Source organism: Massilia aerilata (assembly GCF_042656905.1).
In the GTDB taxonomy this organism is placed as follows: Bacteria; Pseudomonadota; Gammaproteobacteria; order Burkholderiales; family Burkholderiaceae_D; genus Telluria; species Telluria aerilata.
On the sequence record NZ_JBHSMZ010000001.1, the window covers coordinates 128,705 to 573,812 of the forward strand.

A 445,108-nucleotide genomic window follows, 5' to 3' on the forward strand; every position below is an offset into this window, starting at 1 on the left:
TGGATTGATCGCGCAGCCGGTTCGCCTCGTCGACCCGGACCCGGTCGATCACTTCCCGTCCATACTTGGCGATGACGTGGAACAGATCGTAGACGACGCGCGCGTTCGGACACTGTTTTTGCACTTCCAGGTCGAAGGCCGTATTCATGTCCATCGCGACGACTTCGATGGCTTGGCAACGCTCGATGCCCAACCAGGTGAAGAAAGGCCGGATGGCTTCACGGCTACGGCCTTCGCCAACCCAAAGCACCTGCCTGCTATCGGCATCGAGTACGACTGTGGCGTAACGATGGCCCTTGAACAGAGCAAATTCATCCATGACCAGACGCTTCGGACGCGCCTCTGGTAACGCAGCAAGCTTCCGCTCCAAAGCTTGCTGGTGAATCTGCCGCACCGTACTCCAGTGCAGGCCGGTGAGCTGGCAAACGTGAGTAAGCGGAATGCGCTCGCTCCACAGTGCCACGAATGCCGCCAGGCGGCGCGTTATCCTCGAATGTGGATCAAGCCAGCTGACGCGCTGGCTTCCAGTACGTCCACAACCATCGCATTTGACCCGGTACACTGCCACTTCCAGAGTCAGTGCATGGCCTACCAGCGGCAAATCGCGCACGGTACGCCAGCTGACATCGTGCACCTTTGGTGTAACGCCGGCGCAATGCCTGCAGATCCGGGCCGTAGCCGGACAAGGCTCTAGCCGAATCGATACCGACTGGCCTACTTGCTTAAACGAGGTGATGGAAAAACCTTCCCAGAACGGGAGCGAGGCAATATGATCTGGCATGAGAGCGGTAGGTTGGGAATTCTGTTTGGTCGCACAAACACAATAACTCTTCCTTACTGCTCTCTTGCGTTTACAACAGGTTCATCCCTGAAACCCGCGATGAACCAAAAAAAAGCCCCGGTATCAACCGGGGCGTAAGCTCTGCTGCTTCCTACTTTAGCGTCAGTTGCGGATCTCCAGCGCGCGGTTCAGGCTCAGCGCGGCCAGCGAGGCCAGCGCGCCCGAGAGCAAGTAGAGGCTGACGTAGCCGAGGCCGTAGTTGGCGGCCAGTCCGAGCGCGACCAGCGGCGCGAAGGCGGCGCCCACCAGCCAGGCCAGGTCGGAGGTCAGGGCCGCACCGGTGTAGCGGTACTCGGGCAGGAAGTTCGAGGTCACGGCGCCGGACGCCTGGCCGTAGGACATGCCGAGCAGCAGGAAGCCGACCAGGATGAAGGTGTTCTGGCCCGTCGCGCCGCCGTCCATCAGGGTCGGCACGAAGCCCGAGAACAGGGCGATCAGCGCGGCCAGGGTGCCCAGCGTATTGCGGCGTCCGAATTTGTCGGCGATCAGGCCGGACGCCAGCACGCCGACGATCGCGAGGCCGCCGCCCCAGATCTGGACCACCAGGAAGTCCGACATCGAGCGGGTGTCGTAGAGCTGGAGCCAGGACAGCGGGAACACGGTCACCAGGTGGAACAGCGCGTAGCTGGCCAGCGCGGCGAGGGCGCCCAGCACGATGGTGCTGCCCTGCTTGCCGGCCACTTCACGCACCGGCACGGCGTCGAGCTGGTGCTCGTCGAGCAGGTGGGTGTAGTCCGGCGTCGAGATCAGGCGCAGGCGGGCGAACAGCGCGACCACGTTGATGGCGAAGGCGACATAGAAGGGGAAGCGCCAGCCCCAGACCAGGAAATCGTCCTGCGACAGCTCGGCCATCAGGTAGGAAAACACGCCGGCCGCGATGATGAATCCGACCGGTGCGCCAAGTTGTCCCAACATCGCGTACCATCCGCGCTTGTGTTCGGGGGCGTTCAGCGCCAGCAGCGAAGGCAGGCCGTCCCAGGTGCCGCCGAGCGCGAAACCCTGTCCCAGGCGCAGTACCGCCAGCGAGATGATGGCCCACTCGCCCCAGCGCGAATAGGTCGGCAGGGCGGAGATGGCGACGGTGGCCGTGCCCAGCATGAACAGCGCGATGGTCAGCTTGATCTCGCGGCTGAAGTGGCGCTGGATGGCCATGAAGATCAGGGTGCCGATTGGCCTTGCGATATAGGCAAGGGCGAAGATGGCGAAGGAATACAGGGTGCCTTCGAGCCGGTCCGCGAACGGAAAGAACACGGCCGGGAACACCAGCACCGAAGCGATCGCGTAAACGAAGAAGTCGAAATACTCCGAGGCGCGGCCGATGACCACGCCGACGGCGATGTCGCCGGGAGAGATGGCGGTGTCGCGCGAGTTGATGTTGCGGGCGCCGCTGTGCGGGGCGGTGATGGGAGAAGCGGCTGCGTCGCCGTAGGTGGTGGTGTTCTGCTGCATATTTCGTCTCCTGTAGTCTCTTGACAACTGGGTAAAAACCCTTCGGGATGAAACGCCGACAACAAAAAAGTGCGAAGGGTGGGACAAAACGTCCAATCGCCAAACGTGCACCGTTGGCGTTACATTAGCATGTTATCTTTCCCATGTAACGTAAAACACAAGCATGATTCCCAAGACCGTAAGTCGCGGATTGCTTCTCACCCCCCTGTTGGCGGCCCTTGCCGGCTGCAACACGGTGGTGATGAACCCTACCGGCGACATCGCCAAGCAGCAGGCGCATCTGATCACCGTCTCGGTGGTCCTGATGTTGTTGATCATCGTTCCAGTCATGATTCTCATCGTCTGGTTCGCCATTAAGTACCGGGCCAGCAATACCGAGGCCGCCTACGAGCCGGACTGGGACCACTCGACCAAGCTCGAACTCGTCATCTGGGGCGCGCCCCTGCTGATCGTGATCGTGCTGGGCCTGGTGACCTGGATCTACACCCACAAGCTCGACCCCTACCGTCCGCTCGACCGTCTCGACGAGAACCGCCCGATTCCCGCAACCGCCAAACCGCTGGTGGTGCAGGCCGTGGCGATGGACTGGAAATGGCTGTTCATCTATCCGGAGCAGGGCATCGCGACCGTGAACGAACTGGTGGTGCCGGTCGACCAGCCGCTGCGCATCAAGGTCTCCGCGACCTCGGTCATGAACGCGTTCTACGTGCCGGAACTGGCGGGCATGGTGTACGGCATGCCGGGGATGGAGATCACCCTGAATGCGGTGCAGAACAAGCCGGTGAGTTCCTTCGGCATCTCGTCCAACTACAGCGGCGCCGGTTACTCGGACATGAAGTTCGCCTACCGCGGCGTTCCGCAGGGCGATTTCGACGGCTGGGTGGCATCGGTCAAGTCCACCAGCGCCGGCAAGCTGGACCGCGCCAACTACCTGGTGCTGGAAAAGCCGAGCATCAAGGATCCGGTCCGCCACTACGGCGCCGTCGATGACGATATGTACTATCGCATCCTGAACCGCTGCGTCGCCGATGGCGTCGTCTGCCAGGACAAGATGATGATGGACGACGCCCGCAAGGCGCGCGAGATGGCAATGAACCGGATGCCCCAACACGCGGCAGCGACCCGCCTGGCCCAGGCCAACAACGGCGAAGTCTGCACCACGCCCGATGAATCTGTGAAGAAGAAGTAATCATGCACGAGCAACTAGACTTAATGAAGTTGATCTTCGGTCGGCTCAGCTGGGAAGCGATTCCCTACCACGAGCCGATCCTGATCGGTACCTTTGCGATGGTGATCCTGGGCGGCCTGGTCGTCCTCGGCGCGATCACCAAATTCAAGCTGTGGGGCTATCTCTGGAACGAGTGGTTCACCAGTATCGACCACAAGAAGATCGGCATCATGTACATGATCCTCGGTCTGATCATGTTCCTGCGCGGCTTTGCCGACGCACTGATGATGCGCGCCCAGCAGGCGTTCTCCTTCGGCGATTCGCACGGCTTCCTGCCGCCGCACCACTACGACCAGGTCTTCACCGCCCACGGCGTGATCATGATCTTCTTCGTGGCGATGCCGCTGGTGACGGGCCTGATGAACTACGTGGTGCCGCTGCAGATCGGCGCGCGCGACGTCGCCTTCCCGTTCCTGAACAACTTCTCGTTCTGGATGACCACCATGGGTGCGCTGCTGGTGATGGCTTCGCTGTTCGTCGGCGAATTCGCCCGCACCGGCTGGCTGGCCTTCCCGCCGCTGTCCGGCATCCTGGCCAGCCCTGACGTCGGGGTCGACTACTACATCTGGTCATTGCAGATTGCCGGTGTCGGCACACTGCTGTCGGGTATCAACCTGGTGGTCACCATCGTCAAGATGCGCGCCCCGGGCATGGACCTGATGAAGATGCCGGTCTTCACCTGGACCGCGCTGTGCACCAACATCCTGATCGTGATGGCCTTCCCGATCCTGACCGCCACCCTGGCGATGCTGGGCCTGGACCGTCTGTTCGACACCCACTTCTTCACGAACGAACTGGGCGGCAACGCCATGATGTATGTGAACCTGATCTGGATCTGGGGCCACCCGGAGGTGTACATCCTGATCCTGCCGGCTTTCGGCATCTACTCGGAAGTCGTGGCGACCTTCTGCAACAAGCGTCTGTTCGGCTACTCGTCGATGGTCTATGCGACCGTCGTGATCATGGTCCTGTCCTACCTCGTGTGGCTGCACCACTTCTTCACGATGGGTTCGGGCGCGAGCGTGAACTCGTTCTTCGGCATCACCACGATGATCATCTCGATCCCGACCGGCGCCAAGATCTTCAACTGGCTGTTCACCATGTACAAGGGCCGCATCCGCTATGAACTGCCGATGATGTGGACCGTGTCCTTCATGATCACCTTCATCATCGGCGGCATGACCGGCGTGATGCTGGCGGTCCCGCCGGCCGACTTCGTGCTGCACAACTCGCTGTTCCTGATCGCCCACTTCCACAACGTCATCATCGGCGGCGTGCTTTTCGGCCTGTTCGCGGGCGTGAACTACTGGTGGCCGAAGATGTTCGGCTACAAGCTGGACCGTACCTGGGGCGTGCGCTCCTTCTGGCTGTGGTCGATCGGCTTCTGGGTCGCCTTCACCCCGCCTTACATCCTGGGCTTCATGGGCGTGACCCGCCGCCTGAGCCACTTCGACGATCCGTCGATCCACTGGCTGTTCCAGATTTCGCTGGCCGGCACCCTGATGATCGCCGCCGGTATCGCCTGCCTGCTGATGCAGGTTGCCGTGTCCGTCATCAATCGCAAGCAGCTGCGCGACGTCACCGGCGACCCGTGGGACGGCCGTACCCTGGAATGGGCTACCTCGTCGCCGCCGCCTGACTACAACTTCGCGTTCACGCCGGTCGTGCATGACAACGACACCTGGGCCGACATGAAGAAGGCCGGCTACAAACGTCCGCTGAGCGGTTTCGTGCCGATCCACATGCCGGCAAATACCTGGGCCGGTCCGGTGATCCCGTTCATCACCTTCGTGCTCGGTTTCGGCATCATTTGGCATATGTGGCTGCTGGTGGCCGTCGCCTTCGTCGCGACCGTGGCCGTGACCATCTACCACACGTTCAACTACAAGCGCGACTACTACATCCCTGCGGAAGAAGTGGCGCGTACGGAAGAAGCTCATACCCGACTGCTGGAAGCCCATGTCTGAGATTAATACCAACACCGTCAGCGCCACCGGCGCCGACATCAGCTCGCGCTACTACGCGGTCGAGCACCACCCGGAAAACGGCACGCTGCTGGGCTTCTGGATTTACCTGATGAGCGACTGCCTCATCTTCGCCTGCCTGTTCGCGACCTACGCTGTCCTGGGCCGCAACTACGCGGGCGGCCCGTCGGGCGCCGAGATCTTCGAACTCGGCACCGTTGCGCTGAACACGGCCTTCCTGCTGTTCTCGTCGATCACCTATGGCTTTGCCATGCTGGCGGCGCAGAAGAAGAACGTGAAGGCGACGCTGGTCTGGCTCGCCATCACCGGCGTGCTGGGCGCCTGCTTCCTCTACCTGGAGCTGGACGAGTTCTCGCACCTGATCCACGAAGGCTTCGGCCCGTGGCGCTCGGGCTTCCTGACCGCGTTCTTCTCGCTGGTCGGCACCCACGGCCTGCACGTCACCTTCGGTATCGTGTGGCTGGTCACGCTGATGTTCCAGGTCGGTAAGCACGGCATCCACGCCGCCAACTACCGCCGCCTCGCCTGCCTGTCGATGTTCTGGCACTTCCTGGACGTCGTCTGGATCGGCGTGTTCACCTATGTTTACCTGATGGGAGTTCTGCCATGAGCGATCACCACACCCACGCTCACGGCCACGACCATGGGCACGGCCACGGCGTCGACCACGGCGACCACATGGAAGCCCACGGCAGCTTCAAGGACTACACGATCGGCTTCATCCTGTCGGTGATCCTGACCGCGATCCCGTTCTGGCTGGTGATGACCCACCAACTGCCGCCTGCCACGACCAAGTTCGTGATCCTCGGCTTCGCCGCGGTGCAGGTGGTCGTGCACATGATCTACTTCCTGCACATGAACTCGAAGTCCGAGGGCGGCTGGAACATGATGGCCCTGATCCTGACGGCGATCCTGCTGTTCATCGTGCTGACCGGCTCGATCTGGGTCATGTACCACATGAACGCCAACATGATGCCCAGCATGATGGGCAACGATGGCGGCGCCGTGCATGGCATGCACGACATGCAGTAAATGGCAGTAAGCGATCCAGCAGCAGACCCCGGCATGCCGGGGCACACCCCGCGCGGACCCGCTTCGCGCGTCCTCCTGGCGGCCTTCGCGCTGCTGCTGATCGTTCTTTTCGCAGGTCTGGGCACCTGGCAGCTCATGCGCCTGCAATGGAAACTGGACCTGATCGCGCGCGTCGAACAGCGCGTGCACGCCGCCCCTGGCGCGCCGCCCCCGGTGGCGCGCTGGGCCGGCATCACCGCCGAATCCGACGAATACCGCCGGGTGCAGGTCGCCGGCACCTATCTCTACGAATACACCACCCCGGTCCAGGCGCTCACCGAGCAGGGCAGCGGCTACTGGCTGCTGACGCCCCTGTGCACCACGGACGGCCACGTCATCCTCGTCAACCGCGGCTTCATCGCCGCCACGCCCGGCGAGCGCACCCGCTACGCGCCGCGCAAGTCGCGGGACTATCCCTGCGCCGCGAACGCCGGCGGCGCCGTGCAGCTGGTCGGCCTGCTGCGCATCAGCGAGCCGAAGGGCTTCTTCCTGCGCACCAACGATCCGGCCGCGAACCGCTGGTACGCGCGCGACGTGCCCGCGATCGCCGCCGCACGCGGCCTGCCCGCCACGCTCACCGCGCCTTACTTCATCGACGCCGCCGCCGGCCAGAACCCGGCCGGCTCGCCGGACCAGCCGCAGGGCGGCCTCACGGTGGTCAGTTTCCACAACAGCCACCTGATGTATGCCGTGACTTGGTATGCTCTCGCCTTGATGGTGGCCGCCGCCTGGTGGTGGGCCACGCGCGGCGCCGGCAGGGCAGGGAACGATGAACACGACGACTGACGTACTGAAAAACACCGCCGCCGACGTCGAATACGTCGCCGGCCACAAGAACATGCTGCAGCTGATCGAGCTGCGCTGGATCGCCGTCATCGGCCAGGTCACCACGATCGCGGGCGCGATCCTGATCTTCGACGTCAAGCTGCCGCTGGTGCAGATGCTCGAGGTTCTGGCCTGCCTGATCGCGTTCAACGTCGCCAGCCACCTGCGCTGGCACGAGCACCGCCCCGTCACCAACAACGAGCTGTTCCTGGCCTTGCTGGTCGACGTCGCCAGCCTGACCATGCAGCTCTACCTGTCGGGCGGCACCACCAATCCCTTCGCCTTCCTGTACCTGCTGCAGGTGATTCTGTCCGCGGTCCTGCTGGAAGCCTGGTCGACCTGGACCATCGTCGGCATCACCCTGGCCTGCCTGGCGGGCCTGTCGATCTTCGCGCGCCCGCTGCCGCTGCCCTTCGACCACGCGCGCGGCATCTCCAGCCTGTACGTGCAGGGCATGCTGATCTGCTTCGTGCTGAACGCGGCGCTGCTGGTGGTCTTCATCTCGCGCATCACGAACACCCTGCGCGGCAAGGCCGCCCAGCTGGCCGACCTGCGCCAGCGCGCCGCCGAGGAAGAGCACATCGTGCGCATGGGCCTGCTGGCCAGCGGCGCGGCCCACGAACTGGGCACGCCGCTGGCGACCCTGTCGGTGATCCTGGGCGACTGGAAGCGCATGCGCGAGTTCAGGTCGAGTCCCGACCTGATCGAGGAGATCACCGAGATGGAGACGCAGCTGAAGCGCTGCAAGTCCATCGTCAGCGGCATCCTGCTGTCGGCCGGCGAGGCGCGCGGCGAATCGGCGGTGCGCACCACCATCCGGAGCTTCATGGACGAACTGGTCGAGGAATGGCAGGAGTCGCGGCCGGTGCGCGAGTTCGCCTACGTGAACCGCATCGAGAAGGACTTGCCGGTGGCCTTCGATTCGGCCCTCAAGCAAATGATCGACAACGTGCTGGATAATGCACTCGAAGCCTCGCCCGACTGGGTCGGCCTCGAAGCCAGCGCCGCCGGCGGCACGCTGCAGCTGTCGGTGACCGACCGCGGCCCCGGCTTCGCCCCCGGCATGCTGGCCCAGTTCGGCAAGCCCTATCAGTCGACCAAGGGCCGGCCGGGCGGTGGGCTCGGGCTGTTCCTGGTGGTGAACGTGGCGCGCACCCTGGGCGGCAGCGTGTCGGCCTCGAACCGTCCGCAGGGCGGCGCCGAGGTCCGCCTGACGCTGCCGCTGAAGGCGATCGCACTGGAAGAAGAATGAACGAAGAAGAGAACTTGCTGGACCAGGACGACGACCCTGAGCGCGACCGTCTGCTGCTGATCATCGAGGACGACGACGCCTTCGCGCGCACCCTCGGCCGCTCCTTCGAACGGCGCGGCTACACGGTGCTGCACGCGCCCGGCTTCGACGAAGCCCAGGAACTGCTGAAGGAGCACAGCCCGAACTACGCGGTGGTCGACCTCAAGCTGAAGGGCAACAGCTCCGGCCTGGCCTGCGTGCAGCTGCTGCATGCGCACGACGAGGAGATGCAGATCGTGGTGCTGACCGGCTTCGCCAGCATCGGCACCGCGGTCGAGGCGATCAAGCTGGGCGCCTCGCAATACCTGGCCAAGCCCTCGAACACCGACGACATCGAAGCCGCCTTCGGCCATGTGGCGGGGAACACCGAGCTGGAACTGACCAACCGCGCGACCTCGATCAAGACCCTGGAGTGGGAGCGGATACACGCGGTGCTGGCGGAGACGGATTTCAATATTTCCGAGGCGGCGAGGCGGCTGGGCCTGCACCGGCGGACCTTGGCGCGGAAGCTGGAAAAGCAGCGCGTCAAATAAGCCCGCCACGCGGCTGCCGCCTAGACGTTCAGCGCCACCGCCTTGCTGTCGGCGCCGACCTTCGGCACCGCGATATCCGCACTGCGGGCCAGTTTCACCACCGTCCCCATGAAGCCCGACACGTCGATGGCCACCTTGGCCAGCATCGGGATCGCATCCTTCACCGGCGCCACGCGCACCAGTTCCATCGGATTCAGGCCGACGCTGGCCGCCATCGCCTTGCCCTGGCGTCCCAGTTCCACCGCTTGCAGGGCGCCGATCGCGAAGTTCAGCAGCGCCTGCCCGATCAGTTTTTTCTTGTCGCTGTCCAGCATCGCCATGCGCTTTTCCATGTCGCCGGAGTCGATCAGGCGCCTGGTTTCGCTGGCTTCGGCTTCGTACAGCGCACGATAAGCCGCGGCGCGCTCCTTCGGGTCCGCCACCGCGGCGATCGCCGCCAGCGCCGCGCGCTTGGCCATCAGCTGTTCCTCGCTGGCGAAGGCGGCATTGATCGCGGTGACCGAGCGGCCGGCGATCTCCGACAGTTCCGCGGACTTGCGCACGAAGCCGTCGACGTCGTAGGCATCGCCGCCGGCCATCGGGTTCACGGTGTTGCTCAGCATGCCGCCGAGGCTGCTGGCCAGGCCGCCGAGCGCGGACAACTGGGCGTGGGCGGCGTTCATCGCCAGCAGGCAGGCGCCGGCCGCGCACAGGGAAACAAGCTTGGAAGAAATGCGGGTCATGGTTGCCTCTTTGCTTACATCGTTATGGGGGGTACGAGGCCTGCACGATAGCGCGCCACGTTTCGGCTTGTTAGCCCCATGAATGGGGTGGCAGGGCAATCCGGCCTGGCGCCACGGTGCTGGCAGACCCGGCGTGCCGCCCACGGCCGCCGTGACGCATCACGAAATTTATATGCGGAAAAGCGATCCGCCGCGGGTGCGGGAAGCTACCCGCCCAGCCGGCTCAATGCAAACGCCGCCAGGAAGCCGGCCACGGGATCAGGCGCTGCGGCACCATGATGAAATAACCGACCGCCGCGCCGATCAGCAGCGCGGCCGGCCACGAATCCCCAGAACCCCGCCTGGGCCCACGTTGGCATGTTGTGCATGCCATCATGATAAGCAGACCGGGGCGGACGGCGCGTACGGCAAGCGGCTTACCAGGTATAGCCGACCTTACCGTAGAAGAAACGCCCATTGAAGCCATTCGGCGCCCAGACACTATAAGGCTGCGTGCCGTTCACGTTCAGGTTGCCGTTCGAGGTCACCTGCGCCGGATAGCGGTTGGTGACGTTGTCGATGCCCAGGGTCACGCGCCAGTCGCTGGCCACGCGCACCGACGCCGACAAGTCCAGCACCCATTGCGGATCGTAGGTCTGGTCCAGCGCCACGTTGTTTTGCGGGACGGTGAATTTTCCGTAACGCGTCACGTTGGCGTGGCCGCTCCAGGTGCCGCGGGTGTAGTCGCCGGACAGGGTCAGCTTGTCCTTCGGCGAGCCGACGGTCAGGCGATTCACGGTCTGGCGGTCCGCCAGCACCAGGTTCGCGTTGGCCAGCACGGCCGGGGTGGCGGCGACGTGGCGCACTTCGTTGTCGTTGTGGTTGTAGGCCAGCGTGAAGTCCGCGCGCGCGCCCTGGGCCAGGTTCATGCGCCAGGTGCTGACCACGTCCACGCCCCTGGTGCGGGTATCGACGGCGTTGGTGAAGTAGCGCGCGGCGCCGACGAAGATGCCGCGGTTCTGCAGCGCAGCGTTGAGGCCGGCCGCGGCGGCGCCCGACAGTTGCAGGTTGGACGAGAAGATGACGCGGTCGTCGATGTCGATGCGGTACAGGTCGACGGTGGTGGTCCAGTTGCGGATCGGCTGCCACTGGGCGCCGAAGCTCAGGTTGCGGGCCCGTTCGGGCTTCAGCGGCTGGGCGCCGAGGGCTTGCGCGGCGGGGCTGTCGACCGGGAAGGTGCCGGTTTCGATCGGCGTGTTCTGGCCGTTGATGACCAGGAAGTTGGTCGTCGTGATGGTGTAGAACTCCTGCGCCAGCGAAGGGGCGCGGAAGCCGTTCGAGAAGGTGCCGCGCAGCGCGAATTGCGGGGTGAGGGCGTAGCGCGCCGCGACCTTGCCCGAGGTCGTGTTGCCGAAGTCGCTGTAGCGTTCGTGGCGCACGGCCAGCGAGCCGGACAGCTGTTTGGTGATGTCGCCTTCCAGGTTCAGGTAGAGCGACTGGTTGTTGCGGCTGTTCTTGCCGGCGTTCTCGGGCCGGAAGCCGGAGAAGCCCTGGGCGCCGCCGCCGAAGTAGGAATTCGGTTCGCCGGCGCTGATTTCATACGATTCGTAGCGCGCCTCGGCGCCCAGCGCCACCGTCAGCGGGCCGCTCATCCAGGCCACCGGGATGTCGCGCGCCACGTCGAGGTTGGCGACCTCCTGGGTGGTCGCCAGTTTGCCGGCGTGGAAACTGGTCTGGCCCGGGTCGGGGAAGCCGGTGCTCAGGTTGGTGGTGTTGTCGACGTCCAGGATGAAGCGGTTGCGCCCATGGTTGAGGCTCGCGTCCCAGCGCCAGCCTGCGAGTTCGCCGCGCAGGCCCGTCACCAGCGATGCGTCCGTCGATTTGCTGTCTTCCAGCGGCAGGAAGCCCTCCGGGTACAGCGGCGAGCGGCCGGCCAGGCGCCAGGTCGCGGCCGACGAGGTTCTGCGTTCGCCGTAGTTGGCGAAGGCGTACCAGTCGAGGTTCTCGTTGATGTTGACCTGGCTGTTCAGAAAGAGGCTGCGCGGACGGCTGTCCGGGTCGCCGTAGCGCTGGGTGATGGTGCCCTGGCGCGGGCCGGCTTCAGGACGCGGGTCGGGGAAGGCGCGGTTGGTCGGGTTGCGGTTGGCGGCCTCCACGGCCACGCGCACCCAGCCCTTGTCGCCCAGCTTGAAGCCGGTCGAGCCGCGCACGGTGGTCTGTTCGCCGTCGCCCTTGTCGTATTCGCCGTACTGGATCTCGGCTTCGCCGCCATCGGCGCCTTTCTTGAGGATGACGTTGACCACGCCGGCGATGGCATCCGAGCCGTACTGGGCGGCGGCGCCGTCGCGCAGGACTTCGATGTGGTCGATCGCGGCCAGCGGGATCGCGTTCAGGTCGACCGGCGCCGAGCCGCGGCCCTGGGTGCCGTTGACGTTGACCACGGCCGACGTATGGCGGCGCTTGCCGTTCACCAGCACCAGGGTCTGGTCCGGCGACAGGCCGCGCAGCTGGGCCGGACGCACGGCGTCGCTGGCGTCGGCGCCGACCGGGCGCGGGAAGTTCATCGAGGGCAGCAGGCGCGAGAGGACGGTGGCCAGTTCGCTGGAACCGGTGCTCAGCAGCTCACGGCTGGAGATGACGTCGACCGGCGATTCGGTTTCGAGGGTGCGGCGGTTCAGCGAACGGGTGCCGGTGACGACCACCGATTGCAGCTCGCCGGCGGCCGGCTGGGCGCTCGTGTTTTGCTGGGCTTGCGCAGCGGGCAGGACGGAGGCAATCAGGCCCAGCGCGAGGAGGGCGCGGGCGGGGTTGGGACGGGAATGCTTGACGCTCATGTTCTTCTTTCCATATGTTGCACAGCACCATGGCTGCGTAGGGGGGCGAGCTTAACAGGCTGCTATCGCGCATGGAAATAACGAATGGGATTATGTATATACCCAGATCGGCTAAGCGCCAGCTTGCAGTTTGGGAATGTGGTAAGTTGACAGCTTTGCCCGGATAGCAAGCATGACCCTGTCTCGAACTTCCCTTGTGCTGCTGAGTGCGGCCGCACTCGCCGGCTGCGCCGGCCTGCAGCCCCGGCCTGCGCTGCAGTCGGCCTTCGTCATCCTCGGCGACGACGGCGCCGCGACCGCGCGCGCGATCGTCTCGTCCTGGTCCTGTCCGGCCATCGAGATCGACGGCAACGTCACCACGATGAGCGTCCGCTCGCCGCTGTCCGCGATCCCGCCGCGCCCGCAAACCGGCGACGCCAAAGACCGCCCAGCGCCGGTCTCATCGCCGGTGCAGAGCTGCGAAACGCCGCTGCCCGCGAGCGCACGCAGCGTCAGCGTGGCCGGGCAGAGCCTGCCGATCCCGGTCAAGGCGCCGACGCGCATCGTGGTGATCGGCGACACCGGCTGCCGCCTGAAAGGCAAGGAATTCCAGGACTGTAACGATGCCGAGGCCTTCCCCTTCGCCAGGGTGGCCGCCAGCGCGGCCGCCTGGAAGCCGGACCTGGTGATCCACGTCGGCGACTTCCACTACCGCGAAGACCCGTGCCCGGCGGACCGCCCCGGCTGCGCCGGCAGCCCCTTCGGATATGGCTGGGATGCCTGGAACGCCGACTTCTTCACGCCGGCGCGGGCCCTCTTGGCGGCCGCGCCGTGGGTGGTGGCGCGCGGCAACCACGAGACCTGCGTGCGCGGCGGGCAGGGCTGGTGGCGCTTCCTCGACCCGCGTCCGCTGCGTCCCGAGACCAGCTGCGACGACCCGGCCAGGGACGGCATCGGCGACTACACCGACCCCTACGTGGTGCCGCTCGGCGGCGACGCCCAGCTGCTGGTGTTCGACAGCGCCAACACCAGCTACAAAGGCTTCAAGGCCGGCGACGTCCGGATCGAGAAGTACACCGGCACCTATCGCAAGCTGGAGACGCTGTCCGCCCGCGCCCGCCACACCATCGCGGTGGATCACCATCCGCTGTACGGCTTTGGCGCCGAGCAGGACAAGAAGACGAAGGAAATCAGGATCTTCGGCGGCGACGCCGGCCTGATCCAGACTTTCGGCGCCATCCAGCCGCGCCTGCTGCCGGCGAATGTCGAGGTGCTGCTGTCCGGCCACGTGCACCTGTGGGAGCAGGTCAGTTTCTCGACCGATCATCCGACCCAGTTCGTCAGCGGCTTCGCCGGCACGGCGGAGGACATCGTGCCGCTGCCGGCCACGGTCGCGCCCGGCACCGTGCCGGCTCCCGGCGCGGTGGTCGACGCCATGAGTTCCTGGATCGACGGCTTCGGCTTCATGACCATGGAACGCAAGGGCGCCGACCGCTGGGATGTGGTGATCCACGACCGCGACGGGCGCGAGCGCAACACCTGCACGGTCGAAGGCCGGCGCTCGCGCTGCGCACTGGCGCAGGTGCCGCGCGCAGTCTCGCAGTAAAATGTATTTGTATAAATGTGGTTGCCTGCAATACAGCAACTGTGTCACAATCGTGCCGTGAGCGGGGCCGCCGAGCAGGTTCGAGCGGGTCTTCGCGATCAGCGATGAGGATACTTTGTATCGTTACGCTCCCGGCTCCGGCCGGGAGCTTTTTTTCATGGTTGCCGCGCCATCCGTCTCAATCACCCGGAGGAGGCCATATCCGGCCTTCGGCCTGATCCTGTTCGAACTCGGCCACCGCATCGAGCTGCGCCGGCTGCGCGCCAGTCCCGGGCCAGTGAGCGCACCATGGACCTGAGGCGCCTTGAGCCGTGTCGCCGCCGTGTTCGTGTTCAACATCATCGCCGGGCCCCTCGCCGGCACCCTGCGCCGGCTGGCGGCAGCAGGGATGCGGTGGCCGGCGCGGCGCTTGATTACAGCTGTTGGGACAGCAGCAGCTTGGCGCTGGACGGATCCGCTTCGAGCAGGGCGATCAGGGCGCCGAGGTCCTGTTCCATGCGTTCCAGCGTGGCCGGATCGAGGCTGGACAGGGCGTCCGGCAGCACCCCGGCGAATGGCATCGGGGCGCTCTTCAGCACCGCTTCGCCTTCCGCGGCGATGCGCAGGGAGACGCTGCGCCGGTCCAGGCCCTCGCGCGCGGCAGTGACCATGCCGCGCTCGGTGAGGCTCTTGATCAGGTTGCTGGCGGTGGACTGGTGGATGTCGAGCTCGCGCGAGAGCTCGGTCACGCCGATGCCGGGGCGGCGCTCGATCACGGACAGCGCCCACAGCTGGGCGCCGCCGACGCCGGCTTCGCGCTCGACCTGGCGGAAGTGGGTCTTGACCGAGTTGAATACGATGCGGAACTGGCGCAGCACGCGGGTCTCGGGTGCGGCGGTCTCGGCCCCGTCGGTTTGCTTTGACGAAAATGATGATGAGGACATACGTGAATGATAACGGATAAATCGGTCACTAGCTCAGTGTCTAATTGTAATGGCGGCGCGCGATGAGAGCGCCGCGTTCGATGAAGGAAGCGATACGCCAGGAACTGGCGGACTGGAAGCTGTGGCTGGCGCGCGCGCTGGTGGTGGCGGCGGCGGTCGTGGCCGGCTTGACGGTGGTCGGCTTCACCTGGCTGGCGGAAACCGCGAGCGGCTATTTTTCCGCCCTGCGCGCCCTGGCCTGGTGGGCGCCGCTGCTGGCCACGCCGGCGGCGGCCGCGGCCGTGGTCTGGTGCACGCGCCGGTTTGCGGCGGGTGCGGCCGGCTCGGGCATTCCCCAGGTCATGGCCACGCTCGAGAAGGAAGTCGGCGAGTCCGAGCGCGGCCTGTTCGTCTCGCTGCGGCTGAGTATTGCCAAGATATTGCTGACTTCGGGCGGCCTGCTGGGCGGGCTGTCCCTGGGACGGGAAGGCCCGTCGGTGCAGATCGCCGCCGGCATCATGCTGCAGGTGCGGCGCTTCATGCCTTCGGGAGCGCCGGTCGGCGTGCACGGCCTGCTGGTGGCCGGCGGCGCGGCCGGTATCGCGGCCGCCTTCAACACGCCGCTCGGCGGCGTGATGTTCGCGATCGAGGAACTGGCGCGCGCGCCGGAGCGGCGCAGCAGCGGCCTGATCATCGCCGCGATCGTGCTGGCTGGCCTGGTGGCGGTGTCGGCGCATGGCAATGGCGCCTATTTCGGTGTGATCCACGCGCCGGCCCCGGGCCTGGACCTGCTGCTGCCGGGCCTGCTGCTGGCGGTGCTGGCGGGCATTGCCGGCGGCGTGTTCTCGCGCCTGCTGATCGCCTCGCTGTCCGGGCAGTCGCTCGATCCCTTCAGCCGCTTCCGCGCGCGCCGGCCGGTGCTGTTCGCGGCCGGCTGCGGCCTGGCGGTGGCGGTGATCGGCATCGTCACGGCGGGCGCGGCTTTCGGCTCCGGCTACGGCGCCACCCGCGTCATGGTCGAGGGCGCCGGTGCGATGCCGCCGGCCTATGCGCTGTTCAAATTCCTGGCTACCTGGATCACCAGCTGGTCCGGGGTGCCGGCCGGTATTTTCGCCCCTTCGCTGGCAATCGGCGCTGCCATCGGCAACGACGTCGCTTTGCTGCTATACGGTATGCAGATGCCGGCCCTGATCGCGCTGGGCATGGTCGGCTTCCTGTCGGCCGCCACCCAGGCGCCGCTGACCGCCTTCATCATCGTGATGGAAATGGTCGACGGCCACGCGATGGTGCTCAGCCTGATGGCCTGCGCCCTGGTGTCCTACCTGGTGGCGCGCGCCATCAGCCCGCCGCTCTACGCGACCCTGGCCGGCTTCCAGCTGGCGCGCCTGCCGGCCAGTCCGGAAGAATTGCCGCGCTCGCCAGAGTAATCCCGCGTGCGCAGGGTCGGACCTGCTAACATGGCTTATGTCGAATTGGATCGCGCGCCTTGGCCGCGTCCGTCCGCGGCCACCCGATATCGCCGCCGTCCTCGCCTTGCTGGGAGGCGTAGTGATTGCTTTTGCGCTCGCCAGCGGCCTGCGCGATGCGGAGCGCGAACGCGGCCGCGCCGAGTTCCTGCAGCGCGCTGAAACCAACTACGCGTCGGTCGCCAACAGCTTCGGCGACGTGCTGGTCGTGCTCCAGGCCAGCAATGCCCTGTTCGAGTCCATGGGCGTGGTCGACCGCGCCCAGTTCGGCGCCTTCGTGCGCCCGCTGATGGCGTCCCATCCCTACCTGGACGCCGTGGTCTTCCACCGCATCGTCGAGTCCGGCGGCCGCAGCGGCTACGAGGCCGGGCAGGCGCGCCTGCAGCCCGGCTTCCGGATCCGCGAGCGGGCCCGGGACGGCCTGGCGCCGGCAGGCGCGCGCGCGCGCTACCTGGTGGCCGAATACATCGAACCCATGAACGGCTACCGCGACGCGTTCGGCTTTGACGCGCTGTCCTTCGAGCCGCAGGCGCGCGCCTTCGAGCAGGCGCTGGCCAGCGGCCGGCCGGGCGCCAGCGTCCTGTTGCCGCTGCTGCAAGACAAGGGCAAGCTGGGCGTGGTAATGGTGATGCCGGTGTACCGCGGCGGCGCCGTGCCCTTTGCGGCGGCCGCGCGCCGCGCCGGCGTGATCGGCGATACCTCGGTGGTGCTCGACGTCGGCGACCTGGTCGGACGCAACCTGGCCGGCGCCCGGCTGCTGGGCCGCGCCGGCACCACGATCGAACTGGCCGGCATGGGCAAACAGGGCATGCAGACCGCCTTCCGCTGGGACAGCATGGGCTGGCGCGCGCGGCCGGCCTGGCATGGCTGGCTGGGCGAGGAAGTGTTCACCGTGCGCCACTCCTTCGACGTGGCCGGCCAGCGCTGGGAGCTGCGCCTGTCCGGCCGCTCGACCGACATGGGCGGCGGCGCGGCGCCGCTGGCGGTGCTGGTCATGGGCTGCCTGCTGAGCGCGGCGCTGGGGGCCTGGGTGCGCATCCGCTTCCAGCGTTCCGGCGAGGTCGAAGCCCTGATCGAGCGCCGCACGGCCGACCTCGAACAGGCGCTCGGCAAGACCAATCTCTACCTGCGCGCGATCGAGGCCAGCGCCAACGTGGTGATGCTGGTGAACGCCCGCGAGCCCGGCTACCCGATCGAGTACGTGAACCCGGCCTTCGAACGGATGCGCGGCTATACCGCCGCCGAGGCGCTCGGCATGCGCCTGTTCGACGCCGCCGAGCGCGAGCCCGAGCAGGCCCCGGTGGCCGAGCTGCTGCAGGCCATGCGCGAGCGGCGCGAAGGCAGCGCCACCATGCGCCTGCGCTGCAAGAGCGGCAAGGAGCTGTATGCCGACGTCTACGTGGCGCCGGTGTGGGAAGGCGAGGACGAGCCCGGCCATTTCGTGATCACCCAGTACGACGTCAGCGTCGCCAAGCGCTACGAGGCCGAGCTGGAGGTGCGCGCGCGCTACGATACGCTCACCGGCCTCGCCAACCGGGTGCTGCTGCAGGACCGCATCGAAGCCGCCATCGCGCTGGCCGGCGCCGACGCCGTGGTCTGGGTGGCGGCGCTCGACCTCGACCACTTCAAGTACGTCAACGATACCTTCGGCCACAGCGCCGGCGACGAGATGCTGAAGGCGGTCGCGGGCCGGGCCCAGGCCGCGGTCCGGCGCGCCGACACGGTGGCGCGCACCGGCGGCGACGAGTTCGTGCTGGTGCTGCCGGGCCGGGCCGACGAGAGCGAAGCCGCGGCCGCGGTCCAGGCAGTGCTGAAGGCCCTGGCCGAGCCCCTGCGCCTGCACGGCCAGGAGCTGGTGATGACCGGCAGCGCCGGCCTGGCGGCCTGGCCGGCCGACGGCCATGACGCGGCATCGCTGATCCAGCACGCCGAAGTGGCGATGTACCGCGCCAAGGACCTCGGGCGCAACGCGGTCCAGTTCTACACCTCGGCCATGAATGCTCGGGCGCGCGAACGGATCGCGCTGGAAGGCGCGCTGCGCAGCGCACTGCAGCAGGGCCAGTTCGAACTGCACTACCAGCCCCAGGTCGATCTCGAATCCGGTTCCGTGGTCGGGCTGGAGGCGCTGATCCGCTGGCGCCACCCGATCCTGGGCATGGTGCGGCCCGACCGCTTCATCCACCTGGCCGAGGAGACCGGCCTGATCGTGCCGATCGGCTCCTGGGTGCTGCGCACCGCCTGCCGCCAGAGCCGCGAATGGCAGCATGCCGGCTATGGGACGCTGCGCATCGCCGTCAACCTGTCGGCGCGCCAGTTCGCCCAGCCCGGTTTGGTGCGCGAGATCGAGCGCGTGCTGGAGGAGACCGGCCTGGCGCCGGGCTGCCTGGAGATCGAACTGACCGAGAGCCTCATGATGGAAGACGTCGAGGGCGCGATCCGGACCATGGGGGAGCTCAAGAGCATGGGGGTCAAGCTCTCCATCGACGACTTCGGCACCGGCTACTCGAGCCTGTCCTACCTGCGCCGTTTCCCGGTGGACGTACTGAAGATCGACCGCTCCTTTGTCCGCGACATCACCAGCAGCGAGGACGACGCCGCCATGGTCTCGGCCATCATCGAGCTGGCGCGCGGGCTGCGCATGCGGGTGATTGCCGAAGGGGTGGAAACGGAGGCCCAGCTCGACTACCTGAAGCGGCGCGGCTGCGACGAGGTGCAGGGCCATGTGTATGCGCAGGCGGCCTCGCGCCAGGACGTCGAAGCCATGCTGAGGAACGGACGGCACGTCACCCCGCAGACGGTGCATGCATAAGCGGGCTGGCGCACCGTGGATTTTCACGCCCTCGGCTATACTTGCGGCGGACATGAACAGGAGCAGACGGGAACGAAGCGTGGACGACCATAACAACAACGAAGAAGGACAACAACAACCGATGGGCTATCCCGGCCCGGATCGCCGGCGCGGCGGCGCGGCGGCGCAGCGGGCGCGGGCCCGCTACGAGCAGGTGCGCGCCGGCCTGATGAAGCGCCCGCCGCTGGAGCGCTGGCTGCTGATCGGCCTGTGCTCGGTGCTGGTGCTGATCGTGCTGTTCGCCATTTACGTGGCGATGCTGTTCCCGCTGACCCCGGGCATCGAGGACGTCAAGCAGGCCCGGGTCGCGCAGCCGACCGTGGTGCTGTCCGGCGACGGCCGCGAGCTGGCCAGTTTCGAGCAGGGACTGCAGGAAAAGGTCAAGCTGTCGCAGATTTCGCCGCACGTCGTCACGGCCCTGATCGCCACCGAGGACCATCGTTTCTACGAGCACCACGGCGTCGACTTCACCCGCATCGGCGGCGCCATGCTGGCCAACCTGAAGGGCGACGCCCAGGGCGGCTCGACCATTACCCAGCAGCTGGCGCGCAACATGTTCCGCGACGAGATCGGCAGCAAGCGCAACCTGAACCGCAAGCTGAAGGAGCTGATCACCGCTTTCAAGATCGAGAACACCTACAGCAAGACCGAGATCCTCGAAGCCTACCTGAACACGGTGCCCTTCCTGTACAACACCTACGGCATCGAGATGGCGGCGCGCACCTATTTCGGCAAGACCGCCTTCCAGCTCAGCGAAACCGAGGCCGCAACCCTGGTCGGCATGCTGAAGGGCACCGCCTATTACAACCCGGTCACCAACCCGGAACGCTCGCTGGCGCGCCGCAACGTGGTGCTGGCGCAGATGCTGAAGGCCGGCGCCTTCGACGAGAACCGCTACCGCCAGCTCAGCAAGCGCAAGCTGGGCGTGCATTTCTCGCGCCAGTCCGAGCGCAACGGCAAGGATGACCACTTCACCGCCTACGTGCGCAAGTGGCTGGTCGACTGGGCCGACAAGAACGACGTCAACCTGCAGCAGGATGGCCTGATCGTGCAGACCACCCTCGACTTCGACCTGCAGCAGGCGGCCCAGCGCGCCGTCGAGCGCCAGGCCGACGCCCTGCAGGCCATCGCCGACGTCGACTGGGCGCATGCCTGGCCGGTCAACTCGACCTCGGCCCAGACCTATGCCGACATGCGCGAGGACGTCACGCCCTTCGCCTATTACTGGCAGTCGCACGGCGAGCTGCTCGACGCCTTCGTGCGCGAGTCCGGCGAGTACAAGAAGGCGGTCGAAGGCGGCGAGGACGCGGCGGCGGCGCTCAAGCGCCTGAAGGCCGACCGCGAATTCCTGCGCCAGCTGAAGACGGCCAAGGCGCGCCTGGAAGCCGGCTTCGTCGCCATGGATCCGGCCACCGGCGAAGTGAAAGCCTGGGTCGGCAGCCGCAGCTTCCAGCGCGAACAGTTCGACCACGTCAACCAGGCCACGCGCCAGCCGGGGTCGACCTTCAAGCCCATCGTCTACGCGGCGGCGCTGGAACGCGGCATCACGCCGGACCATCCCTACCTGGACGCGGTGACGACGATCCGCGACCCCAACGGCACCACCTGGCGCCCGACCGACAACAGCGGCACCACCGGCCGCCGCCTGACCATGCGCGACGGCCTGGTGTTCTCGAAGAACACGATCACCGCCCAGGTGATGCAGGACGTGGGCGTGGCGCCCATCGTCAAGCTGGCCCAGGACATGGGCGTGCGCGGCAGTAAACTGTCGGCCGTGCCCTCGATCGCGCTGGGCACCAGCCCGGTGACCCTGCTGGAAATGGTCAGCGCGTATTCGACGATCGCGGCGCAGGGCGAATACCGCCGGCCCGTGTTCGTGCGCAGGATTACCGACCGCGACGGCAAGGTGATCGCCGATTTCGGCAGCCAGACGCCGCAGCGCGTGCTGTCCCAGGCCTCGGCGGTGACCCTGATCGACATGATGCGCGGCGTGATCAACCGCGGCACCGGCACCGCCGTGCGCTACCGCTTCGGCATCAACGGCGACGTCGCCGGCAAGACCGGCACCACCCAGAACAATGCCGACGGCTGGTTCATCATGATGCATCCGAACTTGGTGGCCGGCGCCTGGGTCGGCTTCAACGACAACCGCGTGACCATGCGCTCGAACTACTGGGGCCAGGGCGGCCACAGCGCGATCCTGCTGGTGGGCGACTTCTTCAAGGCCGCGCTGGACAGCGGCAAGCTGCCGGCCGACGCCGAATTCCCGAACTTCCACAAGGCGGAGCCGGTGGTGCGCCATCAGGAGCCGGAAGAGGATATGGAAGAGGGCAACGACATGCAGCAGGAAGGCGGCCCGCCGGCCGACCTGCCGCAGCCGCCGCCGGAACCGCGTTCGGAGGACGAAGAACACCCGCGGGCGGAACCGGAACCGCAGCGCAACGACGCCGGCAGCCGCTTCCCGAACGACGCGTAATCTATGCACGAACGTGGGCACGTTCGTTTCGCGACCGCTGGCCGCGAAACCCCACCCTACCGGTCAACGTAGGGTGGGCACCCCGTGCCCACGTGCAGCGCGTCCGTTTATAAGATAGGCGTGCCGCCCGTCACCGCGATCCGCGCCCCGGACACATAACTGGCCTCGTTCGAGGCCAGCATCACGTACACGGGTCGCCCGGCTTCAGCACCGCCTTGCGGCCGGCTTCCCTGACCAGGCGTTCGGTCTCCTTCGCGTCCTCATGCTCGTTCAGGTAGGCGATCAGCACGTCCGCGCCCTCGCGCGCGTAGGCCAGGGCGACGGCGCGGCCGATGCCGCTGTCGGCGCCGGTGATCAGGGCCTTCTTGTCGGCCAGGCGGCCGTGCCCGACATAGCTGGATTCGCCGTGGTCGGCTTTCGGGGTCAGCAGGGCCTCGGTGCCGGGTGGCGTTCGCTGCGGCGTCTGTTCCTGGGCCTTCTGCCGGTTCTGCTGCTGCGACTGCTGCTTGGACATCGTGGACCTCCATCGGTAGCGTTGGCCTGCGATTCCAGGCCGGCCGGGCGGCGCGCGGCGCCAGTGTGCCGCCCGGCAAAGCGCTCAGTGGCCGGGCCGCGCCTGGATCGCGCCGCGCCCGTCCGCAAGCTCGATCCCGGCCGCATCGTTGGCCGCCTTTTCCGGTCCGGGGGCTTCGTTCAGCACCAGTTGCTGGGGGCGCGGCGCGGTCGAGATGCCGAGGTCGCGGCACAGGGCCATCGCCTCCAGCAGGACCTGCTGCTGGGTGCCCAGGAACAGGCCGTAGTTGGCGTCGCTCAGGTTGTACACGATGTCGAATTCGATGAAATTCTGGTCCAGCACCGTCAGGTTGACGTGGTCCAGCTTCACCTTGTCCCTGCCCTCGATGATTTTCGAGAGCGCCGGCGGCAGCTTGGCCGCCAGTTCCGGCGGCGTGGCCGGGTTGATGCGCAGGTTGAACTGCACGCGGCGGGTGTTCATGCGCTTGAAGTTGTGGACCGTCTTGCGCAGCAGTTCGGCGTTGGCGATCACGATCTGCTCGCCGGACAGGGCGCGGATGCGGGTGGTCTTCAGGCCCACGTGCTCGATGGTGCCCGAGAACTCCGGCACCGAAATCGAGTCGCCGACCTCGAAGGGCTTGTCGATCGCGATCGACAGCGAAGCGAACAGGTCGCCGAGCACGTTCTGCACCGCCAGCGCCACGGCGATGCCGCCGATGCCCAGGCTGGCCACGAAGGTGGTGACGTTGATGCCGAGGTTGGCCAGCATCGCCAGCAGGAACACGGTCCAGACGCTCCATTGCAGGGCCCAGATCATCAGCGTGTGCGCCACCGTTACCTGTTCGTTTTCCTTGCCCTTGCCGTGGATGCGGAAGTAGCGCCGCGCCGTCACCGCGATCGCGCGATGCAGCCACAGGGCGAGCTGGGCGCCGAGGGTCACGAACCACAGGTGGCCGACCCGCACATTCCACGGCGGCGGCAGGTCCAGCACCGAGACGCCGATCAGCAGCGAGGTCGCCAGCACCGCCAGGTTGCTGGTCCTGGCCAGCGTGTGGCGCAGGACGTCGACGATGGGGCGCTGGGCGGACTCGCCTTCCAGCTGGTCGAGGCGGCGCCGGAACAGCACCACGGCGCCGTGGATGAGGATGAAGCTGACCACCGCCGCCGCGAGCGCGAAGGCGGCGTTGGGCCAGCTGATGTCGAAGGATGTGAAATAGCCGTGGATGTCCATTGGGCTCCTTTCAGGAAACATGGGGCGAGGGAAGACTACGGGCAGGGCGCCCGTGCGCACGGAGGCGAAGTCCGGCGTGCGTGGCCGGGGGACGGCGCCCTGGCTGCGGGCGCCGGAGATCGGTGCTGGATCAGTGCTTGGTCCGCAGATGCTGGCGGACGGCGTCCGCGCTGTTGCCGGCCTGTTTCACGGCCTGCTGCAGCTCTTCCTCGGATACGCCGAGGGCCTTGGTCCAGTACTGGATCTCGTGCTTCTCATGCAGGTTGATGCGGGCGCGGTCCTGCTGGCCGCGGTTTTGCAGATTGTCGGACATGATGACCTCCTTTATTCACGAGTACAGGCTGAGGATGCCACCGGCCGCCACCATATTCCGTTCGCTGCCTCACCTAAAGCAGCTGATTTTCTTCCGTAAAAAGTTCCCATGCGTCAGCAATAAGCTTTGAGCGCGATCAGGAAACCGAACAATACCGACCTTGATCGGCGAGCCCGGCAGTAGGATCGAAGCGTCTTCTGCACCAAGTTGGTGCGAATCGGCAATACCTACATCGGAGGCAGCCATGAAGCATCCTCACCCCGTCCTTGCACGTACGCGCCGGACCGCGCTCGCGGTGGCGGCAACCAGTTTCCTGCTGTCGGCCTGCCAGTTGCACGGCGGCGGCCGCGCCGACCAGCTGAACGACCTGCGCGGCCCGACCCAGGACCTGCGCGTCGAACTGCGCGAAGGCACCAACATGGGGGCCTCGCCTTCGCCGGACGGCAAGCGCCTGGTGTTCTCTGCCCAGGGTGCGCTATGGATCATTCCGGCCGGCGGCGGCACCGCCACCCGCATCACCGACTGGCGCCTGGAGCCGACCGCGCCGGTGTGGTCCCCGGACGGCAAGCGGATCGCCTTCCAGAACTACGCCCCGGAAGGCAACTACCACATCTGGACCATCGCTCCGGACGGCCGCCACCCGGAAGAACTGACCACCGGCCCGAACGACGACCGCGAGCCGGCCTGGACCCCGGACGGCAACGCGCTGGTGTTCTCGTCCGACCGCAGCAACGACGGCCAGTACAAGATCTGGACCGTGCCCGCGGCGGGCGGCCCGCCGCAGCAGATCACGGCCGGGCCCGGCGCCGAAAGCAATCCGGTGGTGTCGCCGGACGGCACGAACCTGGCCTACGTGGACGGGCCGAACGTGGTGACGCGGCCGCTGGCCGGCGGCGTCCCGGCGATCGTCGCGCCGGGCACGGCGCCGGCCTGGACCCCGGACGGGACGAGCCTGGTCTACCAGAACGCCGACCGCCAGCTGGTGGTCCGCCGGGGGCAGGATACGCGGCAAGTGACGAGCGGCGAGGACATCTTCCCCTTCCCGGTGCGCTTCCTCCCGGACGGACGCTTCCTGTACACCGCCGACGGCCATATCCGCGTGCGCGACGCCGCCGGAGCCGGCCCCAGCGACGTGCATTTCCGCGCCGAGCTGCTGCTGCGCCGCCCCGTGTTCACGCATCCGAAGGACCGCGGCTTCGACAACTTCGGCCAGCGCAAGGTCCAGGGCATCAGCGCCCCGGTGCTGTCGCCGGACGGCCGGAGCATCGCCTTCGTGGCCCTGAACGACGTCTGGGTGATGCGCATCGGCGATGCGCCGCGCCGCCTGACGAACGACCGCGACCGCGACATCAACCCGCAGTGGACCGCGGACGGCGGCGCCGTCTACTTCTCGACCGAGCGCGGCAACGCCGGCCAGCTGGCGGTCGATCAGGTCGAGGTCGCCACCGGCGCGCGCACCCGGCTGGCGGCGATCCCGGGCCGTTCGATGGCCCTGCCCAGGCTGTCACCGAGCGGCGACCGGATCGCCTACACGACCCTGTCCGGCCAGCTCGAGATCTGGAACCGCGCCAGCGGCACCTTCCAGGTCATCGCGCCTGCCGTCGGGAGCCAGGTCAGCACCCCGCAATGGCTGCCGGACGGCCAGCACATTCTGCTGGTCGACAATGAGCGCATCAACAATCGTTTCCGCGAGGGCTACAACAAGCTGCGCGTGATCGACCTGGCGACGGGGCAGGGCAGGTTCTACGCGGTCGCGCCCAGCCCGCGCCAGATCTCGGAACGCGACGAAGGCGCGGCGGTGCTGTCGCCGGACGGCACGCGGGTCGCCTTCATCATGGATTCGCTGTTGCACGTGATGCCGCTGAACCCGGACGGCTCGCCGGCGGCCCCGGCGCGGCTGCTGAGCAGTGAACCGGCCGACCTGCCTTCCTGGGGCGGCAACGACACGCTGCTTTACAAATCGGCCAACAAGATCAAAGTCATCAATGCCGACGGCAGCAATGTCCGCGAGGTGCCGGTCAGCCTGCAATGGCGCCAGGCGGCGCCGGGCGGGACGACCCTGATCCGCGCCGGCGCGCTGTGGGACGGCCTGGCCCCGACCCTGCGCTACGACGTCGACATCCTGGTGCGGCAGAACCGCATCGCCTGGGTCCGGCCGCACCAGGCCGGGTCGGAATCGCAGGCCGAGCGCTTCATCGACGCCAGCGGCCTGACGGTGATGCCGGGCCTGATCGAGACCCACATCCACCCGCTCACGCTCTACCAGGGCGGCCAGGTGGGGCAGTGGCTGCCGCTGATGCTGTCCTACGGGCTCACCACCGGGCAGTCGGTCGGCGGCCCTGTCCACCAGAGCATCGAGCTGCGCGAGTCGCTGGAGTCGGGCAACCTGGTGGGGCCGCGCCTGTTCGTCTCGCCGCCGCTGTGGGAGGGCAACCGTCTGTTCTACCACTTCGCGCGCAGCCTGCGCACGCCGGCGGTGGCCGACGTCGAGATCGCCAAGGCCAAGGCCATGGACGTCGATTTCATGAAGTCCTATGTGCGCGCGCCGATCCCCATCATGAGCCGTATCGCCCAGGGTGCGCTGGACCTGGGCGTGCCGAGCGGCACCCACCCGATCGAACCGGGCGCCGCCACCGGCATCGCCGGCACGACCCACCTGAGCGCGACCCAGCGCATGGGCTACAGCTGGTCGAAGTCGGCGGTGCGGGCGGTCACCTACCAGGATGCCTACGACACCTACGGCAAGGGCAGCTTTCACCTGATCGATACTTTGTTCTCGGCCGTCGCGCTGGCGGGGCTGGACCCGGGCATCGTCAGCGACCCGCGTTTCATCCTGGTGCCGCCCAACTTCGTGTCCGGCCTGCAGAACGCCACGCCGCCGACGCCGGCCCAGTTGGCCGGCATCGTCAACGACGCCACTCAGCAGGCCAAGGTGGTGGCGGCAGGGGGCCTGGTGGCGAACGGCACCGACTCGCCGCTGGTGGTGCCGGGCATACAGCTGCACCTGAACCTGCGCGCGGCCGGCCTGGTCCTCGGCAACTACACGGCCCTGCAGACCGTGACCATCAATGCGGCCAGGATGGCGCTGGTGGACAAGGACCTCGGCTCGGTGGAGCCGGGCAAGCTGGCCGACCTGATCGCGGTGCGCGGCAATCCGCTGACCGACCTGAAAGCCGCGGCGGCGGTGGAGGTGGTGATGAAGAACGGCCGTGCCTGGACCCAGGCCGAGATCCTGGCGCCGTTCAGGACGCCGGCGGCGCTGGCGGCGCGGCGCGATGCGCTGGCGGCTTATCAGGCGCGCTGCCGCAGCCATCCCGCCGAGTGCGCGGAGGATGGGCAGCACGCGGACTGAACCTGCCTGGTAGCCGGATGCCGTTCGAGACGCGGGATCCGGTTTCGTGCCCGTGGCCACGTGGCCGCGGGCCTTTTTCGTTTACTTCGATTTGCAACTAACCCACATATGCCGACGAAAAAACAAAAACCCGCCTCCAGGGCGAAGGGCGCCGTCGACCTCGCGGCCGGCACCCATTTGAGCTAAGCTAATGCCATTGGAACAATACGTACTCAATAAGGAGAACAAGATGAGCAAGCCCTACGAAACCGCGCAGCCCGAGCGCAGCGCCGTCGACGCCATGCCGGGCGTCGTGGCCGTCGACTTCGGCACCAACTGGTGCGGCTATTGCAAGGCCGCCGAGCACGACATCGACGAGGCCTTGCAGGCATTCCCAGCGGTGAAACACCTGAAAGCCGAAGACGGCCCGGGCCGGCCGCTGGGGCGTTCCTTCCGCGTCAAGCTGTGGCCGACCGTGATCGTCATGAAGGACGGCCAGGAGGTCGCCCGCGTGGTGCGCCCGGCCGACGCCAAAGAACTGAAAGACGCGCTGGCCCAGGCAGGCGCCGCATGAGCGCAGCCGAGCCGCAAGCGGTGCACGCCGCCGCCAACCGTCCTGCGACCGTCCTGTTCGCCAGCCTGATCGGCACCACGATCGAATTCTTCGATTTCTATATCTACGCCACCGCCGCCGTGCTGGTGTTCCCCAAGCTGTTCTTCCCGGCCGCGGATCCGGCCGCCGCCACGCTGCAGTCGCTGGCCACCTTTGCGATCGCCTTTTTCGCGCGGCCGGTGGGCTCGGCGGTGTTCGGCCACTTCGGCGACCGCATCGGCAGGAAGGCGACCCTGGTCGCGGCGCTGCTGACGATGGGCGTTTCCACGGTCCTGATCGGCCTGCTGCCGACCTATGCGGCGATCGGCACCATGGCGCCGTTGCTGCTGGCGCTGTGCCGCTTCGGCCAGGGCCTGGGCCTGGGCGGGGAGTGGGGCGGGGCGGTGCTGCTCGCCACCGAGAATGCGCCGCCGGGCAAGCGCGCCTGGTACGGCATGTTCCCGCAACTGGGCGCGCCGCTGGGCTTCTTCCTGTCCGGTTCGACCTTCCTGGTGCTGTCGCAGACCCTGAGCGACGCCGACTTCTTCGCCTGGGGCTGGCGCGTGCCCTTCCTGGCCAGCGCGCTGCTGGTGATCGTCGGCCTGTACGTGCGCCTGAAGATCACGGAGACGCCCGACTTCCAGAAGGTCCTGGCGCGCAACGAGCGCGTGCGCCTGCCGGTGGCGGCCGTGTTCAAGTCGCATGGCGGCGCGCTGGTGCTGGGCACCCTGGCCGCCATGGCGACCTTCGTGATCTTCTACCTGATGACGGTGTTCACCCTCAGCTGGGGCACCACGGCCCTGCATTACTCGCGCCAGACCTTCCTGCTGCTGCAGTTGTTCGCGATCCTGTTTTTCGGGCTGACGATTCCCATCGCCGCCGTGCTGGCCGACCGCCTCGACCGGCGCCGCGTCATGATCGGCGTCTCGGCCGCGATCGCCGTGTTCGGACTGGTCTTCGGGCCGCTGTTCGGCTCCGGTTCGCTGGCCATGGTGACCCTGTTCATGGTGCTGGGCCAGTGCCTGATCGGCATGACCTATGGGCCGCTGGGCACGTTGCTGTCGGAGATGTTCCCGCCCGAGGTGCGCTATACCGGCGCCTCGCTGACCTTCAACCTGGCCGGTATCCTGGGCGCCTCGCTGGCGCCATATGTGGCAACCTGGCTGGCCACCAACCACGGCCTGTCCACCGTCGGCTGGTATCTGAGCGCGGCGGCGCTCATCAGCCTGGCGGCGCTGCTGCCGGTGAAGTCAGCAAAGGAGAAGTGACATGCCGAGGGGAGGCTGTGCCTGCGGCGCGGTGCGCTACGAAACGGCGGGGGAGCCCTTCCACCGCACGCTATGCCATTGCGTCGACTGCCGGCGCGCGGCGGGGGCGCCGGCCGTGGCCTGGTTTTCGGTGCCGGCCGCCGCGCTTCGCTTCGTCAAAGGGACGCCGGCCACGCATCGGTCCAGCCCAACGGTCGAGCGCAGCTTTTGCGGCGCCTGCGGGACGCCGCTCGCCTACCGCAACGATGCTTATCCGGAGGAGGTCGACGTCACCACCTGCAGCCTCGACGATCCCGCGGCGGCTTCGCCCCGGGACCATACCTTTGCATCGCAGCGATTGCCGTGGATGCGGGTGGACGACGGCTTGCCGGTGTTTCCGCGCAGCCGCGGCGAGGGTCCGGCCCCCTGCTAGAACGAATAGACCAGCGTCAGCGAAGTCTGGGTGTCGGTGTTCTTCTTGTCTTCCGGGACCTTGCTGTCGCTGCGCGCGCTGAAGGCCGCCTTCATCTGCATGGTGCCGTTGATCTTGGTGCTGAGCGCGGTCTCCGCCACCGTGTGCACGTTGGTGGTGCCGCGTTCGACGCTGACCGTCTGGCTGAAGGCCGCCGAGGGGCTGACCCGCCAGCGCAGCTGGGCCGCGCCGTGCACCGTCATGCCGGAATCCTGCTCGCCGGTCGCGCTCTCGCCATGGAAGTAGCCGGGACCGATCTCGACGTCGACGGACTTGTCTTCACGCTTCATGAGCTGGGTGCCGTAACCGACCGCCAGGGTCGAGTAGCGGGTATAGGCGCCGAACTTGTCGTTGACGTGGGAACCGAGCAGGAAGGCGCGGTTACCGTCCTGCAGCAGCTTGAAGGCGGCCTTGGCGGATACCTGCCAGCGCTCCGCCGAGCGGTTCTTGGTGCGGCTGCCGTCCTCGTTGACCACTTCGTCTTCCTTGAAGAAGCCGCTGAAGATGTATTCGTTGCTCCAGTTGCTCATCTCGTGGCGGGCGTCGATCTTGCCCGTCACCGAGGTGCCGGTGGTATTGCCGGAGGTGCTGATCGCGCCCAGTTCGGCGGAGGTAAACCAGTTGCTGCCTTCGGGAATGGCGGTCGTCGGCGCTTGCGTGAAATAGGTGGACGAAGGCGCGGTTTCCGCGAGGTCGTCGGCCGCGGCGGCGGCAGCGCTTCTTGCGCAGGCAAGGGCCAGCGCCCAGATGATGTGAGATTTCATGAGCATCCCATGGTTCGATGGATGGCCGAACATTCTAAACCAAAGCGGATCGTCAAACTCATCAAACCGGCTTTTTTTGCGACACGGATACATAGAAAAGATAATGTAATTGTAAATTATTCATTCATTGTGTTTGCAATTCTAGCTTCCGCCCGCCTAGAATGTTGCGGTTTGCCGGACATACCGGTATGTATGTATGAGGACAGCACATTGATCAGGCTAGTCATTGCCGACGACCACGAATTGATCCGCGAAGGGATCAAGAAGCTCGTGCGCCATTGCGCCGACCTGAAGGTGGCGGGCGAGGCGGCGGACCTGAAGCAGGCGCTCGCGCTGGTGGCCCAGGTCCGGCCTGACCTGGTGGTGCTGGACATCGGCCTGCCCGATGCCGACGGACTGGATGGGCTGGCGGCCTTGCGGCGCCACTTCCCGGAGCTGCACGTGCTGATGCTGAGCGGCCATCCGGAGGAACGCTATGCGCTGGCGGCCATGCGCGCAGGCGCGCTCGGCTACGTGTCCAAGGCCGGCGGCTCGGCCGAGCTGCTCGAGGCACTGCGCCGGGCCGGCCAGGGTGCGCGCTGGCTGGGGCCGAGGGTGTCCGCGCTGCTGATGCAGGAGGCGAGCTGCCCGCAAGCCGCCCCGCCGCATCACCTGCTGACCCCGCGCGAAGGCGAGATCGTGGCCCTGATCGGCGCGGGCCTGCAGATCAAGCAGGTTGCCGCCGAGCTTGGCATCAGCATCAGTTCGGTCAATACCTACCGCACGCGCATTTTCCGCAAGATGGGCCTGTCCACCAACGCGGCCCTGATCCGCTACGCCATGCGGCACGGTCTCGCCGGCTGATTTTCTCGTTGCCTCATGGCAACAATGTGAACCGGGCCAGGTCGTTAAATCTGCGACAGCCGGCCTCCCGATTTGCGACGCGGCGCCCGGCCGGCGCGCCATCTTTCACTATGAGCAGACGTCCGGAAGCGGCGGCGGCGGGCGGCCGTCCCCAAGCGCGTCAATACGACGGGCGGCTGCATGCCTCTCCTGGATAAGCGCGCCACAATGTTATAACTTATCCATCTTGCCTAATGAAATAGCAATGAATTCGGCGAATGAGCACGCACAAGATGACCAATATGCGAGAGAGAGAAATGGTCGGACACATAGTGGATATCCTGGTCGTCGAAGACAGCCCGACCCAGGCCCAGCATCTGGCGCGCCTGCTGGCGAGCGAAGCCGGCTGGCACGTCAGGATCGCCGGTGACGGCGCCAGCGCCCTGGCCGAGGTGGCGCGCCAGCGTCCTCACCTGATCATCAGCGACATCGCGATGCCCGGGATGGATGGCTTTACCCTGTGCCGCACCCTGAAGGACGACCCGGTGCACGCCAACCTGCCGGTGGTCCTGCTGACCCGGCTGGCAAGCCTGAACGACATCGTGCAGGCGCTCGAATCGGGCGCCGACAGTTTCGTGCGCAAGCCCTTCGACGGCATCCAGCTGCGCGAGCGCCTGCGACGCATCCTGCAGGACTGCGCGCTCGGTGCATCCGACCGGCCGCTGGAATTCATGGCGGCCGAGCGGCGCCAGATCTACGAACTGCTGGTCGCGACCCACGCGCAGGCCTTGAGGATGAATGCGGAACTGGCCGACCAGCGCTGCGTGCTGGAACGCTCCTGCCGTTCGCTGGCGATCCTGCATGGCATGGCGGCCGCGCTCAACGAAGCGGTCGGCGAACAGGCCGTGGCCGAGGCGGCGCTGGCGCACCTGCTGGCCCTGCCGGGCCTGGCCGGCGCCGCGGTCAGCGCGCTCGGCCCGGACGGCGTCCTGCGGCCGCTGGCCGCGCGCGGCATGCCGGCTGCGTCGACGGGGCTGCAGCTGCTGCGCGTGCCGCTGCAGGCCCAGCAGCACGAGGTGGGCGTGCTCGAACTGTTGCCGGCCGGCCCGGCGCTGGGCGAGTCCGAACGCTCGCTGCTCGACAGCGCCGCGACCCAGCTCGGCTCCGCGCTCGAGCGCGCGCGCCTGTACGCCTGCCTGGAGGCGCTGGTGGTCGAACGCACGGCCGCGCTGCGCTCCGAACGCAACCGCTTGTCGGCCGTGGTCGACACCGCCGGCGCGCTGGTGCTGCTGGCCGCGCCCAGCGGCCAGATCGTGATGTTCAATCGCGCCTGCGAGGAAGCCCTCGGCTGGACGGCGGCCGAGGCAATCGGTCAGCCCTGCTGGGAAGTGGTGCGCCGCGTCGATGACGAACTGGCGATACGGCACGTGTTCCAGAACCTGGAAGGCATGCCGCGGACCGCGCGCATGCAGGGCGAATGGCATACCCGCAAGGGTGGCCGGCGCTCGATCATCTGGACCCAGACCCTGCTGCGGCGCGACGACGGCAGTATCGAATACGTGCTCGGCACCGGCATCGACGCCACCGAGCTGCGCGGCGCCGAGGAGCGCCTGCGCTACATCAGCAACTTCGACACCCTGACCGGGCTGCCGAACCGCCTGCTGCTGCGCGACCGCCTGCGCCAGATGAAGGCGCAGGCGCGGGGCGAGGGGCAGGTGCTCGGCTTCATGCTGCTGGGCCTGGGCCGCATGGCGCTGATCCGCGAGGCGCTCGGTCCGGCGGCCGAGCAGGCGCTGGTGCAGGAGGCCGCGGCGCGGCTGCGCGCCATCGCCGGCGCCGACGCCGTGGGCCGCTTCTCCGACGGCAGCTTCGCGGTGCTGGCGCTGCGTCCGGCGGCCGAGGACCTGGCGGTGGCGGCGCGCCGCCTGCTGGCCGCGGTCGGCAAGCCCTATGGCTGGGAGTCGGAAGAGCTGCATCCCGACCCTGCGCTGGGGATTGCGGTCTTCCCCAACGACGGCCTGCACTACGACGTGATGGTGCAGGGCGCGGAGGCGGCGCTGCGCCAGTCGCTGGAGAGCGTGGGCCAGCGCTACGCCTTCTACCGCCCGGAACTGAACCAGGGGGCGAACGACCGCTTCAAGCTGGAAAGCGCGCTGCGCCGCGCCATCGAACGCGAGGAACTGGTGCTGCATTACCAGCCCCAGGTCGACCTGGCCAGCGGCGCCATCGTCGGCGCCGAGGCGCTGCTGCGCTGGCGCCACCCGGAGCGCGGCCTGGTCTCGCCGGGCGTTTTCATCCCGCTGGCCGAGGAGACCGGCCTGATCCTCCCGATGGGCGACTGGGTGCTGCGCACCGCCTGCGGCCAGCAGCGCAAATGGCGCGACGCCGGCCTGCCGCTGGTGCCGGTCTCGGTCAACCTGTCGGCCCACCAGTTCAACGACCAGATCGTCGGCACGGTCGGCCGTGCGCTCGAGGAAAGCGGCATCGAAGCCGAGCTGCTCGAACTCGAGCTGACCGAGAGCGCCTCGATGGCCGACGCCGACAAGAGCGTGGCCCTGCTGGCCCAGCTGAAAAGCATGGGCGTCAAGCTGTCGATCGACGACTTCGGCACCGGCTACTCGAACCTGAACTACCTGAAGCGCTTCCCGGTCGACAAGCTGAAGCTGGATCAGTCCTTCGTCGCCGACATCCTCGGCAGCGGCGACGACCTCGCCATCTCGCGCGCGGTGATCGCGATGGCGCACGGCCTGCGCCTGACGGTGGTGGCGGAAGGGGTGGAAGAGGCGGGCCAGCTGGCCCTGCTGGCCGAGCATCGCTGCGACGCCATGCAGGGCTATTACTTCAGCAGGCCGCTGCCGGCCGAGGACTTCGGGAGGATGCTGCGCGAGGGCGCCAGGCTGGACCTGGCGCCGCTGCGCGATTACGTGCCGATGTAGACGATCTTGAAAGCGAACAGCGCGGCGATCACCCAGACGATGGGCGCCACTTCGCGCGCGCGGCCAGTGGTCAGCTTCAGCACCGCGTAGGTGATGAAGCCGAAGGCGATGCCCTCGGCGATCGAGTAGGTGAAGGGGATGGTGAGCGCCGTGATCGCGGCCGGAATCGCTTCGGTGGTGTCGTTCCATTCGATGTCGCCGAGGTCGCGCAGCATCAGGCAGGCCACGAAGAGGAGGGCCGGCGCGGTCGCATAGGGCGGCACCACGCCGGCCAGCGGCGCGATGAACAGGCAGGCCAGGAACAGCACCGCCACCGTGATCGCGGTCAGCCCGGTGCGCCCGCCGGCCTGGACGCCGGAGGCCGATTCGAGATAGGCCGTGGTACTCGAGGTGCCCAGCACCGAGCCGGCGACGATCGCCGCGCTGTCGGCCAGCAGGGCCTTGTTCAAGCGCTCCATCTTGCCTTCGACCAGCAGCCCGGCGCGGCTGGCCACGCCCATCAGGGTGCCGGTGGCGTCGAACAGCTCGACCAGGAAGAACACCAGGATCACGTTCAGGATGCCGACGGCCAGCGCGCCCGGCACGTCCAGCTGCAGGAAGGTGGGCGCCAGCGAGGGCGGCGCCGAGACCAGGTGATGGAACGCGTTCCCGCCGAAGAAGAAGCTCAGGATCGTCACCGCGATGATGCCGATCAGGATCGCGCCGCGCACCTTCAGCCGGTCCAGGGTCACGATCAGCAGGAAGCCGATCATGGCCATGATGGCGCCGCCCTGGTGCAGGTCGCCGACCTTGACCAGCGTCGGTTCGCTGGCGACCACGATGCCGGCGTTCTTCAGCGCGATCAGGGCCAGGAACATGCCGAGGCCGACCGTGATCGCCACCCGCAGCGAGCGCGGGATGCCGTTCACGATCATCGCGCGCAAGCCGAACACCGACACCAGGATGAACAGACAGCCCGACACGAACACGGCGCCCAGCGCCGCCTGCCAGGGCACCTTCATGCCCAGCACCACCGCGTAGGCGAAGTAGGCATTCAGGCCCATGCCCGGCGCCATCGCGATCGGGTAGTTGGCATACAGGCCCATCACCGCGCTGCCGAGCGCCGCCACCAGGCAGGTGGCGACGAACACGGCTTCCTTCGGCATCCCGGCGTCGCCGAGGATGGAAGGGTTGACGAAGATGATGTAGGCCATCGTCAGGAAGGTGGTCAGGCCGGCCAGCATCTCGGTGCGCACGTCGCTGCCGCTTTGCCGAAGGTGAAATAGGCGTTCGAGCATGGTCTTTGAAGGCTCCGATAACGTCGTTCCCGCGCAGGCGGGAACCCAAGTTTGTGAGCGTATCGATGGCTCACGCAGAACTTGGATTCCCGCCTTCGCGGGAATGACGGTGTGGTGTTGCGGGGACGACGGAGTGGTGTTGCGTACACGCGTCACTGTACAGATGACCGAAGCATAACACCACCCTAAGAAACCGCCATTTCCTTATCTGGCCTGACAAGTTTTCGCTTGAAGCTTTGGCATGCCGCGCAAATTTTTATTGCCGTGCAGCACCATTGTGACCTGTTTTCCTTCAAAATCGCCACAATTAATGGTCCATCTCATCATGCCAATTTTAAAACTGGTAACATAGGCGATACAAATTGGCTGGACCAAAAGCCCCAAAAGCACTTGCGCCAGTAATATATTAGGCATACCATTCTGATATATCAGAGCGCCGACCTCTCGGCGCACCCCTACGCAAGGAGCACGACCAGCATGACCGCTTTCATGGACAAGGATTTCCTCCTCACCACCGACGTCGCCAGGAAGCTGTACCACGAGGTAGCAGCCGACCTGCCGGTGATCGATTACCACTCCCACCTGCAGCAGGGCGAAATCGCGGAGCGCAAGACCTTCCGCAACATCGCCGAACTGTGGCTGGGCGGCGACCACTACAAATGGCGCCTGATGCGCACCGCCGGCGTGGCGGAGGAATACTGCACCGGCGAGCGCTCGGACAAGGAAAAATTCCTGGCCTTCTGCAAGGTGCTGCCGCTCGCGATCGGCAACCCGATCTACCACTGGAGCCACCTGGAACTGCGCCGCATCTTCGGCATCGACCTGATCATCAACGAGAAGAACGCCGAGGCGATCTGGGAGCAGGCCAACGCCAGGCTGGCAGGCATGGACACCTGGACCTTCCTCGAGCAGGCCAAGGTCGAAATCGCCTGCACCACCGACGACCCGGCCGACGACCTGCTGCAGCACGCCGAAATCGCCCAATCCGCACTCAAGACCCGCGTGCTGCCGGCCTACCGTCCGGACAAGGCCATGCGCATCAATAACCCGGGCTTCGTCGACTACGTGGCGCGCCTCGCGGAAGTCTCGGGCGTGCAGATCACGTCCTTCGCCACCATGATGGCGGCGCTGGCGAACCGCGTCGGCTACTTCCACGAGCGCGGCGGCCGCATCTCCGACCACGCGATCGACATCCCGCTGCCGGCCCATGCCGCGACCCCGGAACAGCTGGAAGCCTTCTTCGCCAGGCGCGTCAAGGGCGAGCTGCTGTCCGACCTGGAACAGAGCCAGTACCTGCGCGGCCTGCTGGAGAACATCGGCACCGTCTACGCGAAGTTCGGCTGGACCATGTGCCTGCACATCGGCGCGATGCGCAACAACAACCAGCGCATGCTCGAGAACCTGGGCCCGGACACCGGCTTCGATTCGATCGGCGACATGAGCACCTCGAACGGCCTGGTCGCGCTGCTGTCCGCACTCGACGCCAGCGACCAGCTGCCGCAGACCATGCTGTTCAACCTGAATCCGGCCATGAACGAAGTGCTGTCGACCATGATCGGCAACTTCCAGGACGGCAGCGTCGCCGGCAAGGTGCAGTTCGGCCCGGCCTGGTGGTTCAACGACCACAAGCTCGGCAACCTGAACCAGATCCTGGCCTTCGGCAACCACTCGGTGCTGGGCATCTTCGTCGGCATGGTGACCGATTCGCGCAGCTTCGCGTCCTACCCGCGCCACGACTACTTCCGCCGCCTGGTCTGCCGCCAGTTCGGTGAATGGGTCGCCGGCGGCGAGTACCCGAACGACTTCGAAGCGCTGAGCACGATCGTGCGCGGCATCTGCTACGAAAACGCCAAGAACTACTTCAAGCTTTAATTCAAGGGCTGCACGTTCATGCAACGAGTAATCTGCATCCACCCGGACGACAGCATGCTGGTCGCCCTGACCGACCTGGCGCCTGGCGATGTCGTCACCTGGAATGACGAGAACATCCTGGTCTCGACCGCGGTCAAGACCAAGCACAAGCTGGCGCGCCGCGCCTTCGCCGTGGGCGACGTGCTGAACATGTACGGCGTCCCGGTCGGCAAGGCGACCCAGCCCATTAAAAAGGGCGAGGCGGTCACCACCGAGAACCTGGCGCACCATGCTGCCGAAGTCGAGATCGGCGAATCCCGGCCCTATACCTGGACCCCGCCGGACGTCAGCAGCTTCGACGGCGCGACCTTCAATGGCGTCGTGCGCGCCGACGGCCGCGTCGGCACCGCCAACTACTGGCTGATCTTCCCGCTGGTCTTCTGCGAGAACCGCAACGTCGAGCACCTGCGCAATGCGCTCGAGCGTCCGCTGGGCTACGCGACCGACGACCTGGCCGCGCTGACCTTCCAGCTGCTGGGAGAAGACATGGAGGCCCCCAAGCCGGTGGTCCGTCCCTTCCCGAACCTGGACGGCGTGCGCGTCATCACCCACAACGGCGGCTGCGGCGGCACCCGTGCCGATGCGCGCTCGCTGTGCAAAGTGCTGTCCGCGTATGCCGACCACCCGAACGTGGCCGGCATCACGGTGTTCTCGCTGGGCTGCCAGAACGCGCAGATCAACATGTTCAAGGAAGCGCTGGCCAGGCAGAACCCCAACTTCGACAAGCCGGTGCTGATCTACGAACAGCAGCAGTGGGACAGTGAAGAGAAGATGATGAAGGCGGTGCTGCAGGACACGCTCTCTCACCTGAAGGAAGCGAACAAGGTCCAGCGCCGGCCGGTGCCGCTCTCGCACCTGAAGATCGGTGTGAAATGCGGCGGTTCGGACGGCTTCTCGGGCATCTCCGCGAATCCGGCCATGGGCTATGTGTCGGACATGGTGGTCGCGGTCGGCGGTTCCTCGATCCTGGCCGAGTTCCCGGAACTCTGCGGCGTCGAGGCCAACCTGATCGAGCGCTGCGTGGAAGACGACGACAAACGTCGCTTCCTGGGCATGATGCGCGACTTCGAGCAGCGCGCGCTGGCGGTCGGCACCCACTTCGCCGACAATCCGAGTCCGGGCAACATCCGCGACGGCCTGATCACGGACGCGATGAAGTCGGCCGGCGCCGCGAAGAAGGGCGGCACCTCGCCCATCGTCTCGGTGCTGGACTACGGCGAGCAGACCGATAAACCCGGCCTGTCCCTGCTGTGCACCCCCGGCGGCGACGTCGAATCGGTGACCGGCATCGTCGCTTCGGGCGCGAACGTGGTGCTGTTCTCGACGGGCCTCGGCACGCCGACCGGCAACCCGATCGTCCCGGTCCTGAAGATCTCCTCGAACAGCCGCGTCGCCGCCAGGCTGAACGACCTGATCGACTACGACTGCGGCCCCATCATCGAGGGCAAGCCCCTGCCGGAAGTGGCGCAAGGCCTGTTCGACATGGTGGTCGACACCGCCAGCGGCAAGTACACCTGCAAGGCCGACCGCCTGCAGCAGTACGACTTCATCTTCTGGAAGCGCGACATTTCACTGTGACTATGCAAGCACTGAAACGCAGCGCGCCTTTCGCGCTGCCCATCAAGATTCTCCAGTTCGGCCAGGGCAACTTCATGCGCGGCTTCTTCGACTGGCAGATCGACCTTCTCAACGAGCGCAGCGGCCTGGATGCCGGCGTGGTGGTCGTGCGCCCCCGCGGTGGTTCGGCAGCGCCACTGCTGGACGTGCAGGACGGCCTGTTCACGGTGCTGGTGCGCGGCCTGAACGAGCAGGGCGCACCTAGCAAGGAATACCGCACCGTCGAATGCGTCCAGCGCGAGCTGGACCCGAACACGATGTATGCCGACTACCTGGCGCTGGCCGCGAGCCCGACGCTGCGCTTCGTGGTGTCGAACACCACCGAAGCCGGCATCGCCGTCAACGGCACCGACCGCCTGGACGATGCGCCCCCCAGCGCCTTCCCGGCCAAGCTGGCCCAGTTCCTGTACAAGCGCTTCGAAGCCTTCGATGGCGCGGATGGCAAAGCGAACGACAAAGGCCTGGTGCTGCTGCCCTGCGAGCTGATCGACCAGAACGGTCCCGCACTCAAGAAGGCCGTGCTGCACTTCGCCCGCCTGTGGGACTTGCCGGCCGCCTTCGACGCCTGGATCGAGCAAGCCTGCACCTTCTGCTCGACCCTGGTCGACCGCATCGTCACCGGCTATCCGGCGGCGGACGCGGAAGAGATCCAGCGTGACCTCGGTTACCAGGACCAGTTCCTGGTGGCGGCCGAGTACTACTACCTGTTCGTGATCCAGGGCCCGGCATGGGTCGGCGAAGAGCTGAAGCTGGCCGGCGCCGAGCTGAACGTGAAGCTGGTCGACGACATCACGCCCTATAAAAAGCGCAAGGTCGGCATCCTCAACGGCGGCCACACCGTGCTGGTGCCGGTCGCGCTGCTGGCCGGCCTCGAAGCGGTGGGCCCGGCGGTCGACGATGAAGGGGTGGGGCGCTTCCTGCGCGCGGCGATCGCCGACGAAATCATCCCGGCCCTCGGCATGGATCGCAAGGAACTGGAATCCTATGCCGACGACGTCATCCTGCGCTTCCGTAACCCGGCGATTTACCACCGCCTCGCCTCGATCGCGCTGAACAGCTGGAGCAAGTTCGCCGCGCGCGTCATGCCGCAGCTGCTGCGCTACATCGACATCAATGCCGGCCGCATGCCGCGCCGCCTGGTGCTGGCCCTGGCCGCAACCATGCTGCTGTACCGCGGCGGCGTGATCGAACTGTCCGACGACAAGGCCAGCCTGGACTGGTTTGCCCAGGCCTGGGCCAAGGTCGGCGCCGGCGAGTGGTCGCTGGCCCAGCTGGCGTCCGGCTGGCTTGCCAACCGCGCGCTGTGGGGCAGGGACCTGAACGAGGTGCCTGGCCTGACCTATGCGCTGACCGTGGCGCTGGAACAGCTCAAGCGCCAGGGCGTGCGCGAGCTGCTGGCCTGATTCAAAAATAAAACGCAGGAGACGACATGAAGTTCAAAGGAATGCGCTGGTGGATGGTCGGGCTGGTCACGCTCGGCCTGATCGTCAACTACCTGGCCCGCAACACGCTGTCGGTGGCGGCGCCGACCATGATGTCCGAGCTTCACATCAGCACCCAGCAGTATTCGTACATCGTGGTCGCCTGGCAGGTCTGCTACGCGGTGATGCAGCCGGTGGCCGGCTATGTGCTGGATGCGATCGGCACCAAGATCGGTTTCGCGGTGTTCGCCCTGGCCTGGTCGCTGGCCTGCGCCAGCGCGGCGCTGGCCACCGGCTGGCAGAGCATGGCCTTTTTCCGCGGCCTGCTGGGCCTGACGGAAGCGGCCGGCATCCCGGCCGGCGTGAAGGCCACCACCGAATGGTTCCCGGCCAGGGAACGCTCGGTGGCGATCGGCTGGTTCAACATCGGCTCCTCGATCGGCGCCCTGTGCGCGCCGCCGCTGGTGGTGTGGTGCATCCTGCACGCCGGCTGGCAGACCGCTTTCGTGGTGGTCGGCGCGATCGGCACCGTGTGGACCCTGCTGTGGGCGCTGTTCTACAAGCACCCGCGCGACCAGAAGATGCTGCTAGACGCCGAGCGCGACTACATCCTCGCCGGCCAGGAAGCGAAGCACAGCGACGACGCCAGGAAAGCCGGCTGGCGCCAGATCGTCAGGAGCCGGAACTTCTGGTCGATCGCCATCCCGCGCTTCCTGTCGGAGCCGGCCTGGCAGACCTTCAATGCCTGGATCCCGCTGTACATGGCCACCGAGCGCCACATGAACCTGAAGGAGATCGCCGCCTTCGCCTGGCTGCCTTTCCTGGCCGCCGACATCGGCTGCGTGCTGGGCGGCTACCTGTCGCCGATCATCCACAAGCGCTTCAATGTGTCGTTGTTCCAGTCGCGCAAATGGGTGATGGCGATCGGTTCGCTGGCGATGATCGGCCCCGGCTGCGTAGGCCTGGTCGACAGCCCGTATGCGGCCATCGGCCTGCTGTGCATCGGCGGCTTCGCCCACCAGACCCTGTCGGGCGCCCTGTATTCCATCACCTCGGACGTGTTCGGCAAGAACGAAGTGGCAACCGCCACCGGCCTTGCCGGCATGTCCGGCTACCTGGGAGCGACCCTGTTCACGCTGCTGTTCGGCGTGCTGGTCACCCATGTCGGCTACAGCCCGATGTTCGTCGTGCTGGCCGTTTTCGATGTGCTCGCTGCCATCGTCGTCTGGATGCTGGTGCGTGAGGGTTCCTCCAACACGCCGCATCCGCCCATGAAAGCCGTGCCGACCGTCCAGGCGGCGCAAAACTCGTAATCCGTAACAGAAGAGAGTACCAAATGACGCAATTCATCACCAGGAAAACCCTCCTGGCCGCCGCCGCACTGGCCTGCCTGTCGAATGTCTCGATGGCGGAAACCACACTCGGCGAACTCGCAAACCTGAAAGTCGACACCACCATCTACGGCTTCCTCAACGGCCAGCTGGAATCGGTCCAGGCCCAGGGCGGCGCCACGCCGTACAGCACCCGCGGCCGGGTCTCGGACGGCAATTCGCGCCTCGGCTTCCGCGGTAACATCGGCGTGACCGATGACCTGAAAGGCGTGTGGCAGCTGGAGGCCGCGCTGAACAACTTCGACCAGGGCGGCGTCAACACCCGCGGCGAATCGACCACCCTCAGCTCGCGCAACAGCTACGTCGGCGTCGAGAGCGCCAGGTTCGGCAGCTTCGTGGTCGGTAACAACGACTCGGTCTACCGCAGCCTGATCGGCTCGGGCGGCGAGTTCGGCGGCAACCTTGGCCTGACCGTGCACGGCCTGGACGTCTGGAACAACACCTCGGCCCAGCTGACCGGCAACGCCGACAGCATCTTCTCGCGCGGCGAAGCGCGCTACAAGAACTCGGCGCACTACCTGTCGCCGGTTTACTACGGCTTCCAGGTCGGCGCTTCCTACGGCTTCGACGAGAACCAGGCGTCCAACACCAACCGCGGCCGCTGGTCGGTCGCCGCCAAGTACACCCTGGGCGCGTTCTCGATCGGCGCCGGCTACGACCGCCAGAACAACACCGGCGTCGATACCGATGCCGCGGTGGCGGGCTACGGCTTCCGCACCATGGATTCGTCGGGTGTGAACACCAGCTTCGCCAAGATCATCGGCCGCTACAAGCTGCCGACCAACACCACCATCGGCCTCGGCTTCGAGCAGGGCAAGTACGGCTACGAGGAAACCGCCGTGCCGACCGCCGGCAGCTTCTACACCGGCACCACCTTCGGCACCATGAAGCAGAACGCGGTGATGCTGTCGGTGGCCCAGGACATCGGCAAGGCCAGCATCATGGCCTCGGCCGGCAAGCTGTTCGACCTGAAGGGCGCGACCTTTGGCAAGGAAAGCGACTACGCCGCCAACCAGTACTCGATCGGCGCGATCTACAACCTGAACCGCTACCTGAGCCCCTACGTCTACTACACCAAGATCCGCAACCACGCCCAGCAGAACGTGAACCTGGGCCAGGCGCCGGTGTACAGCAACAACGCCGGCCAGGAAGATGCCTTCCTGGCCCCGGGCAACAGCCCGCGCGCCTTCGGCGTCGGCCTGATCGCACGCTTCTAAGCACCTGAAAATACAAGCAACAAGAGAGACACAAGCAATGAGCAAGCAAGTAATGAAAGACGTCCGCCTCGTCGTACCGATGCTGGCAATCGCAGCTTCGCTGGCCGCCTGCGGCGGCGGCGGCGGCGGCGGTTCGGCCGAATCGGCCGTGACCTACACCGCGGGCAGCGTGGTGCAAGTGGGCACCACCTCCTACGATCCGGACCTGCCGGCCGAACCGACCCTGCCGAGCGACACCCAGGTGTGCGCGACCCTGGAAGCGAATCCGAAACTGGTGCGCCGTCCGGACGGCTCGCTGCCGCCGGAAGCCGACCCGAACAAGGCCGGCGCCGGCGTCGCCCAGGACCCGGCCGTGATCAACCCCGACCAGGCCCGCATCCAGGCCGCGCTGGACGCCTGCGGCGCCGCCGTCGACGCCGAAGTGGGCGCCAAGATCGCCGCCGCCGACGCCACCGCGACCGCTGCCCAGAAGGCCGCCGCCAAGCCGAACGTCAACATCGCCGGCGTGTCGGGCGAAGAACTGGCCAAGCCGGCCTACAAGGCATCGAAGTTCGCCGTGCGCCTGGTGGTCAACCCGAAGGGCGGCGATGGTTTCATCTCCGGCCCGCTGACCCTGCCCTCGGGCGTGACCCTGTGGATCGACAAGGGCGTGACCCTGTACGCGACCCGCGACGCCAAGGCCTACGTGGCCGACGCGGCAGGGGGCAAGTACTGCGCCAACACCGCGACCTCGTCGTCGAAGGCCGGTTCCTCGTCGAACTGCCTGCCGCTGATCGGCGGCGACAACCTGGTCAACTCGGCCGTGATGGGCGACGGCGCCATCGACAGCCGCGGCTACGCCGAGATCGTCACCACCGACAAGCTGTACCCGCTGATGAAGGTCGACATGAGCTGCTCGAACACCTACACGGCGTGGAAGAGCGGCAGCCAGGCTGCGGACGGCACCCCGTGCGACAACGGCGGCACCATCGTCAACCTGAAGTCCTCGGCCCGCAACATGACCTGGTGGGACCTGGCCTACCTGGGCAACATGGTGCAGAACGGCACCACCGGCTTCGGTTCGCAGTCGAACTTCCGCATGATGGTCTTCAACTACGCGAAGAACCTGACCCTGTACCGCGTCACGCTGAACAACAGCGCCAACTTCCACGTCGTGCCGAGCGGCGTCGATGGCCTGACCGTGTGGGGCGTGAAGGTCCAGACCCCGTCGCTGGCGGCCTTCGCCAACCCGGCGGGTAACGGCAATCCGCTGTACACCGGCGAAGTCTTCAACGAAGACAACGTCAAGAACACCGACGCCTTCGATCCGGGTTCGTCCTCGAAAGCGACCTCGGTGGCGCTGACCACCGGCTCGTCGACCAAGTCGGCCGCCAAGATGTCCTTCGACGGCTACCTGAAGAACTTCGTGTTCGCCTACAACTACGTGTCGACCGGCGACGACGACATGGCCTTCAAGGGCAGCCAGAACCCGTCGCCTGCCGGCTCGGGCCTGCCTGGCATCGACGGCAACCGCGACGTCCGTTCGGACCGCAAGCACGGCATGGTCGTGGCGCACAACCACATCTACTACGGCCACGGTATCTCGGTCGGTTCCGAGACCAACGCCGGCGTGACCAACATCGAGGTGTACGACAACTCGTTCTGGGATTCGGAAGAAGGCCTGCGCATCAAGTCGGACTACGCCCGTGGCGGTGAGGTCAGCAATGTTCACTACAAGAACATCTGCATCAAGAACGGCCTGAACGCGCTGCTGTTCACGCCTTACTACTCGACCAAGGCTTTGCCGGCCGCCGGCCCGCTGTTCCCGAACTTCCATGACATCACCATGGAAAACGTGCGCATCCAGGGCAAGACCGCGGTCAAGCTGCAGGGCTTTCAGGCCAACACCGGCGGCTTCGGCAACCCGCAGTTCCCGCTGGTCATGAACATGACCAACGTGGTCGCCGACAGCCCGGACGAGATCACCCTGACGACCTCGGACGCCAGCCTGACGGTCAAGGGCGTGAACCTGCCGCTGATCGCCACCGCGGACAACCGTAACGTGATCAACGGCGTGCCGACCAAGGCGGTCGATCCTTCGAAGGTCGTGGATTGCTCGAAAGCCTATGTCGACTTCCCTGCCATCGGCGCTTCGAACTTCTTCGGTTCGACCTGGGATTCGCGTCATTAATCCGTCGCCCCCGCGAAGGCGGGGGCCCAAGTACTTTCAAGGACAAACATGGAAGCACAAACCGTCTACGCGATCGGTGAATGCATGATCGAGCTGCAGCGCAGCGCGGGCGGCACGGGCATGGATTACCGCTTTGGCGGCGATACGCTCAACGCCGCGGTCTACATGTCGCGCCTGCTCGATCCGGCCAGGGTGCGCGTCGCTTACGTGACCGGCCTGGGCGTGGACGGCATGTCGGCCGAGATGCTGGCCAGCTGGGAAGCGGAAGGCATCGCCACCGCTTGCGTACAGCGCCTGCCGGAGCGCCTGCCGGGCATCTACATGATCGAGACCGATCCGGACGGCGAGCGCCGCTTCCATTACTGGCGCAAGGATTCCGCGGCCCGCCACTGGCTCGAGGCCCCCGAGGCCGGCAAGGTGCTGGTGCAGCTGGCGGCCGCGCGCATGGTCTACCTGTCGGGCATCAGCCTGGCGATTCTTTCCGAAGCCGACCGCGAGCTGCTGATCGCTGCGCTGGCCCAGTGCCGCGCGCGCGGCGGTTCGGTCGTCTTCGACAACAACTACCGCCCGCGCCTGTGGGAAAGCCCGCAGGCCGCCGCCGAAGTCTACCGCCGCGTGCTGGCCCATACCGACATCGCGCTGCTGACCCTGGACGACGAGCACGCGCTCCACGGCCAGGAAACGGCGCGCGACGCGGTTGAGCGCACGCGCGGCTACGGCGTGCGCGAAGTGGTGGTGAAATGCGGCGCCGCGCCCTGCCTGGTGTGGGCCGAGGGCCAGCTGCACGAGGTGGCGCCTGAGCCGGTGCAGGACGTGGTCGACACCACGGCGGCCGGCGATTCCTTCGGCGCGGCCTACATGGCGGCGCGGCTGTCGGGGCAGGATCCGGCCGCCGCGGCGCGCGCCGGACACAGGCTGGCCGGGACCGTGATCCGCCATCGCGGTGCGATCATCGCGCGCGAACTGATGCCTGGTTAACTCGTCGTTCCCGCGCAGGCGGGAACCCAAGTTCGTCGAGCAGTCGCGACGCATGCAAACTTGGATTCCCGCCTTCGCGGGAATGACGGCAACAGTGCCGCATCTTCCGACTTTCGTTAAACTTCCGACCATGAACACGCCAACACCTCCCAGCCCCGTGGCCGAATCCGGCATCAGCGCTTCGCGCCGCGTCTATCTCTGCCTGCGCCAGCGCATCGTCGAGATGAGCATGCTGCCCGGCGCGCGCGTCGTCGAGCGCGAGATCGCCGAGGAGTTCGGCACCAGCCGCACGCCGGTGCACGAGGCCGTGCAGCGCCTGGCGGACGAAGGCCTGATCGAGGTGATCCCGCGTTCCGGCACCTTCGTCGCCCGCATTCCGCTGGACCAGCTGGAAGAAGCCAACCTGGTGCGCCATGCGCTGGAGACGGCGGTGATCGAGAAGGCCGCCGAACGCGCCGGTCCCGAAGGCGCGGCAAGACTGCGCGCCATCCTGGACGAGCAGGAAGCCGCGATCGCGGCCAAGGATTTCCGCGCCTTCCACCGCAGCGACGAGATGTTCCATGCGGCGCTGACGGAGCTGTCCGGCTATCCGGGCGTGTGGCCGATCATCCTGCAGGCCAAGACCCAGATGGACCGCTACCGCCAGCTGACCCTGCCGCTGGAAGGCCGCATGGCCGGCGTCCTCGAAGAGCACCGCGCGGTGGTGGCCGCCATCGAGGCGCGCGATCCGGCGGCCGCCGCCGGCGCCATGCGCGAGCACCTCGATCATGTCATGCCGGTGTTGGAAATTACACGAAAATTGCGTCCCGAGTTCTTCACGAGCCACCTGAACGGGCGCCCTCTACGGTAAAATTGCCGTACGTCAACTAGCACCATTCCGGTGCGTATCCGCACCCAAGAAGTCCCATGAAAGTATCGACTCGACTCCTCATTCTCGTCGGCGCAGCCGTCCTCGCCCTTGCGACCCTCGGCGGCCTCGGCCTGGCCACCCTGCAGCGCGCCATGCAGCACGACCGCGAAGCCGAAATCACCAACATGCTGGTGATGGGCGAACACCTGGTCGCCCATTATTACGACGAACAGAAGCAGGGCCGCCTGACGCCGGAGCAGGCGCAGGCCGCCGCCAAGGAAGCGCTGACCCAACTGAACAACGACGGCAAGAGCTATTACTGGGTGCGCACGCCCGCCGGCCTGAACCTGGTGCATCCGAAGCCTGAGAACATCGGCAAGATCGCCCAGGGCGAGACCCTGGACGGACGCCCGGACGCCCAGGCCTACAGCGAAGGCCTGGCGAAGGATCGCGTGGCCCTGGTCACGGTCAAGGCCAAGCACCCGAACAGCGGCCAGATGGGCGGCAAGCTGCAGGGCGTGATCGCCTTCGAACCCTGGGGCTGGTGGATCGGCACCGGGTTCTTCTCGGACGACATCGACGCCGTGTTCCGGGACTCCGCCGGCCAGTTCTCGGCCGTGTTCGTGGCCGCGCTGGCGGCGATCGCGCTGCTGGGCTGGAACGCGGTGCGCTCGATTAACGGCACGCTGGGCGCCGACCCGGCCATCGCCACCGCGATCACCCGCCGCATCGCCGACAAGGACCTGTCGCGCCCCGTTTATTTGGACGGCGCCGGCGACAAGAGCCTGTTGAGGGCGATCGCCCGCATGCAGGACGAACTGTCCGGCACCGTGCGCGGCATCCGCGACCATTCGCGCACCATCGCCGAGGCCTCGCAGCAGATCGCCGCCGGCAACCTCGACCTGTCCTCGCGCACCGAGTCGCAGGCCAGCGCGCTCGAAGAGACAGCGGCCGCGATGGAAGAACTGACCGGCACCGTGCGCCAGAACGCCGAGCACGCGCTGCACGCCAACGAACTGGCCGCGCGCGCGTCGAAGGCCGCGCAGGACGGCGGCGCGGTGATGGGCGACGTGGTGCGCACCATGAGCGCGATCGAAGAATCGAGCAAGCGCATCGCCGACATCATCGGCGTGATCGACGGGATCGCCTTCCAGACCAATATCCTGGCGCTGAACGCGGCCGTCGAGGCGGCCCGTGCCGGCGAGCAGGGCAGGGGCTTCGCGGTCGTCGCCGGCGAAGTGCGTTCGCTGGCCCAGCGCTCGGCCACGGCGGCCAGCGAGATCAAGGGCCTGATCGGCGCCTCGGTGGCGGAAGTCGGCAACGGCAGCCGCCTGGTCGGCCAGGCCGGCGCCGCGATGCAGGCCATCGTCGGCGAGATCGGCCAGGTCAGCACCATCATCGGCGAGATTTCCAGCGCAAGCAGCGAGCAGACCCAGGGCATCGACCAGATCAACCAGGCCATCATGGGCATGGACGACGTCACCCAGCAGAACGCCGCGCTGGTCGAGGAAGCCGCCGCCAGCGCCCAGCAGCTGCAGGAACTGTCGCGCGAGCTGGCCGATCTGGTGGCCGTGTTCCGGCTCGAGGACAACTGGACCGGCAAGCCCGCGGTGGCGCGCGAACCTGCATTGCGCCTGGCTGCCTGACCACAAAAGGCGGCAGGCGAGGGTTTTTTTTGCGCCATTTGATAACATGGGGCCTTGTTCACCATAATTGAATGTCGCCATGCCCAAAAATAAGCGCCCAGCTCCCCGCAAACCCGCGAAACCGGCGGCGGAGGCCGACCACGAGGCGCTGGCCCAGAACCTGGTCGATCTCGCGCTCGAGATCACCGAGGCCGACCCCGACGACCTGCAGGCCGCCGCCCGCAAGCCGCAATTCGAGCAGGACCTGCTGACCCTGGTCCGCCGCGCGCTGCGCCGCAACCACGACGAAGTGCTCTACGGCGCCATCGAAGCGGCGCGCTACACCGATCCCGAATGCTGCCGCTACCTGCAGGAGCAGATCGAGGAAGAGGCCGCGACCCTGCGCCTGCGCGACGAGGACGGCGACGAACTCGAAATCGACGCCTTCATGATTCCGCTGTTCGTCAGCAGTACCGGCGGCCTGAAGGCGGACCAGGTGTTCCAGGACGACGCCGCCTTCGAGGAACTGAGCGACAGCTTCCGCCACACCGGCCTGGCCAGCGCCGACAGCCGCGTGGTGCTGCTGCGCTACCTGTACGACCTGGACGAGGTCGACCACATCGGCTACAGCGGCCTGCAGCAGATGCTGAAGGAAGCCGCGGCCTCGATGCGCAGCAAGAAGCTGGTCGCCGCGCCGGCCATCGAAGCCAGCATGCGCGGCTGGCACGCCAGCGGCTACAACCCCGACGACGAAGCGATGGAGCTGCGCTTCCTGCTCGGCTTCTCCCTGAAACACGCCGACGATGCCTTCTACAAGGTGCCGAAGGACGAAGCCGCGGCCGACGCCTATTTCGAAAGCCGCATGGCGCGCTACCGCATGTGGGCCGGCACCATACAGCCGCTGCTGGCGCGCAGCCTGTCGCCGTCGAATCCGGCGGAGATCGAGATCAACTTCCTGTACCAGGACCTGTTCTACGGCGCCAAGGGGCAGGGCGTGGCCGAGCTGGGCATGCTGGCCACCCTGGCCGAGGTCAACGCCCGCCTGGAAGAGCTGGAACGCGAACCGGACCGCATCAAGGCGGTGGTGGCGCCGGTCGACCTGGTCGACCACGCGGCCTTGCGCATCAACCTGTACCCGCTGGACGGCGGCCCGCCGCTGGCGTCGGTCGACAAGCCGCTGGACCTGGCGGCGGATCTGGAGACCGAGATGGAAGACCTTTGCGACGGACTGGGGACGGTCGGGCTGGACGGGGTCCTGGTGGCGCGGGGCTTCGATGCGGGCGGGCAGCCGGAGGGCGCGGAGGCGTATTTGAGCGACTGAGCGGTATCGCTCGGACAGTAAGCTCGAACGTCGTCCCCGCCTTCGCGGGGACGACGGCCCTCGAGCTGGCTGTTTAGCAGGCGCAAACCATGTTTAGTGCGCCCAAGTCCACAAAACCAGCATTTCCTTCCGCGTAAACACAATTTAACGGCGCTTCTGTTCTCCATTTAACCCCCCGCACGCTTGAGTGCACGATGTATTTTCGTAGTGTTTTTTCCTGATTAATCGTAGGACCAAACCTACATTTTTGACTGACAGTCACAAGTTCCCTAGGGCCGCAGCCGTCGTACGGCCTGATTTCGTTTCCGATTGCCAACATTGCAATTTTTAAGCGAAAAACTTGAGAATTTTGCATGTTACGATTCTCGGGTCCGGCACTCCGGAAACCGGTGCGTCCAAGCGCACAAGCCAGTTTCCGGCCGGCTGAATTCCAGATCAACGAGAACGCCCCAAGGCGAAAGGAACTTGTAAAATGCCAACCCTGATTGTGTTTTGCCACCTGCGTTGGGACTTCGTGTTTCAGCGTCCCCAGCACCTGATGACTCGCCTGGCGGAACACTACCGAATCCTCATCGTCGAGGAACCGGTGTTTCACGAAGGGCAGGCACACCTGAAGAAGACGGCCGTCGCGCCGAACATCACTGTGTGCCAGCCGCATACCGCGATCCACGCGCATGGCTTCCATGACGACCAGATCCCGACCCTGCAGACCCTGCTGGCCGACCTGCTGCCGGAAGGCGAAAAACCGGTCGTCTGGTTCTATACCCCGATGGCGCTGCCGCTGCTGCAAAGCTTCGAGCCGTCGCTGGTCGTGTACGACTGCATGGACGAACTGGCCGCGTTCAAGAACCCGCCGAAGCAGCTGGTGCAGCGCGAAAGCGCACTGCTGAACATCGCCGACCTGTGCTTCACCGGCGGCCCGAGCCTTTACAACTCGAAGAAGGAGCGCCACGCCAACGCCCACTGCTTCTCGAGCAGCGTGGATGCCAAGCACTTCCAGAAGGCCCAGGAGCGTTCGTACAGCCACCCGGACCAGGAAGCCATCCCGCATCCGCGCCTGGGCTTCTACGGCGTGATCGACGAGCGCTTCGACACCGAGCTGATTCGCGAGATGGCCGCCGCGCGCCCGGACTGGCAGATCGTGCTGGTCGGCCCGGTCGTCAAGATCGATCCGGCTCACCTGCCGCAGGCCGCCAACATCCACTACATGGGCCAGCGGACCTACGATGAACTGCCGAAGTTCCTGGCCGGCTGGGACGTCTGCCTGCTGCCGTTCGCCATGAACGAGTCGACCAAGTTCATCTCGCCGACCAAGGTGCTGGAGTACATGGCAGCCGAACTGCCCTCGGTCTCGACCCCGATCACCGACGTCAAGGTGCCCTACGGCGACGTGGTCGCCATCGCCGAGACCCCGGCCGAGTTCATCGCCGCCTGCGAGCGCATGCTGAACGCGGGCGCGGAGCAGAAGGCCGCCCTGGCCGAGCGCATGCGCGCGATCGTCGCCAACACCTCGTGGGACAAGACCGCCGCGGCGATGCACCACTTGATCCAGACCACCGCCCCGGCCAACAAGGCCCAGCGCCAGAGCGCCGACCAGGCCGACATCGCCGAAGCCGGCGGCAAGGTCAGCACCCTGCCGCTCAAACAGGCGCCGGCGCAAGCCGTCGAGCTCGACGACGAGCCGAAGAAGGCCCAGGCCGCCGCCGAATAAGCCGGCCGTACCCCCTCCGGAACCGCCCCGCAGCAATGCGTGGGCGGTTTTTTGCTTTTATGGCAAAATGCGCGAATGTCTATACTGCACCGCCTGCCTTACGAGTGGCTGATCGGCCTGCGCTACACCCGCGCCGGCAAGCGCGCCAGCCGCAACCGCTTCCTCTCCTTCATTTCCCTGATTTCCGTGGCCGGGATCGCGCTCGGCGTGGCCGCGCTGCTCGTCGTGCTGTCCGTGATGAACGGCTTCGAAAAGGAGGTCACGGCGCGCATGCTGTCGGTGCTGGCCCACGTCGAGGTGATGGCCGCCGACGGCAGCATGCCCGAGTGGCGCAACATCGAGCGGCAGGCCCTGCGCAATCCGGAGATCGTCGCCGCCGCGCCCTTCGCCGAAGTGCAGGGCATGCTGCTGCGCGAAGACACCATGAAACCGGTGCTGATCCGCGGCGTGCTGCCCGAGGCCGAGGTCAAGGTCTCCGACATCGCCCGGCAGACCCATGCCCGCAGCCTGGCTGCGCTGCAGCCCGGTTCCTCGAACGTGGTGCTGGGCAGCGAACTGGCGCGTTCGCTGGACGTGAAGGCCGGCGACAAGGTGCGCCTGCTGGTGGCCGCCCCCGGCGCTTCCAGCCAGCCGGGCCAGATTTCGACTCGCCAGCAGGTGTTCACGGTGGCCGACGTCTTCGATTCCGGTAACTACCAGTTCGATTCGGCGCTGGCCTTCGTCCACGTCGCCGATGCCGAGGCGCTGCAGGGCCTGGGCGCGCCGGTGGGCCTGCGCCTGCGCCTGGCCGACATGTACGCCGCGCCGAAGGTGGCGGCGGAACTGGCGCGCGGCCTCGACGAACGCTTTTTCGTGCGCGACTGGACCCGCGTGAATGCGACCTGGTTCGCGGCCGTGCAGTCGCAAAAGCGCATGATGTTCGTGATCCTCACCATGATCATCGCGGTGGCCGCGTTCAACCTCGTATCCACCCTGGTGATGACGGTGCGCGACAAGCAGGCCGACATCGCGATCCTGCGCACCCTGGGCGCCTCGCCGGCGTCCATCATGCGCATCTTCGTGATCCAGGGCACCCTGGTGGGCGTGCTGGGGACGCTCCTGGGCGTCGCCTTCGGGGTGCTGGTCGCACTCAACGTCGACGTCATCGTGCCCGCCATCGAGCATCTGTTCGGCGTGCAGTTCCTGGCCAAGGACATCTACTTGATCAGCGAGGTGCCGAGCGACCTGCGCTGGGGCGACGCCGGCCGCATCGGCGGGGTGGCGGTGCTGCTGGCCTTCGTGGCGACGCTGTACCCGAGCTGGTCGGCGGCGCGCCTGCAGCCGGCGGCGGCGCTGCGTTATGAGTAATGGGTGATAATTCGCGCATCTTTGGGGGGGTCTGACTGGTAAGCTTTGCGGTTCATGATCAACCCTGCAAGGATTTGCCGAATGCGCCGCATTTTCGCTCGTACCGTTCTCGCCGCCGCCATCGCGACGGCGCTGCTGGCTCCCGCCGTCTCGTCGGCCGCCTTCGATCCGAATGCCGCCGTTCCGACCGGCCCCGAGGTCAAGATCGGCAAGCTGCCGAACGGCCTGACCTATTACATCCGCCAGAACAAGCAGCCGTCGCGCCGGCTCGAGCTGCGCCTGGTGGTGAAAGCCGGGTCCATCCTCGAAGACGAGGACCAGCGCGGCCTGGCGCACTTTGCCGAGCACATGGCCTTCAACGGTTCGACGCATTTCCGCAAGCACGAAATGGTGTCCTACCTTCAGTCGATCGGCGTGAAGTTCGGCGCCGACCTGAACGCGTTCACCGGCTACGACCAGACCATCTATCAGCTGCCGGTGCCGACCGACAAGCAGGAGAACATCGACAAGGGCTTCACCATCCTCGAGGACTGGGCCCACGGCGTCGCCTTCAACGATGCCGACATCGACAAGGAGCGCAATGTCGTCCTCGAGGAGCTGCGCACCCACAAGGGCGTCACCGAGCGGGTCAACAAGGTGGTGATGCCGAAGCTGTTCGGCGGCTCGCGCTACGCCGACCGCGTCATCGGCGGCACCGACGAGTCGATCCGCGGCTTCAAGGCCGATGCGCTGCGCCGCTTTTACCGCGACTGGTACCGGCCCGACCTGATGGCCGTGGTGGCGGTCGGCGACGTCGAACCGGAAGAGATCGAAAAGCAGATCAAGGCGCATTTCGGCGGCCTGCAGAATCCGGCGGCGCCGCGTCCGCGCACCTATGTCGAGATCCCGTCGCTGGCCGCCACCGAGGCGCTGGCCGTGACCGACCGCGAACTGGCCATGAACGCGATCTCGGTGCATTACCCGGTCAGCCATGCGCCGGATGCCGGCACCTACGGCAGCTACCGCGCGCGCATGCTGGAGCGCCTGACCGGCGCCATGCTGGCGCAGCGCCTTGGCGAGGTGTCGCAGCAGGCGAATCCGCCCTTCGTCGGCGCCAGCAGCGGCCTCGGTCAACTGGCGCCGGGTTACCGCGGCTATACCGCCCGCGTGGTGCTGGGCGCCGGCGGCAGCGCGCCGGCGCTGGCGGCCCTGCTGCAGGAACAGCAGCGCGCGCGCCAGCTCGGCTTCACCCAGGCGGAACTCGACCGCGCGCGCAAGAGCTACCAGCGCAACGACGACCGCGGCTACAACGAAAGGAACGGTACCGCGTCCGCCGCTTACGTGGCCGAGTACATCCGCAATTTCCTGGCCGGCGAACCCTTGCCGGGGGCCGAGGCGGAACACCGCATGGTGCAGGAGATGCTGCCCTCGATCACCCTGGAGGAGCTGAACGCTTTCGCCCGCAAGACCATTCCAGGCGAGTCCAATAAACTGGTGATCTACGTGGGCGGCGAAACGGCGCCGGCGCCGGCATCGGCGCAACTGCTGGCGGAGGTCGCCGCCGGCGAAAAAGCCAGCGTCGTGGCGCGCGAGGAGACGGCCGTCGCAAGCCGGCTGATGGAGGCGCCGGCCAAGCCGGGCAGCATCGTCGACGAAAGCGTGGACAAATCGCTGGGCATCACCCGCCTGACTTTCTCGAACGGCGTCAAGGCGATCCTGAAGCCGACCGGCTTCCAGCAGGACCAGGTGCTGCTGGGGGCGCGTCGCTACGGCGGCCAGCACCTGTTCGACGAGAAGGACCTGCCCAGCGCGCGCCACGCCAGCGTCCTGGTGCCGGCCATGGGCCTGAAGGACTTCAGTCCCGTCGAACTGCGCAGGATGATGGCCGGGCGGTCGGCGAACGTCGCGATGGCGCTCGGCAGCGACACCGACGAGATCGGCGGCGGCGCAGGTGCCTCGCTGGACGAAATCGAGACCATGCTGCAGATGCTGTGGCTGCGCTTCGACGGCGTGCGCCGCGACGAGGGCCTGTTCAAGTCCTGGCTGGCCAAGGAAGAGGAAGTGCTGCGCCACCGCGACGTAACCCCGCAGGCCCGCTTCGGCGACGTGCTGGTCGATGCCCTGTACGCGAAACACCCCTACGAGCCGCGCGCAACGGTCCTGGCCGACCTGCCGAAGGTCGACCTCGACCGCAGCATCGCCCTGTACCGCCAGCGCTTCTCGAGCGCCAAGGGCTTCACTTTCGTCTTCGCCGGGAATTTCGAGGTCGAGAAGATCAAGCCGCTGCTTGCCGCCTACCTCGGCAGCCTGCCGACGCCGGACCTGCCGGTCGCCTACCGCGACGTCGGACTGCGTTTCGCCAGCGGCGTGGTCAAGCGCGAAGTGAAGGCCGGCGCCGAGCCGAAGAGCGATGTGTCGCTGACCTTCACCGGCCCGGCTGCCTGGTCGCCGGACGAGCAGCTGCGCCTGGACGCGCTGGTCGAGATCGTGAACCTGCGCATCGTCGAGGTGCTGCGCGAGAAGCTGGGCCTGATCTACAGCGGCCGGATGACGGGCGGGATCGCGCGCGTGCCCTACGAGCATTACCGCATCGCCACCTCGCTGCCGACCGGCCCCGACCAGGTCGAACGCATGACGGCGGCGCTGTTCGCCGAACTCGAGCGCCTCAAGACGGAAGGCCCGGACCCGGCCGACCTCGACAAGGTCAAGCAGGCCTGGGCCCAGTCCTGGCAGCGCAACCTGCGCAATAACGCCTACTGGGTGTCGGCGCTGGGCAGCGCGGAACTGTACGGCAGCGATCCGCACCGCATCCTCGACCAGATGCAGCGCGGCGGCAAGATCACGCCCGAGGACGTGAAGCTGGCGGCCCGGCGCTACTTCAACACCGGGAACTACGTGCAGGTGGTGCTGAATCCGGAAGATCCGAAGCCGGCGCAGAAGCCGGCCGACAAGCTCACAGCTCGATGACTCAAAGCTCGATGACGAGATCCGGCCGGAACGCCGCCTGCTCGCCCTTGGTTGCATACCCGAGCGGGTTGGCGACCACGCGGCAGGTCCGGCGCACGCCGCCTGCCTCGCCCTCGACCAGGTAGTCGTTGGCGCAGTGTAGGTGGCCGTGCATCCACACGTCCGCCCAGGGAATCAGTTCGTCCATCGCATTGCAGAAGCCGGCCGTGCCGGGCGATACGCCGTATCTCGGGTCGGCGCTGCGCAGGCTGGGCGCATAATGGGTCACGGCCACCGTCGTCCCGTCGAAGGGTGCGGCCAGCGCCGCGCGCAGCCAGTCCTGGCAACCGAGGGACATCTCGCGCTGCCCTTCGGCCAGCACCGGCTCGCCCTGGCGGAAAGTGGTGTTCTTGGCGAGGTAGTAGTTGGCGGCCCGGAAGGCCTTGCCGCGTGCCTGCAACTGCTTCGCCGGATCGCTTTCCTGGCCGGCGACGGCGTCGAAGTCCGCCCACAGGGTGCTGCCGATGAAGCGCACGCCATCGATCACGATCGTTTGTCCGTCCAGCCATTCGATGCCCAGGTGGGCGCACACGCGCTGCAGGCGCTCATAGGCGTCTTCGTATTCGAGGCTGTCGAACTCGTGGTTGCCGGGCACGTAGAGCACGCGCGGCGCCGGCGAAAAGCGCTGGGGCGCGAAACGGGCCAGGCCGAAGTCTTCGTCCGGCAAGCGCGACCTGGCCTGGTAGGAGCCGATGTCGCCGGCCAGCACGATGACGTCGGTGCCGGGATGGATGAGGGGTTCGAAGCCGGGGTCGCGCTCGAGGTGAAGGTCCGAAAATAGCTGAATTCGCATGATCCGACCAGTATAGCGGAACGACACACGACCGCCGGGAGGCGCGCGTGCGTCGTTCGGTTCTACCTGATCAGGCCAGCGGATCGATCGCGAACGCCGGCATGCGGACGCTGCGCTGGGCGGCTTCGAGGAATTTGTCGGCGGTGGTCAGCGCCTCGTTGATGGTGACGTCCATGTCGAGGTAGCGGTAGGTGCCCAGGCGGCCGACGAAGGTCACGTTGTCTTCCTGCTTGGCCAGGTTGACGTAGCGCTCCAGCTGGGCCTTCTCGCGCGCCTGGCGGATCGGGTAGTAGGGCAGGTCCTTCTCTTCGCACTGGCGGCTGTACTCCTTGTACATGATCGAGCCTTCGTGCTGTTCCCACGGCGAGAAGTGCTTGTGCTCGGTGATGCGGGTGAAGGATTCGGCGTTGTCGCAGTAGTTGATGACGGCGTTGCCCTGGTAGTCGCCCTTTTCGCGGAACACCTCGAAGTCCAGGGTGCGGTAGGGCAGGCGGCCTTCCTGGTGCTTGAACCAGGCATCGATCGGGCCGCTGTAGAACACGTGCTCGTAGTCCGCCTTCGAATCCGGATCGAAGCGCGTGTTCAGGTGCACGGTGACGCCCGGCACGTCGAGGACGCGTTCCACCAGCACCGTGTAGCCGTCCTTCGGCATGCCCTGGTACTTGTGGTTGAAGTAGTTGTCGTCGTAGTTGAAGCGCACCGGCAGGCGCTTCAGGATGCTGGCCGGCAGTTCGCTCGGCTGCAGGCCCCACTGCTTGATGGTGTAGGTCTTGAAGAAGGCTTCATACAGCTCGCGGCCGACGAAGCGCAGCGCCTGTTCCTCGAAGGTGGCCGGGTTCTCGATCGACTTGTCGCCGAGGTTCGCCAGGAAGGCCTGGGCTTCGGCCGGACGGAAGGTCTTGCCGAAGAACTGGTTGATGGTCAGCAGGTTGATCGGCAGGGTGTACACGCTGTTGTTGGTGATGGCCTTCACGCGGTTCACGTAAGGCATGAATTCCATGTAGCGGTTGACGAATTCCCAGGAGCGCTCGATGTCGGTGTGGAAGATGTGCGGACCGTAGACGTGGACCATGACGCCGGTTTCCGGGTCGCGTTCCGAATGGCAGTTGCCCGCCACGTGGGGGCGGGATTCGAACACGTCGACCTTGTAGCCCGCCTGGGCGAGCTGGTTGGCGATCACGGCGCCCGAGAATCCAGCGCCGACGATGGCGATATTCTTTTTCATCTGTTTTATCCTGAAGTTGAGTTGTATCTACGCGCTTGCGATGGCCGCAAGCCCTGAAGCCTGGTGCTGGATAAGAACATGAGTGCGTCGAACACGACGGCATGCGCGGCCGGCCTGGCGCGACATAGATCGCACGGTGGGCGTGCGGAGTTGCGCGGGCGCGGCGTTCAGTATCGTGCCAAAAATATATCATTGATCACCCGTTCGGCATCGCACAATTGGATGCGTCCGGAAGTGTCAAGACGTGGCGATGCGGAGGGAGAAAAGGAAAGCCGGAGGATCGACCGGGTCGCGATTACTTTTGTTGAACCACGAATGAACACTTCAGGTCAAAGTCCTGTCTTGCATGCTGGCGCCGTAAACTTCGCTGTCGTTTTCCAACATCGAGGAAATACAAATGATCAAGGTTCCATCGCCCTCCATGGCCCTGAATTCCGAAGATGTACCCGGGGCGTCGTACAGGCTCGACAATACTTGGTACGTGTCTCGCACGGAATCTCCCCAAAAGATCTGCGGATGGATTGCCGTCGTGGCAGCAGACTACAAGTCCAGGCTACCGGGCAGCCGGTTCACCGTCGTCTTCAACTCCCACGGATACGAGATCATGAACCATGGCGGCTACGGGCTCGCCATGGGAACCGGCATCAAAAGATCGGATATCCCCCAGTTCGATAAACTCCGGCCCCACGTCGACGAGATCTGGTTCATCGCTTGCCAGGCGGCCTACATCGATACCCCAGGCGGGGCGGGCGACGGTAACCTGTTGATGAGCGGGATCGCCAAGGCGGCGCAAGCCTCGGTCAAAGTATCCACCGCGACGCAAGTTGGCGATTTGTGGCTTCCGGGCGGCTACGTCGACGATTGGGAAGGTACGGTACTTACCTATGGGCCTGGGGGCGATGTGATCGACGTTGCGTACAACTGAGCAATATTTACGTGAAACTGCCGGCGCGAGGCCGGCAGTGTGCAGAGAGGACGACAGGCGCCCGAATCAGCGTTGGTCCTTCCTTTGGCTCTGTGAGCCGACTCGGTTGCCGGCATCCTGATCGCTCAGTTGGTCTTCGCTTTGCAGCTCGTCCTGGCGATTGCTCTGGCGGCTGCCTTGCTGGGTGCCGCTTTGCATGTTGCCGCTCAGCTGGTCATCCTGCATATTGCCCTGGCGCTGGCCCTTGCGTTGCTGGTCATCGCGCTGCATGTCGCTTTGCTGGTTGCTACGATTGCTATCCTGCTGGTTGTTTTGTGCCATGATCATTCGCCTCCATGAATGGTTGCCATGTGATCCTCATTGCGAGGAAGTGAGTTCATTCTATGCGCAGCGCATATGCCCCGGTATAGGACTGGCCAGGGCAGGCATGTAGGATGAGTCCGGCGGAGGCAGGCAACATTCGCGGGCCGCCATCAGTGGCGCCAGCTGCCGCCGTTTGGCCCCTGGGCGCCCTGGAACATGCCGGCCGGCGGATCGGCCAGCTTGACGATCGACAGCGGGTGCGCAAAGCGGATGCCTTCCTGCTCGAAGCGCCGGTAGATCTCCAGGAAGATGTCCTGCTGCGCATCCATGTGCAGGATGTAGTCCGGGCTGCGGAAATGGTAGACCACCTCGAAGTTCAGCGACCATTCGCCCCACAGGAAGAAGTGGGCGCGCTCGAAATCGACGTTCGGCTTGGCGCTGATGATCTCGCGGATGATGCGCGGGATCCGGCACAGCAGCTCCTCGCTGGTGCCGTAGGCGATCCGCAGCACGAAGGCCACGCGCCGCGTCGCCATGCGCTTGTGGTTGTGGATGCGGCTTTTCAGCAGGTCGCCGTTGGAGAACACGACCTGCTCGCCGCCCAGGCCGCGCACCCGGGTGGTCTTCAGGCCGATGTGCTCGACCGAGCCGAGGATGTCGCCGACGATGATGAAGTCGCCGATCTCGAACGGTTTATCCAGGGTGATCGAGAGCGAGGCGAACAGATCGCCGAGGATGTTCTGCACCGCCAGCGCCACCGCGATGCCGCCCACGCCCAGGCTGGCCACCAGTGCCGTGATATTGACGCCGAAGTTATCGAGCACCATCAGGAACACGATCACCCACAGCGTCAGGCGCAGGCTGAAGCCGAGGATGGCGCTGGAATTGCGGCGCGCGCCGTCCTGGCCATGGCGCAGCTGGTCGCGCCAGGCGCGCACGCCGACGTCGCCCCACACCGCCACCTGCATCAGCAGCGCCGCCACCGCGATGCGCGACATGAACAGCGTGCGCGCCCGGTCCAGCTCGAGGAAGGTGCTGCCGAAATAGACGCCGAAGGCCACGATGAACAGCAGGTAGGTGCGCGACAGGATGGTCACGACCAGGCCGTCGAGGCGGGTCTCGGTGGCGGCGGAGTTGGCGGCCAGGCGCCGCAGCACCACCGCGCGCACGAAGGCCATCGCCGCCGTCGCCAGCACGGCCACCGCCAGTGCGATGACCCAGTCTTCAAGGGAATTGCCAAGGAAGTAAAGCCGGCGCAGGGGCGCCAGGAAGGGGAAATGCATCTACAAACTCCAGTCTGGTGCAACAACACCATGCCAGTTTGAGGGCAGGCCACGCCAAGGTGCGCACAATTGACATTCGGCAGCGCGGAGCATACATTGCCTTATTTGCATCATATCGCCGCATGGCCAACGACCACACCAGCATCCTCCTCGTCGACGACCAGCCCGCGAACCTGGCGGTGCTCCAGGCCACCCTGGCCGGACTGGCCGACGAACTGGTGTCGGTGACCTCCGGCGAAGCGGCCCTGCGCGAGGTGCTGGCGCGCGACTTCGCGGTGGTGCTGCTGGATGTGCGCATGCCCACCATGAACGGCTTCGAGCTGGCGGCGCTGATCCGCCAGCATCCGCGCACCCAGGCCCTGCCCATCATCTTCCTTACCGCCGGCGACGCCGACGATTTCCCGATCGAGCACGCGTACTCCCTCGGCGCGGTCGACTACATGACCAAGCCCTTCAACACCACCGTGCTGCGGGCCAAGACCGGGGTCTTCATCGAGCTGCACCGCAAGCGCGCCGAGCTCGCGCGCATCGAGGAAGTGCGCCACCGACAGGCGGCCAGCGACCGCATGCGCGACATCTTCGACCGTGCGCCGGCCCTGATGTGCGTGATGAGCGGCCCGGCGCACGTGGTCGACATGGCCAACCGGCGCTTCATCGAACTGGCCGGCGGCCGGCTGCTTGCAGGCCTGGCGCTGCGCGCCGCCATGCCGGAGCTGGAAGGCCAGGACTTCGTCGAGCTGATCGAGCGCGTCTACCGCGGCGGCCAGGCGGTCGACGCCAGCAACGCGCGCCTGCTGCTGCGCGCGCCCGCGCCGCGCGCCGGGCTCGATGAGCACTTCCTGGACTTCGTCTGCATGCCGCTGCGCGAACCGGACGGCAGCGTGTCCGGGGTGCTGCTGCACGGCGTCGACGTTACCGAGCGGACCCGCGCCAATGCCCTCGCGGTAGGCCAGCGCGGCGCCCTCGAACTGGCCGTCACCGACGCGCCGCTGGGCGACGTGCTGGACGTGCTCGCGCGCACCGCCGAGGATGTCAGCGGCGGGGCCGCGCTGGCATCGGTCCAGCTGGTGTCGAGCGACGGCCATTACCTGCGCCACGCCGCCGCGCCTTCGCTGCCGCTCGAATTCCAGCTCGCGATCGACGCGGTCCGTCTCGGCCCGCTGGCCGGGTCGGCGGCGACGGCCGCCTGGCGCGCAGAGGCCGTCGCCAGCCCGGACATCGCCGCCGACCCGCTGTGGAGCGGCCAGCGCGAACTGGCGCTGGCGCACGGTTTGCGCGGCTGCCGCGCGCTGCCGATCCTGGCGCCGTCCGGCGCGGTGCTGGGCGCGTTCAGCCTGTACTACCGCGACGCCGGCCACCTGGCGCCCCAGGAGGAAGCCGCGCTGGCCCTGCTGGCGAACACCGCCTCGCTGGTGATCGGCCAGCGCCACGAGGCGGCCGAGCGCCAGGCGGCCGAGCACCGCTCGCGCGCGATCCTGGAAAGCATGAGCGAAGGCTTCATCGCCCTCGACGCCGAGTGGCGCATCACCTACGCCAACGGCGCCGCCGAAGACCTCACGCGCAAGCGCCGCGAAGACCTCGTCGGCGGCCAGTTCTGGGACCTGTTCCGGGAGCTGCGCGGCAGCGCCCAGGAACCGCTGCTGCGCCGTAGCGCCCATGAGCGCAGCCGCAGCCGCATGGAGGTCTACGACGAAGCGCAGGCGCGCTGGTTCGAGATCAATTCCTACCCGATGGAGGCAGGCGGCATCGCCCTCTACTTCCGCGACGAGACCGACCGCCGCCGCGCCGAGGAGGGCGTACGCCGCCTGGCCGCGGTGGCCGAGCAATCCTCGGACTTCATCGGCATCTTCACGCCGGACGCCGGCGGCATCTACCTGAATCCGGCCGGGCGCCGCATGGCGGGCCTGGGCGACGACGCCAACATCGCCGCCTGGCGCATGCTGGACTTCTTCCCGCGCGAGGACCGCGGCTTCGTGCGCGACGACATGATGGCGGCCCTGACCGGCAAGCAGGCCGAATGGGAGGGCGAACTGCGCCTGGCCCAGCCCCGCAACCGGGAACCGGTACCCGTGTATTTCAAGGGCTTCGCGGTACGCGACGCGAACGGCCAGAACATCGGCCTGGCCACCATCACGCGCGACATCACGGCCCAGAAGAATGCCGAGGACGAGCTGCGCCGGGTCGCCGCCGACCTTTCGGAAGCGGACCACCGGAAAAGCGAATTCCTGGCCACGCTGGCGCACGAGCTGCGCAACCCGCTGGCGCCGATCCGCACCGGCCTCGACCTGCTGCGCATGGCGCCCGGCGACCTGCAGGCGGCGCAGCGGGTGCACGGCATGATGGACCGCCAGCTGGGCCACCTGATCCACCTGGTCGACGACCTGCTCGACATCGCCCGCATCACGCGCGGCCGGATCGAGCTGAAAAAGGAGCCGGTGCAGCTGCACGCCATCGTCGCCACCGCTGTCGAGACCAGCACCGCGCTGATCGCGTCGCACCGCCACGAATTGAGCGTGGAGCTGCCGCCCGAGCCGCTGGAACTGGAGGCGGACGTCACGCGCATGGTCCAGGTGCTCTCCAACCTGCTCAACAACGCCGCCAAGTACACGCCGGCGGGCGGGCGCATCGCCCTGTCGGCCTGGCGCGAGGACGGCCACGCGGTCGTCTCGGTGGCCGACAGCGGCGTCGGCATACCCCGGGACAGCATCGGCTCGGTGTTCGAGATGTTCACCCAGGTGCGCGGCAGCCTCGATCGCGCCCAGGGCGGCCTGGGCATCGGCCTGTCGCTGGTGCGGCGCCTGGTGGAACTGCACGGCGGCCGCGTGAGCGCCTTCAGCGGCGGCCCCGGCCAGGGTTCGACGTTTACCTTGCGCCTGCCGCTGCGGCCTGGCGCACCGCACGCGCAGGCCGCGCGGGACCAGGAAGGGGTGGCCCGGCAAGCCGGCGCCGCCGGGCCGCTGCGGGTACTGGTGGTGGACGACAACGCGGACGCCGCCGACAGCCTGGTCGCGCTGCTCGATGTTCTCGGCCATACCACCATGGTGGCGCACGACGGCGTGGACGGCCTGGCCGCGGCGCGCGAGTTCGTGCCCGACCTGGTCCTGCTCGACATCGGCTTGCCGGGCATGAGCGGGCACGAGGTGGCGCGCGCGATCCGCCGCACGGCGGCGCTGCGCCAGGTGGTGCTGATCGCGCTGACCGGCTGGGGCTCGCAAAGCGACCAGCGGCAGTCGCAGGAAGCCGGCTTCGACCAGCATCTCACCAAGCCGGTCAGCCTGGAGGCGCTGGAGCAGGCGCTGGCCGCCGCCGCGCGGAGCCTGCCATGACCAGGGCGCGCAAGGCGGCCGACGTCTCCTGCGGCACGCTGGTGGTCGACGACGCCGGCCGTCTGCTGATCTGCCACGTGACCGGCACCGCCAAATGGGACATCCCCAAGGGCTTGCTGGATCCGGGCGAGGACACGCTGGCGGCGGCCATGCGCGAGCTGTACGAGGAGGCCGGCCTGGTCTTCGAGGCGGCGCGCTTCATCGACCTCGGCCGCTTCGAATACCGGCGCGACAAAGCCCTGCACCTGTACAAGGTGGAGGCGGGCGACGAACTGCCGGACCTCGGCCACCTGGTGTGCCGCAGCTTCTTCCCGCATCATGTGACCGGCAAGCCGACGCCCGAGACCGACGGTTTCAGGTGGGCCACGCGCGACGAGGTCGCGAAGCTGTGCTGGCCGCGCATGGCCGAGCGCCTGCTGTCGCTGGACTGGTAGGACCCGGCGCGGCGCGAGGCGCGCCCGGGACCGTCTGACGCCGGTGCTCAGGATCGTCGCAGCACCGTCGGAGCAGGGCCGGGGAAAGTCAAGTCTGGCGCCGTGCGCGCCGCTTGCCGGCTTGGCGTTAGGATGGCAAGCCAGGAGGATTCATCATGAGCAATGCAACCGAGGCCGGCTTCGACACCGGCGCCATCATGGGCGGCCTGTACGGAGACGGCATCATCGCGCGCAAGGGCGCGTTCACGAAGGCGTGGGTGGCCACGCTGAAGGAAGACATCGAGACCCTGTTCGCGGAGGCGCGCGCGCGGCCCGGCGGCGCCCTCGAGCGCGGGCCCAGCCGCTATTATGTCGAGGTGCATCCGGAGCGCATCCGCGGCTTCGTCGAACTGGTCACGCATCCCTGGGTGACGGCGGTCTGCCGCGCCGTGCTGGGTCCGGACTACAAGGTGGTCGAGGCCGGCTTCGACATTCCCTTCCCGGGCGCCATGCACCAGCCCTGGCACCGCGACTTCGCGGCGCCCGAAGCGACTCTGGTCGGGCGCCGCCTGAATTCGCTGGCCTTCAACATCACCACCGTCGACGTGACCGAGGAGATCGGCCCCTTCGAGATCGCGCCCGGCACCCAGTGGGACGACCTGGCGGGCGGCGACCCGATGTTCCCGGACAAGGCGCTGTACCCGCGCTACGAGGCGCGCGCCCAGCGCAAGCTGCCGCAGGTGGGCGACATCTCGGCGCGCTCGGCGCTGACCATCCACCGCGGCACCGCCAACCGCTCGCAGCTGTCGCGCCCCGTGTTCGTGCTGGGCGTCGACGCGCCGGACGCGCGCAACGCCGAGAAGCACGACCTGCAGGTCACGCAGGGCTATTGGGACAGGCTGCCGGAAGCCGTGCGCGCCCACCTGACTTGCCGGGTGGTGGGCGCGCTGGAAGACATCCACCAGGCCCACACCATCGAGGGCCTGCGCATGGGGCTTACTCCGGATCAGGCTTGAGGGAATCGGCGAGGGCATCGGCGGCGATGCCCTTGGGCGCCTTGCCGACGCGGCGGGTGGCGTCGGATTGCTGGTCCATGTTGACTTCCTCTGCCACTTCGAAGCGGCCGTCGGCCGTGTTGTCGGCGGCGCCCGCCGGCAACAGGTCTTCCGAGCGGCCGTTCTGTTCCTGGCCCGGCGTCTCGCGCTGCTGGTTCTGCTGGTCTTGCCGGTTCTGGTTCTGCTGATTCTGATGCTGCTGGTTTGCCATCGCTTTCTCCTTTGCCATGTTTCGTCAGCCGATTATGGCGCAGGGGGAAGGGCGTGGGCGCACGCTTTCAGTCTTGCGGTTTTTTCCGCTCCGGCAGGTTCTTTTCCAGGATGGCCCACAGGATCAGGCCATAGGCCAGCAGGCGGATCAGATAGTGCAGGGGCGAATCTTCGCTCTCCTGATAGCTCAACGCCGAGTACACGCGATGCGCGCCTTCGATGCCGAAGGACAGCGCGAAATACAGGAAGAAGCGGTCGCGCGTATTGCGCCAGAAGCGCAGGAAGAACAGCGCGATCACGGTCGAGGCCATGGCGATGGCGCCCGTCAGGATATTGTTCATGGTTACTCCTTTTCGTAGATCAGGCCGTACAGCAGGAGCAGCATCGATACCAGGGCGGAGACCAGACGCACCGGCAGCAGATAGACGTCGGGGAAGATGACCTTGTCGAACACCAGGAACAGGTTATTCACCGTCATCGCCACGAAAGACCAGCCGCTCCAGAACAGCAGGCGGTAGCCGGTGCGGCGGTAACTCGCCAGCAGCAGCCAGGCGCAGGCCAGCGAAGTCAGGGTGCACAGCGAATAGATGGTAAACGCCACTTAGGAATCCTTTCGCCATTTAAAGGCGTCAGCGAACTGCTGCGCCTTGCGGTCGAGGGAAGAATGTATGAGATGGGTGACTTCGACCAGGTGGGTCGAGTACAGGTCGGCCAGGCCGTCGATGCGTTCGCGCAGCAGATCCTCGCGCGGATGATAGCAATAGGCATCGGCGTCGGCGGCCGAGGGCGCGGCGATGCCGGCAAGGCACAGCTCGGCCAGCAGGCCTTCGGCGACCTTGTCGCGCACGTAGAGGCGGCGCGCGAGGGTATCCCGGCTCCAGCATTGTTCCGGATCGGCCCGCATCAGCAGCAGGGCTTCCAGGAAGGGCACCGACGGAATACTGGTCAGCACGAAGCGCCGGAGATCCTCGGGAATGGAGAAATTATCCATTGCCACTATATTTGCTCAAATGCACTTTAGCTTTTGGAAAGGACGGATTCTATAGCATTCCGATTGGAAATGCGCTTTTCTATCGTGCGCATGTTTCATTTCATGCCATGAGGGTGCACAAAGACTACTCGGCTACAATGACTGCACGATTGATCTTTGTACACCACCATGTTTCAGAAGCTGTTCGCTCCACTTGTATTATTGTCCAGTTTGCTCGCCCTGGGGGCTTGCGACAGGCATGCCGTGCAGTCGTCGCGGCCCGATGCGCCGGTCGCCGGGGCGCCTGCCGCCGCGCCCCGCAGCGCGGAAGCCTGCGCCGGCCATTATCTCGACGGCCGTGCGCCGCAGATCCGGAACCCCAGGCTGGCGCCGGCGACCAAGGAACTGTGCTTCAACGTATTTACGGTGATGCACTCGGGCGTGACGCGCACGCCGCTGTGGTCGGCCGAGCACCTGGAGGCCCACGAGGTCGAATCGGCGCAGCAGCTGACGCGCGAAAATTCCTTTCATGCGGAGTCGCGCCTTCCTGCCTCCCAGCGCGCCGAACTGGCGGATTACTCCCACAGCGGCCTGGATCGCGGACACATGGCGCCGAACGGCGACATGCCCGACCGCGACAGCCAGCGCGACAGCTTCAGCCTGGCGAACATCGTGCCCCAGGATGGCGAGAACAACCGCCACCTGTGGGCCGGTATCGAGGGCGTGGTCCGCAAGATGGCGAAGACGGAGGGCGACCTGTACGTGGTGACGGGGCCGGCTTTCCTGGGCAGCGATCTGCGCAAGATCGGCAATGTGCTGGTGCCGACCCACTTGTATAAACTGGTGTACAGTCCGCGCCAGAAAGCCGGCGCCGCCTGGTTCGTCGAGAATACGGCGGACGCGAAGGCCAACGTGATCCCGATTCCCGAACTCGAACGCATCATCGGCATCGACCTGCTGCCCGCCCTGAGCGAAGAAGAAAAAGGGCGCATGCTGAAACTGCCGAACATCCGCCAGAAGAACGGCGACAGGAGGAAGAGCAATGACTGACAAGAAGCAAGCGCAGGATTTCGTGCCCTATGCGAACGAAGCCGACGTGCTAGAGATCGGCCACCTGACGATCGAGAACCGCCTCGACCGCATCACCATTTCCGGCGACCTCGACCTGACCGCCGACAAGCAGGGCCTGGAAGCGGCGCGGCGCCTGCATGCGCTGCTGAGGCAGGTCGTGGCCGGCCTCGAGGGCAGGGACCTGCCGGACCGCTTGCCGCCGCCCAAAATTGAAAAGGTCGACAACCCTTTTGCATGAACATTGACGGGCCGCAAGGCCCGTTTTTCGATTCTGACTGTGGAGGTTTGTAAAGAGTCAATGGTGCGCGGGTTGCAGGGCCTTTTGGGGTAACCTCGATTGCACTAGCGCCGAGGTCCGTTACATCGGTGCGACACCTCGTGCGACCCCACCAGCTTCTGAATCGGAGGATCCATCATGCAACACACCCTAGTAGCTGTTTTCGATAACCGCAGCGACGCCAAGAATGCAATGGACGAGCTGCTGGCATCGGGCTTTACGCGCACCGACGTCAACGTTTCCAGCGCCGACCCGACCGGCCAGACCAACAGCCTGACCGGCGAAACCGAGCACACCAGCGAAGTCCATGAAAGCATCGGCGCGCAGATCAAGCATTTCTTCAACGGCCTGTTCGGCTCCGACAACGACGAGCACGTCTCGCGCTACTCGGACGTGGTCAGCCGCGGCCACCACGTGCTGACCCTGGTCACCCAGTCCGAACCGGAAGTCGAGCGCGCCGCCGATATCATCGAGCGCTTCGGTCCGGTCGACCTGGACGAGCGCCACGACCTGACCGGCTCGGCCAGCTCGCTGGATCCGGCCATGCTGGCGGCCGGCGCCAGCGCAGGCAGCGGCCTGCAGAAGTCCGCGGGCATGTCGCAGCAATCCGAATACCGTGACCCGTCCTACGGCGCCGGCAGCCTGAGCGGCGAGACCGGCGAACGCAATTCCTTCGCCACCCAGGACCTGAACGATCCGGTGCCGAAGGGCCAGACCTACCAGGAGCCGATGGGCGGCACCATGCGCGCCGGCGATTCCCTGCAGGCCGGCGGCTCGCAGGACACGAATATCGGCGGCAACACCCTCGACACCTCGACCGGCCGCACGCTGCAGAGCGGCGCCTCGCTGCAAGGCACCTCGTCGCTGCAGGGTTCGAGCGACGCCTCGCTGGGCGGCACCATCCAGACCGGCTCGATGCAGCGCGACATGGGCGAAATGCTGAACGAGCAGCGCTCGGGATCGGGCGCCGGCTACGGTTCGAGCACCGGCGCCAACCTGAGCTCGGGCAGCAGGCAACGCAGCGGCGTGCGCGTGTATTCGCGTGCGAATGCCGATTCCAGCCTGGACGACGACAGCTACTTCCGCAACGACTGGGACACGAACTACTCCAGCCTGGGCGGCAGCTACGACGACTACGCCCCGGCCTACAAATACGGCAGCCAGATGCGCAGCGATGCGCGCTACCAGAACCGCAACTGGGACGACGTGGAATCCGACCTGCGCAGCGACTGGGATACCCGCTACGGCGCGGGCGGCGCATCGACCTGGGAAAAAATGAAGGCGGCCGTCCGCCGCGGCTGGGACAAGATCACGCCGGACAGCGACTCGGACGACTCCTACTACCGCAGCCACTGGAGCAACACCTACGGTTCCAGCGGCGACACCTACAACGACTACGATCCGGCCTACCGCTACGGCACCCAGATGCGCAGCGATACGCGCTACTCTGGCCGTCAGTGGGACGACGTGGAGAGCGACCTGCGCAGCGATTGGGACACCCGCTACAGCAAGGACGGCGTCTCGACCTGGGAAAAGATGAAGGCCGCGGTGCGCCACGGCTGGGACAAGGTGGTTCACTGATCAAGTGATCGCAGTATGACGAACGCCGGCCCTCGCCGGCGTTTTTTCGTCCAAAAAAAGCATCGCTCAGGACGCAATGACCGGCCATTTTCGCGCGCATACGCTCCAGCATCCGCCACCGAACAGCTGCCGCGTGTGGGCACTCGACGGCTGGGTAAACGACACCCTTTCCAGCGCCGTCAACAACGAAATTTCCGATGTGGGGAACGGTTTGCTGCTGAATGGCTTCGTGGGCAGCCACGACACCAGGGGCCAGCAGTTCAAGCAGTGTCGGATCTCGCCGCAGGTGGCCATCCCCTGTGTCATCCATGGTGAATTCGGGTATCCGGGCGACCTTACGCCCACCCACATGTGCCTCGAGTACGGCGCCTGGATCTACGACACGATTCCAGGCGCGCCGCTGCGGCGCAAGGTGGCGACGCCGGCATCCCGTATTCATCCGCCCAGCGCTTACCAGTACCATCCGAACCAGGTCGGCGGCGCCAGCTGGTATCTCAGTGCTTCCCACCTGGCGATCCTCGAAAGGGCAGTCTGGGTGAACAACGAGTTCATGCCCTGAAAATGACATCGCCGGGCGGACCCGGCGATTTTCCTTGCATGTCGCTCGCGCGGACGCTTACTGCGCGAAAGCCTGCACCGCCGGCGTGATCCTGACCGCCTCCGGACGCATCCCCAGCTTCATGGCGCCGATCGCCTTGTCCTCGTCCAGCAGCTCTTGCGGCTTGGTGGCGTCATAGCTGATCGGCGAGAACGCGTCGCTCAACAGCTTGTCCCTGAGGCCGGCCGCATCCTTGGTGATGAATACCACCGACAGGTTCTGCGCCGACAGGTGCTTGCGGATTGCCGCGTTGACGTCGGCCGCGGTCAGCTTCGACAGGCCGTCGCGCATCATCCGCGTGAATTCCGGCGTGCGGTACCACTGCGAGTCCAGCGCGTAGCCGAGCTGGGCGTCCTGGGTGGCGGTCATCACGAACACGTTCTTCATCAGGTAGTCGCGGGTGGCGGCGAACTGCTCCTCGGTCAGGCCCTTGTCGATCAGCTTGCCGAGTTCGGTCAGCGCGATGCGCAGCGCCATGTGGGCGTTCTGCGGTGCGACCGGGCGGATCCAGACTTCGAAGATCTGCGACTTGCGGCCCAGGTTCGGGCTCGGGAAGAAGCCGAACATCCCGCGCGGGAAGGCTTCGATGTAGGCGTAGTCGCCGTAGTTCATGCCGCGCAATTCACGGATGCGCTGGTACAGGTAGGAGTTCGAGGCGCGGTGCTCGCCCAGCCAGGTCTTGGCCAGCCACAGGGCCGGGAAGTCCGGGTGGGCGCGGTTGACCTCGATCGGGAGGCCGAAGGAGATCGCGGTCGCGCGCGTGTTCTTCTCGATGATCTCGACTTCCAGTCCCTGCGGCATGCGGCCCTGCGGCCTGGCGATGCGCGGCAGGCCGGCTCCTTCCGGCAGGCCGGCCAGGCGGGTCTTCAGCTGGGCCGCCATCTCCGGGCTGACGTCGCCCGAGATGCCGACATGCAGCGCGCCCTGTGCATACGCCTGGCGGTAGAACTGGCGAACGTCGTCCAGCGTGATCGACTCGATGCCCTTCACGGTGCCCAGCACCGGGTGGCCGTAGGGCGTGCCGGCGAAGATGTTGGCCTGCAGCCGCTCCTTGCCGAATTCCTCCTCGTTATTGTCCTTCAGGTCCAGCACCAGGGCGTTCTTCTGCGCGTCCTTCAGGCGGCGGAAGTCGTCCTCCCGGAAGCCCGGCGATAGCAGCTGGGGCAGGGCGACATCGAGGAACTGGTTCCAGTTGTCGCGGTGGATGGTGCCGGTGAAGGTGGTCATCTCCTTGTCGGTTTGCTCGCCGAAGCCGCCGGCGATCGGGAACAGGGCCTTGGTCACCTCGTCGTACTTGCGTTCGCTGGAGCCGGCGCGCGCGACCATGGCGGCGGTCAGGGCCGCCAGGCCTTCCTTGCCGGCCGGGTCCTGGCTCGACCCGGCTTCGAACAGCAGCTTGAAGCGGATCTGCGGCAGCGCGGTCTTTTGCACCAGCAGGTCGAATTTGGCGTCGCCCGCCTTGGGCGCCATGTCGGCCAGCTTCGGCAGGGCGTCGATGCCTGCCGGGAGCGCGTCGTGCGACAAAGTCGTGACGACCATCGACGCGTCGACCAGGTATTTGCGCGCGGCCGCCTGCAGATCCGCCGGCGTCAGGGTGTCGATCAGGCGGTAGTAGCGGTTGATCGTGCCGTAGGAACGGTCGTAGTGGACGTAGGAGGCCAGGGTGCTGGCCACCGTGTCGGTGTTGTCCAGGGTGCGGATCAGGCCATACTTCTCCGACGACTGCGCCTCTTCCAGCGCCTGCTTGGTGACCGGGGTGTCGTGCAGTCTGGCGACCGTCTCGAGGATGGCATTGCGTACGTACAGCGCATCCTCCGGCTTCTTGACCCGGGCGCCTATCGTCACCAGCGAAGGATCGACGCGGGCCGGGGTGTAGTCGAACAGCTGGTCGACTTTCTGTTCGTCCTGCACCAGGCGTTTATACAGCGGCGAAGTACGGCCGAACGACAGCGACAGCAGCATCGACAACGCGGCCTGGTCCTTGCTGGTGTCGGAGAAGGCCGGGGCGCGGAAGGCGACCGTCACCAGCGGCAGGGTCGGGCTGGGCCAGTTCACGTGGCGGTACTGGGCGCCCTGCGGCGACGGCTCGGCCGGGACGGCGACTTTGTATGTGCCGCGCTTCCAGCCGCTCCAGTACTTTTCGACCAGGGCGATCGCGTTCTTCGGATCGACGTCGCCGGCAATGATGATGGTGGTGCGTTCCGGGCGGTACCAGCGGTCGAAGAAGGTCTTCGAATACTGGTACTGGTTGGGCATGTCCTCGATGTCCTTCAGGAAGCCCATCGTGGTGTGTTTGTACGTGTGGGTAGTGAAGGCGGCGTCGCGCTGGGCCTCGAACAGCTTCTGCATCGGGTTCGCGCTGTTCTTGTTGTATTCGCCCAGCACGGCGCGCGATTCGGTCTTGAACGCGGCTTCGGAATAATCCAGGTGCTGGAAGCGGTCGGCCTCGACCATCAGCACCGTTTCGAGGTCCTGCTTGGCGAAGGTCGTGTAGTAATTGGTCAGGTCGTCGCTGGTGTAGGCGTTCTGGCGTGCGCCGGCCTTGGTGATGATGTCCTGGTACTTCTCGGGCGGGTAGGCCTTGGTCCCGCGGAACATCATGTGCTCGAAGAAGTGGGCGAAGCCGGACTTGCCCGGCTCGACTTCGTTGCGCGAACCGGTCTGGACCGGGATCGTCACCGACACCAGGTTGGGGAAGCCGGTCGGCACGACGATCACTTTCAGGCCGTTCGGCAACTGCTTTTCGGTGGCCTTGAACGGCAGGACCTCGGACCTCGATGGGGCAGGCTTGGCGGCGGCGGCGGCGGTGGCGGCCCAGGCCGGCACGGCGATGGCCAGGGCGGCCAGCGGAACATACTTGAACAACTGTGACACGCGATCTCCTCGGGAATGTTGCTGTGCGCGACAGCTTAGTCGATTCCCCAGGAAATTTATAGATGAAATGCCAGGTCAGGCCGGCTCCGAGAGCGGCAGGCTGATTCGGTTGCGTCCCATGTGCTTGGCGCGGTAGAGCGCCGCGTCGGCAGTCGCGACCAGTTCCGAAGCCTCGGTGTCGGGCGAAGCCAGTGCGGTGGCGGCGCCGATCGACACGGTCACGTGCCGCCCCGCGGCCAGCCGGTTCGGCACCTGCAGCTGCTCGACCCGGGTGCGGATGCGCTCGGCCACGCTGGCGGCGCCTTTCAGCGACTGGTTCGGCAGGATCACGGCGAATTCCTCGCCGCCGTAGCGGGCGACCAGATCGTTGGCGCGCATCTCGCTGGCGACGGCGGTGGCGATGCGTTTCAGGCATTCGTCGCCGCCGAGGTGGCCATTGGCATCGTTGTATGCCTTGAAATTGTCGACGTCGACCATCAGCAGCGACAGCGGCTGGCGCTGGCGCTGGGCGCGCGCCCATTCGGCATGCAGGGTGTCGTCGAAGCAGCGGCGGTTGGCCAGCCCGGTCAGGCCGTCGCGCGTGGCAAGCTGCTCCAGGGCGATCTGGGCCATCTTCTCGTCGGTCAAGTCGCGCAGGGTCTCGACGACGGCGGTCAGGCGGCCGCGCTCGTCGTAGATGGGACTGGCGTCGGCGGCCAGGTAGCGGCGCCGGCCGACGCGCGGCATGTCGAACCAGCTCTCGGCCGACAAATGGGCCGGCTGGCCGGTGGCGGTGCGGGGATGGATGACCGGGATTTCCCCTGCGCGGTCCTGGACCACCATGTCGGCCAGGGTAGGGCGCTGCTCGTCGAAAAAGCTGCGCCAGTGCTCGCGCGTGCCGATCACTTCCGCGGCGGGCACGCCGGTCAGGTGTTCGCAGGCACGATTCCAGATCATCACGCGGCAGTTGGTGTCCAGCACGAACACCGGGATCGCCAGCATCTCCATGAGCTGATACGCGAAGGCACGGTCGCCGTTCGCGTGGGAGGAATCCATGAGCCGCTGTATTGTTGTTGTGCCTGTCATGTGCCGTCCTTGATCTGTCTGTTGAGCAACTAATTGACTGCTGACAAGATCGGATTGTGCGGCACGGCACATCGCGCCTTATTGATTTAAGGCAAGAACGTTTTAGGCCCGGAATTATCCGAACGCAGGGCGGGAAACCGGCCCCAGCCTGGTCATCCGGGCTCGGCGGCGCGCGCGCCGGTGCGCAGGCTGGTGCCGAGGCGGTCGAGCCGGGTGCGCAACAGTTCCAGCCGGTTGCGGGTGCCCTGGTCGGCCCGGCAGCGTTGCTGGATCTGGGTCAGCTCGGCCTGGATGATGATCAACTGGCCGGCCGGATCGGTGGCGACGCCGCCAGCGGCCCGCGCCGCCATGCGCGCCAGCAGCAGGTCGGCCTCGGCCAGCGCATGGTCGGCGTGGCTGCGCGCCGACTGCTCGCGGCACAGCGCGGCTTCCAGGTCGGCGATGCGGTCTTCGCTGTGCACGCGCCGGAACAGCATGGTGAACAGGATCCCCATGCCGAGCAGCAGGACGAAAGCGATCCGCAGGCGTTCCGGCCCCGCGCCGCTGCCGGCGCCGCTGTCCAGCCACCAAAGGCCGGCCAGCAGAAGGGCGGCAATCAGGGCGCGCAAGGCATGGTGCATCACGGTCTTCATGGTCCGTCTCCTAAAGCGGTAGGAACTTTCCGCTACGAAAAGGTACGTCTTTCTGAGAGGATAGTTTTTGCCGGAAGTCAACATCCTTGTGGTCTTCTGCAGCCGCCGCGGTGCGCGGTATAATGGAAGGTTGACGAGAGGCTTAACCGGACTTTTACCGTGACTTACAGCATCAAAGAGATTTTTTATACCCTGCAGGGCGAGGGCGCCCACGCCGGCCGGCCGGCGGTGTTCTGCCGCTTTTCCGGCTGCAACCTGTGGACCGGACGCGAAAGCGACCGCGCGAATGCCATCTGCCAGTTCTGCGATACCGATTTCGTCGGTACGGACGGCGAGCGCGGCGGCAAGTTCAAGGACGCCGGGGCCCTGGCCGCCGAAATCAACGGCCTGTGGCCGGCCACCCACACTGCCAGCAAGTATGTCGTGTTCACCGGCGGCGAGCCGCTGCTGCAGCTGGACAAGCCGCTGATCGATGCCATGCATGCCTGTGGTTTCACCATCGCAATCGAGACCAACGGCACGCTGCCGGTGCCGGAAGGCGTCGACTGGATCTGCGTCAGCCCGAAGATGGGCTCCAAGCTCGTGGTCGGCAAAGGCAACGAGATCAAGGTCGTGATCCCGCAGCTCGGCCAGGACCTGTCCGTCTACGAAGGCCTGGACTTCGAGAACTTCTACGTCCAGCCGATGGACGGTCCGCTGGCGGCCCGGAACACGAAGCTCGCGATCGAGACCTGCCGCCGCAATCCCAAGTGGAAGCTGAGCATCCAGACCCACAAACTCCTGCAAATCCCCTGAGCGCCTAGCGCAACCCTATGCTGACCATTACCCGCAAGCTGGAATTCGATGCCGGCCATCGCATTCCCGACCATAAAAGCCAGTGCCGCAACCTGCACGGCCACCGCTACACCCTGGAAATCACCCTGACCGGCGCCGTGATCGACACCGAAGGCAGTTCCGACAACGGCATGATCATGGACTTTTCCGACATCAAGTCGCTCGCCAAGGAACACCTGGTCGACGTCTGGGACCATGCCTTCCTGGTCTACGAAAAGGACGACAAGGTGCGCGAGTTCCTGTCCAGCCTGCCGGGCCACAAGACCGTGATCATCGACCGCATCCCGACCGTCGAGAACCTGGCCCAGGTCGCCTGGAACATCCTGAAGGCGGCCTATACCGACCGCTACGGCACCGGCCTGCGCCTGCAGAAGCTGGTGCTGCACGAGACCCCGAACTGCTGGGCCGAGATCACCGATGCCCGCGCATCTTCCTGATCCTTCGCTGCCCGAGCCGGTGAGCCTGGAACGCGACGGCGACGGCGCGTACATGGCGCTCGCCCTGCGCGAGGCGCGCAAGGCCTGGGAGGCCGGCGAGGTGCCGGTCGGCGCCGTGGTGGTCAAGGATGGCGAGATCGTCGCCGCCGGCTTCAACCAGCCGATCGGCCGCCACGACCCGACCGCCCACGCCGAAATCGTCGCCCTGCGCGCGGCCGCCGAAAAGCTCGGCAACTACCGGCTGCCGGGCTGCGAGCTCTACGTGACGCTGGAACCCTGCGCCATGTGCTCGGGCGCGATGATGCATGCGCGTCTGGCGCGCGTGGTCTACGCCGCCACCGATCCCAAGACCGGGGTCTGCGGCTCCGTGCTCGACCTGTTCGCGCGCGAGGAGCTGAATCACCACACCGAAGTCGTCGGCGGGGTACTGGCGGAAGAGGCCGGCGCCATGCTGAAGGGCTTCTTTGCCGAGCGCCGCGCGGCGCGCAAGAACACGCTCGTCCCGTAACGCACCCGGACGGGCGAAAATGGTATGCTGGTTTCACGCCGTCTGCATAGCGGCGCGGAGACCCCGCGTGGACCAATCGCCCATCACCCAGCACCCCTTCCGTTTTCTCTCGGCCCGGCGCCGATACCGATGCAGGTGTTGCCGCCATGCCTAGCCTGAACGCGAACGGCATCCGCATCGCCTTCGATACCGCCGGCGACCCGAAAGCCGTGCCACTGCTGCTGATTTCCGGCCTCGGCCTGCAATTGACCGCCTGGCCGGACGAATTCGTCGAGGGTCTCGTCGAGCTCGGCTTTTACGTGATCCGTTACGATCATCGCGACACGGGTCTGTCCACCAAATTCGAGCACGCCGGCACGCCGAGCCTGGGCCTGGCCTGGCTGAAGTCGCTGGTGCGCTGGCCGATCCGCCCGCCCTACACGCTGGAAGACATGGCCGACGACGCCGTCGGCGTCCTGTCCGCCCTCGGGGTGGCGCGCGCCCATGTGGTCGGGATGTCGATGGGCGGCATGATCGGCCAGCTGATGGCCTCCAAATACCCGTCGCGGGTGCTGAGCCTGACCTCCATCATGTCCAGCAGCGGCCGCCGCGGCCTGCCGGGCCCAGGCCCCGAGGTCAAGCGCGCACTGCTGCGCCGCCCGAAAACCGCGGATGCCGACGCCATGATCGAACACGGCGTGCGCCTGTGGCAGGCGATCGGCAGCCCGACCTATCCGACCCCGGAAAAGCAGCTGCGCCGGCGCGTCGCGCGTGCGCTGCGCCGCAACTGCTGCCCTGGCGGCGTGGTGCGCCAGGCCCTGGCCGTGGCCGCCTGTGGCGACCGCACGCCGCAGCTGCGCACCATCGTCGCGCCGACCCTGGTGATCCACGGCGCCGCCGATCCGATGGTGCCGCTGGCCTGCGGCGAAGCCACCGCCCAGGCCATCCCGAACGCGCGCCTGGAAGTCATCGAAGGGATGGGCCACGACCTGCCGATCCAGTTGCTGGAGAGACTGCTTGCCTTGATCGACGCCCATGCGCACGGTAAGATGACGCCGGACTCTACACCACGGCTTTTCGTCAAACAGTGATCACTCAGAAAATTGGCATCGCGCTGGTCGCCCCGGGCGGCTATGCGGCCGAGCCGGAAGCGGTAACGCGCGGCATTGCCCGCCTCGAAGCCCAGGGCATCCTGGTCCATAACTACTACGAGCACGACAAACGCTACCTGCGCTTCGGCGGCACGGACGAGGCGCGCCTGGCCCAGCTGAACGCGGCCGCAGCCGATCCGGACGTGCAGATCGTGGTCGCCCTGCGCGGCCAGTACGGCATGACGCGCCTGATGCCGCACATCGACTTCGACCGCATGGCGGACAGCGGCAAGCTGTTCGTCGGCTTCTCGGACATCACCGACTTCCACATGGGCCTGTACGCCCGGCGCGGCGCGATCAGCTACGCCGGCCCGATGTTCGCCGGCGACTTCGGCGCCGCCGAGCCGGTCGATTTCACGCTGGACAATTTCTGGACCTGCTTGAAGGGCCCGACCCATACCGTGACAGGGCAGGGCGCCGGCAAGCCGGCGCTGGACCTGGCCGGCACGGTCTGGGGTGGCAACCTGGCGATGATCGTCTCGCTGCTCGGCACGCCGTGGTTCCCGCGCATTGCCGGCGGCATCCTCTTCCTCGAAGACATCGCCGAGCATCCCTACCGGGTCGAACGCATGCTGCTGCAGTTGATGCAGGCCGGCGTGCTGGCGGACCAGCGGGCCATCGTGCTGGGCGATTTCTCGGGCTACCGCCTTTCTCCGGCCGACAATGGCTACGACTTCGACGAAATGCTGGCCTATCTGCGCGCGACCCTGCCTTGCCCCATCCTGACGGGGCTGGAATTCGGGCATATCCAGCGGCGGGTGACGATTCCGTTCGGCGCGCAGGGGCGGCTGGTGTCGGCTGACGGCGCGTGGAAACTGACGCTGTCGGATTACCCGACGCTTCAGCGGGGCTGATTTCGCCGTTGGCGGCCTGCGGGTCCCACCGGGGCTTCTCCTCAGTGGTAAAATGCGCGGTTAATCGAAAACCCCCGCAGGAAGGTTCCCAGTGCTCAGTACAGCCAACATCACGATGCAGTTCGGCGCCAAGCCGCTCTTCGAAAACATCTCCGTCAAATTCGGCGACGGCAACCGTTACGGCCTCATCGGCGCCAACGGTTGCGGCAAGTCGACCTTCATGAAGATCCTCGGCGGCGACCTCGAGCCGTCGGGCGGCAACGTCTCGCTCGACCCGGGCGAGCGTCTCGGCAAGCTGCGCCAGGACCAGTTCGCCTACGAAGACGTGCGCGTACTCGACGTGGTCATGATGGGCCACACCGAACTGTGGAACGCGATCGCCGAACGCGACGCCATCTACGCGAACCCGGAAGCGACCGACGACGACTACATGAAAGCCGCCGAGCTCGAAGGCAAGGTCGCCGAATACGACGGCTACTCGGCCGAAGCGCGCGCCGGCGAACTGCTGCTGGGCCTCGGCATCGGCACCGATTTGCACCAGGGCCCGATGAGCGCCGTGGCGCCGGGCTGGAAGCTGCGCGTGCTGCTGGCCCAGGCCCTGTTCTCGGACCCGGACATCCTGCTGCTGGACGAGCCCACCAACAACCTGGACATCCACACGATTTCCTGGCTGGCGGACATGCTCAACCAGCGCAACTCGACGATGATCATCATCTCGCACGATCGCCACTTCCTGAACTCGGTCTGCACCCACGTCGCCGACATGGACTACGGCACCCTGAAGGTCTATCCGGGCAACTACGACGACTACATGGAAGCCTCGACCCAGGCTAGGAACCAGCAGCTGGCGAACAACGCCAAGGCCAAGGAAAAAGTGGCCGAGCTGCAGGAATTCGTGCGTCGCTTCTCGGCCAACAAGTCGAAGGCCCGCCAGGCGACCTCGCGCGCCAAGCAGATCGACAAGATCAAGATCGAGGAATTCAAGCCGTCCTCGCGCGCCTATCCCTTCGTGCGCTTCGAAGGCGAGAAGAAGCTGCACCGCCTGGCCGTCGAGACCGAAGGCCTGTCGAAGTCCTACGACCGCACGCTGTTCAAGAACTTCTCGATCATGGTCGAGGCCGGCGAACGCGTCGCGATCATCGGCGCCAACGGCGCGGGTAAAACCACGCTGCTGCGCTGCATCGGCGGCCACGAGATCACCGGCCTCGACGCCGACACCGGCCGCATCAAGTGGGCCGAGAACGCGAATCCGGGCTACATGCCGCAGGACCCGACCGAGGAATTCGCGACCGACCTGAACCTGACCGACTGGATGGGCAACTGGACCCAGGAAGGCGACGACGACCAGGCCGTGCGCTCGATCCTCGGCCGCCTGCTGTTCGGCGGCGACGAAGTCAAGAAATCGGTGCGCGTGCTGTCCGGCGGCGAGAAGGGCCGCATGATGTACGGCAAGCTGATGCTGGGCCGCCACAACGTGCTGATGCTGGATGAGCCGACCAACCACATGGACATGGAATCGATCGAATCGCTGAACGTGGCGCTGGATAAATACGCCGGCACCCTGATCTTCGTTTCGCACGACCGCGAATTCGTGTCCTCGCTGGCGACCCGCATTCTCGAAGTGAAGGAAGACGGCGTGGTCGACTTCCAGGGCAATTACGAGGATTACCTGAAGAGCCAGGGTCTCGAATAATATTCGTGATCCGGACGTAAAAATAACGTGGGCACGGGGTGCCCACCCTACGCGTTGTCGGTAGGGTGGGCACCCCGTGCCCACGAAACCATGGTGACATTGACATGAATACCATTGCTCCAATCAAGACCTTCGAATACGACCGCCCCGTAGGCGGCGTCTGCTCGACCTCGGAAGCCTGGGCGCGCGTGCCGTCGCCTGTCGAGGCCGCCGAAAAGGAAGCCCTGAAAGACCGCATCCGGCGTCTGCTGAAGGAAAAGGAAGCGGTGCTGGTGGCCCACTACTACGTGGACGCCGACCTGCAGGACCTGGCCGAGGAAACCGGCGGCTGCGTCTCGGACTCGCTGGAAATGGCGCGCTTCGGCCGCGATCATCCCGCTAAAACCCTGGTCGTCGCCGGCGTGCGCTTCATGGGCGAGACCGCCAAGATCCTCAGCCCCGAAAAAACCATCCTGATGCCGGACCTGGACGCGACCTGCTCGCTGGACCTGGGCTGTCCGGCCGACGAGTTCGCCGCCTTCTGCGACCAGCATACGGACCGCACCGTGGTGGTCTATGCGAACACGTCCGCCGCCGTCAAGGCGCGCGCCGACTGGATGGTGACCTCGTCGATCGGCCTGGACATCGTCGAATACCTGCACAAGCAGGGCAAGAAGATCCTGTGGGCGCCCGACCGCCACCTGGGTTCGTATATCCAGAAGAAGACCGGCGCCGACATGCTGCTGTGGCAGGGTTCCTGCCTGGTGCACGACGAATTCAAGGGCATCGAACTCGACCTGCTGCGCGCCCAGTATCCCGACGCAAAAGTGCTGGTTCACCCTGAATCGCCTGCCAACGTCGTCGAACAGGCGGACGCCGTCGGCTCGACCACCCAGCTGATCGACGCCGCCCGCACCATGGACGCGACGACCTTCATCGTCGCCACCGACAACGGCATCCTGCACAAGATGCGCGCCGCGGCGCCGGGCAAGCACTTCATCGATGCGCCGACCGCCGGCAATAGCGCCACCTGCAAGAGCTGCGCGCACTGCCCGTGGATGGCGATGAACGGCTTGCAGAACCTCGCGGACGTCCTCGAAAAAGGCAATAACGAGATCCACGTCGATCCGGAAGTCGGCAGGCAGGCCAGGCGCGCCATCGACCGCATGCTCGACTTCGCCGCCGCCAAGAAAGCCAAGGCCCTGCCGACCGGTTCGCTGGAGCAGGAAAGCAAACTGTTCTCCGGAATCGGACCCGCATGAGTAACTTGAAGAACCCATTCGCCCAGGAAGGCAAGCTCGACGCCAAGCTCCAGGCCGCCTTCGAGCAGAACCTGCTGGCTGCGCTGCTGGAAGACGTCGGCAGCGGCGACCTGACCGGCAAGCTGGTGCCGGAAGCGCCGCGCGCGCAAGCCCGCGTGATCGTCCGCGAGCAAGCCGTACTGTGCGGCGCGCCCTGGTTCGAGGGCGTGATGCTGGCTGTCGACCAGGACATAGCGATCGACTGGAAGTATGCCGAAGGCGACACGATGGCTGCGGATAGCGTGGTTTGCACGATGGAAGGCTCGCCGCGCTCGCTGCTGACGGCCGAACGCGCGGCGCTGAACTTCCTGCAACTGCTGTCCGGCGTCGCATCGAGCACGCGCAAGTACGTGGACGTGGTGGCAGGCACCCGCGCCAAAATCCTGGACACCCGCAAGACCCTTCCGGGCCTGCGCCAGGCGCAGAAGTACGCGGTGCGCGTGGGCGGCGGCGCCAACCAGCGCATGGCGCTGTACGACGGCATCCTGATCAAGGAAAACCATATCGCGGCGGCCGGCGGCATCACCGCGGCGCTGAACGCCGCGGCTGCGCTGCACGCCGGCGTGACGATCCAGGTCGAGGTGGAGTCGATTGCCGAGCTGGAAGAGGCGCTGGCGGCCGGCGCCGGGTCGGTGTTGCTGGACAACTTCGACCTCGACATGATGCGCGAAGCAGTGCGCATCAACGGCGGCCGCGCGCTGCTCGAGGCTTCCGGCGGCATCAACATGCAGACCGTGCGGGCGATTGCCGAGACCGGCGTCGACCGTATCTCGATCGGCAGCCTGACCAAAGATGTGCGGGCGACCGATTATTCGCTGAGGATCGTCGGCTGAACGGCGTGATTCACCATCCCTGCCGCAAGGATGATGGCGAGCTCGTCATCATCCACCGGCCCAGCTCGCCCACGCCCTCGGCGCACTGGGCCGAACCGGGCGCATTGGCGACGGCCGTGCCGGTCTGCCCGATGCCGGGCAGCCTGAACGGACTCGCACTGGCCCCTTCGCCGGGCGCGCCGGGCGCGGGAGACGCCGTCGACGAGCCGCCTTTCCGCCTGCCACCCGGCATGAAAGCCGCAGCGGGGGCGGTGGTGATCGAGGATGATGGCCGGGTCTGGCTGGTGTCGCCAACCAACGCCTACGGCGGCTATTCGACGACCTTCCCAAAAGGCCGGGTCGACCCGGGCGGCACGCTGCGGCATACGGCCATCCGCGAGGTCTACGAGGAATCGGGCCTGATCGTGCGCCTGGAAGCCTTCCTGATCGACGTGGCGCGCACCCAGACCTATACCCGCTATTACATCGCGAAACGCATTGGCGGCTGCCCGTCGGCGATGGGCTGGGAGACCCAGGCTGTGCACCTGGTCCCGGCCGCCCGTCTGGAAGAGCTCGCCGTGCATCCGAACGACACCGCCATCATCCTCGCCGCCCGCGCCTGGCCGGCGGCGCGCTGAGCCTTCGCCTCAGACCCCGCTCTCGCTGGCCCGCGCCAGCGCCTCCGCCTGCGGCGTACGCGGGTACAGGTGCTCTCCAACCTTCGACGCGATCGAATCGATCGCCGCCAGCACCTGGTCCGGGTGCGCATAATGCGTCATGTGGCCGACGCCCGGCTGCAGTTGCAGCTCGCTGTCCGGGATCCGTTCGTTCAGGCGCTCGGCGTTGTGGCTGAAATCGACGATCTTGTCCTGGGTCCCGGCGACGATGACCGCAGGCACCTTGAGTTCCGGATAGCGCTTGGCCAGCGACATCGCCGCCGGCACCATCAGCGCGCTCTCGGCCGCGCTGGCGCGCAGTTGGCTCGGGCGCAGGGCCATCCAGGGCGGCATGGCGCGGAAGGCGTCCGCCACCGGCATCGGCGAAAACACCCGTTTCGTCAGCGGCCGCCACATCATGCGGGTCAGCAGCGGCGACACCGTGAAGCGCATCAAATCGCCGATCACCGGAATCGCGGGGCCGGAGCCCAGTGGCGCATCGAGGCGCAGGCTCGGATAGTAATAGCCGGACAGCAGCACCAGGCCACGCACGAAATCCGGCGCCTCCAGCGCCATCGAGAGTGCGACCAGCGTGCCCCAGGAATGGCCCAGCACGATGGCGGACTCGACATCCAGCGCCTGCAGTGCATGGCGCAGCAGCCGCGCCTGGGCTTGCGGCGTCCAGACCTTGCTGCGCGGACGCTCGCTGTAACCGAAGCCCGGGCGGTCGAAGGCGATCACGCGGTAGTGTTCGGCGGCGCGGTCCAGCAGGCCGCTGTGCTCGAAATCGTTGGCCAGCACGCCATTCCCGTGCAGCAGGACCAGTACCGGGCCTTCGCCCTTTTCGAGATAGTGCAGGCGCACGCCGTCGACCGTCACGAAGCGTCCCTGGGGCGGATTCTCGGCCTCGGCCTGCTTCGTTTTTGCGCGCACGTAGAAAAAGGATGCGGCCAGGCCCAGCCCGGCCGCAAGGGCGCCGGCTTGCCAGCCTTTGATCTTGTTCGTCACAATGTTCCCCCGTCGAGTTGAATGGATGGTGTGTTTTTCTTGTCTCCAGAGCGGGTCCGTTCGAGCAGCTCGAGCACGAGGGGCAGGAGCCGTTCACTGGATTCTTCGATTTTGATGTCGAGCAGGTCGTCGGCGCGCGTGCGGCCGAGATTGATGGCGGCGATCGGCTTGCCGCTGGCCCGGGCCATGCGGCAGAAGCGGAAACCCGAATACACCATCAGCGAGGACCCGACCACCAGCAGCGCATCGGCGCGCGCCATCTGGTCGAGGGCGATGGCGGTGCGTGCCGGCGGGACGTTGTCGCCGAAAAAGACCACGTTCGGCATCAGGGTGCCGGCGCAGCAGACGCAGTGCGGCAGGCGGAAGTCCGCCAGTTCGGCCGGCTCGACCGAGGCGTCGCCGTCCGGCAAGGGCGTCGCCTCGGCGTGCAGCAGGTGCGGATTGGCGTCGGCCAACTGCCCTTGGACGAAGGCGCGTGGGAACAGCGCCGAGCAGTCCAGGCAGACCACCGAATGGATATTGCCGTGCAGCTCGAGCACGCTGTGGCTGCCGGCCTGGCCATGCAGGCCGTCGACGTTCTGGGTGAGCACCGAACCGATGTTGCCGATCTTTTCCAGGCCGGCGATGGCGAAATGGCCGGGATTCGGCCGCGCTTTCGACAGCACCGGCCAGCCGATCATGCTGCGCGCCCAGTAGCGCTTCCGGACCTGCTCGTACTTGCGGAAATCCGGGCCGTGGATGGGCGGGCGGCCGCGGCGGGCGCCGTCGCGGTCGCGATAATCGGGAATGCCGGAGGCGGTGGACAGGCCGGCGCCCGTCAGCACCAGCGCGCGCGGGTGGCGGTCCAGGAATTCAGCCAGCTGCACCGCGCGGTCATGGCCCGCGTGGTCGTGGACACTCAAACCGTCTGCCATTGTGGTGTTTCCTCGTTGGGCTTCTTCCCTCGAGATCGTAACACCTTGCTGCCAGGCTGGTCGCGCAGGAGAGCCGGCGTCAACGCCGGCTGGACACGACGATGCCGCCCACGATCAGGGCGAAGGCCAGCCCGTGATAGGCATGCGGCAATTCGCCGAGGAAGGCCGACGAGAGCAGCGCCGCAAACAAGGGCGTCAGGTTGACGAAGAAGGCGCCGATGCCGGGCCCGGCGCGGCGGATGCCGGCGCCCCACAGCGCATAGGCCAGCACGGCCGGCCCGGTGGCGACGAAAACCAGCGCTGCCGCCAGCCTGCCGCTCCAGGCGATGGCCGGCGCGCCCAGCGACCATTCGACGCCCGTGAACAAGCCGGACCACAACAGCCCATACGCCACCTGGACCGCCAGGAAGGCCGCCCAGTCGGCGCGCAGCTCGGGCTTGTCCTGCGGCTGCAGCAGCATCCAGCTGTAGAAGGACCAGGCGATGGTCGCCAGGATCATGTAGAGGTCACCCGCCACCAGGCGCAGCCCCAGCAGCTGGTGCAGGTCGCCGCGGCACAGCACCACCAGCACCCCGAGAATCGACAGCACCGCGCCCGCCACCTGCCGGCGCCGCACCGGCACGCCGAAGAATACCCGGCCGACCAGCATCATCCACACCGGCATGCCGGACGCGACCAGGGTCACGTTGATCGGCGTCGAGGTTTGCAAGGCCAGATACTGGAAGGAGTTGTACAGGCCGATGCCGGCCAGGCCCAGCAGCGCGTAGCGGCGCCAGTTGGCGAGTGCGCCGCTACCTGGGCGGAAGGCGGCGCCGGCCATAGGCAGCAGGATCAGCAGGGCGATCAGCCAGCGCAGCAGGTTCAGCGTCATCGGCGGCACGGCTTCGCGCACCAGGCGGCCGACGATGGCGTTGCCGGCCCAGAGCAGGGGCGGAACGGTCAGGAGGATGATCGTCGACGGCGAAAGCTTCTGGTTCATCAGCGCCGGCGAGGCGTCAACACACTAGGCAGCGCCTTCGGCAAGGTATCCGGATAATCCCGCGAATAATGCAGTCCGCGGCTCTCGTGACGCGACAGCGCGCTCTTGACGATCAGCGCCGCCACCTCGACCAGGTTGCGCAACTCCAGCAAGTCGTTGGTGACGCGGAAATTGCGGTAATACTCGTCGATCTCCTCCTTCAGCAGGCGGATGCGGTGATGCGCGCGCTCCAGGCGCTTGGTGGTGCGCACGATCCCGACATAATTCCACATGAAGCGGCGCAATTCGTCCCAGTTGTGGGCAATGACGACCTCTTCGTCGGCATTCGTGACCCGGCTTTCGTCCCAGGCGGGGAGCGCCGGCAACTCCGCGGACGGCGCCGCGGCGATCTGGTGCGCGCAGGCGCGGCCGACCACCAGGCATTCCAGCAGCGAATTGCTCGCGAGACGGTTCGCGCCGTGCAAGCCGGTATAGGCCGTTTCGCCCACCGCGTACAGGCCAGGGATATCGGTGCGGCCGGCCAGGTCGGTGACGACGCCGCCGCAGGTGAAGTGCACGGCCGGCACCACCGGGATCGGTAGCCTGGTGATGTCGATGCCCAGCTCCAGGCAGCGCGCGTAGATGGTCGGGAAGTGCTCCTGGATGAACTCGGCCGGCTGGTGCGAGATGTCCAGGTGGACGTAATCCAGGCCGCGCTTCTTCATCTCGAAGTCGATGGCGCGCGCCACCACGTCGCGCGGGGCCAGTTCGCCGCGCTCGTCGTGGGCCGGCATGAAGCGGGTGCCGGCGGCCGTGCCGGCTTCCGGCGGCAGTTTCAGCAGGCCGCCTTCACCGCGCACCGCTTCGCTGATCAGGAAAGACTTCGCATACGGGTGGTAGAGGCAGGTCGGGTGGAACTGGATGAACTCCATGTTCGACACCCGGCAGCCGGCGCGCCAGGCCATCGCGATGCCGTCGCCGGTCGCGGTGTCCGGGTTGGTCGTGTACAGGTAGACCTTGCCGGCGCCGCCGGTGGCCAGGACCGTGTGTTCGGCTTCGAAGGTCAGCACCTTGCCGCTCTTTTCGTCCTGTACGTAGAGGCCGTAGCAGCGCGGCTGGCCGACCAGGCTCGGCGCGCCGCTGTGGACCCCGGTCGCGCCCAGCTTGTCGGAGGTAATGACGTCGATCGCGCAATGGTGCTCGAACAGCGCGATGTTCGGGTGCGCACGCACCTTCTGTTCCAGCGTCACCTGCACCGCATGGCCGGTGGCGTCCGCGGCATGGATGATGCGGCGCTGGCTGTGGCCGCCTTCGCGGGTCAGGTGAAAGCCGAGTTCCGCGGTTTCGTCGCGGGTAAACGGCACGCCTTGCTCGATCAGCCATTCGATGGCTTCGCGGCCATGCTCGACGATGAAGCGGGTGGCCGCTTCGTCGCACAGGCCGGCGCCGGCCACCAGGGTGTCGGCGATGTGCTGGTCATGGCTGTCGCCGGAGTCGAGGACGGCGGCGATGCCGCCCTGCGCCCAGTTGCTGGCGCCGTCGAGCAGTTCGCGTTTGGAGATGATGGCGACCTTGCGGGTCTGCGCCAGGTGGAGGGCGACCGACAGGCCGGCCAGCCCGCTGCCGACGATAACGACATCGTATTTCATAGTGGTGGGGGCCTTGCGAACCTGCTGCGCGTCGCATTTGCGGTCTGCGATGCTCGCGACGGTTCTCAAGGCCCCTGCGAATTTGTAAAGAGGCATCACTATAGTCGATTTGCTCGGGAATTGTTGGCGCGCCATCGGCCATTAATTAACGTGATGCGTCACGATTTACCCAGCAGCTTTTCATACATGCGCCGATAGCGCGCCGCCGTCAGCTCCCAGCTGCGCCGCGTACGCATGAATTCACACGCGGCCTTGCCCAGCGCATCGGTACGCCAGGGTTCGGCAAGCAGCGCCTCGATCGTCTTCACCAGTGCGGCGCGGTTCCCCGCTTCGAACAGGATGCCGCTGTGACCGTGTACCACTAGCTCCCGATGACACGGCAGGTCCGACGCGACCACCGCGCAGCCCTGCGCCATCGCATTCAGCAAGTGGCGGGACGGTTCGAAGGATGGCCGGCGTCCCAGGCCCGGAAAGATGGCAATGTCCGCGCGCGGCAGGACGTCGGCGGCCCGCCGGTACGACAGCGGCCCCGCGAATACGACATGCCCGCGCAGCGGGGACTGGCCCAGCCGCCGTTCGAAGCGCACTTCCTCGGGGCCGCCGGCGGCAACCAGCAGCCGCAGCGAAGGATGCCGCCGCCGCAGCTGGACCAATGCCGCCAGCAGCAGATCGAGCCCATCGTCCGGCGCCAGTCCGCCGGCGTACGCAAGCAGGGGCGCGCCGAGCAGGTCCGGCATCCTGGCGCTGGCCAGCCGGCCGGCGCTGAAGTCCGGCGCCGGCGGAATCACGGCGATGGTTCGCCCGACCAGCCCATCGGCACGCAGCGCGGCGCGGACCTGGGCGGTGCCGGCCGCAATCGCCTGGGCGGCGCCAAGCGCCCAGCGCTCCGCACGGGCAAAGGGAAAAGCCGGCGCTGCCTGCCCGCGCCGCTCGGCTTCCACCACCAGGGGAATCTTCGCCAGCCGCGCCACCGGCCATGCGGCGACCGCGTTCGCACTCGGCAGATGCACGTGGATCAGGTCCGGCCGGGTCAGCCTCGTTACCTGCCGCAGACGCAGCGCCAGCGCCGCCGTCGACATGGCCGCGCCAAGGCGCGAGGCGGGCTCGGCGTGGCCGAGGAAAGGCAGCCGCCGTGACACCGGCGTGCGGTAGAAGTGCCAGCCTTCACTGGAAGCATCCCCAGCCGGCTGTCCCGGCCCGGTCAGATGCACGGTCTGCACGCCCTGCATGCGCAAACCCTGCAGCAGCGCCTGTGTGCGCCGGCTATAGTCGCTGCGCCGCGGCGCGGAATGGTCGAGCAGGTGGAGAACGCGCATGCGGGGTCCGCTCAAGCCTCGCGCCTGGGCGGCTCCGGCGCTTCGGCGCCGCTCAGCGCATCGTAGACGGCAAGATAGTCGCGCGCCATCGCCGGCATGCTGTGCCTCGCGATCACCTGGCTGCGGGCGCGTGCGCCATGGCGCGCCGCCATTTCCGGAATGCGGCAATAGTCCGACACCGCCGCCGCCAGCAGTTCCACCGAGAGCGGCGGCACCAGGATGCCGGTAAAGCCCGCATGCACCAGCTCCTTGTTGCAGCCGACCGCCGTCGCCACCACCGGCAGGCCGCTGGCCATCGCTTCCAGGATCGCGTTCGAGCGGTCTTCCTGCAATGAGGGCAGCACGAACAGGTCCATTGCGCGCAGCAGCTGGGCGGTGTCGCCGCGGGCGCCGGGCAGCCAGGCGCGGGGACCGGCGCCCGCGCGGTTCAGCATCGCCTGGCATTCGGCGCGGGCCGGACCGTCGCCGATCAGCATCAGGCGCAGGCGCTGGTGGGCGGGATGGGGAGAAGCGATCAGGCGCAGGAAGGCGTCGACCAGGGTCGCGTGACCGGCGCCGTCATCCATGCGGCCGAGGCTGCCGATGACGAATACGCCATCGTGCATGAAGCCGGCCGGGCCCACCGCGGCGGCCGGCCCCAGGCGGGGATGGAACTGCACGCTGTCGACCCCATTCGGTATTTGCGAGACGCGCGCCGGCTCGGCGCCGATAGCCTCGACCAGCCAATGCTCGAGTTCGCTGCTGTCGGCGATGAAGTGGTCGACCAGCGGGCACAGCAGACGCCGCAGCAGCCGGTCGCGCACGCCGATGCGCCCCCGGCCGGCCAGTCCGCGCCCGTGCTCGGCATGCACGCGCAACCCGACGCCGGCCAGTGCCGCGACCAGCTGGGCCGGCAGGCCGGAACAATTGCGGGTGTGGATCAGGTCGGGCCGCAGGGTGCGCAGTACGCGGTAGAGCCGCAGCCAGGGCAGCCGGCCTTCATCACGCTGGTGCAGGTTGAGGACGTCCACGCCATGCTCGCGCAGGCCGGCTTCGTAGTCGCCCTGGTCGCGCAGGCAGACGATGGTATGCCGGTAGCGTTCGTCCGGCAGGTGGCGGATCAGGTTCAGGAGATCCATGTCCAGGTTGGCGCTGGCCAGCGACTCGACCAGATGTAGCACCAGCCTGCTTCGTGCCTGGGCGACGCCGCTTGCCGCCCCGGCCAGCCCCGCGTGGTCCACGGCCGGCGGATGCTGCGCGCCCATCCCGGCCAGGTCCGGAAACGACTGTGCATGGCGGTGGATGGGGTTCATTCGGCATGGACTCCGGCGCTAAACCGACATTATATTTCCGGGCTATCGTGCGGTTTTCGCGCTTGCTGGCATCGTTGATGGGTCTCAAGAAAGCTGTGCTTCGATGGTTCGCCGCCGCACCGACCCGGATTCTTGCGGTCGCTAAGATGCCATGGAATTCCATCTCCATGAGGACAATCCGATGAGCACCCACCACGCCGCCGAAGTGGCCAAACTGGCCGAGAAAGTCAAGCACGTACGCTTCCCGATGTTCACCTGGCAGGACCCGCACGGCCACCTGCTGAGCCAGCCGATGACCCAGCAGCAGGTCGACGACGAGGGCGGGATCTGGTTCTATACCTCGACCCTGACCGCGCTGTGGGAGTGCATCGCCCACCGCCCGCAGGTCAACCTCGGTTTTGCCGACAATGACAACAGCCTCTATGTTTCCGTCAGCGGCACCGCCGAGCGCGTGGTCGACCGCGAGCGCATCCGCGCCATGTGGAACACCGCCGTGCAGGCCTGGTTCCCGGCCGGTCCCGAGGACGAGCATGTGGTGCTGATCCGCGTCGATCCGCACTCCGCCGAATACTGGGACTCGAACGACAGCAAGATGGTGCGCATCTTCGCCATGGCCAAGGCCGCCATCACCGGCGACAAGCCGGATCTCGACAGCGAGCACAAGACGATCCGCCTGGAGTGAACAGTCCATAAAAGCGTTCCTCTCTTGCAATAGTCCCACCTGCTGACGTACAGTACACGCTTCTTTTCACAGGAGCGGGAATGGACCAGGCAGGGCAGGGGTTGGCGAGCATGTATGCGGCGCTGGCCGCAACCGCACCGCTGGAACTGGCGGCCAACGTCTTTACGGCGGCCGCCATCGTCCTCGCCGGACGGAATAACGTCCACACCTGGTGGACCGGCATCGCCGGCACCGCGCTGTTCGGCCTCCTGTTCGCCCAGAACCGGCTGTACGCGGACGTCGCGCTGCAGGTGTTCTTCGTCGTCACCGGCATCGTCGGCTGGTGGAAGTGGCTGCGCGGCCGGCATGGCGAACCGCTGCCCGTCACCCACGCCGGCGCCGGCAGCCTGCTGTGGATCCTGCCGCTCGGCCTGGGCGCCACCGCCGCCTACGGCGCCATGCTGCACCACTTCACGAACGCCTACGCGCCTTTCATCGACTCCGCCGTGCTCGTTTTCAGCATCATCGGCCAGCTGCTGATGATGCAGCGCCGGGTCGAGAACTGGGGTTTCTGGCTGCTGGTGAACACGATCGCCACACCGCTGTACTTCAGCCGCGGGCTGCACCTGACCGCCGTCCTGTATGCAGGCTTCTGGATCAACGCCCTCGTTTCCTGGCGCAACTGGCACAAGCTGGCCGCGCCCCCATCCCTCGAGAACATCCGCCCATGAAACTGAAAGCAATCGCAGCCACCCTGGCCGTGCTCGGCATTGCCGCCTCCGTCCACGCCGCGTCGAACGAGCATATCGTCGCCGTCCGCGCCGGCAAGCTGGTCGACGTGGTGGCCGGCAAGGTGCTGGACAAGCAGACCATCCTGATCCAGGGCGAGCGCATCGCCGCGGTCGGGCCGAGCGCCAGCCTGAGCGTGCCGGCCGGCGCCGAAGTGGTCGACCTGTCGGGCGCCACCGTGCTGCCCGGCCTGATCGACGCCCATACGCACCTGACCGGCAACCCGAACCAGCACGGCTATGCCTCGCTGGGCGTGTCCGATATCCGCGCGGCGATGTACGGCGCCCATGCGGCCCAGGTGACCCTGAACGCCGGCTTCACCACGGTGCGCAACGTCGGCGCCAGCGGCTTCGGCGACATCGCCCTGCGCGACGCCATCAACGAGGGCGAGCTGCAAGGCCCGCGCATGCGCGTGGCCGGCTACGCACTGGGCATCCAGGGCGGCCACTGCGACAACAACCTGCTGCCGCACGATTTCCATTACATCGAAAACGGCGTGGCCGACGGCCCGTGGGCGGCGCGCGCCAAGGTGCGCGAGATGGCGAAATATGGCGCCGACACCATCAAGATCTGCGCCTCCGGTGGCGTGCTGTCGAAGGGCGACGAGCCCGGCGCCCAGCAGTTCACGCTGGAGGAAATGAAGGCCATCGTCGAAGAAGCGCACAAGCTGGGCCGCCGCGTGGCCGCGCACGCCCACGGCGCCAGCAGCATCCGCGATGCCATCCTGGCCGGCGTCGATTCGGTCGAGCACGCGAGCCTGGTCGACGACGAAGGCATCCGCCTGGCGCGCGAGAAGGGCACGTATTTTGTGATGGACATCTACAACGACGACTACATCCTGCAGGAAGGCGCCAGGGCCGGCATGCTGCAGGAATCGCTGGACAAGGAACGCGCGCTCGGCCAGCTCCAGCGCGACAACTTCCGCAAAGCCTTCAAGGCCGGCGTCAAGATGGCCTTCGGCACCGACGCCGGCGTCTACCCGCACGGCGACAACGCGCGCCAGTTCCATTACATGGTCCAATACGGCATGAGCCCGATGCAGGCGATCCAGGCCGCGACCATCAACGCCGCCGACCTGCTGGGCTGGAAGGACCGCATCGGCTCGGTCTCGACGGGCAAGTATGCGGACCTGATCGCCGTCGACGGCGATCCGCTGAAGGATCCGGCCGAGCTGACCCGCGTGAAGTTCGTGATGAAGGGCGGGGCGGTGGTCAAAGGCGCGTCGGCTGGCCGCTGAGTCCGGAGTTCATTCGTACGAATCCATTTTCCGTCGCGTGCTAGGCTGGACGCCTGCCTAGCGATGGAGGATGCGATGTCCGATGTTCAGCACCCGGAATACCAGGCCTGTATCGATGCCTGCAATGCCTGCGCGGCGGCCTGCGACAACTGCTCGACGGCCTGCCTGCAGGAAGACGACGTGAAGATGATGGCTCGCTGCATTGCGCTGGACATGGATTGCGCTGCGATCTGCCGCATGGCGGCCGCCTACATGGCGCGCGGCAGCGACTTCGCGGTCCAGCTTTGCCGGCTGTGCGCGACGGTGTGCAGCGCCTGCGCCGACGAGTGCGGCAAGCATCGGATGGACCATTGCCAGGCCTGCGCGCAAGCCTGCCGCCGGTGTGCGGAAGCTTGCATTGCCATGGACAGCGCGGCCTGATCTACGGCTTGTACGGCGGCGCCAGGTCGGCTTCCGACTGGTTGCCGCCGGTCTCCGGCGTGCCGAGACCGGTCTCCTGGATGCCGGCCTGCTGGCTGCGCGTGTCCTGGGCGCCGCGTGCGGTCGCGGTGGCTGCGGTGCCGGCGCCTTCCGGTCCGCCTGCGGCATCCACCGCATGCTGAAGCTTGTCGCCCTGGGTCTTGCCCGAGGCGCCCGAAGCGGCGATTTCCTCGTCGCGCGGCTTGGTCAGCGCATCGCCGCCGCTGCCGCCCGTCTCGGCCATGGTTTCGTGGGTGGGGGTGGACCCGGCCTCGCCGCTGGTGGTCCCGCCGATGCCCAGCGCGGGCGAGTCGCCGTTCTTGCTCTGTGATGCACTCATGCTTGCTCTCCCATTTGCAGGAGGAGCGATTATCGCCCGCAGTCCTGCCGCAGGCTGTCGGCGCGGGCACCGGTAAGCTGTAGGACGCTGGCGCAAATCGCGGCCTGCCCTTACTTAAAGGGGCGACATGGGCGCATCCATACCGGCGCAGGTTCGCGACGTCCCGATGAAACACCGGCGCCCGCCGCGCCCCGGGCAGCCGCTCAGACGGGGATATCGGAGGTGCCGCCGCCGGCGCTGCCGAAGCTTTGGAGCTGGTCCAGGCTCAGGCGCCGTTCGTTGAGGGCAGTGACGATGGCCTTCAGTTGCTCGGGATCCGGCTGGATGTAGATCATGCGCTGCTCGAGCTGCTGGTCCCAATAGGGTGTGTAGGGGACCTCGGTTTCGGACATGACCTTGGCCTTGAAGCTGCCGTCCTGCAGTTCGCCGACCAGGGTGATGCGGGTGGTGTCGGGGGTGGTGTTGTTGACCTTGATGTTCATGGACGCTCCCTGGATTGTCGCTTGAAATTGGCAAAGTGTTATACTGTACAAACATACAGTTTCATGTCACTCGCAGCATGCCGAACTTTACCCCAATCGACCTGGGCCCGTCCGCACCGGAAGCCATCACGACCGGTCCGAGCGGCCGCGCGCACGTCAAGATGTACCGGCTCGCGGAAGATGCGATCACAGAAGCCACCACCGACATCGAACTGGCCCGCGAATTCATCGCGCACGGCGAACTGAGCGCCAAGTCGATCCAGAACTCGCAGAAGGAACTCTACCGCTTCCTGACCTGGTGCCGCGAAGAAGCCAAAAAGACCCTGGCCCAGCTGAATGTCGCGGACCTCAACAACTACAAGGAATTCCTCAAGGACCCGCCGCCGGCGTGGGTCTCGAAGACCAAGTGGCCGCGCAGCGATCCACGCTACCGGCCGTTCACCGGGCCGCTGTCCGACGCGAGCCGGCGCCAGGCCATGATCGCCGTGAAAGGCCTGATGGGCTTTGCGGAGCAGACCGGCTATCTGCGCCGGAACCCTGGCGCGCTGGTTCGCAACGTCAAGGCGGCCTCAAGCAGCCGTATCACGCGCTACCTGACCCAGGGCGCGATCGCGCTTGCGCTCGAAACGGTTTCCGGCCGTCCGGCCGAGACGCGCGCGGCTTTCAGGCGCCGCGCGCGCGACCGCTTCCTGCTGGTCGCCTTTGCGCACACGGGCGCCCGCCTGAACGAGATCGTCAGCGCGGCCATGGGCTCGATCTATACCGAGGGCAACGGCCGCTGGTGGCTGGACGTGCTCGGCAAAGGCAACAAGCCGCGCCGCCTGCCGGTCCCGCCCGAAATGCTGGAAGCCTTCCAGTCCTACCGCGTCGCATTCGAATTGCTGCCGCAAAGCAGCCGCACGGACCGCACGCCGCTGGTCCTGTCCAGCCGCGCGCGCGCGCCGGCGCGCATCACCGACGAAGCGGCGGCCGAAGCCATCAAGGCCGTTTTCGCCGATGCCGCGCGCGCCGCCGACGCGAAAGGCGACCAGGACACGGCGGCGACGCTGCGGCAGGCGTCGGCGCACTGGCTGCGCCACAGCATGCTGACCAACCACGCCAACAACGGGGTGCAGTTGAAGACCCTGCAGGACACGGCGGGGCATGAAAACATCTCGACCACCGCGGCCTACCTGCACAAGACCGACAACGAGCGGCATGACGAGATCATTCGTTCGATGAATGGAAAGAGCCTTCTTTGAGCCGGTCATGGCGCCGCCATCGCGATCAGTATCCGTCTGGACCAGGATGGACGGGCGCCGGATGCGCCAGCACCGTGCGGTTTCGTCCGCTCCGCTTGGCCTCGTACATGGCGGCATCGGCCGCGCGCAGCAGATCCGCCCAGCCGGCGTGCTCGGGGCAGAGGACCGCCACGCCGAGGCTGACGGTGAAACGCAGCGGTCCCGCTTCGGCAGGCAGGCACAGTTTCGCGACTTCGTTGCGGATCCGCTCGGCGCATGCCACGGCGTCCGCGGCGCCGGCCTCGGGCATCACGCAGACGAATTCCTCGCCGCCGATGCGTCCGATATAGTCGCTGGCGCGCAGCCTGGTCCGGCAGGCAGCCACCAGCGCGCACAGGGCACGGTCGCCGGCCGCATGGCCGTAGGTGTCATTGACGCGCTTGAAGTGATCGATGTCCAGCATCGCCACCGCCAGCGGGCGACCGTGGCGCTGCGCCAGGGCGACGTCGTGCATGGCCAGCTCGGTCACATAGCCGCGCGACAGGGCGCCGCTGAGACTGTCGTGGCGGACGGCGTGCAGGACGGCCTGCTCGGCCACGAAGGCGCGCCGGCGCAGGTGCAGGTTCGCCAGCGCGACGCCGAGCGCCAGCGGCCACGAGAACGCAAGCAGCAGCACCGTGTCCAGGAACAGCGGCAGCGGCAGCTCCAGCCCGGCGAGCACGGCCAGCAGCAGCGACGGTGGCAGCGCCGCCAGCGCGAAGCGCCGCGGCCGCGGCTCGACCAGGGCCAGCAGGAACAGCGCGCCCGTGATGCCGGGCAGCGCCAGCAGCAGCCCCTGTGGAAGAAGGGCCGAGCATACGATGATGGCGCCGGCCTGGGTCGCGTACAGCCAGGCCACACGCCATGAGGCGCCCCAGCGCAAACGCCCCTGGGCGCAGGCGAGGGCGCCCAGCAGCGCCATGGCGACGCGGATGCGCAAGGTGAGGAAGACTTGTGCCGGATCGAGCCAGGCATCCCAGGCTGCGAACAGGACCAGGAACACGCCGCAGACCGGCCCCAGCACGGGCAGCAGGTGCGCGATGCCGCGGTCGACCTGGGCATCGAACTCGGCCTGCATCTCCGGCAGCGGCAGGAGCAGCCGGCGCATTGTCTCGAGACTGGAATTAATCGCGGATTGATGCTGGTGCATAGGGCCTCCCCCCGCTTATTGTGACCGATTTGGTGCGCATCAGGTACGATCGCCGGTGAGGCCATGCGCGAGGATTGAACTCCGCGCGCCCGGCGCGGTCCAGCGAACATGCCGGTTGAAATCACAGGAGGCGTCATGGCCAGGACAGCGGTAGTAACAGGCGGCACGCGCGGCCTGGGCAGGGCGATTTCGCTGGCCCTGCGCGACAGCGGCTGCAAGGTGGCGGCGACATATCACAGCAACGCGGCCGCCGCCCGCGAAATCCAGGAGGCGAGCGGGATCGCCGTATATCAATGGGATGTGGCCGATTTCGATGCCTGCGCGGATGGCCTCGCCCAGGTGACGCAGCAACTGGGCCCGGTCGACATCCTGGTCAACAATGCCGGCATCACGGCCGACGCCACCTTCCACAAGATGAGCAAGGAGCAATGGTGGCATGTCATGCGGACCAATCTGGGTTCGCTGTTCAACATGACCCGCCTGGTGATCGAAGGCATGCGCGAGCGCCGCTTCGGCCGGATCGTGAACATCAGCTCGATCAACGGGCGCAAGGGGCAGATCGGGCAAAGCAACTACGCGGCGGCGAAGGCGGGCATCCTCGGCTTCAGCAAGGCCCTGGCGCTGGAGAACGCGAAGCACGGCATTACCGTGAATGTCATCGCGCCCGGTTATTGCGACACGGCAATGGTGGCGGCGCTGCGCCCCAAGGTGCTGGATGCGATCGTCGCCGGCATCCCGGTCGGGCGGCTCGGCACGCCGGAGGACATCGCGCGCGTGGTGGCCTTCCTGGCGGACGATGCCGCCGGCTTCATCACCGGCGCGACCTTCGACATCAACGGCGGCCAGTACCTCGCGTGACCGGCATCACGACGATCAGCGGGTTGCAGTTTCAGTGACCGAACAGGACCGGCAGCGTCATCCCGCGCAGCACCGTGGCGGTCACCCCGCCGAGCACGAGCTCGCGCAGGCGCGTGCGGCCATAGCCGCCCATCACCAGCAGGCCGGCCTGGTTGTCCGCGGCTGCCGCCAGCAGGACCTCGCCGGCGTCGTCAGCGGCGGCGCGGCAATCGGCGCGGGCTGCCACGCCTTGCCGCTTCAGCCAGGCCGCCAGTTCCCGGCAAGCCGCCAGGTCGGCACCGGCGGTGCCGTCGTCCAGGCCCAGCACGGTCGTGCAGCGCGCGCTGCGCAGCAGGGGCAGGGCGGCGGCGGCGGCGCGGGTGGCCTCGACGCTGCCGTTCCATGCCAGCAGCGCCGCGCCCTGCGGCGCGAGCACGGCGCTACCGGCGGGCGCCACCAGTACCGGCCGGCCGCCGTTGACGATCAGGTATCCGGGCAGATAGGACGGCAGCATGGGGGCGGCCACATCACGATCCGCCTGGCCGACCACGACCAGGTTGCAGTAGCGCGCCTGCAGGGCAAGGCCGGCGCCCGCCTCGTCGTCGATAAAGCGCGCCTCCCAGCTGGCCACGGCTTCCTCGCCGGCAAGACGTTCGAAGCGTGCAAGCGCCTCCCCGGCATCGCGGCGCAGTTCCGCGCAGCGCATGGCGAGCGCGCTGCCGCCACCGGCCAGAGAGGAAGACGGGATGAAGCGGGAGACGCCGCTGGGACAACTGCCGACCAGGTGGGCGCCGGCCTCGCGCGCCAGGGCCGCCGCGAAGCGGATGCGGGCATCGCCGGCGGCGCCGGGGGTCACGTGGACGAGGATGGTTTTGTAGCTCATGGTTTGTGTGGATGGCCTATCATGGTGATGCTTGGACCGCGAAAAACCTGCCAGGTATCCGGACGCAAGTGCCCAGAGGGGAGGACAGGATGAGTGTGCGCAACCTGCACTATTTCTTCTCGCCGCGATCGGTGGCGGTGATCGGGGCCTCGGCCCGGCCCGGCAGCGTCGGCGCGACGGTGCTGGCCAACGTCGTCGGTGGCGGGTTCAAGGGCCAGGTCTGGCCGGTCAACCCGAAGTACACCGAGCTCGCCGGCCTGCCGGTCGCGCGCGACGTCGCCGGCCTGCCGCAGGCGCCGGAGCTGGCCGTGATCTGCACCCCCGCCGCCACCGTGCCCGCCATCGTCGCGATGCTGGGCGCGCGTGGCTGCAAGGCGGCGGTCGTGCTCAGCGCCGGGCTGGATGCGGATGCCGGCGGCGGCCGTACCTTGCGCCAGGCGATGCTGGACGCGGCGCGGCCGTACCTGCTGCGCATCCTCGGGCCGAATTGCGTCGGCCTGCTGGTGCCGGAGGCTGGGCTGAACGCCAGCTTCGCGCCGGTAGCGGCCCTGCCGGGGCGGCTCGCCTTCCTCTCGCAGTCCGGCGCCCTGGTGACGGCGGTGCTGGACTGGGCGCGCGAGCGCCGCATCGGCTTTTCGAGTTTCGTGTCGCTGGGCGACGGCAGCGACGTCGATTTCGGCGACCTGCTCGACTGGCTGGCGGCCGACCCCGGCACCGACGCCATCCTGCTGTATGCGGAAAGCGTGCGGCAGGCGCGCAAGTTCATGTCGGCGGCGCGCGGCGCGGCGCGGGCCAAGCCGACCATCATCGTCAAGGCCGGGCGCGTGGCGGAGGCCGCGCACGCCGCCTTCAGCCATACCGGGGCGCTGGCCGGCTCCGACCTGGTGTACGACGCGGCGCTGCGGCGTGCCGGGATGCTGCGCGTGTATTCGACCGGCGAGCTGTTCGACGCGGTGGCGGTGCTGGCGCAGCCGCGCCGCCCGGCCGGGCCACGGCTGGCGATCCTGACCAATGGCGGCGGCCCCGGGGTGATGGCGACCGACGCCCTGGTGCGCGGCGGCGGCAGCCTGGCGCCGCTGGGGCCGGCGACCCTGGCCCGGCTGTCGGCGAACCTGCCGCCCACCTGGTCGCACGGCAATCCGGTCGACGTCATCGGCGACGCGCCGGTCGAGCGCTACCGCCTTGCGCTGCAGGCCTTGCTGGAGGAAGCGGACGCGGATGCCGTGCTGCTGATCCATGCGCCGACCGCCATCGTGCCGGCCGCCGACATCGCGCGTGCGCTGCTGCCGCTGCTGCGCGCGGCCGGCAAGCCGGTGCTGTGCTGCTGGCTCGGCGGGGCCAGCGTGGCGCAGGCGCGCAGCCTGTGCCTGGATGCCGGGGTGCCGCTGTTCGATACGCCGGAGGAAGCGGTACGGGCCTTCCTGCAACTGGCCGATTACCAGCGCAACCAGCATTTGCTGACGCAGGCGCCGCCGGCGGGCAGGCCGGCGCCGGCCGATCGCGAGGCTGCACGCGCGCGCATCGCCGGGCTGCTGGCGCAGGGCGTGACGACGGTGAGCGAAGCCGACGCCAAGGCCATTCTCGCGGCCTACGGGATTCCGGTGGTGGCAACCGAGACCGCGCGGGACGCCGCCGCGGCACTGGCGGCGGCGCGCCGCATCGGCTTTCCGGTGGCGCTGAAGATCCTGTCGCCGGACATCGCGCACAAGACCGACGTCGGCGGCGTGGTGCTCGACCTGGCCGGCGAGGCCGAGCTGGCGCAGGCGCTGGAAGCGATGCTGGCGCGGGTGCGGGCCGCGCGGCCGCAGGCGCGCCTCGCCGGCTTCACGGTGCAGGCGATGGCGCGGCGTCCGCGCGCGCACGAGCTGATCGCCGGCATGAGCGTCGATCCGGTGTTCGGGCCGGTGGTGCTGTTCGGCCAGGGCGGCGTCGCGGTCGAGGTCACCGCCGACCAGGCCGTCGCCCTGCCGCCGCTGAACCGCGTGCTGGCCGCCGACCTGGTCGGCCGCACCCGGGCGGCGCGCCTGCTGGCAGGCTATCGCGATGTGCCGCGCGCCGACCTGGATGCGCTGTACGAGGTGCTGGTACGGATCGGCGAAATGGCCGCCGGCCTGCCCGAACTGGTGGAACTCGACATCAATCCGCTGCTCGCCGATGCGGACGGCGTGGTGGCCCTGGATGCGCGGATGCGTCTTGCGCCGGTGCCGGCCGGCCAGGATCCGCTGGCGCGGCTGGCGATCCTGCCGTATCCGGCCGAACTCGAACGGCGCGTCGACAGCGCGCTCGGCCCGCTGCTGCTGCGCCCGATCCGCCCCGAGGATGCGCCGGCCCACGTCGCCTTTTTCCACGGCTTGAGCCAGGAAGACGTGCATTACCGGATGTTCGGCATGATGCGCGAGCTGTCCGCGGCCCAGCTGGCGCGCTTCACGCAGATCGACTACGCGCGCGAAATGGCCTTCATCGCCACCCGCAAGGCGGCAAGCGGCGCGGACGAGACGCTCGGCGTGGCGCGGATGCAGGCGGACCCCGACAACATCGCCGGCGAATTTGCGATCGCGGTGCGCTCCGACCTCAAGGGCAAGGGGCTGGGCCTGATCCTGATGGCCTGCCTGCTCGATTACTGCCGCGCACGCGGGCTGGCCACGCTGCGCGGGACGGCCCTGGCCGGCAATGTGCGCATGCACGGGCTGGCCCGCGCCTGCGGCTTCGAGCTGCGCGCCACCGCCGACGGCACGGTCGAGATGACGCTCGCGCTCCTCAGCCATGCCGCACCGCCTGCAGCACCGCCGTCGTGAGGAATGCCGTGCCCAGGCCTTCATGGACGAGGGCTGCCTCGGCGCCGCTCATGGCTGCAGCACGTAGGTTCCGGGCGCATCGCCAAGACTGGGAGCCGGCGCGGGCGGAGCGCCCGGAGGGCCGGCGTGGCGGGCGAGCCAGGCTTCCCACGCCGGCCACCAGCTGCCTTCGTGCAGTTCATTCACCGCCTGCCAGGTTTCGGGAGCGACATACGGGGCGTCATGCCCATGGGTGGCGATCTGGTAGCTGCGCCCATGCGTGCCGGGCGGCGACACCACCCCCGCATTGTGGCCGCCCGAGGTCAGCAGGAAAGTCACCTCGGTATCGGACAGCGGGATGATCTTGTAGACCGAACGCCAGGGCGCCACGTGGTCGGTCATGGTGCCGACCGCGAAGATGGGAATGTGGATGTCGGTCAGCGCAACCGGGTGCCCTTCCACGATGTAGCGCGCGCTGGCCAGGCTGTTCCTCAGGAAAAGCTTGCGCAGGTACTCGGAGTGCATCCGGTAGGGCATGCGGGTGGCGTCGGCGTTCCAGGACGCCAGGTCGTTGTCCTTGTCCGGGATGTCGAGCAGGTAGTGGCGCAGCCGCCGCGACCAGATCAGGTCGTTCGAGCGCAGCAGCTGGAAGGCGCCAGCCATCTGGCGCGTGTCGAGGTAGCCCTGCTGCCACATTGCGGCTTCCAGGAAGGCGACCTGGCTGTCGTCGATGAACAGGGACAGTTCGCCCGGTTCCGTGAAGTCGACCTGGGCCGCCAGCAGGGTGATGCCGGCCAGCCGTTCGTCGCCATCCCGGGCCATGGCCGCCGCGGCGACCGCGAGCAGGGTGCCGCCCAGGCAGTAGCCGCAGGCGTTGATCCGCGGCGCGCCGGTCTGCGCCGAGATCGTGTCGATGGCCGCCATCACGCCCAGGCGCCGGTAATCCTCGAGCGAAAGCTCGCGGTCCTCGGCGTCCGGGTTCTTCCAGGAGACCATGTAGACCGTGTGGCCGCGTTCCACCAGGTAGCGCACCAGCGAATTCTGCGGCGAAAGGTCGAGGATGTAGTACTTCATGATCCAGGCCGGCACGATCAGCAGCGGCACCGCATGCACCTGCGGCGTCTGCGGGTCGTAGCGGATCAGCTCGACCAGGTGGTTGGCCATGACGACCTTGCCCGGCGTGATGGCCACCTCGCGTCCCGGCCGGCAGGCGACGGCGGGCGCGTCGCCCATGACGGCGCGCCGCAGGTCGCCGGCCGCGCGCACGGCGCCATGCAGCAGGTTCTCGCCGCCGCTGGCCAGCGTGACCTGCTGCGCCATCGGATTGGTGGCGATGAAATTCGAGGGTGCGAATCCGTCCAGCAACTGGCGGGCGACGAAGGTCACGACGTCGGTGTGATGCGGCGAGACGCCGCGCACGCCGCTGGTGGCGCGGTGCCACCATTTCTGGGTCAGCAGGAACCCCTGGCTGAGCTGGTTGTAGGGCCAGGCATGCCACAGCGGGTCGGAGAAGCGCTTGTCCTGGGCCAACGGGCGGACCGGTTCGGCTACGCTGCCGAGCATGGCGGCGCCGCTGTAGCGCAGCCACTGCTCGAAGCCGGTCAGCGCCTGCATGCCCAGTTCCATCTGCTTGGCCGGAGACAGTAGCAGGTGCGTGGCCCAGTCCTGCCAGGCCGCGGCCAGCGCGGCCGGCGAAACGTAGCCGGTCATGCGCCCCAGCCAGGCGTTCAGCGCCAGGTCGACCTGGGCGTGCTCGACACTGGCCTCGGGGTAGCTGTGCCGGGACCAGGCTTGCCAGGTGCTGGCTTCGCGCAGCTGCTCGCTGGGCGGGATGTCGGTCGGATCGTTCACGTTGCAGGCCGCTCAGTGGGCGATCAGCAGGGGCACGGGCGTGCGCGCCAGCAGCTCGCGGGTGACGCCGCCCAGCACCCACTCGCGGTAGCGGCTGTGGCCATAAGCCCCGCTCACGATCAGGCCGGCGCCGCAATCGCTGGCCAGGGCCGCCAGCGCATGGCCGGCAGTGGCGCCGGTGCGCTCGACCACCACCTCGACCTCCACCCCATGGCGCGCCAGGAACAAGGCCATGTCGGCGCCGGGTTCTTCGCCGTGCAGACCGGTCAGCGTGTCGGGATTGATCAGCGCCAGCTTGACGCCGGGCGCCCGCTGCAGCAGCGGCAGGGCGGCTTCGAAGGCGCGGATCGCCTGCATGCTGCCATCCCAGCCCGCGACCACCGTGCCCGGTATCGGTTCGCCCTGCCAGCTGTCCGGAATCACCAGCACCGGTCTGGCGCCATGCAGGGCCAGGTGCTCGGGCAGCCTGCGCACCCGCGCCGGCAGCCCCAGCTCGTGGCCGTGCTCGCGGTCCTGGCTCAGCACGACCAGGTCCGCATAACGCGACTGCATCAGCAGGGCGTAGTCGGCATGGTCTTCGATCAGGCGGACTTCGCTCGAGGCCACGCCCAGCCGCACGGCCTGGGCGGCGAATTCCTGGAGGCGGACGAGCGCGGCGTCGCGCAGGCCGTCGAGGTCGGTGACCGGCACCGGCGCCGCCATCGACCCGGCCAGCAGCGCGAGATCGGTATAGGAAATGCCGGTGGCGGCCGTGCCGACCAGGTGGGCGCCGTGTTCCCTGGCCAGCATGGCCGCGGCGCGCATGCGGCTGTCCTGCTGCGAACCGCCGTCGATGTGGAGGACGATCGTCTTGTACATGTCTCTTCCTTTCAGGCAAAAGTGTCGGGGCCCCGCGCATCAGTTCGACCAGCGGCGGCTGACTTGGTGCGGCGGCGGAGCGGGCCGTATCACATTCAATGTAAACATGACCTGTGCGGATGCCAATGACGCGCTTGATGTGGGTCAAAAAATACGAATATTTAGCTGTAGCGACCCACGAAATGCAGGAACGTAAGCGCCCGCCCACCGCCCGCGCGCTATGATCGGCGCTCGAATCCATGTTGTCGCTACACTGACGAGGAGGCCATCATGCGAGCGCTTGTCTACCGTGGACCCGGCATGCGCGCTCTAGAGGAGCGCCCTGCGCCGGAACTCCAGCACCCCGAAGACGCCATCGTGCGCCTGACCCATACCACCATCTGCGGAACCGACCTGCACATCCTGAAGGGCGACGTGCCGACCTGCCAGCCGGGAACCACGCTCGGGCACGAAGGCGTGGGCGTGATCGACGCCGTCGGGCCGTCGGTCAGCGGCTTCCGGCCCGGCGACCGGGTACTGATCTCCTGCATCACGGCTTGCGGGCGCTGCGATTACTGCCGCAAGGGGATGTACTCGCACTGCCTGGACGGCGGCTGGATCCTCGGTAACCGGATCGATGGCACCCAGGCGGATTACGTGCGTATTCCGCATGCCGACTTCAGCCTGCACCACATACCGGCGGGCGCGGACGAAGAGGCGCTGACCATGCTCAGCGATATCCTGCCCACCGGCTTCGAGTGCGGCGTCCTGAACGGCAAGGTGCAGCCAGGCTGCAGCGTCGCCATCGTGGGTTCCGGCCCGATCGGCCTGGCGGCCCTGATGACGGCGCAGTTCTACGCGCCGTCGGTGCTGGTCGCGATCGACCCGGACCGTCATCGCCTCGATCTGGCGCAGCGCTTCGGCGCGACGCACGTGCTGGCGCCGGATGCCGGTACACCCGCGCGCGTACGCGAGCTGACCGATGGGCGCGGCGCCGACACGGTGATCGAGGCGGTCGGCGTCCCGGCCAGCTTCGCGCTGTGCCAGGAGCTGGTGGCGCCGGGCGGCACCATCGCCAACGTCGGCGTGCACGGCGTCAAGGTCGACCTGCACCTGGAACGCCTGTGGTCGCACAACATCACCATCACCACGCGCCTTGTGGACACCGTCACCACGCCGCAGCTGCTGAAGGCGGTCAACGCGCGCCGGCTGGAACCGGCGGGCCTGGTCAGCCACCGCTTCCCGCTCGACCGGATGGAAGAAGCCTACGACACCTTCGGCCGCGCTGCCGAGAGCAAGGCGATCAAGGTCATCATTCACGTATAGCCCAGGGCTGCCCGTCATGCTCATCGAGGAATCGGGCGCGCGGCCGCAGCCGTGTGGCGGGGCAGGGATGCGGGACCGATGAACGGCCACGGCAGCGCCAGCACATGGCGCAGGGCGTCCACGACCTGCCGGCCCTGCCTGAGGTCGCCGCTCTCGACGCGCGACGCGGTGCGGTGCAGGGCAGACAGGATGATGGCGTGGTCGGCGCGCCGCGGGGGCATGCAGGCGTCGCCCAGCAGTTCCAGCAGGGCTTCCTCATGGCGAAATCCGGCCTCGACCGCAGCGACCATGCCCGGGAATCCTTGTGCGAACCCGGTGTCCGGCGTGGCCAGCAAGGTGGTGACGCGGGCGCGCAGCTTCTTGCGGCCGCGATGCAGCGCCATGCAGGCTGCAGGAGAACTCATCGCAACTTTGTGGAACGTCATGATTTACCTCAGCTTTCATTCAATGAGATACGCAGTGTCTTCGCCTGCGCAGATAATTGTTTGATGCCGATCAAAGTTGTCAGTCGCAGAACCAGGGCAGTGTGATGAATGCACAGGCGCAGCAAAGGCGGCTCATCGATCGCATCGCGCGTATGCTCGAAGCGGACGGCAAGGACGTGGGCCAGTTCGAAACCCACATTTCGCGGGTACTGGTCGCGGCAGGATATGCATTCAAGTTCAAGAAGGCGCTGCGCCTTCCTTTCCTCGACTTCTCCACGCTGGAGGCGCGCCGTTTCTACTGCCAGGAGGAGTGCCGGCTGAACCGCCGGCTCGCGCCCGGGGTTTATATCGACGTCGCGCCAGTGGGCGGCAGTCTCGTGCACCCGGTCCTGGGCGGCGCCGGCGAGGCGATCGAGTACGCGGTGCGGATGCATGCCTTCGAACAGTCGGACTTGTGGAGCAAGCGGCTCGCGCATGGTCTGCTCGACGGCGGGGACGTGGACGGTCTTGCGCTGCTATTGGCCGGCTTTCATCTCGACGCCGCGCGGGCGCCGCCGGACGCCGGGTGGGGCGCGCCGGAAGGCGTCTCCGCCAGTTTTGGCGACACGCTCGCCGAGCTGCGTGAACTCGTGCCGCAGGGCGCAGGCGAGGACCGGCTGCCGGTGCTGGGCGAATGGGAGAGCTTGGAGCGCATGCGCCTGGGCCGTGCCTTTCGCCACAGGAAGGCCCAGGGCATGATCAGGGCGTGCCACGGTGACCTGCATTGCGACAATATCCTGACGACGAACGGGCAGGTGCAGGCCTTCGACTGCATCGAGTTCAGTGAGGACCTGCGCTGGATCGACGTCATGAGCGACCTCGCGTTCGCCCACATGGATCTTGAATTCCATGGCCGCCCGGAGCTTGCGGCGAGGCTGCTGAACCGGTATCTGGAAATCACGGGCGACTATGCCGGACTGGCCGTATTCACCTATTACCGTGTCTATCGGGCTGTGGTACGCGCGAAAGTAATGCTGCTGCGCGCCAGCCAGTTGGGCACCCCCGCCGGCGACCGGGCCGCGGCCAGGCTGGCCGGCCTGTCCTACCTGGCGTTCGCGCAGCGCTGCTCGCGTACCGGGCAACGCGCCATCATGATCACCCACGGCTATTCAGGCAGCGGCAAGACGACTTTTTCCCGCGGCGTCGTGGAACTGCTGGGTGCGATACAGCTGCGCTCCGATGTGGAGCGCAAGCGCCTGTATGGCGATTTGGCAGAAGTCGCGCCGGACGGACTTTACAGCGATGCCACGACCCGCCGCACCTATGAGCACCTGCGGAAACTCGCCACAGCGGTGGTGGCGGCCGGATGGCCGGTGATCGTCGATGCCGCATTCCTGATGGCATGGCAGCGCGAGGCCTTCCGCAGGCTGGCGGCGGACATGATCGTCCCATTCTTCGTCTTCGACGTACATGCTGGCCACACGGCGATGCGGGACCGTATCCGCTCGCGGCGGCAGTCCGCGGCGGACGCATCGGATGCGGACGAGCGCGTCCTCGAGCGCCAGTACGACGCAAGCGAAGCGCTCGCGCCGGAAGAGCGGGTGCACGCCCTGTTCATCGACACGGAACCCGGACTGAGCCCGAAGCGGGTGCGCGAAACCTGTGCGCCGGTGCTGTCGATGTTTCGTGCAGCGTCGCAGGCGGCGCAGGCGGGGCCGGTACATGCCGCTCATATCGCCGGCCAGCAGCGATCCGGGGATTGGCCTCAGGGATAAAGGATGCATCCGGCGCCGAGCATGGATCAATTGTGCTTCGATTTTTCTCCTGGTGGCCAACATCACATTGCAGCCGCAACCATGACGTTCGATCCTGCCGCGGCGATCCAGCCGCACATCGACGACCTGCTTGAGCACCTGCCGGCAGGCGTCGTGATGCACGGCGCCGATGGACGTATCCTGTCCGCCAACCGGCTGGCAGCCGAACTGCTGGGACAGAGTCCGGAACAATTGCAGGGTACGGTGTCCGACGCTTCGGCATGGCGTTTCCTGAAGTCGAATAATACGCCGATGGCGCCGGAAGACTATCCGGTCAACGTGGTCCTGCGCACCCGGGCGAAAGTGGTCCACCTGGTCGTCGGCGTGCCAAGCACGGGCCGCGAGCCGGTGCGCTGGCTGATCTGCAATGCCTATCCGGAATTCGGCGAAGACGGCGAGCTCTTCCAGGTGGTGGTCTGTTTCACCGACTGCACCGCCCTGAAGCGCGCCAAGCAGCGCCTGCAGAAATCGGAGAAGCGGCTGCGCCTGGTGCTGCGCGGCTCGAACGACGCGCCATGGGACTATGACATGGTGACGGAAGAAGCCTATTATTCCGACCGCTGGTGGAATATGCTGGGCTATCGTCCCGGCGGACTGCCGTGCGACAAATGGCTTTGGCTGCGCTTGACCCATCCGGACGACCAGGCGGCCGTGAGCAAGTTCATGCGCAGGCTGCTGGAAGAATCGAAGCCCCGCGACACCTACAGCATCGAATTCCGGCTGCGCCACCGCGACGGCCACTACGTGCCGGTGCTATCGCGCGGCTTCGTTTTGCGCGACGCCGACGGCAAGCCGCTGCGGATCTCGGGCACCAACACCGACCTGACCGAGCGCAAGGCCGCGGAGCGGCGCATCTGGGAGGCCGCGTATTTCGACCACCTCACCGGACTGCCGAACCGTCGTTTCCTGATCGAAGAACTGGACAAGACGCTCGCCAGGAGCCGCCGCTCCGGCCGCATCGGTGCGCTGCTGTTTCTCGATCTGGACAACTTCAAGCTGCTCAACGATACGCTCGGCCACGACTTCGGCGACGCGCTGCTGCGCTAGGTTTCGCAACGCCTGCGCCACGCCTTGCGCCACAGCGACCAGCTGGCCCGCCTGGGCGGCGACGAATTCGTGATCGTCATCGAGGATCTCGGCAGCACAACGGAGGAGGCGGTGACGGAAACCGACCGCGTGGTCGAGAAGCTGCTGGCGGGGCTCGACCAGCCCTACCTCATGGAAGGGCGCATGGTGATCAGCACGCCGAGTATCGGCATCGTCCTGTTCGACGGGGTGGCAACCGACATCGACACCCTGCTCAAGCAGGCGGATCTGGCGATGTACCGGGCCAAGGCCGACGGACGCAATACCGCGCGCTTCTTCGATCCGGGCATGCAGGCCGCCGCCGACCAGCACGCCGCGCTCGAGAGCGCGCTGCGCAAGGGTTTGTCGGCCCATCAGTTCGTCCTGTTCTGCCAGCCGCAATTCAGCGGCAAGGGCAGGCTGATCGGGGCCGAGGTGCTGGTGCGATGGCGCCGCGACGGCGAAATGGTCGGCCCGGCGGAATTCATCGGCCTGGCGGAATCCTCGGGCCTGATCGTGCCGCTCGGCGAACACGTGCTTGAGGGAAGCTGCCGGGCGCTCGCGCGCTGGCAGGGCGACAGAGTGCTCGGCAAGCTGAAGCTGGCGGTGAACGTCAGCGTGCACCAGATGCGCAATCCGCAGTTTCCGCAGCATGTCGCCAGGATCCTCGCGGATACGGGGGCGCCGCCGCACAGGCTCTGCCTGGAGCTGACCGAGAGCGTGTTCGCCGAAAACGTCGCGGAGATCATCGGGCGGATGAACGAGCTCTGCAGCCAGGGGCTCCAGTTCTCGCTGGACGATTTCGGCACCGGCTATTCCTCGCTGGCCTACCTCCGGCGCTTTCCGCTGGCAGCCCTGAAGATCGACCGCTCCTTCGTGCACGATGTCCACATCGATCCGGACGCGGCGCCGATCGTCGAGGCGATCATCGCGCTGGCGCGCAAGCTCAAACTCGACATCGTCGCGGAAGGTGTCGAGTTTGAAGAGCAGCGCAGCTTCCTGGTCGATGGCGGCTGCGGCGCCTTGCAGGGCTACCTGCTGGGACGGCCGATGCCGATCGAGGACTTCGAACGCCTGTATCGCGCACCCGGCTAGCGCGGGCGGCACGCCTTCGGATCCATGTCGATCCGGGATGGCGCCCGTCTGGGGTCCGCCCACTTGAGGATCTCCACATGCACGCTGCCGCGGTTGTTGTCGAAAGCGCCGGGCTCATCGTTCATGGAGAGGCGCAGTTCGCCATAGGCCGACGAAATGAAGCATAGCTGCCGCTCGATGAGGAAAGGCGCGTTGGCGCCGATCCGGCCGATCAAGGCGCCGGTGCGGGACACGACTTCCGGAACAGTGGCCGGCTCATCCTTGCCGAAGCCTTCCGGTCCATAGAAGGGCGTGATCGCCTGCAGGCCCTGGGCCCCGTGCGACCAGAGCCCGTCCGCGGCGACGCACACGAACTGGCCTGGAGCGACGCTGACACCGGTCGCTTGCCATGGCGCGTTGGCCTGTACCGTGCGGCACTGGGCCGTGGACCTGTCCATCGTTTCGGCAGCACGCAGCTGTCCAGCCGTTAGGGCGGCAAGGGCCGCGGCAAGCAGGACCGTGCGCCGTGATTCGCACATTGCCTTCATTTTCATCTCCTTTTCGGCTGCGCGGGATGAGCAGATAAACGCCGCTGGCCTTGATGTCGAAAGGCGCCGGAACTTCATGCTGGTTACATGGGATTAGGTCAGAGTAGGCAAGCGTCCAGGCGACGGTTTGGCCAACATCAAACCTTTATTCCAAAGACCGGTCAGATCTACGATCATGATGAGCCGCCGAATTCGGAGGAGGGCGGTCTGCGCTTGTGATGACGGCTGCTGTCGTGAAGTGGGTGTACTGCAGGCGCACATAAACGCCTTGCGTTCACGAGGCGAGCCGGAGCAAAGCAGGGCGGTAGCCGGCTCGCGCCAAGCGGCGGGCTCTCAGCTGGTAGGAACCAGCGGCGTAACAAGGAGGCTGGCCATTGCGATGCGCATGAATACCCTCGGTTATTCGTGACGTACGAACTTTCAGATACGCTGAAATACAGAACGCCACGTCAGACCGTCTTGAACGATTCTGACAAGCATGCTTGCAGATCGTAGCCGATGCCGATGCCTTCAGAAAAACCTGCTTCACATGGCTTCGTCTTTCTTCTTTCTTTAAATCGACATTATTTATCGTAATGTCGAGTTCATTTTTCTTGGCTTTCCGTTCGAGTCAGGAGGCCGGAAGACGTCTCTTGCGCGGCGACGTGTTGCGGCGCCAGGCGCTCGAACCGCGCAGCCGACAAAGGCAACATTGCCCGGCCATATACGATAAAAGATGGTTGCGGGTTCAAAGCCGACCGGTCAGAAGCGCCATCCACTCGAACAAATAGCCTTGCACAAGGCAGCTTCTCCGCAGGAGGATTTTTCAGCGTTTCGCGCAGAAAGCGGTCAAGGCAGGATGGCAAACGCGGCATCCCCATACCCACATTCGCCAAGGCAGATACGACAACGGGGCCACCTTGACCGTGCCTGGAAAACCGTCCGCATGCGACGGATTCGGGCGGACGGTCGCGGCGTACGAACGGTGCGGGCATTCGAGAACCTGGTCGCGTTTCTGAAGTTCCACCGCCAGCGACCGATTTGCCTGCGGCAGTCGTGGGCCCATCTGCGAGATGGACTTGTTATTGTCGAGACCCCTAAGGACCTGCGCGGCCGGAACGTCGTGAATGAATCGGTTCCGCGCGATCCGGATCACCCGAACCAGTGCTTGGCGTGAACAGTGCGCCTTGCTGCAAAAGCCGGTAACGGTCGACGATGTCCCGAAAAACGATCTGTAGCCGTGCACCCTTGGGCGACAGTTCTCGCATGATCCAGTAGAGAACCAGCTGTGCGATGCCTCCCGAAGTGCCTGGGTTGCCCGATGCGAGAAGGCAGGGTCATGGGAGCTATGCTGCCCCTGGCTTAACCGCTTTACAGAAATCGTATTTGACATAATATAGATTATGCGCGTTTTATTCGAACTCGATGCCGCCGCCCCTGGCGGTCAAATCGCAGAATCCGCGGATGGTTTGAATGGCGCCAGGACTTGATGCACTACCCGGGCTTGAAGACACCTGCCTTGCGCGGGCGCCTGAATGGAAATCGAGAGAAGCCGGTGCGCTGCTGATGCTGCGCACCGGCTTTGTTAGCTGCGCGGCCGGGATCGGCCGTCAGCTTTCAAGCTTCAACGCTTCTTGCTGCCGGCGTCTTGCTGGTTGAATGCCTGCGAGGCATCCTGTGCCGATTCACCCTTCTTTTTGCTGCCGAGGTCATCCAGGGCCGGCGTGCCGCCGGACGCATGCTGGCCACCATGCTGCTGGCTGCCTTGCTGGCCCGATTGCTGGCTACCTTGCTGGCCGGATTGCTTGCCAGCTTGCTGTCCCGATTGCTGGCTCTGCTGGTCCCTGGAGCTGGCGGCATTCCGGTTTTGATCCGACTTGCCGCTGTCTTGCTGGACGTTCTTTCCGTCTTTTCCTTGATTCTGCGCCATCTTGATCTCCTCAATGAAGTGGTCGGAGCCCAATCATACGCCTCAGGACGAACCCAGCAAGCGGCGCTTCGATACCCTGCGGCAACGGGTTCCTCAGCAATCCAAGGCCGAGGTGCGGCCGCCGCAAGGCAAATGGCCATGCCCTGGAAGGCTTAGCGCGGGCCGAGGCGTAATGGCCAGGGCGGGGAGCTGGCGCGGCAGCGTCAAGGCCGCCGCGCACCTCACCCGGCCGCCGCCCCGGAGCATTACCAGGCCGCCCTGCCCTCGATCAGATCACCGGCCGACGTAAAATCTTGGCGCGATCAGGTTCAGGTGCGGACCAACGGCCGGCCTGGCCGGATTTCGCACCTCGACAGCATTTGCCCTTATCATTCCGGCCATGATTACCTGTTTCGATATCGGCGGCAGCGCCATCAAATGCGCTCTTGCGACGGCGGACGGCCGCATCGGCGGCCTGACCCGCGTGCCGACGCCGGCCCACGACTTCGGCGCCTTCACCGCCGCCATGCAAGCGCTGATCGAGGCCGGCGGTCCATCGCGCGGCGTCGCCGTCTCGATTGCCGGCGTGCTCGATCCGCTCGATGGCCGCATCAAGTGCGCCAACATTCCCTGCATCGACGGCCGTACCCTGGCCGCGGATCTGGGCGCGGCCTTCGGGCTGCCGGTCTGGATCATCAACGACGCCGACAGCTTCGCCCTTGCCGAAGCCCAGGCCGGCGCGGCGCGCGGCCACGCCAATGTGTTCGGTCTGATCCTCGGCACGGGGGTCGGCGGCGGCCTGGTCATCGGCGGCCGCCTGATCGGCGGTCCCGGCGGCTTTGCCGGCGAATGGGGTCACGGCCCGGTGGTAAGCAGTCCCCGTTTCCCATGCGGCTGCGGCCAGAGCGGATGTCTGGACACGATCGGCGGCGCGCGCGGCCTGGAGCGTCTTTACCGCTCCCTGAACGGGCGCTCGATGGATAGCCGCGAGATCATCGCCGCCTGGCAGTCCGGCGACGCCGACGCCGAGCGCACGATCGCCTGCTGGACCGATCTGCTGAGCGGTCCCCTGGCCATGCTGGTCAATACACTGGGCGCGTCCATGCTGCCGGTCGGCGGCGGCCTGGCCAACAGCGCGCCCTTGATCGCGCGCCTCGACCAGGCGGTGCGCGCCCGGATCCTGCGCAAGACCGGCCAGCCCATCGTCGTGCCCGGCCAGGCCGGCGCGGAACCGGGATTGATCGGCGCGGCCTGGCTGGGCCTCGACAAGCTGGGCGGCGCGCATGCCTGAGGCGATCGCGCTGGAAGTCTGCGTCGACAATGTCCACGGCCTGGCCGCGGCGCTCGACGGCGGCGCCGACCGCATCGAATTGTGCAGCGCCCTCGACGTCGGCGGCCTGACGCCGGGCGCCGGCCTGCTGCGCGCGGCGGCGTCCAGCCCGGTGCCGGTGGTGGCCATGATCCGCCCGCGCGGCGGCGACTTCTGCTTCGACGCGCTCGAGACCCGGCTGATGCTGGACGAAATCGCCGCCGTCGCCGACGCCGGCCTGCAAGGCGTGGTGCTGGGCGCATCGACGCCGGACGGCCAACTGGACGCACGAACCCTCGAACGGCTGCTGCGCCGCGCGATGGACCATGGGCTGCGCTGCACGCTGCACCGGGCCATCGACCTAAGCCCGGACCTGGCGCAGGCCACCCGGCTGGCCATCGACCTGGGCTTCGAACGCATCCTGAGTTCCGGCGGCGCCAGGAGCGCGCTGGAAGGCATCGAAGGCCTGCGGCGCTGCTTCGATGCCGCCGCCGGCCGCATCGCGATCATGCCCGGCGCCGGCATCGACGCCGGCAACCTGGACTTGCTGCGTGCGCGGCTGCCGCTGACCGACATCCACGCATCCTGCTCGGCGCCGCTGCCACCGGCATCGCCACAGGTGTTGGCCTTCGGCTTCGATAGCGGCGCGCGGCGCCAGACCGCCAGCGCTAAAGTCGCCGCGCTGAAAGCTAAACTGCGGGCCTGACGCCGCCTTTTGCTTGAAATGCAAGGCCGCGTATGTGACACTCGGCCGGATGAGCTTCGATCTTGCACCTCTTGCGCCCTATGCCGGCGACCTGGCGGCCGGCGCCCGGCTGACCGCCCTCGCCTGCGCGCTGGCCCTTGCCGGCGGCCTGGCCCTGGGCGTGCCGGCGGCCCTGATGCGCACCGCGGCGCTGCCGCTGGCCCGGCGCGTGGCCGAGGTCTACGTCGACATCTTCCGCAACGTTCCCTTCATCGTCCAGCTGTTCTTCCTGTTCTACGGGCTGCCCGAAATCGGCGTCCAGCTGAGCGCCTTCGGCACCGGCGTGCTGGCGCTGTCGCTGGCGGGTGGTGCCTTCAGTTCCGACGCGATCCGCTCGGGCATCCTGGCGATCGAGCCCGGGGTGCTGGAGGCGGCCCAGGTCAGCGGGCTGTCGCGCTTCGCCATTGCCCGCCGCATCGTGCTGCCGATCGCGCTGCGCAGCGCCTTGCGGCCTTTGGGCTCGGTGTTCGTGAACCTGATCCTGACTTCGTCGATCCTGTCGGCGATCACGCTGAACGAGCTGACCGGCAGCGCAAAGATCATCGCCGCCGACACTTTCCAGCCCTTCGAGGTCTACGCCTTGGTCCTGCTGCTGTATGCCGTGCTGACCTGGCTGGTGTCGCTGTCGGCCGGCGCGCTGCACCGCCGTTTGAACAGGCGCATTTACTGACGACGAGGCCCGATGCGCTATACCGATTTCACACCGCACGATCTGGTCCTGCTGCTGCAGGGCCTGGGCGTTTCCGCCGCGCTGTTCGCCGCCACCACGCTGATCGGTTCCATCATCGGCCTGGCCTGGGCGCTGCTGCGCTATTACCGCGTGCGGCTGCTGGCGCCCTTGGCGGCGCTGGTCGCCGAGCTGCTGAAGAATTCGCCGGTGCTGGTGCAGCTCTTCCTGGTCTTCTTCGGCTTGCCCGTGCTGCTCGAGACGGACTTGAGCCCGGTGCAGGCCGCGCTCATCACGCTGTCCGGGAACACGGCGGCCTTCATGTATGTGATCGCGGTGTCCGCCATCGAATCGGTCGGACGCGAGCAGCTGGAGACGGCGCGCGTGTTCGGCTTGAGCCGCTGGCAGACCCTGCGCCGCATCGTCGCGCCGCAGGCGGCGGCTTTCAGCCTCGGGCCGCTGGCCGGGCTGCTGGTCAACCAGCTGCAGGTGACTTCGCTGATCTCGGTGATCGGCGTGGTCGACCTGACCAAGGCGGGCGCGATCCTGAACCTGCGCACCTTGAAGCCCTTCATCGTCTGGACCGTGATCGGCCTGCTGTATTACCTGATGGCCCGGCTGATCGCCGGGGCCTGCGCCCGCGCGGAAGTGCGCCTGCGCGCGCATGGTCAATGGAAGGGTTTGTAAATGATCGCTATCGAAGGCGTCGTCAAGCGCTTCGGCGCCAACACCGTGCTGGATGGCGTGGACCTGCGCATCGCGCCGGGCGAGGTGGTGTCCATCCTGGGCGCCAGCGGCTCCGGCAAATCGACGCTGATCCGCTGCATCAACGGCCTCGAACCGCTCGACGGCGGCGCCATTGCCGTCGACGGCAACCGGGTCGACGATGCGAAACAGCTGCAGCGCGCGCGCCGCTGCTGCGGCACCGTGTTCCAGCTGTTTAACCTGTATCCGCACATGACGGCGCTGCAGAACATTACGCTGGCGCCGATCGAAGTGCTGAAAACCCCGCGGCGCCAGGCCGAGGAGGAAGCACGCCAACTGCTGGCCTCCGTGGGCCTGCTTGATCGCGCGGATGCCTGGCCGGCCCAGCTCTCCGGCGGCCAGCGCCAGCGGGTCGGCATCTGCCGCGCGCTGGCGATGAAGCCGCGCTACCTGCTGCTGGACGAAGTCACCAGCGCGCTCGATCCGGAGATGACGGCCGAGGTGTTGAATATACTGGCCAAGCTGGCCGCGAGCGGCACCACGATGCTGTTCGTGACCCACGAAATCGCATTCGCCCGCCAGATCTCGAACCGCATCGTGTTCCTTGACCAGGGCCGCCTGCTGGCCGACCTGCCGACCGCGCAGTTCTTTGCCGCGGAAGGCGGCTTTGCGCAGCCGCGTATCGCCCAATTTTTATCGAAGATGAGCAAGTCATGAGAATGTTGTTGGCAAATGCCGAGGCCTGGCCCGGCTTCGACACCAGCGTGGCGCTGTTGAAACAAGGCGGCGCGGGCATCGATGCCATGGTGAGCGGCATCGCCAGGGTTGAACGCGAAGCCCGGGTGCGCAGCGTCGGCTACGGCGGCTGGCCGAACATGCTGGGCGAGATGGAATTCGACGCCGGCGTCATGGACGGCACCACGCGCGAAGTCGGCGCGGTCGGCGCGGTGCCGGCCACGCTGCCTGTCTCCGCGCTGGCGCACGAGGTCATGAAGCACCTGCCGCACGTGATGCTGACGGGGCTTGGCGCGCGACGCTTCGCGACCGAGCGCGGTTTCGCCGTCGACGAGGTGCTGCACCCGGACAGCAAGCGGGTCTGGTGGGAGCGCCTGCAGAATGAGATGTCGCCGGAACAGCGGGCGGCCTTTCCCGACATTCCGCTGGCGCCGCTCAGCAACACGATCACCGATCCAGAACGCGTGCGCGACACCACGGTCTTCCTGGGCGTCGACGCCGGCGACAATATCGGCGTGGTCACCTCGACCTCCGGCTGGGCATGGAAGTACCCGGGCCGCCTGGGCGATTCGCCGGTCCCGGGCGCGGGCTTCTACGCGGACAGCCGCTACGGCGCCGCCGCCTGCACCCACACCGGCGAGATGACCATGCGCTGCTCGACCTCGCGCAGCATCGTGCTGGCGATGCGGCTCGGCTACACGCTCGAAGACGCGGTCAAGCTCGCGGTGGAAGAGCTGGCCGAGCTGAAGACCGGCTTCCTGGCCGGTGTCGTCATCCACGCGATCGACGCCCAGGGCAAGCACCAGGTGGTCAATTACCGCTGCGACGAAGAGATCCGTTATTGGTACTGGGACGAGCGCATGGCCGCGCCGGAACTGCGCGTCGCCGCCACGATCGAACCCTGAAAGGACGAGACATGCAAAGCTTTAAATATGTAGCCGCCGTGGCCCTGATCCTGGCCGCAGCCTCGGCCCGGGCCGGCCGCATCGAAGACATCAAGGCGCGCGGCTATGTGCGGATCGGCGTCTCGCTGGGCGGCGAGCCTGTGGGCTTCCGCAACGCCGCCAACGAACCGGTCGGCTATGACGTCGACGTGGCGAAAGCGCTGGCGGCAAGGCTCGGCGTGCCTGTCAGGTTTTCGGATGTGTCCTCGGACGCGCGCATCTCGATGCTGATGTCGAAGCAGCTCGACCTGGTGGTGGCCAACGTCTCGATCACGCCGCAACGTGCGCGCGTGGTGGATTTTTCCATTCCCTACAACCAGGCCGGCCTGCGCGTGATCGCGCAAAAGAGCGCGCACGTGAAGACGCTGGCGGACCTGAACGGCAAGCGCGTCGTGGTCGGCCGCGGCACCACGGCGGATGCCTTCCTGAAGAAGTCGGCGCCGCAGGCCGTCATCGTCTACACCGACAACTTCGCGCCGGACGGCGTTTTGCTGCTGCAGCAGAAACGGGTCGATGCCGGGGTCGAGGATTCCTCGCTGCTCGACTACCTGGCCAGCAAGAACGGGGAGCTGGAGACTTTGCCGGCAATGTATGGGAATACGCCGATCGGGATTGCGATGGCGAAGGGGGATCCGGCGCTGCTGAAGTTCGTGAACGGGTTTGTGGCGGACTATGTCAGGTCTGGGGCGTATGCGTCCAACTACAAGAAGTGGTGGGGTGCGAAGGCGGCGGCGCCGGTGTTGGCGCCACAGGCGCAGTAATTTCGCGTGACGGATCACGCAAATCGACCCGGGCAATCTGTGCAGCCCGGCCTGATGCATGTACGATATGCGCTATCCAAAGCCGAAACACGGAACACGCCCATGATCAAGTCCATCCTCCGCAGCGGTGCTGTGCTCGCCGCACTCGGCGCCGCCATCGCCATCCCCGCCCACGCCGACAGTGTCGCCTCGTCCGCCTCGAGCGCCGGTTCCGCCTCCTCCGGCAGCATCTCCGACTCGATCGGCGGCTCCAGCAACAGCTCGAACCGCGACCGCCGCGTCACCGCCGGCGACTATCGAGTGATCGACATCGCCCAGGCCCCGGCCAAGGGCGAGACCACGCGCCTGACCCTGCGTCCGGTCGCCGGCACGGCCGCCCAGGACTTCACGCTGGATGTGCCGGACCGCGCGCTGGCCGCGCGCAGCATGGGCAGCGGCGCCATCGTGCACGTGAACGAGCGCGTGTACGGCTACGAATTCGCCTACGCCGACACGAAGCAGCCGTTCTACCTGGCGCTGCAGGACGACTGGTACCGCGAACTGGGCTCGCGCAAGGTCGCCATCTGATGCTGTCGCGCCTCGCGGCCGCCGCTTTGGCCGCGATCTGCCTCGGCGCCAGCGGCGCGGCGTGGGCCGGCATCCCGGCGTTTTGCGAACGCGGCAAGGAAGTCACGGCCGCCGAGCAGGACCGCGTGCTGCGCTTTGCCGGCGCGGTCAAGCGCGAACTCGAGGCCTCGCAGCAAAGCGTGGCGCTGATTTCGCGCGCGGGCCTGGACCTGAGCCGCTTCGATCTGCTGTATTCGCACGCCGGCGTCGCCCTGAAGGACGAAGACAGCGCCTGGACCGTGCGCCAGCTCTATTATGCCTGCGACGAATCGCGTCCGCGGCTGTTCGACCAGGGCGTGCCGGGATTCGCGCTGGGCGCCGATGCGCCTGGCCAGGGCCACGTCTCGCTGGTTTTCCTCGATCCCGACGATGCCGGCCGGCTGGAGCAGGCCGCGCGCAATAAACCGCTGGCGCTGGCCCTGCTGGCCGGCCGCTACAGCGCCAACGCCTATGCCTTCGGCACGCGCTACCAGAACTGCAACCAGTGGGTGGCCGAGATCCTGGCCAGCGCCTGGGGCGCCATCGGCAGCCGGGAGAAGCCGCGCGAACACGCCCAGGCCTGGCTGCGCGAGCAGGGGTACGAAGCCGGCCCGGTCAGGCTGCGTTCGCGCTGGCTGATGTTCGCCGGCCAGTTCGTCCCGCTGGTGCACGTGGACGACCACCCGGTCGACGACATCTACGCGATGGCGCTGCGGGTCAGCGTGCCGGCCTCCATCGAAGATTTCGTGCACCGCCGTTCGCCACAGGCGCGGCGCGTGGAGCTGTGCCACGACACGCGGCACATCGTCGTGCACCGCGGCTGGGAAGCGCTGGGTCCGGGCTGCACGCCGGGGCTGGACGACGAGATCATTCCACTGGACTCTTGAATATCGTGATGCGTCACAACAAAATCGCCATGATGCTTGCCGCCGCCCTGGCGATCGCCGCCGGCGGTGCGCCGGCCAGCCCGCTGCCGGAAGCGCGAGCCGCCGCCCTCACCCGCCAACTGCAGGCGATCGTGAACGATCCCGCGATGCCATTGCCCGGCCTGTCCGTGGTGGCGATCCGCCACGGCGAGGTCGTCTATCGCCGGCACTTCGGCGCCAAGCGCATCGCCACCGCCGGCGCGCCGGCGCAGCCGATCGACGACGAGACACTGTTCAAGGTCGCGTCGGTCTCGAAATTCGTGACCACGCTGGGCGCCATGAAGCTGGTCGAGCAGGGAAAACTGTCGCTCGATGCCGACATCGGCGATGTGCTCGGCTATCGCCTGCGCAATCCGCATTTTCCCGACCGCCCGATCACGCTGCGTATGCTGCTCACGCACACGTCCTCGCTGCGCGACGCGGGCGGCTTCAAGTTCGAACCCGAGGTCGGTCTGAAGGAGGTGCTTCTGCCGGGCGGCAGCCATTACGGCAAGGGCGCGATGTGGAGCGCGGACCACGCGCCGGGCGCCTGGTTCGAATACGTGAATTTCAATTGGGGCGTGATCGCCACGCTCATGGAAGCGGCCACCGGCGAGCGCTTCGACCGCCTGATGCGCCGCCTGGTCTTCGATCCGATGGGATTGAAGGCCGGCTTCTACCTGGAGGATTTTGGGCCGGCGCGGGAACAGGACGTCGCCACCCTGTACCGGAAACGCGAAAGGGACGGCGCCGAAGCCTGGGATCCGCAAGGTCCCTGGGTCGCCCAGACCGACGATTTCGGCGTCGTGGCACCGACCGCGCCGGGCAGGCTCCCGGAATACGAGGCGGGCGCCAACGGCACCATCTTCGGTCCGCAAGGGAGCCTGCGCATCTCCACCGCCGATCTCGCGCAGATCATGCTGATGCTGATGAATGGCGGCCGGAGCAAGGGCAAGCAGATCCTGGCGCCGCAGACGGTCAAAAACATGTTCGCCCGCCAGTGGACCCTGCACCCGGCCGGCGCGAACGGCAGCGCCAACGGCGACGGCGGCAGCTACCGCGGCCTGTATCACGCCTGGGGCCTGGGCAACCAGCAGTTCACGGATACCAGCATCGTCCGGGATGGCCACGCCAGCGGCGACCGCCTGGTCGAAAGCGGCGGCTTCAAGGGCGTCGGCCACCTCGGCTGGTCCTGGGGCCTGAACGCGCTGTTCGTGTTCGATCCCGAAAAACGCGATGGCATGATCTACGTGAGCACCGGCGTCGGCGCCGATCCGGACAAGCAGCCCGGCAGGTTCTCGTCCGAAGCGCGCTTCCAGGAACGCATCACCGATGCGCTTTACCGCGGCGCCATCGCACCGCGCTGAGGGATTTGTGACCCGGCGTCACAAATCCGTGACGCGTCACGCAATTCGAGCTTGCCTTAATGTAACTCATCACGAATAATGTGATGAAATGCCAACCAGCGCCACCGCAATGAAACAGCCGGAAGACCAACGCACCATCGAACTCGCCCTCGAGGCCGCCGCAGCCCGCAAGCGCGGCCGTCCGCCCAAGGCCGACAAGCTCAGCGATGCGGAACGCGCCCGCCGCTACCGCGCGCGCCAGAAGATGATGCCGAAGGACGATTGGAACTACGAGCAGTTGACGACCCTCGCGCGCGCCGAGATCCTGCGCCTGCTGGAAGGCGCGACGGCCAAGCCGGCTTCCGAGACCGAACTGGTGTCCAACTGGGCCTATGGCATGTTCCTGCTGTGGGACCGCACGACCGCCCAGTGCCAGCGCGCCGACGATCGCAAGGAACTGCTGGCGCTGGTCAACGTCTAAACGCTGCGAAGACCGTCCAGGTCGCGCGGCTCGCTGATCTCCATACCGTTGCGCTCGGCGCGGAAACGCTTCGACATTGCGTACACATCCTTGCGCACCCGCATGACGGAGCCGAGCGGCCGGTGCGCCGCCAGTGCATGCCAGGGGTTGAACTGCATGCCCTCGTCGATGCGGCGCGCACGTTCCTCGCTCCAGGCCTGCTGCGGCGCCAGGCGCAGGCGGGCGACGGCCACGTAGGGGCTGAGTTCCTGCGGCCACTCGACCGAGGCGTCCTCGATCGGCATCTTGTCGAGATCGGTGCACAGCTGGATGCGCAGCTCCCATTCGCCGCCCTGGGCCGAAAAATATTCGACGACCGCGTCGCGCAGGCCGTCCGGCTTGTCCTTCAGGTCGACCGGCGCATCCTTCAGCGCGGTCAAGGACGACGAAACCGGCGCCACCGACACCTTGGCCATGTAGTCGCCGTACAGGATCGGCACCTGGCTGAAATAGGTTTCGCCCAGCGGGTTCGTCTCCGGATGGCCGCCCAGCGACTTCAGCGTGGCGCTTTCGCCGCCCACCGCTTCGATCGCCTTCTCGGCGCCGCGCGCCACCGCCGAGAACAGGCGCTTCAGGTTGGGCGCCTTGTCGGTGGTCGAGGCCAGCAGTTTCGCGTTGCCGGCAAATTTACGGGCGGTCGGGGCGGCGAACACCGGGCCATTCACCATCACGAAGTCCTGGGTCGCATCGCCCTCGCTGCCGTCGACGCGCACGCCCGGCACGCCGACCACCTTCAGCGCCATGCCGCGCGGGGTCGAGACGTCGTCGCTGAGGATGTCGCCCGGCGTGGTGGACAGGCGCAGCACCACCGGATAGCTGCCCGGCTGGGCAAACAGGCCCTGGGCGTAGGCCGGCGGCAAGCCTTCGAGCACGCTCAATTCGCCGACCAGCAGGCCGTGGGTCTTGGCATGCACGCTGCGGATCGCATGGCCGGAATCCTCGTAGGTCTTCACGGAGATGCTGTGCATCGTGTCCTTCAGGTCGAAAACCGTCTCGGCTTCCTTGTCTTCGGGCACTTCGACAGCCGGGGAATACGGGATCGGGCGGATTTCAGCGGGAGCGTTCATGGGTTTGGCCTGGTAGGTAATCGGCCCTCGATCCTGACAGCCGCCGGGTCGGCGCTCTGTGCTACGCCGCACAGACAACGCACATGCGCAGCGTCATGCTGGCGACTTCGCGCCCAGCGGCGGCAGCTTTGAGGACGGAAAGCTATGGAAAAGGAAGACAGCGGCCATGAACCGAAGATCCCGGCTGGCGGCTGGGGATCGCTGAAGGAAGTCGGCGGCATCCTCCTGGAGGAAAAAGTGCCGCCGCAGCGCGCCGCACTGCTGCTCAAGCAAAACAAGCCGGACGGCTATGCCTGCGTCAGCTGCGCCTGGGCCAAGCCCGCGCACCCGCACCCGGCCGAGTTCTGCGAGAGCGGGGCCAAGGCCACGGCCTGGGAAGTCACCAGCAAGCACATCGGCAAGGACTTCTTCGACAAGCACACGGTGCGCGATCTCGAACGCTGGCACGACCACGACCTGGAAGCCGCCGGCCGCATCACCGTGCCGCTGCGCTACGACGCCGCGTCCGACCGCTACCTGGAGATCGGCTGGGACCAGGCCTTCAGCGAAATCGGCGCCCATTTGCGCAAGCTGGACCCGAAGAGCGTGGTCTTCTACAGCTCCGGCCGCGCTTCACTGGAAACTTCCTACATGTACCAGTTGCTGGCGCGTATGTACGGCAACAACAACCTGCCGGACAGCTCCAACATGTGCCACGAAAGTACTTCGGTGGCGCTGCCCAAGAGCATCGGCGTGCCGATCGGCACCGTGGTTCTCGATGACTTCGAAAAGACCGACTGCATCGTGTTCTTCGGCCAGAACGTGGGCGTGAACAGTCCGCGCATGCTGCACCAGCTGCAGGAAGCGCGCAAGCGCGGCGTGCCCATCATCACCTTCAACCCGCTGCGCGAACGCGGCCTGGTCAGCTTCACCAATCCGCAGTCGCCGCTGGAAATGCTGAGCGGCGCCGAGACCCCGATCAGCACCCGGTACCACCAGTTGAAAGCGGGCGGCGACACGGCTGCGCTGATGGGCCTGTGCAAGGCCGTGCTGGAAGAGGAAGACGCGGCGCAGAAGCGCGGCGACCCGCCGGCGGTCGACACCGCCTTCATCGCCGAGCACACCCAGGGCTTCGGCCCCTTCGTCGACAAGGTGCGCGCGACCACCTGGAGCGAGATCGAGCAGGAGGCCGGCCTGGACCGCGCGGACATCCGCGATGCCGCCCGCGTCTACATGGCCTCGAACGCCGTGATCGGCGTGTTCGGCATGGGCCTGACCCAGCACCGCAACGGCGTGCAGAACATCCAGATGCTGGTCAACCTGCTCCTGCTGCGCGGAAATATCGGCAAGCCGGGCGCCGGCATCTGCCCGGTGCGCGGCCACTCCAACGTGCAGGGCCAGCGCACGGTCGGCATCACCGAAAAGCCCGAGCTGGCGCCGCTCGACAAGCTGAAGGAACTCTACGGCTTCGAGCCGCCGCGCGAAAAGGGCCTGAACACGGTCGAGGCCTGCGAAGGCATCCAGGGCGGAAAAGTGAAGGCCCTGGTCAGCCTGGGCGGCAACCTGGTGCGCGCCGTGCCCGACCACGGGGCCATGGAAGCCGCCTGGCGCGCGCTGCCGCTGACGGTGCAGATCTCGACCAAACTCAACCGCAGCCACCTGGTCCATGGCCAGGCCGCCTACATTCTCCCCTGCCTGGGGCGGATCGAGAAAGACGTGCAGGGCGGGGTCGAGCAGGCGGTGTCGGTCGAGGATTCGACCGGCTGCATGCACGGCTCGAAGGGCATGGCCGAGCCGGCGGCCAGCACCTTGCTGTCGGAACCGGCCATCGTGGCCGGCCTGGCGAAGGCGCTGCTGGACCCGAACCCGAAGGTCGACTGGGATGCCTGGGTAGCCGACTACAGCAAGATCCGCGACGCCATCGCCGAGACTTACCCCGACATCTTCCACGACTTCAATGCGCGGATGTGGACGCCGGGCGGCTTCCGCAAGCCGGTCGCCGCGGCCCATCGCGAATGGAAGACGCCAACCGGCAAGGCGAATTTCACGGTGCCGGACAGCCTGACGGTCGATCCGGACATGAAGGAGCGCGCCGGCACCCTGCGACTGTTCACGGTGCGCAGCGACGGCCAGTTCAACACCACGATCTACAGCCTGGACGACCGCTTCCGCGGCGTGAGCGGCGACCGCATGGTCATCTTCATGTCGAAGGCGGACATGGACGCGCGCGGACTGCAGGACGGCGCCAGGGTCAGCGCGCTGACCGCCACCGACGACGGCGTCGAGCGGCGGGTGGACGGTTTGAAGGTGATGGAATACCCGGTGCCGCCCGGCTGCATCGCCGGCTACTACCCCGAGTGCAATCCGCTGCTGCCGCTGTGGCATTACGCGAAGGAGAGTTATGTGCCGGCGGCGAAGTCGATTGCGGTGCGGATCGAGGCGATGCAATGACAGGAGAGCAGATGAAAGACGTAAAAGTGGAAGTTCGCGTGCATGTCGGGGTCGATGCGGCGAGCGTCGTCCTGCTGCTGGCCTCGGCCGCGGCGGCGCTTTTCATGTACAAGGAACACAAGCGCGAAAAGCTGGCGTCGAATGGTTCCTAGCGCCCCGAAATCCACTGGCATATTTACTGTCCACCACAGACCGCTAACGCTTATTGCCCGACGCAAATGATCTTCGTCACGTAGTCCTTGGCGTTGCCCTTCTTTTTGGTCGCCCAGTCGACGGCTTCCTGGGCCTCGGCGACCGTCATGACGGTCGCCTTTTCCTTGTTCTTGATAAAGGATACGCCTTCGAACTTGCCTTCCTTGCTGCGCATGACTTTGGCGAAGACGGGAGCGGCTTTGGCGTCGTCAGCGATTTTGTTTTGCTGGACGAGATAACGTTGATCGTTGGTTTCCATGCGGATGTTCTGTAGGTACTGGTGCAAAGCCGTATTTTACAGGCTCGCGCGGTGACATAAACCCTTGATCCGACTATAATTTCCGCCTTTCGCACCCTCCGCACAAAAGCCGCCATGTCCCTGCTCGCCCACCAGCTCGAACTGCTGTCCCCCGCCAAAACCGCCGAGATCGGCCGCGAAGCCATCCTGCATGGCGCGGACGCGGTGTACATCGGCGGGCCGGCCTTCGGCGCCCGCCACAATGCCAGCAATCCGCTGGAGGACATCGCGGCGCTGGTCGAGTTCGCGCACCGCTACCGTTCGCGCATCTTCGTGACCATGAACACGATCATGCACGACGCCGAGCTCGAAACCGCGCGCCAGCAGATCTGGGACCTGTACAACGCGGGCGTCGACGCCCTGATCGTCCAGGACATGGGCCTGCTGGAGATGGACCTGCCGCCGATCCAGCTGCATGCCTCGACCCAGTGCGACATCCGCACGGTCGAGAAGGCGAAGTTCCTCAGCCAGGTCGGCTTCTCGCAGCTGGTGCTGGCGCGCGAGCTGACCATCGAGCAGATCAGGGCGGTCCGCGCCCAGGTCGAGACGCCGCTGGAATATTTTATCCACGGCGCCCTGTGCGTGGCCTTCTCGGGCCAGTGCTATATCTCGCACGCGGACAATGGCCGCAGCGCCAACCGCGGCGACTGCTCGCAGGCATGCCGCCTGCCGTACACGCTGTCGGACGGCCAGGGCCGCGTGGTCGCCTTCGAGAAGCATCTGCTGTCGATGAAGGACAACGACCAGAGCCGCAACCTGGAAGCACTGGTCGACGCCGGCATCCGCTCCTTCAAGATCGAGGGCCGCTACAAGGACATGGGCTATGTGAAAAACATCACCGCCCATTACCGGCTGCTGCTGGATGAGATCCTGGAGCGCCGCCCGGAACTGGCGGCAGCCTCCAGCGGCCGCACCGACATCATGTTCACGCCCGACGTGGATAAAAACTTCCACCGTGGCCACACCGATTATTTCGCCACCGGCCGCAAGGAGACCATCGGCGCCTTCGATTCGCCCAAGTACGTCGGCGTCGAGCTGGGCACCGTCACGCGCCTCGGCGGCGACAATTTCGACCTGCTCACCAATGCGGCCATGGCCAACGGCGACGGCCTGAACTACATGCACAAGCGCGACACCGTCGGCATCCAGGCGAATACCGTGCAGAAGCTGGGCGCGATTGAAGGCGATCCTGCCGAAAGCCAGCGCTGGCGCGTGTTCCCGAACGAGCCGGTGTCCAGCCTGGCCGGGCTGAAGGTCGGCACGGCGGTAAGTCGCAACCGCGACCACCAGTGGGAATCGGCGCTGACCAAGAAATCCTCGGAACGCCGGGTGGCGGTCGACCTGAATTTGTCGGAATTGCCGAATGGACTGCGCCTGAGTATCACGGACGAAGACGGCATCAAGAGCCACGCCGATGCCGCCCTGGTCCTGCAGCCGGCCCAGCAGGCGGAACAGGCCGGCGCCAGCCTGCGCACCAGCCTCGGCAAGCTCGGCAACACCATGTTCGAAGCCCGCAGCATCGAACTGCAGCTCTCGCGGCCCTGGTTCGTGCCGTCCAGCGCCATCAACGCGCTGCGCCGCGACGCCGTCGCTGCCCACGAGGCTGCGCGCCTGGCGAACTGGGAACGCCCGGAGCGCGCACCGGCCGCCGAGCCGCCGGCGGTGTATCCGGAAGCCCAGCTCAGCTACCTGGCCAACGTCTACAACGAGAAGGCGCGCGCCTTCTACCACAAGCACGGCGTGCAGCTGATCGCCGCGGCCTACGAATCGCACGAGGAGCCGGGTGAGGTGTCGCTGATGATCACCAAGCACTGCCTGCGCTTCTCCTTCAACCTGTGCCCGAAGCAGGCCAAGGGTGTGCAGGGCGTGCAGGGCCAGGTCCGCGCGGAACCGATGACCCTGGTCAGCGGCGACGAGCGCTATACCCTGAAATTCGACTGCAAGCCCTGCGAGATGCACATCATCGGCGCGATGAAGCCGCATATCCTGAACTCGCCGCCCCCTTCGGCCATCCCCTACAGCCCCCTGGTTTTCCACCGCACCCGCCCGCGCGCTTGAGCCGCGACTGCACCCTCGGGCCACACCGATCCTTTCGGTGTGGCAACGGTAGTCCGCGCAGGACTACACCGTTCAGTATCTTTCCCATCACATCTTCTTCCGCCGCGCGCGCCTTCGTGCGCGCCGCTTCCTTACCCGCCTGTAACTTTCGGGTATCAGAATAGCCTTGCCCGATATCGGGAAATTCATGCTTTCTCCCTCGGCAGACGTGGTTCGTATCGTCCGCCACCGTTCAGAAACGCGGGGCATAATATTGCATAAACGCCAATTGACGAATGTTTATTTCCTCATGGCTATTGAACGGCATGTAGTCCTACAAGAAGTTACAATTTTTACGCACTGTTGCGCCGGTCTTCATGGATGGTTGCCGCGTCCGCGGGATTGACGCACCTGTTTTACATGGAGGATAGATGGCACACAAACGCCTGTTGTGCATCGCCCCCGCGCATGTGGATACCGACGCACTCTTGTGCGACACCATGCCGGACTGGGAGATCTGCAGCGTCACGAGCCTGGCCGAGGCCGCGCGCGAACTACGTAACAGCCACTACCTTGTCGGCCTGCTGATGCACGACCGCGAACAGCAGCGCCCGGGCGATATCGACACCTTCCTGCGCCGCCACGGCAATATGCAATGGGTGGGCGTGTTCAGCCCGCGCGATCTCGAATCGACACCCTACCGCGAGCTGGTGGTCGAGCACCTGTGCGATTACCATACCGCGCCGGCCGATCCGGTCCGGCTCTCGTACACCCTGGGCCACGCGCATGGCTGGGCCATGCTGAAGCGCCGCCGCCAGCAGCTGATCGACCACGGCAACGCCGACTCGCCGCTGATCGGGCACTGCGATGCGATCGTGCGCCTGCGGGCCCAGATCGAGCGTGTCGCCAAGGTCGCGGCGCCGGTCCTGATCTGGGGCGAGAGCGGCAGCGGCAAGGAACTCACCGCGCAGGCCATCCATGCCGGTTCGGAGCGCGCGGCCGGACCCTTCGTGCCGATCAACTGCGGCGCCATCTCCCCCACCCTGATCCAGTCCGAGCTGTTCGGCTACGAGCGCGGCGCCTTCACCGGCGCCACCCGCGGCAAGGCCGGCCTGATCGAGTCGGCCGACGGCGGCACCCTGTTCCTGGACGAGATCGGCGACCTGCCGAAGGACCTGCAGGCCAACCTGCTGCGCTTCCTGCAGGAGAAGACCATCTGCAGGGTCGGCAGCACGCGCCAGATCCGCGTCGACGTGCGCGTGATCGCCGCTTCGCACGTGCAGCTGCAGCAGGCCGTCGACAAGGGCGAATTCCGCGAAGACCTGTACTACCGCCTGGCGGTGCTGCCGGTCACGGTGCCGCCGCTGCGCGACCGCCGCGAGGATATCGTGGCGCTGGCCGAGCACTTCTTCCAGCTGTATGCGAGCGAGAAAGCGCCGCGCCTGAAGGGCTTCTCGGACCGCGCGATCTCCGCCATCCTCGACCACGGCTGGCCGGGCAATGTGCGCGAACTGATCAACCGGGTGCGGCGCGCGATGGTGATGTCGGATGGGCGCCTGATCACGCCCGAAGACCTCGGTCTGACACGCGGGATACCGGCGCCGATGTCCGCCGCGCTGGAAGACACGCGCGCCCGTTCGGAGCGCAGCGCGCTGCGCGATTGCCTCGAACGCAGCGGCCAGAACGTGAGCCGCGCCGCACGCGACCTGGGCGTTTCGCGCACCACCATGTACCGGCTTCTGAGCAAACACAACATGCGTCCCTGAGCCCTTAACAGCTGTAACAAGGTGTGACACTGTGTCCACTTCCAAGCGTACGTTGCCGGACACAAGTGGACAGACCTGTACCAGAGTTGGAACAGTTCTTCGGCAAATTCGGCGATTCATGCCGGAATATGACTGACAGACTCGTAGGACGATACGCACAAAGTCAACAAAAACAAGTACTTAGCGAACTCATCTATGTAGCTGGCATTGGTTGTGCATTAGACAAAAGTGTCGGCGCTACAGCCGATCTATCCAACCAATCACACCCAGAGGGGAAATCGAATGAACAAGACTTTGCTCGTAACCGCCATCTCGCTCGCTTTCTCGCTGAGCGCATCGGCCGCCGATGACATCACGGCCCGCGGCGGTAGCACCGTCACGTCGAACCGCAACATGACGACTACCAACACCTCTACCGACAGCGGCAACAACAGCAGCATGAACTCGTCGCAGAACGACAACAGCAACAGCAGCACGAACACCAGCAACGCGAACGACAACAGCAACCGCAGCAACAACAGCATGAACTCGTCGAACAACACGAGCGACAGCAGCAACAACAGCACGCACGACAACAGCAACAACAGTACGCACGACAACAGCAACAACAGCACGCACGACAACAGCAACCGCAGCACCAATACCACGACCAACACGACCAACGCCAACGACAGCAGCAACAACAGCACCAACAACAGCGGTAACACCTCGAACGCCGACAGCAGCGACCGCAGCAACAACAGCATGAATTCGTCGAACAACGACAACAGCACCACCCGCACCAACAACACCACCAACACCACCAACCGCAACTCCGGCAACACCACCACCCGCGATTCGAACAACGACTCGCGCAACCAGAGCACGAATAACTCGAACAACACGAGCGATTCGCGCAACCAGAGCACCAACAATTCGAACAACACGAGCGACTCGCGTGACCAGAGCACCCGTAATTCGAATAACGACAACCGCAACATGAGCGATAACCGCGACATGTCCGACAATTCGGACAACAGCGACAACCGCAACATGAGCACCACCGACAATTCGGACAACAGCAACGGCAAGCGCGGCCGCACCACGGCCAGCGGGGTTGGCGCTGCTGCCTCGAACACCGGCAACGCCACCTCCAACCTGTCGAACGCCTACAACACCTCGACCGCCACCGCCACCTCCAACCTGTCCGGCAACGTTTCGGGGAATAACGTGAGCGGCATCGGCAACGTCGCCAGCAACACCGGCAACGCCAACGGCGCCGGTGGCGACGGCGGTGCAGGTGCAGCAGGCAATGCCGGCGGCGTGAGCGCCACCAGCGGCGCAGGCGCCACGTCGGGCAACGCCAACGGAGCAGCAGGCGCAGCAGGCGGCGTGGCTTCGAACGGCTCGGCGACCTCGGGCGGCGCGACCTCGGGCGGCTCGACCTCCGGCATGGGCGGCGCAGGCGGCAGCAGCGCCGCTTCGACCACCGGCAACGGCGGCATGGGCGGCAACGGCGGCTACGGTGGCGCCGGCGGCTCGGGTGCGTCGGGCGGTTCCGGCGCAGCCGGCGGCGGCTCGACCGCGAATGGCGGCTACGGCGGCGCAAGCGGCGCCGGTGGTTCTGCCATGGGCGGCAACGGCGGCTATGCCGGCGGCAATTCCGGCGGCAACGGCGGCAACGGCGGCGGCTCCTGGGGCGGTGACGGCGGCAACGGCGGCCGTACCGGCATGGCCACCGGCGGCGCCGGCGGCGCGGGTGGTTCGGGCGCGGCAGGCGGCGCAGGCGGCATGGCCGGTGCAGGCGGCTACGGTGGCGCCGGTGCAGCGGGCGGCGCAGGCGGCATGGCTGGCGCAGCCGGCGACGGCGGCAATGCCGGCGCATCGACCGGCTCGAACGCCGCGTCGAACGGCAACACCCGTAACAGCGGCGGCAATGCGACTGCCGGCATGGGCGGCGCAGGCGGCGGCACCAATCCGAACCCGGGCACCGGCGGTGCGGGCGGCGAGGCCACCGGCGGCTCGCATAGCGCCACCGGCGGCAGCGTGAACTCGGGCGCCAACAGCTCGACCGCTGGTAACTCCACCGGCGGCAACGCCGGCACCGGCGGTGCAGGCGCAGCGGGCGGCTCGGGTGCTGCTGGTGCAGCCGGCGGCGCAGGCGGTGCAGGCGCAGCAGGCGGCGCGGGTGCGGCAGGTGGTGCAGGCTCGTCGGCCACCAACACGGCAGGTGCCGGCGCAGCCGGTGGCGAAGCCACCGCAGGCGCAGGTGCAGCAGGCGCTGGCCATGCCAGCACCGGCGGTGCAGGCGCTGGCAACACTGCAGGCGCGTCCGGCGCCGGCGGCGCAGGTGCAAGCGGCACCTCGACGGCAGGCACCGGTGGTAACGGCGCTGCCGGCGGCGCGGGCGCCTCGGGCGGTGCAGGTGCGGCCGGTGCGGCAGGCGGCGCCAGCGGTGCGGCTTCGAACACCGCAGGCACTGGCGGCGCAGGCGGCTCGTCGGCGACCGGCGCGGCATCCAGCGGCGCAGCCTCGAACGGCGGCTCGTCGGGCGGCGCAGGCGGCGCGGGCGGTGCAGGCGGCACCAGCACTGCCGGCCGTGGCGGCGACCTGGCATCGATCACCACCGGCAACGGTACCGGCGGCCTGGGCGGCGCGGGTGCGGGCGGCAACGGCGGCTCGAGCAGCGTCAATGCCGGCACCTTCAACATGTCGAACAACATGAGCGGCGCCGGCCAGAACGCGGCGGGCATCATGGTGATCAGCCAGAACACCGGCATCTCCTCTCTGGTGCAGCAGAGCGTCAACGTCCAGAGCAACATGAACGTCGGCGGCCAGTAATAGCGCCTTGAGCTCCACTTCCGCCGCGTCCCGGCGGGGCGGAAGTGGGCTCGACGTTCATCGCATCAGAGCAAACGGGGGTAAAGAATGCAGCATTCATTCAACCAGGGAGTCGCCAGGCGCTTGTGCAGCATTGCTGTGCTTGCGCTGATGGCGTCTCCGGCCTGGGCCGGACCGGCCGAGGCGCAGGCCAGCCAGTCCGGCGCCGCCCAGCAACCTGCCCGGCAGGAAGCGCAGGCGGCAGTCCCGGCAAAAGCCGGCCTCAGCCTCGATTTCGGACCGGCGGCCGACCTCGGCAAGCTCGAACAGTCACGCGGCGGCGCCGCGGAAACCAAGAACGACATGAAGCTGGACGGTGTCGTGACGGGCAACAGCGCCACCAATGTCGTCACCGGAGCCAATACCATCGATTCCGGTGCGTTTTCGAATATGTCGGGGATTCCGGTGGTCATCCAGAACAGCGGTGCGAACGTGCTGATCCAGAGTGCCACCATCATCAATGTGCAATTCAAATGAACCTTAGCGCCCTGCCCCTTTTGTGCGCACTAATGGGCGCCACCTGCGCGAACGCAGCCGACCTGCCGATCGTGGGTGGCGCCCGTTTCAACGTTCCGGTTCACAGCCTCAAGGAACTGAAGTTCGTTTCCACGACGCGCCAGCAGTACGATTTCAGCTGCGGCTCGGCCGCGCTGGCCACCCTGCTGACCCACCATTACGGCTACCCGATCAGCGAAACCGTCGCCTTCAAGGCCATGTGGGACCAGGGCGACCAGGACAAGATCCGCCGCGAAGGCTTTTCGCTGCTCGACATGCAGCGCTACCTGGCTTCCATCGGCTTCAAGGCCGACGGCTTCCGCCAGCCGATCGACAAACTGGTCAGCGCCGGCGTGCCGGCCATCGTCCTGATCTCCGAGAAGGGCTACAACCACTTCGTCGTCGTCAAGGGCGCGGAGAACGGCCGCATCCTGCTGGGCGATCCGTCCAGCGGCACGCGCGCGATCACGCGCGAACATTTCGAATCCATCTGGCCGACCCGGCTGCTGTTCGTGATCCACGAAGCGCCGAACAAGCCCCAGTTCAATCTCACCGCCGACTGGCGTGCCGCACCACGCGCGCCGCTGGGCGACGCGGTGAACCGGACCGGCATTGACACCATGGGCCTGCCGAAGTTCGGGCCTACCGATTTCTAGAGGAGATACCATGCGCCTCAGCCTCAAGATCTGCTTCCTCCTGGCCAGCGCCGCAGCGGCGGGCCAGGGGTGGGCGGACGCCCCCGTCGCCGGCTTCGATGCGACGCAGCCGGTCGAACCGGCCGCGCTCGACGAACTGCGCGGCGGCTTCCTGATCCCCGGCGGACTTCTCGTCTCGCTGGGCATCGACCGCATCGTCACGATCAACGGCAACGTGGTCGAACGCAGCCAGCTCAACCTGGGCGACCTCGGCACCCTGACCAGCGGCATGTCGAAGGTCTCCGCCGATACCGCAAACCAGGTGCGCCTGATCCAGAACGGCATCGGCACCGCCAACCTCGCCCTCGGCCGCGACGTGCTGGGCGGGACCATCATCCAGAACAGCCTGAACGACCAGCTGATCAACAACCAGACCATCATCAACGCCAGCGTGAATGCGCGTGGAATGCTGCAGAGCATGAATTTCCAGTCCACGCTCAATAACGCCTTAAACTCTGCCATCACAGGAAGGTGATGGCGCAACCGGAGAAAAAAAATATGCCTAAGATTCCAGCGCTGTCCTTTGCGATTGGCGTTAGCCTTGTCCTGGCGGCATTCCCCGCCGGCGCGCAGTCGCCCGATCTAATGGAACAGCTGAAGATCATGCGACAACAGCTGGAAGAACAACGAGCACGGGTCGACGAGCTGGAGCGCCAGCTGCGCGCGAGCGGCGTCGCGGCGCCTACCCAGCTCGACAATCTGCGCGGGACCGGCCCGGCGCCGATCGCCGCCGCGGGCCAGCAGCAGGACGGCGCACCGGCGCCGTCGCCGCAGCCGATCAACCCCAACCCCACGGTCGGCCGTCCGCCCAGCGCCGAAAGCCGCGCCCCGCAGGTGGCGCCGATCTTCGAGAGCCCGGGCGTGCTGACGCCGCGCGGCAAACTGGTGTTCGAGCCTTCGATCCAGTATGGCTACTCGTCCAGCAACCGGGTGGCGCTGATCGGCTACACGGTGATCCCGGCGCTGCTGATCGGCCTGCTGGACGTGCGCGAAGTGAAGCGCAACACGACCACCGGCGCCGCCACTTTCCGCTACGGCTTCGACAACCGCCTCGAGCTGGAAGCCAAGATCCCCTATACCTACCGCAGCGACGCCACCGTCAGCCGCGAACTGTTCACCGGCACCGCCGCCGAGCGCGCCTTCAATACCAGCGGCAAGGGCATCGGCGACGTCGAGCTCGCCTACCGCTACCAGCTGAACGAAGGCGGCGTCGAAAAACCGTATTTCATCGGCGGCTTCCGCTTCAAGTCGCGCACCGGGCGCGATCCGTTCCAGGTGGTGACCGACTGCCAGACCCGCTGCGTGGGCGAAAACGTGACCGGCACCGGGCTGCCGCTGGACCTGCCGACCGGCTCCGGCTTCTACTCGGTACAGCCGAGCCTGACCTGGCTGATGCCCTCCGATCCGGCAATCTTCTTCGGCAGCTTCAGCTACACCCATAACTTCAAGCGCGGCAACGTCTACCGTACGGTGCAAAACGGCGAAAAGGAATTCCTGGGCGACGTGAAGCCGGGCGATGTGTTCGGCTTTAACTTCGGCATGGGCCTGGCGCTGAATGAAAAGGCGTCGTTCAGTATCGGCTACGACCACAACTCGGTGGGCCGCACCAAGCAGGGCGGCCAGGTGCTGCCGGGCTCGGTGCGCATGCAGCTGGGCACCCTGCTGCTGGGCTATTCCTACCGCCTCAACAACCAGCGCACCCTGAACGTGTCGGTCGGCGCCGGTTTGACGCGCGATACGCCGGACGTCACCTTGATGGTCCGGATGCCATTTTCGTTCTGAATGCTCCAGGAACGACAACGGCGCGCCGCCCTCCCGGGCTGGCGCGCCATTTTTTTATCCGGACACGCGCTTAGATGTAATAGACCAGCGCGGCCAAACCGACCACCAGCAGCACCTTGGTCGCTTTATAGGCCGTCTTGTTCCAGGCCTTGTAGCGGCGGCGGTACTGGCCCATCACGTGCGAGATGCGGAACAGCTTGCTCACCAGGCCGGTCTGGTCGCCGGATTCGTTGGGCGAGGCAGCGGCCGTCATCATGGTGCGGCCGAGCCAGCGGTTGACCGCGCCCATGCCGAAGCGCAGCGGGCGCTCGACGTCGCAGAACAGGATCACGCGGTCCTGGCCGCTGGTATTCTCGGCCCAGTGGATGAAGGTTTCGTCGAAGATCACGCCCTGGCCGTCGCGCCAGCTGTAGCGCTGGCCGTCGACTTCGATGAAGCAGCGGTCGTCGTTCGGCGTGGCCAGGCCCAGGTGGTAGCGCATGGAGCCGGCGAAGGGGTCGCGGTGCGGGTTCAGTTTCGCGCCCGGCGGCAGCTCGGCGAACATCGCCGCCTTCACCGAGGGGATGCCCTGCAGCAGCGCATAGGTCTTGGGGCACAGGCGCTCGGCCGACGGGTGGCTGGCGTCGTACCACTTCAGGTAGAAGCGCTTCCAGCCGGTCTTGAAGAAGGAATTGAAGCCGGCGTCGTTGTTCTCTTCGGAGGCCTTGATCTTCTGCAGCGAAACCAGGTGCAGGGCTTCCTCGCGAATCGTTTCCCAGTTCTGCTGCAGGACCTCGAGTTCGGGGAATTCGCGGACCGGAATGTAGGGCGTGCTCGGCACCCGGGAAAACAGGTGCATGAAGATATTAATCGGCGCCATGAACGACGAATGGTCGAACAGCTGGCGGCCGAACGGCAGACGGACCTTGCCGCGGAAATGGATATGCAGGACCGAAAGGATGAGAAAACCCACGACTGCCCACTTCATTACGCCTCCACGTGCACCTGACTAAACGGAGCGCAAGGATACCATAGGCGACGCGCAGCCGTCCGCCGGCCCTCCACGCATTCGGCGGAGTGGCCGGTTTCAGGCTGCGACTTGTCGTGGACCTGCTACAGCGTCAGTGCATGGCCGAAGTTACGGCATACCCTTTTTCGGCCAGCTGGCCGGTCAGGTTCTGGATGTCGTAATCGTCGATCTGCTGGGCGCCGTCGTCCACCTCGACTGCGCGGGCTTCGACTTCCCAGTCGGTATTCGTGGCTTCCTCGGGGATGTTGCGGGTTTCGGGTACCGCCAGGTAGGAGAATTTTCCGTCCTGCTCGGCTCTGCGGTAAATATCCAGGCGCATAGTTGTTTCCTTTCAAAGCATGGCTGATGGATTCAAGCCATCAGTATGCCTACGATAGGCGAAGCGCGGAGCACGGTCTGTTATCCGACGCACACGTCGCCGTTTCAACGGCCGGGAGAAGCGCCCAGCACCCGCGCCGGCAGCATCACGATGGCCCGCAACAGCGCGAATACGGCTTCCACGCCGATGCCGACCAGGCGGAAAGGCAGCAAGATCAGCCACACCAGCGGATACAGGAACAGCGCCATCAGGGCGATGGGCCAGCACAGGAACAGCAGGACCAACCAGGCGAGGAAACCGAGCATTGTGCGCTCCTTCAGGAGATGTACGTCGATGCTGTGACTGTAATGACAAGCCGGGCCGCCGGCAATCGCGATGCGATAAATGGTAACAGAGAGGGATGGACGGGGGAAAAGCGGGGTTGAATGGCCTCGGGATGGTAATCTTCGTCCGTTGTCGAACGAGAAAGCCCGATGCGTATCTTCCCCTACCTTCCCGCCATCCTGATGTCGATGGCCTGCGCCGGCCTCCATGCGCAGGAGCGCAACAGCGTGGCTACCCGTCACGGTACGGTCAGTGTGATTCCCGCCAGCGAAGAGCGCAGCGCACTCCTGTTCCAGGGCAAGCCGATTGCGCGCGTGCGCGGCGATGCCGGCCTGTCCAGGCTGGCGTTGCGGGCCGAACGCGATTATGTGCTGGCGGACGCGAGCTTGCCGGGCCCGGACTGCCAGCACGAATTCGTCCTGCTGGAAGTCGGTGCGGAGGGTGGGCCGGCGGTATCGGCGCCCTTCGGCACTTGCATGACGCTGTTCGGCGCCCGCCTGCAGGATGGGAATGCGGTGGTGCAGCTGGCGGAAGCGGGGGCCGGGGCCCAGGCATCGCCGCGGATCCACGAGTTCGTTTTCGCCGGCGGCCGGCTGCAGGCGCTGAACGAGGTGCTGGACCAGTGCGAAGCCAGCGCGCGGGCGTCGGCCAGCACTGCCGTGGCGCTGACGCCGGACGAAGCGAACAAGACGGTGGCCGGGGCCGGCCGCGCCTATTTCCACTCGGCGCCGCTGGAAAGCTGCCGCACGCCCAAGGTGTTCCTGGTGCCGGGCGACCGGGTCGGCGCCAGCCGCGAGACCGGCGCCTTTGTCGAGATCGAATACCGCAACCCGAGGAGCGGACAGGTCTTCAAGGGCTGGATCAGGCGCGACCGCCTGCTCGACCCCGCCCAGTAAGCTTGCCGCTGCGGATTACGCGTATTCCACGGCGCCCGCGCGTTCCCGGACCGCCTGCTCTTCGAAGCGCGCCACGACCTCGGCGCGGATCGACGCTTCCAGCGACGGCAGCGAGCCGCCGCAGCGGTAGGCAAAGCTGACCTGCACGACGTCGCCGGCCTGCACGTCCATCGGCTGCGCCAGCGGCAGCATCATGTAGTGGTTCAGCCAGTCGATCGTGGTGCCCTGCTCTTCGACGATGGACAGCACGTTCTTGGTGATGAAGCGCAGCGCGTTCAGGCGGCCGGCCTTTTCGATCAGGAAGCGGCCTTCCCAGGCGACGTTCATGTCGGTCGGCTGGCTGAAGTCCATGATGCTGTACACGCCCGGCTGGGCCAGTTCGACCGTGCCCGGGTAGATGACGTTGGTCGGCTGGAACTGCACGATCGGGGCGTGGAAGCCTTCGAAATCGTACTCCTGCTGCAGCGGCTGGGCCGCCATGATCACGGCTTCCGGCAGGAACACCGGCAGCGGGCCGCCGAAGCGCGCAAGGTAGCGGCGCTTGAAGGATTCCATCATCTCGACCTGCTTCTCGCGCAGCATCGCGACATGGATCATCTCGCAAATCACGACGTCGACCGGCTCCGGCGGCAGGTATTCGAAGGCGTCGGCGTGGACCACTTCGACCTTGTCGCCGTTCTGGTTCATGGCCAGGAACTTGCGGGCTTCACGCACCATGTCTGGATTGAACTCGACGCAATAGACCTTGGCAGCGTTCTGCGCGGCAAAGAACGACAGCACGCCGGTGCCGCCGCCCAGCTCCAGGACCTTGGCTCCCGGTTTGACGGCGTGGAAAATCGCCGACTTGAAGCTGTGCATGCGGTTGTGGTCCATCAGCATGTTGTGATGGTAATGGACCGGGATGAACTGCCCCAGGTAGCAGCTCTCGATTTCGCGTTCGTTCAGCATGTTGTTCCTCGTTGTCAGCTCCGCACTTCCTGCCGGCGCCATGATTGGTCTACGAGAGAATTATCTTCAAGAAACGCTCCCGACCATATGCCGAGCTGAGCCCTGTTTTCCATCCAATTTCCAAGTTTGGACAAACCGACAGGAATTTTTGCAGTGCAATTTGCATATTTACAAAACAGCTGCGGATTGCGTACCATGGAGCTACCCACCCGACAACGCGAACGACCTCGATCATGCCTGCCGCCATCGCCACACTCGCGGGGAACATCGCCGACCTGCTGCTCGACGTCATTTTCCTTGTCGACCCCGCCGGGACCATCGTCGACGTCAGCGCAGGCTGCCAGCAATTGCTCGGCTACTCGACCGATGAATTGAAAGGCAGGCACCTGCTTGACTTCGTCGCCGAGGAAGACAGGCAGCGGACGCGCGACGAGGCCGCGCGCGTACAAGCCGGCATCGAGCGCGTCGGCTTCGAGAACCGCTACCGGCGCCGGGACGGCAGCCTGGTGGACATCATGTGGTCGGCGCGCCGCATCGATGCGCTCGACCTGCGCATCGGCGTGGCGCGCGACATCACCGCACGCAAGCAGGCCGAACGGCGCCAGGCCACCCTGTATGCGATCTCGGAAGCGGCGCACCAGGCGCCGGACCTGCCGAGCTTGTGCGCGCGGATTCACACGGTGCTCGACGAGCAGGTGGGCGTCGCAGGCATGGCCGTCGTCACCGGGGACGCGGCTGGCCGTTGCCGGACCATCTACCAGGCCGGATTCGACGGCACTTGTCCGCCGGGCGGGGCCGCGCACTGGCGCAAGACCCCGTTGACGGATGCGTACGTGAAACTCGAGCTGCGCGGCCAGCACGGCATCGACGGCGCCCTTCTGCTGCATTCGCGCGGCGACGCGCCGTATTCGGCGCTGGACTGCGAACTCCTGCAGTTTACGGCAGGGCAAATCGGCATGGCGCTGGAACGAAAGCGCCTGCAGGACGAGCTGATACGCCACGCCTGTCACGACGAACTGACCGGCCTGCCGAACCGTTACCTCTTTTTCGACCGCGTGAATATCGCGCTGGCGCGGGCGCATCGCAGCGGGACGCCGATGGGCCTGCTGTACGTCGATGTCGACGACTTCAAGCAGGTCAACGACGTGCACGGCCATGCCGCCGGCGATCTGCTGTTGCGCGAGGTAGCCGCGCGGCTCACACGCTGCGCACGCCAATCGGATACGGTGGCGCGCCTTGGCGGGGACGAGTTCGTGCTGGTCCTGGAACAGCTCGGTGCTCCCGAGGACGCCGGCCGGATAGCGCGGCAGCTCGCGGCCGAGATGGAGGCGCCTATGCTGTTAGGCAATTGCCAACTAAACATCCGGATCAGCATAGGCAGCGCCGTATTCCCGGACGACGGTGTGCAGATCGAAGACCTCCTCAAGCATGCCGACATCGACATGTACCGCCAGAAGCGCGAACGGAAAGCCGCCGCCGGGGGCGAGGCTGCGGCGCCGCTCGTTGCCGCTGCCTGAAGGCCCGCACCGGCCGCTGTTCAACGGCCAGCCCGGGCCTGCTCCGCGATCTGGGCTGCCGTCCGGCCCTCGCTATTGGTCAGCTTCGGATTCGCGCCCTGCTCCATAAGGAAGGCGACCATGTCCGGATGTCCTTCGCGCGCCGCCATCATCAGCGGGGTGAAGCTGCCGCTGGCCGGCGGCGAGACCGCGTCGAGCTTCGCGCCGCGTTTGATCAGCAGGCGCGCGAGGTCCTCGTCGCCGCTGGCGGCCGCATAGTGCAGCGGGGTCCAGCCGGGACGGTTGACGGCGGCGCCGCGCGCGATCAGGGCTTCGGCGGCCGGCCGGTTGCGCTTGAAGGCGGCCATCATCAGGGCCGTGTTGCCGTTCATGGCGGTGGCGTCGAGCTGGATGCCGGGCTGGTCGAGCAACGTACGCAGCACCCGCATCGAAGCTTCGCGGGCCGCGATCACGAGCGCCGGCTCGCCGCCGAGGGGATTCTGCTGGTTCGGGTCGACGCCCGCCGCCAGCAGCGACTTCACGGTGGCGGCATCGTCCATGGCGACGGCGCGGAAGAAATTCGTGGTCTGCTCGGACGTGGCAGCCAGCACCGCGGTTCCGGGAAAAGCGGCCAGCACGATCCCTGCAAGGATAGCCCGGCCGGTCAAACGAAGAAAACCGCGACGCTGCATCATGTTCACTCCCTCGGTACCTTGAACAGCTTGTAGAAGTTATCGGTGGTGCGCTCCGCCACTTCGCGCAGCGGCACGTCCTTGAGCGTGGCGATGAACTCGGCCACATGGGGCACGTAGCCCGGTTCGTTCATTTTCCCACGGTAGGGCACGGGCGCGAGATAAGGCGAATCGGTTTCGATCAAGATGCGATCCAGCGGAAGTGCCTGGGCCACCGCCTGCAGGTCTTTTGCGCTCTTGAAGGTCACGATCCCGGAGAAAGAGATGTAAAAACCCATCTCGATCGCGGCCAGCGCGACCTCCAGCGACTCCGTGAAGCAGTGCATCACGCCGGCCACGCCGCCCTTGTCGACCGCCGCGCCCTCTTCCTGCAGGATGCGGATGGTATCGGCGCTGGCCGAGCGGGTGTGGATGATCAGCGGTTTGCGCGTCTCGCGCGAGGCGCGGATGTGGGTGCGGAAGCGCGCGCGCTGCCATTCGAGGTCGCCTTCGAGGCGGTAGTAGTCGAGCCCGGTCTCGCCGATGGCGACGATCTTCGGATGGTCGGCCAGGCGCACCAGCTCGTCGACGCTGGGCTCGGGCGTGTCTTCATAGTCCGGATGGACCCCGACCGACGCGTAGATATGTGGATATTGCTCGGCCAGGGCGAGAACGCTGGGGAATTCCGGCAGGTTGACGGACACGCACAAGGCCTTGTCGACCTTGTTCTCGGCCATTTTGGCGAGAATCTCGGGCATGCGGGCGGCCAGCTCCGGGAAATTGATATGGCAGTGTGAATCGATGTACATCCCGTCATTGTACGCGAGAGCGCAAGACGAGGCGTTTGCAAGGCCGGCACATGGCCCCGTTTAGCGGATACAAATAAACTGCCGGGCATTTTTCACCTCTCCGCACCACCGGGACGGCGGAATATGATTAACTCCAGGGATGAAAACCCTATTTTTCCTCCTGATCGGCCTGCTATGCGCGCCCGCCTGGTCGGCCACACAGCAAGCGCCGGCGCCGATCAATGTCGCCACCTATAACCTGCGCATGAACAATCCCGGCGACGGCCCGAATGCCTGGCCCGCGCGCAAGGAGATGGTGAAGGCGTTGATCCGCTATCACGAATTCGACGTCTTCGGTACGCAGGAAGGGCTGCCCGACCAGATCGCCGACCTGGCGCAGATGGCGGAATTCGCGCATGTCGGCGTCGGCCGCGACGACGGCAAGGACGCCGGCGAGCATTCGGCGATCTTTTTCCGCAAGAGCCGCTTCGCCTTGCTGGACAAGGGCGATTTCTGGCTCAGCGAAACGCCCGAGCGCCCTTCTTTCGGCTGGGATGCCAAGTGCTGCCATCGCCTGGCCTCCTGGGCGCGCTTGCGCGACCGGGCCGGCGGCCGCACTTTATTCGTGTTTTCGGTCCATTTCGACCACGAGGGCGAAGTGGCGCGCCGGGAATCGGCCAAACTGATGCTGCGGAAGATTGCCGAGATCACGCAGGGCGAGCCGGTCATCTGCGTGGGCGATTTCAATTCGACCCCGGAAACGGTGCAGATCCAGACCATGTCGGCCGCCATGCGCGACGCCTTCAAGGCGAGTAAAGCGCCGCCCTATGGTCCGGTCGGGACGTTCAACGACTTTCACCTGGATGCGCCTATGAAGGACCGCATCGACTATATCTTCGTCGACCGGCATGCCGAGGTGCTCAACTATGCGGTGCTGAGCGATTCGCTGGACCGGCGCTATCCCTCCGACCACCACCCGGTCGTGGCGCGCCTGATCCTCGAGTAGAGCGCCACCGGCATCGGCTCCATGCGAAACTGGCCGCAATGACCTTTCAGCATGGAGTCTTATGATGAACGACGAAAACCAGCAAAGCGCCGACCAGCCGGCGCCATCCCAGCAGGGCGCGCAAGTGGACAAGCATCCAGACTTCGATGCCCTCGCGAAAAAGAAACCGGAAGAACTGACGCCGGAAGAGCTAAGGCTGATGGCGGACACGATGCCCGGCGAAGGGCCCGGCGACTGAACCAGGCATGCAATCCAACATTTTGGGATCCGCGTGCTCTCTACAGGAAACTATTCGCCGGCGATGAAGCGGCAATGGAGCATTTCCTGGCCGAGGTGTGTAAGGCCGAGTGGAACGAACGCCAGGGTGGTGGACGCACCTGGAAAGACGGGATTGCAGTGGCGATCCAACAGCATCCATCGCATGAGGCGAACATCCGCGCCTATCACGCCATCGGCGAGACCGTGGAGATTCTCGCGCAACGCCGCGCGCTCGGCATCCGGCTGCTCGCCCTGACCATCAAGTTGCAGGCCCTGGGTCTTCCGCTGCGCCCTGGATGAGGTGGGAGGGCCAGCCGATGCGGACCAGCAGGCCGTCCGGTCCGCACACGCCGAACTCATACAGGCCCCACTCGCGGTGACGCAAGACGCCACCGGGCCTGACGATGAGGTCGTCTACCCGCGCGGCAATGGCATCCACGTCCGGTGTACGGATAAAGACCCCAAACGGATTGTGTTCTTCCGGCACGCGCCAGGGGCCGCTGCCCGCCTGCGTCAGGTGCACTTCGCAAGCCCAGCCAGTCATGAGGAGGTAGTGCCCGAAGTCGCCGGTGCACGCGAAGCCCAGGCGCTCCCAGAAAGGCCGGGCAGCGGCCAGATCATTACACGGCACGATGGCAAACGCGCCTACGGTGGGCGGGACGGTCATGTTGGGCTCCTTCGAGTGGCCGCGAGAAAAAATCCTGACTGATATGCCTAGGATAGGTGTAACATGGCTTTTTGGCAACCCCGCCATTCCGGGACATCTCCCATGCGCCTATCCGTCGCCCGCTTGTCTACCATGATCGTCGCGCTATCCGTGGTCGCGGCCTGCTCGACATTGGGGTGGCGGCCCGACGGCATGGCCAGGGCGCCGGTCATCGACGGTTTCGGCGTCGAAGGCATGCAGCCCTCGCAGGCCAACGCGGCCGCACGCCGCCTGTTCGCGCAGGGCATGGCCCAGGCCTACGCCTTCAACGAGGTCGAAGCCATCCGCTCCTTCAAGGCCGCGCTGGCGCAGGATCCGGATTGCGCGCTGTGCGCCTGGGGCGTGGCGTATCAAATGGGGCCGAACATCAACGATACCGACCGCCACGATCTGCGCGAGGCGCTGCGTTATGTGGACTACGCCGCCAAGCACAGCGCCGGCAGTTCGGAACGTGACCGGGCGCTGATCGATGCGCTCGCCGTGCGCTACGGCACGGACAAGGCCGCCCGCGTCGCCGCTGTCATGCAGGCGGAAATGTGCGGCGCGCCCGGGACAAAACGGGCCGATCCGCTCGACATCGTGTATGCCGGACGGATGCGCGAGCTGCTTGCGCGTTTTCCCGGCGACCCGGATATCCTGGCCATCTACGCCGAAGCCGAACTGGTGGCCACGCGCGACGACTGGTGGGACCGGCGCACCGGCAAGCCGGCCGGCCGCGTCGGCGAGCTGGCCGACAGGCTCGAACAAGGCCTGGTGCTGCATCCCCGGCACGTCGGGCTGAACCACTACATGATCCACACGGTCGACGCGGTGCCGGTGGCCCGGCGCGCCGAGGCGGCGGCCGACCGGCTGGGCGCGCTGGCGCCGAAGTCGCCGCATCTGCTGCACATGCCGTCCCACACTTACGCCCACCTGGGCCGTTATGCCGACGCCACCCGCGTGAACCAGGCGGCCGTCGCCGCCGACGAGGCCATGGAAGCGGAAATGAAACGCCAGAATTTCTCGGTCAGCAAGGACTGGCGCGGCCACAATCTGCACTTCCAATGGCATGCCGCCCTGATGGAGGGACGCGGCGACCTGGCGCTGTCCACCGCGCGCACGCTCGCCCTGCGCGGCAAGGGCGACAACACCTACCACGAATACCTGCGCAGCCTGCCGGTGCTGACCCTGCTCCGCCTGCAGCGCTGGGACGCCTTGCGCCAGGAGCCGCTGCCAACCGGCGACAAGGGCGTCGCGACCGTGATAGGACAAATGGCGAGCGGCATCGCCCTGGCGCACGCGGGCCAGCGCAGCGCGGCGCAGGCGGCGCAAGCGCGGCTGGACCCGGCGGCCGAAAAGCTCGTCAAGGACAACGCCGGCGAGGGCTATGTGAACAAGCTGATGCGCAGTCTGGCGCGCACCGCGCAGGCGCAATTGCGCGCCGAAATCGCCTGGTATGGCGAACAGGTCGACGAGGCCCTGGCTCAACAGCAATTGGCCGTGACGGCCTCGTCCGACGCCGAAGCCACCGAACCGCCGACCCTGGCCGGCGGTCCGCGCTTGCGCCTGGGCGCCATGCAGTTGGCGGCGCGGCGCTACGCAGCGGCCGAACAGAGCTTCCGCGCCCACCTGGCGGAACATCCGGGCAACGGCTGGGCCCTGCAAGGCTTGCGCAAGGCGCTCGCGGCGCAGGGCAAGCAGGCCGAGGCAAAGTCCACCGAGAACGAGCTGGAACGCAACTGGAAGCAGGCCGACAGCGGCTTACGCTCGGCGGCGCGATAAGCGCCGGCCTGTCTAGTCGACCACCCGCTTGCCCAGGATGATCAGATCCCGCTCGATCCCATCCAGATTGGCCACGCGCGGGAAATTCGCCCAGGTCTCGAAACCGTATTTGCGGAACAGGGCCAGGCTGGGCGCGTTGTGGCCGAAGATGAAGCCCAGCAGCGTGTGCACCTTGATGTTGGGCGCGAAAGCGATCGCCTGTTCCAGGCAGTAACGGCCGATCCCCTTGCCGCGCCATTCTTCCGCGATATAGATCGAGACTTCAGCGGTGCCGGAATACGCCGGACGGCCGTAGAAATTCGAGTAGGAGCACCAGCCGATCAGTTCCGGGTGTTCTGACCGATCGGCCGCATCGTGGATCACCCACAGCGGACGACGTTCCGGCGTATGGTCGGCAAACCATTGTTCGCGCGACTGGACCGTGACCGGTTCCGTGTCCGCGGTGACTTCGCGCGAGGCGATGGTGGAATTGTAGATATCGACGATGACGGGCAGGTCTTCGATGCGGGCGATACGATGGGTATAGGACGGCATGAGCGGAGAGATTAAAGCGTGTGGGTGGCGCGCGAAGACCGCAGCGCCGCGCCCAGGATTTCTTCGATGCGCAATTTGGCGCGCTGGCCGGTTTCGTCGGCCGGGAAATGCACGCCGATGCCTTGCGCCTTGTTGTTGGCGCCGGCCGGCGTGATCCAGGCCACCTTGCCGGCGATCGGGTATTTGTTCGGATCGTCCATCAGCGAGAGGATCAGGTAGATCTCGTCGCCGATTTTATAGGGCTTGTTGGTCGGCACGAACATGCCGCCGTTCTTCAGGAAAGGCATATAGGCTGCGTACAGCGCCGCTTTTTCCTTGATCGCAAGCGAGAGCACGGACGGCCGCGGCGCCTGGGGCGCGAGCGGGGCGTTCGGATCGGTGGGCAGGCTGTTCATCGGTGTTCCCTCATGACGCCTCAGGCGGCGCAGCAGGCAGTGTAATCAAGCAACATATCTTCGACAAACAGTTTCGGCGACAGCGGGTGGTCCGCGACCGCGCGCCGCTCGTTGGTCGACTTGATCGCCTGCAGCAGCCTGGCCGTGTGCACGCGCCCGGCCAGGTTCGCCAGCTGCTGGCGATACCGCGGATAATAGCGGATCGTGCCGGACAGCTTGTACGAAAAAACATCATACAACCAGCGCTGCTGCCATGCGACGAGGGATGCCAGCGGCGCTTTGCTCAATTTGTCTGCGGCGCGCAACGCGGCATCGACGCTGGGCTGGGCCAGGATTTGCAGCAGGGAATCCAGTTCCTCGCGGCTGCCGGTTTCGGCCTGCGCCAGGGCCGCCAGCGGCGCCCCGCCCTGCTCGCGCAGCCAGCCGTCGGCATCCTGCACGCCCTGGGCTTCCAGCCAGGCCAGCGCCTCGGCGTGGGCCGGCATCGGCAGCGCGAACTTGCGGCAGCGCGACAGGATCGTCGGCAGCAGCCGGTCCAGGCCGTTCGAGGCCAGCAGGAACACGGTGCCCGGCGGCGGTTCTTCCAGGGTCTTCAGCAGCGCATTCGAGGACGGCATGTTGAGGGCTTCGGCCGGGTACAGCACCACCACCCGTAAACCCTGGCGGTGGGTCGAGATGTTCATGAAGTCGCTGAGCGCGCGCACCTGCTCGATCTTGATGTCTTTCGAGGCCGTCTTCGAGGATTTCGATTTCTTGTCGGATTCCGCACCGTCCTCGCCCTCGGCGGCCGGGGCTTCGTCTTCCATCGCTTCCGGGCGCACGCGGCGGTAGTCCGGGTGGTTGCCCTGGCTGAACCAGCCGCAGGAGGCGCACGTGCCGCAGGCATGGCCGTCGGGGCGCACGTTTTCGCACAGCAGGGACTGGGCGAAGGCTTCGATGAAATCGGCCTTGCCGATGCCGGCCGGGCCGTGGAACAGGATGGCGTGCGGCAGGCGGACGCGCATCTGCTGCAGCTGCGTCCAGGCCTGCTCCTGCCAGGGGTAAATCATCACAACACCTTCTCCAATGCCGCGCGCAGCTGGGCGCGGACCTCATCGATCGAGCGGGTCGAATCGATCACCACGATGCGGCCCTTGCTTTGCGCGGCGCGGCGCAGGTATTCATTGCGGCAGCGCTCGAAGAAGGCCGCCTCTTCGGACTCGAACTTGTCGAGATCGCGGGTGGCGTCGAGGCGTTCGCGCGCGACTTCCAGCGGCACGTCGAACAGCAGGGTCAGGTCGGGCTGCAGGCCCGGGTGCACCCACTGTTCCAGCGCTTCGAGCTTGGGCAGCGGCAGGCCGCGGCCGCCGCCCTGGTAGGCGAAGCTGGCATCGGTGAAGCGGTCCGACAGCACCCAGTCGCCGCGTCCCAGCGCCGGCCCGATGACCTGGGCCAGGTGTTCGCGGCGGCTGGCGAAGGCGAGCAGAGCCTCGGTGCCGACGTCCATCTTCTCGTGCAGCAGCAGCTCGCGCAGCTTTTCGCCGAGCGGCGTTCCGCCCGGTTCGCGGCTCGAGACCACGGTCTTGCCGGCCTCGCTCAGGAGCGCGGTGACGAAGCCGATGTGGGTCGACTTGCCGGCCCCGTCGATGCCTTCGAAGGTGATGAAGCGGCCGCGGGCCGAAGTTTGTCCATTCATTTCGATCCCTGGCGCTGGTATTGGTTGACTGCCTTGTTATGCTCGTTCAGGTTGACCGAGAAGTGGCTGGTGCCGTCGCCGCGCGACACGAAGTACAGGGCGTCGGTCTTGGCGGGCATCAGGGCCGCGGCCAGCGACTGCACGCCCGGCAAGGCGATCGGCGTCGGCGGCAGGCCGGCGCGCGTGTAGGTGTTGTACGGGGTATCGGTCTCGAGGTCCTTCTTGCGGATCTTGCCGTCGTACTTCTCGCCCATGCCGTAGATGACGGTCGGGTCGGTCTGCAGCAGCATGCCGGTCTTGAGGCGGTTGACGAACACGCCGGCGATCATCGCGCGCTCGCTCTTCTGGCCGGTTTCCTTCTCGACCAGCGAGGCCATGATCAGGGCCTGGTAGGGATCCGTGTACGGCAGGTTCGGTTCGCGCTTTTCCCAGGCCGCCTTCAGGCGCTTCATCATCATCTCGTGGGCCTGCTTGTAGATCTGCAGGTCGCTCGAGTTTTTCGCGAACAGGTAGGTGTCCGGGAAGAACAGGCCTTCCGGCGTCGCATATTTACCGCTCGCCTCGGGGACGATCTTCTCCAGCAGCTCCTTGTCCGCGAGTTTGGCCGTCTCGTGCTTCAGGTTGGGCGCGGCGTCGACCGCCTGGCGCATCTGGCGGAAGGTCCAGCCCTCGATGATGGTCAGCGACTCCTGCGCGAATTCGCCGCGCACCAGCTGGGTGATCAGGCGGCGCGGCGTGGTGCCCGGCTTGAGCTCGTAGCTGCCGGCCTTGAGCTGGCTGGCCTTGCCGGTCACGCGCGCCAGGACGCCGAACAGGAAGCCGTTCACCGGCACGCCGGCGCTGGCCATCTGCTGGGTCGCGCCGCCCACGCCGCTGCCCTGGGCGATCGCGAATGGAATGACGGGGCTGTCCGCAGGGATGATCGGCTGGCCCGACCACCACTGGAAGCCACCGACGGCCGCGACTGACACGATCACGCCCGTGATGATGAGTTTTCTTATTAGTGCCATAGAAATCTGGTTTTGCGCCGTGCCCGGCGCGAATTTGACGACAACTCTATAATGAGGCCGTAATGATAAAGCCTAAACAGGAAATTATTCTGAATTTATGAGCAACTGGATCGAACATCTCGCTTCCCTGGGCGCGCGCTTCCACCAGGATGAGGCCACCCAGATCGAAGACTTCGGCACGACCCTGTCCGCAGCCGCCCTCGCCGAGGGCGTGGTGGCCCCGGTGACCGACCTCGGCCTCATCGCCGTGGCCGGTGAGGACGCCGCCGCTTTCCTGCACAACCAGCTGACCAACGATGTCGAACACCTGGGCACGGATGAAGCCAGGCTGGCCGGCTATTGCACCCCGAAAGGCCGCCTGCAGGCGACTTTCCTGATGTGGCGCACCGGCCAGGACATCTTCCTGGCGCTGCCCCGCGCGATCCAGCCGCCGCTGCAAAAACGCCTGACGATGTTCGTGCTGCGCGCGAAAGCGAAGCTGCGCGACGCCACCGAAGAAGCCGGCACGAACGCGGTGCTCGGCCTGGCCGGCGCCAGGGCGGAAGAGGCGCTGCGCCGCCACGTCGCCACGCTGCCCGCCGCGCCCTACGGCAAGGTGGATGGCGAAGCCGGCACCGTGCTGCGCCTGGCCGACGCCCTCGGCACCCCGCGTTACCTGTGGATCACCTCAAGCGAAACCGCAACCGCGGTCCTGCCGCAGCTGCGCGAAACGCTGGCGCTGGGCGGCAACGCGGCCTGGCGCCTGGCCGAAATCCATGCCGGCGTGCCGCAGGTGACCCAGCCGACCCAGGAGCAGTTCGTGCCGCAGATGGTCAACTTCGAGCTGCTTGGCGGCGTCAATTTCAAGAAGGGCTGCTATCCGGGCCAGGAAATCGTCGCCCGCAGCCAGTACCTGGGCAAGCTGAAACGCCGCATGACCCTGGCAACGCTCCCCAACGCGGCCGCGCGCGCCGGCGACGAGGTCTTCTCCAGCGAGGACCCGGACCAGCCCTCCGGCATGATCGTCAACGCCGCGCCGAATGGCCTGGGCGGCGCCGATGCACTGGTCGAGATCAAGCTGGCCGCGCTGGACCACGAAGTGCGCCACGGCTCGGCCGGCGGCACGGCGCTGTCCTTCCTGCCGCTGCCTTACTCGCTCGATGCGCTGGCGGACTGAGTTCGTGATCCGATGATCGACCTGTACGTCTACTACAAGGTGCGCGAGCCCGATGCGGCCGCGCTGGCGCCGCGCGTGCGCGCGATGCAGGCGGCGCTGGCGGCCGGCCACCGCGTCGCCGTCCAGTTGAAGCGCCGTCCCGGCAGCAAGGACGGCCTGCAGACCTGGATGGAAGTCTATCCGGGCGCGCCGGACGGCTTCGAGGCCGTGCTGGCGCAGGCCGCGCTCGACGCCGGCCTGGACCCGCTGCCCGACGGCCCGCGCCGTACCGAGATCTTCGTCGACCTGAAACCGGAGCTGATGCCATGTGCCTGATCGTATTCGCCTGGCGCGTGATTCCCGGCGTGCCCGTGATCGCCTGCGCCAACCGCGACGAATTCTATGACCGTCCCGCCACGCCGGCCGGTCCGTGGCCGGAGAATCCGGACATCATCGCCGGCCGCGATTTGCGCGGCGGCGGCAGCTGGATGGGCGTCACGCGCTCCGGTCCGAACGGCCCGAAATTCGCGGCGCTGACGAATATCCGCGCGCCCGACGAACGCCGCGGCGATGCGCCGACCCGCGGCGCGCTGGTGGCCGACTTCCTCAAGGGCGACCTGGATGCGCCGGCCTACCTGGACCGCATCGCCGCCCGCGCCGCCGACTACAACGGCTTCAACCTGATCCTGGGCGACCGTCAAGGCCTGCACTGGTTCTCGAACCGCGCCGGCGCCGACCCGCGCAACGGCAAGGCCCTGGAACCGGGCATCTACGGCGTCTCGAACGGCCTGCTGGACGCACCCTGGCCCAAGGTCCTGCGGACCAAGGCGACCTTCGCCAGCCTGCTGCTGCAGGGCGCGCCCGAAGAGGCCTACTTCGAGATGCTGGCCGATACCACCCGCGCCCCCGACCTGCGCCTGCCCGATACCGGCATGCCGATCGAGGTCGAGCGCGAGCTGTCGCCGGTCTGCATCGAGATTCCCGGCTACGGCACCCGCACCTCCACCGTCATGCGGCTCTACCAGGACGACGAGCCGGAGCTGCGCGAGCGCATCCTGCGTCCCGAAGGCGTGGCCGCTGCCTGATCCCCCCTCGCCAGGGGTCATTACACTTTAGTGACAGGTGTTTGCCATCCTCCGCTGCTACGATTATTTCCGTACAGCAACCAAAAGGAGGATGCACATGCAGACCAGACTGAAAAAAATCGCGGCACTGACCCTGCTGGCCGCCGGCGCAATGGCCGGCAGCCTGGCGCCGGCCGGGGCCGCCAATCTCACCGGCAAATGGGTCGGCGGCTACTACGCCGGCTATTTCTGGGACAACGCGCTGTACCAGGCCCCCGAGCACGTGGACATGACGCACATGACCCACTTCGTGTTCGCCCGCATCGGCCCCGGCAGCGGCAGCAACGGCAAGCCGGCCGGCGAGATCGTGCTGGGCGGCGGCAACGCCCACACCGACCGTGACCGCGGCCCCGGCGCCGCCTACGACTGGACGGTCGAAGAATTCCTGGTCAAGCGCGCCCACCAGGCCAAGATCAAGGCCCTGATCATGCTCGGCGGCGAAGGCGACAACGCCGGCTTCCTGGCATCGACCACCGACGCCATCCGCCCGGCCTTCGTGAAGAACCTGGTCGACTACATGGTCGCCAAGGACTACGACGGCATCGACGTCGACTGGGAAGGCATCGGCGACCAGGCCCTGGTGGAGCAGGAGCGACTCGAGAAGCTGATCCTGGACCTGCGCAAGGAAGCCAATTCGCGCGAGCGCTACCAGGCGAATCCCGTCATCATCACCTTCCCGGGCGGGAACAAGAACATCAACACCGACACCGTCACCGGGCACGACCTGCGCGTGGCGGCCATGGTCGACCAGTACAACATCATGAGCTATGGCGTGGGCTGGTTCGGCCAGGGCTGGCACAGCAACACCTTCTCGCCGCTGACCGGGGCCACCGGCCACCGTCCGGTATCGATCGCCAGCACGATCCAGATGTTCGTCGACAAGGGCGTGCCGCGCGAGAAGATGGGCCTGGGCCTCGGTTTCTACGGCGAGAGCTACGCGCCGCCCTTCACCGGCCCGGACCAGGACACCGATGGCGACCTCAGCAAGTGGTCGGTGACCGACTTCAAATGGAGCTGGACGCTGCTGAACAAGCTGGGCTACCTGGACCGCGGCATCTATGCCTGGGACGCGCCGACCCGGACCAGCTACCGCGTCTACCCGGGCGGCTACACCCCGGCCGACCGCCCTGACACCACCAGCGGCTACATCAGCTACGAGGAACCGGCCACGATCGCCGCCAAGGGCGCCTGGGCCAACTCGACCCGCGAGGGCGAAGGCGCGGGCGGCGCCGTGATCTGGCTGGTCAACTACGGCACCCTGGACGGCGTCGACAATCCGCTGCTGACCGCCACCGCGCAAGCCTTCCTCGACCCCGGCGCGACCCAGGCCGGCCCCTACCCGAACCCGCTGCCGCCGCCCGCACCGCTGGACCTGACGACGACGCTCGACACGCCGAACGACTGGGGCAGCGGCTACTGCGGCGCCATCACGGTCAAGAACGTGGGCGAGCGCGCAGGATGGTGGAAGGCGGAGATCCCGTTCAAGGACAGCATCACCTCGCTATGGAACGCCAGCTACACGCTGGCCGACGGCAAGCTGACGCTCGAAGGTCCGGCCTACGACCGCAAGCTGCATCCGGGCGAATCGACCCAGGTCGGCCTGTGCGCGACGCGCCCGGCCAAGCCGGCCGAGCCGCCGCCACCGCCGCCGGCCGGCGCGCTGCAGGCAAAGCTGATCGTCACCGGCGACTGGGGCTCGGGTTATTGCGCCAGGATCGCGGTCACCAATACCAGTACCGTCAAGGTGCTAAGCTGGAAGGTGGATGTGCCGAATGTGGCCGGCACCCTGAGCGGGATGTGGAACGGCAGCTATACGATGAATGGGACGACCATGCATTTGTCGCCGCCGGACTGGAACAAGGACCTGGCGCCTGGGGCGACGAATGAGGATGCGGGGTTCTGCGCCAGCCGATAAAACATCAGGGTACGCGCCCCCAACACGTCGTCCCCGCGAAGGCGGGAACGACGGTGAAGCGCGTTACGACTCCCGCTTCATGAACGGCGACTCGAACTGCTGCCTTCTTTCCACCGGCCGCGTCAGCACCCTGACCGCCACCTCCAGCGGCACCCCAAGCTCGGCCAGCCGCCGTGCCGCCGTCGCGCGCCCGACCGCATCGGCCTCGTGAATCACGGCCTCGATCAGCAGGGCCTGCTTGTAGTCGTTGCGTCGCTCCATCGAACGATGCTACCACGGGCCGCTCAGGCGGGGCGCTGCACCGTGTCGAGGTAGACGCCCGGATCCATCGACAGCCCGGCCTTGACCTTCTGCGACAGCTCGTCGATCAGCACCTCGCTCTGGCCCGCTTCGAGCGCCGCGTAGGCGCGCTCGACCACCTCCGCCGGCGCCAGCTTCGGCAGATCGATCCCGCGCGTCAGGTCGGTATCGACGAAGCCCACATGCAGCCCCAGCACCTGCGTGCCCTGGTCCTTCAGCGCAATGCGCAAGCCATTGTTCACGCTCCAGGCGGCCGACTTGGTCGCGGCATAGGCGGCCAGGCCCGTGGTGCTGATCCAGCTGGCCACCGACAGCACGTTCAGGAAGGCGCCGCCACGATGCGCCGCCAGCACCAGCGCGAAAGCCTGGCTGACGCGCAGCATGCCGTAGACATTGGTCTCCATCATGCGCCGCATGGCATCGATGCTGCCTTCGTCGAGCAGGCTGCCGTCGCTGGCGATGCCGGCGTTGTTGATCACCAGCGTGACGTCGGCGCAGGCCGCGGACAGTTCCGCCACCTGGGCTGGATCGTTGACGTCGAGCCGCACCGGCACCACGCCGGGCAGCGTGATCTTGCCCGGGTCGCGCGCGGCGGCATAGACCTTGCGGGCGCCGCGGGCCAGCGCCTGGCGGGCGAATTCCTGGCCGAGACCACGGTTGGCGCCGGTGACGAGGACGATCGCGTTGTCGAGTTTCATGGTGATCCCTTTCGATATGATGAACGTCATATTCCTGCTCAAAAAAATGCCGGACCTCGAAGGTTCGGCCTCTTCCGCCTCAAGCTTTCGCAGGGCGGTCGTACTGGGCAAGCAGCGCCTCGCGGCATGCCTGCAAAACCTTGCTTCCTTCCTCAGCGCCGAGCACCCTGGCCAGCTGGATCGCGCCGACCAGGCCTGCTGCGATCGCCCAGGCGCTGCCGGGGGCGGCGTCCGCCGCAAGCGTCCCTTCGACCAGCCTGGCCAGGCCGCGCACGCGGCTCTGCGACACCGCACGCAAGCCGTCGCCGGCGCGCTGCATGTCGGAACTGACCGCGGCCACCGGACAGCCGAGCTCAAGCGCCTCCATGTGGCGCCCCGACAGGTATTCGCCGACCAGGGCGCGCAGCGGGCTCTCGCCGGCATCCATGCGCGCCCGCATCCGCTCGCGCACATTGGCATTGCTCTGGCTGCCCGCATGCTCGAGGGCCTCGGCCAGCAGCGCATCGCGCGATTCGAAATGGGCGTAGAAGCCGCCATGGGTGAGTCCGGCCTCCTTCATCACCTCGGCGACGCCGACGCCGGCGACGCCGGAACGCCGGACGGCGCGCGCGGCCGCATCGAGGATGCGTTCGTGGGACTGCTGGTGACGGGGGCTGCGGACGGCGGACATGGCAGGCATTCGATATATGATGTTCGTCATATTAGGCTGCAAAACGCCGCGCGTCAAGCGCGCAGCAGCCGGACGCATCACGCGCCCGGCTGAACCCCGATTCCTGAATGCCGCAGCTTAACGGTCGGGGTCGTTACCCGTGGTGCCCGGCGCGGAGGTGCCGCCCGAGCCGCCCAGCCTGCCCTCGTCCGGCGTGCCCGCAGCCGAATCGCCGCCACGCGAACGCGTGCTGTTGTCGGCCTGCGAGGAACCTTTCGAGAACACATTCGCTTCCGGCGAGCTGTGCAGGAATCTGCTGTTGTGGGCTTCACCCGAGTCCGCGCCGCCGCCCTGGCGGTTATTCGCCGCGCCCTGGTCGAGCCCATCCGTTTTGCCTTGCTGCGCCTTGTCTTTCTTGTCAGCCATGATAATCTCCTTGTGATTCCGGTAACTCAATGCTAAGGCTTCTGAGCGAAACACGAATAGGAAGGAAAGCTGAATGCGTGTAGGAGTGTTGGCAGCCTTGAAGCGGGCGGCCTTCCTTTTCGCGGCCGCCAGCGGCCTGACTTACCTGTCCCTGCTGGTGCCGGGCCAGGTCAGTGCGGTTTGCAGCGACCTGGGCGTCCCGGTTTACTGTCCGGTGCTCGCCTATGGCTTTCCGCTGCCCTTCCTGGCCGACAGCCAGGGGATATCGCCGGTCGGCTCGGTAGCGCGGGACCCTTTATCCTTGTTGATCGGCGACGATGATCTGTTGTGGGGGCGTTTGGCGATGTCGGCGGCGTTCTGGCTGCTCGTCGTGCTGATCGGCAGCCTGCTTCGGCGGCGCTATTCGGCCCGCAAATAATCGGCCTTGCCGCTTGACAGGCGACGGCGCTCAGCCCTTCTTCAGCCCGGCCTTCAGCATCTGCGTCAGTTGCGGCATTGCCGCATACGGATCGGCCGGCGGCTTGCCACCCACGATCGCGTCCATGCGCTCGGCCACCGTGGCCAGCATTTGCGGGTGCGAGTAGATATAGAAGCGCCCCTCGCGCACGGCTTCGAAGACGATGCGCGCCACGTCCGCCGCCGAGACCTTGCCCGACTCGACCGCCTTGTTCACCAGCGTTTGCGCCGCCTGCTGGCTGGCGGTCGGCCCCTCGTCGTTTTCCAGCGCGTGCGGCCGGTGCGCTTCAGAATGCGCGATCCCGGTCGGCACGAAGTACGGGCACAGCACCGAGGCCCGGACCGGGGCGTCGACCAGGCGCAGGTCGTGGTACAGGGTCTCGCTCAAGGACACCACCGCATGCTTGCTGACGTTGTAGACGCCCATCGCCGGTGGATTCAGCAGGCCGGCCATCGAAGCGCTGTTGACGATGTGGCCCTCATAGTGTGGATCGCGGCGCGCGCACTCGAGCATGATGGGCGTGAACACGCGCACGCCGTGGATCACGCCCCACAGGTTGACGCCCAGTACCCATTCCCAGTCGGCCTCGCTGTTCTCCCAGACCAGGCCGCCCGCGGCGACGCCGGCGTTATTGAAGACCAGGTGCACGCCGTGGAAGCGGATCATCGCGGCATCGGCCAGTTCCTCCACGTGCTCGCGCTTGCTGACGTCGACCACCATCGAAATCACCTCCGCGCCGCCGGCCTGCAAGGCTGCGGTCGCGCGCTCCAGGCCCTTGGCGTCGATGTCCGCCAATACCAGCTTCATGCCCAGCGACGCCGCGGTATTCGCGAACTCGCGTCCCAGGCCGCTCGCCGCGCCGGTAATGACGGCGACCCGTCCTTCGAACTGCTGCATGCTTCCTCCCCTTGCCGGCCGTTCAGACGCTCGATACGCCGCCGTCCACCGCCAGCACCTGTCCCGTGATGTGCTTGCCCGCATCGGACGCGAACAGCAGCACCGCGCCCTTCAGGTCTTCCTCGTCGCCGAGACGGTTCAGGGGCGCCTGCCGCGCCAGCGTCTCCGCGCCGATCGCATTCAGTATGCCCTTGGTCATCTTCGAAGGGAAGAAACCCGGGGCGATCGCGTTCACATTGATGCCATAGCGGCCCCACTCGCCGGCCAGGGTGCGCGTGAAATTGATCAGCGCCGCCTTCGAGGTGTTGTAGGCGATGGTCTGCATGGCCCCCGGCGGATTCCCGGCCAGTCCGGCGATCGAGGCGATGTTGACGATGCGTCCGCGCCCGCGCGGGATCATCGACTGCCGGCCGATGGCCTGGCACAGCAGGAAGATGCTGCGCACGTTCAGGTTCATGAGCTTGTCCCAGGCCTCGAGCGGATAGTCCTCGGCCGGGGCGCCCCAGGTGGCGCCGGCGTTGTTGACCAGGATGTCGACCTGGCCGAGCTGCGCCAGGGCCGCATCGGCGAAAGCCTGGACACCGCCTTCAGCGGACAGGTCGGCTGCGATGCCGGTGGCGTCGCAGCCGCGCGCCTTCAAATGGGCGCAGGCTTCGTCGAGTTCGCCCTGCTTGCGCGAAGCGATCACCAGGCGCGCGCCCTGCTCGCCCAGCGCTTCCGCCATCTGCAGGCCCAGGCCGCGCGAGCCGCCGGTGACGACGGCCGTGCGGCCGGCCAAAGAAAACAGTTCTTGTACGGTCCGCATTCTCAGCCTTCCTCGACTTCGTAGTCCATGCACTGGCGCGCTTCGCGGATCGCGCCGATGAAAGGCACCAGCGCGTGGTGGGTCGGGTGCCTGGCGTAGGCTTCGAGCGCGACCTTGCTCTCGAATTCCGAGTACAGCACCACGTCGTAGGTCGCTTCCAGCCCCGGCTGGGCCAGCGTCACTTCGAACTTGAGGATGCCGGGCACGATGTGCGCGCATTCGTCGAGCCGGCGCTTCATTTCGCGTGCGTTGGCGGCGCGGTCCTTCAGTTTCCACATGACGATGTGCTTGAGCATGGTTTCTTTTTCCTTTTTCCAGTCGACGGACGGATAAGACTGAGCATAACGCTTCGTTGCCGGGATGGCGAGTGTGGGCGGAGTCGCGGCCCATCCGTGCTGGTGGCCGGGTTTTGGCTTGTTTTGCGGCTTCCGTGGGTTAGTTGCAAAATACTTTGGAGGCAAAGGCGTGGGCGCACCGGCGGAGGCCTGTGGCCGCGCGCACTGCAGACATTTGCACGACTTCTCGGTTAGTTGCAGAATGAGGCTTGAACAAACTCGCCCACTGGGACGCCAATCCCGTCAAAAGCTTCGCCGCCTTCGTGGCCTCGCCCGAGTTCGCACTGACCTCGAGCCGGCAGCGCGACCTGGTTCCGAAGCCGGTCTCGCCCGAGTCGGCAGCCATCTACCGCTTCATGTTCGGCAAGTTCGCCGCCTGGATGCTGGAGGAGCGCCTGAAGATCTCGACCGTCACCGCGCGCGACCTGCACCGCTTCGTCCAGCTGGCCCACGACGGCCACCGCGACCTGAACAGCAAGATCGCCTACCGCTACCTGCGCCTGCTGGAGCGCTGCTACGAGTACCTGGAGCGTTCGCCCAACCCGGCGCGCGACGCCATCGTCGGCATCGACCGCGCCCAGATCACCCGCGATGCGCCGATGACCGCCCTGAATGCCGACGAGCTGCAGCGTTTCCTGGCCGCCCTGCCCGGCCAGCCGGCCGACGACGAAGGCAAGGCCTCGGGCTGGAAGCGGCGCCGCGACCGCGCGATGCAGGTGACGATGGCGCTGGCCGGCCTGCGCGTGGCCGAGGCGATCGGCCTGCTGGTGGACGAGATCGGCCGCCAGCGGGATGTCGAAGGCGGCCTCACGCTGAATATCACCCCCGAGCACAAGCACCCCACCAGCTACGAACACACGACCACCTTGCCGAAAGAAGGCGTGGCCGAGTTGACGGCCTGGCTGGACGAGCGCACGGAACTGAAGATTCCCGGCGCGCTCGTGTTCCCGGCCAACCTGGAAGGCGAACCGCTGCACAAGGCCACCGTCTACCGCCAGGTCAAGGCGACTTTCGAACGCGCAGGCCTGGCCGTGCCGCGCGCCGGCGGGCGCACGCTGCGCAATACCTTCGCCTCGCAGCAACTGCGCCAGGGCACGCCGCAGAGCGAACTGAGCACCACGCTGGGCCTGGCGCTGGAACGTTCCGCCGAGGCTTATAAGTACGCCAAAGTAAATGAGGAAACCTCCGACGCGGAACCCGGTCCAACAGCCAAGGACGCCTGATTTCACCCCCTGTGCATGGGGACGCCGCAAGACGGTCCATCTGTAAGTTTCGTGTAAGTTTGCAGCAAGCATCGCGTAAGTTTCGCGGCGCAGAGTCGCTGCCGTAGCTGGCGTAAATATCGGCTATCCATTGAACATTACAACTCATTACGGAGACTAACAATGGCTATCACACCCGGCATGACCGCCGGCGGGAAGGCAGCGCCTACCGCCCGCGGACTGACCAAGGAAGAACGCAAGGTCATCTTCGCTTCTTCCCTCGGCACCATCTTCGAGTGGTACGACTTTTACCTCTACGGCTCGCTTGCCGCCGTCATCGCCAAGCAGTTCTTCGCCGGCGTCGGCGACCCCACCACCGGCTTCATCTTCGCCCTGCTGGCCTTTGCCGCCGGCTTCATCGTCCGTCCCTTCGGCGCGCTGGTGTTCGGCCGCCTCGGCGACATGATCGGGCGGAAGTACACCTTCCTGGTCACCATCCTGATCATGGGCGGATCGACCTTCGTGGTCGGCCTGCTGCCGGGCTATGCCTCGATCGGCATCGCCGCGCCCATCATTCTGGTCTCGCTGCGCATCCTGCAGGGCCTGGCCCTGGGCGGCGAGTACGGCGGCGCCGCGACCTACGTGGCCGAGCATGCGCCGGAAGGCCGCCGCGGCTACTTCACCGCCTGGATCCAGACCACGGCCACGCTGGGCCTGTTCCTGTCCCTGCTGGTGATCCTGGGCGTGCGCACCGCGATGGAGCCGGCCGCCTTCGACGCCTGGGGCTGGCGCATTCCCTTCCTGGTGTCGGTGCTGCTGCTCGGCATCTCGGTGTGGATCCGCCTGTCGATGAACGAGTCGCCGGCCTTCGCCAAGATGAAGGCCGAAGGCAAGACCTCGAAGGCGCCGCTGTCGGAAGCCTTCCTGGCCTGGGGCAACGCCAAGATCGCGCTGCTGGCGCTCGGCATCGTAATGGGCCAGGCCGTGGTCTGGTACACCGGCCAGTTCTACGCGCTGTTCTACCTGACCCAGACCCTGAAGATCGAAGCGGCCACCGCCTACATCCTGCTGGCGATCGCACTGGCCATCGCCACGCCTTTCTTCATCTTCTTCGGTTCGCTGTCCGACCGCATCGGCCGCAAGCCCATCATCCTGGCCGGCTGCCTGCTGGCGGCGCTGACCTACTTCCCGGTCTTCAAGGGCCTGACCACCTACGGCAATCCGGCCCTGGCCAACGCCCTCGCGAGCTCGCCGGTGGTGGTGGTGGCCGACCCGGCCTCCTGCAACTTCCAGGTCAAGCTGGTCGGCAAGGAAGTCTTCCCCTCGTCCTGCGACATCGCCACTGCTCAATTGATCGCCGCATCGGTCAACTACACGATCCAGCCGGCGCCGGCCGGCACCATCGCCAGCGTACACGTCGGCGACAAGGTCTACCCATCCTTTAACGCCACCATGGCCGGACGTGAGTTCGACAAGGCCAGCAAGGCCCGCGAAGCGGCGCTGAAGAAAGACCTGGGCGACGCCGTGAAGACCGCCGGCTACCCGGCAAAAGCCGACCCGGCCGCCATCAACAAGCCGATGGTGGTGCTGATGCTGTTCGTGCTGATGCTCTACGTGACCATGGTCTACGGCCCGATCGCGGCGATGCTGGTCGAAATGTTCCCGACCCGCATCCGCTATACCTCGATGTCCCTGCCCTACCACATCGGCAACGGCTGGTTCGGCGGCCTGCTGCCGACCATCTCCTTCGCGCTGGTGGTGGCCAAGGGCGACATCTACTACGGCTTGTGGTATCCGATCGTGTTTGCGGCGATTACCGTCGTGATCGGGGTGTTGTTCCTGCGGGAGACCAAGGACAACAATATCTACGCTGCGGACTGAGTAGCGTAGCTCGCGTCTTCGTGGGCACGGGGTGCCCACCCTACATTGAACGGTAGGGTGGGTTCACCGAGCCCACGTTCTCATTCAAGCACCGGCACCCGGCTCCATTCCCGCATCCGGAAAGCCGCCCAGGCCGTCAGCAGCGCACCCGCCACCAGCACCAGCCGCGTATCGAACAGGGTCAGCACTGCTCCCGCCGCCGCCATCAGGATATTCGCCAGGCAGAAGGTCGTCGACAGCAAGCCCATCACCGCGCCCTGGCCGTGGCCGCCGAAGCGGTCCGCCGCCCACACCTGGATCACGGCGTTGTAGCAGGCATGCGGCAGGCCGAACAGCATGATGCCCGCCAGCCCGATCCATAACTGGCCAGTCCCCAGCGAAGCGATCGCCAGCGCCACGCCCGTCGCCAGGAAGGCCGCACGGCGCAAGGGATCGTCACGATTTTGCCGACCGGCAAAAACAGCCGTAAAACTCATCAGCCCGCACATGCCGACATTGACCAGCGAGATCGCGCGGGTGTCGTAGCGGCCGACCTCGACCAGCCACAGCGGATAGAACTCGTAGAAGGCGGTCACACCGCAGGTATAGGCCAGTTGCACGATGAAGAGCATGCGCAGGCCGTCATGGCGCAGCAGGTTGAAAGCATGGCGCTCGCGCGCCACCGCCCACCAGCCCGGGCCGTGGGCGACCGTCTCGCGCCGCAGCGTGATCGCCACCAGCACCGTCCCCAGCAGCAGCGCGGCCGCGGCGATGTAGAACGGCACCGTGATGCCGAAACCGATCGTGAGACCCGCCAGCAGCGGCCCGAACAGCCAGCCGAGGGTGAAGCAGCCGTTCAGCCAGGACATCGCGTGGTTGCGCAGCGAGCCCTCCAGGTGATCGGCCAGCATGGCGCGCACGATCGCGCCCTGGCCCTCCAGCAGGCCGGTGGCGAAGCGCGCCGCCAGGAACAGCGGATAGGAGTGCACCGACAGCGCCCAGGCCGTCAGCACGTGGCCGATGGCGGCGCCGGCCGCGGTCCACAGCAGCAGCGGACGCCTGCCGAAGCGGTCCGACAAAGACCCGAGGACGGCGGTGCCGATCAGCAGGCCGATCGGATTGACCATCAGGGCGACCGCGAACAGTAGCTTGGGCGGCAGGCCGAGGAAGTTGGTGAGACCGTCCGCGGATCCGTTCACGAACAGCGGCGGCAGGATCGGATAAGGCAGCGAAGCGCCGGTCGTCGCCAGCAAGCCGAGCAGGCAGGCGGTCGCGATCAGGAGGGCATTTTTCACGTGAGGCTCGGAATTTGAAAGAAACCTAGCCTAACATGCAACTTTCCATGCCCGCATCAAGGACATTATCTCGTCGCCCGCCCGGAAGGCGGCTCAGCTATTGAAGCCGCGCCCCTCGTCCGCCAGCTTGCGCAGCAAACCCGCCGGCTGCCACGCTTCGCCATGATAGCCGCGCGCATACTTCTCGATCGCCGCCAGCACCGCCGGCAGCCCCACCGTATCGGCATAAAACATCGGCCCGCCGCGATACAGCGGGAAGCCGTAGCCGCTCAGGTATACCATGTCGATATCGGACGCGCGCAGCGCGATGCCCTCTTCCAGGATCTTCGCGCCTTCATTGACCAGCGAGTAGACCAGGCGCTCGACGATCTCCTCGTCGGAAATCGCGCGGCGCTCTACGCCGATATCCTTCGAATGCCGGACGATCATCGCGTCGACGGCGGCCGAAGGATGCGGGCTGCGGTCGCCCGCCTGGTAGTCGTACCAGCCGGCGCCGGTCTTCTGGCCGAAGCGGCCCTGTTCGCACAGCAGGTCGGCGGTCTTCGAATAAGCCAGCTCCGGCATCTCGACGGCGCGGCGCTTGCGGATGTACCAGCCGATGTCGTTGCCGGCCAGGTCGCCCATGCGGAAAGGGCCCATCGCAAAGCCGAATTTCTCGATGGCCTGGTCGACCTGCTGCGGCAGCGCGCCTTCGTCCAGCAGGAAGCCGGCCTGGCGGATGTACTGCTCGACCATGCGGTTGCCGATGAAGCCGTCGCACACGCCGGACACCACGCCGGTCTTCCTGAGCTTCTTCGACAGCGCCAGCGCGGTCGCCAGCACGTCCTTGCCGGTCCGGGCGCCGCGCACGATCTCCAGCAGCTTCATCACATTGGCCGGGCTGAAGAAGTGCAGGCCGATCACGTCTTGCGGGCGCCGCGTGAAACCGGCGATCTTGTCGAGGTCCAGGGTCGAGGTGTTCGAGGCCAGGATCGCGCCCGGCTTCATCACCGTGTCCAGCTGGCGGAACACGGTCTCCTTGACACCCATGTCTTCGAACACGGCTTCGATCACGATGTCGGCCTGGGCGATGTCTTCATAAGCCAGCGTGCCCTTCACCAGCGCCATGCGCTGCTCGCATTTTTCCGGCGTCAGCTTGCCCTTCCTGACCGTGTTCTCGTAGTTCTTGCGGATCGTGGCCAGGCCCTGGTCCAGCGCCTCCTGCTTCGTCTCGAGGATGGTGACCGGGATGCCGGCGTTGGCGAAGTTCATGGCGATGCCGCCGCCCATGGTGCCGGCGCCGATCACGGCGGCCGACTTGATCTCGCGCACCGGCGTGTCGGCCGGGACGTCGGGGATCTTGCTGGCGGCGCGTTCGGCAAAGAAGGCATGGCGCAGCGCCTTCGATTCGACGGTCTGGGTCAGGTGGATGAAGCGCGAGCGCTCGAACTTGCAGCCCTCCTCGAAAGGCATGTCGACGGCGGCGGCGATGGTCTCGACGCATTCCAGCGGCGCCGGGAAAGCGCCGGCCGCCAGCTTCACTTTCGCGCGCGCGGCGGCCAGGAAGGCTTGGGCATCGGCGTGTCCGACCTTGCGGTCACGGACTTTCGGCAGAGGCCGGACATCGGCGATCTTACGAGCGAATTCGACGGCAGCCGGCACCAGCTCGGTCCCGGCCGGGAATACCTCATCGAACAGCGTGCCCGCAAATTTCTCCGACGGCAGCGGATTCCCGGACACGATCATCTCGAGCGCCGCTTCCAGCCCGATCACGCGCGGCAGGCGCTGGGTGCCGCCGGCCCCCGGCAGCAGACCCAGCTTCACCTCCGGCAGCGCGATCTGGGCGCCCGGCACCGCCACCCGATAGGCGCAGCCCAGCGCCAGTTCCAGGCCGCCGCCCATGCAGACGCTGTGGATTGCGGCGACGACCGGCTTGGCCAGGCCTTCGGCGGTGCGGATCAGGGTGTGCAGGGTCGGCTCGGTCAGGGCTTTCGGCGAATTGAATTCGCGGATGTCGGCGCCGCCCGAAAAGGCCTTGCCGGCGCCGGTAATCACCACCGCCTTCACGGAGGGGTCAAGCTCGGCGCGCTGCAGCGCCTCGACGGCGGCGGTGCGCGTCGCCAGGCCGAGGCCGTTGACCGGCGGGTTGTTCAGCGTGATGACGGCGACATGGTTCTGGACCTGGTAATCGGCGCTCATGGGTCTCCCTTGGATTTTGTATGGGTATGTTGAAATGACAGCGGCAACTATAACCGATAAAAAGTACGGTCGTGTTATTTGCCCTCAGGCCGTCGCATACAGCAGGAAGCGCACGCCATCCTCGTCGGCTTCCAGCAGGCGCTCGAAGCGCAGGCCGAGCTTTTCCAGCACGCGGCTTGATGCCGGGTTGTCCGGGTGGACGGTGCCCACGATGCGCGCCAGACCCAGTACGCGCCTGCCATGCTCCATCAGCGGCCGCGCGCTCTCTGTCGCATAGCCCTTGCCCCAGCAGTCGGGCAGGAAGCGGTAGCCGATGTCGGCCGCACCCAGCTCTTCCACATATTTGAGGCCGCTGAAACCGGCCAGGCGCCCGCTGGCCTTTTCGATGACCGCCAGGCGGCCATAGCCGTGCACCGCGTAGTCGCGCAGCGGCCGGGTACGCAGGATCTCGCGCGCCTGCTCGACCGAGGTGGCGGGCGCATCGCCGGTATGGCGGATGATCTCCGGCAGCGAAATCAGCGGCAGCCAGGCTTCGGCATCGTCGAGGGTGAAAGGACGCAGCAGCAGTCGTTCGGTTTCCATGTCATTTTCCAGGAGTGCGATGCGCCCTGGCGTCCTCGTAGGCCATGTGCTGGGCGCTTGACAGGCGCAGGATGGCGCCCGGGGATGCCAGGTCCTGGCGCACCCAGTCACGCAGCTCGTCGGTCGCCAGGCCGGCCAGTCCTGCCTCGAGCAAGGCGTCGGCTTCGGCCTCGCGTCCCAGTCCGCGCACGATGGCGGCGCGCAGGCGCAGGTCCTTCGCGTAGTTCGACAGGTTCGCAAAGCTGCGCATCGAGGCCGGGACAAACGGCGACAGCGGCCACTCGCGCGCGCTCCGGTTCACCTCATCGATAAAGCCCAGCGGGTCGGGCAGATAGCGTTGGCCCAGCGCGAAGTCGCCCGCCTCGACCACCGCCGGCAAGGCCACGAAGGATTCTCGCCGGGCCCGCTCGGGCATGCGCGCGTCGAGCTCCACGAACAGCGCGTAAGTCGCGCGGGAGTCTTCGAGGATGTCGTTCATGCGCTCGACCAGCTGGAACCGGGAAGGCTGCGGCGTGTACTCGGAATACGGCAGGCCGTACACAACATCGCCCGCCAGCACGCGGCAGGCCTGGGCGTCGCGCGCCTGGACCAGAGCTACGCGCGCCGGTGGGTAGAGCTCGACCAGGAAACGCCACTCCAGGATGGTGTGCCATACGCTCACGTGCTTTTCCTGGTTTTCCGCCATCGCAAGGGCGAAGGCGGCCAGCAGATGGCGCAAGGCGTCCTCGTAGCGGCCCTCCTCGCGCGCAAGCTGCGCCTGCCGGTCGAGGGCGTCGACCTGGCTCGCTTTATCGTTATCCGTCACAATAATCAATCCTGTGCAATATGGATCTTCGCCTTCACATGCTTCAGGCTCGCCACGATCGTAAACGTCATGATCACCAGCAGCGACCACGAACTCCACTTGCTGATATGGACCGCCGACCATGCCCCCAGCTGGTTCGGGTAGCGCCACACGCCCCAGAAGGTGCCGATGTTCTCGGCCATCCAGATGAAGAAGCCGGTCAGCACGAAGCCCAGCATCAGCGGCATGCGGCGGTCGCGGTCGAGCGGCCGGAACACCACCGTGCTGCGCGAGTACAGGCCCAGCGCGCAGGCGGCCAGGTACCAGCGGTAGTCGCCGATGTAATGGTGGGTGAAGAAGTTCACGTAGATCAGGACCGCGATCGCGGTCGCCATCCAGTACGGCGGATGGTGGCGCACGCGGATGTCCAGCAGGCGCCAGGCCTGCACGATGTAGCTGCCGATGGCCGCGTACATGAAGCCCGAGAACAGCGGCACGCCGAAGATCTTGGTGTAGCCGAAGTCCGGGTAGCTCCAGGACTGGATATTCCCCGAGACCTTGAAGGCTTCCAGCGCGAAGCCGACCGCGTGGAACAGGCAGACCGCCTTCAGTTCGTCCCAGGTCTCCAGCTTCACGCGCACCATCCACAGCTGGATCGCGACCGCGACCACCAGCAGCAGGTCATAGCGCGGGATGCCGAACAGGCCGGCGCGCGGCATCAGGAAGATGGCGGCGAAGAACAGGCCGACGAACAGGCAGGCGCGCGCCTCCTTGATGCCGAACCAGAGGAACTCGGTGAGGCCGCGCTTCAAGCCCGCCAGGGAGCGCGGGCGGTCGTCCATCAGGAAGCTGTCGATTGCGGAGAGCATGGGTGTCGGTGTCGGTGTCGGTGTCGGTGAAAAGCTCAGGCGCGGGCGCGCTTGCGATACTGTGCGGGCGACTCGCCCACCAGCTTGCGGAAATCGGCACTGAAATGGGCCTGGTCGAAGTAACCCAGCTCCTGGGCCAGCGCGGCCAGGTCGGGCTCCGCGCCGCTTGCCAGGCGGTCGGCGGCTTCGTGCAGGCGGAAGCGCCGGATCGTCCATTTCGGGCTGACGCCGAGGTACTCGCTGAACAGCTGCTGCAGGCTGCGCACGCCCATCCCGGCATCCTGGGCGAGCTGCTCGACCTGGGTCAGGCCCGGCGTGGTTTCGGCGCGGCGCAGGATGGCGGCGATGCGTTCGACCTGCGGATCGGGCGCCGGCAGCAGCGGCGCCAGCAGGCCGGCGGCGGCGGCCGTCATCGCCGCATCGTCCGACGCCTCCAGCACGGTGCGGCGCGCCTCGGCTTCATCCCAGGGAAACACGTCGGCCAGGGCCAGCACCCGGTCGGTCATGGTGTGGACCGGCCGTCCAAGCAAGGCGCGGAAGGCGCCCGGCCGGAAACGCAGGCCGCAGACCTTGCCGGCGCCTTTCAGCTCGTAGTCGAAGGCGCCGGTGGGCACGCCCCAGATGCCGCTGGCGCCGGTGCTGTCGAACACCAGGTGCACGCAGGGATACGGGAGCGTGCGCTGCACATGGGGCAGCTGGCCGCCGAGATCCCACTCGACGATCCAGAAATGGTCGATGAAATGCGCCAGCTCGGGCGCAGGCAGGTAGCGCTCCATGCGGAACATCTTGCGCGCCTGGGCCGGCGCGACCACGCCTTTCGGGCGGTCCTGGACGACGGGAGGTAGATTCATCGGGTGCTCATCAGGGTCCTTGGCCATGATTCTAGCATTCGCGTTTTTCCAAGACGACAAGTTTCAGCGGCCCTATGCTGGACCTCCCAATCAAACGAGGACGCCATGAACCGCACCATCACCCTCTTCCACGCTCCCCATTCGCGCTCCGGCGCCGTCCGCATCCTGCTCGAGGAGCTGGGCGCGCCGTATGCGCTGGAAACCGTGAACCTGAAAGCCAACGAGACCCACAGCCCGCGCTACCTGGAAGTCAACCCGATGGGCAAGGTGCCCGCCATTCTCGATGGCGAGGCCCTGGTGACCGAGCAGGCGGCCATCATGATCTACCTGGCCGACCTCTTCCCCCGGGCCGGCCTCGCGCCCGCCCTCGACGACCCGCTGCGCGGGCCCTGGCTGCGCTGGATGGCCTTCTATGGCAACTGCTTCGAACCGGCGGTGGTCGACCTGGCCATGAAGCGCGAGCCGGCGCCGCCCTCGACCTGCCCCTACGGCGACTACGACAGCATGCTGTCCACGCTGACGGCGCAGCTGCGCCGCGGCCCCTGGCTGCTCGGCGAGCGTTTTACGGCAGCCGACGTCCTGTGGGGCTATGCGCTGGCCTGGACCAGCGCCTTCAAGCTGGTGCCCGGGCTGCCGGAGATCGTCCGGTACCTTGAACGCTTCAATGCGCGCCCGGCGGCGCAGCGCGTGACGGTATTGGACGCCGACCTCGCCGCGGCGCAGGCGGCCTGAGGCCTCAAGCCGAAGCCGCTACCGGGGCCCCGGACGCCGCCGCTTCTTCGCGCACCACGCGCGGCTGCAGCACCATCAGCGACAGCAGCGCCGGCATGCCAAGCAGCAGGCAGGCCAGGCACCAGGCCAGGCGCGCTCCCGGCCCCAGCGCGGCGCGCCCGGTCCACCAGGCCGAGGCCAGCGCCGACAGCAGGGCCAGGGCGATCGCCGCCGCCCATACCGCGGGCGGACGCGGGAGCAGCAGCGGCGCGAAGCGGCTGGCGCCATAGTCCGGCACCACGCCCCGCTCGATCAGGATCGCGGGCAGGCTGACTGCCGCATGCAGGACCGGTGAGACCCACCAGTCCCGGTGCTCGAACAGCACGGGGAAATCGTGCACCACTTCGCGGCGGCCCAGTTCGCGCACCTGGCCGCCGGCGTCGACCAGGTAGACCACGTGCGGCGCCGGCATGACGCCATCCAGGCGCCGCCTGCCGCCGATGAAGCTGACCAGGGTGCCGTCCGCCACTTGTCCGACTTCGGCCCGATCGAGGTCGCCGAACGGGACCGGCAGCGGGATGCTGGCGAGCGGGGCCAGCTGGCCGCCGCGCTCCTCCAGCAGCGCCACGCGGCGGTTGGTCAGCAGCGCCGTGCGCGGACCCAGCACCGCGATACCGGCGCCCAGCTGCTCGCGGCCCGCGGCGTGCAGAACATGCCGCAGTTTCAGGCCGCCCTGTTCCAGCTCGTACATATCATGGGCGTTCGCCAGGTAGCCTCTGGCGCGGTTGTCGCGCAAAGGCACCGGCTGCGAGTCGAACGGGACGGCGTCGCCCTTGCCGCCGGCGCCGAACCAGCCGGCCGGCCGGGCGTGCCGATTCAGGCCGCTGTACATCATGCGGTCGTGGCTGAAGGTCCAGTTGTTCTGCTGGCTGTCGGCGATCTTGAGGCCGCTGCGGGCGGAGACCGTGTCGCGTACCGTGTACTGGCGCTGGCCCGGCCCGAGGCTGGCGCTGCTGTCGCGGCCCAGGGCGGCGCTCCAGCCGGCGGCGCGCGGATCCTTCACGGCGGCGAGGCCCGCCTGCAGCGCTTCGCGGGGATCGAAGCGCGACGCTTCCACGCCGCCGCCGGCCGCGGCCTCGTCGGCTTCCAGCGGATGCACGCCGGCCACCATCTGGCCGACCTGGAACAGGGTCGACCCGCTCCACAGCAGCGCAATGTAAAAGCTGAGCTGTAGCGGGACCGCCGAAGCGACGGTCGCCACCGCGTCGTCGCCGGTGTAGCGGTTGGGGCGGAACACGGTGTACACCAGCACCAGCAGCACGGCGTTGCAAGCCAGGGCCAGCGCCAGCATCGTGCCGTAGCTGGCCATGTGCATGGTCAGCAGGATCGGCAGCATCAGGACCACGAAGGCCCAGCGGCTGCGGTGCAGCATGATGTAGGCGCCGCTCAGCCAGCACGAGACGCTTGTCAGCGCCATGAAGCCGATCCCCGCATAGTGGCGGGTATCCACCACGCGCGCGGTAAAGTGATCCTGCAAGCCCAGCAGGACGAACAGCGGCAGCGCCATCGCCAGCGCGATCAGCAGCACGGAAGCAAGCGTGATGCCCGCCAGGATGGGCGCGCGGTGCATCGGCCGGTGCAGCAGCCAGATCCAGCGGCTGGGCTGGCGGTAGGTGCCGAACTGGTAGAGCGCGAAGCCGAGTCCGGACAGCGCGTACAGCAAGGTCATCACGGCATGCAGTTCGCGCGGCCCGGTGACGAGGTCGGTAAGCTGGTTCATCACCGTGACCAGCACCAGGCCGGCGGCCGCATACAGGATGGCGGCCGTACGGAAGCGCCGCAATTCGGAAAGGAAGAGTTCGATCATCGTATTCAGGCGGCGCGGCGGGCGCCGGCATGTCCATGCGAGAGAAAAGCGTTGACGGCGCGGTCCAGGCCCAGCGGCATGGCCTGCACCCGGCGGGCGCCCAGCAGCTTGAGGCGCGCCTCGAAGGCGGCGCCATCCTGCTGGTCGAAGGTGACGATGTGGGTCAGGCCGTCCAGCTGCTGCACCTGCAGCACACCTGCCAGCTTGCGCACTTCGGGCGTCTTGAACGGAAACTCGGCCACCCACAGCTGCACCCGGCCGCAGAAGTCGTCCGGGCCGCTCATATAGCGCAGGCTGCCGCGCTCGAGGATGACCAGGTTGTCGGCGACGCGCTCGATCTCGTCCATCTGGTGCGAGCAGTAGACGATGGTCGAGGCGTCGTCGATGCTGGACTGGAGCAGCGCTTCGAGGAAGGCGCGCTTGGCGACCACGTCCAGGCCCAGCGTCGGCTCGTCGAGGATCAGCAGTTCCGGGCTCTGGGCCAAGGCCAGCGCCAGGTTCAGGCCGGCCCGTTCGCCGCGCGAGAGCTCGCCGACGCGCTGCGCCGGCAGCACGTTGAAGTGGGACAGCACCTCGTCGTAGCGTTCGCCGTTCCAGCGCAAGTTCGCGGCACCCCGGCCCGCCCCTTCGTAATGGCGCTGCTGCATGCGCATCAGATCCTGCACCCGCATCCAGCCGGGCAAGGTGTGCTCCTCGTTGACGAAGCCGATGCGGCCCCGCATCTCCGGCGTGAGCGTGGCGCAGTCGTTCCCCAGCACCCGCGCGCTGCCGCCGCCGGCCGGCTCGAAACCGAGCAGCACGCGGAACAGCGAGGATTTACCGGCCCCGTTGGCGCCGACGAAGGCGTGGATGCCGCCGCTCGGCAGGCGCAGGCTCAGGTGGTTCAGCGCCAGCTTGCCCTTGTAGCGCAGGCACAGGTCTTCGGTCTCGATCACGTAGTCGCTCGTGTTCACGCTCATGCTGTCTTCTTCGCGGCGTAGTGGGAAAGCTCGCCCGCGACGCGGTCGAGGATGGTGTCGCTGGGGTAGTCGAGGCCGATGACGTCGCCGACGAAGCGGTCGACCGCCTCATCGAGGCGCCGCGCGCGCTCGGGATCCGACAGGCGCTGGCGCTGCTCGGCCACGTACAGGCCGAGGCCGGCGCGCGACAGCAGCCAGCCTTCCGCCGTCAGCTCGGCATAGGCCTTCGCCACCGTGTTCGGATTGACGGAAAGCTGCTGGGCCAGGCCGCGCACACTGGGCAGCGCGTCGCCGGGCTGCAGATCGCCGCCGGCGACCAGGCGTTTGATGCCGTCGGCGATCTGGCGGATGATGGGCCGCGGATCGCCGGTGACGATCTGCAGCATCAGGGGAGCACGTCGATTCATGCGAGACTCACTGTACTAGGACAGATAGTACAGTAGCACCGGACCGGGCTGTGGTCAACCAGTTAATGTTTGCGCCGCTTTGCGCTATAGTTAAGAGACTGGATGGAGGTCACCGATGAACGATCGTCGACGCAATCCGCTCTGCCCGCCATGCGCCGCCTGCCTGGCGGCGCTGGCTCTGCTCGCCTGTCCCTTGCCGGCGGCGGCCCAGGCGCCGGACGCGCCCTGGACCGCATTGCAGGCGGCCTACTTCCCCGGCAAGAAGCTGGAGCCCGCCCCCTTCATCCGCCTGACGGCCCCCGCGCGCGCCGCCAGCGGCGAACAGGTGCCCTTCGCCTTCAGCATCGACCACCCGATGAGCGAGAGCCGCTACATCAAGTCGGTCAGCATTTTCGTCGACGGCAATCCGGTGCCCCTGACCGCGGCCTTCCACTTCGGCCCGCAGAGCGGCAAGCCGGACATCGCCACCCGTATCCGCCTGGAGTCCGACTCGCCGGTGCACGTGGTGGCCGAAGCAAGCGACGGCAGGTTCTACGTGAACACCGTCACCGTCCGCGCCTCGGGCGGCTGCAGCGGGCCGGCGAGCGGCGATGAAGCGGCGGCGCGGGTCGGCGCCGGCAAGATGAAACTGGCGCTCGACGGCCCCTTCAAGGCCGGCGACGTGAACAAGGCCTCGCTGCTGATCCGGCACCCGATGTCCACGGGGATGCAGCGCGACCCGTTCTCGCATGGCTTCCGGCCGGCGTATTTCATCGACCGGATCGCCGTCACCTACAACGGCAAGCCGGTGCTGACGGCCGACACGAACATCGGCATCAGCGAGAATCCGTCCTTCCGCTTCGGCTTCGTCGCCGACAAGCCGGGCGCCCTGCAGATCGTCGCCCACGACAACGAAGGCGGCAGCTTCCGCCAGACGCTGGACGTCGGAGGCTAGGTGCGGGGCCTGGTCCGCACACTGCTCGCGCTGGTCCTCGCGGCCGCCGCCACGGCCGGCGCGGCGCCCTTGCGGGTCGAGCAGGTCGCGCCGGGCGTCTACGTGCACTTCGGGCAGCACAAGGATTTCGAGGATGGCTACGACGGCGATATCGCGAACATCGGCTTCGTGATCGGCAGCGAAGCCGTCGCCGTCATCGATACGGGCGGCTCCTGGCGCGTCGGCATGCGGCTCAGGGAAGCACTGCGCGCAATCACCCGCCTGCCGGTGCGCTATGTGATCAATACGCATGCGCATCCCGACCATGTGTTCGGCAACGCCGCTTTCATCGATGCCGCCGCGCCGCCGCGCTTCATCGGCCATGCCCGGCTGCCCCGGGTGCTGGACCTGCGCGGCGATGCCTATCTGCGCAAGCTGAAAACGCAGTTGGGGGAAGCGGCTGAAAAATCCAGGCTGGTCGCGCCCACCGACATCGTTGCGGACCAGCTGACCCTCGACCTCGGCAACCGGAAGCTGCTCCTGAAAGCCTGGCCGCCCGCACACACGAACAATGACCTCAGCGTGTTTGACGCCGCGAGCGCTACGCTGTGGACCGGCGACCTGCTCTTCACCGAGCGCACGCCCTCCGTCGACGGCGATGTCCCCGGCTGGCTTGCCGTCATGGACGCCCTCGACAAAACGCCGGCCCGCCTCACCATTCCCGGCCATGGCCCGGCCACCCGCGACAAGCACCAGGCGCTGGAGCGGCAGCGCGGCTACCTGAGCACCCTGCTGCGCGACGTCAGGGCCGGCATCCGCCGCGGCGAGGACATGAGCGCCACGATGACGGCCGCGGCGGCCGCCGAACGCCCGCGCTGGCGGCTGTTCGACGCCGTCAACCGGCGCAACGTCAACTTTCTCTATCCGGCGCTGGAATGGGAGTGACGATGCGCAGGCGCGACTTTCTCGAATGGGTCCTGGCCGGGTCCATGTGGCCGGCAATCGGCGCCGCAGCCGCCAGGAACGCGCACGCGCGCCGTGGCGGCGCGGGCCGCGTCGTGGTGGTTGGCGCCGGCTACGGCGGCGCGACGGCGGCCAAGCAGGTGCGGCTGCTGAGTGGCGGCCGCATCGAGGTCGTCCTGATCGACCCGAACGCCGACTTCATCTCCTGCCCGGTCAGCAACCGCGTGCTCGGCGGCCAGAAAACCCTGGCGCAGCTCACCTTCGGCTACGAACGGCTGCAGCGGCATCACGGGATCGAGTTCATGCGCGGCAGCGTGACGGCCATCGACGCCGCCAGGTCGCGGGTTGTGGCGGGAGGCGAAAAGCTGCGCTACGACCGGCTGATCGTCGCCCCCGGCATCGACTTCATCTACGACGCCTTTCCGATGCTGGCAAGCGCACAGGAGCAGATTCCACATGCCTGGAAAGCCGGGCCGCAAACCCGCAACCTGCACCGGCAGCTGCTGGCGATGCGCGACGGCGGCGTCTTCACGATCGCGGTGCCGCCCCAGCCCTACCGCTGCCCGCCCGCGCCCTACGAGCGGGCCTGCCAGGTCGCGTTCTATCTGAAAACGCATAAGCCGCGGTCCAAGCTGATGGTCCTCGACGCCAATCCCGTGATCACCTCGAAACGCGTGCTGTTCGAACGCGCCTTCCGCGAGCTGTACCCGGGCATGATCGAATACCTGCCCGACAGCGAACTGCGCGATATCGACGTGGCGACGAAGACCGTCAAGACCACCTTCGATACGCTGCGATCGGACGTGCTGAACATCATTCCACCGCAGCGGGCCGGCAGGATCGCCCGGGATGCGGGCCTCGCGAATGTGGATGGGCGCTGGTGCGAAGCCGATGCCCTCACCTACGAATCGATGGTCCTGCCGCGCGTGCACGTGCTCGGCGATGCGATCGAGGCCGGCCTGCCCAAATCCGCGCACATGGCCAACGCCCAGGCCAAGGTCTGCGCGCGCGCCGTCGTGGCGCTGATGCTGGGCGAGGCGCCGGATGCGGCGCCGGCCTTCGCCAACACCTGCTACAGCTTCGTCGACGGCGTCCAGGCCATGCACATCTCCACGCTCTACCGCTACGATCCGGCCGGGCGCAGCATGCAGGCGGAGGGCAAGGGCGTCCTGTCCGACCACGCCTCGGCACAGGAAGGCGTGGATGCCGAGGCCTGGGCGCGCCGGATCTGGGCCGACACCCTCGATTGATCAGGCGCCCGGCAGCCGGTAGTCGCGGAACTGCTCGCGCAGCTTGTTCTTCTGGATCTTGCCGGTGCCGCCGATCGGCAGGCTGTCCACGAACACCACGTCGTCCGGCATCCAGAAGCGCGCGATCTTCCCGTCGAAAAAGGCCAGCAGCTCTTCACGCGTCACTTCCGCGCCGGGCCGGCGCACCACCACCAGCAGCGGCCGCTCGTCCCATTTCGGGTGCGCCATGCCGATGCAGGCCGCCTGCAGCACGCCCGGATGGGCCACCGCGATGTTTTCCAGGTCGATCGAACCGATCCACTCGCCACCGGACTTGATCACGTCCTTGCTGCGGTCGGTGATCTGCATGAAGCCGTCGGGGTCGATGGTGGCGACGTCGCCGGTCGGGAACCAGCCGTCCTGCAGCACATCGCCGCCCTCGTTGCGGAAGTAGCTGGCGATGATCCACGGCCCCTTGACCAGCAGGTGGCCGAAGCTGTGGCCGTCCCAGGGCAGCTCATTCCCATCGTCGTCGACGATCTTCATGTCCACGCCGTAGATGGCATGGCCCTGCTTCTGCAGGATCTTGCGCTGCTCGGGCTCGGGCAGCTTGCGATGCCTGGCCAGCAGGCCGCCGGTGGTGCCGAGCGGCGACATCTCCGTCATGCCCCAGCCGTGGATCACCTGCACATTGAACTTGTCGATCAGGGTGTCCATCATCGCCGGCGGACAGGCCGAGCCGCCGATCACGGTGCGGCGGAAGGTCGAGAATCGCAGGTCGTTCTGCAGCGCGTAGTTGATCAGGCCCAGCCACACGGTCGGCACGCCGGCCGAGAAAGTCACGCCCTCCTGCTCGAACAGCTCGTACAGCGACTTGCCGTCCAGCGCGGCGCCCGGGAAGACCATCTTGGCGCCGGACAGCAGCACCGAATATGGCAGGCCCCAGGCGTTGACGTGGAACATGGGCACCACCGGCAGCACGGTGTCGATGGCGCCGACGTTCAGCACGTTCGGCAGCGCGGAGGCATAGGCGTGCAGCACGGTCGAGCGGTGCGAATACAGCGCGCCTTTCGGATTGCCGGTCGTGCCCGAGGTGTAGCACAGCGAGGCCGCGGCGTTTTCGTCGAACAGCGGCCATGCATAGCCGCCGTCGGCAGCCTCGACCAGCTCCTCGTAGCACAGCAGGTCCGGGATGGTCGACGCGGCCGGCATGTGGGCGCGGTCGCTCATCAGCACGAAGGCTTTCACGCTCGCGCAATGCGGGGCGATGGCTTCGACCAGGGATAAGAAGGTCATGTCGAAGAACAGCACCTGGTCTTCCGCATGGTTGACGATGTAGGCGATCTGCTCCGGGTGCAGGCGCGGGTTGATGGTGTGCAGCACCGCGCCCGAGCCGGATACCGCGTAATACAGTTCCAGGTGGCGGTAGCCGTTCCAGGCCAGGGTGCCGACCCGCTCGCCGATCGCCACGCCGCGCTCCGCCAGGGCCTGCGCCAGGCGCCGGGCCCTGGCTTCGCAGTCGCGGTAGGTGTAGCGGTGCAGGTCCGGCATGTCGGCCTCGACCCGGCGCGAGACGATCTCGCTGCCGCCGTAGTGCCGGGCAGCAAAGCGGATGATGCTGGAAATCGACAGCGGCTGGCTCATCATCTGGCCCTGGACTGGGCTCTGCGGAAAGGACTGCATCTTGTCTCCCGGAAGTGTTTGCGGCCGAGTTTGGAACGGCCGTGCGGAGAGCGTCAATGGATTTCGATGCTGCAATGCGTCAAGCCGCCTGGCGCCATCGTTACGGCATGTAAGCTGGATAGCGCGCACGCCAGCGTGCACTTGAAATCGGCCGGTCTGGGTTAGAATCCCGGCAACCTGTGTCTCCACCATCTGAAGGAACCGCCATTCGCGCTGACGACCTGCCCTTCGACAATTCCTTCGCTGAATTGCCGCCCGCGTTTTATACGCGCCTGATGCCGACGCCCCTGCCCGCGCCCTATTTTGTCGCGGCCAGCGATAAGGCCGCGGCCTTGGCCGGGCTGGCCCCGGCGGCATTGCGGCAGGAGGATTTCGTCGCCGTCTTCAGCGGCAACCAGGTGCCGTTGCGCTCCCAGCCCCTGTCCGCGGTCTACTCCGGCCACCAGTTCGGCCACTGGGCCGGGCAACTGGGCGACGGCCGCGCCATCCTGCTGGGCCAGCTGAGCGGTCCCGAAGGGCCGATGGAGCTGCAGCTGAAAGGCGCCGGCATGACGCCCTACTCGCGCATGGGCGACGGCCGCGCTGTACTGCGCTCCTCGATCCGCGAATTCCTGTGCTCGGAAGCCATGGCCGCACTCGGCATCCCGACCACGCGCGCGCTGATGCTGACCGGCTCGCACCAGCAGGTCGTGCGCGAGACCATCGAGAGCGCCGCCGTGGTCACCCGCATGGCGCCCTCTTTCGTGCGCTTCGGTTCCTTCGAGCACTGGCATTACCGCGGCAAGCAGGAAGAGCTGCGCATCCTGGCCGATTACGTGATCCACGCATTTTATCCGGACCTGCTGGTCGCGCCGAATCCCTACCTGGAACTGCTCGCCGAAGTCACGCGCCGCACCGCGCGCATGATCGCGCACTGGCAGGCGGTCGGCTTCATGCACGGCGTGATGAACACGGACAATATGTCCATCCTCGGCATCACCCTCGACTACGGCCCCTTCGGCTTCATGGAAGCCTTCGACGTCGACCACATCTGCAACCACACCGACCAGGGCGGCCGCTATTCCTATTCGAACCAGGTGCCGGTCGGCCACTGGAACTGTTACGCGCTGGCGAATGCCCTGCTGCCGCTGATCCAGGACAAGGAGGCGGCCGAGGCCGCGCTGGACGGCTATATCGACGCCTACGGCGACAAGTTCGACGAACTGGTGCGGGCCAAGCTGGGCCTCAAGACCAGCGAGGAAGGCGACCGCGCCGTGGCCGACGCGATGTTCAAGCTGATGCACGAAAACCGCGTCGACTTCACCCTGTTCTTCCGCCGCCTGGGCGAATTGCGCGTCGATGTGCTGGATGCCGACCGCGCCGAGGCGGATGCCCCGCTGCGCGACCTCTTCCTCGACCGCCCGGGCTTCGACGCCTGGGCCGTCGACTACCGCGCCCGCCTGCGCCGGGAAAACAGCGAGGACGGCGCGCGCCGGCTTGCGATGCACGGGGTCAACCCCAAATACATCCTGCGCAACTACCTGGCCCAGACCGCGATCGAAAAGGCGCAGAACGGCGACTTTTCCGAAGTCGGCAAGCTGCTGGCGATCCTGGAACGGCCTTACGACGAGCAGCCGGAGAACGAAGCCTATGCGGCCCTGCCGCCGGACTGGGCATCCCACCTCGAGGTGAGCTGCTCCTCCTGACCCTATTATTAGTAACGAGCGACGACCATGACCGAAAAAGTGACGAAGACCGACGCCGAATGGCGCGCCCAGCTGGACCCGATGGAATACCAGGTGACCCGCCACGCGGCCACCGAGCGCGCCTTCACGGGTAAATTCTGGGACCACCACGAGCACGGCATCTACCATTGCGTTTGCTGCGACACCCCGCTGTTCGAGTCCGACGCCAAATTCGAGTCAGGCTGCGGCTGGCCCAGCTACTTCCGCGCCCTCGACCCGGACAATGTGATCGAAAAGGTCGACCGCACCCACGGCATGGTGCGCACCGAGATCATCTGCGCGGTCTGCGACGCCCACCTGGGCCACGTGTTCCCGGACGGTCCGCCGCCCACCGGCCTGCGCTATTGCATCAATTCGGCCGCCCTGCGCTTCGAAGCGGCATAATACGCATTTTCAACGAACTGCCATCGCATGAAATTCCTGTTCGACCTGTTCCCGGTCATCCTCTTCTTCGCCGTCTTCAAAGTTGCCGACGGCAACCAGGAAGCCGCGCACGCCCTCGCCGTCCAGCTCATGGGCTGGATGGTGGCGGGCGGCGCCCTGACCCCGGCGCAATCGCCGATCATGCTGGCCACCGCGGTCGGCATCGTCGCCACCGTCCTGCAGATCGGCTACCTGATCGCGCGCGGCCGCAAGGTCGACGGCACCCTGTGGCTGTCGCTGGGCGTGATCGCCGTGATGGGCGGCGCCACCATCTATTTCCATGACGAGAAATTCATTCTCTGGAAACCGACCATCCTGTACTGGGCCTTCGCGCTCGCGCTGCTCATCGGCCAGGTGGGCTTCGGCAATAACCTGATCCGCAAGGTGATGGAAGCCCAGATCAAGCTGCCGGAATCGGTCTGGCCGAAGGTGAATGTCGCCTGGATGGTTTTCTTCGCCCTGGTCGGCGTCCTGAACCTGTTCATGGCCTTCGTGGTCTTCAAGGACAACTTCAGCGCCTGGGTCAGTTTCAAGCTGTTCGGCGTCACCGGCATCTTCTTCGCCTTCATCGTCATCCAGACCCTGATGCTGTCCAAGCATATCCAGGAACACGAGCAGGGGGACGCATGAGCCAGGCACGTGTCGACCGCATCCGCGAGCTGCTGCAGGCCGCGCTGAGCCCCTCGAAACTCGATGTCGCCGACGACTCCCACCTGCACGTCGGCCATGCCGGCGCAGCGACCGGCGGCGGCCATTTCAGTGTGAAAATCGTTTCGGAACGCTTCGAAGGCCAGAGGCTCGTCATGCGCCATCGGCTGGTGTATGATGCCGTGCAAGGTATGATGCATACCGACATTCACGCACTGGCGATCACCGCCATTGCACCATCGGAATTGTCGTGAGCCCGCAGCCTTCAGGAAGTCTTAAGTAATCTGTTCGAAAATCTGCTACGTATTACAAGAACTAATCCAATCTCGTCCAAGCAACCCCCTCACAGGAACCACCATGACTTTTAAGCCAGCAAGGCTGCTGTTAGCCCTGATCGCTATCGCCGCGTCTTTCGCAACTTCGTCGTCCTTCGCCCAGAACCTCGCCGTCGTCAACGGCAAGGCCATCCCGTCCTCGCGCGCCGACCAGATGGTCAAGCAGGTCGTGGCCCAGGGCCAGGCCACCGATTCGCCGCAACTGCGCGAAGCGATCAAGAAGGACCTGATCGCACGTGAAGTGATGATGCAGGAAGCCGTCAAGCAGGGCTACGACAAGAATCCGGAAGTCAAGCAGGCGCTGGAGAACGCCCGCCAGACCATCGTGATCAACGCCCTGGCCAAGGACTACGTCACCAAGCACCCGGTCAGCGACGCCGAGATCAAGGCCGAGTACGACCGCTTCACCAAACAGACCGGCGACAAGGAATACCACGTGCGCCACATCCTGGTGGAAAACGAAGCCGACGCCAACGCCATCATCGCCAAGATCAAGGGCGGCGCCAAGTTCGAAGACCTGGCCAAGCAGTCGAAGGACACCGGCACCGCCAACAATGGCGGCGACCTGGACTGGGCCAGCCCGTCCTCCTTCCCGCCGGAATTCGCAGCCGGCTTCACCGGCCTGCAAAAAGGCCAGGTGACCGAGAAACCGGTCAAGACCCAGGTCGGCTACCACATCATCAAGCTGGACGACGTCCGCGCCGCGAAACTGCCGGCGCTGGATGAGGTCAAACCGCAGATCGCCGACGCCCTGACCCAGCAGAAGCTGGCCTCCTACCAAGAGGAAATGGTCAAAAAGGCAAAGGTGCAGTAAGATGTTGCATCACCGGCGGCAGCCTTGCCGCCGGTTTTCGTCGCGTTGCGACTTTTGTGTTTAGATAGGATCGAATAAATGATTGTGAAGCCAGCCCGCCTGTTGTTAGCCATGACCGCGATGGTAGTCCTGCCGTCGTTCGCACAAAACGTCGCGACCGTCAATGGCAAGCCCATCCCCGCGGCCAAGGTCGACCAGGTCGTCAAGCAAGTCGTCGCCCAGGGCAAGGCCACCGATTCGCCGCAACTGCGCGATGCGATCAAGAAAGACCTGATCGGCCGCGAAGTCCTGATCCAGGAGGCCGACAAGCAAGGCATCGGCACCCGTCCGGAAGTCAAGAACGCGATCGACAACGCCCGCCAGAGCATCATCATCAATGCGATGCTGGCTGACTACATCAAGAAGAACCCGGTCAAGGACGCCGACATCACCGCCGAGTACAACAAGTTCAAGGCGCAAGTCGGCGACAAGGAATACCACGCCCGCCACATCCTGGTGGCCACCGAAGACGAAGCCAAGGCCATCATCGCCAAGCTGAAAGGCGGCGCCAAGTTCGAAGAGCTGGCCAAGCAGTCGAAAGACCCGGGCTCGGCCAACAATGGCGGCGACCTGGACTGGGCAAACCCGGCTTCCTTCGTGCCTGAGTTCTCGAAGGCCATGACCTCGCTGCAAAAAGGCGCGATCACCGAAACCCCGGTCAAGACCCAGTACGGCTACCACGTGATCAAGCTGGACGACACCCGCGCAGCCAAGATCCCGCCGCTGGAAGAAGTCAAGCAGCAGGTCGCCGAACAGCTGCAGCAGCGCAAGCTGGCGACCTACCGCGAACAGCTGATGACCAAGGCCAAGATCCAGTAATCGGTCCTGCCTGAGCCAGAAAGCGCTCCCCCGCCCGGAGCGCTTTTTTTCTTTCGCATTTTTACCGATTCTTGCCCGGGCTCCGCATGCCATCTCCCCGCAGCCGCACGCTGCCGCTACGCCACCTGCTAGTCCTGCTGACGGCGATCGGCCTGCTGCCGCTCGCCTTGCTGGGCATCTGGAGCATCCACGTGGCCAGCGAGTACCGCCAGCGCGAGCAGGAGCGCGCCTTGCTGGATATGGCGCGGGCCCTGTCGAGCGCCGTCGACGCCGAACTCGATTCCTCGGTGGCGGCCCTGTCATCCATGGCGCAGAGCCCGGCGATGGTGGCCGGCGACGTGCGCGCCTTCTACGATATCGCCAGCGCCCAGGCCAAGGCCCAGCCGGAGTGGCTGGGCGTGTTTCTGGCCGACCATGAGGGCAAGACGGTGTTCCGCACCAATGCGCCCTTCGGCGCCGAGGCGCCCGCCCTGGCCGATCCGGACAGCCTGCAGCAGGCGCTCAGCCTGCATCGCGCGGTGGTCGGCCGCATCGTGCGCGGCAAGGGCGGCCGCGCCGCCGTGCCGGTGCGCATTCCGGTCACCGATACCCATGGCCATGCCTTCGTACTCAGCGCCGTGGTCAAGCCGGACCGCATCCTGCGTGTGATCGAGCGCCAGCGCGCCCCGGCCGACTCCCTGATCGCCGTGATCGACGCCTCCGGCCACATCGTGGCGCGTTCGAAGAACCAGGAGCGCTTCGTCACCCAGCCGATCACGCCCGCCCTGCGCGCGCTGATGACCAGGAACGGCCTGGAAGGCGCCGGCGCCACCCTCACCAAGGAAGGCGACGAAGTGGCCACCGCCTACAGCAGCATGTCGCGCTACGGCTGGACGGTGGTCACGAATACGCCGATGGCCGCCCTGCGCGCCGGCTTCCTCGAAGGCATCGCCGTCTACGCCGCCGGTGTCGCCATTTCGCTGGCCATCTGCATCGCCCTGGCCTACTGGCTGTCGAACCGCATCGTCGGCGCCTTCAACGGCTTGCGGCGCGCCGCCGCGGCGCTCGGCGCCGGCCGCCCGGTCCATGTGCCGAAGGCGCGTATCCGCGAACTCGGGCGCATGGGACGCGCGCTCGAGGCTGCCGGCCGCCAGCGCGCCCGCCGCGAGCAGGAGCGCTCCTCGCTGATGGCTTCGCTGGAGCAGGCGCTCGAACAGGCGCGCGAAGCCAGCCAGGCCAAGGACGAATTCCTGGCCGTGCTCGGCCACGAACTGCGCAACCCGCTCAGCCCCATCGTCGCCTCGCTCGACTTGATGGACATGCGCGACGAGCCCGGCGCCCGCCGCGAACGCGCCATCATGCGGCGCCAGGTCACCCACCTGAAGCGCCTGGTCGACGACTTGCTCGACGTCTCGCGCATTGCCTCCGGCAAGCTGCAGCTGGAACTGCGCCCGCTCAACCTGGCCGAAACCGTGCGCCACGCCGTCGCCGCCCTGCCCGGCCACGCCATCACGCTGGAGGCGCCGGACGCCGTCTGGATCCTGGGCGACGACAGCCGCCTGGTGCAGGTGCTGAACAACCTGCTGTCCAACGCCGCCCGTTTCGGCAGCAGCGCCACGCACATCGAACTGGCCGCCGACGCGGCCGCCGGCCTGGCCCGCCTCTCGGTGCGGGACAACGGCATCGGCATGGATGCCGGCCTGCTGTCGCGCATCTTCGAACCTTTCTACCAGGCGCCGCAGCAACTGGCGCGCCGCACCGGCGGCCTCGGCCTGGGACTGGCGATCGTGCGCAAGATCGTCGAGCTGCACGGCGGCAGCGTCAGCGCCAACAGCGAAGGTCCGGCCCGCGGCAGCCGTTTCGAAGTCGCGCTGCCGCTGGCCGCCGCGCAGGCGCAACAGCGCGATGCCACGCCGGCGGCGGAGCAACAGCCCTGCGCCATCCTGCTGGTGGACGACAACGAAGACGCCGCCAACGGCACCGCCAGCCTGCTGCGCCAGCTGGGCCACAAGGTCGAGGTCGCGTACAACGCGGCCCAGGCCCTGGCCGCCGCGCGCAGCGTCCTGGCGGGCGGCTTGTCCACTGAGCTGCCCACTCAGCTGCCCACTGAGGTGCCGCGGGTCGCCATCCTCGATATCGGCCTGCCCGACATGGACGGCTACGCACTCGCCCTCCTGCTGCGCCGCCAGTACGGCGCCGGACTGCGCCTGGTGGCGCTGTCCGGCTACGGCCAGCAGGCCGACCTCGAGCGGGCGGTGCAGGCGGGCTTCGACTTGCACCTGACCAAGCCGGCGACGCTGGACGACTTGCTGCGCGCGCTCGGGCCCACGGCCGCGCCCGCTAGCCATTAGCCGCTAGCCGCTAGCCGCTGTCCAGCCGCTTGAGCGCCTTCTCCAGCGCACGGATCCTGGCGCGCAGCGAGGACAGGTTGCGCAGCAGCGCCGCGTTACGCTCCCACTCCGCGTTCGGCGAGATCGGATAAAAGCCCGTATAGCGGCCCGGCTCGTTGATCGAATTCGAGACCAGCGTGCCCGCGGTGATGTGGACATGGTCGGCAATCGTGATGTGGCCATTGACCATGGCCGCGCCGCCGAAGGTGCAGTATTTGCCGATGATGGCGCTGCCGGCCACGCCGACGCAGCCGGCCATGGCCGTGTGCGCGCCGATATGGCAGTTGTGGCCGATCTGGATCTGATTGTCGAGCTTCACGCCATCTTCAATGACGGTGTCAATCATCGCGCCGCGGTCGATGGTGGTGCCGGCGCCGATGTCGACGTCGTCGCCGATCAGCACCCGTCCCGTCTGCGGGATCTTGATGTAGACGCCCTCGTCCATGGCGAAGCCGAAGCCGTCGCCGCCGATCACGGCGCCGGAATGGACGATGCCGCGCGCCCCGATTACGCAGCGCGCCAGGAAGCTGGCGTTGGCGAAGAAATGCGTATGTTCGCCCACCACCGCGTCGCGCCCGATGTAGCAGCCGGCGTCGACCACGGCGCCGGCCCCGATCACCGCCCCCTCCTCGATCGTGACGTGGGAACCGACCCAGGCAGAGGGATCCACGCGCGCGCGCTCGTGCACGGCGGCGCACGGGTGGATGCCGGCACGCGGCGCCTCCCTCGGCGCCAGCAATTGCGCCGTGCGGGCGAAGTAGGCATAGGGATTGCCGGTGACGATGCGCGCGCCCTCATAACTCGCCGCGACTTCCGGCTCGTCCAGCGGCGACAGGATCAGCGCGGCTGCACGGCTGTGCGCCGCCTGGGCGCGCAGCTTGCCGTTGCCGAGGAAGCTGATGTCCGCCGGGCCGGCGCGCTCGAGCGGTGCGATGGCGCTGAGCTCGATGCCCGGATCGCCCTGCAGCTGCCCGCCGAAACGCTCGATCAGTTCACCTACGCGCATCCCCATGACGCCGCCCTCCGTGCTTGTCCGTGCAGAAGTTTGGACAGCGCGGCGGCAAGCAGGGTTCGAGCGTGCGGCTTGCGAACGCTCAGATGCTGTCGCGGCGACGGCGGCTTGCAACCCCGGCGCCAACCAGGCCCAGCGCCAGCAGCGCCAGCGAGCCCGGCTCCGGGACATCGGCTGCCAGGATGAAGCCCTGGCGCACCTGGGTAATGGTGGCGGAGCCGACCACGGCCGAAACATTGATCGCCTTGGTCACATACAGCTCGTCATACACGCCGTCCAGCGGAATGTCGAACCAGCCGTAGTTGGGATCCTGCTGATCGCAGACCAGTAGCGAGCAGCTGACCGTCAGGCGGCCGACGACCCGGCCGGTGGCATCGCGGATGGTCTCGGTCACCGAGGCCACGGAGACACCGAAGAAGCTACCGTCGAAGTCGAGCGTGACCGCACTGATGCCCTTGCTGCCGGCGTCGACGCGGTAGCGCAACAGGACATTGTCGAAGCTGAAGGAACTCGCCTTGAACTGGCTGGTGAAATCGAGGCCGCCGGCGTCGGCGCTGACGTCGATCTGATTGCAGTTGCTTGGCTTGGCCGAAAAGCCGCCCTTGCTGATGACACAGGCGAAGTTGTCGAACATCAGGCCGCCGGCCGACAAGGAAGAGGTAGAGGTAATCGGCGTCGCCGATGCCTGGCCGATGCCGACGCAAGCAATACAGCCTGCAATCAGGGCGCGAACGAGCGTGGTTTTCATGTCTGTCCTTGTCTGTCGGTTAATGGCCTAACAGACGAGTCGAAGCAAATTCGATGCCAACTGCCAAGTTCGCTGTATTTTCAAGGACTTGGCCTTGAACGCCGGCGCACCCATGCGTTCAATGTCAACTTCTTCGACAGATCCCGGACCGGCGGTCACGGCCCGGGAATGCCGGGCTTACTGCATCGTATCGCTCTGCTGGGCGGTGTCGACGGCAAAATTGCGCGCCGTGTCCCATTAGGTGAAGCTGTAGCGCACCACGTCGCCGATCTTCAGGCCGCCGCCCTTGTAGCTGTTGGTCGTGCCGTCCAGGCGCATGCGCAGGTTCTGCTGGGCGCCGTTGTTGACGGTGTAGTGCACGTCCGCCCAGCTGCCGGTGGCGGTATTGAACTGCAGCGCGGTGGTCGAGGTCCGGGTCACGGAGGTCGGCCCGGACGGCGGCGGCGGGGTGGTCGTCGTGCCCGAATCGTAGACGATGTCGTCGACCGGGAACTGGAATGTGGAGGCCGGCAGATTGTTCGCGTCGCGCGAGATCAAGAAGACGTCCAGCAGCGACTGCAGCGCCACCTTGGGCCCGATCAGGTCGAAACCGGAATCGTCCCTTGCGCCCAGTCGCCATTGCGGGTCAAGCCGTAGGCCTTGCTTTTGGCCGGGAAATTGACCCAATTCTGATTCGTGCAGGTATCGCCGAGCCCGATGTTGAAGGCCAAATTGGGCGGGATCTTGATTCGGAATTTCAGTGATCCGTTACAGTAATTCGTCGGGTCGCGGGCCCGGCGCCTGTAGGCCCAGGCGAGCAGCTTGACCGAGCCCTTGCCGGCGAGCTGGTAGACGCGCACAGAGTCGACCTACATGGTGCGGGGCCGCGGCGCCATTACCTGGGCGGCGGTCGCGGCATCGGTGGAGTTGCCGCCGACGGCCAGGTTCAGCAGCAGGTAGAACGGCGACCACAGGGCGCTCGGATTGACCGGCAGCGTCGCGTTGTACAGGTCGCGCTCGACGCCGTTGTCGATGATGGTGAAGAGCATCTCCGCATCGGTCCAGTACAGGCGGTATTTGACGAAGCGTTTGGCCAGCGAGGCCGCAGTCACGACATAACTCTTGTTCTGCCAGGCGGTCCACGCCGCGCGGCTCTCGTTGCCCGGCACGCAGGCGGCCTTGTGACCCTGCCCCATGATGTCGATCTCGCCGTTGCGCGGCCAGGTCTGGGCGCTGGTACCTGGCATCCAGGCGGCCGACCACAGTCCGGCGGCGAGGTTCGGCGCGGCCAAGCCGACTTCGATCATGCCGTACTGGACCTGCACCTTGTTCCTTGTATCGATTTTGCCGGATGTAAAAAGATTGCAAGAAAATGCGAGCCTGCCTTGACGGCAACCCGCGGCCTGCCAAGGTCGGAGCTGGCCGCGAATGATCCGTGCACAGATGGGACTGGAAAGGTTTCCATTGGAATAAGGAAAAATACACCCCTGAGTTTGGTGGGGCGTCAAATCGTATCGTGCGCTGCGGTTTAAGCCAGATCAATCCGTCGATGCCGGTGATCTGTCTAGATTGTCAGACGGCCTCGACAAGGAGCAGACATGAACGACAGGCACTCGCCCGGCGCAGTAAATCCGTCCCTCGCGCCCGGCAAATACCATGGCATTCCCATCGGCCGCCAGGCGCCGGACGGCGAAACCCTGAGCGCGGAACGCCTGTGGGCCAGCTTCCAGATCGAAGCCGAAGACCTGCTGAAAATCGACGGTCGCTGGATCGCCGACGACCGCGAACGCAACCGGCGCATCAATGCCGCCTACGCCCGCCTGTGGCTGGCCGACCGCCGCTTCCAGTGGGCGGGCCTGGCCGCCTTCGCCTCCAAGCAGGTCGGCTGCGGCCTGCTGCACAGCGCCGATATCCTCGACGCGCACCGCCAGGAACGCGAGCGGATCGAGCGCTCGCTGGGCCAGGGCTCGGCGCCGGGCGTGCAGTACGGCGCCACGCTGAAGTTGCTGGCCACCGAAATGGGCGCCAGCGGCATGGCGCACCGGCTCGGCCACGGCAACACCCACGTCTTCCTCGACGTCTATCCCCTGCACCGCTTCTACATGGAGCGCGGCTACGACGAATTCATCGCCTGCCTGCCGGAGCGCCAGAAGGCGCGCTATGCGGTGCGCTGGGAAGTGGCGCGCAGCACCCTGGCCTTCGCCGCGCCCTTCCCCGAAGTGGCGCGGGGCTTCACGCAGATCGAGCGCGGGCAGATCGCAGAGAGCGTCCGCACCCTGGCCCAGCACGAGCAGGTGAACGTGCTGCAGAAGATCATGTACGACTCGGCGGTGATGCAGCTGCTGCTGGACTGGAACCAGCTGGCGTGGGCGGTCGAGTTCCCGTCCGGGGATTATGAGGCGATCAGGCTGAATTTGTCGGCGCGGTGTCCGGCCAGGGCTGGAACGACGACGACGTTTTCTCAGGATCGGTATGCGAAGCTTTGGGATCCGGCTGAGCGGATGCCGTTTGTGTTCGCAGCGGCGGACCGGCTGGATGAGCTCCTCAAGGGTCCGGCGCCGGGCGAGGTCGAAGAATCGATCCGAACGATTTCGAGCAATGCCGTCACCGCCTGAGGACGAAAAAAAGCGCCCATAAACCGGGCGCCTTTTTCGTGACGCATCACGCCGCCATCAACCGACCCACTTCCGCGCATTCTGGAACATCCGCGCCCACGGCGAATTCTCACCCCAGCCATCCGGATGCCACGACATCGTCACCGTGCGAGCGACACGTTCTGCGTGCGGCATCATCACCGTGAAGCGCCCGTCCGGCGTGGTCACCGCGGTCAGGCCGCCCGGCGACCCGTTCGGATTGAACGGATACTGCTCGGTGGCCGCGCCGCGGTTGTCGATGTAACGCAGCGCTTGCACAACCTGAGACAAATCGCCGGTCTGCGAGAAGTCCGCAAAGCCTTCGCCGTGCGCGATCGCCAGCGGGGCCTGGGTGCCGGCCAGGTCGGCGAAGAAGATCGACGGCGAATCCAGCACTTCGACCATGCCGAAGCGCGCCTCGAACTGCTCGGACTTGTTGCGGGTGAACTTCGGCCAGGCTTCGGCGCCCGGGATGATGGACTTCAGGTTGCTCATCATCTGGCAGCCGTTGCAGACGCCCATGCCGAAGGTGTCGCCGCGGCCGAAGAAAGCCGCGAACTGCTGTTTCAGCGCGGCGTTGAACAGGATGGTCTTGGCCCAGCCCTCGCCGGCGCCCAGCACGTCGCCGTAGGAGAATCCGCCCACCGCGATCAGGCCCTTGAACGCCTCGAGCGAAACGCGGCCGGCGATCAGGTCGCTCATGTGCACGTCGACGGCCTTGAAGCCTGCCTGGTCCATCGCCCAGGCGGTCTCGATGTGCGAGTTGACGCCCTGCTCGCGCAGGATCGCCACGGACGGACGCGCGCCGGTCGCGACGAATGGAGCTAAATACGGCGCGGCGACGTTCACGTTCGTGTCGTGGACCAGCTTGGGCGTGAAGCCCGGATCCTGCTCGTCCAGCAGGCGCTCGTATTCCTGGTCGACGCATGCCGGATTGTCGCGCAGGCGCGCGATGCGCCAGCTGGTCTCGCTCCACAGGCGGTGCAGTTCGCTGCGGCGCTTGCTGTAGATGACTTTCGTATCGCGCGTGAATTCGATCACGCCGCGGTCGTTCACCTTGCCGATGATGTGGCTGCAGGCGCCCAGATCGAAGGAGCGCAGCACGTTCATGACTTCGCTGCGCTGCTCGTGGCGGACCTGGATCACGGCGCCCAGCTCTTCGTTGAACAGCGCGCGCAGCGTCATCTCGTTGCGGCGCTCGCCGACTTGCGCGGTCCAGTTCTTGGCGTCGCCGTGGTCGGAAGCGTGCTCGCCTTCCATGCTCAGGATGTCGAGGTTGACCGAGACGCCGGCGCGGCCGGCGAAGGCCATCTCGCACAGCACCGCGTACAGGCCGCCGTCCGAACGGTCGTGGTAGGCCAGCAGTTTGCCGTCCGCGTTCAGCTGCTGGATGGCGGCGAAGAAGGCTTTCAGGTCTTGCGGCTTGTCGAGGTCCGGGGTGTCCGTGCCGACCTGGTTCGTCACCTGCGCCAGCATCGAGGCGCCGAGGCGGTTCTTGCCGCGGCCCAGGTCGATCAGGATCAGCGAGCTGTCGCCCAGGTCCGTGCGCAGCTGCGGCGTGAGCGTCTTGCGCACATCCGTCACCGGCGCGAACGAAGAGACGATCAGCGACACCGGAGAAATGACGGCCTTGGCTTCGCCGCCGTCGTTCCAGGTGGTGCGCATCGACAGCGAATCCTTGCCGACCGGGATAGACACGCCCAGCGCCGGGCACAGTTCCATGCCGACCGCCTTCACGGTGTCGAACAGCGCGGCGTCCTGGCCCAGCTGGCCGCAGGCCGCCATCCAGTTGGCCGACAGCTTGATGTCTTCGATACTGGCGATCGGCGCGGCGGCGATGTTCGTGATCGCCTCGCCGACGGCCATGCGGCCCGAGGCGGCCGCGTCGATCACGGCCAGCGGGGTGCGCTCGCCCATCGCCATCGCTTCGCCCTTGTAGCCTTCGAAGCTGAGGGTGGTGACGGCGCAGTCGGCCACCGGCACCTGCCACGGGCCGACCATCTGGTCACGCACGCTCATGCCGCCGACGCTGCGGTCGCCGATGGTGATCAGGAAGGATTTATCGGCCACGGTCGGGTTCAGGAGCACGCGACGCGCGACTTCTTCCAGTTCGAGGCCGGTCACGTCGACCGGCGCGAAGCTGTTCGGCACGTGGACCACGTCGCGCTGCATCTTCGGCGGCTTGCCGAGCAGGACGTCCATCGGCATGTCGACCGGGCTGGTGTTCGTCAGCGGATCGATCAGGCGCAGCTGGCGCTCTTCGGTGGCGACGCCGACGGCGGCGAACAGACAGCGTTCGCGTTCGCAGATGGCGGCGAAGCGCGGCAGGTCACCAGGTGCGATCGCCAGCACATAGCGCTCCTGCGACTCGTTGGACCAGATCTCGCGCGGCGACATGCCGCTCTCTTCCAGCGGCACCTTGCGCAGGTCGAAGGTGGCGCCGCGCTTGGCGTCGTTCGTAATTTCCGGGAACGCGTTCGAGATGCCGCCGGCGCCGACGTCGTGGATCGAGATGATCGGGTTCGCCTCGCCCAGCTGCCAGCAGGAATTGATGACTTCCTGGGCGCGCCGCTCCATCTCCGGGTTGCCGCGCTGGACCGAATCGAAGTCCAGGTCGGCGGTGTTGGTGCCGGTGGCCATCGACGATGCCGCCGCGCCGGCCATGCCGATGCGCATGCCGGGGCCGCCCAGCTGGATCAGCAGGCTGCCGGGCGGGATGTCGTTCTTGTGCGTGTGCGCGTCCGAGATGTTGCCGATGCCGCCCGCGATCATGATCGGCTTGTGGTAGCCGAACACCGTGTTCTCACCGAGGGCGGTGGCGCCGACCTTCTGCTCGTAGGTGCGGAAGTAGCCGGCCAGCACCGGGCGGCCGAATTCGTTCGAGAAAGCGGCGCCGCCCAGCGGGCCGTCGACCATGATCTGCAGCGGCGAGGCGATGCGTTCCGGCTTGCCGTAGGCCGGGCTTTCCCATGGCTGCTCGAAGCCGGCAATGTTCAAGTTCGACACCGTGAAGCCGGTCAGGCCCGCCTTCGGCTTGGCGCCGCGGCCGGTCGCGCCCTCGTCGCGGATCTCGCCGCCGGCGCCGGTGGAGGCGCCCGGGAAGGGAGAAATCGCGGTCGGGTGATTGTGGGTCTCGACCTTCATCAGCGTGTGCGTCAGCTGGGTCGTGGCCTCATACTCATGCTTGTCGCCTTGCGGGAAGAAGCGCACCGCTTCGGCGCCGACCATGATCGACGAGTTGTCGCTGTAGGCCACCACCGTGCCTTTCGGCTGCAGCTGGTGGGTGTTCTTGATCATTTGGAACAGCGACTTGTCCTGCTTGACGCCGTCGACGGTCCACTCGGCGTTGAAGATCTTGTGGCGGCAATGTTCGCTGTTGGCCTGGGCGAACATCATCAGTTCGACGTCGGTCGGGTTGCGCTGGACCCTGGTGAAGGCGTCGAGCAGGTAGTCGATCTCGTCTTCCGCCAGGGCCAGGCCCATGTCGCGGTTGGCTTCTTCCAGCGCCGCGCGGCCCTTGGCCAGCACGTCGACGGCTTCCAGCGGCCGGCCTTCGAGTTCGGTGAACAGGGCCTGGGCTTCGTCGGCGCTGCGCAGCACGGTTTCGGTCATGCGGTCGTGCAGCAGGCCAGCGATGACTTGGGCTTCTTCCGCGCCCAGCTTTTTCGGGGCGCCAAAGCCGGTGCCCAGGATGCCGCTCTTCAGCACCACCGTGTAGGCGACGCCACGCTCGATGCGGTGGACGTGGGCCATGCCGCAGTTGTGCGCGATGTCGGTCGCTTTCGAGGCCCAGGGCGAGATGGTGCCCAGGCGCGGGATCACGAAGTACTCCTCGGTCACGCCCTCGTACTGCGTTTCCGGCACAGGCTCGCCGTAGGTGAGCATGGCGGCCAGGCGCTCGGTGTCCTCAACGGACAGGGGCGCGCTGGTATCGATGAAATGGTAGAAACGGGCCTGCACGGCAGCGATCGTCGGGGCGACGGACTGTAGTTGGGTCAGGAGGCGTTGGCTACGGAATGCAGAGAGGGCGTTGGAACCCGGCAGAATCAACATGGCTTGGAAGTCGGTTGATGCAGCGTGGCTGCGGGTGGAAGATAGCCCGCTATTATACAGCGTGCCTCCGTCCCCCGCTTTACCGTTCTGGAATGGTTGCCGGAGCATCAAGGAATGGGTATCTTAGCGTTATGCAAGAGAACAGCCAATTGAGCGTACTGGTGGTCGACCCGAACCCAGGCATTCGCGCCAACCTCCAGAACATGCTCAACCAGTCGGGCATCTCGCGCGTCGAGTATGCCGTGAACGCCGGCACGGCCGTCAAGCAGCTGGCCCGGCGCGGCTACGACGTCATTCTCTGCGAATACGACCTGGGCGGCGGCAGCGGTAGCGGCAGCGAAGGCCAGGACGGCCAGCAGCTGCTGGAAGACCTGCGCCACCACAAGCTGATCCCGCCCTGGGCCATCTTCATCATGCTGACCTCGGAGGCGGCGCACGACAAGGTGATCAGCGCGGCCGAGCTGCAGCCCACCGAATACATCCTCAAGCCATTCACCGCCGATACCCTGAACCAGCGTATCCAGCGCGCGCTGGCGCGCCGCACCGCGATGCTGCCGGCTTACCAGCAGATCGCGCAGGGCAATCCGCAGGCGGCGATCCGCACCTGCCTTGATGCCGGCACCGGCCAGACGCGCCACGCCGTCGACTTCGCACGCCTGCGCGCCGAGCTGCACGCCTCGCTGAAGGAGCACGAGCAGGCCGAGGCCGTGTACCGCCAGCTGATCGCCGCGCGCCCGCTGGGCTGGGCCAGGCTGGGACTGGCGCGCAGCCTGTTCGCCCAGGGCCGCGCGCTTGACGCCGTCGAGCTGCTGGAACAGCTGGTGCGCGACAACCCGCGCCTGATGGCGGCCTACGACCTGCTGGCGCGCTGCCATGAAGAGCGCGGCGAGCATGCACTGGCCCAGAAGACGCTGGAGGAAGCGGTCGGCCTCTCGCCTCATATGGTGGGGCGCCTGCGCAAGCTGGGCGAAGTGGCGCTCGAAACCGGCGACGTTGGCGCGGCCGAGAAGTGCTTCAAGCAGGTCGTGACGCGCTCGCGCCATTCCGAATTCCGTAATCCCGAAGACCACGTCAACCTGGTCAAGGCGCTGGTGCGCAAGGGCGACCCGCTGTCGGCCGCCGGCGTGATCCGCGACCTCGAACGCTCGCTGCGCGGCACCCCGGAGCTCGACGCCTGCATGGCGATCTCGAACGCGCTGCTGCAGGATGCGAACGGCAACGCGGCCGCCGCGGTGTCCGACCTGCGCAGCGCGGTGACGGCGGTACGGGCCGGCAGCGCCCTGTCGCCGGGCCTGAAAGTCGGTTTGACGCGCTCGCTGCTGGAACATCGCATGGACGAGGAAGCGTCGGAGGTGATGCTGACCGCCATGAACGGCCAGGACGGCCGGGTGACGCCGCAGCAGGCGATGAACGTGTTCGTGAAAGCCGGCCGCCCCGACCTGGCGGACGGCATGGGCAGGCAGTTGCGGGCCCAGGCCCAGATCCTGCTCGGCGTGGCCGACGAGAAGCGCAACATGGGCGATGTGCGCGGGGCCGTGCAGACCCTGCTCGAGGCGCTCAACATGGCGCCGGGGAACCTGGCGGTGATGATTGCGGTGGTCGGCGGGATCCTGCGCCAGATCATGGAGATGGGTTGGGATCATCCGCTGGCGGCCATGTGTGCGGAACAGCTGGAGCATATCCGGGCGCTGGATCCGGAACATCCGCGGCTCAGGGCGCTGGATGAAGAGTTCCTGGCGGCGCGGCGGAAGTACGGCATCCTGGCTTGATGTCCCGGATGAAGCCGCCCTCCCTTCCTTGCATCGCCGCGGCCGTGCTCTTGTCCGTGGCAAGCGGTTTCGCGGTGAAGGCATGCTCGAGTCCCGAACTCGTCGAAACCGCTGGCGAGAAGAGCGAATGGTCGATGCTTCAGGCGATCGAACTTCAAGCGAGAGACGAAGCCCTGGGTGAACCAGCCGTACGTAAGATCTTCGATGCCGAGGTGCTTGGCGTCAGCGGCGCGTCCGGGAAGAACATCTGGATTCTCTTGAAGGCGAGCCCCTAGTCCGGCTTGCCGTAGCCGCCACCGCCCGGCGTCTCGATCACGAACATATCGCCCACTTGCATCTCGACCTTCCCGATATGCCCCAGCTCCTCGACGCTGCCATCCGCGCGCACGACCAGGTTGCGTCCCTTCCCGCCCTCCCCGCCGCCCGCCATCCCGAACGGCGCAAACACCCGGTTATTCGACAGGATCGCCGCCGTCATCGGTTCCAGGAAGCGCACTTTCCGCACGCCGCCGTTCCCGCCATGCCAGCGCCCCGTCCCGCCCGATCCGGCGCGAATCTCATAACTCTCCAGCCGCACCGGAAAACGGAACTCCAGGATCTCCGGATCCGTCAGCCGCGAATTGGTCATGTTGGTCTGCACGACGTCGGTGCCGTCGAAGCCTTCGCCCGCACCGGAGCCGCCGGAAATCGTCTCGTAGTACTGGTAGCGTGCATTCCCGAAGGTGAAGTTGTTCATGGTCCCCTGCGCGGCCGCCATCACTTTCAATGCGCCGTACAGCGCATTGGTAATACAGGTCGAGGTCTCGACATTGCCCGACACGACAGAGGCCGGATAGTCCGGGTTCAGCATCGAGCCCGGCGGGATGATCACCTTCAGCGGCTTCAGGCAGCCGGCGTTCAGCGGAATCTCGTCGTCGACCAGGGTGCGGAACACGTAGAGCACGGCCGCCATGCACACCGCCGATGGTGCGTTGAAGTTGTTCGGCAGCTGGCTTGATGTGCCCGTAAAGTCGATCTCCGCGCTGCGGCTGGCCGTATCGACGCGGATCGCCACCTCGATGCGCGCGCCGTTGTCCAGCTCACAGCTGTAGGCGCCATCCTTCAGCACCGCGATCACGCGCCGCACCGCTTCCTCGGCATTGTCCTGCACGTGGCCCATGTAGGCGCGGACGACGTCCAGGCCGTACCAGGCCACCATGCGGCGCAGCTCTTCGACGCCCTTCTGGTTGGCCGCCACCTGGGCGCGCAGGTCGGCCAGGTTCTGGTCCGGATTGCGGGCCGGCCAGTGCGCCGCCGCCAGCATCGCCCGCGCTTCGTCTTCGCGCGGCACGCCGTCGGCGCCGTCGACCAGCTTGAAGTTGTCGATCAGGACGCCCTCTTCCTCGATGTGAGAGGAATCCGGCGGCATCGAGCCCGGCGTGGTGCCGCCAATGTCAGCGTGGTGGCCGCGCGAGCCGACGTAGAACAGGATTTCCCGGCCTGCCTCGTCGAACACGGGTGAGATGACGGTCACGTCCGGCAAATGGGTGCCGCCGTTATACGGGTCGTTCAGCACGTAGACGTCGCCTGCTCTCATCCGCCCGGCGTTCTTGCGCATGACCGCCTTGATGCTCTCGCCCATGGAGCCCAGGTGCACCGGCATGTGCGGCGCGTTGGCGACCAGATTGCCTTCGTGGTCGAAGATGGCGCAGCTGAAGTCGAGGCGCTCCTTGATGTTGACCGAGTAGGCGGTATTCTGCAGGCGCAGGCCCATCTGCTCCGCAATCGACATGAACAGGTTGTTGAAGACCTCCAGCATCACCGGGTCGGCGCTGGTGCCGATCGCATGGCGCTCCGGCAGCGCTTCGACGCGGCGCAGCACCAGGTGCTCATACGCCGTGACTTCGGCCTGCCAGCCGGCTTCCACCACCGTGGTCGCATTCGCCTCGGCGACGATGGCCGGGCCTTGCACCACATCGCCCGGCTTGATGCCGGCGCGCAGATAGACCGCGGTGTCGCGCCACTCGCCGCCGGCGAACATCCGCACGGTTTCGTGCACAGCCGGGACGGCACCGCCCGCGGACGCCGGACCCGGCGTCTCCGGCGGCGCATCGGAACGCCCCAGGGCCTCGACCGACAGCGCTTCGACCACCAGCGCCTTGCCCGGCATGAGGAAGGAAAAGCGGCGCCGGTAGGCGTCCTCGAAAGCTTGCTGCATGGCCGCGTGGGTATCGAGCTTGATCACGATGGCGGAATCCGTGCCTTCGTAGCGCAGGTGCACGCGGCGCAGCAGCTCGATGCGCTCGGCCATCACGCCCTGCGCCAGCAATTCTCCGCGTGCGGTGGCGCCGAGTGCGTCCAGCTCGGCCGCCAGATGGTCCGCGCCAAGTTCGGTCAAGCGCTTCTCGACGGCCCGTTCGCGCATCGCGCTCTGGTCGGCCAGGCCCATGCCGTAGGCCGACAGCACCCCGGCCAGCGAGTGGATGAAGACCGTCTTCATGCCCAGCGCATCGGCCACCAGGCAGGCGTGCTGGCCGCCGGCGCCGCCGAAACTGGTGAGCGTGTAGCCGGTCACGTCATGGCCGCGCTGCACCGAGATCTGCTTGATCGCATTCGCCATATTCCCGACCGCGATCCGGATGAAGCCCTCGGCCACGGCTTCAGGCGCGGGCGTCGAACCGGTGGCGGCGCCGATCTCCCTTGCCAATCCGCCGAAGCCCGCGCGCACCGCCTCGGCATCGAGCGGCCGATCCCCGCCCGGACCGAACAGCTGCGGGAAGTGCGCAGGCTGGATCTTGCCCAGCATGACATTGCAGTCGGTAACCGTCAGCGGGCCGCCGCGGCGGTAGCTGGCCGGGCCCGGATTGGCGCCGGCGCTGTCCGGGCCGACGCGGTAGCGGCTGCCGTCGAAGTGCAGGATCGAGCCGCCGCCCGCCGCCACCGTGTGGATGCTCATCATGGGCGCGCGCATGCGCACGCCCGCGACCTGGGTCTCGAACACGCGTTCGAATTCCCCGGCATAGTGCGAAACATCGGTCGAGGTGCCGCCCATGTCGAAGCCGATCACCCGCTCGAAGCCGGCCAGGCGGCTGGCGCGCACCATGCCGACGATGCCGCCGGCGGGGCCGGACAGGATGCTGTCCTTGCCCTGGAAGCTGCGCGCATCGGTGAGGCCGCCGCTGGACTGCATGAATTGCAGGTTCACGCCAGGCAGCTCGCCCGCCACCTGCTCGACGTAGCGCCGCAGGATGGGCGACAGGTAGGCGTCGACCACGGTGGTGTCGCCGCGCGCGACCAGTTTCATGAGCGGGCTGACGCGGTGCGATACCGAGATCTGCGTGAAGCCGATCTCCCGGGCGATGCGCGCCACCGCCGCCTCGTGCCGCGTGTGGCGGTAGCCGTGCATGAAGACGATGGCCAGGCTGCGCAGGCCGGCATCATAGGCCTCTTGCAGGCGGCCGCGCGCGCCCGCCTCGTCCAGCGCCCGCACTACCTCGCCATGCGCGCCCATGCGCTCGTCGATCTCGACCACGCGGCGGTACAGCAGCTCGGGCAGCACGATGTGGCGGTCGAACAGGCGCGGCCGGTTCTGGTAGGCGATGCGCAGGGCGTCGCGGAAGCCGCGGGTGATGGCCAGCACGGTCGGCTCGCCCTTGCGCTCCAGCAGGGCGTTGGTGGCCACCGTCGTGCCCATCTTGACCGCCTCGATGGCGCCTTGCGGCACCGGCTCGCCGGCGGATAGGCCCAGCAGGTGCCGGATGCCGGCCACGGCGGCGTCGCGGTACTGCTCAGGATTCTCGGACAGCAGCTTGTGGGTGACAGGGGCGCCATCGGGGCGCCGCGCCACGATGTCGGTGAAGGTGCCGCCGCGGTCGATCCAGAACTGCCAGTCCATGTGCTCTCCGTTTGCCATTCAAGAAACGAGGCTTATTGTAGTCGCGACGCGCGCGGGCCTGCGATTTTGGCGACAATGCTGCTCATCGCCTTTTTACGGAGCCATCATGGACACCCTGCTCTACAGCTGCGAACAGATCCGCGCCATCGAACACGCCGCCCAGTCCCGGCTTGCGCCCGGCGAGCTGATGGAGCGCGCCGGCCTGGCCGCCTTCGGCTACGCGCTCGCGCTCCTCGACGGCGAAGCCGCCGGCGCGGTGCTGGTGCTGGCCGGCCCCGGCAACAACGGCGGCGACGGCTTCGAGCTGGCGGCCCACCTGGCGCGCGCCGGCGCCGGCGTCGAGGTGCTGCAGCTGGCCAGCCAGGCCGCGGCCAGCTTCGAAGCCGGGCGCGCGCGGCAGCGGGCCAGCGACGCCGGGGTGCGCTTCGTCGACGATATCCCGGCCGGCCGGCCCTGGCGGCTGGTGGTCGACGCCCTGTTCGGCATCGGCCTCGCACGCCCGCTGGCGGGACGCGCACGCGAACTGGCGGCGTGGACGGCCGGCGTCGACTGTCCGGTGCTGGCGCTCGACGTGCCGAGCGGGCTGGATCCGGATACCGGCGCCGTCCTCGGTCCCGGCGGCGTGGCGGTCATGGCCACGCACACCATCACTTTCCTCGGCAACAAGCCAGGCCTGCACACGGGCGACGGCTGCGACCATGCCGGCGAGGTGCGGGTCGACATGCTCGGCGCCGACGGCCTGCACCAGGAAAGCGCCCAGGCCGCGCTCAACGGGCCCTCCCTGTTCGCGGAACACCTGGCGCCGCGCCGGCGGAATTCGCACAAGGGCAGCTTCGGCGACCTGGCGGTGCTGGGCGGCGCGCGCGGCATGGCCGGGGCGGCGGTGCTGGCCGCGCGCGCGGCCCTGCACGGCGGCGCCGGCCGGGTATTCACCGCCATGCTCGACGGCGGCATGGCGCTCGACCCGCTGCAGCCGGAGATCATGTTCCGCGAAGCCGCCGGCATGGATTTCGCCGGCCGTTGCGTGGTGGCCGGCCCGGGCATGGGCAATGCGGACGCCGCGATCCACCTGTTCGGCAAGGTGCTGGAAGCGCGCGGCCCGCTGGTGGTGGATGCCGATGCCCTCAACCTCACGGCGGCGCGCCCGGCGCTGCATGAAGCGCTGGCGGCGCACGGCGGGCAGCTGGTGCTGACGCCGCATCCATTGGAAGCCGCGCGCCTGCTGGGCGTCACCGCGCCCATCGTACAGGCCGACCGCCTGGAGCACGCGCGCGAACTGGCGCTGCGTTTCAATGCCGTGGTGGTGCTGAAGGGCGCCGGCAGCGTGATCGCGCGGCCGGACGGCTTCGTGTTGGTGAACACCAGCGGCAATCCGGGACTGGCGACCGGCGGCAGCGGCGATGTGCTGGCGGGCTTTTGCGGGGCGCTTCTCGCTCAGGGCTGGCCGGCGTGGGAGGCGGCGCTGGGGGCCGTATGGATGCACGGGGCCGCGGCGGACTGGCTGGTCGAGGATGGGACCGGCCCGATCGGCTTGACGGCGGGCGAGTTGCCGAAGGCGATGCGGGCGGTGTTCAATGCCTTGCTTACGTGAGCAAACGTCCCGCGGCGATGGTCAGCGTCCGCCCGCAACGCGCCGCCATCGCCGGATCGTGTGTCACCAGCACCAGGGTCGACCCGCGCTCGCGGTTCAGCTCGAACATCAGCTGGATCACCGCCTCGCCGGTCGCGGCATCGAGGCTGCCGGTCGGCTCGTCGGCAAACAGCAGCGGCGGCTCGGTGACGAAGGCGCGCGCCAGCGCCACGCGCTGCTGCTCGCCGCCGGACAGGTACTTCGGATAGTGGCGCAGGCGGCTCTCCAGCCCGACCCGGCCCAGCATCGCCGCCGCCTTCTCGCGCGCATCGGGCTCGCCGCGCAGTTCCAGCGGCAGCATGACGTTTTCCAGCGCATTCAGGTGCGGCAACAACTGGAAAGACTGGAACACGAAGCCCAGCTTGGCCTTGCGGAAGGCGGCGCGGCCGTCTTCGTCCAGCGCGAAGATATCGGTGCCGTCGAGCTTGACGGTCCCGCTCGAGGGCGTGTCCAGCCCGGCCAGCAGACCGAGCAGCGTGGACTTGCCGGAGCCGGAGGCGCCGACGAGGGCGAGCGTCTCAGCCGGTTGCACGGTAAAATCGACGCTGTGCAGGATGGTCAGTTCGCCGCTGGCGTCCGCCACCCGCTTGGACAGGCCGGCGACTTCGATTGCCGGAGCCGGGCCTGTTGCATTGCGGTCTGTTGCATTAGCTAAGGAAGCATCACGTTTGGAAGCCTCGGGAATATCACGCATGCTTGCTCATCTCAATATCAGAAAGTCGACTGTCGGCGCCGTCGCGGCCTTCGCGCTGGCCGTGTCGGGGAGCGCCTATTCTGCACCAAAAACGGTACTGGTGGTGGGCGACAGCCTGTCCGCCGAATACGGCCTGGCGCGCGGCAGCGGCTGGGTGGCGCTGCTCGAACGGAAGCTGCAGACGGAAAAGCTGGATGCCCGCATCGTCAACGCCAGCATCAGCGGCGACACCACCAGCGGCGGCCGCTCGCGCCTGCCGGCACTGCTGGCCCAGCACAAGCCCAGCGTGGTGGTGCTGGAACTGGGCGCCAACGACGGCCTGCGCGGCTTGCCGATCCCGTCGGCCGAAGACAATCTGCGCGCCATGATCAGGCTCGCGCAGGAGAACAAGGCCAAGGTCCTGCTGGTCGGCATCCACATGCCGCCGAATTACGGCCGCAACTACACCGATCGCTTCACCGGCATGTACAAGGAACTGTCCGCCGACCTGAAGGTGCCGCTGGTGCCGTATATGCTGCAGGGCGTGGAACTGGTGCCGACCAACTTCCAGGCCGACCGCATGCATCCGCTGGCGACCGCCCACCCCGTCATCCTCAATAACATCTGGCCGCAACTGGCGCCGCTCATCAAAAACTAAAGCATGAAATACCCCGCTGTCCTGAGCTTCAACGACGTCCTCCCGCAACTCGACGCCTTCGACACCATCATCGACGCGCGCAGCGAATCGGAGTTCGCGCTCGACCACATCCCCGGCGCCATCAATTGCCCGGTGCTGAACGACGAGGAGCGCATCCTGGTCGGCACCACCTACAAGCAGGTCGGTTCCTTCGATGCGAAGCGGATCGGCGCGCCGCTGGTGTCGAAGAATATCGCGCGCTATCTCGAAACCCTGTTCGCCGACAAGCCGCGCGACTGGAAGCCGCTGGTCTACTGCTGGCGCGGAGGCAACCGCAGCGGCTCGATGGCGCACATCCTGGCCAAGGTCGGCTGGCCGGTGGTGCAGCTGGACGGCGGCTACAAGGCTTTCCGCGGCTACGTCAACACGGCGCTGGAGAATCCGCCCGCGCTCGCATTCCGCGTCATCTGCGGCACCACCGGCAGCGGCAAGAGCCGGCTGCTGGAAACGCTGGATGGCATCGGCGCCCAGGTACTGGACCTCGAGCGCCTCGCAGCCCACCGCGGCTCCGTGCTCGGCCACCTGCCCGGCGAGCCGCAGCCGAGCCAGAAGATGTTCGAGACCCGCATCTGGGACCGGCTGCGGCGCTTCGACCCGGCCAAACCGGTATTCGTGGAATCCGAAAGCAAGAAGGTCGGCAACCTGCGCGTGCCGGAAGTGGTCATGGAGCGCATGCGCGCCTCGCCCTGCATCGCACTGAGCCTGTCGCGGCCCAATCGCGTGCGCCTGCTGATGGAGGACTACCAGCACTTCTGCGTCGATCCGTCCTCGCTGAACGCCCAGCTCGATCACCTGGTGCAGCTGCACGGCCGCGCCAGGATCGACGCCTGGCACGCGATGGCCAACGGCGGGCAGATGCCGGACCTGGTCGACCAGCTGCTGGTCGAGCACTACGACCCGGCCTACCTGCGTTCGATCGACCGCAATTTCGTGCAGTATCCGCAGGCCCGCGTGGTCGAGCTGGCGGATATCGGCAAGGAGGACTTCCTGGCCGCCGCGCGCGCTTTGAACGCTGATTGAGGGACGTGGGCACGGGGTGCCCACCCTACGGTTGTGCGCATCGACGTAGGGTGGGCTCCCCGGGCCCACGCCTCCGGCGCGCAAAAACAAAAAGCCCGGTCCGCTCACGCGGCCGGGCTTTCTCGTTACGGCTGGCTGATTACTCGGCGGCTTTCGCGCCCAGGTCCGCAGCCTTGACGTTCAGCTTGGCCTTGGCCTTCCTCTTCAGCGCCTCGACGTAGCCGTACAGCTCGGCGTTGCCCATGGCGCGGGCGATGGCTTCGGCTTCCTGCTTGCGGCGCGCCTGGTCGGCCTGGGCCGGCTGGGTCACCTTGCCGATGCGGTACACGCCATAGCCCTGGCCCGGCAGTTCGACGCCGACGTAGGCGGGCAGCTTGCTGACGTCGGCCTTCAGGACGGCCATCGCGGCGGCCGGGTTGATGGTCGGCTGCTGCATGGTGCGCGACACGTTCTTCACATCGCCGAAGCCGGTGGCGTCGCCCGAGGCCTTGGCCGCGGCGATCCTGGCTTCGCCGGCCTGGCGCGCCAGGCGCATCGCTTCTTCCTGGGTCACGCGCTGGCGGATCACGGCGTCGACTTCGGCCAGCGGACGCTTGGTGGCCGGCTTGAACTCGACCACGCGGCCGGACACCAGGGTGCTCGGCGCGACTTCCACCGCCTCGGTGTTGCGCTTGTTGGCGATGGCGTCCTGCGAGAAGATCGCTTTCAGGAACTTGTCGTTGTTGAGCAGCGGCTTGCCCAGCGCCGGGTTCGGCGTGCGGGTCAGGCCTTCGACGGTCTCGATCGCGAGGCCCAGCTTGTCGGCCACCGGCTTCAGGCTGTCCGACTGCTCATACACGGTATTGGTGAAGGCCTCGGCCAGTTCCGAGTACTTGCTGGCCATCTTGGTCTTCTTCAGCTCGGCCGCGATTTCCGGCCTGGCTTCTTCCAGCGGCTTCTGCGAGGCCGGCACCAGCTTGGTCAGCTTGACGATGTGGTAGCCGAAGTCCGATCGCACCAGGCCGCTGACTTCGCCTTCCTTGAGCTGGAACACGGCGTCCTCGACCTGTTTGGCCGGCAGCAGGCCCTTCTCGATGACGCCCAGGTCGCCGCCCAGCTCGGCCGAGCCCGGGTCTTGCGACTGCGCCTTGGCGATCTTCGCGAAGTCGTTCGGCGCCTTCTGGACTTCGGCCAGGATGGCTTGCGCCTTGGCCTTGGCGGCGGCGTCGTCGGCCGGCTTGGCGTCCTTGGCGGCAGTGATCAGGATCTGGCTGGCGCTGCGCTTTTCCGGGGTGGCGAAACGGGCCTTGTTCTTGTTGTAGGCGTCGGCGATTTCGGCGTCGCTCACGGTGACCAGCTTCTCGATGGCTTCCGGATTCAGGACCACGTACTCGGCCTTGATGGTTTCCGGCACCTGGAACAGGGCGGCGTTCTTGTCGTAGAAGGCCTTGACCATCGCATCGGTGACCTTGACCTGGGAGGCGTAGTTCGAGGCCGGGAACAGCTGCTCCTGCACTTCGCGCTGCTGGTCGTTCAGGTCGGACAGGCGGCCCGCCACCGAACGCGGCGCGAAGGCGGTGCTCTGCACCGAGGCGGCCAGCTGCTGCACGGCCATCTGGTAGCTGATGCGCGCCTGGAAGCTTTCCGCGCTCATGCCCTGGGCCTGGAGGAAGGCCTTGTAGGCCTCGAGGTCGAAGCTGCCGTCGGGCTTCTTCATGCCGGTCTGTTCCTGGATCGCCTTGTACAGCGTGTCGTTACCGACGGTCAGGTGGTTGCGGGCCACTTCGGCGCTGATCGCGCGCTCGGCCACCAGGCCGTCGAGGACTTCCTGCTTCGCTTCCGGCGAGTCGAACAGCTTCGGGTCGAACTGTGCGCCCATCATGGCGCGCGCCTGCTCGATCTGGCGGCGCTGCGCCGCTTCCCATTCCTGCTGCGTGATCGTGCGGCCGTCGACGGTGGCGACGCCATCGTTGCTGCCGCGGCTTTCATACTGGCTGACGCCGACGAGCACGAACGACGGCAGGATCAGCAGGAGCAGCAGGAACTGCATCAGCCGCTGGTGAGTACGGATAAATTCAAACATGGTCAGCCAATCAAGGTTGAAAATGCGATTACAAAAAGCCGAAAAAAAAGGCGAACCGTGGTTCGCCTTTTTTTCACACCTGATTCTGGCGGAGCGGACGGGGCTCGAACCCGCGACCCCCGGCGTGACAGGCCGGTATTCTAACCAACTGAACTACCGCTCCAGATTCTGAACTGCTTGTGCCGTGCGCTTATCGGGTGGCGGAGCGGACGGGGCTCGAACCCGCGACCCCCGGCGTGACAGGCCGGTATTCTAACCAACTGAACTACCGCTCCACGCGATAAGGCGACACTATCCGCTGCGGGTCAGCGCAGCGAAGGCATTAGTTTACTGCATCTTTCAGGGCTTTACCAGCCTTAAATTTAGGGACATTGGCGGCCTTGATCTTGATGGCTTCCTTGGTGCGCGGGTCGCGGCCGGTGCGGGCAGCGCGTTCGCCGACAGTGAAGGTGCCGAAGCCGACCAGGGTCACGCTGTCCTTGTTCTTCAGGGTGGTGGTCACCGCGTCGATCATCGCGTCGAGGGCGCGCGCCGCAGAGGCTTTGGTCAGGTCCGCGGACTTCGCAATTTCTTCGATCAATTCAGTTTTGTTCACTTCTTTTCCCTCGTTAGACATTCGGCAAAAAACCGCAAGCGCGTATTAAACAGGGGCGCAATGCTTTATGTCAAGCAACGTTGCTCTAAAAGCGGCGTTCGTGGCGCGCCAAAAACGTCGTCCCCGCGCAGACGGGGACCCAGGTTCTGCATGCGCTATCGAAACGCTTGCAAACTTGGGTCCCCGCCTGTGCGGGGACGACGGATATAATACGCGGTGACGACGATGCGACCGCTGACGCTTAGTGCTTGACCACGCCGCCCTGCCCTTCGGCCGGTGCCGCAACCGGCGCGGCAGCAGCCACTGCCGGCACTTCGACCACCGCTTCAGGCTGGCGCTCCAGCGCCACTTCCAGCACCTTCTCGATCCAGCGCACCGGCACGATCTCGAGCTTGTTCTTGACGTTGTCCGGGATCTCGGCCAGGTCCTTCACGTTCTGCTCGGGGATCAGGACGGTCTTGATGCCGCCACGCTGGGCTGCCAGCAGCTTTTCCTTGAGGCCGCCGATCGGCAGGACTTCGCCGCGCAGCGTGATCTCGCCGGTCATCGCCACGTCGGCGCGGACCGGGATGCCGGTGAACACCGACACCAGCGCCGTCGTCAGGCCGATACCGGCCGACGGACCATCCTTCGGCGTCGCGCCTTCCGGCAAGTGGATGTGGATGTCGGCCTTCTCGAACACCTCGTTCCTGATGCCCAGGCGATTCGCGCGGGAGCGCACCACGGTGCGGGCCGCCTCGATCGATTCCTTCATCACGTCGCCCAGCGTACCGGTGCGGATCACGGCGCCCTTGCCCGGCACCTGCACGGCTTCGATGGTCAGCAGGTCGCCGCCCACTTCGGTCCATGCCAGGCCGGCCACCTGGCCCACCTGGTTTTCCTTCTCGGCCACGCCGAAGTCGTAGCGGCGCACGCCCAGGAACTTGTCCAGGTTCTTGCCGTTCACGATGACGCGCTTGCCATCCTTCTTCAGCAGCAGCATCTTGACGACCTTGCGGCAGATCTTCGAGATTTCGCGCTCGAGCGAACGCACGCCGGCTTCGCGGGTGTAGTAGCGGATGATGTCGCGGATCGCCGACTCTTCGACCTTGATCTCTTCTTCCTTCAGGCCGTTGTTCTTGATCTGCTTGGGCATCAGGTAACGCTGCGCGATCGAGGTCTTCTCGTCTTCGGTGTAACCCGACAGGCGGATCACTTCCATCCGGTCCAGCAACGCCGGCGGGATGTTGAAGGAGTTCGAGGTCGCCACGAACATCACGTCCGACAGGTCGAAGTCGACTTCGACGTAGTGGTCGCTGAACGTATGGTTCTGCGCCGGGTCCAGCACTTCCAGCAACGCCGAGGACGGGTCGCCGCGGAAGTCCGCGCCCATCTTGTCGATCTCGTCGAGCAGGAACAGCGGGTTGCGCACGCCGACTTTCGACAGCGACTGCAGCACCTTGCCCGGCATCGAGCCGATGTAGGTACGGCGGTGGCCGCGGATCTCGGCTTCGTCGCGCACGCCGCCGAGCGCCATGCGCACGTACTTGCGGCCGGTCGCGCGGGCGATCGACTCGCCCAGCGAGGTTTTACCCACGCCCGGAGGACCGACGAAGCACAGGATCGGCGCCTTCAGCTTGTCGACGCGCTGCTGCACCGCGAGGTACTCGAGGATGCGTTCCTTGATCTTGTCGAGGCCGTAGTGATCGGATTCCAGCACCTGCTGGGCCTTTTCCAGGTCGATGGTGACCTTGGATTTCTTTTTCCAAGGCAGGCCGACCAGGGTGTCGATGTAGTTGCGCACGACGGTGGCTTCGGCCGACATCGGCGACATCATCTTCAGCTTCTTGATCTCGGCCTGGGCCTTTTCCATCGCCTCTTTCGGCATCTTGGCCGCGATCACCTTCTTCTCGAGCTCTTCGATGTCGGCGCCGTCTTCGCCCTCGCCCAGCTCTTTCTGGATCGCCTTGACCTGCTCGTTCAGGTAGTACTCGCGCTGCGACTTTTCCATCTGGCGCTTGACGCGGCCGCGGATGCGCTTTTCCACCTGCAGGATGTCGAGCTCGCCTTCCAGCTGGCCGAGCAGGTGCTCGAGGCGCTTGGAGACGTTGAAGATCTCGAGAATGACCTGCTTCTGCTCGAGCTTGAGCGGCAAGTGGGCGGCAACGGTGTCGGCAAGGCGGCCGGCGTCGTCGATGCCGGCCAGCGAAGCCAGGATCTCGGGCGGAATCTTCTTGTTCAGTTTGACGTACTGGTCGAACTGCTGGACGATCGCGCGGCGCATTGCCTCGACTTCCGAGTCGTCGCCGGTTTCGGAATTAATCGGGGTCAAATCAGCGACGAAATGGCTGGGCGCGTCGGTAATGTGATTGATACGGGCACGCTGCGCGCCTTCGACCAGCACCTTCACGGTACCGTCCGGCAGCTTCAGCATTTGCAGAATATTGGCCACGCAGCCGATCTCGTAGATGTCTGCGGCGGAAGGTTCGTCCTTGGCAGCGGCCTTCTGGGCAGCGAGCATGATGCTCTTGCCCTGTTCCATCGCGGCTTCGAGCGCCTTGATCGATTTCGGGCGGCCGACGAACAGCGGTATCACCATATGCGGAAACACGACCACGTCGCGCAGCGGCAGCAGCGGCAAGGTCATCTGTTCAGTAAATTTAGTAGTCGTCATGGCATACCTTATAAAAAGCGTGTTGACGATGTTGGGAGTCCATCGTCACTTCACAAGAGCGGCCGAAAAATAATTTTCTATCGCAATACTTATTAATACTGAGCCGTTCTGACAAAAGCCCTTTTTGAAAATAAAAAAGCCACTGCGCGACCGAAATCACGAGTGGCTTTCCGTATGAAGCCCGGGTCTTTTGTTGAGTTAAATTGTACCGCCAAGAATCAGCGTTTCAAGACCTTTTGTTGTGTGTGCGCGAGGAAATTTTTAATTTTCCCCAGCGGCTTTCGGCGATTCGCTGTAAATCAGTAAAGGTTTCGCGCCATTCGTGATCGTATTTTCATCGATCACGACTTTCACCACATTTTGCTGGCTTGGCAGTTCATACATGACGTCCAGCAAAGCGTGTTCCAGGATCGAACGCAGGCCGCGTGCGCCGGTCTTGCGCGCCAGTGCCTTCTTGGCAATCGCGTGCAGGGCCGCCGGGCGGATTTCGAGTTCCGCGCCTTCCATGTCCAGCAATTTCGAGTACTGCTTGATCAGCGCGTTCTTCGGCTCGACCAGGATCTGGATCAGCGCGTCTTCGGTCAGTTCGCTCAGGGTGGCGACGACCGGCAGGCGGCCCACCAGTTCCGGAATCAGGCCGAACTTGACCAGGTCTTCCGGTTCCGCTTCCATCAGCACGTCGCTGACCGAACGCGAGGTCTGGCTCTTGACGGTGGCGCCGAAGCCGATGCCCGACTTTTCCGAGCGGTTCTGGATGATCTTGTCGAGGCCGTCGAAGGCGCCGCCGCAGATGAACAGGATGTTGGTCGTGTCGATCTGGACGAAGTCCTGGTTCGGGTGCTTGCGCCCGCCCTGCGGCGGCACGGAAGCCATGGTGCCCTCGATTAGCTTCAGCAGCGCCTGCTGGACACCCTCGCCCGATACGTCGCGGGTGATCGAAGGATTGTCCGACTTGCGCGAAATCTTGTCGATCTCGTCGATGTAGACGATGCCGCGCTGGGCCTTTTCGACTTCGTAGTTGCAGCTCTGCAGCAGCTTCTGGATGATGTTCTCGACGTCTTCACCGACGTAGCCGGCTTCGGTCAGCGTGGTGGCGTCGGCGATCACGAAGGGCACGTTCAGGGTGCGCGCCAGGGTCTGGGCCAGCAGGGTCTTGCCGGAACCGGTGGGACCCACCAGCAGAATATTGCTCTTGGACAGCTCGATGTCGTCCTTCTTGCCCAGGTGCTTGAGGCGCTTGTAGTGGTTGTACACCGCCACCGACAGGATGCGTTTGGCCGTCATCTGGCCGATCACGTACTGGTCGAGCAGCTCGGCGATCTCGTGCGGGGTCGGCAGGTCGGACTTGGCGCCGGCCACCGATTCCACATTGGAGGTCTCGTCGCGGATGATGTCGTTGCACAGGTCGATGCACTCGTCGCAGATGAAGACCGACGGTCCCGCGATGAGCTTCTTCACCTCATGCTGGCTCTTGCCGCAAAAGGAGCAGTAAAGGAGTTTTTCACCGCTGGAGGATTTTTTGTCAGACATGGGGCAAGTTTCTGTTGAATTGCTATGAATATAACGCTAATACGGGGGCGCAACAAGTGCGCACGTCTCCATGCTACCTGAAATAAAAAAAGAACGCCCGATCCGCTGTTGCGCTCGGGCGTCTTTCAGCAACACCTTATATGGGTGCTTATGCGCGGTTGGTCAAGACCCGATCGATAAGACCATATTCCACGGCTTCCTCGCTCGACATGAAACGGTCGCGGTCGGTGTCCTTGTGGATCTGTTCGATGGTCTGGCCGGTGTTGTCGGCCATGATGCGGGCCAGGCGCTCGCGCAGGTAGAGGATTTCCTTGGCCTGGATCTCGATGTCCGACGCCATGCCCTGCGAACCGCCGGACGGCTGGTGGATCATGACGCGCGAGTTCGGCAGCGAGAAACGCTTGCCCTTGGCGCCGGCCGCCAGCAGGAAGGCGCCCATCGAGGCCGCCAGGCCCGTGCACAGGGTCGAGACGTCCGGCTTGATGAAGTTCATCGTGTCGAAGATGGCCAGGCCGGCCGAGACCGAACCACCCGGCGAGTTGATGTAGAGCGAAATATCCTTGTCGGGATTTTCGCTTTCCAGGAACAGCAGCTGGGCCACGATGAGGTTGGCCATCTGGTCGTTGACAGGACCGACCAGGAAGATCACGCGCTCTTTGAGCAGGCGCGAGTAGATGTCGTAGGCGCGCTCGCCGCGGCCACTCTGCTCGATCACCATCGGCACAAGGCCGAGGGCTTGGGTATCCAACGCAGGATTACGATTCATACCTGTCACTTTCCTTAAAAAAGATGTTCAGAGACGCCAACCGGCGCACGAAGGCGCCGGTCGACTAGGCTCGTCGCCTCAAGCTTACACCGAAGCTCAGGCTTGCGGCGCGCTGCCCATCAGTTCGTCAAAGGCGATGTCCTTGGCCGTCACCTTTGCCTTGCCAAGCACATAGTTAACGACGTTTTCTTCCAAAACAAGAGCCTCGATCTCGCCCAGGCGACGACGATCGCTATAGTAGTACTTCAGGACTTCTTTCGGGTCTTCGTAGCTTTGCGCAAAGTCTTCGATCTGCGATTTCACCTGCTCCTGGGTCGCTTGCAGGTTGTTGTCGCCAACCAGCTGCGACAGGATCAGGCCCAGGCGCACGCGGCGCTCGGCCTTGGTGGCGAACAAATCGGCCGGGAACGGCAGGCTCTTCACGTCCATGCCGCGCTGGGCCATGTCCTGGCGGGTCTGCTCGGCCAGGCGCTGCGAATCCTGCTCGATCATGACCTTCGGCACGTCCATCTCCGTGGCCTTGACCAGGGCGTCCATCACGGCTTCCTTGTTGCGGGCCTTGATGCGGGCGTTGACTTCACGCTCCAGGTTGACCTTGATGTCTTCGCGCATTTTCTCGACGCTGCCGTCGTCGATGCCCAGCGACTTGGCGAATTCGCCGTCGACTTCCGGCATGTGCGCCCACTCCAGGCCCTTCAGGGTGATGGTGAACTCGGCGGTCTTACCGGCGACGTCCTTGCCGTGGTAATCCTCCGGGAAGGCCAGCGGGAAGGTCTTGCTCTCGCCGACCTTCAGGCCGACGGTCGCGGCTTCGAATTCCGGCAGCATGCGGCCTTCGCCCAGCACGAATGCATAGTTGTCGGCCTTGCCGCCGGCGAATTCGACGCCGTCGATCACGCCGACGAAGTCGACGGTCACGCGGTCGCCATTGGCTGCGACCGGCTCGCCGCCGTCGCCGTGCTCGCCTGCCTCACCCTTGGTGTGGAAGTGCACGCGCTGCTTGCGCAGGATGTCGATGGTCTTGTCGATTTCGGCGTCCGAGACGTCGGCCTTGACGGTCTCGACTTCGATGCCGGCCAGGTCGGGGATGCTCACTTCCGGGTAGACTTCGAAAGTGGCGTCGAAGGCCAGCATGCCTTCCGGCGCATCTTCCTTCGGCTCGATTTTCGGCATGCCTGCAACGCGCAGCTGGTTTTCTTCGGCAGCCTGGCCGAAAGCCTGGCCAACCTTGTCGTTCAGCACGTCAGATTCGATCTGGAAGCCGTACTGGGCCGCAACCATTTTCAGGGGAACTTTGCCCGGACGGAAGCCCGGAGCACGCGCGGTCTTGGCCTGCACCTTGAGGCGCTTTTCAACTTCCGTACGTACGTCGCTCAGCGGAAAAGTAAGCGTCAAGCGGCGCTCGAGTTTACCCAGGTTTTCGACTGCAGTTGCCATTGTAAAAATCGTCCAAAAAAATAATTATTCGTGGTGCGAGGAGGGGGACTCGAACCCCCACACCATTGCTGGCGTCAGGACCTAAACCTGGTGCGTCTACCAATTTCGCCATCCTCGCGCAGGATTGCATTCTTGCCGCAAAAACAAAGGGCGCCCGTGAGAGAAACCGGCCGCCCTGCACTCCACTGTTTAGGGGCTACAACTTCAACCAGTTATTTTACTGGATTTTCTGACACCATTGGGGTTTTTTGAAACGTGCGCAATGGATGAGTTAATCATGCCCATTCACACCGGCTTTTTGACCCGGAACCAGGCGGCATACAAAGCCGGCAGGAAAAGCAGGGTCAATGCGGTCGCCACCAGCAGGCCGCCCATGATCGCCACCGCCATCGGCCCCCAGAATACCGAGCGCGACAGCGGAATCATCGCCAGCGCCGCCGCGGCCGCCGTCAGCAGGATAGGACGGCAGCGCCGCACCGCGCTTTCCACGATCGCATCCCAGGCCGGGCGCCCTTCCGCGATCTCCTTCTCGATCTGGTCGACCAGGATCACGGAATTGCGGATGATCATGCCGAACAGCGCGATCACACCCAGGTTGGCGACGAAGCCGAAGGGCCGGCCCAGCAGCAGCAAGGCCATCGCGGCGCCGGCCACGCCCAGCGGACCGGTCAGGAACACCAGCAGCGCGCGCGAGAAGCTGTGCAGCTGCAGCATCAGCAGCGTGAACACGATGAACAGCACCAGCGGCACGTTGGCCGAGATCGAGGCTTCCGCCTGCGAACTGTCGGCGGCCGCGCCTTCCAGCTTGATGCGGTAGCCGGCCGGTAGTTTCGCGCGCAAGGCGTCCAGCTTGTCGCCGACCTGGGCCGAGACCGTCGGCCCCTGGATGCCTTCGACCACGTCCGACTGCACCATGATCGCCCACTCGCGCCCCTCGCGCCAGACCACGCCCGGTTCCCATACGAAGCCGATGCGGGCCAGCTGCGACAGCGGCACCGGCTTGCCGGACGGCGTCGCGATATTCGTATTCGCCAGCACCGACATGGTCGAGCGCTCTTCGATCGGCTGGCGCACGGCGATGTCGATCAGGCGGTTACTTTCGCGGAATTGGCCGATCGTCGTCCCTGAAAGCACGGTGGCGATCGTGCGCCGCACCGCCTGGCTGGTGACGCCCAAGGCACGCAGCTTGTCCTGGTCGAGGTCCAGCCGCAGCACCTTCACGGACTCGTTCCAGTTGTCGTTGACGCCGAAGGCGTTCGGATTCGCGCGCAGGATGTCCTTGACCTGGTCGGCCACGCCGCGCACCACGGCGATGTCCGGACCCGACACCTGGAACTGCACCGGATACGGCACCGGCGGCCCGTTCGGCAGCAGCTTGACCCGCCCGCGCACCTCGGGATAATCGTTCTTCAGCACCGTCTCGATCTTGCGCATCAGGCTTTCGCGCATGTGCGCATCCTTGGGCAGCACCACCATCTGCGAGACGTTCGACTGCGGGAAGATCTGGTCCAGCGGCAGGTAGAAGCGCGGGCTGCCGGTGCCCACATAACTGGTGACGCTTTCCAGTTCCGGCTGGCGGCGGACCCAGGTCTCGAACTTCTTGACCAGGGCCTCGTTGGCGCTGAAGCTGGTCCCTTCCGGCAGCCACATCTCGACCATCAGCTCGGGGCGGCTGGAATCCGGGAAGAACTGCTTCTCGATGAACTTGAAGCCGAACACGCCCAGGCCGAACACCGCCAGCGACAGCGCGATGGTGGTATAGCGGAAGGTCACGCACCAGTCGACGAGGCGGCGGAAGCGCGTATAGCCCGGCGTGTCGAACACGTCATGGCCGCCATGCTCGCCCGGCGGGTGCGGCTGCACCTTCAGCAGGATGAAGCCGATGTAGGGCGTGAAGGTCACCGCCACCACCCAGGACACCACCAGCGCGATCGCGTTCACCGAGAACATCGTGAAGGTGTATTCGCCGGCCGCCGATTTGGCCAGGCCGATCGGCAGGAAACCCGCCGCCGTGATCAGGGTGCCGGTCAGCATCGGGAAGGCGGTCGAGGTGTAGGCGAAGGTCGCCGCCTCGAAGCGCGACATGCCCTCCTCCATCTTCCGCACCATCATCTCGACCGCGATGATGGCGTCGTCGACCAGCAGGCCGAGGGCGATGATCAGCGCGCCCAGCGAAATCTTGTGCAGCGAGATATCCAGCAGATGCATGAACAGGAAGGTGATCGCCAGCACCAGCGGAATCGTCAGGGCGACCACCAGGCCCGGACGCACGTCGATCCGCCAGCGCGGCTTGCTGTGCAGGCCCAGCGCCAGGAAGGACACGCCCAGCACGATCACCACCGCTTCGGCCAGGGTATGAATGAACTCGCTGACCGAGGCCGTGACGGCGGCCGGCTGGTTCGACACCCGTTCCAGTTCGATGCCGACCGGAAGCTGGGCGCGGATGCGCGCCACGGTCTGTTCCAGGCCCTTACCCAGCTGGATGATGTTGCCGCCCTTTTCCATCGACACGCCCAGGCCGATCACTTCCTTGCCGTTGAAGCGCATCTTCTCGGATGGCGGATCTTCGTAGGCGCGCTGCACGGTGGCGAAGTCGCCGAGGCGGAAGGTGGTGCTGCCGGCGCGCAGGCTGAGGTTTTCGAGCTGCTCGATGCTCTTCAGGGCGCCGCTCACCCGCACCTGCAGGTTCTCGTTCGGCGTCACCAGCACGCCGGCCGACTCGACCCCGTTCTGGGTCGCGATCTGGTTGACGATGGCGTCGAAAGGAATCCCCAGCTGGGCGAACTTCTGCTGCGAGAACAGGATGTTGATCTTCTCCCGCTGCACGCCGAACTGTTCGACCTTGGCCACCAGCGGCACGTTGAGCAGCTGCTGGCGCACGAAGTCGGCGTAGTCGCGCATTTCGGCGTAGGTGAAACCGTCGCCGGACAGCGCGAAGATGGAGCCGTAGGTGTCGCCGAATTCATCGTTGAAGAAGGGGCCGATCACGCCGGCCGGCAGCGTGCCCGCCAGGTCGCCGATCTTCTTGCGCACCTGGTACCAGGTCGGCGGCACGTCCTTCGGCGGGGTCGATTCGCGCAGCTCGAGGATGATGGTGGTTTCGCCCGGCTTGGAAAAGCTGCGGATCTTGTCGATATACGGCGTCTCCTGCAGCTTGCGCTCCAGCGGGTCGGTGACCTGCTGGGCCATCTGCACGGCGGTGGCGCCCGGCCACTTGGCGACCAGGACCATGGCGCGGAAGGTGAAAGGCGGATCTTCGTCCTGGCCCAGCTGCTGGTAGCTGAAGATGCCGGCCAGGAGCAGGACGGCGATCAGGTAGCGGGTCAGCGGGATGTTTTCCAGCGCCCAGCGCGACAGGTTGAAACCCCTCATTTAGCCGCTCCACCGGCGGCATCGAGTTCCGCATCGCCGCGGCGCGCCACGTCGGCGGTCAGGATCCTGACCTTCTGGCCTGGCTTGAGCAGGTTGACGCCGGCGGTGACGATGGCCTGGCCGGGGCGCACGCCGCCGGTCAGCAGCACGTCGTTGCCGGCCATGCCGCCCACCTGCACCGGCTGCAGCTTGACCGCGTCATTCTCGATCACCCACACGCTGCTGCCGCCCTTGTTCTGCACCAGGCTCGATAGCGGCGCGCGCAGCTGGGAGCCGGCCGCATTGCCGCTCTGCTGCACGATGTCGACCACGGCCGTCATCCCCAGGCGCACGTCTTCGCTGGCCGGGATCGAGACCTTCACGGTATACGTGCGGGTGGCGGGATCGGCCACCGGCGAGACTTCGCGGATCTTGCCGGCGATGCTGCGGTTCGGGTCGGCCCACAGGCGCACCTTCACCTCGGCCGCGTGGCGCAGCTCGTCGACCTGGTCTTCGGGCACCCCAATCACCACTTCCTTCTCGTCGGTGCGCGCGACCCGCACCACCGGCGTGCCGGCCTGCACCACCTGGCCGACTTCGGCGTCGATGCCGGTCACCACGCCATCGGTATCCGACACCAGGCTGGCATAGCCGGTCTGGTTGGCCTGCTCGCGCAGCTGGGCGCGCGCCGCCTCCACGCTGGACTGGCTGGAACGCGCCGCCGCCACTTTCTGGTCCAGCACCGCCTGGCTGACGAAATTCTGGGACCGCAGGTCCTGGTAGCGCTTCAGCTCCGCGCGCGCCAGGTCGGCATTGGTCTGGGCCGCGCGCAGGCTGGCCTGGGCCTGGGCCTGGCCGAGACGCAAGTCCTGCGGGTCGAGCTGCATCAGCAAGGTCCCTTTCGAGATGCTGCTGCCGACATCCACCTTGCGCGCACTGATCTTGCCGCCCACCCGGAAGCCGAGGCGCGATTCGTAGCGCGGGCGCACGTCGCCGGAGAACTCGGTGCTGGCGCGTACGCTGCCGGCGGCCAGCGTGATGGCCCGCACCGGACGCACATCCTCGGGCGGCGGCGCCTCCTTCGAGCAGGCGGCCAGCAGGGATAGCGTCAGGGCCGCGGCAATCAGCTTGCGCGGGAGCGGGATGGCGGGTACGTGCACGGTGTTTCCTCTCGGAGGGAGGCCGCGGCGGCAGCGGCGATGTTCTTTTACGTAAGCCCAGCAATTATAATCATGCAAACACAGCCAGTAAATGACGTTAGAGTCAGTTTTCCATGTCCGTCGACCACTACGAGAACTTCCCCGTCGCTTCGATCCTGCTGCCGCGCCGCCTGGCGCCGGCCGTCGAGGCGATCTATGCCTTCGCGCGCAGCGCCGACGACATCGCCGACGAGGGCGAGGCCCGGCCCGCCGAGCGCTTCGCCGCATTGGACGCCTACGATGCCGCGCTCGACGCCATCGACGCCGGCGGCATGCCGCGGGAACCCATGTTCGCACGCCTGGCCGAGGCCCTGCGCCGCCATGCGCTGCCCACCCGGCCGCTGCGCGACCTGCTGAGCGCCTTCCGCCAGGACGTGGTCACCACCCGCTACGCCGATTTTCCATCCCTGCTGGATTACTGCCGCCGCTCCGCCAACCCGGTCGGGCGCCTGATGCTGGGTCTGTACGGCACGGCCGACGCGGCCAGCCTGCGCGAATCCGACGCCATCTGCTCGGCGCTCCAGCTGATCAACTTCTGGCAGGACGTGGGGATCGACATCGGCAAGGGCCGGATTTACCTGCCGCAGGAAGACCTGGCGCGCTTCGGCGTCGGCGAGGATGACATCGCCCGGGCCGCCACCTCCCCGGCCTGGCGTGCGCTGATGCGCTTCGAGGTCGGGCGGGCGCGCGGCCTGATGCTGGAGGGGGCGCCGCTGGCGACGCGCCTGCCGGGACGCATCGGCTGGGAACTGCGTCTGGTCGTGCAGGGCGGCCTGCGGATCCTGGAAGCCATCGAAGGCGCCGGCTACGACGTGTTCCGGCGCCGGCCCCGTCTCAAGCGCCTGGACTGGCTGGTACTGCTCTGGCGCGCTGCCAGGATGTAAAATAGCTGACTTGCCTCACGCACCACGACCTTTTATTTATGTCTCCCGACGACTACTGCCAACAAAAGACCGTACAGAGCGGCTCCAGCTTCTATTACAGCTTCCTGTTCCTGCCGCCCGAACGGCGCCGGGCGATCACCGCGCTGTATGCCTTCTGCCGCGAGGTCGACGACACCGTCGACGAGACCAGCGACCAGTCGGTGGCGCGCATCAAGCTGGCCTGGTGGCGCACCGAATTGTCCGCCATGTACAAGGGCGCGCCGACCCACCCCGTGACACAGGCCCTGCAGCCTCACCTGGCCGCCTACAATCTGCAGGAGCAGCACCTGCAGGCCATCGTCGACGGCATGGAGATGGACCTCGACCAGTCGCGCTACCTCGACTACCCGGGCCTGCGCAAATACTGCTGGCATGTGGCGGGCGTGGTCGGCATCCTTTCGGCCAGCATCTTCGGCGCCCGCAATCCGCAAACCCTGGAGTACGCCGAAAAGCTCGGGCTGGCGTTCCAGCTGACGAACATCATCCGCGACGTCGGCGACGATGCGCGCAAGGGCCGCATCTACCTGCCGGTCAACGAGCTGCAGCAGTTTGGCGTGACCGCGGCCGACATCATGAATTTCCGCCACAGCGACAAGTTCGAGGCGCTGATGAAGTTCCAGGCCGACCGCGCGCGCGCCATGTATGACGAAGCCTTCGCCCTGCTGCCGAAGGAAGACCGGCGCGCCCAGCGTCCCGGCCTGATGATGGCGGCGATCTACCGCACCGTGCTCGACGAGATCGAGCGCGACGACTTCAAGGTCCTGAACCAGCGCATTTCCCTCACGCCGCTGCGCAAGCTGTGGCTGGCGTGGAAAACCTATATCCGTGGCTAAGCAGCCTTTGAAAGTGGCGGTGGTCGGCGGCGGCTGGGCGGGCTGCGCGGCCGGCGTCGAGCTGGCCTCGAAGGGCGCGCGCGTGACCCTGTTCGAAGCCGCGCGCATGCTGGGCGGCCGCGCGCGCGCCGTGCAGGCGAAAGAAGCCCTGCTCGACAACGGCCAGCACATCATGCTCGGCGCCTACGCGGAGACGCTGGCGCTGCTGCGCCGCGTCGGCGTGGCGGAGCGCGACGCCCTGCTGCGCCTGCCCCTGCAGATGCGTTATCCGCCCGGCAGCGGGCTGATGGACTTCGTCGCCCCGCGCCTGCCGGCGCCGCTGCACATGCTGGCCGCTTTGCTGCGCGCCACGGGTCTCGAACGGGAAGACAAGCTGGCGCTGGCCCGCTTCAGTACCAGTGCGCGCTGGATGAAGTGGGGCCTGGACACGGATTGCAGCGTGGCCGAACTGCTGGCCCGCTTCGACCAGACCCCGCGCCTGACCCGCCTGATGTGGCGCCCGCTGTGCCTCGCGGCCCTGAACACCGCGATCGAACGCGCCTCGGCGAATGTGTTCCTGGCGGTGCTGCGCGACAGCCTGGGCGCCCGCCGCAAGGACTCCGACATGCTGCTGCCTCGCGTGCTGCTGGACGCCCTGTTCCCGGAAGCGGCCCGCCGTTACATCGAAGAGCGCGGCGGGCGGGTAGCGTGCGGCGCGCGCGTCGACACCATCGCGCGCCTGGACGGCGGCTGGCAGGTCGGCGCCTGCCTCGGCGCCGCCGGCTTCGACGCCGTGGTGCTGGCGACCCCGGCCTGGCAGAGCGCCGCCCTGGTCCGGCCGCTGGCCGGCCTCGAGGCGCTGGGCGCCCGGCTGGACGCCTTCGACTACGAGCCGATATCGACGGTCTACCTGCAGTACGCGCCCGGCCTGCGCCTGCCGCTGCCCTTCTGCGCCCTGCTCGACGACCCCGCCCGCGGCGCCTGGGGCCAGTTCGTGTTCGACCGCGGCCAGCTCGGCCCGGGTCAGGATCGCGGCCAGGACGGCTTGCTGGCGGTGGTCATCAGCGCCGCCCTCGATGCGGCCAAGCTCGCGCAGGACGAGCTGGCCCGGCTGGTGGCGGTGCAGCTGGCGGCTGCATTCCGCCAGCCGGCGCTGGCCGAGCCGCGCTGGAGCCGCGTATTGACGGAAAAACGCGCCACCTTCGCCTGTACCCCGGGACTCGACCGCCCGGGCAACGCCACCGGCCTGGACGGCCTGTTCCTGGCCGGCGACTACACGGCCGGCGACTATCCGGCGACGCTGGAGATGGCGGTGCGCAGCGGCGCCGCGGCCGCCCGGCTCGCGCTGGGCGCACGATGAGGACGCTCGGCCGTCGGGCCCAGGCGCAGCCTGCCCCGCGAAATCTGCATTTTGTCGCACATGCGTGGCGGCGCCCGGGCCGCGCGGGTACAGTAGCATCATCGAAACAAGTGTTATCGGATTTGCAAATGAACAGCCTCCTGGCCCTGCGTACCCTGCTCCTGCTCGCCTTCGTGGCCGCCGCGACGGTAGTAGCGATGCATCCCGGCCTCGGCGCCTCCGGCGATCCGGCCGCCAACGCCATGCTGATGTTCGCGCGGAACTGAGTTGGGGCAGCCGATGGGAAAGCTGGAATACCTCGATCAGCTCAAGCGCGCCATGCTGGGCCTGTCGCCCGACGTGCAGGCGCGGACCCTGGGCTACTATGAGCAGCGCTTCGTCGACGGCCTGAACGCCGGCCGCAGCGAGCAGGACGTGGCGCAGGAGCTCGACGACCCGAAAAAGATCGCGATGACCCTGCGCGCCAACAGCTACAGCGCCCAGCTGGGCGGCAGCTTCGGCGCACAAACGGCCGCCGCCGCTGCCGCCACCGCCGGCCCGCAGACGGCGGCACCGCAATTCAAGGTCGCGGAAAAACGGAACCCGGCGCGCGTGCTGCGCGTGCTGGTGTCCGGCGCCGGCCTGGCCATCTTCAACCTTTTCATGATCGTGCCGGCGATGGTGTTTTCGGCCCTGCTGTTCGCGCTCTACGCGGCGGCGCTGGCCTTCTACCTGAGCGGCATCGCGATCACCGCCAGCGGCCTGGCCGGCAACAGCGATCTGCTGCTCGACCTGCCGACCCGCTACGTGCAGATCGACGCCGACGATCCCTCCGCCCGCCGCCAGATCCGCGTGCAGATCGACGATGCCGGCATCCACGTCCACGAGGAAGGCGACGGCCAGGACAATATCGACGAAGGGCGTCCCGCTTCGCGCCTGCGCCGCGGCGCCGAAGTCGTGGCCGGCAATTCATTGCACGTCACGACCGACATGGACGCCGATTCGCGCACCACCCAGACCCTGGTCGGCTTCGGCATGGTGCTGGGCGGGATCGCGCTGTTCCTGCTGTCGCTGGTGGCGACGCGCTACACGGCGCTCGGCATCAAGCGCTACATCCAGATGAATTTTTCCCTGCTCAAGGGACACTGAGGAAGCGATGCGCGGACTGTTCAAAGTTGGATTCGGCCTGCTGGTGCTGGCGCTGCTGCTGATCGGCGCCTCCTGGAGCATGCTGCGGGCCCAGGGCGCCAGCGGCGCCGCCAGCCCGGGCAACCGCCTGCTCGCCACCGAAAAGCGCACGCTCGGCGCCAGCGTCAGCGAGGTCGAGCTGAGCGGACCGATCAACCTGACCCTGCGCCAGGGCAGCTCGGCCTCGCTCGAGGTACGCGGCGAACAGCGCCTGCTGGCCAACGTCGACTCCACGGTCGAGGGCAATACCCTGCACATCGGCCCGCGCGGCATCCTGCTGCGCCACCGCCAGCCGATCGAAGTCACGCTGGTCCTGCCCTCGCTGGAACGCCTGCACCTGGGCGGCAGCGGCCAGCACAGCGCCAGCGGCTTCTCGGGCGACAGCATCGAGATCAACGTCGATGGATCCGCCGGCCTGCGCTTCCACGGCCGCTACCGCGAGATCGAGGCCGCCCTGCACGGCACCGGCGAGGTCGAACTCACCGGCGGCAACGCCGACCGCGTGAACGCCGAGGTCCAGGGCGCGGGCCATATGACCCTGGTGGGCGGTGCGCGCGAACTGCATGCCGAGATCGCCGGCTCGGGCGAACTGGACGCCCGCCACCTGCGCGCCGAGCAGGTCGAACTGAGCCACCAGGGCTCGGGCAGCAGCGCCGTGTATGCCAGCAAGCGCGTGCAGGTCGACATGGCCGGCAGCGGCAATGTCACGGTCTACGGCAACCCGGACAAGCGCGCCGTCAGCCGTAACGGCTCGGGCAGCGTCAGCTTCCAGGATTGATCAGCGGGCCTTGCTCAGCCACTCGAGCGCGCCCTGCCCGGCGGCGCGCCCGCTGCCGAAGCAGGCAGTGAGCAGGTAGCCGCCGGTCGGCGCCTCCCAGTCCACCATCTCGCCCGCCACGAACACGCCGGGCAGCACGCGCAGCATGCCCGCGCCATCCGCCACGGACGCGAACTTCACCCCGCCGCCGCTGCTGATCGCCTCGTCGATCGGGCGCGGGCGCAATAAACGCACCGGCAGCGCCTTGACGGCATGCGCGAGCTTGACCGGGTCCGCGTAGTCTTCCTTGCCCAGGGCTTCGTGCAGCAGGCCCGATTTCACGCCCTTGATCCCGAGCCGGCTTTGCAGGTGGCTGGACATCGAACGCGCGCCGCGCGGGCGCTGGACCTCGTCGAGCACGCGCTGCGCATCGTGGTCCGGCAGCAGATCGATCCAGACCGTGGCTTCGCCGTCATGCAGGATGCGGTCGCGGATCTGGGCGGACAGCGCATACACCAGGCTGCCCTCGATGCCGGTGGCCGTGACCACGAACTGCCCTTTGCGCCAGATGCGCCTGCCGTCGAGGTCTTCGACGGCCAGACCGGCCGTCGTGAGCGGCGAGCCGGCGTGGCGGCTGCTGAAATGTTCGCTCCAGGCGGCGTCGAAGCCGCAGTTCATCGGCAGCAGCGGCGCCACCTCCACGCCGCGTTCGGCCAGCAGCGGCACCCAGGCGCCATCGGAGCCGAGCCGCGCCCAGCTCGCGCCGCCCAGCGCCAGCACCACCGCCTCCGCGGATTCCCTGCGTTCTCCTTCCGGCGTCGAAAACAGGAGTGCGCCGTCGCGCCAGCCCAGCCAGCGGTGCCGCATGTGGAAGCGCACGCCGCTTTCCCGCAGCCGGTGCAGCCAGGCGCGCAGCAGCGGCGCCGCCTTCATGTCGGTCGGGAATACGCGGCCCGAGCTGCCGACGAAGGTATCGACGCCGAGACCGTGGATCCACTCGCGCACCTGCTGTGGCGTGAAGCGGGCCAGCCAGGCTTCGACCTCGGCGCGGCGCTTGCCGTAGCGGCCGGCGAAGGCGTCCAGTTCTTCGGAATGCGTGATGTTCATGCCGCCCTTGCCTGCCAGGAGAAACTTGCGGCCGACGGAGGGCATGGCGTCGTACAGGTCGACCTGCGCGCCGCCGGCGGACAGCACTTCGGCCGCCATCAGGCCGGCGGGGCCGCCGCCGACGACGATGGCGCGGCGATCGGAAAGTCGCGATTCAGGGAGGGTGCTCATGGGGCGGCATTGTAGTCGATGTGGGTGTTCAAAAATATATGTAAAGGTAGCTTGACATACCAAACAAGCCGGCCTAGGATGTCAAGCATGCTTTACATGTTAAGCAGACTTTACATAAGAGGAGGTGTCCAAATGCATGAGAAACGCGTCGCCAAGGCCTACTTCATCGAGTTGATGACCGCGCTCCTGGTCTATACGGTATTACTGCTTGCCGCGATCCGCTACGGCCGGCCGATGGAGGACGGCGTCGTGCGCACGCTGGTGCTGATCAGCCCGATGATCGGCTTCGGCATGATGATCCGCACCGTCGTGCGCCACGCCGCCCGGATCGACGAATACCAGCGCATGCGCATGCTGGAGAACCTCGCCATCGCTACCGCCATCACCGGCGCCGTGACCTTCACCTACGGCTTCATGGAGACCGCAGGCTTCCCCAAGCTCTCCATGTTCTACGTGTGGATCGTGATGGGCCTGAGCGTGGCGGCCGTGAACCTGGCGCGCAAGGTGGCAGACCGATGAAAAACCTGATCCGCGACCTGCGCGGCGCACAGGGCTGGAGCCAGGCCCACCTGGCCGACCTGCTGAACGTCTCGCGCCAGACCGTGATCGCCATCGAGACCGGACGCTACGACCCCAGCCTGCCGCTCGCCTTCACGATTTCGAAACTCTTCGCACAACCGATCGAAGCAATCTTCTTTCCAGAACAGGAGCCAGCATGAAAGCCTTCAACTGCAAGAAACCGTTCAACTACTTTCCCGTCGTAGTCGCCGTTCTGGTTGCGCTGATGGCGTCCAGTTCGGGCCGCGCCGCCGAAGCCGCGGCCGCGCCGCAAGCGAATCGCTTTGCCGCCTCCATCGCCCCGACCGAGCGCTTCGAGATCGACGGCGTACTGGTCGAGCGTCATGGTCATAAAGGACGTCCGCTGATCCTGATCCCGGGCCTGGCCAGCGGCGGCTGGGTGTGGAACGAGACGGTGCGCGCCTTCAGCGGCGACCATGCGGTGTATGTGCTGACATTGCCGGGCTTCGACGGCCGCCCGGCGGCCGGACCCACGCCTTTCGCCACGGCGCAGGCGGCGGTGAACAAGCTGATCGTCCAGCGCCGGCTCGACAAGCCCGTGATCGTCGGCCACAGCCTGGGCGCGACCATGGCGGTGGCGCTGGCCGAGGAAGCGCCGGGCGCGATCGGCGGCGTGGTCGCGATCGACGGCCTGCCGGTTTTTCCCGGCACCGAGAACATGGAAGCGGCCCAGCGCAAGGCCATGGCGGACGGCATGAAGGCGCGCATGGCTTCCAGCGGCGCGCAAGCCTTCGCGGCGCAGCAGCAGGGCTATATGCGGGCAGTCGGCGTGGTCGACATGGCCAAGGCCGACGACCTGGCCAAACTCACCGGCCGCAGCGACCCGGCCTCGACCGCCCAGTACATGGCGGACGACCTCCTGCTCGACCTGCGCCCCGGCCTGAAGAACATCCAGGCGCCGGTGCTGGTGATCGCGCCCTGGTTCGACCTCGACAACACCGTACAGGGCCAGACCATCACCCGCGAAAACAAGCTGGATTACTACCGCGCCCTGATGGCCGGCACGCCGAAACTCGAGGTGGTGACGGTCGCCCCGGCGCGCCACTTCGCGATGATCGATGCGCCGCAGCAGGTCAACGAAGCGATCCGCAAGTACCTCGCCGCGCTATAAGCGCCTTCAGCCTGGCATGGGCACCGTGCCAGGCGCCTTTACTTCCCGCATCACGAAGGACGTGTACACCTCCTTCACGCTCGGCAGTCCATTGATGCGGGTCTCGGCAAACACGCCGTAGGCCTGCAGATCCTCCGCCACCGCCATCAGCTGGTAATCGTAGCGCCCCGAGATCCGGTGGCAGGACAGCACCTGCGGAATCGCCTGGGCCGCGCGCTCGAAGGCCTGCAGGTGGCGCGTGTCCTTCTTGTCCAGCGAGATGTGGACGAAGGCCGTCACCTGGTAGCCCAGCCTGGCCGGGTCGACCCTGGCCTGGTAGGCGCGGATGATCCCTTCTTCCTCGAGCCGCTTGACGCGCCGCCAGCACGGCGAGGTCGAGAGCGACACGCGCTCCGCCAGGTCGGCGCTCGACAGGCGCGCATTCCCCTGCAGCTCTTCGAGGATACGGCGGTCGACGCGGTCGAGTTGGGGCATGTTCATTGAAATTTGGGGATCCGGGCGAAACGCTCATTGCGCCGAACGGCAGCGGCATGGGTCAACTATAGCAAATCTTGCCGATTTGTAAGCCCTATACTTTTTGTGCCCTTCACATAAAACCAACAGAACCAAGAACCCTATCGCACAGGAGCAGTCCCTCATGATCCGTTCCACCCTGCGTCTCAAACCCTCCGTCCTCCTGGTCGGCGCCGCCCTCGCGCCTGCGTTCTGGGCGCCCGTCCACGCCCAGGAGCAGGACACCGACGCCGTCAAGAACCGCGTGGTCATCACCGGCTCCTCGATCAAGCGCATCGAAGGCGAGACCGCGCTGCCGGTGCAGGTGCTGAAGCGCGCCGACATCGAGCGCATCGGCGCCACCTCGACCGAGGAACTGGTCAAGCAACTGAGCTCGCTCAGCAGCGCCGGCAGCTCGACCACGGTGGCCAACGCCTCCGGCTACGGCGGCGCCAATATCGCCACCGTCTCGCTGCGCGGCCTGGGCGGCGGACGCACGCTGGTGCTGGTGAACGGGCGCCGGGTGTCGGTGTACGGCGGCGGCTCGGCCGGTTCGGCCGGCTCCTCGGTGGACGTGAACAGCATCCCGCTGTCCGCGATCGAGCGGGTCGAGGTGCTGAAGGACGGCGCCTCGGCGGTGTATGGCAGCGACGCCATCGCCGGCGTCGTCAACTTCATCCTGCGCCGCGACTACAAGGGCCTCGAAGTCTCGGGCACCTACGGCCAGCCGACCAAGGGCGCCTCCGGCAAGGACACCAAGGCGACCCTGTTCGGCGGCATCGGCGACTACGCGGTGGATGGCTACAACATCACGGCCGGCCTGAACCTGCAGACCACCGACGCGATCTACGGCTACGAGCGCGCCTTCGCCAGCCGCCTGAACGTGGCGGAGAACAACGATTACCTGTCCTCGATCGCCTTCCCCGCCAACGTCTCGCTGTACGGCACCGGCGTGCTGAAGAACCCGGTGCTGCCGAACTGCGGCCCGGTGTCGACCGTGTCGCCGTTCGCTGCCACCCGCTGCAGCTTCGACAACAGCCCCTCGGTCTCGCTGCAGCCGGACATGCGGCGCGCCAACCTGATGCTCAACGGCCGCAAGAAACTCGACGGCGACGCCGAGCTGTACTTCGAGGGCGGCTACACGCGCAACGAGATCACCTCGCAGACCCAGTCGGTGCCGATGGCTTACAACGCCATCACCACCGCCACCAATCCCTACGTCCCGGCCTACAAGGCGCTGATGGCCCTGTACCCGGGCACGGCCAAGTACAACGTCGGCATCGGCGGCTTCGTGCTGATCCCGTCCAGCCCCTACTATCCGAAGGACTTCGCCGCCGCCAACGGCCTGACCGGCCTGCCGCTGCTGCTGAACTACCGCGACGTCGCCAACGGCGTGCGCAGTACCCAGGACATTTCGCAGAACGCGCGCTTCCTGGCGGGCGCGCGCGGCAGCGTGGCGGGCTGGGACCTGGATTCCGCCTTCCTGTTCAGCCAGAGCAAGGTGACGGAAAACCTGCTGGGCGGTTATGCGCAGTACTCGAAGGTGCTGCCCATCCTGAACAGCGGCGTGATCAACCCCTTCGGCGACACCACCGACAAAGCGGCGCTGGAGGCGGTGCGCGCGGCCGAATTCCGCGGCACCAGCTACGACACCAAGACCTCGACCACCTCGATCGATGCCAAGGCGTCGCACGAACTGTTCGCGCTCCCGGCCGGCATGCTGGCGGTGGCGGTGGGCGCCGAGCTGCGCCGCGAGAAGTTCGAGTACAACCCGTCTGTGGCGATTCAGACCGGCGACATCGCCGGCCTGGGCGGCAATGCCTTCCCGGTGGTCGGCCAGCGCAACGTGACATCCGCCTATGCGGAAGCCAGCATCCCGATCGTCAAGACGCTGGACGGCGACGTCGCCGTGCGCTACGACCGTTACCAGGGCGTGGGCTCGACCGTGAATCCGAAGGCATCGCTGCGCTGGCAGCCGAGCGCCTCCTGGCTGGTGCGCACCGCCGCCGGCACCGGCTTCCGCGCGCCTTCGCTGACCGACCTGTACACGCCGCAAGCCACCAGCGTGACCGCGAACGGCACCCGCGATCCGATCCGCTGCCCGACCATCGCCACCGGCGCGCCGGCCGACTGCAACTTCCAGTTCACCACCATCACCGGCGGCAATCCGGACCTGAAGCCCGAGAAATCGGTGTCCTATACCTTCGGCGTGATGTTCGAGCCGACCCGCGACCTCTCGCTCAGCCTCGACGCCTTCAGCCTGCAATTGAAAGACGCGATCGTGGTCGGCGGTCTTTCGTCGACTTACTTCCTGGCCAACGCCGACCGCGCCAGGCAGTACGCCGCCTTCATCGTGCGCGGCGCCCCGGACGGCAACGCCAGCGGCGCGGGACCGATCACCGGCATCGTCCAGACCAACGCCAACCTGTTCCGCACCAAGGTGGCCGGCGTCGACCTCGACGGCCGCTACGCGCTGCGCCTGGACGGCGCCAACCGCCTCAGTTTCCGCGTGTCCGGCACTTACCTCGGCAAGTACGACGTGCAGGGTCCGGACGGCACTTACACGTCCTCGCTCGACCAGGCCCTGAACGCATCCGGCGGCGTGGTGCTGCGCTGGAAGCACAATGCCAGCGCCACCTGGCAGGCGGGCGCCTTCGAAGCCACGCTGTCGCAGAACTACCAGAAGGCCTATACCGACGTCGCGGCCAACCGCGCCCCGGCCGGCACCCCGGTGCGCAAGGTCGACGCCTACCAGACCTTCGACCTGCAGCTCGGCTACAACGGCATCAAGGCGACCCGCCTCGCGCTGGGCGTGAAGAACCTGACGGACCGCGACCCGCCCTACACCAACCTGACCTCGAACTTCCTGGGCGGCTACGACGTGAGCTACGGCGATCCGCGCGGCCGCTACGTGTATGTGAGCGCGACCTACGCCTGGAAGTGATTTATGCTCTTGTTTCTTTCGTAAGGAGTCTCAATGCCCCATCTCACCAAGCTCTCCCTGGCCCTGCTGCTGGCAGGCGCCGCATCCGTCCATGCAGCCGAAACGGCTGACCGCCCCCTGCCCGCACGCCAGGCCGAGATCGACGCCATCGTCAAGGAGATCTCGCCGCAGCGCATCCAGGCCTATGTGCATAAACTGGTCGGCTTCGGCACCCGCCACACGATGTCGGACACCGCGTCCGAGACCCACGGCATCGGCGCCGCGCGGCGCTGGATCAAGGCGGAGATGGAGCGCTGCGGCGCCGGCCGCCTGGAGGTGCGCTTCGACGGCCACCTGCACCCGGTCGACAACCGGATCGACAAGCCGACCGAGATCGTCAACGTGGTCGCCACCCTGCCGGGCACACAGGCGGCATCGAAGGACCGTTACTACGTGGTCAGCGGCCACTACGACTCGCGCGTGACCGATGTGATGAACACCACCGCCGACGCGCCGGGCGCCAACGACGACGCTTCCGGCACCGCGGCCGTGATCGAGATGGCCTGCGTGATGGCGCGCCACCAGTTCGACGCCAGCCTGGTATTCATGACGGTGGCGGCCGAGGAACAGGGCCTCTACGGCTCCGGCGACTTCGCGAAGAAGGCCAAGGCGAACCGGATGAACATCGCCGGCATGCTGAACAACGACATCATCGGCAGCTCGCACGACGAAAAGGGCAAGCTGGACAACGGCCGCGTGCGCCTGTTCGCCGAAGGCGTGCCGCCGCTGCGTGAAGCGCCTTCGCCCGAGCTGCGCACCCTGCTGGTAACCGGCGGCGAGAACGATTCGATCACGCGCCAGCTGGCGCGCCACGTCAAGGAAACCGGCGAGCGCTACGTCCCCGGCTTCAAGGTCGACATCATCTACCGGCGCGACCGCTACCTGCGCGGCGGCGACCACAGTCCCTTCCTCGACGCCGGCTACGCCGCCGTGCGCTTTACCGAACCGGCCGAGGACTTCAGGCACCAGCACCAGGACCTGCGCGTCGAGAACGGCGTGAAGATCGGCGACTACCCCGAATTCGTCGACCCGGACTACGTGGCCCAGGTGGCGCGCGTGAACGCCGCCTCGCTGGCCTCGCTGGCACTGGCCCCGGCCGCACCGCAGGAAGTGAAGGTCAAGACCGCGGCCCTCGACAACGGCACCGACCTGGTCTGGAAGGCGAATGCCGAGCCGGACCTGGCCGGCTACCGCGTGGTCTGGCGCGAGACGACCTCACCGCTGTGGCAGGGTTCGCGCTTCGTCGGCAACGCCACCAGCGCGCGCATCGACATGTCCAAGGACAACCTGGTGTACGGCGTGCAGGCGGTGGACAAGGACGGCAACGTCAGCCCGGCGACCTACCCGCTGCCGATGCGCTGATCATCCGGCGCCGGGCGGGTAAATCCCGCGACAACTTACGCCGCGGCGCAGCATGCCGCGGCGTTTTCTTTTGGCGCGCCGCTTTTCCCTCGCTCCCCAGCGCCAGCGCAAGGAATCCGCGAAACACATGGGTAATACTCACGCCGCATCGTGCTTTTTCACTATGCAGTGCAGCATTTATTGATGAGCAGAAGCACAACAATTATCTTGACTTGTTTTCTGCTGAGCATATTCTTATGCGTACAACAAGATCTATGAAGATCGACTGGTAGTCCGTATCACATTCTTGGAGGATGTAAATGTCGGCAATGACCCGTAGGACATTGCTGGGCGCAATCGCGACCAGCCCGCTCTGGCTTCAAGCTGCATGGGCCCAGCCCACGAATCTCAAGATTTCCCATCAGTTCCCCGGCGGCAGCGTCGCCGAAGGCGATTTCCGCGACCGTCTGTGCCGCATGTTCGCGGCCGGGGTCGAACGCCGTAGCAAGGGCAGGCTGAAGTTTTCGATCTACCCGCAGTCCTCGCTCATGAAGAGCGAAGAGCAGATTCCCGCCGTCTCCAGGGGCCAGCTCGACATGGCGCTGGTGCCGCTGACCTATGCCGGCGCCGAGCTGCCTGAAGTGAACATCGGCCTGATGCCGGGCCTGGTGACTTCCTACGAGCAGGGCTACGCCTGGAAAGACGCCGAGATCGGCAAGGAATTCAGCCGCATGCTGGCCGACAAGGGCATCATCATCCTGAGCTGGATCTGGCAGGCCGGCGGCGTCGCCTCGCGCGGCAAGCCGATCGTCAATCCCGAAGATGCGGCAGGCCTGAAGGTGCGCGGCGGTTCGCACGAGATGGACCTGATGCTCAAGGAAGCCGGCGCGAACGTGGTCAGCATGCCCTCGAACGAAATCCGCGCCGCGATGGAAAAGGGCCAGCTCGATGCGGCCATGACCTCGTCGTCTTCGCTGATCTCGTTCCGCCTGGACGAAGTCTCGAAGTATGTGACCACCGCGCGCGGCGGCGCCTACTGGTTCATGCTGGAGCCGCTGCTGATCTCGAAGGCCGCCTTCGACCGCCTGACAAAGGAACAGCAAGGCATCCTGATGTCGGTGGGCGCCGAGCTCGAAGCCTTCGCGCGCAAGTCGGCGCAGACCGACGATACCGCGGTTGCGGCACTGTTCCAGGGCAAGGGCGGGAAGACTGTCGACCTGAACGGCGAGACCCTGCGCAAGTGGCAGGAACTGGCGCGCGCGACGGCCTGGAAGGATTACGGGTCGCGTAACGAAAATTGTGCGAAGTTGCTGGCGCTGGCTGAAAAAACGCTGGCCTGATTAACGCCGTCATTGCCGCGGCCTACCTAATCATCGTCATTCCCGCGAAGGCGGGAATCCAAGTTTCAGTGAGCAGCCGACTACGTTCAAGCTAGTGGCTAAGCGCCCGACTTGGATTCCCGCCTGCGCGGGAATGACGTTTCCGGCAATGCCGGGAAGGTCGAATCAACCGCCGGTCACCGGCGGGAAAAACGCCACTTCCCCACCCTCACGCACGGCCGTCTCCGGCTCGCACATCACATGGTTGAACGCCATGCGCAACGCACGGTCGCGGCCCAGCGCCTCGGCCCATGCGCCGCCACGCGCGATCAGGAAATCGCGCACCGCGCCGACCGTCGCCACGCCCTCGGGCAGCGTCACCGCCTCCCCGGCCGTACCGACCGCCTCGCGCACGCCGGCAAAAAATCGCAGATTGATGTCCATGTCAGTATTGAAGTGAAGCGAAGGGGATGAAGCGCACCAGGTCGCCGCGCGCGATCGCCTGGCCCGGCGGGCAGTCGATCAGGCCGTCGGCCCACATCGTCGAGGTCAGCACGCCCGAGCCCTGGTTCGGGAACAGCTCCAGGCCGCCCTGCTCGTTGATGCGGGCGCGCAGGAATTCGTTGCGGCGGTCCGGCCTGGCCCAGTCGAAATCGGCGCGCATCTGCAGCGCGCGCGGGCCGAGGTCGCCGCTGACGCCCTGCAGGCGCAGCAGGAAGGGCCGCACGAACAGCAGGAAGGTCACGAAGCTCGATACCGGATTGCCGGGCAGGCCAAGAAAAAACGCGCTGCCTACCTCGCCGAAGGCCAGCGGCTTGCCCGGCTTGACCGCGATCTGCCACATGTTCAGCCGTCCTTCGGCTTCCACGGCCGGCTTGATGTGGTCTTCCTCGCCCACCGAGACGCCGCCCGAGGTGATGATCAGATCATGATCGCGCGCCGCTTCGCGCAAGGTGTCGCGGGTCGCCTGCAGCGAGTCCGGCACGATGCCGTAGTCGGTGAATTCGCAGCCGAAGTTTTCGAGCAGGCCGCGCAGGGTGAAGCGGTTCGAGTTGTAGATCGCGCCCGGCTTCAGCGGCTCGCCCGGCATCGCCAGCTCGTCGCCGGTGAAGAACACGGCCACGCGCAGGCGCCGGCGCACCGGCAGTTGCGCCAGGCCGACCGAGGCTGCGAGGCCCAGCTCCTGGCTGCGCAGGCGGGTGCCGGCCGGCAGGATCACCGCGCCCGCCTGCACGTCTTCCCCGCGCCGGCGTATCCATTCGCCCGATTGCGGCGCGTGCTTCACGGTGACGGTGTCGCCATCCAGCTCGCACTGCTCCTGCATCACGACGGCATCCGCGCCGTCCGGGATCAGGGCGCCGGTGAAGATGCGCGCCGCGCTGCCCGGTTCCAGGAAGCTGCCGACCTGGCCGGCGGGAATGCGCTGGGCGACCTTCAGCGCCGCGGCGCCGCTCGCGCAATCGGCGGCGCGCACGGCATAGCCATCCATCTGGGTGTTGTCGGCGCTGGGGACGTCCAGCTTCGAGGCCTGGTCTTCGGCCAGTACGCGGCCGTTGGCTTCGAGCGTGTCCACCAGTTCGACCTCGGCCACCGGACGGGCCGCGGCCAGCAGGAAATCGAGGGCTTCGCGCACGGGCATCAAGGGCTTGCGCGGCGCTTGTGCGGCTGCGCTCATCGGTCCAGCCCCGTGTGTTCGGCGATGTAGGCCTTCACCTGCGCCACGTCCGCCTTCATCACGACGAAGCGCTGCGGCAGCGTCTCGATGTTCTCGAAGCCGGCCGGGCGCTCGGCGTCCGTGCCGAGTGCTTCGAGGATGGTCTCGTTGAACTTGGCGGCCAGCGCGGTCTCCAGCACGATCATCGGGATGCCCGGCTCGAGGTGCGCGCGCGCGACCTTGATGCCGTCGGCGGTGTGGGTGTCGATGGTGATGCCGTAGTCGTCGGCGACTTCGCGGATCGTGTTCAGGCGGTCTTCATGGGTGGAGCAGCCCGAGACGAAACCGTATTCGCCGACGCGTTTGAATTCGTCGCCATCGCTGCCCGGCGCGCCCGACAGGTCGAAGCCGCCGTGGGTCTCGACCTTGCGGAACAGGGCGTGCGTGCGCTCCGCGTCGCGGCCCACCAGGTCGTAGACGAAGCGCTCGAAGTTCGAGGCTTTCGAGATGTCCATCGACGGGCTGCTGGTGTGGAAGGTCTCGGCCGGTTTGCGCACGCGGTAGACGCCGGTGCGGAAGAACTCGTCCAGCACATTGTTCTCGTTGGTCGCGACCACCAGCTTTGCGATCGGCAGGCCCATCATGCGGGCGATGTGGCCGGCGCAGATATTGCCGAAGTTCCCGGAAGGGACCGTGAACGAGACCTTCTGCCCGTTGGAGCTGGTCGCCTTCAGGTAGCCGCGGAAGTAGTAGACAACCTGCGCCACCACGCGCGCCCAGTTGATCGAGTTGACGGTGCCGATCTTGTGGCGGGCCTTGAATTCGAGGTCGTTCGAGACCGCCTTGACCATGTCCTGGCAATCGTCGAACACGCCTTCCACCGCGATGTTGAAGATGTTCGGATCCTGCAGGCTGAACATCTGCGCGGTCTGGAAGGCGCTCATCTTGGCATGCGGGGACAGCATGAAGACGCGGATGCCGCGCTTGCCGCGCATCGCATACTCGGCGGCGCTGCCGGTGTCGCCGGAGGTCGCGCCGAAGATGTTCAGCGCATCGCCGTTCTTCGCAAGTATGTACTCGAACAGGTTCCCCAGCAGTTGCATCGCCATGTCCTTGAAGGCCAGGGTCGGGCCGTTCGACAGGCCTTGCAGGATCAGCTTGCCGGCCGCGCCCTCTTCCAGCACCCGCAGCGGCGTGATGTCGGCGCTCGATTCGCCGGCGCGGGCGTTGCGGTAGACCTCGGGCGTGTAGGTCCTGGCGGTCAGCGCCTTCAGCTCGGCGTCGGGGATGTCGGTGGCGAACTTGCGCAGGATTTCATAGGCCAGGTCGGCATACGACAGCGAACGCCAGGCATCGAGCTCGGCGCCCGTTACCTGCGGATACGCTGCCGGCAGGTACAGTCCGCCGTCCGGCGCGAGGCCGCCCAGCAGGATGTCGGAGAAACCTTGGGGATTGCGTGCTGCGGACGCGCTGGTCGCGCGGGTGGAGACATAGTGCATACGGTAAGCGGGATCGAAGTTGGAAGGCGTTGACTAATCAATTATAGTGCGCGCGCAGCAAACTTGTCTTGTTACCGAATCTTGTTCAGCCGCGGATGCGTGGGCACAGGGTGCCCACCCTACGGCTCGGACCAGGTAGGGTGGGCTCCCCGAGCCCACGATCCAACATCAGCAGGCGGCGTGGTTGACGGTCACCACGTGAATCGCCAAACCACCCAGCGACGTCTCCTTGTACTTCGCCTGCATGTCGTAGCCGGTCTGGCGCATCGTCTCGATCACGTTGTCGAGGCTGACGAAGTGGGTGCCGTCGCCTTTCATCGCCAGCGAGGCCGCGGTGATCGCCTTGATCGCACCCATGCCGTTGCGTTCGATGCAGGGGATCTGGACCAGGCCGCCGATCGGGTCGCAGGTCATGCCGAGATGGTGCTCGATGCCGATTTCCGCCGCGTTCTCGATCCGCTCGTTGGAACCGCCCAGCGCCGCCACCAGGCCGGCCGCCGCCATCGCACAGGCCACGCCGACTTCGCCCTGGCAGCCGACTTCGGCGCCCGAGATCGAGGCGTTCTTCTTGCACAGCATGCCGATTGCCGCGGAGCTCAGCAGGAAGTCGCGGATGCCCTTCGCCGCATCGCTGGGACGGCAGTCCTCGGCGTAGTAGCGCAGCACCGCCGGGATGATGCCGGCCGCGCCATTGGTCGGCGCCGTCACGACACGGCCGCCGGCCGCGTTCTCTTCATTGACGGCCATCGCGTACAGGGTCACGTGGTGGGTCGCGTCATGCGGCAGTTCGTTGCGGCGGTTGCCGGCGTCGCAGTGCGCCTGCTTCCACAGCTTGGCCGCGCGGCGCTTGACGTTCAGGCCGCCCGGCAGCTGGCCTTCGGTGACCAGGCCGTGGGCGATACAGTCGCGCATCACCTGCCAGATGCGGTCCAGGCCCGCGTCCAGCTCGGCCTCGCTCATGCGCGACAGCTCGTTCGCGCGCAGCATGTGCGGGATCGTCAGGCCGTGCTCGCGGCCCTGGGCCAGCAGGTCGCTCATGGTATCGAACGGGAACGGCACCGTGGAGGCGCCGCCATCGGCGTCTAGCGCGCGGCTCTGGCTCTCACCGGCCGCGGTGATGAAGCCGCCGCCCACCGAATAGTAGATGCGCTCGATGACGCTGCCATCGGCCAGCTGGAGCACGAACTTCATGCCGTTCGGGTGCTCCGGCAGCGAGGACTGCTTGTGCCACACCAGGCCGGTACGGTACTGGAAAGGCACTTCCTTCTCGCCCAGCAGCTTCAGCACGCCGTCCAGCTCGGCCTCGGCGAGCTTGTCCTCGACGCTGTCGGGATCCACGCCCTGCGGGGTCTCCCCCATCAGGCCCAGGATCACCGCCTTGTCGGTAGCGTGGCCGACGCCGGTCAGGGCCAGCGAGCCGTAGAGATGGACTTCGACGCCGACCGCCTGCGACAGGTCCCCGCACTCGAGCAGGAAACGGCGGGCGGCGACCATCGGGCCGACCGTGTGGGAGCTGGATGGGCCTATGCCGATCTTGAATAAGTCAAATACGCTCATGTCCATGAGCTGTCTCCTGAAAAAATCTTCTTATAGGTATATGGGGGTGAACCAGCGGCTTGTAAACGTCGTTCCCGCGCACGCGGGAATGACGTTCATGGGGTGCGGGCCCAAATTGACGTCGGCGGTCGATTAAGCGGTCTGGCCAACATCCACGTTTTCCAGCATCGAGTCAACCATCTCCTCGACGCCAATCCTGGCCATCCAGCCCCAGTCGGACCTTGCCCGTGCATCGTCCAGGCTCTTCGGCCACGAATCCGCAATCGCCTGGCGGCTATCCGGCTTGTAGGCAATCTGGAAGTCCGGCAGCTTGCGCTGGATGGCGACAGCCAGTTCGCGCGGATTGAAGGACACGCCCGCCACGTTGTAGGAAGAACGGATCACGACCTTTTCCGCCGGCGCATCCATCAGCTCGATGGTGGCGCGGATCGCGTCCGGCATGTAGATCATCGGCAGCGTGGTGTCCGGGCCGAGGAAGCACTCGTAGGTCTCGCCCTTCAGGGCCGAGTGGAAGATCGCGATCGCGTAATCGGTGGTGCCGCCGCCCGGGGGCGACTTGAAGCTGATGATGCCCGGGTAGCGGATGCTGCGCACGTCGACGCCGTACTTGGCGTGGTAGTACTCGCACAGGCGCTCGCCGGCCAGCTTGCTGATGCCGTAGATCGAGGTCGGGTCCATCACCGTGTACTGTGGCGTGTTCTCGGCCGGGGTGTTCGGGCCGAAGGCGGCGATCGACGACGGCCAGAACACCTTGAGCGGCTTGCCGGCTTCGACACGCTCCCTGGCGATTTCCAGGATGTTCAGCAGGCCGTCCATGTTCAGGCTCCAGGCCTTCAGCGGGGCCTTTTCGCCGGTGGCCGACAGCAGCGCGGCCAGCTGGTAGACCTGGGTCACGCCTTCATCCGCGATCAAGCGGGCCACGGCGCCGCGGTCCATCACGTCGAGGCGGGTGTAGCGCTCGGCGCCGTAGACGTTGGTTTCGCCGATGTCCGACGCGATGACGTTCTGCGCGCCGTGCTGCTGCGCGAGCGCGGTCACGAGTTCGCTGCCGATCTGGCCGTTGGCGCCGATGATGAGGATGCGTTCCATTCTTTACCTGCCTGTTCTTTTATCTGACTTAGTTCTTGATGATACCCAGCTCGCGGCCGGCTTGTTCGAAGGCTTTCAGCACGGTGTCGAGCTGCTCGCGGGTATGCGCCGCCGACAGCTGGACGCGCACGCGCGCCTGGCCCATCGGCACCACCGGGTAGAAGAAGCCCGACAGCAGCACGCCCAGTTCGAACATGCGGGCCGCGAATTTCTGCGCCACCGGGGCGTCGAACAGCATCACCGGCACCACCGGGTGGGTGCCCGGCTTGATGGTGAAGCCGATGCGCTCGATCTCCTTGCGGAAGTAGGCGGTGTTCTCGTGCAGGCGGTCGCGCAGTTCGGTACTGTTGCTGATGCGGTCCAGCACCGCGATCGAGGCGCCGGCGATCATCGGCGCCAGCGTGTTCGAGAACAGGTAGGGCCGCGACTTCTGGCGCAGGGTCTCGATGACTTCCTTGCGGCCCGAGGTGAAGCCGCCCATCGCGCCGCCCAGGGCCTTGCCCAGGGTGCCGGTGATGATGTCGATCTTGCCCATCACGTTGAAGTGCTCGTGGGTGCCGCGGCCGGTCTTGCCCATGAAGCCGGAGGCGTGCGATTCGTCGATCATGGTCAGGGCGCCGTACTTTTCGGCCAGCGCGACGATCTCGTCCAGCCTGGCGATGGTGCCGTCCATCGAGAAGGCGCCGTCGGTGACGATGATCTTGTGGCGCTTGCCGGCCTCGGTCGCGGCGACCAGCTGCTTTTCCAGGTCCGCCATGTCGTTGTTGGCGTAGCGGTAGCGCGCGGCCTTGCACAGGCGCACGCCGTCGATGATCGAGGCATGGTTCAGGGCGTCCGAGATGATCGCGTCGTTCTCGTCGAACAGCGGCTCGAACACGCCGCCGTTGGCGTCGAAGGCGGCCGCGTACAGGATGGTGTCTTCGGTGCCGAGGAAGTCGGACAGCTTCTGCTCCAGTTCCTTGTGCACGGTCTGGGTGCCGCAGATGAAGCGCACCGAGGACAGGCCGTAGCCGTACTTCTGCAGCGCGGCTTCGGCCGCTTTCTGGGTGTCAAGGTCGCCGGACAGGCCGAGGTAGTTGTTGGCGCACATATTGATCAGCGTGCGGCCATCGGCCGCGACCACTTCCGCGCCCTGGCGCGAGGCGAGCACGCGCTCGGGCTTGAACAGGCCCTCGGTTTGCAGCGTGTCGAGTTTGGTCTGGAGGGCGCTATAGAATGCCTGGTCGCTCATGTCTTCCTCGTCCTTGTATCTTCCGGCTTGACCGGTGGTTATCGGATGTTGTACCGTTGATCCGTTCGATGTAGTGAACCGAGTTCTCTATCTCGAACAGAAATTCAATATATTGAATATTACCCCCGGCCATCGCCGTTGACAAGTGCGCTGGCAAGCGATTCTCGAATAAAGCCTAGATGAATAAAGTCGTAACAGCCCTCGTCCCCGGCGCGCCCGCCGGCGCCCCGCCCGAAGTCGGCGCCACCCTGCAGCGCATGCGCCTGGCGCGCGGCCTCACGCTGGAGGACCTGTCGCGCATCGCCGGCGTGTCCAAGTCGATGCTGTCGCAGATCGAGCGCGAAAAGGCGAATCCGACCATCGCCATCACCTGGCGCCTGGCGAACGCGCTCGGCGTGCAGATCGGCGAGCTGCTGTCGTCCGAGGTCCGCAGCAGCGATGTGATCCGCGTGGTCGACGCCCACGAGATCCCGACCCTGCCCGGCGCCCACGCCGGCTACTCGCTGCGCATCCTCGGCCCGATGGACCTGGCCGGCAAGTACGAATGGTATGAATTGACGCTGGCGCCGGGCGGCGAACTGGCCTCCCAGGGCCACGACCCCGGCACCAGCGAGCATCTTACCGTGCTGACCGGCGCGGTCGAACTCGAAGTCGGCGCCGAAAAGAAACGCGTCAAGCACGGCGCCACGGCGCGCTATCCGGCCGACCAGGCCCACATCATCCGGAATACCGGCAAGCTTGAATCCAAGGCCCTGATGGTGGTGGTGCACCGCTGAACGCTTTGCCTGGTCCGGCTGTCGCTTTATATAGACGCCCGGCGCAACTATTGGTGACACTTGATGCGAGGCAATTTAAAATGCTGTGGTGTAATAACAGTATTTACAAATGGCCAGCGTCAACGATATCGCCGCCTGGCGTGTCCGCATCTTCTCTTCCCTGCTCTCCGTCGTGCTCGCGCTGGGCACGATTGCGGCCGCCCCCAGCATCCCGCTCCTGATCCACCAGGGCCTGTGGCCGGTTGCGCTCCTGGATATGCTCGCCCTGGCATGGATCTTCGCGATCTGGCGCCTGGAGCGCCTGCCCTACCGCCTGCGCGTCCTGAATTTCCTGGCAGTCCTCTACGCGGTGGCGATCGCGCTGCTGCTGGCGATCGGCCCGGCCAGCCTCAATTACCTGCTGGGACCGCCGGTCATGGCCGTGATCCTGCTGGGGCTGCGGCCCGCGCTCGGCGCGCTGGCGCTCAGCGCCGCCTGCATCGTCGCGCTTGGAGGCGGCGGCCACGTCAACCTGGCGGTGCCCGGCATGGAAGCCGATGCCCTCGGCGCGGCGCTGGCGGTGACCCTGAATTTCACCTGCGTCGGCGCGATGATCGTCCTGACCAGCGGCACCCTGCTGAAAGGCCTGTCCCACACGCTGGCCAAGGTCCGTGGCGACGAAGAGCGGGTGCGGACCCTGAACGACGAACTGCAGCTGACCTCGGCCGCGGTGGCGCGCCTGAACGACATGGTGCTGATCGCGCGCGCGGTCGAGGGCCCGGGCAGCTTGCAGCCGGTCATGTTCGCCAACGACGCCTTCCTGCGCCGTAGCGGCTACACCCGCGGCGAGATCATCGGCCAGGGCATGCGCGTGCTGCACGGCCCCGAGACCGACAAGGCCACGCTGCGCCGCATCCTCGACGGCATGGCGCGCAGCCAGCCGGTGCGCGCCGAGATCGTCAACTACACCAGGGACGGCGAGCCCTATTGGGTCGAGATGGAGATGATGCCCTTCGCCCGCGCAGGCGAACAGGCGACCCACTGGGTGGTGGTCGGGCGCGACATTACCGAGCGCCGCGACGCCGCCGACGCGATCCACCGCCTGGCCTTCTACGACGTGCTGACCGGGCTGCCGAATCGGCGCCTGCTGATGGACCGACTCGACGCCTTCATTGGCCACACGCGCGACGGCCGCGGCCTGGGCGCCCTGCTCTACATCGACCTCGACAACTTCAAGAACATCAACGACGCCCGCGGCCATGCCACCGGCGATACGCTGCTGGTGCAGGCCGCGGAGCGCTTGAGCCGCGCGGTGCGCCAGCGCGACACGGTGGCGCGCCTCGGCGGCGACGAATTCGTGGTACTGCTGGAAGGGCTGGAAGCGGATCCGGCGCTGGCGACCCGCGCGGCGCTGGCGGTGGCCGACAAGATCCGTGCCGCGCTGGCCGAGCCGATCGAGATCGACGGCCAGGCCCACCATACCTCGGCCAGCATCGGCGTGGCCCTGCCGCTGCATGCCGAGACCGCGCACGACCTGCTGCGCGAAGCCGACACCGCGATGTACCACGCCAAGGCCGGCGGCCGCAACGGCGTCGCCCTGTTCGAAACGGACATGCTGGCCGACGCCCAGCGCCGCCTGTCGCTGGAGCGCGAGCTTGCCGTGGCGCTGGAAAACGGCGAGCTGGCCATGCACCTGCAGCTGCAGGTCGGCCAGGACGGGCTGCCTGCCGGTGCGGAGCTCCTGATGCGCTGGCGCCGCGCCGACGGCAGCTTCGTACCGCCGGACGTGTTCATTCCGCTGGCCGAAGCCAGCGGCCTGATCGTGCCGCTGGGGCGCTGGGTGCTGCGCCAGGCCTGCCAGGCCTGGCTGGCGCTGAACGCCGCCGGCCATCCGCTGCCGCTGTCGATCAACGTCAGCCCGCTGCAGTTCCGCCAGCCGGATTTCGTGGCCCAGGTGCGCGCGGTGCTGCAGGAAACCGGCGCGCCACCGCAGCAGCTGATCTTCGAAGTGACCGAAGGCCTGCTGATCGAGGACATCGGCAAGACCATCGCCCGCATGCGCGAGCTGGCGGCGCTCGGCATCCGCTTCTCGATCGACGATTTCGGCACCGGCTATTCGAACCTGGCCTATCTGAAGAAGATGCCGCTGTACGAACTCAAGATCGACCAGAGCTTCATGCGCGACACCCCGCACGACGCCAACGGCAACGCCATCGTGCAATCGATCCTGGCGATGGCCGGCCACCTCGGCCTGCGCGTGGTGGCGGAAGGGATCGAGTCCGACGACCAGGCCCGTTTCCTGGCCGGCCACGGCTGCCCCTATATGCAGGGCTATCTGTTCCACCGGCCGATGCCGCTCGAGCAACTGGTCGCGCGGCTGACGGCTCGCACCGACACCGCCAGGACATAAAAAAATGGCGCACCGGCCGGGTGCGCCACTCTCTACTTACGACGCCAGCGGATTACTGCGCGCCGCCCATCGCCTGCGGCGCTTCATTCATCTTCAGCGCCTTGCTGAGGAAGCCCCAGCGGTCCGCCACCTCTTCGATCTGCTTGCCGGTCGGCTTGCCCGCGCCGTGGCCGGCCTTGGTATCGATGCGGATGATCACCGGGTTGCCGCCGGCCTGCGCCGCCTGGGCGGTGGCGGCGAACTTGAAGCTGTGCGCCGGTACCACGCGGTCGTCATGGTCGGCGGTGGTGATCATGGTGGCCGGATAGCAGGTGCCCGGCTTCAGGTTGTGCAGCGGCGAGTACTTCACCAGCGCCTTGAACTCGTCCGCGTTTTCCGACGAGCCGTAGTCCGAGGTCCAGGCCCAGCCGATCGTGAACTTGTGGAAGCGCAGCATGTCCATCACGCCCACCATCGGGATCGCGGCGCCGAACAGGTCCGGACGCTGGGTCATGGCCGCGCCCACCAGCAGGCCGCCATTGGAGCCGCCGCCGATCGCCAGCTTCGAGGGCGAGGTCACCTTGTTATTCACCAGCCACTCGGCGGCGCCGATGAAATCGTCGAAGACGTTCTGCTTGTTCAGCCTGGTGCCGGCTTCGTGCCAGGCTTCGCCGTACTCGCCGCCGCCGCGCAGGTTGGCCACCACGTAGACGCCGCCCATCTCCATCCAGGCCAGGTTGGCCGGCGAGAAGCCCGGGGTCATCGAGATGTTGAAGCCGCCGTAGCCGTACAGGTAGGTCGGGTTCGAGCCGTCCAGTTTCAGGCCCTTCTTCGAGACGATGAACATCGGCACCCTGGTGCCGTCGCGGCTGGTGTAGAACTGCTGGCGGGTCTCGTAGTCGGCCGGGTTGAACTTCACGTCCGGCTTGCGGAAGACCGAGGTGGCGCCGCTCTTCATGTCGAGACGGTAGATCGTGGTCGGGGTGGTGAAGCCGGTGAAGGAGAAGAAGGTCTCGCTGTCGCCCTGCTTGCCGCCAAAACCCGACACCGAGCCGATGCCCGGCAGCGCGATCTCGCGCACCTGCTTGCCTTTGAGGTCGGTGACCTTGACCACGCTGCGCGCATCGGCCAGGTATTCGTTGATCAGCTGCTTGTTGACCATGTGGCTGGACACCAGCGTCTGCTGGCTTTCCGGCACCACGGTCTTCCAGTTGGCTTCCTGGGGCTTGTTGACGTCGATCGCGACGATGCGCTTGCGCGGCGCGTTGCGGTCGGTGGCGAAGTAGAACACGCTGCCGACGTTGTCGATGAAGTCGTAGGCGGCGTCGAAGTTGTCGATCAGCGGCAGCACCTTGCCATCCGGCTTGGACAGGTCCTTGTAGAACACGCGGTACTTGTGCGCCGTGCCCTTGGTGGCCGTGATCAGCAGGTAGCGGCCATCGTCGGTGGTGTTGCCGCCAAAGCCCCATTCCTTCTGGTCAGGGCGGTCGTAGACCAGCACGTCGGCGCTTTGCGGGGTGCCCAGCTTGTGGTAGTACAGCTTCTGGAAGTAGTTGACGTCGGCCAGCTTGGTGGCTTCCTTCGGCTCGTCGTAGCGGCTGTAGAAGAAGCCCTTGCCGTCGCGGGTCCAGGCGGTGCTGGAGAATTTCACCCACTGGATGTGGTCTTCGAGGTCCTTGCCGGTATCGACCTTGCGCACGCGGATCTCGTTCCAGTCCGAACCCGAGGCGGCGGTCGAATAGGCCAGCAGCTTGCCGTCCGGGCTCACCGCCAGACCGGCCAGGGCGACCGTGCCGTCGGCGGCCAGCGTGTTCGGATCCAGCAGCAGGCGCGGCGTGTCGGACAGGGTTTTCATGGTGTACAGCACCGACTGGTTCTGCAGGCCGTCGTTGCGGCTGAAGAAGTAGCGGCCGCCTTCCTTGTAGGGCACGCTGTAGCGCTCGTAGTTCCAGAGCTGGGTCAGGCGCTGGCGGATCGCTTCGCGCTGCGGGATCTGCGCAAGGTAAGACTGGGTCACCTTGTTTTCGGCGTCGACCCAGTCCTTGGTCTCGGCGCTGTTGGCGTCTTCCAGCCAGCGGTAGGGGTCGGCAACCCTGGTGCCGTGGTAATCGTCGGTCTGGTCGACCTTTTTCGCAACCGGGTAGGCCAGCGGGGTACCGGAGCAGGCCGGTACGGCCGGCGCGCCGGCGATCGCGGCGGTGCTGCCGAAGCCGAGGAAAGCGGCCGCGACGGCGGCGGCGAGGGTGGCGTGTCTCATGCGCATGTTGGTTGTTCTCTCTGTCGGTAAACGAAGTGGCTCATGCCTTCAAGCATCATAGCGCGCGCCTTGCTCTGCCGACAAGTATTCTTCAAGCAACATGCCACGCCAGCCATTCACGCCGTGCGCCGCTCCTCGCGACCCGGTGCACGGGCCCGCCACTGGCGGCTGAGGTCGCGGGCATCCTCGATCTGGCGGGCCGACAGGCGGCGCGCGACGATGGCCTTGTTGGCGCTCGCGGCCGGGTCGCCGGCGTCGGCCGCCAGCAGCATCCACATGTAGGCGCGCACGCTGTCGCGCGGCACGCCGCGGCCGCTGTTGACCATGCCGCCCAGGTTGTACTGGGCCAGCGCGTGGCCTTGTTCCGCGGCGAGGGCGTACCAGCGCACCGCTTCGGCATCGTCCTGCTGCACGCCCTGCCCGGTGGCGTACATGACGCCGAGGTTGTTCTGGGCGCTGGCGTCACCCTGCTCGGCGGCGCGCCGGTACCATTCGACGGCGGTGGCCTCGTCGCGGTGCACGCCCTGGCCGTTCGCGTACATCACGCCCAGGGTGAACTGCGCGTTGGCGGCGCCCTGGGCCGCGGCCAGCCGATACCAGTAGAAGGCCTGGCGCACGTCGGCAGGCACGCCGCGCCCGTGCGCGTACATATTGCCCAGGTTGTACTGGGCCAGCATGTGGCCCTGCTTGGCGGCGCGGGTGGTCAGGGCCAGGGCTTCGGCTTCGTCGCGCGGGCCGCCGCGGCCGCTTCCCAATAGCAGCGCCAGGCTGAACTGGGCTTCGGCGTCGCCCTGGCCGGCGGCGCAGTGCAGCCAGGGCAGCGCCGCCTTGTCGTCGCGCGGCACGCCTACCCCGTCAAGATAGCACAGGCCCAGCAGGCGCTGTGCCGCCGGGTCGCCGCGGCCGGCCGCGCGCCGGAACCAGTAGGCGGCCTCGAGATCGTTGGCGGCCATGCCCTGCCCGCGCCGCAGCATCAGGCCCAGCGCCACTTCGGCCGGCGCGTACTTACCCAGCGCCGCCTTGCGCAGCCAGGCCGCCGCCAGCGCATGGTTGACCGGGGCGCCCTCGCCGCGCAGATAGCATTCGCCGAGCAGGTGCTGGGCGCTGGGCAGGTTCTGGCTTGCCGCGCGCTGGTACCAGCCCAGCGCCAGCTCGGGATTGCGCGCCACCCCGCGCCCGGCCCGCAGCATGTCGCCCAGGTTCTGCTGGGCCGAGGGGTCGCCCTGCTCCGCCGCCAGCGCGAACCAGCCCACGGCCTGGGCGTCCGACTGCGCCACGCCGCGCCCTTGGTAGAGCATGGTGCCGTAATGGTTCTGGGCGAAGGCCAGGCCGCGCTCGGCCGCACGGCGCAGCCATTCGGCGGCCCGGGCATCGTCGCGCGCCACGCCGTCGCCGTTCTTGAACATCAAGCCGAGGTTGAACTGTGCATAGGCGTCGCCACGCCCTGCCGCGCGGGCGAACCACGCCAGCACGGAATTTTCCGGTGACACGTCAGAGTGCCGCATGATCGCTCCAGGAAAAATCGGACAATTTGATGGCGGAACCGCCTAATCGCGGCGCCGCAAGAATTGTCAAAAGTCTAACTAGGAGGAATCCGACGGGCTTGATCTGCCACAGAGAGGCAAAGCTTCAGCGCGGAAAAAAATCGCGGAAAACTCGCGGCGATGCAGAGCCAGCGCAACTGTCGCGAAAATCACGCGTGGCGGCCGTTGCCGCCGTTGTGATGCCACAAACTGTGGGCTTCGCGCACAGGCTAGCGCGCTAGCGGCGGTGTTTAGCGGCGTAGACGTCCATGAAACCGGGCACCTTGCCAGCGGCCACGCGGTTGATCGCTACCAGCAACTCCGGCGCCACCGGTCCCAGGCCATAGGAGGCATCCAGGTGGCGGCCGATATGCAGCAGCAGATGGGCAGCGACCTCGGCGTCGGCCTCGGCGCGGTGGGCGGTGCCACGGAAGGCGATGCCGAGCGAGCGCGCCAGCTCGCCGAGCCGGTAGCTGGGCAAGCCCGGCAGCACGCGGCGCGACAGCTTGACCGAGCAGACCAGGCCGGCATGGCGGCAGGCATGGCCCAGGCGGGCGCCCTCCGCCTTCAGGAACTTTTCGTCGAAGCTGGCATTGTGCGCGGCCAGGGTATCGCCGCCGATGAATTCGATCAGCTCCGGCACGACGTCTTCGGCCAGCGGCGCCGTATCGACCATCTGCTGGGTGATCCCGGTCAGCGAAGTGATGAAGGACGGAATGCGCACGCCGCAATTGACCAGCGAAACATAGCGTTCGACGATCTCGCCGCCGGCGATGCGCAGCGCGGCGACTTCGGTGATGCGGTCGCCGGACTCCGGCGAGAGGCCGGTGGTCTCGAAGTCGAGCATGACGATCGGGCGTTCAAACATGGTCTACCTTTAATTAAGCGAACTTGCGGGCGGCGTCGATGGCGAGACCGGACCCGATGCTGCCGAACAGGTCGCCCTCCACGCGGCGCGCCTGGGGCACGATGGCGGCGATCCGCTCGCGCAAGGCCGCGACCCCGCTCGAACCGCCGGTAAAGAACACGGTATCGACCTTGCCGGCATCGACCCCGGCCTCGCCCAGCAGGCGCTGCACGGTCGCGCCGACCTGGTCGACCAGGCCTGCAATCGCCGTTTCGAACACGGCGCGCCCGACCTGGATGCGTTCCGGCGGCGACAGGCGGTCGAGGTCGAGCTCGACCAGCGGCGTGCCGGACAGGCCGATCTTGGCTTCCTCGACACGCATTGCCAGCCAGTGGCCGGCGCGATCGTCGATCAAGTTGCGCAGACGCGATAGCTTGGCCGGTTCGGCCGCGTCGCGCGCCAGGTCTTCCAGCTGGACGGTGCTCTTGCGGGTGTAGGCCTGGTTGATCGTGTGCCAGGTCGCCAGGTTGAAATAATAGCTGGACGGCACCGGGGCGCCCGAGACCAGCGCACTGCCGTAACCCAGCAGCGGCATCACCGAGGCCAGGCTCAGGTACTTGTCGAAGTCGGTGCCGCCGATGTGCACGCCGCCGGTGGCCAGGATGTCCTCGCGCCGCTCGATGCGCGTGGTGCGGTCCGGGCCCAGCCGCACCAGCGAGAAGTCCGAAGTGCCGCCGCCGATATCGGCGATCAGCACCAGTTCTTCCTTTTCGATGCGCGACTCGTAGTCGAAGGCCGCCGCAATCGGCTCGTACTGGAAGCCGATCTCCTTGAAACCGGCGGCGCGCGCGATCTCGGCCAGGGTGTCCTCGGCCAGGCGGTCGGCGGCCGGGTCGTCGTCGATGAAATAGACCGGGCGCCCGAACACGGCGCTGGTGAATTCGCGCCCGGCCTGCTGCTGGGCGCGGCGGCGCAGTTCGCCGATGAAATGCGCCAGCAGCTGGCGGAAAGGCAGCGCGCGGCCGGCCACCTCGGTCTGGCCATCCATCAGGCTGGTGCCGAGCAGGCTCTTCAGCGAGCGCATCAGGCGGCCTTCGTAGCCCTCCAGGTAGTCCGCCAGGGCCGCGCGGCCGTAGCGGACCTGTTCGTCGTCGGCGTTGAAGAACACGACCGACGGCAGGGTCGCCTTGCCGTCCTCGAGCGCGAGCAGGCTGGTGTGGCCGGGGCGGACCCAGCCGACAGTGGAATTGGAGGTGCCGAAATCGACGCCGCAAGCGTTCGCCATGGATGCCTGACCAGAAGTGGAGGAAGGGAAAGGGGCGAGATGTTACCAGAACTCGGGCCTGCCCCGCCAGCCCCGGCCATGCCGCCCTTCGGTCACAACAGGCAATCGTGCGCGCCAGGGACGGGCTTATATTATTGCTACCGACCAGAAAGACAACGATGCTCTACGAGTGCACATTGCAGCGCAACTGCTCGATGACGCCGCGCCAGCTTGCGCGCGCCTATGCCCTGCTGTGCATCCTGTCGCTGTCGGTCGCCCTCGCCTTTTTGCTGCAGGGCTTCTGGATGGTGCTTGCCTTTTCGCTGCTGGAACTAAGCTGCGTCGGCCTGGCCCTGCTGCTGTATGCGCGCCACGCCCTCGACCGCGAACGCGTCGCCCTGTCGAACGACTGCCTGCTGGTCGAATGCGTGCAGGCGGACGTACGCAGCCAGTCGCGCCTGGATCCTCTCTGGACCCGGGTGCTCACCGACGCCGCCGCCGCGCCTGGACGTCCGCGCCGGGCCCTGATCACGCTGGAATCGCGCGGCGTGCGGGTCGAGATCGGCCGCTTCGTCAACGACGCCCAGCGCCGCCAGGTGGCGCGCGAACTCAGGCTGGCCCTGCGCCAGGTCTCCGCCATGCACTGAAGCCTCGTGTCAGCGCCGTCTTACACACACACGGCCAGGCTACCGATGTTTCAATTTCTACATCATTTGCATAATGCGGAACACTAAATGCCGCGCCAGCAAGATTGCGCGGCATGCATCGTTTTGGAGAAGAAGAATGAGCAATACACATGGGGACTTTGCCATTGTCGTGCACGGCGGCGTCGGCAGCCCGGCCGCTTACCGGGACGGCTGCGAGCGCGCGGCCCGCCGCGGTTTCGAAGAATACGGGATCAGTGCCGACGCGCTGGAAGCGGCGATCGCCGCCGTCACCTTCCTCGAGGATGACGGCCGCTTCAACGCCGGCCGCGGCGCCGCGCTGGGCCTGGATGGCGCCACGGTCGAGATGGACGCCTCGGTGATGGACACGCGCGGCCGCCTGGGCGCCGTGGCCTGCGTGCAGGGCATCGAGAACCCGGTGCTGCTGGCGCGCGCGGTGTGCGACACGCCGCACTGGTTCCTGGCCGGCGAAGGCGCCAACCGTTTCGCGGCCGCGATCCGCCACCCGGCCTGGAACAAGATCTCCGAACAGCAGCGCCAGGACCACCGCAAGATCCTGGAGGAACTGGCCGGCTCGGCGCCGTCCATGCCCGGCGTCGACAACAAGGCCTTCATGCGCTTCTGGAATTACCAGCAACCCCTGACCCTGCCGGCCAGCGCCGCCTGCGACACGGTGGGCGCCGTGGTGCGCGCGCCGGACGGCCATTTCGGCGTGGCGGCGTCCACCGGCGGCTCCTCGCCCAGCCTGATGGGCCGGGTCGGCGACACGCCCATCATCGGCAGCGGCTTCTACGCCGGCCCGCACGGCGCGGTGGCGGCCACCGGCATCGGCGAACACATCGTGCGCCACCTGCTGGCGCACCGCGTCTACGGCTGGATCGAGGACGGCATGCCGCTCGCGCAGGCGCTGCAGCGCGGCATCGCGCTGTTCGGCGAGGACGTCCCGGTCGGTTTGATCGCGGTCAGCCGCACCGAGGCCGGCGCGCTGGGCAACCGCGCCATGCCGCAAGCACAACTCATCAAGGACTGACAGCAAAACATGAATGCACGAGCACAAACGCCAGAACAGCTGGAACAGGAACGCCGGGTGCGCGAAAGCCACGGCCACCTGGTGATCATCGGCGGCCATGAAGACCGCAAGCACGACATGCAGATCCTCAGCCGCTTCGTCGAGCTTTCGGGCGGCAATGACGCGAAGATCGTCGTGATCTCGGCCGCCAGCTCGGTGGCCGACCAGATGTGGGAGATGTACGACCGGGCCTTCGGCGAACTGGGCGTGCGCGAACGCGTGCACCTGCACCTGGCCAGCCGCCAGTGCGCCAACGACCAGCAGCACATCAAGGACATCCTCGACGCCACCGGGATCTTCATGACCGGCGGCGACCAGAAGCGCCTGCTGGCCATCATCGGCGGCACCGCCCTCGACAGCGCGATGCACGCCGCCCTCAAGCTGCGCGGCGCCTGCATCGGCGGCACCAGCGCCGGCGCCTCGGCCATGTCGGGCCACATGCTGGCCCAGGGCCGCGCCGAGCTGCACCCGGAAAAGGGTTCGGTCAGCCTGGGCGCGGGCCTCGGCTTCCTGCACAAGGTCGTGATCGACCAGCACTTCTCGGAGCGCCAGCGCCTCTCGCGCCTGCTGTCGGTCGTGGCCCAGAACCCGTATTTGCAGGGCATCGGCATCGACGAGGACACCGCGCTGATCGTCGAACGCGGGGTCGGCATCGAGGTGCTGGGCGAAGGCGCGGTCACCATCGTCGATGGCCGCAACATGAGCACCAATATCGCCGAGATTCCGGACCGCGAAACCCCGGAGCTGATCGACGTCCGCCTGCACCTGCTGCCGGCCGGCAGCAAGTACCGCCTGCCCGACGGCGACAACGTTCCGGTCGAACATCGCATCCCTTCATCCCTGCTCGAATTTTTAGAAAACGTCACCAAACGGACCCAGATCTCATGAGAATCACCGAACAACGCTTCCTGCGCGGCCCCAACCTGTACGCCGCGACGCCCTGCCTGACGGCGCTCATCGACAATGAAGACATCAGCGTGGCCGGCCTCGGCGCGCGCCTGCTCGAGCGCCTGCCCGGCATGCCGCCCGAAGCGGCGGCGCGCCTGTCCGACTGCAGCTCGCCGGCCGAGGCCATCGAGCCGGTCACGATGGAGCTGCAGCGCGTGGCCGGCGCCGCCGGCGGCTTCAGCCAGGGCCTGGCCGTCGCAGGCAAGCCCGGGCTGCTGCGCGTGGTCTGCGCCTATACGATCGAACAGGTGGCCGGCGCCGCCCTGCGCACCGCGCGCGACCTGGTCCACGCCATCGCCGCGCACGAGGACTTCGACCTCGACGCCGCGCTGGCGGAACTGAAGGACATCGCCCAGGATTACGCGATCGGCACCAGCACCGGCGCCGTCGTCAACGCCGCCCACAAGCGCGGCATCCCGAGCCTGCGCCTGCTGGATACGGCGAACCTGTTCCAGCTCGGCTGGGGCAGCAAGCAGAAGCGCCTGCAGGCCACCATCACCGGCGCCACCAACAATATCGCGGTCGGCATCGCCAGCGACAAGCAGCTGACCAAGACCCTGCTCGACCAGGCCGGCTGCCCGGTCCCGGCCGGCGAAACCGTCACCACCCTGGCCGCGGCCCAGCGCATCGCACGCCGCATCGGCACCGTGACGATCAAACCACTCGACGCCAACCAGGGCAAGGGCGTGACCACCGCCTGCTCGACGCCGGAAGAAGTCGAGCGCGCCTTCGAATTCGCGCGCAAATACGGCCGTCACGTGATCGTCGAAGAATTCCTGCGCGGCCGCGACTACCGCGTACTGGTCACCGGCCGCAAGATCGCCGCCGCGTCCTGGCGCCGGCCGCCGCACGTGACCGGCGACGGGATCCACTCGATCCGCGAACTGGTCGAGACCGAAAACCGCAATCCGGCGCGCGGCGACGGCCACACCAACATCCTCACCAGGATCCCGCTCGACGAGATCGCGTCCCAGGTGTTGGCGAAAGCCGGCTATGACTTCGATTCCGTGCCGCCCGAAGGCGAATCGGTCGACCTGCGCGGCAACGCCAACCTGTCCACCGGCGGCACCGCCGAGGACGTGACCGACCTGCTGCCAGAAGAAACCCGCGAGATCTGCATCCGCGCCGCCCGCACCATCGGACTGGACGTGGCCGGCATCGACATCGTGTGCCAGGACATCGCACAGCCCCTGCGCGCGCAGCGCGGCGGCATCATCGAAGTGAATGCCGCCCCGGGCATCCGCATGCACCAGTACCCGAGCCGCGGCACCCCGCGCGACGCCGGCGGCGCCATCGTCGATGCCCTGTTCGGCGAGGACAATGGCCGCATCCCGTTGATCGGCGTGACGGGCACCAACGGCAAGACCACCACCACCCTGCTGATCGCCCACGCCGCCCGCATGGCCGGCCTGCGCACTGGGGTCACCACCACCGAGGGCGTCTACATCGACGGCCAGCAGATCACCAAAGGCGACTGCACCGGCTACCGCTCGGCGCGCAGCGTGCTGACCTCGCCGGACGTCGACTTCGCGGTGCTGGAAACCGCGCGCGGCGGCATCCTCAAGCGCGGCCTGGCCTACGACCGCTGCGACGTCTCCGTTGTGCTGAACGTCTCGGCCGACCACCTGGGCCTGGACGGCGTCGACACGGTCGAGGCGCTGGCCAAGGTCAAGGCGGTGGTGGCCCAGCGCGCCTCGCGCGCGGTGGTGCTGAACGCCGAGGACGACCACTGCGTGGCGATGGCATCCGAACTGGCCGCTGACGTGGAAAATAAGGTCGAAGTGCTCTACTTCTCGCTCGACGCCGACAACCCGGTCCTGCTGCGTCACCTGGAAAAGGGCGGCCGCGCGGTCTATTTCGAAGACAATGCCATCGTGCTGGCCGACGCCAGCCGCCACGAAGCGATCGTCGACGTGCGCCAGATGCCGGTGACGCTGAAGGGCGCCGCGCGCTATAACATCGCCAACAGCCTGGCGGCGGCGGCCGCGCTGGTCGCCAGCGGTTTCGGCAAGGCCGAGATCGAGGACGGCCTGCGCAGCTTCGTCTCCGACTGGAAGAGCAATCCGCTGCGCACCAACCTGTTCGACGTCGACGGCGTGACCGTGATCGTGGACTACGCCCACAACAGCGCCGCCTACGCGGCGCTGGCCGAAGCCGCACGTGGATTGAGCCCGGGCCGCCTGGTCGGCGTGGTGGCCGCGCCGGGCGACCGCCGCGATGCCGACCTGGTCGACATCGGAAGGACCTGCGCGGCCGGCTTCGACGAGCTGGTGGTGTACGAGAGCGAGAATCGCGGGCGTTCTGCGGGTAGCGTTGCGGCGAAGCTGGTCGAAGGCATCCGCCAGGCGAAATTCGAGGAGGACCACTTGCGCGTGGAACTGGACGTGCACGAGGCGATCCGCGCCGGCCTGGCGCGCTGCGTGCCGGGGGATTTGCTGGTGTTCGGCTGCGGCTCGGACATCAGCGAGCTGCTGGAGGCGATCAGGCCGGGTTCGCCGGAGGTGGCCAAGCGGATCGAGACTGAGGCAGTGTGAATGTCGTCCCCGCGCAGGCGGGAACGACGGGCTAACAAAAAACGGGCCGCGCAGGCCCGTTTCTCATTTCAGCACAGCTTCATCACCCCGCCTGCGCCGCGATCCGCTCCGCACTCTCCGGATCCATCTCCCGGATCGCCTCCACGAACACCTCCAGCGACGACCCGCACGCAAAAACCAGCACATCCCCGCGCCCGCACAAGGACAGCCCCAGGCGGATCGCCTCCCCCACTTCCAGCTCGCGGTGCAGGGTATCGGTCTTGCCGACCGCCTCCTCCGCGCCCTGCAGGATCAGGTCCACCGCGCCGCCATGGGCCCGGCCGCGGCTGGACGATTCGTACACCACCAGTTCGTCGAAGCGGGACGCGCAAACACGTCCCACCTCGAGCAGGTCCTGGTCGCGGCGGTCGCCCGGCGCGGTGACGATGCCCACCAGCTGGCCCGGCAGCAGCGAACGCGCCATCTCGGCCAGCGCCTTGTAGGCGGCAGGATTGTGCGCATAATCGACGATCACGGTCACGCCGCGCACCTCGAACACATTCGTGCGCAGCGGATTGGTCTTGCCGTCGCTAACGAACGTGGACAGGCCGGTGGCGATCTGCAGGTTGGAGAAGCCGGCCGCCATCAGCGCCGCGCTGGCGGCCAGGCCGTTGGCGATGTTGTAGCGCGCGCGGCCGCCCATCGAGATCGGCATGCTTTCCACGCGCAGCAGTTCCTGGTGCACGTTGCCGTCGGCGAGCACGATCGCATTGTCCTGCAGGTAGGCGGCGCGGCCGCCCTCTTCCAGGTGGCGCAGCAGCACCGGCTCGTCCGGGTTCATCGAAAAATAGACCAGCTCGACGTCCGGGCGCACGCGGCGCGCCATCGCCACGCACAGCGGGTCCTCGGCATTCAGCACGGCGGCGCGGCTGGCCGAGAGCGGCACCACGGCCTTGACCTGGGCCAGGTCCTCGATGGTCTCGATGCCGTCCAGCCCCAGGTGGTCGGGCGAGACGTTCAGGCAAATGCCGACGTCGCAGCGGTCGAAGGCCAGGCCGCGCTTGAGGATGCCGCCGCGCGCCGTCTCCAGCACCGCGATCTCGACGTCCGGCGACGCCAGCACGGTGCGGGCCGACCAGTAGCCGGTGCAGTCGCCCCTGGTGATCGGCTTGCCGTCGACGTAGACGCCGTGGGTGGTGGTGGCGCCGGTCACGCGGCCGGCCAGGCGCACCGTGTGCGCCATCAGCAGCGTGGTGGTGGTCTTGCCGTTGGTGCCGGTGCAGGCGATGATGGGGATGCGGCCGTCCGAGTTGCCCATCAGGCCTTCGACGATGGCGTCGCCGGCGTCGCGCGGCGCGCCGCTGCTCGGATACTGGTGCATGCGAATGCCGGGCGCCGCGTTCACCTCGATGACGGCGCCGCCCTGGCTTGCCAGCGGCAGGCCGATGTCGCGGCAGACGATGTCGATGCCGGCCACGTCGAGGCCGATCTTGCTGGCCGCGCGCACGCAGATCTGGCGCGTGCTTTCCGGCAGCAGGTCGGTCACGTCTTCGGCGGTGCCGCCGGTGGACAGGTTGGCGTTGCCGCGCAGTTCGACGGCAACGCCTTGCGCCGGCACCGAATCCGGCGCATAGCCTTGCTTGCGCAGGATGTCCTCGGCATGGGCGTCGAGCGCGATCTGGGTCAGGATGTTGGTGTGGCCGGCGCCGCGCGCCGGATTGCGGTTCTCGATCGCGACCAGCTCGCGCACGGTATGGCGGCCGTCGCCGATGATGTGGGCCGGGCGCCGGCAGGACGCCGCGGCGACACGGCCGGCGGCCACGAACACGCGATAATCGCGGCCCTGGATGGTGCGCTCGACGATGATCCTGCGCCCGTGCTTGCGGGCGAAGGCATAGGCCTGCTCGACTTCTTCCGGCGTGCGGCAGTCGACCGTCACGCCCTTGCCCTGGTTGCCGTCGAGCGGCTTGACGGTGACCGGCACCGCGAGGCGGCGCGCCACGCGCAGCGCATCGTCGATGCTGGTGACGGTTTCGCCTTCCGGCACCGGCACGCCGGCCTCGAGCAGCAGTTGCTTGGTCAGCTGCTTGTCGCTGGCGATGCGCACCGCGATATTGCTGGTCTCGCCGGTGATGGTGGCCTGGATCCGCTTCTGCTTCACGCCCCAGCCGAGCTGGAACAGGTTGGCGTCCTCGGTGATGCGCTGGACCGGAATGCCTCGCTCGTGGGCCGCGGCCAGCACCGCGGCGGTCGAGGTGCCGATCGCGTAGTGCTCGGCCAGTTCGCGCAACTCTTGAAGGCGCGGCGCCAGGTCGAAGGATGCGGCGCCGTGCGCCAGCGCGTCGACGATCTCCACCGCCAGCGCGAAGGCCGGCTGCGCCACCTTCTCGATCTGGTAGGCGCAGACGATGCGGTACTGGCCCGGCGTGCCGGCCACCGGACGGGTGCGGCCGAAGCTGGCCGGGGCGCCGGCCAGGCACTGCAGGCCCAGGCAGACGTGCTCGATCACGCGCGCGAGGTAGGTGCCTTCGCGCAGGCGCTGGGCAAAGCCGCCCGGCTGCCCGGTCGGCACCAGGTAGTCGGCCAGCGAAGGCAGCAGGTTCAGCAAGGCTTCGTTGAATTGCGGGAGCTCGCGGGTCGAGACGCCGTACAGGTCGCCGAGGTCGACCACGGACAGCAGGCAGGGCGTATCCGCGTGGATGTTCGGGCCACGCAGGAATCGTTGTTCGAGAATTTGCACGGGATGGTCCTCAGTCGTGGAAAGGCGCGGAGGGGAATGGTCCCGACCGCGCCGCAAATATTTTTATGTGCCGCTGTCAGCGCTATGCGTCGAGCAGCTGCGAATACAGTCGCGTCGCCATCAAGCCGATCGCCGTATGGTGCACCGACGGCGACATCAGGCGCGCCAGCATCGCCATGGCCTCGGTTTTGCCGGCCGCCCCGGCCACCTTCTCTTCCAGCTCGCGCAGTTCGGTGTCGCCCTGCAGGGCGCCTGCCGCATGGCGGCGGATCAGGCCGCGCTCCGGATAACCGCTGCGGCCGGCATGCTGGTTCAGGGTGTCCAGGGTGCGCTGGCGCGCGCGGTGGCTCAGCACGCGAGTGGTGCGCTGGCTCGCATCCGCATCGCGCGGGGCCTGGATCCAGTCGCGCAGCACCTGCTGCTCGTAGGCCGAGAAGACGCCGAACATCTCGGCGCGCTCGCCCTGGATCAGGCGCCAGAAGCGGCTGTGCTCCACGTCCTGGCCACGCTGGATCCAGCCGGCGTTTTCCATCGCCGCCATGAACTCGGGGATCTGCTTCGGCTCGCCCAGCCAGTCGTTGATCGAACGGCCGGCCACGCGGCAGTAGTCCGAGTGCATGTTGCGGCCGACCGCGGCCTTGGCCGTGAAGATCTCGACCAGTTCGGCTTCCAGGTCGAAGGCGGCGATGATGGAGGTGGTGCAGGCGCCCAGTTCGTTCAGGCGGTAGCCGTCCAGCACGCGCTGGAAGAAGGCCGCCGGGTCGCCGGACTGCGCCATCAGGTTGCGCAGCGCCTGCACGGCCTTGTGCGCGTGGCCGCTGCCGGCATTGTCGACGGTGACGTGCAGGGTGAAGTAATACGGGTCGATGCCCAGTTCGTTCAACTCGTAGGACGTGATCAGGAGGTGCAGCGGCAGCTGCTCGTAGCCGAGGTTGTAGCCGATGACTTCGGGCAGGAACTGGTCGGCGTTATACGCAAGCGCCAGCTGGATCGCGCCCTGCACGAAGTGGGCTTCCGACAGGCCCTCCCAGTGCTCGCAGCCGTGGGCCGCCAGCAGGCGCCGGTACAGGGTCACGTGGTTCTTGTCCGGCACGCCGTCGCCCAGCTCTTCGAGGTAGGTCTTGATCAGCGGGTGGAAGTCCGGGTTTTCCCAGCGGCCCAGGGTGCCGTACAGCCAGGCGCCGTCGGCCAGCTTGGTCGGCGCGGCGCCCTTCAGGAAATACAGGGCGTGCGATTTGCTGCCGAAGTAGCGGCGCGGCGCGCCGTTCTTGCGGGCGGCCAGGTATTCGCGGTAGGCGATGCCGACCGCCTCGGCGCGGCCCTGGATCCAGCCGGGCAGTTCCCAGACGGATTCCGGCAGGTCGCAGGGCTCCTGGCGCGCGGCTTCGATCTGTGCCCGCAGGTAGTCGCGCGAGCTTGCCGCGGCATCCTGCGCCGTGTCGAGCAGTTGGAAATAAAGTGCTTTCGAGCTTGCAACAGCCTGGCCCGCAGGCGCTTGTGGCGCGGTCTCCAGCTCAGGCGTATCCATCGCGAACGTGGTGGTCATAGACTATCTTCTTGGTAAATGTTCTACCGAGATTATCCGTTCCGCGTATGGCGCACGTAAGCGGTCCCCGTCTCACATGAATGTCGGACAGGACTTACAAAAATGGAATGTTTTCTGGAAAGACATCGGGGCGCCGCGGCCTGGGCCGGGGCGCCCCGATGGGCTTGACTTTAATGTGTGACGATTACGACTGCGTCGCGCCGTGCAGCAGCGAACGGCTGCGCGCATAGCCGAAGTAGACCAGCAGGCCGATGACCAGCCAGATCACGAACGCGATCCAGGTAATCGCGCTCAGGAAGCTCATCAGCGCGAGGCAGAAGATCACGGCGATCGCCGGGACGATCGGCACGCCAGGGCAGCGGAAGGCGCGCTTCAGGTCCGGGCGCTTCTTGCGCAGCACGACCACGGCCACCGAGACCAGGCAGAACGCGGCCAGGGTGCCGATGTTGACCAGTTCGGCCAGCACGTTCAGCGGCACGAAGGCGGCGATCACGCCGAACACGATGCCGACCATCCAGGTGGCGAAGTAAGGCGTGCCGTATTTCGGGTGCACGGTCGACAGCTTGGCCGGCAGCAGGCCGTCGCGCGACATGGCGAACAGGATGCGGGTCTGGCCGTAGGCCATCACCAGCATCACGGTGGTCATGCCGAGGATGGCGCCGAGGTCGACCAGCTTGGACAGCCAGTTCACGCCGGCGTACTGCAGGGCCAGCGAAACCGGATGGTCGACGCCTTCGAACTTCGCGAAGGGCACGATGCCGGTCATGATGGCCGACACGATCACGTACAGGATGGTGCAGACGGCCAGCGAGCCGATGATGCCGATCGGCAGGTCGCGCTTCGGGTTCTTGACTTCCTCGGCGGCCGAGGTCACGGCGTCGAAGCCGATGAAGGCGAAGAACACCAGCGCGGCGGCGCTCATGATGCCCGAGGCGCCGAAGGGAGCGTACGGCGCCCAGTTGTCGGTGTTGATGTGGCTGAAGCCGAACAGGATGAACAGGATCACGACCGAGATCTTGATGACCACCATGACGTTGTTGACGCGCGCCGATTCACGCACGCCGAGCGACAGCATCCAGGTCAGCAGCAGCATGATGACCAGGGCCGGCAGGTTCATGACGGTATCCACGCCCGGACGCGCGCCCGGGGCGGCAGTCAGCGCCGCCGGCAGGTCGAGCCCGACCGTGTGCAGCAGCGACTGGAAATAGCCGGACCAGCCCACCGCGACGGTGGAAGTCGCCAGGCCGTATTCGAGCAGCAGGTCCCAGCCGATCATCCAGGCCACCAGTTCGCCCAGCACCGCATAGCTGTAGGTGTAGATCGAACCGGCGATCGGCACGGTCGATGCGAACTCGGCATAGCACATGGCCGCGAAACCGCAGGCGATCGCCGCCACGATGAAGGAAACCGTCAGTGCCGGGCCGGCGGTCAGGGCGCCGGTGCCGGTCAGGACGAAGATACCGGTGCCGACAATCGCCCCGATACCCATCAGGATCAGGTCGAAGGGGCCGAGCACCTTCTTCAGGCCGCCCGGTTTGCTGGCATGGGCGACCATGTTGTCTAGATTCTTGGTTCTAAAAAGACTCACTGCGTTTCTCCAATCGATAGTAGATAGAACCCATGCCTTTTATAGTTTGCATGTGTCCCCTGCGGGGCATGGGCCGGCCTGCATGATTCTTGCGGGATATCATTATCTCCATTCTGTTATCTGGAATCAAAGGAAATACTCAAAAATCAATCATCAGAGTACGCCGTTGCCTATAAAACGGTCAAATCGGGAACATCGTCAGCGCAAAGTGCAGATCAGGAGTTCGGGATCGGCGCGCAGGCGCAGCGGAATGCCGGAGCAGCCGATGCCGCGGCCGACCAACAGCGGGCCATTTCCGGGAATCTCGAAGCGGCCGCGCCAGTATTGACGCGAGTACGGCCCGCTCGGGTGCTTGAGCGGCGCGCCGTTGCGGCGCACGATCTGCCCGCCGTGGGTATGGCCGGCCAGGCCGAGGTCGAAGCGCTGGCCGCCGAGCCGCCACAGCCCGTCCGGCGAATGCATCAGGTAGATGCGGACCGGGCCGGCGCCGGCGAAGGTGTTCTCGGACGAAGGCTTGCCGGTCCACGGATCGTCGATGCCGCAGATGCTGACCTCGTTGAAGGGCGCCGCCAGCGCGACGTTGCGGTTAACCAGCAGCTCGACGCCGGCCGCCGCCAGGGCCGCGGATATTTCCTCGCGGCCGTTGTAGACGTCGTGGTTGCCCAGCACCGCGTACACACCCAGCGGCGCCCTCGCCTGCTCGAGGAAGCTGCGCAGATACGCGATATTCGCAGCGTCGAAAGAAATATAGTCGCCGCCCAGCAGCAGCACGTCGGGGCGCTCGCGCCGCACCAGTTCGAGCAAGGCGTCGAAGATGGCCGGATCGGTGGTCGGCCCGGCATGGAAATCCGACGCGAAGGCGATCACCAGCGGCCGCGGCAGGCGCCGCTCGGGTTCGAGTTGCACCTCGTGGCGTGCGACTGCCAGCCTGCCATGCCCGCCCAGGCGCCAGCTGAGGTTCGCGACCCATCCCTTCATCAGCAGAAGATTCAATACCCGCTCGGTAAGATGGCGAAATGGCCGCTGCAGCTTTCCTGGTTTCATACGGCGTGACTATACAGCAGCTTGCATAAATTGCCACTGTAGGGCACCATCGGCAGCTTTAGAACAAGCGCCCTCTTCCATGCTGACAACGGAACAACTACTCGCCTTCCTGGCCGCCGCCATCCTGCTGACCCTGTCGCCGGGGCCCGACAACATGATGGTGCTGGGCATCGGCATGGCCAAGGGCCGGCTGCGCGGCATGGCCTTCGGGCTGGGCTGCGCGCTGGGCTGCCTGAGCCATACCTTGCTGGCCGCGCTCGGGGTGAGCGCGCTGATCGCCGCCTCGCCGGTGGCCTTCACGGCGCTGAAGATCTGCGGCGGCCTGTACCTGGCCTGGATGGGGTTTAACGCGATCCGCAGCCGCGGCGGCGCGAATGCCAGCCGCGTCGAGGGCGTGACGGAATCGGCGCGCACCCTGTTCTTCCGCGGCGTGTTCGCGAACGCCATCAATCCCAAGGTGGTGCTGTTCTTCCTGTCTTTCCTGCCGCAGTTCGTCGCAAGCCAGCGCGGCGACGCCAACCTGCAGATCGCCCTGCTCGGCCTGGCCTTCACGGCGCAGGCGGCCGTGCTGTTCGGCCTGCTGGGCTATTTTTCCGGCGCGGTGGGCGGCTGGCTCTCGCGCCGCCCGCGCGCCGGCATGTGGCTGGACCGGATCGCCGGCACGATCTTCATCGCGCTCGGCCTGCGCCTGATCGTGGCGCGCTGATCCGGCTTTAAGGCCGCATCAGAACAAGGCGTCCAGCGCCACGCTCAGCATCTTCGCGTTCTTCGTGAAGTCGTAGGCGCTCGAGTCCTTCACCGAATCCCACTGGACTTTCAGGTCCATGTTCTTGCGGAAGTCCCAGCGCACGCCGATGAAGCGCGTGTTGTCGTTCTGGGTTTCGGTGTAGCTCGGCGTCTCCTTCTCCTTGTAGGTCGAATAGCCGACGATGGGCGTGAACCTGCCGATGCGGTAGCCGAGCGTGGCGGTGAAGCTCGACGATTTATAGTCCAGCGAGGGCCGCATGAAGCGGTTGGCTTCCGCGCGCACCAGCCAGTTGCCGTAGTCGATGCTGCCCGACAGGCCGATGATCTTCTGGCGCGTACCGCGCTGGAAGCTCGGCTCCTCGCCTTCCGGATACAGCGACAGGTCGATCGAGTTCTGCATGTAGATCAGGCGCGCGCCGAACACCTCGTTCGAGACGTCCAGGTAGCCGCCCAGGATGTGCTTCCAGTCGTCGTCGACGCGGTGGCCGTAGAAGATCTTGCGCTGCTCGGTATTGTCATGGCTGGTCTCCTGGCCGGCGAACACATTGCCGGTCACGGCCCAGTCGCCGACGCTGCGCGAGTGGCGGATGTTGACGCCGTTGTAGGCGCCGACTTCCCAGCCGTAGATGTCCTGCGGCACGCGCGCCCAGGGCAGCGTGTAGCCGATGTAGACGCTGTCGGAATAGGCGTAGATCGGCAGGCGGCGGCGCCCGGCCTGGATGGTGGTGTCGGGCGCCACGTCCCAGGACAGGTAGGCCCAGTCGACTTCCGGCCTGCCGTGTTCCGACGCGCGCGAGACCGCCTGCACGGTGGCTGACAGCGTCGGCATCAGCTGGTACTTGGCCTGCAGGCCGACCAGCGATTCGCGCGTCAGGCTCCATTCGCCCTTGCTGTAGACCTGGCCGTGCTCATAGTTGCCGATGCCGCAGGGGCAGGCCTGGCCCATGAATTCGCCGGAGGAACCGCTGTAGGCCTTGCCGGCGGTGAGGGTGGCAAAGCCCGAGAAAGTCAGGTCGTCGGCGTAGACCGCCGTGCCGGCGCTGGACAGCAGCGCCGCGATAATCAGTTTCTTCATCTTCGTTGAGTGCTCGTTTGATGCTCAGTTGGCGGTGGCGACGACCTTGACGCTCGCATCAAGGTCCTTCTTGTCGATGTAGCCGACCGCGTTCGGATCGGCGGCGACGGCCTTCTTCATGGCGGCCGCGCTGTCCACCTCGGCCGGCGGGGTGCCGGTGCCGGTGAAGATCAGCTTGCCCCACATCGCCTGGACCTGGACCGGGTCCTTCCTGCAGGCCTTGGCGAAGAATTCGTCGCGCAGCGGGTTCTTCTCGTTCAGGTTGATCGGCGTCGGCGACTTGACCTTGCCGAGGAAGGCCTGGCAGACCTGGGCCACTTGCGGCGCCTGGCTCGAGTGCGCGGAAACGATGATGGCGACCTCGGCCTGCGCCGGCGCCGCGGCGAGCGCCGCGAAACCGGCGGCTGCCAGCGCGCCGGCCGCTGTGTTGATTGCTTTCTTCATGTAGGGCTATAGGTGGTGATATAAACCCGGCGCGATGCCGGACGAGCCGATCCACCGCCGCGCTTGGAAAGCCGCGGCGGCGTATCGGAAAACGGGGCAGATCAGGCGCGGCGGTGGGCCGCCGTTGCGTTGGCGGCAAGTGCCAGCGGGCCCGGCAAGCCCACCCGTGCCGGCTCGGGGAGGCTCTCGCGGGCCAGCGTGAACACGCTCACCACCTGCGCCAGGCTGGCGGCCTGCTCGCGCAGCGCGGCGGCGGCGCCGGCGGTCTCTTCGACCAGCTCGGCATTGTGCTGGGTGTCCTGGTCCATCTGCGCGATCGCATCGTTGATGTGTTCGATGCCGGCGGTCTGCGCGCTGCTGGCCTCGGCGATGGCGGCCATGATCTCGGTGACGCGCTTCACGCTGCCGACGATCTCGTCCATCGTGCTGCCGGTCTGGTCGGCCAGGCGGGTGCCCAGTTCGACCTGCTCGACCGAGCGCCCGATCAGCGCATTGATCTCTTTCGCGGCCGAGGCCGAGCGCTGCGCCAGGCTGCGCACTTCGCTCGCCACCACGGCGAAGCCGCGGCCCTGCTCGCCGGCGCGCGCCGCCTCCACCGCGGCGTTCAGCGCCAGCAGGTTGGTCTGGAAAGCGATGCCCTCGATGACGTTGACGATATCGGCGATTTCGCGCGAAGAGGCGTGGATCGCATCCATGGTGGCAATCACGCGGCCGACCACGGCCCCGCCCTGGGTCGCGACGCCGGCGGCGAAGCCGACCAGTTCATTCGCCTTGACCGCATTGGCCGCATTCTGCTTGGCGGTGCCGGTCAGCTCGCCCATCGCGGACGCGGTCTGCACCAGCGCCGCCGCCTGCTGCTCGGTGCGCGCGGACAGGTCGCCGTTACCCTCGGCGATGCGGGTCGAATTGGTGGCGATGGTGTCGGTGGCGCCGCGCGCCTCGCTGACGATGCGCACCAGGCTGCTGTTCATGTGCTTCAGGGCGTGCAGCAGCTTGCCGGTTTCGTCGAGGGCGTCGACTTCGATGCTGCTGGTCAGATCGCCGGCCGCCACGGTCTCGGCCACCCGCACCGCCTGCTTCACCTGGCGCAGCAGGGTGCGCGCCACCAGCACCGCGAAGGCCAGGGTCAGCGCCAGGCCCAGCGCGCCGATCACGGCGCCGCCGAGGATGGCGCGGTCGGCCGCCGCGGTGGCGTCGCCGACCGTGCCGACGAAACGCTCCTTGGCCGCGCTGCGGAAGCTGGCCACGTCCTTGCGGTAGGTCGCCAGGTCGGCGGCCATGCCCTGCAGCTTGTCCTTGGCCGGCATGCCGGTGTGCTGGGCCATCGCGTCGGAAACTTCGCGCGCCGACTTGAAGTAGGCCTCGAATTCGGCGCCCAGGCGGGACAGGTCGCCGGCGCGGACGCTGTCCATGGCGCGCAGGCGCTGGTAATTGTCGCGCACCTTCGCCGCCAGGGCGTCGGCCGCCGCCAGCTGCTCCGGCTCGCCGGCCGCAGCCGCGCTATTCAGGATGTCGATGATCTTGTCCAGCGCGCCGACGTTCTCGGTCATGGCGTCCAGCACCGGGTACTGGACATCGCGCACGTCCGCCAGGCGCACATTGTTCTTGTGGAAAACGACAGCCGTGAAGGCCAGGTACGCGGCCATGCAGACCATGGCAATCGCCGGCGCCGACAGCACCTTCCACAGAACCGGCAAACGGTTGAGCATCTTCATAAGTGTAAATAGTGACAAAGATTAGTGCCGGAATACTAATGGTTAGTCATGCCGCATAGCAAGAAAAATATTGCAAACAGAAAACTTCTGTCGCGTATTGACACAAGCCGCCCCGATCAGGGCCAACGCGCCCGGATAGTGTGTGCCGGTCAACGCTGCGCCGCGGCGCGACGGATCTTGGGATGATCGGAGCGAACGCGGCCAGCGCCCGGCGCCGGCTGCCATGCATCTATCCGACACCGTATCGAAAGGCACTCCCATGGACACCTCTTCTCTCTGGAAGGGCACGGCGGCCAGGACGGCCTGCCTGCCGACCCTGCAAACCGACCTCCAGGTCGACGTCGCCATCGTCGGCGCCGGCATCACCGGCCTGACCGCCGCCATGCTGCTGGTGCAGGCCGGCAAGCGCGTCGCCGTGCTCGAGGCCTACAAGGCCGGCGACGCCAGCACCGGCAATTCCACCGGCAACCTGTACGCCACCGTCGACCTCGGCCTGCACACGCTCGAGGAGCAGCACGGCCTCGAAACCATGCGCCGCGTGGTCGAGTCGCGCGCCGCCGCGATCGACCTGATCGAGGCCACCGTCGGGCGCCTGAACCTGGATTGCGCCTTCCAGCGCGTGCCCTGGAACCTGCTGGCCCTCGACGCCGCCCACGTCGGCGAAGTCGAGAAGGAAGCGCTGGCGGCGATGCGCGCGCGCCTGCACACCGACCTGCGCGACGACGCCCCGCTGCCGCTCGACGCCCTGAAAACCCTGCGGGTCGAGGAACAGGCCCAGTTCCAGCCGCTCGAATACGTGCGCCAACTGGCCCAGCGCATCGGCGGCGAGGATTGCCTGATCTTCGAGAACACCCGCGTCACCGCCATCGACGACGACCCGGCCGTGGTCCATACCGAGCACGGCAAGGTGCAATGCCAGCACATCATCGTCGCCACCCACACGCCGGTCGGCATCCACCTGGTGCAGTCCCAGCTGGAAGTGGTGCGCGAATACGGCATCGCCGCGCCGCTGCACGACAGCGTTCCCGAACCGGGCGTCTACTGGTGCATCGGCCGGGAGCGCCATTCGGTGCGCACTTATACGGCCCACGGCCGGACCTGGCTGGCCGTGATCGGCAGCGCCCACAAGCTGGGCGACAAGGAGGTCGGCGAGGAGCGCTTCCAGGACCTGGAGGGCTTCGCCCGCGACCACTGGCCGATCGGCCCGGTCGAATACCGCTGGTCGGCCCAGCGCTACCGCGCCAGGGACAAGCTGCCCTGTATCGGCCGCAACATCGACGCGGAAAATACCTATATCGCCACCGGCTTCTCGGGCGACGGCCTGACCTACGGCACCCTGGCGGGGATGATGCTGGCCGACGAGATCCTCGGACGCGGCACGCCCTGGCGCGACCTGTACGCGGTCGACCGCCTGGCGCAGGGCAAGCGCCCGGACGGCTTCGCGAAGGAGAAGACCGGCCCGGCCAGCCCCGACGCGGCGGTGATGCTGGGCGCGGACGAAATCGAGGCGCTGAAAGACCTGCCGCCCTGCCGCAGCCGCAAGATCGATGTCGGCGGCCAGCCGGTGGCGATCTACCGCGACAAGGACGGCGCGCTGCAGGCGGTGGCCGGCAAATGCTCGCACATGGGCTGCGAGCTCAAGTGGAACGGCGCCGAGACCAGCTGGGACTGCGATTGCCACGGCAGCCGCTTCGCACCGGATGGCCGGGTGCTGGAGGGGCCGGCGCTGGCGCCGCTGCAGGTGGCGGCGGTCGAGCAAGGAAGCTGAGCCGGCGCGGAACTTGATCGGGCTCACACGCCCGCGCGGCGCAGGAACTTGGCGGCGCCCGGCTCGTCCTACTGGACATGCCGACCCCGTCCAGCTCCGACCATGAAACCCACGCCCAGCCGCGCCCGCTACTCGGGCTGGCGGACGCCGTCACGCTGATCGTCGGCATCGTGGTGGGCGCGGGCATCTTCAAGGCGCCGGCGCTGGTGGCGGGCATGAGCGCCAGCGCCGGCGCCATGTTCCTCGCCTGGGTGCTGGGCGGCGCGGTCTCGCTGGCCGGGGCCCTCTGCTATGCCGAGCTGAGCACCGCCTACGCCCACGCGGGCGGCGATTACCACTTCCTGCACCGCGCCTACGGCCGCACGGTCGCCTTCCTGTTCGGCTGGGCCCGCTATGCGGTGATCACCACCGGCTCCATCGCCCTGCTGGCCTTCGTGTTCGGCGACTACCTGGCCCAGGTGGCGCCGCTGCCCGGCCTGGCGCCGGCCGCCAGCGCCGCCCTGTACGCTGGCGCCGCCGTGCTGGTACTGGGCCTGCTCAACCTGCACGGCCTGCGCTCGGGCAGCGCCGCCCAGACCTGGCTGACGGTCGCGGAAGTCGGCGGGCTGCTGCTGGTGGCGCTGGCCGCCCTGCGCCTGCCGGGCGGCGCGGCGATCCCGGCCGTTGCGGCGGAACCTGTCCACGGCTCCTTCGGGCTGGCGATGGTCTTCGTGCTGCTCACCTATGGCGGCTGGAACGAGGCCGCCTATCTCAGCGCCGAGGTGCGCGACGGCGCCGTCAACATGGTCCGCTCGCTGGTGCTAACGGTGCTGATCGTCACCGGCCTCTACCTGCTGGTCACCTGGGGCTACTGGCACGGCCTCGGCATGCACGCGCTGGCCTCGTCGCAGGCGCCGGCCGCCGAACTGATGCGGCGCGCCTTCGGACGCGGCGGCGAGCAGCTGATCGCCCTGCTGGTGGCGGTGTCGGCCCTGACTTCGATCAACGCCACCATGATCGTCGGCGCCCGCACCGGCTATGCGATGGGACGCGACTGGCGGCCGCTGGCATGGCTGGCGCGCTGGGACGGCCGGCGCGCCACGCCGACCCTGGCCATGCTGCTGCAATGCGGCGCTGCCCTGCTGCTGGTCGGCCTGGGCGCCGCGCTGGGCGGGGGCTTCCGCGCCATGGTCGAATTCACCGCGCCCGTGTTCTGGCTGTTCTTCCTGCTGAGCGGGATCTCGCTGTTCGTGCTGCGCCGGCGCGAACCCGGCCATGCGCGGCCCTACCGCGTACCGCTGTTCCCGCTGCTGCCGCTGCTGTTCTGCGCCAGTTGCGCCTACATGCTGTGGTCCAGCCTGAGCTATGTGGGCAGCCAGACCCTGGGCGGCCTGAATGCGGCCTGGATCGGCGTGGCGGTGCTGGCCGCCGGCGTGTTCCTGCTGGCCCTGCTGCACCAGGACGAAGCCTTCCACAACCCTGCCAACGACGAGGAGAACCGACGATGAACCCGCAAGCACGCCGCCGCACCCTGCTGCTGTCCGCCGCCGCCGCCGGCGCCGGGCTGGGCCTGCTGCCGCCGCGCCTGGCCTGGGCCCAGGACGCGCCCGAGCCGCCACGGCTGGACGTCCCCTTCGTGCCGACGCCCCAGGAGGTGGTCGACCGCATGCTGGACCTGGCCAGGGTCGGCGCGCACGACACCCTGTACGACCTCGGCTGCGGCGACGGCCGCATCGTGGTCACGGCCGCCAGGCGCTTCGGCGCCCGCGGGGTCGGCGTCGACCTGAATCCGGAACGTATCGTGGAAGCCGAGGCCAATGCCAAAAAGGCTGGGGTCGAGAAACGGGTCAGCTTCAAGGTGGCCGACCTGTTCGAGACCGAGCTCTCGCCGGCCTCGGTGGTCAGCCTCTACCTGCTGCCGGACCTTAACCTCAAGCTGCGGCCGCGGCTGTGGTCCCAGCTCAAGCCTGGATCGCGGGTGGTCTCGCACGCCTTCGACATGGGGCCGGGGTGGCCGCCCGAGCGCACGGTCGACGTCGACGGCAGGACCATTTACCTGTGGACCATCGGCCCGGCGCAGAAGGGCGCGGGCGCGCAAGGGGCCGTGCGTGGAAAGAAATCGCCATAAAATTGATCGTATTCATGTTTTTGCGCTACATTGCTGGTTTTACGTTTCCACGGGATAGCTTGCTGTCCCGCCTGCAGCACGCGAATGCGCGATCTTTCCCTGTTCAAGCACCTGAATGCCGGCTCGCTGGTCACCGTGACCTGCGGGCTGGGACTTCTGTATTTCGGTCGCGATGTCCTCGAGCCGATTGCCCTTGCGTCGATCCTGAGCCTGGTCATCGCCCCGCTGATCCGCAGCATGCGCCGCGCCGGGCTGGCCCAGATGCCGGCCACCATGCTGTCGGTGCTGCTGGCCACCACCTGCCTGGTCGGGGTCGGCATCGTGCTGGCGTTCCAGTTGGTGGCCGTCACGCGCGACCTGCCGAAGTACCGGGCGGCGATGCGCACCAAGGTCGCCGCCGTGCGCGAACTGGCCGAGCGCCCCTTCGAGCGCATCGAAGCCGAGCTGAGCGCGGTGGCCCCGAGCAGCGGCGCCACGGCCACCGGCAAGCGCGGCATGACCACGATCACCATCAGCCCGACCCAGCCGATTCCGGTCGAGATCCGCGCCCCGCGCCTGACCACCACCGGCGCCCTGACCCGGCTGTTCTCGCTGGCCTGGGGTCCGATCGGCGAGGCCGGCCTGGTGCTGGTGCTCCTAATATTCATGTCGCTGGAGCACGAATCCCTGCGCGACCGTTTGATCAGGCTGGGCGGCCAGACCGAGGTCAGCCGCACGATCCAGGCCCTGGCCGACGCCGCCCAGGGGGTATCGCGCTTCTTCTTCTCGCAATTTATCGTCAATGTCACCTTCGGCCTCCTGATCGGCGTGGTGCTGTGGGCCGCCGACGTGCCGCACGCCGCGCTGTGGGGTGCGCTGAGCGGCCTGTTGCGCTTCGTGCCCTACCTGGGCATCATGGCCGCCGGCGCGGTGATCGCGATGTTCGTCGCCGCCATCGATCCGGGCTGGACCCTGGCGCTGTCGTGCATGGTGCTGTTCGTGGCCCTCGAACTGCTGGTCGCCAACATCGTCGAACCCAAGGTGTACGGCCACAGTTCCGGGCTGTCGCCGCTGGCGGTGATCATCTCGGCCCTGTTCTGGGGCGCGATGTGGGGCCCGGTCGGCCTGCTGCTGTCGACCCCGCTGACCCTGTGCCTGGTGGTCGCCGGCCGCCACGTGCGCACGCTCGAGCCGGTCACCATCCTGCTCGGCGACGCCCCGGCGGTGTCGGGCGCCCAGCGCTTCTACCAGCGCATCCTGGCCGGCGACATCGCCGCCATCATCCACGATGCCCAGGACTTCCTGGAACGCTCCAGCTTCGCCCGCTATTGCGACCACATCCTGCTGCCGGGCATCGTGCTGGCCGCGAACGACACCCGTTCGGGCAAGATGGAAAAGCCGCAGGAAGACCGGATCCGCTCCGCCATCGCCGACGTCGCCGCCACCCTCACCCCGGAATCGGGCGGACCGCCCAAGAGCCGCCGCCGCAGCATGTCCCTGCTCGATACGAACATCGGCGCCCACCTGCGCCAGATGCGCGAGGCGCGCCTGGGCCGCTGGCAGGGCGCGCTCGACGTGCCGGCCCATTCGGTGGTGCTGTGCGTGGGCCTGGCCTCGATGCGCGACGACATGCTCAGCGAACTGCTGGTGCGCGCGCTGCGCGAGGACCAGGTCGACGCGCGCAGCTTCTCGATCATCGGCGACAGCGAAAACCCCGGCCCGGACAAGGCCGACCTGGTCTCGACCGTCTTCATCAACTATCCGACCGAGGCCATGCTCGACCAGTGGCTGACCGCGGTCGCCAACCTGCGCGCCGGCCTGCCGGAAGCGATGCTGGTGACGATCCGGCTGCCGCTGACCGACCCGGTGCCGAGCGCCTCGCTGGTGGAGAAGCAGGTCGACATGGTGCTGCGCTCCTTCGAAGAGGCGCTGGCCTTCGTCGCGCCGGCGCACGCGCCGCGCCAGTAGCCGGTCGCCGAATTTCCGCCTGACAGCATTTTCGCTGCGGCGTCTTGATCCGCGCCCAACAGACTGCGTGCGGCATGCTCCGCCGCGGCAGACTTGCCTTTATGATCGGAGCACGGGCAAGAAAGGAGCGGGCCATGGCGGAGCCAACCGGGATCGACGAACGCGGGGCCGCGGACGGACGGCCACGCGAGGCACCGCCGCCCCTGCCCGTCCCCACGCCGCCGCGGCGCACGCCTTCGCACACCAGCCAGGTCACCCGCTTCACCTTCCTGCGCCGCACCCTGCTGCTGAACTTCTACCCGGTGCTGACGGTGGCCGCCGGCAACGCCATCCTGCTCGGCGTGCCCCAGGCGCGCGAGGCCCTGGGCGCCTTCCGCAACTTTGCCGAGACCAAGGAGAGCCTGTGGGCCAACGCCAGCTACTGGATCTTCATCGCGGCCCTGGCCTACTGGTCGCTGACCGCCTGGTACTGCGCGCGCCTGCTGCTGGCCCGCCGCTTCGCGGTCGACAACGTCGGCATGTGCGCCCACCACGGCTTCGCCGCCGCCACCAACACCTGGCTGCCGCGCGCGCTTGGCTTGCTGTCCTGCGTGCCGATCACGGTCTGGTTCGCGCTGCCCGGCGCCCCGCCCGGGGCCTGGCTGGCCCCTGCCCTCTACACCGGCACCTTCGTGCTGCTGGCGGTGCTGCGGCGCAGGCTGGTCAACCGCTGGCTGGGGAGGCAGGCGGTGGCGCCCCAGGCCTGGGCGCGCTCGCGCCGCACGCCACGCGTGAGCATCGCCGCGGTGCTGCTGATGTTCGCGGTGTCGGCGATGGTGCTGGCGGCGGTCTGCTTCGGCCAGGAAGCGGCGAGCCGGGCGCTGGGCGCGCCGGCCCTGCTGCTGTTCGCCTTCGGTTCCTGGACCGTGTTCGGCAGCATCGTGCTGGTCTACCTGCCGAAGAGCGCCGGCTGGCCCTCGCTGGCCCTGTTGCCGCTGTTCGCGGCCCTGCTGGCCTCGATCTCGAACGAGAACCATTTCGTGGCCCGCAACGGCGGGCCGCCGCTGGCGCCGCGGCGCCCGGGCCTGGCCGAGGACTTCCGCGCCTGGCAGGCGGCGCGCGGCGCGCATGGGAACGAGCCGGTCTACCTGGTGGCGGCGGCCGGCGGGGCATCGAGGGCGGCGTTCTGGGCCGGCACCCTGTTGCTCGAACTCGAACGCCAGGCGCGCAGCCAGGGCCGGCGCTTCGCCCCGAACATCTATGCGATGAGCGGCGTCTCGGGCGGCAGCCTGGGCCTGGCCGCCTTCGCCGGCTCGCTGGCCGTGGACAGCCCGGACTATGCGGCGACCTCGCGCCAGGTCGGCGCCTTCCTCGGCCAGGACTACCTGGCGCCGCTGGTCGGCTACCTGCTCTACCCGGACCTGCTGGCGCGCTTTTCGCCCTTCCCCTGCCCCAGCTGCGACCGCTCGCTGGCACTGGAAGGGGCCTGGCAGCGCGGCTGGGCCGAGCGCTTCGGGTCGTCGAAGGCCGCCGACTGGTTCGCGCGGCCCTTGCTGGCGCTCGGGCCCGCGGCGGCCGGCCTGCCGCGCCTGCTGTTCAACGCCACTTCCGCCAGCGAGGGCCGGCGCGTGGTGCAGGCCAATCTGGACTTCCTGCCGCCACAAGCCTACGACCTGTTCGCCGGCGGCCCCGGCGACCCGCCGCTGGACACCAGCCGCATCACGCTGGCGCAGGCGGTCCACAACAGCGCCCGCTTTCCCTACATCAGCCCGGCCGCGCTGGTCACGACCGTCGACGGCCAGCCCTGGGATTACCTGGTCGACGGCGGCTACTTCGAGAATTCGGGCGCGGCCACCCTCAACGCGATGATCGCCGCGATCCTGACACTCGGCGTGGTCAAGCCGGAGCAGATCGTGGTGCTGGTGATCGAGAACGAGCCGGCCTCGCAATCGCAGTGGATCTGCCCGACGCGCGCCCAGATGATCGATGCCGTGGCCGGCCCGCCGCGTCCGCCGCTGAAGGTCGGCGTCCACCTGCCCTGGCAGCCGCGCCTGCGCCCCGGCGACAAGGTCGTGCCGCCGGTGCCGGAGCTGTCGCTGCCCTTCTTCGCCCTCTACCAGACCCGCAACGCCCGCGCCCAGGCCGCCGAAGAGGAAACCACGCGCCTGCTGGGTGGCTGCGGCGCCGGCCGCGTGATCGAGCTGCGCTACCCCTGGACCGCCGAGGGACGCCAGCCGCCGCTGAGCTGGTTCCTGAACGGCGGCACCACGCGCGCCATGGCCGGCATGCTGCAGCGGGGCGAAAGCGAAGCCGCGGAGGTGAACGCCTTCCTGGTCAACTGGCAGAGGATCCGGCGCATGGTGCTCGGGCCAGGCCAGGCGCCGCCGCGGTGACCGCCCCGCTCATTGCGCATCGATGGTGTTGAGCGCCTCCGCCAGCGTGACCGCCGGCTCCGAGCGCAGGCGCCGCAGCGCCGGGTTGGCGGCCAGATGCATGACATTGCGCGGTCACTCGATATCCCGCCACCACGCGCGCCCGCTGTGCGGCTGCAGCAGGTCGACCGCCTCGCCCATCTCCGGCGTCGCCAGCGGCACCCCCTGCGCTTGCGCCAGCGCCGCGATCCGATCGAAGGGATCCTGCCAGTGGTGCAGGCCGAGGTCGAAGGTGCCGTTGTGCACGGGCAGCAGCCACTTGCCTTTCAGGTCGAGGAAGGCCTGCAAGGTCTGTTCCGGCTGCATGTGCACGTCCGGCCAGCGCTGGTCGTAGGCGCCGGTCTCCAGCAGGGCGAGGTCGAAGGGGCCGTACTTGGCGCCGATCTCCTTGAAGCCCGTGAAGTAGCCGGTGTCGCCGCTGAAGAACAGGCGCAGCTCGCGGTGCAGGATCACCCAGGACGCCCACAGCGTGGCATTGCCGTCGTTCAGGCCGCGGCCCGAAAAATGCTGGGCCGGCGTCGCCACGTAGCGCACGCCGTCCACCTCCGTCCCCTGCCACCAGTCGAACTGGCGCACCTTGTCCGCCGCGATGCCCCAGTCGAGCAGGCGGTTGCCCACGCCCAGCGGCGTCAGGAACAGGGCCGTCTTCGGCGCCAGCGCCAGCACGGCGGCGCGGTCCAGGTGATCGTAATGGTCGTGCGAGAGGATCACGGCCTTGATCGGCGGGAGCTCCTCGATGGCGATCGGCGGCTGGTGGAAGCGCGCCGGCCCCGCCCATTGCACGGGCGAGGCGCGTTCGGAAAACACCGGGTCGGTCAGGTGAAACTCGCCGTCCAGCTTGAGCAGCATGGTGGAATGGCCGAGCCGGTACAGGGTGTTGTCCGGCGCCGCCAGCAGGGCTTCGCGCGTGAGCGCGCGCACCGGCACCGGCTGGCGCGGCACGGTGCCGGCCGGCTTGTTGAACATGAAGGCCCACCACAGGCGCGCGGTCTCCCCGAAACTGTGCTTGTGCATGGGGACGGGATTGCGGAACTTCGCGTCGCGGAATTGCGGCGATTGCGGGAAGGCTGGCAGGGGCGAGGCGAAGCTGGACTGGGTCATGGCGGCGGCGAGCGTGATGAAAGGAAATCGAACACGCCTGCATATAAGGCTGCCAAGAAAGAATTACAAGGGCTCGGTCCGGCGCGCAGCGCCCGCCCCGTCCGCCGCCAGGCGTTCCTTCATCCATGCGCGCACGCGCTGCGTATTTGCTTCGAACGGCAGGTGAAACAGGTAAGCCAGCGCCACGATTCCCGCCAGCATCGCCGCGTAGACCAGGTAGTCCAAGGGCGCCGCCGGCGACAAACGCTGGCGCCCGAAAAAATACTGCATCGCGTCGATCAGCGGCACATGGATCACATACAAGGTGAAGCTGAAGCCGGCGAAGAAGCGCCCGGCGGCCACGACGCGCTCGCGCAGGCGCGACGGCCCGGCGGGACGGTAGCGCATGCTGCACAGGAACAGCGCCAGCGACGTGCCGAAGGCGAGGTCCTGGACGATGGTATCGGTGCGCATGTGGTTGTTGCCGCCGGCGATACGGTAATAGACCGCCAGCGCCAGGAACAGCAGCAGGAACAGCCTGCGCGCCAGCGGCCCCGCGTCGATCGGCACGCGCGAGAACGCCGCGCCGAGCAGCCAGACCAGGAAGTACAGCAGCATTACTTCGCTCAAGACCGCGGCGATGCCGAGCACCGCAAGCACCGCGCCGGCGCGGGCCGGGGCCGTGCGCGCCCGGAACACCGCCAGCAGCAGCGGGAACAGCAGGTAATACCAGCTCGCGTTGGCCAGGGTCCACAAGGGGTAGTTGCCGCCGAACCGGGGCACGGCCAGGGTCTGCAGGCCCAGCAGGTTGCCGATGAAGGCGCCCGCGGCGTACTCGCCGCTGCCGCCCAGGTCGGCCGACGATGCATCGGCCCAGCCGGCGTACGCGGCGAACAGCAGCATCGCTGTATAGGCCGGGATGAGCACGATCCAGAGCCTGGTCAGGCGCTTCAGCGCATACTGCCGCAGCGCACCCGGACTGCCGTAACGGTCGAGCATGCCGCCGCCGACCAGCCAGCCGCTCAGGACGAACAACACGACCAGCGCCAGATGGGCGTAGCCGGTCAGGAAGGCGAAGGCCTGGAAGCCCGGCGTCGGCTCCGCCACGCTGCCGAAGCCGGGATAGACCCGCGCCCGCAGATGCCCGGCGGCGACGGCCAGCCAGGCGAGGCCGCGCAGCAGCCAGATGATCATCGAGTCGTAATAATCGCTGTGTGGCCTGGATTCTTCGAGCAAGCTGACTTTGGGCATCGAAACCTCTCCGGCAGACCATGCATAAAACATAGGTCATCCATTCGGCCGATTAGTTCCCCTAGCGATGGCTCATGTGCGCCGCGCTGCCGCCGTTGCCGTTATTCTTCGGTCAAGATCATCGAGACGGCCCGCCCAGCCCTGACTTGCCGCCATGAACAGCCTGCTGGCCTACGACTATGAGAGCACCGGCCTGGATCCGGTCCGCGACCGCCCGGTCCAGTTCGCATGCCTGCGCCTGGATATGGACCTGAACGTCATCGGCAGGCCGACCACGCTGTATTGCCGGCCCACGCCCGATCACCTGCCCGATCCGCAGGCCTGCCTGGTCACCGGGATCACGCCTACGCGCTGCCAGGAGCTCGGTTTGCCGGAGCTGCAATTCGTCCAGGCGGTCCATCGCGAGCTCGCCGCGCCGGGAACGATTGCCTTCGGCTACAACTCGATCGCCTTCGACGAGGAAATCACGCGCTTCATGTTCTGGCGTAACCTCATCGACCCGTATGCCCGCGAGTGGAAGGACGGCTGCGGGCGCTGGGATCTGCTCGGCCTCGTGCGCGCCACCCATGCGCTGCGCCCGGAGACGCTGGAGTGGCCCGCCGACGAAGCGGGTCGGGTCTCGTTCGCGCTGGAGCGGATCAGCGCGGCGAACGGTTTGCCGCACGATGCGGCGCACGACGCCATGTCCGACGTGCTGGCCACGGCCGCTTTGGCGCGGCGCATCCGCGCATCCCAGCCGCAGCTCTTCGCGCACTGCTTCTCGATGCTGGACAAGAACCTGGCGCTGCAAGAGATGGACGTGGATTCGCACAGCCCCTTCCTGCATATCGGCCGCGGCAATGCGAAGGCGGCGGGCATCCGCATCATGATGCCGCTGGCCCCGCACCCGACCAATCGCAACGAGGTCATCGCCTGGGACCTGGCCAGGGATCCGCGCCAGCTGCTGGACATCGATGCCGAAACCATGCGCAGGCGGCTGTTCACCAGGCCGGAGGAGCGGCCCGAGGATTTCGAGCCGATGCCGATCCGCTGCATCGCCGCGAACAAATCGCCGCCGGTCTTCAGGAACCTGGGCGTGCTGTCACGCGAACGGGCCGCGGAGCTGGGCATCGACGTCGGCGCTGCGCTGGCCAATGTGCCCGTCATGCGGGGCGTCATGGAGACCGTTGACCTCGCGCGGCTGCTGCAGGTCGTGTTTGCCCGCGAACCGGGCGAGTGCGACGTCGACGAAGCGCTCTACGCCGGCTTCGTCGGCAATGCCGACCGGCGCCTGCTCGACCAGCTGCGGAGCATGGACCCGGCCACCTTTGCAGGCCTGAAGCCGGGCTTCCTCGATCCCAGGCTCGACGAGCTGTTCCTGCGCTATAAGGCGCGCCACTATCCGGACGCCCTGTCGCAGCGCGAGGAAGACAAGTGGGAGGAGCACCGCTTCCGCAAGCTGATCGAAGGCGCGTCGGGCAGCCGCACGGTCGCCATGGTGCGCCAGGCGGTGTCGCGCTGCCGCCAGGCGCTGGCCGCGCCGGACGCGCCGGCCGACCCGGCCAGGGACCAGGTGCTCGACGATGTGCTGGCCTACACCAACGGCGTGGCGGCCGCCATCGATCCTTTCGGGACTGTGCCGGAACCGCGGCCGGCGCCGGCACCGGCGCCCGTGCCGGCCGCGGCGCCGGTCCAGCCCGACCTCTTCGGCGGCGCCGACGTCACACCGGGCAAACGCCGGGCTAGAGCGCGCCGCGCCTGAGCAATTCCTCGAGCACGGCGGCGGGCGCGATGTCCGCCTCGAAGTCGAAGCGCTGTCCATGCGCGCGGTAATCGCCGCCGGCCTTTTCCAGCAGGCGCCGGATGTCGGCAAACCGGCTCAGCGCCTGGATCGGCAGCACCAGGCTCCGGCCTTCCGCCCGGAGCATGGCCAGCTGCTCGCGCAGCTCCTCGATACTGCCGGAGACAGGTGCGGCCGGGACGGTGGGCGCGGCCGGCATCTCGAAGGCCGCGGCGCCGCGCAGCTGCGCCAGTTCGGGGTCGAGGGCGTAGACCGCGGCGAGCTTCGCGCACAGCTGGCCGAGGTCGAAGCGGCCGGCGTAGCGGCCGCCGGCCAGCAGCTGGTAGCGGACGGTAAGGCGGCCATCCTCGCCGGCGTCCAGCAGGTAATGGTCGGCCAGGCGCGCGTCGAGCGCGGGACGGTGGATGCCGATGCGGTCGATGACGCTTTTCAGCTCGTCGTTGGCATGCACCCGCACCGCGAAGCTGCGCGCGAGCACGCGCGGGTCCCGCGGATCGAAGCCTGCGAGCCCGAGCGCACGCACGGCGATGCCCTGCCCGACGCGCAGTGTCAGCTCTTCAAGGGCGTGCGCCGGCAGGCCGGACGCATAGCGCACCGCATCCGGTCCGGCCCTCACCGGCAGCGCGATGGACGCGAACAGGCCGGCGATACCGTTTTCGGACAGCACCGTGCGATAGCGCGGATCCAGCGCTTCCAGCGTCACACCTTCGCGCATGCCGTCAAGCAGGCAGCGCTCGCGCAGCGCCTGGTACTCCGGATCGGTTTCGAGCCCGGGCGCCGGATAGCGCAGTTCGCGCTGGATGCGCCGGCCATCGACATCCTTCACCCGCGCCGCGCGGAATTCCTCGCGGCTCGCGTCAACGGTCGGCCAGTGCTTGTGGTAGGCCGCGTAGACCTTGCAGATGCCGATGTAATAGGCCAGGTCATGCGCCCCGCCCGACCGGCCGAGCGGCAGTTCGAGCTGGGAGTCGGCGACCTGCGTCCGATGCGCTTTGGGTTTCATGATGCTGGAACGATACCGGATCGCCCGGCGCTTGAACGTTCGCGCACCCACATACAAGCAGCGTCGGGCCCGCAACTGACAGGCGCAACAAAAACAAAAAAGCCAGCAAATCCGCTGGCTTTTTCGATGAATCCTGGTGGGAAGTGCAAGTTTCGAACTTGCGACCCCTGCAGTGTGAATGCAGTGCTCTACCCCTGAGCTAACCTCCCTGTTTTACTGCTTTTGCTGCGATTGCGTCGCTGCAATGACGAGCATTATAGGGGGGGTTTTGCGTTTTGTCACCCCTGCGGAGAATATTTTCTCCAAACACACTCCCCTTTCACGCCTTTGTCGAGCGCGGCCAGCACCGCATCGTGCTCCGCGAGTTCGTCGGCGGCCGCCGAAACGACGATGATCTCGCCCAGCGGCACGGCTTCCAGCAGCGCACCGCCACCCGCCTCTTCGACCTCGACATCCATCGACAGCATGTTCTGCCCGCGCGTCATCGCCAGGTAGACGTCGGCCAGCAGCTCCGAGTCCAGCAGTGCGCCGTGCAGCTTGCGGTGGGCGTTCGAGATGCCGTAGCGGTCGCACAGCGCGTCCAGCGAGTTGCGCTTGCCCGGGTGCAGTTCCTTCGCGTTTACCAGGGTATCGATCACATTGCTGCAATGGCTGACGAAAGGCGGCAGGCCCAGGCGTTCGAACTCGTGGTTCAGGAAGCCGAGGTCGAAGGGCGCGTTGTGGATGATGACTTCCGCATCCTGGACGAAGGCGCGCAGTTCTTCGGCGATCTCGTGGAACTTCGGTTTGTCGCTCAGGAACTCGGTGGTCAGGCCGTGCACCGCCAGCGCCGCTTCGTCCGAATCGCGCTCGGGATTGATGTAGCGATGGAAGTTGTTGCCGGTCAGCTTGCGGTTGAAGATTTCAACGCAGCCGATTTCGATGACGCGGTCGCCCGTGCGTGGGTTGAGGCCGGTGGTTTCGGTGTCGAGGACGATCTGGCGCATGCGTTGAGACGATCAAAAAGGGGAAACAAAGATCCCTAGTATACCGCAGCCGCAGCGTAAGGCTACATCGGCTCGCCGCCCAGCGACGACCCTTCTTCGAGGCCGGTCTTCGAGAGTTCATCGACCAGGGGCAGGAGGATGGGCGCCATGCGCTCCGAGATCAGGCGTACCAGGCTTTCCTTGTCGGCCATCGTCAGCTCCGGCGTCGCACCGGACACTTCCGTCGCTCCCTCGTTCGGTTCCGCCAGTATCGCCACGCCGATGAACACCAGGGCGAGCTTGAACCTGTTTTCGAGGATGAGCTTGTCCGTATTCGAGTTCTGGACCTCGTTGATGAGGTACAGGTTGTCCATGTTTACATAAAAGTCGTACGAACCGTCGCCGGCGCCAACTACACGCAGCGCGGCGTAATCGTGGAATTCATGATCGGCCCAGTTCTGCCGCCTGACCTCGATAATATGGGGCAGCGCCAGGCCCGGCGGCGGCCTCCCCTTCCCCGCGCCTTGATTCGGGTTCTTTTTCTTTTCGCCGCTCGACCCGCCCGCTTGTGCTTCCTGCGGAACAAAGGGAATGGTCTGCGCCCAAAAGCTCACGCTCAATGGCTCCGGCATCGTGTCATCGCCGAGCGTGCACGTGAAGGTCAACAAGCAATCGACCGGAAAATCCTCGGGGATCGAGAGATTCAGGGTCCAGATGCCCTCGAAAGGATTGACCCGTTTGTGCCAATGGTGGTCCGTGGTCGACGCCAGCACGAAACTGCCCTGGTCCGCCGCCCTGACCAGATAGTCGTTCGGCGCGTCCGTCACCAGCTGGATGCGCGCGGTACGGCCGACTTCGACGCGGCGCGGCGTGTGCGCCGAATTCGGCCTTAGCAACTCGAGGAAACTCGGAATGTAGCGCGGCTCGAAGGCTTGCCTCCCTTCGCTGCTGCCGGCGCGGGAAGAGAACGGGTTCAGGATCTTTTCTCCGGTAATGAGCAGCTTGGACAGGACCGGCGATTTCCGGACGATCGAGTTGAAGATTTCCTGCGCCTGCTTGTTGTCCCCGATCTTCGCACTCAACTCTTCCTGGCGCCGTTTCTGGCGCAGTTCCTGGAGCGCGTCATTGTCTCGTATCAGTTCGGATAAGGCCTCCTCGAGCTCCTTGGTCAGGTTGCTGGTGACCAGGCGATCCCTGCTCGGCATAAAGATTTGCTCCACCGCGCGGGCGGAAATTGCCGAGCAATCGACGACCACGATCAGGGAGCGGGCGAGGTAATCCATCCCGACGTGCTTGCGCTGGAAGAATGTCCTGGGGAAGGCGCCATGCGTCTGGCCGTTGATCGTGAACAGGATGCCGTCGCCGCCGGTGTACCGGCGCGGATTGATATCCTTTTTCAAGGCAAAAATCCGTAGCTTGAAGTCGCCGGCCGCCGTCGTAAACGTACTGCCGACCGGGAAACCGGGCTCGATATTCTGATCGCCGTCTTCGGTCAGCCGTAATTCCAGGCCGTTCAGCGTCGTCTCGAGCGTGTGGCCTTCGTACGCGCGCCGCTCGTAGAGGCGAACCGGAAACACCGGCTCGACCAGCAGGGCCGAAAGGCGGTACTTCATGTCGAACTGCAGATTGGTGCTCAGCGCCGGAGCGACATTGTATTCATAGAGCTTGACATAGGTCCCGTGCCACATCGGCCGCCCGAACGCACTGGTCTTAGTCGGCAGGACCGGCAGTGAGGACGCGGCAAACCGGATGACATCTCCACCCGGCGCCAGACAGCGGATGACGCTGCTGCGGCGCCGCGAATGCTCGTCCGGCTCGAAGCGGCGGGTGATGGTAAATGCCCATTGGCCGTCGGCGCCGGCGATCGAAGGGTCGCGCTTGCTCAGGATGAGCTGGATACAGTGCTCGCCGCAAAATCTGAGTGCGCCGGTCGATCCCTGGTTGAATTTTCCTTGCACGAAAGGGACGGTCAGCTTGTTCGACTTTGCCAGCGAAAGAAAGGTATCGAAAAACTCCCCGCCATTCTGCCCTTCGCCGAAGTCGAAGATGGCGTAGCTCGGCCCCTGCTTCGCGCCGGTCGCGACCACGCCGCAGGTCCGTTCCGCCAGCGCGCTTCTTTCCTGGCTGCTGATGCCGCTCAGGTGGTTCTTTCCCAGCTTGAAGTATCGATGCAAGGCTTCCTTGATCGACTTCGGCACCCTGCTCCGGCTCCCTGCCGGGTCCAGCCCTTCGCGCCGGCAGCAGGCCATCAAGATGCTGTCGTGCGCATTGACGATCTTCTCGACCAGCGCCGCCTCGGCCTGGCCCTGCTGATTACCGATGATGCTCCAGTTGTTGTCGTTGTTCCCGTAGTCCGTCCACGCCTTGGCGTCATGCCACAAGTGGTTCCGCTCAAGGATCGCGATGACTTGGGCCTCGGAATCGGCCTTCAACAACTGCAAGCACATGGTCATCGGGTTCATATGCCACCCCACTTCCGGTCCTGGCTCGCTGTTTATTGACAAACTGTCCTGGCGAAAGTTCCAGGATTCGGAAGCCGACGTACATGCCTGCCGGCGACGCGGCGCCGACGGATCCTGTCAACGCTTGACCGAAGCCGCGCCCATGTTGGCCAGGCCGTCCGCGCGCTCGTTGCCCGGATGGCCGTTGTGCCCGCGCACCCAGCGCCATTCGACCGCGTGCTGCTGCTGGGCGGCGTCGAGGGCCTTCCACAAATCTTCGTTCTTGACCGGTTCCTTGGTCGAGGTCTTCCAGCCGCGCGCCTTCCAGCCGTGGATCCACTCGGAGATGCCCTTCTGCACGTACTGGCTGTCGGTATGCAGCACCACGTGGCAGGGACGGTTCAGCACGGTCAGCGCCTCGATCACGGCGCGCAGCTCCATGCGGTTATTGGTGGTGTTCGGCTCGCCGCCGAAGATTTCCTTTTCGTGCTCACCGGCCACGAGCAGCGCGCCCCATCCGCCGGTGCCCGGATTTCCCTTGCAGGCCCCGTCGGTAAAAATCTCTACTTTGGTCGTCATGCTCTCTTCTACTTGTTGCGTTCGTTGCGGTTGGTTGCCGGCACCGCCTTCGGCGCCTTGCCCGGTTTCTTGTTCCAGGCCGGTCCGATGATGTTCATTCCCTTGACGCGCTTGATCGCATGCACGATGTAGACGGCGCCCAGGTAGGGCCACCAGCGCTGCCCTGCGCCTTCGACGAAATCGAAGCGGTTCAGCCACTGGGTGGTGCGGAAAGGCGGCGCATAGCAGCCGAAGTGGCTGCGCGTAGCGCCGAGATTCAACAATTTTAACCAGTCTTTCAGCCGCGGCAAAGAGATGAACTCCCCCGCGGTCGGCAGGTAGGCGCTGCTGGTGATGCGCCCCATGCCCTGGCGCACGCCCCACATGCTGGCAGGATTGAAGCCGCAGATGATCAATTGCCCCTCGGGTATCAGGACCCGCTCGACCTCGCGCAGCACCTGGTGCGGCTCGGCCGCGAACTCCAGCACGTGCGGCAGCACCACCAGGTCCAGGCTCTGGGAGGCGAAGGGCAGCTCGGCAAAGTCGAGCGCCACCGCGATCTGCTTGCCGCCGGCGGCGATCGACAGTTCGCTGGCGGTCGAGGTGCGGGTGGCGGCCTGCCACTTGTTCGGCATGCGGTTGGCGGCCAGCGCATCGATCTGCGGCACGCCGATCTGCACGGCGTTGAAGCCGAAGATATCGGCCGTGAGCTCGTCCAGGCAGGCCTGTTCCCAGGCGCGCACGTAGGCGCCGGCCGGGGATTGCAGCCATCGGTCGAGCGCTATAATGGATTTTTCGGATACCGCGCTATCCATGCCACCCCTTTTTGCTTACGCATCTTTCAGCCCATGACGAATTCGCCAAGCAGCGCCAACACCCTGAGCGTTCTCACCGTACCCGCCTTCAAGGACAATTACCTCTGGCTCATCCACGACGGCATCCATGCGGCTGCGGTCGACCCGGGCGATGGACAGCCCATCCTCGATGCCTTGCGGGCGAATGGATTGACCCTCACCGCCATTCTACTCACCCATCACCATGCTGACCATATCGGTGGCGTGCCTCAATTGCTCAGCGAGTATAAGGTGCCGGTATTCGGACCGCGTCATGACAATATTGCCGCCGTGACCCATCCGCTGGGCGAAGGCGAGCGCGTGCAGGTGCCGGGCCTGGCGCTGGAACTGTCGGTGCTGGACGTGCCCGGCCATACGCGGGGGCATATCGCCTATGTGCGGGAGACGCCGGGCGAGCACTGGCTGTTCTGCGGCGACACCCTGTTCGGCGCCGGCTGCGGCCGCCTGTTCGAGGGCACGCCCGCGCAGATGGCGGCTTCGCTGGGCAAACTGGCGGCCCTGCCCGACGATACCCTGGTCTATTGCGCCCACGAATACACGCTGTCCAACCTGCGCTTCGCGGAAGCGGTCGAGCCCGGCAACCGGGCGCTGCGGATGCGTCTCGAGGCGGACAGCAAGGCGCGCGGGACCAATCTGCCGACCATTCCTTCGAACATCGCTATCGAAAAGGCGACCAATCCCTTCCTGCGCGCCGGCGAGCCGGGAATCGTGGACAGTCTGGTGGCGGCGGGACGATTGGCGCGGGGGGCGTCCAAGGTGGAGGCGTTTGCGGCCTTGCGGGAGTGGAAGAACGTGTTTTAACGGATCGAGACCCCAATCCGTGGGCACGGGGTGCCCACCCTACGTGGGACGAAAATATCGTAGGGTGGGCACCCCGTGCCCACCAAAAGACTCAGATCTCTTCGTACAGCGGCAAGGTCAGGAACTCCGCAAACGCTTCCGACGTCGACATCTTCTCGAAAATCTCCGCCGCCCGCGCATAGGTCGGGTTGTCACCGTTCGGCGCCACCTCTTTCACCTTGGCCAGTTCCTCAGGAATCATTGCCCGCACCATGTCGGCCGTCACCTTGCGGCCGTCGTCCAGCACGCCCTTCGGCGAGCGGATCCACTGCCAGACCTGCGAACGGCTGATCTCGGCGGTGGCGGCGTCTTCCATCAGGTTGTGGATCGGCACGCAGCCGTTGCCGGCCAGCCAGGCGCCCAGGTAGTGGATGCCGACGTTGATGTTGTAGCGCAGTCCGGCCTCGGTGATCGGCGCTTCCGGCTTGAAGTCGAGCAGCTGGGCCGCGCTCACCTCGACGTCCGGACGCTGCTTGTCGAACTGGTTGGGGCGCTCGCCCAGCACCTTCTTGAATTCGGTCATCGCCGGCTCGACCAGGCCCGGGTGGGCGACCCAGCCGCCGTCGTAGCCGTCATTGGCGTCGCGCGACTTGTCGCCGATGACGCCGGCCATCGCGGTAGCGTTCTTTTCCGGATCGTTCTTGATCGGGATGAGTGCCGACATGCCGCCGATCGCCGGCGCGCCCCGCTTGTGGCAGGTCTTCAGCAGCAACAGCGCGTAGGCGCGCATGAAGGGCGCCGTCATCGTCACCTTCGGACGGTCGGCCAGGCAGAAGTCCTTGTCGAGCTTGAATTTCTTGATGCAGGAGAAGATGTAATCCCAACGGCCCGCGTTCAGGCCGGCGCTGTGCTCGCGCAGCTCGTACAGGATCTCGTCCATCTCGAAGGCGGCCAGGATGGTTTCGATCAGCACGGTGGCCTTGATCGTGCCCTGCGGCAGGCCGAGTTCGTTTTGCGTCATCACGAAGATGTCGTTCCACAGGCGCGCTTCCAGGTGCGATTCCATCTTCGGCAGGTAGAAGTAGGGACCGGCGCCGCGCGCCAGCTGCTCCCTGGCGTTGTGGAACATGAACAGGGCGAAGTCGAAGATGCCGCCGGAGACGCGCTTGCCGTCCACCAGCACGTGCTTCTCGTCCAGGTGCCAGCCGCGCGGACGCACGACCAGGGTCGCGACCTTGTCGTTCAGCTTGTACTGCTTGCCGTTCTGCTCCAGCGAGATGGTCTTGCGCACGGCGTCGCGCATGTTCAGCTGGCCGGTGATCTGGTTGTCCCAGTTCGGGGTGTTCGAATCCTCGAAGTCGGTCATGTAGCTGTCCGCGCCCGAGTTCAGGGCGTTGATCACCATCTTGCGCTCGACCGGGCCGGTGATTTCCACGCGGCGGCATTCCAGCGCCTGCGGAATCGGGGCGATCTTCCAGTCGCCGTTGCGGATGTGGACGGTCTCGGACAGGAAGTCCGGGCGCTCGCCGGCATCCAGTTTCCTGGCGCGCTCGACGCGGGCGGCCAGCAGCTGCTGGCGGCGCGGCTCGAATTCGCGGCTGAGCTTGGCCACGAGGGCGAGCGCCTCGGGCGTCAGGATCTGTTCGTAGCCGGGCTTGATCTCGGCGCGGATTTCCATTCCGGACGGGGTGGCAATGGTCATGACGTACTCCTCTTAAGTATGAAAACTCGGCGCCGCCAAGGGCAACAGCGGTCTTGGCGTTTGCTATCTCGTCAAGTATATTCACTCAAGCGTCATTAAACGAGACAAAAAATACATTCATCTATGCGTTTTTGTCACAGCTGAGGATCAGAACAGGAGCAAACGCCGCGCATGGGACATTTCCGCCAGATTTCCACCTTCGTCGAGGTCGTCGCCCGCGGCAGCCTGTCCGCCGCGGCGCGCGCCGAGGGTATCGCGCCGGCCATGATCGGGCGCCGCCTCGATGCCCTGGAAACCCGTCTTGGCGTCAAGTTGCTGCAGCGGACCACGCGCAAGCTGGTCCTCACCGACGAGGGCGCCACCTTCCTCGAGGATTGCCAGCGTATCCTGGTCGAGCTGGAAGAAGCGGAATCGGCCGTCTCCGAGCGCAGCGCGCGCGCCACCGGGCACCTGCTGGTGTCGGCCCCTGCGGGCTTCGGGCGCCAGCACGTGGCGCCGCTGGTGCCGTCCTTCTTGCTGGAACACCGCGATGTCACCCTCAACCTGAACCTGAACGACCGCCTGGTCGACGTCATCGGCGAAGGCGTGGACGTGGCGATCCGCATCGCCAGCCTGTCGGATTCGAATCTGGTCGGCGTGAAGCTGGCCGACAACCACCGCGTGGTGGTGGGTGCGCCCGCCTACCTGAAGCGCCATGGCAGCCCGCAGACGCTCGCGGACCTTGCGCGCCACAACTGCCTGCCGATCAGCAGCGAAGGCAGCCAGCGCGGCTGGACCTTCCGCGACGGCGGCAAGATCGTGACCCGGAAGGTGGGCGGGAACATGGTCTGCAACGACGGCGCGGTGCTGCATGACTGGGCGCTGGCCGGACGCGGCCTGGCCTGGCGCTCGATGTGGGAAGTGGGACCGGAAATCGCGGCCGGCCGCCTGGTGCCGGTGCTGGAGCAATATGCGGCGCCGGGCAACGACATTTACGCGGTATTCGCACAACGCCGGCACCTGCCGCTGCGAATCCGCAGTTTCGTCGATTTTCTACGGCATGCCTATTCGCAACCCGATTATTGGCGGAATTAAAAAGAAATACGACAGGCAAAAAAAATCCCCGGACATGCCGAGGATTTTTTGCGACATCAGCGACTAATCGTGACGATTAGATCGGCTGGATGTTCGATGCTTGCTTGCCCTTCGGACCCGAGGTCACGTCGAACGAAACACGCTGATTCTCTTGCAGCGACTTGAAGCCTTGGGATTGGATCGCCGAGAAGTGAGCGAACAGATCTTCGCCGCCTTCGTCCGGGGTGATGAAGCCGAAGCCCTTGGAGTCATTGAACCATTTAACGATGCCAGTTGCCATTACTATTTCCTATTTCAGTTGAAGTGGGCTTGCGCCCGTTTACGATCGTTTGAAGAAGCAAGAAACAAATGACAGACTAACTGCACTGCAACCGCGAATCCAACGATCCCACATTATACCGAATAAACCAAAAAATACACGGTTTTCGCAAAATAAAATCCACAGCTCGTAACATTCCTAAAACCAACTTTTACGAGCCCTTATTTTGCGTCGGTGGTAAGCAGAATATAGATTATCGAAACTTAGCAAGTTTGTCATACATCAAACGACTTCAAAACAATGTTTTTGTCGAAGGTCTAGATGGCGGACTCGTCATTGGGGTAGGCATCCTTCGGGTCGCGCAGTGCCCAGGCCACGAACATGTCCAGCTCGGCCAGCCAGGCCGCCCATTCTTCCGGGGCGACGGCGTCGAAGGTCATCAGCACCCGCAGGCGCTGCTCGATATTCCGCGCCTGGTGGCCGAGGATGCGGAACCCGAACGTCGCCGAGGAACCCGCCAGCGTGTGCAACACCGCATGCAGCTCCTCCATCAATTCGGGCTGCGGCCGCACAGTGTCGAAAGCGTTGCGCGCAGCCGACACCCGTCCCAGGGTCTGCGGAAGCGACGCCGCGAACCTGTCGTTCAGTTCCGCCAGGCGTTCGAAGAATTCCGCGTCGGCCGCGCTGCCGGTCTGCATTTATTTGGTGCCGAAGATGCGGTCGCCGGCATCGCCCAGCCCAGGGATGATGTAGGCGTGATCGTTCAGGTGGCTGTCCAGCGAGGCGACGTAGAGCTTGACGTTCGGGTGGGACTTCTGGAACACCTCGACGCCTTCCGGCGCCGCCACCAGCGCCAGGAAGATGATCTGCTCGTCCGGCACGCCGCGCTTCTTGAGCACGTCGACGGCATAGACCGCCGAGTTGCCGGTCGCAACCATCGGATCGCAGAGGATGAAGGTACGCTCGGTGGTGTCAGGCAGGCGCACCAGGTACTCTACCGGCTGGTGGGTTTCCGGGTCGCGGAACACGCCGATGTGGCCGACGCGCGCCGACGGCACCAGTTCCAGCAGGCCGTCGCTCATGCCGATGCCGGCGCGCAGGATCGGGACGATGGCCAGCTTCTTGCCGGCGATGATAGGCGCGTCGATGGTCATCAGCGGGGTTTCGATCTCGCGCGTGGTCAGCGGCAGGTCGCGCGTGATCTCGTAGCCCATCAGCAGCGTGATCTCCCTCAGCAGCTCGCGGAAGGTGCGGGTCGAGGTGCCGCGGTCGCGCATGTGCGACAGCTTGTGCTGGATGAGCGGGTGATTCAGGATGTACAGGCTGGGAAAACGCGGGTCTTGTTTCATGTAGGTACTCTATGTAAATGCGGCCAGTGTTGGCGATCAGACCAGCATTATCCCAGCCGCGGGCCAGTTTGTCCCTACCTGGTTGAAGAAATTTCCAGGGCCCGGGCCAGGATCGCGGGCGCGTCGGCCCCATCCGGCAGCCTGCCGAAGGCGCCGCCCACCTCGCGCGCGATGCGCGAGGCCACGAAGGCGTCCGACACGAACACCGGGGCATGGCGCAGCAGCAGGCCGCCCTGCACACCGACCACCAGCCGCTCGGCCAGGCGGCGCGCGCCGAATTCCGACGTGGCCGCCGGGTTCGTCCCGCCTGCGAGCTCTTCCAACAACCGCGCGCACCAGGCGTCGTAGCGCGCATCGATGCCCGCCGCCAGGCCAAGTTCCTGCGCCAGCGCCGCACGCGCTTCCGGCGACTTGCCGAAGGCGCGCAGCACGTCCAGGCACATCACGTTGCCGGAACCTTCCCAGATCGAATTGACCGGGAATTCGCGGTACAGGCGCGCCAGCGGTCCGTCCTCGACATAGCCGTTGCCGCCCATGACTTCCATCGCCTCGGCGCCGAAGGCCGGGCCGCGCTTGCAGAGCCAGTACTTGCCGGCCGGGGTCAGGAGGCGGCCCAGCAGCACTTCAACGGGATCGTCCTGGCGGTCGTAACAACGCGCCAGGCGCAATGCGAAGGCGGTGGCGGCCTCGGATTCCAGCGCCAGGTCGGCCAGCACGTTCTGCATCAGCGGCTGTTCGGCCAGCGGGCGGCCGAAGGCGCTGCGTCCACGCGCGTGGTGCAGCGCGTGGCACAGGGCGGCGCGCATGATGCCGGCCGTGCCCGTCACGCAGTCGAGCCGGGTATGGCTGCCCATCTCGAGGATGGTCGGGATGCCGCGCCCCTCCCTGCCGATCATCCAGCCGATGGCGTCGCAGAACTCGACCTCGGAGGAAGCGTTCGAACGGTTGCCCAGCTTGTTCTTGAGGCGCTGCACGCGGATCGCGTTGCGGCTGCCGTCCGGCAGGAAGCGTGGCACCAAGAAGCAGCTGAGGCCCGCGCTGCCTTCGCTGTCGGTCTGCGCCAGCACCAGGTGGGCGTCGCATTGCGGCGCCGAGAAAAACCATTTGTGACCCACGATCACAAATGCGCCCTCGCCTTCCTCGCCGAAGCGCGCTTTCGCCCGGGCCGGATCGAGCGGCGCGGCGCGGGTCGTGTTGGCGCGCACATCGGTGCCGCCCTGCTTTTCCGTCATGCCCATGCCGACCAGCGCGCCGCGCTTCTGTTCCACCGGCAGCGAGCGCGGATCGTAGTCCCGCGACAGGATCTTCGGCAGCCAGCGCGCCGCGATGGCCGGGTTCTGGCGCAAGGCGGGCACCGAGGCATAGGTCATCGTCACCGGGCATTGCGAGCCGTTCTCGACCTGCCCGAACATCAGGTAGGCGGCGGCGCGCGCGACCTGGGCGCCAGGCTGCATTTGCCCATCCGGCGCTTCCCACGGCAGCGAATGCGCGCCGTTCTCGATCAGCATGCCCATCAGGCGATGCCAGGACGGGTGGAATTCGAGCTCGTCGATGCGCTGCCCGCTGCGGTCGAAGTTCACCAGGCGCGGCGGGAACTCGTTGGCCAGGCGCGCAAGATCCAGGACCTCGCTGCTGCCAAGCCGTTGGCCGAGCGCATCGAGGGTATCGGCGGCCCAGCCGGCGCCTTCGCGCTCCAGGCCCTCGCGCAGCGCGGGATCGCAGCGGAACAGGTTGACGTCGCCGAAGGGCGGCGCCTGGTTGAAGACCTCGTGGGTATCGAATCGGTTCATGGCCGCGTCTCTTTCATGTTGCATCGAAGCATCAGACAATCGAAGGAAAAGTTTCCCAATTGCACTGCATCGGCGACAATGCACCGGCTCGGCATCCGGTTCGCGTTATCGACAAGGCAACAAGGCTAGCGCAAAGCCTTATCCCGGGCAAGCACGACCTGTACGGAATGGCAGCTGCGGGCCGTCAAGGCGGGGCTGAACACGGGGCTCGATTGTGTTTTATAGTGCTCCCGAGAATCTTTCAGTGATACATTTCCAAAGGATTTGATACACTCGTGCGGTTTGCCGCTGCTTCGCGCCGCGGCCAGGATTTAAGAAAGCACCTATTCAAGACATGCGCCCCGGTTCATCAGCAGCAGCGAACGAGGATCCGCGCCATGCGCCGCCGGCCCACGGGCTGGATGCGCTCATGGAAGCGGTGGGCGACATCGCGTTCCACATCGACCCTTCCGGCCTGATCCGCCATGCCAGCAAAGCTGCCGCGCGCCTGCTCGGCGCGGCCGGCGAACTGCGCGGCGCCGCCCTGTCCGCGCTCGCCATCGAGGTCGACCAGCCGGCGCTGCGCAACGCCATCGTCGACGCCACCGTGCGCGCCGAGCCGGTGCTGGTCGAAGCGCGCCTGCTTACCATGGACGCCAGGGCGGGCGACAAGGAGACCTGGTTCGAGCTGCGCGTCAGCCTGCTGGACGGCGGCCCGGAACTGCTGGCGGTCGGCCGCGACATGTCGGCCCAGCGCGCCACCGAGCAGCGCCTGCGCCACATGGCGACCCACGACGCCCTCACCGACCTGCCGAACCGCCTGCTGCTGTCGGACCGCATCCGCATGGTGATCGCCAACGCGCGCCGCTCCGGCCAGGGCTTTTCGATCGCCACCATCGGCCTGGACGGCTTCAAGAAGGTCAACGACGGCCTCGGCCACCCGGTCGGCGACGCCGTGCTGCGCATGGCCGCGGGACGCCTGCGCAAGACCCTGCGCGACAGCGACACCCTGGCCCGCGTCGGCGGCGACGAATTCGTCGCGGTCCTGCCGGGCACCTTCAACGAAGCCCAGATCAAGCTGGTCACCGGACGCCTGCTGGCGGCACTGCAGTCGCCCTTCGAAATCGACAGCCATACGATCTACCTGGGCGCCTCGATCGGCGTCTCGGTGTATCCGGAGCACGCCGAGGACGAGGTGCGCCTGGTGGCGCTGGCCGACAGCGCGATGGGCCGCGCCAAGGAAACCGGCGGCGCCCGCACGGTGGTCCACAAGTGCAGGCAGTCGGGCGACCCGGTCGGCTCGCCCCAGCACGACATCTCGCTCGAAGCGGCGATGTTCCACGCGGTGCGCGAGGGCGAGTTCATGCTGTATTACCAGCCGATCGTCAGCAGCCGCACGCGCCGCATCGAGGGTTTCGAGACCCTGATGCGCTGGAAGCATCCGACCCTGGGCATGGTGCCGCCAGTGCGCTTCATCCCCATCTCCGAGACCAATGGCCTGATCAACATGCTGGGCGCCTGGGCGCTGAAGGCTGCGCTGGTGCAGATCCGCCAGTTCGAGGAAGTCGCCAAGCGCGAGCTCTACATCTCGGTCAACATCAGCCCGCGCCAGTTCCGCAACGACCGCTTCCTGTCGGTGCTGGACGACGCCCTCGCCTTCTCCGGCACGCCCGGCGACAAGCTGGTGCTCGAGATCACCGAGGGCACGCTGATGGTCGACCCGGCGCATGCCGAGAGCATCCTCGGCAAGATGGCCGAGCGCCGCGCGCGCATCGCGATCGACGATTTCGGCACCGGCTACTCCTCGCTGGCCTACCTGAAGCGCTTCCCGATCTCGGTGTTGAAGATCGACCGCGCCTTCATCAAGGACCTGCCGGCCTCCGCCAAGGATGCGGCGATCTGCAACGCCGTGCTCGACCTGGCCAAGCACCTCGACCTGTCGGTGGTGGCGGAAGGCGTCGAGACCGAAGAACAACTCAGCTACGTGGAATCGCGCGGCTGCGACTACGTGCAGGGCTACCTGACCGGCAAGCCGATGCCGGCCCACGTCGCCATGGCGGCGCTGAAGGAAGACCTGTACACCGAACTGCTCCCGAACGAACTGCGGGCGGGCCATTTATGAATCAGACCCTGAATTACGAACGCTCGCCGAAAGCCGACGCCACCCTCGCCCTGCTGTGGGAACGCATCCGCCGCCGCGGCGACATGCCCGGCTTCACCCGCGCCATCAACGCCATCCTGGCCTCGATGCGCGGCGAGGACGAGCGCGACTTCTCCATGACCCAGACGGTGCTGTCCGATCCGGTCCTGACCCAGAAGGTGCTGCGCCTGGCGAACAGCGGCATGTACTCGGCCTTCGGCCAGCGCATCAATACCGTGTCGAAGGCCGTGCTGGTGCTTGGCACCGAGGCGATCGGCCACCTGGCCCTGGGGCTGAAGCTGATCGAGGAGCTGAGCAAGTCGACGCCGGATTCGCTGCAGGCCCACATCGAAATGGAAAAGGCGGTGCTGGCCGGGATGGTGGCGCAGCAGGTGGCCGCCAGGGCCGACGTGCGCGATCCGGAAGAAGCGGTGGTCTGCTCGATCCTGCATTCGCTGGGCCGCATGATGGTCACCTTCTACCTGCCGGAGCGCTGGACCGTCCTGCAGCAGGCCGCCGCTGAAGGTGCCGAGGACGCCGCCGCGCTCGACCAGCTCGGCCTGAGCCTGGAACAGGTCGGCCGCGCCACCGCCGAGCACTGGGGCCTGCCGCGCAACCTGGTCGCCGGCATGCGCCGCGTCGAACCGGGCGAACGGGGCGAGGCCTTCGCCCACGAAGACTGGCTGGCCGCGCTGGGCACCATGTCCTCGCAATGCGCCGAATCGCTGTGGCACGGCGACGAAGACGCTGCCGCCCAGGTGGCCGAACTGGCCTCGAACTTCGCGCCGATGCTGGGCATCGAAGCCGAAAAACTGGTCGGCGCCATCGAGCAGGCCAAGGTCGAAGCGACCGCCGACCTGTCGATCGCGCCGCTGGCGAATCCGCCGGAGAAGCGCGCCCGCGCCGCCGCCGCGACCCGCATGCGCGACGCCGGCAACAAGATCCTGACATCCGGCGTGGCCGAGATGCGCGGCGCTGCCAACGCCACCCCGGGCCAGATGATGTCGATGGCGATCGAGAGCGCCTACCACGGCCTGTCCTTCACGCGCGCCTTCGGCTTCCTGCGCAGCCGCCGCGAGGGCAAGTACAGCGCCAGGATCAGCCTCGGCGATGGCGCCAAGGCCCTGCAGCCGAACCTGGTCTTCGACGACGCCTACGAGCCCAACGTCTTCTTCGCCGCCCTCGGCAGCGACCGCGTGATCTTCATCGAAAACGCCCGCGACCCGAAATTCGCCAGCAAGCTGCCCGGCTGGTGGAAAGGAAGCCTGGGCTCGGCGCGCTGCTTCGTCATCATCCCGCTGTGCACCAACGGCGAGCCGGTCGGCTTCATCTACGGGGACTGGGACGACCGCTTCCCGTCGGTGTACCTGAGCCAGACGGAGTTTTCGCTGTTGAACGACTTGCGGGCGCTGGTGGTGAAGTCGGTGGAGCGCAGGCAGACGCTGGAAGCTGTGGCAACCCGCGCGTAAAGTCCTTGGCCTATAAGCCCTCGTTCCCGCGAAGGCGGGAATCCAAGTTCGGCGCGCGCGCTTAAATCGTTTTTTGGCCGCTATTCAAGCAAAGTCAGCGCCTTTCCGCAGCCGGCGCGCTCCAGGTACAGCGAGTAGAAGGCATACAGCGAGGTATGCGCGCCGACCATCAGCGCCGACTGCGGCTGTGGTCCGCCACCCAGCCCCACAGGGTCGGCCCGACGATGCGCATCACCTGGACCAGCGACATCAGCACCCCGACTTCGGCGGCGCTCACGCCATGAAAGGCGAAGTACAGCGGGGCGTAGCTGGTGAGGGTGCCCATGAACGCGTAGTACGCGAACAGCAACAGGGCGAAGTTGGCGAGCGGACGATACATATGAAGCGTCGTTCCCGCGCAGGCGGGAACCCAGGTTGGATGCGGGCCGTTAGCGCAATCGACGGCTACGCATGCAAACTTGGGTTCCCGCCTTCGCGGGAACGACGGTCTGGAGGATAACGACGAAGTCTAGATCCGCGGGGTGCCGACCCGCACATCCCCGCACTGCGCCCTATGCATCAACGCATGATCCATCAGCACCAGCGCCAGCATCGCCTCCGCGATCGGCGTCGCGCGGATCCCGACGCAGGGGTCGTGGCGGCCGAAGGTTTCGACCATGGCCGGCTTGCCGTCCTTGTCGATCGAGCGGCGTGGGGTGCGGATCGAGGAAGTCGGTTTGATCGCGATCGAGACCGTGATGTCCTGGCCGGTCGAGATCCCGCCCAGCACGCCGCCGGCATTGTTGCCGACGAAGCCTTCGGGGGTCAGCTCGTCGCCGTGCTCGGAGCCCTTCTGCACCACCGAGTGGAAGCCGGCGCCGATCTCCACGCCCTTTACCGCGTTAATGCCCATCATGGCGTAGGCGATGTCGGCGTCCAGCTTGTCGTAGATCGGCTGGCCGAGGCCCACGGGCACGTTCTTCGCCACCACGTCGATGCGCGCGCCGATCGAATCGCCGGCGCGGCGCAGCTCGTCCATCGCCGCTTCCATGCGCGCGATCAGGGCGGCGTCGGCGGTCGCCGCGAAGAAAGGATTCGCATGCACGTGGTTCCAGGACTCGAACGGGACGTCGATGTCGCCCAGCTGGCGCATGCAGCCCATGAATTCGGTGCCGTAGTGCTCGCGCAACCACTTCTTCGCAATGGCGCCGGCGCCGACCACCGGCGCGGTCAGGCGCGCCGAGGAACGGCCGCCGCCGCGCGGGTCGCGCACGCCGTACTTGTGCCAGTAGGTGTAGTCGGCGTGGCCGGGGCGGAAGGTCTCGGCGATGTTGCCGTAGTCCTTGCTGCGCTGGTCTTCGTTCGGGATCAGCAGCGCGATCGGGGTGCCGGTGGTGACGCCCTCGTAGACGCCGGACAGGATCTGCACGCGGTCGGCTTCCTGGCGCTGGGTCACGTGACGCGAGGTGCCCGGCTTGCGGCGGTCCAGCTCGGGCTGGATGTCGGCCTCGGACAGGGCGATCCCGGGCGGGCAGCCGTCGATGACGCAGCCGATGGCCGGACCGTGCGACTCGCCGAAGGTGGTGACGGAAAACAGCTTGCCAAATGTGTTGCCGGACATGGGTGAGCGCGTGTTGAGTAAACGGAATGATCGATTTTACCAGCAGCGGGTGTCCCGTGCTTGGCGGAGGTTCTGGAACAACGGATCGAATGTTGCCTTGAAGAATTTTTTCCTGACGAGTAGTCAAGTCAGATATACTAACTTCATTGATCCAAGTCAAACCGGAGACGCAGCAATGCCCGCACCGCCCCCAGCGCAGGACGATGAACTGGTCTTCGTCGACGAAGCGCCGGCTCTATCCAGCGGCGCCCCGGACGCAGTCGCAGGCGCATCCGGCGGCGCCTGGCGGGTGATGATCGTCGACGATGACGCCGACGTCCACTCGACCACCACCTTCGCGCTCGGCAGCCTCGAACTGCACGGCCGCCGCCTCGAATTCCTGCACGCCTATTCCGCGGCCGAGGCCAGAGCCCTGCTCGAGGCCGAGAGCGACATCGCGGTGATCCTGCTCGACGTCGTCATGGAAGAAGCGGACGCCGGCCTGCACCTGGTGCGCCACATCCGCGAGACCCTCGGCCTGCACGATACCCGCATCATCCTGCGCACCGGCCAGCCCGGCTACGCGCCGGAGATGGACGCGATCCGCGGCTACGACATCAACGATTACCGCACCAAGTCCGAACTCACGCGCACCAAGCTCTACACCTCGGTGGCCACGGCGATCCGCGCCTACGAACAGATCCGCGCGCTGGAAGCCAGCCGCCGCGGCCTGGCCGAAGTCGTGCGCGCCAACGCCGAGCTGATGGCGCTGCGCTCGATCGGCGGCATGGCGGAAGGCATCCTGCGCGAAGCGGCGCGCCTGATCGGCCAGCCGGCGCCGGGCCTGATGTGCTCCTGCCTCGGCGGCCCCGAAGCGACGGGCTGGGAAGTGCTGGCCGCGTCCGGCGACAAGGCCGCACTGGCGCCGACCGGCGTGCTGGCTGCGGCGCACGACGGCGCCGCGGCCGCGGTCCGCGAGGGCCTGGCCCGGCAGCGCCACGTGTTCGGCGAGCGCCACCTGACCCTCTACTTCGGCGGCAAGGCGCACTGCGACTTCACCGCCTGGATCGAGCTCGAACGCCCGCTCGACCCGCTGCGGCGCGGCCTGCTGGAGCTGTTCGCCTCGAACATCGCGGTCGGCCTCGACAACGTCGCCCTGCTGACCGACCTGCAGCGCGCCGCCTTCTACGACCCGCTGACCGGCCTGCCCAACCGCACCCGCCTGGTCGAACTGATCGACGCCGGCCTGGCGGCAGGCGATGTGCGCCGCGACGAGGTGCTGTGCCTGGTCGACCTCGACCACTTCGCCGAGATCAACGACGCCCTCGGCCACCAGTTCGGCGACGCCCTGCTGGTGGCGGTGGCGCGGCGCCTGCGCGCCCGCGTGCACCCGCGCCTGCAGCTGGCGCGCATCGGCAGCGACATCTTCTGCATCCTCGGCGATGCCTCCCAGGTCGACCCGGAAGGCATTCACGCGCTGTTTTCGGCGCCGTTCTCGATCGAGGGCCAGGACGTGCAGGTGTCCGGCACCCTCGGCCTGGTGCGCCTGCTGGAGCATGACGGCAGCGGCGCGGATGCGATGAAGGACGCCGACATCGCCCTCAAGCGCGCCAAGAGCCGGCAGCGCGGCGGCCATTTCTATTTCTCGCGCGGGATGGGCGTGGAGATCCGCGAACGCGTGCGCCTGATGCACGCGCTGCGCAGCGGCTTCGCGCGCGGCGAACTGTTCCTGGCCTACCAGCCGCAGGTCGAACTGGGCGCCCACCGCCCCTTCGGCGCCGAGGCCCTGCTGCGCTGGCGCACCGAGGACGGGCGCCTGGTCCCGCCCGACCGCTTCATTCCGATCGCCGAGTACTCGGGCCTGATCATCGAGATCGGCGAATGGGTGCTGCGCCAGGCCTGCGCGGAGCTGATGCGCCTGCGCGCGGCCGGCTACCTGGACTTCACGATGTCGGTCAACGTCTCGCAGGTGCAGTTCCGCCACCCGGGCTTCCTCGACATGCTGCGCGGCGCGCTGGCGGACACCGGCGCGCCGCCCGAGCGGGTCGAGCTGGAAATCACGGAATCGATGGCGATGGAAGAGCCGGACCTGCTGATCGAGCGCCTCGCCGCGATCAAGCGCACCGGCGTCTCGATCGCGATCGACGACTTCGGCACCGGCTTCTCGTCGCTGTCCTACCTGCAGCGGCTGCAGGTCGACCGCCTGAAGATCGACCGCACCTTCGTCACCGAAATCACGGGTTCGGCGCGCGGCAGCAGTATTGCGGAAATGGTGATCGAGCTGGGACGCAACCTGGGCCTGTCGATCATCGCCGAGGGCGTGGAGGACGAGCGCCAGGCGCAGATCCTGCAGGCGCTGGGCTGCCCGCTGGCGCAGGGCTTCCTGTTCTCGCGGCCGCTGGCGCCGGAGGCCTTGCTGGAGTGGCTGGGGCAGGATGCGCTGACGCGGGCGGCATAAGCCGTCGTTCCCGCGAAGGCGGGAACCCAAGTTTGCTTACGTGGAGCAGGTATACACCGCCAGTCCGCTACGAACTTGGGTCCCCGCCAAGGCGGCCGCCGAGGCCGGGAACGACGGTGTTCAGTTACGCGGTAACGCCCGACGATCAGTCTTCGGCCACCTGCTCGGCCGGCCAATCCCGAATATAAGCCTTCAGCATCCGGTTCTCGAAACTCTGCGCTTCCAGCACCGCCTTGGCGACGTCATAGAAGGAGATCACACCCAGCAGCGTACGGGCGTTCATCACCGGCAGGTAGCGCGCGTGCTTTTCCAGCATGATGCGGCGCACCTCGTTGACTTCGGTGTCCGGGGTGACGGTGATGGGGCTGTCGTCCATGTGCTTGCGCACCGTGCCGGCGCCGATCGTGCCACCGTGGGCGTTGACCGCCTGGATCACTTCGCGGAAGGTCAGCATGCCGACCAGGTCGCCGTATTCCATCACCACCAGCGAGCCGATGTCGCGGTCCGCCATTGTCGCTGCCGCGTCGGCCAGCTGCGTGTCCGGAGACACCGTGTACAAAATATCGCCCTTCACCTGCAGGATTTCGGATACTTTCATAGCGGTCACCATGTCGTGAGTACGGGGTACGGGAGCGGATGGAACGAGAGAGCTGGACACTGGATTCGGGGAGCTGAGCAAGCTTGATTAACACATAACGCCGACTCTAGCCTATGCCTTCCAAAAAAGCCAGTCTTGCGCGCCTTTAATTGAGGTAGCATGCGGTCGTCTATACTAATTTGGATGACTTACCCATGAGCGGTCCCAGGTATCCCGGCTTCGACACCCTCTCCCTGCACGCCGGCGCCAGCCCCGATCCGGCCACCGGCGCGCGCGCCACGCCAGTCTATTTCACCTCTTCCTTCGCCTTCCGCGACGCCGACCACGCCGCGTCCCTGTTCAATATGGAGCGCGCCGGCCACGTCTATTCGCGCCTGTCGAACCCGACCAACGCCGTGCTCGAGGAGCGTATCGCCGCGCTCGAAGGCGGCGTGGCCGGAATCGCCACCGCCAGCGGCCAGGCCGCCATGCACCTGGGCCTGAGCACCATCGTCGGCGCCGGCAGCCACATCGTCGCCTCGCGCGCCCTGTACGGCGGCTCGCACAATTTGCTGGCCTACACCCTGAAGCGCTTCGGCATCGCCACCACCTTCGTCGACCCGCGCGACCTCGACGCCTGGCGCGCCGCGATCCGCCCCGAAACGAAAGTCCTGTTCGGCGAATCGGTCGGCAATCCGGGCCTGGACGTGCTCGACATTCCGCGCGTGGCCGCGCTGGCGCACGAGCACGATCTGCCGCTGATGGTCGATGCCACGCTCAGCACGCCATATCTCCTCAAACCCTTCGATCATGGCGCCGACCTGGTGTTCCACTCGGCCACGAAATTCTTGTGCGGCCACGGCACGGCGATCGGCGGCCTGCTGGTCGACGGCGGCGGCTTCGACTGGCAGCGCGCCCATGCGCGCACGGGGCGCTTCGCCGAGCTGTGCGAACCGTATGACGGCTTCCACGGCATGGTCTTTGCCGAAGAGTCGACCGTCGGCGCCTTCGCCCTGCGCGCGCGCCGCGAGGGCTTGCGCGACTTCGGGGCGGCGATGAGCCCGCACAACGCCTTCGCCATCCTGCAGGGCGTCGAAACCCTGGGCCTGCGCATGGAGCGCCATGTCGCCAACACCCGCAAGCTGGTCGAATTCCTGCTCAGCCAGCCGGCGGTGGAATCGGTGGTCTGGCCCGAACTCGAAAGCCATCCGGACTACGAACTGGCCAAGACCCTGCTGCCGCGCGGCGCCGGCGGCGTATTCTCCTTCCACCTGCGCGGCGGACGCGCGGCCGGCAAGCGCTTCGTCGACGGCCTGAAGCTGTTCTCGCACCTGGCCAACGTCGGCGATGCGAAGTCGCTGGCCATCCACCCTGCCTCGACCACCCACTTCCGCGTGCCCGCCGATCAGCTGGCGGCCGCGGGCGTCGGCGAAGGCATGATCCGCCTGTCCGTCGGGCTGGAAGATGCGGACGACCTGATCGAAGACCTGGCGCGCGGCCTGAAACTGGCCCAGAAGGGAGCCTGAGATGATCTACGAAATCGACGGCGCCCCCGCCTACACCTACACCGGCGGCAAGCCCTTCGTCACGGAACGGCCGACCATCGCCTTCCTGCACGGCGCCCAGAACGACCATTCGGTGTGGGCGCTGCAAAGCCGCTGGTTTGCCTGGCACGGCTGGAACGTGCTGGCGGTCGACCTGCCCGGTCACGGCCGCAGCGGCGGACCGGCGCTGGCGACGGTCGAAGCGATGGCCGACTGGGTGCTGGCCCTGCTGGATGCGGCCGGCGCAGGCAAGGCCGTCCTCGTCGGCCACAGCATGGGATCGCTGATCGCGCTGGAAGCCGCGCACCGCGCGCCCGAGCGGGTCGGCGGCCTCGCCCTGCTGGGCACGACCTGGCCGATGAAGGTGTCGGACGCCTTGCTGGCGGCCTCGAAGGACGCGCTGCCGGCCGCCATCGACATGGTCAATATCTGGTCGCATTCGGGCCCGCTGCCGCGCCCTGCCTGCCCGGCCCCCGGCTTTTCGGTGACGGGCGTGTCGCGCCGCCTGATGCAGCGCCTGGCCGAGCAGAACCCGGACCAGCTGTTCCACACCGACTTTTCGGCCTGTAACGCCTATGCGAACGGCGGCGCGGCGGCCGCCGGCGTGAGATGCCCCGCCCTGTTCGTGTTCGGCGCGCGCGACGTGATGACGCCGCCGCGTTCCGCACAGGCGCTGACGGCGGCGCTCAAGCATGGCAAAATCGTCAGCGTGGATGCCGGACACGCGATGATGGCCGAGCAGGCCGACGCCGTGCTGGACGCCCTGATCGCGTTCGCCGGGCCGCTCGGAACGGGCGGATGACAAGGAGACCCATGCGATGGCTGCCGTTCGCTACAACAGCTTTGCCGAGTTCTACCCTTATTACCTGACCCAGCACGAGCACCGCCTGTGCCGGCGCGCCCACTTCATCGGGAGCTCGTCGGCCATCGCCTCCGTCGCGCAGTACATCGACAGCCTGAACCCGTGGTGGCTGCTGTTCGCGGTGGTGAGCGGCTACGGCGGCGCCTGGGTCGGACATTTTTTCTACGAGAAGAACCGCCCGGCGAGCCTCGGCAACCCGTGGTGGTCGTTCCGCGCGGACTGGGTGATGTACTGGCAGATGCTGACCGGGAAGATTACCTGGTAGGGTGGGCACTCCGTGCCCACGATTGCTTGCCGGCAGTCTGCACGTCGTGGGCACGGGGTGCCCACCCTACTGGACGGTTTTCACATTGACCAAATCGACCAGTCCGTCCGCCGACGCCTGCCCCAGGTCCGCATCGGCCGCGGCAATCGCCGCCGGCGTCAGGGCATTCGCATCGGCGACGCCGAAAGCCTGGTTCCTGCCGGCCGTCTTGGCCAGGTAGAGGCAAAGGTCGGCCAGGTGCACTAGCTTTTCCCAGTCCGGGCCGCCGTCCACGTTCGCCAGCGGGCGCGGGCAGAAGCCGATCGACACCGAGACGGTCAGCTGCTGGCCTTCGGCAGCGATGCTTGAGCCGCACACCGCCGCCAGCAGGCGCGCGCACAGCTGGCGCGCCTCATCCAGCGCGACGCCCGGCAGGTAGGCCAGGAATTCCTCGCCGCCCCAGCGGATCAGCACATCCTGCTCGCGCAGGCTGGCGGCCAGCCGCGCCGCCACATTCTTGAGGACGACGTCGCCGGCGCTATGGCCGAAGCGGTCGTTGATCGACTTGAAATGGTCGACGTCCATCAGCAGGAACACGCCGCCCGCCTTGCCGTCGCGGCCCGGATTCTCGTGGTAGCGCGGCACCACATGCTCGTAGAAGTAGTGGCGGTTGAACAGGCCGGTCAGCGAATCGCGGGTGCTCTGGTGGAACAGCTGCTCGTTCTTCACCTTCAGCGTGCGGTTGGCCTTTTTCACGCGGCCGTACAGCAGCGCGATCAGCAGCACCGCGACCAGGGTCGTCACGCTCAGCGCCACCCACAGCGTGCGCAGGCGCTTGACGGTGGTGAGTTCGGCCGCCTTCAGCTGGCTTTCGTGGTGGGCCGCAGTCAGCTCGGCCTGTTTCTTCTGGTAGGCATAGGCACGCTGCAGCGCCTGGTAGGACAGCTGTTTTTCCTTGCGCCAGGCGGCCAGCGAGACCGATCCCGCCTTTTCGTAAACGGTCAGTGCGACGTCGCCCCAGCCCACCTGGTTCAGCGCATGGCCGTAATCGAGCAGCATGCGCACATAGCGCTCGTCGTCCTTCAAACCGTCGAGCGCGGTGTCGACCATCTGCCGGCCCTGGGCCACGTTGCGGAAATAGATATAGCTGAGGCCCAGCTCGTAGGACGCCAGGCGGGCGCCGTTCTCGTCGCCGACCTCGCGCGCGATGCGCAGCGCCGCCTCGCTGGTGCGCGCGGCTTCGCCGAAGCGGCGCGACTGGACGTAGAGTTCGGCCAGGTTCGCCAGCGGCACCGCCAGGCGTTCGCGGGCGTCCAGCTGTTCGAGGATGTCCACGGCGGACTGCAAGGCTTTTTCGGCGCGCCTGGGATTGCCGGCATGTGCGGCGGTCGCGTATTCGATCAGCCTGGCATGGGCCAGTTGGGCCGGGATGCCGCGGCTCCTGGCGATGGCCAGCAATTCGTCGGCCAGCTTCAGCGCCGGCGCGGCATCGCCGACCACCGCCATCAATCTGGCCTGTTCGCGCAGCGCCATCGCCAGCGCGTCGGGATCGGCGCCGCTGCGGGCCAGGCCGGCGGCCTGCTCGACGTAGTCCAGGGCGTCGTCGCTGCGGCCTTCCTGGTCGGCCAGCAGGCCCTGGGCCACCAGCGCGCGGGTCTTCAGGTGGATGTCTTCGGTCGTTTCGGCCAGCGCGGCGGCGTTCGCGATCAGCTTGCGCGCCGCGTCCTGGTCGTGCACCAGCCGGGACAGCACCAGGCCGTGGCTCAGCATGGCCTTCGCCAGCAGCACATCGTCGTGGGATTCGCGGCCGAGTTTTTCGGCGTCGAGAGCGGCGGCCAGGGCTTCCTGCTTCTTGCCGAGCCAGAAGTTGGCGCGGCTAGTTTCGACCAGCAGGTGGCCGAGTTCCTGGCCGCTCCGTCCTTCCTTCAATTGATCGAGTTTGGCGAGCGCCGCGCTGGGCGTGACGTAGGCTTCCTCGCGGGCGGTGGCCAGCGCGTGCATGAAATCGTCCTGGTCCGTTCCGGCATGGGCCAGCGCAGTCCAGCACAGGAACAGCAGGCCAAAAAGGAAGCGGCGAACGATCATGTGATCTCCAAACGTATGCCGACAATAGTAACATCCGGCAACGTTTGATTCCACAATTCAATATATTCCGTATCCAGACAGACACGGAACAGCCGCGGCTCCTCCGATTAATTAGCGAAATGCTCAGCCAGAGTCTGGTCCAGGCCGCGCTCGACAGCCTCTTCGACCCGCCGCGCCAGCCCCGCCGTATCCAGCGCCAGCGGCGAAGCGGGCCCCGGCTCGCCGGCCGCGGTTCCCGCCCCGGCGCCGGCGCCGGCTGCCGATTCCACGCCGGCCGCGCCGAACACGAAGCGCCGGTACACGTCGGACAAGCGGATCAGTCCCGGATCGACCAGCAGCACCCAGCCCTCCCCGCCCTCGCGCGCGCCGCGGCCCCAGACCGCCCGCAGCGATTCCTCGGCATGCACCCGGCCCACCCAGCCGGCCGCCACCATCTGCTCCAGCAGCAGGCTCATCTCGTCGTAGCCGATGCGCGTGTGGGCGCGGATCTGGGCGCCGGTCACCAGCGCCGTGCCGGTGATCGCCGCGCCGCCGTGCAGCACCTTCAGGATGGCCATCGCGTCGACGAAAGCGCCGCCCGGCGCCGGCTCGTACCACCAGCGTTCGTACTTCACCACCGGCAGCGCCGCCGTCAGCAGCGCGCCCACCAGCGTGATCAGCCAGGACAGATACATCCACAGCAGGAACAGCGGCAGCGCCGCCAGCGCGCCGTAGATGATGGCGTAGGTCGGGAACTGGCGGATGAAAATCGCGAATACGCGCTTCGCGACCTCGAAGGCGATCGCCGCCACCAGCCCGCCCCACAGCGCATCGCGCCAGTCGACCCAGCGGTTCGGCACGGTCATGTAGAGCAGCGTGTAGGCGCCGGTGGTCAGGGCCACCGAGACCGCGCTATAGAACAGCGCGCCGAGGAAGGGAACGGCGCTCATCAGGCCCGTGGTGGCGCTGAACAGCTGCGAAGTCAGGGTCAGCGAGATGCCGAACAGCAGCGGCCCGAGCGTCACCAGGGCCCAGTAGATCAGGACCCGCTGCACCAGCGGACGCGGACGCTTGACGCGCCAGATCTGGTTGAAGGCGCGCTCGATCATGCCGATCATCGCCGCCGTGGTCAGCACCAGCGCCACCGCGCCCACCGCGGACAGGCGCGTCGCCTTGCTGGCGAACTGGGTCAGGTTCGAGGTGATCGTGTTGGCGATCGCCTTCGGCATCACCATCTGCACGAAATAATGGTCGAGGCTCGACCGCAGCTGGCCGAAGATCGGGAAGGTCGTGAAGATGGCCAGCACGATCGTCAGCAGCGGCACCAGCGCCAGCGTGGTGGTGAAGGTCAGGCTGCCCGCCACCTGCGGCAACTTTTCATCCAACAGGCGCCGGCGCGCGAAGCGCACCAGGTCGCGCACCTCGGCCCAGGTCAGGCCGCGCACCATGTCGACGCTGACGTTGATCATCTCGCTGGTGGAGCGGGAGATGGAGGAAACCGTTTTCGATAGCATCTGGACACGTTGGAGGAATAAACCGCCCTATAATACCAACGATGAACCCAACCAATCCGATCATCCTCATCCTGTATTACTCGCGGCATGGCAAGACTCGCAAACTGGCTGAACTCATCGCCCAGGGCGTCGAAAGCGTTCCCGGCGCGGAGGCTCGCCTGCGCACCGTGCCTGCCGTCTCCACCGTGGCGGAGGCGACCGAGCCCGACATCCCGCGCAGCGGCGCGCCCTATGTCGAGCTGGATGATCTGGCGGAATGCGCCGGGCTGGCGCTCGGTTCGCCCACCCGCTTCGGCAACATGGCGGCGGCCATGAAGTACTTCCTCGACGGTACCTCGGCGCAGTGGCTGTCCGGGACCCTGGCGGGCAAGCCGGCGGCCGTGTTCACCTCCACCGGCAGCCTGCACGGCGGCCAGGAGTCGACCCTGCTGTCGATGATGATCCCGCTGCTGCACCACGGCATGATGGTGATGGGCCTGCCCTACACCATGCCGGAACTGATGACCACCGCGAGCGGCGGCAGCCCCTACGGCGCGACCCACTGGTCCGGCGTGGACGGCAACCGCCCGATCACGGACGACGAGAAGCGGCTGGCGGTCGCGCTGGGCCGGCGCCTGGCGCTGGCGAGCCGCAATCTGCAAGGGATGGAATAAGCAATGCAAGTGCATCGGGTATTTCATACGGGAGCGGTGACCAGCCTGGTCATCCTGTGCGCCTGGCTGCTGGCCTGGGAAATCGTGGTGGCCCCGCTGCATCCGGGCGGCTCGCTGCTGGCGCTCAAAGCCTTGCCGCTGCTGCTGCCGCTGCGCGGCGTGATCAAGCGCGACCTGTACACGCTGCAGTGGTCGTCGATGGTCATCCTGATCTATTTCATCGAGGGCGCGGTGCGCGCCTGGAGCGACCGGTCCGAGATCTCGCGCATCATGGCGCTGGGCGAGGTGCTGCTGGTGGTTTCCTATTTCGTGTTCGCCCTGCTCTACCTGCGCCCCTACAAGAAGCAGGCGAAAAAGCTGGCCAAGGAGCTGCTCGACAAGGTCAAAGTGCCGCATGACTGATTTGTTCCTCGCGCATTGCCGCGAGCTGATCGGCGCCGACCATGTGCTCACCGAAGACGCCGACGTTTCGCCCTACCTGAGCGACTGGCGCGGCCGCTACATGGGCCGTGCCCGCGCCGTGCTGCGCCCCGCCGACCCGCAGCAGGTGGCCGGCCTGGTCCAGCTGTGCGCCGCGCACCGGGTGCCGGTGGTGCCGCAGGGCGGGCGCACCGGCCTGGTGATCGGCAGCGTGCCGGATGAATCCGGACGCGCCGTGGTGCTCTCGCTGCGGCGCCTGAACCGCATCCGCGCCGTCGACGGCATCAACCGCACCATGACCGTCGACGCCGGCTGCATCCTGCACGACATCCAGCAGGCGGCCGGCGCAGCAGGCATGCTGTTCCCGCTGTCGCTGGCGGCCGAAGGCAGCTGCACCATCGGCGGCAACCTGGCGACGAATGCCGGCGGCACCGGCGTCCTGCGCTACGGGAACACGCGCGAGCTATGCCTGGGCCTCGAAGTGGTCACCGCCCAGGGCGAACTGTGGAACGGCCTGCGCGGGCTCAGGAAAGACAATACCGGCTACGACCTGCGCGACCTCTACATCGGCGCCGAAGGCACGCTGGGCGTGATCACCGGCGCCGTGCTGAAGCTGTTCCCGCAGCCGAAGGCCGGCATCACCGCCCTGGTCGCACTCGGCAGCTGCCGCGACGCGCTGGCACTCCTGAAGCTGGCCCAGGAAACCGCCGGCCCGACCCTCACCGGCTATGAGCTGATGAGCGACGTCTGCCTGCGCCTGGTGGGCAAGCACTTCCCCAACCTGCCCCAGCCCTTCCCGCAAACGCACCCGCAATACGCCCTGCTGGAACTATCCAGCCACGAGTCCGAGCAGCACGCCGTGCGCCTGCTGGAAGAGACCATCGAGAACGCGCTCGAAGCGGGCCTGGCCCAGGACGCCGTGGTCGCGACCTCGATCGCGCAGTCGCGCGCGCTGTGGGCGATCCGCGAGCACATCCCGCTGGCCCAGGCCGCGGACGGCAAGAACATCAAGCACGACATCTCGGTGCCGATCTCGCGCATCGCCGATTTCGTGGAAAAGACCGACGCCCTGCTGGCCCGCGCCTGGCCGGGCGTGCAGGTGGTCTGCTTCGGCCACCTGGGCGACGGCAACCTGCACTACAACATCGCGCCGCCCGCCGGTACGCCGCATGAAGCCTTCCTGGCCTACCAGGGCGACGTCAACCGCATCGTGCACGACAGCGTGGCGGACTTCGCCGGCTCGATTTCGGCCGAACACGGCATCGGCGCCCTGAAGCGCGACGAGCTGCCGCGCTACAAGGCGCAAGTCGAGCTGGACCTGATGCGTGCCATCAAGGCCGCGCTCGACCCGCTGGGCATCATGAACCCTGGCAAAATTCTTTGACCGGGAGAGCTTCATGATGCGCCTTCTTTTGTTGATCGGTTCCTGCGTGCTGTCGGCCTCCGTGCAGGCCCAGTCCGTGTACAAATGCACGGTCGACGGCAAGACCAGCTATGGCGACCGTCCCTGCGCGCACGGCGCATCGCAGGCATTGCCCCCGCCGCCGGCCGGCATCTCGCCCGCCGACACCATGGGGCCGCAAGGCGGCGATGCCCGCACTCTGCTGGAACTGGAAAAGGCCCGCATCGCGCGCGAGAAGGAACAGGCCAAGGAGGAAAGAACGCAGGCCAAGCAGAACCGCGCCGCCTACGCCAGGCGCCAGAAATGCGAGAAGCTGCGCTTGCGCCACAAATGGACCGAGGAAGACCTGGCGCGCACCGTGCACGGTCCAAAGCATGAGGCGGCGCGGCTGGAAGCGAGGCGCCAGCGAGAAGCGCTGGCGGTGGAATGTCCGGCCTAGGACTGCTCTCGCGCTGGCTGCTGTTCGGCGAGTGGCGCGCGCACCCGATGCGCGCCCTGCTGGCCGTGGTGGCGATTGCAGTGGGGGTGGCCATGGGCTTTGCCATCCACCTGATCAATGCCGCCGCCTTCAACGAATTCTCCGCCGCGATCCAGAGCCTGGCCGGCCAGGCGGATTTGCAGGTGGCCGGGCGCGAAGCCCAGTTCGACGAGCGCATCTACCCGCGGCTGGCCACGCACGAGGGCGTGGCGGTGGCCTCGCCGGTCCTGGAAGTCGATGCCGCGCTGGCCGGCAAGCCGGGATCGCTCAAGATCGTGGGCCTGGATGCGCTGCGCGCCGGCTATGTCTCGCCAGACCTGAGCGGCGTGCCCGCGAAAGATCACGGCGCCGACGTGCTTGGCGACGACACCATTTTCCTGTCGCCGGCGGCCCAGGCATGGCTGGGCGTGCGCACCGGATCGATATTGACGCTGCGCGCCGGCACCCACGACGTGCCGCTGCGCGTGGCAGGCCCCATCCTGCGCGCGCGCAGCGGCCAGCGCCTGGCCGTGATGGACATCGGCGCCCTGCAATGGCGCTTCAAGCAGCTGGGCAAGCTGTCGCGCGTCGACCTGAAATTGCGCGACGGCGTCGACCGCGGCGCTTTCGAGCGCGCGCTGGCGCTCGAGCTGGAAAAGGCGTATCCGGGCCGCTTCACGGTGGCCGCGCCCAACGACGCCAACCAGGAAAGCCGCAACAATAACCTCAGCCGCGCCTACCGCGTCAACCTGACCGTGCTGGCGCTGGTGGCCTTGTTCACCGGCGCCTTCCTCGTGTTCTCGACCCAGGCCCTGTCCGTGCTGCGCCGGCGCAGCCAGTTCGCGCTGCTGCGCGTGCTGGGCCTGCCGCGCCGCGCTTTGCTGCGCCAGGTGCTGGTCGAAGGCGCGAGCCTGGGCGTGATCGGTTCCCTGCTCGGCATCGCCGCCGGCTACGGCCTGGCGGCGGCCGCGCTGGCCTTCTTCGGCGGCGACCTTGGCGCCGGCTACTTCCCCGGCGTGAAGCCGACCGTCGTGTTCACGCCGCTGGCGGTCTGCGTGTTCTTCCTGCTGGGCCTAGGCGTGGCCCTGCTGGGCTGCGCGGCGCCGGCCTGGGAAGCCGCGCGCGCCCGGCCCGCGGTGGCGCTCAAGTCCGGCAACGACGAGACCGCGCTGGAACGCCTGTCGCGCCTCTGGCCTTCGCTGCTCTGCCTGGGCGCCGCCGTCGCCTGCGCCTTTGCGCCGCCGGTGTTCGAGCTGCCGCTGTTCGGCTATGTCGCCGTCGCCCTGCTGCTGATCGGCGGGATCGGCCTGATGCCGCGCCTGGCGGCCAGCAGTTTCCGTTTGCTGAACCGTTGGCAGCTGCGCCGGGCTTCTTCCGCTCAATCGCCGGTCCTGAACCTGGCGCTGGCAAGGCTGGCGAATGCGCCGGGCCAGGCCTCGATCGCGCTGGGCGGCGTGCTGGCCAGCTTCAGCCTGATGGTCGCGATGGGCATCATGGTGGCCAGCTTCCGCGTCTCCGTCGACGACTGGATCCTGCACATCCTGCCGGCCGACCTGTATGTGCGCACCGCCAGCGGCGGCAATACCGGCGACCTGGGCGCGCCGGAGCAGGCGGCGATCGCCGCGCTGCCGGGCGTGTCGCGTTCGGCCTTCCTGCGTACGCGCCCGCTGTCGCTGGATTCCGCGCGCCCCGCCGTCACCCTGATCGCGCGCGACATCGACGCGGCGGACCCGGGACGCCTGCTGGCGCTGGTCGGCGAGGCCGTGCCGGCGCCGGCGGGCGAACTGCCGCTGTGGGTGTCGGAAGCCATGACCGACCTGTACGGCTTCCGCCCCGGCCAGCGCGTCGCCCTGCCGCTGGGCGGGCGCAGGGAAAGCTTCTTCGTGGCCGGCGTCTGGCGCGACTATGCGAACCAGTCCGGCTCCGTGGTGGTGCGCCTGCCCGACTACCGGCGCCTGACCGGCGACGGCACCGTCACCGACGCCGCGCTGTGGGCGGACAAGGGCGTGCCCGTCGATGCCATTGCCGCCCGCCTGCGCGCGCTGCCCTTCGGCGCCACCCTGCAATTCGCCAGTCCCGGCGAGATCCGCGCCGCCAGCCTCAGGATCTTCGACCGCAGCTTCGCCGTCACCTACCTGCTGGAAGCGATCGCCATCGCCATCGGCCTGTCCGGGGTGGCGGCCACCTTCTCGGCCCAGACCCTGGCGCGCGCCCGCGAGTTCGGCATGCTGCGCCACGTGGGGGTCTCGCGCGGCCAGGTGCTGCGCATCCTGGCCCTGGAAGGCGGTTCGCTGACCGTGCTGGGCGTGGCCACCGGCTTCGCGCTCGGCCTCCTGATCAGCCTCATTCTCGTTTATGTCGTGAACCCGCAATCCTTCCACTGGACCATGCAGTTGCACCTGCCCTGGCCGCTGCTGGGCAGCGTGGCGGCGGTGCTGGTGGCGGCTTCGGTGCTCACGGCGCTGGTGTCGGGCCGGTATGCGCTGTCCGGCGGGCCGGTGCGCGCGGTGCGGGAGGACTGGTGATGCTGCGCCGATTGCTCTTCATCCTGCTGCTGTTGGCCAGCGCCGTGCAGGCCGCGCCACCTTCGTTTGCGCCCGTCCTGCCGGGCCGTACGCTCGTCTTCCCGCAGGACTTCGGCGCCCACCCGGCGCACCGCACGGAATGGTGGTACGTGACCGGCTGGCTCGAAACACCGGACGGCAAGCCGCTTGGTTTCCAGGTCACCTTCTTCCGCAGCCGTACCGAACACGACGAGGCCAATCCCAGCGCCTTCGCGCCCAGGCAGCTGATCATCGGCCACGCCGCCCTGTCCGATCCGGCCACCGGCCATCTCGTGCACGAACAGCGCAGTGCGCGCGAAGGATTCGGCCTGGCCTGGGCCAGGACCGGCAGCACCGACGTGAAGCTGGAAGACTGGCGCATGCAACGTGGCGCGGACGGCCGCTACCAGGTGTCCGTGCGCGGCGGCGAACTCGCCTTCGATCTCCAGCTGGCGCCGACCCAGCCGATGCTGCTGCAGGGCGAGGCCGGCTTCTCCCGAAAAGGCTTGAGGCCCGAACACGCCAGCTATTACTACAGCGAGCCGCAACTGCGCGTGACGGGCGCCGTCACCCGCGCCGGCACGCCGGTACAAGTCAAAGGCAGCGCATGGCTGGATCACGAATGGTCCAGCCAGGTGCTGGAAACGAACGCCGCCGGCTGGGACTGGGCCGGCATCAATCTCGACGACGGCGGCGCCCTGATGGCCTTCCAGATCCGCGCCAAGGACGGCGGCAAGCTCTGGGCCCATGCGACCCACCGCGATGCCGCCGGCCGCGTCACACAGTACAATCCCGGACAGGTCGCCTTCACGCCGCAGCAACAATGGAAGTCGCCGCGCACCGGCGCCAGCTATCCGGTCGCCACCACGATCACGACCGGCGCCCTGGCCTGGCGCTTGACGCCGCTGCAGCCCGACCAGGAACTCGACTCGCGCCGTTCCACCGGCGCGGTGTACTGGGAGGGCGCGGTGATGGTCGAGCGGGAGGGCCGCCGCCTGGGCCGCGGCTATCTCGAGCTGACGGGTTACGTCGACCCGATGAAACTTTGAACCACACGAAAACAAGAAACCAGGACACATGAGCGACAGTTCCACCCCCAGCCGCCAAAGCACCTTCAAGGCCCTCGCCGGCCTGCTGCCTTTCCTGAAGCCCTACCGCCGCCAGTTCGTGCTGGCCGGGATCGCCCTGCTGGTCGCCGCCGGCGCCACCCTGGCCATCCCCTACGCCTTCAAGCAGATGATCGACCACGGCTTCGGCGCCGCCGGCAGCGGCAGCATCGCCAACGTCAACGCCACCTTCCTGGCCCTGTTCGGCGTGGCCGCGGTGCTGGGCGTGGCCACCGCCGCGCGCTTCTACATGGTGTCCTGGCTGGGCGAGCGCGTCACCGCGGACATCCGCAGCGCGGTTTACTCCCACGTGGTGCGGCAAAGCCCGGAATTCTTCGAGACCACCCGCAGCGGCGAAGTGCTGTCGCGCCTGACCACCGACACCACCCTGATCCAGAGCGTGGTCGGCACCAGCATCTCGCTGGCCTTGCGCAATACCCTGCTCTTCGTCGGCGGCCTGGCGATGCTGTTCGTGACCAGCGCCAAGCTGACCTCGATCATCCTCGGCCTGCTGGTGCTGGTGGTGGTGCCGATCGTGCTGTTCGGCCGCCGCGTGCGCAAGCTCTCGCGCGATTCGCAGGATCGCATCGCCGACGCTTCCGCCATGGCCGGCGAGATCCTCAACGCCATGCCGACCGTGCAGGCCTACACCGGCGAAGCCCGCGAGGCCCGGCGCTTCGGCAACTCGGTCGAACAGGCCTTCCAGACCGCGATGCGGCGCATCCGCGCGCGCTCCGTGCTGACCATGCTGGCCATCGTGCTGGTGTTCGGCGCCATCGTCTTCGTGCTGTGGCTGGGCGCCCACGCGGTGCTGGCCGGGACCATGACCGGCGGCGACCTGGGCCAGTTCATCCTGTATGCGTCCATCGTCTCGGGCGCGGTCGGCGCGCTGTCGGAGGTGATGGGCGAGGCCCAGCGCGCGGCCGGCGCCGCCGAGCGCCTGCTGGAACTGCTGGCCCTGCGTTCGAGCATCGCCAGCCCGCTGCATCCGAAGCCGCTGCCGCCGCGCCACGCCGGCGGCGCCTCGCTGCAACTCCAGGAGGTCGGCTTCTCCTATCCCTCGCGTCCGGACCACGCCGCGCTGTCGCACCTGGATCTGCAGATCCAGCCCGGCGAAACGGTGGCCGTGGTCGGCCCTTCCGGCGCCGGCAAGACCACCCTGTTCCAGCTGCTGCTGCGCTTCTACGACCCGCAATCCGGCGCGATCCTGCTGGACGGCGCCGACATCCGCGACCTCGACCTGCAGGTGTTGCGCGGCGCGATCGGCATCGTTCCGCAGGACACGGTGATCTTCTCGGCCGACGCGATGGAGAACATCCGCTACGGCCGCCCGGAAGCCAGCGACGCCGAAGTCATCGCCGCGGCGAAGATGGCGGCCGCCCACGAATTCATCGAGCGCCTGCCGCAGGGCTATGCCTCCTATCTGGGCGAGCGCGGCGTGCGCCTGTCCGGCGGCCAGCGCCAGCGCATCGCCATCGCGCGCGCCCTGCTGAAGAATCCACCCCTGCTGCTGCTCGACGAAGCCACCAGCGCGCTGGATGCCGAATCCGAACGCCTGGTGCAGAGCGCGCTGGAGGCGGCGATGGTCGGCCGCACCACCCTGATCATCGCCCACCGCCTGGCCACCGTGCAGCGCGCCGACCGCATCATCGTGATGGAAGACGGCCGCATCGTCGAGACCGGCACCCATGCCTCGCTGGTGGCGCTGGGCGGGATCTATGCCAACCTGGCGGCGCTGCAATTCCACCACGTGCACGCATAACAAAAGGGCATGCCAGCATAATAATTTGTTGCAGGAATACGTCGGACTAAGGGTTTCTCCGTAGTTGCCCTGCGGATACTTCCGGTATCATCGGGGATTCCCCTTGCATAACCGGATTTCATGAACAAGCCCATGTTCGACGTCTCGCGCTGGTCGGTCGGCTCGAAGATCACCGCTTTCACTTTCACACTTGTCGGCCTGATCCTGGCCGTGCTGGTCACCACCATCAGCTGGACCACTTCGAACCTGCTGCACGAGCGCGCAGTCGTCAACGTCAAGGCCGAACTGGGCAGCGTGATGGCGACCGTCGAGATGTTCGACAAGGCCGTGTCCAGCGAGGCCGTCAGCTTCGCCAAGGTCTTCGCCGCCGCCCTGCCGGGCGAATTCAGCGTCGATACGGCCAACACCGTCGACGTCGCCGGCAAGCAGGTGCCGGTGCTGAAGAACGGCGACACGCCGCTCAACCTCGATTTCAGCGTGCCCGACCGCTTCACCCGCGAGACCGGCGGCAACGCCACCGTCTTCGTCGCCAACGGCGAGGACTTCGTTCGCGTGAGCACCTCGGTGCGCAAGGAAAACGGCGAGCGCGCGGTCGGCACGGTGCTCGACCACGCCAGCCCGGCCTATGCCCGGGTCCGCGCCGGCAAGGCCTACGTCGGCCTGGTCACCCTGTTCGGCAAGCAGACCATCACCAGCTACGACCCGGTGCTCGACAAGAGCGGCAAGGTCATCGCCGTGCTTTACGTCGGCATCGACATCAGCCGCGACCTGGCCATGCTGAAGGAGCGCATCCGCGGCATGAAAGTCGGCGAGACCGGCTACTTCTACGTGCTGAACGCGGCGCCCGGCAAGAACTTCGGCGACCTGATCGTCCACCCCAACAAGGAAGGCCAGAACATCCTCGGCAACCGCGACGCCGACGGCCGCGAATACGTGCGCGCGATGCTGGCTTCCAAAGAAGGCCTGACCGTCTATCCGTTGCAAAGCACGGACGGCACGCCGCCGCGCGACCGCATCGTCGCGTATTCGCTGTTCCAGGACTGGAACTGGCTGATCGCCGGCGGCACCTTCGACGACGAGATCGTCCAGGAAGCCACCAAACTGCGCAACCGCGCCATCCTCAGCGGCCTGGTCGCGCTGGCGATCTTCGCCCTCATCCTGAACGCCATGATGAAGCGCACTGTCACCCGTCCGCTGGGCGCGGCCCGCGACGCCGCCGTGCGCATGGCCCAGGGCGACCTCACCGTCTCGCTGGACGCCGGCCGCCGCGACGAGATCGGACGCCTGGCCGCGGCCATGAACGAGATCGGCAAGGGCCTGTCGAACGTGGTCGGCCAGGTGCGCGGCGGCGCCGAGCAGATCCTCAACGCGTCGAATGAAATCTCCTCCGGCAACCTCGACCTGTCGGCCCGCACCGAGCAGCAGGCCGCGACCCTGGCCGTCACCGCCAACTCGATGCAGGACCTGACCGAGACCGTGCGCCAGAACGCCGGCGACGCCCGCCAGGCGAACCAGCTGGCGGTGAACACCTCGATGGTCGCGCAAGAAGGCGGCCGCATGGTGAGCCAGGTGATCGAGCGCATGGAGGCGATCAAGCAGTCCTCGGGCCGCATCGGCGACATCATCGGCGTCATCGACGGCATCGCCTTCCAGACCAACATCCTGGCCTTGAATGCGGCCGTCGAAGCGGCGCGCGCCGGCGAACAGGGCCGCGGCTTCGCGGTCGTGGCCTCCGAAGTGCGCAATCTGGCGCAGCGCTCTGCCGCCGCGGCAAAGGAAATCAAGACCCTGATCCAGGCCTCGGGCGCCGAAGTCGACGCCGGCAGCCGCCTGGTGCAGGAAGCCGGCACCACCATGGCCGAGGTGCTGCACAGCGCCGAGCAGGTAACCGGCATCATGGGCCGCATCAGCGCCGCCAGCACCGAACAGACCGGCGGCATCGAGAACATCAACCGCGCGATCGGCGAGATGGACCAGGTCACCCAGCACAACGCGGCCCTGGTCGAGGAAGCCAGCGCCGCCGCCCAGGCCATGCAGGAACAGGCCGGGCAGCTGGCGCGCGCGGTGCGCCTGTTCAAGCTCGACGATGCGCAGGCCGCGCAGGCGGCCGGCGCGCGCCCGGCGCTGCCGCGTTACTAATCCCCGGCAGGGCCGCCCTTCACGGCCCTGCTTGTTCGGTGTACAGTTGCTGCATGAGCGATACCGAACTTCTTGCCCGCTGCACCACCATCCTCCCCGGCCACCGCCCGCGCCGCCCGGCCGAGATGTTTTCCGCCATGGCCGCCTGGTGCGAAGCCAATGGCATCAGCCACGACGTCTACGGCGAAGGCGCCCTGATCCAGGACTTCGAACGCAAGGTGGCCGAGCTGCTCGGCTTCGAAGCGGCCGTATTCTGCATTTCCGGCACCATGACCCAGGTGACGGCCCTGCGCCTGGCGGCCATGGAGCGTGGCAAGGCGCCGGTGGCCTTGCACCCGACCTCGCACATCTTCGTCCACGAAGGCTCGAACTACCAGCTGCTGCACCACTTCGATGCGCTGTCGGTAGGCGACCGCCACCGTCCCTGGACGGCGGCCGACATCACCGACATTCCAGACCGCTTGTCCGCCGTCAGCCTCGAAATCCCGATGCGCGAAATCGGCGGCCAGCTGTCCGCCTGGGATGAGCTGGAGGCCATCAAGGCGCATTGCAAGCAGCAGGACATCCACCTGCACATGGACGGCGCGCGCCTGTGGGAAGCGGCGGCCGGCTATGGCCGTCCGCTGGCCGAGATCGCGGCCGGCTTCGATTCGGTCTACGTGTCGCTGTACAAGGGCATCGGCGGCCTGGGCGGCGCCATGCTGCTGGGTTCAAGCGAATTCGTCGCCCGCGCCGCCAAATGGTTCGCGCGCCAGGGCGGCAAGCTGGTGCACCAGTCGCCCTATGTGGTGGCGGCGGCGATGCAGTTCGATGCGCGCCTGGCCAGCATGCCGCCCCTGTTCCGCCGCACCCAGTTCTTGTACGACGTGCTGCGCGACCATCCCGTCATCAAGGTGAATCCGGCGGCGCCGCAGGCCAACATGCTGCACCTGCACCTGCCGGTGAGCCGCGAACGCGCGCTGGAGATCCGCCGCAAGCTGGCGGCCGAGCACGGCATCTGGACGTTCCACCGGATCAATCACGGCGTGCTGCCGGACACCTCTTATTTCGAATGCTATGTCGGGGACAATCTGCTCGATACGCCGGACGGCCGGGTGCGCGAAGCGGTGGCCTTGCTGGCGGCAGAACTGGCTGCGGCGATCGGGTAAAATGCCGGCTTGTTAACCGCTTTAGATTCACGACTCCGATGCGCCAATATTCAGACCTGATGCGCCATGTCCGCGACCATGGCGCGGTCAAGCTAGATCGAACCGGCACCGGCACACGCTCCGTGTTCGGCTACCAGATGCGCTTCAATTTGCAGGACGGCTTCCCGCTGGTGACCACCAAGAAGGTGCACCTGAAGTCCATCATCCATGAACTGATCTGGTTCCTGGCCGGTTCCACCAACATCGCCTACCTGAAGGAACACGGGGTTTCGATCTGGGACGAGTGGGCCGACGCGAATGGCGAACTGGGTCCGATCTACGGCTACCAATGGCGCAGCTGGCCGGCGCCCAACGGTGGGCATATCGACCAGATCAGCCAGGTGCTCGACCAGATCAGGAACAATCCGGACTCGCGCCGCATGATCGTCTCGGCCTGGAACGTGGCCGACGTGCCGCAGATGAAGCTGCCGCCCTGCCACGCCTTGTTCCAGTTCTACGTCGCCGACGGCAAGCTGTCCTGCCAGCTCTACCAGCGCAGCGCCGACATCTTCCTGGGCGTACCCTTCAATATCGCCTCCTACGCCCTGCTGACCCACATGATGGCGCAGCAGGCCGGACTCGAAGTCGGCGATTTCATCTGGACCGGCGGCGACTGCCACCTGTATTCGAATCACCTGGAACAGGTCGAGCTGCAGCTGTCGCGCGAAGAGCGCCCGCTGCCGCAGCTGTCTATCCGCCGCAAGCCGGATTCGCTGTTCGACTACAAGTTCGAGGACTTCGACGTGGCCGGCTACGATCCCCATCCGGCAATCAAGGCGCCGGTGGCGGTATAGATATGAGCAAGCACATCACCTTGGTGGTCGCGATGGACGCCCAGCGCGGCATCGGCGTCGACAACCAGCTGCCCTGGCACCTGCCCGAAGACCTCGCGCACTTCAAGCGCGTCACCATCGAGCGCCCCATCATCATGGGCCGCAAGACCTTCGACTCGATCGGCCGGCCGCTGCCCAAGCGCCGCAACATCGTCGTCACGCGCAACCGCGACTGGTCGCACGAGGGCGTCGAAGTCGCCGGCTCGCTGGAGGAAGCGGTGGCGCTGGTCGGCGATGAGCAGGCCAGCATCATCGGCGGGGCGCAGATCTTCACCGAATCCATGGGCATCGCCGACCGCCTGATCGTGACGCACATCGACGGCGTCTACCGCTGCGACACCTTCTTCCCGGAGATCGATCCGGCGGTGTGGACCGCCAGCGCGCGCGAAGAACACGTATCGAAGGACGGCGTCGCCTTTTCCTTCGTCACTTACGAAAAGAAATAAACAATATGTCCGGACACGGTTTCCACGTGCATGGCCCGCACGATCACGCGGTCGAACACGCTGCCCATGGCGGCGACAACTTCTCCAACAACATCGCCGTCATGACCGCGGTGCTGGCCACGGTCGGCGCGCTGTTCGGCTACCTGGGCGGCGCCACGCAGAACGACGCGGCCCTCTTCAAGAACAACGCGGCGATCGCCAAGACCACGGCGGCGAATTCCTGGAACTACTACCAGGCCAAGTCGAACAAGCAGAACCTGGCCGAGATGGCGTCTTCGCTGCCTGGCATGCCCGAACCGACCCAGGCCAAGTACAAGGCCGACGTTGCCCGCTATGAAGGCGAGAAGGCCGCCATCAAGAAAGAGGCCGAGAAGTTCGAGAAGGAATCCGACGAATGGAACGAGAAGTCGGAGAAGGCGCTGCACACCCACCACCAGTGGGCGCTGGCCACCACCGCCGAGCAGATCGCGATCTCGCTGGCGGCGATCACGCTGCTGACGCGCCGCCGCTGGCTGCTGTCGGCCACCTACGTGGTCGCCGTGATCGGCTTTGCGCTAGGCGCTTTCGCGTGGCTGCATGTCGACCCGATCGGCGCCCTCATGGCCAGCGGCGGCGCGGGGCACTGAACGGCGCTCGCCGAATTCGCGGCGCAGCACGGCGTGGCGGTGCGCGAAGAAGCGCCCCACGAACCAGCCGACCACCGGGCCCGCGATGCGCGGCGTGAACTCGAGGCTGTCGACCACCAGCGCGCCGTCGTCGACCGCTTCGATCACACGCTCGTGCCGCCACGACTTCATCGACAGCAGCGGCGACTGTTCGACGAAGCGGCGGCCCGGCTCCATCTCCACGAAGGTCAGGCGCGACAGGTCGACCGGCACCACGCCGAACAGCAGGAAGCGGCAATTCCCCAGCGGGCTGCCGAGACTGTCCTGGCTTTGCGGGATGTGCTGCATCCCTTTCGGGAACTCCAGCTTGAGCACCGGCGCCATCTCCGTGTGCACGCCGCGCGCGGAGGTGCTCCAGGCCCAGAGTTCGGCTGGCGACCGGGGGATCCTGCTCTCGAATCTGATGCGCACTGGGTTCATGCCGCCCTCCGCTGAGTAGACCCTGGCATTTTATCATTGCCTGGCCAACAACAACGGTGCGCCGCCATCGGTCCAGTCTGGCTAAGCTAACAAAAAAACTTGCGCCGACTTGCGGAAATTCTGCGAAAATCCGCTTCTATTTTTTTTCGGTGCCGTGCCCGGCCATCTCTACTTTGAGGGAGATGGGGTGCACGGCGCTTCGCTTTGGAGCTGTCCATGAAATTTCGATTCCCAATCGTCATCATTGACGAGGACTTCCGTTCCGAGAATACCTCGGGCCTCGGCATTCGCGCGCTGGCCGCCGCGATGGAAAAAGAAGGCATGGAAGTGCTGGGCTTGACGAGCTATGGCGACCTGTCCCAGTTCGCCCAACAGCAGTCGCGCGCCTCGGCCTTCGTGCTGTCGATCGACGACGAGGAATTCGGCAGCGGCACCATCGAAGAGACCAACTTCGCCCTGACCGCGCTGCGCGCCTTCGTGCAGGAGATCCGCCACAAGAATTCGGACATCCCGATCTATATCTACGGCGAGACCCGCACCAGCCGCCACATCCCGAACGACATCCTGAAGGAGCTGCACGGCTTCATCCACATGTTCGAGGACACCCCGGAATTCGTCGCGCGCCACATCATCCGCGAAGCGAAGGCCTACCTGGACAGCCTGGCGCCGCCCTTCTTCCGCGCCCTGGTCAACTACGCCAACGACGGCTCGTATTCGTGGCACTGCCCCGGCCACTCGGGCGGCGTCGCCTTCCTGAAGAGCCCCATCGGCCAGATGTTCCACCAGTTCTTCGGCGAGAACATGCTGCGCGCCGACGTCTGCAACGCGGTCGAGGAACTGGGCCAGCTGCTCGACCACACCGGTCCGGTGGCCAAGTCCGAGCGCAACGCCGCGCGCATCTACAACGCCGACCACTGCTACTTCGTCACCAACGGCACCTCGACCTCGAACAAGATGGTCTGGCACTCGACCGTGGCGCCGGGCGACATCGTCGTCGTGGACCGTAACTGCCACAAGTCGATCCTGCACTCGATCATCATGTGCGGCGCGATCCCCGTGTTCCTGATGCCGACCCGGAACAACCTCGGCATCATCGGTCCGATTCCGCTGGAAGAGTTCACGCCCGAATCGATCGCCCGCAAGATCGAAGCGAACCCGTTCGCCCGCGAAGCCAAGAACAAGAAGCCGCGCATCCTCACCATCACGCAGTCGACCTACGACGGCGTGGTCTACAACGTCGAGACCCTGCGCGAAATGTTGGACGGGAAGATCGACACCCTGCACTTCGACGAAGCCTGGATCCCGCACGCGACCTTCCACGACTTCTACAAGAACATGCACGCGATCGGCCGCGACCGCCCGCGCGCCAAGGAGTCGATGATCTTCTCGACCCAGTCGACGCACAAGCTGCTGGCCGGCCTGTCGCAGGCCTCGCAGGTGCTGGTGCGCGAATCCGAGACCGTCAAGCTGGACCAGGACGCCTTCAACGAGGCCTACCTGATGCACACCTCGACCTCGCCGCAGTATTCGATCATCGCCTCCTGCGACGTCGCCGCGGCGATGATGGAAGCGCCGGGCGGCACCGCCCTGGTCGAAGAGTCGATCTACGAATCGCTGGACTTCCGCCGCGCGATGCAGAAGGTCGACGAAGAGATCGGCGACGACTGGTGGTTCAAGGTCTGGGGCCCGCAGGTCACCAGCGAAGAAGGCATCGGCACCCAGGCCGACTGGATGATCCACGCCGACCACACCTGGCACGGCTTCGGCAAGCTGGCCGAAGGCTTCAACATGCTGGACCCGATCAAGGCCACCGTGGTGACCCCGGGCCTGGCGCTGGACGGCTCCTTCGACGATTCCGGCATCCCGGCCTCGATCGTGACCAAGTACCTGGCCGAGCACGGCGTGATCATCGAGAAGTGCGGCCTGTATTCCTTCTTCATCCTGTTCACGATCGGCATCACCAAGGGCCGCTGGAACACCCTGGTGACCGCCCTGCAGCAGTTCAAGGACGACTACGACCGCAACCAGCCGATGTGGCGCATCATGCCGGAATTCTGCGCGGTCAACCCGCGCTACGAGTCCTGGGGCCTGCGCGACCTGTGCCAGCAGATCCACGACTTCTACAAGTCGCGCGACGTGGCGCGCCTGACCACCGAGATGTATTTGTCGGACATGATCCCGGCGATGAAGCCTTCGGACGCCTTCGCCAAGATGGCCCACCGCGAGATCGAGCGCGTGGCGATCGAGAACCTGGAAGGCCGCATCACCGCGATCCTGCTGACGCCCTACCCGCCCGGCATCCCGCTGCTGATCCCGGGCGAGCGCTTCAACAAGACCATCGTCGACTACCTGCGCTTCGCACGCGACTTCAACGAGCGCTTCCCGGGCTTCGAAACCGATGTGCACGGGCTGGTCAAGCGCGAGGTGGATGGGAAGCTGGGTTACTTCGTGGATTGCGTGAAGCAGGACTGAGCGATTCAGGCCTGACGGCGTAAAAGAGGAGCTGCGGCTCCTCTTTTTTTCGCCCGCGCTGCGCGGCGCTGTCAGACGTGCGCAACGGGGGCAATGCGACAATCGGTGAGTTTCCCCGGCCATTCCGTGCACTAGAATTGGACATTATTCCTGGGAGGCAGCATGGCAGAAATCCTGATCCGCAGACCGTCCGCATGGGGCGACAAACTGCGCAGCTACCGCATCCTCGTCGACGGCGACCATGCCGGCACCATCGGCGAAAAAGGCGAGGCGCGCATCGCGGTCAAGCCTGGCCGCCATACGGTGCGGCTGAAGATCGACTGGTGCTGGTCGCCCCCGCTCGAGATCGAGGTCGACGCCGGTACCCAGCGCACGGTGGAATGCGGTCCGAACGCGCATCCGCTGCTGGCGCTCGTCTATATCAGCTTCCTGAAGAACCGCTACCTGTGGCTGCGTGACAGCGGGACGCGCGCACTGCCCATTGCAGCGTGAGGACGCGAAAAGAAAACCCATGCAAATAACACCGCCACCAGAATTCACATCGACCGCCATTTTCCAGCGCCGCGCCCTGCTTCTTGCCCAACTGCTTTACGATCACTGGGAAGAGAAATCGGGATTCGACACGCGCTTTTTCCATATGCCCCTCATCCGCAACGAGTGGGTCCTGCGGGGCCGCTCGATCAAGGGCGAAGGCTACGGAGAGCACATCGTGCCCCGCGTGCTTATCCGTGACGAGTGCCTGAAAATGTACGATCGCGGTGAATCCCTCATGGCGGTCAGGGATGCGATCGTCGCCCACCTCGGCATCGTCATGATTTCGCGCGAGGAAGCACACCACCTGGACCATGTACGCGGCTGGAAAACGACGATGCCGCCGGGATGGCGCTTTGGCGTCGATGACCCGATGGCGCGCATCACCGATGCAGGGATCATCCTCGCCGTGGCCTGAAACAAAGCCGGCACCATATAAAAAGGAGGCCGCAGCCCCCTTTCAATGTGATACACCCTGGACGGCATGCCGCCCGAAACCGTATCAGGTCTTCGGCAAAGTCACCCCATGCTGCCCCTGGTACTTGCCGCCACGATCCTTGTACGAAGTCTCGCAGACTTCATCGCTCTCGAAGAACAGCACCTGCGCGCAGCCTTCGCCGGCGTAGATCTTGGCAGGCAGCGGCGTGGTGTTCGAGAACTCCAGCGTCACATAGCCTTCCCACTCCGGCTCGAAGGGCGTCACGTTGACGATGATGCCGCAGCGCGCATAGGTCGATTTGCCAAGACAGACCGTCAGCACATTGCGCGGGATGCGGAAGTACTCGATGGTGCGGGCCAGCGCGAAGGAGTTCGGCGGGATGATGCAGACGTCGCTTTTCACGTCGACGAAGGAGTTCGAATCGAAGTTCTTCGGGTCGACGATGGTGCTGTTGATGTTCGTGAACACCTTGAATTCGTCGGCGCAGCGGATGTCGTAGCCGTAGGACGAAGTGCCCCAGGAGATGATCTTGCGGCCTTCGCTCTCTCGCACCTGCCTGGCCGAGAAAGGTTCGATCATGCCGTGTTCTTCCGCCATCCGGCGGATCCATTTGTCGCTTTTGATTGCCATCGCAGGGCTTCCCGGTGAATAAATGTTAACCGGGGATTCTACGCGAAAGCCTTGCAGCGGTCACCTGTCGCCAGGGCCGGCAGCAGGCGCGCGATCATCTCGCGCGTCAGCTGCGCCGTCAGCTGGGGCGACTCCATCGGATACAAATGCGTCCCTTCGATCATGACCAGGTTCTCGCCGACCAGCTTGCGGGTCGAGGCCATGCCGGCCTGGCGCAGTTCTTCCGAGCGGGTGCCGGCGACGAAGCCGATCGGCAGCGGGTAAGGCTTGCGCAGCACCGCGTTCATGTCATGCGGCAGGCTGCTGTAGATGGCCGCTTCGACGTCGCGGTCGAAGCGCAGCTGCACACCGTCCGGGTGCGGCGCCAGGCCGTGGTCCAGGTAGTCGTCGAGCGCGCCCGGCGCCCAGGCCTGGAAGATCGGTTTCGAGATGAAGTGCGCGTAGGCCGCCTCGCGCGAGGGCCAGCTGTTCCTGCGGCGCTCCGCGATCCCGCCCGGCGACAGCTTGCGGCCCAGGCCCAGCGCCTTTGCGAGTCGCCAGACATGGGCGCGCCAGCCCGCCACCACCGGCGAATCCAGCATCACCACGCAGCGCGCGAGGTCCGGACGGCGCCACGCGGCCAGCATGCCGACCGCGCCGCCGAGCGAGTGGCCGACCAGGATCGGCGCTTCTTCATGGCGCTCGAGCTGCGCGATCAGTTCGTCGATCAGCGCATGCCAGTTATCGTCCACCGGATAGCGCGGATCGTGGCCGAGCATGTCGGTGGTGCGCACGTCGAAGTCGCGGCCCAGCTCCTCGAGCAGGCGCCCGTAGGCGCCGGACGGATAGCTGTTCCCGTGCGTGAAATGCAGCAGAGGCTTGTTCATGCGGCCCATTGTAAGGGCTTTGGCCCGAACCCGATCCAGCTTTAGAGTGAAACGCCTACTACTAATGTGACGGTGTAACCGGTGCTGGCGTTGCCGCTCACGCTGCCCATCTGCAGCGAAGTACCGTCGCTGAACACGTTGTCGGTGGCATAGCTGATCGACGCCAGGTTGCGCGAACTCGCCGCATACGCCGTGTTCGCATAGACCTCGTTCAGCGTCGCCATCGGGAAGGTGAACTGTGATGTCTTGATGCGGCCCGCCGCACTGGCGGCCTTGGCCAGGCTGGGGAAGACCTCGAAGTGCACATGCGGCATGCGGCCCGCGTAGCAGCCGGGGAAGATGCTCGTGAACGTCACATGGCCGTCGGCGTCGGCCGCCTGTACGCCGCGCAGGTAGTTTTCCCTGGTCAGGCCGCTCGCGTACATCGAGTAGTTGCCGTCGCGGTCGCAGTGCCACAGATAGACGGTGGCGCCGGCGATCGGCGCGCAGCCGGCGCCGACGTTCACCAACTGCAGCCTGATGGTCAGCGGAATGCCCTGCGCGGTCGCGCTGCCCGGCGAGACGCTGGCGCGGATGTCGCTGCGCACGATGCCGGACAGGGTCAGCGCATTGGCGACGCCGCTGCCATTGCTGTTGGTGCCGTCGCCGGGGTAAGGGCCGCCGGTCTCCTCGGGGATGACGGCGCAGCTGTTGCCGGTGCTGCCGGTGCTGGCCGTGCCGGCGCTGCTGGCCGTGCTGGCATCGACGCTGCCGATCGTGCTGCCGCCGCCGCAACTGGCGAGCGGCAGCGCCGCCATCCCGCCCAGCAGCCAGCGCAGCGACTGGCGGCGGCTGGCAGCGATCTCCAGCAAGGGTTCGAGGTCCTCGGCGAGGCCGTCGCGATGGTGGTCCATGTCTTGTTCCTCCATCGCTTACGGGCGCTCTTGCGGCGCTTGCGGGCGGCGCTGGCGCAGCTGTTCCCGCTGCTCCGGCGTCAGCACGGCCAGCAGCTGGGCATGCAGGCGCGCTTCCAGCAGGGTCTCGGCGGCGATCGCCTGGCCAAGCTCGCGCGAGGCGGCGCCGGCCCTGGCTTCGTCGAACTGGGCGGCGTCGCGCAGGGCGCCCAGGGCTTCGTGCGCACGGCGGATCGCCTTTTCCTGCTCGCGACGCTGGGGTGCGGCGGCGTGCTCGATCGCGAACAGCTTGTCCTGCTGGGCTTCGCTCAGCTTCAGGTGGCCAAAGCGGTGGCCGAAGCCCGGGCCGCCGGGGCCGTGGCGCGGACCGTCTTCGGGTCCGCGTCCTTCGGGTCCGCGTCCTTCGGGTCCGCGTCCTTCGGGTCCGCGGCGCGGGCCCTGGCCGGCAGCGTGATCGCCATCCGCCGGCGGCGCCTCGGCCTGGCCGGCGGCGAAAGTGGAGGCGCAGCAGGCCGCGAGCAGTGCGGCCGCGATCGATTTGCGGATCGTATTCATGTTCGACATCCTTGTGTGGTTGGGATGCCGCATTCTCGTGCCCGGTCCTGTAAAGTGGTGTTAAATGCTTGTAAAACCGGGTAAAGACCTGGGACCGGCGCCGCCAGACCCCATCCCCATTTGCTAAGATGCGAACATGACACAAGTGCTGTTAATCGACGACGATACCGAACTGGTAGGGATGTTCACCGAGTACCTGGAACAGGAAGGCTTCCGCGTGGCCTGCGCCCATGACGGCGAGCTGGGTGCGCGCGAAGCGCTCAGCGGCCAGTACGCGATCGCCATCCTCGACGTGATGATGCCGCGTATGAACGGCATCGAGACCCTGCGCCGCATCCGCGCCGCCAGCCGCATCCCGGTGCTGATGCTGACCGGCCGCGGCGACGACGCCGACCGCATCCTCGGCCTCGAGCTGGGCGCGGACGACTACGTGACCAAGCCCTGCACCCCGCGCGAGATGACCGCCCGCGTGCGCGCCATTTTGCGCCGCACGCAAGGCGCCAGCAGCGACGGACCCGGCATCAAGCTCACCGTCGGCAAGCTGACCATGCTGCCCGAGCAGCGCCGCGCGACCTGGGAAGGCACGCCGCTGGAACTGACCAGCACCGAATTCAACCTGCTCGAAGTCCTGGCCCGCAACGCCGGCCGCCCGGTCAGCAAGAACGACCTGTCCGAACAGGGACTGGGCCGCCCGCTGGCGCGCTTCGACCGCAACATCGACGTCCACCTCAGCAGCCTGCGCCACAAGCTCGGCACGCTGTCGGACGGCCGCTCCTGCCTGCAGACCGTCTACCGTCTCGGCTACCAGCTGATCCGCGAGTAAAGATGGGCCGGCTGTTCTGGAAGTTCTTCCTGTCGATCCTGCTCGCCCAGGTGGCGGCCACCATCGGCATCGGCGGCACGCTCTGGCTGCGCGACCAGGCCCGGCACCGCAACACCGAACCGACCCTCGACCTCGGCCCGCCCGCCGTCATCATGCTGGACGCGGCCGCCGCGACGCTCAAGCACGGCGGCGTCGACGCCCTGCGCGAACTGGCCGCGACCACGCGCCGCGTACACCTGTATGTCCTGGACGACCAGGACCACGAGCTGCTCGGACGTACGGTCCCGTCCAGGCTGCGCGAGGAAGTCGCGCGCAAGCTGGCCGACGGCACCGTCACACACGCCGTGGCCCGGCTGATCGCGCCGGATGGCCGGCACTATCTCGCCTTCGCCTCGCGCGAACCGGGTCCACGCCCGGACGACCAGGACGGACCGGGTTTCGCGCCGGACGGCAAGCCTGCGCCGGCCGGCGGCGGTCATGCGGACCCGGCGCACGGCGCCAGGGCCAGCCTGGATGCCGCGGGAGCTGGCGGCACGGCGGCGTCCAGATTCGAGCGCGCGCGCGACCCCTATCCGGGCGCGGGTGCCGGCCCGGGCGGCCGCGGAGGCCCCGGCAGTGGCCTGTTCGGCCTGCCGCCGGAATTCGGCCGCCACGTCGGCCGCTGGCTGCCGATCGCCGCCGCGACCATGGCCAGCTTCCTGTTCGCCGCCCTCCTCGCCTGGTACTTCTCGCGCCCGATCCGCGCCCTGCGCGGCGCCTTCGAAGCCGCCGCCGCCGGCGACCTCGCGCCCAAGTTCGGCGAGGCCAGGATGGCGGTCGCGGGCGACGAGCTGGCCGAACTTGGCCACGACTTCGACCGCATGAGCGCGCAGCTGCGCACCCTGATGGAAGGCCAGCGCCGCCTGCTGCACGACGTCTCGCACGAACTGCGCTCGCCGCTGGCGCGCCTGCAGGCGGCGATCGGCCTGGCGCACCAGCAGCCGGACAAGATCCAGGCCTCGCTTGAACGCATCGAACGCGAAAGCGTACGCATGGACCGCCTGGTCGGCGAGTTGCTGACCCTGTCGCGCCTGGAAGCCTCCAGCGCGCCGCCGGCGATGGAAGCGGTGGACCTGGTCGAGATGGTCGACCAGATCGCCGACGACGCCCGCTTCGAGGCCGGCGCCCGCATCGACGTCGACGCGCCGGTCCCGGTGACGGTCATGGGCGCGCCCGACCTGCTGTGGAGCGCGGTCGAGAACATCGTGCGCAACGCCGTCAAGCACGGCGGCGCCGCCGGCGCAGTGGACGTCGCCCTGCACCCCGAGGATGGCCTGGTCCACATCGAGGTGCTGGACCGCGGCCCCGGCATCGCCGAAGAACACCTGGGAGAGATCTTCGAACCCTTCTTCCGCTCGAACCCGACGCAGAACAACGTCGACGGTCATGGCCTCGGACTGGCGATCGCCAAGCGGGTGGTCGAGACGCATGGCGGGCGGATCACTGCGGCGAACCGCGCCGGAAGCGGACTGCGGGTGACGATCACGCTGCCGCGCGAGGCTTGATCTACTGCGGCGCTGGGCTCCAGTAGCGCGCGTGCTGGCGCCGGTAAGCCTGTGCTTCGACTGTCTCGCCGAACGCCAGCGTGAGCGCGCCCAGTTCATCGGTCCGCAGGCGCTCGATGCCGAGCTCACCGTAACGCTCGTAGACTTCCTTCTTGGGATGCCTGTAGCGGTTGCGCCAGCCGACCTGGAACACGCTCACGCTGGGGTGCACCGCCTGCAGGAAGGCTTGTGTCGACGACGTGCCGCTGCCGTGATGCGGCGCCAGCAGGACGTCGGCGCGCAGGCCGTCAGCGCTGTTTGAAACCAGCGCCGCTTCCTGGGCCGCTTCGATGTCGCCGGCCAGCAGGATCGCCGTGCGGCCATTACCGATCCGCAGCGTGCAGCTGCGCGCATTCGGCTTCGGCTTCGGGTCCGCATAGCTGGCGGCGGCCGGGTGCAGCATCTCGAATCGCACGCCGTCCCACTCCCAGCGCTGGCCGGCCGCGCAATGCAGGTGGCGCGACGCCGCGCGCGCGACCGGATGGCTCGCCGGCAGCGAGGACGCCAGCCAGCCGACCTTCGTTTCGCCCAGCACCGCCAGCGCGCCGCCGGTATGGTCGGCGTCGCTATGGCTGACCACCATGCCGTCGAGGTCCGCGATGCCGCGCATGCGCAAATACGGCAGCAGCACGCGGCTGCCCGCGTCCGCGCCGGGCGCGTAGCCCGGGCCGGTGTCGTACAGCAGGCGATGGCCGGCCGTTTCGATCAGCAGCGCCATGCCCTGCCCGGCGTCGAAGGCGATCACGCGAAAGCGCCCCGGCTCCGGATGTTCCGGCATCTGCAGCAGCAGCGGCAGCCAGGCCGCCGCGCCGGCCCAGCGATGCGGCCAGCCGCGCGGCATCAGCATCCACAAGGTGCCGCCCAGCGCCAGCAAAAAGACCCAGGCCGGCGGCGCCGGCGCGCGCCAGACCGCGGCCGGCATCTGCGCCAGCTGCCCGAGCACGAACGCCAGTCCTTCGACGGCGGCATGCGCCGCCAGCAGCAGCCAGCCGCCCAGCGGCGCCGGTGCCAGGCTGCCCAGCAGCGCCAGCGGCGTCACGATGAAGCTCACCAGCGGAATCGCGATGGCGTTGGCCAGCGGGCTGACCAGCGAGATCTGGCCGAACAGCAGCATCGTCAGCGGCACCAGCCCGAGCGTGACCGACCACTGGGTGCGCCATGCCGCTTTCAGGTTCGCCCTGAATCCGGTCTCGCGCCGGGCGATGCGTCCGTGGCCGCCGAACAGGATCACGGCCACCGCGCCGAACGACAGCCAGAAGCCCGGCCACAGCACGGCCCACGGGTCGAACAGCACCACCACGCCCAGGGCCAGGCACAGCACGTGCGTGACGCTAGCCAGCCGCCCGAACCACAGCGCCAGCGCGACCACCACCAGCATGTACAGCGTGCGCTGGGCCGGCACGCCGAAGCCGGCCAGCAGCACGTAGAGCAGCGCCGCCACTGCGCCCGTCAATGCCGCCACCTTCTGCGCGGGCAGCAGCAGCGGCAACCGGGCGCCGGTAAAGAAGGAGCGCCGCCACAGGCTGGCCATCGCCAGCGCGGCAAGTCCCGCGATCATCGTGATGTGCAGGCCCGAAATCGAGATCAGGTGGCCGATGCCGGTGCGGTTGAAGACCTGCCAGTCTGCCTGGTCGATGCCGCGCTGGTCGCCGATCACCAGCGCGACGATCACGCCGGCGTACTGCCTGTCCGGCAGCGCTGCCTGGATCCGGTCGCGCAGCGCGGCGCGGGTGCGCTCGATCAGGGTCCCGATGCGCGGCACGAAGGCGTCCAGTTGCGCGTTGCCGCTGTCCACGCGCACGTAGCCGGTGGCGCGCACGCCCTGCTCCAGCAGCCAGGCTTCGTAGTCGAAGCCGCCCGGGTTGGCGTTGCCGTGCGGGCGCTGCAGGCGCACCGTCAGGCGCCAGCGTTCGCCGGGTTTCAAGCTGTCGGGCAGGCTGCCGGCGCCGCTGCCACGGTCGGCGTACCAGGACAGGGCGATCCTTGGCGGGACTGCCGTTGCGGGCGTCTCGGTGCGTTCGACCCGCAGGTTGAAGCGCAGGCCTTGCTCGAAGCGGTATGGGAGGCTGTCGACGATGCCGATGACTGTCAGGTCGTGGCCTTCGTCGGCTGGGGCAAGCTGGGATGCGAGGGCGTGGTGAGCGATCAGGGCGGCCCAGGTGTAGCCGAGGAGTGTGCCGGCGCAGGCTGTGAAACAAGCTGTGCTCCAGAATCGTTTCACGATGCGTTCCAACGCGATGCAAGCGATCGCACATGCCACGCAGACGCACATGACCGGCGCGCTTGGCAGCACGGCGGCGCTTTGCAGCGCAAGCACGCCAGCGGTGAAGGCCAGGATGGCGCAGCGCATCGAGTGCGTCGGTCAGAGTTTGTTTGGAACGGTTGTGGCGACCGCCTTGAGTCGCCCGGGATCGTTAGAGCGCTGCAGAGAACCTAGCTCGGGGTCGCGCAACCGAATGCTGGAGGCGATACTGTCCCACAAAGCTAATAGAGCGTCTTGGTGGAGGCTCGCGTCGACTGGCTTTCCTCCCGCCCGTTGACTCATCCCAGCTTGAAGCTCGAGCGATAGAAACGGGCGAAGTGGATTACCTCTTATTCCTCTCGCTTCCCATATGAATGAATACGTGGTCGCGAAGTTCAATTCGATGAAGCTTTCGAGCGCCTCCTCGCCCTCCAGTCCATCAACACTTCGCTTCTTGAGACGAAGTTTCGTAGTCCGCAGGCGTTCGCCAAAGTCAGCTTTGGAGTCTGTTTCAGCAACACGTTGGAATAAGCCATGTTCGGCACCACCGCCAGGCAGGCTAATTAAGGTCATCTTTACATCTGCATGGTCCGGGAGACCAATTTGCAGCGCGAAATGCTCGGCTTCGCGTATTGGAAGTGGCTCCGAGAAGAATGCACGCTCAATACAAAAACCGGGCTCGGACGGAATCTCGTCCTCACCGCGCAGGCGTAGTCGGGCCAGGAGTGTTTCGGCCAATCTTGCCCTGCCCTCGTCCCCATACTTCGCAGAGAGCGTGAAACTCTGCTTTCCAATATGCGAGTGGACCTCGACTGACGAGAACTGGTCTTTGACCCGGCGACCCGGTTCCATTAAATAGCCGGTATTCCGTCCAAAGATCATCGTACGTCCGATCATTCCCGGTATGCGTAGATCGCGAACTTTCGCCAATCCGTTTGACTCATCGGACGGTCGGCCCGATGTCGCGATTTCTGCCTCGCGCGCTGCAAGACGAGCCCAAAATGTCGCCTCGTCCTCCGCGAGCGTCTGGATCTCGAAACCAGCGAGCTGCTCGCTGGATAGACTCACATTGGCCTGCGCTGGCACATCGACGAGATAGCGTCCAACGCAGACTATCTTCATTCCCTTGGTAAACTGTGCCACCTTGGACCGGTCGTGCACACTGCGCACCCGACTCGCAATCCAAACTCCTGCACAAAGAAGGACCGCCAGTAGAAAAGCAAGTTGAAGCCGTCGGTGCATGCGCGCGCTCTCCTTCACCCTAATGATCGTCAAACCAATTCAGGCGGCTCGTTAATCGACAATCGGTCGGATGTCGGCGATATGTTTTGCGCCGCCACCGATGCTTCGGCATGCCGCAAAAGCTGCCACATGCTCCGCCGCTGAATCACTTCGGGACCGGCCGACTTGGCGAACACACCGGCAGGTACTTGGAAGGTCGCCACCGGCATCAAACTTCCCTGGGCGAACCAGCGCGTTCCGTCGAGCGCATGCGACTCCTCGCAACGCCACCAGCCGCTCGCGAGACAAACCTCGCCAGTACGCACATGGCTTCCGAGAGGCACCGCGCGTCCGTCCTTCGCAGCAGATACCGACCCTTCTGCCGGTGTAGGGGCCGGTGCCAATGCCACCGTGATCGCGGTACGAGGCCGGAGGCGTTTATCGACCAGGGTCCAGGCCGTGAGCTCCGCGCTTTCAACGCTAGGCTGGACGCGCTTGAGCTTTTGCCAGACCGTCTGGCGAAGCAGCAGCAATGCCTGCGGCATGCGCGCGCCCTGGCGGATGAACTGCACCGCGCCACCGTGCACGGTCATACTTTCGCCACCGGCATTGCAGCGCCACCAGCCGGACTGTGGGCAAATGTCCCCGGCATTCGCTACCGCGCCCAGTTTCGGACCGGAGGGTTGGGGCGGTGCCAATGGGGGCGGTGGCGGGCCGCTTTTCCGTACACGAATGCTGGAAGCAATGCTGTCCCACAGAGAGAGCAACGCATCTTCATGCAGGCTTGTATCGACTGGCTTGCCGCCTGGCCGCTCACCAACGCCGGTCTGAAGTTCAAGAGAAATATATGGTTGAAGCGGGTCTTCTGCTGTTCCTCGTGTCTCCCAATTGAACCCGTAAGTGGTCGCAAAGTTGAATTCGCGTACTCGCTCCAATACTTCCTCCCCCTCCAATCCATTGATGTTCCGTTTACCAGCGCGTAACTTCGTCACGCGCAGCAGCTCTTCGGCGCTAGCACTTGCGTCAACTTCCGCAGTCCTGGAAAGAATGCCGGAGCCGGATTTAACCCCCGCGATACTGAAAAGCGCTAAGGCTACATCGGGGTGGCCAGGCAAGCCTAGATGCATGACCAAGTGTTCGCTATTGTGGCTCGGGAGCGGTTCAGCAAAGACGGCACGCGACACGCAGAAGCCTGGAACCGTAGGGATTTCGTCCTTGTCTCGGACCTGAATCCGCGACAGCAGCAACTCGGATAATTTAACGTCGGCTTCATCGCCATATTGCATGGCGAGCACAAAGCTCAGTCCAGCCACATGTGCGTGCGTCTCGATCGAAGCGTACTCCGATGTCACCCTGCGATCGCCCTCGAACCCATGGCTGCGGGTACGCCCAAATATCAGGGTACGCCCGATCATGTGCGGAATATGTAACTCGCGCGTCTCGATCACTCCGGCAGAAGCGCTCCCGCTGTCGCCCTTGAGCTCGGTTTCGCGTGCAGCGAGCCGTTCCCGGAAATTCGCCTCCCCCTCCTCGCGTGTGCTGATTTCGAATCCGCCCAGCATCCCCCCGGAAAGGCTTACTTCCGCCTGGACCGGCACGTCGACCAGGTAACGCCCGACGCATACCGTTTTCAAGTTTTCGGTCATTTTTGCCACCTCGGATCTGTCACGCATACTGCGGACGTGGCCGGCTGCCCAGCTTCCAGCACAGGCAAGGGCTGCCAGCAGGACGACGAGTTCCCGCCATCCGCCTTTTCTTACTCGTGTCATGGCAATTTTTGCGTTAACTTGACGACGAGGTGTTGGGTCAGCAGCAGTGCAGCTTCGTTATTGAAGACATCTTGATGGTCCACGCCACGAATTTCAAATAACTGCCGCACTTTTCCCCGCGGTCCGGCGCCGGATTGGAGTGGCACGGTCCCATCGCCGCCAATATCCTGAAGCGCAGGCACAAATTCCAACGCGGTCCTTCCTTCGACTTTGACCCGGCGGCCGACAGTTTCGCGATACCCGATCAACACCGCCTTGCGCAAGTTCGCTTCGGTAAATACCGCCCCGAGTCCAGGCTCTCGTGCTACCCACCGCACGGCGCCGAACGACATATGCGCCGAGTCCGCTCCGTAAAAGGCGTAAGTACTCGGGTGGTAATACGTATCCAGAACGTCACGGTGAAACTTTTCTGCATTGTCGACCGCGACCCGAACGGCATGGGCCAGCCTTCGCTGATCCCCAGCATATTTGCGTGCCGGATCGACCAGCTGCAAATCGATTAGCCGATACCAGGACTGCGTGTCGCGGTACATGTCATAAGGATTACCGACCGGAAGATGAACTAAATCACGAGCTACGTCCTTGTTGTTAACTCGGCTGACCATGCATACATGCAACCAAGGTTGCGGATAGAGGTGGTTCGGCAACAACTGCAGTGGACCAGGAGCGGTAGCCATCACCGGCATGGTTTGTTCCGGCTTTCCGCCCAGGATGTCTGCGGCAAAATCGGCTTTGAGATTAGCAGTGATGTCGTTGCTTGGACTCCAGCGCTCCGTGCCGCAAGCAATCCGGCGATAGCAGACTGGGGCGCCCAATGCTGGCATTACGCCGTGAATGACGCCCAATATCTGATCGGGAATTTGTTTGGCGCAGGCCCGTGCCACCAGCCCACCCATGGAATGCGTCACGAGAATCACCTTGTTGCATTCGCGCTTGAGTCTCTTCCAGTGCGCGATCGTGCCTTCGATACGCCGGCGTAGCCTTGCGGCAGAGTCTTCACACGATTCCAGCCAGTTATAGCCGCATACATACACAGGGTAATAATAGCCAGCATGCTTTTCCAGCTCAGTCTGCGTGATCCTCTCGATGCTGCGAACGCCCCACTTTGCCGGGTCACAGGCCATTACTTCTTTCCAGTGCCGGCAGACCACGGGCGCGTTATCGAGCGGATCCAATTCAAAGGTGTGGTTCAATCCAACATGAAGCCCGTATAGAAGTCCTCCATAAGAGTCCCAGTGAACTTCGCCCCAGTAGCGATCACGGACTTCCTTTTCCAACATGCCGTAGTTTCTGGCTTCCAAGGGCAAGCTGATATCGCCACGATCGTCGACCTCGAGTTTTTCGGCGTTCAGAAGCTTCTGCCGCGTAACGGGATCCCGCTTTTTCCAGATACGGGCCGCGTTAATCCCGGCTATTGAACCGTTTGGCGGCCGCCAGGCCTCCTCTTTCGGTCTGAGTGCGCCGTCAGCGAGTTTTGCCGGATCGCTAATCGCCCTTAAATTCGTCCCCATAATCCCCGGCACCACGATCACCGGCACCACCTTCGACGGCGGCATCGTAAACAAGCCACGGGTCTTCAGGGCCGTCGGCGTCAGCACCGTACGCCCGGTCCAGCTGCCATCCGGCTGCGGGACGAGGTTCGGCAAGGGTCGGGTTGGATCTGCCATTTGCGGCGCTTCGTGGTCGTTGACTGTCCGGCTCAGGCGGCCGGATCGTCCTGTTCGGGTAAATAGGCCATGTCGACGCCGCCGATCATTTCCCCGATCAGCAGCGAGGTCCGGCCCTGGTCGTCGGTGCGGCCGGTGACGGTGCGGCCGTCCTCGAAGGTCGCCTTGTAGCGCTGGTTCGGGATCGGCGCGCCGGTCTGCAGGTGGCGCAGCACCACGTATTCGTCGGTGTGCAGGTGCGAGGTCGGCAGGCGCACGTCCCTGGGGCTGGCGCCGCCGGGGCCGAAGTACATGAAATCGGAGCCCTTGTGGATCTGCTGGCTGCTGCTTTGGTGGGTGATCTTGCCGTCGGCCCAGTCGGTGGTGGCGCCCGGGGCGATGATTTTCACGGCCGGCGCTTCCAGCTCGATGCGCTCGGCTGCGATCAGGCTGATGCGGCCCGAAGACTTGATCTGGATGTTGCCGAGGTGGGTCTGGACCACGATGTCGCCCTTCCCTGCGCCGATCTTCATGCCCAGTTCATGCGCGAACATGCTCAGGCCGCGCGCCGCGCGCAGGAAGATGTTGCGGCCGGTGGAGACTTCGGCGTCGCCGGCGCTGACCACGTCGATCTTGTTCTGCGCGCCCAGCGCCAGGTTGTCGCTGCTGGCGAAGATAGCGCCGGCCGGCGCGCTGGCGGCGACGATGGGCGCGCCGCCGCCCGAATTTGTCACACCTGCGCCCTCGGCCACGTTGCTGCCTTCGTGCCAGCGCTTGAGTTTTTCGACCAGCGCGGCCAGGCGCTGCTGCGAAGGTTCGTCCTCGTTGTGCACCGCCGCCAGCTTGCCGACTTCGTCGAGGATGCCCTGCATGACGTCGGCCAGCCCGACCAGGCCGGCGCGCGCCAGCTGGCCGCCGGCGCCGCCCTGGTCCCCTTCCGCACTGATCAGCACACCCTGGGCGCCGCGCACCGCCACCGACAGATCGCTGCGCAGTTCGGCGCCTTCGCCGCGCGGCGCGCCTTTGCCATGGTCGCGCGGCTCGGTCATCCAGCCGAGGTTCAGCTCCGAGGCGCCGTGGTCGCTGCCCAGCTGGGCGCTGATCTGGCCGCGGGTGTCGTCGAAGCGCAGCTGGTTGCCGCGCGCGCCGGCGATTTCGCGGGTGCGGGTGCCGGACAGGTAGCGGTTGCCGGGCAGGTCGCCGTAGCCGTTGAAGGCCGGCGGGCTTGATCTCTGGTTATACAGCTGGGCGAGGACGATGGGGCGGTCCGGGTCGCCGCCCAGGAAGGCCACCAACACTTCGGTGCCGACCCGCGGCAGGCCGAGCGCGCCGGACTGGTGCTGGCTGCCGCTGCCGTTGCCGGCCCAGTTGGAGGCGACGCGCACCCAGGCCGAATCGGCCGGTCCGCCGGAGGCGCCGGCGCCGCGCGCGTGCGCGTGGTCGGCCGCGCGCATGCCCGGAAAACGGATCTTCACGCGCCCCAGCGCGTCGCAGTGCACGTCTTCGTTGGCCGGGCCCACCACGACGGCGCTTTGCAGCTCGGGATGCGGCAGGTCGCTGCGCGGATCGAAGGCCGGCACGATGGCGATACCGCGCCGGACCGCCGTGAAGGCGATGCGCACGCGCCCGGACGGATCGGCGTTCGGCGCGCCCATGCCCAGCAGGCTGGACACGGAAGCGGTGAGGTCGCGCGGCAGGTTGTTGTCGGCCACCACGCGCAGTTCGGTGATGACGAACTCGCGCTGGTCCGCCGGATGGGTGTCGATCTCGGGATGGTCGGCCAGCGAAAAGTACTGGCCGGCGCAGAAGTCACGCACGCTGCCCTCGCCGTGGAAGCACTTCGATTCGAATTCGTGGCGGCTCATGCGCACGTGGCCCAGGCGCCAGTGGTCTTCGACGTCGTCGCCGGCGTGCGGCATCTCGATCAGGTAGTCGTCGAGGGTGGCGGCGAGCTGGTTGCCGCTCGGGCCCTGGTCGGCCATGCCGCGCGCACTGGCGGTCATGAACTGCGGGCCGCCCGGGTTCTTGTAATCCCAGCTGTGGCGGGTGGTGAGGCCGGGCTGCAGGCGGCGCGCGGCGGTCCAGGAAGTCACGGTGTCGCGGCCCTCGGCCACGCCGTCGCGGTGATAACGCACGCTGCCGGCGCTGTTCCTCGGCAGGTTGCCGGCGTCGGCGAACAGCACCAGGGTGTGCGCCGGGGTGCGGTCATGGGCCGGGTCGACCGCGGTGCCGCGGCTGCGGCCCGGGCGGAACACCCAGCCGATGCCGCGCCGCTTCAGCAGGCGGCGCACGAAGGCGGCGTCCGACTCGTTGTACTGCATGGTCTGTTCGCGCGGCGGGTACTGGGCCAGGTCGAGCAGCGCGTCGAGTTCCAGTTCAAAGGCATTCGCCAGCACCGTGTTCGAGTGGCGCCATTCGTCGCACAGCAGCTGCACGATCTCGATCTCGTTCTGGTAACGGAACACGCGGCTGTTGCTGCGCTTTTCCATGACCGCGAAGACGTCGCGCACCACCAGTTCGTACGATGCCAGGGCGCCGTCCGAATCGCCGGCGCGCGCTTCCGTCACCAGGCCGCAGACGCTGCGCAGCTGGCCGCGGTCGGTGACGAACTGGATCTCGGCCGGCAGCGCGATCAATTCCTTGAGCGGCAGGTGCGGGCTGCTGGCCAAACAGGCGACGCGGTACTCGATGCCGCCGCAGACCGCCTCGCTGCCCACCACCCGCTGGGGCAGCAGGATGTCCTCGGCAAGCTGCCCTGCTTGCGCGAGGCGCAGGCGCAGGGGGCGGTTGGCCGTGCTGAGGGACTTTTCAATCTGCAGGACCCGCAGGAACTCGCTCGCGCTCTCCACCATCTCTCCGTGTATGCGTGCCGCAGTGCGGCGGAGAAGGTATTTTTCCACGCTTGCCAGGGCGGTCCGTTGCCGTGCGTCATACGGTTTGGGGCCGGTCAAGACGGAACTTTCGTCCAGGCGGAATTGTCGTGGCCGCCAAAATCCGGCGCGGATCGACAGCCTTATGACGCCAGGGTGCGCGCGACGCTCCCGGCAGGCGCGCGCGGCGCAACCATGCGCGGCGAATGCGCGAATGAAGCGGGACTAGGCGTGGATCAGGATGCGAGCAGGTTTTTCAGGCGCGGAATCGCGGCCAATGCATTTCGCCCGGTGGCGGCGCGGACTTCGTCGCCGGACAGGCCACGCAATTCAGCCAGCATACGGCCGATCGCCGGCAGTTCTTCCGGGCTGTTGCGGCCGGGGTGGAGCCAGCTGGGGGCGATGTCCGGCGCATCGGTCTCAAGCACGATGGCGCCAAGCGGCAGATCGGCTGCCAGGCGCCGGATCTGCAGCGCGCGCGTAAAGGTCATGGCGCCGCCGAAGCCGAGGTGGAAACCGAGGTCGATGAAGGTCTGCGCCTGCTGGAAGCTGCCGTTGAAGGCATGGGCGATGCCGCCCGCGGGCCGGATCTGGCGCAGGTGCTTGAGCACCTGGTCCTGCGAGCGCCGCACGTGGGTCAGCACCGGCAGCCCGAAGTCGCGGGCGATGCGCAGCTGCTCGCGCAGGAAATGCGCCTGCTTCTCGCGCATCGCCGGTTCGCACAGCATGGGGATGAAGAAGTCCAGCCCGATTTCGCCGACGGCGACGAAGCGCGGATCATCCATCGACTCTTCTACCTGCCGGCGCAGCAGCGCCAGGTCCTCATCCGCCGCCTGCGGCACGTAGATCGGATGAATGCCCAATGCATAGGACGCGTTCGGCGCCGCATGCGCCAGTTCGCGCACCACGTCGAAGTTGGCGCGTGCGACCGCCGGAATCACGATCATGTCGACCCCCGCCTGCTCCGCGCGCGCGGCGACGGCCAGCGACGCCGCGCCGAACTCATGGGCGTCGAGATGGCAGTGGGTGTCGATCCACATGGGGGTCAGCTTTCCGGGCGCAGTCCGTGCTCGGTCAGGCGCAGTACGCGGTCGCAGCGGCGCGCCAGCTCGGGGTCGTGGGTGACGATCACGAAGGCGGTGCCGAGGGTGCGCGAGAGCTCCAGCATCAGGTCGAAGATGGTCTCGGCGGTGTTGTGGTCGAGGTTACCGGTCGGCTCGTCGGCCAGCACGCAGGCCGGTTCCGTCACCAGCGCGCGCGCCAGGGCCACGCGCTGGCGTTCGCCGCCCGACAGTTCGCCGGGACGGTGCACGGCGCGCTTGGCCAGCCCGACCCGCGCCAGCATCGCCTGCGCTTTCGCCACCGCTTCCTCGCGTTTCATACGCCGGATCAGCAGCGGCATGGCGACGTTGTCCAGCGCCGAGAATTCCGGCAGCAGGTGGTGGAACTGGTAGACGAAGCCCAGCGAGGCGTTGCGCAGGTCGCCGCGCTTCGTTTCCGACAGGGCCGCGAAGTCCTCGCCCTGCAGCACCACCGCGCCGCCGCTCGGCGTATCGAGGCCGCCGAGGATGTGCAGCAGGGTCGACTTGCCGGAGCCGGAAGCGCCGACGATGGCCACGCGTTCGCCGCGGGAGATGGAGAAATCGATTTTGTCCAGCACCTGCACCGCGTAGTCGCCTTCGCGGAAGGTCTTGCCGACGCCGCGGCAGGAAAGCACCGGCATGCCGGTCGTGGTTTCGATAGTTTCAGTAGTCATCGTATTATTCATAGCGCAGCGCCTCCGCCGGTTTCACGCGCGACGCCGACCAGCTCGGGTAGAGCGTCGCCGCGAACGCCAGCAGCACGGACACGCCGCCGATCTTGAAAACGTCCGGCCAGCGCATATCCGAAGGGATCTCGCTGATCAGATAAATATCCTTCGACAGAAACTGCACCCCGAGCAGATGCTCGATGAAGGGCACGATCACGTCGATGTTCAGGGCCACCAGCACGCCCAGGCACACGCCGGCGACCGTCCCGATGATGCCGACCAGCGCGCCCTGGATCATGAAGATCTTCATGATCGAGCCCGGCGAAGATCCCAGCGTGCGCAGGATCGCGATGTCCGGCTGCTTGTCGGTCACCGTCATCACCAGGGTGGACACCAGGTTGAAGGCGGCCACCGCGATGATCAGCGTGAGGATGATGAACATCATGCGCTTTTCGGTCTGCACGGCGGCGAACCAGTTGGCGTTCAGCTTGGACCAGTCGCGCATGACCAGGTCGCCGGACATCGACTTCTTCAGTTCCGCCGCGACCAGGGGCGCCTGGTGCATGTCGGCGATGCGCAGGCGCAGGCCGTTGGGCGCGTCGAGCCGCTCCATGCGTTCGGCATCCTGCAGGTGCACGAAGGCCATCGCCGAATCGAATTCGTAGTGGCCGGCCTCGAAGATGCCGACCACCGTGAAGCTGCGGGTGCGCGGCACCCAGCCGGCCGGCGTGACCTGGCCCTGGGCCAGCATCATGTTGACCTTGTCGCCGACGCCGACGCCGAGCGAACGCGCCAGCACATAGCCCAGCACGATATCGAACTCGCCGGGACGCAGGTTCTGCAGGCTGCCCTGGCGCACCTGGCGGCCGACGTCCGACACCTTGTGTTCCTGTTCCGGCAGGATGCCGCGGATGACCGCGGGCTTCATGACGTCGTCGCGCACCAGCAGGCCCTGGGTTTCCACGAAAGGGGCGGCGCCGCGCACGGCCGGGTTCCGGAAGGCTTCCTTCTCGGCGTCCTGCCAGTTGGGCATGCCGCCCCTGGCGTCGAACACCTCGATGTGGGCCAGCACCGACAGCATCCGGTCCGTCACTTCCTTCTGGAAGCCATTCATGACCGACAGCACGACGATCAGCGCCGCCACCCCGAGCGCGATGCCGGACACCGAAATCAGGGAGATGAAGGAGATAAAACTGTTGCGGCTGCTGCGCTTGCCGGCGCGCGTGTAGCGCAGGCCGACCAGCCATTCGTAGGGCAATTTGTGGATGATGCTCATGGGCTCCTGTGTAAATGCTGCTTCGCCCCGCAGTGTGCCATACAAAGCTCATCCATGTGAGGGCTTGTCACGATTGAAATAGTTGCCGGACAGATAGCGCTTCTCAGGCGATCTGATGCACAGATACAGTCCCACCTCTTTGAGACGGCTCAAGGCAAACGCTTTATATACCGCTATTTTTATTTTACTAAAGGCGCGGACGGAGGGCTGAACGATGATTACCTCGGAGACGACAGAGCTTCTTTATAAAGAGTCCGCGGGCAACCTTGGACTGCTTTCTCCCATATCGACGCTTATATTTTGTTTGTCTGGAATTGTTTCGGCGCCGCTCTATTTCGTTTTCAAGAAATTGCTGTCCACCGATTTTGTTTTACAGGCCTACACGGGATTCGTGCAAGCATTCCACGGCAACAATGAAGCGATCGACGTCGACCTGTTCCAATTTCTGATGGCCATGCTTGCCCTCTACGCTTCCCTGGGCGGCGTCGACGATTTCATCCAGAAGCGCGTCATTCCCTTCGTGTGCGATTTGATGGAACAGGATCCTTTTCACGTCAAATCGGTCAAGGATATCTCGGCGTCCGAATCGGCAGTTTTCGAGGCGGTGATCAAGAAATCGACGCTCGGCTTCAAATTCATGCAAATCGCCTTCCACGGCGCGGACACTTCGCTCTGGATCTACAAATACAATTTCTTCCTCAAATGGGCGTATTTGCTGCTGTCCTTCTTCATCGTCGCCGCCCTGCTCCGGTTCTTTATCGCCTGATATCGAAGCATCTTTGCAACATCCAGCGCGCGCCTCCCGGCATCGCCATGCTGCAACGGAAATGGCCTACAATACCGCATGGCCCATATTTCGCTCGTCCTGCCGTTCGCCCTGCCCGCTCCCGAATTCGCCTCCGACCTGGTCCGTGCCCTCGACGCACCGGCCCTGGCTGCGCTGTTGTCGCGCGCATCGAAGAGGACTTTCCATCCGCTCGAAGCGACCGCGCGCGTGCTGCCGCACGAGTTGTGGATCGCGCGTGCGCTGGGGCTGGCGCAGGGGACGGCGCCCGGCATCGCCGCCAGCGCCATGCGCGGCCTTGGCCTGGACCCGCTGGACGGCACCTGGTACATCGTCAACCCGGGCCATATCCAGATCGCGCACAGCCACCTGATGCTGGGCGATACCCGCCAGCTCGCCCTGACTGAAGCGGACTCGCACGCGCTGTTCGAGACCGCGCGCGAATCCTGCGAGGAAGCCGGCCACGTCCTGCTCTACGGCGCGCCCGATACCTGGTTCCTGCGCGCCGACGAGTGGGACGGCATCCACACCGCCAGTCCGGACGCGGCGGTGGGCATGAACCTGACCGACTGGGTCCCGACCGGCAGCCAGGCGCGCGCCTTCCGCAAGCTGCAGAACGAGGTGCAGGTCAGCTGGTACACGCATCCGGTGAACACGGCGCGCGAAAGCCGCGGCCAGGCGCCGGTGAATGCGATCTGGCCCTGGGGCGCGGCCAGCGTCGCCGCCGAGCACGCGCAAAAGCTGGTGGCGCGCGCCGCCGGCAAGCTGGCGCCGCCGCCCGCGGTCTCGACCTGGGACACGCCGGGCTGGCTGGATGCACTGGCCGAGCAGCGCTTGACTGACCTCGATGACGTCGCCGCAAAGCTGACGGCCGGCGCGGATGCCGGCGAAGGCGGCCGGCTGCTGGTCTGCGGCAGCGCCGCGGCGCCGGCCATCGCCGCCGACTGGCACGGCTGGCTGCAAGTCATGCAGCACTACGAGGCGGCGCTGTTCGCGCCCCTGCTCGCGGCCCTGAAGCAGGGCCGCATCAAGTCGCTGCGGCTGGTGCTGAGCCACCGCGACGGCCACCTCGACACCACCACGACACCGATGGCCCAGCGCAAATTCTGGCGCCGTCCGACTTTGGAAGCACTGAAGTGAAGACCCGTATTGCAATCCGTCCCTGCCCCGGCCGCCAATCCGAGCTGCTGGCCCAGGGCGGGATCCACCCCGTACTCGCCCGCGTGTACGCCGCGCGCGGCCTCTCCGACCCGCGCGAACTGGCCAGCGAGCTGCAAGCCCTGCTGCCGCCCGCGGCCCTCATGCAGATCGACGCCGCGGCCGCTTACCTGGCCGATGCCATCGCGGCAGGCAAGAAGATGACCATCGTCGCCGACTACGACTGCGACGGCGCCACCGCCTGCGCCACCGCGCTGCGTGGCCTGCGATCGATGGGCGCGAACGTCGACTACATCGTGCCCAACCGCTTCGAGTACGGCTACGGCCTGACGCCGGAAATCGTCGAGCTGACGGCGCGCACGACGGCGCCGGACATCATCATCACCGTGGACAACGGCATCGCCAGCATCGACGGCGTGGAGGCGGCGCGTGCGCGCGGCATCGAAGTCGTGGTCACCGACCACCACCTGCCGGGCGACGCCCTGCCCGATGCGCGCGTGATCGTGAATCCGAACCAGCCGCAATGCGGCTTCCCCAGCAAGCACCTGGCCGGGGTCGGCGTGGTGTTCTACGTGCTGCTGGCCTTGCGCGCGGAACTGCGCAAGCGCGGGGTGTTCGATGCGGCCTCGCAGCCGAAACTGGATTCGCTGCTCGACCTGGTGGCGCTGGGGACCGTGGCGGACGTCGTCAAGCTCGACACCAACAACCGCATCCTGGTGGCGCAAGGCCTGAAGCGCATGCGCGCGGGCCGCATGCATGCGGGGATCGCCGCGCTGTTCCGCGTGTCGGGACGCGAGGCGCGCTGCGCATCGCCGTTCGACCTGGGCTTTGCGCTCGGGCCGCGCCTGAACGCGGCCGGCCGCCTGGAAGACATGTCGCTCGGGATCGAGTGCCTGGTGACCGACGACGAAGACCGCGCCTGGCAGATCGCCCAGCAGCTCAACGAGATCAACCTGAAGCGCCGCGAGATCGAGGCCGAGATGCAGGACACGGCCCTGCTCCACCTCGACGATTTCAAACCGGCCGACGCCAGCACCATCGCGGTGTTCGACGACGGCTGGCACCAGGGCGTGATCGGCATCGTCGCCTCGCGCCTGAAGGAGAAGTTCTACCGGCCGACCATCACCTTCGCGCCGGCCGGCGACGGCTGGATCAAGGGCTCCGGGCGCTCGATTCCCGGCTTCCACCTGCGCGATGCGCTGGACCTGGTGTCCAAGCGCGTGCCGGGACTGATCGACAAGTTCGGCGGCCATGCGATGGCGGCCGGGCTGTCGATCCGGCTCGAGCACTTCGATGCCTTCCGCGATGCCTTCGAAGCGGTCGGCCAGGCCTGGCTGAGCGAAGCCCAGCTGGAACGCGTGGTCGAGACCGACGGTCCACTGGAGGACGACTTTTATACGGTGCAGTTCATCGAGCTGCTGGACGGCCAGGTCTGGGGCCAGGGCTTCGCGCCGCCGGTCTTCTGCGACGAATTCCGCGTGGTGAGCCAGCGCATCCTGAAGGAGCGCCACCTGAAGCTGCTGCTCGAGCGGAACGGCCGGCGCTATGACGCGATCTGGTTCGGCAACACGGCCTCGCTGGGCGAGCGCGCGCGCGTGGCGTTCAGGCTGGATGCGAACGAGTACAACGGCGTGACCAAGGTGCAACTGCTGGTCGAGCACGCGGAACCGGCCTGATTCGTGGACGTGCAGATCGATCCGCAGGAGGTCGAATTCAGCGCCATCCGCGCCCAGGGGCCGGGCGGGCAGAACGTCAACAAGGTCTCGTGCGCGGTGCACGCCCGCTTCGACATCGGCGCCTCATCACTGCCGGGCTGGGTGAAGGAGCGCCTGCTGGGAATGCGCGACAGCCGCATCACCGCGGACGGCGTGGTGGTGCTGAAAGCCCAGCAATCGCGCAGCCTGGAAGCCAACAAGGAAGATGCGCTGCGGCGGCTGCAGGAGCTGGTCGACCAGGCCAGCATCGTGCAGGCTGTGCGGCGGCCGACCAAACCGACCCGCGGCTCCCAGCGGCGGCGCCTGGACGCCAAAACCCGCAGCGGCCAGGTCAAGGCCTTGCGCGGCAAAGTCAGAGAATAATCAAACCGGGGTCAGACCCCGGATTTTGGCAAGAACCTGTTGGAAATTGCCAAAATTCGGGGTCTGACCCCGGTTTTATCTAGGTCAAGGGGTGTCGACTTTGGGCTTGCAGTTGCATGGTGCATCGCCGCGGTCGAAGACGATGCGCCAGCGGCCGGGGGCTTCGAGGCGCCAGATCGAGTTGAAGCGGCCGATCCGCTTGCCGGCGGCGTCGTAGACCGGGCCGCCGCTGTAGGCCAGGGTGCCGGACTCGACCACTTCCACCTCTTCGGGCTCCCAGGAAAACGGCGCTTGCGGGCCGTCGTAGAACTTGCGCCAGGCCGTGGCCACGGCTTCGCGGCCGCGCAGCACGCTGCCGGGGCCGGAGAAAAACACCGCCTCGTCGGACAGGAAACTGGTGAAGGCCGCGTGGTCGCGCGCCTTCATGGTCGCCGCGAAGGCGCGCTCATGGTCCGTCACCTGCTTTTTCAGCTCGGCATTCGTCGGCCGCGCGGCGCTGGCGACCGCCAGCATGAACATACTGATGCACAGAACCCCAATCGACAGCAGACGCATGCGTCCTCCACGTTTCGAGCTTACCCAATATCAAGCTTAATAATCGAACAATTTTGTCACGGCAATACAATTTGCACAAGCTGCTTGCGAGGTCTCCGAAAGCGGAGTATAAAAACTCCATAATCGGAGAATTCCTATGAGCCTCGCTTACGCCTACCCCAAAAGCCGCTTCGAAACCGCCGTGCTGGTCGACCTCAACGACCGCGAACAGCGCGAGCGCCTGTCCAGCTCCGCGCTGAAGGGCTTCTTCCAACTGGCGATCGCCTGGCAGATAAAAGACGAGGATGCGCGCGAGCTGCTCGGCGGCCTGTCCTCGTCGGCCTTCTACGACTGGAAGAAGAATCCGGCCCGCGTGCTGGAAGTCGACCGCATCACCCGCATCGCTTACCTGCTCGGCATCTATAAAGCCCTGCACATCCTGTACGGCGACCAGCTGGCCGACGAATGGGTCCACCTCGCGAACAGCAACCCGGTGTTCAACGGCCGCGCCCCGCTCGCCTTCATGCTGGGCGGCGGCCTGCTGGCCATGCAGACCGTGCGCCGCCTGCTCGACGCCCGCCGTGGAGGGCTGTGAGTGAAACTGGTCCCCCGGCCTGAGCCCGGCCTCGTCCAGCTGCGCCAGTTCGACACCGTCCGCCTGATCCCTTCGCGCTTCGCCGATGCCGAAGACTCGGTGCTGGCCCCGCTGGCGGAAAACGATGCCGTGCTGCGCGACCTGTTCGACCTGGACAACGCCACCAACGACCGCCTGCGCGGCGAATCGGGCCTCCTGCCCGGCATCGGCATGGACGAACTGGTGTTCGGCGTGCCGAACTTCCGCATGATCAATGCGGCCTACACCTATGCGCGCCCGGAAGGCAGCCGCTTCAACGACGGCGAGCGCGGCGCCTGGTACTGCGCCTTCGAACTCGAGACGGCGCTGGCCGAGGTCTGCTTCCACAAAACCGTCGAGTACCAGGAGATCGGCCGCTTCGACGACAGCGTCAGCTACCAGGCCCTGCTCGCCGACTTCACCGCCGCCTTCCACGACCTGCGCGGCAACGAGGCCTGGGCCGACTGCCTCGATCCGTCCAGCTACATCGCCTCGCAAAAACTGGCGGCCGGACTGCTCGACGCCGGCGCCATGGGCCTCATCTACCCGAGCGTCCGACGGCCCGGGGGCACGAACCTCGCCTGCTTCCGCCCGGCCCTGGTCGGGAATGTCCGCAAGGGACAGGCGTATCGGTTAACATGGGCGGGTTCGCCGGCGCCGAGCGTCGACGCCATCTGATTCAACGAAGCCATGAAAACCGATCCATTAAAAGACACCGAACTGCACGACAAGATCAACCGCGAGACCGCCCGCATCAACTGGTCCGAGCTGGAGCGCCATTTCGCCAACGGCGCAGTGGTCTGGGTGAGCCATGAACTCGACCTGGTCGAAGCCGCCCTGCGCATCGCCCACGACGACAAGGAACACATCGCGCGCTGGATGAACGAGGGCAAGCTGGCCAAGGTGTCGGACGCACAGGCGCTGGCCTGGCAGTCCACCGATGCCCTGCTGTGGGCATCGGTGCTCAGTCCCTTCGTGCTGGTCCAGGAAGACAAGGCGGCGCCGCAGGAGACGCTGCATTAAATAGCTTGGATCCCCGCCTACGCGGGGATGACGAGCGCGCGTCCGCTGCCGCGCGATGCGGACGCCGCCTGCTCCAGCTGAAAAGTATTCACCAGCGACGCCAGCTGGTCCGCCTGGCTGCGCAGCGACTGCGCCGCGGCCGAGGCTTCCTCGACCAGCGCCGCGTTCTGCAGGGTCATCTCGTCGAGCTGGGCGATGGCGCCGTCGACGCGCTCGATCTCTTCGCTCTGCGCCCGCGTGGCGCTCGAGATCTGGCCCATGATGCCGCTCACCTTGTGCACGCCGTCGACCACGCTGCCCATGGTCTGGCCGGCGCGCGCCACCAGCGCGGCGCCGGCGCCGACCTTGCTCACCGAATCCTCGATCAGGGCCTTGATTTCCTTGGCCGCCGCGGCCGAGCGATGCGCCAGGTTGCGCACTTCGGACGCCACCACAGCGAAGCCGCGCCCCTGCTCGCCCGCGCGCGCCGCCTCGACCGCCGCGTTCAGCGCCAGGATATTCGTCTGGAAGGCGATGCCGTCGATGACGGCGATGATCTCGACGATCTTTTTCGAGGAGTCATGAATCAGGTTCATGGTCTCGACCACGCCCTCGACCGCGGCGCCGCCCTGGCGCGACACCTCCGAGGCATCGTCCGCCAGGCGGCTGGCTTCGAGCGCGTAGTCGGCGTTGCGGCGCACCGACCCGATCAGCTCCTTCATCGCGCCGGCCACCTGGGCCAGCTCGGCGGCCTGGGACTCGGTACGCTGCGACAGGTCGACGTTGCCGGTGGCGATTTCCGCCGACGCCGAGGCGATCGCCTCGGTGCCGGTGCGGACCTTGCCGACGATGCCGGACAGGCTGTCGCGCATGGTGCTCATCGCCGCCAGCAGGCTGCTGGGCTGGGCGCGGCTGGTATCGACGCGGTGCTGCAGTTCGCCCTTGGCGATCGCGTGCGCGACGCTGGAGGCGTAGGCCGGCTCGCCGCCCAGTTCGCGCAGCAGGCTGCGGGTGATGGCGATGCCGATCACCGCGGCCAGCGCCACGCACAGCGCGCTCAGGCCGGCGATCATCCAGCGCGCCGAACCGGCCGTCGCCCCGGCGGCCAGGCCAGCCCTTGCGCTGTCGGCCTGCAGCGACTTGAGGAGGACGTCGATGTCGGCGACGATCTTGCGGCGCAGCGGCGAACAGTCGTTAACCAGGAAGGCGCCGAAGGCTTCCATCTCGCCCGCGGTGCGATATTGGCGCGGACGCTGGAGCTCGCGCGTCATCGTCGCCATCTCCTCGCGCAGCTTGCGGTACTGGGCATCGCCCTGCAGGGAGGCGTCGAGCTTCGCCAGCGCCGCCTGGTAGACCGCGATCTGCTGGTCCACCAGCTCGAGTTCGCGCATGGCATCGGCCTTGTCGCTGAAGATGAAGGCGTTGCGGGCGGCGATGCCGGTCTGGTCGAGCGCCTCACGCAGTTCGTACAGGGGCTCCAGCCGGCTGCTGCGGAGACTGTCCGCATTTGCCAGCGCCTGGCCGATGCCGTTCACCCGGGTGATCGCGAACACCGCCAGAACCAGGGTCACCAGCACCACGATGGCAAACGCCGCGCTCAGTTTTGTCGAGATTGCAGCACCTGCGCGTCCCCGCATCCCGCTCCCTTTTTTGCTTGTGTCCATCTTGTAAGCCAATGATTTGATTAAAGTGACGAGATAGTGCCGCAAAGATTACAGGCAGGCAATGATCTTTCCTTAATTTGAGCGAACTTTTGGTGTGGGTGGTATAAGCTACATTTATAAACTCGGTGGTAAAATATTGACGGAATGCAAGAAAACAAGATGTGAACAAATTTATCCGCTATACTGTTGGGATACGAGGAAGTTTATGCAGAGCAATATCACAACCGACGATCCAGTGATGACCACGAGCGAGGTGGCACGCCTGCTGGGCGTGGCGACCAGCACGGTGCAGATCTGGATGGAAAGCGGCGCGATCGAGTCCTGGAAGACACCGGGCGGGCATCGCCGCACGCGCCTGAGCCTGGTCCAGGGACTCCTGCACGGGAAGGACGACAACGCCCAGTTGCGCCCCGCGGCCAGCAACGACAAGGAATTCCTGCCTGCCCTGGATCCGAACTATCCGGTCCCCGCCGACGAGCGCGCACGCCTCGCGGCCGTGGGCGCGAGCGGCCTGGTCGACACCGGCGAGGAAGCGCGCTTCGACCGCATCGCGCGCCTGGCGGCCATGGTGACCGGCTCGCCGATCGCCCTGATTTCGCTGCTGACCTCGACCCGCCAGTGGTTCAAGGCCAGGGTCGGCCTCGAGCCGCGCGAAACCCCGCGCGACTGGGCCTTCTGCTCGCACGCCGTGCTGCGCGAAGAGATGTTCGTGGTCGAGGATGCCCTCGGCGACGAGCGCTTCCGCGACAACCCGCTGGTCCAGGGCGACCCGAAGATCCGCTTCTACGCCGGCGTCCCGCTGCGCGACCGCGCCGGCCACCCGCTCGGCACCCTGTGCGTGATCGACCGCGAACCGCGCCGTCTGCGGGCGGCCGAGGTGCAGGGCTTGCTCGATCTGGCGGCGATTGCCGCGGCCGAGATTCAGGCGAGCCGGCCGAACAGGTTCTAATCCGACCAACCCGTCGTTCCCGCGCAGGCGGGAACCCAAGTTTTGCGCAGACCACTGTAGTCAAGGGCTAGCTCGATGCGACGAACTTGGATTCCCGCGTTCGCGGGAATGACGGCGTAGCGGAGCGCTTACCTATTTCGACAGATCCACCGCGTATAACGCAAACCCCTTCCCCAAGCCATCATCCGCGGCCAGCTGCGACACATTCTCCAGGCCCGCCGCACGCGCCAGTTCAAGCTTGCCCGGCGCCGAATGAAACACCACCGGCCCTTTGATCGCGACCTTCGCAAAACGCCAGCTGCGCTGCGTCCCGTTGGCCGCGCGCGTCAAACGCTTCGCCTCCTTGACGTAGGCAATCAGCACATCGCGGCTCGCATCCGGCGCTGCCAGCACGGTGCGGCTGCCGTCCAGCCCAGGGAAGTTGCCGCCGCCGCTGGCACGGTAGTTGTTCGTCGCGACCAGGAATTCCTGCCCAGCCGGCAGCGGCTTGCCGTGCAGGCGCAGATCGACGATCCTTTGTCCCGGCGGCTGGGTCACGTCGATTTCGTAGCGCAGCGCCGGTGAAGTGACGGTGTCGAAGTTGTAGCCGGCAAAGCCCGTATTCACCAGTTCCTGCGGCGCCGTCTTCGAAGGATCGATGGTATTGAAGCGCGACGCCGCCTTCTCCAGCCAGGCCTTCAGCCCGGCCCCGTCCACCTTCACCAGCGCCAGCGCGTTCGGATACAGGTAGAGATCCGCGGCGTTGTTCAGCGCCAGGTCGCCGGCCGCGACGTCGGTGTAATCGAGCACGCCGGCCGAGCCGCTCTTGAAGGGCGCGGACACCGACAACACCGGCAACTGCGCATACTGCGGCAGATTCGCGGCCACGTAGCGCTGCGCATAGTCGGCCTGGGCCTGGTTCACGACCTCGATCGCGCTGACGTCGCCGACATCGGCGAAATAGGTCGACATGCGGAAGTCGGCGCTGCCGATCGGCGTCCTGACGTAGCGGATCGTCGCTTCGTGCTCGTCCTTCACCAGCGCCGTCACCTCCGGATCGGCCGCCACATAACGCTTGTCCGGCTGCTGGGTACTGCGGTTCTCGACGATGGCCGCATCCTGCTCGGCGCGCCAGCGCTTGCCGTCGTGGCGCAGCTGCAGGCGCACCACGCCCAGGTTCTTGCCCCACAAATTCGCCATCACGGTCGGCACGCCGAATACCCTGCCCTTCACCTTGTCCACGTGCGGCAGGTTGAATTGCGCGACGGTGCTGGTGGGGTTCGGGAAAGGCTGGTGCGAATGGCCGAGCAGCAGCGCGTCGATGCCGCCGACCTGCGCCAGATAGTAGTTACCGTTTTCCATCGTTGGCGAATACGGGCTGGCATCCAGGCCGCCATGCGAAATCGCCACCACCAGCTCGGCGCCTTTTGCGCGCATCTCGGGCAGGTAGCGCTTCGCGGTTTCGACCAGGCCCTCCGTAGTGATCTTCCCTTCCAGCCAGCGCCGGTCCCAGTTCAGGATGGCAGGGGGCGTGAAGCCGATGATGCCCACCTTGACGCTGGTTTCGAAGGGCTTGCCCTGCGCGTCGACGGCCTTGATGCGGCGCGTGAGGATGCGGTAAGGCGCGAACAGCGGCTTCCTGGTCTTGACGCTGTAGACGTTGGCCAGCACCACCGGAAAGCCCGGCCCGGCACAGCGTCGATCGGGCACGCCTTCGACTTCCAGGCGCTGCCCGGTCACCTGTCCCAGGTAGGCCAGGCCGAAATTGAAATCGTGGTTGCCGATGCCGATGCCGTCGTAGCCGAGCTTCCGCATCGCCTTGTAGATGCCGAGCAGCCGGCCGCACTTGAGCGGATCGACGGTGGCCTGGTAATCGCCCAGCGCATTGCCCTGGATGGTGTCGCCGTTGTCGAGCAGGAGCGTGTTCGGAAAATCGCGGCGCGCCTGGGCGATCAGCGAGGCCGTGCGGTCCAGGCCCATCGACGGGTCCTCGGCCAGCTTGAAGTAGTCGTAGCCGACCACCGCCGAGTGCAGGTCGGTGGTCTCCAGGATCGCCAGCTCGGCGGTGGCGCCGGCGGGCGGTTTCGCGGCCAGGGCCGGCGCGGCGCCGGCAGCGGCGGCGATGGCGACGGAAACGATGAGGCGGAACGGGCGGGGTTGGCGGTAGCTCATGCCCGAATCATAAGGCAGGCGCCTTCCACGGGGCAAGGAATGCGCGCCGACGCGCTCCCCGGGGCCTGGCTGCGGTATAATCTCCGGTTCGATTCAACCCACTAAAAATACCTCAACGACCATGGAAGCTGAACGCATCAACGCCCTTTCCGCCCTGCTGAACGACCTGAGCAGCCGTGAAGCCGAACTTCGGAGGTATCTTTGACTTCGATCGGAAGTCGGAGAAACTAGAACAGGTCAACCAGGAACTGGAAGACCCGAGCGTCTGGAACGACCAGAAACGCGCGCTCGAACTCGGCAAGGAAAAGAAGGCCCTGGAAGGCGTCGTGCTGACGCTGGAGAAGGCCAGGTCCGACATCGACGATTCGCGCGACCTGTTCGACATGGGACGCGAAGAAGGCGATGACGACACGATCGAATCCGTCGAAGCCGACGCCGCCGAGATCCTGAAGGTCATCGAGCAGATGGAATTCCGCCGCATGTTCAGCAATCCGATGGACCATGCGAACTGCTTCATCGACATCCAGGCCGGCGCCGGCGGCACCGAAGCCCAGGACTGGGCCTCGATGCTGATGCGCCAGTACCTGCGCTATTGCGAGCGCAAGGGTTTCAAGGCCGAGGTGCTCGAGATTTCCGAGGGCGAGGTCGCGGGCATCAAGACCGCCACCATCAAGGTCGAGGGCGAGTACGCCTATGGCCACCTGCGCACCGAGACCGGCGTGCACCGCCTGGTCCGCAAGTCGCCGTTCGACTCGGCCAACGGCCGCCACACCTCGTTCACCTCGCTGTTCGTGTATCCGGAAGTCGACGAGTCCTTCGAGATCGAGATCAACCCGGCGGACGTGCGTATCGACACCTACCGCGCTTCCGGCGCCGGCGGCCAGCACATCAACAAGACCGACTCCGCGGTGCGCCTGACGCACGCGCCTTCGGGCATCGTGGTGCAGTGCCAGAACGACCGTTCGCAGCACCGCAACAAGGCCGAGGCCTTCGACATGCTGCGCGCGAAGCTGTTCGAGCTCGAGATGCGCAAGCGCATGGCCGAGCAGCAGAAGCTGGAAGACTCGAAGACCGACGTCGGCTGGGGCCACCAGATCCGTTCCTACGTGCTGGACCAGTCGCGCATCAAGGACTTGCGTACCGGCTTCGAGACCGGCAACACGAAAAACGTGCTGGACGGCGACCTCGACGAGTTCATCTCGGCATCCCTGAAACAAGGCGTGTAATCCGATGACAAAAAGCGCATTCATCTTCGACATGGACGGCACCATCGTCGACAACATGGCCTTCCACACCAAGTCCTGGCTCGAGTTCTTCGCGCGCCGCGGCAAGGAGTACGAGGCCGAAGCCTTCTTCCGCGAGACCGCCGGCGCCCAGGGCCGCGAGATCCTGCGCGACCGCCTGGGAAGCGACGTGAGCGACGAGGAGATCGCCGCGCTGGCCGCGGAGAAGGATGCGCTGTACCGCGAGATGTACGGCCCGCACCGCGCCGCGATCCAGGGCTTCGACGCCTTCGTCACCGCTGCCGATGACAAGGGCGTGGCGCTGGCCGTGGCCACCTCGGCGCCGCCGAAGAACATCGTGTTCACGCTCGACGAACTCGACCTGCGCCGCCACTTCGCGGCCGTGGTCGGCGCCGCCGACGTCAAGCAGGGCAAGCCGCATCCGGACGTGTTCCTGAAAGCCGCCGAGCAGCTGGGCGCCAATCCCGCCGACTGCATCGTCTTCGAAGATGCGCCGATGGGCGTGGAAGCCGCGCGCCGCGCCGGCATGCGCGCGGTGGTCATCACGACCACCCTGCCCGCGGCCAGCTTCGCGGAATTCGACAACGTGATCAAGATCGTCAACGACTATGACGAGCTGTCCGTTGAGGATCTTCTGGCGGCCCTCTGAACCAATACTAGACAAGATAAAACCTGATATGAGCACCGAAAACCAAGAACAAGGCCAAGAACAACAGTCGACGCTGCAGGCCGACGACAACAAGATCATCGCCGAGCGCCGCGTCAAGCTGGCCGCCGTGCGTGAAAAAGGCATCGCCTTCCCGAACGACTTCGTCCCGCAGCACAAGGCGGCAAGCCTGACCGAAACCTACGGCGGCTGGACCCGCGAGCAGCTCGAAGCCGAACCGCAGCAGGTGGTGCTGGCCGGCCGCATGATGCTCAAGCGCGAAGCCGGCAAGAAGGCGGCCTTCGCGACCCTGCAGGACGCCTCCGGCCCGCGCGCCGACGGCCGTATCCAGATCTACGTCACCCTCGACAACACCGGCGAGGAAGCGATGGAAGCCCTGCGCCACTACGACCTGGGCGATATCCTGGGCCTGGAAGGCACGCTGTTCAAGACCAAGACCGACGAGCTGACCGTGAAGGTCGCCAAGCTGCGCCTGATCACCAAGTCGCTGCGCCCGCTGCCGGACAAGTTCCACGGCCTGGCGGACCAGGAGACCAAGTACCGCCAGCGCTACGTCGACCTGATCATGAACGAAGAGACGCGCCGCACCTTCAAGGCGCGTACCGCCGCGATCGCATCGATCCGCCGCTTCATGCAGGACAACCAGTTCATGGAAGTCGAAACCCCGATGCTGCACCCGATCCCGGGCGGCGCCGCGGCCAAGCCTTTCATCACCCACCACAACGCGCTCGACATGCAGATGTTCCTGCGTATCGCGCCCGAGCTGTACCTGAAGCGCCTGGTGGTCGGCGGCTTCGACCGCGTCTTTGAAATCAACCGTAACTTCCGCAACGAAGGCGTCTCGATCCGCCACAATCCGGAATTCACGATGATGGAGTTCTACGCCGCCTACACCGACTACAAGTGGCTGATGGACTACACCGAGGCCGTGATCCGCCAGGCCGCGGTCGACGCGCACGGCACCGCCGACCTGACCTACGGCGGCCGCCAGCTGGACCTGGGCAAGCCCTTCCACAGGCTGACCATCGTCGAAGCGATCAACAAGTTCGCGCCGGAGTACACCGATGCGCAGCTGCACGACGCCGAATTCCTGAAGAAGGAATTGAAAGAAAAGTTCGGCGTGAAGCCGCACGTGATCTCGGGCCTGGGCGCGCTGCAGCTGTCGCTGTTCGAAGAGACCGCCGAAGCCCAGCTGTGGGAACCGACCTTCATCATCGACTACCCGGTCGAAGTCTCGCCGCTGGCGCGCGCTTCCGACACCCGCGAAGGCATCACCGAGCGCTTCGAGCTGTTCATGGTGGGCCGCGAGATCGCCAACGGCTTCTCGGAGCTGAACGATCCGGAAGACCAGGCCGCCCGCTTCCAGGCCCAGGTGGCCGCCAAGGACGCCGGCGATGAAGAGGCGATGTTCTACGACGCCGACTACATCCGCGCGCTGGAATACGGCCTGCCGCCGACCGGCGGCTGCGGCATCGGCATCGACCGCCTGATCATGATCCTGACGGATTCGCCGAATATCCGCGACGTGCTGCTGTTCCCGCACCTGCGCAAGGAAGATTAAAAACCGTCATTCCCGCGCAGGCGGGAATCCAAGTTCGTGACAATTCGCAAAGCTTAGATTCCCGCCTCCGCGGGAATGACGTTTTCAAGTAGCGGGCCGACGGTCAAGCGTCAGCGCACCACCCGGTAGCAGGGAATATATTCCTTCCCCGGCAGCTTCATCCGGCTCTGCTCCACGAACGACTGCAGCAGCCTGTCCATCGGCGCCATGATCTCTTCCTCGCCGTGGATCTCGAACTTGCCGTACATTTCGATCTCTCGGATCCCCTCTTCCTTCACATTCCCCGCCACCACGCCCGAAAACGCCCGGCGCAAATTGGCCGCCAGCAGGTGCGTCTCCTGGCCCTTGTGCAGCGACAGGCTGCGCATGTTCTCGTGGGTCGGCTTGAACGGCTTCTGGAATTCCGGGTCGATCTTCAGGCCCCAGTTGAAGTAGTAGGCGTCGCTGCGCGACTTGCGGAATTCGCGCACCTGGCGGATCCCGGTGTGCATCGCCTGGGCCACGGCTTCCGGATCGTCGACGATGATCTGGTAGCGTTTCTGCGCTTCCGGGCCCAGGGTCAGGCCGATGAAGCTGTCGATCTGCTCGAAATATTCCTTGCTTGTGGACGGACCGGTGAACACCAGCGGGAACGGCACTTCGGCGTTCTCGGGGTGCAGCAGGATGCCGAGGATGTAGAGGATTTCCTCGGCGGTGCCGGCGCCGCCCGGGAACACCACGATGCCGTGGCCGGTGCGCACGAAAGCCTCGAGGCGCTTCTCGATGTCCGGCATGATCACCAGGTCGTTGACGATCGGGTTCGGCGATTCCGCGGCGATGATGCCCGGCTCCGAGATGCCGAGATAGCGGCCGCCCTGCAGGCGCTGCTTGGCGTGGCCGATGGTGGCGCCCTTCATCGGGCCCTTCATCGCGCCCGGGCCGCAGCCGGTGCAGATGTCCAGTTCCCGCAGGCCGAGCTGGTAGCCGACGTGCTTCGAATAGTTGTACTCGACGCGGTTGATCGAGTGGCCGCCCCAGCACACCACCAGGTTCGGATTGCGCTGCGGCTGGATCGCATTGGCATTGCGCAGGATGTGGAAGACGGCGTCGGTGATGCCTTCCGGGCGGTTCAGGTCGAAGCGCGGATTGTCCGTCACCTCGAAACTCACGTAGACGATATCGCGCAGCACCGAAAACAGGTGCTCGTGGATACCCTTGATCATCTTGCCGTCGACGAAAGCGTGGGCCGGCGCGCTGCGGATATCGAGCTTGATGCCGCGTTCGCGCTGGATGATCTTGATGTCGAAGTCCTTGTAGCGCTCCAGGAGTTCCTTGCCGTCGTCGATCGAACTGCCGGAGTTCAGCACCGCCAGCGCGCATTTGCGGAACACCTGGTACAGGCCGCCCTGGCTGGTATCGAGCAGCTTTGCCACCTCCGCCTTGGACAATACTTCGAGGCGCCCTTCCGGGGAAATCAATGTGTCGACAACGTCGTTCGTCATGTTCTGCTCCCTTTCTTTCGTCTATCTGTGCTGAGGTGTTTCCGTACAGCTTTTACGCCAATATACGACATCTGAACACAGTTTGCCCCCACGCTTGCACAGGCTTCCTGTGTCAATACTGTTGAGCAGGAAAAAGTTGCCTTGACGAGCAGAATTTCCTCTAAAATGCGACGCTACTGGATTTGCGCCCGCACACAATGCAGGCATCCGGTCCAGCCATTCCTATTCTTATAAAACGTATTTGGGGAGGAACCGCATGAGCGGTGCAGCTACTTCTACCGGCGAACAGAAGGCGATCCCGGAATTCAAACAGATCATGGGACACCCAGCGCCGCTGTGGATGCTGTTCATGACCGAATTCTGGGAACGCTTCGCTTTCTACGGCATCCGTTGGGCCCTGGTGCTCTACATCGTCGCCCAGTTCTACGGCGGCAGCGGCGTCGGCGAAGCCGATGCCAACCTGACCTACGGTTCCTACCTGGCGCTGGTCTACGCCGGCGCCGTGTTCGGCGGCTACGTCGCCGACCGCGTGATCGGCTACCAGCGCTCGATCCTGGTCGGCGCGGCCTTCATGGCGGCCGGCCTGTTCGCCATCACCGTGCCCGACCCGAACGTGTTCAAGCTCGGCCTGGCGACCATCATCGTCGGCAACGGCATGTTCAAGCCGAACATCTCGACCATGGTCGGCCAGCTGTATGGCGTCGGCGACGAGCGCCGCGACTCCGGCTTCACCATCTTCTACATGGGCATCAACAGCGGCGCCTTCATCGCCCCGATCCTGACCGGCATCCTGGCCAACGCCATGGCCGACAGCACCGGCGTGCCGGCCTACAAGGTGGTGTTCTTCGCCGCCGGCGTCGGCATGCTGCTGTCGCTGGTCTGGTTCCAGATCGGCCGCAAGGGCCTGAAGGGCATCGGCGCGCCGGTCGGCGAGCTGGCCAGCCCGACCCGCCTGATCGGCGTGATCGTCGGTTCCGCCGTCGTGATCCCGGTCGTCTACTACCTGCTGAAGCTGGGCGCGGACACCATCCAGGGCATCCTGTCGGTGCTGTTCATCGTGCTGGCGATCATGCTGATGGTCGAAGGCATCCGCAACGGCAAGGTCGCGCGCGACAAGACCATCGCCATGCTGCTGATCTTCTTCTTCAACATCATGTTCTGGTGCTTCTTCGAACAGGCCGGCAGCTCCTTCACCTTCCTGGCGAAGAACATCGTGCGCCGCACCTTCGGCGACTGGGAATTCCCGGTCGGCTGGTTCCAGTCGGTGAACTCGATCGCGATCATCGTCTGCGCGCCGATCGTGGCCGCCATCTGGGTCAAGATGGGCCGCGCCAACCCGTCGATCCCGCGCAAGTTCGGCCTTGGCCTGATCTTCAACGGCCTCGCCTTCCTGCTGCTGATGTTCGCGCTGCAGCACCTGGTCGGCCAGGATTCCAAGATCCCGTTCTGGACCCTGTTCATGGTCTACGTGATCCAGTCCATCGGTGAACTCTGCCTGTCGCCAATCGGCCTGTCGATGGTCACCAAGCTGGCCCCGGTCCGCCTGGTCGGCCTGGGCATGGGCGGCTGGTTCCTGTCGACCGGTATCGGCAACAACCTGTCGGGCATCTTCGCCTCGATGGTGTCGGGCGAAAAAGGCATGAGCGTGGAATCGGCGCTGGGCGGCTACACCTTCGGTTTCTGGGCCCTGATCGGCTCGGGCGTGCTGCTGTTCCTGATTGCGCCGCTGATCCAGAAGCTGATGCATGGCGTGAAGTAAACGGCATGTTCGCTTGATCGAGAACGGCGGCCCGCGGGCCGCCGTTTTTCATTTGAGGAGTCCATCGCGCTGGCGCCTGCGCGTGTGGGACCTGGCGCATCGCACGAGGATCGCCGCGACGGTCCGGTTCACCAAAGTCGCCGCCAGGGAGTCCTGCATGGCCGGCAACTGAAGCGCCTGGTGGTGGAAGCCATCGAGATTCGCGACGAGCGGTTCTTCCCGCTTGCCCAGGCGCTCGCGTACACCATCGAGAACGGTCAACTCGTCGCCGGCCGAACGGGCGTCTGCGACGGCTGCCTGTTCCTGGTCCGCAAGCCGGGCAAGCAAAGCATCGCAGGCGCCTTCCGCGCGACCGGTTTGGGATCCAGCGAGAAGCTCGGCGACTTCGACTTGACCATCGTCCCCTGACGGACTAAAGGGCGTGCTCCCTGTCCAGCATGAGCTTTTCGTAGGACTTGCGCATCGCCGCGATCTGCTCCGGCGTGATGCCGGAATCCTTGAACCCGCGCAGTTCATAGACGGTGAAACGGCTGGACAGATATTGGCTGTCGACCTGCTCGAGATCCGCACGCTCCAGCACCGCCTTGTCGGTCTTGCCCCGGCCGTGCCATCTCTCGGACTTTCCCTGTTTCAGGGCGATATAGCCGTCCAGTTCCTTGCGCAAGCCGGTCACGAATGGGTTCTGGTAGACCGCGTAGTATCCCGCCAGGGCGGCGTCGGCGGTACTGGTTCCCTGGGCCTGTGCAGTCGAAAACAGGCCCAGGCCGATGGCGATCGTCGCGCAGAATGGCAGTAGTCGAAGAGACATGGCGGCTCCACCGTTGAGAGTTCTTTAGTATATTGCAATACCATGGATGGCCACCCTCTTCCCTGGCGTGCTTTTTTATTGGCCCCGCTTGCGAGCGTGCCTGCGCTGACCATTCTTGGACTCGGCAGCTCGGACGCCGGCATCGCCTCCGACATCTTGCTCGGCCTGTATTTCGGCATCACCATCGGACTGCCTTTCGCCTATGCCGGGATGCTGCTCGCCGGCCTGCCTCTCTATCTTCTGCTGCGCCGGTTCCATCTGGTGCGCCTCTGGACGATTTGCACGCTTGGCATGATCGTACCGCTTGCATTATTCTCGGACGCACCAGCGTCCATCACAATGGGCGCCATCTGGGCCGGACTGGCGGTGTGCATCACTGCCTTTCTGCTCCTGCCCAAAGATCTTCGTTCCTGACGCCTTTACGACCGATACACCATGAAAAGCAGTTCCAACAGCAGCCTCGTCTACTCCACCGAAACCGGCCGCATGTGCCCCGACTGCCGCCAGCCGCTCGCCGCCTGCGCGTGCAAGGCGAAGCCCGCCATCCTCGGCGACGGCATTGTGCGCGTGGCGCGCCAGACCAAGGGCCGTGGCGGCAAGACGGTGACCATCGTGAAGGGCGTGGCGCTGGATGCCCTTGCCCTGGCCGCGCTGGGCAAGCAATTGCGCTCGGCTTGCGGCGCCGGCGGCACCGTGAAGGACGGCGTCATCGAAATCCAGGGCGATCACTGCGACCTCGTCATGGAAACGCTCGAAAAGCTCGGCCACGACCCGAAGCGCGCGGGCGGCTGAGGCCCTCGGCCGGTGGTACCGGTCGGCCAAACGGCCGGAATTGAAGCCGCAGCTGCTTGCCTGGGGCACGAACGCGGTGGCGCTGGGTGTCGGGCGACGCATGCCTGAGGCGCTTCGCACACATCCTGCGCGCGAACTTCCGCCCCGGCGACACGCCGATCCGGTACGCCGGCGAGGAATTCATCGGGGTGGCGCCGGCGGTGCGGCCGGAAAGCATGGACGCCCGGATCGCCGCGGCCCGCGCCCAGCTCGGCGAAGCCGGTGACGGCACGCCGCCGATCGGCTTCTCGGTCGGCCTGTCCTTTCTCGACGCCGATGGCGATATCGAGGCGGCCGTCGCCGCAGCCGATTCCGCGATGTACGTGCAGAAGAAACGCAAGCGCCGGAGCGCCGCCGGGCTGACGGCGGTCCAGTCGCGGGCCGCCGGCGGCTGAAGCGCCGGAACCTGCGTCCTGTCTAGCGCTGCGGCGCCGGCTGGGCCGGTGCGCTCGGCGCGGCTGCCGCCTTCTCCTGCGCCTGCTGCATCTCCTGCGCGCGCTTGATCGCTTCGCGCGCCGCCGGGCTGTCCACGTTCACGCCGGCCGCCGCCATCGCGTTGCGCACCGCATCGTTGCCGGTCACGCCGCCGAAGGTGTAGCGCAGGCCGACGTAGATGCGGCGCTGGTGCACGGTGGTGTCGGTGCGGTCGCGCAGGGTATCGGTCTCGATGCGGAATTTCTGGCCGGTCGAGTTCAGCACGTCGTTGGCGCGGATGTTCAGCGACAGGCGCTTGTCGAACTTGTGTTCGAAGGCCAGCGTCATCATGCCGAAGGGCTCGCGATAGCCCTCGCCGGACAGCAGCTTGCCCTGGCGGAAGCCGAACAGGTTCAGCGTGTTGTCCGGGTTGATCATCCATTGCCCGCCGCCCTGCAGCTGGAGCGAGGGCGAGGAGCGCTTCTCGCCGGTCAGGCCCAGCGGGCCGACGCGGTCCTGCTCGATGAAGCCCCAGTTACCGTTGAACATGAAGCGGATGTTCGGCATCTTGAAGCCGCCCGGCTTCCAGTTCGGCGGGATCATGCCCATCAGCGAAAACTCGATGCCGCCCGCGCGGCGGTCGCCCAGGTTTTCGCGCGTGGTCAGCAGGGTGTTGGCGTCGAGGAAGACGCGGCGCTCGGTGATCACGTCCGACTCGCGGCGCAGGTAGGCGCGCACGCTGGCCGGCGCCAGGCCCATGATCTTGGTCTCATAGCCCAGCTCCAGCGAGTGCAGCTTGACCGCGTGCAGGCGTGGATTGCCCGAGCTGACGTAGTAATCGTTGGCGTAGTTGACGAACGGGTTCAGCTCGCCCGAGTTGGGGCGCGAGATGCGGTCGGCGTAGGACAGGCGCAGGTTCGAGTTCGGGCCCAGCTTGTAGGTCAGGAACAGGCTGGGCAGGTAGCTGGTGTACTGGTTGGTGGCCTGGATGCCGGTCGTGACCTGGTCCAGGTCCTGGTCGGTGCGCTCGACCCGCAGGCCGCTCTTGAAGGACCACAGCTTATTCAGCGGCATCTCGTAGGTGCCATACACGGCCAGAACCTTCTGGTCCAGCTCGAACAGGTTGCTGCGGCGGGTATCCAGGCCGCCGCCGTTCAGGAACAGGTAGCGGTTGTCGGCCGTCTGCTGGGTGCGCTGCCAGCGCGCGCCGGTGTTCAGGAAGCCAGGGCCTGCCTTGCCGGAATAATCGGTGCTGAGGTCGGTCAGGCGCACGCGCGTGTCGACGTCCTGGGCGTAATCGCGCAGCACCGGCCCGCAGGCGCAGGACGTCGGCGCGTTCTGGTACAGGGTCGAGGTATCGGCGCTGTTATCGTTCGAGGAATGGCGCAGGTCGACCTTCAAGGCCTCGCCGTCGGCGGCGAAGCGGCGCTCGAAGCCGGTCACGATCTCGTGGTTGAGGGCGTCGCCGTCGGTGTTGCGGCGGGTGCGGTAATCGACCACCGGCGCCTGCCCCGTGCGGAAGTCCGTGAAGTGCTGGTTCGACTCGCTGTCGTTGCCGCGCTTGTTGACCGAGAGCGAAGCGGTGACGGTGTCATGCTCGTTGTAGTTGTAGCGCCCGCCCACGCCGGCCTGCACGAAGGTGTTGACGCCCTGGCTGTGGCTGTCCTGGCGCAGGCGGCTGACGGCGCCGGTCTGCGGGTCGATGGCTTCGCGGACCTGCTCGGTGTCGAGGTCGTTGCCGTCGCGGCGCAGGTTCAGGCTGCCGTTCACGGAGGCATAGCCGGCGCTGTAGCTGCCGTTGGCGAAGGCATTGCCGCGCCCGCCCGGAGCGACGGTGCTGGCCAGGCTGCCATTGCCGCCCGGCTTGGTATAGCGGCGCGAGATCAGGTTCAGGATCGGGCCGCCGCCCGCCTCGTTGCCGAATTCGGCGCCGGGGTTGTTGATCACCTGGACCGATTCATAGTTCTCGGCAGGCAGCGCATTGATGGCGGCGGCGCGGTTCTCGCCCTGCAACTGGGCGGTGGGCTTGCCGTCGACCAGCACCGTCACGCGCTCGCTGCCGCGCAGGCGCACGGTGCCGTTCGGATCGACGTTGACCGAGGGCACGTTGTTCAGCACGTCGCCGATCGAGGCGCCGGCGGTGCTGGCGTCGTTCTTGATGTCGTAGACCTGGCGGTCGACGCGGTTGGTCTGGCGCTCGCTGACCACGTTGACGGTGGCGATCTGGCCATCGGCCTGCGGCGGCTCCGCCTTCACCGCGGTTTTGGCCTCTGCCTTGGGCGCCGGCTTGGCTGCCGCCGCTGGCGCGGGTGTGGCGTCGGCGGGGGCCGTTTGCGCGCCGGCGTTGACGCTCAGGAGCAGCAGCGCGATGGCGGCAGGGATGGCCTTGCTGGCGAAGGGAGAAGAAGCCGCGGTGCGAATCGACATATGTATGAGAAAGATGATTAAAAGTAAAAAGATTAACCGTGAGAAAATATCATCTTTCGTATGTATCGGCTAGGTCTACTTGCTTATGATGACGCTATGAAGAAAGCGATCGGTACCCTGCTGTGGCTGGCTGGTCACATCGTCAATGGCCTGGCACTGTTCGGGGCCGTCGTCTACCTGTTCGGCACCGTGGTGTGGATGCATGCGCCGCTGGCCGGCGTGCTTCTGGCGGGCGCCCCGATGCTGCTGGCGCCGCTCGCGCTGGCGTGGCTGTGCCGGCGCATCGGACGGCGTTGGCGCGACGGTCTTCCCGCGCTGCCGGCGTCGCGGCGGAAGCGCGGGCTGCTCGGCGGGCTGGCCGTAGCGACGGCCGGCGTGTTGGCGATGCTCGCGCGTACGGGCGTGAACGAATACAAATGCAGCATCGACCCTTCGCGTACCGCGGCGACGCATGCGGCCGAGACGCGGAAGAATGGTTTCGAACTGGTCTGCGAAAGCGCCCTGGCGCGCTACGATGTGGGCTTGCTGCCGAAGCTTATCGCCACCCGCAAGCTGGCGTTCACGCCGGTCGACCTGTCGCGCACGCCCTTCGCGCAACTCGAGAGCCTCGGCAGCCGGGCCGAGACCGTCGTCGGCGTCCGCTCGCGCCTCTACCGCGGTTTCCGCCTGCCGGACGGGCATCGCCTGATCCTGTTCGAGCAGGACATGTCCGCCGACGGCAGCACGTCCTGGCGCGATCCGAAGGACGAGCCGGAGCGCGTCAACGGGCACCCGGCGCGTCTTAGCGTCATGGAAGACCCCACTGGCAAGGCGGTCTCGCTGTTGTCCTGGATGGAGGGACGTCGGGATTACCAGCTGTGGGTCGATGCGAACGTCGCGCGCGTGCCCTTGCGCCAGCAGCTGTTTGCGCTGGCGGCGTCGATACCGCAGGCGGTGCCGGCGTGTCCGAACGAGCCGCCGCCGCGGTCGGCACGCCTGGGGGCGGACGGCCAGCCGGTCGAGGAGCCGATGCCGCAAGTGCTGACTTCGGCGCAGATGGATGCGATGTTCGACAGGAGCAAGCGGCCTTGCAAATAGTGGCGAGATAGAGAGAGGATCGAGGATGAGCAATCAGGCATGGGGTCCGGTGACGATTGACAACTGCGGCGAGGTCGAAGGACCTTTCTACCACGGCACCCGCTGGTCTCTCGCGCCGGGCGCGCTGCTGACGCCGGGCTTCGCATCGAATTTCGAAGAAGGCCGGGTCTCCAACAACGTGTATTTTTCCGCCCTGATCGAGCCCGCCGCCTGGGGCGCCGAGCTGGCGAGCGCGCTGGCCGGCGTGGAAGGACGCGGCCACATCTACCTGGTCGAACCGGTGGGCCCCTTCGAGGACGACCCGAACCTGACCAACAAGCGCTTTCCCGGCAATCCGACACGGTCGTATCGCACGCGCCACGGACTGCGCATCGTCGCAGAGCTGCAAAGCTGGGAAGGCCATTCGCCGGAAGCGATCGGGCAGATGCTCGATCACCTGGCGGAGCTGCGGCGCAGCGGCCGCGCGGCGATCGAGGACTAGCGCTGGACGCGCTCAGCCGCCCCCATCCAGCGTCCGCCGCATCGTCTCCATCTCATTGATCACCCAGGCGCGGAACTGCTGCACCTTGGCCATCGCTTCCTTGTGCGGATTCACGAGGAAGCGGTAGCCGTTCCCATACGGCGCGCTGCGGCAGTTCAGCACCCGCAGGGCGCCTGAAGCGATGTCCTCGAACGCGATCCCGTAGGGCACCAGCGCCACGCCCTGCCCGGCCACCGCGGCCTGGGCCAGCACGCCCCAGTGGCTGAAGGTGCGCGAGAAATCGTATTTGCCCTTGAGCGCCTTGTTCTCGTTCAGCAGCTGCAGCCAGGCTTCCGGCGTGCGCTCGCACAGCAGCGGGAAGCGCGCCAGGTCGGACAGCAGCAAGGCCTGCTGGCCCTCCGCCAGGAGCTCGGGGCTGTAGACCGGCACCAGGCGCTCACGGAACAGCAGCGCCGGGTCGCCGTCCTTGACCGGGCCGAAGCGGATCGCCACGTCGACGCCGTCGTCCAGCAGGTCGACCGGGGTATCGTTCGAATCGATGCGGATGTCCAGCTCCGGATGCAGCTTGGTGAAGCGCGGCATGCGCGGCACCAGCCATTTGATGGCGAAGGAGTGGGTGGTCGAGATGCGCAGGATGGCTTCCTCGTCGCCGCGCTGCAGCGCCGCGACCTTGGCGCGCAAATCGCCCAGGGAGCGGCCGACCGAGATCGCCAGCTCCTGGCCCTTGGCGGTCAGCGCGATGTGGCGCGGGTGGCGCACGAACAGCGGGAATCCCACGGTCTCCTCCAGCTGCTTGACCTGCAGGCTGACGGCGGCCGGGGTCTTGTGCAGCTCCTGCGCCGCCAGCTTGAAACTGCCCCAGCGGGCGGCGCATTCGAAATCGATCAGACCGGACAAGCTGCGCAGGGGCTTCAAGCGACCACCATGCATAAGTTTTTCTTATTCATCGCACCGTTTTTTTCTTGTTTGAACAATTGCTGCACTGCATACAAAATATAGCTGATTCGCCAAGAACTAGCTATATGTATAGCGTCTTCAGCGTAAGGAAAACCATGTTCAAGAACATCCTGGTGATCGGCGGCACGCGTTTCATCGGCAGGCTGCTCGTGCAGCGGCTCCTGCGCGCGGGCCACCGCGTCACCATCGTCACCCGCGGCTACGCCCCCGACCCTTTCGGCAGCCGCATCCAGCGTATCCGCGCCGACCGCCGCAACGAACTCGCCATGCGCGCCGTGGCCAAGGCCGGCCCTTTCGATATCGTCTTCGATCAGATGTGCTACAGCCCGCTGGACGCAGCCATCGCCGTGCGCACCTTCGCGGGCCAGGTCGGACGCTATGTAATGACCTCCACCGTCGACGCCTACCGCATGCTCGGCTTCGAACGCGCCGGCTTGTTGAAAGAGGCGGATCTGGCGATCGAGGCCCAGGCCATCGACGCCGGCTATCCCTGGCACGACCCGCGCCGCGCGACCGAGTGCTACGTGAGCGGCAAGGTGCAGGCCGAGGCCTACCTGGTGCGCGAGGGTTCGCTGCCGCTGGTGACGCCGCGCATGGCCCACGTGCTGGGCGGCCCGGAAGATTTCACGGGCCGGCTGGCCCATTACGTGGAACTGGCGCGCGCCGGCGCCACGCTGCACTATTCGAAGGAGGACGCGGCGGTGTCCTTCATGACCGCGCACGCGGCGGCCGACTTCCTGTTCTGGACCGGGATGCAGGATTTCACGGGGCCGGTGAATGCGGCTTGCGATGGGGCGCTGTCGGCGTACCGGCTATACGAGCGGGTTGGCGAGGTGCTGGATGCGCCGGTGCGGACGCGGCGTGTGGTGCCTTCGGCGGTGCCGGGGAGTTTGTCGCCTTTCGATTTACCGGGGGCGATGGTGCTGGATACGTCGCGCGCCAAGGCGCTCGGTTATTCGTTCGGCCATACCGATGAGTGGCTGGATCATACGATTCGGCAGCACGACCTGGCGTTTGTTTAAGCCCGTGGCCCGTAAACGTCGTCCCCGCGGAGGCGGGGACCCAAGTGGCACGCGTTATCGCAGTGCACGCAGAACTTGGGTCCCCGCCTGCGCGGGGACGACGGTTTTAGCGCTAACGACAGGCTTTATTTACTCGCCTTCTCCCGCCCAACCCAATACAGCAGCACGATCAAGGCCGCATACGGCAGGATCGACAAGGCATCCGCGCTCAGCCCGGCAAAGAAGGGATTCGCCGCCTCCGCCCACTTGCCCATCGCCGTGTCGAAGTCCGTCAGCACCCCCGCGGTAATCGCGATGACGATGCCGGCCAGCGCACCGCCGGCGATGTAACCCGAGGCCAGCAAGGTGCCCGAGCTGCGGTCGCCCGCGGCCTGCAGTTCTTCCTCGTTCAAGCCGGCGTACTGCGGCAGCTTGTTGTTGCGGCGGTCGACCGCCCAGCGCACCAGGCCGCCGATCGCGATCGGCAGCGTCGACACCAGCGGCAGGTACACGCCCACCGAGAAGGCCAGCGACTGGATGCCGGCCATCTCCAGCACCACCGCGATCATCACGCCGAACAGCACCAGGGTCCAGGGCAGCTGCTGGTCGAGGATGCCCTTGATGATGTAGGACATGAGCACGGCCTTGGGCGCGTCGTATTTCTTGACCTCCGAGCCGTCGGGGCGGGTGTGGAACTGGCCGTTGATGCCCGGGTCGACCAGCCAGGCCAGCGAGCCGTCGTCGCGCACCAGGTATTTGCCGGCCGGGCCGCCGGCCGTGTCGGTCTTCTGCCAGACTTTATAGGTGGCGTGGTCGCTCGACGCCTGCGGGCCTTGCAGCTGCGCGGTCTGCGTCAGTTTCGTGGCATCGGTCCTCACGTGCGGCGCCACCTGCGCAGCCGGCACGTAGACGGTGCCGGCATCGTTCAGCTTCAGCAGGATCGGTCCGAGGATCAGCGCCGAGGCAAACGCGCCGGCCAGGATCGCGTACTGCTGCAGGCGCGGCGTCGAGCCGACCAGGAAACCGGTCTTCAGGTCCTGCGAGGTGGTGCCGGCGTTGGATGCGGCGATGCAGACGATGGCGCCGACCGACAGCGCGGTCACGTAATAGCGGCCGCCGGTCCAGCCCATCACCAGGAAGATCAGGCAGGTGAACAGCAGGGTCGCCACCGCCATCCCCGAGATCGGGTTCGAGGACGAGCCGACCTCGCCGGTCAGGCGCGACGACACGGTCGAGAACAGGAAGCCGAACACCAGGATCAGCAGCGCGCCCAGCAGATTCATGTGCAGCGGCGTGGCGAAGGTGATCACGGCGATGATGGCCAGGCAGCCGATCACCACCCACTTCAGCGGAATGTCCTGGTCGGTGCGCAAACTGGCATCGCCGGTCGAACCCGACTTGAAGCCGGCCAGGCCGCCCTTCAGGCCATTCCAGATCGTCGGCATCGAACGCACCAGGCTGATGAGGCCACCGGCCGCCACCGCGCCGGCGCCGATGTAGAGCACGTAGGCGCTGCGGATGTCGTCCGGGCCCATGTCGCGGATCAATGTAGTCCCTGGAGACAGCGGCACCGTCAGCAGATCGCCGAAGAATTTGATCATCGGGATCAGGAGCAGGTAGGACAGCACGCCGCCGGCCGCCATCGTCATCGCGATGCGCGGGCCGATGATGTAGCCGACGCCCAGCAGCTCCGGCGAGATCTCGGCGCCGATCGAGCCGGCCTTCAGCGGTGCGCCGAAGATGAAGTTGACCGTGTCCTTCCACAGCTTGAAGGAGATGTTCAGAGTTTTGTACAACAGGCCCAGGCCGAAGCCGCCGAAGATGATGAAGGCGCGCTGGCGTGCGGCCTTTTCCTCATCCGAGCCTTCCAGGCGGATCTCGCCGGCGGCTTCGCGCGAGGACGGCGTGGCGGCGGCCTTCAGCACCTCGGCGCAGGCCGTGCCTTCCGGGTATTTGAGTTCGCGGTGCTGGTCGACGATCATCGTGCGGCGCATCGGGATCATCATCAGGATGCCGAGCAGGCCGCCCAGCACGCCCACCAGCATCACGCGCGAGATCTCGAGGTCGAAGCCGAGGATCATAATCGCGGGCATGGTCACGCCCAGGCCGAAGGCCAGCGATTCGCCGGCCGAGCCGGCGGTCTGGGTGATCGAGTTCTCGAGAATGGTCGATTCGCGTCCACCCGCCTTCTTGGCCATGCCGAACAGGGTGATCGCAATGACCGCCACCGGGATCGAGGCGCTGACCGTCAGGCCGACCTTCAGCACCAGGTAGAGCGAGGACGCGCCGAAGATCATGCCCAGCACCGTGCCCATGATCAGGGCGCGCAGGGTCAGCTCGGGCAGGTGTGCGGACGCGGGAATATACGGCTTGACCGCGGGCGGATGAGGGTCGTACGGCATGTTTTCCTTGGGACGTATCGTGTTTCTGGACGACAGGGACCGCCTGGCGCTCCCTTAAAGGAGCACTATGGCACATGCCGTAATGGAAGAAAAGCGGATTATAATTTTGACGTAGACTGTGTTTACCACTAGAGAAAGTTCAAGTTTTGGCAACTACCAGTAAAACACCCCGCCGCGCCTTCAGCGGCATCCGCGGATTCATCTTGATCGCCCTCGCCGCCCTCCTCCTGCTCGTCGCGGGCGTGGTCGGCTACGTCCTGTTCCGCGTCCTGCCGAACGTGCCGGCGCTGGACGCCGTCACCGACTACCGGCCCAAGATCCCGCTGCGCATCTACACCGCGGACAAAGTCCTAATCGGCGAATTCGGCGAGGAGCACCGCGATTTCGTCCCGATCAAGAAGATCCCGGACCTGATGAAGAAGTCGCTGCTGGCGATCGAGGACGCGCGCTTCTACGAGCACGGCGCGATCGACTTCCAGCGCGGCGTCGGCGCGGTGGTCGCCAACCTGCGCCACGGTTTCGGCGCCGGCGGCGCCTCGACCATCACGATGCAGGTAGCAAGGAATTTCTTCCTGTCGCGCGAAAAGCACCTCACGCGCAAGGCCAACGAGATCGCACTGGCCTACAAGATCGAGGCCGCCCTGTCGAAGGACGAGATCCTCGAGCTGTACATGAACCAGATCTACCTGGGCCAGCGCGCCTACGGCTTCTCGAGCGCCGCCCGCACCTACTTCAACAAGACCCTCGACCAGCTCAGCGTGGCCGAGATGGCGATGCTGGCCGGCCTGCCGCAGAATCCGTCGCGGCATAATCCGGTGGCCAATCCGAAGCGCGCGCGCGAGCGCCAGCACGCGGTGCTGAAGCGCATGCGCGAGCTGGATTACATCAGCGAAGACCAGTACCAGAAGGCGCTCGACGAGCCGCTGCGCGTGAACACCCGCGGCCAGGAATTCGACACCCACGCCGAGTACGTGGCGGAAGCCGCGCGCCAGGCGGTCTACAGCCAGTTCAAGGAAGAGGCCTACACCAGGGGCATCCGCGTCTACACCACGATCCTGAAGGCCGAGCAGGAAGCGGCCTACAACTCGGTGCGGCGCAACGTATTGGCCTATGACCAGCGCCACGGCTACCGCGGCCCCGAGGGCCGCATCGACCTGCCCGACGATCCGGTCGAGCGCGAAGACGCGATCTCGGAGGCGCTGGGCAAGCGCCCGGTCAGCGACGGCCTGATTCCAGCCGTGGTGCTGGCCGCCTCCGGCAAGGCGGTGCGGGTCGAGACCATCGACGGCGACGAGGTCAACATCAGCGGCGCAGGCCTGAAGTTCGCGGCGGGCGCGCTGGCATCGAGCGCCAAGGAGGAACGCCGCATCGCCAAGGGCGCCATCGTGCGCGTGGCCAAGGATGCGAAGGGCAACTGGTCGATCACCCAGGTGCCGCAGGTGGCCGCGGCCTTCGTCGCCATCGATGCCAATACCGGCGCCTACCACGCGCTGGTCGGCGGCTTCGACTTCAACCTGCAGAAGTTCAACCACGTGACCCAGGCCTGGCGCCAGCCGGGTTCCGGCTTCAAGCCCTTCGTCTACTCGGCTGCGCTGGAAAAGGGTTATTCGCCGGCCACCCGCATCCTCGACGCGCCGCTCGACATGCCCGGCGAGAACGCGGGCGCCACCTGGTCGCCGCAGAACGACGACTTCAAATGGGACGGTCCGATCACCATGCGCCGCGCACTGGCCGAATCGAAGAACGTGCCCTCGGTGCGCCTGCTGCGCGCGATCTCGGTGCCCTACGCCCATGAATTCATCGGCAAGTTCGGCTTCGACGCGGCGCGCCAGCCGGCCAACTACACCATGGCCCTCGGCACCGGCGCCGTCACGCCGCTGCAGATGGCCGGCGCCTACGCGGTGTTCGCCAACGGCGGCTACCGGGTCCAGCCCTACCTGATCGCCCGCGTCGAGGACGCCGAAGGCAAGGTCATCGCCGAGGCCAAGCCACCCGCCATCCAGCAGGAAGACCAGCGCGTGCTGGATGCCCGCAATGCCTTCATCACCGACACCATGCTGCGCGACGTGACCCGCTACGGCACCGGCGCCGCCGCCACCAAGGAGCTGGGCCGCAGCGACATCGCCGGCAAGACCGGCACCACCAGCGATGCCGTCGACGGCTGGTTCAACGGCTACGGCGGCGGCGTGGTGGCCGTCGCCTGGATGGGCTACGACGATCCGAAGTCGCTCGGCGGCCGCGAATTCGGCGCGACCCTGGCGCTGCCGATCTGGATCGACTACATGCGCGTGGCCCTGGCCAAGCGGCCGCAGGAAGAGCGCCCGCAGCCGGAAGGCGTGGTGCGCGAGAACGACGACTGGGTCTATGCCGAGTTCGCCGAGAGCCCGGTCTTTACGGGCATCGACCTCGACCAGCAGCCGGCCGTGGATCCGAACGCGGCGCCGGACCCGAACGCACCGCTCGATCCCAACGCGCCGCCGCCGGCGCCACAGCCGGCAACCCTGCCGCCAAAGGAGAAGCAGCAGCTGCAGAACAGCCTGTTCTAAGACCCAAGTAGGGCACCCCGTGCCCACGAAGATACGATAGACCAGAGGCCCCGCTCACCCGGGGCCTTTTCTTTTGGCGAAACAGTTCACCACAAATACAGTGTTTATTATGAAAATTGCCACATGTCGGTGAGTTTTATCCTACATGCATGGCCGGGCTCTTCCTATTTCAAACATCCGCGCTCCCCTCCATCATGGCCTTATCCATAAAACATCGATCCCGGCGCCCAGGGTACCGGCATCTGCTCAGCGAGGAACACCGAATGAGGAAGGTACATAGCGTATTCATCAACACCAGTCTGCTGTTCAGCCTGGTGGCATGCAGCTCGACCAACACCACCGGCACCGCCAGCGACACCTCGACCGGCGGCTCGACCACCGGCACGGCAACCGCCACCGGTTCGGCGGCGGCGAAGGGCAATTCGGACGCAAACGGCACCGGGAAGCCGGCCGGCGGCATGCCGGCCAGCGGAACCAGCGGCACGCAGGGCACCACCGGCGCGGTCATCGACGACACCACCGGGGTACAAAAGCCTGCCACCGGCACCAACGGCCAATAGCTGAACCCGCGGCCTGGCGCCGCCCCTCGGGTTAGAATGCAGCCTGATCGACTCGAGGGTGCCAGGCGATGAAAAACTGGATTGCGCGGCTGTTCGGCGGCGGCATGGCTGCCGCGCGCGCAGGGCCCATCGTGGCGCAAGCCGCCGCGGCCCCTGCCACGCCCGCAGGGCGCAAGGACCAGGACCTCTGGCATTGCCTGACGGCCGGCGCCACAGCCTCCGCGCCGACCCCGCAAGCGCTCACCCATGCCCAGCTGGTGCTGGCCGAACTCGATCGCCTGATCGCATCTCCGGCGGATGCCGAAGGCCTGGTGCCGCGCGTCCCGGAAGTCATTCCCCAACTGCTGCGCAGCCTGCGCGACGAGGACGCCTCCAGCGCCGACCTGGCGCGCCTGGTCGCGCGCGACCCTGCCCTGGTCGCGGAACTGATCCGCGAAGCCAACAGCCCGTTTTACCGCTCGTCCAGACAGGTGCGCACCATCGATGCCGCCCTGCTGGTGCTGGGCCGGAACGGCCTGCGCATGCTGCTCGCGCGCGCCGCCTTCCGTCCGCTGATCGGCATGCAGGGCGGGCGCCACAGCCGCCAGGCGGGACCGCGCCTCTGGAACCATACCGAAAACTGCGCGCTGGCCGCCAGCCTGCTCGCCCCGTCCTTCCGCGCCGACCCGTTCGAAGCCTACCTCGCCGGCCTGATGGACGACCTCGGCCTGATCGTCGCCTTCCGCCTGTTCGACAGCGTGCTGGAAGCCGACGCCCTGCCCCGGGAGCCCGCCTTCGTCGACGCCCTGCTGGCGCGCACGCGCACGCTGGCGGCGCGCATCGCCATGCAATGGGAGATGCCGCCGCCGATCGCCGCGGCGATCCTCGGCGCCGCGGACCAGGCCCCGGCGACCGCGCTGGCCGGCACGCTGCTTGAAGCCGAACGGCTGGCCTGTTTGCGCATGATGATGGACCAGGGCGTGCAGGATGTGGACTATCCGGGCGCGGACGACAGCGCCGACGAGCGGACGCGGGTCTTCGAACGGCTGCTTGGACCGTAATCCCGGCATGCCTTTCGACCTGAAAAAGCACCTCCCCAAGCCCGGACAACGCTTCGCCCTGCCGCATACGCGCCGTGAATTCGTCCGCCGACTGACGCCGATTGAATGCGAACGCTTGCACGGTCTGCCGGACGACTGAACGAATATTCCTTGGCGGGGCAAGGCCAAAGCGCCGGAGTCGCTGCATTATGCCGCATTGGGTAATTCAATGGCGGTCCCGGTCATGCGCTGGCTTGCCTTGCGCCTGTCGCGCGTGATGGCTGAAAGCGCGCCTTATCGCCTGCCTGAATGGGTATAAAAAGCGTCGATTCGGTTCCCACTTCGGAATTGTTGCCCGCGAAGCGTCGAGCGCTTCGGCAAGTTCGTTTTCCATACATGCGCGGGGTCGTTGTGTTGTATCTAACAACTACATGGGAACCAGCAAACTGTCCGCGCGGGCGCTTACCTATGATGGGTTGCTGCCGTCCGTACGGCGGACTTTCATAAACGATCATGGAGGCAATAATGTCGAAATGGTTCAAGACCTTATCCGGGGCAATTGTCCTGGCCGCCTTGGCCCTACCGTTGGGCGCGCAACAGTTGGGGACTGTGCGCGAAGCCCCGCCGCAGACCGCGCCGAAAAAGCTTGATCTGAAGCCCAGGTATTTGGCCGTACGCGGCAGGGTGCTGATGCGGAGTGATAAAAACGGCGTGACGCGGTACGGCTACGAAAACGGGCGGTTGGTGAAGGAAATCGGCCAAAACGATGTAGTCGGAACCTACCAATACGACGGCGGCAAATTTTCCGGCGTCGTCTACACTGACGGCAGGTATATCAAGGCGTCCTACGGGCCGAACGGCGAAATGCTCGGCCTGACGAGCGACACCAGCGCGCGGGTAAAATTCCGCGTCCAAAACAAGCCGACGCGCGTAACTTCTTTCATGGCGATTCAAAACGGCATTGCCGCGCTTCGCAATCCCGGCGCGGCCAATTCCTGCGTCGGGACCGATGACGACCAAACATGCACCATTGTGATTGAAGGGACAAGGCCTGACGGCGATGAATGGGACGATGGCGGGTGGGATGGCGGCGGTTATACGTGGGGGAACGATTTCCCGCCCGCTGGGTAAATGCCGTCCGGTGGGGGCGACGTTAGTAATCCGCCCGGTTAAAAACCCGTCGATTGCGTCCAAAATGTATGCAAGCCCATTTCCCGAACGTTTTTTGAATACTGCGACATTGCGGCCAAGACCCCCGAAAACAATTTCGGGTGCCGTACTGTGGCTACAGATTATTATTGGAAATGCAAGGATAGCTGCTACACGAATAACTGGGCGTGGCTCAACTCGTGGGTTTTCGCTTGGTAATCACTAGTCCGGCACTGTCAGCACTCGCTTAACAGCGAGGGCTTTTTATCGGGGTGAAAATGCGAAATTTAGCGAACACATTGCAGGAATCGGCAGACGCCGCTACGGCGGGCGATTACGCCAAAGCCCTTGAATGCCTGATTTGGATACATGACAACCCAGACCCGTCTGACCCGCGTAGCGAGCTCTTTCGGCGTTTTAGCGGCTTTCCGGCATTGGGCATGCTGGCAAGGGTCCATGAACCGGCAAAGGCCAAGCTGATTGAGCTAGTGACGGCAAAGCGGGATCAGGTCGCAGCAGGGCTTGCAGATGACGCGACAAAGGCCGATTTAAGGGCACTAGAAAAGTACCTGCGCGACTTGGAAGCCTGACGGCGCGGGGTAGCGCCGGGGGACGAAAAAAGGGGCGCTAACCGCGCCCTTTCTTGTTACTGCTGTTTTCGTTTCAGTCAGTGCCATTCATTCACTTGGCCTGGCGTGCAATCCGGTTGCGTATAGGCCAACGCTGGAAGCGCCAATGTCCCTGCCATGCGCCATGCAGTCCGACGACCGAGCAAGCGCGCTGCGCGAAGCCGAACGGCTGGCCTGCCTGCGCATGATGATGGACCAGGGCGTGCAGGATGCGGACTATCCGCGCGTGGGCGACGGCAGGGACGAGCGGGCGCGGGTCTTCGAACGGCTGCTTGGACTATAATTCCCGCATGCCTTTCGACCTGAAAAAACACCTCCCCAAGCCCGCACAACGCTTCGCCCTGCCTCACCTGCACGGTTCGTCGGACGCCTATGCGCTGGCGCTCGCCGCGCTCGCGCTGAAGGCGAACAAACAGATGCTGACCGTGATCGTCGCCAATGCCAGCGACGGCCAGCGCCTGCTGGACGAAATCCCCTGGTTCGCGGACGGCAAGCTGGCCTGCCACTTGTTGCCGGATTGGGAAACCCTGCCCTACGATGCGTTCTCGCCGCACCAGGACCTGGTGTCGGAGCGCCTGGCGACCCTGCACGAGATCCGCAACGGCCAGTGCGACGTGCTGGTGGTGCCGGCCACCACCGCCCTGGTGCGCCTGGCGCCGCCTTCCTTCCTGGCTGCCTACACCTTCTTCTTCCGCCAGGGCGAGAGCCTGGACGAAGCAAAGCTGAAGGCCCAGCTGACCCTGGCCGGCTACAGCCACGTGACGCAGGTGATGTCGCCGGGCGAATACTCGGTGCGGGGCGGCCTGATCGACCTGTTCCCGATGGGCTCCGCCCTGCCCTACCGCCTCGACCTGTTCGGCGACGAGATCGAGACCATCCGCACCTTCGACGCCGACACCCAGCGCTCGCTCTACCCGGTCCGGGAAGTGCGCCTGCTGCCGGGCCGCGAATTCCCGATGGACGAGCAGGCCCGCACCGCCTTCCGTGGGCGCTGGAGGGAACGATTCGAAGGCGACCCGAGCCGCTCGCCGGTCTACAAGGATATCGGCAGCGGCATCGCCTCGGCCGGCATCGAATACTACCTGCCGCTGTTCTTCGAGGAGACCGCGACCCTGTTCGACTACCTGCCGGAAGACTCGCCGCTGGCCCTGGTCGGCGACATCGAAGAAGCGATCCAGCGCTTCTGGCTTGATACGGAATCGCGCTACAAATTCCTGAAGGCCGACCGCGAACGGCCTATCCTGGCGCCGAAGGAGATCTTCCTCGGCGCCGAGGATTTCTTCGTCTGCGCCAAGCCGCACGGACGCTGGGCGATCACGCGCGATGGCTCCGTAGCCGCTTCCGAGGTCTCGGCGCCGCTGCCCGACATCGCCGTCAACCGCCGTCTCGACGATCCGCTCGCCAACCTGCGTTCCTTCCTCCTGAAGACGGACGCCAAGGTCATGATCTGCGCGGAGTCGAACGGCCGCCGCGAAACCCTGCAGCAGTACTTCAACGAATACAGCCTGGACACGGTCCCGGTCGAGGGCTACCAGGGCCTGTGTGCCTCAAGCGCGCAAGTGATGCTGGGCGTGGCCCCGCTGCAGGCCGGCTTCGAGCTGATGGACGCGCAGTGCGGCCATCTGGTGTTCATCACCGAGACCGAGCTGTATGCGGGCTCGGGCCGGCGCGCCGGCAAGAAGAAGCAGGAAGCCAGCTCGCAGGTCGAATCGATGGTGCGCGACCTGTCGGAGCTGAAGATCGGCGACCCGGTGGTGCACATCAACCACGGCATCGGCCGCTACATGGGCCTGGTCAGCATGGACCTGGGCGAGGGCGACACCGAGTTCCTGCACCTGGAATACGCCAAGGAGACCAAGCTCTACGTGCCGGTGTCGCAGCTGCACGTGATATCGCGCTACTCCGGCGCCTCGCCGGAAGACGCGCCGCTGCACACCCTCGGTTCCGGCCAGTGGGACAAGGCCAAGAAAAAGGCCGCCGAGCAGGTGCGCGACACCGCCGCCGAACTCCTGAACCTGTACGCCCGCCGCGCCGCGCGCACCGGCCACAGCTTCGAATATTCGAGCATCGACTACGAGAACTTCGCGCAGAGCTTCGGCTTCGACGAGACGCCGGACCAGGCCGAGGCGATCGCCAACGTCATCAAGGACATGACCTCGGGCCGTCCGATGGACCGCCTGGTGTGCGGCGACGTCGGCTTCGGCAAGACCGAGGTCGCGCTGCGCGCCGCCTTCATCGCCGTCATGGGCGGCAAGCAGGTCGCGATCCTGGCGCCGACCACCCTGCTGGCCGAGCAGCATGCCCAGACCTTCGCCAACCGCTTCGCCGACTGGCCGGTCAAGATCGCCGAGCTGTCGCGCTTCCGCACCGGCAAGGAGATCAACAACGCGATCAAGGGCATGGCCGACGGCACCGTCGACATCGTGATCGGCACCCATAAGCTGCTGTCGCCGGACGTCAAGTTCACGCGCCTGGGACTGGTGATCATCGACGAGGAGCACCGCTTCGGCGTGCGCCAGAAGGAAGCGCTGAAGGCCCTGCGCGCCGAGGTCGACGTGCTGACCCTGACCGCGACGCCGATCCCGCGCACGCTGGGCATGGCGCTCGAAGGCCTGCGCGACTTTTCCGTGATCGCTACCGCGCCACAGAAGCGTCTCGCCATCAAGACCTTCGTACGCAGCGAGGACGGCTCCATCATCCGCGAAGCCGTGCTGCGCGAGCTGAAACGCGGCGGCCAGGTCTACTTCCTGCACAACGAGGTCGAGACCATCGAGAACCGCCATTCGATGCTGCGCGAGCTGCTGCCGGAAGCGCGCATCGGCGTGGCCCACGGCCAGATGCACGAGCGCGACCTGGAAAAGGTGATGCGCGACTTCGTGGCCCAGCGCTTCAACATCCTGCTGTGCACGACCATCATCGAGACCGGCATCGACGTGCCGACCGCGAACACCATCATCATGCACCGCGCGGATAAATTCGGCCTGGCCCAGCTGCACCAGCTGCGCGGCCGCGTCGGCCGTTCGCACCACCAGGCCTATGCCTACCTGCTGGTGAACGACGCGCTGAACATGACCAAGCAGGCGCAGCGCCGGCTGGACGCGATCCAGGCGATGGAAGAACTCGGCAGCGGCTTCTACCTGGCGATGCACGACCTGGAAATCCGCGGCGCCGGCGAAGTGCTGGGCGAGAACCAGTCCGGCGAGATGCTGGAGATCGGATTCCAGTTGTATTCCGATATGCTGAACGAGGCGGTGAAGGCGCTGAAGGCGGGCCGCGAGCCGGACCTGGCGGCCCCGCTGTCCTCGACCACCGAGATCAACCTGCACGTGCCGGCCCTGCTGCCGTCCGACTTCTGCGGCGACGTCCACGAACGCCTGTCGATTTACAAGCGCCTGGCGAATTGCGAGACCCAGGACCGCATCGACGACATGCAGGAAGAGCTGATCGACCGCTTCGGCAAGCTGCCCGATGCCGTGAAAGCCCTGATCGAAACCCACCGCCTGCGGATCTCGGCCAGGCAGGTCGGCATCGTCAAGATCGATGCGCACGCGGAAGCGGCGAGTCTGCAGTTCATGGAAAAGCCGCCCATCGATCCGATCAAGATCATCACGCTGATCCAGAAGAACCGCCAGGTCAAGCTGGCCGGCCAGGACAAGCTGCGCATCACGGCCGCGATGCCGGACCTGCAGGCGCGCGTGAACCAGGTCAAGCAAACCATCAAACAATTATTAGCGTAAGCCATGTCCAAAAAACTGATCGTTCAAGGCCCCGCGGCCGGCCACGGCGTGCTCGCCGCGGTCGCCGCCCTGGCCCAGCCGCGCAGCACCACGCCCCTCAATGCGCACGCGCTGCGCGCCGACGGTGTCGACTTCACGCCAGCGCTCAAGGCGAGCATCGAGGCGGCCGCCGAAGCAGCCGGCGTCGACGCCACCTTCATCGATGCGGATCTGACCCTGGCCGACTTCAAACTGGTGGCGATGGACATGGACTCGACCCTGATCACCATCGAGTGCATCGACGAGATCGCCGACATGCAGGGCCTGAAGCCGCAGGTGTCCGCCATCACCGAAGCCGCGATGCGCGGCGAGCTCGATTTCGCCGAGAGCCTGAAGCGCCGCGTGGCCCTGCTGGAAGGCTTGCCGGTCGAGGCGCTCGGCCGCGTGTATGAAGAGCGCCTGCGCATCTCGCCGGGCGGCGAAGCGATGCTGGAGGCGGTGCAGGCGGCCGGCCTGAAGACCCTGCTGGTGTCGGGCGGCTTCACCTTCTTTACCGGACGCCTGCAGGCGCGGCTGGGGCTGGACTACGTGCACGCCAACCTGCTGGAAGAACAGGATGGCAAGCTGACGGGCCGCGTGGCCGGCGGCATCGTCGACGCCGAGGAAAAGATGCGCACCGTGCAGCGTGTCTGCGCGGAGCTCGGCATCGAACCCCGCCAGGCCATCGTGATGGGCGACGGCGCCAACGACCTCAGGATGATGGGCATTGCCGGGCTGTCGGTGGCCTTCCGCGCCAAGCCGGTGGTGCGTGCGCAAGCCGATGTGGCGCTGAATTTCACCGGCCTGGACGGTTTGCTGGCAATTCTTTCCTGAATGGAAGCTGAGCGGGTTTCGACCTGGCGCAAAAAAGCATCCCGGCCGCATAAGCGAGCTGGACAGTAAAAGGCGTAGATTATGCGGGAACCATAGGAGATTCCCGCATGCCTGCCCAGCCGCCGTCCGCTGCCGCGCCGCGTTCGATCCAGGCGCGGCGCCATTTCCTGCAAGCCGGTCCGGCGCTCGCCGCCGCTCTCGCCACGTGCGCGCCACCGGCAAGCGCAAGCGCCGCACCGCTCGAAGCCTGGTGCGCCACCTGGGGCGCGGCGCCGGCCGGACCGCCCGCGGCCGCGTCCACGCTGGCCATCGCCAACCAGACCCTGAGGCTGATCGTCCACACCAGCATCGGCGGCAGCCGCGTGCGGGTGCGCCTGTCCAACGAGATGGGCAGTACGCCGCTGCGCATCGGCACGGCGCAGATCGGCCTGCGTTCCAGCGGCGCCGGCGTCGTCGCCGGCAGCAGCCGTGAGCTGAGGTTCGGCGGACGCAGCTTCGCCACCATTCCGCCCGGCGCGCCGCTGGTCTCGGATCCCGTGGAGCTGGCCGTGCCCGCGCTGGCCGATCTCGCCGTCAGCCTCTACCTGCCGGACAGCGTGCAGGCCACGACCCTGCACGATATGGCGGCGCAGACCAGCTACATCTCATCGAGCGGGGATTACGCTTCCACGCCCAGCCTGCCGGTCCAGAAGACCATCGGTTCCTGGCCCTTCCTGGCCGAGGTCGACGTGCTGCCGGCGTCGGGCACGGCCCGCGCCGTGGTCGCGCTGGGCGATTCGATCACCGACGGCGCGCGCAGCAGCAGCAACACCAACCGCCGCTGGCCCGACTGGCTGTCGCGCCGGCTGCAGCAGGAATCGCTGCCGGCTACCAGCTGATGGCGCAGGCGATACCTCTGAGCCTGTTTTCGGCGTGAGACGAAGCGCGGCCCGTGTGGTCTAACGCTCGTCCATTCCGAGGAGACCTTCATGAGACCGATCCAGCATCCCGAGCACGAGGGCGAGCCAGGCGACGCCCCGTCCAACCCGCCACGCCGCGGCTTCCTGAAGAGCGGCCCGGCCCTCGCCGCCGCGCTCGCCCTGCCCGCGCTGGCGCCGCTATCCGAGGCCCAGGCCGCCGAGCTCTGGGTCGCTTCCTGGGGCGCGGCGCCGGCCGGTCCGCCCCCGAGCGCATCGACGATGACGCTGTCCGGACAGACGCTGCGCCTGATCGTGCACGCCAGCGTGGCCGGCAGCCGCGTGCGGATCCGCATCTCGAACGAGATGGGCAGCACGCCGCTGAGCATCGGCACGGCCCGCATCGCGCTGCGTTCCAGCGGCGCGGTCACCGTGGCCGGCACTGAGCGCCAGTTGCTGTTTGGCGGCCGCGGCTCGGTGACGATCGCGGCCGGCGCGGCCGTGCTGTCGGACGGCGCGAATTTCAACGTGCCGCCCTTTTCCGATCTGGCCGTCAGCCTCTACCTGCCGGGCAGCGTGCGCGTCACGACCCTGCACAACGTGGCCCTGCAAACCAGCTATGTCTCGACCGCCGGCGACCGCAGCGCCGTGCAAAGCCTGCCGGTCTCGCGCACCATCGCTACCTGGCCCTTCCTCAGCGAAGTCGACGTCAGCGGCCCCTATTCCGGCCTGAGCGCATCGTCGTCCGTGGTCGCGCTCGGCGACTCGATCACCGATGGCCAGGCCAGCACCGCCAACGCCAACCGGCGCTGGCCGGACATGCTGGCGCGGCGCCTGCAGCTCGAGCTGGGCGTGAGCGGAAATATCGGCGTGGCCAACCGCGGCATCAGCGCCAACTCGCTGCTGAAGGACTATCCGGAAGCGATGCTGGCCGGGCAGAAGGCGCTGACCCGCTTCGACCGCGACGTGCTCGGCACATCCGGCGTGCGCTGGCTGATCGTCCTCATCGGGATCAACGACATCGTCTACAGCCCGGGCTCGAATCCGATCCCGGCCAGCAGCCTGATTTCCGGCCACCAGCAGCTGGTCTCGCGGGCGCGGGCGCGCGGCATCCGGGCCACCGGCGCCACGCTGACGCCCTTCGAAGGCCATGTCTACTACACGGCGGCGCGGGAAAATGTGCGCAAGGGCCTGAACGCCTGGATCCGCGGCGCCGGCAACTACGACGCCGTGGCCGACTTCGACCTCGCGCTGCGCGACCCGGCGCGCAGCACGCGCCTGCGCGCCACCTACGACAGCGGCGACCACCTGCACCCGAACAATGCCGGTTACCAGGCCCTGGCGCAGGCGCTGCGGATCGACTTGTTCAACTAGGGATTCACCGAGGGCGAACGTTTGAGGCACCTTAGCGCGAATGTCGAGCGCGTGTGGCGCACGCCGGGCAGCTTGTACAGCTTCTGGCGCAGGAAGTTCTCGTAGCCCTCGGTGCCGGCCACCGCCACCTTGATCAGGTAGTCGTATTCGCCGGACAGCAGATAGGCTTCCGTCACTTCGGGCAGCTCGGCCAGCGCGTCCGAGAAGGCCTTGAAGATCTCGTCGTCGTGCCGGTCCACGGTGACTTCGATGATCACGGTGTCCGGCACCCCCATGCGGCGCTGGTCGAACACGGCCGCATAGCCGGTGATGAAACCGGCTTCCTCCAGCGCCTTGACCCGGTGCCAGCAGGGCGTGGGCGAGAGGTTCACGGTGTCGGCCAGTTTCTGGTTGCTGATGCGTCCGTCGCGGCTGAGGGTGCGCAGGATGTGGCGGTCGATATCGTCGAGCTGGCCGTCCTTCATGGCAGGGCTTCCTTGTCTATACAAGCGAGGTTAAAGATAGTTCTTGCGCATTTTAGCCCATATGCAAAAGATTCTTCCATATGCATTTTGTGGAGCGAATGGAACAGAAGCACATTTTTTGTGCGGTGCAGTATGATTTCCCGGCATTCAAAACAAGGAGTCATGTAGTGTCGGAAGCAGTATCCCGCGGCGGACTGGGTGTCCAGGGCGCCGCCTTCAGTGCCGAATTGCCGCTCATGCTGGTCACCCCTGCCCTGTTCGCCGCCAACCTGGTGGTCGCACGCTGGGCCCAGGGCGCGGACATTCCCCCGGTCTTCCTCGCCTTCGGCCGCTGGGCCCTGGCCTTCCTGGTTCTCGTGCCCTCCGTCGGGCCACGACTGTGGGCGCTGCGCGGCACCCTGCTCGCCAACTGGCCGCGCATCCTGCTGCTGTCCATGCTCGGCATGGGCATGGCGGTGGCCCCGCAATACATCGGCGCGCGCCACACCGGCGCCGCCAATGTCGCCATCATCCTGGCTGCCTGCCCGGCCCTGGTGACCCTGGTCGAACGCCTGGTGTGGAAGGCGCCGCTGGGCCGCCGCCAGGGCTGGGGCCTGGTGGTGGCGATCGCCGGCGTGCTGGTGGTGCTGTCGAAAGGCGACATCGCCGCCCTCGGCCAGCTCGAGTTCGGCCGCGGCGACCTGTGGGTGGTGCTGGCCGCGATCGGCTGGTCGCTGTACACGGTGTTCAATAAACGCCTGCCGCTGCCGCCGCTGCCCGGCACCGTCAAGCTGGCGGCCCTGATCGGCGGCGGCGCGCTGGTGCTGGCGCCCTTCGCGGCGCTGGAAGCGATCGGCGGCGACGTCCCCTCCTTCGGCGACGGCCGCCTCTATGTGGCGCTGGCCTTCCTCGCGATCGTCCCCAGTCTTGGCGCCTACTTCTGCTTCGACCGCCTGGTGGCGGTGGCCGGCCCGGCGCGCGCCAGCATGTCGGTCTACCTGATCCCGCTGTTCGCCACCCTGGCGGCCTGGCCGCTGCTGGGCGAGGCGCCGCACCTGTACCACCTGGCCGGCTTCGGCATGATCCTGGTCGCGGTGGCGCTGTCGAGCCGGCGCCGGCGTGCATGACGTTTCAAGAAAGTGAACAGCTGTAACAGGCTGTAAATGAACAAGCAAGCGGCAACAGAATCCCTATAGTATGGAGGTGAGGAGAACCGCCATGAAAAATCTCGCCATCATTCTTGCAGTTGCCGCCCTGAGCGGCTGCGCGACCCAATATCCGGGTCCCGCCAACTACGGCAGCCGCGCGTATGCGCAGGCGCCCGACGCCAACGGCTGGCAAGTCGTTTCGGTGACCCCGGTCCCGAACGGCACCGGCGCCCAGGCCGCCGCCGCCGGCGACGCCGGCCGTGTGACGAGCTCGGATGTCGTCACCTACAGCCCGGCGCCGTCCAGCACCACCTACGTGACCCAGCCGGTCTACGTGCCGGCGCCGGTGTATGCGCCGGCCCCGGTCTACGATCCCTTCTGGTACCCGCCGGTCACGATCGGACTCGGATTCAGCTGGAGCAACTGGGGTCACCGCGGCGGCTATCGCGGTGGATACCACGGCGGTCCGGGCAGGCATCGCTAAACGGCAAAATCTGCACTAAAATGGGGAGGTCGCACTGCGTGCGGCCTCTTTTTTTTCGTCCCGCCATACACCCCCTTCCTTACGTTTTTCTTACGCGTTTGTATGAATGACGCATGTTGCAACGCGCAACATGATTCGTTTGCTGTTGCTCAATTGCCATCCTACAATTGCCCGACGATCGGTCCGGCGCCCCCGCGGCGCATACCCACGTACGGCAAGAAAATCAACTACGGAGACAGCAATGAATTTCAAACTGAAAGCATTGGTTGCAGGTGTAGCACTGGGTTTGTCGATGTCCGCGATGGCTGCGGATCCGATCAAGATCGGCGTGTCCGGTCCCTTCACGGGCGGCTCGGCGCCGATGGGCGTGTCGATGCGCGACGGCGTGCGCCTGGCGGCAGCTGAAATCAATGCCAAGGGCGGCGTGCTCGGACGCCAGCTGCAGCTGGTCGAGCGCGACGAGGAAGCCAAGCCGGAACGCGGCGTGCAGATCGCGCAGGAGTTGATCAACAAGGAAAAGGTCGTCGCCACCGTCGGCTTCATCAACACCGGCGTGGCCCTGGCCTCGCAGCGCTTCTACCAGCAGGCCAAGATCCCGGTGATGAACAACGTCGCCACCGGCTCCATCGTCACCAAGCAGTTCGCCAACCAGCCGGAGAACTACGTCTTCCGCAACTCCGCCAACGACACGATCCAGTCGACGATGATCGCCGATGAAGCGATCCGCCGCGGCTTCAAGAAGCCGGCGATCCTGGCCGATTCGACCAACTACGGCCAGCTGGGCCGCGAAGACCTCGAGAAAGTCCTGGCCACGAAGAACGTGAAGCCGGTGTCGGTCGAGAAGTACAACATCGGCGACGTCGACATGACCGCGCAGCTGCTGCGCGCCAAGCAGGCCGGCGCCGACGTGGTCCTCACCTACGGCATCGGCCCGGAACTGGCGCAGATCGCCAACGGCATGCAGAAGCTGGGCTGGAAAGTGCCGATCGTCGGCAGCTGGACCCTGGCGATGGCCAACTTCATCGACAATGCCGGGGCCAACGGCAACGGCACGCGCATGCCGCAGACCTTCATCCAGAACCCGGATACGCCGAAGCGCAAGGCCTTCATCGACGCCTACGTGAAAGCCTACAACCCGCCGAACGGCCGCATGCCGTCGGCGGTGTCGGCCGCCCAGGGCTACGACTCGGTCTACCTGCTTGCCGCCGCGATCCAGCAGGCCGGCAGCACCGAAGGCCCGAAGATCGCCGCCGCGCTGGAAGACCTGAAGACCCCGATCGAGGGCGTCGTCGCCACCTACAACAAGCCCTACAGCAAGACCGACCACGAGGCCATCAACTTCGAGAACACCAAGTTCGGCGAAGTGCAGAACGGGCGTGTGGTGCCGGTAAAGTAAGCTTTTACCCGTCGTTCCCGCGCAGGCGGGAACCCAGGTTTTGCGTCCGCTGTGGCGAACTTGGATCCCCGCCTGCGCGGGGATGACGGTGCACACGCATCGGGTCACTCAGGGTAAAAAAATGGAAATCCTCCTCCAGCTGGTGTTCTCCGGGATCGCGCTCGGCATGATCTATGCCGTCATCGCCTTCGGCTATCAACTCACGTTCGCCACTTCCGGCACGCTGAACTTCGGCCAAGGCGAGGCCCTGATGCTGGGCGCGCTGGTCGGTTTGTCCCTGGTCGGGACCATCCACGGCGGCCCCTATATCAGTTACTGGCTGATGATTCCGCTTGTGATGGTGTTCGGCGCCATCCAGGGCATGTTCGTCGAATGGATCGGCGTGCGTCCCGCCATCCGCATCAAGTCCGAGTTCGGCTGGATCATGTCCACCATCGCGCTGGCCATCATCTTCAAGAACGTCGCAGAAAACATCTGGGGCAAGGACGTGCTGCCCTTCCCCTCGCCGATTTCGTCGGAGCCCTTCACGCTGATGGGCGCGAACGTGCAGCCGATGCAGGTGGCCGTCATCATCGGCGCCGTCGCCATCATGCTGGCGGTCGAGATCTTCAACCGCAAATCCATCTACGGCAAAGCGGTGGTCGCGACTTCGAACGACCGCGAGGCCGCCGGTCTCATGGGCATCAACACGCGCATGGTGATCACCTTCTCGTATGCGCTGTCCTCGGCCACGGCAGCCTTCGCCGGCGCCCTGATCGCGCCGCTCACGCTGACCAGCGCCACGATGGGCGCCTCGCTGGGCCTGAAGGCCTTCGCGGTGGCGATCATCGGCGGCCTGACCTCGGGCGTGGGCGCGATCGTCGGCGGCATCATCCTCGGCATCGCCGAAACCGCCACCGGCTTCTACCTGTCGACCGGCTACAAGGAAGTGCCGGGCCTCGTTCTCCTGCTGCTGGTGCTGGCCGTGAAGCCGTCCGGCCTGTTCGGCAAAGCCGCGATCAAGAAGGTCTGACAATGAACAAGAATCCCCTGGCGCTGGCCGCCATCGGTGCGGGCATCGTCCTGGTGGCGGCCTATCCGCTGCTGTTCACCAATCCGTACTACGTGCACCTGGCCGAGACCATCCTGATCTACGCGATCCTGCTCTACGGCCTGGACATCGTGGTCGGCTACACGGGCCAGGTCTCGCTCGGCCACGCCGGCCTGTTCGGGATCGGCTCCTACGCCACCGGCATCCTGGTGCTCAAGCTCGGCGCGCCCTGGTTCGTCGCGGTCCCGGCCAGCATCGGCTTCGCCGCGCTGTTCGGCGCGGTCCTGGCGCTGCCGGCCTTGCGCGTGACCGGTCCCTACCTGGCGATGGTGACGCTGGCCTTCGGCACCATCGTGCAAATCCTGATCAACGAGATGACCTTCCTGACCGAAGGCCCGCTCGGCATCCAGCTGCAGAAGCCCAGCGTGTTCGGGCGCGAGCTGACCGAGGTCGAGTACTACTACGCGGTGGCCGGCTTCATGTTCCTGTCGCTGCTGCTGGTGCACCGCCTGCTGCGCTCCCACGTCGGGCGCGCCTTCGAGGCCCTGCGCGACAGCCCGATCGCCTCCGACTGCATGGGCGTCTCGGTCTACCGCTACAAGGTGTACGCCTTCGTGATCAGCGCCGGCTTCGCGGGCCTGGCCGGCAGCCTGTATGCCTACTCGGAGCAGTACATCTCGCCGAACAGCTACAACTTCGAACTCACGATCCTGTTCCTGCTGGCGGTGATCATGGGCGGCCGCAAGAGCCGCCTGGGCGCCCTGATCGGCGCGACCATCGTCGTCATGCTGCCCAGCCTCCTGTCCGACATCGAGGTGTTCCGCAAGATCGCGGTGACGGCGGCCGTCCTCGGCGTGATCGTCGCCGCGCTGATGATCGCGAAGCGCCGCACCACGCCGGCCCGCACGGCGGTGCCGGTGCTGGCGACCCTGGCCCTGGCCGTGGTCGCATATAAACTGGACAGCATGGTCGACTGGCGCCTGACCATCTTCGGCCTGATGACACTGTTCGTGGTCTACTACCTGCAGGACGGCATCGTCGGCTTCTTCAAGAGCCTGATGGGACGCGGCCGCGTGCACGTGGTGGCAGCCCAGGGCGCCGGCCAGGCCGACCCGTTCGCGGGCGTACGGGCAGCCGGCGCCAAGCTCGATGCGAGTGCGGCAGGCGGCGAGCTGCTGCGCGTGGAACAGGTGCTGATGCAGTTCGGCGGCCTGAAGGCCCTGAACCAGGTCGACCTGAAAGTGGAACGCGGCACCGTGCACGGCCTGATCGGCCCGAACGGGTCCGGCAAGAGCACGATGATGAACGTCCTGACCGGCATCTACAAGCCGACCGCCGGCGCCGTCGTGTATGCCGGCCAGCCGATCACCGGCCGCACGCCTTCGCAGATCGCGCTGGGCGGCGTGGCGCGCACCTTCCAGAACGTGCAGCTGTTCGGCGAGATGACCTCGCTGGAGAACGTGCTGGTCGGCCTGCACCACAGCTTCCGCTCGTCCTGGCTCGACGCCATGCTGGCCACCCCGCGCTACCGGCGCGAGGAACTGGCGGCGCGCGCGCGGGCCGCGGCGATCCTGGAGTTCATCGGCCTGGCCGAACTGGCCAACGAAGAAGCGCGCAACCTCCCCTACGGCAAGCAGCGCCTGCTGGAAATCGGCCGCGCGCTGGCGCTCGATCCGCGCCTGCTGCTGCTGGACGAGCCTGCCGCCGGCCTGACCGCCCCGGACATCCGCGAACTGATGGCCATCATCCGCAAGATCCGCGACCACGGCATCACCATCGTGCTGATCGAGCACCACATGGACGTCGTGATGTCGATCTCGGACACCGTCACGGTGCTCGACTTCGGCCAGAAGATCGCCGAGGGCACACCTGGCAAGGTGCAGTCCGATCCGAAGGTCATCGAAGCCTACCTGGGCGGCGCCGCCGAAGCCCCGCCCGCGCCGCAAGCGGCCGCACAATAGGAGCCAGCATGTTAGCCATCCAGAACCTGCACGCCGCCTACGGCAAGGTCGAAGTCCTGCACGGGATCTCGCTCGAAGTCCCGAAGGGCAAGCTGGTGACCCTCATCGGCAGCAACGGCGCCGGCAAGACCACCACCATGCGCGCCATCTCGGGCATGATCAAGCCGAAGAGCGGCAGCGTGCAGCTCGGCGGCCGCGACATCACCGGCCTCGACTCGCACCGCATCGCGCGCGCGGGCCTGGCCCATTCGCCAGAAGGCCGGCGCGTGTTCGCGACGATGAGCGTCACCGACAACCTGCTGCTCGGGGCCTTCCCGCGCTTCACGCGGGCGCGCCCGAAAGGCGACATCCAGCACGACCTCGAACGCGCGCTGGAACTATTCCCGCGCCTGAAGGAACGCCGCACCCAGCTGGCCGGCACCCTGTCCGGCGGCGAGCAGCAGATGCTGGCGATGGCGCGCGCGGTCATGCTGAATCCAGAGGTGGTGCTGCTCGACGAACCTTCGATGGGCCTGGCGCCGATCCTTGTCGACGAGGTCTTCCGCATCATCGCGCGCCTGAAATCCGAGGGCGTGACCATGCTGCTGGTGGAGCAGTTCGCGCAGGCGGCCCTGAACGTGGCCGATTACGGCTATGTGCTGGAGAACGGCAGCATTGCGGTGCACGGGCCGGCGGCGAGTTTGAAGACCGATCCGAAGGTGGTGGCGGCTTACCTGGGTGGCGGGCAGGCGCATTGAGCCCGCGGTAGCGTCGTGCGATACCGGAGGTGCCGGATTCCGGGCCTCCGTTTTCTTTGATTTGATGCGCTTTCAAGCAATGCCATCATGCCATGATCCGCCGCTCGGGCGGCCTCACTGAAAGGCATGCATGAAGCGCTTGATCACCCTGTTCTTCGTTACCGTCCTCCTCTCGCTGGGCGGCTGCGCATCGATGTTCGGCAACCACCAAGGCCAACGCCAGGCCGGCAGCGTCGTCGACTATCTCTACCCGGACGCCAAGGAGCCGCCGAAGATGGAAGCCACCGTCACGCGCCTGCGCCTGCCGGTGCGGGTCGGCATCGCCTTCGCGCCGGGCGGCGGCGGCGCCGGCCTGCAGGAAGCGGCGAAGACCCAGCTGCTGGAGCGCGTCAAGGCATCCTTCGGCCAGTACGACTACCTCGGCAGCATCGAAGTCATCCCGAGCAGCTACCTGCGCCCGCGCGGCGGCTTCGCCAACCTGGACCAGGTGGCGCGGATGTTCAACGTCGACGTGATCGCGCTGGTGTCCTACGACCAGATCCGCTTCAACGACACCAACCGCCTCGCGGTGCTGTACTGGACCGTGGTCGGCGCCTACCTGATCAAGGGCGACCAGTACGACGTGCAGACCATGGTCGACGCCGCGGTGTTCGACGTCCGCAGCCGCAAGCTGCTGTTCCGCGCGCCGGGCACCAGCCAGGTGAAGGGCTCGTCCACGCTGGCCGGCTACAGCAAGGAGGTGCGCGGCGCCCAGTCGGACGGCTATGCGCAGGCGGTCGACCAGATGATTCCGCAGTTGCAGGCGCAGCTGGCCGGCTTCAAGGAGCGCGCGAAGTCCGATCCCGGCATCCAGGTGGACCGCAGCGAGTACCGCGGCGGGCATGGCGCCGGCAGCTTCGGCTGGCTGGCGGCGCTGCTGGCCGTCGGCGTCGCCTGGTGCCTCGGACGCCGCCGTGCTTAGGCGCGCACCGGTCACCTGTACGATCGGCGGCGCCTGCCTGCTGCTCGCCTGCGCGGGCGAGCCGATCGCCGCCGGCTTCGCCTTCGAACGCGCCGCGGTCCTGCGTGGGGAATTGTGGCGGCTGTGGAGCGGCCACCTGGTCCACTACTCGCTCTCGCACGCCGGCGCCGATGCGCTGGTGCTGATCGCGATGGGCGTCGTCGCCGAGCCGGCGGTGGGTTCGCGCCGCCTTGCGCTGGTGCTGGGCGGCGGCGCCTTGCTGATCTCGCTCGGCCTGCTGGCGCTGGCGCCGGGCCTCAACGAGTACCGCGGCGCCTCCGGCCTGGCCGTGCTCACGGCGGTGCTGGGCGGCGCGCTGGCCTGGCGCCATCATCCCGTCAGCCGCCCGGTGCTGGTGTGCGCCGCGCTGGCCCTGGCCAGCAAGACCCTGTGGGAAGCCTTCGCGCACACGGCCGCCTTCACCGATTTGCCCGCCGGCGTGAGCGTGGCCTGGCAGGCGCATTTGCTGGGCACGCTGCTGGGAGCCTGCGCCGCGCACGCCGTCATGTCCCCGCGACTCAAGGAAAGCCATGCCCGGCATCGCGATCGTGCACCGCAGTGAGCTGGCGCGGGTGCGCGCGTTCTATGAGGAGGCCGGTTATGGCGGCGGCGTGCTCGATATCGACCGCGTATTCGCCGCAACGACCGATGGGCGCATCGTCGGCGTTGTGCGCTTGTGCGAAGAAGAAGGCGTGATCGTCCTGCGCGGCATGCACGTCGCGGCGGCTTGCCAGCGCCAGGGCATCGGCCGCGCGCTGCTGGCGCGCTGTGTTCCGTGGCTGGAGCGCGGGGAGGCCTTCTGCCTGCCCTACGCTCGCCTGGCCGGATTTTATGGAGAGGCCGGCTTCACGCCCGCGCCGCCGGAGACGCTGCCGCGCTTCCTGGCCGAACGGCTGGACGGCTATCGGTCAAAAGGCCAAGGGGTGCTGGCGATGCGCCGCGCCGGCGCGGCTCACATGCCGAACAAATCGTTCGCATCCAGGATCGCATAAGTGATCTCCGGATGCCGCTCCAGCGCCTTGCGCACGGCGGCCGGGATCGATTGGCGCACCTTCTTGCACAGGCCGGGCCGGTCTTCGAGCAGGATGACGATGCCGCGCAGGGTGCGCACCTCGTTCGGGCTGGGCGTGATCTTCAGCTCGACGCCGAGGTTGGTGCGGATCCTGTCCTGCAGGCGCTTGAGTTCTTCATAGCTGGCGATGCCCTCGATGCGGTCGATCAGCTTCTGCTCCTCCATGCGCGTCAGGCGCAGCGGGCGCAGGTCGGCATCGGGCTCGGCGAGCAGGCGCTCGCGCTCGCAGACGCAGGCGCCTGGCGGACATTCGGTTCGGAGGGGGAAGCTTACCTGTTGCAACATGCTCTCACGCTGTCTGGCAAAGGATCGGTATAGTGTACATCACGAAAGTAGTCAGTCATTGCGCGCGGCCTGCGCCAGCATGCCGCTCATGCGCTCCCAGTGCGAGCCTTTCCAGTAGACGCGCCCGCAGACTGCGCAGGTGCTGAATTCTTCCTTGGCGGCGGCGACCTGGGGCGGCAGGCGCGCCAGCACCTCGGCCTTGGGCACGGTGCGCAGCGGCGCGTTGTCGTGCAGGCAGCGCGTGAAGGGGCGCGCCCGCTCGGCCAGCCCGAGGCGCTCGAAGACTTCGCGCAACTGCGCCTGGGCCTTCAGCGCGCGCACATAACAGCCATGGGCGATGGTGCGGCGCTTCAGCAATTCGCGGTCGCGGGTCAGTACCAGCCGCTTCTCTTCCACCGCCAGCGCCTCGACCTGGTCGCCGCTTAGGCTGTTGTCGTAGATGGTGTCGAACCCGGCCATTCGCAAGAGCCGCGCGAGCCCGCCGAGGTGGGCATCGGCGACGAAGCGCAGGCGTCCCGGCGGCAGCGCCGGCGCGGGCGCCAGGCCGGCGACGTCGAGCCGGGTGAAATGCGGATAGACCGACACGCGGTCACCCTCTTCCAGCAGCAGATCGAGACCGGCGGGTTCACCATTGACCAGGACCAGTTCGACCTCGGTATGCGGCACCCCCAGCGCCTCGATCATGTGCTTGGTCGTGGCCATGCGCGCGCAGGGCGTGGCGATGTCGTGCTGGCGCCGTTCGCGCGGCAGGAAGTCGTTCAAATTACCGTAGAAACGGAAGGAAGCGCGGACCATAATGCGTCAAACGATGGCGGCTGGCTGCAGGGCGCGCAGCACCTCCAGCGCGTTCGGCACCGCGGCAAAGGCGGCCGTGTTATCGAAGATGCACCAGCAATCGGCGCCGTTCGCGGTCAGGGATGCGATGCGCTGCTCGACCTCTGCCAGGGCCTCGGGCGGATAGCTGGAGTAGTAGACCCTGGGCGTGCCGTGCAGGCGGATGTAGCTGGCGCTTGTCGTCGGCATGTGCGGGCCGGGCTGGCCGGCGGGCGGATCGGCCATCACGCGTGTGACGCCGTGTTCGCGCAGCACGGCGCTGGCGGCCTCCGAGAACCAGGTCGGGTGGCGCGCTTCGAGCGCCAGCATGCAGCCGACGCGCGCGCGCAGGCGCGGCAGGAAGTCGCGCGCCGCCTCTTCGTCGAACACGCCCTTGGGCGGCAGCTGCACCAGCACGCAGCCCAGCTTGGCGCCCAGGTGGTTGACCTCGAAGGCGAAGCGGTCGAGCAGGTCGTCGGCGTCGCGCAGGCGCGCTTCGTGGCTGATCGATTTCGGCAGCTTGACCGAGAAGCGAAACCCGGGCTGCACGGCGGCGGCCCAGCGCGCATAGGTCTGCGGCTGGTGCGGGCGGTAGAAGGAAGAGTTGATCTCGACGGCCGGGAACACGGCCGCGTAGCGCTCGAGGTGGCTGCCATCTTCGGGAAACGCGGCCGCCACGTCCTTGTGGAGGCTCCAGCCGGCGCAGCCGATCAGGCGTGCGCCGGTGGAGACGGCTTGGGTGCTTGTGCTGTCGCTCATGGGCCGATTTTATGCCGGGAGCGCGAACTGGCGTCGCACGGCCTTACAATATGAACAATCGATATCTGGAGGAGCTTGCCATGGCCGACCCGCTGCACATCGTCTGTCCCCACTGCGACGCCGTCAACCGCGTCGCCAACGAACGCCTCGCCGACCAGCCGGTCTGCGGCAAATGCACGAAAACGCTTTTCGAAGGCAAGCCGCTGGACGTCGACAGCGCCCGCTTCTCGCGTCACATCAGCCGCAACGACATCCCGGTGCTGGTCGATTTCTGGGCCGCCTGGTGCGGACCCTGCCGCATGATGGCGCCGGCCTACGCCCAGGCCGCCGGCCGCCTGGAACCGCAGGTCCGCCTGCTGAAGCTGGACACCGAGGCCTCGCAGGACATCGCCGGGCTGTTCGGCATCCGCAGCATCCCGACCATCGCGCTGTTCCAGGGCGGCAAGGAGATCGCGCGCCAGGCCGGGGCCATGGACGCCGGCAGCATCATTTCTTGGGTTCAATCCCGGGCGCGCGCCGCCTGAGTGCGCGATCCACTATCTTCGAATCGACCTCATCAATCAGCCAGCAAGGAGCATGTCATGTCCCAGGAACTCGTCTACGAACGCGGCATGGAAGACGCCAAGCAGTTTGCCCGCATCCTCTACATCGCCCACGCAGCCACTTTCTTCTTTTCGCTCGGCCTGTTGAACGTGATCGTCCTGATCGTCAATTACATCAGGCGTCCCGAAACCGCCGGCACCATGGTCTATTCGCACCACACCTGGATGATCCGTTCGTTCTGGTGGTACGTGGTGTGGATGGTCGCAGCGGGCTTCCTGTTCATCACCCTCATAGGGATTCCACTTGCCTGGGTGATCTGGGTCGGCGCCTGGCTGTGGATGGCTTACCGGATCATCCGTGGCTTCCTGGACCTGAACAACAACCGCGCGATGCCGGTCTAGTCCCGTCGTCCCCGCGAAGGCGGGGACCCAAGTTTGTCGGCGCTGTCGTAACGCATGCATGACTTGGGTTCCCGCCTTCGCGGGAAGGCGTTTCCGGCAGTGCCGGGAACGACGAGGCAACGATTACAGTTTGCCGAACGCCTGCTCCAGGTCCGCAATCAGGTCATCGGTATCTTCCAGGCCAATATTGAAACGCACCAGGATCCCGGCATCCGGCCAGTTGCGGCGCATGCCCTGGATCCGGTACGGCATCACCAGGCTGTTCGCGCCGCCCCAGCTATAGCCGATGCCGAACAAGTCCAGCGCATCGACGAAGCGGTCGGTCTGCGCTTCCGTGTAGCGGGCGTCGAACATCACCGAGAACAGGCCGCCGGCGCCGGTGAAGTCGCGCTTGAAATGCTCGTGGCCGGGGCAATCCTCGAAGGCCGGGTGCAGCACCTTTGCGATCTCCGGACGATTCTTCAGCCAGGCCGCGACCTTGCGCGCGGCCGCGTCGTGGGCGTCGAAGCGCAGCTTCATGGTCGGCAGGCCGCGCATCACCAGCCAGGCATCGTCGGCGCTCACGCCCATCCCCAGCCGCATGTGGGCCATGGCGATGCGGTCGATCAGCGCCTTCTCGCGGGTGATGACGGCGCCCATCAGCACGTCCGAGCCGCCCGACTGGTACTTGGTGAGCGCCTGCATGACGATGTCGACACCCAGATCGAAGGCGCGCAGTGCGATCCCGGCGGACCAGGTGTTGTCCAGCGCGACCAGCACGCCCTTCTCCTTCGCCGCGGCGCAGATCGCGCGCAGGTCCGGCACTTCCATCGACACCGAGCCCGGCGCCTCGGTCCAGACCAGCTTCGTGTTCGGCTGGATCAGTTCCGCGATGCCGGCGCCGACCAGCGGATCGTAATAGCGCGCCGTGATGCCGAAGTCGGCGCTCAGCCAGCGTCCCAGTTCGCGGTTGGGGTTGTAGACGTTTTCGGGCAGCAGGACGTCGTCGCCGGACTTCAGCAGGGCCAGGTCGACCATCGCGATCGCGGCCAGGCCGGACGGCGCCAGCAGGCAGTGATTGCCGCCCTCGATCTCGGCCAGGCGGGCTTCGAGCGTGAAGGTGGTCGGCGTGCCGTGCAGGCCGTAGGTATAGGCGTTCTTGTCCTTCCACTCGCCGCTGCGCATGCTGGCGACGTCCTTGAACAGGACCGTGGAGGCGTGGTGGATGGCGCTGGGGAAGGCGTCGAAGCCCTGCGGGGCGACGTAGTCGGTGTGGATCAGGGTGGTCTGGAGGGATTTCTTGGTCATTATTTTTGCTCCGGAGTCAAAAGTGCTGCCACCGCTTGCGATATCGTCGTCTCCGCGAAGGCGGAGACCCAAGTTCGTCAAGCAGTCGATACGCGCGCAAACTTGGGGGGATAGCGCTGGGGCGCTATCCCGCCTGCGCGGGAACGACGGCTTAGCTCTTAAGCCACAGTCGCCCAAAGATCGTGCGCATCGGCCTTGGTCACGATTACCTCGATGAACTCGCCCACCGCCGGCTTGGCCTTGCCCGGGGTCAGCGCGCGCTTGATGTGGACCACGCCGTCGATTTCCGGCGCATCCGCGGCGGTGCGGCCAATCGCTTCGCGCGGGCCGACTTCATCGACCAGCACGCGCATCTTCTTGCCGACCTTGGCCTGCATGCGCTTCAGCGAGATCTCTTCCTGCAGCAGCATCACGCGCGCGCGGCGTTCTTCGCGCACGGCTTCCGGCACCGGATTCGCGATCTCGTTGGCCGTTGCGCCTTCGACCGGCGAATAGGCGAAGCAGCCCAGGCGGTCGATCTGCGCCTCGCGCAGGAAGTCCAGCAGGTATTCGAATTCCTCTTCGGTCTCGCCCGGGAAGCCGGCGATGAAGGTCGAGCGGATCACCAGGTCCGGATTCATCTTGCGCCAGGCGAGGATGCGGTCCAGGTTCTTTTCGCCGCTGGCCGGACGCTTCATGCGCTTCAACACATCCGGGTGCGCGTGCTGCAGCGGGATGTCCAGGTAAGGCACGAGGTTCTCGCCCATCAGCGGGATCACTTGGTCGACGTGCGGGTACGGATACACATAGTGCATGCGCACCCAGGCGTCGTACTGCTTTGCCATCTGGCCCAGCGCCTCGGCCAGCTGGGTCATGTGGGTCTTGATCGGGCGGCCGTTCCAGAAACCGGTGCGGAATTTCACATCCACGCCATACGCGCTGGTGTCCTGCGAGATCACCAGCAGTTCCTTCACGCCGGACTTGAACAGGTTCTCCGCTTCCTTCAGCACCTCGTGGATCGGGCGCGAGACCAGGTCGCCGCGCATCGACGGGATGATGCAGAAGCTGCAGCGGTGGTTGCAGCCTTCCGAAATCTTCAGGTAGGCGTAGTGCTTCGGGGTCAGCTTGACGCCGTGGTCCGGCACCAGGTCGACGAAGGGATCGTGCGGTTTCGGCAGGTGCAGGTGGACCGATTCCATCACCTCGGTGACGGCGTGCGGGCCGGTCACGGCCAGCACCTTCGGGTGCACCTTGGTGATGATGTCGTCGCCCGCCGCATCCTTCTTGGCGCCCAGGCAGCCGGTGACGATGACCTTGCCGTTCTCGGCCAGGGCTTCGCCGATGGCGTCCAGCGATTCCTGCACGGCGGCGTCGATGAAGCCGCAGGTGTTGACGATCACGAGGTCGGCGCCGTCATAGGAGTTCGCGGTCTCGTAGCCTTCCGCGCGCAGCTGGGTCAGGATCTGTTCGGAGTCGACCAGGGCCTTCGGGCAGCCGAGCGAGACGAAGCCGACCCTGGGTGCGGCGACGCCGGCCGCGGCTGGCGGAATCACGACCGGCGGAGCAGCCTCGGCGACGGCGACGGCGGAATCTTGGGAGGCAGGAAGCGGATTGCGGCGGAGTTCAGGCATGTGGATTGCGGCGGAAAATTCTGGGCAATCCGCGATTGTACAGGAAGCGGCGGTTCAGGAAAACTGTTGCACCGTCGTCCCCGTGGAGGCGGGGATCCAAGTTGCTTGAGCAGACGATATGCTTGCAGAACTTGGATTCCCGCCTGCGCGGGAACGACGGGCCCGCAGTGCGGGAACGACGGGCCCGCAGTGCGGGCCCGTCGAAACACTTCTTACTTCTTGGTCTCCGTCGGCACCCCGAACGGGAAAGTCCCGAACATCGCCTTGCTCTGGCTCTGCATCTGCTCCTGCATCTGCAGGAACAGGTTCTTGCTCTGGTCGATGTAGTTGTTCATCATGCCCTGCATCATCGGGCCCTGGATGTTCATGAACTGAGTCCACATCTCGTTCGAGAAGGGCTTGCCTTCGAGCGCGCCGGTGGCGGAGCCGACGAACTTGTTCTGGATGTCGGTGAAGGCCTGGACATTCTTTTCCAGGTAGGAGCCCATCATGCCCTGCATCGCATGGCCGTAGTAGCGGATGATCTGCGACAGGACGGCGCTCGAGAACATCGGCGCGCCGTGCGCTTCTTCTTCGAGAATGATCTGCAGGAGAATGCTGCGGGTCAGGTCTTCGCTGGTCTTGGCGTCGACCACCGTGAACTCGTCGGCATCCAGCACCAGCTGCTTGACGTCGGAGAGGGTGATGTAGGAGCTGGTCTGGGTGTCGTACAGACGGCGGTTCGGGTATTTCTTGATCAGGCGTTCGCTACTCTTTTTTCCACTGCTCATCTCAGGTTCCAAATATTGCGCCGCAGCGCTCTGTTATGCGGTCCACGGATGGGGAAGCTGTCCGTGGTGTCTCCGATTCCAAGAGGATAGACGCTAAAAATACCACGTTGCGAACGCAGGTGCAGCAATTATTCGGTAGGCAACTCATTTATTCATCTAGCAAGTTGCCTTCCCGACAAGAAATCAGTCTGCGCGTGCTTTTACGTAGCGCCCCGGCGCCGGCTCGATCGCCCGGTAGCGCTCGTTGCCCGGCTGGGCGGGCGGCGCCACGTCCTTGCCGCCGTTCTCGGCCAGGAATTTCGCCCACTCGGGCCACCAGCTTCCCTTGACCTCGGTGGCGCCGGCCATCCACTCGGCCGCGCTCTTCGGGCGGTTGCGGCTGTTCGCCGTGTTGACCCAATGGCTGCGCTTGCCTTTCGATGCCGGGTTGATCACACCGGCGATGTGGCCGGAGGCGCCCAGCACGAAGCGGTTGGCCTTGGCTTTCTTCGGATTCAGCAGGTTCATCGAAGCGAACGCCGCTTCCCAGGGCACGATGTGGTCTTCCTTAGAGCCGTAGACGAAGACCGGGCAATCGATCTTGCCGAGGTCGACCTTTGCGCCGGCCACCGTCAGCGCGCCCGGCACCTTCAGTTTGTTTTCCAGATAAGTATTGCGCAGGTACCAGCAGAACATCGGGCCCGGCAAGTTGGTGCTGTCGGCGTTCCAGTACAGCAGGTCGAAGGCCGGCGGGTTTTTGCCCTTCAGGTAGTTCTGCTGGACATAATTCCACACCAGGTCGTTCGGGCGCAGCGAGGAGAAGGTGGTCGCCAGGTCGCGTCCCGGCATCAGGCCGCCTTTGGCCAGCTGCTGTTCGCGCATGGCGACCTGGGTCTCGTCGACGAAGACGTCGAGCACGCCGTTGTCGGCAAAGTCCAGCAGGGTCGTGAACAGCGACAGGCTGGCCGCCGGCTGGCGTCCGCGCGCCGCCTCGACCGCCAGCGCGGAAGCGGCAATGGTGCCGCCGACGCAGAAGCCGAACACGTTCACCTTGTCCTTGCCCGAGATTTCGCGGGCGACATTGATGGCGGTGAGCGCGCCCTGGTCGACGAAATCGTCCCAGGTCGTGTTGGCCATGCTCTGGTCAGGATTGCGCCAGGACATCATGAACACCGTATTGCCTTGCTCCACCAGATAACGCACCAGCGAGTTTTCCGGCTGCAGGTCGAGGATGTAGAACTTGTTGATGCAGGGCGGGACCATCAGCAGCGGCACTTCGTGCACGGTAGGCGTTGCCGGCGTGTACTGGATCAGCTGGAACAGTTCGTTCTCGAACACGACCGTGCCCGGTGTGGTGCCGACGTTGCGCCCGACTTCGAATGCGGCCTCGTCGGACTGCGAGATACGGCCCTTCTGCATGTCGGCGAGCATATTCTGCAGACCCTTGGTCAGGCTCTCGCCCTTGCTATCGATCAAGGTTTTCTGGGCTTCAGGATTCGTCGCCAGGAAGTTGGCCGGCGACAGCGCGTCGACGATCTGCTGCACGGCAAAGCGGATCTTCTGCTTGTCGCGCGATGGCGCTTCGACCGCTTCCGCCATCGCCATCAGGAATTCGGCATTCAACAGGTAGGACGCGGCGCTGAAAGCCGACATCGGGTTCGCGGTCCACTCCGGCGCCGAGAAGCGCCTGTCCTTGAATTCCGGCGTCTTGCCGCTCATGAGGTCCTGCCACAGGCGCATGGCCTTCTGCAGATAGTCGTTGCGCAGCCCTTCCAGCCTGGCCGGCGGCAGGCCGGCGCCGAAATCGCCCAGCATGCGCATCACCGGCGCCGCCTGCTGGGCCATGCCGCCGCCCATGGCCGAGGGGTCGGCGAATTTCATCCAGGATTGCCAGACAGAGGGATCGGAAAACTGCGACATCCATGCAGCGCCTGGCTGCGAAGGTGCTTCGGGCGTATTCATATCGGCATCCATTGTTTAGAATCGGGTATTCATTGAAAACAGGGAAAAACCATGTGGATCGTCGCCATCGGATGGATGTATGTCGTCACCTTGATGGCGGCCACCGAAACCTCCGTCGTGGCCGGCCTCATGACCTTCCTGTTTTACGGGATGTTGCCATTATCTCTTGTTTTCTACCTGACGGGAGCATGGCGGCGCGGCAGGGCGCGCAAGCGCGAAGCACAGCAGACTACGCGCGGCGCGGGTCCTGGCCCTTGATCGGGCTTAAACTCGCCAAATCAAACTCGCCTGGCGTCCGCTACCGGCGCCGTCGCGGCGATATGAATAGAAGCGATCGCGCTCGGTAAAAGTGCAGCGCTCGCCGCCGTGCACGCGGGTGACGCCGTCGCGCGCCAGCATGCGCCGCGCCAGCAGCGGCATGTCGGCCAGGTATTTTCCTTCGCGACCGGGATAGGGACGGAAGCCCTGCTCCGCCTCGCCGTCCGGCAGCGCGGCGCGGAAGGCGTCCAGCACGTCCGGACCGACTTCGAAGGCTTGCGGGCCGATCGCCGGCCCGAGCCAGGCGGTGATCTCGCCGGCGCCCTGCTCCCGCATCCGCGCCACGGTCGCGCCCAGCACGCCGGCCGCCAGGCCGCGCCAGCCCGCGTGGGCAGCGCCGACCACCTTGCCTTCCAGATCGGCGAACAGCACCGGCAGGCAATCCGCGGTCAGGATCGCGCACACCACGCCGGGTTCGAACGCGGTGCTGGCATCGCCGGTCTGCACCGGCGCGCCCGGCTGCACCAGGCGCGCGTCGACGACATCGGCGCCATGCACCTGGGCGATCCAGGCCGGGCGTCCCGGCAGCAGCGACTGCAAGCGCGCACGGTTCTCGCGCACCGCTTCCGGGTCGTCCTTCACGTGCAGGCCGAGGTTCAAACCACCGCCGCCCTTGCCATCGTCGAAGGGCGCGGCGCTGGCGCCGCCCAGGCGGGTCGTCGCGAGCGCGCCGACATTCGCAGGCAGGTCCGGCCAGTCGGGCCGGACCACGTGACTGGCGTCGAGCCCCGGCATCAAGCCGCTTCCGGCTCTTCGATGCCGGAACGCGCGAGCAGCTCGGCGAAGTCGGCCGCCAGCGGCACGACCCATTCCATGTGCTCGCCGGTGGCCGGGTGGCTCAAGCCCAGGCGGCGCGCCTGCAGGGCCTGGCGGTGGAAGAAGGACAGCAGGTGCGGCTTGCCGTACACGGTGTCGCCGACCAGGCTGTAGCCCAGCGACTGCATGTGCACGCGGATCTGGTGGGTGCGGCCGGTTTCGAGGCGGCACTGCACCAGGCTGACCGGACGGCGGTCCAGCTCGCCCTTCGCCAGCAGTTCGTAATGCGTGATTGCCGGCTTGGCCATCGGTGCGTTCGACACCGCCATCTTGGTGCGCTCGGTCGGGTGGCGGCTGATCGGCGAGTCGACCGTGCCGGACAGGCGCGGCGTGCCCCACACCAGCGCAAAGTATTCGCGCTTGACGGTACGCGCCGCCAGCTGGCGCACCAGGTCGGTCTGGGCCTCCAGGGTTTTACCCACCACCATCAGGCCGCTGGTATCCTTGTCGAGGCGGTGCACGATGCCGGCGCGCGGCACGGACACCAGCTGCGGGCAGTAATGCAGCAGGCCGTTCAGCAGCGTGCCGGACCAGTTGCCCGAACCCGGGTGCACGACCAGGCCGGCCGGCTTGTTGATGACCATGATGGATTCGTCTTCGTAGACGATGTTCAGTTCCATCGCTTCCGGGGTGAAGGCGGTGTCCTCGGGCGCCGGCTGCGGCTCCACGTGGATGGTTTCGTCGCCGTAGGCCGTGCCCTTGCCCTTGGCCGGCTTGCCGTCCACCAGGATGTGGCCGTCTTCGAACCATTGCTGCAGGCGGCTGCGCGAGAACTGCGGCACCAGGCCGGCGACGACTTTGTCGAGGCGCTGGCCGCAGTGCGACGGGTCCAGGGTCAGGGTAATCGGCGAAAAGTCGACGCCGCTTGGCGCGAGGCCGGGTTCGGGCGCGAACTCGGCGTCCAGATCGTCGTCCAAATCGGGGTTGGAAAGGATTTCCGCCGAATTCGGCGCAGCATTTAATATCACGTTGTTCCCATCGGCTATAATCAGCCGTTCGTTGAATCTCGGTAAAAACTTTCTTGCAAAAAGCTCATGCAAAAAAAATTGTCTGTATTGGTTGTGACGTCGGCCCTGCTCAGTTTGTCAGCTTGCGGTTTGTTACCGGGAAAGTCGGACGAAAGCAAGAACGTGTCAGCGTCGAAATTATACGCTGAGGCGCGCGAAGAAATGGATGGCGCCCACTACGAAGCCGCCATCAAGCTGTTCGAAAAGCTGGAATCGAACTATCCCTTCGGCACGTATGCGGCCCAGGCGCAGATGGAAATCGCCTACGCCCATTACAAGGCCCAGGACCAGGCCGAGGCGCTGGCCGCGGTGGAGCGCTTCATCAAGCTGCACCCGAACCACCCTGCCGTGGATTATATGTATTATCTGCGCGGCCTGATCAACTTTAACGACCAGATCGGTTTCATGAGTTTCGTTTATTCTCAGGACCCGACCGAGCGCGACCCGAAAGCGACCCGCGAAGCCTTCGCCGCCTTCAAGGAACTGGTCGACAAGTTCCCGAACAGCAAATATGCGCCGGACTCGATCCAGCGCATGAGCTACCTGATCAACGCGATGGCGGCCTATGAAGTGCACGTGGCGAACTATTACTACCGCCGCGGCGCCTACCTGGCCGCACTGAACCGCGCCCAGGGCGCCGTGACCGACTACTCGGACGCGCCGGCGCGCGAAGAAGCGCTGTTCATCATGATCCGCGCTTATGACAAGCTGGGCATGTTCGAGCTGCGCGACGATACCCAGCGCGTGTTCCAGAAGAACTACCCGAACAGCCACTTCCTGGGCGGCAAGGGCTCGGGCGATGCAGCCTGGTGGAAATTCTGGGCGAAATCGGGGCCGCAGCCGGCGCCGAAGGATGCTGTGCAGTAAAGAGGAAACGCCTGCTCGATGCAGGCTTTTTTTCACCGTCATTCCCGCCTGCGCGGGAATGACGTTTACGGGTACGTGTCCCGGCTTTAGCCCTCGATACGCCGCCGGAAAACCCATGCCAGTTCCGTCGATGCCGCCTTGTCGAACGCATACCCATCCACATCGAACTTCTTCAGCTTCAGCGGATCGGTCATCCCCTTTTCCGCCGCATAACGCGCCATCATGCCCCGCGCGCGCTTGGCGAAGAAGGAGATGATCTTGTACTTGCCGTTCTTCCAGTCCTCGAACACCGGCGTGATCACCGGCACGCTCAGGAGCTTTGGTTTCACCGAGCGGAAATACTCTTCCGAGGCCAGGTTCACCAGCGCCGTCGCGCCCTTCGCCGCCAGCGCCTCGTTCAACGCCGCCGTCACGGTCTCGCCCCAGAAGGCATATAAATCCTTGCCGCGCGGATTGGCGAGCCTGGTGCCCATTTCCAGGCGGTAGGGATGCATCCGGTCCAACGGGCGCAGCAGGCCGTACAGGCCGGACAGGATCCGCACATGGTCCTGCACATAGGCCAGCGCCTTCGGCTTCAGGCTGCGCGCGTCCAGGCCGCCGTAGACGTCGCCGTCGAAGGACATCACGGCCTGCCGAGCATCCGAATGGTCCGGATGCCAGCTCGCGTAACGGGTCACGTTCAGCACCGCCAGCTGGTCGGAAATATCCATCAGCTCGCCGACCTGGGCCGGCGAATAGTCCTTCAGCACGCGGATCAGTTCGGCGGCGCGGTCGATGAATTGCGGCGTCGTGTGCAGTTTGGTGGTGGGCGGCGAGTCGAGGTCGAGCGATTTGGCGGGCGAAAGAACGATCAGCATAGGTAAAGAACGGGGACAACCAGTAGAATTGCCGACATGATACCTGCTCCAACGAAACTCATCGTCATCGACACCAATGTTTGCCTCGACCTCTTCGTGTTCCGCGACCCGCGCTGGGCCAGCCTGCTGGCCGCCCTGGAGTCCGGCGCGGTCGAGGCGGTGACGCGCGCCGATTGCCGCGACGAATACCGGATCGTCCTCCACTATGCCCACCTGCCGCTCGACGACAGCACCCGGCCCGATGCCGCCGACCGCTTCGACCAACTGATCCGTGTGGTGGCGCCCGACAGCCGTGCCGTCCGCCTGCCGGTCTGCACCGACCGCGACGACCAGAAGTTCTTGGAAATCGCGCGCGACGCCGGCGCCGCCATTCTCGTCACCAAGGACAAGGCGCTGCTCAAGCTGGCCAGGAAGACGGCGAAGGAAGGCCTGTTCCGCATCATGACGCCGGAGCTGTGGGTCAAGAACGAAGCGCCTATAATTTCCACACCATGCCAACTCCCATCCTGAAGTCGCGCCTGCCGGCGGTCGGCACCACCGTATTCACCCTGATGTCCAAGCTTGCCGCCGAACACGGCGCGGTCAACCTGGGCCAGGGCTTTCCCGATTTCGGCTGCGATCCGCACCTGCTGGACCTGGTCGACGAAGCCATGCGCGCCGGCCTGAACCAGTACCCGCCGATGGCCGGCGTGCCGGCCCTGCGCGAAGCGATCGCCGCCAAGATCCAGACCCTGTACGGCCGCGCCTACGACCCCGACGCCGAGATCACGGTGACGGCCGGCGCCACCCAGGCCCTGACCACGGCCATCCTGTGCGCCGTGCATCCGGGCGACGAAGTCATCATCGTCGAACCGGCCTACGACAGCTACCTGCCGGCGGTACAACTGGCCGGTGGCGTGCCGGTGACGGTGTCCATGCGATTCGATGAAAGGGGCTACAGCGTGCCCTGGAACGAGATCGCAGCGGCCGTCAGCCCGCGCACCCGGATGATCGTCATCAACAGCCCGCACAACCCGACCGGCACCATCCTGCGCACGGACGACCTCGATGCACTGGCCGACATCGTCGACGGCACCGGCATCCTGATCCTGTCGGACGAGGTCTACGAGCACATGGTCTATGACCGCCAGCGCCACGAATCCGTCAGCCGCGATCCACGGCTGGCCGAGCGCGCCTTCGTCGTCTCGAGCTTCGGCAAGTCCTATCACGTGACCGGCTGGAAGGTCGGCTACGTGGCCGCGCCCGCAAGCATGATGGCGGAGTTCCGCAAGGTCCACCAGTACAACGTGTTCACCGTGAACACGCCGATGCAGCACGCCCTCGCCGGCTACATGCGCAACCCCGCGTCCTACCTCGAGCTGCCAGCCTTCTACCAGCGTAAGCGCGACGCTTTCCACGCGGCGCTGATGCGTTCGCGCTTTACTTTGCTGCCGGCGGACGGCACCTACTTCCAGTGCGTGCGCTACGACAGGATTTCGAATCTGAGCGAAGCGGAGTTCGCGCAGTGGCTGACGCGAGAAGTGAAAGTCGCGGCGATTCCGGTGTCGGCGTTTTATAGCCGGGGGAAAGAGTCGCGGATTGTGCGGTTTTGTTTTGCAAAGCGGGATGAGACCTTGGAGCTCGCTTTGGAGCGGCTGGCGCAGGTGTAACGCCGGCTGTGCTTCGGCCCGCGGCTTCCGCCCGTCGTCCCCGCGCAGGCGGGGATCCGGGTTTGCTTGCGTTCCGTCTGCTCTAGCGGAACTTGGGTCCCCGCCTTCGCGGGGACGACGAAATCAGCGTGCCAACTGCTGCAAACGGCGCTCGACGAACGCGGTCAACTCCGCCGACAGCGATCCGCTGGCGCGCGCGCGCTGGAAAGCCTCCAGCGCCTCGGCATTGCGCTTCTCGGCCTGCAGCGACATCCCCAGCCCCATCCACCACACGCCATTCCCCGGCGAGCTACGCAGCGCCGCCTGGTACTGTTCGGCCGCCTCACGGTGGCGCTGTTCGCGCTGCAGTGCGCCGGCCAGGAAGGCCCGGTAGTCGGCGTTGGTGCCCGCGTACGGCAGCGTGCGGGTGAGCGTATCGACCCCGGAGGCGCCGCGTTCGATCTGCAGGCGCGCCAGCAGCATCGCCAGCGCCGGTTGGCGCGCGTCCAGCGCCAGCGCGGTCTGCAGGTGGCGGATCGCTTCGTCGCTGCGCTTCGCTTCGATCAGCAGGCCGACCAGGGTCTGGCGCGCGGCTTCATGGGCCGGGTCGAGCTTCAGGGCGTGTTCGAGCGCGGCCATGGCTTCCGTCATGCGGCCGTCCTGCAGCGCGTTCAGTGCGTGGCGATATTCGCCCTCGGCGCGCTGGGCGCCGGATTCCTGGCGGCCCTGGGCGCCGCTCGCGCCGGTCCCGGCGCTGCGCTTGCCTTTGGCCGCGGCGGCGTCGGCGCGGGCCTCGGCGACGGCGTTCGCGCGGCGCGCGGCCTTCAGCTCGCGCTCCTCCGCAAGCTTGCGGCGCTTCGCCTGACGCTTCGATTCCTTCGTTTCCTTCGCTGCCTTCGCTGGGTGCGCGGCTGCCGCCGGCCTCAGGTTCGGCACCTTCATGCGTGATTGCAGCTCGGCCATGGTGGCCTGGCGGGCGGCGCGCGCTTGCTCGCTGTCCGGTGCGTAGCCAGCGACGCGCTTCGGCGCCGCCGGCTGTGCCGTGCCCTTGCCGGCCAGGCCTTCCATTTCCGCTTGCCGCACTTTCGGCAACGCACGCACCGGCGCTTCCGTCAACGGCGGCGCATCGAAACTGTCCCCGGCCTGTTCGCGAACCGGCGCCGGCGCTTCGGCAACAGGGGCTGGCGCCGCCGCAGGCGCGCGCACGGCTGCCGGCGCGGCCATTGCCGCCGGCCTGGCCGCGCCACGGCCCTGCTGATGATGGCCCCAGCCGTACCAGGCCAGCGCCGCCGCCGCGCAGACCGTGAAGGCGCCGCCGGCGGCCAGCACCACGGTGCGGCGCTCGAAGCGGTCCGCCAGGCGCTCGCGCGCAGGCGCCACCGGCCGGATCTGGGATGGGAAGGCCTCCGCGCCCGGCGTGCCGCGCGCGTCCAGGTCCTGGAGCATCTTGTTAATCAGGCTCATCGCCGCCTCATCATCGTGTAATCACCCAGCCGACGCTGGCGGCGGCGCCGGCCAGCAGGGCGCCGAGCGCGGCCCAGGGCAGGAGCCGGCGTCCGCGCCTGCCGCCGGCGCTGGTGGCCAGGGTGTCGCGCGCGGCCGCGTCCACGTGCGCGCGCGTCACCGCGTGGCCGCCTTCGCCGTAGCAGAGCATCAGCGCCTTGTGGGCCAGCACGTTCACCAGGCGCGGCACGCCGCCGCTGGCCTTGTACAACTTCGCGATGGCGCCGCCCGAGAACAGGCGTGCTCCCGCAAAGCCGGCCACGCGCAGCCGGTGCGCCACGTAGAAGTCGAGATCGTCGCGGCTCAGCGGGCCGAGGTGATAGTGGAAAGTGATACGCTGGGCCAGCTGGCGGATCGATTCCAGCTCCAGCTTGCGGTTCAGTTCCGGCTGGCCGAACAGGACGATCTGCAGCAGCTTGCGCTTTTCGGTTTCGAGGTTGGTCAGCAGGCGCAGGGCCTCCAGGCTCTCGACCGGAATCGCCTGGGCCTCGTCGAGGCACAGCAGCACGCGCTTGCCCTGCCCCGCCAGTTCGAGCAGGCGCTCCGTGATGGACTTCAGCAGGCGGTGCTGGTCGACGTCCTTCTCGAGCACGATCTCGAGTTCATCGGCCAGCGCCAGCATCAGCGTGCGCGCTTCCAGGAAGGGGTTCGGGATGTAGGCGGTGACGAAACCCTCGCCCAGGGTCGCCATGAACTTGCGGCACAGCAGGGTCTTGCCGGTGCCGACTTCGCCGGTGATCTTGATGAAGCCTTCGCCGTTGCGCGCCGCCACCAGCAGCGTGTTGAGGGCTTCCTGCGAACCCGGGCTGCCGAAGAAGTAACTGGTGTCCGGCGTGATCCCGAAGGGCGCCTCGCGCAGGCCGAAGTGGGCCCCGTACATTACTTCATTCCCCGCGGCGCCAGCTGGTCGATACGGCGGCCGGCGTCGAGCAGATCGTCGTTCCAGTTATTGACGCCTTCGACGATGGTGGGCTTGATCAGCACCACCAGCTCGCGCTTCTGGTTCACGCGCTTCTTGGCGCCGAACAAATTGCCCAGCACCGGCACGCTGCCCGCGCCCGGCACCTGCGAATTGTCGGCGGTCGAGGATTGGCGCATCAGGCCGCCGATCGCCACCACCTGGCCGTTCGAGCCGCGCACGATGCTGTCCAGTTCGGAGGTCGCCGATGCCGCCAGCGGCAGGCTCAGGTTGCCGGCAGCGCCCAGGCTGACCGCTTTGTTCACGGTCGACACCTGGCTCACCGAGGGGTGCACGTGCAGCAGGATGTTGCCGCGGTCGTCGATCTGCGGGGTCACGTCCAGCACCACGCCCGAGAAAAAGGCCTGCAAGGTCACGTTCGGGGTCGTGGTGTTGCCGGTGGTGGTCGAATTCGTCGTGGTACTGACGCCGGTGACGAAGAATTCGTCGGTACCGATCTTCAGGACCGCCTTCTGGTTGTTGACCGCCGCCACGCGTGGACTGGACAGCACGTGCACCGTGCCCTGCGTCTCGAGGAAGGAAATCAGGGCCGCGAAGTTGCTGGTCTGGACCGCCAGGCCGAACATCGAACCGGCCGCGCCGGCGGCGTTCGACAGCGAGAAGCCGGTGCTGGCGGCCAGGCCGGTGCTCGGATCGCTGATGGTGGCCGGCTGGCCGCCGTTGAACGGCAGCGGGGTCAGGGTCGAGCCGGGCGACAGCAGCCCGCCCGATACGCGATTGTCATGGCCGCTCTTGAGCGAAGCAAAGGAGGCCCAGTTCACGCCGCTCTGGAAGCTGTCGTTCAGTTCGACCTCGAGGATCTTTGCCTCGAGGATCACCTGGCGGTCGACCGACAGCTGGGTGGCGCGGAGATAGGCGTCGACGTTGCGCAGCTCGTCCGGCATGGCGCGGATCACCAGCACGCCCGATTGCGGGCTCACCACGACGCTGCGCCCAGCTGTTTTGGCGCCGACGATGGTTTCGATCGATGCCTTCAGGTCGGCCCAGAAATCGGTATTCGAGACGGTGCTGACGTCCGTGCTCTCGACCTGTTGCTGGTTCTGGCCATTCTGGCCGTTCTGGTTCTGGTTTTGATTCTGGCTACCCTGGTTGCCGCCCTGGCCGTTGTTCTGGCCATTCTGGTTGTTGACGGCGTTGGCCACCGAGGTCGAGGACACGCGCAGGTTCGACAGGCCGCGGCGGTTGCCGACCAGGTAGTTCACGCGGAACATCTTGGTCTGCATGGTCAGCGGCTTGATCGAGATCCGGGTACCCTCGATCTTGTAGTCGTAGCCGTACATTTCGCGCACCGCATCGAGGGTCTCCTGCAGGGTCACGTCCTTCAGGTTGGCCGTGATCGAACCCGTCACGTCCGGATGCACCAGGATGTTGTACCGGGTGCCGGCGACGATGGAGCGGAAGAACTGCTGGGCCGGCACGTTGTTGAAGGAGACGTTGAAGCGCTCCTCCAGCGCCGGCCGCGCCTTCGGCAGCTGGGTCGCCAGGCTGGCGGCGGGCGGCAGCAGTGCATTCGCGACGGCGTCGTCGACTGCCGGCGCGGCCGGGCGTCTTGCGGCGTCGCGCGCGACTTCGGCGCGGATCGCGTCATAGGTCGTGTTGGCGGGCGGCGTCTGGCAGCCGGCCAGCGCCAGCAGCAGCGCGATGGCGGTCAGGCGGGCTGGCCGGCGCACCGTTGCGCGCCTCATCGCCGTTCTCCAGGACGGGACGCGGCGGGCACGCGGGTAACGCCGGCTGCGCTGTCCGGCGCATACAGGCGCAGCACCTGGCGCTCGGCGCCACGCTGCAGCTCGACCGCGCTGTCGGCAATGCGCACCACGCGCGCGCCACGGAAACTGTCGCCGACACGCACGCCCTGGCCGTCGATCACCGCGATGCGGCCTTGTCCACCGGCCCGCGCGAGCATGACGGATTGGAGTTGCGGGGCGGCTTCCTGTTTGGCCGCGTCGCTTGCACCAGGCGCCGCAGGCAACGCGGCGGCCGGCGGGCGGGTCGGATCCGGCAGGCTGCGCGCCGCCTGGGGGCTGCCGGTACTGGCAGCGCTGGCGGCGCCGGCAGCGAGTGCCAGCGCCGCCAGCGCGGCTCGGGCTGCGATCTTGGTCAAAGCTTCATCCATTTCGGGTCCAGGCTCAGGGTGTAGAGGGTCAGGGTCAGGCGCACGGTCGGGTACTGCTCGACCTGAAGCTGGGCCTTGCCCCAGAACAGCTGGGTCGGCAGGGCTTCGAGCGCTCCCATGTAATCGACCATATCGAGGTAGCTGCCGCGCACCGTCAGTTCGACGCCGTGGCGGAACAGCAGGTCCGGCTGCCTGGCCGCCGGCGCGGCCGGGGCAGGCGTGGCGGCCGCCTCCGGCGACGCGCCATCCGCGCCCAGTGCATTCAGCGACCCGACAGGCAGGGTTTGCAGCGAGACCAGCTTCAAGCGGCCGTTCGCGCGCAGGATCGATTCGAGCAGGGGCGCGATGCGCTCCGGCGGCACCAGGCCGCTCTGCACTTCGCGCATGCGCTCGCTCATGCGCGCCGTCTCGGCGCGCAGCGCCGCCAGCTGCTTGCGCGCCTGCAGATCCGGATCGACTTCGGCCTCGGCCACCTTGTGCGCGATCGCGGTTTCGGTCTCGGCCAGGCTGGCACGCTGCTGCACGATATGGTTCTTCAACAGGTCCTGTTTGCGCTGCAAGGGCGCCAGCAACGCAACCTGGCCCAGGAAAGCCAGCGCCGCCAGCACGGCAGCAAACACCATCACCCGCTCGCGCTGGCTGAGGGCGTCGATGCGCGCCGCGAATTGAAGCCAGCGCTGCTTCATGGCTTCGCTCCCTCCGGCACCGGCTGCAGGCTGAATTCCACGTAAGGCGCGGCGACGCTGCTCTCCTTGCCGTCCGGGCCGGACTGCTTGAGCGCTTGCGCCTCGCCGATCTGCAGACTGCCAACGGCCTTGCCCTGCAGGACCGGCTCGCTGCGCAGGCGGCTCAGGAAGCCGGGCACCATCGCCGGATCGAGGGCCCTGCCCTGTACGCCGATCTCGCGGCCGGCGCCGCCGATGCTCACCGCGGTCAGCCACAGGCCGTCGGTGCTCTGGCGCGCCATCGCGCGGAAGTACTCGGCATAGCCCTGGGTGTTGCCAAGCTCGCCGCGTTCGATCACCTGGGCCACGTGGCGCAGGGCGGCGTGCTGTTGTTCGGCCTCGGCCAGCTGGGCGCTCATTGCCGGGTCGCTGGCGCGCGGCTTGAATTCCGCCTCCACACCGGCCAGGCGCTTGTGCGCGCCTTCCAGGCGGCGCGTGACGGTGTCGGCCTCGCCTTGCAGCTGCGCCAGGCGCAGCTGTCCCCAGCCCACCATCGCCAGCAGTCCCAGCACCAGCGCGCCGCTGGCGGCCGCCATGGCAGCGGCCGAAAAGCGCGTGGCCTGGTGCTGCAAGGCCGGGTTGAACAGATTGATCTGCTGCCTCATGCCGGCGCTCCCTGCTCGCGCAGCGCGGCGCCGATCGCAAAGAAGAAGCGCTGCTGCACGGCCGCGGCCTGCAGTTCGGGCACGCGGGCCAGGTCGAAAAGCATGACCAGGTCGAGCGTTTCGACGCGAATGTACAGATTGCCCGACAGGTATTCTTCGAGCTCCGCGGCGCCGGTCGGGGCCAGCACCAGCTTGGCCAGGCCGATGAAGGAGAACTGGCGGTCGAAATGGTCGAGCGAGCGCTGCAGTTCGAGCGTGATCTTGTCGAAGACCTGGTATTTGCGGTCCGGGTCCGCTTCCAGCAATTGTCCCAGTGTCACTTCGATGCGGCGCGACAGATAGAGCTCCCCGCGCCAGGAAACGGTCAGCAAACCGCCATCCTCGCCGAACGAGAGCATCGCCACCCCACGCCCGTCGGCCTCGAGCAGGCTCGACACATTCCGCTGGGCCATCTCGGGAATGTCGATGGTGCCCAGTTCGAGCCTGGCATGTTCGAACAGCGCCTGGCGCGTCCGGATCACGCTGTTGCGCGCCGCCACGGCGAACACGCTTTGCTGGGGCCGCACGGCCGCATTCGGATCGAGCGGGATGTCGAGCACGTCGAAGGTGGCGTCGTCGACCGGAAAATCGAGGATGTCCTTCAGCCGGAAACGCATCGCGGCCTTGATTTCTTCGCGCGGCACGTTTGGCGCCTCGGCCGACATGATCTGGTATTCGCCACCGCCCAGCACCGTGGTGCAGCGGTATTGCGCGGCATGCAGCTCCTTGCCGGCCTTATCGAGCACATCGGCGGTCGGCTGGCCGGCAAAATGGCTTGCCAGCGTCACCGCCGGCTTGCCCTCGCCACGGCGCACGCTGGCCGCAGCAATGCCGTCGCGTTGCAACACCAGTGCCAGCCAATCGGCATGTTTCCTTGATTTTCTAAAAAAAAGCATGCGGGCAATGATGAGAGCAGACTTCCGGTTGTTGGTGCTAGTACTTGATTATATTCAAGTGTCGGAAAAAACCGATACCATTTTTTTACTCAAGGAAAATAATTAAAGGTTTCTGTATGGAACTCCACGCATATGTTGTAAGTACACCTCATAAGAAAACGGCATTTTCTTTGCGATTAGCGCCTAATTAATGCACACTCCTGCTTATATTGTTTTAAATCAATAATGTTTAACCATTTAGCCCAGGTGTTTTTGATGTGGCGCAGATGCCTGCCACGCATCTCCTTACGTTGCCTCCACTGGGGCCTGTCGCTGCTTGCTGCCCTGAACGCCGGGACCGTGCTGGCAGCCACCTATAACTTCGGCGGCGGCAACGTCGCAGGCTGCCCCCTATCGTCGGGAACCTATACCTGCAACAGCTTTCCGCTGGGCTCAAACAACGACAAGATGAGCATTGCCGACGGTTTCAAGGTGGTCGTCAAGGAAAGCGTCAGCTTCGATTTCAACCAGAGCCTCACCATGAGCGGCACGGCGACCTTGAGTGTCACCGGCAACCTGAGCATTGCGGATATCAGCCCCAACAACTTGTCGATCAACGGCGGGAACCTGGTCAGCACGGGCGCATTCACGATCGGCAACCAGGCCCAGACGATCGCCGCCAACATCAGCGCGTTCAGCATGACGCTCGGATCCGGGTCGCGCACCAGCATTACCGGTAACGTCACCGCCTCGAACAGCATCAGCATCGGCTCGCACGCCACGATCAAGGGTGCGGTCAGCGGCAGCACCATCAATACGAGTTCGCCCGTGTCGATCACAGGCGACATCACCGCGACCAGCTCGTTCACGCTGGCCTCCGGGAGCACGGTAACGGGCAACATCGTGGCGCCCACCGTGTCTCTCCTGCCTTCGGATAGTTCGGTAACCGGCAACATCACGGCCAGGACCTCGCTTCGCCTGGGCAGCTCGGTGAGCGTCACCGGCGACGTCAGCACCGGCAACCTGATCCTCGACAGTTCGAATGCGATCGTGACCGGCAACGCCACCGTCGATACCGCGACCCTGAACTGGGCAGGCCGCGTGACCAAGACCATTTACTGCACCGGCGGCACGACCAACGGCAAGTGCGATTGCGTCACCAACAATAGCGGCTTCGACGTCAACACGGTCAACGGTCCGCACTGCTCGCCGCCCGCGCCCGCGCTCGACCATTTCCTGATCGTTCACGACGGCAGCGCCAGCGCCTGCACGCCCGAACCGGTGACGGTCAGGGCCTGCGCCAATGCGGCCTGCACCAGCTATTTCACGGGCGGCGTCAACGTCACCCTCCAACCCGGCGGCGGCAGCTTTGCGATCGGCTCGACCGGGGTCAGCACCAACGCCACCGTCAGCCAGCAGAGCGTGGGCAGCGCGGCCGTGCGCGCTAGTGCGAGCAGCATCGCGGCGGCCGCCCCCAGCCAGTGCATCAATACCTCGAACGGTGCCGGGGCGGGCACCGGCAGTGTCCAGTGCGGCATGAATTTCGACGGCAAGGTCGGGCTGAGCCTGTCGATCCCGGACCAGTACGCCGCCAATAACACAAAGCTTCTGCTGACGGCAGCGGTAGCGGACCCCAGCGGCACGCAGTGCAAGCCGGCCTTCCCCGGAGCGAACCAGCCGATCCAGTTTAGTTGCAGCTACAGCAACCCGAACAGCGGCAGCCTGCCGGTGATGGTGAGCGCCAACAGCGATGGCTCTTCGCTCGCCGCGCTCAACGCCAGCACAACCGGCGCCCAGTTGTGCGACGGCAGCGCCCGGACCTTCAGCGTCGCTTTCCCCAATGTTTCCACGCTCGCGGGCAGCGCCGCCACGCTGATCATGAACTACGCCGACGTCGGCAAGCTGACCCTCAAGGCGGCGACGACCGTCAATGGCGTTATCCCGAACACCACCGCGGACGTGGTGGTGGCGCCGGCGTCCTACGCGATCACCACCTTCCCTGCGACGACGACCGCCGCCATACCCTTCAACGTGGTGGCGACCGCCCGCAACTCCCTGGGCAACCCGACCCCGAACTTCGGCAAGGAAAACGCCAACCCGGCCATTCAGCCCGAAACCCTCAGCTTCGCGCTGGGTGCACTCGGCACGGTCAGCTGCAGCCTGACCCCGGGCGTGCTGGGCTCGCTCGGCATCGTCGACAGGAGCGTCGCGGCCGGCGCCGTCACGGGCAAACTGAGCTATACCGAAGCCGGCGCCATCAACGTCCAGGTCCAGCAGGCCAGCATTTACTACCTGGGCGGCAGCGTTCCGCGTCCAGCCACGGTCCAGACCAGCGCCGCCGCCGGCTGCGGCGCAATCCGCTCGGTGCCGGCCTGGTTCCTGGTCCACGAAGGGCGGGTCGGATCCGGCCTGGCGAATTTCTACTATGCCGGCGAGCCGATCGACGTGGTCGTCACGGCCAAGAATGCGGCCGGCAACACCACCCTCCTGTACGACAAGAACTATGGCTACAGCAATCCGGTGCTGTTCACGGCCTTCGACGCCGCCGGCGCCACGGCCATTCCTGCGGCCACCGGCAGCCTGTCCGGTACCGGCGCCAGTGCGGCGGCGCCGCTGACTGCCGGCGCCTTCACCCTGGGCACGGCGGAACTGAAGAAGACCACTGCCCCGCCACTGGCCTTCAGCTTCGCCTCGGCGCCGCGCGCGCCCATGAAAGTGCGCCTGCGCGCGACCGAGGCCGCGTCGGGCGGCGTCAGCTCGGCCAATGCCGCCGCCTACGGCGTGACGGCGGAAGACAGCTTCGAGGCGCGCAGCGGCCGGGTGAGCTTCGGCAGCAGCTTCGGCAGCGCCGCCGGCGACCTGGCCCTGCCGGTCACGCTGCAGTACTGGACCGGCGCCAGCTGGATACGCAATGTCGACGACAGCGAAGCCCTCCACCCGCTGCCGACCACGGCCTTTGCGATCCAGGCCGGCACTTTGCCCGCCAAACCAGGCATCGTGGCGACCGGTCTCAAGGACGGCGGCCTGCTCCTCACCAAGGGCCAGGGCAGCCTGACCCTGCGCGCCGCCGGCGGCGCCGGCACCGCGCTGGTCGCGATCAACCTCGGCAACACGGCCGCCGACAGTTCCTGCCTGGCGGGCAGCCGCCCGGTGACGGGCGGCGCCAACATGCCGTATCTGCGCGGCCCGAACGGCATCTGTACCGGCACGGCGGCCGCGGCGGCCGATCCGGCGGCGCGCGCGACCTTCGGCGTATTCGCGCCGGAAGCGCGGCGCCTGATCCATACCCGCGAGGTGTTCAATTGAGGTCGCGCGGCTTCACCACTGTGGAGTTGATCGTCGTCATGATCCTGATCGGCATCCTGTCGGCAATTGCCATCCCGCGGCTGATCGGCAACGGCGAACGCGGCGCCCAGGTCTTCGGCGACCAGCTGGTCAGCGGCCTGCGCCTGGCCTCCACGACGGCGCGCGCGCACCGGCGCACGGTCTGCGCCACCCTCGCTCCCAGGGCGCTTGCCCTGCGCATCGCCACGGTGGCCGGCCCTTTTGCCCCGTGCACGGCCACGCTGGGCAGTGCGCCGGAAAGCGATTTTGCGACCACCGATCCGGACGTCGTGGCGGACGGCCTGAGCGGCGCCCTGTATTTCCAGCCGAACGGCGAAATCACGAGCGACCGCGCGGGCGCGACGCAGGTCGGCAGGGCCAGCATCACGGTGCGTGCGCAAGGCCTCAAGCAGCGTAGCATCCAGCTCGAAGGGGCGACCGGCTATGTCGAATAAGCGCAGCGCGGCATGGCCGGCGCGGCGCAGCGCCGGCGCGACCCTGGTCGAACTGATCATCGCCATGGTCATCATCGGCGTGGCGCTCGCCGGCCTGGTCGCGGCCTTCCGCAGCAGCAACCGCGGCAGCGTCGACCCGCTGATCCTGCAGCAGAAAGCCGCCATCGCCGAAAGCCTGATGGGTGAGATCCTGCTGAAGCCCTACGACAACGACGCCAACCCGTCGACGCCGAACGTGCGCGACACCTACAACGACGTGATGGACTTCAATAACTACGGCAACGGCCTGTCCGGCATCCGCGACGTCAACAACACCCCCATCGCCGGTCTCGAAACCTACTCGGTGGCGGTCAAGGTCAGTGCGGCGACTCTGGACGGCGCGACCCCGGCGCTGAAGATTGCGGTATCGGTGTCGAACAGCAACGACGCCGGCCCGCAGGATGCCTTCGTCCTCACGGGATGGCGCACGGCCCCGGTGTCCCCTTCCCCATGAAGAAACAAGGCGGCTTTACCCTGGTCGAACTGGTGATCGTGATCGTGGTCACCGGCATCATCGCAGCCATCTTTGCGATGCAGTTCGGTCCGTCCCTGCAGCACTATCTGGCGGTCGGCCGGCGCGCCAACCTGACCCACCTGGCCGACACCGCCCTGCGCCGCATGGTGACCGAGATCCGTACCGCGGTGCCGAATTCGCTGCGCCTGCTGCCCATGCCGAGCGCGAAGCTGTCCTGCCTCGAGATGGTCCCGACCAGCGACGGCGGCCGCTTCCGCACCGGACCGGATACCCAGTGGGACACGGCCAATCCCGCCACGCCCTCCGAACCGCTCGACCTGCGCGCACCCGACGCCGTGTTCGACGTGCTCACCGCATTCGACAACGCGCCCAAGGCGGGCGACTGGGTGGTGATCGGCAACCAGAACACGGCCGACGTCTACGAAGGCAGCGACCGCGCCGCAATCGCATCGATCGGCAGCCCGCCTGCCACCGGCAGCAGCAATAAACCGCTTGGACAAAGCCGCATCACCCTGGGCGCAGCCAAGCAGTTCCCCTATGCTTACGAGGGCGGTCGTTTCAATATCGTCCCGGACAGCCTGCAGGCCGTGACCTATATGTGCAAGGATGCCGGCGTCGATGCCGAGGGCACCGGGACCGGCACCCTGACCCGCATCGCGCACTACGGCTTCAACGCCAGCCAGGCCTGCCCGGTGGCGGGCGGCACCAGCGCCGTCGTCGCGACCAAGGTCCGCAGCTGCAATTTCGTTTACAACCCCGACCAGGGCGCCACCCAACAAAGCGGCTTCGCACAGCTGCAACTGACCCTGGCCGATCACGGCGAAATCGTGACCCTGACGGTCGGCGCGCAAGTGGAGAATCTGCCATGAAGCTATCCAGGATCCCGCGCCGCCAAGGCGGCTTCGCCTACATCGCGGCGGTCATCCTGCTGGTGATCGTGTCCGGCATGGCGATCGCCGTCGTGCGGCTCAACCTCACGCAGGCGGAAACCGGTACCGGCGCGGCGCTCACCGCGCGCGCCAGCCAGGCGGCCCGCGCCGGCCTCGAATGGGCTTTCTATCAGATCGGAAAGAACAAGGCGGACGGTTGCGTGAAGCGCACGCTGTCCGACTTCAAGACCGACACCGGCTTCCTGGTGACCGTCAGCTGCCGCGTGACTGCCTACAACGAAGGCCAGGATCCGGCCACCGGCAGCCCGCTGGTCAAGAATCTGTACCGGGTCGAGGCGCTTGCCTGCAACGGCAGCGCGGCGTCCTGTCCGGACGATGCCAACAGTGCCCAGGCGGATTACACCGAACGGCGGCGCGTGGCGACGCTCTGCATGCCGGCGTCGGGCAACGGCGATTGCTACTGAAGGCGCGGTAAACGAAAAAACGGCCGGTCCGCGCCAGGCGCAGGACCGGCCGTTCCTGGAACGGACTTACTCGCAGTTGGCAGCGGTCGCGGTGTTGGCCAGCACGATGGCCGGCGGGGTGATGGCGCCGCTGGTGGCATCCTTGGTGGCCGGGGCGTAGGTCAGGTAGCACTTGTCAGGATTGGCAGCGCCGGCCGGAACCAGGGCGAAACCATCGGTCGGGATGGTCGGCTTGGGGTCGGCCGAGTCTTTGGTCAGCAGCGTGTAATCCTTGGCGGTGTCGATACCGGCGACCAGTACTGCGCCGTTCGCGGTGCCGTCCGGATAGCCGTTCGCCACCTTCACATTGTTCCCTTCGACCACCAGGGTGTTGGAAGTCACGGCGCCCGGATTCACGAGAATTTTGCCGTGCACGATGGCGGCCGAGGAAGCGATCGCACCTTTGGCCGCGCTCAGGCTGGCCACGCGGGCATCCCCGCTGAGGTTGGCGAATTTCGGCAGCGCCGTCGCTGCCAGGATGCCCAGGATAACGATCACGACGATCAGTTCGATCAGGGTAAAACCGCCCTGCGCCTGGACTTTGAAATTCTTGTTCATCAGTTTCTCCGAATGTGTGAGTTGGTTGCGGATTGCTTGCCGCTTGCGGGTATTAACGACGGCCTATCCGCTGACTTGATTCAGGGCCAGGCTTTTATTTGTGCGAATAAATTCTACCTTGAATCTAAGCAACCTTGATGTGCTGAAGGTAAAACTTTCACTGTTTTTGGGTAAATACACCAGGGTTTTGTCGCGTGGGTCAAACACCCAGCCGGCCTGGCCGATCTGTTTGGGGTCCGGCGCGTAGTACTCGCCCAGGTAGTTCGCCGGTTTCCAGGACAGCAGCTCGATCGGATTGCCGACGGCGAGCTTCTGCAGGTCCTGCTGGCGCCCATCCGAGGCCAGCTGGGCGCTGCGCGCCTGCAGCGAGGTACGCAACGCCGCCACGACCTGGCGCGCCGCCGTGATCTCGGCCTGTTCGCGGTAGTACTCGAAGCGGTTCAGGGCCACCGCGCTGAGGATGCTCGACACCACCAGCACCAGGGCAAATTCCAGCAGGGTGAAGCCGCCCTGTCCCTTTTGATTCGATCGCATCTTCATTTGTTGTGCAGGGCAGCCTTGCCCAGGTCCCAGATCGGCAGGAAGATACCCAGGGCCAGCACCAGCACCATCACACCCAGGAAGGTGATCAGGATCGGCTCGATCTGGCTCGACAGGGTCTTTAGTTCATAGTCGACTTCGCGCTCGTACATCATCGCGATCTCGTCCATCAGGTCGTCGAGCGAGCCCGATTCCTCGCCCACCGCGATCATCTGCAGCACGATGGGCGTGAACACCTGGGCGTTGGTGGCGGTGCGCAGGATGCTCTCGCCGCGCTCGACGCCGTCGCGCATCTGCTCGATGCGCTGGGACAGCCAGGCGTTGTCGGCGGTTTGCGACACCACCGTCAGCGCCTGCACGATCGGCACGCCGCTGCGGAGCGACAGCGCAAAGCTGCGCGCGAAGCGGGCCATGGTGGCCTTGTGGACGATCTTGCCGGCGATGGGAAGGCGCAGCTTGTAGCGGTCCCATGCCAGCCGGCCGGCGCTGCTGCGGGTCCAGCGCCGGAACGCAAACACCGAACCGGCGCCCGCGGCCACGAAGGCCGGCCACCAGGCGACAGTGAAGCGCGAGCTTCCGATCAGGACGCGGGTCATCAGCGGCAACTCGGCGTGAAAGCTCTTGAATACGGTCTCGAACTGCGGGATCACGAACACGTTCACCACGATCATGGCCGCCACCATCGCGATGATCACGAAGCTCGGGTAGCGCAGCGCGGTCTTCACGCGCTCGCGCATGTCGCGGTCGAATTCGAGGTGGTCGAACAGGCGCAGGAAGACTTCCTCCAGGCGGCCGGTCATCTCGCCCACCCGCACCATCGACAGAAAGAAGGGATTGAACACGTCGGGGTGGCGGCGCATCGCGTTCGAGAGTTCGCGGCCGGCGTCGAGCGATTCGCGCAGGTCGCGGATCACGACGCCGAAGCTCTTGTTGACGGCCGACTCCTGCAGGCCGGCCAGGCCGCGCATGATCGGCACGCCGGATTTGAGCAGGGTGTAGATCTGGCGGCTGAACAGCTGGACGTCGAGCGAAGTCACCTTCTTCGCCATCAGGCGCTCCCACAGGCTGTCCTTGCCGCCGGCGCCGGCCGACGAGGCCTTGCGCGTGGTCGGGCTGATCTCGAGCGGCGTCACGCCGCCGCCGGACAGCTGGTCGGCGATGGCGCCGGTATCCGCGCCTTCCAGCACGCCGGCCACCAGTTCGCCGCTTCCGTTGCGGCCTTTGTAGGCGAAGAACGGCACGCTTTAATCCTCGAGCTGGTTACTGATGCGCATGGCTTCGGCCACCGTGGTCCTGCCCTGCACCGCCAGCCGCACCGCGCTGCGGCGCAGGGTCTCGCCGCGCATCTCGGCGTGGGCCGCCTTCAGGAAGTGGCCCGGGTCCGGGTGGTTGATCGCCTCGTGCACCGCGCGGGTCATTTCCAGCAACTCGTAGACGCCGGTACGGCCGCGGTAGCCGGTGCCGTTGCAGTGCGAGCATCCGCGGCCGTGGAACAGCGGCACGCTCTCGGCCTTGTCGCCCAGTTCCGCGCGCAGCCAGGCGCGTTCCGGCGCCGGCGCCGCATGCGGCTGGTTGCAGCTTTCGCAGATCACGCGCACCAGGCGCTGGGCCAGCACGGCCTGCAGCGAGCCGCCCACCATGTAGCGCGGCACGCCCATGTCCATCAGGCGCAGCGGGGTGCTGGCGGCATCGTTGGTGTGCAGCGTCGACAGCACCAGGTGGCCGGTCATGGCGGCGCGCAGGCCGATCTGGGCGGTCTCCTGGTCGCGCATCTCGCCGACCAGCACGATGTCCGGGTCCTGGCGCAGCGCGCTGCGCAGCACGCGCGCGAAATTCAGTTCGATCTTGTCGTTCACCTGCACCTGGTTGATGCCGGGCAGGCGGTATTCGACCGGGTCCTCGACCGTGATCAGCTTCTTCTCGACCGAGTTCAGTTCGGCCAGCGCACTATAAAGCGTCGTGGTCTTGCCGGAACCCGTGGGCCCGGTCACCAGCACCAGGCCGTTGGGGCGCTGGACGACGGCGCGGAAACGCTCGACCAGGCGCGGATGCATGCCGATCGCATCCAGGCGCAGGTTCATCCCGACCTGGTTCAGCAGACGCATGACCACCGACTCGCCGTACTGGGTCGGCATGGTCGAGATACGGACGTCGATGCGCTGGCTCCTCACCTTGACGGCAAAGCGGCCGTCCTGCGGCAGGCGCTTTTCCGAGATGTCGAGATCGGCCATCAGCTTCAAGCGCAGCGCCAGCGGGGTCGCGATCTTGATGTCGGCTTCGGTCTGCAGGTGCAGCACGCCGTCGATGCGGAAACGAATTTGCAGGCGCCCATCCTGCGGCTCGATGTGGATATCCGACGCCCTCACCTGCGCGGCATCGTCGAACACCGACTGCAACAGCTTGACCACCGGCGCTTCTTCGAGGCCGGAGCTGGAGGCCAGCGCGCCGAAGTCGACCGAGGTCGAGTCGCCCAGGTCCTGCTCCAGCTCGCGCGCCAGGCCGGTGATCTCGCCGGTGCGGCGGTAGATGCGGTCGATCGCCTGCAGCACCTCGGTCTCGTTGACAACGGCCAGCTCGACGCCCTTCTTCAGCAGGCGCGCGATCTCGTCGTAGGCAAACAGGTCGGTCGGATCGGAGACGCCGACCAGCACGGTTTCAGGACGGTCTTCCAGCACCAGCGCGCGGAAGCGGCGCGCCTGGGTCTCGGGCAGCAGCCGGACCACGTCCTGGTTGATGTTGTAGAACTTGAGATTGATATAAGGGATGCCGAGCTGGCGCGCCAGCGCGCCCGAGATCTGCTCCTCGGTGACGAAGCCGCTCTCGACGAACACGCGGCCCAGCTTGCGCCCGGAGCGCCTCTGGTCGGCCAGAGCGGCATTCAGCTGCTCGTCCGACAGCAGCTTCTGTTGCACCAGGATTTCCCCGAGCCGGACTTTTTCTGGCCTCGCCATGACACCCTTTAACGTTTTGTAGGACTAGTCCTGCAATTGTAAAACAGAAAGTCGAGAAATTGACCTACGGAATTACTTTCTGTCGTCCATACGTAACGTCAAGTGCGTCCGCCATGTAATATGACCAACATCAACCCGGGGTCAGACCCCGATTTTTGGCAACAACCGATGAGAAATTGCCAAAATTCGGGGTCTGGCCCCGGTTTGAGAGAACGCAAATGGAGACGGTATGACAACTGGACGCCGGCGGATTTTTTTGATGCGCCATGGCAGCGTTAGCTATTTCGATGGGGCTGGTAAGCCGTATTTGCCGGAGACTGTGCCGCTGAACGGGGATGGACGGACCCAGGCGGATGCGGCTGGGCTGGCCTTTGCTTCTGCCGGCGTGCGCTTCGACCGGGTGATTGTGTCGGGGCTGCCGCGTACCGTGGAGACGGCGGCGCGGGTGCTGGCGGTGACCAGGCAGGCAATCGCGCCCGAGGTGTGGCCGGAACTGCAAGAGATTCGCGGCGGGCGGCTGTCGGCGATCCCGGCCGAGGAACTCAAACAGGCCTTTACCGGCGCCTTCGAGGGCATGGTGCCGCCTGAGCAGCGCTTCCTGGGCGGCGAATCGGTCGGCGAGTTGATGGACCGGGTCCATCCCGCCATCGCACGCCTGCGCGCCGACGGCGGCTGGGATACCGCCCTGCTGGTGCTGCACGGCGGCGTCAACTGCGCGATCCTGTCGCTCGCCCTCACCGGCCAGCGGCTGTTCCTCGGCGGGCTGGCGCAGGCGCCGGGCTGCATCAATGCGCTGGATGTCGGCGAGGCCGAGCGCGACTGGGTCCTGCGCTGCGTGAACCACTGCCCGCCGGACCCGCTGCAGCCGGGGGCCCGGGCGACCACGATGGAGCTGCTGTTCGAGCAATACCGGAAGTCGCGCTGAAAATAGCACGCTCGTTCGTGGCTGCGTTATGATGTTCCGGAAAAAGCAACTTGGGTTCCCGCCTTCGCGGGAACGACGGAGGATGGGATGTTTGAAGAGATGATGGGCACCAAGCCCGTATCCGAACGCCAGCGCTTCGACACCGCAGCCCTGGGCGCCTGGCTGCAGCAGCATGTCGTGGATTACCCCGGCGGCGCGCCCGGCGTGGAGCAGTTCAGGGGCGGCCAGTCCAACCCGACCTTCAAGCTCAGCGCCGCCAATAAGCACTATGTGTTGAGAGCCAAGCCGGGGCCCGCCGCCAGGCTGCTCCCCTCCGCCCACGCCATCGACCGCGAGTTCCGCGTGATGGACGCCCTGCACAAGACCGGCTTCCCGGTCGCGCGCCAGTACGCGCTGTGCCTCGATGAAGCCGTGATCGGGCGCGCCTTCTTCGTGATGGAGTTCGTCGAGGGCCGCGTGCTGTGGGACCAGTCCCTGCCCGGCATGGCGCGGGAAGAACGCGCGGCCATCTACGATGAGCTGAATCGCGTGATCGCCCAACTGCACATGATCGATTACACCGCGATCGGGCTGGCGGACTACGGCAAGCCCGGCAACTACTTCGCGCGCCAGATCGAGCGCTGGACCAGGCAGTACCAGGCTTCGCAAACCGAGACGATCGAGGCGATGGACAGGCTGATCGAATGGCTGCCGCGGAATATCCCGCCCGGCGACGATACCGCCATCGTCCACGGCGACTACCGCCTCGACAACATGATCTTTCACCCGACCGAACCGCGCATCCTCGCCGTGCTGGACTGGGAACTGTCGACCCTGGGCCACCCGGCCGCCGATTTCTCCTACCACTGCCTGAGCTGGCATATCCCGCCCGGCAAATTCCGCGGCATCGCCGGCCTCGACCTGCCGGCGCTGGGCATCCCCGGCGAAGACGAATACATCGCCGCCTACACCCGCCGCACCGGCCGCGCGATCCGCCGCGAGGACTTCGACTTCTACCTGGCCTACAACCTGTTCCGCCTGGCCGGCATCATGCAGGGCATCATGAAGCGCTATGTCGACGGCACCGCAGCAAGTAGCCAGGCGCTGGAGAATGGGAAAGCGGCGCGGCCGATGGCGGAGATGGCCTGGCGGTTCGCCGAACGCGCCCTATCCCGCGCAAGCGCCTGAAAGGAGATAAACGATATGAATTTCGACTATTCGGACCGCTGCAAGGAACTGCAGGCAAAGCTGCTCGCCTTCATGGACGAGCATATCTACCCGAATGAGAAAGCCTTCAAGGAAGAAGTCGAGCGCAACGGCGCGAACGGAAACCGCTGGCAGCCGACCGGACTGGTCGAGCGGCTAAAACCCCTCGCCCGCCAGCAAGGCCTGTGGAACCTGTTCCTGCCGCGCTCCGAGCGCGCGCCCGAAGGCTTGTCGAATCTCGACTACGCCCCGCTATGCGAGATCATGGGCCGGGTCGCCTGGGCGCCCGAGGTCTTCAACTGCGCGGCGCCCGACACCGGCAACATGGAGACGCTCGAGCGCTACGCACAGGAAGAACACAAGCGGCGATGGCTGGAGCCCCTGTTGAATGGCGAGATCCGCAGCGCCTTCGCGATGACGGAGCCGGACGTGGCCTCCTCCGACGCCACCAACATCGGCACCCGCATCGAGAAGCAAGGCGATGAATACGTGATCAACGGCCACAAATGGTGGATTTCCGGCGCCGGCGACCCGCGCTGCAAGCTGTTCATCGTGATGGGCAAGACCGATCCGGAAGCGGCCCGCCACCAGCAGCAGGCCATGATCCTGGTCCCCAGCGACACGCCCGGCATCACGGTCAAGCGCCCGCTGCCCGTGTTCGGCTACGACGACGCCCCGCACGGCCACTGCGAGATCCTGTTCGAGAACGTGCGCGTCCCTGCAAACAGCATCCTGCTCGGCGAAGGCCGCGGCTTCGAGATCGCCCAGGGCCGCCTGGGCCCGGGCCGCATCCACCACTGCATGCGCGCGATCGGCGTGGCCGAGCGCGCGCTGGAACTGATGTGCCGCCGGCTCGACAGCCGGATCGCCTTCGGCCGGAAGATCTCCGAACAGGGCGTCTGGCGCGAGCGCATCGCCGAAAGCCGCATCCGCATCGACACCGCGCGCCTGCTCACCCTGAAGACGGCGTGGCTGATGGACACCGTCGGCAACAAGCAGGCCCAGTCCGAGATCGCGATGATCAAGGTGCTGGCGCCGACCGTCGCCCAGCAGGTGCTGGACTGGGCGATCCAGGCGCACGGCGCGGCCGGGGTCTCGGACGACTTCCCGCTGGCTTACCAATGGGCCGGCAACCGCACGTTGCGCCTGGCCGACGGGCCGGACGAGGTCCACCGCAACGCCATCGCCAAACTGGAACTGGCAAAATACGCCTGAACGCGGCGCATGGGCGCCGCGATGGCGCCGGAGCGTGCAGTGCAGCTGTTTCATCGACGTTTTTATCCTTCGATCCGGTCGCGGCTGATCACCCTGGTGTTCGCCTGCGCCCTGCCGATCCTGCTCGGCTATTTCGCGTTCGCGCGCGACGCCGACCGCCGCGAAGCCCTGCACGTGGCGCAGGATGCGGAGATGATCGCACGGGCCCTGGCGGCGGCGGTCGACCGCGATCTCGACAACGGCGAGACCGCCGCGCGCGCCCTCGCCAGCCAGCCCAGCCTTGCGCAGGATGACCTGGCCGCGTTCCACGCCGCCGCGCGCCGGGTGCTGCGTCCGGAATTTCCCGTGTATGCCTTCGTCCTCAGCGCCGCCGACGGCCGCGACCTGGTCGACACCCGTCAGCCCTGGGGCGCCACGCTCGCGAGCAGCGGCAACGAGGCCGACATCCGGCGCGTCTTCGCAAGCGGCGATGCGGTCACCTCCGGCCTGCATCGCGGGAACGCAGCCCAGCCCTGGGTGATTTCGATCGCGGTGCCGGTCTGGCGCGAGGGCAAGGTGGCCTACGCCCTCTCGGTCGAGCAGCGCCCGCGGCGGATCACGGAACTGCTGGCCGGCCAGCAGCTGCCCGAGCACTGGGACGCCCAGGTCTACGACAACCACGGCCGCCTGGTGGCGCGCAGCGGCGAAGCGGCGGCCGGCGATCCGGGGCGGGCCATCGGTGCTTCCATCCCGCCGGCACTGCAGGCGGCGCTGGCGCGCAGCCCGAGCGGCAGGGCGGTCCTCGACCGGCCCGGCCACGAATTCGTCAACGCGGCCTATGCCGGCACGCCGGCCCACGGCTGGACCGTCACCATTGGCTTTCCGCGCCACGCCCAGCGCGACCTGCTGGGCCGGGCGCCGGGCACGACCCTGGCCGGCATCGGCATCCTGCTGGGCACCAGCCTGCTGCTGGCATGGGGCATCGGGGGTTCGATCGCGCGCGACGTCCGCGCCCTGACGGAACCCGCGGCCGATCTCGGACGCGGCCAGCCGCTGCGGATTCCCGAACTGCGCATCAAGGAAGCGGCCGCGGTGGCGCGCGCGCTGCGCAAGGTCGAGGGCGACCTGCTGCAATACCGGACCCGCCTCGAAGCGCTGGTGGCGGCGCGCACCAACGAGCTGCAGCGATCCAACGCCCTGCTCTCCACCGTGTACGCTACCGCGCCGGTCGGCCTGGCCTTTCTCGACCGCGAGCTGCGCATCGTGATGGTCAACGACTACCTGGCGGCGGTGAATGCGATCCCGGCCGCGGCCCACATCGGCCGCACCCTGCCCGAGCTGCTGGGCGAGCGCGGCGTGGCGGTCGAGGAGCCCTACCGCCGCGTGCTGGCCAGCGGGCGGCCGCTGATCGAAATCGAGGACAGCGGCGATTCGCCCGCCGAGCCGGGCGTGATGCGCCACTGGATGTGCAGCTACTACCCGGTGTACGGGGCGGACAACGAGCTGGCGGGCATCAACGCGGTGGTGCTCGACATCACCGAGCGGCGCGCCCAGGAAGAGCGCAACCGCGACAACGAAGCCCTGTTTCGCGCGCTCTTCGAGGGGTCTGCCGACGCCCACGTGCTGGTCGCCTACGGCGCCGGCTTCGTCAGCGCCAACCATGCCGCGGCCACGCTGTTCGGCTGCGCCGCGCCCGACGAACTGCTGCAGCTGTCGCCGGCCAGCGTGTCGCCCGAGTTCCAGCCGAATGGCCGCCGCTCGGATCAACTGGCGAACGAATACCTGCGGCGTGCGATCGACGACGGCACCTGGCAGTTCGAATGGATGCACATGCGCCGTGACGGCAGCTTGTTCCACGCCGACGTGCTGCTGAACGGCGTCGACATCGGCGGCAAGGGCATCGTCCACGGCACCATCCGCGACATCACGGTCCGGGTCCAGACCGACGCCGCCCTGCGCGCCGCCAGCCAGCGCCTGGAACAGAGCGAGCGCATGATCCGCACCGTGACCGACCACCTGCCGGCGCTGGTCGGCTATTGGGACGCCGGGCTGCGCTGCCAGTTCGCGAACCGCCCCTATCTGGAGTGGCTGGGACGCCCGGCCCGCGAGGTGATCGGCCACACCGCTGCCGAGCTGCTGGACGAGGTGCAGATGGCCCAGGTCCAGCCCTACCTGGACGGCGTGCTGCGCGGCGAACCGCAGTTCTTCGAGCGCCAGCTGCACCGCAAGGGCAGCGAACAGGTCATCCACGCCTGGGGCAGCTATATCCCGGACTTCGACATGGAAGGCCGGGTGCGCGGCTTCTACATGCTGCACGCCGACATCACCGAACTGAAACGCACCCAGTCGCGGCTCGAGGAAGCCTTGCGCGCGGCCGAAGCGGCCAGCAGCGCCAAGGGCGAGTTCCTGGCCAACATGAGCCACGAGATCCGCACCCCGATGAACGCCATCATCGGCCTGGCGCGCCTGCTCGAGGAAGCGAAGCTGGAGCGCCGCGAGCGCACTTACGTCACGCGGATGCAGATGGCGGCGCGCTCGCTGCTGTCCATGCTGAACGACGTGCTGGACTACTCGAAGGTCGAAGCCGGGCAGCTGGCGCTCGAACGCACCGCCTTCCGCATCGACGACGTCCTGGCCAGCGTCGCGGTGCTGGGCACGGCGGGCGCCTGGCACAAGGGCATCGAGCCGGTGTTCGCGGTCGACCCGGCGGTCCCGCGGCGCCTGGTCGGGGACCCGATGCGCCTGCAGCAGGTCCTGCTCAACCTGGTCGGCAATGCGATCAAGTTCACCGAGCGCGGCGAAGTCGTGCTGGCGATCGGCGCCGTGGATTTTGCCGACGGCGGCGTCGAACTGGCCTTCGCGGTGCGCGACACCGGCATCGGCATCGCCGCGGAGCAGCAGCAACGCATGTTCGAAGCCTTCTCGCAGGCCGACAGCTCGACCAGCCGCAAGTACGGCGGCACCGGCCTGGGCCTGGCGATCAGCCGCCGCCTGGTGGCGCTGATGGGCGGTGACCTGCGCGTCGACAGCGTGCCCGGCGAAGGCGCCTGCTTCCGCTTCTCGGCCCGGTTCGGGCTCGACGCCGGCGCCCCGCCCGTCCTCGCCGCGCCCGGTGACGGCCGGCGCGTGCTGGTCGCCGACGACAATACCAGCAGCCGCGCGGCGCTGGCGCGCGCGCTCGAAGGCCGCGGCTGGGCCGTGGACAGCGCCGCCACCGGCGCCGGGACCCTGGCCCTGCTGCGCGGCGGGCGCCGCTACGACCTGGCCTTCATCGACAGCGCCATGCCCGACCTGGACGGCGCTTCGGTGCTGTCCTTCGCGCGCGCCGACGGCGGCATCGCCATGCCGCGCTGCGCCCTGCTGGCGGCCGACCCCGAGCGCGAGCGCCTGGACGCGCTGGCGGCCGACCTGCGCGTCGATGCCGTGCTGGCCAAGCCCTTCACGCCGGCCACGCTGGACGAGGCGCTGGCCGAGCTGGCGGATGGCGGGCTGCCCGCCCCGGCGGCCCCGGCGGCGCCGCTGGGCGGACGCCTGGCCGGCATGCGCGTGCTGGTGGTCGAGGACAACCTGCTGAACCAGGAAGTCGCGAACTACGTGCTGGTGCACGCCGGCGCCAGCGTCGACTTCGCCGGCAACGGCCAACTGGCGGTCAGCATGCTGGCCGACCGCAGCCAGCACTACGACGCCGTGCTGATGGACCTGCAGATGCCGGTCATGGACGGCTTCGAGGCGGCCGGCGCGATCCGCGCGATGGGCTATGGCAGCTTGCCGATCCTGGCGATGACGGCCAACGCGATGGAAGCAGACCGTTCGCGCGCGCTGCAGGCCGGGATGGACGGCTACCTGGCCAAGCCGATCGACGTCGACGAGCTGGTGAACGCGCTGCGCCGCATGACCGGCCGCCTGGCGGGCGACCCGGCCGGTCCCGGCACCGCGCCACCGGCGCCGGCGATGCCGCCGGCGCTCCTGCCGGGCATCGACCTGAAGACCACGCTGCCGCGCTTCGGCGGCAGTTTTGCCGGTTTCGCCGCCGTGTTCAGGCGCTTCGAAGCATCCCAGGGCGGCGTGATCGCCGAAGTGCGCACGCTGCTGGCGGCCGGCGACCGGGTGCGCGCCGGCCAGGCCATCCACCGCCTGCGCGGGGTCGCGGCCAACCTCGGCGCCACCGAGCTGGCCGGCCAGGCGCAGGACCTGGAACACGCGCTGCGCTTCGATGCCGAAGCTGCGCTGGCCCTGCGCCTGGCAAAGCTGGAGGCTGCGCTGGCGACCGTGCTGGAGGCGGCGCGCAGCCTGCCCGACGAGCTCCCTGCCGGTCCGCCCGAGCCCGGGCTTGCCGGGGCAGCAATTGAACAGCCGCCACTGCGGGACGCGTTGGCGCATTTACGCGATTTGCTACAAAATAACAACATGAAGGCCATGGCGCAGTTCGAAGCGCTGCGCCCCGCCCTCGCGCGCCTGTCGCCCGAGGCCGTGCAGCCGCTGGCCGATGCGGTGGCAACGCTGCGCTTCGACGCGGCGGCGGCGCTGGTCGAGGCCCTGCCGGCCGCTTTACTGGACAAGGAGGAGGATGCATGAGCTGGACCGATATGGCCGTCAACGGCCGCATCCTCGTGGTGGACGACGCGATGGAGAATATCCAGATCCTGCACGCCGCCCTGCAGGACGAGCACGAAGTCCTGTTCGCGCTGGACGGCCCGCGTGCGCTCGCGATCGCGCGCAGCCAGCATCCCGACCTGATCCTGCTGGACGCCGTCATGCCGGGCATGGACGGTTACGCCGTGTGCAAGGCGCTGTTCGCCGCGCCCGAGACCAGCGACATCCCGGTCATCTTCGTCACCGCGCTCAAGTCGCCGGAAGACGAGACCCGCGCGCTGGGCGCCGGCGCGGCCGACTTCATCAGCAAACCGGTCAACGCCGCCGTGGTGCGTGCGCGGGTGCGGACCCAGTTGACGGTCAAGCGCCAGCGCGACGCCCTGCGCGCCCTGATCCTGACCGACGCGCTCACCGGCGTCGCCAACCGCCGCGCCTTCGACGAGCGCCTGGACATGGAATGGCGGCGCTGCGGCCGCGGGCAATTGCCGGTGTCTCTGCTGATGGTCGACATCGACCACTTCAAGCTGTACAACGACCATTACGGCCATCCGGCCGGCGACACCACGCTGGCGGAAGTGGCGGGGGCGATGCGCCGCGCCGCCGGCCGCGGCCAGGACCTGGTGGCGCGCTACGGCGGCGAGGAATTCGCGATCCTGCTGCCCCAGCTCGACGAGCAGGGCGCGATCGGCGTCGGGCGGCGCCTGATGCACGAGCTGGAGACGCTGGACCTGCCGCACGCGGCCTCGCCCACCAGCCAGCGCCTGACGGTCAGCATCGGCATCTCGTCCATGGTGCCGCGCGAGCACAGCCTGCCGGCTGATCTGGTGCAGGCGGCGGACGCCCTGCTCTACCAGGCCAAGGCCGGCGGCCGCAATCAGTACCGGATCGGCGCCGCTTAGGCCATACAGCCTCCAACAGAGCGCTCAGGGCAAGGCGCGGCGGGCGAACATGCCCATGCCTTCGACCGTGCAGACGGTCTCGCCGTGCTGGTTGATCGCCACCCACTTCGACCACACCACGCCGCGGTCGGGCTTCGATTCCGAGGCCTTGACCCGGATGGTCTGGTAATGCACGTTGAGCGTATCGCCGCCGCGCACCGGCGCCAGCCAGCGCACCCCGTCCAGGCCCGGCGAACCCATGCTGGAAGACTTCGCCATCAGGCCGTCCACCACCATCCGCATCATCATGCTGCAGGTGTGCCAGCCGCTGGCGATCACGCCGCCGTAGATCGACCGCGCGGCCGCTACCCTGTCGATGTGGAAGGGCTGCGGGTCGAAGGCGCTGGCGAATGCGACGATCTCGTCCTCGCTCACGCCGCGGGTGCCGAGGTCGATGTCCTGGCCCGGGTAGAAATCTTCGAAATACCACTCGGTCTTCATGCCGCGAGCCCCGTAAACCCCGGCTGCGCCATGAAGCGCGCCAGGTGGTGGTCCGCATCGCCCAGCGTCAGCTCGATCGTCGTCAGGCGCTTGAAATAATGGGCGGCCGGCAGTTCGTCGGTGACGCCCATGCCGCCATGCAGCTGGACCGCCTGCTGGCCGACGAAGCGCGCGGCCTGGCCGACCCGGTACTTGGCCGCGGACACCGCCTGGCGCCGCTCGGCCGCACGACCTTCGTCCCCATTGGCGGAGCGCAGCCGCACCGCCGCCAGCAGCGCCATCGAGCGCGCCTGTTCGAGGTGGATGTACATGTCGGCCATGCGGTGCTGCAGGGCCTGGAATTTGCCGATCGGGACCCCGAACTGCTGGCGCGTCTTGAGATAGTCCAGCGTGGCGGCGAACAGCGCGTCCATCACGCCCACGGCTTCGGCGCATAGCAGGCCGGCGCCGTAATCGAGGGCCGCTTCCAGCACGCTCCATCCCGCGCCCGGCTGGCCGATGAGGGCATCCGCGCCAACCCTGGCGCCGTCGAAGCGGACGTCTGCGGCGCGCTGGCCGTCCAGCATGCGGTAGCCGGTGATGTGCACGCCCGGCGCATCGGCGGGCACGGCGAACAGGGTGATGCCGTCCTCGTCGCGCTGGGCGCCGCCGCTGCGGCTCGAGACGATCAGCACGGCCGCCTGGGCGCCATGCAGCACCACCTTCTTCTCGCCATTCAGCAGCCAGCCATCGCCGTCCGGCGCCGCGCTGGTGGCGCGCATTTCTATATCGCGCATGTCATGGCGCGACTGTCGCTCGCCCAGCGCGCAGGCGAGTTTCAGATCGCCCGCCGCGACCCGCTCCAGCAGGCCGCCGTGGCCGCCGCCGAGGCGCAGGAATTCGGCGCCCAGCACGGTGGCGAAATAGGGCTCGACCACCAGGCCGCGGCCCAGCTCCTGCATCACGACGAACATGTCGACGGCGTCGCCGGCAAAGCCGCCCTGTGCTTCCGGCACCGGCAGCGCGGTCAGGCCCAGCTCGGCCAGCGTGGCCCAGGCCCGGTCGGACTGGCCGGCTTCCGACTGCACGATCTCACGGCGCGTCTCGAAGCCGTAGTCGCGCGCGATCCAGCGCTTGAGGGCGTCGGCCAGCTGCAGCTGCTCTTCCTTGAATTCGAAGTCCATTGGTGTTCTTCCTTACAGGCCCAGGATCATCTGGGAGATGATGTTGCGTTGGATCTCGTTCGAGCCGCCGTAGATCGAGGTCTTGCGGTAATTGAAGTAGTGCGGCAGCAGCGGCGCGGCGAAGTCGTCGTCCATCGCGCTGTGCGCCGTCTCGCCTTCGAGGTAGGCGGCATCGAAGGGCAAGGCCATCGGACCGGCCGCCTCCACCATCAGTTCCGTCAGGCGCTGCTGGATTTCGGTGCCGCGCACCTTCAGCACCGAGGCTTCCGGTCCCGGCGCCTTGTGGGCTTGCGCGAGCACGCGCAGGACCGTGGTCTCGAGCGCCATCAACTCGATCTCCAGCTCGGCGATTTTCACGCCGAACAGCGGGTCTTCGATCAGCGGGCGGCCGTTCTTCTGCTCGCGCCCGGCCAGCCGCTTGAGGCGGGCCAGCTCGCGCTTGGAGCGGCCGACGGCGGCGATGCCGGTGCGCTCGTGGCCGAGCAGGTATTTGGCGTAAGTCCAGCCGCGGTTCTCCTCGCCCACCAGGTTTTCCACCGGGACGCGCACATTGTCGAAGAAGACCTCGTTCACCTCATGGTCCTCGTCGAGCATGACGATGGGACGGACCGTGATGCCGGGGGCCTTCATGTCGATCAGCAGGAAGGAGATGCCCTCCTGCTTGCGCACGTTCGGATCGGTGCGCACCAGGCAGAAGATCATGTCGGCGTGCTGGGCCAGCGTGGTCCAGGTTTTCTGGCCGTTGACGACGTAGTGGTCGCCCGCATCATCCCTCCCCTTGACTGCGGTCGTTTTCAGCGAAGCCAGGTCGGAGCCGGCGCCCGGTTCCGAGTAGCCCTGGCACCACCAGTCCTCGCAGGACAGGATGCGCGGCAGGTAGTGTTCTTTCTGGGCTTGGCTGCCGAAGGCCATGATCACCGGCGCCACCATGTTGACGCCGAAGGGCATGATGGGCGGCGTGCCGGCGCGCGCGCACTCTTCCTCGAAAATGTGGCGCTGGGCCGCGGTCCAGCCGGGGCCGCCGAACTCGCGCGGCCAGCCGGGGGCCACCCAGCCGCGGCGCGCCAGGATGCGGTGCCAGCGCACGTAATCCTCCTTCGACAGGCGCAGGTGGTCGAGCACCTTGTGCTGCAGGTCGGACGGCAGCTCGGCTGCCAGGAAGGCGCGCACCTGGTCGCGGAAGGCCAGGTCGTCGCTGCTGTAATTCAGGTCCATGCGGTCTCCTTTTGTTCTTCTGGCCGGCACAAAAAAGCACGACCGTTCCAAAGATTGTACCCGAACATTGCTCAAAAGCGGCAGACGAAAAAAAGCGGGCCGCAGCCCGCTCGAGAGTGATGCCTTCTGCCAGTGATCAGCGTGCGCGGCGGCGTTTGAGACCGGCCACGCCCAGCATGCCTGCCAGCATCAGCGCGATGGTCGACGGCTCCGGAACCGCAGCCGCATCGGCGGCCTGGCCAGCCTGATTGCCCAGGTTGCCCTGATTACCCTGGTTGCCCTGGTTGCCCTGATTACCCGGGTTGCCGTCGAGGACGAGGATATCGGGGCTGCCAGGGATGCCATTGTCCAGATCGGCTTTGCCTGGCAGGCTGACCGGAGGGGTCACCGCCGGGGTGAAGGTGGGGCCGCCGATGTTGCTGGCGCCGCCGCCCGAGGTGGCGGTGTTGTTGCCAGCGCCGGTGTTGTCGACGATCTTGAAGCCGTCCGGCGTCATGACCACCGACATGCCGTCGCCCGCCAGCGCGGCCGCCTTGGCGGTGCTCAGGCCTGTCACATAGACGCCGTCGACGCCTTGTTTCAGGGTGACTTTCATGTCGTGGCCGACGCTGGCGCTGACCTTGGCGAACAGTGCCTGCACGAGGGCCTCGCTGTTGGCGCCGCGACTGACCCCGGCGATCACGCTCGAGTCACCCACTGCGCCAGCAACATTACTGCCACTGATGATGCCGGCCCCACCCGAGGACGGAATCACATCGGCATGCGCGGCGCATGCGCTGGCCATCAAGGCTGCAGCGATGAGATAACGAATTGTCATATTGCGCTCCTGGAACAATGTTAAAAATTATTTTCTTTGCAATTGCTGAGTTAATGTACCACAGCTACAAAAAGCGCAATTTTCAATTGTGCGGCATAAATAAAAAGGGCTTTTCCTCAGAAAAGCCCTTTTTTGGAGCACAACCCTGTTTTCGGTTATGTTAGGTATTTAACATTCGCCTAGTTACCGGCTTGTTTCATCATCGACAAGTATGGCATGGTGCGCGAAGCCATCCGCGTATCGGCCTTCAACATGCCGGCCTCGTCGGCCAGGATGTGGGCGGCTTCCTGCAGATACACGTCCTTGGCGTTCTTGGCCGCCTTCTCGGCCGCGATTTCCGCCGCCAGGCTGCGCTCGTCGCCCTGCAGGCCGTCGTCGGAGCGCGGGGCGCCCTTCAGCGCGACATTGCTCTTCTTCGGTGCGGTCGGATTCGGCGCCTTGGCGCGCTGCTCCTTGCTGCCCGGGCCGGCAACCGGCTCGTCGGCCTTGCCCGGTTCCTGGGCGTCGGCCAGGCGCGATTCGCGCAGGCGAGCCTTGGCTTCCTGGTTCTCGCGTTCCTTGCGGCGCACCGCCTCGTTCAGCGAGATCAGGTTGTCCTTGCGCAGCTTGAGGGCTTCGGCGATGTCCTGCTCGATGTCGCGGAATTCCTTGTCCTTCGCAACGCGGGCGTCGTGGCGCTTCTGCAGCGGGCTCACCAGCTCCTTCAGGTCGCCGGACGGCAGGTAGGTCGCCGGCTTGATCTGCACCCAGGGCAGCGCGTTGTCATAGGACGACTCGCCGAAGTTCTCGGCGTCCGAGGTCACCGGCAGCTTGATGTCCGGCGTCACGCCGCGCAGCTGGGTGGTGCCGCCGTTGATGCGGAAGAACTGGGCGATGGTCATCTTCAGCTCGCCGTACTTCGTCTTGTCGCTCTGCGAGAAGCGGTCGAGGTTGATAAGGGTCTGCACCGTGCCCTTGCCGAAGCTCGGTTCGCCGATCACGATGCCGCGGCCATAGTCCTGGATCGCGGCGGCGAAGATTTCGGAAGCCGAGGCCGAGCCGCGGTTGATCAGCACGCCCATCGGACCGTCCCAGGCCAGGCCGGCCTGGGTGTCGCTCTCGACGTCGATGCGCCCTTCGGCGGTGCGCTGCTGCACCACCGGGCCCTTGTCGATGAACAGGCCGGTCAGTTCGACCGCCTCGATCAGCGAGCCGCCGCCATTGTTGCGCAGGTCGATCAGCACATTGTCGACCTTCTCCTTTTTCAGCTCGCCGAGGATGCGCTGGACGTCGCGGGTCGCGCTCTTGAAGTCCTTGTCGCCCTTGCGGCGCGCCTCGAAGTCCTGGTAGAAGGTCGGCAGCGAGACGATGCCGATGCGGCGCTTCACGCCGCCTTCCTTGACTTCGATGATCTGTTTCTTGGCCGACTGCTCTTCCATGCTGATCTTCTGGCGCACCAGCGGGATCGTCACGTGCTTGCCGTCCTGGCCGGCGTCGGCCGGCAGCACATCCAGGCGCACGGTCGAGTTGCGCTCGCCGCGCACCAGCTGGACCACGTCGTCGATGCGCCAGCCCATCACGTCGGTGAAGCTGCCATTGCCCTGGGCCACGCCGACGATGCGGTCGCCGACCTTCAGCTTGCCGGATTTATCGGCCGGGCCGCCCGGGACGATCTCGCGGATGACCGTGTAGTCTTCGCGCGACTGCAGCACGGCGCCGATACCGTCCAGCGACAGGCGCATCATGATGTCGAAGTTCTCGGCCGAACGCGGGCCGAGGTAATTGGTGTGCGGCTCGATCGCGGTCGCATACGCGTTCATGAACATCTGGAACACGTCCTCGTTGTTCAGCTTCTTGAGGCGGTTCTGGTAGCCCTCGTAGCGCTTGTCGAGGGTCTCCTTGATGCCTTTGTCGTCCTTGCCGGCCAGTTTCAGGCGCAGCCAGTCGTTCTTGACGCGCTTGCGCCACAGGTCGCGGGCCTCGTCTTCATTCTTGGCCCAGGGCGCCTTTTCGCGGTCGATCTGCAGCGACTCGTTGGCGGTGAAGTCGAAACCGCCCTTCTGGACCAGTTCGCGTGCATACGCCATGCGGTCGTTGAAGCGCTGCTGGTAGACGTTATAGATCTGGAACGGGAGCGTCAGGTCCTCGTTGTTGATCGCGTCGTCGAATTTGGTGCGGGCCGGGGCGAACTGGTCGACGTCGGCCTGGGTGAAATAGAGCTTCTCGCTGTCGAGCGTCTTGAAGTAGTTGTCGTAAATCTTGGCCGACATCGCGTCGTCCAGCGGCAGCGCCTTGTAGTGGTAGCGCGCCAGCACGCGCGAGGCCCACAGCGCGGCCTGGGTCTGGGCGGCGGACGGCTTGAGCGGACCGGTGCCGGGTTGGGCCGCATTCTGGGCCGTGGTCAGCTGGACCTTCTCGGGCTGCGCGGTGACGACGTGGGCCGACAGGACCGACATCGCCGCTGCCACCGCAAGCATCAACATCTGCTTCTTCATTGTTCGTTTCTCCGGGCGGAATCTCGTGTGCGACCAATTCTACAGGATACCAGGACGACGTAGAGTCGGCCTGCGCACTTCTTCAGCCGAGCTTAAGAATATAGGCCGCGACTGCTGTCCCAAGGATAATGAGCAGCCAGGGCCAGCTGCGCACCGCCAGCCGCCAATCCACCGGCGACGGCCAGAAAGACAGGAACTGCGGCGCCAGCAGCAGGGTCAGGGCCAGGTCGGCCGGGCCGAAATGCCATGCCCCGCGGGTGCGCCACCAGGCCACCGCCAGCGGCACCAGCAGCACCAGCAGCGGCGCCAGCGCGGCCGGCGCGGCGTTATACCAGCGCAGGTTGGCAAAGGTGACGGAGCCGAGTTCCCAGGTGCGTCCGGTACGTCTTGGAATGATGGAGAAGCCGGTTGGTTCCGCGCCCAGCAGCAGGCCGACCGAGAAATGCGCCAGCTCATGGCACAGGGTGCCGGCCGCGCTGAACAGGAAGAACAGCGGGTGCAGCGAGGTCACCAGCCAGATCAGGAAGGCCAGCGCCAGCGAGGGCACCAGGTAGAGCAGGATGTCGCCCATCCCGGTGCTGCCCTTCAGCCCTTGTAGAAGCAGCGGCCGCAGGCCTGGCGGTAGCTTTCGTTGCCGCCGATGCTGACCTGCTCGCCTTCGCGGATGCGGCGGCCTTCCGCGTCGACGCGGATGTTCATGGTCGCCTTCTTGCCGCAGGTGCAGATGTTCTTGATTTCCTCGATGTCGTCGGCCAGCGCCAGCAGGTAGGCCGAGCCCGGGAAGGGGTCGCCGCGGAAATCGCTGCGCAGGCCGTAGCAGATCACCGGCACGCCGCGCACCTGGGCCAGGCGGTGCAGCTGCACGACCTGCTGCTTGGTCAGGAACTGCGCTTCATCGACCAGCACGCAGGCCACTTCGGGCGCGTTTTCCAGGAAATCGGTGTCGCCGTCGAACAGGCCGACTTCGCGCTGCGGACCCAGGCGCGAGGTGATCAGGCCGACGCCGTAGCGGTTGTCGATCGCGGCGGTGTAGAGCTGGACCTTCTGGCCCTGCTCTTCGTAGTTGTGGGCCACCTGCAGCAGCGAGGTGGATTTGCCGGCGTTCATCGCCGAATACCTGAAATAGAGTTTTGCCACTGCGCCTTCCGCCTGAGTCCGCTGGACTTGTTAACTTGCAAAATTATAGCAAGCGGGACCCGCAATGGAAAACCGCCCGGACCGATCATCGGCGTCCGGGCGGCTTGTCACCCTTGCGGCCTGGCGCCGCTCGCTCGGTACAGCTAGCCGCGGCGGCGGCTCACCAGGCCGACGAAGCCCAGCCCGGCCAGCAGCATGCCGTAGGTGGCCGGTTCCGGCACGGCCAGCACGACGTTGTTGGCGGTCGGCCAATAGCCGGCGCCGCCATCGGTGGCAAGCGTGACGGCCACCAGCGGCGAGGTCGAGACGAAACCGAGAAAGTCGGTGGTGGCGGGGCCGCCCAGGCCATAGCTCAGCGCGGTGCCGTCGATCGCGGTCAGGATCAGGTTGCCGGTGGTGTACTGGCCGAGTACATCGGAGGTGAAGAAATTGCCGCCGAACGCGGTCACCCCGCTGCCGAAGCCCGAGAACACGATGGGCGCGATCGCGGTGTTGTTCGACAGCCAGTAATCGCCGCCGGTGCCGCCGGCGCCCCACAGGCCGGTGGCGGAATACACGTTGTAGGTGTAGGCGCCGGCGTTGCGGGTCAAGGTTTCGCCGTAGGGCGCGAGGCTCAGGTCGTCGTAGGTATCGGTGCCCGGCGCCTGGACGGCGGCCAGCCAGTCGGCCTGGCTGGTGTAGACGGTGATGTCGGCCTGGGCGGCGGCGCTTGCGCAGAGCAGCGCCGCGGCGCAGAAGAGCTTGCCGAGTGAGGGTTTGCTAGCCATGTTTGCACTCCTGATAAGATCGATCGGAGGATCAGTAGATATCAGAAATGCAAGTGTTGCAATCGAGCCAACAGGGGTTTTGCGCGCACTTTGCGATGCATAAAAGTGCGTGCAGGGACGGCGCAGACCGCGTCACTGTCCAGGGTGGTATTTGCGCTCGAGTTGTTTCTCGATGTCATCTTTATAGAAGAGCACGTCCTTGAACTGGCCGCGGCTGTACATCTCGGCCTGGTCCATGAAATGCGGCGACTTCGGATCCCCGCTCTCGCCGCCGGCCAGGATGCTCTTCGCCCGCACGCGCGGCCCGAACTCCACCGCGGCCACGAAGCTGTTGCCGCGGTCGCCGTAGATGCGCTTGGTGGTCTGCTTCGCCGTCATGCCGAAGGACGCCAGCGAACCCCAGTTGGCCGAGGTGAAACCCACCGGAATGCTGGGCTTGCTGTCGTCGTAGTGCAGCTCGACCTCGCCGCTGGGGCGCTGGAAGCGGTTGATTTCGCCCCAGGGCGTCTTCCAGCTGCCGAAGTCGGCCTGCAGCTTGTCCGAGGCCCTAGCCAGCGCGTCCAGGCGCTCCGCGGCGCCCAGGCGGTCCTGGATGAAGTCGACCACCGGCATCTGCTGGGCGCGGGCGCGGTTGGCGGCCTCCTTCACCATCTCCTGGCCCCAGTAGACGGCCAGCGAAGTCGGCACGGAGTCCACGGCCCAGCGCAGGTCCCAGCCTCGCAAGCTTGCCACCTGCTCCGCCAGGCGCGTCTTCAGGGCGTCGCCCTGGGGCAGCACGTCCCAGTCCTTCAGCAGGGCCGGCAGCAGCGGTTCGAAAGCCGTCAGGTAAGGATCGTAGGCCTTGCCGATCAGGCCCTCCAGACTCAGGTCCTGCGCATCGTGCAGCACCCGCTCGGCGTGGATGCCGCGCGCGTTCTGCGGCAGCGACCACATGTATTTCGGATAGGCCGCGCAATCCGGGCTGCTGGCGCCGAAGCCGGTGCAGGGCCAGTTGTTGGTGTTCGAGATATAGCCACTCTTCGGGTTGAAGACGGTGATCGTTTCTTTCACTTCATGCAGGCCCTGCCACTCGGTGGCCGGGTCGCTGCCGTCGACCGGATGGGTCCAGTCGAAGCGCGGGTCGCGGCGCGGCACGAAATTGCCGTGGAAGTAGGCGATATTGCCGTCGGCATCCGCGTACACGGTGTTGTTCGAGGAGTTGGTGCGCAGGTCCATCACCTTCAGGAAGGCCGCGTAGTCGCGCGCCCTGGTGCGGCCCCAGGATTGCTCGAGCGCGTGCACCGGGTCGTCCATCATTTTCACCGCCACCCACTTGCCGCCCTCTTCCCGGATCACCGGACCGTGGTGCGTGAACCAGGCGGTGACGCTGCGGCTGGCCATGCCGTCCGCGGTCCTGTAGGGCAGCACGATGGTCTTGCTGCGCATCGCGCGTTCGCCGCCGCCGTACTTGTAGAAGAAGCTGCCGCCGCGCTCGACCACGGTTTCGAGGTATTCGTCGATGACGTCGCCGCCGCCCGAGGTATGCATCCAGCCGAGGCGCTCGTTGAAGCCCTGGTAGATGAAGAACTGGCCCCAGGTGACGGCGCCGTAGGCGTTCAGGCCCTCGTCGCTGACCATGTGCACTTCCGGGCGGAAGTAGAAGGAGGTATGCGGATTGATCATCAGCAGCGCGTGCTTGCCGGCCGTGCGCCAGGGTGCGATGGCGAAGCCGTTGGAGCCTTGCGGCTCCTTGTCGAAGCCTGTGCCCAGGTCGGCCATGGCGAGCGCCGGCGCCGGGACCTTGCCATAAAAGGCTTCCAGCTGCTTCAGGTTGATCGACTCGATGTCGCCGCCGATGCTGCCCTCGCTGAAACTGAGGGCCATCCAGGGTTCGAAGCGGGTCAGCAGCTTGGGCTTGACTTGCGGATGGCTGGCCAGGTACCAGTTCATGCCGTCGGCCCAGGCCTTCATCAGCTTCTGCAGCCAGGCCGGGCTCGCCGCATACTTGGCCTGCATGTCGGCCGGGTCGATGTAGAGCTTCATGCGCAGGTCGCGCCAGATCTCCTTTTCGCCCTCGACCTCGGCCAGGCGCCCCATCGCGTTGATGTAATTGAGTTCGACCCGGTTGAAGTCGTCCTCCGCCTGGGCGAACACCATGCCGAACACCGCGTCCGCGTCGGTCTTCCCGAACACGTGCGGAATGCCCCACTTGTCGCGCAGGATCGTCACGCGCTGCGCCGCTTTCTTCAGGCGCGCCAGTTCGGCGCCCGAAAAGCTGCGCGCGGACTGGGCTGCGGCTTTCGGCGCCGCGCCTGCCGCAAAAGCGGGCGGCAGCGCGGCCATCACGGCCAGGCTCAATACGGACGAAGCGATCAGGCGTGAAGTCGGCATCGGGTCTCCTGGATTTATCGTTTGTTTTATTCCGCGCCGAGCAGGACCAGCTTCTGCTTCAGCACATCGTTCTCGCCGATCAGGGTGGCGAGGCGGTCCTTCAGCTCGGCCACCTGGGCCTTGAGGGCCTTGATGTGGTCTTCGGGGGTCTCGAACTGGGCTTCCTTCTTCGGCTTGGCGGCGCTCTTCTGCTCGCGCACCTGGCGCGCGGCCTGCTGCAGCTCCTTCTTGCCGCCGGCGACCGCCGCCACCTGGGCTTCCTTCGGCAGCGAAGCGACGTTGGCGGCGGAACTGATCGAGATGGCGCCGCTGCGCACCGCGTCCACCAGCTCCGGTGCGGCCGTCTTCTGGATGCGTTCGATCTGGCTGATGGTGTTGGCCGAGACGCGGGCCGCGCGCGCCACTTCCTGGCGCGTGTTCCAGGGCGGGGCGAAAGGCACCGCCTGGTCGGCTTCGGTCTGCAGCTCGTCGTCGGTTTTCTGGACCACGCGCGCGGCCAGGATTTCCTTCTTGCGCAGGGCCATCAGGCCGCGCTGGAAATCGGTGACGCTGCGGCGCGCCAGCTGGTTATCGATCATCCACAGCTTGACGTCTTCGATCGAGTCGAAACTGTCGTTCTGGACGGTCCGGAAGGGGATGTCGTGCTGGCTGCAGATGGCGTAGCGGTTATGGCCGTCGATCAGGACGTCGCGCCACAGGATCAGGGCTTCGCGGCAGCCTTCGGTGAGCAGGCTGCGTTCCAGGGCTTCATGTTCGGCGGGCGTGAGGGGGTCGACGTAAGTACGGAGTTCGTCGTTAATCGTGATGTTCAATTCGGGTCCTTGCACTTCGATTGCTGTGTGTAGCGTTTGCTTTGCGCATGCTACACCATGCAGGGACTCAACTGAAGCTTGAAGATGAGGTGGTGCGGGCAGCCGGAATCGAACCGGCACGCCTCGCGGCGGCAGATTTTAAGTCTGATGCGTCTACCAGTTCCGCCATGCCCGCGCCGGGCGGGATTGTACTACGCCCGGCTTCCATGGTGTTAGTTTCGCATCAGGCCTCAGGCCCGGCGCTTCAGCTCCACCACCACCCCATCGCGGTAACGCGCTTCGAGCGCCGCCCATTCTCCCTGCGCCTTGTCCATGGCCGCCTGCTTGATATGGCCATAGCCGCGCACCTGCTCCGGCAGCTGCGCCAGCTTCAGCGCCGCCTCCTTGTTGTCCACGCGCAGGCCGGTCGACAGGCCGCGCGCGAAGGCCAGGTAGCGGTCGCGCAGCGCGCGCTCTTCCTTGCGCTCGCGGGTCCAGCCGAAGGGGTCCAGCATCGTGCCGCGCAGGCCCTTGAAGCGGGCCAGCACGCCGAACACCGGCATCATCCAGCCGCCCAGCGCGATTTTCGCCGGCACGTCGGAACCCGGCTTCTTGCGCGCGAACAGCGGCGGCGCCAGGTGGAAGCCCAGCTTGTAGTCGCCGTCGAACTGGGCGGCGATCTGTTCACGGAAAGCCGGGTCGGCATGCAGGCGCGCGACTTCGTACTCGTCCTTGTAGGCCATGACCTTGAACAGGTTGCGCGCCACCGCCTTGGCCACCTGCTTGCGCGAGCCGCCGCCTTCGAGGGCCAGCTCGCGCTGCTCGACCGCGGCCACCGCCTGCGCGTACTGCCGGGCGTAGGCGGCGTCCTGGTAGCGCGTCAGCCAGTCGACGCGGAAGGCGACCAGCTCTTCCAGGGACTTCGGCGCCGCGAACTGGATCACCTGGGCCGGCTGCCCCATGCCGTCGAGCTTCGCGCGGTCGGCGGCCAGCAGGCGCCCCAGCGTGAAGGCACGCTTGTTCATGTCGACCGCCACGCCATTCAGTTCGATCGCCCGCATCAGGGCCGGCAGGCCGACCGGCACCAGCCCCTGCTGCCAGGCATAGCCCATCAGCAGGATGTTGCTGCCGATCGGGTCGCCGAGGAAGCGCGCGGCCGTCGCCTGTGCGTTCAGGCGCAGCAGGTTCGCCTCGCCGGCCGCGGCGCCGAGCTTGCCCAGCAAGCCTTCGCGGTCGACCTGGGCGTCGCGGTCGCGGGTGAAATCGGCGGTGGGGATCTCGTGTTCGTTGGCGACCACCCTGGTGTGATCGCGGCGGATGACGGCCAGGCCGTCCGGCATGCCGGCCACCACCAGGTCGCAGGCGAAAACGGCGTCGGCCTGGCGCAGGTCGATGCGGACCTGGTGCAGGCGCTCGGGCGAGCTCGCGACCCGCACGTGCGAGAGCACCGCGCCGCCCTTCTGCGCAAAGCCCATGAAGTCCAGCGTCGACGCGCCCTTGCCTTCCAGGTGCGCGGCCATCGTGATCAGCGCGCCCACCGTGACGACGCCGGTGCCGCCCACGCCGGCCACCAGGATCTCGAAGGGTTTCGCCAGCGCCGGCTGGCTTGGCGCCGGATAGCTGTCCAGCGCACGCTCCAGGTCGGCCAGGGATATCTGGACGGCGGCCGGCTTGCGCAGCGTGCCGCCCAGCACCGAGACGAAGCTCGGGCAGAACCCCTCCACGCAGCTGTAATCCTTGTTGCAGGAAGACTGCTCGATCTGGCGCTTGCGGCCCAGCTCCGTCTCCAGCGGCAGGATGGACAGGCAGTTCGACTGCACGCCGCAATCGCCGCAGCCTTCGCACACGGCCGGGTTGATGAGCATGCGGCGCGCCGGGTCCGGGAACACGATCTTGTCCGGCTTGTTCTTCTTGCGGCGGCGACGCTTCTCGGCGGCGCAGGTCTGGTCGTACACCAGCACCGTCACGCCGGGAATCTCGCGCAACTGGCGCTGGATCGCATCGAGCTCGCCCCGGTGATGCACGCTCACGCCTTCCGGCAGGGCCACGCCTTCGTAATTGTCCGGGTAGTCGGTGACCACCACGGCCTTTTTGACGCCTTCGCTGAGCACCTGCTGCAGGATCTGCGGCACGGACAAGGTGCCGTCCACCGGCTGGCCGCCGGTCATCGCCACCGCGTCGTTGTACAGGACTTTATAAGTGATGTTGGTGCCGGCCGCCACGCTCTGGCGGATCGCCAGCGAGCCGGAATGGTAGAAGGTGCCGTCACCCAGGTTCTGGAAGATGTGCGGTTCATTCACGAAAGGCGAGGTGCCGGCCCAGCTGACGCCCTCCCCGCCCATCTGCGACAGATAATAGGTGTCCCGCTGCATCCAGGTGGCCATGAAGTGGCAACCGATGCCGGCCAGCGCGCGGCTGCCTTCGGGCACGCGGGTCGAGGTATTGTGCGGGCAGCCCGAGCAGAAATACGGTGTGCGGCGCGCGCCGTCCGCGGCATTGAAAGGCAGTTCGGCGGCGCAGAATTCGGGAAGGAAACGATGCAGCTCCAAGGCCGGGAAGCGGGCGCCCAGCCACTGCACCAGCACCGGCGCAATGCGCGAAGGCCGCAGCTCGCCCAGCGCCGACAGCAGCGGCGATCCATCGACGGCGGTCTTGCCGATCACGGCGGGGCGCTGCTCGGGCGCCAGGTTGTAGAACAGGTTCTTGACCTGCTGCTCGATCACCGGGCCCTTCTCTTCGACCACCAGAATCTCTTCCAGCCCCTGCGCGAAGGCCGACAGGCGGCTCGCTTCCAGCGGGTAGGTCAGGCCGGGCTTGTACAGGCGCACGCCCAGTTCCTGCAGGCGTTCGACGGAAATCTGCATGCGCTCCAGCGCTTCGATCAGGTCGAGGTAGGCCTTGCCGGCGCCGATGATGCCGATGCGCGCGTCCGGCGCTGGCACCACCAGGCGGTCGATCGAGTTGGCGCGCGCAAAGGCCTGCACCGCCTCCAGCTTGGCCGCCACGCGCTGCTCCAGCGCCAGGCCCGGCAAGTCCGGCCAGCGGTTGTGCAGGCCGCCGGCCGGCGGCGTGTAATCGGTGGGTGTGGCAAAGCTGGGCATGGCCGGCAGTTCGACCACCGCGCCGCCCTCCACCGTTTCGGAGATCGCCTTGAATCCGCACCAGGCGCCCGTGAAGCGCGACAGCGCCCAGCCGTACAGGCCGAATTCCAGGTACTCCTGGATGTTGGCCGGATTAATCACCGGCATGCCCCAGGCGATCAGCGCCTGCTCGCTCTGGTGCGGCATCGACGAGGACACGCAACCGTGGTCGTCGCCGAGGATGGCCAGCACGCCGCCGTGCGGCGAGGAGCCATACACGTGGCCGTGCTTGAGGGCGTCGCCGGCACGGTCCACGCCCGGCCCTTTGCCGTACCACATCGCGAACACGCCATCGACCTTGCGGGTCGGATTGGCTTCGACCTGCTGCGAGCCCATCACGGCCGTGGCGCCCAGTTCTTCGTTGATCGCCGGGAGGAATTCGATGCGGCGCTCGGCCAGCAGCTTTTTCGCGCGCCACAGTTCCTGGTCGACGGCGCCCAGCGGCGAACCGCGGTAGCCGCTGACGAAGCCTGCGGTGTCCAGCCCCTGCGCTTCGTCGAGCTGCTTTTGCATGCACAGCAGGCGCACCAGGGCCTGGGTGCCGGTCAGGAACACCCGGCCCTGCGTGCGGGTCAGGTTGTCGTCGAGTGCGTAGCCGGGGTCTGCCAGCCCGAGCTGCGCGGGATTCGTCATGTCGTTCATTTTTTTATAGTTCTGGGTAAATGATGAGACAGGATAGGCCGCCGGGCGCGAAAGATTTCTTCTATCTTTGCAATTTTGGGCCTTAGAATTGCAAGAACTTGTCTATTTCCGGTCAAAATCATGAAAAATCATTCGCTAGATGCAGCATCCATGAAAATTCTCGCCGAGCTGCAGAAGGACGGCAGGATCTCCTCGAACGAGCTGGCGGAAAAGATCGGCATGTCGGCCAGTCCCTGCTGGCGGCGCCAGAAGGAGCTGGAGGACAATGGCTACATCGTACGCTACACCGCGCTGGTCGACCGCCGCAAGCTGGGGCTGGCGGTGGTGTGCCTGCTGCACGTCTCGCTGCTGCGGCATGCGGAAGGCGTGGTCGAGCAGTTCGAGCAGGCCATGCGGCTGCGGCCGGAAGTCGTCGAGTGCTACGAGACCACCGGCAGCTCGGATTACCTGGTCAAGGTGGTGGTGGCCGACATGGACGCCTACCACGACTTCCTGCACAACGTGCTGGTGAAGCTGCACGGCGTCTCGCAGGTGAACACCAGCGTGGCGCTGCGTGAGGTGAAGTACGAAACCGCTTTGCCGCTGTAGCCGTGCAAGGAATGCCGGACAATGCGATCATGGCGGTCTTGGCATTCATCTCGCCGCCACATCAACAGGAACCGACACCCATGACGACAAGCAGCTATCCCGATACCCGCCTCCTGATCGCCAACGAATGGTCCGACGCCGCGAGCGGCAAGACCATCCCGGTCGTCAACCCGGCCACCGGACAGGCCATCGGCACCGTGGCCCACGCCGGCATCGCCGACCTGGACCGCGCCCTCGCCGCTGCGCAGAAGGGCTTCGAGACCTGGCGCGCCGTCCCCGCCTATGAACGCGCCGCGACGATGCGCCGCGCCGCCACCCTGCTGCGCGAACGCGCCGGCGACATCGCCCGCCTGCTGACCCAGGAACAGGGCAAGCCGCTGGCGGAAGCGAAGATGGAAGCCATGGCCGGCGCCGAGATCATCGACTGGTTCGCGGCCGAGGGCATGCGCGTGTACGGCCGCATCGTCCCGGCGCGCAACCCGGCCGCGCAGCAGCTGGTGCTGAAGGAGCCGGTCGGTCCGGTCGCCGCTTTCACGCCCTGGAACTTCCCGATCAACCAGATCGTCCGCAAGCTGTCGGCCGCGCTGGCCACCGGCTGCTCCTTCCTGTGCAAGGCGCCGGAAGAGACCCCGGCCTCGCCGGCCGCCCTGCTGCAGTGCTTCGTCGACGCCGGCGTGCCTCCGGGCGTGGTCGGCCTGGTGTTCGGCGACCCGGCCGAAATCTCCGGCTACCTTATTTCCCATCCCATCATCCGCAAGGTCACCTTCACCGGCTCGACCCCGGTCGGCAAGCAGCTCGCCGCGCTGGCCGGCGCGCATATGAAACGGGCGACCATGGAGCTGGGCGGCCATGCGCCGGTCATCATCGCCGAAGATGCGGACGTGGCGCTGGCGGTCAAGGCGGCCGGCGCCGCCAAATTCCGCAATGCCGGCCAGGTCTGCATCTCGCCGACCCGCTTCCTGGTCCACAATGCGGTCAAGGCGGAGTTCACGCGCGCGCTGGTGGCGCATGCCGAAAGCCTGAAGCTGGGCGACGGCCTGCAGGAAGGGATCACGCTGGGGCCGCTGGCCAATGCGCGCCGCGTGACGGCGATGGCCAAGGTGGTCGAAGATGCGCAGGCCAGGGGCGCGGTGCTGGCGACCGGCGGCAAGCGCGTGGGCGAAGCCGGCAACTTCTTTGCCCCGACCATCCTGGCCGACGTGCCGCTCGAAGCCAGCGTGTTCAACGACGAGCCTTTCGGCCCGGTCGCCGCGATCCGCGGTTTCGACAGCCTGGTCGATGCGATCGAGGAAGCGAACCGCCTGCCCTACGGCCTGGCCGGCTATGCCTTCACGCGCTCGATCAAGAACGCACAGCTGCTGATGAACCGCGTGGAAGTCGGCATGCTGTGGATTAACCAGCCGGCCACGCCGAGCGCCGAACTGCCTTTCGGCGGCATCAAGGATTCCGGCTACGGTTCCGAAGGCGGCCCCGAGGCGCTCGAGGCCTACCTGAACACCAAGGCGGTGTCGATGGTCGGGGTGTAAGAAGCTGCGCGTCAACTCTTGGGCGGCCATTGCTTGATGATGGCCGCCAGTGCGATCAGCACCAGCGCGGCATAATGATTGGCCTCCAATATGGCCAGGAATTCGGTAACTATCTGTAGCTTATCCATAACGGTCCTCCTCACTTCGTCACAATGAAACCCACTATCGGGCTGCTTTGCCTGGAAAGCCGCGCCCGGCTTGCCTTGCATTCGGTTGGACTGTCGAGGCTGGATGAAGTTGCTGGAGAAACCTTGATCTACTGACCCTAATCAACTGAGAGCAAGGGCATAGGCGCCAGATAGCTTCGGATAGAACGGCGAGCATGCGCGGGCAGGTGAGCGCCATCAAACCTGCCGATGATGCAAACCAGTAATGTCGAGTCAGTCATTACCGGAATGCTCATGGAAAGTGTGATCGTCTACACAGGCAAGGATTTGCGGCGGATGCGCGAGGAAGGCGGATGCGGCCACTGGACCGCCAGCCCGATCCGCGTGGAGGCGGCCCAGTACCTCGTTTGCGTCAGGAATCGCCGCGAGCAGTGGGCCGCGATGGATTTCGAGCACGGCGTCGCGTTTTTGATCGCGCGAATCAGGCGTACGAAGCCGTCGCCGCATGCGGCAAGGATCACGATTGAATTCGAGACCTATGCGATGGTCCACATCCCTGGCGCGTGGCAATTGCTCGCCAACAGCCAGCGCTTCCCGGTGGCTTACCTGGAGACGGCGGAACTGTTCCGCCGCCTGGACCTGGATCCGGAGGCGCTGAACTGGCAGCAGCTCACGCCCCCCGCCGGGCCGCCGCACGTGGCGGAAAAAGCGGCCTCTTACGCTGCGGCGGACGCAGGCGAAGGCAGAGGCGGCAACTTTACTGATGCGATCGCGGAAGCCAAGCGCAAGCTTGCCGAGTCCCTAGGCATAGCTTCCGAGAAGATCGAGATAACGATACGCCTGTAGGACTCAGGTCGCGGCAAACGTCCGCACCACAAACCTGATCAACTGGGCAATCAGCTGCCCGCCAAACACCGCCAGCACGGCAAACGCGAGGATCTGGCAGACCCGCAGCGCCAGCTCATGGCCGCGCCAGCGGCTACCGAAGCGCAGCGGGCGGTGGAAACTAGCCGGCAGGTGCACATGTGCGAAACGAAGCTTCATGATTGTCTCCATTTGTAGCAATGTTGTGAGTACAGCATACGCCTGCATCGGCCCGCCTGCAAATGCACGAGCGGCCGTCCAGGCGCGGCGCATAAAAAATGCCGCTGTCGCGCATGGCGACAGCGGCAAACACTCAGAGGATCACTGAGATGGAGACACAAAGAAACGGAGAGACTACCTGACGAAACATGACAGGAAGTTGGGCCGCCTTTGGGCTTCACAAGGGTCGGGATGGGTTAGCAAATGCCCGTCGTGACGTCAGCGGAATCGCACATCCACCTTGCAATGCCGGCGCGCCGCCCTGCTGCCGGGCTAACGGACGACCGCTTTGCCGCGACTGCGGTAGGATCGAGCCATGTGTGGACGATTTGACCAAAGCCAGACCGCGCGCCATTACGCCAATGCCTTCGGCTGGGCCGACGCGGTGTTCGACAGCGAATCCGCGCCGACGACCAACGCCGCGCCCGGCACCTATCGTCCGGTGCTGCACATGGAAGACGGCGAGCACCACGTCGACGACGTGTTCTGGAGCTACCGCCCCCGTTGGGCAGAGGGCAAGATCCCGGTCGCCATCAATGCCCGCCTCGAAAAGCTGAGCGGCAGCTACTGGTCGCGCCTGCTCAAGAACGGGCGCGGCATCGTGCCCGCCGAGGGCTGGTACGAATGGACCGGCGAGAAAGGCCACAAGCAGCCCTGGCACATCCACCGCAAGGACCACGCTCCCCTCTTCCTGCTGGCGCTGGCGAACTTCGGCCCCTTCGAGGAAAACCGCGCAGAAGCCGGCTTCGTGCTGGTCACCGACGATGCCCACGGCGGCATGCTCGATATCCACGACCGCCGCCCGGTGGTCCTCAGCAAGGAAGATGCCGAGCTGTGGATGTCGCCGAACCTCAGTCCGCAGCAGGCGCTCGAGCTGGCGCGCCATGCAGCCGTGCCGCCCGAGGACTTCGACTGGTACAAGGTCAGCACCAAGGTCAACAACGCCAGCGCGGGCGGACCGCAGATCGCCCGGCCCATCGCCGGCGAGGACGAGGACTGAAAAAGCCCGCACGCCTTGCGGGATGCGGGCTTTGACTGGTGCCATCCAGCGCTTGGCGATCAGTGCTGGTAGGCGCCGATGTCGTAACCGGTCGAAGCGTTACGTGGCTTGCCGTCCAGGTCGGTCGGGTAGGCGTTGGTCGCGGTGCCGCGGCCGATCGCCGGCGAGCTGCTGGTCAGGTGGAAGTCCGGGGTGGCCGCGGTCTTCGAATAGGCCTTGAACAGCGGGTTCGAGCTGATGGTGCCGGTGTCCTTCAAACCGTTGCGCAGAGAAATGTTGTAGGTCGGGTTCTGGAACACCAGGTTGTTGACATACTTGTTGGCGGTGCCGGTCTTGCCCTGCTCCGAGATGCCGTACTTGTTGTCGTAAATGATGTTGTTGGCGACATAGACATTGTTGGCGCCGGCCGTCGTGTAATAGAAGTCGCCGCCGCCCACCACCATGCCGAAGTTCGAGCTGGTCACGGTGTTGTTGGTGATGACCACGTCGGTGGCGTCGTGCCACAGGTGGATGCCGACCGCGCCCACGCGATAGACCAGGTTGTTCTTGATGCTGCCCGAGGTGCTGACGTAGATACCCTGGACATAGGTGCAGCCGGCCGGGCCGATGTCATTGACGACGTTGCCGACGATGTCCGACTTCACGCCGTGGTAATAGCTGTCCACGCCGATGGCCGAACCGCCGGCGCTGGTGCAGGCCACGCTGCGGGCCAGGTGGTGGATGTGGTTATCCTGGATCATGCCGTAGGA

The 445,108-nt window shown here is 66.5% G+C and carries 392 protein-coding genes, 5 tRNA genes and 2 pseudogenes; 217 read left to right on the forward strand and 182 right to left on the reverse strand.

Going from position 1 to position 445,108, the window contains the following annotated elements; all coding sequences use genetic code 11:
- Positions 1–781 (reverse strand): ISL3 family transposase (locus tag ACFPO9_RS00545; protein ID WP_379767565.1); only part of this gene is annotated, 781 nt, incomplete at its 3' end.
- 162 nt (positions 782–943) lie between these two features.
- On the reverse strand, positions 944–2,290 hold the full coding sequence (locus tag ACFPO9_RS00550; RefSeq protein WP_379765458.1) for an MFS transporter: 1,347 nt from the start codon (positions 2,288–2,290) through the stop codon (positions 944–946).
- Positions 2,291–2,453: 163 nt separating this feature from the next.
- Between ACFPO9_RS00550 and cyoA the strand changes: the two genes are divergently transcribed.
- Genes cyoA through ACFPO9_RS00585 form a run of 7 tightly spaced genes read left to right on the forward strand, consistent with a single transcriptional unit; the run spans position 2,454 to position 9,223 of the window.
- Positions 2,454–3,479, forward strand: a complete 1,026-nt coding sequence (gene cyoA, locus ACFPO9_RS00555) for a ubiquinol oxidase subunit II (protein WP_379765461.1) — start codon at positions 2,454–2,456, stop codon at positions 3,477–3,479.
- A gap of 2 nt (positions 3,480–3,481) precedes the next feature.
- A complete protein-coding gene (gene cyoB / locus ACFPO9_RS00560) occupies positions 3,482–5,485 on the forward strand; it encodes a cytochrome o ubiquinol oxidase subunit I (RefSeq protein ID WP_379765464.1) in 2,004 nt (667 codons plus the stop codon).
- Positions 5,478–6,113 (forward strand): cytochrome o ubiquinol oxidase subunit III, encoded by a 636-nt coding sequence (gene cyoC, locus ACFPO9_RS00565; RefSeq protein WP_379765467.1) that lies wholly within the window; start codon positions 5,478–5,480, stop codon positions 6,111–6,113. Before cyoB ends, cyoC begins: the two co-directional genes overlap by 8 nt.
- Positions 6,110–6,535, forward strand: coding sequence for a cytochrome o ubiquinol oxidase subunit IV (gene cyoD, locus ACFPO9_RS00570; protein ID WP_379765470.1), 426 nt, complete (start codon positions 6,110–6,112; stop codon positions 6,533–6,535). The genes cyoC and cyoD overlap by 4 nt, the downstream gene beginning before the upstream one ends.
- A gap of 33 nt (positions 6,536–6,568) precedes the next feature.
- Positions 6,569–7,360 (forward strand): SURF1 family protein, encoded by a 792-nt coding sequence (locus ACFPO9_RS00575; protein ID WP_379765473.1) that lies wholly within the window; start codon positions 6,569–6,571, stop codon positions 7,358–7,360.
- On the forward strand, positions 7,344–8,651 hold the full coding sequence (locus ACFPO9_RS00580; RefSeq protein ID WP_379765476.1) for an ATP-binding protein: 1,308 nt from the start codon (positions 7,344–7,346) through the stop codon (positions 8,649–8,651). Before ACFPO9_RS00575 ends, ACFPO9_RS00580 begins: the two co-directional genes overlap by 17 nt.
- A complete protein-coding gene (locus ACFPO9_RS00585) occupies positions 8,648–9,223 on the forward strand; it encodes a response regulator transcription factor (RefSeq protein ID WP_379765479.1) in 576 nt (191 codons plus the stop codon). The genes ACFPO9_RS00580 and ACFPO9_RS00585 overlap by 4 nt, the downstream gene beginning before the upstream one ends.
- Before the next feature lie 20 nt (positions 9,224–9,243).
- On the opposite strand, the gene ACFPO9_RS00590 is transcribed toward ACFPO9_RS00585, so the two are convergent.
- Together ACFPO9_RS00590 and ACFPO9_RS00595 are read right to left on the reverse strand one after the other, a co-directional pair.
- The gene (locus ACFPO9_RS00590; protein ID WP_379765482.1) at positions 9,244–9,945 is read right to left on the reverse strand and encodes a hypothetical protein; all 702 of its coding nucleotides are present in this window, start codon (positions 9,943–9,945) and stop codon (positions 9,244–9,246) included.
- Between the two features lie 416 nt (positions 9,946–10,361).
- Positions 10,362–12,758, reverse strand: a complete 2,397-nt coding sequence (locus tag ACFPO9_RS00595; protein ID WP_379765485.1) for a TonB-dependent receptor plug domain-containing protein — start codon at positions 12,756–12,758, stop codon at positions 10,362–10,364.
- Between the two features lie 172 nt (positions 12,759–12,930).
- Between ACFPO9_RS00595 and ACFPO9_RS00600 the strand changes: the two genes are divergently transcribed.
- The gene (locus tag ACFPO9_RS00600; RefSeq protein ID WP_379765488.1) at positions 12,931–14,343 is read left to right on the forward strand and encodes a metallophosphoesterase family protein; all 1,413 of its coding nucleotides are present in this window, start codon (positions 12,931–12,933) and stop codon (positions 14,341–14,343) included.
- A 157-nt stretch (positions 14,344–14,500) separates the two neighbouring features.
- Entirely contained in the window at positions 14,501–14,641 is a 141-nt protein-coding gene (locus ACFPO9_RS00605; protein WP_379765491.1) for a hypothetical protein, read from the forward strand.
- Positions 14,642–14,756: 115 nt separating this feature from the next.
- Here the strand turns inward: ACFPO9_RS00605 and ACFPO9_RS00610 are convergent, their stop codons facing one another.
- Entirely contained in the window at positions 14,757–15,266 is a 510-nt protein-coding gene (locus ACFPO9_RS00610) for a MarR family winged helix-turn-helix transcriptional regulator (protein ID WP_379765494.1), read from the reverse strand.
- Positions 15,267–15,328: 62 nt separating this feature from the next.
- Between ACFPO9_RS00610 and ACFPO9_RS00615 the strand changes: the two genes are divergently transcribed.
- From ACFPO9_RS00615 to ACFPO9_RS00625, 3 genes are all read left to right on the forward strand, one after another.
- A complete protein-coding gene (locus tag ACFPO9_RS00615) occupies positions 15,329–16,672 on the forward strand; it encodes a chloride channel protein (protein WP_379765497.1) in 1,344 nt (447 codons plus the stop codon).
- A 121-nt stretch (positions 16,673–16,793) separates the two neighbouring features.
- Complete coding sequence (locus tag ACFPO9_RS00620; protein ID WP_379765500.1) at positions 16,794–19,520, forward strand: bifunctional diguanylate cyclase/phosphodiesterase; 2,727 nt, start codon at positions 16,794–16,796, stop codon at positions 19,518–19,520.
- Between the two features lie 79 nt (positions 19,521–19,599).
- Complete coding sequence (locus tag ACFPO9_RS00625) at positions 19,600–22,035, forward strand: penicillin-binding protein 1A (protein ID WP_379765503.1); 2,436 nt, start codon at positions 19,600–19,602, stop codon at positions 22,033–22,035.
- A 193-nt stretch (positions 22,036–22,228) separates the two neighbouring features.
- On the opposite strand, the pseudogene ACFPO9_RS00630 reads toward ACFPO9_RS00625, so the two are convergent.
- The 4 genes and pseudogenes from ACFPO9_RS00630 to ACFPO9_RS00645 form a co-directional block, all read right to left on the reverse strand.
- A pseudogene (locus tag ACFPO9_RS00630) lies at positions 22,229–22,549 on the reverse strand (SDR family NAD(P)-dependent oxidoreductase); the annotation flags it as partial.
- Positions 22,550–22,633: 84 nt separating this feature from the next.
- A complete protein-coding gene (locus ACFPO9_RS00635; RefSeq protein WP_379765506.1) occupies positions 22,634–23,779 on the reverse strand; it encodes a mechanosensitive ion channel family protein in 1,146 nt (381 codons plus the stop codon).
- Positions 23,780–23,909: 130 nt separating this feature from the next.
- A complete protein-coding gene (locus tag ACFPO9_RS00640; RefSeq protein WP_379765509.1) occupies positions 23,910–24,092 on the reverse strand; it encodes a DUF3606 domain-containing protein in 183 nt (60 codons plus the stop codon).
- 69 nt (positions 24,093–24,161) lie between these two features.
- Positions 24,162–24,338 carry a hypothetical protein gene (locus ACFPO9_RS00645; protein ID WP_379765511.1) on the reverse strand — a complete coding sequence of 59 codons (177 nt, stop codon included), beginning with the start codon at positions 24,336–24,338 and terminating at the stop codon, positions 24,162–24,164.
- On the opposite strand from ACFPO9_RS00645, the gene ACFPO9_RS00650 reads away from it, so the two are divergent.
- From ACFPO9_RS00650 to ACFPO9_RS00665, 4 genes are all read left to right on the forward strand, one after another.
- The gene (locus tag ACFPO9_RS00650; RefSeq protein ID WP_379765514.1) at positions 24,337–27,444 is read left to right on the forward strand and encodes an amidohydrolase family protein; all 3,108 of its coding nucleotides are present in this window, start codon (positions 24,337–24,339) and stop codon (positions 27,442–27,444) included. The genes ACFPO9_RS00645 and ACFPO9_RS00650 overlap by 2 nt on opposite strands.
- Before the next feature lie 229 nt (positions 27,445–27,673).
- Positions 27,674–27,997 (forward strand): thioredoxin family protein, encoded by a 324-nt coding sequence (locus ACFPO9_RS00655; RefSeq protein ID WP_379765517.1) that lies wholly within the window; start codon positions 27,674–27,676, stop codon positions 27,995–27,997.
- Positions 27,994–29,283, forward strand: coding sequence for an MFS transporter (locus ACFPO9_RS00660; protein ID WP_379765520.1), 1,290 nt, complete (start codon positions 27,994–27,996; stop codon positions 29,281–29,283). Before ACFPO9_RS00655 ends, ACFPO9_RS00660 begins: the two co-directional genes overlap by 4 nt.
- Position 29,284: 1 nt before the next feature.
- The gene (locus ACFPO9_RS00665; RefSeq protein WP_379765524.1) at positions 29,285–29,695 is read left to right on the forward strand and encodes a GFA family protein; all 411 of its coding nucleotides are present in this window, start codon (positions 29,285–29,287) and stop codon (positions 29,693–29,695) included.
- On the opposite strand, the gene ACFPO9_RS00670 is transcribed toward ACFPO9_RS00665, so the two are convergent.
- Positions 29,692–30,498 carry a DUF481 domain-containing protein gene (locus tag ACFPO9_RS00670; RefSeq protein ID WP_379765527.1) on the reverse strand — a complete coding sequence of 269 codons (807 nt, stop codon included), beginning with the start codon at positions 30,496–30,498 and terminating at the stop codon, positions 29,692–29,694. The genes ACFPO9_RS00665 and ACFPO9_RS00670 overlap by 4 nt on opposite strands.
- A 210-nt stretch (positions 30,499–30,708) precedes the next feature.
- Here ACFPO9_RS00670 and ACFPO9_RS00675 point away from each other — a divergent pair, with 210 nt between their 5' ends.
- Positions 30,709–31,341 (forward strand): response regulator, encoded by a 633-nt coding sequence (locus ACFPO9_RS00675; protein WP_379765530.1) that lies wholly within the window; start codon positions 30,709–30,711, stop codon positions 31,339–31,341.
- A 311-nt stretch (positions 31,342–31,652) separates the two neighbouring features.
- Entirely contained in the window at positions 31,653–34,256 is a 2,604-nt protein-coding gene (locus tag ACFPO9_RS00680) for a GGDEF/EAL domain-containing response regulator (RefSeq protein ID WP_379765533.1), read from the forward strand.
- Here the strand turns inward: ACFPO9_RS00680 and ACFPO9_RS00685 are convergent.
- Positions 34,241–35,533 carry an NCS2 family permease gene (locus tag ACFPO9_RS00685; RefSeq protein ID WP_379765536.1) on the reverse strand — a complete coding sequence of 431 codons (1,293 nt, stop codon included), beginning with the start codon at positions 35,531–35,533 and terminating at the stop codon, positions 34,241–34,243. The genes ACFPO9_RS00680 and ACFPO9_RS00685 overlap by 16 nt on opposite strands.
- A 204-nt stretch (positions 35,534–35,737) precedes the next feature.
- Complete coding sequence (locus ACFPO9_RS00690; RefSeq protein ID WP_379765539.1) at positions 35,738–35,947, reverse strand: hypothetical protein; 210 nt, start codon at positions 35,945–35,947, stop codon at positions 35,738–35,740.
- A 63-nt stretch (positions 35,948–36,010) separates the two neighbouring features.
- Here ACFPO9_RS00690 and uxaC point away from each other — a divergent pair, with 63 nt between their 5' ends.
- From uxaC to ACFPO9_RS00755, 13 genes are all read left to right on the forward strand, one after another.
- Entirely contained in the window at positions 36,011–37,405 is a 1,395-nt protein-coding gene (uxaC, locus tag ACFPO9_RS00695) for a glucuronate isomerase (protein WP_379765542.1), read from the forward strand.
- Between the two features lie 18 nt (positions 37,406–37,423).
- Positions 37,424–39,022 carry a UxaA family hydrolase gene (locus ACFPO9_RS00700; RefSeq protein ID WP_379765545.1) on the forward strand — a complete coding sequence of 533 codons (1,599 nt, stop codon included), beginning with the start codon at positions 37,424–37,426 and terminating at the stop codon, positions 39,020–39,022.
- Between the two features lie 2 nt (positions 39,023–39,024).
- Positions 39,025–40,464: a tagaturonate reductase gene (locus ACFPO9_RS00705; protein WP_379765548.1), complete on the forward strand. Its 1,440-nt coding sequence runs from the start codon at positions 39,025–39,027 to the stop codon at positions 40,462–40,464.
- A gap of 26 nt (positions 40,465–40,490) precedes the next feature.
- Complete coding sequence (locus ACFPO9_RS00710; protein ID WP_379765551.1) at positions 40,491–41,795, forward strand: MFS transporter; 1,305 nt, start codon at positions 40,491–40,493, stop codon at positions 41,793–41,795.
- A 23-nt stretch (positions 41,796–41,818) separates the two neighbouring features.
- On the forward strand, positions 41,819–43,090 hold the full coding sequence (locus ACFPO9_RS00715; RefSeq protein WP_379765554.1) for a porin: 1,272 nt from the start codon (positions 41,819–41,821) through the stop codon (positions 43,088–43,090).
- Positions 43,091–43,127: 37 nt separating this feature from the next.
- Positions 43,128–45,260 (forward strand): glycoside hydrolase family 28 protein, encoded by a 2,133-nt coding sequence (locus ACFPO9_RS00720; RefSeq protein WP_379765557.1) that lies wholly within the window; start codon positions 43,128–43,130, stop codon positions 45,258–45,260.
- A 48-nt stretch (positions 45,261–45,308) separates the two neighbouring features.
- On the forward strand, positions 45,309–46,238 hold the full coding sequence (gene kdgK, locus ACFPO9_RS00725) for a 2-dehydro-3-deoxygluconokinase (RefSeq protein ID WP_379765560.1): 930 nt from the start codon (positions 45,309–45,311) through the stop codon (positions 46,236–46,238).
- Between the two features lie 130 nt (positions 46,239–46,368).
- Positions 46,369–47,088 carry a GntR family transcriptional regulator gene (locus tag ACFPO9_RS00730; RefSeq protein ID WP_379765563.1) on the forward strand — a complete coding sequence of 240 codons (720 nt, stop codon included), beginning with the start codon at positions 46,369–46,371 and terminating at the stop codon, positions 47,086–47,088.
- Between the two features lie 56 nt (positions 47,089–47,144).
- Positions 47,145–48,734, forward strand: coding sequence for a methyl-accepting chemotaxis protein (locus ACFPO9_RS00735; protein WP_379765566.1), 1,590 nt, complete (start codon positions 47,145–47,147; stop codon positions 48,732–48,734).
- Positions 48,735–48,813: 79 nt separating this feature from the next.
- On the forward strand, positions 48,814–50,034 hold the full coding sequence (locus ACFPO9_RS00740) for a hypothetical protein (RefSeq protein ID WP_379765569.1): 1,221 nt from the start codon (positions 48,814–48,816) through the stop codon (positions 50,032–50,034).
- A 472-nt stretch (positions 50,035–50,506) separates the two neighbouring features.
- Entirely contained in the window at positions 50,507–51,745 is a 1,239-nt protein-coding gene (locus ACFPO9_RS00745) for a glycosyltransferase (protein ID WP_379765572.1), read from the forward strand.
- Between the two features lie 75 nt (positions 51,746–51,820).
- Positions 51,821–53,092: a lipoprotein-releasing ABC transporter permease subunit gene (locus ACFPO9_RS00750; RefSeq protein ID WP_379765575.1), complete on the forward strand. Its 1,272-nt coding sequence runs from the start codon at positions 51,821–51,823 to the stop codon at positions 53,090–53,092.
- 81 nt (positions 53,093–53,173) lie between these two features.
- Positions 53,174–56,038, forward strand: coding sequence for a M16 family metallopeptidase (locus ACFPO9_RS00755; RefSeq protein ID WP_379765578.1), 2,865 nt, complete (start codon positions 53,174–53,176; stop codon positions 56,036–56,038).
- Between the two features lies 1 nt (position 56,039).
- Here ACFPO9_RS00755 and ACFPO9_RS00760 read toward each other — a convergent pair whose 3' ends face one another.
- Together ACFPO9_RS00760 and glf are read right to left on the reverse strand one after the other, a co-directional pair.
- Positions 56,040–56,870 (reverse strand): metallophosphoesterase, encoded by an 831-nt coding sequence (locus ACFPO9_RS00760; RefSeq protein ID WP_379765581.1) that lies wholly within the window; start codon positions 56,868–56,870, stop codon positions 56,040–56,042.
- A gap of 70 nt (positions 56,871–56,940) precedes the next feature.
- On the reverse strand, positions 56,941–58,095 hold the full coding sequence (gene glf / locus ACFPO9_RS00765; RefSeq protein ID WP_379765584.1) for a UDP-galactopyranose mutase: 1,155 nt from the start codon (positions 58,093–58,095) through the stop codon (positions 56,941–56,943).
- A 397-nt stretch (positions 58,096–58,492) separates the two neighbouring features.
- Between glf and ACFPO9_RS00770 the strand changes: the two genes are divergently transcribed.
- The gene (locus ACFPO9_RS00770) at positions 58,493–59,020 is read left to right on the forward strand and encodes a hypothetical protein (RefSeq protein ID WP_379765587.1); all 528 of its coding nucleotides are present in this window, start codon (positions 58,493–58,495) and stop codon (positions 59,018–59,020) included.
- A 66-nt stretch (positions 59,021–59,086) separates the two neighbouring features.
- Here ACFPO9_RS00770 and ACFPO9_RS00775 read toward each other — a convergent pair whose 3' ends face one another.
- The gene (locus tag ACFPO9_RS00775; protein ID WP_379765590.1) at positions 59,087–59,347 is read right to left on the reverse strand and encodes a hypothetical protein; all 261 of its coding nucleotides are present in this window, start codon (positions 59,345–59,347) and stop codon (positions 59,087–59,089) included.
- A gap of 146 nt (positions 59,348–59,493) precedes the next feature.
- Positions 59,494–60,606, reverse strand: a complete 1,113-nt coding sequence (locus tag ACFPO9_RS00780) for a mechanosensitive ion channel family protein (protein ID WP_379765593.1) — start codon at positions 60,604–60,606, stop codon at positions 59,494–59,496.
- A 122-nt stretch (positions 60,607–60,728) separates the two neighbouring features.
- Here ACFPO9_RS00780 and ACFPO9_RS00785 point away from each other — a divergent pair, with 122 nt between their 5' ends.
- From ACFPO9_RS00785 to ACFPO9_RS00795, 3 genes are all read left to right on the forward strand, one after another.
- The gene (locus tag ACFPO9_RS00785) at positions 60,729–63,932 is read left to right on the forward strand and encodes a response regulator (RefSeq protein WP_379765596.1); all 3,204 of its coding nucleotides are present in this window, start codon (positions 60,729–60,731) and stop codon (positions 63,930–63,932) included.
- Entirely contained in the window at positions 63,929–64,366 is a 438-nt protein-coding gene (locus ACFPO9_RS00790) for an NUDIX hydrolase (RefSeq protein ID WP_379765599.1), read from the forward strand. The genes ACFPO9_RS00785 and ACFPO9_RS00790 overlap by 4 nt, the downstream gene beginning before the upstream one ends.
- A 155-nt stretch (positions 64,367–64,521) precedes the next feature.
- Entirely contained in the window at positions 64,522–65,361 is an 840-nt protein-coding gene (locus tag ACFPO9_RS00795) for a phytanoyl-CoA dioxygenase family protein (RefSeq protein WP_379765602.1), read from the forward strand.
- On the opposite strand, the gene ACFPO9_RS00800 is transcribed toward ACFPO9_RS00795, so the two are convergent.
- The 4 genes from ACFPO9_RS00800 to ACFPO9_RS00815 form a co-directional block, all read right to left on the reverse strand.
- Positions 65,342–65,611 (reverse strand): hypothetical protein, encoded by a 270-nt coding sequence (locus ACFPO9_RS00800; protein ID WP_379765605.1) that lies wholly within the window; start codon positions 65,609–65,611, stop codon positions 65,342–65,344. The two genes, ACFPO9_RS00795 and ACFPO9_RS00800, sit on opposite strands and share 20 nt — an antisense overlap.
- Before the next feature lie 67 nt (positions 65,612–65,678).
- Positions 65,679–65,951 carry a DUF5985 family protein gene (locus tag ACFPO9_RS00805; RefSeq protein ID WP_379765608.1) on the reverse strand — a complete coding sequence of 91 codons (273 nt, stop codon included), beginning with the start codon at positions 65,949–65,951 and terminating at the stop codon, positions 65,679–65,681.
- Between the two features lie 2 nt (positions 65,952–65,953).
- Entirely contained in the window at positions 65,954–66,211 is a 258-nt protein-coding gene (locus ACFPO9_RS00810; protein WP_379765611.1) for a DUF5985 family protein, read from the reverse strand.
- Entirely contained in the window at positions 66,212–66,601 is a 390-nt protein-coding gene (locus tag ACFPO9_RS00815) for a hypothetical protein (RefSeq protein ID WP_379765614.1), read from the reverse strand. It lies immediately after the preceding gene.
- Between the two features lie 243 nt (positions 66,602–66,844).
- Here ACFPO9_RS00815 and ACFPO9_RS00820 point away from each other — a divergent pair, with 243 nt between their 5' ends.
- The 4 genes from ACFPO9_RS00820 to ACFPO9_RS00835 all read left to right on the forward strand — a co-directional run bounded on the left by ACFPO9_RS00820 (position 66,845) and on the right by ACFPO9_RS00835 (position 70,068).
- Entirely contained in the window at positions 66,845–67,630 is a 786-nt protein-coding gene (locus tag ACFPO9_RS00820) for a DNA/RNA non-specific endonuclease (RefSeq protein ID WP_379765617.1), read from the forward strand.
- Entirely contained in the window at positions 67,623–67,889 is a 267-nt protein-coding gene (locus tag ACFPO9_RS00825; protein WP_379765620.1) for a hypothetical protein, read from the forward strand. Before ACFPO9_RS00820 ends, ACFPO9_RS00825 begins: the two co-directional genes overlap by 8 nt.
- 177 nt (positions 67,890–68,066) lie before the next feature.
- Positions 68,067–69,509 carry a hypothetical protein gene (locus ACFPO9_RS00830; RefSeq protein ID WP_379765622.1) on the forward strand — a complete coding sequence of 481 codons (1,443 nt, stop codon included), beginning with the start codon at positions 68,067–68,069 and terminating at the stop codon, positions 69,507–69,509.
- 76 nt (positions 69,510–69,585) lie between these two features.
- Entirely contained in the window at positions 69,586–70,068 is a 483-nt protein-coding gene (locus ACFPO9_RS00835; protein WP_379765624.1) for a hypothetical protein, read from the forward strand.
- Between the two features lie 57 nt (positions 70,069–70,125).
- On the opposite strand, the gene ACFPO9_RS00840 is transcribed toward ACFPO9_RS00835, so the two are convergent.
- From ACFPO9_RS00840 to ACFPO9_RS00850, 3 genes are all read right to left on the reverse strand, one after another.
- A complete protein-coding gene (locus ACFPO9_RS00840) occupies positions 70,126–72,981 on the reverse strand; it encodes a M16 family metallopeptidase (protein ID WP_379765626.1) in 2,856 nt (951 codons plus the stop codon).
- A gap of 75 nt (positions 72,982–73,056) precedes the next feature.
- Positions 73,057–74,016, reverse strand: a complete 960-nt coding sequence (locus ACFPO9_RS00845) for a GGDEF domain-containing protein (RefSeq protein WP_379765629.1) — start codon at positions 74,014–74,016, stop codon at positions 73,057–73,059.
- Positions 74,017–74,198: 182 nt separating this feature from the next.
- Positions 74,199–74,678 (reverse strand): hypothetical protein, encoded by a 480-nt coding sequence (locus tag ACFPO9_RS00850; RefSeq protein ID WP_379765632.1) that lies wholly within the window; start codon positions 74,676–74,678, stop codon positions 74,199–74,201.
- A gap of 159 nt (positions 74,679–74,837) precedes the next feature.
- Between ACFPO9_RS00850 and queE the strand changes: the two genes are divergently transcribed.
- The 9 genes from queE (at position 74,838) to ACFPO9_RS00895 (ending at position 82,864) form a co-directional block, all read left to right on the forward strand.
- Complete coding sequence (queE, locus tag ACFPO9_RS00855) at positions 74,838–75,473, forward strand: 7-carboxy-7-deazaguanine synthase (RefSeq protein WP_379765635.1); 636 nt, start codon at positions 74,838–74,840, stop codon at positions 75,471–75,473.
- Positions 75,474–75,490: 17 nt separating this feature from the next.
- Complete coding sequence (gene queD / locus ACFPO9_RS00860) at positions 75,491–75,949, forward strand: 6-carboxytetrahydropterin synthase QueD (RefSeq protein ID WP_379765638.1); 459 nt, start codon at positions 75,491–75,493, stop codon at positions 75,947–75,949.
- A gap of 52 nt (positions 75,950–76,001) precedes the next feature.
- Positions 76,002–76,457, forward strand: coding sequence for a tRNA adenosine(34) deaminase TadA (gene tadA / locus ACFPO9_RS00865; protein WP_379767568.1), 456 nt, complete (start codon positions 76,002–76,004; stop codon positions 76,455–76,457).
- A 146-nt stretch (positions 76,458–76,603) separates the two neighbouring features.
- On the forward strand, positions 76,604–77,527 hold the full coding sequence (locus tag ACFPO9_RS00870) for an alpha/beta fold hydrolase (protein ID WP_379765641.1): 924 nt from the start codon (positions 76,604–76,606) through the stop codon (positions 77,525–77,527).
- Positions 77,524–78,441 (forward strand): muramoyltetrapeptide carboxypeptidase, encoded by a 918-nt coding sequence (gene ldcA / locus ACFPO9_RS00875; RefSeq protein WP_379765644.1) that lies wholly within the window; start codon positions 77,524–77,526, stop codon positions 78,439–78,441. Before ACFPO9_RS00870 ends, ldcA begins: the two co-directional genes overlap by 4 nt.
- A 91-nt stretch (positions 78,442–78,532) precedes the next feature.
- The gene (locus tag ACFPO9_RS00880) at positions 78,533–80,134 is read left to right on the forward strand and encodes an ABC-F family ATPase (protein WP_379765647.1); all 1,602 of its coding nucleotides are present in this window, start codon (positions 78,533–78,535) and stop codon (positions 80,132–80,134) included.
- Positions 80,135–80,238: 104 nt separating this feature from the next.
- A complete protein-coding gene (gene nadA, locus ACFPO9_RS00885) occupies positions 80,239–81,375 on the forward strand; it encodes a quinolinate synthase NadA (RefSeq protein ID WP_379765650.1) in 1,137 nt (378 codons plus the stop codon).
- Positions 81,372–82,247 carry a carboxylating nicotinate-nucleotide diphosphorylase gene (gene nadC / locus ACFPO9_RS00890; RefSeq protein ID WP_379765653.1) on the forward strand — a complete coding sequence of 292 codons (876 nt, stop codon included), beginning with the start codon at positions 81,372–81,374 and terminating at the stop codon, positions 82,245–82,247. Before nadA ends, nadC begins: the two co-directional genes overlap by 4 nt.
- Positions 82,248–82,252: 5 nt before the next feature.
- Complete coding sequence (locus tag ACFPO9_RS00895) at positions 82,253–82,864, forward strand: NUDIX hydrolase (protein WP_379765656.1); 612 nt, start codon at positions 82,253–82,255, stop codon at positions 82,862–82,864.
- A 9-nt stretch (positions 82,865–82,873) separates the two neighbouring features.
- Here the strand turns inward: ACFPO9_RS00895 and ACFPO9_RS00900 are convergent, their stop codons facing one another.
- From ACFPO9_RS00900 to ACFPO9_RS00925, 6 genes are all read right to left on the reverse strand, one after another.
- Entirely contained in the window at positions 82,874–83,890 is a 1,017-nt protein-coding gene (locus ACFPO9_RS00900; RefSeq protein ID WP_379765658.1) for an alpha/beta fold hydrolase, read from the reverse strand.
- Entirely contained in the window at positions 83,887–84,804 is a 918-nt protein-coding gene (locus ACFPO9_RS00905; protein WP_379765661.1) for an NAD-dependent protein deacetylase, read from the reverse strand. The genes ACFPO9_RS00900 and ACFPO9_RS00905 overlap by 4 nt, the downstream gene beginning before the upstream one ends.
- 79 nt (positions 84,805–84,883) lie before the next feature.
- Complete coding sequence (locus ACFPO9_RS00910; protein ID WP_379765664.1) at positions 84,884–85,783, reverse strand: DMT family transporter; 900 nt, start codon at positions 85,781–85,783, stop codon at positions 84,884–84,886.
- Positions 85,783–87,411, reverse strand: a complete 1,629-nt coding sequence (gene nadB / locus ACFPO9_RS00915; protein WP_379765667.1) for an L-aspartate oxidase — start codon at positions 87,409–87,411, stop codon at positions 85,783–85,785. Before nadB ends, ACFPO9_RS00910 begins: the two co-directional genes overlap by 1 nt.
- Before the next feature lie 158 nt (positions 87,412–87,569).
- Positions 87,570–88,727 (reverse strand): glycosyltransferase family 4 protein, encoded by a 1,158-nt coding sequence (locus tag ACFPO9_RS00920; protein WP_379765670.1) that lies wholly within the window; start codon positions 88,725–88,727, stop codon positions 87,570–87,572.
- Positions 88,728–88,738: 11 nt separating this feature from the next.
- Positions 88,739–90,019, reverse strand: coding sequence for a glycosyltransferase (locus ACFPO9_RS00925; RefSeq protein WP_379765673.1), 1,281 nt, complete (start codon positions 90,017–90,019; stop codon positions 88,739–88,741).
- A 151-nt stretch (positions 90,020–90,170) separates the two neighbouring features.
- Here ACFPO9_RS00925 and ACFPO9_RS00930 point away from each other — a divergent pair, with 151 nt between their 5' ends.
- The 4 genes from ACFPO9_RS00930 (at position 90,171) to ACFPO9_RS00945 (ending at position 93,126) form a co-directional block, all read left to right on the forward strand.
- A complete protein-coding gene (locus tag ACFPO9_RS00930; RefSeq protein ID WP_379765677.1) occupies positions 90,171–90,701 on the forward strand; it encodes a pyridoxamine 5'-phosphate oxidase family protein in 531 nt (176 codons plus the stop codon).
- An 80-nt stretch (positions 90,702–90,781) separates the two neighbouring features.
- Complete coding sequence (pnuC, locus tag ACFPO9_RS00935) at positions 90,782–91,411, forward strand: nicotinamide riboside transporter PnuC (protein ID WP_379765680.1); 630 nt, start codon at positions 90,782–90,784, stop codon at positions 91,409–91,411.
- Positions 91,408–92,706, forward strand: a complete 1,299-nt coding sequence (locus ACFPO9_RS00940) for a Xaa-Pro dipeptidase (protein WP_379765683.1) — start codon at positions 91,408–91,410, stop codon at positions 92,704–92,706. Before pnuC ends, ACFPO9_RS00940 begins: the two co-directional genes overlap by 4 nt.
- 75 nt (positions 92,707–92,781) lie before the next feature.
- Positions 92,782–93,126: a four-helix bundle copper-binding protein gene (locus ACFPO9_RS00945; protein ID WP_379765686.1), complete on the forward strand. Its 345-nt coding sequence runs from the start codon at positions 92,782–92,784 to the stop codon at positions 93,124–93,126.
- Between the two features lies 1 nt (position 93,127).
- Here the strand turns inward: ACFPO9_RS00945 and ACFPO9_RS00950 are convergent, their stop codons facing one another.
- Entirely contained in the window at positions 93,128–93,505 is a 378-nt protein-coding gene (locus tag ACFPO9_RS00950) for a hypothetical protein (RefSeq protein ID WP_379765689.1), read from the reverse strand.
- A gap of 203 nt (positions 93,506–93,708) precedes the next feature.
- On the reverse strand, positions 93,709–93,987 hold the full coding sequence (locus ACFPO9_RS00955) for a hypothetical protein (protein WP_379765692.1): 279 nt from the start codon (positions 93,985–93,987) through the stop codon (positions 93,709–93,711).
- 77 nt (positions 93,988–94,064) lie between these two features.
- Here ACFPO9_RS00955 and ACFPO9_RS00960 point away from each other — a divergent pair, with 77 nt between their 5' ends.
- Positions 94,065–95,228, forward strand: a complete 1,164-nt coding sequence (locus ACFPO9_RS00960) for a tyrosine-type recombinase/integrase (protein ID WP_379765695.1) — start codon at positions 94,065–94,067, stop codon at positions 95,226–95,228.
- Between the two features lie 25 nt (positions 95,229–95,253).
- Here ACFPO9_RS00960 and ACFPO9_RS00965 read toward each other — a convergent pair whose 3' ends face one another.
- Positions 95,254–96,354 carry a GGDEF domain-containing protein gene (locus tag ACFPO9_RS00965; RefSeq protein ID WP_379765698.1) on the reverse strand — a complete coding sequence of 367 codons (1,101 nt, stop codon included), beginning with the start codon at positions 96,352–96,354 and terminating at the stop codon, positions 95,254–95,256.
- Between the two features lie 177 nt (positions 96,355–96,531).
- Here ACFPO9_RS00965 and phbB point away from each other — a divergent pair, with 177 nt between their 5' ends.
- A complete protein-coding gene (phbB, locus tag ACFPO9_RS00970) occupies positions 96,532–97,254 on the forward strand; it encodes an acetoacetyl-CoA reductase (RefSeq protein ID WP_379765701.1) in 723 nt (240 codons plus the stop codon).
- A gap of 31 nt (positions 97,255–97,285) precedes the next feature.
- Here phbB and ACFPO9_RS00975 read toward each other — a convergent pair whose 3' ends face one another.
- A complete protein-coding gene (locus ACFPO9_RS00975; RefSeq protein WP_379765704.1) occupies positions 97,286–98,116 on the reverse strand; it encodes a universal stress protein in 831 nt (276 codons plus the stop codon).
- Positions 98,117–98,205: 89 nt separating this feature from the next.
- On the opposite strand from ACFPO9_RS00975, the gene ACFPO9_RS00980 reads away from it, so the two are divergent.
- The gene (locus ACFPO9_RS00980) at positions 98,206–100,911 is read left to right on the forward strand and encodes a bifunctional acetate--CoA ligase family protein/GNAT family N-acetyltransferase (protein WP_379765707.1); all 2,706 of its coding nucleotides are present in this window, start codon (positions 98,206–98,208) and stop codon (positions 100,909–100,911) included.
- Positions 100,912–100,959: 48 nt separating this feature from the next.
- Here the strand turns inward: ACFPO9_RS00980 and ACFPO9_RS00985 are convergent, their stop codons facing one another.
- A complete protein-coding gene (locus ACFPO9_RS00985) occupies positions 100,960–102,741 on the reverse strand; it encodes a PHA/PHB synthase family protein (protein ID WP_379765710.1) in 1,782 nt (593 codons plus the stop codon).
- Between the two features lie 12 nt (positions 102,742–102,753).
- Complete coding sequence (locus ACFPO9_RS00990) at positions 102,754–103,599, reverse strand: universal stress protein (RefSeq protein ID WP_379765713.1); 846 nt, start codon at positions 103,597–103,599, stop codon at positions 102,754–102,756.
- Between the two features lie 270 nt (positions 103,600–103,869).
- On the opposite strand from ACFPO9_RS00990, the gene ACFPO9_RS00995 reads away from it, so the two are divergent.
- Positions 103,870–104,904 carry a zinc-dependent alcohol dehydrogenase family protein gene (locus ACFPO9_RS00995; protein WP_379765716.1) on the forward strand — a complete coding sequence of 345 codons (1,035 nt, stop codon included), beginning with the start codon at positions 103,870–103,872 and terminating at the stop codon, positions 104,902–104,904.
- A 20-nt stretch (positions 104,905–104,924) separates the two neighbouring features.
- Here ACFPO9_RS00995 and ACFPO9_RS01000 read toward each other — a convergent pair whose 3' ends face one another.
- Positions 104,925–105,329, reverse strand: a complete 405-nt coding sequence (locus ACFPO9_RS01000; protein WP_379765719.1) for a hypothetical protein — start codon at positions 105,327–105,329, stop codon at positions 104,925–104,927.
- Positions 105,330–105,433: 104 nt separating this feature from the next.
- Between ACFPO9_RS01000 and ACFPO9_RS01005 the strand changes: the two genes are divergently transcribed.
- Together ACFPO9_RS01005 and ACFPO9_RS01010 are read left to right on the forward strand one after the other, a co-directional pair.
- Complete coding sequence (locus ACFPO9_RS01005; protein ID WP_379765722.1) at positions 105,434–107,083, forward strand: bifunctional aminoglycoside phosphotransferase/ATP-binding protein; 1,650 nt, start codon at positions 105,434–105,436, stop codon at positions 107,081–107,083.
- 81 nt (positions 107,084–107,164) lie between these two features.
- Positions 107,165–109,282: pseudogene (locus ACFPO9_RS01010) on the forward strand (putative bifunctional diguanylate cyclase/phosphodiesterase).
- On the opposite strand, the gene ACFPO9_RS01015 reads toward ACFPO9_RS01010, so the two are convergent.
- Both ACFPO9_RS01015 and ACFPO9_RS01020 read right to left on the reverse strand, forming a co-directional pair.
- Positions 109,279–109,719 carry a LecA/PA-IL family lectin gene (locus ACFPO9_RS01015; protein WP_379765725.1) on the reverse strand — a complete coding sequence of 147 codons (441 nt, stop codon included), beginning with the start codon at positions 109,717–109,719 and terminating at the stop codon, positions 109,279–109,281. The pseudogene ACFPO9_RS01010 and the gene ACFPO9_RS01015 sit on opposite strands and share 4 nt — an antisense overlap.
- A 1,693-nt stretch (positions 109,720–111,412) precedes the next feature.
- Positions 111,413–111,718 carry a hypothetical protein gene (locus ACFPO9_RS01020; RefSeq protein ID WP_379765728.1) on the reverse strand — a complete coding sequence of 102 codons (306 nt, stop codon included), beginning with the start codon at positions 111,716–111,718 and terminating at the stop codon, positions 111,413–111,415.
- Between the two features lie 379 nt (positions 111,719–112,097).
- Here ACFPO9_RS01020 and ACFPO9_RS01025 point away from each other — a divergent pair, with 379 nt between their 5' ends.
- The 11 genes from ACFPO9_RS01025 to ACFPO9_RS01075 all read left to right on the forward strand — a co-directional run bounded on the left by ACFPO9_RS01025 (position 112,098) and on the right by ACFPO9_RS01075 (position 120,880).
- The gene (locus tag ACFPO9_RS01025) at positions 112,098–112,988 is read left to right on the forward strand and encodes an ROK family protein (protein WP_379765731.1); all 891 of its coding nucleotides are present in this window, start codon (positions 112,098–112,100) and stop codon (positions 112,986–112,988) included.
- Positions 112,981–113,712, forward strand: a complete 732-nt coding sequence (locus ACFPO9_RS01030) for a copper homeostasis protein CutC (protein WP_379765734.1) — start codon at positions 112,981–112,983, stop codon at positions 113,710–113,712. Before ACFPO9_RS01025 ends, ACFPO9_RS01030 begins: the two co-directional genes overlap by 8 nt.
- 49 nt (positions 113,713–113,761) lie before the next feature.
- Complete coding sequence (locus tag ACFPO9_RS01035) at positions 113,762–114,421, forward strand: amino acid ABC transporter permease (RefSeq protein WP_379765737.1); 660 nt, start codon at positions 113,762–113,764, stop codon at positions 114,419–114,421.
- A 12-nt stretch (positions 114,422–114,433) separates the two neighbouring features.
- On the forward strand, positions 114,434–115,105 hold the full coding sequence (locus ACFPO9_RS01040) for an amino acid ABC transporter permease (protein ID WP_379765740.1): 672 nt from the start codon (positions 114,434–114,436) through the stop codon (positions 115,103–115,105).
- Positions 115,106–115,840: an amino acid ABC transporter ATP-binding protein gene (locus tag ACFPO9_RS01045; RefSeq protein ID WP_379765743.1), complete on the forward strand. Its 735-nt coding sequence runs from the start codon at positions 115,106–115,108 to the stop codon at positions 115,838–115,840.
- Positions 115,837–116,763, forward strand: a complete 927-nt coding sequence (locus tag ACFPO9_RS01050; protein WP_379765746.1) for a N(4)-(beta-N-acetylglucosaminyl)-L-asparaginase — start codon at positions 115,837–115,839, stop codon at positions 116,761–116,763. Before ACFPO9_RS01045 ends, ACFPO9_RS01050 begins: the two co-directional genes overlap by 4 nt.
- 11 nt (positions 116,764–116,774) lie before the next feature.
- Positions 116,775–117,563: a transporter substrate-binding domain-containing protein gene (locus tag ACFPO9_RS01055; RefSeq protein ID WP_379765749.1), complete on the forward strand. Its 789-nt coding sequence runs from the start codon at positions 116,775–116,777 to the stop codon at positions 117,561–117,563.
- Positions 117,564–117,665: 102 nt separating this feature from the next.
- Complete coding sequence (locus tag ACFPO9_RS01060; protein ID WP_379765752.1) at positions 117,666–118,130, forward strand: hypothetical protein; 465 nt, start codon at positions 117,666–117,668, stop codon at positions 118,128–118,130.
- Entirely contained in the window at positions 118,130–119,035 is a 906-nt protein-coding gene (locus ACFPO9_RS01065; RefSeq protein WP_379765754.1) for a DUF2145 domain-containing protein, read from the forward strand. The genes ACFPO9_RS01060 and ACFPO9_RS01065 overlap by 1 nt, the downstream gene beginning before the upstream one ends.
- Positions 119,036–119,043: 8 nt before the next feature.
- Positions 119,044–120,420: a serine hydrolase domain-containing protein gene (locus ACFPO9_RS01070; protein WP_379765757.1), complete on the forward strand. Its 1,377-nt coding sequence runs from the start codon at positions 119,044–119,046 to the stop codon at positions 120,418–120,420.
- 88 nt (positions 120,421–120,508) lie between these two features.
- Positions 120,509–120,880: a hypothetical protein gene (locus ACFPO9_RS01075; protein WP_379765760.1), complete on the forward strand. Its 372-nt coding sequence runs from the start codon at positions 120,509–120,511 to the stop codon at positions 120,878–120,880.
- On the opposite strand, the gene ACFPO9_RS01080 is transcribed toward ACFPO9_RS01075, so the two are convergent.
- The gene (locus ACFPO9_RS01080; RefSeq protein ID WP_379765763.1) at positions 120,877–121,986 is read right to left on the reverse strand and encodes a catalase family protein; all 1,110 of its coding nucleotides are present in this window, start codon (positions 121,984–121,986) and stop codon (positions 120,877–120,879) included. The two genes, ACFPO9_RS01075 and ACFPO9_RS01080, sit on opposite strands and share 4 nt — an antisense overlap.
- Before the next feature lie 144 nt (positions 121,987–122,130).
- On the opposite strand from ACFPO9_RS01080, the gene ACFPO9_RS01085 reads away from it, so the two are divergent.
- The gene (locus ACFPO9_RS01085) at positions 122,131–124,416 is read left to right on the forward strand and encodes an FdhF/YdeP family oxidoreductase (protein WP_379765766.1); all 2,286 of its coding nucleotides are present in this window, start codon (positions 122,131–122,133) and stop codon (positions 124,414–124,416) included.
- Between the two features lie 11 nt (positions 124,417–124,427).
- On the forward strand, positions 124,428–124,568 hold the full coding sequence (locus tag ACFPO9_RS01090) for a hypothetical protein (RefSeq protein WP_379765769.1): 141 nt from the start codon (positions 124,428–124,430) through the stop codon (positions 124,566–124,568).
- A 50-nt stretch (positions 124,569–124,618) separates the two neighbouring features.
- Here the strand turns inward: ACFPO9_RS01090 and ACFPO9_RS01095 are convergent, their stop codons facing one another.
- On the reverse strand, positions 124,619–124,867 hold the full coding sequence (locus tag ACFPO9_RS01095; RefSeq protein ID WP_379765772.1) for a hypothetical protein: 249 nt from the start codon (positions 124,865–124,867) through the stop codon (positions 124,619–124,621).
- A 114-nt stretch (positions 124,868–124,981) separates the two neighbouring features.
- Between ACFPO9_RS01095 and ACFPO9_RS01100 the strand changes: the two genes are divergently transcribed.
- From ACFPO9_RS01100 to ACFPO9_RS01130, 7 genes are all read left to right on the forward strand, one after another.
- Positions 124,982–126,964, forward strand: coding sequence for a peptidase U32 family protein (locus ACFPO9_RS01100; RefSeq protein ID WP_379765775.1), 1,983 nt, complete (start codon positions 124,982–124,984; stop codon positions 126,962–126,964).
- A gap of 410 nt (positions 126,965–127,374) precedes the next feature.
- Positions 127,375–128,709 (forward strand): sigma-54 dependent transcriptional regulator, encoded by a 1,335-nt coding sequence (locus ACFPO9_RS01105; protein WP_379765779.1) that lies wholly within the window; start codon positions 127,375–127,377, stop codon positions 128,707–128,709.
- 282 nt (positions 128,710–128,991) lie between these two features.
- Positions 128,992–131,529 (forward strand): hypothetical protein, encoded by a 2,538-nt coding sequence (locus tag ACFPO9_RS01110; RefSeq protein ID WP_379765782.1) that lies wholly within the window; start codon positions 128,992–128,994, stop codon positions 131,527–131,529.
- 87 nt (positions 131,530–131,616) lie between these two features.
- Positions 131,617–132,045: a hypothetical protein gene (locus tag ACFPO9_RS01115; protein WP_379765785.1), complete on the forward strand. Its 429-nt coding sequence runs from the start codon at positions 131,617–131,619 to the stop codon at positions 132,043–132,045.
- A 32-nt stretch (positions 132,046–132,077) separates the two neighbouring features.
- Positions 132,078–132,719, forward strand: a complete 642-nt coding sequence (locus ACFPO9_RS01120; protein WP_379765788.1) for a C39 family peptidase — start codon at positions 132,078–132,080, stop codon at positions 132,717–132,719.
- 10 nt (positions 132,720–132,729) lie between these two features.
- Positions 132,730–133,233, forward strand: coding sequence for a hypothetical protein (locus tag ACFPO9_RS01125; RefSeq protein WP_379765791.1), 504 nt, complete (start codon positions 132,730–132,732; stop codon positions 133,231–133,233).
- A gap of 23 nt (positions 133,234–133,256) precedes the next feature.
- Positions 133,257–134,540 carry an acetate kinase gene (locus ACFPO9_RS01130; RefSeq protein ID WP_379765794.1) on the forward strand — a complete coding sequence of 428 codons (1,284 nt, stop codon included), beginning with the start codon at positions 133,257–133,259 and terminating at the stop codon, positions 134,538–134,540.
- Positions 134,541–134,610: 70 nt separating this feature from the next.
- Here ACFPO9_RS01130 and lpxO read toward each other — a convergent pair whose 3' ends face one another.
- The 3 genes from lpxO to ACFPO9_RS01145 form a co-directional block, all read right to left on the reverse strand.
- Complete coding sequence (lpxO, locus tag ACFPO9_RS01135) at positions 134,611–135,507, reverse strand: lipid A hydroxylase LpxO (RefSeq protein WP_379765797.1); 897 nt, start codon at positions 135,505–135,507, stop codon at positions 134,611–134,613.
- Positions 135,508–135,640: 133 nt separating this feature from the next.
- Positions 135,641–135,868 carry a DUF6139 family protein gene (locus tag ACFPO9_RS01140; protein WP_379765800.1) on the reverse strand — a complete coding sequence of 76 codons (228 nt, stop codon included), beginning with the start codon at positions 135,866–135,868 and terminating at the stop codon, positions 135,641–135,643.
- A gap of 104 nt (positions 135,869–135,972) precedes the next feature.
- The gene (locus ACFPO9_RS01145; RefSeq protein WP_379765803.1) at positions 135,973–136,173 is read right to left on the reverse strand and encodes a hypothetical protein; all 201 of its coding nucleotides are present in this window, start codon (positions 136,171–136,173) and stop codon (positions 135,973–135,975) included.
- A gap of 168 nt (positions 136,174–136,341) precedes the next feature.
- On the opposite strand from ACFPO9_RS01145, the gene ACFPO9_RS01150 reads away from it, so the two are divergent.
- Positions 136,342–137,088: a hypothetical protein gene (locus ACFPO9_RS01150; protein ID WP_379765805.1), complete on the forward strand. Its 747-nt coding sequence runs from the start codon at positions 136,342–136,344 to the stop codon at positions 137,086–137,088.
- A gap of 15 nt (positions 137,089–137,103) precedes the next feature.
- Here the strand turns inward: ACFPO9_RS01150 and ACFPO9_RS01155 are convergent, their stop codons facing one another.
- Positions 137,104–138,036 (reverse strand): methyltransferase domain-containing protein, encoded by a 933-nt coding sequence (locus tag ACFPO9_RS01155; RefSeq protein ID WP_379765808.1) that lies wholly within the window; start codon positions 138,034–138,036, stop codon positions 137,104–137,106.
- Positions 138,037–138,269: 233 nt separating this feature from the next.
- Between ACFPO9_RS01155 and ACFPO9_RS01160 the strand changes: the two genes are divergently transcribed.
- A complete protein-coding gene (locus ACFPO9_RS01160) occupies positions 138,270–139,553 on the forward strand; it encodes a diguanylate cyclase domain-containing protein (RefSeq protein WP_379765811.1) in 1,284 nt (427 codons plus the stop codon).
- A 20-nt stretch (positions 139,554–139,573) separates the two neighbouring features.
- Here ACFPO9_RS01160 and ACFPO9_RS01165 read toward each other — a convergent pair whose 3' ends face one another.
- Together ACFPO9_RS01165 and ACFPO9_RS01170 are read right to left on the reverse strand one after the other, a co-directional pair.
- The gene (locus ACFPO9_RS01165; RefSeq protein WP_379765814.1) at positions 139,574–140,227 is read right to left on the reverse strand and encodes an ankyrin repeat domain-containing protein; all 654 of its coding nucleotides are present in this window, start codon (positions 140,225–140,227) and stop codon (positions 139,574–139,576) included.
- Positions 140,228–140,229: 2 nt separating this feature from the next.
- Complete coding sequence (locus tag ACFPO9_RS01170; protein WP_379765816.1) at positions 140,230–141,012, reverse strand: TatD family hydrolase; 783 nt, start codon at positions 141,010–141,012, stop codon at positions 140,230–140,232.
- Positions 141,013–141,151: 139 nt separating this feature from the next.
- On the opposite strand from ACFPO9_RS01170, the gene ACFPO9_RS01175 reads away from it, so the two are divergent.
- From ACFPO9_RS01175 to ACFPO9_RS01185, 3 genes are all read left to right on the forward strand, one after another.
- Positions 141,152–141,997: an endonuclease/exonuclease/phosphatase family protein gene (locus tag ACFPO9_RS01175; protein ID WP_379765819.1), complete on the forward strand. Its 846-nt coding sequence runs from the start codon at positions 141,152–141,154 to the stop codon at positions 141,995–141,997.
- A 61-nt stretch (positions 141,998–142,058) separates the two neighbouring features.
- Positions 142,059–142,235 (forward strand): hypothetical protein, encoded by a 177-nt coding sequence (locus tag ACFPO9_RS01180; protein ID WP_379765822.1) that lies wholly within the window; start codon positions 142,059–142,061, stop codon positions 142,233–142,235.
- Positions 142,236–142,309: 74 nt separating this feature from the next.
- On the forward strand, positions 142,310–142,555 hold the full coding sequence (locus tag ACFPO9_RS01185) for a hypothetical protein (protein WP_379765825.1): 246 nt from the start codon (positions 142,310–142,312) through the stop codon (positions 142,553–142,555).
- On the opposite strand, the gene ACFPO9_RS01190 is transcribed toward ACFPO9_RS01185, so the two are convergent.
- Positions 142,515–142,922, reverse strand: a complete 408-nt coding sequence (locus ACFPO9_RS01190; protein ID WP_379765828.1) for a VOC family protein — start codon at positions 142,920–142,922, stop codon at positions 142,515–142,517. The two genes, ACFPO9_RS01185 and ACFPO9_RS01190, sit on opposite strands and share 41 nt — an antisense overlap.
- 102 nt (positions 142,923–143,024) lie before the next feature.
- Between ACFPO9_RS01190 and ACFPO9_RS01195 the strand changes: the two genes are divergently transcribed.
- Positions 143,025–144,722 carry a YfgM family protein gene (locus ACFPO9_RS01195; protein WP_379765831.1) on the forward strand — a complete coding sequence of 566 codons (1,698 nt, stop codon included), beginning with the start codon at positions 143,025–143,027 and terminating at the stop codon, positions 144,720–144,722.
- A 12-nt stretch (positions 144,723–144,734) separates the two neighbouring features.
- Here the strand turns inward: ACFPO9_RS01195 and ACFPO9_RS01200 are convergent, their stop codons facing one another.
- From ACFPO9_RS01200 to mltG, 5 genes are read right to left on the reverse strand one after another with little or no spacing between them, the layout of a single operon-like run.
- A complete protein-coding gene (locus ACFPO9_RS01200) occupies positions 144,735–145,256 on the reverse strand; it encodes a GNAT family N-acetyltransferase (RefSeq protein ID WP_379765834.1) in 522 nt (173 codons plus the stop codon).
- 11 nt (positions 145,257–145,267) lie between these two features.
- Entirely contained in the window at positions 145,268–145,651 is a 384-nt protein-coding gene (locus ACFPO9_RS01205; RefSeq protein ID WP_379765837.1) for a PilZ domain-containing protein, read from the reverse strand.
- 20 nt (positions 145,652–145,671) lie between these two features.
- Positions 145,672–146,700 carry a DNA polymerase III subunit delta' gene (locus tag ACFPO9_RS01210; RefSeq protein WP_379765840.1) on the reverse strand — a complete coding sequence of 343 codons (1,029 nt, stop codon included), beginning with the start codon at positions 146,698–146,700 and terminating at the stop codon, positions 145,672–145,674.
- Positions 146,700–147,326 carry a dTMP kinase gene (gene tmk / locus ACFPO9_RS01215; protein ID WP_379765843.1) on the reverse strand — a complete coding sequence of 209 codons (627 nt, stop codon included), beginning with the start codon at positions 147,324–147,326 and terminating at the stop codon, positions 146,700–146,702. Before tmk ends, ACFPO9_RS01210 begins: the two co-directional genes overlap by 1 nt.
- The gene (gene mltG, locus ACFPO9_RS01220; RefSeq protein WP_379765846.1) at positions 147,323–148,336 is read right to left on the reverse strand and encodes an endolytic transglycosylase MltG; all 1,014 of its coding nucleotides are present in this window, start codon (positions 148,334–148,336) and stop codon (positions 147,323–147,325) included. The genes tmk and mltG overlap by 4 nt, the downstream gene beginning before the upstream one ends.
- A 97-nt stretch (positions 148,337–148,433) precedes the next feature.
- Here mltG and ygfZ point away from each other — a divergent pair, with 97 nt between their 5' ends.
- The 4 genes from ygfZ to ACFPO9_RS01240 all read left to right on the forward strand — a co-directional run bounded on the left by ygfZ (position 148,434) and on the right by ACFPO9_RS01240 (position 152,510).
- A complete protein-coding gene (ygfZ, locus tag ACFPO9_RS01225) occupies positions 148,434–149,492 on the forward strand; it encodes a CAF17-like 4Fe-4S cluster assembly/insertion protein YgfZ (RefSeq protein ID WP_379765849.1) in 1,059 nt (352 codons plus the stop codon).
- 12 nt (positions 149,493–149,504) lie between these two features.
- Entirely contained in the window at positions 149,505–149,807 is a 303-nt protein-coding gene (locus ACFPO9_RS01230) for a DUF4936 family protein (RefSeq protein ID WP_379765852.1), read from the forward strand.
- A complete protein-coding gene (locus tag ACFPO9_RS01235; RefSeq protein WP_379765855.1) occupies positions 149,798–150,556 on the forward strand; it encodes an NRDE family protein in 759 nt (252 codons plus the stop codon). Before ACFPO9_RS01230 ends, ACFPO9_RS01235 begins: the two co-directional genes overlap by 10 nt.
- Before the next feature lie 97 nt (positions 150,557–150,653).
- A complete protein-coding gene (locus ACFPO9_RS01240) occupies positions 150,654–152,510 on the forward strand; it encodes a cellulose binding domain-containing protein (protein ID WP_379765858.1) in 1,857 nt (618 codons plus the stop codon).
- Between the two features lie 63 nt (positions 152,511–152,573).
- Here ACFPO9_RS01240 and ACFPO9_RS01245 read toward each other — a convergent pair whose 3' ends face one another.
- From ACFPO9_RS01245 to ACFPO9_RS01260, 4 genes are all read right to left on the reverse strand, one after another.
- A complete protein-coding gene (locus ACFPO9_RS01245) occupies positions 152,574–152,771 on the reverse strand; it encodes a hypothetical protein (RefSeq protein ID WP_379765861.1) in 198 nt (65 codons plus the stop codon).
- A gap of 23 nt (positions 152,772–152,794) precedes the next feature.
- The gene (locus ACFPO9_RS01250; RefSeq protein ID WP_379767571.1) at positions 152,795–153,508 is read right to left on the reverse strand and encodes an SDR family oxidoreductase; all 714 of its coding nucleotides are present in this window, start codon (positions 153,506–153,508) and stop codon (positions 152,795–152,797) included.
- Between the two features lie 79 nt (positions 153,509–153,587).
- Positions 153,588–154,178: a TetR/AcrR family transcriptional regulator gene (locus tag ACFPO9_RS01255; protein WP_379765864.1), complete on the reverse strand. Its 591-nt coding sequence runs from the start codon at positions 154,176–154,178 to the stop codon at positions 153,588–153,590.
- A 117-nt stretch (positions 154,179–154,295) separates the two neighbouring features.
- The gene (locus ACFPO9_RS01260; RefSeq protein ID WP_379765867.1) at positions 154,296–154,583 is read right to left on the reverse strand and encodes a hypothetical protein; all 288 of its coding nucleotides are present in this window, start codon (positions 154,581–154,583) and stop codon (positions 154,296–154,298) included.
- Positions 154,584–154,656: 73 nt separating this feature from the next.
- On the opposite strand from ACFPO9_RS01260, the gene ACFPO9_RS01265 reads away from it, so the two are divergent.
- On the forward strand, positions 154,657–155,001 hold the full coding sequence (locus ACFPO9_RS01265; protein WP_379765870.1) for a hypothetical protein: 345 nt from the start codon (positions 154,657–154,659) through the stop codon (positions 154,999–155,001).
- 30 nt (positions 155,002–155,031) lie between these two features.
- On the opposite strand, the gene ACFPO9_RS01270 is transcribed toward ACFPO9_RS01265, so the two are convergent.
- The 3 genes from ACFPO9_RS01270 to ACFPO9_RS01280 are packed head-to-tail and all read right to left on the reverse strand — an operon-like array spanning position 155,032 to position 157,038.
- Positions 155,032–155,937 (reverse strand): SDR family oxidoreductase, encoded by a 906-nt coding sequence (locus ACFPO9_RS01270; protein WP_379765872.1) that lies wholly within the window; start codon positions 155,935–155,937, stop codon positions 155,032–155,034.
- Positions 155,938–155,959: 22 nt separating this feature from the next.
- The gene (locus tag ACFPO9_RS01275; RefSeq protein ID WP_379765875.1) at positions 155,960–156,742 is read right to left on the reverse strand and encodes an SDR family oxidoreductase; all 783 of its coding nucleotides are present in this window, start codon (positions 156,740–156,742) and stop codon (positions 155,960–155,962) included.
- A 2-nt stretch (positions 156,743–156,744) separates the two neighbouring features.
- The gene (locus tag ACFPO9_RS01280) at positions 156,745–157,038 is read right to left on the reverse strand and encodes a Dabb family protein (protein WP_379765878.1); all 294 of its coding nucleotides are present in this window, start codon (positions 157,036–157,038) and stop codon (positions 156,745–156,747) included.
- Between the two features lie 248 nt (positions 157,039–157,286).
- Between ACFPO9_RS01280 and ACFPO9_RS01285 the strand changes: the two genes are divergently transcribed.
- Together ACFPO9_RS01285 and ACFPO9_RS01290 are read left to right on the forward strand one after the other, a co-directional pair.
- Positions 157,287–158,300, forward strand: coding sequence for a tyrosine-type recombinase/integrase (locus ACFPO9_RS01285; RefSeq protein WP_379765881.1), 1,014 nt, complete (start codon positions 157,287–157,289; stop codon positions 158,298–158,300).
- Between the two features lie 162 nt (positions 158,301–158,462).
- Positions 158,463–160,160 (forward strand): MFS transporter, encoded by a 1,698-nt coding sequence (locus tag ACFPO9_RS01290; protein WP_379765884.1) that lies wholly within the window; start codon positions 158,463–158,465, stop codon positions 160,158–160,160.
- 80 nt (positions 160,161–160,240) lie between these two features.
- Here ACFPO9_RS01290 and ACFPO9_RS01295 read toward each other — a convergent pair whose 3' ends face one another.
- The 6 genes from ACFPO9_RS01295 to ACFPO9_RS01320 form a co-directional block, all read right to left on the reverse strand.
- Positions 160,241–161,434: an MFS transporter gene (locus tag ACFPO9_RS01295; protein ID WP_379765887.1), complete on the reverse strand. Its 1,194-nt coding sequence runs from the start codon at positions 161,432–161,434 to the stop codon at positions 160,241–160,243.
- 93 nt (positions 161,435–161,527) lie between these two features.
- A complete protein-coding gene (locus ACFPO9_RS01300) occupies positions 161,528–163,612 on the reverse strand; it encodes a 3-hydroxyacyl-CoA dehydrogenase NAD-binding domain-containing protein (protein WP_379765890.1) in 2,085 nt (694 codons plus the stop codon).
- Positions 163,613–163,696: 84 nt separating this feature from the next.
- Complete coding sequence (locus tag ACFPO9_RS01305) at positions 163,697–164,194, reverse strand: GNAT family N-acetyltransferase (protein ID WP_379765893.1); 498 nt, start codon at positions 164,192–164,194, stop codon at positions 163,697–163,699.
- A gap of 1 nt (position 164,195) precedes the next feature.
- A complete protein-coding gene (locus ACFPO9_RS01310) occupies positions 164,196–164,999 on the reverse strand; it encodes a hypothetical protein (protein WP_379765896.1) in 804 nt (267 codons plus the stop codon).
- 5 nt (positions 165,000–165,004) lie between these two features.
- Positions 165,005–165,847, reverse strand: a complete 843-nt coding sequence (locus ACFPO9_RS01315; protein WP_379765899.1) for a DUF817 domain-containing protein — start codon at positions 165,845–165,847, stop codon at positions 165,005–165,007.
- Positions 165,848–165,882: 35 nt separating this feature from the next.
- Complete coding sequence (locus ACFPO9_RS01320) at positions 165,883–166,698, reverse strand: DUF6597 domain-containing transcriptional factor (protein ID WP_379765902.1); 816 nt, start codon at positions 166,696–166,698, stop codon at positions 165,883–165,885.
- 105 nt (positions 166,699–166,803) lie between these two features.
- Between ACFPO9_RS01320 and ACFPO9_RS01325 the strand changes: the two genes are divergently transcribed.
- On the forward strand, positions 166,804–167,430 hold the full coding sequence (locus tag ACFPO9_RS01325; RefSeq protein WP_379765905.1) for a glutathione S-transferase family protein: 627 nt from the start codon (positions 166,804–166,806) through the stop codon (positions 167,428–167,430).
- A 4-nt stretch (positions 167,431–167,434) separates the two neighbouring features.
- Here the strand turns inward: ACFPO9_RS01325 and ACFPO9_RS01330 are convergent, their stop codons facing one another.
- Genes ACFPO9_RS01330 through ACFPO9_RS01340 form a run of 3 tightly spaced genes read right to left on the reverse strand, consistent with a single transcriptional unit; the run spans position 167,435 to position 170,642 of the window.
- Entirely contained in the window at positions 167,435–169,276 is a 1,842-nt protein-coding gene (locus tag ACFPO9_RS01330) for a glycosyltransferase family protein (RefSeq protein ID WP_379765907.1), read from the reverse strand.
- Positions 169,277–169,281: 5 nt separating this feature from the next.
- Positions 169,282–170,235: an ABC transporter ATP-binding protein gene (locus ACFPO9_RS01335; protein WP_379765910.1), complete on the reverse strand. Its 954-nt coding sequence runs from the start codon at positions 170,233–170,235 to the stop codon at positions 169,282–169,284.
- Complete coding sequence (locus tag ACFPO9_RS01340) at positions 170,232–170,642, reverse strand: GntR family transcriptional regulator (RefSeq protein ID WP_379765913.1); 411 nt, start codon at positions 170,640–170,642, stop codon at positions 170,232–170,234. Before ACFPO9_RS01340 ends, ACFPO9_RS01335 begins: the two co-directional genes overlap by 4 nt.
- Positions 170,643–170,757: 115 nt before the next feature.
- On the opposite strand from ACFPO9_RS01340, the gene ACFPO9_RS01345 reads away from it, so the two are divergent.
- The 3 genes from ACFPO9_RS01345 to ACFPO9_RS01355 are packed head-to-tail and all read left to right on the forward strand — an operon-like array spanning position 170,758 to position 173,768.
- Positions 170,758–171,576 (forward strand): quinoprotein dehydrogenase-associated SoxYZ-like carrier, encoded by an 819-nt coding sequence (locus tag ACFPO9_RS01345; RefSeq protein ID WP_379765916.1) that lies wholly within the window; start codon positions 170,758–170,760, stop codon positions 171,574–171,576.
- Complete coding sequence (locus ACFPO9_RS01350; protein WP_379765920.1) at positions 171,577–172,500, forward strand: quinoprotein relay system zinc metallohydrolase 2; 924 nt, start codon at positions 171,577–171,579, stop codon at positions 172,498–172,500. It abuts the gene before it with no gap.
- A 2-nt stretch (positions 172,501–172,502) separates the two neighbouring features.
- Positions 172,503–173,768 carry an FCSD flavin-binding domain-containing protein gene (locus ACFPO9_RS01355; protein ID WP_379765923.1) on the forward strand — a complete coding sequence of 422 codons (1,266 nt, stop codon included), beginning with the start codon at positions 172,503–172,505 and terminating at the stop codon, positions 173,766–173,768.
- Here the strand turns inward: ACFPO9_RS01355 and ACFPO9_RS01360 are convergent, their stop codons facing one another.
- Positions 173,769–175,430 (reverse strand): 3-(methylthio)propionyl-CoA ligase, encoded by a 1,662-nt coding sequence (locus ACFPO9_RS01360; RefSeq protein WP_379765926.1) that lies wholly within the window; start codon positions 175,428–175,430, stop codon positions 173,769–173,771.
- Positions 175,431–175,609: 179 nt separating this feature from the next.
- Here ACFPO9_RS01360 and ACFPO9_RS01365 point away from each other — a divergent pair, with 179 nt between their 5' ends.
- From ACFPO9_RS01365 to ACFPO9_RS01395, 7 genes are all read left to right on the forward strand, one after another.
- Positions 175,610–177,115 (forward strand): protein adenylyltransferase SelO, encoded by a 1,506-nt coding sequence (locus tag ACFPO9_RS01365; RefSeq protein WP_465263306.1) that lies wholly within the window; start codon positions 175,610–175,612, stop codon positions 177,113–177,115.
- Between the two features lie 27 nt (positions 177,116–177,142).
- Positions 177,143–177,538 (forward strand): peptide-methionine (R)-S-oxide reductase MsrB, encoded by a 396-nt coding sequence (msrB, locus tag ACFPO9_RS01370; protein ID WP_379765929.1) that lies wholly within the window; start codon positions 177,143–177,145, stop codon positions 177,536–177,538.
- A 27-nt stretch (positions 177,539–177,565) separates the two neighbouring features.
- Positions 177,566–178,207: a septation protein A gene (locus tag ACFPO9_RS01375; protein WP_379765932.1), complete on the forward strand. Its 642-nt coding sequence runs from the start codon at positions 177,566–177,568 to the stop codon at positions 178,205–178,207.
- On the forward strand, positions 178,204–178,479 hold the full coding sequence (locus tag ACFPO9_RS01380; protein WP_379765934.1) for a BolA family protein: 276 nt from the start codon (positions 178,204–178,206) through the stop codon (positions 178,477–178,479). The genes ACFPO9_RS01375 and ACFPO9_RS01380 overlap by 4 nt, the downstream gene beginning before the upstream one ends.
- A 103-nt stretch (positions 178,480–178,582) precedes the next feature.
- Complete coding sequence (locus ACFPO9_RS01385) at positions 178,583–179,374, forward strand: peptidylprolyl isomerase (RefSeq protein ID WP_379765937.1); 792 nt, start codon at positions 178,583–178,585, stop codon at positions 179,372–179,374.
- Positions 179,375–179,452: 78 nt separating this feature from the next.
- Positions 179,453–180,232 carry a peptidylprolyl isomerase gene (locus ACFPO9_RS01390; protein WP_379765940.1) on the forward strand — a complete coding sequence of 260 codons (780 nt, stop codon included), beginning with the start codon at positions 179,453–179,455 and terminating at the stop codon, positions 180,230–180,232.
- Positions 180,233–180,318: 86 nt separating this feature from the next.
- Positions 180,319–182,562, forward strand: coding sequence for a hybrid sensor histidine kinase/response regulator (locus ACFPO9_RS01395; protein ID WP_379765943.1), 2,244 nt, complete (start codon positions 180,319–180,321; stop codon positions 182,560–182,562).
- 10 nt (positions 182,563–182,572) lie between these two features.
- Here the strand turns inward: ACFPO9_RS01395 and lpxD are convergent, their stop codons facing one another.
- From lpxD to ACFPO9_RS01420, 5 genes are all read right to left on the reverse strand, one after another.
- Positions 182,573–183,613 carry a UDP-3-O-(3-hydroxymyristoyl)glucosamine N-acyltransferase gene (gene lpxD, locus ACFPO9_RS01400; RefSeq protein WP_379765946.1) on the reverse strand — a complete coding sequence of 347 codons (1,041 nt, stop codon included), beginning with the start codon at positions 183,611–183,613 and terminating at the stop codon, positions 182,573–182,575.
- An 82-nt stretch (positions 183,614–183,695) separates the two neighbouring features.
- Entirely contained in the window at positions 183,696–184,361 is a 666-nt protein-coding gene (locus ACFPO9_RS01405) for a PEP-CTERM sorting domain-containing protein (RefSeq protein WP_379765949.1), read from the reverse strand.
- Between the two features lie 237 nt (positions 184,362–184,598).
- The gene (locus tag ACFPO9_RS01410; RefSeq protein ID WP_379765952.1) at positions 184,599–184,928 is read right to left on the reverse strand and encodes a hypothetical protein; all 330 of its coding nucleotides are present in this window, start codon (positions 184,926–184,928) and stop codon (positions 184,599–184,601) included.
- Positions 184,929–184,939: 11 nt separating this feature from the next.
- Positions 184,940–185,200 (reverse strand): hypothetical protein, encoded by a 261-nt coding sequence (locus ACFPO9_RS01415; RefSeq protein ID WP_379765954.1) that lies wholly within the window; start codon positions 185,198–185,200, stop codon positions 184,940–184,942.
- A gap of 9 nt (positions 185,201–185,209) precedes the next feature.
- Positions 185,210–185,665, reverse strand: a complete 456-nt coding sequence (locus ACFPO9_RS01420) for a glycoside hydrolase family 16 protein (RefSeq protein ID WP_379765957.1) — start codon at positions 185,663–185,665, stop codon at positions 185,210–185,212.
- Positions 185,666–185,938: 273 nt separating this feature from the next.
- Here ACFPO9_RS01420 and ACFPO9_RS01425 point away from each other — a divergent pair, with 273 nt between their 5' ends.
- A complete protein-coding gene (locus ACFPO9_RS01425) occupies positions 185,939–186,955 on the forward strand; it encodes a DUF2515 family protein (protein ID WP_379765960.1) in 1,017 nt (338 codons plus the stop codon).
- Positions 186,956–187,012: 57 nt separating this feature from the next.
- Here ACFPO9_RS01425 and purL read toward each other — a convergent pair whose 3' ends face one another.
- Positions 187,013–191,026 carry a phosphoribosylformylglycinamidine synthase gene (gene purL / locus ACFPO9_RS01430; protein WP_379765963.1) on the reverse strand — a complete coding sequence of 1,338 codons (4,014 nt, stop codon included), beginning with the start codon at positions 191,024–191,026 and terminating at the stop codon, positions 187,013–187,015.
- Between the two features lie 149 nt (positions 191,027–191,175).
- Here purL and ACFPO9_RS01435 point away from each other — a divergent pair, with 149 nt between their 5' ends.
- A complete protein-coding gene (locus tag ACFPO9_RS01435) occupies positions 191,176–192,795 on the forward strand; it encodes a response regulator (protein WP_379765966.1) in 1,620 nt (539 codons plus the stop codon).
- A gap of 8 nt (positions 192,796–192,803) precedes the next feature.
- On the forward strand, positions 192,804–193,070 hold the full coding sequence (locus tag ACFPO9_RS01440; protein ID WP_379765969.1) for a hypothetical protein: 267 nt from the start codon (positions 192,804–192,806) through the stop codon (positions 193,068–193,070).
- Here the strand turns inward: ACFPO9_RS01440 and ACFPO9_RS01445 are convergent.
- Entirely contained in the window at positions 193,067–196,669 is a 3,603-nt protein-coding gene (locus tag ACFPO9_RS01445) for a hydantoinase B/oxoprolinase family protein (protein ID WP_379765972.1), read from the reverse strand. The genes ACFPO9_RS01440 and ACFPO9_RS01445 overlap by 4 nt on opposite strands.
- Positions 196,670–196,775: 106 nt before the next feature.
- Here ACFPO9_RS01445 and ACFPO9_RS01450 point away from each other — a divergent pair, with 106 nt between their 5' ends.
- Entirely contained in the window at positions 196,776–198,260 is a 1,485-nt protein-coding gene (locus ACFPO9_RS01450; protein WP_379765975.1) for an NAD(P)H-hydrate dehydratase, read from the forward strand.
- On the opposite strand, the gene ACFPO9_RS01455 is transcribed toward ACFPO9_RS01450, so the two are convergent.
- Positions 198,253–198,993 carry an ABC transporter ATP-binding protein gene (locus ACFPO9_RS01455; RefSeq protein WP_379765978.1) on the reverse strand — a complete coding sequence of 247 codons (741 nt, stop codon included), beginning with the start codon at positions 198,991–198,993 and terminating at the stop codon, positions 198,253–198,255. The two genes, ACFPO9_RS01450 and ACFPO9_RS01455, sit on opposite strands and share 8 nt — an antisense overlap.
- Between ACFPO9_RS01455 and ACFPO9_RS01460 the strand changes: the two genes are divergently transcribed.
- Entirely contained in the window at positions 198,992–199,630 is a 639-nt protein-coding gene (locus ACFPO9_RS01460) for an arylesterase (protein ID WP_379765981.1), read from the forward strand. The genes ACFPO9_RS01455 and ACFPO9_RS01460 overlap by 2 nt on opposite strands.
- Positions 199,631–199,633: 3 nt before the next feature.
- Positions 199,634–200,689, forward strand: coding sequence for a tRNA 2-selenouridine(34) synthase MnmH (gene mnmH / locus ACFPO9_RS01465; protein WP_379765984.1), 1,056 nt, complete (start codon positions 199,634–199,636; stop codon positions 200,687–200,689).
- Positions 200,690–200,828: 139 nt separating this feature from the next.
- Here mnmH and ACFPO9_RS01470 read toward each other — a convergent pair whose 3' ends face one another.
- From ACFPO9_RS01470 to ACFPO9_RS01520, 11 genes are all read right to left on the reverse strand, one after another.
- A complete protein-coding gene (locus ACFPO9_RS01470) occupies positions 200,829–202,751 on the reverse strand; it encodes a SurA N-terminal domain-containing protein (protein ID WP_379765988.1) in 1,923 nt (640 codons plus the stop codon).
- 86 nt (positions 202,752–202,837) lie between these two features.
- A tRNA-Asp gene (locus ACFPO9_RS01475) sits at positions 202,838–202,914 on the reverse strand.
- A gap of 35 nt (positions 202,915–202,949) precedes the next feature.
- Positions 202,950–203,026, reverse strand: a tRNA-Asp gene (locus tag ACFPO9_RS01480).
- Between the two features lie 47 nt (positions 203,027–203,073).
- Positions 203,074–203,346 carry an HU family DNA-binding protein gene (locus tag ACFPO9_RS01485; protein WP_230022818.1) on the reverse strand — a complete coding sequence of 91 codons (273 nt, stop codon included), beginning with the start codon at positions 203,344–203,346 and terminating at the stop codon, positions 203,074–203,076.
- Between the two features lie 241 nt (positions 203,347–203,587).
- Positions 203,588–205,999, reverse strand: coding sequence for an endopeptidase La (lon, locus tag ACFPO9_RS01490; protein ID WP_379765992.1), 2,412 nt, complete (start codon positions 205,997–205,999; stop codon positions 203,588–203,590).
- A 261-nt stretch (positions 206,000–206,260) separates the two neighbouring features.
- Positions 206,261–207,529, reverse strand: coding sequence for an ATP-dependent Clp protease ATP-binding subunit ClpX (gene clpX, locus ACFPO9_RS01495; protein WP_230022813.1), 1,269 nt, complete (start codon positions 207,527–207,529; stop codon positions 206,261–206,263).
- 148 nt (positions 207,530–207,677) lie between these two features.
- Positions 207,678–208,295 carry an ATP-dependent Clp endopeptidase proteolytic subunit ClpP gene (gene clpP / locus ACFPO9_RS01500; RefSeq protein WP_197416444.1) on the reverse strand — a complete coding sequence of 206 codons (618 nt, stop codon included), beginning with the start codon at positions 208,293–208,295 and terminating at the stop codon, positions 207,678–207,680.
- Between the two features lie 96 nt (positions 208,296–208,391).
- Complete coding sequence (gene tig / locus ACFPO9_RS01505) at positions 208,392–209,732, reverse strand: trigger factor (protein ID WP_379765997.1); 1,341 nt, start codon at positions 209,730–209,732, stop codon at positions 208,392–208,394.
- A 31-nt stretch (positions 209,733–209,763) separates the two neighbouring features.
- Positions 209,764–209,850: transfer RNA gene (locus ACFPO9_RS01510), tRNA-Leu, on the reverse strand.
- 167 nt (positions 209,851–210,017) lie between these two features.
- A complete protein-coding gene (locus ACFPO9_RS01515) occupies positions 210,018–213,104 on the reverse strand; it encodes an efflux RND transporter permease subunit (RefSeq protein ID WP_379766000.1) in 3,087 nt (1,028 codons plus the stop codon).
- A complete protein-coding gene (locus ACFPO9_RS01520) occupies positions 213,101–214,243 on the reverse strand; it encodes an efflux RND transporter periplasmic adaptor subunit (RefSeq protein ID WP_379766003.1) in 1,143 nt (380 codons plus the stop codon). The genes ACFPO9_RS01515 and ACFPO9_RS01520 overlap by 4 nt, the downstream gene beginning before the upstream one ends.
- A 113-nt stretch (positions 214,244–214,356) precedes the next feature.
- Here ACFPO9_RS01520 and hpnC point away from each other — a divergent pair, with 113 nt between their 5' ends.
- The 6 genes from hpnC to ACFPO9_RS01550 all read left to right on the forward strand — a co-directional run bounded on the left by hpnC (position 214,357) and on the right by ACFPO9_RS01550 (position 219,322).
- Positions 214,357–215,166, forward strand: a complete 810-nt coding sequence (hpnC, locus tag ACFPO9_RS01525) for a squalene synthase HpnC (protein WP_379766006.1) — start codon at positions 214,357–214,359, stop codon at positions 215,164–215,166.
- A gap of 38 nt (positions 215,167–215,204) precedes the next feature.
- Positions 215,205–216,038 carry a presqualene diphosphate synthase HpnD gene (gene hpnD / locus ACFPO9_RS01530; protein ID WP_379766009.1) on the forward strand — a complete coding sequence of 278 codons (834 nt, stop codon included), beginning with the start codon at positions 215,205–215,207 and terminating at the stop codon, positions 216,036–216,038.
- Entirely contained in the window at positions 216,031–217,377 is a 1,347-nt protein-coding gene (gene hpnE / locus ACFPO9_RS01535; protein ID WP_417568537.1) for a hydroxysqualene dehydroxylase HpnE, read from the forward strand. The genes hpnD and hpnE overlap by 8 nt, the downstream gene beginning before the upstream one ends.
- A 128-nt stretch (positions 217,378–217,505) precedes the next feature.
- Positions 217,506–217,643 carry a hypothetical protein gene (locus ACFPO9_RS01540; RefSeq protein WP_379766012.1) on the forward strand — a complete coding sequence of 46 codons (138 nt, stop codon included), beginning with the start codon at positions 217,506–217,508 and terminating at the stop codon, positions 217,641–217,643.
- A 13-nt stretch (positions 217,644–217,656) separates the two neighbouring features.
- Positions 217,657–218,505 carry a DUF1700 domain-containing protein gene (locus ACFPO9_RS01545; protein WP_379766015.1) on the forward strand — a complete coding sequence of 283 codons (849 nt, stop codon included), beginning with the start codon at positions 217,657–217,659 and terminating at the stop codon, positions 218,503–218,505.
- Between the two features lie 7 nt (positions 218,506–218,512).
- The gene (locus ACFPO9_RS01550; RefSeq protein ID WP_379766018.1) at positions 218,513–219,322 is read left to right on the forward strand and encodes a head GIN domain-containing protein; all 810 of its coding nucleotides are present in this window, start codon (positions 218,513–218,515) and stop codon (positions 219,320–219,322) included.
- Here the strand turns inward: ACFPO9_RS01550 and ACFPO9_RS01555 are convergent, their stop codons facing one another.
- Complete coding sequence (locus ACFPO9_RS01555) at positions 219,323–220,579, reverse strand: TIGR03862 family flavoprotein (RefSeq protein ID WP_379766021.1); 1,257 nt, start codon at positions 220,577–220,579, stop codon at positions 219,323–219,325. It lies immediately after the preceding gene.
- Positions 220,580–220,711: 132 nt separating this feature from the next.
- Between ACFPO9_RS01555 and ACFPO9_RS01560 the strand changes: the two genes are divergently transcribed.
- From ACFPO9_RS01560 to ACFPO9_RS01570, 3 genes are read left to right on the forward strand one after another with little or no spacing between them, the layout of a single operon-like run.
- Entirely contained in the window at positions 220,712–221,098 is a 387-nt protein-coding gene (locus ACFPO9_RS01560) for a hypothetical protein (RefSeq protein ID WP_379766024.1), read from the forward strand.
- On the forward strand, positions 221,095–221,298 hold the full coding sequence (locus ACFPO9_RS01565) for a helix-turn-helix transcriptional regulator (RefSeq protein ID WP_379766027.1): 204 nt from the start codon (positions 221,095–221,097) through the stop codon (positions 221,296–221,298). Before ACFPO9_RS01560 ends, ACFPO9_RS01565 begins: the two co-directional genes overlap by 4 nt.
- Positions 221,295–222,269, forward strand: a complete 975-nt coding sequence (locus ACFPO9_RS01570; protein ID WP_379766031.1) for an alpha/beta fold hydrolase — start codon at positions 221,295–221,297, stop codon at positions 222,267–222,269. Before ACFPO9_RS01565 ends, ACFPO9_RS01570 begins: the two co-directional genes overlap by 4 nt.
- 6 nt (positions 222,270–222,275) lie before the next feature.
- Here the strand turns inward: ACFPO9_RS01570 and ACFPO9_RS01575 are convergent, their stop codons facing one another.
- Positions 222,276–222,749 carry an Lrp/AsnC family transcriptional regulator gene (locus ACFPO9_RS01575; RefSeq protein ID WP_379766034.1) on the reverse strand — a complete coding sequence of 158 codons (474 nt, stop codon included), beginning with the start codon at positions 222,747–222,749 and terminating at the stop codon, positions 222,276–222,278.
- 157 nt (positions 222,750–222,906) lie between these two features.
- Here ACFPO9_RS01575 and ACFPO9_RS01580 point away from each other — a divergent pair, with 157 nt between their 5' ends.
- The 3 genes from ACFPO9_RS01580 to dctP all read left to right on the forward strand — a co-directional run bounded on the left by ACFPO9_RS01580 (position 222,907) and on the right by dctP (position 228,425).
- Positions 222,907–225,705 (forward strand): TonB-dependent receptor, encoded by a 2,799-nt coding sequence (locus ACFPO9_RS01580; protein WP_379766037.1) that lies wholly within the window; start codon positions 222,907–222,909, stop codon positions 225,703–225,705.
- Positions 225,706–225,738: 33 nt separating this feature from the next.
- Entirely contained in the window at positions 225,739–227,106 is a 1,368-nt protein-coding gene (locus ACFPO9_RS01585; protein ID WP_379766040.1) for a M28 family peptidase, read from the forward strand.
- Between the two features lie 299 nt (positions 227,107–227,405).
- A complete protein-coding gene (gene dctP / locus ACFPO9_RS01590) occupies positions 227,406–228,425 on the forward strand; it encodes a TRAP transporter substrate-binding protein DctP (protein WP_379766043.1) in 1,020 nt (339 codons plus the stop codon).
- 165 nt (positions 228,426–228,590) lie between these two features.
- Here dctP and moaD read toward each other — a convergent pair whose 3' ends face one another.
- The 6 genes from moaD to kbl all read right to left on the reverse strand — a co-directional run bounded on the left by moaD (position 228,591) and on the right by kbl (position 235,434).
- Positions 228,591–228,848 (reverse strand): molybdopterin converting factor subunit 1, encoded by a 258-nt coding sequence (gene moaD / locus ACFPO9_RS01595; protein WP_379766045.1) that lies wholly within the window; start codon positions 228,846–228,848, stop codon positions 228,591–228,593.
- A gap of 1 nt (position 228,849) precedes the next feature.
- Positions 228,850–230,079, reverse strand: a complete 1,230-nt coding sequence (locus ACFPO9_RS01600) for a molybdopterin molybdotransferase MoeA (RefSeq protein WP_379766048.1) — start codon at positions 230,077–230,079, stop codon at positions 228,850–228,852.
- A complete protein-coding gene (gene thrC, locus ACFPO9_RS01605) occupies positions 230,076–231,557 on the reverse strand; it encodes a threonine synthase (RefSeq protein WP_379766051.1) in 1,482 nt (493 codons plus the stop codon). Before thrC ends, ACFPO9_RS01600 begins: the two co-directional genes overlap by 4 nt.
- Before the next feature lie 168 nt (positions 231,558–231,725).
- The gene (locus tag ACFPO9_RS01610) at positions 231,726–233,120 is read right to left on the reverse strand and encodes an L-serine ammonia-lyase (RefSeq protein WP_379766054.1); all 1,395 of its coding nucleotides are present in this window, start codon (positions 233,118–233,120) and stop codon (positions 231,726–231,728) included.
- A gap of 126 nt (positions 233,121–233,246) precedes the next feature.
- Positions 233,247–234,203, reverse strand: a complete 957-nt coding sequence (locus tag ACFPO9_RS01615) for an NAD-dependent epimerase/dehydratase family protein (RefSeq protein ID WP_379766057.1) — start codon at positions 234,201–234,203, stop codon at positions 233,247–233,249.
- A 28-nt stretch (positions 234,204–234,231) separates the two neighbouring features.
- Positions 234,232–235,434, reverse strand: coding sequence for a glycine C-acetyltransferase (kbl, locus tag ACFPO9_RS01620; protein WP_379766060.1), 1,203 nt, complete (start codon positions 235,432–235,434; stop codon positions 234,232–234,234).
- 179 nt (positions 235,435–235,613) lie between these two features.
- On the opposite strand from kbl, the gene ACFPO9_RS01625 reads away from it, so the two are divergent.
- Both ACFPO9_RS01625 and ACFPO9_RS01630 read left to right on the forward strand, forming a co-directional pair.
- Positions 235,614–236,210, forward strand: a complete 597-nt coding sequence (locus tag ACFPO9_RS01625) for a helix-turn-helix domain-containing protein (RefSeq protein ID WP_379766063.1) — start codon at positions 235,614–235,616, stop codon at positions 236,208–236,210.
- Between the two features lie 109 nt (positions 236,211–236,319).
- On the forward strand, positions 236,320–238,599 hold the full coding sequence (locus tag ACFPO9_RS01630; protein ID WP_379766066.1) for a putative bifunctional diguanylate cyclase/phosphodiesterase: 2,280 nt from the start codon (positions 236,320–236,322) through the stop codon (positions 238,597–238,599).
- Positions 238,600–238,651: 52 nt separating this feature from the next.
- Here the strand turns inward: ACFPO9_RS01630 and ACFPO9_RS01635 are convergent, their stop codons facing one another.
- The 4 genes from ACFPO9_RS01635 to ACFPO9_RS01650 form a co-directional block, all read right to left on the reverse strand.
- Positions 238,652–240,835, reverse strand: a complete 2,184-nt coding sequence (locus tag ACFPO9_RS01635) for a prolyl oligopeptidase family serine peptidase (RefSeq protein ID WP_379767580.1) — start codon at positions 240,833–240,835, stop codon at positions 238,652–238,654.
- A gap of 116 nt (positions 240,836–240,951) precedes the next feature.
- Positions 240,952–242,340, reverse strand: coding sequence for a tetratricopeptide repeat protein (locus tag ACFPO9_RS01640; protein ID WP_379766069.1), 1,389 nt, complete (start codon positions 242,338–242,340; stop codon positions 240,952–240,954).
- A gap of 256 nt (positions 242,341–242,596) precedes the next feature.
- On the reverse strand, positions 242,597–243,226 hold the full coding sequence (locus ACFPO9_RS01645; protein WP_379766072.1) for a 3'-5' exonuclease: 630 nt from the start codon (positions 243,224–243,226) through the stop codon (positions 242,597–242,599).
- A 13-nt stretch (positions 243,227–243,239) separates the two neighbouring features.
- Positions 243,240–244,490 (reverse strand): Hsp70 family protein, encoded by a 1,251-nt coding sequence (locus ACFPO9_RS01650; protein ID WP_379766075.1) that lies wholly within the window; start codon positions 244,488–244,490, stop codon positions 243,240–243,242.
- A gap of 158 nt (positions 244,491–244,648) precedes the next feature.
- Here ACFPO9_RS01650 and ACFPO9_RS01655 point away from each other — a divergent pair, with 158 nt between their 5' ends.
- The 4 genes from ACFPO9_RS01655 (at position 244,649) to cphA (ACFPO9_RS01670) (ending at position 249,685) form a co-directional block, all read left to right on the forward strand.
- Positions 244,649–245,116: a DUF2244 domain-containing protein gene (locus tag ACFPO9_RS01655; RefSeq protein WP_379766078.1), complete on the forward strand. Its 468-nt coding sequence runs from the start codon at positions 244,649–244,651 to the stop codon at positions 245,114–245,116.
- 136 nt (positions 245,117–245,252) lie between these two features.
- Positions 245,253–246,164, forward strand: a complete 912-nt coding sequence (locus tag ACFPO9_RS01660) for an isoaspartyl peptidase/L-asparaginase (RefSeq protein WP_379766081.1) — start codon at positions 245,253–245,255, stop codon at positions 246,162–246,164.
- 9 nt (positions 246,165–246,173) lie between these two features.
- Positions 246,174–247,091 (forward strand): cyanophycinase, encoded by a 918-nt coding sequence (locus tag ACFPO9_RS01665; protein ID WP_379766083.1) that lies wholly within the window; start codon positions 246,174–246,176, stop codon positions 247,089–247,091.
- Positions 247,088–249,685 (forward strand): cyanophycin synthetase, encoded by a 2,598-nt coding sequence (cphA, locus tag ACFPO9_RS01670; protein ID WP_379766086.1) that lies wholly within the window; start codon positions 247,088–247,090, stop codon positions 249,683–249,685. Before ACFPO9_RS01665 ends, cphA (ACFPO9_RS01670) begins: the two co-directional genes overlap by 4 nt.
- A gap of 82 nt (positions 249,686–249,767) precedes the next feature.
- On the opposite strand, the gene cphA (ACFPO9_RS01675) is transcribed toward cphA (ACFPO9_RS01670), so the two are convergent.
- The 4 genes from cphA (ACFPO9_RS01675) to ACFPO9_RS01690 form a co-directional block, all read right to left on the reverse strand.
- Positions 249,768–252,404, reverse strand: a complete 2,637-nt coding sequence (cphA, locus tag ACFPO9_RS01675) for a cyanophycin synthetase (RefSeq protein ID WP_379766089.1) — start codon at positions 252,402–252,404, stop codon at positions 249,768–249,770.
- A gap of 82 nt (positions 252,405–252,486) precedes the next feature.
- A complete protein-coding gene (locus tag ACFPO9_RS01680) occupies positions 252,487–253,950 on the reverse strand; it encodes an iron-containing redox enzyme family protein (RefSeq protein WP_379766092.1) in 1,464 nt (487 codons plus the stop codon).
- 184 nt (positions 253,951–254,134) lie between these two features.
- On the reverse strand, positions 254,135–255,538 hold the full coding sequence (locus ACFPO9_RS01685; RefSeq protein WP_379766095.1) for an amino acid permease: 1,404 nt from the start codon (positions 255,536–255,538) through the stop codon (positions 254,135–254,137).
- A 198-nt stretch (positions 255,539–255,736) separates the two neighbouring features.
- Complete coding sequence (locus ACFPO9_RS01690; protein ID WP_379766098.1) at positions 255,737–256,531, reverse strand: metallophosphoesterase; 795 nt, start codon at positions 256,529–256,531, stop codon at positions 255,737–255,739.
- Positions 256,532–256,661: 130 nt separating this feature from the next.
- On the opposite strand from ACFPO9_RS01690, the gene ACFPO9_RS01695 reads away from it, so the two are divergent.
- The gene (locus ACFPO9_RS01695; RefSeq protein WP_379766100.1) at positions 256,662–257,288 is read left to right on the forward strand and encodes a LysE family translocator; all 627 of its coding nucleotides are present in this window, start codon (positions 256,662–256,664) and stop codon (positions 257,286–257,288) included.
- A gap of 18 nt (positions 257,289–257,306) precedes the next feature.
- Here the strand turns inward: ACFPO9_RS01695 and ACFPO9_RS01700 are convergent, their stop codons facing one another.
- The 3 genes from ACFPO9_RS01700 to ACFPO9_RS01710 all read right to left on the reverse strand — a co-directional run bounded on the left by ACFPO9_RS01700 (position 257,307) and on the right by ACFPO9_RS01710 (position 260,563).
- Positions 257,307–258,404 carry a hypothetical protein gene (locus ACFPO9_RS01700; protein ID WP_379766103.1) on the reverse strand — a complete coding sequence of 366 codons (1,098 nt, stop codon included), beginning with the start codon at positions 258,402–258,404 and terminating at the stop codon, positions 257,307–257,309.
- A gap of 24 nt (positions 258,405–258,428) precedes the next feature.
- Positions 258,429–258,848, reverse strand: a complete 420-nt coding sequence (locus tag ACFPO9_RS01705; protein ID WP_379766106.1) for a hypothetical protein — start codon at positions 258,846–258,848, stop codon at positions 258,429–258,431.
- Positions 258,849–258,949: 101 nt separating this feature from the next.
- On the reverse strand, positions 258,950–260,563 hold the full coding sequence (locus tag ACFPO9_RS01710) for a methyl-accepting chemotaxis protein (RefSeq protein WP_379766109.1): 1,614 nt from the start codon (positions 260,561–260,563) through the stop codon (positions 258,950–258,952).
- Between the two features lie 259 nt (positions 260,564–260,822).
- Between ACFPO9_RS01710 and ACFPO9_RS01715 the strand changes: the two genes are divergently transcribed.
- From ACFPO9_RS01715 to ACFPO9_RS01735, 5 genes are all read left to right on the forward strand, one after another.
- On the forward strand, positions 260,823–262,331 hold the full coding sequence (locus tag ACFPO9_RS01715) for an FAD-dependent oxidoreductase (RefSeq protein WP_379766112.1): 1,509 nt from the start codon (positions 260,823–260,825) through the stop codon (positions 262,329–262,331).
- A 77-nt stretch (positions 262,332–262,408) separates the two neighbouring features.
- Complete coding sequence (locus tag ACFPO9_RS01720; protein ID WP_379766115.1) at positions 262,409–263,818, forward strand: APC family permease; 1,410 nt, start codon at positions 262,409–262,411, stop codon at positions 263,816–263,818.
- On the forward strand, positions 263,815–264,438 hold the full coding sequence (locus ACFPO9_RS01725) for an SAM-dependent methyltransferase (RefSeq protein WP_379766118.1): 624 nt from the start codon (positions 263,815–263,817) through the stop codon (positions 264,436–264,438). Before ACFPO9_RS01720 ends, ACFPO9_RS01725 begins: the two co-directional genes overlap by 4 nt.
- 84 nt (positions 264,439–264,522) lie before the next feature.
- Complete coding sequence (locus ACFPO9_RS01730) at positions 264,523–266,385, forward strand: AI-2E family transporter (protein ID WP_379766121.1); 1,863 nt, start codon at positions 264,523–264,525, stop codon at positions 266,383–266,385.
- Positions 266,386–266,519: 134 nt separating this feature from the next.
- Positions 266,520–268,757, forward strand: a complete 2,238-nt coding sequence (locus ACFPO9_RS01735; RefSeq protein WP_379766124.1) for a hypothetical protein — start codon at positions 266,520–266,522, stop codon at positions 268,755–268,757.
- 114 nt (positions 268,758–268,871) lie between these two features.
- On the opposite strand, the gene ACFPO9_RS01740 is transcribed toward ACFPO9_RS01735, so the two are convergent.
- Positions 268,872–269,897 carry an MBL fold metallo-hydrolase gene (locus ACFPO9_RS01740; RefSeq protein ID WP_379766127.1) on the reverse strand — a complete coding sequence of 342 codons (1,026 nt, stop codon included), beginning with the start codon at positions 269,895–269,897 and terminating at the stop codon, positions 268,872–268,874.
- Positions 269,898–269,960: 63 nt separating this feature from the next.
- A complete protein-coding gene (locus tag ACFPO9_RS01745) occupies positions 269,961–271,127 on the reverse strand; it encodes an acyltransferase family protein (protein WP_379766130.1) in 1,167 nt (388 codons plus the stop codon).
- Positions 271,128–271,281: 154 nt separating this feature from the next.
- Here ACFPO9_RS01745 and sbcB point away from each other — a divergent pair, with 154 nt between their 5' ends.
- Complete coding sequence (gene sbcB, locus ACFPO9_RS01750; RefSeq protein ID WP_379766133.1) at positions 271,282–272,868, forward strand: exodeoxyribonuclease I; 1,587 nt, start codon at positions 271,282–271,284, stop codon at positions 272,866–272,868.
- Here sbcB and ACFPO9_RS01755 read toward each other — a convergent pair.
- The 6 genes from ACFPO9_RS01755 to ACFPO9_RS01780 all read right to left on the reverse strand — a co-directional run bounded on the left by ACFPO9_RS01755 (position 272,849) and on the right by ACFPO9_RS01780 (position 278,689).
- Positions 272,849–273,910 (reverse strand): hypothetical protein, encoded by a 1,062-nt coding sequence (locus ACFPO9_RS01755; RefSeq protein WP_379766136.1) that lies wholly within the window; start codon positions 273,908–273,910, stop codon positions 272,849–272,851. The genes sbcB and ACFPO9_RS01755 overlap by 20 nt on opposite strands.
- Before the next feature lie 134 nt (positions 273,911–274,044).
- Positions 274,045–274,119, reverse strand: a tRNA-Val gene (locus ACFPO9_RS01760).
- A gap of 69 nt (positions 274,120–274,188) precedes the next feature.
- On the reverse strand, positions 274,189–274,896 hold the full coding sequence (gene dnaQ / locus ACFPO9_RS01765; RefSeq protein ID WP_379766139.1) for a DNA polymerase III subunit epsilon: 708 nt from the start codon (positions 274,894–274,896) through the stop codon (positions 274,189–274,191).
- Between the two features lie 62 nt (positions 274,897–274,958).
- Positions 274,959–277,337 carry a flagellar protein FliT gene (locus ACFPO9_RS01770; RefSeq protein WP_379766142.1) on the reverse strand — a complete coding sequence of 793 codons (2,379 nt, stop codon included), beginning with the start codon at positions 277,335–277,337 and terminating at the stop codon, positions 274,959–274,961.
- A gap of 117 nt (positions 277,338–277,454) precedes the next feature.
- The gene (gene rnhA, locus ACFPO9_RS01775; RefSeq protein WP_230022573.1) at positions 277,455–277,895 is read right to left on the reverse strand and encodes a ribonuclease HI; all 441 of its coding nucleotides are present in this window, start codon (positions 277,893–277,895) and stop codon (positions 277,455–277,457) included.
- Positions 277,896–277,903: 8 nt separating this feature from the next.
- Entirely contained in the window at positions 277,904–278,689 is a 786-nt protein-coding gene (locus ACFPO9_RS01780; RefSeq protein ID WP_379766146.1) for a class I SAM-dependent methyltransferase, read from the reverse strand.
- A gap of 33 nt (positions 278,690–278,722) precedes the next feature.
- On the opposite strand from ACFPO9_RS01780, the gene gloB reads away from it, so the two are divergent.
- Positions 278,723–279,529: a hydroxyacylglutathione hydrolase gene (gene gloB / locus ACFPO9_RS01785; RefSeq protein WP_379766149.1), complete on the forward strand. Its 807-nt coding sequence runs from the start codon at positions 278,723–278,725 to the stop codon at positions 279,527–279,529.
- A 91-nt stretch (positions 279,530–279,620) separates the two neighbouring features.
- On the opposite strand, the gene aceB is transcribed toward gloB, so the two are convergent.
- Positions 279,621–281,210 (reverse strand): malate synthase A, encoded by a 1,590-nt coding sequence (gene aceB / locus ACFPO9_RS01790; RefSeq protein ID WP_379766152.1) that lies wholly within the window; start codon positions 281,208–281,210, stop codon positions 279,621–279,623.
- A 171-nt stretch (positions 281,211–281,381) separates the two neighbouring features.
- Between aceB and ACFPO9_RS01795 the strand changes: the two genes are divergently transcribed.
- Positions 281,382–282,284 (forward strand): LysR family transcriptional regulator, encoded by a 903-nt coding sequence (locus ACFPO9_RS01795; RefSeq protein WP_379766155.1) that lies wholly within the window; start codon positions 281,382–281,384, stop codon positions 282,282–282,284.
- Between the two features lie 76 nt (positions 282,285–282,360).
- Here ACFPO9_RS01795 and ACFPO9_RS01800 read toward each other — a convergent pair whose 3' ends face one another.
- The 4 genes from ACFPO9_RS01800 to ACFPO9_RS01815 form a co-directional block, all read right to left on the reverse strand.
- The gene (locus ACFPO9_RS01800; protein WP_182988379.1) at positions 282,361–282,564 is read right to left on the reverse strand and encodes a cold-shock protein; all 204 of its coding nucleotides are present in this window, start codon (positions 282,562–282,564) and stop codon (positions 282,361–282,363) included.
- Positions 282,565–282,860: 296 nt separating this feature from the next.
- The gene (locus tag ACFPO9_RS01805) at positions 282,861–283,241 is read right to left on the reverse strand and encodes an Hpt domain-containing protein (protein ID WP_379766159.1); all 381 of its coding nucleotides are present in this window, start codon (positions 283,239–283,241) and stop codon (positions 282,861–282,863) included.
- On the reverse strand, positions 283,242–283,892 hold the full coding sequence (upp, locus tag ACFPO9_RS01810) for a uracil phosphoribosyltransferase (RefSeq protein WP_379766162.1): 651 nt from the start codon (positions 283,890–283,892) through the stop codon (positions 283,242–283,244).
- A gap of 74 nt (positions 283,893–283,966) precedes the next feature.
- A complete protein-coding gene (locus ACFPO9_RS01815; RefSeq protein ID WP_379766165.1) occupies positions 283,967–285,682 on the reverse strand; it encodes an isovaleryl-CoA dehydrogenase in 1,716 nt (571 codons plus the stop codon).
- A 334-nt stretch (positions 285,683–286,016) separates the two neighbouring features.
- On the opposite strand from ACFPO9_RS01815, the gene ACFPO9_RS01820 reads away from it, so the two are divergent.
- Positions 286,017–287,783 carry a putative bifunctional diguanylate cyclase/phosphodiesterase gene (locus tag ACFPO9_RS01820; RefSeq protein ID WP_379766168.1) on the forward strand — a complete coding sequence of 589 codons (1,767 nt, stop codon included), beginning with the start codon at positions 286,017–286,019 and terminating at the stop codon, positions 287,781–287,783.
- Positions 287,780–289,270 (forward strand): HDOD domain-containing protein, encoded by a 1,491-nt coding sequence (locus ACFPO9_RS01825; protein WP_379766171.1) that lies wholly within the window; start codon positions 287,780–287,782, stop codon positions 289,268–289,270. Before ACFPO9_RS01820 ends, ACFPO9_RS01825 begins: the two co-directional genes overlap by 4 nt.
- A 169-nt stretch (positions 289,271–289,439) precedes the next feature.
- On the opposite strand, the gene ACFPO9_RS01830 is transcribed toward ACFPO9_RS01825, so the two are convergent.
- Positions 289,440–289,649 carry an MFS transporter gene (locus ACFPO9_RS01830; RefSeq protein WP_379766174.1) on the reverse strand — a complete coding sequence of 70 codons (210 nt, stop codon included), beginning with the start codon at positions 289,647–289,649 and terminating at the stop codon, positions 289,440–289,442.
- A gap of 129 nt (positions 289,650–289,778) precedes the next feature.
- Positions 289,779–290,870 carry a chorismate synthase gene (aroC, locus tag ACFPO9_RS01835; RefSeq protein ID WP_379766176.1) on the reverse strand — a complete coding sequence of 364 codons (1,092 nt, stop codon included), beginning with the start codon at positions 290,868–290,870 and terminating at the stop codon, positions 289,779–289,781.
- A gap of 175 nt (positions 290,871–291,045) precedes the next feature.
- On the opposite strand from aroC, the gene ACFPO9_RS01840 reads away from it, so the two are divergent.
- Positions 291,046–293,307, forward strand: coding sequence for a putative bifunctional diguanylate cyclase/phosphodiesterase (locus ACFPO9_RS01840; RefSeq protein WP_379766179.1), 2,262 nt, complete (start codon positions 291,046–291,048; stop codon positions 293,305–293,307).
- 145 nt (positions 293,308–293,452) lie between these two features.
- On the opposite strand, the gene ACFPO9_RS01845 is transcribed toward ACFPO9_RS01840, so the two are convergent.
- On the reverse strand, positions 293,453–293,905 hold the full coding sequence (locus ACFPO9_RS01845) for a CBS domain-containing protein (RefSeq protein ID WP_230022542.1): 453 nt from the start codon (positions 293,903–293,905) through the stop codon (positions 293,453–293,455).
- A 194-nt stretch (positions 293,906–294,099) separates the two neighbouring features.
- Here ACFPO9_RS01845 and ACFPO9_RS01850 point away from each other — a divergent pair, with 194 nt between their 5' ends.
- The 3 genes from ACFPO9_RS01850 to ACFPO9_RS01860 are packed head-to-tail and all read left to right on the forward strand — an operon-like array spanning position 294,100 to position 296,555.
- Complete coding sequence (locus ACFPO9_RS01850; protein WP_379766182.1) at positions 294,100–295,410, forward strand: O-acetylhomoserine aminocarboxypropyltransferase; 1,311 nt, start codon at positions 294,100–294,102, stop codon at positions 295,408–295,410.
- A gap of 1 nt (position 295,411) precedes the next feature.
- Positions 295,412–296,230, forward strand: coding sequence for an alpha/beta fold hydrolase (locus ACFPO9_RS01855; RefSeq protein ID WP_379766185.1), 819 nt, complete (start codon positions 295,412–295,414; stop codon positions 296,228–296,230).
- A 16-nt stretch (positions 296,231–296,246) separates the two neighbouring features.
- Positions 296,247–296,555 (forward strand): Mpo1-like protein, encoded by a 309-nt coding sequence (locus tag ACFPO9_RS01860; RefSeq protein WP_379766188.1) that lies wholly within the window; start codon positions 296,247–296,249, stop codon positions 296,553–296,555.
- A 66-nt stretch (positions 296,556–296,621) separates the two neighbouring features.
- On the opposite strand, the gene ACFPO9_RS01865 is transcribed toward ACFPO9_RS01860, so the two are convergent.
- The gene (locus ACFPO9_RS01865) at positions 296,622–298,619 is read right to left on the reverse strand and encodes a GGDEF domain-containing protein (RefSeq protein WP_379766191.1); all 1,998 of its coding nucleotides are present in this window, start codon (positions 298,617–298,619) and stop codon (positions 296,622–296,624) included.
- A 107-nt stretch (positions 298,620–298,726) separates the two neighbouring features.
- Complete coding sequence (locus tag ACFPO9_RS01870) at positions 298,727–300,112, reverse strand: YihY family inner membrane protein (protein ID WP_379766194.1); 1,386 nt, start codon at positions 300,110–300,112, stop codon at positions 298,727–298,729.
- A gap of 41 nt (positions 300,113–300,153) precedes the next feature.
- Here ACFPO9_RS01870 and wrbA point away from each other — a divergent pair, with 41 nt between their 5' ends.
- From wrbA to ACFPO9_RS01930, 12 genes are all read left to right on the forward strand, one after another.
- Positions 300,154–300,765 carry an NAD(P)H:quinone oxidoreductase gene (gene wrbA / locus ACFPO9_RS01875; RefSeq protein WP_379766197.1) on the forward strand — a complete coding sequence of 204 codons (612 nt, stop codon included), beginning with the start codon at positions 300,154–300,156 and terminating at the stop codon, positions 300,763–300,765.
- 3 nt (positions 300,766–300,768) lie between these two features.
- Complete coding sequence (locus tag ACFPO9_RS01880) at positions 300,769–301,167, forward strand: DUF2069 domain-containing protein (RefSeq protein WP_379766200.1); 399 nt, start codon at positions 300,769–300,771, stop codon at positions 301,165–301,167.
- Positions 301,160–302,569 (forward strand): FAD-binding oxidoreductase, encoded by a 1,410-nt coding sequence (locus tag ACFPO9_RS01885; protein WP_379766203.1) that lies wholly within the window; start codon positions 301,160–301,162, stop codon positions 302,567–302,569. The genes ACFPO9_RS01880 and ACFPO9_RS01885 overlap by 8 nt, the downstream gene beginning before the upstream one ends.
- Before the next feature lie 13 nt (positions 302,570–302,582).
- Complete coding sequence (locus ACFPO9_RS01890; protein ID WP_379766206.1) at positions 302,583–303,026, forward strand: DUF4124 domain-containing protein; 444 nt, start codon at positions 302,583–302,585, stop codon at positions 303,024–303,026.
- Positions 303,014–305,569, forward strand: coding sequence for an FtsX-like permease family protein (locus tag ACFPO9_RS01895; protein ID WP_379766209.1), 2,556 nt, complete (start codon positions 303,014–303,016; stop codon positions 305,567–305,569). The genes ACFPO9_RS01890 and ACFPO9_RS01895 overlap by 13 nt, the downstream gene beginning before the upstream one ends.
- The gene (locus tag ACFPO9_RS01900; RefSeq protein ID WP_379766212.1) at positions 305,569–306,636 is read left to right on the forward strand and encodes a lipocalin-like domain-containing protein; all 1,068 of its coding nucleotides are present in this window, start codon (positions 305,569–305,571) and stop codon (positions 306,634–306,636) included. Before ACFPO9_RS01895 ends, ACFPO9_RS01900 begins: the two co-directional genes overlap by 1 nt.
- A 28-nt stretch (positions 306,637–306,664) precedes the next feature.
- Positions 306,665–308,455: an ABC transporter transmembrane domain-containing protein gene (locus tag ACFPO9_RS01905; RefSeq protein ID WP_379766215.1), complete on the forward strand. Its 1,791-nt coding sequence runs from the start codon at positions 306,665–306,667 to the stop codon at positions 308,453–308,455.
- A 120-nt stretch (positions 308,456–308,575) separates the two neighbouring features.
- Positions 308,576–310,594 (forward strand): methyl-accepting chemotaxis protein, encoded by a 2,019-nt coding sequence (locus ACFPO9_RS01910; protein WP_379766218.1) that lies wholly within the window; start codon positions 308,576–308,578, stop codon positions 310,592–310,594.
- Positions 310,595–310,647: 53 nt separating this feature from the next.
- Positions 310,648–311,742, forward strand: a complete 1,095-nt coding sequence (locus ACFPO9_RS01915; protein WP_379766221.1) for a threonine aldolase family protein — start codon at positions 310,648–310,650, stop codon at positions 311,740–311,742.
- 38 nt (positions 311,743–311,780) lie between these two features.
- Complete coding sequence (locus ACFPO9_RS01920) at positions 311,781–312,575, forward strand: thymidylate synthase (RefSeq protein WP_379766224.1); 795 nt, start codon at positions 311,781–311,783, stop codon at positions 312,573–312,575.
- A 2-nt stretch (positions 312,576–312,577) separates the two neighbouring features.
- Entirely contained in the window at positions 312,578–313,060 is a 483-nt protein-coding gene (locus tag ACFPO9_RS01925) for a dihydrofolate reductase (RefSeq protein ID WP_379766227.1), read from the forward strand.
- A gap of 5 nt (positions 313,061–313,065) precedes the next feature.
- Entirely contained in the window at positions 313,066–313,686 is a 621-nt protein-coding gene (locus tag ACFPO9_RS01930) for a DUF4337 domain-containing protein (RefSeq protein WP_379766230.1), read from the forward strand.
- Here ACFPO9_RS01930 and ACFPO9_RS01935 read toward each other — a convergent pair.
- The gene (locus ACFPO9_RS01935; protein WP_379766233.1) at positions 313,615–314,145 is read right to left on the reverse strand and encodes a hypothetical protein; all 531 of its coding nucleotides are present in this window, start codon (positions 314,143–314,145) and stop codon (positions 313,615–313,617) included. The two genes, ACFPO9_RS01930 and ACFPO9_RS01935, sit on opposite strands and share 72 nt — an antisense overlap.
- A 216-nt stretch (positions 314,146–314,361) precedes the next feature.
- Between ACFPO9_RS01935 and ACFPO9_RS01940 the strand changes: the two genes are divergently transcribed.
- The 3 genes from ACFPO9_RS01940 to ACFPO9_RS01950 all read left to right on the forward strand — a co-directional run bounded on the left by ACFPO9_RS01940 (position 314,362) and on the right by ACFPO9_RS01950 (position 317,566).
- Positions 314,362–316,617 carry an Orn/Lys/Arg family decarboxylase gene (locus tag ACFPO9_RS01940; RefSeq protein WP_379766236.1) on the forward strand — a complete coding sequence of 752 codons (2,256 nt, stop codon included), beginning with the start codon at positions 314,362–314,364 and terminating at the stop codon, positions 316,615–316,617.
- Between the two features lie 162 nt (positions 316,618–316,779).
- The gene (locus ACFPO9_RS01945) at positions 316,780–317,109 is read left to right on the forward strand and encodes a hypothetical protein (RefSeq protein ID WP_379766238.1); all 330 of its coding nucleotides are present in this window, start codon (positions 316,780–316,782) and stop codon (positions 317,107–317,109) included.
- A 19-nt stretch (positions 317,110–317,128) separates the two neighbouring features.
- The gene (locus tag ACFPO9_RS01950; RefSeq protein WP_379766241.1) at positions 317,129–317,566 is read left to right on the forward strand and encodes a hypothetical protein; all 438 of its coding nucleotides are present in this window, start codon (positions 317,129–317,131) and stop codon (positions 317,564–317,566) included.
- An 84-nt stretch (positions 317,567–317,650) separates the two neighbouring features.
- Here ACFPO9_RS01950 and dcd read toward each other — a convergent pair whose 3' ends face one another.
- Genes dcd through ACFPO9_RS01970 form a run of 4 tightly spaced genes read right to left on the reverse strand, consistent with a single transcriptional unit; the run spans position 317,651 to position 320,531 of the window.
- A complete protein-coding gene (gene dcd / locus ACFPO9_RS01955; protein WP_379766244.1) occupies positions 317,651–318,217 on the reverse strand; it encodes a dCTP deaminase in 567 nt (188 codons plus the stop codon).
- 38 nt (positions 318,218–318,255) lie between these two features.
- The gene (locus ACFPO9_RS01960) at positions 318,256–319,083 is read right to left on the reverse strand and encodes an alpha/beta fold hydrolase (RefSeq protein WP_379766247.1); all 828 of its coding nucleotides are present in this window, start codon (positions 319,081–319,083) and stop codon (positions 318,256–318,258) included.
- Positions 319,084–319,124: 41 nt separating this feature from the next.
- Positions 319,125–319,976: a dioxygenase family protein gene (locus ACFPO9_RS01965; protein WP_379766249.1), complete on the reverse strand. Its 852-nt coding sequence runs from the start codon at positions 319,974–319,976 to the stop codon at positions 319,125–319,127.
- A gap of 18 nt (positions 319,977–319,994) precedes the next feature.
- Positions 319,995–320,531: a Spy/CpxP family protein refolding chaperone gene (locus ACFPO9_RS01970; RefSeq protein WP_379766252.1), complete on the reverse strand. Its 537-nt coding sequence runs from the start codon at positions 320,529–320,531 to the stop codon at positions 319,995–319,997.
- A 136-nt stretch (positions 320,532–320,667) separates the two neighbouring features.
- Here ACFPO9_RS01970 and ACFPO9_RS01975 point away from each other — a divergent pair, with 136 nt between their 5' ends.
- Both ACFPO9_RS01975 and ACFPO9_RS01980 read left to right on the forward strand, forming a co-directional pair.
- Positions 320,668–321,354, forward strand: coding sequence for a response regulator transcription factor (locus tag ACFPO9_RS01975; RefSeq protein WP_379766255.1), 687 nt, complete (start codon positions 320,668–320,670; stop codon positions 321,352–321,354).
- Positions 321,355–321,356: 2 nt separating this feature from the next.
- Positions 321,357–322,898 carry a sensor histidine kinase gene (locus tag ACFPO9_RS01980; protein ID WP_379766258.1) on the forward strand — a complete coding sequence of 514 codons (1,542 nt, stop codon included), beginning with the start codon at positions 321,357–321,359 and terminating at the stop codon, positions 322,896–322,898.
- A 1-nt stretch (position 322,899) separates the two neighbouring features.
- On the opposite strand, the gene ACFPO9_RS01985 is transcribed toward ACFPO9_RS01980, so the two are convergent.
- The 8 genes from ACFPO9_RS01985 to ACFPO9_RS02020 all read right to left on the reverse strand — a co-directional run bounded on the left by ACFPO9_RS01985 (position 322,900) and on the right by ACFPO9_RS02020 (position 335,711).
- Entirely contained in the window at positions 322,900–325,287 is a 2,388-nt protein-coding gene (locus ACFPO9_RS01985; RefSeq protein WP_379766261.1) for a DNA internalization-related competence protein ComEC/Rec2, read from the reverse strand.
- A 12-nt stretch (positions 325,288–325,299) separates the two neighbouring features.
- Positions 325,300–326,421: a T6SS immunity protein Tli4 family protein gene (locus ACFPO9_RS01990; RefSeq protein ID WP_379766264.1), complete on the reverse strand. Its 1,122-nt coding sequence runs from the start codon at positions 326,419–326,421 to the stop codon at positions 325,300–325,302.
- 29 nt (positions 326,422–326,450) lie between these two features.
- Entirely contained in the window at positions 326,451–328,046 is a 1,596-nt protein-coding gene (locus ACFPO9_RS01995) for a T6SS immunity protein Tli4 family protein (protein WP_379766267.1), read from the reverse strand.
- A 119-nt stretch (positions 328,047–328,165) separates the two neighbouring features.
- Positions 328,166–329,836: an esterase/lipase family protein gene (locus ACFPO9_RS02000; RefSeq protein ID WP_379766270.1), complete on the reverse strand. Its 1,671-nt coding sequence runs from the start codon at positions 329,834–329,836 to the stop codon at positions 328,166–328,168.
- A 32-nt stretch (positions 329,837–329,868) separates the two neighbouring features.
- A complete protein-coding gene (locus ACFPO9_RS02005; RefSeq protein ID WP_379766273.1) occupies positions 329,869–332,667 on the reverse strand; it encodes a type VI secretion system Vgr family protein in 2,799 nt (932 codons plus the stop codon).
- A 254-nt stretch (positions 332,668–332,921) separates the two neighbouring features.
- Positions 332,922–333,725 (reverse strand): TatD family hydrolase, encoded by an 804-nt coding sequence (locus ACFPO9_RS02010; protein ID WP_379766276.1) that lies wholly within the window; start codon positions 333,723–333,725, stop codon positions 332,922–332,924.
- Between the two features lie 5 nt (positions 333,726–333,730).
- Complete coding sequence (lolD, locus tag ACFPO9_RS02015; RefSeq protein WP_379766279.1) at positions 333,731–334,441, reverse strand: lipoprotein-releasing ABC transporter ATP-binding protein LolD; 711 nt, start codon at positions 334,439–334,441, stop codon at positions 333,731–333,733.
- Positions 334,442–334,445: 4 nt separating this feature from the next.
- Positions 334,446–335,711, reverse strand: a complete 1,266-nt coding sequence (locus ACFPO9_RS02020; RefSeq protein ID WP_379766282.1) for a lipoprotein-releasing ABC transporter permease subunit — start codon at positions 335,709–335,711, stop codon at positions 334,446–334,448.
- 214 nt (positions 335,712–335,925) lie between these two features.
- Here ACFPO9_RS02020 and ACFPO9_RS02025 point away from each other — a divergent pair, with 214 nt between their 5' ends.
- From ACFPO9_RS02025 to arfB, 4 genes are all read left to right on the forward strand, one after another.
- Positions 335,926–336,477, forward strand: a complete 552-nt coding sequence (locus ACFPO9_RS02025; RefSeq protein WP_379766285.1) for a hypothetical protein — start codon at positions 335,926–335,928, stop codon at positions 336,475–336,477.
- A gap of 78 nt (positions 336,478–336,555) precedes the next feature.
- Positions 336,556–337,635 carry a hypothetical protein gene (locus ACFPO9_RS02030; protein WP_379766288.1) on the forward strand — a complete coding sequence of 360 codons (1,080 nt, stop codon included), beginning with the start codon at positions 336,556–336,558 and terminating at the stop codon, positions 337,633–337,635.
- Entirely contained in the window at positions 337,632–339,329 is a 1,698-nt protein-coding gene (recJ, locus tag ACFPO9_RS02035; RefSeq protein ID WP_379766291.1) for a single-stranded-DNA-specific exonuclease RecJ, read from the forward strand. The genes ACFPO9_RS02030 and recJ overlap by 4 nt, the downstream gene beginning before the upstream one ends.
- Positions 339,330–339,332: 3 nt before the next feature.
- Entirely contained in the window at positions 339,333–339,731 is a 399-nt protein-coding gene (arfB, locus tag ACFPO9_RS02040; protein ID WP_379766294.1) for an alternative ribosome rescue aminoacyl-tRNA hydrolase ArfB, read from the forward strand.
- A gap of 84 nt (positions 339,732–339,815) precedes the next feature.
- Here arfB and ACFPO9_RS02045 read toward each other — a convergent pair whose 3' ends face one another.
- The gene (locus tag ACFPO9_RS02045; RefSeq protein ID WP_379766297.1) at positions 339,816–340,286 is read right to left on the reverse strand and encodes a YybH family protein; all 471 of its coding nucleotides are present in this window, start codon (positions 340,284–340,286) and stop codon (positions 339,816–339,818) included.
- A gap of 136 nt (positions 340,287–340,422) precedes the next feature.
- Here ACFPO9_RS02045 and ACFPO9_RS02050 point away from each other — a divergent pair, with 136 nt between their 5' ends.
- The 3 genes from ACFPO9_RS02050 to ACFPO9_RS02060 are packed head-to-tail and all read left to right on the forward strand — an operon-like array spanning position 340,423 to position 341,901.
- Positions 340,423–340,860, forward strand: coding sequence for an antitoxin Xre/MbcA/ParS toxin-binding domain-containing protein (locus tag ACFPO9_RS02050; protein WP_379766300.1), 438 nt, complete (start codon positions 340,423–340,425; stop codon positions 340,858–340,860).
- On the forward strand, positions 340,861–341,556 hold the full coding sequence (locus ACFPO9_RS02055) for an RES family NAD+ phosphorylase (RefSeq protein WP_379766303.1): 696 nt from the start codon (positions 340,861–340,863) through the stop codon (positions 341,554–341,556).
- Positions 341,557–341,568: 12 nt separating this feature from the next.
- Positions 341,569–341,901 carry a DUF2288 domain-containing protein gene (locus tag ACFPO9_RS02060; protein WP_379766306.1) on the forward strand — a complete coding sequence of 111 codons (333 nt, stop codon included), beginning with the start codon at positions 341,569–341,571 and terminating at the stop codon, positions 341,899–341,901.
- A gap of 17 nt (positions 341,902–341,918) precedes the next feature.
- On the opposite strand, the gene ACFPO9_RS02065 is transcribed toward ACFPO9_RS02060, so the two are convergent.
- A complete protein-coding gene (locus ACFPO9_RS02065; protein WP_379766309.1) occupies positions 341,919–343,517 on the reverse strand; it encodes a methyl-accepting chemotaxis protein in 1,599 nt (532 codons plus the stop codon).
- A 265-nt stretch (positions 343,518–343,782) separates the two neighbouring features.
- Here ACFPO9_RS02065 and ACFPO9_RS02070 point away from each other — a divergent pair, with 265 nt between their 5' ends.
- Positions 343,783–344,493 (forward strand): GAF domain-containing protein, encoded by a 711-nt coding sequence (locus tag ACFPO9_RS02070; RefSeq protein ID WP_379766312.1) that lies wholly within the window; start codon positions 343,783–343,785, stop codon positions 344,491–344,493.
- 132 nt (positions 344,494–344,625) lie between these two features.
- Here the strand turns inward: ACFPO9_RS02070 and ACFPO9_RS02075 are convergent, their stop codons facing one another.
- On the reverse strand, positions 344,626–346,644 hold the full coding sequence (locus tag ACFPO9_RS02075) for a bifunctional 2',3'-cyclic-nucleotide 2'-phosphodiesterase/3'-nucleotidase (protein WP_379766315.1): 2,019 nt from the start codon (positions 346,642–346,644) through the stop codon (positions 344,626–344,628).
- Positions 346,645–346,765: 121 nt separating this feature from the next.
- On the opposite strand from ACFPO9_RS02075, the gene prfB reads away from it, so the two are divergent.
- The 3 genes from prfB to lysS all read left to right on the forward strand — a co-directional run bounded on the left by prfB (position 346,766) and on the right by lysS (position 350,116).
- A protein-coding gene (prfB, locus tag ACFPO9_RS02080; RefSeq protein WP_379766318.1) for a peptide chain release factor 2 occupies positions 346,766–347,870 on the forward strand; the annotation gives its coding sequence in 2 pieces (ribosomal slippage) (positions 346,766–346,846 and positions 346,848–347,870; 1,104 coding nt in all).
- A 4-nt stretch (positions 347,871–347,874) separates the two neighbouring features.
- A complete protein-coding gene (locus tag ACFPO9_RS02085) occupies positions 347,875–348,537 on the forward strand; it encodes an HAD family hydrolase (RefSeq protein ID WP_379766321.1) in 663 nt (220 codons plus the stop codon).
- Positions 348,538–348,565: 28 nt separating this feature from the next.
- Positions 348,566–350,116: a lysine--tRNA ligase gene (lysS, locus tag ACFPO9_RS02090; RefSeq protein ID WP_379766324.1), complete on the forward strand. Its 1,551-nt coding sequence runs from the start codon at positions 348,566–348,568 to the stop codon at positions 350,114–350,116.
- 110 nt (positions 350,117–350,226) lie between these two features.
- On the opposite strand, the gene ppnN is transcribed toward lysS, so the two are convergent.
- Positions 350,227–351,597 (reverse strand): nucleotide 5'-monophosphate nucleosidase PpnN, encoded by a 1,371-nt coding sequence (ppnN, locus tag ACFPO9_RS02095; protein WP_379766327.1) that lies wholly within the window; start codon positions 351,595–351,597, stop codon positions 350,227–350,229.
- A 256-nt stretch (positions 351,598–351,853) separates the two neighbouring features.
- Between ppnN and ACFPO9_RS02100 the strand changes: the two genes are divergently transcribed.
- Together ACFPO9_RS02100 and ACFPO9_RS02105 are read left to right on the forward strand one after the other, a co-directional pair.
- Positions 351,854–353,356 carry a peptide MFS transporter gene (locus ACFPO9_RS02100; protein WP_379766330.1) on the forward strand — a complete coding sequence of 501 codons (1,503 nt, stop codon included), beginning with the start codon at positions 351,854–351,856 and terminating at the stop codon, positions 353,354–353,356.
- Between the two features lie 180 nt (positions 353,357–353,536).
- Complete coding sequence (locus ACFPO9_RS02105) at positions 353,537–353,764, forward strand: hypothetical protein (RefSeq protein WP_379766334.1); 228 nt, start codon at positions 353,537–353,539, stop codon at positions 353,762–353,764.
- 4 nt (positions 353,765–353,768) lie between these two features.
- Here the strand turns inward: ACFPO9_RS02105 and ACFPO9_RS02110 are convergent, their stop codons facing one another.
- Positions 353,769–354,164: a hypothetical protein gene (locus ACFPO9_RS02110; protein ID WP_379766337.1), complete on the reverse strand. Its 396-nt coding sequence runs from the start codon at positions 354,162–354,164 to the stop codon at positions 353,769–353,771.
- Between the two features lie 42 nt (positions 354,165–354,206).
- On the opposite strand from ACFPO9_RS02110, the gene ACFPO9_RS02115 reads away from it, so the two are divergent.
- From ACFPO9_RS02115 to ACFPO9_RS02125, 3 genes are read left to right on the forward strand one after another with little or no spacing between them, the layout of a single operon-like run.
- Positions 354,207–354,578 carry a hypothetical protein gene (locus ACFPO9_RS02115; protein ID WP_379766340.1) on the forward strand — a complete coding sequence of 124 codons (372 nt, stop codon included), beginning with the start codon at positions 354,207–354,209 and terminating at the stop codon, positions 354,576–354,578.
- Positions 354,579–354,599: 21 nt separating this feature from the next.
- Positions 354,600–354,956 (forward strand): translation initiation factor Sui1, encoded by a 357-nt coding sequence (locus ACFPO9_RS02120; RefSeq protein ID WP_379766343.1) that lies wholly within the window; start codon positions 354,600–354,602, stop codon positions 354,954–354,956.
- Positions 354,957–355,012: 56 nt separating this feature from the next.
- Positions 355,013–355,390, forward strand: a complete 378-nt coding sequence (locus tag ACFPO9_RS02125; protein WP_379766345.1) for a GGDEF domain-containing protein — start codon at positions 355,013–355,015, stop codon at positions 355,388–355,390.
- Positions 355,391–355,412: 22 nt separating this feature from the next.
- On the opposite strand, the gene ACFPO9_RS02130 is transcribed toward ACFPO9_RS02125, so the two are convergent.
- Positions 355,413–357,836 carry a TonB-dependent receptor domain-containing protein gene (locus ACFPO9_RS02130; RefSeq protein ID WP_379766347.1) on the reverse strand — a complete coding sequence of 808 codons (2,424 nt, stop codon included), beginning with the start codon at positions 357,834–357,836 and terminating at the stop codon, positions 355,413–355,415.
- A gap of 96 nt (positions 357,837–357,932) precedes the next feature.
- On the opposite strand from ACFPO9_RS02130, the gene ACFPO9_RS02135 reads away from it, so the two are divergent.
- Positions 357,933–358,913, forward strand: a complete 981-nt coding sequence (locus tag ACFPO9_RS02135; protein WP_379766350.1) for a hypothetical protein — start codon at positions 357,933–357,935, stop codon at positions 358,911–358,913.
- Positions 358,914–358,938: 25 nt separating this feature from the next.
- Positions 358,939–359,394 carry an NAD(+)--rifampin ADP-ribosyltransferase gene (gene arr / locus ACFPO9_RS02140; RefSeq protein ID WP_379766353.1) on the forward strand — a complete coding sequence of 152 codons (456 nt, stop codon included), beginning with the start codon at positions 358,939–358,941 and terminating at the stop codon, positions 359,392–359,394.
- 12 nt (positions 359,395–359,406) lie between these two features.
- On the opposite strand, the gene ACFPO9_RS02145 is transcribed toward arr, so the two are convergent.
- Positions 359,407–360,309 carry a LysR substrate-binding domain-containing protein gene (locus ACFPO9_RS02145; protein ID WP_379766355.1) on the reverse strand — a complete coding sequence of 301 codons (903 nt, stop codon included), beginning with the start codon at positions 360,307–360,309 and terminating at the stop codon, positions 359,407–359,409.
- Positions 360,310–360,446: 137 nt separating this feature from the next.
- Here ACFPO9_RS02145 and ACFPO9_RS02150 point away from each other — a divergent pair, with 137 nt between their 5' ends.
- Positions 360,447–361,373, forward strand: coding sequence for an NAD-dependent epimerase/dehydratase family protein (locus ACFPO9_RS02150; RefSeq protein ID WP_379766358.1), 927 nt, complete (start codon positions 360,447–360,449; stop codon positions 361,371–361,373).
- A gap of 125 nt (positions 361,374–361,498) precedes the next feature.
- On the opposite strand, the gene ACFPO9_RS02155 is transcribed toward ACFPO9_RS02150, so the two are convergent.
- Complete coding sequence (locus tag ACFPO9_RS02155) at positions 361,499–363,754, reverse strand: OPT family oligopeptide transporter (protein ID WP_379766361.1); 2,256 nt, start codon at positions 363,752–363,754, stop codon at positions 361,499–361,501.
- 146 nt (positions 363,755–363,900) lie between these two features.
- Between ACFPO9_RS02155 and ACFPO9_RS02160 the strand changes: the two genes are divergently transcribed.
- The 11 genes from ACFPO9_RS02160 (at position 363,901) to ACFPO9_RS02210 (ending at position 376,516) form a co-directional block, all read left to right on the forward strand.
- The gene (locus tag ACFPO9_RS02160; RefSeq protein ID WP_379766364.1) at positions 363,901–366,300 is read left to right on the forward strand and encodes a penicillin-binding protein 1A; all 2,400 of its coding nucleotides are present in this window, start codon (positions 363,901–363,903) and stop codon (positions 366,298–366,300) included.
- A 263-nt stretch (positions 366,301–366,563) separates the two neighbouring features.
- Positions 366,564–366,860 (forward strand): hypothetical protein, encoded by a 297-nt coding sequence (locus ACFPO9_RS02165; protein WP_379766366.1) that lies wholly within the window; start codon positions 366,564–366,566, stop codon positions 366,858–366,860.
- A gap of 68 nt (positions 366,861–366,928) precedes the next feature.
- Positions 366,929–367,900 (forward strand): HDOD domain-containing protein, encoded by a 972-nt coding sequence (locus ACFPO9_RS02170; protein WP_379766369.1) that lies wholly within the window; start codon positions 366,929–366,931, stop codon positions 367,898–367,900.
- Positions 367,901–367,907: 7 nt separating this feature from the next.
- Positions 367,908–368,039 (forward strand): hypothetical protein, encoded by a 132-nt coding sequence (locus ACFPO9_RS02175; protein ID WP_379766372.1) that lies wholly within the window; start codon positions 367,908–367,910, stop codon positions 368,037–368,039.
- Positions 368,040–368,404: 365 nt separating this feature from the next.
- Positions 368,405–369,010 (forward strand): hypothetical protein, encoded by a 606-nt coding sequence (locus tag ACFPO9_RS02180; protein WP_379766374.1) that lies wholly within the window; start codon positions 368,405–368,407, stop codon positions 369,008–369,010.
- A gap of 296 nt (positions 369,011–369,306) precedes the next feature.
- Positions 369,307–369,618 carry a hypothetical protein gene (locus ACFPO9_RS02185; RefSeq protein ID WP_379766377.1) on the forward strand — a complete coding sequence of 104 codons (312 nt, stop codon included), beginning with the start codon at positions 369,307–369,309 and terminating at the stop codon, positions 369,616–369,618.
- A gap of 145 nt (positions 369,619–369,763) precedes the next feature.
- Positions 369,764–369,940: a hypothetical protein gene (locus tag ACFPO9_RS02190; protein WP_379766381.1), complete on the forward strand. Its 177-nt coding sequence runs from the start codon at positions 369,764–369,766 to the stop codon at positions 369,938–369,940.
- Between the two features lie 7 nt (positions 369,941–369,947).
- Positions 369,948–373,394: a transcription-repair coupling factor gene (gene mfd, locus ACFPO9_RS02195; RefSeq protein ID WP_379767583.1), complete on the forward strand. Its 3,447-nt coding sequence runs from the start codon at positions 369,948–369,950 to the stop codon at positions 373,392–373,394.
- 3 nt (positions 373,395–373,397) lie between these two features.
- Positions 373,398–374,246, forward strand: coding sequence for a phosphoserine phosphatase SerB (serB, locus tag ACFPO9_RS02200; RefSeq protein ID WP_379766385.1), 849 nt, complete (start codon positions 373,398–373,400; stop codon positions 374,244–374,246).
- A 107-nt stretch (positions 374,247–374,353) separates the two neighbouring features.
- Positions 374,354–375,124: a hypothetical protein gene (locus ACFPO9_RS02205; protein WP_379766388.1), complete on the forward strand. Its 771-nt coding sequence runs from the start codon at positions 374,354–374,356 to the stop codon at positions 375,122–375,124.
- A gap of 90 nt (positions 375,125–375,214) precedes the next feature.
- Positions 375,215–376,516, forward strand: a complete 1,302-nt coding sequence (locus ACFPO9_RS02210; RefSeq protein WP_379766390.1) for an SGNH/GDSL hydrolase family protein — start codon at positions 375,215–375,217, stop codon at positions 376,514–376,516.
- Here ACFPO9_RS02210 and ACFPO9_RS02215 read toward each other — a convergent pair.
- Positions 376,513–376,980 (reverse strand): Lrp/AsnC family transcriptional regulator, encoded by a 468-nt coding sequence (locus ACFPO9_RS02215; protein WP_230022301.1) that lies wholly within the window; start codon positions 376,978–376,980, stop codon positions 376,513–376,515. The genes ACFPO9_RS02210 and ACFPO9_RS02215 overlap by 4 nt on opposite strands.
- 167 nt (positions 376,981–377,147) lie before the next feature.
- Between ACFPO9_RS02215 and ACFPO9_RS02220 the strand changes: the two genes are divergently transcribed.
- The 9 genes from ACFPO9_RS02220 to ACFPO9_RS02260 all read left to right on the forward strand — a co-directional run bounded on the left by ACFPO9_RS02220 (position 377,148) and on the right by ACFPO9_RS02260 (position 385,707).
- A complete protein-coding gene (locus ACFPO9_RS02220) occupies positions 377,148–378,086 on the forward strand; it encodes a DMT family transporter (RefSeq protein ID WP_379766393.1) in 939 nt (312 codons plus the stop codon).
- A 91-nt stretch (positions 378,087–378,177) separates the two neighbouring features.
- Positions 378,178–378,591: a hypothetical protein gene (locus ACFPO9_RS02225; RefSeq protein WP_379766396.1), complete on the forward strand. Its 414-nt coding sequence runs from the start codon at positions 378,178–378,180 to the stop codon at positions 378,589–378,591.
- Positions 378,592–378,832: 241 nt separating this feature from the next.
- Positions 378,833–379,987 (forward strand): ABC transporter substrate-binding protein, encoded by a 1,155-nt coding sequence (locus ACFPO9_RS02230; protein ID WP_379766398.1) that lies wholly within the window; start codon positions 378,833–378,835, stop codon positions 379,985–379,987.
- Between the two features lie 121 nt (positions 379,988–380,108).
- Positions 380,109–380,999 carry a branched-chain amino acid ABC transporter permease gene (locus ACFPO9_RS02235; RefSeq protein WP_379766401.1) on the forward strand — a complete coding sequence of 297 codons (891 nt, stop codon included), beginning with the start codon at positions 380,109–380,111 and terminating at the stop codon, positions 380,997–380,999.
- 2 nt (positions 381,000–381,001) lie between these two features.
- Positions 381,002–382,978, forward strand: coding sequence for a branched-chain amino acid ABC transporter ATP-binding protein/permease (locus ACFPO9_RS02240; RefSeq protein WP_379766404.1), 1,977 nt, complete (start codon positions 381,002–381,004; stop codon positions 382,976–382,978).
- A gap of 8 nt (positions 382,979–382,986) precedes the next feature.
- The gene (locus ACFPO9_RS02245; protein WP_379766407.1) at positions 382,987–383,715 is read left to right on the forward strand and encodes an ABC transporter ATP-binding protein; all 729 of its coding nucleotides are present in this window, start codon (positions 382,987–382,989) and stop codon (positions 383,713–383,715) included.
- Between the two features lie 130 nt (positions 383,716–383,845).
- Positions 383,846–384,676 carry a rhombotarget lipoprotein gene (gene rhlP / locus ACFPO9_RS02250; protein WP_379766410.1) on the forward strand — a complete coding sequence of 277 codons (831 nt, stop codon included), beginning with the start codon at positions 383,846–383,848 and terminating at the stop codon, positions 384,674–384,676.
- The gene (rrtA, locus tag ACFPO9_RS02255; RefSeq protein WP_379766413.1) at positions 384,669–385,277 is read left to right on the forward strand and encodes a rhombosortase; all 609 of its coding nucleotides are present in this window, start codon (positions 384,669–384,671) and stop codon (positions 385,275–385,277) included. The genes rhlP and rrtA overlap by 8 nt, the downstream gene beginning before the upstream one ends.
- Positions 385,246–385,707, forward strand: a complete 462-nt coding sequence (locus ACFPO9_RS02260; RefSeq protein WP_379766416.1) for a GNAT family N-acetyltransferase — start codon at positions 385,246–385,248, stop codon at positions 385,705–385,707. Before rrtA ends, ACFPO9_RS02260 begins: the two co-directional genes overlap by 32 nt.
- Here ACFPO9_RS02260 and ACFPO9_RS02265 read toward each other — a convergent pair.
- Genes ACFPO9_RS02265 through ACFPO9_RS02275 form a run of 3 tightly spaced genes read right to left on the reverse strand, consistent with a single transcriptional unit; the run spans position 385,668 to position 387,644 of the window.
- Positions 385,668–386,072 carry a hypothetical protein gene (locus ACFPO9_RS02265; protein WP_379766419.1) on the reverse strand — a complete coding sequence of 135 codons (405 nt, stop codon included), beginning with the start codon at positions 386,070–386,072 and terminating at the stop codon, positions 385,668–385,670. The genes ACFPO9_RS02260 and ACFPO9_RS02265 overlap by 40 nt on opposite strands.
- Before the next feature lie 51 nt (positions 386,073–386,123).
- Entirely contained in the window at positions 386,124–386,867 is a 744-nt protein-coding gene (locus ACFPO9_RS02270; protein WP_379766422.1) for a Mut7-C RNAse domain-containing protein, read from the reverse strand.
- A 6-nt stretch (positions 386,868–386,873) separates the two neighbouring features.
- Entirely contained in the window at positions 386,874–387,644 is a 771-nt protein-coding gene (locus ACFPO9_RS02275) for a DUF72 domain-containing protein (protein WP_379766425.1), read from the reverse strand.
- An 80-nt stretch (positions 387,645–387,724) separates the two neighbouring features.
- On the opposite strand from ACFPO9_RS02275, the gene trxC reads away from it, so the two are divergent.
- Together trxC and ACFPO9_RS02285 are read left to right on the forward strand one after the other, a co-directional pair.
- Positions 387,725–388,168 (forward strand): thioredoxin TrxC, encoded by a 444-nt coding sequence (trxC, locus tag ACFPO9_RS02280; RefSeq protein ID WP_379766428.1) that lies wholly within the window; start codon positions 387,725–387,727, stop codon positions 388,166–388,168.
- A 57-nt stretch (positions 388,169–388,225) separates the two neighbouring features.
- Positions 388,226–388,588 carry a DUF4870 family protein gene (locus tag ACFPO9_RS02285; RefSeq protein WP_379766431.1) on the forward strand — a complete coding sequence of 121 codons (363 nt, stop codon included), beginning with the start codon at positions 388,226–388,228 and terminating at the stop codon, positions 388,586–388,588.
- Between the two features lie 123 nt (positions 388,589–388,711).
- Here the strand turns inward: ACFPO9_RS02285 and ACFPO9_RS02290 are convergent, their stop codons facing one another.
- From ACFPO9_RS02290 to phaC, 4 genes are all read right to left on the reverse strand, one after another.
- The gene (locus ACFPO9_RS02290) at positions 388,712–389,875 is read right to left on the reverse strand and encodes a cystathionine beta-lyase (protein ID WP_379766434.1); all 1,164 of its coding nucleotides are present in this window, start codon (positions 389,873–389,875) and stop codon (positions 388,712–388,714) included.
- A 158-nt stretch (positions 389,876–390,033) separates the two neighbouring features.
- Entirely contained in the window at positions 390,034–391,485 is a 1,452-nt protein-coding gene (gene rimO / locus ACFPO9_RS02295; RefSeq protein WP_379766437.1) for a 30S ribosomal protein S12 methylthiotransferase RimO, read from the reverse strand.
- Between the two features lie 212 nt (positions 391,486–391,697).
- On the reverse strand, positions 391,698–392,255 hold the full coding sequence (gene phaR / locus ACFPO9_RS02300) for a polyhydroxyalkanoate synthesis repressor PhaR (protein ID WP_379766440.1): 558 nt from the start codon (positions 392,253–392,255) through the stop codon (positions 391,698–391,700).
- A 183-nt stretch (positions 392,256–392,438) separates the two neighbouring features.
- Entirely contained in the window at positions 392,439–394,196 is a 1,758-nt protein-coding gene (phaC, locus tag ACFPO9_RS02305) for a class I poly(R)-hydroxyalkanoic acid synthase (RefSeq protein WP_379766443.1), read from the reverse strand.
- A gap of 51 nt (positions 394,197–394,247) precedes the next feature.
- Here phaC and ACFPO9_RS02310 point away from each other — a divergent pair, with 51 nt between their 5' ends.
- Entirely contained in the window at positions 394,248–394,454 is a 207-nt protein-coding gene (locus tag ACFPO9_RS02310; protein WP_379766446.1) for a hypothetical protein, read from the forward strand.
- A 6-nt stretch (positions 394,455–394,460) separates the two neighbouring features.
- Here ACFPO9_RS02310 and pgeF read toward each other — a convergent pair whose 3' ends face one another.
- Both pgeF and ACFPO9_RS02320 read right to left on the reverse strand, forming a co-directional pair.
- A complete protein-coding gene (gene pgeF / locus ACFPO9_RS02315) occupies positions 394,461–395,249 on the reverse strand; it encodes a peptidoglycan editing factor PgeF (protein WP_379766449.1) in 789 nt (262 codons plus the stop codon).
- Complete coding sequence (locus tag ACFPO9_RS02320; protein WP_379766452.1) at positions 395,249–396,298, reverse strand: RluA family pseudouridine synthase; 1,050 nt, start codon at positions 396,296–396,298, stop codon at positions 395,249–395,251. The genes pgeF and ACFPO9_RS02320 overlap by 1 nt, the downstream gene beginning before the upstream one ends.
- A 66-nt stretch (positions 396,299–396,364) precedes the next feature.
- On the opposite strand from ACFPO9_RS02320, the gene ACFPO9_RS02325 reads away from it, so the two are divergent.
- Positions 396,365–397,204, forward strand: a complete 840-nt coding sequence (locus tag ACFPO9_RS02325) for an outer membrane protein assembly factor BamD (protein ID WP_379766455.1) — start codon at positions 396,365–396,367, stop codon at positions 397,202–397,204.
- Between the two features lie 86 nt (positions 397,205–397,290).
- Here ACFPO9_RS02325 and yaaA read toward each other — a convergent pair whose 3' ends face one another.
- Entirely contained in the window at positions 397,291–398,061 is a 771-nt protein-coding gene (gene yaaA, locus ACFPO9_RS02330; protein ID WP_379766458.1) for a peroxide stress protein YaaA, read from the reverse strand.
- 36 nt (positions 398,062–398,097) lie between these two features.
- Between yaaA and ACFPO9_RS02335 the strand changes: the two genes are divergently transcribed.
- Together ACFPO9_RS02335 and ACFPO9_RS02340 are read left to right on the forward strand one after the other, a co-directional pair.
- The gene (locus tag ACFPO9_RS02335) at positions 398,098–398,571 is read left to right on the forward strand and encodes a putative toxin-antitoxin system toxin component, PIN family (protein ID WP_379766461.1); all 474 of its coding nucleotides are present in this window, start codon (positions 398,098–398,100) and stop codon (positions 398,569–398,571) included.
- Positions 398,553–399,710, forward strand: a complete 1,158-nt coding sequence (locus tag ACFPO9_RS02340) for a pyridoxal phosphate-dependent aminotransferase (RefSeq protein ID WP_379766464.1) — start codon at positions 398,553–398,555, stop codon at positions 399,708–399,710. The genes ACFPO9_RS02335 and ACFPO9_RS02340 overlap by 19 nt, the downstream gene beginning before the upstream one ends.
- Before the next feature lie 123 nt (positions 399,711–399,833).
- Here the strand turns inward: ACFPO9_RS02340 and ACFPO9_RS02345 are convergent, their stop codons facing one another.
- From ACFPO9_RS02345 to pilM, 7 genes are read right to left on the reverse strand one after another with little or no spacing between them, the layout of a single operon-like run.
- Positions 399,834–401,153: a tetratricopeptide repeat protein gene (locus ACFPO9_RS02345; protein WP_379766467.1), complete on the reverse strand. Its 1,320-nt coding sequence runs from the start codon at positions 401,151–401,153 to the stop codon at positions 399,834–399,836.
- A gap of 10 nt (positions 401,154–401,163) precedes the next feature.
- Positions 401,164–402,072: an ExeA family protein gene (locus ACFPO9_RS02350; protein WP_379766470.1), complete on the reverse strand. Its 909-nt coding sequence runs from the start codon at positions 402,070–402,072 to the stop codon at positions 401,164–401,166.
- On the reverse strand, positions 402,072–403,856 hold the full coding sequence (mshL, locus tag ACFPO9_RS02355; RefSeq protein ID WP_379766473.1) for a pilus (MSHA type) biogenesis protein MshL: 1,785 nt from the start codon (positions 403,854–403,856) through the stop codon (positions 402,072–402,074). Before mshL ends, ACFPO9_RS02350 begins: the two co-directional genes overlap by 1 nt.
- On the reverse strand, positions 403,853–404,284 hold the full coding sequence (locus tag ACFPO9_RS02360; protein ID WP_379766476.1) for a hypothetical protein: 432 nt from the start codon (positions 404,282–404,284) through the stop codon (positions 403,853–403,855). Before ACFPO9_RS02360 ends, mshL begins: the two co-directional genes overlap by 4 nt.
- Positions 404,269–404,970 (reverse strand): hypothetical protein, encoded by a 702-nt coding sequence (locus tag ACFPO9_RS02365; protein WP_379766479.1) that lies wholly within the window; start codon positions 404,968–404,970, stop codon positions 404,269–404,271. The genes ACFPO9_RS02360 and ACFPO9_RS02365 overlap by 16 nt, the downstream gene beginning before the upstream one ends.
- Complete coding sequence (locus ACFPO9_RS02370; protein ID WP_379766482.1) at positions 404,967–405,614, reverse strand: PilN domain-containing protein; 648 nt, start codon at positions 405,612–405,614, stop codon at positions 404,967–404,969. The genes ACFPO9_RS02365 and ACFPO9_RS02370 overlap by 4 nt, the downstream gene beginning before the upstream one ends.
- A complete protein-coding gene (gene pilM, locus ACFPO9_RS02375; protein WP_379766485.1) occupies positions 405,611–406,501 on the reverse strand; it encodes a type IV pilus biogenesis protein PilM in 891 nt (296 codons plus the stop codon). The genes ACFPO9_RS02370 and pilM overlap by 4 nt, the downstream gene beginning before the upstream one ends.
- A gap of 303 nt (positions 406,502–406,804) precedes the next feature.
- Between pilM and ACFPO9_RS02380 the strand changes: the two genes are divergently transcribed.
- Genes ACFPO9_RS02380 through ACFPO9_RS02400 form a run of 5 tightly spaced genes read left to right on the forward strand, consistent with a single transcriptional unit; the run spans position 406,805 to position 412,175 of the window.
- On the forward strand, positions 406,805–409,834 hold the full coding sequence (locus ACFPO9_RS02380) for a DUF6701 domain-containing protein (RefSeq protein WP_379766486.1): 3,030 nt from the start codon (positions 406,805–406,807) through the stop codon (positions 409,832–409,834).
- Positions 409,831–410,307 (forward strand): pilus assembly FimT family protein, encoded by a 477-nt coding sequence (locus ACFPO9_RS02385; RefSeq protein WP_379766489.1) that lies wholly within the window; start codon positions 409,831–409,833, stop codon positions 410,305–410,307. The genes ACFPO9_RS02380 and ACFPO9_RS02385 overlap by 4 nt, the downstream gene beginning before the upstream one ends.
- Entirely contained in the window at positions 410,297–410,800 is a 504-nt protein-coding gene (locus tag ACFPO9_RS02390; RefSeq protein WP_379766492.1) for a prepilin-type N-terminal cleavage/methylation domain-containing protein, read from the forward strand. Before ACFPO9_RS02385 ends, ACFPO9_RS02390 begins: the two co-directional genes overlap by 11 nt.
- On the forward strand, positions 410,797–411,690 hold the full coding sequence (locus tag ACFPO9_RS02395; RefSeq protein ID WP_379766495.1) for a prepilin-type N-terminal cleavage/methylation domain-containing protein: 894 nt from the start codon (positions 410,797–410,799) through the stop codon (positions 411,688–411,690). The genes ACFPO9_RS02390 and ACFPO9_RS02395 overlap by 4 nt, the downstream gene beginning before the upstream one ends.
- On the forward strand, positions 411,687–412,175 hold the full coding sequence (locus tag ACFPO9_RS02400) for an MSHA biogenesis protein MshP (RefSeq protein WP_379766497.1): 489 nt from the start codon (positions 411,687–411,689) through the stop codon (positions 412,173–412,175). Before ACFPO9_RS02395 ends, ACFPO9_RS02400 begins: the two co-directional genes overlap by 4 nt.
- Positions 412,176–412,241: 66 nt before the next feature.
- Here the strand turns inward: ACFPO9_RS02400 and ACFPO9_RS02405 are convergent, their stop codons facing one another.
- From ACFPO9_RS02405 to ACFPO9_RS02420, 4 genes are all read right to left on the reverse strand, one after another.
- Positions 412,242–412,772 carry a type II secretion system protein gene (locus ACFPO9_RS02405; RefSeq protein ID WP_379766499.1) on the reverse strand — a complete coding sequence of 177 codons (531 nt, stop codon included), beginning with the start codon at positions 412,770–412,772 and terminating at the stop codon, positions 412,242–412,244.
- 63 nt (positions 412,773–412,835) lie between these two features.
- The gene (locus ACFPO9_RS02410) at positions 412,836–413,306 is read right to left on the reverse strand and encodes a pilus assembly FimT family protein (protein WP_379766501.1); all 471 of its coding nucleotides are present in this window, start codon (positions 413,304–413,306) and stop codon (positions 412,836–412,838) included.
- 2 nt (positions 413,307–413,308) lie between these two features.
- On the reverse strand, positions 413,309–414,553 hold the full coding sequence (locus ACFPO9_RS02415) for a type II secretion system F family protein (protein WP_379766504.1): 1,245 nt from the start codon (positions 414,551–414,553) through the stop codon (positions 413,309–413,311).
- A 3-nt stretch (positions 414,554–414,556) separates the two neighbouring features.
- Positions 414,557–416,263, reverse strand: a complete 1,707-nt coding sequence (locus ACFPO9_RS02420; RefSeq protein ID WP_379766507.1) for a GspE/PulE family protein — start codon at positions 416,261–416,263, stop codon at positions 414,557–414,559.
- A gap of 229 nt (positions 416,264–416,492) precedes the next feature.
- Here ACFPO9_RS02420 and ACFPO9_RS02425 point away from each other — a divergent pair, with 229 nt between their 5' ends.
- The 5 genes from ACFPO9_RS02425 (at position 416,493) to ACFPO9_RS02445 (ending at position 425,059) form a co-directional block, all read left to right on the forward strand.
- Positions 416,493–417,188: a histidine phosphatase family protein gene (locus ACFPO9_RS02425; RefSeq protein ID WP_379766509.1), complete on the forward strand. Its 696-nt coding sequence runs from the start codon at positions 416,493–416,495 to the stop codon at positions 417,186–417,188.
- Positions 417,189–417,275: 87 nt separating this feature from the next.
- Entirely contained in the window at positions 417,276–418,355 is a 1,080-nt protein-coding gene (locus ACFPO9_RS02430; RefSeq protein ID WP_379766512.1) for a phosphotransferase, read from the forward strand.
- Positions 418,356–418,370: 15 nt separating this feature from the next.
- Positions 418,371–419,588, forward strand: a complete 1,218-nt coding sequence (locus ACFPO9_RS02435; protein ID WP_379766514.1) for an acyl-CoA dehydrogenase family protein — start codon at positions 418,371–418,373, stop codon at positions 419,586–419,588.
- Positions 419,589–419,597: 9 nt separating this feature from the next.
- On the forward strand, positions 419,598–424,142 hold the full coding sequence (locus ACFPO9_RS02440; protein ID WP_379766517.1) for a PAS domain-containing protein: 4,545 nt from the start codon (positions 419,598–419,600) through the stop codon (positions 424,140–424,142).
- A complete protein-coding gene (locus ACFPO9_RS02445; RefSeq protein WP_379766520.1) occupies positions 424,139–425,059 on the forward strand; it encodes a diguanylate cyclase in 921 nt (306 codons plus the stop codon). Before ACFPO9_RS02440 ends, ACFPO9_RS02445 begins: the two co-directional genes overlap by 4 nt.
- Positions 425,060–425,083: 24 nt before the next feature.
- Here ACFPO9_RS02445 and ACFPO9_RS02450 read toward each other — a convergent pair whose 3' ends face one another.
- The 12 genes from ACFPO9_RS02450 to ACFPO9_RS02505 all read right to left on the reverse strand — a co-directional run bounded on the left by ACFPO9_RS02450 (position 425,084) and on the right by ACFPO9_RS02505 (position 440,055).
- The gene (locus tag ACFPO9_RS02450) at positions 425,084–425,539 is read right to left on the reverse strand and encodes a MaoC family dehydratase (RefSeq protein ID WP_379766523.1); all 456 of its coding nucleotides are present in this window, start codon (positions 425,537–425,539) and stop codon (positions 425,084–425,086) included.
- Positions 425,536–426,702: an acyl-CoA dehydrogenase family protein gene (locus tag ACFPO9_RS02455; protein WP_379766526.1), complete on the reverse strand. Its 1,167-nt coding sequence runs from the start codon at positions 426,700–426,702 to the stop codon at positions 425,536–425,538. The genes ACFPO9_RS02450 and ACFPO9_RS02455 overlap by 4 nt, the downstream gene beginning before the upstream one ends.
- Before the next feature lie 12 nt (positions 426,703–426,714).
- Positions 426,715–427,917, reverse strand: coding sequence for an acyl-CoA dehydrogenase family protein (locus ACFPO9_RS02460; RefSeq protein ID WP_379766529.1), 1,203 nt, complete (start codon positions 427,915–427,917; stop codon positions 426,715–426,717).
- A gap of 136 nt (positions 427,918–428,053) precedes the next feature.
- Positions 428,054–428,734, reverse strand: coding sequence for a PEP-CTERM sorting domain-containing protein (locus ACFPO9_RS02465; RefSeq protein ID WP_379766532.1), 681 nt, complete (start codon positions 428,732–428,734; stop codon positions 428,054–428,056).
- 179 nt (positions 428,735–428,913) lie between these two features.
- Positions 428,914–431,208 carry a carboxy terminal-processing peptidase gene (locus ACFPO9_RS02470; RefSeq protein WP_379766535.1) on the reverse strand — a complete coding sequence of 765 codons (2,295 nt, stop codon included), beginning with the start codon at positions 431,206–431,208 and terminating at the stop codon, positions 428,914–428,916.
- Positions 431,209–431,290: 82 nt separating this feature from the next.
- Positions 431,291–431,779 carry a hypothetical protein gene (locus ACFPO9_RS02475; protein ID WP_379766538.1) on the reverse strand — a complete coding sequence of 163 codons (489 nt, stop codon included), beginning with the start codon at positions 431,777–431,779 and terminating at the stop codon, positions 431,291–431,293.
- A gap of 14 nt (positions 431,780–431,793) precedes the next feature.
- Positions 431,794–432,345: a thymidine kinase gene (locus ACFPO9_RS02480; protein ID WP_379766541.1), complete on the reverse strand. Its 552-nt coding sequence runs from the start codon at positions 432,343–432,345 to the stop codon at positions 431,794–431,796.
- A 143-nt stretch (positions 432,346–432,488) separates the two neighbouring features.
- Positions 432,489–433,112, reverse strand: a complete 624-nt coding sequence (locus ACFPO9_RS02485) for a PEP-CTERM sorting domain-containing protein (RefSeq protein WP_379766544.1) — start codon at positions 433,110–433,112, stop codon at positions 432,489–432,491.
- Between the two features lie 132 nt (positions 433,113–433,244).
- On the reverse strand, positions 433,245–435,482 hold the full coding sequence (locus ACFPO9_RS02490) for a penicillin acylase family protein (RefSeq protein ID WP_379766547.1): 2,238 nt from the start codon (positions 435,480–435,482) through the stop codon (positions 433,245–433,247).
- A 26-nt stretch (positions 435,483–435,508) separates the two neighbouring features.
- Positions 435,509–436,294 (reverse strand): hypothetical protein, encoded by a 786-nt coding sequence (locus tag ACFPO9_RS02495; protein WP_379766550.1) that lies wholly within the window; start codon positions 436,292–436,294, stop codon positions 435,509–435,511.
- A 90-nt stretch (positions 436,295–436,384) separates the two neighbouring features.
- Positions 436,385–436,469, reverse strand: a tRNA-Leu gene (locus ACFPO9_RS02500).
- 55 nt (positions 436,470–436,524) lie between these two features.
- On the reverse strand, positions 436,525–440,055 hold the full coding sequence (locus tag ACFPO9_RS02505; RefSeq protein ID WP_379766553.1) for an indolepyruvate ferredoxin oxidoreductase family protein: 3,531 nt from the start codon (positions 440,053–440,055) through the stop codon (positions 436,525–436,527).
- A 120-nt stretch (positions 440,056–440,175) separates the two neighbouring features.
- On the opposite strand from ACFPO9_RS02505, the gene ACFPO9_RS02510 reads away from it, so the two are divergent.
- The 3 genes from ACFPO9_RS02510 to ACFPO9_RS02520 all read left to right on the forward strand — a co-directional run bounded on the left by ACFPO9_RS02510 (position 440,176) and on the right by ACFPO9_RS02520 (position 443,122).
- Complete coding sequence (locus tag ACFPO9_RS02510) at positions 440,176–440,643, forward strand: Lrp/AsnC family transcriptional regulator (protein WP_379766556.1); 468 nt, start codon at positions 440,176–440,178, stop codon at positions 440,641–440,643.
- Between the two features lie 80 nt (positions 440,644–440,723).
- A complete protein-coding gene (locus ACFPO9_RS02515; protein ID WP_379766559.1) occupies positions 440,724–442,169 on the forward strand; it encodes an NAD-dependent succinate-semialdehyde dehydrogenase in 1,446 nt (481 codons plus the stop codon).
- Positions 442,170–442,570: 401 nt separating this feature from the next.
- Positions 442,571–443,122 (forward strand): hypothetical protein, encoded by a 552-nt coding sequence (locus ACFPO9_RS02520; RefSeq protein WP_379766562.1) that lies wholly within the window; start codon positions 442,571–442,573, stop codon positions 443,120–443,122.
- 3 nt (positions 443,123–443,125) lie between these two features.
- Here ACFPO9_RS02520 and ACFPO9_RS02525 read toward each other — a convergent pair whose 3' ends face one another.
- A complete protein-coding gene (locus tag ACFPO9_RS02525; protein WP_379766565.1) occupies positions 443,126–443,320 on the reverse strand; it encodes a hypothetical protein in 195 nt (64 codons plus the stop codon).
- A gap of 355 nt (positions 443,321–443,675) precedes the next feature.
- On the opposite strand from ACFPO9_RS02525, the gene ACFPO9_RS02530 reads away from it, so the two are divergent.
- Entirely contained in the window at positions 443,676–444,359 is a 684-nt protein-coding gene (locus ACFPO9_RS02530) for an SOS response-associated peptidase (RefSeq protein WP_379766568.1), read from the forward strand.
- Positions 444,360–444,418: 59 nt separating this feature from the next.
- Here ACFPO9_RS02530 and ACFPO9_RS02535 read toward each other — a convergent pair.
- The coding region (locus tag ACFPO9_RS02535) for a choice-of-anchor Q domain-containing protein (RefSeq protein ID WP_379766571.1) at positions 444,419–445,108 on the reverse strand (690 nt) is incomplete at its 5' end.

What these genes read in the sequence shown, in the direction of transcription:
- clpP (WP_197416444.1), bottom strand. Translation starts at nt 208,295, where the DNA reads ATGAATCGTAATCCTGCGTTGGATACCCAAGCCCTCGGCCTTGTGCCG.
- lolD (WP_379766279.1), bottom strand. Translation starts at nt 334,441, where the DNA reads ATGACTACTGAAACTATCGAAACCACGACCGGCATGCCGGTGCTTTCC.
- ACFPO9_RS02490 (WP_379766547.1), bottom strand. Translation starts at nt 435,482, where the DNA reads ATGCCGACTTCACGCCTGATCGCTTCGTCCGTATTGAGCCTGGCCGTG.
- ACFPO9_RS01375 (WP_379765932.1), top strand. Translation starts at nt 177,566, where the DNA reads ATGAAATTCCTGTTCGACCTGTTCCCGGTCATCCTCTTCTTCGCCGTC.
- lpxD (WP_379765946.1), bottom strand. Translation starts at nt 183,613, where the DNA reads ATGGGGATGCGCGTAGGTGAACTGATCGAGCGTTTCGGCGGGCAGCTG.
- nadA (WP_379765650.1), top strand. Translation starts at nt 80,239, where the DNA reads ATGAATACCATTGCTCCAATCAAGACCTTCGAATACGACCGCCCCGTA.
- ACFPO9_RS01390 (WP_379765940.1), top strand. Translation starts at nt 179,453, where the DNA reads ATGATTGTGAAGCCAGCCCGCCTGTTGTTAGCCATGACCGCGATGGTA.
- ACFPO9_RS01705 (WP_379766106.1), bottom strand. Translation starts at nt 258,848, where the DNA reads ATGAAGAAAGCAATCAACACAGCGGCCGGCGCGCTGGCAGCCGCCGGT.
- ACFPO9_RS01165 (WP_379765814.1), bottom strand. Translation starts at nt 140,227, where the DNA reads ATGATGCAGCGTCGCGGTTTTCTTCGTTTGACCGGCCGGGCTATCCTT.
- ACFPO9_RS01725 (WP_379766118.1), top strand. Translation starts at nt 263,815, where the DNA reads ATGAACCCGCAAGCACGCCGCCGCACCCTGCTGCTGTCCGCCGCCGCC.
- phaC (WP_379766443.1), bottom strand. Translation starts at nt 394,196, where the DNA reads ATGAATACGCCCGAAGCACCTTCGCAGCCAGGCGCTGCATGGATGTCG.
- ACFPO9_RS01425 (WP_379765960.1), top strand. Translation starts at nt 185,939, where the DNA reads ATGAACGACAGGCACTCGCCCGGCGCAGTAAATCCGTCCCTCGCGCCC.
- ACFPO9_RS02430 (WP_379766512.1), top strand. Translation starts at nt 417,276, where the DNA reads ATGTTTGAAGAGATGATGGGCACCAAGCCCGTATCCGAACGCCAGCGC.
- ACFPO9_RS02470 (WP_379766535.1), bottom strand. Translation starts at nt 431,208, where the DNA reads ATGAAGAAGCAGATGTTGATGCTTGCGGTGGCAGCGGCGATGTCGGTC.
- ACFPO9_RS00850 (WP_379765632.1), bottom strand. Translation starts at nt 74,678, where the DNA reads ATGAAGACCGTGATGCACCATGCCTTGCGCGCCCTGATTGCCGCCCTT.
- ACFPO9_RS01825 (WP_379766171.1), top strand. Translation starts at nt 287,780, where the DNA reads ATGAATCAGACCCTGAATTACGAACGCTCGCCGAAAGCCGACGCCACC.
- ACFPO9_RS01755 (WP_379766136.1), bottom strand. Translation starts at nt 273,910, where the DNA reads ATGAAACCCAAAGCGCATCGGACGCAGGTCGCCGACTCCCAGCTCGAA.
- ACFPO9_RS01120 (WP_379765788.1), top strand. Translation starts at nt 132,078, where the DNA reads ATGGGCGCCACCTGCGCGAACGCAGCCGACCTGCCGATCGTGGGTGGC.
- ACFPO9_RS02205 (WP_379766388.1), top strand. Translation starts at nt 374,354, where the DNA reads ATGCCTGCCCAGCCGCCGTCCGCTGCCGCGCCGCGTTCGATCCAGGCG.
- ACFPO9_RS01065 (WP_379765754.1), top strand. Translation starts at nt 118,130, where the DNA reads ATGCTGTCGCGCCTCGCGGCCGCCGCTTTGGCCGCGATCTGCCTCGGC.
- ACFPO9_RS01630 (WP_379766066.1), top strand. Translation starts at nt 236,320, where the DNA reads ATGGCCAGCGTCAACGATATCGCCGCCTGGCGTGTCCGCATCTTCTCT.
- ACFPO9_RS01200 (WP_379765834.1), bottom strand. Translation starts at nt 145,256, where the DNA reads ATGCCGTCCTATACCCATCGTATCGCCCGCATCGAAGACCTGCCCGTC.
- ACFPO9_RS00770 (WP_379765587.1), top strand. Translation starts at nt 58,493, where the DNA reads ATGATCAAGGTTCCATCGCCCTCCATGGCCCTGAATTCCGAAGATGTA.
- ACFPO9_RS00655 (WP_379765517.1), top strand. Translation starts at nt 27,674, where the DNA reads ATGAGCAAGCCCTACGAAACCGCGCAGCCCGAGCGCAGCGCCGTCGAC.
- ACFPO9_RS01885 (WP_379766203.1), top strand. Translation starts at nt 301,160, where the DNA reads ATGACTGATTTGTTCCTCGCGCATTGCCGCGAGCTGATCGGCGCCGAC.
- ACFPO9_RS02515 (WP_379766559.1), top strand. Translation starts at nt 440,724, where the DNA reads ATGACGACAAGCAGCTATCCCGATACCCGCCTCCTGATCGCCAACGAA.
- ACFPO9_RS02290 (WP_379766434.1), bottom strand. Translation starts at nt 389,875, where the DNA reads ATGACCAAGAAATCCCTCCAGACCACCCTGATCCACACCGACTACGTC.
- ACFPO9_RS01730 (WP_379766121.1), top strand. Translation starts at nt 264,523, where the DNA reads ATGCGCGATCTTTCCCTGTTCAAGCACCTGAATGCCGGCTCGCTGGTC.
- ACFPO9_RS00795 (WP_379765602.1), top strand. Translation starts at nt 64,522, where the DNA reads ATGAGCAATGCAACCGAGGCCGGCTTCGACACCGGCGCCATCATGGGC.
- aceB (WP_379766152.1), bottom strand. Translation starts at nt 281,210, where the DNA reads ATGACCATTGCCACCCCGTCCGGAATGGAAATCCGCGCCGAGATCAAG.
- cyoC (WP_379765467.1), top strand. Translation starts at nt 5,478, where the DNA reads ATGTCTGAGATTAATACCAACACCGTCAGCGCCACCGGCGCCGACATC.
- ACFPO9_RS01050 (WP_379765746.1), top strand. Translation starts at nt 115,837, where the DNA reads ATGAGAATGTTGTTGGCAAATGCCGAGGCCTGGCCCGGCTTCGACACC.
- ACFPO9_RS01260 (WP_379765867.1), bottom strand. Translation starts at nt 154,583, where the DNA reads ATGGCTGACAAGAAAGACAAGGCGCAGCAAGGCAAAACGGATGGGCTC.
- ACFPO9_RS01055 (WP_379765749.1), top strand. Translation starts at nt 116,775, where the DNA reads ATGCAAAGCTTTAAATATGTAGCCGCCGTGGCCCTGATCCTGGCCGCA.
- ACFPO9_RS01340 (WP_379765913.1), bottom strand. Translation starts at nt 170,642, where the DNA reads ATGAATCGACGTGCTCCCCTGATGCTGCAGATCGTCACCGGCGATCCG.
- ACFPO9_RS01900 (WP_379766212.1), top strand. Translation starts at nt 305,569, where the DNA reads ATGCTGCGCCGATTGCTCTTCATCCTGCTGCTGTTGGCCAGCGCCGTG.
- ACFPO9_RS01565 (WP_379766027.1), top strand. Translation starts at nt 221,095, where the DNA reads ATGAAAAACCTGATCCGCGACCTGCGCGGCGCACAGGGCTGGAGCCAG.
- ACFPO9_RS02275 (WP_379766425.1), bottom strand. Translation starts at nt 387,644, where the DNA reads ATGAGCGACAGCACAAGCACCCAAGCCGTCTCCACCGGCGCACGCCTG.
- ACFPO9_RS02225 (WP_379766396.1), top strand. Translation starts at nt 378,178, where the DNA reads ATGAAAAATCTCGCCATCATTCTTGCAGTTGCCGCCCTGAGCGGCTGC.
- ACFPO9_RS01850 (WP_379766182.1), top strand. Translation starts at nt 294,100, where the DNA reads ATGAGCGGTCCCAGGTATCCCGGCTTCGACACCCTCTCCCTGCACGCC.
- ACFPO9_RS00650 (WP_379765514.1), top strand. Translation starts at nt 24,337, where the DNA reads ATGAAGCATCCTCACCCCGTCCTTGCACGTACGCGCCGGACCGCGCTC.
- ACFPO9_RS02130 (WP_379766347.1), bottom strand. Translation starts at nt 357,836, where the DNA reads ATGTCGATTCGCACCGCGGCTTCTTCTCCCTTCGCCAGCAAGGCCATC.
- ACFPO9_RS01115 (WP_379765785.1), top strand. Translation starts at nt 131,617, where the DNA reads ATGCAGCATTCATTCAACCAGGGAGTCGCCAGGCGCTTGTGCAGCATT.
- ACFPO9_RS01105 (WP_379765779.1), top strand. Translation starts at nt 127,375, where the DNA reads ATGGCACACAAACGCCTGTTGTGCATCGCCCCCGCGCATGTGGATACC.
- ACFPO9_RS01345 (WP_379765916.1), top strand. Translation starts at nt 170,758, where the DNA reads ATGAACGATCGTCGACGCAATCCGCTCTGCCCGCCATGCGCCGCCTGC.
- ACFPO9_RS01140 (WP_379765800.1), bottom strand. Translation starts at nt 135,868, where the DNA reads ATGCGCCTGGATATTTACCGCAGAGCCGAGCAGGACGGAAAATTCTCC.
- ACFPO9_RS01035 (WP_379765737.1), top strand. Translation starts at nt 113,762, where the DNA reads ATGAGCTTCGATCTTGCACCTCTTGCGCCCTATGCCGGCGACCTGGCG.
- ACFPO9_RS00920 (WP_379765670.1), bottom strand. Translation starts at nt 88,727, where the DNA reads ATGCGCGTTCTCCACCTGCTCGACCATTCCGCGCCGCGGCGCAGCGAC.
- ACFPO9_RS01150 (WP_379765805.1), top strand. Translation starts at nt 136,342, where the DNA reads ATGCGTATCTTCCCCTACCTTCCCGCCATCCTGATGTCGATGGCCTGC.
- tig (WP_379765997.1), bottom strand. Translation starts at nt 209,732, where the DNA reads ATGGCAACTGCAGTCGAAAACCTGGGTAAACTCGAGCGCCGCTTGACG.
- ACFPO9_RS01385 (WP_379765937.1), top strand. Translation starts at nt 178,583, where the DNA reads ATGACTTTTAAGCCAGCAAGGCTGCTGTTAGCCCTGATCGCTATCGCC.
- phaR (WP_379766440.1), bottom strand. Translation starts at nt 392,255, where the DNA reads ATGAGCAGTGGAAAAAAGAGTAGCGAACGCCTGATCAAGAAATACCCG.
- ACFPO9_RS02085 (WP_379766321.1), top strand. Translation starts at nt 347,875, where the DNA reads ATGACAAAAAGCGCATTCATCTTCGACATGGACGGCACCATCGTCGAC.
- ACFPO9_RS01230 (WP_379765852.1), top strand. Translation starts at nt 149,505, where the DNA reads ATGATCGACCTGTACGTCTACTACAAGGTGCGCGAGCCCGATGCGGCC.
- ACFPO9_RS01805 (WP_379766159.1), bottom strand. Translation starts at nt 283,241, where the DNA reads ATGCAGACCGGCAGCGCGGCCGACGCGGAATTCTTCGAACGCCTGGCG.
- ACFPO9_RS00760 (WP_379765581.1), bottom strand. Translation starts at nt 56,870, where the DNA reads ATGCGAATTCAGCTATTTTCGGACCTTCACCTCGAGCGCGACCCCGGC.
- ACFPO9_RS00715 (WP_379765554.1), top strand. Translation starts at nt 41,819, where the DNA reads ATGACGCAATTCATCACCAGGAAAACCCTCCTGGCCGCCGCCGCACTG.
- ACFPO9_RS01440 (WP_379765969.1), top strand. Translation starts at nt 192,804, where the DNA reads ATGAAGCCGCCCTCCCTTCCTTGCATCGCCGCGGCCGTGCTCTTGTCC.
- ACFPO9_RS02185 (WP_379766377.1), top strand. Translation starts at nt 369,307, where the DNA reads ATGCGAAATTTAGCGAACACATTGCAGGAATCGGCAGACGCCGCTACG.
- ACFPO9_RS01205 (WP_379765837.1), bottom strand. Translation starts at nt 145,651, where the DNA reads ATGAACAGCCTGCCCACCGATCCGAACGCCCCGCTCGCGCCCCAGGCG.
- ACFPO9_RS01450 (WP_379765975.1), top strand. Translation starts at nt 196,776, where the DNA reads ATGGACACCCTGCTCTACAGCTGCGAACAGATCCGCGCCATCGAACAC.
- ACFPO9_RS00730 (WP_379765563.1), top strand. Translation starts at nt 46,369, where the DNA reads ATGAACACGCCAACACCTCCCAGCCCCGTGGCCGAATCCGGCATCAGC.
- ACFPO9_RS00670 (WP_379765527.1), bottom strand. Translation starts at nt 30,498, where the DNA reads ATGAAATCTCACATCATCTGGGCGCTGGCCCTTGCCTGCGCAAGAAGC.
- ACFPO9_RS02155 (WP_379766361.1), bottom strand. Translation starts at nt 363,754, where the DNA reads ATGCCGTACGACCCTCATCCGCCCGCGGTCAAGCCGTATATTCCCGCG.
- kbl (WP_379766060.1), bottom strand. Translation starts at nt 235,434, where the DNA reads ATGAGCGACCAGGCATTCTATAGCGCCCTCCAGACCAAACTCGACACG.
- ACFPO9_RS01540 (WP_379766012.1), top strand. Translation starts at nt 217,506, where the DNA reads ATGAACAGCCTCCTGGCCCTGCGTACCCTGCTCCTGCTCGCCTTCGTG.
- mnmH (WP_379765984.1), top strand. Translation starts at nt 199,634, where the DNA reads ATGAAATACCCCGCTGTCCTGAGCTTCAACGACGTCCTCCCGCAACTC.
- rimO (WP_379766437.1), bottom strand. Translation starts at nt 391,485, where the DNA reads ATGCCTGAACTCCGCCGCAATCCGCTTCCTGCCTCCCAAGATTCCGCC.
- trxC (WP_379766428.1), top strand. Translation starts at nt 387,725, where the DNA reads ATGGCCGACCCGCTGCACATCGTCTGTCCCCACTGCGACGCCGTCAAC.
- ACFPO9_RS00745 (WP_379765572.1), top strand. Translation starts at nt 50,507, where the DNA reads ATGCCAACCCTGATTGTGTTTTGCCACCTGCGTTGGGACTTCGTGTTT.
- ACFPO9_RS02510 (WP_379766556.1), top strand. Translation starts at nt 440,176, where the DNA reads ATGAAAAATCATTCGCTAGATGCAGCATCCATGAAAATTCTCGCCGAG.
- ACFPO9_RS01445 (WP_379765972.1), bottom strand. Translation starts at nt 196,669, where the DNA reads ATGGACTGGCAGTTCTGGATCGACCGCGGCGGCACCTTCACCGACATC.
- ACFPO9_RS02120 (WP_379766343.1), top strand. Translation starts at nt 354,600, where the DNA reads ATGAAAAGCAGTTCCAACAGCAGCCTCGTCTACTCCACCGAAACCGGC.
- ACFPO9_RS02390 (WP_379766492.1), top strand. Translation starts at nt 410,297, where the DNA reads ATGTCGAATAAGCGCAGCGCGGCATGGCCGGCGCGGCGCAGCGCCGGC.
- ACFPO9_RS02005 (WP_379766273.1), bottom strand. Translation starts at nt 332,667, where the DNA reads ATGGTGGAGAGCGCGAGCGAGTTCCTGCGGGTCCTGCAGATTGAAAAG.
- ACFPO9_RS01585 (WP_379766040.1), top strand. Translation starts at nt 225,739, where the DNA reads ATGCCCCATCTCACCAAGCTCTCCCTGGCCCTGCTGCTGGCAGGCGCC.
- cyoD (WP_379765470.1), top strand. Translation starts at nt 6,110, where the DNA reads ATGAGCGATCACCACACCCACGCTCACGGCCACGACCATGGGCACGGC.
- ACFPO9_RS02325 (WP_379766455.1), top strand. Translation starts at nt 396,365, where the DNA reads ATGCAAAAAAAATTGTCTGTATTGGTTGTGACGTCGGCCCTGCTCAGT.
- ACFPO9_RS01660 (WP_379766081.1), top strand. Translation starts at nt 245,253, where the DNA reads ATGAGCAATACACATGGGGACTTTGCCATTGTCGTGCACGGCGGCGTC.
- ACFPO9_RS01280 (WP_379765878.1), bottom strand. Translation starts at nt 157,038, where the DNA reads ATGCTCAAGCACATCGTCATGTGGAAACTGAAGGACCGCGCCGCCAAC.
- ACFPO9_RS01860 (WP_379766188.1), top strand. Translation starts at nt 296,247, where the DNA reads ATGGCTGCCGTTCGCTACAACAGCTTTGCCGAGTTCTACCCTTATTAC.
- ACFPO9_RS01355 (WP_379765923.1), top strand. Translation starts at nt 172,503, where the DNA reads ATGCGCAGGCGCGACTTTCTCGAATGGGTCCTGGCCGGGTCCATGTGG.
- ACFPO9_RS02525 (WP_379766565.1), bottom strand. Translation starts at nt 443,320, where the DNA reads ATGAAGCTTCGTTTCGCACATGTGCACCTGCCGGCTAGTTTCCACCGC.
- ACFPO9_RS00710 (WP_379765551.1), top strand. Translation starts at nt 40,491, where the DNA reads ATGAAGTTCAAAGGAATGCGCTGGTGGATGGTCGGGCTGGTCACGCTC.
- ACFPO9_RS01090 (WP_379765769.1), top strand. Translation starts at nt 124,428, where the DNA reads ATGAAAGACGTAAAAGTGGAAGTTCGCGTGCATGTCGGGGTCGATGCG.
- ACFPO9_RS01910 (WP_379766218.1), top strand. Translation starts at nt 308,576, where the DNA reads ATGAACAAGCCCATGTTCGACGTCTCGCGCTGGTCGGTCGGCTCGAAG.
- ACFPO9_RS00580 (WP_379765476.1), top strand. Translation starts at nt 7,344, where the DNA reads ATGAACACGACGACTGACGTACTGAAAAACACCGCCGCCGACGTCGAA.
- ACFPO9_RS00590 (WP_379765482.1), bottom strand. Translation starts at nt 9,945, where the DNA reads ATGACCCGCATTTCTTCCAAGCTTGTTTCCCTGTGCGCGGCCGGCGCC.
- ACFPO9_RS02030 (WP_379766288.1), top strand. Translation starts at nt 336,556, where the DNA reads ATGGCCCATATTTCGCTCGTCCTGCCGTTCGCCCTGCCCGCTCCCGAA.
- ACFPO9_RS01325 (WP_379765905.1), top strand. Translation starts at nt 166,804, where the DNA reads ATGAACCGCACCATCACCCTCTTCCACGCTCCCCATTCGCGCTCCGGC.
- ACFPO9_RS01855 (WP_379766185.1), top strand. Translation starts at nt 295,412, where the DNA reads ATGATCTACGAAATCGACGGCGCCCCCGCCTACACCTACACCGGCGGC.
- ACFPO9_RS01015 (WP_379765725.1), bottom strand. Translation starts at nt 109,719, where the DNA reads ATGGACAGGTCCACGGCCCAGTGCCGCACGGTACAGGCCAACGCGCCA.
- ACFPO9_RS02270 (WP_379766422.1), bottom strand. Translation starts at nt 386,867, where the DNA reads ATGGTCCGCGCTTCCTTCCGTTTCTACGGTAATTTGAACGACTTCCTG.
- ACFPO9_RS00575 (WP_379765473.1), top strand. Translation starts at nt 6,569, where the DNA reads ATGCCGGGGCACACCCCGCGCGGACCCGCTTCGCGCGTCCTCCTGGCG.
- ACFPO9_RS01110 (WP_379765782.1), top strand. Translation starts at nt 128,992, where the DNA reads ATGAACAAGACTTTGCTCGTAACCGCCATCTCGCTCGCTTTCTCGCTG.
- ACFPO9_RS00980 (WP_379765707.1), top strand. Translation starts at nt 98,206, where the DNA reads ATGAGTGTGCGCAACCTGCACTATTTCTTCTCGCCGCGATCGGTGGCG.
- kdgK (WP_379765560.1), top strand. Translation starts at nt 45,309, where the DNA reads ATGGAAGCACAAACCGTCTACGCGATCGGTGAATGCATGATCGAGCTG.
- ACFPO9_RS00665 (WP_379765524.1), top strand. Translation starts at nt 29,285, where the DNA reads ATGCCGAGGGGAGGCTGTGCCTGCGGCGCGGTGCGCTACGAAACGGCG.
- ACFPO9_RS01895 (WP_379766209.1), top strand. Translation starts at nt 303,014, where the DNA reads ATGTCCGGCCTAGGACTGCTCTCGCGCTGGCTGCTGTTCGGCGAGTGG.
- ACFPO9_RS01060 (WP_379765752.1), top strand. Translation starts at nt 117,666, where the DNA reads ATGATCAAGTCCATCCTCCGCAGCGGTGCTGTGCTCGCCGCACTCGGC.
- lon (WP_379765992.1), bottom strand. Translation starts at nt 205,999, where the DNA reads ATGACGACTACTAAATTTACTGAACAGATGACCTTGCCGCTGCTGCCG.
- ACFPO9_RS00960 (WP_379765695.1), top strand. Translation starts at nt 94,065, where the DNA reads ATGCCGAACTTTACCCCAATCGACCTGGGCCCGTCCGCACCGGAAGCC.
- ACFPO9_RS01125 (WP_379765791.1), top strand. Translation starts at nt 132,730, where the DNA reads ATGCGCCTCAGCCTCAAGATCTGCTTCCTCCTGGCCAGCGCCGCAGCG.
- ACFPO9_RS01680 (WP_379766092.1), bottom strand. Translation starts at nt 253,950, where the DNA reads ATGACCACCACGTTCGCGATGGATACGCCTGAGCTGGAGACCGCGCCA.
- ACFPO9_RS00835 (WP_379765624.1), top strand. Translation starts at nt 69,586, where the DNA reads ATGACCGGCCATTTTCGCGCGCATACGCTCCAGCATCCGCCACCGAAC.
- ACFPO9_RS01020 (WP_379765728.1), bottom strand. Translation starts at nt 111,718, where the DNA reads ATGGCGCAGAATCAAGGAAAAGACGGAAAGAACGTCCAGCAAGACAGC.
- ACFPO9_RS01315 (WP_379765899.1), bottom strand. Translation starts at nt 165,847, where the DNA reads ATGCTCTCCGCAATCGACAGCTTCCTGATGGACGACCGCCCGCGCTCC.
- arr (WP_379766353.1), top strand. Translation starts at nt 358,939, where the DNA reads ATGAGCAATCAGGCATGGGGTCCGGTGACGATTGACAACTGCGGCGAG.
- ACFPO9_RS01380 (WP_379765934.1), top strand. Translation starts at nt 178,204, where the DNA reads ATGAGCCAGGCACGTGTCGACCGCATCCGCGAGCTGCTGCAGGCCGCG.
- ACFPO9_RS00735 (WP_379765566.1), top strand. Translation starts at nt 47,145, where the DNA reads ATGAAAGTATCGACTCGACTCCTCATTCTCGTCGGCGCAGCCGTCCTC.
- ACFPO9_RS02240 (WP_379766404.1), top strand. Translation starts at nt 381,002, where the DNA reads ATGAACAAGAATCCCCTGGCGCTGGCCGCCATCGGTGCGGGCATCGTC.
- aroC (WP_379766176.1), bottom strand. Translation starts at nt 290,870, where the DNA reads ATGTCCGGCAACACATTTGGCAAGCTGTTTTCCGTCACCACCTTCGGC.
- ACFPO9_RS01240 (WP_379765858.1), top strand. Translation starts at nt 150,654, where the DNA reads ATGCAGACCAGACTGAAAAAAATCGCGGCACTGACCCTGCTGGCCGCC.
- ACFPO9_RS00830 (WP_379765622.1), top strand. Translation starts at nt 68,067, where the DNA reads ATGCAACACACCCTAGTAGCTGTTTTCGATAACCGCAGCGACGCCAAG.
- wrbA (WP_379766197.1), top strand. Translation starts at nt 300,154, where the DNA reads ATGAACCCAACCAATCCGATCATCCTCATCCTGTATTACTCGCGGCAT.
- ACFPO9_RS01930 (WP_379766230.1), top strand. Translation starts at nt 313,066, where the DNA reads ATGTCCGGACACGGTTTCCACGTGCATGGCCCGCACGATCACGCGGTC.
- ACFPO9_RS02060 (WP_379766306.1), top strand. Translation starts at nt 341,569, where the DNA reads ATGAAAACCGATCCATTAAAAGACACCGAACTGCACGACAAGATCAAC.
- ACFPO9_RS02235 (WP_379766401.1), top strand. Translation starts at nt 380,109, where the DNA reads ATGGAAATCCTCCTCCAGCTGGTGTTCTCCGGGATCGCGCTCGGCATG.
- ACFPO9_RS02050 (WP_379766300.1), top strand. Translation starts at nt 340,423, where the DNA reads ATGAGCCTCGCTTACGCCTACCCCAAAAGCCGCTTCGAAACCGCCGTG.
- ACFPO9_RS01075 (WP_379765760.1), top strand. Translation starts at nt 120,509, where the DNA reads ATGCCAACCAGCGCCACCGCAATGAAACAGCCGGAAGACCAACGCACC.
- ACFPO9_RS02425 (WP_379766509.1), top strand. Translation starts at nt 416,493, where the DNA reads ATGACAACTGGACGCCGGCGGATTTTTTTGATGCGCCATGGCAGCGTT.
- ACFPO9_RS01580 (WP_379766037.1), top strand. Translation starts at nt 222,907, where the DNA reads ATGATCCGTTCCACCCTGCGTCTCAAACCCTCCGTCCTCCTGGTCGGC.
- ACFPO9_RS02465 (WP_379766532.1), bottom strand. Translation starts at nt 428,734, where the DNA reads ATGACAATTCGTTATCTCATCGCTGCAGCCTTGATGGCCAGCGCATGC.
- ACFPO9_RS00780 (WP_379765593.1), bottom strand. Translation starts at nt 60,606, where the DNA reads ATGCATTTCCCCTTCCTGGCGCCCCTGCGCCGGCTTTACTTCCTTGGC.
- mltG (WP_379765846.1), bottom strand. Translation starts at nt 148,336, where the DNA reads ATGGCACTAATAAGAAAACTCATCATCACGGGCGTGATCGTGTCAGTC.
- ACFPO9_RS00705 (WP_379765548.1), top strand. Translation starts at nt 39,025, where the DNA reads ATGCAAGCACTGAAACGCAGCGCGCCTTTCGCGCTGCCCATCAAGATT.
- ACFPO9_RS00805 (WP_379765608.1), bottom strand. Translation starts at nt 65,951, where the DNA reads ATGAACAATATCCTGACGGGCGCCATCGCCATGGCCTCGACCGTGATC.
- ACFPO9_RS01335 (WP_379765910.1), bottom strand. Translation starts at nt 170,235, where the DNA reads ATGAGCGTGAACACGAGCGACTACGTGATCGAGACCGAAGACCTGTGC.
- ACFPO9_RS00995 (WP_379765716.1), top strand. Translation starts at nt 103,870, where the DNA reads ATGCGAGCGCTTGTCTACCGTGGACCCGGCATGCGCGCTCTAGAGGAG.
- ACFPO9_RS01950 (WP_379766241.1), top strand. Translation starts at nt 317,129, where the DNA reads ATGCAAATAACACCGCCACCAGAATTCACATCGACCGCCATTTTCCAG.
- lysS (WP_379766324.1), top strand. Translation starts at nt 348,566, where the DNA reads ATGAGCACCGAAAACCAAGAACAAGGCCAAGAACAACAGTCGACGCTG.
- ACFPO9_RS01080 (WP_379765763.1), bottom strand. Translation starts at nt 121,986, where the DNA reads ATGAACGCTCCCGCTGAAATCCGCCCGATCCCGTATTCCCCGGCTGTC.
- ACFPO9_RS00910 (WP_379765664.1), bottom strand. Translation starts at nt 85,783, where the DNA reads ATGAACCAGAAGCTTTCGCCGTCGACGATCATCCTCCTGACCGTTCCG.
- ACFPO9_RS01700 (WP_379766103.1), bottom strand. Translation starts at nt 258,404, where the DNA reads ATGAAGAAACTGATTATCGCGGCGCTGCTGTCCAGCGCCGGCACGGCG.
- ACFPO9_RS01030 (WP_379765734.1), top strand. Translation starts at nt 112,981, where the DNA reads ATGCCTGAGGCGATCGCGCTGGAAGTCTGCGTCGACAATGTCCACGGC.
- ACFPO9_RS02170 (WP_379766369.1), top strand. Translation starts at nt 366,929, where the DNA reads ATGAAAAACTGGATTGCGCGGCTGTTCGGCGGCGGCATGGCTGCCGCG.
- ACFPO9_RS01000 (WP_379765719.1), bottom strand. Translation starts at nt 105,329, where the DNA reads ATGACGTTCCACAAAGTTGCGATGAGTTCTCCTGCAGCCTGCATGGCG.
- ACFPO9_RS01100 (WP_379765775.1), top strand. Translation starts at nt 124,982, where the DNA reads ATGTCCCTGCTCGCCCACCAGCTCGAACTGCTGTCCCCCGCCAAAACC.
- ACFPO9_RS01735 (WP_379766124.1), top strand. Translation starts at nt 266,520, where the DNA reads ATGGCGGAGCCAACCGGGATCGACGAACGCGGGGCCGCGGACGGACGG.
- ACFPO9_RS02175 (WP_379766372.1), top strand. Translation starts at nt 367,908, where the DNA reads ATGCCTTTCGACCTGAAAAAGCACCTCCCCAAGCCCGGACAACGCTTC.
- msrB (WP_379765929.1), top strand. Translation starts at nt 177,143, where the DNA reads ATGACCGAAAAAGTGACGAAGACCGACGCCGAATGGCGCGCCCAGCTG.
- dcd (WP_379766244.1), bottom strand. Translation starts at nt 318,217, where the DNA reads ATGGCAATCAAAAGCGACAAATGGATCCGCCGGATGGCGGAAGAACAC.
- ACFPO9_RS00755 (WP_379765578.1), top strand. Translation starts at nt 53,174, where the DNA reads ATGCGCCGCATTTTCGCTCGTACCGTTCTCGCCGCCGCCATCGCGACG.
- ACFPO9_RS02445 (WP_379766520.1), top strand. Translation starts at nt 424,139, where the DNA reads ATGAGCTGGACCGATATGGCCGTCAACGGCCGCATCCTCGTGGTGGAC.
- ACFPO9_RS00945 (WP_379765686.1), top strand. Translation starts at nt 92,782, where the DNA reads ATGTCCGATGTTCAGCACCCGGAATACCAGGCCTGTATCGATGCCTGC.
- ACFPO9_RS00990 (WP_379765713.1), bottom strand. Translation starts at nt 103,599, where the DNA reads ATGTACAAGACGATCGTCCTCCACATCGACGGCGGTTCGCAGCAGGAC.
- ACFPO9_RS01360 (WP_379765926.1), bottom strand. Translation starts at nt 175,430, where the DNA reads ATGCAGTCCTTTCCGCAGAGCCCAGTCCAGGGCCAGATGATGAGCCAG.
- rhlP (WP_379766410.1), top strand. Translation starts at nt 383,846, where the DNA reads ATGAAGCGCTTGATCACCCTGTTCTTCGTTACCGTCCTCCTCTCGCTG.
- ACFPO9_RS00600 (WP_379765488.1), top strand. Translation starts at nt 12,931, where the DNA reads ATGACCCTGTCTCGAACTTCCCTTGTGCTGCTGAGTGCGGCCGCACTC.
- ACFPO9_RS01025 (WP_379765731.1), top strand. Translation starts at nt 112,098, where the DNA reads ATGATTACCTGTTTCGATATCGGCGGCAGCGCCATCAAATGCGCTCTT.
- ACFPO9_RS01515 (WP_379766000.1), bottom strand. Translation starts at nt 213,104, where the DNA reads ATGAGGGGTTTCAACCTGTCGCGCTGGGCGCTGGAAAACATCCCGCTG.
- ACFPO9_RS01625 (WP_379766063.1), top strand. Translation starts at nt 235,614, where the DNA reads ATGAATAAAGTCGTAACAGCCCTCGTCCCCGGCGCGCCCGCCGGCGCC.
- ACFPO9_RS01545 (WP_379766015.1), top strand. Translation starts at nt 217,657, where the DNA reads ATGGGAAAGCTGGAATACCTCGATCAGCTCAAGCGCGCCATGCTGGGC.
- ACFPO9_RS01880 (WP_379766200.1), top strand. Translation starts at nt 300,769, where the DNA reads ATGCAAGTGCATCGGGTATTTCATACGGGAGCGGTGACCAGCCTGGTC.
- ACFPO9_RS01320 (WP_379765902.1), bottom strand. Translation starts at nt 166,698, where the DNA reads ATGAATCTACCTCCCGTCGTCCAGGACCGCCCGAAAGGCGTGGTCGCG.
- ACFPO9_RS01555 (WP_379766021.1), bottom strand. Translation starts at nt 220,579, where the DNA reads ATGAGCACCCTCCCTGAATCGCGACTTTCCGATCGCCGCGCCATCGTC.
- cphA (WP_379766086.1), top strand. Translation starts at nt 247,088, where the DNA reads ATGAGAATCACCGAACAACGCTTCCTGCGCGGCCCCAACCTGTACGCC.
- ACFPO9_RS02395 (WP_379766495.1), top strand. Translation starts at nt 410,797, where the DNA reads ATGAAGAAACAAGGCGGCTTTACCCTGGTCGAACTGGTGATCGTGATC.
- ACFPO9_RS00690 (WP_379765539.1), bottom strand. Translation starts at nt 35,947, where the DNA reads ATGCCTAATATATTACTGGCGCAAGTGCTTTTGGGGCTTTTGGTCCAG.
- ACFPO9_RS02345 (WP_379766467.1), bottom strand. Translation starts at nt 401,153, where the DNA reads ATGAGCCTGATTAACAAGATGCTCCAGGACCTGGACGCGCGCGGCACG.
- thrC (WP_379766051.1), bottom strand. Translation starts at nt 231,557, where the DNA reads ATGCACTATGTCTCCACCCGCGCGACCAGCGCGTCCGCAGCACGCAAT.
- ACFPO9_RS01405 (WP_379765949.1), bottom strand. Translation starts at nt 184,361, where the DNA reads ATGAAAACCACGCTCGTTCGCGCCCTGATTGCAGGCTGTATTGCTTGC.
- ACFPO9_RS01720 (WP_379766115.1), top strand. Translation starts at nt 262,409, where the DNA reads ATGCCGACCCCGTCCAGCTCCGACCATGAAACCCACGCCCAGCCGCGC.
- ACFPO9_RS02435 (WP_379766514.1), top strand. Translation starts at nt 418,371, where the DNA reads ATGAATTTCGACTATTCGGACCGCTGCAAGGAACTGCAGGCAAAGCTG.
- ACFPO9_RS01250 (WP_379767571.1), bottom strand. Translation starts at nt 153,508, where the DNA reads ATGAAACTCGACAACGCGATCGTCCTCGTCACCGGCGCCAACCGTGGT.
- clpX (WP_230022813.1), bottom strand. Translation starts at nt 207,529, where the DNA reads ATGTCTGACAAAAAATCCTCCAGCGGTGAAAAACTCCTTTACTGCTCC.
- ACFPO9_RS00750 (WP_379765575.1), top strand. Translation starts at nt 51,821, where the DNA reads ATGTCTATACTGCACCGCCTGCCTTACGAGTGGCTGATCGGCCTGCGC.
- ACFPO9_RS00585 (WP_379765479.1), top strand. Translation starts at nt 8,648, where the DNA reads ATGAACGAAGAAGAGAACTTGCTGGACCAGGACGACGACCCTGAGCGC.
- ACFPO9_RS02350 (WP_379766470.1), bottom strand. Translation starts at nt 402,072, where the DNA reads ATGTACGGGGCCCACTTCGGCCTGCGCGAGGCGCCCTTCGGGATCACG.
- ACFPO9_RS01945 (WP_379766238.1), top strand. Translation starts at nt 316,780, where the DNA reads ATGGCAGAAATCCTGATCCGCAGACCGTCCGCATGGGGCGACAAACTG.
- ACFPO9_RS00640 (WP_379765509.1), bottom strand. Translation starts at nt 24,092, where the DNA reads ATGTCCGACAATCTGCAAAACCGCGGCCAGCAGGACCGCGCCCGCATC.
- purL (WP_379765963.1), bottom strand. Translation starts at nt 191,026, where the DNA reads ATGTTGATTCTGCCGGGTTCCAACGCCCTCTCTGCATTCCGTAGCCAA.
- ACFPO9_RS01255 (WP_379765864.1), bottom strand. Translation starts at nt 154,178, where the DNA reads ATGTCCGCCGTCCGCAGCCCCCGTCACCAGCAGTCCCACGAACGCATC.
- ACFPO9_RS01190 (WP_379765828.1), bottom strand. Translation starts at nt 142,922, where the DNA reads ATGACCGTCCCGCCCACCGTAGGCGCGTTTGCCATCGTGCCGTGTAAT.
- ACFPO9_RS01395 (WP_379765943.1), top strand. Translation starts at nt 180,319, where the DNA reads ATGCCATCTCCCCGCAGCCGCACGCTGCCGCTACGCCACCTGCTAGTC.
- ACFPO9_RS00975 (WP_379765704.1), bottom strand. Translation starts at nt 98,116, where the DNA reads ATGAGCTACAAAACCATCCTCGTCCACGTGACCCCCGGCGCCGCCGGC.
- ACFPO9_RS01715 (WP_379766112.1), top strand. Translation starts at nt 260,823, where the DNA reads ATGGACACCTCTTCTCTCTGGAAGGGCACGGCGGCCAGGACGGCCTGC.
- ACFPO9_RS01665 (WP_379766083.1), top strand. Translation starts at nt 246,174, where the DNA reads ATGAATGCACGAGCACAAACGCCAGAACAGCTGGAACAGGAACGCCGG.
- ACFPO9_RS02420 (WP_379766507.1), bottom strand. Translation starts at nt 416,263, where the DNA reads ATGGCGAGGCCAGAAAAAGTCCGGCTCGGGGAAATCCTGGTGCAACAG.
- ACFPO9_RS01650 (WP_379766075.1), bottom strand. Translation starts at nt 244,490, where the DNA reads ATGGCGAACGCTTGCGGCGTCGATTTCGGCACCTCCAATTCCACTGTC.
- serB (WP_379766385.1), top strand. Translation starts at nt 373,398, where the DNA reads ATGTCCAAAAAACTGATCGTTCAAGGCCCCGCGGCCGGCCACGGCGTG.
- tadA (WP_379767568.1), top strand. Translation starts at nt 76,002, where the DNA reads ATGGCGCTCGCCCTGCGCGAGGCGCGCAAGGCCTGGGAGGCCGGCGAG.
- ACFPO9_RS01915 (WP_379766221.1), top strand. Translation starts at nt 310,648, where the DNA reads ATGAGCGATACCGAACTTCTTGCCCGCTGCACCACCATCCTCCCCGGC.
- ACFPO9_RS01145 (WP_379765803.1), bottom strand. Translation starts at nt 136,173, where the DNA reads ATGCTCGGTTTCCTCGCCTGGTTGGTCCTGCTGTTCCTGTGCTGGCCC.
- ACFPO9_RS01290 (WP_379765884.1), top strand. Translation starts at nt 158,463, where the DNA reads ATGGCTATCACACCCGGCATGACCGCCGGCGGGAAGGCAGCGCCTACC.
- ACFPO9_RS01845 (WP_230022542.1), bottom strand. Translation starts at nt 293,905, where the DNA reads ATGAAAGTATCCGAAATCCTGCAGGTGAAGGGCGATATTTTGTACACG.
- gloB (WP_379766149.1), top strand. Translation starts at nt 278,723, where the DNA reads ATGACGAATTCGCCAAGCAGCGCCAACACCCTGAGCGTTCTCACCGTA.
- cyoB (WP_379765464.1), top strand. Translation starts at nt 3,482, where the DNA reads ATGCACGAGCAACTAGACTTAATGAAGTTGATCTTCGGTCGGCTCAGC.
- ACFPO9_RS01460 (WP_379765981.1), top strand. Translation starts at nt 198,992, where the DNA reads ATGCTTGCTCATCTCAATATCAGAAAGTCGACTGTCGGCGCCGTCGCG.
- ACFPO9_RS02245 (WP_379766407.1), top strand. Translation starts at nt 382,987, where the DNA reads ATGTTAGCCATCCAGAACCTGCACGCCGCCTACGGCAAGGTCGAAGTC.
- ACFPO9_RS01170 (WP_379765816.1), bottom strand. Translation starts at nt 141,012, where the DNA reads ATGTACATCGATTCACACTGCCATATCAATTTCCCGGAGCTGGCCGCC.
- ACFPO9_RS00815 (WP_379765614.1), bottom strand. Translation starts at nt 66,601, where the DNA reads ATGGATAATTTCTCCATTCCCGAGGATCTCCGGCGCTTCGTGCTGACC.
- ACFPO9_RS00645 (WP_379765511.1), bottom strand. Translation starts at nt 24,338, where the DNA reads ATGGCTGCCTCCGATGTAGGTATTGCCGATTCGCACCAACTTGGTGCA.
- ACFPO9_RS01070 (WP_379765757.1), top strand. Translation starts at nt 119,044, where the DNA reads ATGCGTCACAACAAAATCGCCATGATGCTTGCCGCCGCCCTGGCGATC.
- ACFPO9_RS01905 (WP_379766215.1), top strand. Translation starts at nt 306,665, where the DNA reads ATGAGCGACAGTTCCACCCCCAGCCGCCAAAGCACCTTCAAGGCCCTC.
- ACFPO9_RS01275 (WP_379765875.1), bottom strand. Translation starts at nt 156,742, where the DNA reads ATGCGGACCGTACAAGAACTGTTTTCTTTGGCCGGCCGCACGGCCGTC.
- lpxO (WP_379765797.1), bottom strand. Translation starts at nt 135,507, where the DNA reads ATGAAGTGGGCAGTCGTGGGTTTTCTCATCCTTTCGGTCCTGCATATC.
- moaD (WP_379766045.1), bottom strand. Translation starts at nt 228,848, where the DNA reads ATGGACATCAATCTGCGATTTTTTGCCGGCGTGCGCGAGGCGGTCGGT.
- ACFPO9_RS02410 (WP_379766501.1), bottom strand. Translation starts at nt 413,306, where the DNA reads ATGCGATCGAATCAAAAGGGACAGGGCGGCTTCACCCTGCTGGAATTT.
- ACFPO9_RS00785 (WP_379765596.1), top strand. Translation starts at nt 60,729, where the DNA reads ATGGCCAACGACCACACCAGCATCCTCCTCGTCGACGACCAGCCCGCG.
- hpnC (WP_379766006.1), top strand. Translation starts at nt 214,357, where the DNA reads ATGTCCGTCGACCACTACGAGAACTTCCCCGTCGCTTCGATCCTGCTG.
- ACFPO9_RS02460 (WP_379766529.1), bottom strand. Translation starts at nt 427,917, where the DNA reads ATGGACCTGAATTACAGCAGCGACGACCTGGCCTTCCGCGACCAGGTG.
- dctP (WP_379766043.1), top strand. Translation starts at nt 227,406, where the DNA reads ATGTCGGCAATGACCCGTAGGACATTGCTGGGCGCAATCGCGACCAGC.
- mshL (WP_379766473.1), bottom strand. Translation starts at nt 403,856, where the DNA reads ATGAGGCGCGCAACGGTGCGCCGGCCAGCCCGCCTGACCGCCATCGCG.
- ACFPO9_RS01795 (WP_379766155.1), top strand. Translation starts at nt 281,382, where the DNA reads ATGGGACATTTCCGCCAGATTTCCACCTTCGTCGAGGTCGTCGCCCGC.
- glf (WP_379765584.1), bottom strand. Translation starts at nt 58,095, where the DNA reads ATGAAAAAGAATATCGCCATCGTCGGCGCTGGATTCTCGGGCGCCGTG.
- ACFPO9_RS01920 (WP_379766224.1), top strand. Translation starts at nt 311,781, where the DNA reads ATGCGCCAATATTCAGACCTGATGCGCCATGTCCGCGACCATGGCGCG.
- ACFPO9_RS01975 (WP_379766255.1), top strand. Translation starts at nt 320,668, where the DNA reads ATGACACAAGTGCTGTTAATCGACGACGATACCGAACTGGTAGGGATG.
- ACFPO9_RS01195 (WP_379765831.1), top strand. Translation starts at nt 143,025, where the DNA reads ATGCGCCTATCCGTCGCCCGCTTGTCTACCATGATCGTCGCGCTATCC.
- tmk (WP_379765843.1), bottom strand. Translation starts at nt 147,326, where the DNA reads ATGAATGGACAAACTTCGGCCCGCGGCCGCTTCATCACCTTCGAAGGC.
- ACFPO9_RS01560 (WP_379766024.1), top strand. Translation starts at nt 220,712, where the DNA reads ATGCATGAGAAACGCGTCGCCAAGGCCTACTTCATCGAGTTGATGACC.
- ACFPO9_RS02265 (WP_379766419.1), bottom strand. Translation starts at nt 386,072, where the DNA reads ATGTTGCAACAGGTAAGCTTCCCCCTCCGAACCGAATGTCCGCCAGGC.
- ACFPO9_RS01645 (WP_379766072.1), bottom strand. Translation starts at nt 243,226, where the DNA reads ATGTTTGAACGCCCGATCGTCATGCTCGACTTCGAGACCACCGGCCTC.
- ACFPO9_RS02485 (WP_379766544.1), bottom strand. Translation starts at nt 433,112, where the DNA reads ATGGCTAGCAAACCCTCACTCGGCAAGCTCTTCTGCGCCGCGGCGCTG.
- queD (WP_379765638.1), top strand. Translation starts at nt 75,491, where the DNA reads ATGCTGACCATTACCCGCAAGCTGGAATTCGATGCCGGCCATCGCATT.
- ACFPO9_RS02400 (WP_379766497.1), top strand. Translation starts at nt 411,687, where the DNA reads ATGAAGCTATCCAGGATCCCGCGCCGCCAAGGCGGCTTCGCCTACATC.
- ACFPO9_RS01970 (WP_379766252.1), bottom strand. Translation starts at nt 320,531, where the DNA reads ATGAATACGATCCGCAAATCGATCGCGGCCGCACTGCTCGCGGCCTGC.
- ACFPO9_RS01610 (WP_379766054.1), bottom strand. Translation starts at nt 233,120, where the DNA reads ATGGACATGAGCGTATTTGACTTATTCAAGATCGGCATAGGCCCATCC.
- ACFPO9_RS02370 (WP_379766482.1), bottom strand. Translation starts at nt 405,614, where the DNA reads ATGAGGCAGCAGATCAATCTGTTCAACCCGGCCTTGCAGCACCAGGCC.
- ACFPO9_RS01695 (WP_379766100.1), top strand. Translation starts at nt 256,662, where the DNA reads ATGCTGACAACGGAACAACTACTCGCCTTCCTGGCCGCCGCCATCCTG.
- ACFPO9_RS01600 (WP_379766048.1), bottom strand. Translation starts at nt 230,079, where the DNA reads ATGAGCGCAGCCGCACAAGCGCCGCGCAAGCCCTTGATGCCCGTGCGC.
- ACFPO9_RS00790 (WP_379765599.1), top strand. Translation starts at nt 63,929, where the DNA reads ATGACCAGGGCGCGCAAGGCGGCCGACGTCTCCTGCGGCACGCTGGTG.
- ACFPO9_RS01820 (WP_379766168.1), top strand. Translation starts at nt 286,017, where the DNA reads ATGCGCCCCGGTTCATCAGCAGCAGCGAACGAGGATCCGCGCCATGCG.
- yaaA (WP_379766458.1), bottom strand. Translation starts at nt 398,061, where the DNA reads ATGCTGATCGTTCTTTCGCCCGCCAAATCGCTCGACCTCGACTCGCCG.
- phbB (WP_379765701.1), top strand. Translation starts at nt 96,532, where the DNA reads ATGGCCAGGACAGCGGTAGTAACAGGCGGCACGCGCGGCCTGGGCAGG.
- uxaC (WP_379765542.1), top strand. Translation starts at nt 36,011, where the DNA reads ATGACCGCTTTCATGGACAAGGATTTCCTCCTCACCACCGACGTCGCC.
- ACFPO9_RS01710 (WP_379766109.1), bottom strand. Translation starts at nt 260,563, where the DNA reads ATGAAGATGCTCAACCGTTTGCCGGTTCTGTGGAAGGTGCTGTCGGCG.
- ACFPO9_RS02180 (WP_379766374.1), top strand. Translation starts at nt 368,405, where the DNA reads ATGTCGAAATGGTTCAAGACCTTATCCGGGGCAATTGTCCTGGCCGCC.
- ACFPO9_RS01995 (WP_379766267.1), bottom strand. Translation starts at nt 328,046, where the DNA reads ATGACCGAAAACTTGAAAACGGTATGCGTCGGGCGTTACCTGGTCGAC.
- ACFPO9_RS01300 (WP_379765890.1), bottom strand. Translation starts at nt 163,612, where the DNA reads ATGAGCGCCGATTACCAGGTCCAGAACCATGTCGCCGTCATCACGCTG.
- ACFPO9_RS02335 (WP_379766461.1), top strand. Translation starts at nt 398,098, where the DNA reads ATGATACCTGCTCCAACGAAACTCATCGTCATCGACACCAATGTTTGC.
- ACFPO9_RS02075 (WP_379766315.1), bottom strand. Translation starts at nt 346,644, where the DNA reads ATGAGCTACCGCCAACCCCGCCCGTTCCGCCTCATCGTTTCCGTCGCC.
- ACFPO9_RS01985 (WP_379766261.1), bottom strand. Translation starts at nt 325,287, where the DNA reads ATGCGCTGCGCCATCCTGGCCTTCACCGCTGGCGTGCTTGCGCTGCAA.
- ACFPO9_RS00955 (WP_379765692.1), bottom strand. Translation starts at nt 93,987, where the DNA reads ATGAACATCAAGGTCAACAACACCACCCCCGACACCACCCGCATCACC.
- ACFPO9_RS01965 (WP_379766249.1), bottom strand. Translation starts at nt 319,976, where the DNA reads ATGGACCACCATCGCGACGGCCTCGCCGAGGACCTCGAACCCTTGCTG.
- pnuC (WP_379765680.1), top strand. Translation starts at nt 90,782, where the DNA reads ATGGACCAGGCAGGGCAGGGGTTGGCGAGCATGTATGCGGCGCTGGCC.
- ACFPO9_RS02190 (WP_379766381.1), top strand. Translation starts at nt 369,764, where the DNA reads ATGTCCCTGCCATGCGCCATGCAGTCCGACGACCGAGCAAGCGCGCTG.
- ACFPO9_RS02115 (WP_379766340.1), top strand. Translation starts at nt 354,207, where the DNA reads ATGGATGGCCACCCTCTTCCCTGGCGTGCTTTTTTATTGGCCCCGCTT.
- ACFPO9_RS01655 (WP_379766078.1), top strand. Translation starts at nt 244,649, where the DNA reads ATGCTCTACGAGTGCACATTGCAGCGCAACTGCTCGATGACGCCGCGC.
- ACFPO9_RS02210 (WP_379766390.1), top strand. Translation starts at nt 375,215, where the DNA reads ATGAGACCGATCCAGCATCCCGAGCACGAGGGCGAGCCAGGCGACGCC.
- ACFPO9_RS01815 (WP_379766165.1), bottom strand. Translation starts at nt 285,682, where the DNA reads ATGAACCGATTCGATACCCACGAGGTCTTCAACCAGGCGCCGCCCTTC.
- ACFPO9_RS02135 (WP_379766350.1), top strand. Translation starts at nt 357,933, where the DNA reads ATGAAGAAAGCGATCGGTACCCTGCTGTGGCTGGCTGGTCACATCGTC.
- ACFPO9_RS02520 (WP_379766562.1), top strand. Translation starts at nt 442,571, where the DNA reads ATGGAAAGTGTGATCGTCTACACAGGCAAGGATTTGCGGCGGATGCGC.
- ACFPO9_RS01780 (WP_379766146.1), bottom strand. Translation starts at nt 278,689, where the DNA reads ATGGATAGCGCGGTATCCGAAAAATCCATTATAGCGCTCGACCGATGG.
- ACFPO9_RS01175 (WP_379765819.1), top strand. Translation starts at nt 141,152, where the DNA reads ATGAAAACCCTATTTTTCCTCCTGATCGGCCTGCTATGCGCGCCCGCC.
- ACFPO9_RS01180 (WP_379765822.1), top strand. Translation starts at nt 142,059, where the DNA reads ATGATGAACGACGAAAACCAGCAAAGCGCCGACCAGCCGGCGCCATCC.
- ACFPO9_RS02025 (WP_379766285.1), top strand. Translation starts at nt 335,926, where the DNA reads ATGATTACCTCGGAGACGACAGAGCTTCTTTATAAAGAGTCCGCGGGC.
- ACFPO9_RS01095 (WP_379765772.1), bottom strand. Translation starts at nt 124,867, where the DNA reads ATGGAAACCAACGATCAACGTTATCTCGTCCAGCAAAACAAAATCGCT.
- ACFPO9_RS00845 (WP_379765629.1), bottom strand. Translation starts at nt 74,016, where the DNA reads ATGGATTCCTCCCACGCGAACGGCGACCGTGCCTTCGCGTATCAGCTC.
- ACFPO9_RS01045 (WP_379765743.1), top strand. Translation starts at nt 115,106, where the DNA reads ATGATCGCTATCGAAGGCGTCGTCAAGCGCTTCGGCGCCAACACCGTG.
- hpnD (WP_379766009.1), top strand. Translation starts at nt 215,205, where the DNA reads ATGTCTCCCGACGACTACTGCCAACAAAAGACCGTACAGAGCGGCTCC.
- nadB (WP_379765667.1), bottom strand. Translation starts at nt 87,411, where the DNA reads ATGAAATACGATGTCGTTATCGTCGGCAGCGGGCTGGCCGGCCTGTCG.
- ACFPO9_RS00685 (WP_379765536.1), bottom strand. Translation starts at nt 35,533, where the DNA reads ATGCTCGAACGCCTATTTCACCTTCGGCAAAGCGGCAGCGACGTGCGC.
- ACFPO9_RS01550 (WP_379766018.1), top strand. Translation starts at nt 218,513, where the DNA reads ATGCGCGGACTGTTCAAAGTTGGATTCGGCCTGCTGGTGCTGGCGCTG.
- ACFPO9_RS01890 (WP_379766206.1), top strand. Translation starts at nt 302,583, where the DNA reads ATGATGCGCCTTCTTTTGTTGATCGGTTCCTGCGTGCTGTCGGCCTCC.
- nadC (WP_379765653.1), top strand. Translation starts at nt 81,372, where the DNA reads ATGAGTAACTTGAAGAACCCATTCGCCCAGGAAGGCAAGCTCGACGCC.
- ACFPO9_RS02530 (WP_379766568.1), top strand. Translation starts at nt 443,676, where the DNA reads ATGTGTGGACGATTTGACCAAAGCCAGACCGCGCGCCATTACGCCAAT.
- ACFPO9_RS00930 (WP_379765677.1), top strand. Translation starts at nt 90,171, where the DNA reads ATGGAATTCCATCTCCATGAGGACAATCCGATGAGCACCCACCACGCC.
- ACFPO9_RS00825 (WP_379765620.1), top strand. Translation starts at nt 67,623, where the DNA reads ATGACTGACAAGAAGCAAGCGCAGGATTTCGTGCCCTATGCGAACGAA.
- ACFPO9_RS02100 (WP_379766330.1), top strand. Translation starts at nt 351,854, where the DNA reads ATGAGCGGTGCAGCTACTTCTACCGGCGAACAGAAGGCGATCCCGGAA.
- ACFPO9_RS00905 (WP_379765661.1), bottom strand. Translation starts at nt 84,804, where the DNA reads ATGGCAGACGGTTTGAGTGTCCACGACCACGCGGGCCATGACCGCGCG.
- ACFPO9_RS01210 (WP_379765840.1), bottom strand. Translation starts at nt 146,700, where the DNA reads ATGATTTACCCCTGGCAGGAGCAGGCCTGGACGCAGCTGCAGCAGATG.
- ACFPO9_RS01130 (WP_379765794.1), top strand. Translation starts at nt 133,257, where the DNA reads ATGCCTAAGATTCCAGCGCTGTCCTTTGCGATTGGCGTTAGCCTTGTC.
- rnhA (WP_230022573.1), bottom strand. Translation starts at nt 277,895, where the DNA reads ATGACGACCAAAGTAGAGATTTTTACCGACGGGGCCTGCAAGGGAAAT.
- ACFPO9_RS00635 (WP_379765506.1), bottom strand. Translation starts at nt 23,779, where the DNA reads ATGGACATCCACGGCTATTTCACATCCTTCGACATCAGCTGGCCCAAC.
- ACFPO9_RS01235 (WP_379765855.1), top strand. Translation starts at nt 149,798, where the DNA reads ATGTGCCTGATCGTATTCGCCTGGCGCGTGATTCCCGGCGTGCCCGTG.
- ACFPO9_RS01640 (WP_379766069.1), bottom strand. Translation starts at nt 242,340, where the DNA reads ATGCGGCACTCTGACGTGTCACCGGAAAATTCCGTGCTGGCGTGGTTC.
- ACFPO9_RS01990 (WP_379766264.1), bottom strand. Translation starts at nt 326,421, where the DNA reads ATGCACCGACGGCTTCAACTTGCTTTTCTACTGGCGGTCCTTCTTTGT.
- ACFPO9_RS01245 (WP_379765861.1), bottom strand. Translation starts at nt 152,771, where the DNA reads ATGGAGCGACGCAACGACTACAAGCAGGCCCTGCTGATCGAGGCCGTG.
- ACFPO9_RS01800 (WP_182988379.1), bottom strand. Translation starts at nt 282,564, where the DNA reads ATGGCAACTGGCATCGTTAAATGGTTCAATGACTCCAAGGGCTTCGGC.
- ACFPO9_RS01155 (WP_379765808.1), bottom strand. Translation starts at nt 138,036, where the DNA reads ATGCTGAACGAACGCGAAATCGAGAGCTGCTACCTGGGGCAGTTCATC.
- ACFPO9_RS02230 (WP_379766398.1), top strand. Translation starts at nt 378,833, where the DNA reads ATGAATTTCAAACTGAAAGCATTGGTTGCAGGTGTAGCACTGGGTTTG.
- ACFPO9_RS02020 (WP_379766282.1), bottom strand. Translation starts at nt 335,711, where the DNA reads ATGAGCATCATCCACAAATTGCCCTACGAATGGCTGGTCGGCCTGCGC.
- ACFPO9_RS02360 (WP_379766476.1), bottom strand. Translation starts at nt 404,284, where the DNA reads ATGGATGAAGCTTTGACCAAGATCGCAGCCCGAGCCGCGCTGGCGGCG.
- ACFPO9_RS02070 (WP_379766312.1), top strand. Translation starts at nt 343,783, where the DNA reads ATGACCACGAGCGAGGTGGCACGCCTGCTGGGCGTGGCGACCAGCACG.
- ACFPO9_RS00965 (WP_379765698.1), bottom strand. Translation starts at nt 96,354, where the DNA reads ATGCGCCGGCTGCTCCTGCCGCTGCCGGAGATGCAGGCCGAGTTCGAT.
- dnaQ (WP_379766139.1), bottom strand. Translation starts at nt 274,896, where the DNA reads ATGCGCCAGATCGTCCTCGACACCGAAACCACCGGCCTCAACCCACGC.
- ACFPO9_RS01265 (WP_379765870.1), top strand. Translation starts at nt 154,657, where the DNA reads ATGCGTGTAGGAGTGTTGGCAGCCTTGAAGCGGGCGGCCTTCCTTTTC.
- ACFPO9_RS02405 (WP_379766499.1), bottom strand. Translation starts at nt 412,772, where the DNA reads ATGAACAAGAATTTCAAAGTCCAGGCGCAGGGCGGTTTTACCCTGATC.
- ygfZ (WP_379765849.1), top strand. Translation starts at nt 148,434, where the DNA reads ATGAGCAACTGGATCGAACATCTCGCTTCCCTGGGCGCGCGCTTCCAC.
- ACFPO9_RS02165 (WP_379766366.1), top strand. Translation starts at nt 366,564, where the DNA reads ATGAGGAAGGTACATAGCGTATTCATCAACACCAGTCTGCTGTTCAGC.
- ACFPO9_RS01330 (WP_379765907.1), bottom strand. Translation starts at nt 169,276, where the DNA reads ATGATCGAACTCTTCCTTTCCGAATTGCGGCGCTTCCGTACGGCCGCC.
- ACFPO9_RS02365 (WP_379766479.1), bottom strand. Translation starts at nt 404,970, where the DNA reads ATGAAGCAGCGCTGGCTTCAATTCGCGGCGCGCATCGACGCCCTCAGC.
- upp (WP_379766162.1), bottom strand. Translation starts at nt 283,892, where the DNA reads ATGAAACAAGACCCGCGTTTTCCCAGCCTGTACATCCTGAATCACCCG.
- ACFPO9_RS00550 (WP_379765458.1), bottom strand. Translation starts at nt 2,290, where the DNA reads ATGCAGCAGAACACCACCACCTACGGCGACGCAGCCGCTTCTCCCATC.
- ACFPO9_RS00775 (WP_379765590.1), bottom strand. Translation starts at nt 59,347, where the DNA reads ATGATCATGGCACAAAACAACCAGCAGGATAGCAATCGTAGCAACCAG.
- ACFPO9_RS02380 (WP_379766486.1), top strand. Translation starts at nt 406,805, where the DNA reads ATGTGGCGCAGATGCCTGCCACGCATCTCCTTACGTTGCCTCCACTGG.
- ACFPO9_RS02310 (WP_379766446.1), top strand. Translation starts at nt 394,248, where the DNA reads ATGTGGATCGTCGCCATCGGATGGATGTATGTCGTCACCTTGATGGCG.
- ACFPO9_RS02260 (WP_379766416.1), top strand. Translation starts at nt 385,246, where the DNA reads ATGCCCGGCATCGCGATCGTGCACCGCAGTGAGCTGGCGCGGGTGCGC.
- ACFPO9_RS01160 (WP_379765811.1), top strand. Translation starts at nt 138,270, where the DNA reads ATGCCTGCCGCCATCGCCACACTCGCGGGGAACATCGCCGACCTGCTG.
- ACFPO9_RS00700 (WP_379765545.1), top strand. Translation starts at nt 37,424, where the DNA reads ATGCAACGAGTAATCTGCATCCACCCGGACGACAGCATGCTGGTCGCC.
- ACFPO9_RS00950 (WP_379765689.1), bottom strand. Translation starts at nt 93,505, where the DNA reads ATGAGTGCATCACAGAGCAAGAACGGCGACTCGCCCGCGCTGGGCATC.
- ACFPO9_RS02010 (WP_379766276.1), bottom strand. Translation starts at nt 333,725, where the DNA reads ATGTGGATCGACACCCACTGCCATCTCGACGCCCATGAGTTCGGCGCG.
- ACFPO9_RS02455 (WP_379766526.1), bottom strand. Translation starts at nt 426,702, where the DNA reads ATGGACTTCGAATTCAAGGAAGAGCAGCTGCAGCTGGCCGACGCCCTC.
- ACFPO9_RS02505 (WP_379766553.1), bottom strand. Translation starts at nt 440,055, where the DNA reads ATGAACGACATGACGAATCCCGCGCAGCTCGGGCTGGCAGACCCCGGC.
- ACFPO9_RS00940 (WP_379765683.1), top strand. Translation starts at nt 91,408, where the DNA reads ATGAAACTGAAAGCAATCGCAGCCACCCTGGCCGTGCTCGGCATTGCC.
- ACFPO9_RS02475 (WP_379766538.1), bottom strand. Translation starts at nt 431,779, where the DNA reads ATGGGCGACATCCTGCTCTACCTGGTGCCCTCGCTGGCGCTGGCCTTC.
- ACFPO9_RS01085 (WP_379765766.1), top strand. Translation starts at nt 122,131, where the DNA reads ATGGAAAAGGAAGACAGCGGCCATGAACCGAAGATCCCGGCTGGCGGC.
- ACFPO9_RS01615 (WP_379766057.1), bottom strand. Translation starts at nt 234,203, where the DNA reads ATGGAACGCATCCTCATCATCGGCGCCAACGGCCAGATCGGCAGCGAA.
- ACFPO9_RS00740 (WP_379765569.1), top strand. Translation starts at nt 48,814, where the DNA reads ATGCCCAAAAATAAGCGCCCAGCTCCCCGCAAACCCGCGAAACCGGCG.
- ACFPO9_RS01745 (WP_379766130.1), bottom strand. Translation starts at nt 271,127, where the DNA reads ATGCCCAAAGTCAGCTTGCTCGAAGAATCCAGGCCACACAGCGATTAT.
- ACFPO9_RS00925 (WP_379765673.1), bottom strand. Translation starts at nt 90,019, where the DNA reads ATGAACCCCATCCACCGCCATGCACAGTCGTTTCCGGACCTGGCCGGG.
- cyoA (WP_379765461.1), top strand. Translation starts at nt 2,454, where the DNA reads ATGATTCCCAAGACCGTAAGTCGCGGATTGCTTCTCACCCCCCTGTTG.
- ACFPO9_RS01925 (WP_379766227.1), top strand. Translation starts at nt 312,578, where the DNA reads ATGAGCAAGCACATCACCTTGGTGGTCGCGATGGACGCCCAGCGCGGC.
- ACFPO9_RS02340 (WP_379766464.1), top strand. Translation starts at nt 398,553, where the DNA reads ATGCCAACTCCCATCCTGAAGTCGCGCCTGCCGGCGGTCGGCACCACC.
- ACFPO9_RS01830 (WP_379766174.1), bottom strand. Translation starts at nt 289,649, where the DNA reads ATGTATCGTCCGCTCGCCAACTTCGCCCTGTTGCTGTTCGCGTACTAC.
- mfd (WP_379767583.1), top strand. Translation starts at nt 369,948, where the DNA reads ATGCCTTTCGACCTGAAAAAACACCTCCCCAAGCCCGCACAACGCTTC.
- ACFPO9_RS01940 (WP_379766236.1), top strand. Translation starts at nt 314,362, where the DNA reads ATGAAATTTCGATTCCCAATCGTCATCATTGACGAGGACTTCCGTTCC.
- ACFPO9_RS01040 (WP_379765740.1), top strand. Translation starts at nt 114,434, where the DNA reads ATGCGCTATACCGATTTCACACCGCACGATCTGGTCCTGCTGCTGCAG.
- ACFPO9_RS01005 (WP_379765722.1), top strand. Translation starts at nt 105,434, where the DNA reads ATGAATGCACAGGCGCAGCAAAGGCGGCTCATCGATCGCATCGCGCGT.
- ACFPO9_RS01870 (WP_379766194.1), bottom strand. Translation starts at nt 300,112, where the DNA reads ATGCTATCGAAAACGGTTTCCTCCATCTCCCGCTCCACCAGCGAGATG.
- ACFPO9_RS01455 (WP_379765978.1), bottom strand. Translation starts at nt 198,993, where the DNA reads ATGCGTGATATTCCCGAGGCTTCCAAACGTGATGCTTCCTTAGCTAAT.
- ACFPO9_RS01980 (WP_379766258.1), top strand. Translation starts at nt 321,357, where the DNA reads ATGGGCCGGCTGTTCTGGAAGTTCTTCCTGTCGATCCTGCTCGCCCAG.
- ACFPO9_RS01270 (WP_379765872.1), bottom strand. Translation starts at nt 155,937, where the DNA reads ATGCAGCAGTTCGAAGGACGGGTCGCCGTCATTACCGGCGCGGCGAGC.
- ACFPO9_RS00720 (WP_379765557.1), top strand. Translation starts at nt 43,128, where the DNA reads ATGAGCAAGCAAGTAATGAAAGACGTCCGCCTCGTCGTACCGATGCTG.
- ACFPO9_RS01635 (WP_379767580.1), bottom strand. Translation starts at nt 240,835, where the DNA reads ATGAGACACGCCACCCTCGCCGCCGCCGTCGCGGCCGCTTTCCTCGGC.
- ACFPO9_RS00610 (WP_379765494.1), bottom strand. Translation starts at nt 15,266, where the DNA reads ATGTCCTCATCATCATTTTCGTCAAAGCAAACCGACGGGGCCGAGACC.
- ACFPO9_RS02440 (WP_379766517.1), top strand. Translation starts at nt 419,598, where the DNA reads ATGGGCGCCGCGATGGCGCCGGAGCGTGCAGTGCAGCTGTTTCATCGA.
- ppnN (WP_379766327.1), bottom strand. Translation starts at nt 351,597, where the DNA reads ATGACGAACGACGTTGTCGACACATTGATTTCCCCGGAAGGGCGCCTC.
- ACFPO9_RS02285 (WP_379766431.1), top strand. Translation starts at nt 388,226, where the DNA reads ATGTCCCAGGAACTCGTCTACGAACGCGGCATGGAAGACGCCAAGCAG.
- ACFPO9_RS01305 (WP_379765893.1), bottom strand. Translation starts at nt 164,194, where the DNA reads ATGGAAACCGAACGACTGCTGCTGCGTCCTTTCACCCTCGACGATGCC.
- ACFPO9_RS00870 (WP_379765641.1), top strand. Translation starts at nt 76,604, where the DNA reads ATGCCTAGCCTGAACGCGAACGGCATCCGCATCGCCTTCGATACCGCC.
- ACFPO9_RS01960 (WP_379766247.1), bottom strand. Translation starts at nt 319,083, where the DNA reads ATGAACAAGCCTCTGCTGCATTTCACGCACGGGAACAGCTATCCGTCC.
- ACFPO9_RS01770 (WP_379766142.1), bottom strand. Translation starts at nt 277,337, where the DNA reads ATGAACCCGATGACCATGTGCTTGCAGTTGTTGAAGGCCGATTCCGAG.
- ACFPO9_RS02110 (WP_379766337.1), bottom strand. Translation starts at nt 354,164, where the DNA reads ATGTCTCTTCGACTACTGCCATTCTGCGCGACGATCGCCATCGGCCTG.
- pgeF (WP_379766449.1), bottom strand. Translation starts at nt 395,249, where the DNA reads ATGCCGGGGCTCGACGCCAGTCACGTGGTCCGGCCCGACTGGCCGGAC.
- ACFPO9_RS00615 (WP_379765497.1), top strand. Translation starts at nt 15,329, where the DNA reads ATGAGAGCGCCGCGTTCGATGAAGGAAGCGATACGCCAGGAACTGGCG.
- ACFPO9_RS00800 (WP_379765605.1), bottom strand. Translation starts at nt 65,611, where the DNA reads ATGGCAAACCAGCAGCATCAGAATCAGCAGAACCAGAACCGGCAAGAC.
- ACFPO9_RS01570 (WP_379766031.1), top strand. Translation starts at nt 221,295, where the DNA reads ATGAAAGCCTTCAACTGCAAGAAACCGTTCAACTACTTTCCCGTCGTA.
- ACFPO9_RS00595 (WP_379765485.1), bottom strand. Translation starts at nt 12,758, where the DNA reads ATGAGCGTCAAGCATTCCCGTCCCAACCCCGCCCGCGCCCTCCTCGCG.
- ACFPO9_RS01935 (WP_379766233.1), bottom strand. Translation starts at nt 314,145, where the DNA reads ATGAACCCAGTGCGCATCAGATTCGAGAGCAGGATCCCCCGGTCGCCA.
- sbcB (WP_379766133.1), top strand. Translation starts at nt 271,282, where the DNA reads ATGAACAGCCTGCTGGCCTACGACTATGAGAGCACCGGCCTGGATCCG.
- ACFPO9_RS01575 (WP_379766034.1), bottom strand. Translation starts at nt 222,749, where the DNA reads ATGAACATGCCCCAACTCGACCGCGTCGACCGCCGTATCCTCGAAGAG.
- ACFPO9_RS02215 (WP_230022301.1), bottom strand. Translation starts at nt 376,980, where the DNA reads ATGAAGGACGGCCAGCTCGACGATATCGACCGCCACATCCTGCGCACC.
- ACFPO9_RS02045 (WP_379766297.1), bottom strand. Translation starts at nt 340,286, where the DNA reads ATGCGTCTGCTGTCGATTGGGGTTCTGTGCATCAGTATGTTCATGCTG.
- ACFPO9_RS01865 (WP_379766191.1), bottom strand. Translation starts at nt 298,619, where the DNA reads ATGATCGTTCGCCGCTTCCTTTTTGGCCTGCTGTTCCTGTGCTGGACT.
- ACFPO9_RS02065 (WP_379766309.1), bottom strand. Translation starts at nt 343,517, where the DNA reads ATGCGGGGACGCGCAGGTGCTGCAATCTCGACAAAACTGAGCGCGGCG.
- ACFPO9_RS01740 (WP_379766127.1), bottom strand. Translation starts at nt 269,897, where the DNA reads ATGACCCAGTCCAGCTTCGCCTCGCCCCTGCCAGCCTTCCCGCAATCG.
- ACFPO9_RS01840 (WP_379766179.1), top strand. Translation starts at nt 291,046, where the DNA reads ATGCCCGCACCGCCCCCAGCGCAGGACGATGAACTGGTCTTCGTCGAC.
- ACFPO9_RS02450 (WP_379766523.1), bottom strand. Translation starts at nt 425,539, where the DNA reads ATGAAGACCGAGTGGTATTTCGAAGATTTCTACCCGGGCCAGGACATC.
- ACFPO9_RS01185 (WP_379765825.1), top strand. Translation starts at nt 142,310, where the DNA reads ATGGAGCATTTCCTGGCCGAGGTGTGTAAGGCCGAGTGGAACGAACGC.
- ACFPO9_RS02150 (WP_379766358.1), top strand. Translation starts at nt 360,447, where the DNA reads ATGTTCAAGAACATCCTGGTGATCGGCGGCACGCGTTTCATCGGCAGG.
- ACFPO9_RS00605 (WP_379765491.1), top strand. Translation starts at nt 14,501, where the DNA reads ATGGTTGCCGCGCCATCCGTCTCAATCACCCGGAGGAGGCCATATCCG.
- ACFPO9_RS01470 (WP_379765988.1), bottom strand. Translation starts at nt 202,751, where the DNA reads ATGTTTGAATTTATCCGTACTCACCAGCGGCTGATGCAGTTCCTGCTG.
- ACFPO9_RS00660 (WP_379765520.1), top strand. Translation starts at nt 27,994, where the DNA reads ATGAGCGCAGCCGAGCCGCAAGCGGTGCACGCCGCCGCCAACCGTCCT.
- ACFPO9_RS02000 (WP_379766270.1), bottom strand. Translation starts at nt 329,836, where the DNA reads ATGGCAGATCCAACCCGACCCTTGCCGAACCTCGTCCCGCAGCCGGAT.